This window comes from Streptomyces sp. NBC_01261, assembly GCF_036226385.1.
Classification (GTDB): domain Bacteria; phylum Actinomycetota; class Actinomycetes; order Streptomycetales; family Streptomycetaceae; genus Streptomyces.
On sequence record NZ_CP108463.1, the window covers coordinates 4,352,157 to 4,809,218 of the forward strand.

The window sequence follows — 457,062 nt, forward strand, 5'->3', positions numbered from 1 at the left end:
TCCCCCACCCCCAAGAAGCGTCGACGCGGCCGCCTCTTCCGGTTCTCCTCGGCACTCGTGGTACTGCTCGCGGTCGCGGGCTATCTGCTCGTCCAGTACGTCACCGGCGGCCGGGGCGGACCCGGTTGCAAGGTGGTCTCCGGCAAGGACGACGGCCAGGCGTACGAGTTCTCGCAGGAGCAGACGATGAACGCGGCGACGATCGCCGCCGTCGGCACCGGGCGCGGAATGCCGGAACGGGCCGTGACGATCGCGCTCGCGACCGCCCTCCAGGAGTCGCAGCTCGTCAACATCCAGCACGGCGACCTGGATTCGCTCGGCCTGTTCCAGCAGCGGCCCTCGCAGGGCTGGGGCACCAAGAAGGAGATCCTGGACCCGACGTACGCGGCGGGCGTCTTCTACGAGCACCTGGCCAAGGTGGACGACTACCAGCAGCTCCCCCTCACCGTCGCCGCCCAGCGCGTGCAGCGCAGCGGCTACCCGGAGGCGTACGCCAAGCATGAGCCCGAGGCCGCGCTGCTGTCCGCCGCCCTCACCGGGCAGGCGGCCGCCACGCTGACCTGCCAGGGCCTCCCGGACACCACCCGGACGGCCGTCGGCCCGGACGCCGTACGGGCCGCGCTGGTACGGGACTTCGGGCGCACGGTGCTGAAGGAGACGGGTGCGGAGGTGACCCGGGGCGGCTCGGCGTCGAAGGGGAAGTCCAAGGCGAAGGCCGAGTCCACGCCGACGCCCAGCGCGAGTGCGACCGGCGGGAGCAGCACGGTGACCCTGCCCGTGCGGTCCGGCAGCACGCGGACCGGCTGGCAGCTCGCGCACTGGGCGGTGGCCAACTCCTCGGTGCTGCACATCGAGCGCGTGTCGTACGCCGGCCGCGAGTGGGCCGCCGGCAGCGCGGACGACCCGTGGCACTCGACCGCCACGAAGGCCTCCGGCGGGGTGCGGATAGTGACCTCGCAGCAGGCCGGGGAGAAGTAGCCGCGAGGCAGTGGCCGGGCAGTCGTACGGGTCGTCACCCGTAGGGGTTACGGGTGGCCGTTCGGGGTCCGGGTGCGTTCCGGTCGTCGGGCTGTCACCCTCACATGCGCCGGAACCCTTGAGAACAAAGGGCTCTACGTATTTGACGGACTTTCAGACCAGGCGCTCTTTGTCCGTTTTTATCCGTAGCTGATTATGCGACGCATTGCGAACTCTTTACGTTGCCGCTCCGCAACCTTCGCGCGCTTCGAGCGGTAGTCACTGCGTCCGAGCCCGGAGATCAACACAAGGAGCATCATGTCCCTCCCCCTGACCCGCCGGATCGCCCGTGCCGCGCTGCTCGTCGCAGCGGGAGCGGCAGCCGGGGTCGGTGCGGCCGGCTCCGCCAGTGCGGCCCCCTCCCTGCCGGCCACCCCGAACCTGGGCGCGCTGACCGCCCTGGACGGGGCGAGCGTCGGCAACACGGTCGACGGCGCGAGCCAGAACGTCACGGGGGTCGCCGGCAAGTCCGGTGGCCAGGCCCTGGAGAAGGCGGTGCCGGCCGCGGGCAAGACCGGCGGGAAGGTTGCCAAGACCGTGGCTCCGGCCGCGCAGCATGTTGCCGGGGACACGGCGGGTCAGGCCGGGGGTCTGCTGGGTGAGACGGCCAAGACCGCGACCGCGGGTGGCGGGTTGCCGACGGACGCGGTGACCAAGGGTGGGCTGCCGACGGCTCAGGAGCTGCCGCTGAAGGGGCTGCCGCTCGGCTAAAGCGCCTGCGTTTCAGTGCGCCTGCGTTGAAGGGGTCCAGGGAGTTCCCTGGACCCCTTTCTGCGTTGTTTGTCGGCTTGCGGCCGGTGGGGGCTTGTCGCGCCCCCGCGGCGGAGCCGCACATCGATACAGCCCCGCGCCCCTGGGGAACCTCAGCCCAGCCGCTCTACAGCTGCACGGACTCGCTCATCCGTCGCCGTCAAAGCCACCCTTACGAAGGTCTCGCCCGCTTCTCCGTAGAAGTCGCCCGGCGCCACCAGGATGCCCAGGTCGGCCAGGTGGGCGACCGTGTCCCAGCAGGACTCGCCCCTGGTTGCCCAGAGGTAGAGGCTCGCCTCGCTGTGTTCGATGCGGAAGCCGTGCTTCAGCAAGGCCTCGCGCAGGAGCGTGCGGCGGGCCGTGTAGCGCTCGCGCTGTTCCTGGACGTGGGTGTCGTCCCCCAGGGCCGCCACCGCCGCTGCCTGAGTGGGCGCCGAGGTCATCATGCCGCCGTGCTTGCGGATCTCCAGGAGCGGGGCGAGGACCGCGGGGTCACCGGCGAGGAAGGCCGCGCGGTAACCGGCGAGGTTCGAGCGCTTGGAGAGGGAGTGGACCGCGACGATGCCGTCGTAGGAACCGCCGTTGACGTCCGGGTGGAGGACCGAGACCGGGTCGGCCTCCCAGCCGAGTTCGAGGTAGCACTCGTCGGAGAAGACCAGGATGCCGTGCTCGCGGGCCCAGGCGACGATCCGGGTCAGCTCGTCCTTCGGGAGGACCTTGCCGGTCGGGTTCGACGGGGAGTTGAGCCAGAGGAGCTTCAGGCCCTCGGGGTTCAGCTGTATCGGGTCGTCGTAGGTCTCGTACTCGGCTCGGGCCAGGCGGGCGCCCACCTCGTACGTGGGGTACGCGAGGCGCGGGTAGGCCACGCGGTCGCCGGGGCCCAGGCCCAGCTGGGTCGGGAGCCAGGCGACGAGTTCCTTGGAGCCGACGATGGGCAGGACGTGGCGGTGGGTCACGTCGCGGGCGCCCAGGCGGCGCTCCACCCAGCCGGTGATCGCGTCGCGCAGTGCCGGTGTGCCCCAGACCGTCGGATAGCCGGGCGAGTCGGCCGCGGCGATCAGCGCTTTCTGGATCAGGTCGGGAACCGGGTCCACCGGGGTGCCGACCGACAGGTCGACGATGCCGTCCGGGTGCGCCGCGGCCGTCTTCTTGTACGGCTCCAGCTTGTCCCAGGGGAAGGTGGGCAGGCGGTCGGTGACTGCGGACACGATGACTGGCTCACTTTCTGGTGCGTGCGCCCCGTACCTACGCGCCGCGCAGCCGTCGTACGGCAAACGCCTCGGCCCCGTAGGGCGCTGATCGGGCGTGATCAGGCCGTACGGGACCGAGGCGGCGCGTGTGTGCGGGCCGCTCTTACTGGTTCTGCGGCGGCAGCGCGGCGACGAAGGGGTGGTCGCGCTCGATCAGGCCCAACTTGCTGGCGCCGCCCGGGGAGCCGAGCTCGTCGAAGAACTCGACGTTGGCCTTGTAGTAGTCCTTCCACTCCTCGGGAGTGTCGTCCTCGTAGAAGATCGCCTCGACCGGGCACACCGGCTCACAGGCTCCGCAGTCGACGCATTCGTCCGGGTGGATGTACAAGGACCGTGAGCCCTCGTAAATGCAGTCGACCGGGCACTCCTCGATGCACGCCTTGTCCTTGACGTCGACACAAGGCTGCGCGATGACGTAGGTCACGCTGTCGTTCCTCCTCGATAGGGCGCTGGCGGGCCTCCGTAGGCTCCGCCGCCCGGCGCGCGGGAGCGCGGCGTCGTCCATGCCCGCACCTAGTATCTCCGTTCCGGGGCGTGATCCATACAGGAGGGGTGAACTGACCTGTGGAAATCTCTGCGGCGGGACGTCTTGAGGTTCGTATCACCGCTGCTGACGTGGGCAAACGGGTGTCCGTCAGACTCTTGACAGGTGCTGAAGACACGACGGAGAAGTTCACCGACACGGTGGGTGTTCTCACATCATGGGACAGCGGTGTGCTGACGATCACACGCAAGGGTGGCGAGTCCGTCCGTATTTCGGAGTCCTCGCTGGTGGCGGGCAAGATCGTTCCGGCCGCTCCGGCCCGCCGTCGGGGACCGTCCGCCGGCTACCCGGAGTTGGCTCACGTCTCCTCGCGCGCGTGGCGGCCGGTGGAGAGCGAGCGGCTCGGCGCGTGGGAGCTGCGCGCCGCCGCCGGATTCACCCGCCGCGCCAACTCCGTGCTGCCCCTCGGCGATCCCGGCCTGCCCCTCGACGAGGCCCTGACCGTCGTACGACGCTGGTACGGCGACCGGGGCCTGCCCGCGTACGTCCAGACCACGACCGGCGCCGAGGGCACACAGGAACTGCTCTGCGCCGAGTTGGAACGGCGCGGCTGGACCCGTGAGGTGACGGCTGAGCTGTGGGTCGGCGGCCTGGCCCCTGTCGCCGACCGCGCCGACGCCGCCGGAGTCGCGCTGTCCCGGTCGGCCGACGAGGCGTGGCTGGCCCGCTATCAGCGCAAGGGGGTGAGCGAGGTGGCCCTGAAGGTACTGGGGAGCGGCCCCTCGGTGTGGTTCGCGACGCTGCCCGGCGAGGGTGCGGATTCGGCTCCCGCCGCGATCGGGCGGTGTGTCGTCGACGGGCGCTGGGCCGGGTTCGCCGCGGTCGAGGTCGATCCGGCGCTACGGCGACGGGGGCTCGCCTCGCTCGTCATGGCCGCGTTGGCCTCGCGGGCGTTGGAGGAGGGGGCTTCGGCCGCGTGGTTGCAGGTCGAGGCGGAGAACGCGGGGGCGCGGGCGCTGTACTCCGGGATGGGGTTCTCCGCGCATCACGCCTACCACCACTACCGCGACGGTTCGTCGTGAGCGGGTTCGGGTTCGAGTTCGCCATGCCCGCGCTCCGGCCTCCGGCGGCTGAACGGGCCGCTGCGGTACGGCAGTTGTTCGCCGACGAGGCTCGGTGCGAGCGGCCCGACCTCGCGACGTTGTGTCTGCTGGTGGGGGCCGCCGCGGACAGGACGTTGGACGACGCGGGCATCGACTCGGCCCAGGTCGAACTGGATCGGCTGGCCGGGCAGGTGCCGTATCGCCCCGGCGGGCCCGCTGCCTGGGCCGGCGCGTTGCGTCAACTCCTGGGCGGGCGTTTCGAGTTCCGGGGCTCGCCCGGTGACTATCAGCGGTTGGAGTCCTCGCTGCTGCACGCGGTGCTTCGGCGGCGGCGCGGGTTGCCGATCCTGTTGTCCGTGGTGTGGATGGAGGTGGCTCGGCGGGCGGGGGCGCCGGTGTACGGGGTCGCTCTGCCGGGGCATTTCGTGGTGGGGTTCGGGGCGGCCGAGGAGCAGGTGTTGGTTGATCCCTTTGACGGGGGGCGGGTGTTGTCCGGGGGCGATGCGGAGTTGTTGGTTGCCGGGGCGACGGGGGGTTCGCTGGAGCCTTCCATGCTGGCGCCCGCGGATCCCCTCGATGTGGTCGTGCGGGTTCTCAACAACATTCGGGCGTGGGCTGCGGCGAGGCCGGAGCGGTCGGATGTTGCCCTGTGGGCCGTTGAGTTGGCGTTGGTGTTGCCTTCGCATCCTGCGCGGTTGCGGTATGAGCGGGCTCAACTGCTCGTGCAGCGCGGGGATTTCCTGACGGGCGCGGCTGAACTGGACGCGTATGCCGAGGTGGTGGCGGTTGTGGATGAGCCTGCCGCGGATCGGGTGCGGGGGCAGGCGCAATCAGCGAGGGCCATGCTGAACTGATCTGGCGAGTGCGGACGCGTTGGCGCTGATCGCGCCCACGCGGCGGAGCCGCACATCGACACAGCCCCGCGCCCCTGGGTGGGCTGCCCTCAATGGCGTTCTAAAGCCAGCCCTTTTCCCTTGCGATCCTTACCGCCTCCGCCCGATTCCTCACCGCCAGCTTCTGGATCGCCGTCGACAGGTAGTTGCGGACCGTGCCCTGGGACAGATGAAGGGCCTTGGCCAACTCCGCGTTCGTCGAGCCGTCCGCCGCCGCCCGCAGCACCTCGCGCTCGCGGTCGGTCAGCGGGTTGGCTCCCTCCGCCAGGGCCGCTGCCGCCAAGGTGGGGTCGATGACCCGCTCTCCGGCGAGCACCTTCCGTACCGCTTCGGCCAGTTGGGCCGCGGGGGCGTCCTTCACCAGGAAGGCGTCGGCCCCCGCTTCCATCGCGCTGCGGAGGTAGCCGGGGCGGCCGAAGGTCGTGAGGACGACCAGTTTCACCTCGGGGAGGGCCTTGTGGAGTTGGGCCGCCGCCTCGATGCCCGTGCAGCCCGGCATCTCGATGTCGAGGAGGGCCACGTCCACGGCATGCTGTTGTGCCGACGCCAACACCTCGTCGCCGCGGGCGACTTGGGCGACGACCTCGATGTCGTCCTCCAGGCCGAGCAGTGCGGCCAGTGCCTCGCGGACCATCGACTGGTCCTCGGCGAGGAGGACCTTGATCGTACGGCTCATGCGGGCGATCCTACGTCCGCCAGGGCGGCCGGGGCGTCGGCGGGCACCCGTGCGACCAGCCGGAAGCCGTGTTTGAGGCGGGTCGCCTCCAGGGAGCCGCCGGCCTTCTCCAGGCGTTCGGTGAGGCCGGTCAGACCGTTGCCGGGGGCCTTGCCGGAGCCGCCCGAGCCGTTGTCCTCGACGGAGAGTTCGAGCATCGGGCCGTCCAGGGTCTGGCGTCGGACCAGTTCGACCACGCAGCGCTGGGCGCCGCTGTGCCGTACGACGTTCGTGATCGCCTCGCGCAGGGCCCAGGCCAGGGCCGACTCGCTCTCCTTGGACACGGCGGTCAGGTCCGGTTCCGCGGGCAGGTCCGCGATGACGCCGGCCGCCGTCAACGCGACCTGCGCGCCCGCGAGTTCGCCGGCCAGGCGGGGGCGGCGGTAGCCGGTGACCGCCTCGCGGACGTCCACCAGGGCCTGGCGGCTGACCTGTTCGATGTCGGCGACCTGCTGGGCCGCCCTGTCGGGGTGGTCGGGGAGCATGCGGCCGGCCAGTTCGCTCTTCAGGGTGATCAGGGAGAGGGAGTGGCCGAGGAGGTCGTGCAGGTCTCGTGCCAGGCGCAACCGCTCCTCGTTGGCTGCCAGTTGGGCGACCGTGGCGCGCGCCTTGCGCAACTCGACCGTCGTGCGCACCAGTTGCCGTACGCCTGTCATCGAGTAGCCCACCAGCAGCACGATCAGGAACAGGCCCCAGGCGTCGTCCAGGTCGTCGACGAACCAGCCCGCCAGCATCATCGCGGCGGTGGTCAGCGGGATCGTCCAGTACGCGGCGGTCAGGGGGAGGGTGACCCCGCAGGTGACGGAGACGTACACGAAGAGGCCGAGCCAGGAGTCGCCGAGGCTGAGGGCCAGCGCGACGGCCAGGACCCACAGCACGGCGACCATGGCGCCGACGAGCCAGCCGGAGTAGGGGCGGCCCATGGTGCGGAAGACGACCGCCAGGTAGGTCCCCGTGAAGGACAGCAGGCCCACCCAGCCGGCCGTCGTGGCCGCGGTGGTGTGGTGGCCGGCCAGCAGGTCCTGCACGGGTGCGCCGAGGAAGACCAGCCAGGGCAGGATCCACACCAGCTTGCGCAGCACCTCGCCCCGGTCGCGGGGCGGCTGTCCGATCCGGATCAGCCGCTCCACCCGGGCCTTCTCCGGCAGCGGGTCCTCGGTCATCGCGCTCACGCCTTCAGCGTGTCCTTCCGGTACAGCCACGCCGCCCCGCCCGCGAACAGGGCGAAGTAGACGACGAGGAGGGTGACGTCCTTGGCGTGGGGCGACTGGCTCTGCTCGATCGCCTGGCCGAGGGCAGCGTACGCGTGGGTGGGCAGCCACTTCGCGATGGACTGCAGCCAGTCGGGGAATGTCGTGGCGGGCATCCACAGGCCGCCCAGCATCGACAGTCCGAAGTACGTGATCATCGTGATCGGCCGGACCGCGTCCCCGCTCGCCATGTACCCGATGGCCACCCCGAGCGCGGCGAAGACCAGGCTGCCGGCCCAGATCGCGCCGGTCAGCGCGAGCCACTGCCAGGCGTCCAGCCGTACGTCCTTCACGGTCGCGGCGACGATGAAGACGACGATGATGGACGGCAGGCTGACCACCGCGGCGCTGGCCGTCTTCGCGATGACATAGCCGCGGCCCGGCAGCGTGGTGAGCCTCAACTGCCGTACCCAGCCGCTCTCCCGCTCCTTCGCGATGCGCTCGCTGTTGCCCATCAGGACGGCTGTCAGGGCGCCGAAGGAGGCCATCGAGACCATCATGTAGGTGGCGACGGTGAGGCCCGTGCCGTCGATCTTGTCCGTGCCGCCGGCGCTGCCCGCGATCAGCAGGAACAGGGCCGAGGGGTAGATCACCGAGAAGAACAGGAACTTGCGGTTGCGCAGGGCGCGGGTGAGTTCCAGTTTGATCAGGCTGTTCATGACTGCTTGGCCTCCTCGGCGGCGGTGATGGCGACGAAGGCCTGCTCCAGGCCGAGCCCGGCGACTTCGAGGTTGCGGGGGTAGACGCCGAGGCCGTAGAGCGCGTGGACGGTCGCGTCGGCGTCGGTGGACTGGATGCGGATGGTCTGGCCGCTGATGTCGATGGTGGTGAGGAACGGGAGGGACCTCAGCGGGGTCTCGTCGATCTCGCCCTCCAGGTCGAAGGCGACCTTGCGCGCGCCGGCCTTCGCCTTGATCTCGGCGGCGGTGCCGTCCGCGAGCAGCCGGCCGCGGTGCAGGACCAGCACGCGGTCCGCGATGGCGTCGGCCTCTTCGAGGTAGTGGGTGGCGAAGAGGACCGTACGGCCCTGGTCGGCCTGTTCGCGCATGGTGGCCCAGAAGGCCTGGCGGGCGGTGACGTCCATGCCGGTGGTCGGCTCGTCGAGGACGATCAGGTCGCTGTCGCCGGCGGTCGCGAGGGCGAAGCGGACGCGCTGGGCCTGGCCGCCGGAGAGCTTGTTGACCTTGCGGTCGGCGATCTGCGCGATGCCGGCGCGGGCGATCACGTCGGCGACCTTGTACGGCTTGGGGTGCAAGTCGCAGGCCAGTCCGACCAGTTCGCCGACGGTGACCTCGTCCATCAGCCCGCCGCTCTGCAGCATCGCGCCCACCCGCCCGGCGACGATCGCCTCACGCGGACTGGTCCCGAAGACGCTGACCGTCCCGCGGTCGGCCTGCTTGAGCCCGAGCAGCAGATCCAGGGTGGTCGACTTCCCGGCCCCGTTCGGCCCCAGCAGGGCCACCGTCTCCCCCGGGTGCAGCACGAGCGACAGCCCGTCGACGGCCCGGACCTCGCCGTAGCTCTTGCTCACCTGATCGAACCCGACCACCGCCGTGGTCGCGGTCCCCGCTGTTGTCGTCATGCCACCCATCGTGGCCGCCGGGGGCCGGTGTCCGGCAGTGTCGGCGGTCCGGTGTGCCGCATGACAGATGTCATACGACCAGGCCGCTCCCGTACGACGGAGGGGCACCCGGCGCTGCGCCGGGTGCCCCTCGTTCGGTCGTCGTGCGCTAGCTGGGGTTCGTGACGATGGTCCCGACCCGGTCGGTCTTGCTGATCAGGGCCTGGCGCAGGGCGCCGTAGACGTCCTGCGGGGTGACGGCCGTCTTCTGGCCGGTGGCCCGGGTGATCGTCACGCCGTCGAAGGTGCTGCCGTAGAGCGTCTTGAGGGCGGCCAGGTCGGGGCTGTCGGTGAGCTTGCCGTTCACGGCCTTCACCCTGAGGAACTTCCACAGGGATTTGTCCGGGCTCAGCGGCAGGACGACGCCGGTGTCCGTCTTGACCTTGACCAGGGCGGACATCGCGGGTTCCGCGAACGCCTTCATCTCGCGGTCGACCTCGGCGTTCGTGACCGTCGGCTGCCTGGTGGTCGTCGGGACCGTCACCGTGGTGGCCGTGTCGGACTCCACCTCGGTGCGGTACGCGTCCTCCACGGCCGTGACGGAGCCGGCCGCGTCGATGGCCTTGCCCGCCTTGCCGTAGACGGCGACCGCCTTGCCCGACGTGAACTGGATCGAGCCCTCGGTGACCGCGCCGGAGCCGGAGCCGCCGCCGAGGTCGGAGAGGGCGGCCTGGAGCTTCTCCTCGTCGGTCGGCATCTCGGGCTGGACGACCCGGTGCTGGCCGAAGAGCGAGCCGATCACGGAGACCGGGTTGTAGTCGCTGGTGGCGGCCTTGCTGACGGTGGCCGCGAAGTCGAACTGCAGCCCCGCCTGGTCCGGCTTGAGCGAGACCGTCTTGCCGCCGACCGACAGCTTCAGCGGCTTGTTCACGCGGTCGCCGAACGCGTCGTCGAGCTTCTTGACGGCGTCGTCACGGGTGCCGCCGCCGATGTCGAGGCCGAGCACGGTGGTGCCCTTGGGCACGTCGGTGTGGTTCATCAGCAGGCCCGCGCAGTAGGCGCCGCCGCCGATGACGATCACGCCGACGCAGAGCAGGACCAGCTTGCTGCGGCCCTTCTTCTTTTTCTTCGCGCTCTTGCCGGTGTTCTTGGCCGCGGCGGGCGCGCTCTGTGCCGCACCGGGCTCGGGCAGCTTCGGGGGCGTGTGCGGCAGCGGCCCGTCGGGGTGGGTGCCCGTGCCGAACGGCGAGTTCCCCGCACCCGGGATGACCGGCATACCGCTGGTGACGGTGTGTCCGGAGACCTGGTCGGCGGGGGCGCCGTAACCGGGGCCACCGGGTCCGGTGGCCGACTTCTGCGGGGTGAGGATCGCGGTGTCGTCGCTGAGCCCGCCGCCGGGGATCATGCCGGGGAGGCTCGCGCCGCCGGGGCCCGTGCCCTGGCCGCCGGGTCCCATGCCGGGACCGCCGGGCACCGTGCCCGGGCCGCCGGGACCAGCGGGAGCCCTGCCGTGCCGGCCGGTGGACGCACCCGGGGCGCCGGGGCCACCGGGCCCGCCGGGACCACCCGGTCCGGCGAATCCGCCGGGACCTCCGTGGCCGCCGGGACCACCGGCCCCGTGCGTGCCGCCAGGTCCAGGCCCGTCGGGGTAACCGCTCAGCGCGTTGGGCGCGCCCGGTGCTCCGCCGCCCATGGAGCCGGGCGGGAGCATCAGGCCGTTGCCGGTGACCGGACCGCCGGTCGGGCCCGCAGGACCCTCGGGACCGCCCGGACCACCGCGCCCGTTCGGGCCGTTGAAACCGTTGGGGCCGCCCGGACCACCGGGACCGCCAGTGCCTCCGGGGCCCATGCCCTGGCCGCTCGGCCCGGGGAACTGCTCGGCTCGCCCGCCGGGGCCGTTGCCCCCGGGGAAACCGCCCAGCTCGCCCTGGCCGTTGGGCTCGGGGTAACCACCCTGGCCGCCCTGGGCGTTGGGCCCGGGGTAACCGGCCTGCTGTCCGTTGTCCGAGAAGTACGGCAGGTCGTCGCGGCGGGGTTCGCCGGGGCCGCCGTTGGGGCCACCGCCGTTCGGACGCGACCCGTTGCCGGCCGCCAGCGCTTCCGTCACGTCGAAGGAACCCGTGCCGCCACCGTGTCCGGGGGCGACCGGTCCGGCGCCGGTGGCGCCGCCGATCCCGGCGCCGTTCGTGCCGCCGTTCGCGGCGGCCTGCCGGGCGGCGCCCGTCACGTTCATGCCGCCGACCACACCACCGGGACGACCGGCACCCGGCCGGCCCGCACCGGGAGCACCGGCAGGGGGCGCACTCGGGGTGCCCGCGGCCGAACCACCGGGAATCCCCGCGCCGTTGGTGCCACCACCGCCCTGACCGCCCTTCGCGGGGCCGGACTTGCGGGGTGCGAACCAGTCGCTCGTCTTCTCCTCGGCGCCGGGCAGCGCGAGTTCGGTGGACGGCTCGGCGACGCCGCCCGTGGGCAGCGCGGAACTCGGCAGCTGCACCTCGGCGGTGGTGGATCCGTCGCCGGACCCGGTGTCCGCGACGGGCGTGCGCACGACGACAGGCGGAATCGGCCGCGAACCGGGGATGTTGATCCGGATCCGGGTCGTCAGCGTCGTCTCGGTCTTGCGTTCCTCCGGCCGCGCGGCCGAACGTCCCGCGTCCGTACGGTCGTCGGAAGCCGCCGGCGTCCCGTACGGCGGGGTCCCCGAGGGGTAAGCGGCTCCGCCGCGCCCGTCGGGCCCGGAGGACGGAGTGTCAGTTTCACGACTCAAGGCAGGTTCTCCCGGTTGGCTCCGCCGCCCGACACCCACGGGCGACTCGGCGGCGCGCACCACCATACTGGCCACTTCTTGGCGGTATCCCACGGCCGCTGGGGAAACCCACACCGGACTCGCACGCGCGCGTCACCGCGAAGTGGTACGTCACTTGCCAAGTCGGACGTCAGGGCTGGTTGGTTGCCGCCCCAAACCCAACGTGGCACAGATCACAGCTACGGCCATCCCGCCGAGCAGGAACAGATAGGAACCGACACCCGCGCCGAAGAGGAAGTCTCCTTCCGGGCGGCTGGCGGTGAGCAGGACGACGGCGACCATCCAGCCTGCTGCGGGCGCCACGGCACCGCCCCGGCCCTCCGTCGCTCTCGCCCCGCCGAGGAACGCCCCGGCCGCTCCCACGAGCGCGAGCAGCAGCCCGCCCGGGAACCAGGCGGCCTGCACCAGCGCCCCCGCCGCCCCGACGGCCGCGCCGAGCACGAAGAGCCCGAGGTAGGCCAACACCCGCGGCGCGGACGGCCGTTGCAGCGGCTGCGCGAGCAGACTCCCGTTGCTGGTGGCGCTCATCACAGACCCAGCCCTTCGAAGAGATCGGACTCGGTCGCCCCGCCGCGCCCGCCGTTCACAGAAGAATGCACCAACTCGTAGTACTCGGTGGTGAACACGGGCTGCGCGAGATGGTTGGAGAGCACGAAGTACGGCTGGTCCGGGGCCACTTCGATCTGCGTGGCGTGCGCGCGCAGCGCCGCGGTCTTCGCGGCGGCGTACGCGGTGCCGTCGATCACGGCGGTGATCCGCCCGTCGTCCACCACACCCGGTACGTCGTCCACGGCGGCCGATTCGGCGAAGGGCAGCTCCGGCAGCGCGTCACGCAGCCGCGCGAAGCCTTCCTCCACGACGGTCCGCGGGACGCGGTTCCAGTAGACCTTGGCGATCGACTCCCCCGCCGCTGCGGCGAGTTCGGCGGCGCGCATGGCCACGCGGTGGGCCTGGATGTGATCGGGGTGGCCGTAGCCGCCGTCGGGGTCGTAGGTGACGAGGACCTGCGGACGCACCTCACGGATCACCTCGACGAGATGTCCGGCGGCCTCGTCGACGTCGGCCCGCCAGAAGCAGGAGGGGTCGTCGTTGTCCGAGGTGCCCATCATCCCGGAGTCCCGGTATCTGCCGGAGCCGCCCAGGAAGCCGTGGTCGGTGACCCCGAGCGCCTTCATGGCGGCGGTGAGCTCGCGCTCCCGCTCCTCGGCCAGTCCGGCGCCCGACAGATGCCGCAGTGCGGGCGGGATGACCTCGCCGCGCTCTCCGAGGGTGCACGTGATCAGCGTCACGTGCGCACCCTCGGCCGCGTACTTGGCCATCGTCGCGCCGTTGTTGATCGACTCGTCGTCCGGGTGCGCGTGCACCAGCAGCAGACGACGAGCGCAGCGAGATGGGGGTCCCCCCGCCCGAAGGGTGGGGGAGGGCAGTTCCGTCATGGACCCACCCTACGAGGCGTCCGGCGTCACCCGTAGCGCGGCAGGTTGTCGTCCATGGACTCAAGGAAGTCCCTCATGGCCCGGTAGAGGTGGGGCGGGATCGTCACGTTCATGCTGGGCGGCCTCCGGAAAGTCGGATCGGCAGTCCCGACAGTGGCCCGGTTCCGGGGAGCGGAAAGCGCGGTCGCAGGCTTCGCAGGTCTGGAGGGGGTGTCGTACGGCTGGTGGTGGGGCCGGGGCGCGGAACGGCGGCGGAGGCGGCAGTTGGGCTGTCAGGCGGTGGGCCAGGAGGGCTGCGGGGCGGCGTAGGCCTTCAGGCGGGAGGTCTGAGGTCAGGGCTTGGCGTACGGCCGTGGGGGTGACGTCTCGCTCCAGCCAGGCCGCGACGCCGGGGGCGAGGTGGGCCGTGCCGCGGGCCGACAGGAGCAGACGGGGGTCGTGGCGGCGGAGGCCCGTAAGAAGGTCCGGGTTTCCGGGTTTCGGTGCGTGGTCCAGTACCAGTTTCAACGGTCGTCCGACCACTATTCCGAAGCAGCTTCGCATCCTTGAGCTGCGGTATGGCACCATCCGGGCGCAGGCACTCCCGCCACGAGAGTCGCTGGCGTTCATCGAGCAACTGCTGGGAGAGACATGATCCGCAAGCCCACTGCCAGGGGCGCCTCCGAACTTGTGTGGTTCAAGAGCAGCTACAGCAGCGGCCCCGACGGCGACTCCTGCGTGGAAATCGCCACGGCCTCCGGCACGGTCCACATTCGTGATTCCAAGAACACTGCGGGCCCCCGCTTCGCCGTCGCCCCGACCGCGTGGGCGGACTTCGTTTCGTACGCGTCCCAGCCCTGACCAACACCCCCTCCACAAAAGCGTGACACTTCGCGCCGAACTGTCACACTTTTCAGCCCAGTACCCGCTCGGTCAACTGGCGGACCGGCGAACGTCATGTCCACGAAGGTGCGGACGATATCGGCGGCCGGGCGCGGGCGGAGTAGTCATCGGTCGCCACGCCTCCACGTTCGAGTAGCAGCACGATCAGCCGGTGAACCTCTGCCGTGCCGTCGATCCGGCCGGAGATGTCGATGTCGAGCTTGCCGTCCACCGTCCAGGGATGGCGCTGCTGGTTCAGGTGGCTATCAAGTGCGGCGATGGTCTGCGCTCACTCACCCGCGGGGAACACGAACACGGTGCGCAAGGATCGGAGCCCAGGCGGTCCGTCTTCGGCGTACGGACACGCACCGAGGCCACATCTGGTCGCGCCCCCGCTACTGATCCCAGGTGTCGGAACCGACCGCGTTGTTCGCGAACTCGCGGATGGCGTCGTCGACTTCCCACTGGTGGTCCCGGTCGAGCTGCTGGTAGCTCGCCTCGAACTCGTCCTCGGGCATCGTCTCGATACTGGTGGACAGGATCACGACCAGCTCTTCCTGCTCGTCATAACTCAGTGATTCCGTGGTCACATGCCCCTCCGGGGAGCTGCCGGCGGCAGTGTCACCGTCCTGCCTCGCACGGAGGTAGGACAGGACCACGCCTCCAACCACCGCTGCGGTTACACCAATCGCCACTTGGCCGGCGCGCCCGAGGCCGTTCCAGTTGTCAGCGATGCGCCGCCGCAGGGGCCTTCCCTCGTCGCTGCCTTCTGGCGGCGGGTCGGATGGCCGTTCGGACGATTGTGGCCCGTTGGTCATGTACCGCCCTTCGCCCAGCGCAGCCGGATACCGAGAATGCGCACCGGCGACAGCTCGCGGTAGCGCTGGTAGGCGGTGTTGAGGCTGCCGTCCAGCCCCCCGTCACCGAGGGGCCGACACCCGTCAGAACTTGATGCTGCCGATCATGCTCGCGATGTTCGTCGTGAGATCGCTGATCGTGGGCGCGATGGTCGAGGAGGCCAGATAGAACCCGAGGAGGACACAGACGACCGCGTGTCCGCCCTTCAGCCCTGATTTCTTGACCAGAAGGAAGACGACGATCGCCAGCAGCACCACCGCCGAAATCGAGAGTGCCACGGCGGCTCACCTCCAATGATCCCAGGGACTAGGGGGGGGTCGGACTATGGGGGCATATGGATCCATGGGGTGGATCCCCAGCGCAAATCGGTAGAGCAAATCCATACAGGAGCCAGCAGGTTCATACCCACGCAGCGCTAGTGATCATAACTATCCGCGCTCGCGCATCGCTCGGCGCACAGCCGCACAAGGGGGCGCATGGCCAATATGGTCGGGGCATGACGACCGAGGCTGACTCCTTCCCCCGACGGCACGCCCGTACCCAGCGGTTCACGCTCGGCGCGCCGCGCGCGTTCACCGTGTCACCTGACGGTTCGCGGGTCGTGTTCCTGCGCTCTCCTTCCGGCACGGACCGGGCGAACGCGCTGTGGGTCCTCGATCCGGCGGCCGGCACCGAGCGCGTCGCGGCCGACCCGCGCGCCCTCCTCGGCGGCGCCTCGGAGCGCCTCTCGCCCGCCGAGCGGGCCCGCCGCGAACGCACCCGCGAGGGCGGTGCGGGGATCGTCGGCTACGCCACCGACAGCGAGGCCGAGTTGGCGTCTTTCGCCTTGTCAGGGCGGCTTTTCACGGCCGAGCTGCGAGCCGGGACGGCACGTGAACTCCGGGTCCCCGGACCGGTGATCGACCCCCGCCCGGCCCCCGACGGACGGCACATCGCCTACGTCACCGGCGGCGCCCTGCGCGTCGTGGGAGCCGACGGTGACGGTGACCGGGCGCTCGCCGAGCCGGAGTCGGAGCACGTCACCTTCGGACTGGCCGAGTTCATCGCGGCCGAGGAGATGAGCCGTACGCGCGGCTTCTGGTGGTCGCCGGACTCGGAGCGGTTGCTGGTCGCGCGCGCGGACGACACGCCGGTCCAGCCCTGGTGGATCGCCGACCCGGCCCATCCGGAGCGCGAGCCGCAGCGGGTCGCGTATCCGGCGGCGGGCACGGCCAACGCGGACGTGCGGCTGTACGTGATCGGGCTCGACGGGACGCGCACGGAGGTCGTCTGGGACCGGGCGCGGTACCCGTATCTGGCGCGAGTGCACTGGTCAGCGGCGGGTGCGCCCTTGCTGCTCGTGCAGGCCCGGGACCAGCGCAGTCAGCTGTTCCTCGCCGTGGAGCCCGACTCGGGGGCGACCCGGATGGTGCACGCCGACGAAGATCCAATTTGGCTTGATCTTTTCCCTGGCGTGCCGTGCTGGAGCCCCTCGGGACGGCTCGTGCGGATCGCCGACGAGGGTGGCGCGCGGGTGCTCGCGGTGGGTGAACGCCTGCTCACAGGACCGCAGTTGCACGTCCGCGCGGTACTGGACGTCTCCGACGACAACGTTCTGATCTCCGCCTCGGCGGGCGAGAACGCCCCCGCCCCGGAGACCGGCGAGGTGCACGTCTATCGCGTCAACGAACTCGGCCTGGAGCGCCTCTCGCTCGAACCCGGCGTGCACTCGGCGGTACGCGCCGGGGGCGTGACCGTGCTGGTCTCGGCGGTGCCGGATCGGCCGGGCACCCAGGTCCGGGTGCTGCGCGGGAACAAGAAGACGGTGCCGATCGCGTCGCACGCCGAAGATCCCGGTATGTCCCCGCGCATCACGTTCACCGAGGGGGGCGCACGGCGCGTCCCGTGCGCCCTGCTTATGCCACAGGACTACGACGGCAGCAGCCCCCTTCCGGTTTTGATGGACCCCTACGGCGGTCCGCACGGCCCACGCGTGGTCGCCGCGCACAACGCGCACCTCACGTCACAGTGGTTCGCCGACCAGGGTTTCGCGGTGCTCGTCGCCGACGGCCGCGGCACCCCGGGCCGCTCACCGGCCTGGGAGAAGGCCGTCCACCGCGACTTCACGGTCTCCCTGGACGACCAGATCGACGCCCTCCAGGACCTCGCGAAGAGCCACCCGCTCGACCTCTCCCGGGTGGCCATCCGGGGCTGGTCGTACGGGGGTTGGCTCGCGGGGCTCGCCGTACTCCGCCGCCCGGACGTCTTCCACGCGGGCATCGCGGGCGCCCCGGTCACCGACTGGCGGCTCTACGACACGCACTACACGGAGCGGTACCTGGGCGACCCGGCCAAGGACCCGGAGTCGTACGCCAAGAGCAGTCTGATCACCGACGACGGGCTGTCCGCGCCCGCCGACGCGCAGCGCCCGCTGATGGTCGTGCACGGCCTCGCCGACGACAACGTGGTGGTCGCGCACACCCTGCGACTGTCCTCCGCGCTGCTGGCCGCCGGCCACCCGCACGAGGTGCTGCCGCTGTCGGGCGTCACGCACATGACCCCGCAGGAACAGGTCGCGGAGAATCTCCTGCTGCTCCAAGTGGACTTCCTGAAGCGGTCGTTGGGGCTGGTCTAGATACGGCAACGGACCGGGGCGACATGGCGCGCCCCGGTCCGTTTACGGCACCCGCACGGCCGTACGTCATTCAGATTGACGTGTCCGTATATCGAGACCGGGTCGGCCGAGTTGCCTGCGTGTTAACGCGGTTGATGCCTGTTTGTGTGGTTATTCCGCTCCCTGATCAAGATCGTCCGTCGGTTCCGCGGGGGCCGCGTCCTGGGGTACGACCGTCTTCTCCTCGGCGAAGTGACAGGCCGAGTCGTGCGCGGCGGGCCCGTTCACGAGCCGGAACTCCGCGGGCACGGCGAGCAGCGGCACCTCCAGTGAGCAGCGCTCCCGCGCCTTCCAGCAGCGGGTGCGGAAGCGGCACCCGGAGGGGATGTTCGTCGGCGACGGCACGTCACCCGCGAGGATGATCCGCTCCCGGTGGTCCCGCGCGTCCGGGTCGGGCACGGGCACGGCGGACAGCAGCGCCTGCGTGTACGGGTGCGTCGGGTGGTCGTAGATCTCCTCGTCCCTGCCGATCTCCACGATCCGGCCGAGGTACATGACCCCGACCCGGTCCGAGATGTGCCGGACGATCGACAGGTCGTGCGCGATGAAGATGTAGGAGAGGTCGAACTCGTCCTGGAGGCGGTCGAGGAGGTTGATGACCTGGGCCTGCACGGAGACGTCGAGCGCGGAGACGGGTTCGTCGGCGACGATCACCTCGGGGCGCAGGGCCAACCCCCGGGCGATGCCGATGCGTTGGCGCTGGCCGCCGGAGAACTGGTGCGGATACCGGTTGATGTACTCGGGGTTGAGCCCGACAACGTCCAGCAGATCCTGAACCCGCTTGCGCCGGTCGCCCTTTGGGGCCACCTCGGGGTGGATCTCGTACGGCTCCCCGATGATGTCGCCCACCGTCATGCGGGGATTGAGGGAGGTGTACGGGTCCTGGAACACCATCTGGATGTTGCGCCGGGCGGCCTTCAGGGCGCGGCCCGACATCTTGCTGATGTCCTCGCCCTTGAACTTGATCGACCCTTCGGTCGGCCGCTCAAGGTTGACCAGCATCTTGGCGACGGTCGACTTGCCGCAGCCCGACTCCCCGACGATGCCGAGGGTCTCTCCCCTGTTGAGCGCGAAGTCCACACCGTCGACGGCCTTGACGGCACCGACCTGCTTCTTGAGGAGGATGCCCTGGGTCAAGGGGTAGTGCTTGACGAGTCCGGTCACTTCAAGGATCGGCTCAACTGTTGATCCTGTTACGGCTGTCGACTCAACCATTGAGGCACTCCCTCCAGAAGTGGCAGGCGCTGCCCCGGTGTTGATCCACCTCGTACAGCTCGGGTTCGTCGGTCCGGCACACGTCCTGGGCCATCGGACAGCGGGGGTTGAAGGCACAGCCGGGCGGGATGTGCATCAGGTTCGGCGGCAGACCCTTGATGGCGTAGAGCTCCTGGCCCTTCTGGTCCAGCCGCGGGATCGAGTCCAACAGCCCGCGCGTGTACGGGTGGGCCGGGGACTTGTAGATGTCATGCACGGGGGCCGACTCGACGATCCGTCCGGCATACATCACGGCGATCTTGTCGGCGACGTCGGCGACGACTCCGAGGTCGTGGGTGATGAGGATGAGCCCCATGTGCAGTTCGCGCTGCAACTCGGCGAGCAGGTCCATGACCTGGGCCTGGACGGTGACGTCGAGGGCGGTGGTGGGTTCGTCGGCGATGATGAGCGCGGGCTCCAGGGCGAGCGCCATGGCGATCATGATGCGCTGGCGCATACCGCCGGAGAACTGGTGCGGATAGTCGCGCACCCGCTGTGCCGCGCCCGGGATCCGCACCCGGTCCATCAGCTCGACGGCCTTGGTCCGCGCGTCCTTTCTGGACATCCCCCGGTGCACGATGAACATCTCGCCGAGCTGGTCGCCCACGGAGAGCACGGGGTTGAGCGAGGACAGCGCGTCCTGGAAGATCATCGCCATCTCGGCACCGCGGACCTTGCGCCGCTCTTCTTCCTTGAACTTCAGCAGATCCTTGCCCCGGAAGAGGATCTCCCCGCCGGTGATCTTCCCCGGCGGCACATCGAGGATCCCCATCACGGCCTGCGCGGTCACGGACTTCCCGGACCCCGACTCCCCCAGCACGGCCAGGGTCTCCCCCTCGTCCACGCTGTAGTTGACCCCGTTGACGGCCTTGGCGACCCCGTCCCTGGTCCTGAACTCCACATGCAGATCCCGCACTTCGAGCAGCATGACGCCGGTCACCTCACCTTCGGATCGAGAGCGCCGCGGGTCGCGTCGCCGAGCGTGCTGGACACGGGTGTGGGGGTCGCGGGCGAGGGCGAGGGGCACCGGGCGGACGGGGCGGATGGCGCACCCGTGTCCACGGCACCGCCGACGACTCGCGCCCGCCCCCTGACGACGAGGGCCCGGAACCCCGGGCCACACGGCGCCGGCACCATCACGCCGTCACCTTCGACTCCGGATCGAGGGCGCCGCGCACCGCGCCGCCGAACAGGAAGAACACGGAGGCGGCGGTCGTCGGCGCGGCCAGGACAGGCCGGACGAGCCGACAGGACGCCTACGCCGCGGCCCGTCGGCGCAGTCGGCACGCGCCGGGCGAGCCACGCACCCGTGTCCACCGGCCGCGCCCCGGCAGGGGCCCGGAGCCCCGGAACCGGACCACTCAGCTCCAGTGCCGTCACGCCGTCACCCCGGCTCCGCGCCGTGGAGCAAGGAGGGTGTCCGTGTCCCGGTCGTCGATCGCACGTCCGTCGGCCGGCTCGCCGGGCCCGCACAGTGGCCTCTCCGCGTCCCTGAGCCCGCCTCGCACGAGGGACAGCGGTGCCGTGACCGCCCGCCCGCCGCGCGGCCGGTGTCGGACGCGCGGGGCGGTCGTCCCGCCCCGCGACTCCCCTCGCTTACCCCGCACTTGAAGCGCCACCGCTCCGTCACCTCAGCTTCGGGTCGAGGGCGTCGCGTACCGCGTCGCCGAGCATGATGAACGCGAGGACGGTGACGGCCAGGGCGCCGGCGGGCCAGAGGAGCATGTGGGGGGCGTTGCGGATGTACTGGGAGGCTGCCGAGATGTCGATGCCCCAGCTGACCGTGGGGGGCTTCAGGCCCACCCCGAGGTACGACAGGGTCGCCTCCAGCGAGATGTAGGTGCCGAGGGCGATCGTGGCGACGACGATCACCGGGGCGACCGCGTTCGGGGTGATGTGCCGCAGCAGGAGGCGGGAGTTGGAGGCGCCGAGCGCCCGCGCGGCCTGGACGTAGTCGTTCTGCTTGGCGGTGATGACCGAGCCGCGCGCGATACGGGAGATCTGCGGCCAGCCGAGCAGCACCATGAACCCGATGACCGGCCAGACCGTGTTGCTGGTCACCACGGACAGCAGCACCAGACCGCCGAGGACAACGGGGATCGCGAAGAAGATGTCGGTGAGGCGGGACAGGATCGAGTCCCACACCCCGCCGAAGAACCCGGCGAGACCGCCCAGGACGGAGCCGAAGATCGCCACCCCCAGCGTGGCGAGCACGCCGACCGTGACCGACGTACGGGTGCCGTAGACCGTGCGGGTGTAGACGTCGCAGCCCTGGCCGTCGAAGCCGAAGGGGTGGCCCGGTCGGGAGCCCTCCTGGGCCTTGGAGAGGTCGCACTTGAGGGGGTTGCCCGAGGCGATCAGGGAGGGCCAGAGGGAGATGACCACCAGGAAGAGGATGACGAGCGCGGAGATGATGAAGACGGGGTTGCGGCGCAGGTCGCGCCAGGCGTCGGACCAGAGGGAGTGGGGTTTGCCCGCCGGACCTGTTCCTTCCGGCCCTCCCGGTGTCTTCTCCAGTGTCTCCGCCTCGCTCGCGGCGAGGTCCATCGCGCCGCCCATGCCGGTGCCGGCGATGGCGCGCTCCGGTTCGAACGGCTGCTCAGGCATAGCGGATCCTCGGGTCGAGTACGGCGTAGAGGAGGTCGACGAGGAGATTCGCGACCAGGAAGACCAGGACGAGGACGGTCACGAAGCCGACCACGGTCTGCGTGTTCTGGCGCACGATCCCCTGGTAGAGCTGGAAGCCGACGCCGTGGATGTTGAAGATCCGCTCGGTGACGATCGCGCCGCCCATCAGGGCGCCGATGTCGGTGCCGATGAAGGTGACCACGGGGATGAGGGAGTTGCGCAGCAGGTGCCGGACGATCACCCGGTGTCTCGGCAGGCCCTTCGCGACGGCCGTACGGACGTAGTCGGAGCGCCGGTTCTCCGCGATGGACGTCCGGGTCAGCCGGGTCACGTACGCGAGGGAGACCGAGGCCAACACCAGCCCGGGGACGATCAGTTCGCTGAAGGTCGCCTCCGGTGAGACGGACGGTTTGATCCAGCCCCATTCCACGCCGAGGAGCAGTTGCAGCAGCAAGCCGGTGACGAAGGTCGGGATGGAGATGACGACCAGGGTGAGCAGCAGCACGCCGGTGTCGATCGGACGGCCGCGCTTGAGGCCGGTGATCACGCCGAGCGCGATGCCGACGACGACCTCGATGACGATGGCCACGAGGGTCAGCCGGATGGTGACCGGGAACGCGGTCGACATCAGCTCGGTGACCTTCTGGCCGTTGAACGCCGTCCCGAAGTCACCGGTGAAGACGTTCCCCATGTAGGTCAGGTACTGCTGCCACACGGGCTTGTCGAGGCCGAACTCCCGCTTCAGCTGGGCGGCCGTCGCCGGATCGCACTGCCGGTCGCCGCACAGGCCCGCGATGGGGTCGCCCATCACGTTCACCATCAGGAAGATCAACAGTGTGGCGCCGATGAAGACCGGGATCATCTGCAGCAGACGCCGGATTACGTACCGTCCCATGGGGGCTCCGGGGATCGTGGGGGCGGGCGCTGGTGAACCCGCCCCCGGTGCGGCTCAGCTGACCTTGATCTCGTTGTAGACGGGGACGCTGAACGGGTTCAGAGCCACGTTGGAGAGCCGGTCCGAGTAGCCCGCGCTGCCGTTCTGGTACCAGAGCGGGATGGCGGCCATGTTGTCCCGGACGACGCCCTCGGCCTGCTGGAAGAGCTTGATCGCCTTGCTGGTGTCCGTCTCCGCGTTGGCCTGGTTCACGAGCTTGTCGAAGTCCTTGTTGGACCACTGGCCGTCGTTGGAGGAGGCGTTGGTGTAGTACAGCGGCTGCAGGAAGTTCTGGATGAGCGGGTAGTCCATCTGCCAGCCGGCACGGAACGGCCCGGTCATCTTGTGCTGGCCGATCTGGTTCCTGAAGTCCGCGAAGGTGCCGACCGGGTTGCCGACGCAGGCCTTGTCGTTGCCGAGCGCGTTGTTGATGGAGTTGCACACCGCGTCCACCCACTCCTTGTGCGAGCCCGTGTCCGCGTTGTACGTGATCTTGACCTGGCCGCCGGGGATCCCGCCGCCCTCCTGGACCAGCTTCTTCGCCTCGGTGGGGTTGTACTTGCAGGAGTCCCCGCACAGCCCGTCCTGGAAGCCGCCCTCGGTGCCGAGCACCGGTGAGGTCCAGTCGGTGGCCGGGGTGCGGGTCTTCTGGAAGATCGTGTCGGTGATCTGGTCCCGGTTGATCGCCATGGACAGGCCCTGGCGGACCTTGTCCGAGCCGCTCTTGTTCCAGTTCTTGTCGTAGTACGGGAACGCGAGGGTCTGGATGATGCCGGCGGGCGTGTTGATGTACCGGTCGCCGAGGTCGCTCTTGACGTTCTTGAGCTGCGAGGCCGGGATGTCGTCGACGAGGTCGAGGTTGCCGGCCATCAGGTCGGTGTAGGCGGTGTTGTTGTCGGTGTAGACCTTGAGGGTCACGCCACCGTTCTGCGCCTTGTCCGTCCCGGTGTAGCCATCCCACTTCTTGAGCTGCATCTGCGAGCCCTTGGTGTAGGACGAGATCGTGTACGGCCCGTTGCCGACCGGCTTCTTCAGCCAGGCCGCGTGGTCCGAGAAGAACGTCGACGGCAGCGGCGAGTAGGCCGCGTAGCCGAGAGTGTCCGGGAAGGTCGAGAACTTCTGGGTGAGCTTGATGGTGAAGGTGTCCGTGCCGGTCACCTTGAGCCCGGTGAGCGTGGTGGCGCTCTGCGAGCCGCTGTCGGGGTGGACCTTGTCGTAGCCCTCGATGTACCCGAAGAAGTACGCGTTCTTCTGGTTGTTCTTGAGGCTGGCCCCGTAGTTCCACGCGTCGACGAACGACTTCGCGGTGACGGCCTCGCCGTTGCTGAACTTCCAGCCGCTCTTGACGGTGACCGTGAAGTTCTGCGAGTCCGTGGTCTCGATCTTGTCGGCGAGCATGTCCTCGGCCTTGCCCGACTTCGGGTCGTACCGCTTCAGTCCGCGGAAGACCATGTCGAGGACCTTGCCGCCCTGCACCTCGTTGGTGTTGGCCGGCTCCAGCGGGTTCTGCGGGTCACCCCAGGAGGCGCTGAGCACCGCGCCGCCGTCACCACCGCCGCCGCTGCTGCTGCTCCCGCCGCCCCCACAGGCGGTCGCCGCAAGGGCTACCGCCGCCGCGCAAGCGGCCCATTTGGCGTGCGTGGCTCCACGCATCGAGTGCCTCCTCAGGAAAGCCGATCCATGCCGATCCGTTACCGGTCAATATCGACCGAAAAGGAGCACATCGCCTGCGGGCCCACCCTTTCGGGGGACCCCTGCCGTCCGTTCAGAGGATCTTCGGTGTAGCGCACAATGGATCACCACGAAGCGATGCGGAACCGTTGGATTCAGACGTCCCGATGTACGCATTCCGATACAGCGGCGTCCGCATAACGAACTCATTGCCCGTTTAGCGCAGTTGGCCCGATATAAAGCACGGATCGATCACGGCATGCTACCCGCGTAGCTACGGACTGCCCAAGAGGAAGCAAAGAAGGTAAAGAGAAACCCAAGTCGGCCCAGATTTTATTGACCTTGCATGAATTGCGTTGAAAAAGTCCGGCGTAGCCCGTAGGGGAGTGCCCTGCGGAGTCTCATCAGACCCCCTTGGGCCAGGAGCAGCATGATCCCCCCAACCTCATCCGCGGTCCCGCTCGAAGTAACCGACGAGAGCCTTGAGAAGTCGATCACTTCTCCCCCCTCGAAGGCCAACGAGAGCCGGTCCCCGGGTCAGCTCGCATGGCGCCGTTTCAAACGGGACCGTACGGGCGTCATATCGGCGATCATCGTGATCTTCTTCTTCGCGATCGCGCTGGCCGCACCGCTGATATCCAAGCTCTACGGGAAAGACCCGTACACGACGTACGCGAGCCAGGACCCGGGGCTGCTCGACGCCTTCTCGTACCCGGCGGGTCCCAACGGCGGCATGAGCTCGCAGTTCTGGTTCGGCATCGAGCCGCAGCTGGGCCGCGACGTCTTCACCTTCCTGATCTACGGCATCCGGACCTCCCTGGGCATCGCCCTGGCGGCCACCCTGATCACCACCGCCGTCGGCGTCGTGATCGGCGTGACCGCGGGCTACCTGGGTGGCAGGACGGACTACATCGTCGGCCGGATCGTCGACATCGTGCTGTCGATCCCCTCGACGCTGTTCATCATCGCCTTCATGCCGGTGGTGTTCGGCCTGTTCGTCGCCGCCGACGACAACATCCCGACCTGGCTGCGGGCCACCGCGCTGATCATCATGCTCTCGTTCTTCGGCTGGGCGTCCATCGCCCGTCTGCTGCGCGGCCAGGTACTCGGCCTGCGCGAGCGGGAGTTCGTCGAGGCCGCCAAGGTGACCGGGGCGTCGCCGGCGCGCATCGTCTTCAAGGAACTGCTGCCGAACCTGTGGACCCCGATCCTCATCCAGTCCACGCTCATGCTCCCGGCCTACGTGACCGCTGAGGCGGGCTTCGCCTTTCTCGGTGTCGGCATGATCGACCCGACCCCCGACTGGGGCGTCATGATCCAGCGGGGCGCCCAGTTCTACACCCAGGACTTCACCTTCATGCTCTTCCCGGGCCTGTCCATGGTGATCTTCGTCCTGGCGTTCAACCTGCTCGGCGACTCGGCGCGTGACGCGCTCGACCCGAAGTCCAAGCGCTGACCCATCTCTCATCTCCGGCCCGGTCAATGTCGTCCGGCTGGTCCGTCCCACCCGTAAGGCAGGGCTACTGTGTCTTTTTCCCGTAGAAACTTCATGATCGCCACCGGTGTGGTGGCCGCGTCGAGCTCGGTGCTGACCGCCTGTGGCGGCGGCAGCTCGTCCTCGGGCAACAACAAGGTCCCCTCGGTCAGCAAGGCCAAGGCCGCCAAGATCGAGGTCGGCACCAAGGCCGACTCGACCGGCCCCGCCCCGGAGGTCGCGGGCGCGGTCAAGGGCGGGACGATCTACGGGCTCGACCAGTTCGACATGGACCACCTGGACCCGGCGCAGATCTACGTCTCCACCGAGGGCGCCATCACCGTCCCGATCATGCGTGGTCTGACCGGCTACAAGATGGACTCCAAGGGGGCGCAGACCCTCGTCGGCGACGCCGCCACGGACGCCGGCACCATGAAGGACGGCGGCAAGACCTGGTCGTTCACCATCAAGGACGGCATCAAGTGGGAGGACGGCTCCGACCTCTCCATGGACGACGTCCGCCACACCTTCGAGCGCCTCTTCGCCTCCTTCATCACCGAGGGCCCCCGCTACGTCCAGCAGTTCCTTGCGGGCGGCGACAAGTACACGGGCCCCTACGAGGGCAAGAACCTCGACTCCATCGAGATCGACGGCAAGACCGTCACCTTCCGCCTCAACGAGGCCCGTGGTGACTTCAACTTCACGCTCGCCATGCGTGGTTACTCCCTGGTGAAGAAGTCGAAGGACACCAAGGAGAAGTACGACAAGAAGCCGTTCTCCTGCGCCCCGTACAAGATCGAGGCCCGCAGCATAGGCAAGTCCCTGACGTACTCGCGCAACGCGCACTGGGACCCGGCGACGGACCCGATCCGCAACGCGTACCCGGACAAGTTCGTCTTCCAGTTCGGCTTCGAGACGCTGACGTCCACGGACCGCTACATCGCGGACAAGGGCAACGACCAGTACACGATGTCGATCTTCAACGAGGTCGCCGCCGAGCGGACCCAGCAGGTCCTCACCAACGCGAAGCTCAAGGCCCAGGTCCTCACGGCGGTCGACGCGGTCACCTACTACTGGCCGATCAACACCACCCGGATCACGGACGTCAAGGTCCGCCAGGCCATCAACTACGCCTGGCCGCTCCAGCAGCTCCAGACCATCCGCGGCGGCGCGTCCACCAGTGAGATCGCGACCACCATCTTCAGCCCGGTGACGCCCGGCTACACGGACTTCGACCTGTACGGCAAGACCAAGAAGCCCGGCGGCGACCCGGCCAAGGCCAAGGCCCTCCTGAAGGAGGCCGGCAAGACCGGCCAGAAGCTGGTCATCGCCTACCAGACGTCGGACAACGCGGTGAAGCAGGCCGTCGCGATCAAGAACGCGCTGGAGGCCGCCGGCTTCACGGTCGTCAACAAGCAGATCGACAAGTCGACCTTCTACACCCAGATCGGCAAGATCAACAACGAGTACGACCTGTTCGCGGCCGGCTGGAGCCCGGACTGGCCGGGCGGCTACTCCGTCTTCTACCCCTGCTGGGACGGCGCCAACATCGGCGACGGCCGCAGCAACTACTCGCAGCTGAAGAACGCGAGCGTCGACAAGGCCATCGCGGCCGCGTCCCTGATCACCGACGGGGACGCCGCCAACAAGGCCTGGGGCGCCATCGACAAGCAGGTCATGGAACTCGCCGCCTGCATCCCCGACTACCACTCCATCCGCAACTGGATGCACGGCACCAAGGTCGGGAACGTCGTCTACGACGCCGCCAACACCTGCATCGCGCTCACGAAGCTCTACGCCAAGGCGTAGGCGCCACACGGCACCAGGGGGCGGTCCGCACAGGGGCCGCCCCCACCGGCCCCTCACCCCTCACGCCCCGGCAACGGCGCCTCGCCCGGAGAGTCCTGACCCCATGTTCCGCTTCCTTGTCCGCCGTACGATCGGCGCGCTGGTCATTCTGCTGATCATCAGCGCCATCACCTTCTGGCTCTTCTACGCCGTCCCGCGTGACCCGGCCATGATGTCCTGCGGCAAGAACTGCACGCCGGCCTCGCTCGCGCAGATCCGGCACAACCTGGGCATCGACCATCCGATCCCGGTCCAGTACTGGTACTGGCTGAAGGGGATCTTCGTCGGGCGTGACTACAGCGGCTTCGGAAACTGCAACGCGCCGTGCCTCGGCTACTCCTTCGCCAACAACGAGCCCGTCTTCGGCACGATCATGGACCGGCTGCCGCTGACCCTCTCGCTCGCCTTCGGCTCGGCCGCCATCTTCCTGGTCTTCGGCGTCGGCACCGGCATGATCGCCGCGCTCAAGCAGGGCAAGTTCCTGGACAAGTTCGCCACCTCGGCCTCGCTGCTCGGCTCCTCGCTCCAGATCTACTTCGTCGGCTACCTCGCGCTGTACTTCCTGGTCTTCAAGGCCGGCATCCTCGACCAGCCCTCGTACACGCCGCTGACCGACAACCCCGTCTCGTGGTTCTCCGGCCTGCTGCTGCCCTGGATCGTGCTGTCGATCATCTTCACCGCCAACTACACCCGCATGGCCCGCTCCCAGCTCGTCGAGCAGCTCAGCGAGGACTACGTCCGCACCGCCCGCGCCAAGGGCCTCTCGCGTGCGAACGTCTTCCTGCGCTTCGCCTGGCGCGGCGCCATGGGCCCGATCGTCACGGTGTTCGGCATCGACCTGGGCACGCTCATCGGCGGCGCGATCATCACCGAGCAGGTCTTCAGCCTCCAGGGCATCGGCCGGCTCGCGGTGACCTCGGTCAACCAGAGCGACCTGCCGATGCTGCTCGGCGTCACCGTGCTGGCCGCCGCGGCGATCGTGTTCTTCAACATCATCGTCGACGCCGCCTACGCCTTCATCGACCCGCGGATCCGGCTCGCCTGACCCTCCGCCCGTACCCCCTACCCCCCGCATCGCCCCCAGGAGCGTCTCCGTGACGAGCACCGATCAGCAGCCCTTCCTCTCCGTCAGGGATCTCAAAGTCCACTTCTCCACCGAGGACGGCATCGTCAAGGCCGTCGACGGGCTCTCCTTCGACCTCGCCAAGGGCAGGACGCTCGGCATCGTCGGCGAGTCGGGCTCCGGCAAGTCCGTCACCAACCTGACGATCCTGGGTCTGCACGACCGCGACCGTACGGCGATCGAGGGCGAGATCCTGCTCGACGACAAGGAGCTGCTCACCGCGAGCGAGCGGGAACTGGAGCGGCTGCGCGGCAACAAGATGTCCATGATCTTCCAGGACGCGCTGGCCTCGCTGTCGCCTTACCACACGGTCGGCAAGCAGATCAGCGAGGTGTACCGCAAGCACACCGGTGCCTCCAAGAAGGAGTCCCGCGAGCGGGCGATCGAGATGCTGAAGCGGGTCGGGATCCCCCAGCCCGAGGTCCGGGTGGACGACTACCCGCACCTGTTCTCCGGCGGTATGCGCCAGCGCGCGATGATCGCCATGGCGCTGGTCTGCGACCCCGAACTGCTGATCGCCGACGAGCCGACCACCGCCCTCGACGTGACGGTCCAGGCCCAGATCATGGACCTGCTGAAGGACCTCCAGCAGGAGTTCGGCACGGCCATCGTGTTCATCACGCACGACCTCGGCGTGATCGCCGACATCGCCGACGACGTCCTCGTGATGTACGGCGGCCGGTGCGTGGAGCGCGGCACCAAGAGGGAGGTGCTGACGGACCCGCAGCACCCCTACACGCTCGGTCTGCTCAGCTCCATGCCGAGCCTCGAAGGACCGGTCGACGTGCCGCTGATGCCGATCCCGGGCTCGCCGCCCTCGCTGCTCAATCCGCCGTCCGGCTGCCGCTTCCACCCGCGCTGCACCTTCGCCGAGAAGGTCGAGGGCGGACTGTGCTCCAGCGAGCGGCCCGTGCTGGAGGTGGTCGACGGCCGGGGCTCCGCCTGCCACCTCACCACCCAGCAGCGCCAGGAACTCTTCGCCGACCTTCTCGCCGTAGCCCAGCACAACTGACGTACTAGAAACGGGACTTCCCATCATGAGCAACGCGAACCCCCTCCTGGACGTCAGCGGGCTGACCAAACACTTCCCGATCAAGGGCGGCTTCCCGATCCGGCGAACGGTCGGTGCCGTGCAGGCGGTCGACGGGCTGGACTTCCAGGTCGGCGAGGGCGAGAGCCTGGGCCTGGTCGGCGAGTCGGGCTGCGGCAAGTCGACGACGGGCCGCCTGATCACCCGCCTGCTGGAGCCGACCGGCGGCAAGGTCTCCTACCGCGGCCAGGACATCACCCACGCGGGCCGCAAGCAGCTGGCGCCCATCCGGTCCGAGATCCAGATGATCTTCCAGGACCCGTACGCCTCGCTGAACCCGCGGCAGACGGTCGGCAAGATCGTGGCCGGCCCGATGGAGATCAACAACATCAACCCGGCCGGCGGCCGCGAGGCCCGCGTCCGTGAGCTGCTGGAGATCGTCGGTCTCAACCCCGAGCACTACAACCGCTTCCCGCACGAGTTCTCCGGCGGCCAGCGCCAACGCATCGGTGTCGCCCGCGCGTTGGCCCTCGAACCGAAGCTGATCGTCGCGGACGAACCGGTGTCGGCCCTGGACGTCTCCATCCAGGCGCAGGTCGTGAACCTGCTCCAGAAGGTCCAGAGGGAACTCGGCATCGCGTTCGTGTTCATCGCCCACGACCTGGCGATCGTCCGGCACTTCTCACAGCGAGTCGCGGTCATGTACCTCGGCAAGATCGTGGAGATCGCCGACCGCGACGACCTGTACGGCAACCCACGCCACCCCTATACGCGGGCCCTGTTGTCCGCCGTGCCCGAGGCCACGGTGGACGAGACGCCCGCCCGGGAGCGAATCCGGCTGGTCGGTGACGTGCCGTCACCGATCAACCCGCCCACGGGCTGCCGTTTCCGTACCCGTTGCTGGAAGGCGACGGAGAAGTGCGCGACGGAGGCTCCGCCGCTGGTACAGGTCGAGGGCAACAAGCCCGGCCACCTGACCGCGTGCCACTACCCCGAGATGGCGGACACCGTTCCGGCACCCCGTCTCTCCAAGGACCCCGAGGCGGCGGCCTGACACACCCCTTTAGTCAGCCGCCCCCTTCAGGAACGGACTTTCACCGGCCCATTGACCCGAGCCCATGAACGTCCGATCCAGGGGACGAAGGCCCGCGCCCACCCAGGCGCGGGCCTTCGCCATGAGCGGCGGGCGGGCGGGTAGTTGTTCGCCGAGCCGTACGACACCCTCAAACCCGTGGGGTCCCGGCAAGAGGTGCATCGGGGGGCGGCTGATGGAGCTCGATCCTGCCGACGTGATGCTTGCGCAGGCGCGAGGTCATGAACCCGGCGTCGAATGGGTCCTGGAAGATCTACGAGCGCGGAAGTGGCACGGCGAGTTCGAACTCACCGTCATGACCTGGCACGCCTTCCAAGTGCTGCTCGGCGAGGAGGAGTTGTGCCTCGTCCTACGTGCCGGGAGATGTGGACGCCGGATCGGATGCGGGAGATCTCCGACGGGCGTGGTGGGGTCGTACGCATGGGGCACGAGATCGAGTCAGTGTCACCTGCCGACGACCGGGTCACGTTCACCGAGACCGAGACCGAGCCTTTGACGGTGCCCTGTGGGAACGGCCGCGGGTCGACCGGACCACCCTGCGATTCCTCGGCGAGGCGGGGTTCGTTGTTGTGGAGCGGTACGGCGACTGGGGACGAGGGGTGCTGACCCCTACCAGCCCTGAAATCATCACCGTCGCTGAATCTGCGGGGCATCAAGTCAGCTACAACCAGGGCGCTTTCCAGTGGACGTTGGGCCACTCGCTTCTTGGTCAGTGTCGTGCTTCCGTGTCCCGAGTAAAGGGCGCTCCCTGCGGTCGCGTCGGCTGCGCCGATTCCGCTGCGCTCCACCCTTGACTAGGGCCGCTCCAGCCCGTTCCAGAAGCGAGCGAGCGGCCCGGAAGGACGGGTGGCCAAGCTGGGCGGGCCCCTGTCTGTACTGCGTTCCGGGCCGGTGCGAAGGGGCGCGCTCGCGTCTCGCCTGCACGCCGGGTCGGCTCAGCGGCTATCGCCCGGTGGGGGGGCGTGGGTGGTGACCGCCGCCTTGGGCAGTTCCGGGCCGGGGTGAGGGGACGCGTCCGCGTCTTGTCAGCAGGCCGCCTCGGCTCGGCGGCTGCCCGTCGGTGGGGTGGGAGGTGCGGTGGGGATTCCCGCCTCGGGCTGATCCGGGCCGGTGCGAGGGGGCGCGCTCGCGTCTCGCCGGCACGCCGGGCTGGTTTGGCGGCTATCGGCCGGTGGGGGGGGGAGGTGCGGTGGGGACTGCCGCCTCGGGCTGATCCGGGCCGGTGCGCGGGGGCGCGCTCGCGTCTCGCCAGCACGCCAGGCCAGCTCAGCGGCTATCGGCCGGTGGAGTGGGAGGTGCGGTGGCGACTGCCGCCTTGAGCTGATCCGGGACGGTGCGAGGGGGCGCGTTCGTGTCTCGCCAGCGCGCTGGGAGGGCTCGGCGTCTGCCCGCCGGTGGGGGGAGGCGCGGTGGGACTGCCCGCTCGTGGTTGGATCCGGGCCGGTGGGACGGGGCGCGTTCGCGTCTCGCCTGCACGCCGGGCCGGGTCAGCGGCCAACGGCCGGTGGAGTGGAGAGAACACGGGAGCACGGGGCATGGGGGCGCGTCCTGTCGTCTCGCCCGCACGCCGTGCCTCGGCTCAGCGGCCGACCCTGGGTGGGTGGGTGGTTGCTGGAAGCCGGGGGTAAATCTAACCACCGTCCTGACCTTTGGCCGGTTAGGAAAGACTCCGGCCTCCCGAGGAAGCGGGACCGGAGGCCGGGGTCGGGAGGGGGGAGGTGGGTCCGGGAAGTGTGACACTTCCGCTTCGAGTGTCACATTGCTGCGGACCGGGTACCCCAGGGCCCGGGGAAGGCAGACCAGTCGACGGGGATTCACCGCCCAGACCACCCCCCCTCCTCCCCCCAGGACATCGCCCGGGCCGCCGCCCGGAACCAGTCCGGAGTCCGGAGCCTTCCGCCATGCCTACGGCCCGGAACCGCCCATCAGCCACAGCCTGTCGACCAGGACCCGATGCCCGTGACGTTGGTCCCCGCGTGCCGCACCGGCCGGTGGCCGCTGAGCGGACCCCGCGTGCGGGCGCGACGCCGACGCGCCACCTCGCCCCCGACCCCACCCTCGCTGGAAACCGGGGTCTTCTCTAACCGGTAACGGCACACCACACCGGTTAGTTTTACCCACAGCCTCCACCGCCCCCCACCGGCCGTTGGCCGTTGGCCGGTGGCCGGTGAGCCGAACCGGCGTGCAGGCCAGACGCCAGCGCGCCGACCTCGACCCGGCCCACTCTTCTCTGGAAGCCGGGGTCATTTCTCACCAGTAAAAGCCTGCGACGGTGGTTAGATTTACCCCCGGCTTCCCGCAACCACCCACCCACCGACCCGCCGACCTGCCGGGGGTTGGCCGCTGAGCCCGCCCGGCGTGCTGGCGAGACGGCAGCGCGCCCCCACACCCCGGCCCGGAACGCAGTACAGGTGGGGGGATGCGTACCCGGGCCACCCATCCCTCGGGGCCGCCCGCTCGCTTCTCACCACGGGATTGCGGGAGACGAGTCAAGGGTGGAGCGCAGCGAAATCGGCACAGCCGACGCGACCGCAGGGAGCGCCCTTTACTCGGCTCCCGCAATCCCGACACTGACCAAGAAGCGGGCGGCCCAACGGACACATTAGAAATTCAGGCCGGAGCAACTTCCTAGTCCTCCAGCGACTCCTCCAGCGCGGCCAACGCCGGGTCCAGCACGATGTCCTCGCCCCGGTTCTCGATCGTCGGTTCTTCCGGGAAGTGGCAGGCCGTCAGGTGGGCGGGGCGGTTGCCCTCGATCTGGATGAGGGGGGGTTCCTCGGTCGCGCACTTGTCCTGGGCCTTCCAGCAACGGGTGCGGAAGCGGCAGCCCGAGGGCGGTGAGATCGGGGAGGGTACGTCGCCCGCGAGGCGGATGCGTTCGCGGCCGGCTGTTTCGTTGTCGCCGAGGTTCACCTCGGGCACCGCGGAGAGCAGGGCGTGGGTGTACGGGTGCCGGGGGCGGGTGTAGATGGAGTCGCGGTCGCCCACCTCGATGATCTTGCCGAGGTACATGACCGCCACGCGGTGCGAGAAGTGTCGTACGACTGCGAGGTCGTGGGCGATGAAGAGGAACGCGATGCCGAGTTCCTTCTGGACCTCCTGGAGGAGGTTCACGACCTGTGCCTGGATGGAGACGTCCAGGGCCGATACCGGTTCGTCCGCGATGATCAGCTTCGGTTCGAGGGCCAACGCCCTTGCCACGCCGATGCGTTGGCGCTGGCCGCCGGAGAACTCGTGCGGGAAACGGTTGTAGTGCTCGGGGTTGAGGCCGACGATCTCCAGGAGTTCGCGGACCCGTTTCTCGCGGCCGCCCTCCGGCTGGATGCCGTTGATCTCCATCGGGCCCGAGATGATCTTGCCGACCGTCTGTCGCGGGTTCAGCGACGAGTACGGGTCCTGGAAGATCATCTGGATCTCGGAGCGGATCGGGGCCAGTTGTCTGCGGGAGGCGTGGGTGATGTCCTGGCCGCGATAGGTGATGCTGCCCGCGCTCGGCTCCAGCAGGCGCGTGATCAGGCGGCCCGTCGTCGACTTGCCGCAGCCCGACTCCCCCACCAGGCCGAAGCTCTCCCCCACGTGCACGGTCAGGTCGATGCCGTCGACGGCCTGGACGGCGCCGACCGTACGACGGATCGGGAAGCCGCCCTTCACCGGGAAGTGCTTGGTCAGGCCCTCCACCACCAGCAACGGGTCGCCGGAGGCTTCCGGTACCGCGTCGCGCGGGGCGGGCAGGACGAGGTCCTCTGTCATGACGTCTCCTCCTAGCCCAGTCGGGGCTTGATCTCTTCGATGAAGATGCTGCGCTTCTGGTCCGCCGTGAGGTGGCATGCGGAGGCGCGGTCGGGGGCGAGCAGCGGGCGTTCGGTGACACAGCGGGTGCCGCCGACCCGGTCCTGGAAGGTGCACCGCGGGTGGAAGCGGCAGCCCGAGGGCGGGTTCAGGAGGGAGGGCGGGGCGCCGGGGATCGGGTCCAGAGGCGCGCTCAGGTCCGAGTCCAGGCGGGGCATGGAGTTCAACAGGCCCCAGGTGTAGGGGTGTTGGGGTGAGCGGAGGACCTCGTTCGTCGAGCCGCGTTCCACCGCGTTGCCCGCGTACATCACCATGATGTCGTCGGCCATGTCGGCGATCACGCCGAGGTCGTGCGTGATGAACACGATCCCGGAGCCGAACTCCTGCTGGAGGTCCTTCAGGAGGTCGAGGATCTGGGCCTGGACCGTGACGTCGAGGGCCGTCGTCGGCTCGTCGGCGATCAGCAGGTCCGGGTCGCAGACCAGCGCCATGGCGATCATCGCGCGCTGGCGCATACCGCCGGAGAACTGGTGCGGGTAGTCCTTCGCCCGTTCCTTCGGGTTGGGGATGCCGACCTTGCCGAGCATCTCCACCGCGCGCGCCCAGGCGACCTTCTTCGAGGCGCCCAGGTGCTTCATGTACGGCTCGGCGATCTGGCGGCCCACCGTGTAGTACGGGGAGAGCGCGGTCAGCGGGTCCTGGAAGATCATGGCGACCTTGTTGCCGCGCAGCTTCTCCATCTCGGGCTCGCGGGCCGTGGTCAACTCCTGGCCGTCCAGCAGGATTTCGCCCTCGACGGTGGTGAACATCGGGTTGTGCAGGCCGAGGATCGTCAGGTTGGTGACCGACTTGCCGGAGCCCGACTCCCCCACGATGCCCAGCGTCTTGCCGCGTTCGACGTCGAAGGAGAGACCGTCGACGGCGCGGACGATGCCGTCCTCGGTCTTGAAGCTGACGTGCAGGTCCCGCACCGAGAGAAAGGCACCCGCATCGGCCGGCGAGGGAGCTCCGGCTTCCTTGGTCAATGTGGTCACGAGTGCTCCTAGGCCAGCCGCACGCGCGGGTCGATGAAGGCGTAGCAGGCGTCGACGATGATGTTGAAGAGAAGGATCATGGTGGCGGAGAACAGCATCACGCCCAGCAGCAGCGGCAGGTCGCTGTAGAACACGGCCTGGACCGCGAGGTTGCCTAGGCCCGGCAGGCTGAAGGTGTACTCGGTGATGATGGCGCCGCCGAGCAGTGCGCCCAGGTCGATGCCGAAGATGGTGACGATGGGGATCAGCGAACCGCGCCAGGCGTAGCGGAAGAAGACGTATCTGCGGGACATGCCCTTCGCCTTGGCCGTACGGACGTGTTCCTCCTGGAGCTGTTCGATCATCGCCGAGCGCGCCATACGGGTGTACTGCGCGGCGAAGATCGTGGACAGCACGACCCACGGGATGATCAGCCCCGCGAACCAGCTGATCGGGTTCGCGGTGAAGTCGTTGTACGCCGGCTTGTCGAAGATGTGGGTCTGGTAGACGAGCAGCGCCAGGGCCAGCGGTCCCAGGAAGTAGATCTGCATCGAACTCAGCACCATCGCCCCGGCCGTGGCCGTCTTGTCGATGATCGTGCCGCGCTTCCAGGCGGCGAGCAGGCCGGTGCCGAGACCGATGAGCAGGAAGAAGAAGGCACCGCCGAGGGTGAGCGAGACCGTGGTGGGCAGCCGGTCGATCAGGGTGGCCCAGACGAGGTCGTTGGTGTGGTACGAGTACCCGAAGCACGGGGCGGGGCAGGGCCCTTGGGCGAAACCGCTGCTGCCCATGACGAGGTTCTTCAGGAAGATCCCGTACTGCGTGCTGATCGGCTTGTCGAGGCCGAGCACGTGGTGGATGTTCGCGAGGCTGGTCGGGTTGCACGTCTTGCCGCACATCAGCAGGCCCGGGTCGCGTGGCATCCCGAAGAACAGCAGGAACGTGACGATGCTCAGCAGGAAGAGGATGACAACGGCGCCGAGGAACCGGCGGAAGAGGAAGCGCAGCATGACAGGGGCAGCTCTCTGACGTCGGCGGGCCGTCCGGCACCCGGTGCGTCGCCCCGGAGAGGGACGGACGCAACGGGTGCCGGACGGACGGCGGTTACTTGACGAACAGGCGTCGAGGGTCGACGCCGCCGATGACGTCGTCGTAGACGAGGCCGCCGACCTTGGAGCCGGCGATCTGGGTCTGCTTGTAGTACGCGGTCGGGACGACGTTGACGATGTCCTTCACCAGGTACTGGTCGATCTTCTCCCAGGCCGCCGCGGCCTTGACCGGGTCGGTGATCTTGTTCGCCGCGTCGATGTCGGCGTTCACCTTGGGGTCGTTGACCTGCGAGTAGTTCTGCGCACCGTCGGCGATGCCGCGTCCGTCGTAGAGCGGCGGGATGACGGTCGAGGCGGACGGCCAGTCGGCGCCCCACGCGGTGTGGAAGATGTCGTAGTTGTTGTCCAGCTTGGAGACCTGGTCGTAGTAGGTCTCGGCCGGGATCTCCTGGCGCTGGACGTTGAAGCCGGCCTTCTTCAGGCCCGCCGCCATGGCGGTGGAGTACTGCTGGCCCTCGGGGGTGTTGGTGTAGCCGAAGGTCAGCTTCATGTTGAGCTTGCCGGCCTTCTTCAGCAGCTCCTTGGCCTTGACCGGGTCACCGGCGGGCTTCTTCTTCTTGCCGAAGGGGTCGAACGCGGCGTCGTAGCCGGAGACGGTCGGGCTGATCAGACCGCCGGCGACCTCCATCGCGTCGGTGCCGCCGAAGGCGCGGACGAACGGGGTGATGGGCAGCGCGTAGGCGATGGCCTCACGGACCGTCTTGTCCTTCATGGCCGGGTGGCTCATGTTGATGTTCATCTGCCCCACGTACGGCTGGTAGCCGGAGATGGTGCGGGCCTTCAGCTTCGGGTCCTTGAGCACGCTGGACAGGTTGCCCGCGTCGACCTGGTTGTTGAAGCTGATGCCGGTCTGGTCGGCGCCGCTGTCGGCGAGGAGCGCCTTCGTCGACGTCTCGAACTGCTGGTTGAACGTGAAGTTGAACTGGTTCACGTACTGGTGGCGGATCGGGTCCGTCTTCGGGTCCCAGTTGGTGTTCTTCACGAGCACCATCGACTTGCCGGACTTGAACGACTGGATCTTGTACGGGCCGCTCGTCACCGGCGACTTGTCGTACTTGGCCTGGGTGTCACCCTTGGCGGAGACGACGGCGTAGCCCGCCATGGCCAGGGCGTACGGCAGGTCGGCGTGCGGGGTCTTAAAGTGGAAGACGATGGTCTTGGCGTCCGGGGTCTCCAGGACACTGCTCGGCAGGTGCTTGCCCTTGTACGGGCCGTCCGGCAGCAGCTTGCGGTAGTCGGCACCGGAGGTGTCGGCCAGCCACTGCTGGAGGTAGGACGGGCCCTGGTTGATGAAGGGCGCGAAGAGCCGCTCGAAGGTCTGGCGGAAGTCCGCGGACGTGATCGGCGTCCCGTCGGCGAACTTGATGCCGTCCTTGAGGGTGTACTTCCAGGTCTTGCCGCCGTCCGTGGTGGTACCGGAGTCGGTGGCGAGGTCGCCGACGACCTCGTGTCCCTTGCCGTCGCTGGTGGTCGTCTTGTAGCCGGTGAGACCTCGGTGGATCAGGGTCGCGAGCGAGCCCTCGTCCGAGACGTAGATCTGAGCCGGGTCGAGGTGGGCGTAGCTGTCACGCTGGAGCACCTCTATCGAACCGCCCGGCTTGGCGCCCGGTACGGCCGCGGCCGGTCCGGTGGAGTCCGCGGTGTCGCCGAACTTGATCGACTTCTGCTGTCTGGACGCGTTCTCCTTGTCCTGCTTGTTGTTGTCGCTCGCGTCGCTGCCGCCCTTGCTGCAACCGGTGAGCACAAGAGCCCCGGCCGCGAGCACGGAGAGCGCGGCGTATACGTGGCGTCCGCCCCTACTCATCACTCAGTTTCCACCCATCTGTGTGTCACCAGTGCACAAAGGAATTCCCGTGCTGGATCGCCGTGCTGGATTGCTGTGCTGTGTTGCCGTGCGGTGTCCGGGCGCGGAGGCCCACCAACGGACGGTCAGCGTGCCGTCTTGGGATCGAAGGCGTCCCTGACCGAGTCCCCGAGCAGGTTGAAGGCCACGATGAAGATGATCATCGAGACACCCGGGAAGAACATGTAGGTGATGTCGTTCGACATCACGAGTTCGGTGGACGCCTTGGAGAACATCTGTCCCCAGTCCGGCGTCGGTTCGACGATGCCCACACCCAGGTAGGACAGTCCGGCCTCGGCGGTCACGAAGCCGGGAAGCATGTACGTGGACTGCACGAGGATCGGCGTGACCACGTTCGGCAGGATCTCCCGGCTGATGATCCGCCAGGGCGAGGCCCCGCTGACCCGGGCCGCCTCGATGAACTCCCGTTCGCGCAGCGCCAGACTGGTGCCGCGCAGGATGCGGGCGAGGCTCATCCAGCCCAGGAACCACTGCACCGCGATCAGCGCCACGACCCGGACGTACGTCGGTGTCTCGTCGGTCGGGCTCACGAAGAGCGACACGACGACGGGCATGCTGGCGATGAAGAACAGCTGGGCGGGGAAGGCCAGCAGGAAGTCGATGACCCGGCTGATGAAGTAGTCGGACTTGCCGCCGAGGTAGCCGGCCGCGACGCCGAGCAGGATGCCGGTGAGGACGGTCGCGACCGTCACGCAGACGGAGATCATCAGCGAGGTGCGGATGCCGTAGAGGAGCTTGGTGAACACGTCGTAGCCGTTGCCCGGTTCGAGGCCGAACCAGAACTGGCTGCTGATCCCGCCGTTGGGCTGCAGCGGGACGCCCGCGCTGTCGAAGAGGTCGGGGCGTTCGTCCGCGTACACGGTGTACGGGTCCTTGCCGTACAGCTTGGAGATCAGTGGTGCGAGGAGCCCGACGAGGAAGAAGAAGGCCACGACGTAGGCCGAGACGACGCCGGTGCGGTCGCGCTTGAAGCGGATCCACATCAGCTGGCCGGGCGACCGGCCCTCCATCTTCTTGGCCTCGGGTTCCGCCTGCGGCCCTGGTTCGCCGTCGACGACGACCGAGGTTCCGCCGCCCTCAATGTCGATAGGACTTGTCACTGTTCGCCCATTTCACAGGTGTGGGTGTGCCGAGCGGGCGACCGGCGCAGGGTGTGCGCGATCACCGTTCGGAGCTAGGAAAGAGGTCCGGTGCGTCCCGGTGCGGCGGGAGATCCCGCAGCCGGACGCGCGTAGTTGGACGGCGGCACTAGACCGCCGGCCGACTCCTCAGAGCCAATCTCCGTATGGGCGGGCGAAGTTGCTACCGACGGACGGCGTGTCCCACCTGGCGTTCGTGACACCACGCATGGGGCTCCTCCTCATGACTCCACGTATTCACCAACAGGAGGGGGTTCACGTCTTTCCTCCGTCACCCCTGACGGAGGGTCAGACACCCCCTGGTGCTCGCGAGTCGGCGCCGTCCCCACGGCGCGATGACCCATTGACCCGAGCGCTACGCGGCTAACTATCTGCCATGTGCCAGGTGCCGACCACTGTCTTTAAATCTCAATTCAGTCACAGCTCGCCCGTACATCTTCCAAAACATGGACAAACTGTTCGATGCGAGAAGGCCACGAAACGGACTTGTTACATGGCTATCGGGCGAGGATCTCCGCATTACGGACAGACCGTCTCGGGAAGCGGGGCGTAATTCGGTTGCAAAAAGCCCGGGCACCCCCAAGATGGGGGTGCCCGGGCTCAGTTGGCCGGTATCAGCGCCTCGAACGGCCTGCGATCGTATGCGTCAGCCGTGCTTGGCGCGGCTCGCGGAGCGACCGCGCTCCTTCTGGTCGAGGACGACCTTGCGGATGCGAACGGCCTCCGGGGTCACCTCGACGCACTCGTCGTCGCGGCAGAACTCCAGGGACTGCTCCAGGGAGAGCTTGCGCGGCGGGACGATCGCCTCGAACGAGTCGGCGGCGGCCGAGCGCATGTTGGTGAGCTTCTTCTCCTTGGTGATGTTCACGTCCATGTCGTCGGCGCGCGAGTTCTCGCCGACGATCATGCCCTCGTACACCTCGGTGCCGGGGTCGGTGAACAGCACACCGCGCTCCTGGAGGTTCGTCATCGCAAACGCGGTGACGGCGCCCGCGCGGTCGGCGACCAGCGAACCGTTGTTACGGGTCGTCAGCACGCCGAACCACGGCTCGTGGCCCTCGTGGATGGAGTGGGCGATGCCCGTACCGCGCGTCCCGGTCAGGAACTCGGTACGGAAGCCGATGAGACCGCGGGACGGGACGACGAACTCCAGACGGACCCAACCGGAGCCGTGGTTGGACATGTTGTCCATCCGGCCCTTGCGGACGCCCATGAGCTGCGTGACCGCGCCCATGTGCTCCTCGGGCACGTCGATCGTCATGCGCTCGACCGGCTCGTACGTCTTGCCCTCGACCTGCTGGGTGACGACCTGCGGCTTGCCGATGGTCAGCTCGAAGCCCTCGCGGCGCATCTGCTCGACCAGGATGGCCAGCGCCAGCTCACCGCGGCCCTGCACCTCCCAGGCGTCGGGACGCTCGGTGTCGAGGACGCGCAGCGAGACGTTACCGACCAGCTCGCGGTCCAGGCGGTCCTTGACCTGACGGGCGGTCACCTTGCGGTCCTTGACGGCCGCCTTCGCGGAGGCGCCCTTGCCGGTGCCGCCGCGGCCGACCAGCGGCGAGGTGTTCGTACCGATGGTCATGGAGATCGCCGGCTCGTCGACCGTGATGAGCGGCAGCGCGATCGGGTTCTCGGGGTCGGCGAGGGTCTCGCCGATCATGATGTCCGGGATACCGGCCACGGCGCAGATGTCACCGGGGCCCGCCATCTCGGCCGGCTTGCGGGTGAGCGCCTCGGTCATCAGCAGTTCGGTGATGCGCACGTTGGACATCGTGCCGTCACGCTTGATCCACGTGACGGTCTGGCCCTTGCGCAGCTCGCCCTGCTCGACGCGGAGCAGCGCGATACGGCCGAGGAAGTTGTCCGCGTCCAGGTTGGTGACGTGCGCCTGGAGGGGGGCGGCCTCGTCGAACTCGGGGGCCGGGACGTGCGACAGGATCGTGGTGAAGAACGGCTCCAGGCTGTCGCTGTCCTGCGGGACCGTGCCGTTCTCGGGCTTGGTCAGCGAGGCCACGCCGTCACGCGCGCAGGCGTAGACGATCGGGAACTCGATCTGCTCCTCGTCCGCCTCCAGGTCCAGGAACAGGTCGTACGTCTCGTTGACGACCTCGTCGATCCGGGAGTCGGGGCGGTCCGTCTTGTTGATGCACAGGATGACGGGCAGGCGCTGCTGGAGCGCCTTGCGCAGCACGAAGCGGGTCTGGGGCAGCGGGCCCTCGGACGCGTCGACGAGCAGCACCACCGCGTCCACCATCGACAGACCGCGCTCGACCTCGCCACCGAAGTCGGCGTGGCCCGGGGTGTCGATGATGTTGATGGTGATGACGTCGCCGCCATCCTTCGGGTGGTACTTCACGGCCGTGTTCTTGGCCAGGATCGTGATGCCCTTCTCACGCTCCAGATCGTTCGAGTCCATCATTCGGTCGTCGAGCGATTCGGCGGCGTGCGCGGCGAAGGCACCGGCCTGCTTCAGCATGGCGTCGACGAGGGTCGTCTTCCCGTGGTCGACGTGGGCGACGATGGCGACGTTGCGGATGTCGTGGCGCGTGGCCATATTGCGGCGAACTCCCGGAGAGTGAGGAAGGCCTGCGCGTACGTCTGTGTTACGCGGACCCTGCCGGGCTGGACACGCCACGGCCTTACCCCATCGTACGTGGCGTACGGGGAAGGAGCCTCCGCAGGGCCTTACGGGCGACGCCGGAAGCGGTCAGGCGCCGGTCACGGCAGGGGATTCGGCGGGGCACAGTTTCACGGCCGCGACCTTGGCCGGGGCGCCCTCGGAGGGCTCGGAGCAGGGCAGGAACGCGCCGGCGTAGGTGTCCCAGGTGTGCACATGGCCGTGCACCGGCTGGTTCAGTCCGCAGGTATATGTGAAGTCGGCCTCGATCAGGTCGACCGCATCCCAGGCATAGTACGGCTGCCGGGGTCCGGCGATCTCGTTGAAGAAGTCCGTCTTCTCGTGCCCGGCCGTTTCGGACGGCCCGGCGAGCGGGTTGTCCGTCTTCAGATGGGTGCCCAGCGCCTTGATCACGCGGGCGGCGCCGACGCCCTTGGGCGGGTGGGTCACGGTGGGGCGGTAGACAGTGCCGGAGACGGGTTCGATGACGCCCTGGTACCCGCCGTCGGCGTACGTGATCCGGTCGGGCAGCCCGGTGAGCCGCTCGACGTGCCGGATGCCGGACCAGGCGTACGTCCCGTGCGCGCAGATCGTGGCCGCGTCGGCGGACAGCCGGCTCTCCCCCGCCGTGACACCACAACCCGCCGACCCAACACCCAGCACCACCACGGCCACCGCCGCTCCCCAACCCCGCACAACCCACCCCCGTACGACGGCCGCCGCCCCGCAAGGAGCTGCGGGACGGCGGCCGTGCTCGTCATGTGCGGGTGATGCTAACCCCTCAGTCCCTGGTCGGACTGGCCGAGGGGTGGGCGCCCTTCTTCAGGAAGCCCATGTCCTCGTAGACCGGGGTCTGGAAGCCGAAGGAGCCGGCGTTGACGACGGTCCTGCGGGCGGCCGTGAGCTGGGGGCGCTGGTAGAGGGGGATGGAGCCGGCCGCCGCCCAGATGCGGGCGTCGGCCTTGCGGACCAGGGCGGCGGACTCGTCCTCGTCGAGGGTCGAGGCGGCCTGGTCGAAGAGCTGGTCGACCTGGTCGGTGCCGACGCGGGTGTAGTTCTGCTCGACGTTCAGGGAGCCGTCCGCGGCCGGGACCGGCTTGGCGAAGATCGGGCGGGCGTCGGTGGCGGGGAAGGCGGACGCGGGCCAGGAGTAGAGGGCGAGGTCGTACTGGCCGGACGCGATGTGGTCCTTGAAGTAGCTGTCGTCGGAGACCTTGGTGATCTCCGTGCGGATGCCGACCTTCTCCAGCATCCGGGAGATGCTCTCGGCGACCGCGCTCAGCGACTCCGAACCGGTGCCGGAGGGGAGCACGAAGCGGAGGGTGAGCGGCTTGCCGTCCTTGGCGAGCGGCCCGGTCCTCGCGCCCGCCGGGGCGGCCGTGCCCTTGGGGGCGTACGCGCCGGGTGCGCCGCCCTGCTTCACCTTGCGGCCGTCGTACTGCTTGCCGTCGGCGAGGTGCTTGGAGCCCTCGTCACCGCCGTGCCCGGAAGCCTTCTCGTGCTTCTTGGTGTGGTCCTGCGGGTCCTTGTTGTCCTCGCCGACGATGTACTGCCCGTCGGAGCCGCCCTCGGAGCCGGCCTCGTCGTCGGACTTCTTGCTCTTCCTGCCCTCGGCGCCCGCGGCCTTCTCGCCCTTGTCCTTGAGCGGTCCGCCGGGCACCCAGCCGGCGTCGGCGAGCAGCGCCTGCGCCTCCGTGGTGTCCTGGCCGCCGAGCGCGCCGCTGTTGTCGGCGTACGCGACCTGCCCGGAGAGCGCGAGGTGGCTGCCGACCGGCACGGCGGGCAGGCCGAGCGGGGTGAGGACGACCTTCGCCAGCGCCGTACGGTCGAGCGCGCGGGCCACCGCACGCCGGACGCGCTCGTCGGCGAGGGGGCCCTCGGAGCCGTTGAGGGCGAGCTGGGTGTAGGCGGGCTCGAAGGAGCGGCGGACGGTGAAGGCGCGCAGCGCGTCCTGCTGGCGCAGGTACTTCGCGAGTGCCTTGCGCTGCTTCTTGCCGAGCTTCTTCTTCTGCCGGCTCTCGTTCTTGCTCTCGTCCCTGGCCGTGGGGCTCGCGCCCTGGAGCGGGGTGCTCGTCCCCTTGGCGCGGCCCGCGAGCGCGATACGGCTCGCGTCGGCGGGGTCGATCTCGGCCAGGTCGACCGTGCCGTCGGCGAGCGCGGCGGCCCGCTTGTCGAGCGGTACGGCGGCCAGCACGATCCGGGAGAGCTTCGCGGGCCGGCCCCACCAGTGCGGGTTGCGGCCGAGGACGACCTCCTTGTCCTTGCGGTCGACCTTCTGCACCGAGAACGCCCCGGCGGTGACCTTCAGCTTGCGGCGCGCGCCGTCGTTGAAGGCGTCCGGGGTGCCCATGACGTCCTTGGGGTACAGCGGCGAGAACAGCGCCTTCCAGTCGGCGTACGGCCTGCTGAAGGTGACCTTGACCTCAAGGTTGTTGGCGCCGCGCTCGATCTTCTCGATGCGGTCGTAGCCGGCGTTGCGCGCGGTCCAGTACGCGGAGTCCTTGCCGGACAGGGCGCGCCACTGGGCGGCGAAGTCGGCGGCGCCGATCTCGCGGCCGTCGCTCCACACCGCCTGCTGGTCCAGCTTGTAGAGGACGACCTGCTTGGGCTCGGTGTCGACGACCTTCGCGGACTCCAGGTAGTCGGCGTCGCGCTGCGGCCGGCCCTGGGAGTCGAGGCGGAACATGGCGGGCAGGACGGCCTGGGCGACGCGGGTGGTGGCGTCGTCGGCGTCCGACTGGAACGTGTTGAGGGTCTCCGGTACGTCGTCCACGGCCCAGTTCAGGGTGCCGCCGTCGGCGACCAGGTCACGGCCGACGGGCGCGATGTCCTGTCCGGCCAGCGGCTTGCCCGACTCGTCGTCGGAACTGCACGCCGCGAGGGTGGGCACCGCGAGCGCGCCCGCGGTGAGGAAGACGACCGAGCGCATGACCGCGCGCAGTCTGACGCCGTCGTGGGACATCACTGCTACCTCCGGTAAGCCGCGGGCTTCTGATCACTTTTGGGCGTATATGGAGCTGATCAGATCTTTGCGGCCACTGAAGAGGAAACGGTTCGGCCATGAAGGGCGACACGGCGAGGGGCGCCGGGAAGCCCACCCGTGCGGCGCAATGTTCGAATCTGCCCCCGTACACACCAACGCACCCCGGCCAATCCGTGCACACCGCTTCCCACCGGCAGGTGTGAGGCGCAACACTCGCAGGCGCATGAACGTTGCCGTCCAGGGCCGACGCCCACGGAAGCGAGGTCACGTCATGTCCGTGCACGACGAACTGACATCAGTCCAGCGCTGTCTCGACGACCTGTTCAGGTCGGTGGGGCGGCTGGAGAACCAATTCGGCAGCGGCGGCCTGGAAATGCGCAGGGTCAAGGCCGACGCCGACCGGCTGCGCGAGAGCGTCGCACTGCTGCGCGACGCCGCACCAGGGATCGAGCGCCCCCGGCGCCCCGATCTCGTCTCCATCCCCGACACCCCCTACGACAACACCCTGTGGACGGACTCGGACGACGAAGGACTCGGCGCCCACGACCGCCACGCACCCTGAACCGACCGGAGTCCTGACTTGGCCACTGGTACGGAACCCCAACCGAAGAGCGGCGGCGTACACACCGGTACGCGCGCCGCGATCGACGCCCCGCATCTGCGGACCGACCGCTGGTGGCTGGCCCCGGCCGTCACCGCCGCCGGACTGCTGGCCTTCGTCGTCTACTCGACCTGGCGGGCCTTCGCGGACTCGAACTACTACTCGGCGCCCTATGTCTCGCCGTTCTACTCGCCCTGTCTGGCCGACCGGTGCCGGACGATGCACGCGGGCCCGAACGCGGATCTCTTCGGGAGCTGGTGGGGCATCTCCCCCGCCATCATCATCCTGATCTTCCCGCTCGGCTTCCGCCTGACCTGCTACTACTACCGCAAGGCCTACTACCGCGGCTTCTGGGCATCGCCCCCGGCCTGCGCGGTGGCCGAGCCGCACAAGAAGTACAGCGGTGAGACCCGCTTCCCGCTGATCCTGCAGAACGTCCACCGGTACTTCTTCTACGCGGCGCTCCTGGTGGCGGGCACGCTGACGTACGACACCGTGCTGACCTTCCGCGACGAGCACTACCACTGGGGCCACATGGGCCTGGGCACCCTCGTCTTCGTGGCCAACATCGTGCTGATCTGGGCGTACACCCTGTCCTGCCACTCCTGCCGGCACATCGTCGGCGGCAAGCTCAAGCACTTCTCCAAGCATCCCGTGCGCTACAAGGCGTGGAAGTTCGTCGGGAAGCTGAACAACCGTCATATGCAGCTCGCCTGGGCGTCGTTGATCAGCGTGGCGGCCGCCGACTTCTACGTGTACCTGGTCGCCTCCGGCGCTTTCAACGATCCGCGCTTCTTCTAGATTGGATGGGGCCTTCTGATGTCCGTGGTCGAGCGACAGGAGTGGGACGTCGTCGTGGTCGGTGCCGGTGGCGCCGGTCTGCGGGCCGCCATCGAGGCGCGCGAGCGCGGTGCCCGTACGGCGGTGATCTGCAAGTCGCTGTTCGGCAAGGCCCATACGGTGATGGCCGAGGGCGGCATCGCGGCGGCGATGGGCAACGTCAACTCCAACGACAGCTGGCAGGTCCACTTCCGCGACACCCTGCGCGGCGGCAAGTTCCTCAACCAGTGGCGCATGTCGGAGCTGCATGCGAAGGAAGCCCCGGACCGGGTCTGGGAGTTGGAGACCTGGGGCGCCCTCTTCGACCGTACGCAGGACGGCCGGATCTCGCAGCGCAACTTCGGCGGCCACGAGTACCCGCGCCTCGCACACGTCGGCGACCGTACGGGACTTGAGCTGATCCGCACGCTCCAGCAGAAGATCGTGTCGCTCCAGCAGGAGGACTACAAGGAGACCGGCGACTACGAGTCCCGCCTGAAGGTCTATCAGGAGTGCACGGTCACACGGGTGTTGAAGGACGGGAGCCGGGTCTCCGGGGTCTTCGGCTACGAGCGTGAGACGGGCCGTTTCATGGTCCTCGAAGCGCCCTCCGTGGTGATCGCGACCGGCGGGATCGGCAAGTCCTTCAAGGTGACGTCGAATTCGTGGGAGTACACGGGCGACGGGCACGCGCTGGCGCTGCTCGCCGGAGCGCCGCTGCTCAACATGGAGTTCGTGCAGTTCCACCCGACGGGCATGGTCTGGCCGCCGTCCGTGAAGGGCATCCTCGTCACGGAGTCGGTACGCGGCGACGGCGGGGTGCTGCGCAACTCCGAGGGCAAGCGGTTCATGTTCGACTACATCCCCGACGTCTTCAAGGAGAAGTACGCCGAGTCGGAGGCGGAGGGCGACCGCTGGTACGAGGACCCCGACAACAACCGCCGTCCCCCCGAACTCCTCCCCCGCGACGAGGTCGCCCGCGCCATCAACGCCGAGGTGAAGGCGGGCCGCGGCTCACCGCACGGCGGGGTCTTCCTGGACGTGTCGACGCGGATGCCGGCGGAGGTCATCCGGCGCCGACTCCCCTCCATGTACCACCAGTTCAAGGAACTGGCCGACGTCGACATCACCGCCGAGGCGATGGAGGTCGGGCCGACCTGTCACTACGTGATGGGCGGCGTCGCGGTCGAGTCGGACACGGCGGCGGCACGCGGGGTACCGGGGCTGTTCGCGGCCGGTGAGGTGGCCGGCGGCATGCACGGCTCCAACCGGCTCGGCGGCAACTCCCTCTCCGACCTGCTGGTGTTCGGCCGCAGGGCGGGCTGGCACGCGGCGGACCACGCGGCGGACCTGGCGGACAGCCGCCCGCTGGTGGACGACACGGAGGTCGACCTGGCGGCGGCGGAGGCGCTGCGCCCCTTCTCGGCGGAGGGTCCGGAACCCGGCCAGGAGAACGGCCGTCCGCCGGAGAACCCGTACAGCCTCCACCAGGAACTCCAGCAGACCATGAACGACCTCGTCGGCATCATCCGCCGCGAGGGCGAGATGGAACAGGCGCTGGAGAAACTGGCCGATCTTCGAGTACGGGCCCGCCGGGCGGGAGTCGAGGGCCACCGGCAGTTCAACCCCGGCTGGCATCTCGCTCTGGACCTGCGGAACATGCTGCTGGTCAGCGAGTGCGTGGCGCGGGCCGCGCTGGAGCGTACCGAGTCGCGCGGTGGACACACCCGCGAGGACCACCCGGGCATGAACCGCGACTGGCGCCGGATCAACCTCCTCTGCCAACTGACCGACCCCACCGGCGGGTTGGCGGCCACGGACCAGGTGTCCGGCCAGATCGCCCTGACCCGCGAGACCACCGATCCCATCCGCGCCGACCTGCTCGCCCTCTTCGAGAAGGAAGAGCTGGTCAAGTACCTCGCCGAAGAGGAGCTGTACGAGTGAGCAGCTACGAGGCCCGCTTCAAGGTGTGGCGGGGGGACGTCAAGGGCGGCGACCTTGAGGACTTCAAGGTCGAGGTCAACGACGGCGAGGTGATCCTGGACATCATCCACCGCATCCAGGCCACCCAGGCCTCCGACCTCGCCGTGCGCTGGAACTGCAAGGCGGGCAAGTGCGGTTCGTGTTCGGCGGAGGTCAACGGACGCCCCCGGCTGATGTGCATGACCCGCATGTCGGTGTTCACCCGCGAGGAGACGATCACGGTCACCCCGCTCCGTGCCTTCCCCGTCGTACGGGATCTGGTGACGGACGTCGGCTTCAACTACCAGAAGGCCAGGGAGATTCCGTCGTTCGTACCGCCGGAGGGGGTCGCGGCCGGCGAGTACCGGATGATGCAGGAGGATGTCGACCGCTCGCAGGAGTTCCGCAAGTGCATCGAGTGCTTCCTGTGCCAGGACACCTGCCATGTCGTCCGCGACCACGAGGAGAACAAGACCGCGTTCGCCGGTCCCCGATTCCTCATGCGGGTCGCGGAGTTGGACATGCACCCGCTGGACGCGGCCTCCGAGAGCGGCCTCGACCGCAAGAAGACCGCCCAGGACGAACACGGCCTCGGCTACTGCAACATCACCAAGTGCTGCAGCGAGGTCTGCCCCGAGGGCATCCACATCACGGACAACGCGCTGATTCCCTTGAAGGAAAGGGCAGTCGACCGCAAGTACGACCCGCTGGTGTGGCTGGGGTCGAAGATCAGGAGGCGTTCTTCGTAGGCTTCGCGGGGTCGAGGGCGGCACCTTGTACCAGGACCCCGGCGAAGACCACGACGGCACCGACCACTGCGAACGCGGCCAGCCGCGAGTCGTCCGGGCCCTGGAACGGCCCGAAGAACACGCACGCGGCAAGCCCCGCGTCGCTGACCAGGATGCCGTAGCCCCACAGCCGGGGTCGCACGATGCGGTTCCGGCGCGCGAGCGGGGTCCAGCCGCGCGTGATCGCACCGAGGCCGACACCGGCGAGGACGGCGATCAGCGCCACTGCCAGGGTCAGTTCGGTGCCGCTCAGGTCCGCTCCACGAAGGACAGGGCCTGCTGGAGGTTGTGTTCCGCGATGCCGCGCATGAACTCCGGGTCGTGGAAGTCCCCGACGTCCAGGAGGCGGAGGGGGCCGGCGACGAGGGAGAGGTGCGTCGCCAGGGCGTAGAGGCGTAGCCGGTCCTCGTCCAGGCCCTCGGTGCGCAGCGGGTCGTGGTGGGGGCCGAAGCGCAGGCGGAGGAAGACGTGTTCCCACTCGGCGTCGAAGTACATGAGGCCTTCGATGTCGATGAGGGCGAGGTCGCCTTCGGGGGTCACGCGGACGTGGTCGGGGCCGAGTTCGCCGTGGATGAGGGTGAGGGGCCCGGTGCGGGGTTGGATGCGAGCGGCCAACGTCCCTACCGCGTCAGCCAGTTGGGGATGGGCCGCTGCCGCTCGTGGGTCGCGTGCCGGTAGCTCGTCGAGGTCGCTCAGGGCTCGTTCGGCTACGACCGCCTCGCACGAACCGCCGTACGAGGAACCGCCGTTGTCCACGACCGCGACCTTGCCGAAGCGCGGGCCGGTGCAGGCGTGCAGGGTGTCGAGGAGGACCGCCATCCGCTCCAGCGCCTCCGTCCCCGTCTTCGGTACGGCGGCCTTGTCGTCGTCCAGCAGGTCCTCCAGGGTGCCGCCCGGGAGGTCCTCGACGATCGCCACGTCCGCCGGGAGGTGGCTGTGGGTGGGGTCGGCGTGGAGGAGGCGCGGGGCGCGGACGCCGGCTGCGGCGAGGCGGTGCGCCGCGGCGCTGAAGAGGGTGAGGCCGGAGGCGTGGGAGAAGGGGTCGCGGGGGTCGGCGGGGCCGGCGTCCCAGAGATCCTCGTCCGGGGACCAGACGTAGGCGACGGCGGTCGAACGGTCCTGGAAGGTGAGCCTGTAGACGCCCTTCTTCGAACCGCCCCGGAGGCGGGTCACATCGTGCAGGGTGTGGCCGAGGACGTGGGCGAAGGGGGCGAGGTCGGTGCGGTTGAGGGTCTTGCGGGTGGCGGTCATCGGGTCGCGGGGTGCTGCGCACGCCACTGAAGTACGCAGCCGAGGGCGATCAGGGCGAGCGCCGTCACGCCACCCGCGTCGCCCATGGCCAGGGAACCCGCCCACCAGCGCAGGGAGATACCCGTCGCCATGCCCGACGCGAAGATCAGTTGCCCGTAACCCCACAACTCCGGCCGTACCACCCGGCCTTGCAGCGTCGGCAGCATACGGCCGGTCGTCACCGCGACGACTCCGCTCACGGCCACCAGCGCACAGGCCGCCGCGGCCAGCACCGTCCCCACCATCGCCCACCCCCATCGGACCTGGCCGATCATCGCACCCCGGGCTCCGAACAGCGCGGTGTTTTCAGGGAACTTGAGCGGGCGCGCTCAGCGCACCCAACCCTCCCGGTACGCCGTCCAGTCCGCCTCCGTCGCCGCGAAGTCGACGTACAGGGCGACACCGAAGTTCGTACGGTCGGCGTCCGTGCGGGACAGGCCGAGGCGTACGCCGCGTACGGCGGCGGGGACGGTCTCGGCGGCGCCGTGGTGGCCGAAGCGGTTCTCGTGGAAGAAGGGCAGGCCCATGAGGAGGTCGGTGCCGGCCGGGGTGACCTCCAGGGCGAGGGAGGTCTGTTGGGCGACGTAACCGCCGTAGAGGCTCTGGAGGGGTTGCATCGTGTCGTACGACATGACGGCGATCTGGTCGACGCGGCGGGCGACCTGTCCGAAGTACGCCTGGGACCACCACTTGGGGTGGTTGGTGACGGTGCCCCAGAAGGAGTGGAAGGCGGGGAGCGGGTCGATCTGGTGGGCGGCGACGGAGAGTTGGGCGTGGTCGGCCCGGGTGACCTCGTGGAGTCCGTCGAGGAGGTCGAGGTAGTTCGCGTCGCCGGAGTGGAGGGGTTCCAGGTCGAGGTGGGCGCCCTCGAAGCCGGCGGCGAGGATCTGGCGGGTCGAGGCGACGATGGCGGTGCGGGTCGCGGCGTTCTGCAGGCGCAGGCCGTCCGGGCTCTCGGTGGCGAGCTTGTCACCCAGCCAGGCCTGTACGCGGACCCCGGGAAGTTCCCTGTGCACCGACTCGATCAACCACGCGGCCTTGGGATAGTCCGACTCCGGGAGGGTGCCGTCGTGCTCCAGGGGGCCTGAATGGACGTACAGGTCACGGATACCGGTGCTTTTCAGCCGACCGGCCAGCGCTGCCAGGTCCGCGTCGGTCTTACGCCCGTCCACCCAGGCATGCCCCAGCCAGATCGCGTCCTGGCCCCGGGTGTACGTACCGTCGGAGACCTCACCGGTGTAGTTCAGCCGCAGGGCGATCTCAGCACCGAGGGCAGGCACCAACAGGGCAACCAGAACCGCGACGAGGCTCCGCCGAACCCACATCGCTTTCCCACCCCGCCCACCCGTGCTGCTTTCGTCGTCGGGTGCGGATGGCCCCCGTGGGGGTACGGCGGCCTCGGGCGGAACGGTCGCCGCAGGCGCGTCGGTCCCTCCGCTCCCTCCGCGGTTCCCCGTTTCCGGCTCGCCCGGCTTGGCTCCGTCCCCCAGTCCGACCTCCGCTTCCCGCCCCTCACCCTCCGGATCCGCGGATAGGTCGCCCCCACGTATCTCCGGATCCGGACCAGCCCCGGCCCCCGCACCCACTCGCCCCGACTCCGACCCCGATCCCCCTACATGCCCCATCCCCACGCCACCCCTCCCCATAGCCACACCCATCGCACCTCACCAACCCCCCACCCACCCCCACGTCCCACCCCAGGCCCACCCCGGTCGCGCTAGCGCAATCCTGCTCATACGCTCCGAAACGTGACGTCATCCTTGATACGGGGCCGGCCGCGGCGCGGGACCTCCCACATATCCGTGCGGGTGGGGCATGCCGTGTTGGGTGGAGCGGTCGGGGTCGTGTGGCTGGTGTTGCCGGTGATGACGATCAATGCGGAGGCTCCGGTTGCGGCGAGCCGGGACGGGGCCGTCGCCGGTGCGGGCCGACATGGTCAGCGGGAGGCTGAGGGGGGTTCCGGCGCCGACCTCGTCCTCCCCCTCGTCGCCGTCGGCGGCGTAGGCGTACTCGCGGGGTACGGGTATGTGCGGCGCACCCGTAGGGGCCGTACCCGTACTACTCCCGGTGTCGCTGTCGTATCCCCCCAACCTCCCGTCACTCCGCTCCCCGTACTGGAACGCCAAGCCGGTGCCGCCCTCGTCCAGACCGACGACTGCCTGCGCACCAGCCGTGCGGAACTCGCCTTCGTCCAGGCCCGGTTCGGGGACACGACCGTCGAACCGTTCGTACGGGCTCTCCGAGACGCCGAGCGCGAGCTCTCCGCCGCCTTCGCGATACGCCTGCGCTACGACCGAGGCGTCCCGGAACCGAATGAAGAAGCCGCCCGACGGCAGGCCCTCGCCGGCATCGTCGGACGGTGTGCCGAGGCCGGGCGGCGGTTGGACACCGAAGCACCCGCCTTCGATCAACTCCGGGCGTTGGAGCGGGAGTTGGACGACGCCCTCGGCGTCGCGGAGGTACGGTTCCGGGAACTCGCCGGCCGCACAGGGGGCGTCGACGCCACCCTCGCCGACCTGCACTCCCGTCACCCGGCACCCGCGGCCACGATCACCACCGTCACCGGGTACATCGAACAGGCCAAGGACCGGCTCGTGTTCGCCACCACCCACCTCAACCAAGCCCGGCAGGCAACTGACTTGGAACACACCGGCGAGGCCATACGCTCCCTCCGTGCCGCCGAGGGCGCCATCAGCCAGGCCGACACCTTCCTGAACGACGTCGACCGGCTCGCCAACTCACTCGCCGCCGCAGCGGAGTTGGTGCCCGCCACACTCACCGGTGCCGAAGCCGAAATCGCAACGGCAAGAGCAAGAGCAACAGCCGGGACAATCGCTGGGCCCCTCCACACCCACCTCGCCCACGCCCACACCACCCTCGCCGCCGTACGAGAAGAACTCACCCGCGACCGCCCCGACGACCACGACCCCCTCGACGCCCTGCGCCGCATCGTCCAGGCCGTGCTGCCGCTGGGCGGGACGCGCGACGGAGTCCTCGGTGCCGCCGCGTGGCTCGTCGCGCGGAACGACGTCGGCTCGGCGGACGGTTTCATTGCGACGCACCGCGGTGCCGTGGGCGTAGAAGCCCGCACCCGGCTGACCGAAGCCACGCTGCTGCTCACAACCGACCCCGCCGCGGCCGACGTACCCGCGCAGGAGGCCCGCGAGTCGGCCGAGCAGGACGTCCGTGTGCACGGGAACCCGTACGCCGGTGCCGCCGACGAGCACACGAGCGGGGTCGGCGGGGCGGTCCTCGGCGGCATCCTCCTCGGCGAGGACCCGGACGGCGGCCCGCCCCTCACCTTCGGCGGACCGGCCACACGAAAGCGCCGCGCGCTCCCGCCGACGTAGAACACCGCAGTCGGCGGCGGCAGGCACGGGCACCGGCACAAGCCAGACCACCCGCCGACGGCCGCCCCCAGAACAACGAAAGCGGCCGGGATCGCCGGAGCCGTCAGAACAGGCTCAGCAACGCCTCCGCCGGGTCCACCAACCCGTTCTCCCCGTCCGGCAACGGCAGTTCGAACCACACCGTCTTGCCGCGTGGCGTCCGGCGTGAGCCCCACGCCGCCGACAGGAGGCCGACGAGTTGCAGGCCCCGGCCGCCCTCGTCCGTGTCTCGGGCGCGGCGGCGGCGGGGTTGGACCAGGCCCGCGTCCCAGACCTCGCACACCAGGGTGCGGTCCAGCAGGAGACGGAGCCTGATCTCGCCCTCGCCGTACCGCAGCGCGTTCGTCACCAGTTCGCTGACCAGCAACTCGGCGGTGTCGATGAGGGGTTCGAGGTCCCAGGACTGGAGGCGGGCGCGGGCGTACTCGCGGGCGCGGCCGACGCTGCGTGGTTCGCGCGGCAGGGTCCAGTCGCCGACCGAGTCGGCCGGCAGGCCCTGGACGCGGGCCATGAGGAGCGCGATGTCGTCCTCGCCGTGGTGGGTGTCGAGGGTGCTGAGGACGTGGTCGCACACGTCCTCCAGGTCGCGGTGGGTCTCGGCGTTCAGCGCCGCCGCGGTGGGCGGGTTGCCGTCGGACGAACCACGGGTCGCCGGGTCGGTCAGCGCGCCCACGAACGCCTGGAGGCCCTCGTCCAGGGGGTGGTCGCGGGACTCGACCAGTCCATCCGTGTAGAGCGCCAGCAGCGCGCCTTCGGGGAGTTCGACCTCCACCTCCTCGAAGGGCTCGCCGCCGACCCCCAGGGGCATACCCGGTGGGACGTCGAGCATCAGCGCGGCCTCGCCCGGTTCCACCAGGACCGGCGGGAGGTGGCCCGCGTTGGCGAAGGTGCAGCGCCTGGTCACCGAGTCGTAGACCGCGTAGATACAGGTCGCGAGGTACACCTCGGCCAGGTCCGCCTCGCGGGGGCGGCGGGCCGCCCGGGTGGCCTGCTGGACTCCGCCGGGCGTGCCGAGGCCTCGGGCGATCTCGTCCAACGCCGAGAGGACTTCGGCGGGTTCGAGGTCCAGGAGGGCCAACGTGCGCACGGCCGTGCGGAGTTCGCCCATCGCCACCGCCGCGCGTAGACCGCGTCCCATCACGTCTCCGACCACCAACGCGGTGCGGTGGCCGGGGAGTTCGATGACGTCGAACCAGTCACCGCCGACCTCCGTCGCCGCGTTCCCGGGCAGGTAGCGGCAGGCGATGTCGAGACCGGAGGCCTCCGGGTCGCCGGGCGGGAGCAGGGACCGCTGCAGTATCAACGCCCGTTCGTGCTCCCGCCGGTACAGCCGCGCGTTGTCGATACAGACGGCGGCCCGCGCCGCCAGTTCCACCGCGAGATCCCGGTCCCGGTCCCCGAACGGCTCGCTGCCCTTCGTCCGGGCGAACTGCGCGAGTCCTACGACGGTGTCATGGGCGACCATCGGCACGGCCAGCGTGGACTGGACCGGGCCCCCCTCCTCGGCGGGGATGTACTGCGGGCGGGCGGTGCGCAGGGCGTCCGCGCAGGGCGAGTTGAAGGGGTAGTGGTGGACCGCGCCCACGGACACCGGGGCGCCCCCGCCGGCGAAGGGGGCGTCGGATACCGCGCTGGCGAAGGCCACTCGGCGCAGTTCCGCGCTGCCGTCGGCACGGCCGGGCGGGGTCTCGTCGCCGGCCAGCAGACCCTGGTAGAGGTCGACGGTCGCCAGGTCGCAGAAGCCGGGGACGACGACGTCGAGGAGTTCGCGGGCCGTGGTCTCCAGGTCGAGGGAGTTCCCGATGCGGGCGCCGGCCTCGTTCAGAAGGGCGAGATTGCGCCGCGCGGAGGCGGCCTCGCGGGCGGCGGCGCGGCGGTCGGTGACATCGGTGCCGAGCCAGGCGATGCCGATGGGACGGCCGCTTCCGCTGTGCACGCGGTAGAGGTTGATGGACCAGTGGCGGCGCTCCTCGGAACCCGGGACCAGGCCGGTGACGTGCATGTCCGTGATGGAGTTGCCGGTCTCCAGGACGCGGCGCAGGGTCGCGGTGACCCGCTCGGCCTCGGGGCTCTGCAGATAGTCCTGGACGCCCCGGCCGCGGTGGTCGTCGGGGCTGCCGCCGAAGGTGTTGGCGATCTGCTGGTTGGCACGCCGGACCCGCAGGTCGGGGTCGATCAGCAGGAACCCGAACGGAGATTGACCGAATATCGACTGCGAAGCGGCGAGATCGGTCTCTATCCGACGCAGGATGCGGACGTCGACGACGATACAGACGGCGGCCCGCTCGCCCTCCTCGGTCCGCGTCGGCATCACATAGACCTCGGCGAGACCCTCCTTGCCCGGCTCGCCCCCGGGGGCCCCCGGCGCCTTGAAGGGGACCACTCCGGTCCACTCCCGGCCGTCCAGGATCTCGGCCATCTTCCGCTGGCCGCGCTCGTGCAGCTCGGGGTCGACGAACGCCTCGATGGGATCCATGCCCACCGCGCGGTCCGTGGAGATGCCGAACAGCTGCTCGGCCCGCAGGCTCCACTGGTCGACGAGCCCGTCGGGGCCTATGGAGAAGGACGCGACCTTGATGTAGTCGTAGATCGAACCGGGTGGGCTGCTCTGCCACATGGCGTCGCCGACGGTCATCGCGTCACCGCCGGACACACCCGACATGACGTCGGCGGCGGACACTCCGTCGCCTCCGGGCACGTCGATGTGACCCGCGGCCTCAGCCCTCGCGCGGTCCGACGGGTCCTCGGACTCCGTGGCCTTCGCTGGTATCTCGCTCACGCGAACCGTCCCCTCCAGCTCACCGCGTCCGGCACCGGTCACCGGGGGCGGCTGCCCGCAGTATCCAGCACTACGGCGCCGCACAACACGGTGTTCACGATCACAGGACAATCCCGATGCATTTCGGACCTGCCTGCGACAACACTCCCAGTCTTCTAACCAGCGGACACGCAGTCGAACCACGCCGATCGACAACCGTCACAGGCCTGGACCACTCGATGGACACGACTGTCCGGTTCGTACAGCTGTGTTCGGCCTCGGTTCACCCGGGTACGGCCAGCTCGAACCACACGGTCTTGCCCGTCCCGCCGGGCCGGGTGCCCCAGCGGACGCAGGCGCCGGCGACCAGTTGGAGACCCCGGCCGCTCTCGTCCTCGGGGCGGGCGACTCGTTCGCGGGGCGGATCGGGCAGCGGGTCGGAGACCTCGACCAGCAGCACACCGGCCGGGCCGACGGGCCGGACCAGCCGGACGCCGATGGGGCCGGTGGCGTGCCGCAGCGCGTTGGTCACCAGCTCACTGACCAGCAGCGCCGCGATGTCGGCGAGGGAGTCGAGGTCCCAGTCCCGCAACTGGCCGCGGACGGCGGTGCGTGCGGTGCGGACGGCTCCGGGGTCCGCGGGAAAGGTCCACTCGGCGCAGTCGCCTTCGGTGTCGATCAAGCCGATCACATCCCGGGCCAGCCAGCTCGCCCATGTCCGATTTCATGGGGTTAATGGGCACATACCCGATATTCAGGGCCCGGTACCGTCCCCCAGGGCGCACTGTGGCACGAACGGCGTACGCCGGGTTCGGCGCGCTCCGCCATCTCGGCCCACGACAGCCTCAACGCGCCCCGGCAGCACGACGGACGAGGGCGACGGCTTCGGTTCAGCGCGCCCCGGCGTCGAGAAGCGCGAGTGCCTCCCGTACGGCGGGCACGTCCTGGTCGAGCCAGTCGACGGTCCAGATGTCGGCGGGGGCGAGCCAGCGCAGTTCGTCGTGGTCTTCGAGGGGCTCGGGCTCCGCCGAGCCGGGGAGCAGCCGGGCCGTCCAGACCTGGAGGACGTACGGCGGCTTCAGCGGCCACTCCCCCGGGACGCGCTCCACGGTCTCGGCGTCCACGCCGAGCTCCTCGCGCAACTCGCGCACCAGCGCGGCCTCGGGGCGCTCGCCGGGTTCGACCTTGCCGCCGGGGAGTTCCCAGCGCCCGGCCAGTTCGGGAGGCGCGCTACGGCGGGCGGCGAGCAGTCGGCCGCCGTCGCCGCCACCGTCGAACAGGGCGGCGCCGACCACCACGATCCGTGTCGTCATGCGCCGGAGCCTACGGGGCGCGGGGGCGCGGTCAGTTGCGGGTGGCGTCCTCGCTCTGGCCGATCCGCTCGACCCAGTACAGCTGCTTGTGCCCGCGGTCGTCGAGGCTGTCCGCGATCTTCTGGGCCTCGGCGCGGGTCGCGTACCGCCCCACGCGGTAGCGATTGCCGTTGTCGTCCTGCCGTATCACGAGCCAGGGAAGAGTGATCGTGCCGTCGTTCATCGCCATCGCGCCCCTCCGCCTCCCGCTCGCGGTTCGTGCCGTGCCCCACCCCATAAGGAAACCGCAATCCGCATATGCCGGAGCCTACGCCTAACCTTCACGCAGCGAATACGGGATTTCACAAAGAGGTACGCAACAAGCCAGGACGGAGGGGGCGCACGATGACGAACGCGCCGTTGGCGCACCTCGATGCATCCGGTGGGAGGCACGCTACAGGCGCCGCGAACGACCTGCGAGAAAGACCGGAATCCAACGGCGCCCGGGACAGGGCGGATTGACCGGTTCCGGCGACAAATGCCGTAAGGGGTGGACTACTTCACTCTGAGCGCACTCCTCGGTGCGCTCCTCGGTGCTCCGCCCGGTGTTCCGCTCGGTGGGCTACTTGACCGGCAAGTGGTAGGCGATCCGGTAGCGGTCGGCCGGGACCACGACGTCGGCCGTCTCCACCGGGCGCCCCGAGGCGTAGTACGTGCGCTGGATGACGAGGACCACATGCCCGGGGACTCCCCCCAGGGCCAGCAACTCCTCGGCGAGACCCGGCCGGGCGCCGACCTCCTCGGTGACGTTGTCGACGACGACGTCGATCGCACGCATCCGCTCGACGACCCCCATGCCGCCGAGCGGGCCCTCCTCGGGCAGCATCACGGGCGTACGGCCGGTCACCGCGAGGGGTTCCCAGGACGTGGAGAGCATCATCGTCTCGCCGGCGTCCCGGAACACGTACTTCGTGCACATCACGCGGTCACCGGGCTGGAGCGCGAGCCGCTCGGCGACGGCGACGCCGGCCTCGGCCTGCTCGCTGCTGGACTCCCAGGTGCCGCGCGCCTCCCCCTCGGACTGCTCCTGCCGGAACGGGGTCGCGCCGGCCGGCGGCCGGAACCCGGAGCGGGAGACGCGCCGCGGCACGGGACGCTCGCGTACGTACGTCCCCGACCCGGAGCGGCCCTCGACCAGCCCCTCGGCCATCAGCACCTTGCGTGCCTCCAGCGCGACCGTGTCGGAGACCCCGTACTCCTCGCGGATCCTGGCCTGCGAGGGCAGCCGGGTGTGTGGGGGCAGCTGGCCGTCGACGATCTTCTTGCGGAGATCACCCGCGACGCGCAGATACGCCGGCTGCTCACCGAATGTCACTGGCCGCTCCCATCAGGTTGTACAGACAGCGACAGCCTGGCAACCGTGGGTTGTGCCATGCAAGCAAAGGCCAAAGAATCACTCGATGTGATGACTTATGCCCGGCGTGGGCTTTACCCAGGCACTTTCTCCCCGCTATGGGAGCCGTCACACCTCCATGCCGCCGACGTCTCCTCCGCCGTCCCCGCCACCGTCGTTCCGGTCGTACGACGGAGGGGTCGTGGCGAGCCCCAGAGCCTCGCGGGCGGTGACCGACTTCGGGGGGTCGATCAGGTCGGCGCCCTTGTCGTAGTACCCGTAGAACTCGTCCGCGTCCGAGGCCTTGGCGGCCTTCGCCCACTCCTTCTGCGCCGCTCGCAGATCCTTGACCAGGGCCGCGACCGGCTTGTCGGAAGCACCGGCCCACTCATGACTCTCCAGCAGGTCGGCCTGCTGGGTCAGTGCGGTGGAGACCCGGCCCGCCCAGGCCTTGTGCCCCGGCAGGTCGTCCTCGACGTACCGCGCGTCGGGGGCCGAGTCCAGCGCCGAGTTGAGGACGTGGGCCGCCTTCAGGTACGCGAGCTGGTCGGAGTCGAGGGTCGTGGCGTCGTTGCGCAGCGAACCCCCGGGCAGGCTCGCCTCCTCGTCCGTGTTGCCGAACACGCAGGTGATCTCGCGGTCGCCCAGGCTCCAGCTCTGCGAGGTCGGGGTGACGTAGTAGATGTCCACGTCGTCGGGCACGGCCCAGCCGTCCATGGCGTAGGCGTCCTGGAGGGCGTAGCACTTGTCGTCCGCGGTCGCGGTGACCTTCTTGTCCCCCGGGTACGAGCCACTCCCCATCCGCACGACGGCGAACACCTCCCCGTCGTGCTCGCCGTCGCAGGACACCACGTCGAAGTCGTACGTCATGCCCTCCAGCGAACCGCTGGGCGCGTCGAAGCAGTCGCCCTTCACCGGGGTGGCACTCGCATTGTTCCGCGCGCTGTCCTTCACGTCGTCCCAGAACCCGGTCGCCGCACCGGTCGCCCCGAGCACCCACACCACCAGCCCGAACGCCGACAGCACCATCCCGGCCGCCGCCATGCTCCGCCCGCGCTCGCCCCGCTTCTTGATCTGGTTCAGCGAGATCAGCCCGAGGACGACTCCGACCCCCGGTATGCAGCACAGGATGCCGAGCACGAGGGCGGCCACGGACATGCCGTTGAGGGGCGCGGGGTTGTTGTACGGGGTGTAGCCCTGGGCCCAGGTCTGGTAGGGCTGCGGCCCATAGGGACCCGGAAGGGGCTGGGGACCTTGGGGGTACGGGGCGTAAGGGGTCTGCGGCGGTGTCCCGTACGGGGGTTGGGGCTGCGCGCCGTAGGGGATGTACGGGTCCTGCGCGGGCGGGGCGTACGGGTCCTGCGACGGCGGGGCGTACGGGTTGTACGGGGTGGATGCCTGCGGGGAGGGAGCCTGCGGGGAGGGAGCCTGGGCCGGGGGCTGGTCCTGGGGGCTCTCGGGACCCTGGGTGGGCGGCCCTTGGGGCTCCGGGGGCGGGGGTATGGACACCGGTTACCGTGCTCCTGGTTCGGGCGGGGATCTCCGGAGGGAGAACCGGAGATCTTCAGACGCGGAACTGACGTACGACTTGGCGCATGGTAAGCGCGAGGTGAGCGGGGGCGATGGGGGTCCCCCCGGTTCGAGCGGAGTCGAGAACTGGGGGGAGCGGGTCGCGCGGACGACCGTGCAGATGGTGAACGCGCTTACGGCGCGGTGGGCGGGGGCGGTCGACGGGGGCACGGTGTTCTCGGCGCCGGGGGTGTGGCCGTTGCTGGCCCTGCCGGCGGACGGCGCCGGGGGTGCGGCTCGGACGGAGCCGGCGGACGCGGTGGGGGTTCCGGCGGGGCAATCCGGCGCCGTGGCGCGGGAGTTGCTGGGCGGGCCGGCGGCGGGGCGGGCACGGAACCGGAGCCGTTCGCTGCGCAGGGCTGGGGCTGATCATCGGGGCGGAGCGGCCGACGATAGCCTTCCCGTGCGCGATCTTGTGGTCGGGTGATCTTGCGGTACGGGACTCACGGGGGCGGAATTGGCAGCGGTTCAGGGCGCGGTGGTCGGGCGGGCGGAGATCGAGGGCTCGGGGGGCGGTGGGACCGTTGGCGCGGTCAATCGGCTGACGGCGCGGTGGGCCGGCTCGGTGACCGGGGGCTCGGTGTTCTCGGCCGCCGGGGTGTGGCCGTTGCTGGCGTTTCTCGCCGACGGGGCGTGGGGGGCCGCGCGGGCGGAGCTCGCGGATGCGGTGGGGGTGCCCGCCGACCAAGCGGCGTTCGCCGCACGGGAGTTGCTGGACGTGATGGGGGCGATGCCCGGGCTGAACTCCGCGCTCGGGCTGTGGACCCGGCGTGAACTGGCCGTACGGGAGGAGTGGCGGGCGGGGCTGGCGGCGGGCACGCACGGTGTGCTCACCGAGGATCTCCCGGCCTCGCAGCGGGCGTTGGACGCGTGGGCGGCCGAGCGGACGGGCGGGCTGGTCGAGCGGATGCCGGTCGCGTTGGACGAGGGCGTGCTGATGGTCCTGGCGAGCGCGCCGGCGCTCCGGACCGAATGGCCGCGCCCCTTCGGCGAGTTGAGGCTCACCCCGGATGCCGGACCGTGGCAGGGACGGCAGTTGGTGGGCCTGCACCGCACCGGCGTCCGTCTCGACCGGGTCGGCGTGGCGAGCGGCCCGCACGGTTACGTCACCGCGCTGAAGGTTCCCGGCGACAACGGGATCGACGTCCACCTGTTGCTCGGCGAGCAGCGCATGACCCCAGGTCAGGTGCTGGGCACGGGAGTTGACGTGCTGGCCCGCCGGCTTCCCGTGGTCCCGAGCGGCCAACTCCCGTACGGGGACGTGGGACCGGGCCTGCGCGTCGAGCAACAGCACTGTGCCGCACCGCAACCGCCGGAGCTGTCGGTCACGACCGTGGCGTACGACATGCGGGCCCGGCACGATCTCCTGGACCTGCACGGCCTGTTCGGGTTCACGACGGCGATGGACACCGGCGACGGCCACTTCCCCGGCATCGCCCCGACCCCGCTGGCCATCGGCCGGGCCGAACAGTCCACGGTGGCGCAGTTCGGCGCCCTCGGCTTCCGCGCCGCCGCGGTGACCGCGGTCGCGCCCGTCCCCGGCGGTGCCCGGCCCGACCTCCGCCACACGACCACCGTCGTCACCGCCCGCTTCGACCGCCCGTTCGGCTTCCTGGCCGTACACCGGGAGTCCCGCCTGATCCTGACTGCGGGCTGGGTCACCGACCCGACGCCGTACGGGAGGTAGGGGCGCGGGGCCGGGTGCGCTCCGTACGTGGTACTCCCCCGCGCGCTTCCCGCCGTCGTCCCGCGGGGCACCCCATCGTCGAACGGTGACCAAGCCGACCCGCCTGCTGCTCCCCCTCCTGGCCGCCGCCCTGCTCCTCCCGCTCCCTCCGGCGTCAGCCGCACCCCTCCCCCACCGCCACCCCCGCGACGACTGCGACGCGCGCGGCTGGGCGCCCTCCGCCAGCCGGATCGACCCGGCGGACACCTACCACCCCTACGTCGGCAACGGTTACCTCGGTACCCGGGTCCCGCCCGCCGGTGCGGGGTACGCCGCGTCCGGGGAGAAGACCGGCTGGCCGCTCTACACGCCGCGTTACGACGGCGCGTTCGTCTCCGGCCTGTATGCCCGGGGGCCCGCCGACACGGCCGGCCGTGAGGCCCTCGCCGGGCTGCCGAACTGGACCGGGCTCGATGTCACGGTGGGGGCCGAGACGTACGGCGGTGGGGGCGGGGGCCGGGTCAGCCGCTACCGTCAGACGCTCAACCTCCGTTGTGGGTACGTCCGTACGTCGCTCACCTGGGTCAGCACGGACGGTCGCCGCACCGACCTCGTCTACGACGTCCTCGCCGCCCGCGACTCCCCGCACACCGGCGCCGTACACCTGCGGATGACCCCGCACTGGGACGGCCAACTCACCGTCACCGACCGTCTCGACGGCCGCGGCGCCCGCCGTGTCACGCGGACCGACGGCGGCCACGTCGGCGAACGCGCCATCGGCGTGGCGTTCCGCACGGAGGGGACAGGTGTCGTCGGGGCCGTCGCGTCTGTGTTGGATGCGCCCGGGCGGCGTGCCCAACAGCCGCTTAAGCGGGGTGGGTTGAGTGCCAGTCAGGCCATCGTTCTGCCCGTCCGCTCCGGGCGTGGCTACACCGCCACCAAGTACGTCGGCGTCGACACCGCCCTCACCTCCCACGACCCCCGTTCCGCCGCCCAGGATGCCGCCGGGCGGGCCGCGCGGCGGGGATGGGACGCGCTGCTCGCCTCGCACACCTCCGCGTGGCGGGCGTTGTGGGCGTCCGACATCGAGGTTCCCGGCCACCCGGACCTCCAACTCTGGGCCCGTTCCGCCCAGTACGGGCTGCTGTCCGCGCTGCGGCCCGGTGCCCGGAACAGCATCGCGCCCGCCGGGCTGACCAGCGACAACTACGCCGGCATGGTCTTCTGGGACGCCGAGACCTGGATGTTCCCCTCGCTGCTCGCGACCCACCCCGACCTCGCCCGCCCGGTCCTCGAATACCGGTACCGCACCCGGACGGCCGCCGCCGAGAACGCCGCGAGGACCGCGGTGAAGGGCCTCTTCTTCCCGTGGACGAGCGCGAGTCACGGCCGGCTGTGGAGCGAGTGCCAGAGCTGGCAGCCGCCTCACTGCGTCACCCAGAACCACCTCCAGGGCGACATCGCCCTCGCCGCCTGGCAGTACTACCTCGCCACCGGCGACCGCACCTGGCTCCGCACCCGCGGCCGGCCCCTCCTCAACGGCCTCGCCCAGTACTGGACTTCGCGGGCGACCAAGAACTCCGACGGGTCGTACTCCGTCAAGGAGGTCGCCGGACCCGACGAGTACAGCAACGGGGTCAACGACGGCGTCTACACCAACGCCGTCGCCGCCACCGCCCTCCGCGCCGCCACCGACGCGGCCCACGTCCTCGGCACGACCGCCCCCGCCGACTGGCTCACGATCGCGGACCGCCTGCGCATCCCCTACGACCCGAAGCGCAGGATCTTCCTCCAGTACGACGGCTACGGCGGCTCCCAGATCAAGCAGGCCGACACCGTGCTGCTGATCTACCCGCTGGAGTGGCCCATGCCGGCCGGTGCCGCGGCCGCCACCCTCGACTACTACGCCCAGCGCACCGACCCGGAAGGTCCGGCCATGACCGACGCCGTCCACGCGATCGACGCGGCGGCGATCGGCGAACCGGGCTGTGCCGCGTACACCTTCCTGCGGCGGGCCTACCAGCCCTTCGCCCGCGGCCCGTTCGCCCTGTTCTCCGAGTCGCGCGGCGACAAGGCCGGCGCGTCCGATCCCCTCGCGGGCTCCCCCGCCCAGGACTTCCTCACCGGCAAGGGCGGCTTCCTCCAGGTCCTCACCCACGGCCTCACCGGTCTGCGGCTGCGCCCCGACGCCCTCCACCTCGACCCGACCCTGCCGCCCCAACTCGCGGACGGCGTACGGCTGTCGGGGCTGCGCTGGCGCGGTCGTACGTACGACATCGCGATCGGGGCGAGGACGACGACGGTACGGCTGCGGTCCGGGGCGCCGTTCACGCTGGACACCCCTGAAGGGCACCGCACCCTCTCCGGCACGGTCACCCTCAAGACCCGGCGCCCGGACCTCACCCCCACCACCGACCTGGCCCGCTGCCGCCCGGCGACGGCCACTTCCTCCGTCGCAGGCCTCTACCCGGAGGCCGCCGTGGACGGCAGCCCCGCGACCGCCTGGTCCCCGGACGCCGATCGCGCGTCCCTGACCGTCGACCTGGGGCGGGCGGTGCGTGTCGGGACCGTTCAACCCATGTGGACCAAGCGGCCGGGGTCGTACAGCATCGAGGTCTCGGCGGACCGCCGTACCTGGCACTCGCCCGACGGGACGCCCGCCCGGTACGTCCGCGTCACCGTACGGAGCGGCGGCAAGGGTGCCGCTCTCGCCGAACTCGACGTGCGCTCGTGACGGCCGAACACCCCCGAGGGCACGGTCAGTTGGTGGCCTCCGCCGCCAGTCTCCGCTGCTCCTCCTCCACGATGCGGCGTGCCAGCGTGGCGTCGGAGATGTCGATCGCGTCCGGGGTGGCGTCCGCGAGGGCGCTGCGCCGGGCGAAGGCGTCGAAGAGGCGGTCCTTGTTCTTGAGGATGGTCAGGAGCCGGTCGTCCACGCTGTCGGTGGCGAGCATGCGGTGCACCTGGACCGTGCGTATCTGGCCCATGCGGTGGACGCGGGCCACGGCCTGATGCTCCACCGTCGGCTTGACCTGGGGTTCGCAGAGGATGACCAGGGAGGCGGCCTGGAGGTTGAGGCCGACCCCGCCCGCCTCGATCTGGGAGAGCAGGACGGCGTGGCCGGGGGCCTGGCTGAAGTCGTCGACGAATTGTTGTCGGCGGGCGGCCGGGACGCTTCCGGAGATGGGCCCGAACACCCCCTTCCCCAGGGGCCGTTCGAGCGCCTCCTCCACCGCGGCGAGCACGTCCCGGAAGTAGGAGAAGATCACCACCTTCGCCCCGTTCCCCGCCGCCTCGGCGACCAACTCCCTCAGGCGTTGCAGCTTCGCGGACTTCTCGGTGTCGGCGTAGGCGGCCCGGCGCATCGCCATGAAGTTGCCGTCGCCGACCGCGCGGTCGTAGGCCTCGCGGTCGGCGACGCCGAGTTCCACCCACTCGTCGACCTGGACCAGGGCGGGCAGTTCGGTGAGCACGTCCTCCTGGTTGCGGCGCAGATAGGCGGGGGCGACGGACTTGCGGAAGGCGTGCGGTCCGGCCGCCGCGGTGCCGTTGCGGACGGTCGGCAGGAGGTCGGGGCGGAGGTGGCGGACGAGGGTGCGGAACTCCTCGACGTGGTTCTCCATGGGCGTGCCGGTGAGGAACAGGACGCGGTCGCAGCGCTCGGTCCACAGAGCGACCGATTTGGTACGGCGGGTGTCCGGGTTCTTCACGTAGTGGGCCTCGTCCACGACGAGCATGCCCGGGGTGGGGCCGGTCGGCGCCTCGGCCTTCGGCCTCTTGCCCGTCGGTGACCTGTCGGGCGGCGCGGGCAGGGTGTGCAGCGTGTCGAAGGTCGTGATCGCGACCCCGCCCCGCTCGCCCCACTCCGCGTAGGCCTCGTGCCGGTCCGGACCGTGCACGGGCAGCGCGCGCAGGGTGCTGCGGGCGCCGATCTCGCGGGTCCAGTTGATCAGCACGCTGGCCGGGCAGACCACCAGGAAGTGGTTGTGCCCCTCGGCCGCGAGATGGGCCAGCGCGGCGATGGCCTGGACGGTCTTGCCGAGTCCCATCTCGTCCCCGAGGACGACCCGGCGTTGGGCCAGGGCGAAGCGGGCGCCGAAGGACTGGTATCCGCGCAGGGAGACCCGGCGGTGGGTGTCGTCCAGCGGCTGGGCGTGTACGCGCTCGGCCAGCTCCGCCGGCAGGAAGCCCTCGCTCGCCGCGAGGTCCGGCTGCTGCCCGTCGACCTCGGCGAGCTGGCTGTAGTACTCGGCGGAGCGCAGCTCGAAGTCGACCCACGCCTCGATGTCGGAGACCGGCGGGCGCAGCAGGTCGGTGGAGGCCTGTGCGATCAGCAGCCGTACGTCCTTGGCGGCCGGGTCGGCGACCAGTTCGTGGAGTTCGGCGACCGCGTCGAGCGCGCTCTCCCGCCGTTTGTGACCGGCGAGCGCCAGCAGCAGCCTGCTGCTGGCGGGCCGGGCCACGGGCAGCAGCGCGCCGAGCCGCTCGTCGAGCCTGGTGGCGGCGTCCAGGGCGCGGCGCAGTTCGGGTCCGGCCTCGACGAGCCGTTGCAGGGCGATGACCAGCGCGGTGGTGCGCGGCTCGGGGTGGTCGACGTCGATGCGGACGGAGACGGTCTCCGCGACGGCCCGCGCGATCTGCCGGGCGGCGGCGATGGCCCGGTCGGCGGTCTGCTGTCCTACTCCGGGCAGTTGCCGCAGCGCGTACCGGCTGGCCTCGTGCACCGCGCGGACGGAGGTGAGGCCCGCCGCCTCCACGGCCCCGAGCCGCAGTCGCCCCTCGGTGACGTCCTTCAGGCGGGAGACCGGGATGGACTCCAGCTCCTGGGCGACGAGTTCGGAGCGCAGCGGTTCCAGCGCGGAGCGGACGGTGTCGAGCGCGCGGGTGTGGTCCTCACGCAGGGCGCGCGCCACGTCGTAGAGCCGCGTGCCTCGCGTGCACAGCTCCCTGGCCCGCCGTCCGGCCCGCGGAAACTCGCTCTCCATGTCACCCCCCGCTCCCCATGCGTCTCGCTGTGCACCCATCGTGGCACGCGGCACTGACAACGGGAGCGGGAGCGGGCGGATCAGGGTTCTCGGCCGGCCGTCGGCCCTCTGTCAGGCGTCGAACCCCGTCGCCCGGGTCCGCTTCTCCCACGCCTCGACATCGCCGCGCACCTGGTCCAGATGCCCGAGCACGGCACCGATCGCGTCCTCGCCGAGCGGCAGGTGCAGCGGGGTCTCCTCGGCGTCGAGCGCGGCCAGGATGAGGGCCGCCGCCTTCGCGGGGTCGCCGGGCTGGACACCGCCGCTGCTGTCGACGGCGCCGCGGGTCGCGCTCACCTTGGCGTACACACCGCTGTCGGCGCTGACCCCGGCCCGGCCCGTGTCGAACAGCGCGGTCCGGAAGGCGCCCGGCTCGACGATCAGCACCTTGACGCCGTACTCGGCGACCTCGTCCGCGAGCCCCTCGGAGAGCCCCTCCAGGGCGAACTTCGTTCCGCTGTACGCCGAGAAGCCCGCGAAGGACATCTGCCCGCCCATGCTGCTCATCTGCACGATCGCCCCGGAGCGCCGTTCCCGCATGGACGGCAGCACCGCGCGCGTGAGGGCCGCGGGCCCGAAGACATGCAGGTCGAACAGGTCGCGCAGCTCCTGCTCTGTGGTCTCCTCGAAGGCCCCTACATGCGTACGGCCCGCGTTGTTGACGAGCACGTCGATCCGCCCGTGCCGCGCCACCACGTCCCGTACGGCGGCCTCGGCGGCCCCGGTGTCGGTGACGTCCAGGCGCAGGGCCTCCATCTGGTCGGGACGGGCGGCGACGAGATCGTCCAGCCCCTCGGTCCGCCGGGCCGCACCCACGACCACGTCACCGGCGGCGAGCGCCGCCTCGACGATCGCCCGCCCGAACCCGCTGCTCGCGCCGGTGACCAGCCACACCTTGTTCATGACGTCTCCCCTTGAGATCCCGGATTCCCTGTTGTCCAACTGCCGACCAGCCTGCCCCCGCACCCGACCGTCCGTCCAAGACCTACGCTGACAACCAATGGCTATGACGACGGACGTCCACGTACGGGACCTGCGCTACTTCGTCGCGGTCGCCGAGGAGCTCCACTTCACCCGCGCGGCCGAGAAGCTGTACGTCTCGCAGCCCGCCCTGAGCAAGCAGATCCGGGCGCTGGAACGGCAGTTGGGCGCCGAGCTGTTCCGGCGTGACCGGCAGGGCGTGGCGCTCACCGGCGCCGGTGCGGCGCTACTGCCGTACGCCCGGCGGGTGTTGGCGGTCTGGGCGGAGGGCGCGTCCGCGCTGGCGGAGGTGAGCGCGGCCGAGCACAGCACCCTGGTGGTCGGGATGAGCACCAGCCCGGGCCGGGGTGGTCTGCTGCCCGCGATCCGCTCCCGCTTCACGGCCGCGCGTCCGGCGGCGAACGTACGGCTGCGGCAGGTGAGTTGGGACGATCCGACGGCCGGTCTCGCGGACGGCGACGCGGACGTGGCGTTCGTCTGGCTGCCGCTGCCCGACGCGGAGCGCTACGGCTGGACGGTCGTAGCGGAGGAACCCCGCCTGGTCGCGCTGCCGGAGACCCACCCGCTGGCCGCACGCGCCGAGGTCGACTTCGCGGACCTCGTCGACGAACCGTTCCTCGCCCTGCCGTCCGACGCTGGTCCCCTGCGCGACCATTGGCTCGCCCTCGACGCACGCGGCGGCCGACTCCCGCGCATCGGGGCGGAGATCGCGAGCACGGAGGAGACGTACGAGGCGCTGGTCGCCGGTCTCGGCATCTGCCTGGTGGCCACGGGCAACGCCCGTCTGATCACCCTCGGCGGGGTCATCACCCGCCCGGTGCGCGGGATTTCGCCGAGTCGGTACGCCCTGGCCTGGCGGCGGGAGGACGGCGGACGACCGCTGGTGAGGGCGTACGCGGAGGCGTGCCGCCTGGGGACGGGGCGCTGATCGAACGCGTCCGCGACGCGGTTACGATGAGCCGTTTTCGGGGTTCGGGGCTCGGAGGGGAACCATGTCCACAGGGGGAAGCATGTCCGTACGAGGGACAAGACGTACGCCGATCGCATCGCTCGCGTTCGTGGGAGTGGCCGCGCTCGCGGGGCCGTTGCTCGTGCCCGCCGCGTCCGCGCAGGCGGCGTCGGGCTCGCTGACCGTGACCACGCTGGGGCGGCACGGCACCAAGGTGGCGACGACGATCACCGTCGTCAACGCGTCGTCGGGTGAGACGCGTACCGTCAAGTCGGGCAAGCGGCTGAGCCTGCCGGCGGGCAAGTACCTCGCGATGACCGACATCTACGAGAGCGCCACGGACGGTCTGGGCACCGACACGATCGGCGCGCAGGTGGTGACGGTGTCGGGGGCCAAGTCCGTGACGCTGGACGCTCGTAAGGGCAAGGCCGTGAAGGTGTCGCTGGACACCCCGGCCGATGTGACGGAGCCGGCCCGGATCAGCGCGCGGGTGTGCGCCGCCGGTACCGGCATGCCCTCCGCCTTCAGCGCGGGCGGCTGGAACTACGCCGGGTCCCTCTACGCCATCCCCAACTCCTCCAAGCTGCTGCAGTTCGGGTATCTGGCGCAGTGGTCGGGGAACGACAGCTATGTCGCGGTGAAGAACACGACCGGCATCCCGGCCGCGCCCGGCGGGTCGTTCAAGCGGTCGAAGCTGGCGACGATGCGCTTCTCCGTGCGCGGCGGAACACAGATGGCGAACCAGCACGACATCGCACTCCAGGCCACGCCCAAGACCGACAACTGCACGACCGACCTGATGGCGCAGGTACGCGACGACAACGCGCCCTACAACGCCACCGCCCATGTGACGCCCGGGAGTTGGCAGCCGCGCGACGACATCTACGCGAGCAACGGTGACGACATCGGGGGCGGCTTCCCGGCGGTGCGGACGCTGGCGGCGGGGCAGAGTTTCACCCAGTCGTTCGGGCGGGCCGTGTGGAGCCCCATGCACTACCTGCCGACGGTCTGGCAGAAGTCCGTGAACTTCATCCCGGACGCGCTCATCGGCGACCCCGACGTGGGCATCTGGGGCGCCGACCCGACGAAGGAGACGGTGGTCCTGTCCAAGGGGAGCACCACCGTCAAGAAGCAGACCCTGACCAACTGGGGTGACGGCGAAGCCGACTTCGCCGCCCGCATCCACTCGGCCGGCACCTACCGGCTGACCGTGGACGCCCACCGCTACCGCCCGGGCATCACCTTCCCGTCCGGCATGCTGTCGTCGCGCGTCACCCTCGACTGGCGGTTCAAGGCCGACCCGGCCAAGTCGGTGGTCGCCCCCGTCTTCATGACCCGCTTCCTGCCCGCCGGTCTCGACAGCCGCAACCGGGCCAAGGCGAGCAGCACCACTTCGGTCACCGTCAGCGCGGGCCGCGGATCCCAGGGCCCCGACGTCAAGTTCACCAAGTCGACGGTCAAGTCCCTGAAGGTGTGGGCGTCTTCGGACGGCGGCCAGACCTGGAAGGCCGCCACGGTCACCCGCTCCGGGTCCTCCTGGAAGGCCTCCGTGCACAACCCGGCCTCCGGTGCGGTCGCCCTGCGCTCCCAGGTGACCGACTCCACCGGCGGCACGTCAGTGGAGACCGTCTACCGCGCCTACGCCATCGGCTGATCCGGCCCCGTCCGAACAGGGCTGGTCTCCGGCCGGGTCGGACGGTTCGGGCGTGGGTGATGTCGAGGGCTCGGAAGGGGTCGTGGGCTCCGGGGTGGTGACGGGATCCGGAGTCTCCTTCACGGGAGTGCTCGGCTCCGGCGTCGGGTTCGTTGGCGTCGGATCCGTCGGTGTCGGGTCCGGTGTCGGTTCCGTGACCACCGGTGGTGTGGGAGTCGGCTTCGGTTCCGGCTTCGGTTCCGGCTTCGTGGTCACCGGTGGAGCAGGAGTCGGAGGTGGGGTCGGGGCGGGAGTCGGTTCAGTGGTCACCGGCGGCGACTCAACAGGCGCCGTGGGAAGCGGAGTTGCCCCACCGCCCCCGACCGGTATCACGATCGACCCACCCCCGGTGCCGCCAAGTGCGGCCGGAGACACGGTACTGGTGGACCCGTTCGCCGCAGGTGCCGTAGAACGACCGCGGTCGCCCGGCGTCTTCGAGGGCTTCTCCGTGCGCGGCTCGGACGCCACCGGAGCCTGGGAGACCGGGACTTCGGCCACCGGGCCCTTCGCGACCGGGACCTCGGCGGCGTCGGTGCCGCCGAGGAGGACGCAGACCGCGACGGCGCCCGCCACGGCCGTACCGACGGCGGCCGCCATCTGTGTCTTGGAGGCGCCGACCGCCACGTGCCGTACGCCGTGCAGCAGTCCGGCGCCATGACCGCCCGCGGCCGTGGCCGCGGAGCCCGCACCGAACGCGGCGAGCACGAACTTGCCCGTGCCGCCGAGGACGAACACGAGCAGGGCGGGTGCGACGAGTGCGGGCAGGCGGTCGTTGGCGCGCATCAGGGCCGCGAGGCGGGCGCGGCAGTCGTCGCACGCGTCGACGTGGCCGAGGAGGCGTTCGGACTGCCGCTCGGTGGCGCCGCCGCGCACGTACGCGGGCATCCGGGCCCAGTGGACCTGGCACCCGGGATCGTCCGGGGCGCCGGTCTGCTCGCGCAGGAACGCCTGCCGCATGCCCTCGCGCGCACGGTGCAGCAGTACGGCCGTCGCGCCCTGCTTGGTGCCCAGTTGGGGGCCGATCGCGGCCAGCGGCAGGCCCTCCGCCTCGGCCAGCCACAGCGCCTTCACCCAGCGCTCGGGCAACTGCTCAAGTACCCGGACCAGCAAGTCAGTTGCGGACACCTGCTCGGCCGGGTCGCCGCCGTGGACGTGCGCGTGGCCGGCGTCCGCCCGCTCGTCGGCCTGTGGGTCGCGCGGCGTCTCGCGTGCGGCGCTTCCCGCGGCCGTGGCGAGGTGCTTCACGGTCGTCATGAGGTACGCCGGTACGTTCTCGATCTCATGGCCGGCGGACAGCCTGCGCCACACCCTGAAGTGCGCCTCGGCGACGAGGTCTTCGGCGACCCAGGTGTTCCGGGTGAGCGAGCGGGCGTAGGCGACGAGGCGCGGCTGCTGCTCCTCGTAGATCCGGGCGTACTCGGCGGTGGGACCGTCGTTCATGGCAGCAACGCTCCAGTTGCCAAGGGGGGTGGGGATGGATTTGTAAGCCTAGATGCCGAAACTTTCAACTAAAGTTGCGGCAAGAACAGAAGGTGACCCAGATCACATCAACCATCTTCCGCAACGGTGTAATCAAGCGCCCCTCCGCGCGCTCAAGGAGGGTGAGTCGGCACAACCGGCCGCCGTCCCACCCGAATCGGAGACCGCCCATGCGCCACGTCACCCTGGAACAGCCCACCAGCGCCCGCCTGATCGCCGACGACGACCAGGAGCTGGCCGTCACGGTCACCCTCCGCTACTCCTCCGGCGACCCCTTCGCCGTCCAACTCCTGTTCCCCGCCTGGATATCGCTCGACGGCAAGAAGGTGACGTGGACCTTCGCGCGGGCGCTCCTTGAGGAGGGTCTCGCCGCCCCCGCCGGGATGGGCAACGTGCACATCCGGCCATACGGCCCCGCCCACACGGCCGTTGAGTTCCACTCGGCGGAGGGCATCGCGATGATCCGCTTCGACTCGGTCGCCCTGCACCACTTCCTGCGCCGCACGTACCGGGTGACCGAGCCGGGCCGGGAGGCCCTGGAACCGTCCCTCGACCGGGGGCTCGCCTCGCTGCTCGACGGCGCGTGAGGGCGACGGCCCCGTTTCGGTCGCCTTGCGATTGGCATATTCTGCGAGGCCTCTTGATGTGATCTGGTTCGCCGGTACCTCCGCCACGCACGAACGGTGCCCGTCTGGAGAAAGCAGCCCCCATGAGCGAATCGCCGCACAGGACAACCCGGTTGTCCACCCGTGCCGTCGTCGTCGGAGGCAGCCTCGCCGGCATGCTCGCCGCTGCCGCCGTCCGGGACCACGTCGACACCGTCGAGATCATCGAGGCGCACGACCTGCCGGAGGGGCCCGAGGCACGTCCGGGCGTTCCCCAAGCGGCCCATTTCCACGTCCTGTTGTCCGGTGGGGCCGACGCGATCGAGGACCTGCTGCCAGGCACGCTCAAGGAGTTGCTGTCCGCGGGCGCCAACCGGGTGCCCATGACGACCAACATGCTGATCTACTCGCCCGAGGGCTGGTACCGCCGCTGGCAGCGTGACAGCCACTATCTGATCACCGCGAGCCGCGACCTCACGGACTCCGTCGTCCGCAGACAGGTGCTGAAGGACCCGCGCGTCAGCGTCCGCCCGCACACCAAAGTCACGGCCCTGCTGGGGAGTTCGCAGCGCGTCACCGGCGTACGGCTGCGCGCGGCGGACGGCACCGAGACCGACCTGACCGCGGACCTGGTCGTCGACGCGTCCGGAAGGGGATCCCAAACTCCGCGCTGGCTCGACGAGTTGGGCATCCCGGGCCCGGCCCAGGACAGCATCGACTCCGGCATCGCGTACGCCAGCCGCATCTACCGCGCCCCGGTCTCCACCCTCAACTGGCCCGTGATCAGCGTCCAGGCCGACCCGCGACGGGGTGAACCCGGCCGGACGGGCGGCATCGTCCCGATCGAGGACGGCCGCTGGCACGTCAGCCTGATCGGCACCCCGGGTGCCCAACCCACCCGCGAGGCGGCCGAGTTCGAGCCGTACGCCCGCACGCTCCGCCACCCGGTCGTCGCCGACCTCCTGTCCCACGCCGAGCCCCTCACCGACGTCGCCCTGACCCACAGCACGGTCAACCGCCGCTCCTACTACGAGCGTCTGAAGTCCTGGCCGGAAGGCCTGGTCGCCCTGGGCGACTCGGTTGCCGCGTTCAACCCGATCTACGGCCACGGCATGTCGGTGGCGGCCCTCGGCGCCGTGGCGCTCCGCACCCGGCTGGCGGCCCTCGGCCTCACCGACGGCCTCTCCCGCAAGGCGCAACGGGCCATCGCGAAGCCTGTCGAACTCGCCTGGAGTCTCGCCGTGGGCCAGGACATCCACTACGAGACGACGAAGGGCCGGAGCGCCGGCACCCTCGACCGTCTCCTCCAGCGGTACGTCAGCCGGCTGTCCCACACGGCGACGGGCTCGTACCGCGTGGCGACCGCGATGACGGAAGTACTGACCCTTCAGTCCCCGGGCACGGCGCTGCTCCGGCCAAGTGTCCTTGCGGCGGCGGTGGTTGGGCCGCTTCGGCCGCAGCTGGAGGGGCCTACGTTCACGGTTGGGGAGCGGGGGTTGCTGGCCGAGGCGGGGATCTCGCTGCCCGGGATTGCCGAGTAGCGCCCGCCGGGATTGTCGGTGGCGGCTGCTTCCATGAGGTCATGAGCACCGTGTACGAGGCCGCCACCCTCCTCCCCGACCCCGCTGAACTCCGCACCCTTCTCAGGGCGTTGGCGGTCCTGGAAGCCGCGATCGGCGACGATCCGCGGTACTGCGCGTACACCTTCCACGCCGACTGGGGACCGGACCAGGAGGCGGCCCTGATGGGCAACGGCTCGGGGGACGACTTCTCCGTCCACTTCACCCCGGCCGGCGTGCTCATCCGCGGCTTCGACCACGAGTCGGCGATGAGCCCGTACGGGACGGACGACGAGGAGGTCTGGCCCGGTGTCATCGACGAAGTGCCCGCCGCGCCAAGGCCGTTGCTGGACGACCCGGCCTGCCGCGACGAGGGCATCGACGCCCCTCGCGTCACCGTCTGCCTGTGGCGCGAGACCGGCGACACCGCGTGGCGCACCGGCTCCGCCATCGACTTCCCCGCGGGCAACGGGGACCCGGACGGCTCCGGCTTCCTCCTCCACCTCCTCACCGACCGCTCCCCGGAGACGGTCCAGGCCCACTTCGCGGACTACTACGAGCGCCCCGTCCCGCTCGACGCCGTCCGCCACGTCCTCGCCGGACACCCCGTGACCCCGGCGATCGCGGCGGCGCTCAGGCCGTCCGTCGAGCGGCACCCGCGCGGTCGATGACGTCTCTGCGGGTCACCGCGAGATACACCACCAGGCCGAGGACGACCGCCAGGAACAGCGCGCTCGTGACGACGGTGCCGAAGCCGAGGCCGCCGTCGCCGGTCGGCTGGGAGAGGTAGTCGCCGATCGAGGCGCCCAGCGGACGGGTGAGGACGTACGCGATCCAGAAGCCGCGCACCGCGTCCAGGCCGAGGGCGAAGTGGGCGACCGCGACCGCCCCGATGGCCAGGGCGAACAGGACCGCGGAGAGCCGGTAGCCGAGGTTCATGCGCTCGGAGACCAGGTCACCGGCGGCGGTGCCCAGTGCGAAGGTGAACAGCACGGCGAGCCAGTAGTAGGCCTCGCGGCCGGTGGTGTCGATGCTGTGGATGGACAGCGTCCCCTCGCGCCGGTACCAGACCACGAACACGGCCACGAGGGCGACGGCGAACACCGCGGTGCTCGTCTCCAGCGGTACTCCCATGTTGTCGGTCAGGTTGTCGCTGATGAGCGTCCCCACGACGCTGATCAGCGCCACGGCGAGCCAGTAGACGCCGGCGCGGTAGGCGGTCGTACGGAACTGGACCACCAGCACCACCGCCAGCAGCCCGCTCATGAGCACCGACACACCGGTCAGGCCCAGGCCGGCCTTCTCGTTCAGGAGATCGGCCGCGGTCTCGCCGACGGTCGTGCACAGCACCTTGATGATCCAGAAGTAGGCGGTGACCTCGGGCACCTTGTTCCAGCGCGGCGGGTGTGCGACGCCGGTCGGGCCGGGCGTAGAGGTCTCGGATGTCTCGTATGTCATGGGGCCCGACCGTGCCATCGGGCGCCTGAACGCATCCTGACCGTCGCGTGGCGCGCTTCCGTCCCGGGATCGTCTACAGTGCCGTAGACCGTCTACAGGATTGTAGTCGAGGAGGACCATGCGCCGGACGATCCTGGTCGTCGAGGACGATCACGCCCTGCGGGACGTGCTGATGCGCGGGCTGCGCGACGAGGACTACGACACCGTCCCCGCGCCGGACGGCGCCACCGCCCTGCGCCTGGCCACCGCCGGTGTCTCCGCCGCCGTGCTCGACATCGGGCTGCCCGACGCCGACGGGCGGGACGTGTGCCAGGCGATGCGGGCGAACGGGTTCCTCTCCCCGGTCATCTTCCTCAGCGCGCACCACCGGCTGCCCGACCGGCTGTCCGCGTTCTCGGCCGGGGGCGACGACTACCTGCCCAAGCCGTTCCACCTCGCGGAACTCGCGGCCCGGCTGCGGGCGGCCCTCAAGCGGGCGGCGCCGGCGCCCGCCGCCACGGCGGGAGACCTGGTGCTGGACGCCGTCCGGCACACGGTCGACGTCCGGGACACCCGGGTCGACCTGACCCCGACGGAGTTCCGGCTCCTGGCCACGCTCATGGCGGCCTCCGGCGGCATCGTCAGCCGCCGCGAACTGGTCCGCGCGGGCTGGCCCGAAGGCGCCCGGGTCCACGACAACACCCTCGACCAGTACCTGACCCGCCTGCGCCGCAAACTCCGCGAGGCGAGCAGCACCCGGACGATCGGCACGGCCCGCGGGGTCGGCCACCGGCTGTCATGAACGGGGTTGGTCCGTCCCGACTCCCGACTCCCGGCTCCCGGCTCCCGGCTCCCGGCTCCCGGCTCCCGGCTCCCGGCTCCCGGCTCCCGGCTCCCGGCTCCCGGCTCCCGGCTCCCGGCTCCCGGCTCCCGGCTCCCGGCTCCCGGCTCCCGGCTCCCGGCTCCCGGCTCCCGGCTGCGGGCTGCGGGCTGCGGGCTGCGGGCTGCGGGCTGCGGGCTGCGGGCTGCGGGCTGCGGGCTGCGGGGAACGTCGTCCGGGGTCGTTCGGTTTCCCGCGTGGCGCGCGGCGGGATCGGCGGTGCCGTCATGAGCGCGGCCCGACATCGGCAGCGGGTTCCCCTGAGCGCCACCCTCCGGCATCTGCCGCCCTACACACCCCTCACGATCGGCAGCCACCCGTCATGAGCAACCCCCCGCACAAGCCCCCGCGTTCCGCGACCGCCCTCCACCACGACCCGGCACCCGGCACCGTGCGCAGCACCGGCGACCGCCCGTCATGAGCGATACCCGGCACCGGCCGCGGGCCACCCTCGCTGCCGCCCTCCGCCGCCTGCTACTCCGCGCACCCCTCACCATCGGCGACCGCCCGTCATGAGCGACCCCCGACACCGGCCGCGGGCCACCCTCGCTGCCGCCCTCCGCCGCCTGCTACTCCGCGCACCCCTCACCATCGGCGACCACCCGTCATGAGCGACCCCCGGTACCGACCCCCAGCCACCGTCACCGTCGCCCTTCGCCGCCTCGCGCCCCGCACCCTCCGCGGCCGGCTCTCCCTCGTCGCGCTGTTCACGGCCGCGTTGCTGATGCTGGTGCTCACCGTGGCGTTCAACTCCGTGGCCGGGCACCGGCTTCGGCATCAGGCCGACGACGAGCTGCGCACCCGTGCCGCCGCCGTCGCGACGACCGTCGACACCAGCGGTGCGACGGTGCGGGTGCTGGAGACGTCCCACGACGACCTCCTCGACGCCAACGTCTGGATCTACTCCGGCCGGCGCCTGCTCGAACAGCCGCCGGCCGCGGGCCCGTTGACCCGCGTCGCCGGCGCACTCGCCGTGCGGGGCGGACGGCGGTGCGTGACCGCCACGGTCCACCGCCCGCTCCGCCTGTGCTCCCACCCGGTACCCGGAGCCGGCGGCCGGGCCACGGTGGTGACCGCGCTGGACCTCTCCCCCTACCGGAGTTCGGCCGACACCCTGCTCCTGGGTTCGCTCGCGCTGGACGTCGTCATGCTCGCCTGCACCTACGTCCTGACCCGGCTGGCAGTCGGCCGCGCGCTGCGCCCCGTCCGCACGATGACCGACCAGGCCACCCGGTGGAGCGCGACCGCCTCCGAGGAACGGTTCGACAGCATGCGGCATCCGGCCGAACTCGCCCGGCTCGGCGGGTCGTTGGACGCCCTGCTGGACCGTATCCGCACCCTTCTGCGCCACGAACGCCAGCTCACCGGCGAGCTCTCGCACGAGCTGCGCACACCCTTGAGCCGGATCATCGCCGAGCTCGACTGGTGGCGGGCCCGCCCCCGCACGGCCGGTCAGACCCGTGCCACCCACCAGGTCATCGCGGACGCCGCCGAGTCGATGCGCGCCATCTGCGACACCCTCCTGGACGACGCCCGCGACGGCACCCTCACCGCGCCGGGCACGGCCGAGGTCCTGTCCGTAGTGCGCGGCCTGGCCGAAGTCCCGTACGCACCGGGGCACTTGACGATCACCGTGACCGGACCGCACCTCGTGGCCGGGGTACCGCCCGCCCTTCTCGAACGCATCGTCAGTCCGCTCCTCGGCAACGCCTGCCGCTACGCCGTATCCGTCGTCACCGTCCGCGCGTACCGCGCCCCCGACGGCACACCGGACGGCGTACGCGTCGACATCGTGGACGACGGCCCCGGCGTACCGCCCGCGTTCGCCGGGCGGCTCTTCGAGCCCGGCCGTCGCGCGGATCCCGGCGACGGCCACGGCGGTGCGGGCCTCGGGCTGCCGCTGGCGCGCCGCCTGGCCCGCTCCGCAGGCGGTGAGGTGACGTACGACGCCGGGTTCGCCCCCGGCGCGCGGTTCGTGGTCGATCTGCCCGCCGGATGACGGTGCCGCGCGCTCACGCCACGGCGTCGTGCCGGATGTCCTTGCGGGAGACGGCGAGATAGCCGACGAAGCCGAGGATGGCCACCGTCCAGGACAGGGTGACGGGGCCAAGTCCCCAGGCGAGACCGCCCCGTTGGTGGCCGACGGCCATCCAGTCGGCGACCGACGCACCGAGCGGGCGGGTGAGGACGTACGCCGCCCAGAACGCGGCCACCGCGTTCAGGCTGCCCCACCGGTGCGCGAGTGCCGGCACCGCGATCGCCGCGCCGTACAGGACGGCGGAGCCCAGGTAGCCGAGGCCGATCGTGGCGGTCAGGTCCCCACAGGCCGTGCCCAGCGCGAAGGTGGCGAGCACGGCGGCCCAGTAGAAGGCCTCGCGACGCCGGGTGTGGATGCTGTGGATCGACAGGGTGCCCTCGCCGCGGTACCAGAGGGTGAAGACGGCGGCCAGGACGACCATGAAGAACGGTGTCGAGAGCGCGTACGGCACACCGAGGCCGACATGCAGGACGTCGGCGGCCATCGTGCCGAACACGCTGACCATGACGATCGCGGTCCAGTAGACCCAGGCCACGTACCGCCGTACGGCGAACTGCGCCGCCAGGGCGGCCACCAGGGCGATGCCGCCCAGGCCGACGGCGGGGATCGGGCCGAACGCGTGGGCCAGGAAGTCGGAGGCCGTCTCCCCCATGCCCGTCGTCAGCACCTTGATGATCCAGAAGTAGACGGTCACCTCCGGCACCTTGCTCGCCGCGTGCCGGATGCGGCGCGAGGGCCGGTCGTGAGTGAGGTGATCAGTCGTCATGGCAGGCACGATGGCACGCTGTCCGAGGGTTGCCCCAGACCCCTTTGCCAGAGCTTTGGGGCTTCCTGTGCATGAGTTGCCCGAGGCCCCTCCGAGCCTGAACACAACCTGAAAGCGGTGGCCAACGCGCTGGTCAGGGGCGTGTGTTGAGTGCTACACGCGGCGCGGCAGCGAAGGCCGCCGCGCCGCGTGGACGGTGTTCCCGACGGAACCCGCCGACGCCGCCGCGGACCTATCCGGGAGCGACGGCGCGACCCGTCGTCGGCGAGATCATCCCGGCGCACAGACCGCGGGCGGCCAGCCCCTGTGCGATCCGTGGGATCGCCGCGACCGTGTTGGCGGGCCAGTCGTGCATGAGGATGATCTGGCCGTTGGTGAGCCGGGCCGCCGTCGCGACGATCGCGTCGGTGCTCGCGCCGTTCCAGTCCTGCGAGTCGACGTCCCAGATGATCTCTTTCAGACCGTACTTGGCCTCTACGGCCTTCACCGTCGCGTTGGTCTCGCCGTACGGCGGGCGGAACAGCCTGGGCGTACCGCCGCCCGCGGCCGCGATGGCCTGCTGGGTCCGGGAGATCTCCGAGTCGACCGTCGCCTGGGTCTGCTGGGTCAGGTGCGGGTGGGTGTAGCTGTGGTTGCCGACCCACATACCGGCGGCGACCTCCGCCCTGACCTGTGCCGGGTACGCGGCGGCGTACTGGCCCTCGTTGAACGTCGTGGCCCGAAGGCCGTTCTGCTTCAGGGCGTTGAGCAGGGTGGGTGTGTTGCCGGACGGGCCGTCGTCGAAGGTGAGCCCGACGTAGCCGCCGCAAGTGGCGGCCTGCGCGGGGGTGTTCGCGCCGACGGCGAGGGTGCCCGCAGCGGCCAGGGCGATGACGGCCGGCGTGGCGACCAGGGATCGCAGGGAACGTAACGCGAAGAAGTGCGGTGCGGATCTCATGTGAAGTGGTCCTCCGGCTTTGGGAGTTGGGGGGGGCGGTCAGCTCGCCGTGCAGGAGACCGTGGGCCAGGTCCAGTTGCCGTTGGGCTGGATGGTGACGCCCCAACTGTTGCCGCTGCCGTTGGGTTTCGCGGTCAGCACCTGTGAACTCGGGTAAGTGGCCGCGGTGTTCCAGGTGGAGAGGACCTTCGCGGAGGACGGGACGTTCATCGTCACGGTCCAGTCGCTGGAGCCGCTCACCGCGACGTTGAGGTTGTAGCGGTCGCTCCACTGCTGACCGGCCGACAGGGTCGCCGTGCAGCCGCTGGTGCCGCCGCCCGAACTCGTGCCGCCCAGCGTGATGTTGGAGTTCCCGCTGCTCTGGTAGCCCTCGGTCGCGAGGATCATGTAGTAGCTGAAGCTGCCGAGCGGCATTCCGGCGCGGGCCCAGGCGTCGAAGTGGTTGCCCGTGGTGATGGTGCCGCCGGTTCGCTTCGTCTGCCGGACGCTCCAGTACTGGTCGAAGGTCTTCGTGCCCTCCACCGAAGGGGCGTTGTAGCGCGTCGTCTTGTAGATGTCGTACGTGCCGCCGTCGCTGGTGACGGTGCCCTTGTACGTGCCCGTGGGCCGGTAGGTGCCCCAGTTGTCGACGATGTAGTACTCGACGAGCGGGTTCGACGTCCAGCCGTAGAGCGACAGGTAGCCGTTGCCGGACGGGTTGAAGGTGCCCGAGTAGGTCACGTTCCGGCGGGCGCCGGTGCTCCAGCCCTTGCCGGCGACGAAGTTGCCGGTGTTGCTCCACGTGGTGCTGTAGTTGCCGCCGGAGCCGAGGTTCATGGACACGGAGCCCTGGGAGTCGGTCCAGAACGAGTAGTAGTAGCCGTTGTTGGTGCCGGTCTGGTTCGTGGTGACGGTCGTGTCGGCGCTGGCGGTGCCGGGCAGGGTCATCGCCGCCAGGAGTGCCAGCAGCAGGGTGCAGACGCCGCTGACCAACAGCCTGAAGGGCCGCAGTGGGGGTGCGGGTGCTTTGTTCATGCGGGTGCTTCCTCCTCGTCCTCTCACATCACGGTCACGACGGCGTCAGTGTTGGTCTGGCCCTGTCAACTGTCAATAGTTTCGGTTACGAGTACGAAATATTCGAGGCTCGCCAACGCGCGTCAATTCGCCGAACTTCCCAGCTCAAAGCGTAATTGAACGATTCACGCCAGAAATTCGCCCATGGATCGCCGACAATCAAGATCCGGCCGTCGAATGTTTTCGCCCGAATGTTTCGAAGAATCCACCGATCATGCGAACCGTCATCCCACCGGTCCCGTGCGGGTGCTCGCGCCGCCGGATCAAGTGGCGCGCGGAAAAGAGGTGTTCGCGGCGACCGATCCCGCCGTCGCCACCTGAGTTGCACCTGGCTCCAGTTGACCCGCGACCACCCCGAACCGGCCGCACCCTTCCGCGCATCCGTCGCGGAACTCGGCATCCCGCTCCAGCACGGCACGCACGACGCCCCGCACCGGGAGAACCCCAGCCCCGCGGTCCACGTCCCGCCCCCGCCGGGCAGCACCGCACGCCTGGCGACCGGTTCGGAGAACATCGGGGCGTCCACCTGGTGCCCACCCCTGCGGTACGGCGGTGTCACCGCGATCGCCGAAGTCCCCATGCGGGCGGGCGACTTGGCCAAGGACCTGGCCCTGAACATCCTCGCCCGCCGCCAACCCGCCCACTCGGCAGGGTTTTCGCTACGGCCGCTGAGGGCGCTTCGCCGAACGCATGACGGACCCGCACCCACACACCCGCACCCGCACCCGCACCCGCACCTGAACGCCCCCTCACCGCCGCCCGGCAAGCAGCGCAGTCACCCCGAACTCGTACCGCTCCTCGAACGACGCCGGGGCGAGATGCCCGGCCACCCGGTGGAGCGCGGGATGGGTCGTCTCCGAGATCGCGCGCGCCAGGATGTCGCCCAACGGCCGGTGATCCACGGCCTGTTCCTCCTGGGTGAGTCCGAGGGCGAAGTAGACGACGGCCCACGAGGTCCATGCGGCCTCGCGGTCGCCCAGGCCGCATGCGAGCAGCGCCTCGACCAGGGCCTCAGCGAAGGCCAGGGTCATGGGCTCGGCGGCGTAGGTGCCGACGACGAGTGCAGCGCCGTCGCGATGGGAGAGCAGGGCGCGGCGGAACCGGCGGGCCAGTTCGTGGGCCCGTTCGGCGGGGATGTCCGGGAGATCGGTGAGCGGAATCTCGCCGAGTACGGCGTCCGCCATCAGCTCCAGCATCCGGGCCTTGGTCTTCACATGCCACTGCACGGTGTTGATCCGCACGCCGAGCCGGTCGGCGACCGCGCGCGTGGACACCGCGTCCAGGCCCTTCTCGTCGAGGAGGTCGAGCCCTGCGCGGATCACCGTGGCCGGATCCAGTCGGTCGCTCTGTTGCTTGTTGGTCACTGACCTAGTTTACTTCACCCGAAGACTCTAGGTCAGCGACCAAGAAATGGGTGATCTCATGGCAGCGCAGCAGGTGGGGACAGGGCGGGCGGGAGCGCAGCGGGCGGAGACAGCGCAGGTCGTCATCTCCGGAGGCGGCCCCGTGGGCCTCTGGCTGGCCGCCGAACTCCGGCTGAACGGCATCTCCGTCACCGTCCTGGAACTCCGCACGGAGATCGACAACCGCTCCAAGGCGCTCACCGTGCACCCGCGCGGCGTCGAGGTGCTGGCCTCGCGCGGCATCCACCGGCGCTTCCTCGACGAGAGCCTGAAGATCTCCACCGGCCACTTCGCGAACCTGTCCAACCGGCTCGACTTCTCCGTCATGGACACCCCGTTCCCGTACACCCTCTTCATCCCCCAGGCCCGCACCGAGGCGCTCTTCGAGGAGTACGCCCGCGGGCTCGGCGCGACGATCCGGCGCGGGCATCGCGTCACCGGCTTCACCGAGCACGCGGACTCGGTGACCGTCCGGGTCGAGGGGCCTGAGGGGCCGTACGAGATCGGGGCGGAGTACGTCGCGGGCTGCGACGGCACGCGGAGCACCGTGCGCGAGGCGGCCGGGATCGAGTTCCCCGGCACGGAGTCGCGCTATCTCGGCTGGCTCGGTGACGTCCTGTTCGACAACCCGCCGGCGCCCGGCTTCAACCGCTTCACCGAGCGCGGCGGCCTGATGATCGTGCCGCTGCCCGACAACCGCTGGCGCATCGCCGGGACCAGCCCCGACAGCGAGACCGACGAATGGCCCGGCGACCTCACGATGGACGAACTGCGGCAGAAGGTCGTCCACATCGCCGGTGACGACTTCGGCATGCGCGACCCGTCCTGGCTCTCCCGCTACGGCAACGCCACCCGGCTCGCCTCCCACTACCGGCGTGGCCGCGTCGTCCTCGCGGGCGACGCGGCGCACCAGCACTACCCGACCGGCGGCGTCGGCATGAACGTCGGTTTCCAGGACGCCTTCAACCTCGGCTGGAAGCTGGCCGCGACGATCGACGGCTGGGCCTCGGACGGCCTGCTGGACAGCTACCACACCGACCGTCACCCGATCGGCGAGCAGCTGATGGAGCACAGCCGCGCGCAGACCTACCTGTTCCACGCCTTCACGCCCGAGGGCCTCGCCCTGCGCGACCTGCTGAGCCGGATGGTCCCCGAGTCACGGGAGTTCAGCGACGTGCTGGCCGGCCGCCTGACCGCCCTCGACGTCGCCTACCCGAGCCCCGACCCCGCGGCCCACCCGGTGACCGGCACCCGCGCCCCCGACCTCCCCCTCCCCAGCACCGACAGCACCCTGTTCGGCGCGCTGCGGGCGGACTCGTACGTCCTGCTCGACCTGACGGCGGAGGGCGCGCTGGCGGACCGCGCCCAGGAGCGGATCACCGTCCACGCCGGTTCGCCCGACCGGACCCGGCCCGCGTGGGCGGACGTACGCGCCGCCCTGATCCGCCCCGACGGACACGTCACCCGGGCGTGGACGGAGGAGGACGACACGAAGCTCGCGGCGCGGGTGGACGCGGTCATCGCCACGGCCCTGGGCCGCTAGAAAGGAACCGGACTCATGGACCTCGGACTGAAGAACAGGGTGTACGTCGTCACCGGCGGCACCCGCGGACTGGGCTACGCCGTCGCCCGCGAACTGGTCGCCGACGGCGCCAAGGTACTCGTCACCGGCCGCGACGAGAAGCGCGCGGCGGAGGCGGCGGCCGAGCTGGGCCCGAACGCGGCCGGAGTCGCCGTGGACAACTCCGACCCGCGAGCGCCGCACCAACTGATCGCCACCGCAAGGGAGTTGTACGGCGGCTTCGACGGCATCCTCGTCAGCGTCGGCGGCCCGCCGGCCGGCGACGTGGCGGCCACCACCGACGCACAGTGGCAGGCGGCCTTCGAGTCGGTGTTCCTGGGCGCGGTACGGCTGGCCCGAACGGCCGCGGCGGAGTTGGGAGTTGGGGGTGCGATCGGCTTCGTCCTCTCCGGCACGGCCTACGAACCGGCCCCCGGCATGGCCGTCTCCAACGGCCTGCGCCCCGGCCTGGCCGGCTTCGCCAAGTCGCTGGCCGACGAACTGGGCCCCCGTGGCATCCGCGTCGTAGGCGTCCTCCCGGGCCGCATCGCCACGGACCGCATGCGCGAACTGGACGGCCTCGCCCCCGACCTCGACACCAGGCGGGCCGGCAACGAGTCGGCGATTCCGCTGGGGCGGTACGGAGCGCCGGAGGAGTTCGGGCGCGTGGGGGCCTTCGTGCTGTCGCCGGCGGCCTCCTACGTCACCGGGGTGATGGTGTCGGTGGACGGCGGGGCTCGGCGGGGGTTCTGAGACCGGTCGGCCGTGGGGCGCGGGGCGCCTGCTCGGTGCCCCGCGCCCCCATGGCCGTAGCTCACGCGGTGGTGTTTCGGCCGCTCACATCCAGAGCTTGACGGCTTCGAGCCAGCGGGTGTTCTCCAGGGTGCCGCCGAAGATGTAGCCGGGGCGCGGCTGGGCGCAGTCCGCACTGCCCCAGTCGTAGCCGTGGACGATGGCGGACCGGCAGACCTGGCCGCTGCCGATGTTGATGGCGAAGCCCGTCATGTAGGGGGCGCCCGACTTCGTGCTGCCGATGTAGTTGTTCTTGCCGTCGCCCATGACGGCCGTCCACTGCGGTTCCCACTTGCCCTGGCCACTGGTCGACTTGGCGTCGTGCACGAAGGCGTTGGCGGCCGAGCCGCCACCGCCGTACACCGCGATGTTGAGGGCCTGGATCGGATGGGTGCCGCTCGTCGTTCCGGCGAGCGTGCCGTCGCAGACGGGCTTCTGCCAGCCCTGTCCGGAGAGGTACGCGCGGTAGCAGATGTGCCGCCCGGACGGGTCGCTCCGGTGGAGCCGGTTCACCGCGGTGGCGGCGGTGTCCTGCGCGGGCTTCGCGGTCACGGTGGCGCGCGGCGGCTTCGCGGTCACGGTGACGGTGACCCCGGCCAGTCCTCCTGTCCCGCCTCCCGTCCCTCCCCCGCCCTTCGTGGCCTTCGCGCCCTTCGAGGTCTTCGGTTCGGCCGACGACGAGGTGGCCGTCGCGCTGGACGACGGGAGCAGTGCGCTCGCGGACGCGGAGTCGGTCGGCGCCGCCTCCTCGGCCAGCGGAGTCCCGCTCGTCTCGGCGCCGGAACGGGCGGTCTGCTTCTGGCGCCCCCCGTCGTCCGACGCGCCACTGCCCAGGATCACCAGCGGAACGATGACGAGAGCGGCCACGGCGAGGGCCATCGGCCCGACGACCAGGGGCTTGTGGAGCAGACCGGGCGACTCGTACTCGTCGTCCGACTGGCGCGATCCGTTCCCCGGGGCGACCTTCAGGCTCGGACGGACGACGGGCGAGGGCGGAGGTGGGGGCGGCCCCGCGAGCCGACGCTCCCTCTCCTGCTCCAGCGTGTACGCCTCGACGTCGAAGGGGTCGTCACCGTCGTCGCGGTCGCCATCACCGTCGTCATCGACGTGGTCGAGGTCGTCGCCGCGGTCGTCCGCACGGCCGTCGGGGTCGTCGGGGTCATCGAGATCGTCGTCGTCTCCGGAAGGGCCGGCACCCGCCATCGGTGCATACGGCTCCGGGCGTACGGTCTGTTCGGCAGGCCCGGCATCTCCCAGTGGGGGCCGGACGGGTCCCAACTCCCGTGCCGGTTGCTGCGGTTGCCCCTCCTGCTCCAGGAGGCTGCTCGAACCGTCGGGAGCGACCTCGACGAACGCCACGTACCCCGCGGCGGGATCGGAGATGGTCGCCGTCACGGTGGTGTTCCGGTCCCGGGCGTATCCGTGCAGTCTGTCGAGGATCGCGGCGTCGACCGCCTCCCCCTCCCCGACCGGTACGGGTTCGCCGTCGATGGCGGCCGAGCCGTCTCCGGAGATGACCACCGTGTGGCGTGGCGCCGGCTCGGACGGCTCCTCGGCGGATTCCGGTTTGCTGAGCTCCACCGGCTCCCCGGACACGGCGTGGTCGTCCCCCGCGATCGGTTCGTCCGTCTCTTCACCCCGGCTCATGGCTCTTCCTTTCTGACGTTTCCCGGCCGAATCGGCTCCGGCCGGGAACGGCGTGACGGTCCCCGGGTAGCGCAACGGGTGCCGTACGGGAACGGTTCAATTCCTCGGTCACGGGCCCGCATCGATCGAACAGAAAGTCCCACACTCCGTCAGTGGCCTTGTGCTGTAAGGCTGTTGAGTACAGTCCGGGGCGTGAACGGCTACGAGCACACCCTGCGTTTCGCCGTGCTGGGTCCGGTCCGGGCATGGCGCGGTGAACACGAACTGGACCTCGGTTCGCCACAGCAGCGGTCGGTCCTGGCCACGCTGCTGCTGCGGCGGGGACACGCTGTCGCACTCGCCGAACTCCTCGACGCGGTCTGGGGCGAGGAGCAGCCGCCGGCCGCCGTGTCCGTCCTGCGGACCTACGTGTCGCGGCTCCGCAAGGTCCTGGAACCGGACCGTGAGGCGGACGACCCCCCGGGGGTGGTCGTGTCGGTCGGAGACGGATATCTGGTCCGCCTGCCGGCGGACGGCCTGGATCTCGCCGTGTTCGAGCGGCGCGTCGCGGAGGCGCAGCGGCTGCGCGCCGCCGGGCGGCCGTCCGCCGCCGCGGAGCTGCTGCGCGTGGCACTCGGCGGGTGGCAGGGAGCGGCACTGGCGGGACTCCCCGGCCCGCTGGCCGCGTCCGAGGGCTCCCGGCTGGACGAGGAGCGACTGACCGCGCTGGAGACCTGGCTGGACATCGAGGTCGACCACGGACGCCACAGCGAAGTGATCGCCGAACTGGTCTCGTTGACCGGCAGGTACCCGCTGCGGGAGCAGTTGTGCCGACTGCTCATGCTGGCGCTCTACCGGTCCGGGAGGCAGGCCGAGGCGCTGGCGGCCTACCGCGGTGCGCGCGGCACCTTGGTGGCCGAGCTGGGCATCGAACCCGGTACGGCGCTGCGGGACCTGCACGACCGCATACTGGCGGCCGACGCGACCCTGGACCCCGGCCCGCCCGGGCGGACACCTCAGCCGACGGAGCCGGACTCCCCGGTGCCACCGGCCTCCCCGGTGCCACCGGCCTCCCCGGCCGTCGTGCACGCGGCCCACCCCGCACAACTGCCCGCCGATCTCCCGACGTTCGTCGGCCGGTGCGCCGAACTCGACCGGGCCCGAGCCCTGTTGCCGGAGCGGGGCGGTGCCCCGGCCACGGTGGTGATCAGCGCGATCGGCGGTATGGCCGGCATCGGCAAGACCACCCTGGCCGTGCACTGGGCACACGAGGTCGCCGACCGCTTCCCCGACGGACAGCTCTACGTCAATCTGCGCGGCTTCGATCCGACCGGCTCGCTCGTGACGCCGGACGAGGCCATCCGCGCCTTCCTCGGCGCGCTCGGCGTCCCCCCGATGCGGATCCCCTCCGGCCTCGACGCCCAGACCGCGCTGTACCGCAGCATGCTCGCCCGGCGGCGGATGCTGGTTCTCCTCGACAACGCCCGTGACACCGACCAGGCCCGGCCGCTGCTGCCCGGCTCCCCCGGCTGCCTGGTCATCGTGACCAGCCGCAACCGGCTCACCGGCCTGGTCGCCGGCGAAGGGGCGCATCCGCTGACCCTGGACCAGCTGACGCCCGACGAGGCGCACGGCCTCCTGGCGCGCCGGCTCGGCACCGCCCGGCCGGCGGCCGAACCGCGGGCGGCGGACGAGATCATCACGCGGTGCGCCCGGCTGCCGCTGGCGCTGGCCATCGTCGCCGCCCATGCCGTGGCCCACCCCGGCTTCCCGCTGAGTGCCATCGCCGAGGAACTGCGCGACAGCCACGGCAGCCTCGACGCCTTCGCCTCCGGCGACGACATCACCACGGACGTACGGGCCGTCTTCTCCTGGTCGTACAAAGCGGTGTCCGCTCCGGCCGCGCGCATGTTCCATCTGCTGGGCCTGCACTCCGGACCCGACATCTCCGCGCCCGCCGCGGCCGCCCTCGCCGGGCTCCCGGTGCGGGAGACCCGCGGTCTGCTCGTCGAGCTCACCCGCGCCCACCTGCTCACCGAACACTTCCCGGGCCGCTACACCCTGCACGACCTGCTCCGCGTCTACGCCGCCGAACGCGTCCGCGCCGAGGAGACGGCGGAGGAGCGGGAGCGGGCCGTGGAGCGGCTGCTCGCCTGGTATCTGCACACGGCCGACGCCGCCTACCCGCACATCACCCCGCAGCGTCGCCGGATCCCGCTCGAACCGCTGCCGGCCCTGTGCCGCCCGCTGGAGTTCACGACGCACGACCAGGCCCTGGACTGGTGCGAGACCGAACGGGCCAACCTCGTCACCGCCGTGCACCAGGCGGCCGGGTCCGGCCGGCCGGGCGTCGCCTGGCGACTGCCCGCCGTCCTGTGGGGGTTCTTCTACCTGCGCAGCCACACGCACGACTGGGTGGACACCACACAGGCGGGTCTGGCCGCCGCCCGCGCGGACAGGGACCGCTGGGGCGAGGCGCAGGGCCTCGCGGACCTGGCCGCCGCGCTGCGCGGCTCGGGCCGGCTCATCGAGGCCGCCGACCAGTTCCGCCTGGCGATGGTCGCCTACCGGGAGCTCGGGGACGCCGATGCCAGGGCGTCGGCCGTGACCAATCTGGGCGACACCTACCTGGAGGCCGGCCGGCTCGACAAGGCCGTCGAGTACATCCGCCGGGGGCTGGCGGTCGAGCAGCTCATCGGCGGCGCCTGGGGGAAGGGGATCTCCCTGTCCAACCTGGGCGACGTCTACCAGCGGCTCGGCCGGTTCGACGAGGCCGTCGACTGCCTGGAGCAGGCGTTGGACCTCCTGCGGACCAACGGCAACCGCTGGGTCGAGGGCGTCACCCTCGACATCCTGGGCACGGTCCATCGCCGGCTCGATCGCCACGACGACGCCGTCGAGTACTACCACCAGGCGCTCAAGACACACCGGGACATCGGCAACCGGTGGGGAGAGGGCCACACCCTGGGCAACCTCGGTGACGCCCAACTGGCCGCCGGTGAACCGGAGTCCGCCCGTGACAGCTGGCGGCAGGCACTGGCGATCTTCTCGGAGTTCGACCACCGGGACGCCGCGAAGATCCGCTGGCGCCTCGACCGGCTGGCGGACGGTCCGCCGCACACCGGCGTGCGGCGGGCTGTGTCGGAGCAGGCCGTCTGACGTGAGCCTCCGGCCAGTCACGGCCTGACCGTGCCCCCGGGGGGGCGGGTACACGGCCAGGCCGCACCCGTACAACGGGCGGGAGACGCGGACGGTTCAACCCCGTGGTCAGCTCGCGTCGTGGTAGATCCGGCCGCTGGCGTTGGCGGTCGTCCCGTCGTAGAGGCCGGTCGGGCTGGTCCGCGTGGAGAGCGTGAACCACGCGTAGCGCTCCACGAAGTCCAGGCTGTCCAGCATCTTCGTCGACGACGTGATGAAGTCGGTCTGCTCCTGCTCGCTCGGGTAGCGGGGGGTGGCCTGGGAGAAGTCGATGAGGCCGTACTCGGTCAGCCAGATCGGCTTGTGGTAGCGGTCCCAGACGGCCTGCAGATAGCCGCGCAGCTGGTCGGCGGCGCCGGGGCCGAAGTCGGCGCCGTACCAGTGCACGGGGATGAAGTCGACCCGCAGACCGCGGTCGCCCGCTCCCTTCATGAAGCGGTCCAGCCAGCCGCCGTCCACGTCGGCGCCTGCGGACACCGCGGGCGCGCCCAGCCGCAGCCCGGTGGACTCCAGCCGGGGCCACAGGTCGAGGGCCTGCTCGGGGGTCATCTTCGACTGCCCGCCGTTGTCGGGCTCGTTGAAGCCGAGCAGTTCCTTGCTGCCGCCCTGGGTCGCGGCGCCCAGTTCGGCGTCGGTGACGGAGCCGGGCCCCCAGATCATCGGCACGTAGTCGACACCGTCCGGCTTGGTGACCGCTCCGGTGGAGGACGCCCAGTTGAAGTACCAGGACGCGCCGGACTCGGCCAGCGCCTGGGAGGCGCCGTCGACGGGATTGAGGCTGACGCCCTTGCGGGCCGGGGCGGCGGTGGTGACGGGTTGCTGGGTGGCGGGGGCGGGGGCGGGCTGGGCGACGGTGCCGGGGTCGGCCGGGGCGGTGCTGCCGGTTCCGAAGGCGACGGTCAGGCCGCTGCACCTGGTGCACTGGTACATGACCTTGTTGCCCGGTTCGGCGTCCTGCTTGGACCAGGCGTACGCCGTGGGGCACTTCTGGTTGATCATGTCGCTGTACGGGGTCTTCGCGTCCCGGTTCGGATTGACGCACACCAGCGGCTGCCCGGTGCCCGGGTCCTTGGTCAGGTCCTCGGCCGGGCAGCCGGACAGCAGGTCCTCGGCACAGCCCGCCACCGCGCACTCGCCGCTCGCGGGCGGCGTCACGTCGTTCGGCGTGATGGTGACGGGCGCGGCGACGGCGTCGACGTAGCTGACGTCGTACCAGGGAGCCGGCGAGTCGGCCGGGTCGAAGTTGAACTCGGCGAGCCCGGTGGGCTGTTGACCGAGGGAACAGTGGTCGACGTAGGGTCCGCAGTCGCCCACGGCGCAGTGGAACGTGCTCCCGTCGTCACCGCCGCACCCCTGACGGGCGAAGAGGGTGCCGCGCCAGTGCCCGGCGCCCTCGTGCTCCGGGACGGTGATCGTGGCGGACTGGCCCGGGTCCAGCGTCGGCAGCCCGGTGAGTGCGGCCGAACCGTCGGCGTTGACCTCGCTGCCGACCCAGATACGGCTGTCGGTGCGGTTCTGCAGGGTGACGGTGTGGTCGGCGATGTCCGCGGCCGGCGTTCCGTCGATGTTCGTGCCGCTGGAGCGGTGGGTCTGGAGGGCTACGGCGGTGCCGGAGACTCCGACGATGACCAGGAGCAGGGCGAGGAGGAGTGAGGTGCGTCTGCGCATGGAGCGTGCCTCTCCGTCGGGACTGCGCGATGGGGGCCAGGATTCTGGATTCGGGGGGCGACGATCAGTTGTCGCCGCCGCTGCACGACGGATGGGGGTGGGGAATGGTTCAGGGGGGTGAGGACGTATTTACCGTCTGCGGACGGCCCTCGGCCGGCCACCGTTGTCGGCGCTGTTCTGCCGAACTGGGTTCGGAGAATGCGGGCGTGACGGATCGTCACCCGTGCTCGGGGTCGGTGAAGGGCTACCGAGGAAGGAGCGATCGTTGGCGATGTCCAGGCCCGCGGAGCTGAGCAGGGGCGACGCCTGATGGGTCGAGTGGCCGGGGGTGGTGAACGCCATGCCGATTTCGTCCGACAGGGACGACGGCGCTCCCAGGGGCCAGTCCGTACGGCCGGTGTGATCGACCGGCTGGAGCGGGGTCAACTGTGCGGCGCTCGCCCTGAGCGCTCTCTCCGTCTCGGCCACGTTGAAGCCATGGGCGTCGTGTTCCTCGCCCGGTCTCGGACTCACGGTGGCGTCACGCCGTCGTCGGGCCGCGTCGGCGGAGTGGGCGTCGAGAGGATCGTTGGCGCGCGGATCCTGGAAACTCGGCTGCGGCGATGGCTCCGGTGACGGCACCCGTGCTGGACTCGGTAAGGGCGCCCGGCGCTCCCGGAGTTGCCGGACTTCCTCGCTCTGTTGTCGGCGGAGTGCCGCGGCCTGTCGTTCTTTGATGTCAGCGGCCTGGATCGCGTCGACGATCATGGCCTTTTCCTGTGCCTCCAGCCGGAGGGCGTCGTGCGGCCTTTCCCGAAACGACTCCCGCTCCTGCGCGTTGGCGACGGACTGCCACACCAGGGGCATAGTGGCGCGGGATTCCTGGAACGCCTTCATCAGTCTGGCGTTCTCGGGTCTCCTCAGCTCACTCAGGACCGTGTCCTCGAAGGCCCAGCGTTCCGTGTCAGAGAGCAGGCCGATCTGCTTCTCGATGCGGTCCATACGCCGGAGCAGTGCCTGGGACTCCTGCGTGAGCACCGGCCGCTGTTCGGGCGGCGGCCCCTGCGCCTGCTCGCCCCCGCCTTGCCCCTGCGGGCCCTGGCCGGTCCCCTGTCCACCGCCGGGTGCCGCACCTCCGTCGCCCGACCCCGACCGTGACCGGCCCCAGATGCGATCCAGGGCGCTCCGCAGGAGGCCCCACATCTCCTCGAAGATGTCCGGTTCCGGTGGGCCCGCCGCACGGACCCTCGGCCCGCCGAGCAGCTTGGACTGGGTCTTCAGCAGGTCTCGCGCCAGTCCCGTCCGGGACCTCGTCCTGGTCAGCCGCCTCCGGCCCTGGGAAGCAGTGTTGTCGAATGCCACGTTGCCCCGCTTTCGAGTCGGAGGTGCTGACGCGGGTCACAACGGGTCACCGGGGACGAACGGTTCAACGCCCGGCAGCCACCGTGTCGAGGTAGGGGCGGGCCCGACCCGTCGTAGCCACCCGCTCGAATCCCGTCGGCAACGGCAGCAGACCGGAAGGCAGCGGGGACCCGGGAAGCCGCGGGGCGGTGCCGACCCGTCGCGGCAGGTCCTGACGGGCATAACACCCGTCCGCGTCCGACGCGGGCGGACGCCGCTTCAACAGACCCTGCGCCGCGAACCGCCATGTATGGACAGCGGACATGTGCGTACCTCCCCGACCTGCCGGCTGTGATCCGTAGGCTGGACGCCGACGCCGGTTCGGGAAGCACAACGGATCGCGTACGTCCGGGGGTTCAGCGCCGGCAGCCCGTGTCCGGGAGAAGCCGGCAAGGCGCCCCACCCGACTCGCGACGGCAGCGGTCTGCCGCCGGCCCCGCCCACCCGGGCGGGTGGTGAACGCCGGGACTCCGCCCGAGCCGTACGGATCCCATACGACCAGCGGAACCCGTCGGCTCACCCTGGACGGGGAACGCGCCGACCGGAGCGGACACGGGCTGAAGGGCCCGGGCACACGGAACCCAGCCGAGGCGAGGTCGAACGGGGGCGCCGGGGTTACGCCCCGGGCTCGCGGCCGACATCGCTCCGTATCCGGCTGCGGACGAGGTTCACAGACCCTTCGGCACTGTGAACGCAGCGGACCGGTGTGACGTTTCACCCGCGCCGGAGGCTGCTCTCGGCGGGTAAGGGCGGGCGCCCGGTGATCGTGATGTCGGCCGGTCCGGGACGGGCCGATTCGGACCACCGGGCGCCTTTCCTCAACCCGTACGGATCTTGCTACCGAGAGGCAGCGACCTCACCTGGCGAACCGCGTGACAGGCGCATGTTCCGTCGGCGTGCCAGGCCGCGCCCCATGATGCTGCTCGGCATGCTCCGGGCCCCTGACGATGTCCGGGCTGTAGTGCCCCGCCCCCGCCCCGCTGTCGTACTGGTGGCCGTACTGCTGGTCGTACGGGTTGACGTACCCGCTGTCGTACTGCTGGTCGTACTGGCTGCCGTAGTACGGGTCCCGTGACGTCACGGTCGAGGCGCCGTAATCCGCCGCCGTCGAGTACGCGGGCGCTGTGAGAGACGGCATGGCCGAGTACGACGTCGTGTACGCGGGCGCTGTCACCGTCGAGGCGCCAAAACTCGCCCCCGTCGTGTACGCGCCCGACGTCGCCGCGATCGTGGGCATGTACTCCGCCGTCGATACCGGCGTGAAGTAGTCCGGCCTTTCCTGGCCCGGCGACGTGTAGCCCGGCGACGCGAAGTCCTGGTTCAGGCCGGTAATGCTGGGGTGCTGTTGATTGAGCGGCAGGTTCATCGAGTAGTTGGGCATCGTGAACGTCGGTGCCGGCGCCTCGACCCTCTTGATGCCGGAGCCTGTTACCGCGCCGAAGGTCGCCCCTGCCGTAAGGCCATCCTGCACGCCTTCAGGCACCCAGGGCACTTGGGCGACCGCACCGACAAATCCCGAGAAAGCGTTGACAGCCTCGCCGATGTACGGCTTCCCCTCTTGCCGATTCTGGTTCGCCTTGTAGCCGTCGATCACCGCGCGCGAACCAGCACCAACCGCGGTCATGGTATTTCCTACAACGGGATACCCCGCCTTCTTTACGACCTGGCCCGCTGCGGCCAACCCTTCAGGGGCGCTGGGTCCGATGGCCTTAGCGGCGGCCTTGGCCCACTTGAGCCAGGTCTTGTTGCTTTCGGCCATCCACTTGTTGGCCGATTGGGACCACCGCTGGACGGCCCATTCGCCATTCCTGCTCTGCGAGGCGGCGTAGAGCTGCGTCTCGCCAGTCGCCTGCTCTTCGATCTGGAAGAGCGTGTTACGCCGGTTGTTGGGGGGCGGCGTGGGGCCACTTACTTCCCCCGCCAAGCTTTGGACCGAGTGCCTGAGCTCCGACGTCCTCCGTCCGCGACTGTCCCGACCTGCCACTGTCTGAGAAGTTACGCTGAACTTGCGGTACCCGGATATGGATGAACTCCTACCGGCGTCGTCTTCTCCAGCCATTCGTGGATCTCCTTGTGTGGAGTGGAAGACCTGCCTTGCAGAGAGCACAACGGGACCGGAACGCGGACGGTTCACCGGACATCGAACGGATCACCCCCAGGATCGTCGAGGCGGGCGTGGGCGAGAAAATGCCACAGGTAGGAGGTGTCCGCGGCGGAGGGGCAGCGGTTCACCACGTTTGTGCCGAACCGCGGGTCGGCGCGACACCATGCGCACACCGACTCGACAGGTGGGGTGATCGTGGCCTTCGTCAGGCCGGTGGGGGCACCGGCCCGAAGGGGTCGACGGCCGCGACGGTGGGCGATTCCTTCGGGCGGTGCGTATTGGGCTTGCAGCCGGCGAAGGGGCCCTGGGGGGCCCGCAGGTGGTCCAGGACGTTGTACAGGTAGTCCCGGTGCCAGTTGGCGGGTCCGGTCATCGTGGAGCCGGGGCCGGTCAGGTCACCCCAGGCGAGCCAGAGGCCGTGCAGGAGAGCCACCGCTTCGGGGTGCTCCCACCAGCGGGCGCACCAGGGTGCCGCGGACGTGACTTCCCTGCCGTAGACCGGCAGCAGCACGTGGTGAGTCCACAGGGTCAGTTGACGCAGTGAGTGCGCGTAGGCCGACCCCTCCATGTAGAGGATGAACTGCGGCGGAGTCGGAGGCTTCTTCTCTTCGGCGGTCGGCACTTCCGGCTCGGCCTCAGGCCGCCGTCGTTCAAAAGACGCGTCCCGCTCCGCCCCGGCGGCCCGAGGCGGCTTCTCCGTCGGCATGGTTGACATGACTCTCCCGCTGTCGCTCGGCAGTTGTGCTGCGCCCCCGCTCACGCAGCACAACGGAGGCCACCCCGCCGCCGGTTCAAGCATCCGGCCGTACCACCCCCAATATCCGCATCGAAGCCGCCGGCGACACATACACGTACCGCCCCGGCCGAGGCGCCGAGATGATGTTCCCGCCCCCGACGTAGATCGCCACATGGCTCGCGTCGGAGAAGTAGACGATCAGGTCCCCGGGCCGCATGTCCTCGACGGGGACGTGCTTCAGCTGGGCCCACTGCATCTCCGACGTGCGGGGGATGGTGATGCCCGCCGCCAGCCACGCCCGGCTCGTGAGGCCGGAGCAGTCGTAGGAGTCGGGTCCCTCGGCGCCCCAGACGTACGGCTTGCCGATCTGTTCGACGGCGAAGGCGATGGCCTTCTGACCGGCGGTCGTCGCGTCGGTGCCGACCTTCCTGAGGATGCCCGTGCTCTCCCACTTCGCCTGGGCCCGGTCGGCGTCCCGCTTCTCCAGGTCGGCGAGGCGGGCCCGCTCCTTCGCAGCCAGCGAGGACTCCAACGCCCGCGCCCCGGCGATGTGTTGCTCGATCGTCCGGCGCTGTGTCGCCATCGCGCGCCGGCTCGCCCGCAGCCGCGTCAGTTCGGCCGTCGCCTCGTCCGTGCGGGTGCGCAGGGACGCCTTCGTCGTCTTCAGGTCCGTCAGGAGGTTCTGCGTGTTCTGCTGGGCCTGGAGCGCCAACCCGGCGTTGTCCAGGGCCCGTCCGGGGTCGCTGGCCAGCGCGAACTGGAGCTCGGCGGGCACTCCGCCGCCGCGGTATTGGGCCCTGGCCGCCGCTCCGGCAAGGGAGTTGAGGCGGGTCAGCTTCGCCTCGGCCGCGCGGACCTGGGAGTCGAGTGAACCGACACGCTTCTGCTGGGCCGTCACCCTGCCGTCGGCCGCGTCGTACTTGTCGGTCGCCACCTCCGCCTGGTGGTACAGGCTCTCCAGCTTGTGCTGTACCTCGGTGAGGGTCTGGGGGTCGGCCTGGGCGCCCTGTTGGCTCGCCGCCGTCAGGGCGCAGGCCAGGGCGACGGCTGCCGCCGCCCGGTGGCCGTGTGTGCGCGGGGGCCGTCTCATCTGGGCCGAAGCTCCCTTCGTACGCATCGGTGAGGATGCGTAGGCACAACGGGCGCCACCCGTACGGCGGTTCAGTGAAGACGCGACGGCGTGCACCCGTGCCGGGGCGCGGGCGTGAACCCGTGGCGCGTGGCAGACGTTGTGCGCGAAGAGGTACGACGGCCGGTGAAGGGGACCGTATGGACGCCAGGTTGCTGCTGCTCGCTCTGTGCACGGGGGTGGGTCTCGGGTTTCTCCTGCTCGCCGTAAGGCAGTTGATGACCGTGGCGCGGTTGTGGGTGCGCGGAGTGCTCGTGACGGGCACCGTGACCGCGCGGGTGCCGGGCGACCGGCGGCGCACCGGGCTCGTGGTCTTCACCGACCACCTGGGGCGGACCGCCGTCCTCGATCCGGGGGCGTACGGGCCGCTGCGCGGACTGCCTCCGGTGGGCGGGACGGTGCCCGTGTGCTACCCGCGCGATCGCCCGACGGCGGCCCGGTTGTGGACTCCGCGGTATCTGATGTCGCCGGCGTTCGGGTGGTTCCTGACGGCGACCGTGGCCTTCGTGTGCGGGACCCGGCTGACGCGGTGAGCGGGCGCGAGACGGTCGGTCCCGGGCGGGTCCAGGACGTCGATGTGCTGCGCGGGTTCGCCCTGTTCGGCATCCTGCTCGTCAACGCCCAGCTGATGGCGGGGCCTTACACCGCGTTCGGCGGTGGCCCTCATGCCTCGGGCGCCGACCGGGCCGCCGCCTGGGCGGTGACCGCGACCACCACCCTCTATCAGCTGTTCTCGTTCCTCTTCGGCTACAGCTTCGTCCTCCAGGAGCGTGGTGCCGGGAAGCCGGACAGCGGCGGCTCCGCCGGGCGCCGACTCCGGCGTACGGCGGGGCTGTTCGGCCTCGGGCTCCTGCACGCGGTGCTGCTCTACACCGGCGACATCCTGATGACGTACGCCGTCCTGGGACTGGTCCTGTACGGCCTGCGCGGGCTGGGTCCCCGGGCCGCGCTGCGGGTCGCGGTCTGTCTGGTGGCGGGCCTCGCGGTGCTGCTGCTCGGGTACGGGCTGCTGACCGTCGCCTTCACCGAGCCGGTCACCCCGGCGCAGTACGCCCCCGAGGTCGCGCGCGATGTGGCCGCGTATCGCGGCGGTTTCCTGTCGGTCGTCGGGGCGCGTCTGCGCGAACTGCCGTCGACCATGGGCGCGAACGTGCTGTACGCCCCCGACATGCTGGCGGCGTTCCTGGCCGGCCTCGCGGCGGCGAGGGCGGGCCTGGTGGAGCGGCGCGGCCGGGACCGGGCCTGGCTCAGGCGGGTCGTCGTACGGTGGCTGCCGGTCGGTCTGGCCGGCGGGATCGTCACCGCGTGCTGTGCGAACGGGCCGCTGGACAGCCGCTGGTTCCTGGTCGGACACGCGGTGTCGCTGCTGACCGCGCCCGCGCTCACGGCGTCGTACGCCTGCGGCCTGCTCCTGCTGACCGGCGCGCTGCGCCCGGCGGCGGGCCGTGTCCTGGCCGCCTCCGGGCGCATGGCCCTCACGCAGTACCTCTCCCAGTCACTGGTCCTCGCCCTCGTCTTCACCGGCTACGGCTTCGGTCTCTACGACCGGGTCGGCACCGCCGTCGTCCTCGCCGGGTGTCCGGTGCTGTACGGCGCCCAACTCGCCCTCGGTGCATGGCTGATGGGGCGGGTGCGGTACGCGCCGGCCGAGCTGGTGCTGCGGACCGTCACGCTGTGGCGGCGCCCCGGTAGTCGTCCATCTCCACGACGTTGTCCTTCTCCAGGGTCGGACCCAGGCCCGGCAGCAGACGAGCCGCTGCGCGTTCCGTGATCGCCGCCGTCTCCGCCTTCGCCGCCGCCGAGATGACCCCGGCGCCGGGCTCCTTGTACCAGGGGCGCAGCCGGATCAGGGCCGGCTTGACGCCGGTGGCGAGGAGCAGGGCGGTGCCCTTGGGGAGGGCGCGGATCCTGTCGGGCGGCAGGACGGACTCCTGACGGTAGGAGTACGAGCGTGAAGTGCCGTCCTTGCTGCGGGAGATGCTCGGGGTCTTCACGTCGTGCTGGCCGACCAGGGTGGAGATCTTCTGCACGAAGTCGGCGTCGTCCAGGCCCGCGCCGAGCAGTTTGACGGTCGCCGCGCTCCACAGCGCGTCCATCCCGACCTCGCCCCACACGCGGGCGCCCTGACGGTAACTCTGCAGCAGGGTAACGACGTTGATGCCGCGCGAGCCGAAGTGCGAGTAGAGGTCGGGGAGATCGGAGATGCGGCACACGTTGGCGGCCTCGTCGAGGACCGCGGTCAGCGGCGGGTCGAGCCGGCCGCCCATCCGCTCGGCCGCCACGACACCTGCCCGCATCGTGGCGTCGGCGAGACCCGCTATGACGCCCGCCGCCGAGCCGCCGCCGTCCTTGGAGAGGAGGTAGAGGGTGTCGGTGCCCAGGACGTGTTCGTGCGGGCGGAACTCCGGGAGTTGGGGGTCGGGGGTGACCCAGGCGAGGATCTCGGGGTCGAGGAGGCAGGACGCGGTCTGGCGGGCGGTCTCGTAGATGCCGTCCCGGGTCTCCACCGCGCCGCGCACCGTGCCCTGCAACTGCTCGGCCATCGCGACGAGTCCGACCTCGCGGAGCAGGTCGATGGGGGTGCGGTCGGCGGGGTCGGCGAGCCAGGCGAGGAGTTCCTGCAGCGGGGCCCGGCCGCGGGCGGCGGCCAGGAACAGGGCGGTCAGGGTGTTCTGGGCGGCCGAGATCCAGAAGTCCTTCTTCGCGGTGTCGTCGTTGACGGACGCCACGAAGTGACCGGCCATCCGGCGGGCGCCCTCGATGGTGTGGCACTCGCCGAGGATGTTCCACCACATGGCGCGCGGGGCGTGGGCGATGCCCTGCGGGTCGAACGTCCATACCGTGCCCGCCTTCTCGCGCTGGGCGCGGGTGACGGCGTAGACGTCGGACTTGTTGGAGGTGAGCAGGACCGCGCCCTGGGCGCGCAGCACCCGGGGGACGGCGATGCCGGTGGACTTGCCGGCGCGGGGCGCCATCAGGTCGAGCTCCACGTCCTCGTAACTGCTGCGCAGTTCGGGGCCCTTGGGGTCGAGGTCGCCGATGAGGTTGCCGGTCTCGTCGGGGTGGACCTCCGTACGGCCCTTGAGGGTGGGGCGCAGTTCGCGGGCGCGGGCCTCGATGCCCTTGGGGCACATGGCGGCGAGTTCGCGCTTCCCGGCGAGGCCCTTGGGTGCCCTGCCGCGGTCCATGAAGAAGTTGACGACGAGGGCGGCGGGCACCGCGATCAGCGCCATCAGGCCGAACATCCCGGCGTAGAGCACGGCCGTCGGGGTGCCCGGCCACAGCGCGGTCGGTCCGTGGGCGATCAGCGTGGAGACGGTGGACATGGCGAACGGCGGGGCGTCCCAGCCGCGGCCGGAGAGGCCGGCGCCGAAGGTGCCGCCGGCCCAGACGACGGTGAACGCGAGGATGCCGAAGGCGGCCAGCGCGGCGATCGCCCACTGCAACTGGTCGCCGAGGTCGGTACTGCGGGGCCCGCTCACACCGTCCACCCCCCGGGCGACGCCTCTACGGCCGGGAAGCCCGGGTCGCCGGGGAGGGCCAGCGGCAGGGGTCCTTCCCGCGCGACCCGTGCGACCTCGGCGGCGGCGCGGGCGGTGGCCTGCTCGATGGCCGCCTCGTTGGTCGTCCAGCGGGTGTTGGTGTTGTGCAGGTCGCGCTCGGCGTCGGTGATGGCGACCTTGATCGGGATGCCGGGACGGCCACCGACCTTGATGAGGAACCGGCCGCGGCCCGGGGGCTCCTCGTCCTCGCCCCGCACACCCCAGCCGGGCGGCGAGGACCAGGACGACACGAGTTCGATCTCGCGGCGGGAGAGCCCGACGACCTTGCCGAGGTCCTCCATCTCGGTCTTCGGCAGTCCGGCGCAGACGACCATGCCGGCCCGCTCGACGAAGCCGCGCGCCTTGGCCCGGTCGGCGTCGGTGCCGAGGGCCTCGGCGTCCTTGAGGGTGTGGGTGATCTTGGCGTCGCCGAGGCCGAGGGAGCGGTTGAGGCGGGTGAGGGCGTCGATGCGGTCGACGATGCCGGAGGCCGCGCGCAGCGGACGCCACAGCTCGTCGAGCACGGTGAAGAACCAGCGCCGGGGGGCGAGTCCGGCGTCCGCGAGGGCGTGCGAGGCGGCGACCGTGCCCAGGCCGTCGGACCAGGCGGCGAGCATCGCGGCGGCGGTGAGCTGGGTGTCGGCCTCGCCGATGCCGGAGATGTCGATGCACACGGCGGGCGCGTTCGCGTCGATGCGGGTGGACGTCTCGGAGGCGAAGGTGTCGCCGAGCGGGCCGTCGAGGATGCCGAGCAGGGAGCGGTGCAGCGGGTCCACGGCGTCCCGGTAGCGGGTGTCGTCGCCGCGGTCGAGGGTGACCGCGCGGACCCGGTCGGGGCCCTCGGTGAGGACCCGCAGCACGTCGGGCAGCAGCACGCTGCGGCCGGGCCGGGTGCGTTCGCGCAGGTGGTGCAGGACGGCGGAGAGCACGGACTGTTCGTGGTCGTCCATGGGCCGGCCGCGCACGATGGTGATGAGGGCGGCGACCATGTTCAGCACCCGGCCGTGGGCCTCGGCCTTCAGGACCTCGCCGGCCTCGCCGCCGACCTTCGCGGCGGCCTCGCCCATGGCGCCCGGGTCGAGGACGTTGATGCCGCCCCGGCCGCGGCCGATGGAGATGACCTGGCCGCCGAGCGCGCGCACGGTGTCGGCGTAGTCGGGCTTGAGGTCGCCGAGGACCAGCGGGACGACACCGGTCGCGGCGAGCCCGATCAGCATCCGGTTGATGAGGGTCGACTTGCCCAGGCCCGGCATGCCGAGCATGAACAGGGAGGGGTTGGAGATGTACCGGGCCCGGGTGAACCAGTTCAGCGGGTCGCCGCAGACCGTGGCACCGGTGAACAGGTGCTGTCCGAGCGGCACTCCGGTCATGGGCGAACCCGAACCGGCGGCGAACGGCCACATGCCGCAGGCCTGCACGGTGGTGGCGCGCCACATGGTGGGCGGGTCCATGTACCCGACGCGGCCCCCGCCGGCGCCCTCCCAGCCGCGGCCCGGGACGTACGGCTCCCGGGGCCTGGCCGGGGCCTTGCCCTTGCCGCCGCGCCTGGCGTCGGACTTCGCCCTGGCCTTCGCGGACTTCGTCGCGGCGGCCTCGGCCCCGGAACCGTCCAGGCCGACCAGACCCGACCCGCCCGCGGCCAGGTCCCGGAGCGCCCGCTCCTCGGCCAGCAGGTCCGCGCGCTCGGCCAGCTTCTCCTCGCTACGGCGGCTCACAGCGCCTCCTGCAGTTCGTGCGGGACGAGGGTCTGTTCCCACGGAAGGATCCCGGCGGGCAGGGTGCAGCTGAACGCGGCGGCCTGCATCCGGTCGGCGGGGCGCATCAGCACCCGGGACGCCGCGGTCAGGTTGCGGACGGTGACGCTGGCGTCGGCGAGTTCCGCCAGGCTGTCGACGGTGACCGTCAGCATCAGGGAGAACTCCACGAGTCCGGCGCCGGCCGCCTCCTCGGCGGCGGTCTGTTCGGCCGCCCGCACCTCGGAGGCCGCACGCGCCTGGACCATGCCCTTGCCGGACGTGGCCATGAACTGGGCGCTGCGCCGGTCGGCCTCGACGATGCGGGCCGAGGTGGCGGGGTCGATGGCCCGGTAGACCAGGGCGACCCGCTTGCGCCGGGTGCCGGGGGCGGCCTCCAGCATGCCGCGCAGCACCGAGGAGCGGACGGTGCCGCGGGGTGCCAGGGTCAGCATCCAGGTGCGGGAGACACCGGAGTCGTGCTGGTAGGCGTTCACCGTCTCGACGGCGGCGGCGGGACCGGCGTCGTCCCACTCCAGGCCCGTTCCGCCTTCCAGGGCACGGGCGTTGAGGACGTCGGCGGCGACGGCGGGGTCGTAGGCGACCCGGACGACCTCGGCGATCCGCTCGGACGACAGCGGGTACGCGGCACCGCCGCCGGCCGCGACGAGCCCGCTGAGCAGGCCGGGGATGCGGATGGCCAGTTCGGTCATCACGTCCTCCTTCCTGCGCTTCTGGCCGGCCGGGTTGCCGTAGGTGAGGGTGACGTAGGTGTGCATCTCGGAGGAGGCGCTGGGGTAGCGCTCGACGACCTCCTCCATCACGGCGCGGGCGGCGGCCGGCGCGTTCGGGTGGATGCGGGGCAGCACCTCGTGGGCGAGCCGGGTGCCGGGGTCGGGGGCGGTCTCCACGATCACGGTGGCGCCCTTGAGGCCGGGTTCGTGGGAGAGCCGGGCCAGCCACTCGCCCCACAGCGCGACCCAGACGTCGACCTGGTCCGGGTCGATGAGCGAACCGCCGTCGGGGTCGCAGCCCAGGACGATCGTGTACAGGTCGCGCTGGGGGTGGTGCAGGATCCCGAAGGGGCGGTCGTAGGCGTCGCGGCCCTCGCTCGCGGTGACCTTGTTGAGCAGGCCCGGCGGGCGGAACCGGCCACCGGGACGCGCGGACAGCGGGCCCGAGACGTAGAGGTGCGAGCCCGCGGCCTTCCGGCGCCACCAGCCGACGCGCAGGGCGAAGAGCTGGTAGACGTTGCGGCCGTCCTGGGTGCGGATGGTGAGCGGGATGAGGAACAGGACGACCGGCACGAACACGACGAGCGCCGCGTACAGCGAGATCAGCGATGCCAGCAGGGTGGCGACGAGGCCGCCGAAGATCACGAAGGTGCCGAGGAGTCCGAGCGGTCCGAGCCCCGCGCGCCTCGGCCTGCGCCAGTTCCCGTAGGTCGGATGGGAGACGGCTTCCGTGGCCATGTGACCGGTTTCCTTTCGTGAGGAGATGGGGGTGCGGCGTGCGTCGAGGGCCGGTGGGGAGGCCGCCGGACGCCCTGGGGGAAGGGCGCCCGGCGGTCGTTCGTCAGGGGAGGCGACGCCGGGCGGAGGTGCGGACGCACGGCCCGGGTGTCGTGGACTCCCCCGGGCTCACTTGTTGTTGCCGAGTTCTCCGTCGGCCCCCTCGACGGCGCCGGAGACGGTCGAGCTCGCGACCTGGGTCGCGGCCACGGCCGCGAGGATCGCCATACCGGCGGGGCCGCCCATCGCCGCCGCGGCCTCCTTGCCCGCACCGCCCGCGGCCTTGCCCGCACCGCCACCGCTCTTGCCCGCACCGCTCGGACCTCCCGAGCCGGACGCGCCGTCGGAACCGCTGCCGCCGGACGCGCCGTCCGAACCACTGCCGCCGGACGCACCGCCGGTGCCGCTCGCTCCGCTCGGGCCCTTCTGTCCGCCACCGCCACCGCCGGACCCACCGCTCATGGCGGCGACCTGCACCGCACCGCTGGCCAGCTGGCTGCCCGCCTGGCCCATGGAGGCCATCGGGTTGCCGGTGCCCATGGCAGCGGCGGCGGGTACGACGAGTTTCAGCAGCGCGGGGAGCGCGATGGCGGACAGCAGCATCACGCCGATACCGGCGATGCGGGTGTTGACGTCGGCGCCGGTCGGGCTGTTCTGGCCCGCGGTGATCATCGACATGCCGGCGTTCAGTACGAGGGCGACCGCGGGCTTGTAGAGCAGCCAGGAGATCATCCAGCCGATGTGCTTGCGCCACCAGCCGGCGCCCCAGTCCGTCATGGAGGCCGCGGCGGCCATCGGAAGGGTGCCGAGCATGATCATCATGACGCCGAGCCGGATGTACATCAGGATCGTGTGCAGGATCCCCGCGAGCAGCAGCAGGAAGGCGAGGATCAGCAGCAGGAAGGACTGGATGTTGCTGTTGTCGCCGCAGGCGCCGATGTTGTCCAGCGCCTTCTGCACGGAGTCGTCGAACAGGTAGGTGGAGTAGTTGTCCGCGACCCTCGCGGCGGCCAGGCAGATGGTGGTGGCGGCGCCCGAGACGAGGACGACCCGCATGATGCCCTTCAGGGCGGTGACGCCCGCGGTGCCCCTGCGCTCGATCGCCATCTTGCCGGCGGCGAACAGCAGGGAACCGACGGCCAGATAGACCACGATCCACGATGTCTTGTTGCTGAGGTCGTGCGAGGTGGTCGTGTCGTCCAGGGTCGGGACGGTCTTGGCCAGCCCCGCGAACACCGCGATCGCGGCGGCGAGGATCGTCTTCGCGATCAGGCCGATGACCGTCCCGACGGGGTCGCCGAGAAAGCTGAAGAACCCGGTGATCGCGTCCGCGAGCGGATTCCCGTTGCTGCAGGCCGCCATGTCAGGCCCCCCAGAGTGTGTAGCCGACGGCGCTCTGCTCGGAGGCCAGCTGCGAGTACAGTCCGCCGCTTTCGTCGGGCTGGATCTTCCAGTCGCCACCGCTCCAGCGCACGTAGACGGTGGTCTTGGCATAGCCCTGGTCGTTCTTGATCAGCAGCCCCACGGTCGCCGCCCTGTCCGTGTACGAGGTCACCCGGAAACCGGCGTACGACGAGGTGGTCGGGGCGGTGTCCGAACCGTCCGTGTCCGGCACGGCGGTGCGCTGGAACACGAAGAGTTCGCGTCCCTGCCCGGCGACCACCTGCTGGTCGGTGACGGTGCGCCACTGGGTTCCGCTCATCTGGGTGGGGATGTCGGTGGCGGCCAGCACGGCGCCCATGGGGGTGTGCGCGAAGCACCACCACACGGCGCCCTGCATCCTGGTCGGCCCCGCCGAGGCGGAGACCGGCACCCGCCCGATGCCGAGCGTGTGCCAACTGATGTCCTTCGGCACGGACGTGGGTATCGCGTCGCCCGCGCTGTCGTCGGTGCGGCAGCCCGCAGGACGGCCGTCCTTCTTGGTGACGGTGCCGGACAGCGGGCCCTTGGACGCCGACGCCCCGCCCCGGTCGGCGGTGCCCGAGCCGGACGTCAGCGTGGCGGTCACGCCCAGGACGACGACCAGCGCGAGGAACCCCGCCGACGCCTGCCAACTGCGCTGTTTCCAGTACGGCCCGGACTCCTCGGACCGCTGTTCTCCACGCTTGAGAATGCCCACTGCCCCGCGCCCTCTAGTTGAAGACGAACTGGACGAGCGGGCCGGCCGTGGCCACCAGCACACAGCCGCCGAGCACCATGCCGAGGCGGCTCATGTGCTCCGAACTCTCGCCCCGCTTCACGGAGATGGCCATCATCGCGCCGGTCACCAGGACGCCGCAGACGCCGGCGGCGGTGCCGGCCCAGGCGAGGATGCCGAGGACGAGGTCGACCTTGGTGGTCAGTTCGGAGGGGGCGTTGCTCGTCGGCTGCGGGACGGTGGCGGCGAGGATGCTGGAGGCTTCGTGGAGCGTTGCGGACATGAGGGTTCTCCGAGGAGTCGGCGCCCGGCGTGCGCGGTGGGCGAAAGGGTGAACGGGCGGTACGGGAAGGCCTGTTGGGCTCAGGGACCTTGCAGGGTCAGGTCGCCGAGGAACGTGACGAGCGGACCGGCCGAGGTGGCGACCACGCAGGCGAGGACGACGAAGAAGACCCCGCGGAAGTGCTCACCGCCCTCGCCCGGGTCGCCGCGGCGCAGCTGGAGCGCCATCTGCATGCCGACGACGATCAGTCCGGCGACGCCGCAGGCCGAGGCGCACCAGGAGAGGGTGTTGATGATCAGCTGACCGTCGCCGCCCGGGTCGAACCCGTCGGCCAAGTACCGCGTGGCGGTGAGGAGTTGGCTCACGACAGGGCTCCCTCGCCGTAGACGTCGCTGCCCACCAGCCGGGAGAGCGTGACGAGTTGCCCGGGGATGTGCTTCAGCCGGCCGTCCGTGCGCCATGCCGGGATCCACGGCACGCGGTGCACGCGGGCGACGGAGCGCAGCACCCGGATGCGGCGCAGCAGGCTGAGCGGCAGCCGTCCGGGGGCGTCGGCGACGAGCACCACGGCCAGCAGTTCGAGCCCCTGCGGGGCCGTGCCGTCCCTGAGCGCGCCGAGCGCCTGGGACACGGACCGCAGTCCGCTCGCGCTGGTCCGGCCGACCAGGACGACCCGGTACGGCTCGCCCCGCGCGGGCTCCGGCCAGCGGGCGCCCATGTCCACGCCGCCGAGGGCCTCGACCAGCGAGGTGGCGCCGGAGCCGCCGTGCGCCTTGACCCACCCGACGTCCTCACGCGGCCTGCCGCGCCCCGCCGTCCTCGGCCGCGTCGGCCGGCCCGAAGTGACCGTGCGCGCGGGGGCGTTGGACCGGGGGGCGGCCTGCCGCGGGGCGGGCGCCATGGTCCCGGGGCCGGTGGTCTGCCGTACGGCGGGGGCCGCCGGCCGGGGAGCGACCGGAGCGACCGGCCGCGGGGCGGGCTCCACGACGGGCTGCGCCCGCGGTGCCGGCGCCCCCTGCCGTACCGGTGCGGACGGCAGCCCACCGCCGAAGCCCTGGTGCGGGGAGTACGCCGTCTGTCCGACGGGGGCCTGGTATCCGGCGGGTGCGGGAGGTCCGACGGGGGCGGCCGTGCCGCCGTCCGCCGCCGGGCGTGCCGGCTGCGTGGACTGTGCGGACCTGGGCCCCCGTACCCATGACCGCGGGTCCGGCTGTGGTGCCGAAGGAGTGCTCATGATGTTGTCCCGCCCCCCTCTCGCCTCGTGCTTCCGCTGTTCTGGCTCATCCGGTTTCCACTGTTTTGAACTTTTTCGCTGCGGGGCCCGTTTCGGTCTACCGGGTCCGACGGACAGCACAACGGGCCATGTGGCCACAGCGGTTCAAGACGAACCGAAGAAGGCGGAGGACGCGGATGGGTGCGGGAGACAGCGAGGACGGCGCGGGCTCGAAGGCCGTCATGTACGGCGTGGCCGGCGCCGGCGTGGGCGGCTGCGTGATGATCCCGCTCGCCGTGGCGGGCGCCGTACCGTTGATCATCATCTTCGGCGGGCTCGGGGTCCTGCTGGCCCCGCTCATCGCGCTGATCCTGCTCTTCGGCGGAGGCGGCGGCAGCGCCGACGACTACAGCGGCGACAACGACACCGCGAACCAGATGATCGTCATCCTCCAGGGCGACGGGAAGGGCGAGCTGGACACCGCCACCGTCCCCTCGGACCTGGTGGACCCCATCCAGAAGGCCGGCGAGGAGTGCGATGCGATCGGCCCGATCGTCATCGCCTCCCAGCTGGAGAAGGCGTCCGGCTTCAACTCGACCCTGGTCGGTCCGAAAGGCGAGACGGGCATCTCACAGCTGACACCGGACATCTTCGCCAAGTACGGCAAGGACGACGACGGCAACGGCAAGACGCAGGCCACGGACAACAAGGACTCGATCATGGCCCTGGGCCGCTACATGTGCGATCTGGCGGGCCAGGGACAGACGTTGCTCGACAACGGCACGGTCGTGAAGACCACCGACAAGGACGGCAACACCACCAACAGCGTCCTGGACCTCGCCCTGGCCGGCTACGCCATCGGGATGGACGCCGTGACGGCGGCCAAGGGCGTCCCGCAGTCGAACGACGCCCTGAGCTACGTCCTCGCCATACGTGCCCAGTTCGCCAAGTACCAGGGCGTCGGCGCCCCGCCCGCCGGCGCCACCCCCGGCGTCACACCCACCGACACCGCCACTTCCGGCACATGAGGAGGACAGCCATGGAGACCACGGTCATGGAGACGACGGTCATCGACCAGTTCAAGGTGCACATCTCCGACGACGGACTCGCCGAGATCGACGGACACCCGCTCGTCCCGATGCCGGGCCAGTCCGTGCACGAGGCGGTACTGGACCAGTTGCAGCGGTACGCGCAGGAGCGCGCCGTCGCCGTCGAGGCGACGGTGAACGACGGTCCCGGCGCCGCCCACTTCGTCCTCCAGGTGTCGCCGGACGGTTCCAGCCGCGTCCTCGACATGGAGGAGGCGGCACCCCCGGAACCCGAGACAGCCCTCGTCGCCGCCACCCCTGCCCCAGCCCCTGCCCCAGCCCCTGCTTCAGCCCCTGCCCCTGTCTCCGCCGTCGCCTCCGCGGTCGCCCGCGCCCGTGCCATGGCCGCCGCCCGTGCCTCCGCCCCCGCGCCCGAGCCCGCTGCCGACGGACTCCCCGCCGAACTCGCCGAACGGCTCGGCCGTATCAACGCGTTGGCGACCGCCGGCCGGCTCGACGAGGCGTTCGCCGACGCGACCGCGCTGCGCGTGAGCCTGGCCGGTTCGGTGGGCGCCGAGCATCCGCACGCGGTGGAGGCGCGGGCCGTGGAGGCGTACCTCGCGCATCTGCGCGGCGACTACCGCGAGGCCGTCGTACTGGCGCTGGCCGTGGCCCGGATCCGGTGCGGGGCCGGGGACGAACGGGCGCCGACGGAGGTGGCGCGGGCGGCGGCGGCCTGGCAGCAGCTCGACGACTCCCGGACCGCCGTCGCCCACGGACGCGAACTGCTGCACATGTGGGGCGTGTTGAACCGTCGTGGTCCGCTGCCGCCTGGCCACGTCGAACTCGCCGAACAGGTCCACAGATATGTGCAGGCGCTGGAGGCGGCCTACGCCTGAACCCCGCGCACCGGCACTGACCGGCCCGTCAATCGCCTCGTACAACGGGCGTCAAACGGACGTGGACCGTCCCTCGGAACACTCCCTTCCCCAGGAGACCCGGCTCCGGCCCGCAACCGGCCGGAGCCGGTCAGGCGGAGAAGCAGGAGCACTTCCATGAACGTGACGGCCATCGGATCGGCGAGCGCGGTCTCGCCCGAGGAACAGGCGCTGCGCGACCTCTACTTGGAACACGGCCCCGCCCTCTACGCGTACGTGCTGCGCATGCTGGACGGGGACACGCACCGCGCGGAGGACGTCCTCCAGGAGACGCTGCTGCGCTGCTGGAACAACGGGAACCTGACCGACGACGAGGGAATGGCCGTACGCCCCTGGATGTTCCGGGTCGCCCGCAACCTCGTCATCGACGCGCACCGCACCCGGCTGGCGCGCCCGCTGGAGATCAGCGGCACCACCTGGCTGGGCGACATGTGCGCCGAGGTGGACGACATCGAACGGATGCTGTCGTCCATGGTGCTGCACAAGGCCCTGCAGATGCTCACGCCCGCGCACCGCGAGGTGCTCCGGGCGACGTTCTTCGCGGACCGCACCACCCAGCAGGCGGCGGACGACCTGGGGATTCCGCGGGGCACCGTGAAGTCCCGCGTGTACTACGCCCTGCGCAGCCTGCGGCTGGCCCTGCGGGAACACGGGATCGTGGTGGAGGACGTGCGGGAGGACGCGCCGGACGTGGCCTGCTGATCAGCCGAGCAGCGTCCCGCGCACGTCCTCGGCGTCCGGGTGGCCGATCTCCTCCAGCAGCGCGAGTGCCGACCGCAGCGCCTCGCGGGCCGCGTCCCGGTCGCCGGTGGCGCCATGGGCGTCGGCGAGGTGACGCAGGACGTCGGCTTCGAGATAGCGGTCGCCGATCGTGGCGAACAGCCGCGCCGACCGCTCGAACTGCCCGATCGCCTCGGGGTATTGGCCGAGGTGGTGATAGGCGTAACCGAGGGTGTCCCGCGTAGAGGCCGCTCCGTAGGGGTCGCCCGTCTCGTCGTAGAGGAGAAGGCTCTCCCGACAGCGGTCGAGGGCTGTGGCGTGGTCGCCGATCAGGATGTACGTCCAGGCGACCTGGTTGAGCACACCGGCTTCGCCGTTGAGGTCGCCCTCGGCCCGGAACAGATCGCGGGCCTGTGCGTAGTGGTCGACGGCGGCGGCGCGCCGGTCCGTCCGGTTGCCCAGGTAGGCGAGGGCACGATGGACCCGGGCCCGGCCGAGCGGGTCGCCGACGGCACGGAACAGGTCCAGCGCGCGTTCGAGGGATTCCGACGCGGGCTGGGCGTGGTGGAGTTGGGCGTGGGCCATGCCCAGGCCGCACAGGGAATAGGCCTGGCCGAGGGGATCGCCGAGCTTCTGTGCCGCGCCCAGCGCCGCGCTGTTGATCTCCACGAGGTCGTGCCAGAAACCGAGCCGGTTGAAGTAGACGTCCAAGTTCGCGGCGGTGCGCCAGGCGTGTTCGTCGTAGCCGTGGGCGGCGGCGTGTTGGACGATCGCGCGCAGGACGTACCGCTCCGTGCGCAGCCAGGCGGTGGCCCGCGCCCGGTCCTCGAACCGCAGGGGCTCGCTGCCCGTCGTGCCCGGCGGCAGGGCGATCGTCTCGCGGAACGGGTCCAGGACCGACGAGGCGTTGTGGGCGGTGCGCAGGAAGTGGTCGTGCATCCTCGACAGGGCCGCGCCGCGGGCGCTCTCGCTGTCCTCGGCATCGGCGAGTTCGCCGGCGTAGGCGCGCAGCAGGTCGTGGAGGACGAACCGGCCGGGGGCCCGTTCGATGAGCAGGCTCGCCCCGGTGAGTTCGGTCAGCAGGGCGCGGACCTCCCGTGGTGGCGCGCCGGTCAGCGCGGTGGCCGCGGCGGTGCTGATGTCGGGGCCGGGATGCGGGGCGAGCCGGCGGAAGAGTCCGGCCGCCCCGGGCGAGAGTGCCCGGTACGACCAGGAGAACACGGCACGGGCGTCGGTCCCGGCGTCGTCGCCGACGAACGCGTCGAGGCTGCCGTGGTGGTACCGGAGTTCCTCGACGACGTCGGCGAGCCGGAACCCGGGGTGGTGGGCGGCGCGGGCCGCCACGATGGCCAGGGCCAGCGGCAGCCGCGCGCACAGATCGGCGATCGCGGCGACGGCCTCCGGTTCGGCGTCGACGCGGGCGCGGCCCAGCCGCCGGGTCAGCAGTCCGTACGCTTCCCCGGCGCTCAGCAGATCCAGCGTGAGCGGGTGCGCCCCGTGCCCCGCGACCAGGCCGCCGAGCCGGCTGCGGCTGGTGACGACGACGAGGCTGCCGGGTGTGCCGGGCAGTAGCGGCCGTACCTGCCCGGCGTCACCGGCGTTGTCCAGCACGATCAGCACGCGCCGGTCGGCGAGGACACTGCGGTAGAGGGCGGCCCGCGCGTCGAGTCCCTCCGGGACGTCCTGCGGGGCCACGCCGAGCGCCACGAGGAACATCTCGATCGCCGAGCCGGGAAGCATCCGGGAGCCGTGCGGGTCGTAGCCGCGGAGGTTGACGTAGAGGCTGCCGTCGGGGAAGCGGTGGGCTATCCGGTGGGCCCAGTGCACGGCGAGCGTGGTCTTGCCGGTCCCCGCCATGCCGTCGACGACGGCGATGACCGCGGTGCCGGGCGGGCCGTCGCCCTCGGGCAACAGGGCGGCGACATGGTCGAGTTCGGTCCGGCGACCGGTGAACAGGGGCAGGTCGGCGGGGAGTTGGGCGGGGCCCACGGCGCTGGTCCGGCGGGCCGGCGGACCGGGCGGGGGGTGGGTGTCACCGGTCGGTCCGTGGAGCGTCGGCCCGGCGAGCCCGGGGTCCCCGGCCAGCAGCCGTGCGTGGACGGCGCGTAAGGACGGGCCGGGCTCGATGCCCAGTTCGTCGACCAGCGTGCGGCGCGTCCTCGCGTAGGCCTCCAGTGCCTCGGCCTGCCGCCCGCACCGGTAGAGAGCGGTCAGCAGCAGCTCGCTCACGGCCTCGCGCAGCGGATGCGCGTCGCGCAGCGCCAGCAGTTCCGCCACCACCGTCTCGTGCCGGCCCAGCTCCAACTCCAGGGACAGCCCCAACTCCACGGCGCCCAGCCGCCGTTCGGCCAGATCGGTCCGCGCGACCTCGGCGTACGGCCCCGGCACGCCGCCCAGTGCCGCACCGCCCCAGGCGGCCAGCACGGTACGCAGCGACCGGACCGCGCCGGCCCTGTCACCGGCGGCCCGGCCGAGCTCCGCCCGCGCCACCGCCTCCTCGAACTCGGCCAGGTCGCTGGAGACCCGGTCGGTACGCAGGGCGTATCCGTCCCCGATGGAGACCAGGAGTCCGGACGGCCGCCCCGGCGTCCGCTCGGGCTCGAACAGCTTGCGCAGGCGGGAGACGTAGGTGCGCACCACCGCGACAGCACCCTGAGGCGGCCGCGCGCCCCAGACCCCGTCCACGAGATCGGCCACACCGACCGCCTGCCCCCGGCTCAGCAGCAGCGTCGCCAGCACGGCACGCTGCTGCGGGGAGCCGAGCGCCAGTTCGGCGGGACCCCGCCAGGCACGCAGCGGGCCGAGCAGGGAGAACCGGAGGGTCTCTGGTCCACTTTCCTCCACGGTCCAGGACAGTAGCGGCCGAGCTGCCGACCGTCAGGCGAAGCGGCGATTCCGGCCGACCGCAGCGAACCGTGGATCAACCGAACCGAAGATACTGTTATCCCTTCTCATTTTCTCATTCAAACGAAGGAAGGGCGTGATGCGCGGGTTAACCACCTCCCCCCAGGGCAGAAAGCGGGTGCTTCCAGCAGATAATGAAAAGGAAGGGCGAGGGGGTGGAAAGAGTGGAGGGGATTTTCGTCGCATGAGGGTGTGCGTGAACCCAATCGCCGGGAACATTTCTTTCGTTCGATCATTGGTGATGCGCATGCACTTATGCCGCGATTCCTTCTGGACTGAAGTCCTTCAGCATCGCGAGCGCCTCCTGCGTCTGGTGCGCCGCCGACTGCCCAATCCGCATGACGCCGAGGACTGCGTCCAGGAGGCCATGCTGCGGGCGGCGACCCACCGCGACCTGGACCGCGACCGGCTCGGGGCGTTCCTGACCACGGTCGCCATGCGACTGTGCATCGACAGCTACCGGGAACGGGAGCGCTGGCAGCGGCTGTTGCTGCGCATCACCGACGGGGAGCCGGAGATGCTGGAGGAAGCCGTCTGCGACCAGGAATTCGGTCGCTGGCTGCTCCGGCAGGCCGGCCAGCTCCGCGGCCGTGAGCGGCAGGTGATGCTCGCGCGGGCCGACGGGATCTCCATCGTCGAGTTCGCCCGCATCAACCAGATCTCCGTAAAGGCCGCCGAGGGTGCTTTCACACGTGGCAGAGCGAGGCTCCGGCACATGTGCACCCAGTCCCTGGGCGAATCCTGCGGATGACCGAAAAAAGGTTGGGCATCCTGGCGAATTCCATGATGCCCCTAGGGAAGGACACCCGAAAAAGTGGCTGACAAACCGAGCACCCAGGACACCATCAAGAACTTACTCGGCGACATCGCCGACAGTTCCAACAAGGCGTTCAACGATTTCCTCGACCCGCCGAACAAGTCCAGGAAGTCCGACTATCCGGACTGGTTCGGCTCCGGCAATCCGATGGCGGCCCTCGCCGGGACGCCCCTCGGGGCACTGCAGGCGATGGCGGCGTTCGGCGGCGGTGGCATGAACCCCCTGGCCGCACTCGCCGGCGCCAACCCGCTCGCCCTCCTGGCGGGCGCCTCCTCGGACCGGAACTCCGGTCCGGTGAACCCCCTGGCCGCACTCGCGAACGCCAACCCGCTCGCCGTCCTGGCGGGCGCGAATCCGGCGGCGGCGGCCCTCGCCGGGCTGGCCGGCTCGTCCAACTCCGCCAATCCGCTCGCGGCCGTAGGACAACTCGCCGGTGCGGCGGCGGGTCTGCCCGGTGCCGTGGGCGGTCTCGGCGGGCTGGCCGAATCCCTGGCGACCCTGCCCCAGCAGATCGCCAGGCTGACCGACCTGCTCGCCACGCTGGTCAGTTCCCTCGACGCGATCAGTGATGTCGCGGCGAGTGCCGGAGTCCGTCCGCCGGCCAAGAAGGGCTGACCGACGCCGCCCCGGCACAAGGCCGTTGACCCGCGGTCCGTGCCCGGTGCGCCGGGCCGGCTTCCGCAGAACCCTTAGGAGGGAACCCGCGTCGTGAGGACCTTGATCGGCGACCGGCTCCGGCTGGTCGTGAAGGTGCTGGGCAGTCTGATCGCCGACGAGGTCGGTCACACGGCGCGGGAACGCGGGAGATCCAAGGGGAACGGCCGGTCCCCGGCGGAGGATGAGGAATCCGCCGCCGGGGACGCCCGACGACGCGCAAGAGCCGTACGAAAAGCGCTGGAGAGCCTGGGCCCGTTCTATGTGAAGCTCGGTCAGATCCTGTCCACGCGGCCTGACATGGTGCCGCCGTCGATGATCGCCGAGTTCCAGAACCTGCACGACCAGGTCGACGTGCAGCCGTTCTCCCTGTTCGAGCCGGTCCTGGAGAAGGATCTCGGCCCCGACTGGAAACTCAGGTTCGACGACATCGACACCACCAAGCCCCTGGGCGCGGCGTCGCTGGCCCAGGTCTACCGGGTGACCCTGCCCGGGGGCCGGGAGGCCGTGGTGAAGATCCAGCGGCCGGAGATCCGCGAGGCGGTACGGGCCGACATGGCCCTGCTGCGCCGGGCCTCCCGCATCGTGGCCCGGGCGGCACCGCGGTTCAACGAGGTCATCGACGTCGAGGCGATGCTGGGCTCGATCTTCGACGCCATGGAACCCGAACTGGACTTCACCGGCGAGGCCCGCAACATGGAGGAGGGCCGGGAGGCCGCCCGCGCCTTCAGCACCCTGGCCGTCCCCGAGGTCCTCCTCGCCACACCCCGGGTGCTGGTGCAGTCGATGGCTCCGGGCATGTCGGTACGGCATCTGGACCCCAGGTCGTTCAGCGACAGCGAGCGCACCGACATCGGCAAGGACCTGCTGCGGTTCATGTACCGCGGGTACTTCGTGCAGCGGACCTTCCACGCGGACCCGCACGCGGGCAATGTCTTCGCGCTGCCCGGCGGCCCCGCGACCCTGATCGACTGGGGCATGGTGGGACGCCTGGACAAGCGGACCAGCCTCCAACTGCTGCCGCTGCTCATGGCGTTGGCGCAGAACGACGGACACGGGCTGGCCCGCGCCTGGGCCGACATGGGGAAGCTCACCGCCTGGGCGAACCTGCCGGCGTTCGCCGCCGACATGGCGGCGCTGGTCCCCAAGATCTCCAGCGCCTCGCTGGGCGAGCTGAACTTCGGCGTCTCGCTCACCACGGTGCTGGAGAAGGCCACCAAGCGGGGCATCGGCTCCGCGCCCTCGATCTCGCTGCTGGGGAAGTCCTTCGCCAACCTCGAAGGCTCGGTGCGCTGCCTGGCGCCCGAGCTGTCGCTGGCGGAGATCTTCAAGGGCGAGGTCCGCGGCATCGTGATGTCCCTGCTGGGCGAGTTCATCTCGCTGGAGCAGCTGGGCCGTACGGCGATGGACCTGATGGTCACGGCCACCACCAGCCCCGAGCAGCTGCGCGGACTGCTGGCCGACGCGTCCAACCGGCGGTTCGCGCTCCAGGTCCACCACCCGAGGACGCCGGCCGCCCTGGGAGGCGAACGCGGCTCCTCCTACGCGGGGTTGATCGCCCTGGGCGCCATGGCGCTCCTGCTGGACCACCGCCGCAGGTCCCGCTGACACGTCCGGCTCCCGCCGCACCCCCAGCCGCGACCACCCGACAGCAACCCACCTCGGACGTCCCCCGGACTCCCGCCTCGCCCGCCCGCCGGACTCCCGCCTCAGGCATCCTCCAGGCCCCCGCCACAGCCTCCCGCCGAACTCCCGCCTCAGGCATCCTCCAGACCCCCGCCACGACCACCCGCCGGACCCCCGCCTCAGGCACCCTCCAGACCCCCGCCACAGCCGCCCGCCGGACCCCCGCCTCAGGCACCCTCCAGACCCCCGCCACAACCACCCGCGAGAAACCCGGCCCCAAGCTCCCGTCTCAGTCGTCCTCCAGAGCTGTCCGGAGTGCGGCCAGTGTCGCCCGCATCGTCGCGCGGTTGCGCTCGCGGCGCCGGACCACGCCGGTGACCGCCGGGCTGACGGCGGTGAGCAGTCGTCCGGCGATCGCCGACCGCAGGTCGAGCCACTCCTCCGTCACCTCGCATCCCCCGGGCACCTCCCTGAAGCGGTACGTCCACTGGGACAGGGCGACCCCCAGGAAGCTGACCTTGAAGGCGAAGCAGCTTCCCGGCCGGGCGGAGACCACGGTGCACAGGGTGGCCCAGGGCAGCCACGAGGCGCGGTTGAGTCCCACGAAGCGGGTTCCCACGCGTACGGCGCCCGCATCGCCCAGTACGCGGGCGCCGCGGACCTCCGGACTCCACTGCCCCATGCGCGTGACGTCGCTGACGGCGGCGTACGCCGTGTCCGGCGGCACCCGGACCGTGACGCGCTCGCTGAGCGGCACCGGGCCGCTCACGCGCGGATGGTGATGCCGTGCTCACGGTCGTCCGTGAGGATCTCCATCAGGGCGCGGCTGTCGGTCTTGAGCGCGGTGCGCTTGCCGGTGACCCGGTTGGCGATCTCGACCGTGCAGGAGCCGATCTTCGTGTTGAGGCAGTGTTTGATCCCACCGGGCGGGTTGTAGTAGTTGAGGCCCACGAACCGTTCCTTGGGTGCGGTCATCCGGCCGCGGATGTCGACGGTGCCGTCGGACGTGGCGAAGTCCCAGTAGAAGTAGCCGAAGTCGGCCTTGGCGGTGAGCGCCTGGCGCAGGGACACGAGCGAGTACTCGCGGTCGTCGTGGCGCAGGACGAGGAAGGTGACCTGCGGGATGTGCACGGGACCGAGCTTGGCGCGGGCCGTGACGACCTCCAGGAAGCTGTCGGGCTCCCCGTCGAAGCCCGCGACCTGCCCGAAGGCGTAGTGGTCGGTGTGCCGGCTGCCCCAGTTGTGGTTCTGGCTGCCCGTCCAGCCGTCGATGTCGATCTCCTCGCCGTTGACGTCCAGGCTGCCGCTGTACCGGGCGAGCGGCGTGCCGACCAGGCTCTTGGCCTTGGGGAACCCGCCCGTGTACATCCTCGGCGGCAGCAGGAACAGCGGCGGCTGGTCCCCGGTGTACGTCAGGTCCCAGCCGATCCGGCCGTCCGGTCCCCGCGCCTCGCCCTTGAGGCCGCCGGGTTCCAGCACGCGGTCGCCGACCCGGGCGCCGAACGAGTCGGTGCTGAAGTGGCAGTCGGCGATGGGGTGTTCCTCCTTGGCCACCACATGCTGACCGGTCACCCCGTCGAACCAGATCGCCCACAGCTCGCCGATGGCCGCCTCCGGCATGTCCGCGGGGCTGAACACGGTGTAGCGGATCCAGAACGCGCGGGGTTCCGTGGGGTGGTTGCCCCGCTGGTAGAAGCTCTCGTAGTGACCGGCCCGCTGGCCCGGCCGGTAGCGGGTCCGGTTGATGTGCTCGGGGTCGAGGAGCGAGGCGTCGGCGTTCATGAGGTCCGTTCTCCGGCGACATGGGCGGTGCGTGCGGCCGAGGGCGTCCGCTGATGCATCGTCATCAGCATTCCGTACCGAGGCCGCAGCGTGATGGTGGCGTGGTTCACCACCCGGTGAGAGGGAACATGGCGGAACTCCCAGCGGCGTACCAGGGCGCACAGCAGCAGATGGGCCTCCATGAGCGCGAAGTGCTTCCCGATGCAGAGGTGCGGCCCCGCGCCGAACGGCAGATACGCGAAGCGATGGCGCCCCTTGCCGGTCTCCGGCAGGAAGCGGTCCGGGTCGAAGCGCTCGGGGTCGGGCCAGTGCCGCGGGTGCCGGTGGATGTCGTACAGGTTCACCAGGACGCGTGACCCGGCCGGCACCCGGTAGCCGCCCAGTTCGGTGTCCCGCAGCACCAGCCGGGGCAGGATCGGCGCCGACGGGTAGAGCCGCAGGGCCTCTTCGAAGACCCGCAGGGTGTACGGCATCGCGGCCAGGTCGTCCGGGGTGGGCAGTTCTTCGTTCCCCAGGACACCGTCCACCTCGCGCTGGACCCGCTCCAGCGCCTCGCGGTGCCGGGAGAGCAGGTAGAAGGCCCAGGTGAGGGTGATCGCGGTGGTCTCGTGGCCGGCGGCGAAGGTGGTGATGACCTCGTCCCGCAGCTCCCGGTCGGTCATGCCCTGGCCGGTGTCGGCGTCGCGGGCGGCCAGCAGCATGTCGAGGAGGTCTCCGCTGCCGGTGGGGGCGTCGGGCTGCCGGCGTTCCGCGATGATCCGGTGGATGAGGTCGTCGAGTCCCCGCATGACCTCGTGGAAGCGGCGGTTGCGGGGGGTCGGCCAGGAGGTCGGCGGGCTCAGCGGGTTCTGCAGCCGGTCGAAGGCGTAGTTGATCGCCACGTCCACCGCGTCCGGTCCGAGACCGGCCAGGGTGCGGCTCACGTCGGTGCTGAACATGCAGCGGCTGACGATGTCGAGGGTGACCCGCATCATCTCCGTGTGCAGGTCCACCACCGCGCCCGTCCGGTAGCGGTCCGCCATGTGCGCGATCTGCTCGGCCGCCGAGACGCCCATCGTCGCGAACATGCCCGCGAGCGCCTGCTTGGTGTAGATCGGCTGCATCATCCGCCGGTTGCGCAGCCAGCTCTTGTGGTCGTCGCTGGTCAGCAGCCCCTCACCGAGGACGAGCCGCAGCGGGTTGTCCGGCCCGAGCTTGCCGAACCGGCCGGTGTCGGTCAGCACCTCGGCGGCCAGCTCCGGACTGGACACCCCGTGCACCGCGACCGGCCCGAGCCGGTACTGGACCAGGTCGCCGTGGGCGGTACGCCCCCGGTGCATGGCCTGGAGGATGTCCCGCCGGAAGTCCAGCACGCTGCCGAGCAACGGCAGTCCGGCGGCCCTGGGCGCACCCCCCACACCATCACGTACATCAGTCATCGCCATCACCATCGCCATCACCATCGCCATCACTTCCGCGCCAGCGCGCAGACCCAGCCCAGCGAACGGCGCGGCTCCGCCACGAACCGGGCGTCCTGGAACCCCGCCTTGGTGAGCCGGTCCACCAGGTCGTCCCCGGAGAGGATGTGCAGCCCCGCCCGCTGCGAGCGCTCGGTGAAGCGCCGGCCGAAGAACCGCTGCGTCAGTGACGGATCGTCGGCGGCCTCCCGGCTCATCTCCAGCGTGACGGCCACCTGCCCGCCCGGTTTGAGCACCCGGTACGCCTCGGCGAGGCCGCCCAGGGGATCCGGCCAGAAGTAGAAGGTCTCGATCGCGCAGACCTGGTCGAACGACGAGTCCTCGTACGGCAGTTGGGAGCAGTCCCCGTGCCGGATCTCGACCCGGCCGCGCGCGACGGCCGGCAGATTGCGCCCTACGGCCTGCTCGACCATCTCCATCGAGTAGTCCACCCCGGCGACGAACCCCTGAGCGGCCCGCCCCGACAGCAGCTTCACCGCCATGCCCCCGCCGCACCCGACGTCCAGCACCCGCTGACGGCCGCGCACGTCCATGTGCTCGATCGTCCACGCGGTGAGACTCCGGTGCTGCACCGCCATCAGGTTCCCGAAGAACCGCCCGGCTCGCCCGGTCGGCCTGCGGAAGTTCTCCTCCATGAGCTCCAACGGCCTTGCCAGCAGTGTGCCGATCATTGGTGTTCCTTTCCCGGTGAGCCCGGCGTCCGTGTGGTGGTACGGCAGTCGAAGAGAAGTCGGACGAATGGTCTACGACACGGAAGCTCTACGGCGGCTCCTCACCCCCGAGGCCCGAGCGCGGGCCCCGCCGCACGACGGGCGGTACGGTCCAGCGCGGCCAAGTGGGCCCGCAGGAGCGGCCGGCGGTCCATGTGGTGGTACGGCAGTCCCGGAAGAAGCCGGACAGACGGTCCACAACGGCTCCTCACCCCCGAGGCCCGAGCGCGGGCCCCGCCGCACGACGGGCGGTACGGTCCAGCGCGGCCAGGTGGGCCCGCAGGAGCGGGCGGGCCGGTCCCGACACCGGTAGCCGGGGTGCGCGGGAGCGGTGCCAGGGCAGCGGCTCGCCGGTGTCCCCGTCACCGAGCAGGGCCGCGGCGAGGTGGGAGCCGTGCGCCACCGACATCGCGAGACCGTGCCCGTTGCAGCCGCCCGCGTACCAGACACCGGGCCGCCCCCGGACCGGCCCCACCACGGGCAGGCCGTCCGCCGTCACCCCGATCCCGCCCGCCCAGCGGTGCGTGACCTCCACCCCGGCCAACGCCGGGTGCAGCGCCCGCAACCACTGCTCCAGCCGGTGGAACGCGAACACCCGCAGCACGGCCCTGCGGCGGGGCCCGATCCCGTCCGGACACAGGGCGGTACCGCCCCCGACCACCAACCGTCCGTCCGCGGTGAGGCGGAAGTACGGGGCCAGCGGCACCGCGTCGATCACCGCCAAGCCACCGTGCCCGAGGAGCGCACGCGCCTCGTGGCCCAGCGGCTCGGTCGCCACCGCGTGCACCTCAAGCCCGAGCACCGTGCCCACCGGCAGCCCGAGCCCGGCCACCCCGGCGTTCACCGCCAGCACCGACTTCGGCGCCCGCAACGTGCCGTGCGGGAAGACCAGTTCGGGCCGCTGCCCGTCCCCGCCGCGCACCTCCCGCAGCGAGCTGCCGCCGTAGAGCCGTACTCCCTTGGCCACGCAGGCCCGGGCCAGCGCCGCCGTCAGCGCGGCCGGGTCGAGGGTGGCGGTGTGCCGGTGGAGCAGACCCGCGTGGTAGGGCATGTCGACCCGGCGCCGGATGTCGGCGGCGCAGAGGACGGGCACCTCCAGGTCCAGGGCGCGGTAGGCGGCGGCCTGTCGCGCCAGGGACACCAGCCCGGCACGGGAGCGCGCCGCGACGATCTGCTCCCCGTCCGCGCAGGGCACACCGAGCCGGTCGCACAGCTCCACGACATGTCGTACGGCCTCGACGCTGGCCCGGTGCATCCGGCGGGCGACGGCGGGCCCGTGCCGCCGCACCGCCCGGTCGACCGGCGGCCCCACCCGCGGCCCCAGCAGCCCGGTGCCCCGCCCACTGGCACCGGCCGCCGGCCGCCGCGCGTCCACCACCACGATGTCCAGGGAGGGTTGGCGTTCCGCCAGGTGATAGGCGGTGGACAGTCCTACGAGTCCCGCGCCCACCACCGCGACATCGGCACCGATCCGGCCGCACACGCTGGACAGCGGGTCCGTGCCGGCCGGGTCCCCGGGTTCCCAGCAGGGAGTACCCGGCGCGAACAGGGTCACCGGGACACCCCTTCCCCGGCCCCGGCACCGGACAGCGACCCGAACCTCCGGTCGTGCCAGAGCAACGGCCGCCCCGACGCCACCTGCACCACGGCCACCCGTCCCACCACGGCGCTGTGGTCGCCGTAGCGGCGGATGTCCTCGACCAGGCAGACCGACCAGCCGAGCGCGTCGCCGAAGACGGGTGCTCCCAGGACCGGACGGAGCGGGATCTCGCGGAACCGCTCGCCCGGTGAGACGGCCGGATCCGCGAAGCGGGCGGCCCGCGAACGCTGGTTGTCCCGGAGCAGGTTGACCGCGAAGACGCCCTGGCCGCCGATCGCCGACAGGGTGTGGGAGCCGTTGCGCAGGCAGGCGAGGAGGAGGGGCGGGCGGGCCGAGAGCGAGGTGAGGGAGGAGACGGTCATCCCGGTGGGCCGCCCGTCCCCGCCCTGGGTGGTGACCACGGTGACGCCGGAGGCGAGTTTCGCGTACAGGCGCAGGCAGTGCTCGGTGTCCGGGCCGGGTTCGTCCCGCAATGGTTCGCCCGGGTCCGGCGGCCGGGCCAGGGCGAGGTTCAGGGCGAGGTCAGCCATGCGCGGCGTCCGCGAGATTGGTTGGTGACACCGTGCCGAGCAGACCCTGGAGGATCTTCTCGATGTTCGTACGTAACGTCGACTCGGCCACCGGGTCGAGGATCTCGGCCAGCGTGGGGATCCCCAGGTCGAACGAGGCCCGGAAGGTGACGGTGGTGCCGTCCGGGTGCGCCGCGCAGGCCCAACTGCCCTCAAAGGTCTCGAAGTCGCCGCTGAGCTGCTCGAACGCGATGGAGCGGGTGGCCGGCGAGAAGGTGTCGCGTTCCGTCCAGCGCATCAGCCCGTTGCGGAAGGCGACCGTCCACGCGGAGACCACGGAACCGTCCGGTCGCGGCGGCTGCACCTCCACCGCGCGGACCGTGGTGGTGAGTTCGGGGTACCGGCTGAAGTCGCTGATCCTCCGGTAGGCGTGCTCGGGGTCGATGCCCTGGGCTGTCATCCGGACTGTCACATGGCGCATGGGGTTCGTCCTCACTGGCGTGGGCGGGCTGTCGTGACCGGCGTGTATGTGTGTGGGGGGGGCTGTCATGACCGGCATGGGAGGGGCGTCGTGCTTGATGTGTCCTGACCGGTCAGGGGTGCGTCCTGACCGGTCAGGCGAGGCGGGTGTGCACGGCCCGCAGGGCTTCGACGAGGGCGTCCAGGAAGAGCTGGACCTCGTCGGCGTCGGCGATCGCCGGGGGCGTCAGCCGCAGAACCCGCGTGGAGTTGAGCGAGTGGTTGACCAGGACCCCGCGGCTCACCAGCTCCAGCAGCGTCTCGCCGACGGCCTGCGCCCGCGCGAACTCGATACCGATCAGCAGTCCCCTGCCACGCACCTCGTGCACGAGGCGTTCCCGGTAAGGGGCGCAGGCCTCCACAACTCCCCCCAGCAGGTGCCGGCCGAGCGTGGCGGCCCGCCCCACGATGTCCTCACGGTCGATCGTCTCCACCGCCGCCAGCGCCGCCGCACAGGCGATCGGCGAGGCGCCGAAGGTGGAGGTGTGGAGATAGGGATCGCGGGAGAACGGACGGTAAGCGTCCTTGGTCGCCACCATCGCGGCCACCGGTACGACACCGCCGCTCAACCCCTTCCCGACGAGGAGAACATCGGGCACGACACCCTCGGCGTCCACACCCCACCAGGTGCCGAGCCGCCCCAGCCCGGTCTGCACCTCGTCCACGATCAGGAAGGCGCCGTAGGCCCGACACAGCCCGGCCGCCCCCGCCAGATAACCGGGCGGCGGAATGCGCACCCCGCCCTCGCCCTGCACCGGTTCGAGGATCACGCAGGCCCGGTCGCGACGCTCACGGAGTGCCGCCTCCAGCTCGGCCAGGTCCCCGTACGCGACCTGCTCGGTATCTGGCAGCAACGGCTCAAAGGCCTGTTGGTAAAGGGAGTTGGCGGTGACGCTCAGCGCCCCCAGGGTCTTCCCGTGGTACCCGGACACAGTGGTCACCAGCGCGTTGCGCCCATGCGCACGGGCCAGCTTCAGCCCCGCTTCGGTGGCCTCGGCACCGGAGTTGACGAAGTGCACGTGGTCGAGCCCCGCCGGGGTACGAGCGGCCAGCGCGGCGGCGGCCCGCGCGGCAACGGGCTCCAGGAACACCCGGGTGGCCAACGGATGCGCGTCCAACTGCCGCTGCACGGCCTCAAGTACGGCTGGATGCCGATGCCCCAGGATGAAGACGCCGTAACCCCCGAAGTCCAGGTAACGACGCCCGTCATCGGTGGACACCCAGGCGCCCTCGGAGTACACCTCGGCCATGCCGCCGAGCACGGTACCCATGACGGCGCGGCCGGTACCGAGGTGGCGGCGGTAGAGCTCGGCCGTGTTGGGGGGTGGTGGGGTGGGGGTGGCGGTCTCTGCGGTGGGGGGAGCGGCCGTTTTCACGGTGGCTGGAGCGGCTGTATCTACGGCGGCGGGCGAAGCCACCTCTGCACCGACCGGAACGGCCACTCCTGCGAGGGCGGGAACATCCCTCTCTGCGGTGGCGAGAGCAGCCACCCTTGCGGGGGCAGAAGCCGCCACCTCTACAGCGGCGGGAGCGGCCACCCCAACGAGGGCGGGAGCAGCCATCTCCGCGGTGGCGGGAACGGCCGTCTCTGCGGGGGCTGGAGCACCCACCTCACTGGTGGCGGGAGCGGCCTTCTCCGCGGCGGCGGGAGCGGGCATCTCCACGGGGGCGTGAGCAGCCGTCCCCGCGGCGGCGGGCGGAGCCACCTCTGCACCGACCGGAACGGCCACTCCTGCGGGGGCGGGAACATCCCTCTCTGCGGTGGCGAGAGCAGCCACCCTTGCGGGGGCAGAAGCCTCCACCTCTACAGCGGCGGGAGCGGCCACCCCAACGAGGGCGGGAGCAGCCATCTCCGCGGTGGCGGGAACGGCCGTCTCTGCGGGGGCTGGAGCACCCACCTCACTGGTGGCGGGAGCGGCCATCTCTGCGCCGGCCGGAGCGGCCATCCCTACAGGGGCGGAAGCGACCGCTTCTGCGGGGGCGTGAACAGCCGTCTCTACGGCGGCGGGGGCGGCCATCTCAACGGGGGCGGGATCGGCTGCCCCTGCGGGCGCGTGAACAGCCATCTCCACGGCGGCAGGAGCGGCCACTCCTACGGTGGCGTGGGCCTCCACCTCCGCGGCGGTCATGACGCCAGCTCCGTCGGGGTCTGAGCAGCCGGTGTCTGAGTCGTCCGCGAACGGCGCAGGCCCCCTCGCCCGGTGGCCCAGCACTCCACGTTGCGCGCCAGCGCCGAACGGATCGCGGCGCGGGTCGGGGCCGTACCGCAGTGCGGGGTGCCCAGGTCGGACGCGAAGGGCAACTCCCGTTGGAAGACGAGCAACAGCTCGGCGTAGTCCTGGAGCCGGCGCCGCACCAGCGCGGGGAAGGACGGCCCCTCCAGCAGCGGAAGCAGCAGCCGGTGCACCGCTTCCACGGGGATCAGCCGCGGCGGGTGCGGGCGTTCACCGTGGTGTCCGGCGAACTCCAGGCAGATGTCGACGACCTCCCGCTGCAGAATGGCCTCGCGCCCGGCGGTCAGCCAGTACTCGCCCTGGGCGACACCGGACCTGACCAGGTCGCCCACCGCACGGGCCACCACGTCCTGCGGCACCATGTCGATCCGTGTCCCGGGCGAGCCGGGCAGCACCGGTACCTGTCCCTTGACGATCCCTCCCAACGCCCGGGTCAGCCCCTGCACCCGGGCGATCCGGCCGGTGGACGAGTCACCCATGACCAGGGACGGCCGCAGGATGACCCCGGGAACCTCGGCCGACCGTACGACTTCCTCAGCCGCCGTCTTGGAGGCGAGGTACGCCGCTGCCCCGGGAAAGCGCTCCTGCTCCTCGGGCGCGAGCGGGTTCGCCACGAAGGCGGTGCTCATGTAGAAGAAGGGCGCGTCGGCGCGGGCCGCCAGGTCGAGCATCGACCGGGTGCCGTCGAGGTTGGTGCGCCAGATGTCGGCCGGGGCCAGCCGCCAGTTGGTGGCCGCGGCGGAGTGCACCACCACGTCCACCTCGGCGGCGAGGTCCAGCCGTTGGGCGGCGGAGAGCCCCAGACCGAGGGCTCTCAGGTCCGCCGTCACCTCCCGTACCCGGGGGTCGTCCAGCGGTGCCCGGTGGCGCAGGCAGATCAGGTCGTAGTCGTCGCAGAGCTCGTCGATCAGGGCTTGGCCGAGTACGCCCGCCGCGCCGGTGAGCAGCAGAGTAGGGCGTTGGTTCCGAGGGCGGGACGGGCCGGTGGGTTCTGGCGGCATGGTTCGGAAACTCCCATCGGGTGGGGGGTGTTGGGGTGGGGTGGGAGGCGGTCGTGGGGGCGTGAGGAGTCGTGTCCGGGACCGCGACCGGGACCGCGACCGGATCCGGGGGCGGGACCGGGGTCGGATCCGGGGGCGGGGTCGGGGGCGGGACCGGGGTCGGGGTCGGGGTCTGGGTCGGGGGCGGGACCAGGGTCGGGACCGGGGTCGGGACCGGAGTCGGGACCGGAGTCGGAACCGGAGTCGGGGACAAGGTCGGGACCGGAGTCGGAACCGGAGTCGGGGACAAGGTCGGGACCGGAGTCGGAACCGGAGTCGGGGACAAGGTCGGGACCGGAGTCGGAACCGGGGCCCGGGACCGGATCAGGCGACGGTGAGCGGGCCGTCCGCCAGGTGGGCCGCCAGCGGGCCGGTCATCCTGGACCGGGCCGGCGGGTGCAGGGACAGCCCGTTGGCGCAGGCCGCGAGGTGTCCGACCTCGTCCGAGCTCATGAAGTTGAGGCCGCCGAGCAACTCCACCGCCCGCGGAACGATGCGGGCAAGGGCGTCCTGCACGCAGTACCGCACGAACAGCGAGTCGGCGAGCGTCGACTCGTCCGGGCAGCCCTCGTCGAGCCGGCGGGCAACACCCTCCGCGGCGGCCATCGCACCCTCGGCCTCCACCAGCAGCCGGACCCGCTCGGACTCGGGCACCCGCTCGTTGAGCAACACCCGCTCCACCAGCGCACTGGCGACCCCGAGATAACTCCCCGTCATCAGCAGCTCGAACCAGACCAGCCCCGCGGTCTGCAGTTCGTCCAGGCGCCCCTCCGAACCCGAGGTCCGCAGCAGCAGTTCCGGCGGTACGAGCACATCCGTGAGGGTGACTTGATCGCTCTCCGCTCCCGACAAAAAGGAACTGGACCAGAAACCGCTGACACTCACGCCCTCGCTCTCGGCAGGCACCAGCGCCACCGCCAGCTCGTCACGCGCCCCCCGCTCACCGGGTACCAGCACACTGGCGGTGAGCAGATCCATGGACCGGGCAAGGCTGCACGGCCGCTTCACCCCGCTGATCCGCACCCCGTCGGGTCCCACTGCGGCGGTCATCGACGGGGAGAGGATGCCGGCGCCAGGCCGCCCCTCGGCGAAGCCGGAGGCAACCAGGCGGTTGCCGGAGGCCACCCCTTCGACGAGCATCCACTCCAGTCCCTCGCCGTCGGTGACCAGACCGACCAGGGTGGCCATGGAGAAGTGGTGCATCGTGGTGGCCACCGCCAGGGACGGCGACCTGCTGCCCAGCGCACGCTGCACCCGCAGGGCGTCCAGCGCGCTGGCGCCCTTCCCCTTGCAGGAGACCGGCACCACAAGCCCCGGACCACCACTGTCGCGGAAGAGCCCGATACCGGGGCTGCGCGAACTCTCCAACTCCAAGAGCGGCACCGCCCGCAGACTCTCGTCGAGCCCCGGCAGCAACTTCGTCAGTACGGCGCGTTCGCGCTCCAGAAACCTCATGTGCTCCCCTGCTCCGGGACGACCCGGTCGCGCTGAACCCCGTCCGGCGGACGGGAATGACGGGTGGCGGGAATGACGGGACCGGCAGGACCGGCGGGAACAGTCGGACCAGCGGGGCCAGCCGAACTGGCAGGACGGGTCGGACGGCGGGACTCGCAGGACAGGTCAGACAGGTCAGACAGGCGAGACTGGTCGGACGGCGGAACCGGCAGGACGGGTCGAACACGCCGGACCGGCGGGACCGGCGGGACGGGTGGGACAGACAGGACCGGCCGACTCGCAGGACGGGCAGGACAGGCAGGGCTGGCCGAACAGGCGAGGCTGGTCGCCCGGCCTGCCCTACGGCACCCGGGCCTGCCGTCCAGCACCCGGGTCGGCTCTACAGCACCCGGGCCGGCCCTACAACGCCCGCGTGGCCCGCAACAACTGCCACACCGCCGAAAGCCCGGGCCGCCCCTGAAAGGCGATGTACTCGGGCAGCACCACATGGGGCGCCCATTTCCGCTTGTACTCAAGCTGCGCGGCGGCCGGGTAGATCCGCTCGCCGTGCTGGGCGAGCAACCGCACGCAACGCGTGAAAGTACGGCTCGCACACGGCAGTTCGTGCTCGTCGGAGAGACCGGTGAACGGCGTGAAGCCGAAGTGCAGCCAGCCCGCGCCGTCGGCCGACATCCGCTCCATCGCGGTCGCGTTCAGCGCCTCCATCACCCCGGGCGGAGCGTCCGGCGAACGCCGGCTGAGGTCGTGGAGCCAGCCCGGCCGGCTGCCGAACACCGGCGAGTAACTGATGTACCCGACGGCCACCCCGCCGATCCGCCCCACGAACAACCGCCGGTGCCGCTGGGCCACCCCGGTCCGCTCCCCCACCAGGAACCGCAGCTCCTTGGCCCCGCCCTTGCCCCGCAGCCAGGCCCGGTCGATCAGATCCAGTTCGCTCCGCACCTCGTCGTCGGCCACGGAGGGGGCCTCGACCACCTCAAGACCGGCGCGCCGGGCCCTGGATATCTTGTTCCGCAGCCGTACAAAGGCCGATCCGCGCAGCGTGAACCGGGCCAGGTCGACCGCGTACGACGCCCCCAGCTGATTCACCGTGAACCCGTGCGCCCCGTACAACTCGGCGTCCGCCCGCTGCAGTTGTACGGCCACCAGCCGTCGCGGCCGGGCCTGCGCGGCGAAGGCGTCCAGCAGTCCCGCACGCTGCTCCTCGGCCGCGAAGGGTCCCGCGAACTGCAGCAGGTGACGCCCCGACCGCCGATAGACGCAGGTGCCGTCGAAACGCGGATCCCGGAAGTATTCATTGCCCTGATTGAGGGCAAGAAAAGAACTCGGATTGTCACTGTGCCGGACCAGGGTCTCAAAGACGGACGGCATCGACACCCCTCCGGGACTCCTCGGAATGAATTCCGGTCGAATGCGAGTACGCCCGCTCGAATTCGACGTACGCCGGATGCGGCTCCGGTTCAAAAAGCACCCCGAACGGCTTGAGTGAATTCCCGAACAGAGCACGGTCCCCCAACAGATGCAGAGGAAGAGCGAGCAACGCCCACTCCGGCTCCACCAGCACTGCCCACACCCCGGCGACGACACCCGCGGTCACCAGGCTGTGCATGGTGTTGTACGCCACGAAGTACCACCGCGAGATACACCCACCCCGACTCCTCCGAAAGGCCAGCGCGCCGGGGAGATAACCAACGACATCGATGACGACGAAGAGGGCGACAAACACCCCCCACCGAATCTCCGAAAAATGCCACACGGCAAGCACCGCACACACGACCAGGCCACCCAGCCATTCCAAGCGCAGCAGCAGGAAGGTGGTTCTCGTCTCGAATCTGTTTTTCGCATCCATGCGCCCTCCACCCTTCACCCTTGTTTACGGGTGAAGCGAAGGAAACCCTCACAGGAAAACAAAACAGAATTAATCACTTTTACGATAAAAAGCGGAAGGCCTTCCAGTACCCGTCCACCCGTCCACCCGTCCACCCATCCAGCCCGGTGACAACGAAGAGGTCGAACTCCACGGAGTCCGACCTCTTCCGACCTCGTCCGACCTGCACGCTCGACCAGCAGTCACGCGCAGAAGCACACGGCGTAAACGACGCACACGGCTACACGTTGAACCGGAACTCCACCACGTCCCCGTCCTGCATCACATAGTCCTTGCCCTCCATACGAGCCTTCCCCTTGGCCCGTGCCTCGGCGACCGACCCCGTCTCCACCAGGTCGGCGAAGGAGATGACCTCCGCCTTGATGAAACCCTTCTGAAAGTCGGTGTGGATGACGCCGGCGGCCTCGGGGGCGGTGGCGCCCTTCTTGATGGTCCAGGCGCGGGATTCCTTGGGGCCGGCCGTGAGGTAGGTCTGGAGGCCGAGGGTGTCGAAGCCGACGCGGGCCAGGGTCGTCATGCCGGGCTCCTCGACGCCGACCGACTCCAGGAGCTCCATCGCCTCCTCCTCGTCGAGTTCGGCGAGGTCCGACTCCAGCTTGGCGTTGAGGAAGATCGCCTCGGCGGGGGCGACCAGGGCGCGCTGTTCGGTCTTGAAGTCCTCGTCCACCAGCTCGTCCTCGTCGACGTTGAAGACGTAGAGGAAGGGCTTGGTCGTCAACAGGTGCAGGTCGTGCAGGAGTTCCTCGTTGCCGGAGCCCTGGACGATGCCCTGCGAGAAGAGGGTGTCGCCCTTCTCCAGGATCTCCTGCGCCGCCTCGACCGCCGCGACCTTCGGGCCGATGTCCTTCTTGATGCGCGACTCGCGCTGGAGGCGCGGCAGGACCTTCTCGATGGTCTGCAGGTCGGCGAGGATCAGCTCGGTGTTGATCGTCTCGATGTCGTCCTTCGGCGAGACCTTGCCGTCGACGTGGACGACGTTCTCGTCCTTGAAGGCACGGATAACCTGGCAGATCGCGTCGGACTCACGGATGTTCGCGAGGAACTTGTTGCCCAGGCCCTCGCCCTCCGACGCGCCCTTCACGATGCCCGCGATGTCGACGAAGTCGACCGTCGCCGGGAGGATCTTCTGCGAGGAGAAGATCTCGGCCAGTTTCGTCAGACGCGCGTCGGGGACACCGACCACGCCGACGTTCGGCTCGATCGTGGCGAACGGGTAGTTGGCCGCCAGCACGTCGTTCTTGGTCAGGGCGTTGAACATGGTCGACTTGCCGACATTCGGCAGACCGACGATTCCGATCGTGAGCGACACGTTGCGACTTCCCGTACGTGAGTGGCGTGAGAGCAGTGGAGGGGACCGGCTGAGGCTGCGGAGACCGGGCCCCGGGGCCGATCCACCAGTCTACGGCGTGAGCCGCGCCCTCCCGGCTTCGCGTCGAACACGTGGCCAAGCTCCGCCCATCGGCGTGTCTGAGGACCTATTCGGCACATAAACCGACCTAAGTTGGTCCAGTGGAGCAACACAGGACACGACCCCCACAGCCCGGCGCACGACGCGGGGCCCCGCCTCTGCCCCCGCAGGCGGGCCGGGGCCCGAACGGCGGCCCGGCCCGCACGACCCGTCCGGGCCCGCAGACAGGCGGCACCGCACAGCGCCGTCCGGCGACCGTACGACGCCCGAACGCCACGGCGGCCGAGACGGTACGTCAGCTGCCGAACCCCCGGCTCACCGGGCTCGGCGGCGGGCTGTTCTGCGCGGCCGTGATGTTCGTGCTCGGGTGCATCGACCAGTTCCTGTTCGGGGCCTCGCTGACCGTGTACGGCGTGCTGTTCGTGCCGGTGTGCGTGCTCACCGCGGTCTGGATCCGGCGCGGCGACCTGCTGACCGCACCGGTCGTCGTACCGATCGCCTTCGCCGTCGGCCTCTTCCCGGTGGCCGACGGCAGCGGCGGCCTCGGCAACCGGCTGATGGGCCTGTTCACCGGCCTCGCCACCCAGGCCGGCTGGCTGTACGCCGGGACCCTCGTCGCGGGACTCATCGCGACGGTCCGCAGGGTTCGGCTGCTGAGGCGTCGCCGTCGGGCGTGACTCCCTGGGCCGGCCGCGAGACTGGCCCCGGGTCGAGATCGAGGTCGGGGGCAGGTTGAGGTCGGGCGCCCCAGGACCAGTCCCGAGACCACCGCTCCTGGCATCGGTCGCGGGGTCGGTTCCGGGGCCGAAGACTCATCCGCGGAGCGTCCCCCGTCGACCGGGCCGTCCGAGCTGACCGAGCTGACCGAGCTGACCGAGCCCGTGCAACCCCAACCGAACCCGTACGCCCGGCGGCGGCGACCAGTGCCGCCGCCTCTTCACACAGGTCACGGCGGACTTCCTCCGCCCACCTGTCAAAGACGCCCCGCCTCACAGCCGACGCCCGCCGGACTCCGCCCACCGAGACCCACGCACCCTCACCCGCACCGACCAGGCGCCGCCGAGCCCCCACCACCAGCTCCACCAGTTCCACCGGCGCCGACCAGCTCGACCGACAGCCAGCCCTACTGACCGCTAGCCGGCCCTAGTCATCCCCCGCCGCATGCATCGCCGCCCCCACGATCCCCGCGTTGTTCTGCAGCTGCGCCGGGACGATCTCGGCCTTGATGTCCTCGATGAAGTGCAGGAACTTGTCGGCCTTGCGGCTGACTCCGCCGCCGATGATGAAGAGTTCGGGCGAGAACAGCATCTCGACGTGGGCGAGGTACTTCTGGACGCGGTGCGCCCAGTGCTCCCACGTCAGCTCGCCGTCCTCCTTGGCCTTGCTGGAGGCCTTCTTCTCGGCGTCGTGGCCGTTCAGTTCGAGGTGGCCCAGCTCCGTGTTCGGGACCAGGACGCCGTTGACGAACAGGGCGCTGCCGATGCCCGTGCCGAAGGTCAGCAGGATGACCGTGCCCTTGCGGCCCTGGCCGGCGCCGAAGTGCATCTCGGCGACGCCCGCCGCGTCCGCGTCGTTGACGACGGTCACCGGGAGGCCGCCCAGCCTGTCGCTGAACAGCGCGCCCGCGTCCGTGTCGATCCAGCTCTTGTCGACGTTCGCCGCCGTACGGATCGTGGCCCCGCCGGTGACCACACCTGGGAACGTGAGCCCGACCGGTCCCGTCCAGCCGAAGTGGTCGACGACTTCCTTCACGCCGTCGGCCACTCCGTCCGGTGTCGCCGGGTGCGGGGTCAGCACCTTGCACCGCTCTTCCGTCAGTTCGCCCTTGTCCAGGTCCACAGGGGCGCCCTTGATCCCGGATCCACCGATGTCCACGCCGAAGATCTGCATGGATCCACGCTACGACGAACGACTGACAGTCACTGCCCGGAGGGTGCCGTACGGTCGGAACCCGTGCGCTCGGCGACCAGTGCGGCCGCCTCTTCGCGCAGGTCACGGCGGAGTTCCTTGGGCAGCGAGAACGTGATGGACTCCTCGGCCGCCTTGACCAGCTCGACGTCCTCGAAGCCGCGGCCGGACAGCCACTCCAACACCTGTTCGACCAGGACCTCCGGCACGGAGGCGCCCGAGGTGACGCCGACCGTGGTCACGCCCTCCAGCCAGGCCTCCTCGATCTCGTCGGCGAAGTCCACCAGGTAGGCGGCGCGGGAGCCGGCCAGCTTGGCGACCTCGACGAGCCGTACGGAGTTGGAGGAGTTCTTCGAACCGACCACGATCACCAGGTCGGCCTCCTCGCCCATCTGCTTCACGGCGAGCTGGCGGTTCTGCGTGGCGTAGCAGATGTCGTCGCTGGGCGGGGAGATGAGCAGCGGGAACTTCTCCTTCAGGGCATCGACCGTCTCCATGGTCTCGTCGACCGAGAGGGTGGTCTGCGACAGCCATACGACCCTGGACGGATCCCGCACCTCGACCTTGGAGACGTCGGAGGGGCCGTCGACCAGGGTGATGTGGTCGGGGGCCTCCCCGGAGGTGCCGATGACCTCTTCGTGGCCCTCGTGGCCGATCAGCAGGATGTCGAAGTCGTCGTTGGCGAAACGGACGGCTTCCTTGTGGACCTTGGTCACCAGGGGGCAGGTCGCGTCGATGGTGGCGAGGCGGCCCTGCTTGGCCTCGTCGTGGACGACGGGCGCGACGCCGTGCGCGGAGAACATCACGATGTTCCCCTCGGGGACCTCCTCGGTCCGCTCGACGAAGATGGCGCCCTTCTTCTCCAGGGTCTGGACGACGTACTTGTTGTGCACGATCTCGTGCCGGACATAGATCGGAGCCCCGTACTGCTCAAGGGCTTTCTCGACGGCGATCACGGCGCGGTCCACACCCGCGCAGTAGCCCCGGGGGGCGGCGAGCAGGACACGGCGGCCAGACGAAGCAGTCATGCGTCCCATCGTAAGGCCGCGCTCGACGGGTCAAAGATCGCGTCCTTGGGGAGACTGGCCGTGGAGTGGGAGGGGTGGGGGCCGGGCACGACGTACGGGAGACGCGAGATGGCGGACAGGGACAGCGGTACGGCCGCGGACACGGAGACCACGGCCGGCGACGGGCCCCAGCTGCGGCGCAGCCTCGGCTTCCGGGATCTCGTCGTCTACGGGCTGCTGTTCATCGCCCCTATGGCGCCGGTCGGCGTGTTCGGCACCCTGGACGCCAAGTCGCACGGTGCCGTCGCGCTGGTCTACATCGTGGCGACCGTCGCGATGGCGTTCACGGCGTTCAGCTACGCGCAGATGGTGCGGGTCGTCCCCCAGGCGGGCTCGGTGTTCGCCTACGCGCGCGTGGGGCTCGGCAAGGAGGCCGGGTTCATCGCCGGCTGGATGGCGATGCTGGACTACATCCTGATCCCCGCGGTCGCCTACCTCTTCTCCGGGATCGCCATGAACGCGCTGGTCCCGGACGTCTCGCGGTGGGTGTGGACCGCGCTGGCGGTCGTCATCACGACCTGCCTCAACCTCTGGGGTGTGCGTGCGGCGGCCCGCGTGGGCTTCCTCGTCCTCGCGATGGAGATCGTCGTCCTCGTCATCTTCATCGTGTCGGCGATCGTCGTCCTCGCGCGCGACGGCGCCGAACGGGGCTGGCTGTCGCCCCTCTCCGGGGACGGCACGCAGGGCGCGTTCGCGCTGTCGGCGGTGATCGGCGCGGTCTCGGTGGCGGTCCTGTCCTACCTGGGCTTCGACGCGGTGGCCACCTTCGCGGAGGAGGTCACCGGCGGCTCCGAGAAGGTCGCCAGGGCACTGCTGTTCTGCCTCGCCCTGGCCGGTGTGCTGTTCATCGCCCAGACGTACCTGGTCGCACTCCTGGAGCCGACGACGTCCGCGCAGCTGGCCGCCGACGCGGGGAAGCAAGGAACGGCGTTCTACGACGCCGTCGACGTCTCCGTCGGGAACTGGCTGCACAACCTGGTCGCCGTCAGCAAGGCGATCGGCGCGGCGTTCGCGGCCCTGGCCGGGCAGGCGGCGGCGGGCCGCCTGGTCTTCGCGATGGCCCGCGACCGACGCCTCCCCCGCGCCTTGTCGAAGACCGACGACGGAGTACCGCGCGTCGCCCTGCTCTCCGCGGCGGTCATCACCCTGATCGCCGCGGTCTGGGCGGCCCGCCGCGACGACGGCCTCGACCATCTGGTCTCGGTCGTCGACATCGGCGCCCTCACCGCGTTCACGCTGCTGCACGCGAGCGTGGTGGGCTGGTTCGCGGTACGGCGGCGGGGCGGCCCGGTGGTGTGGTGGCGGCACGTGCTGGTGCCGGTGCTGGGGGCCGCGATCACGATCGCGGTGATCGTGGAGGCGTCCGGGACCGCGCAGGTGGTGGGCGCGATCTGGTTGGCGGTGGGGTTGGTGGTGCTGGCGGTGCAGTCGCGCGCGGCGATCCGGCAGTAGTTGCCCGGCGTGGGGGCGGGGCCGAGTAGGTGTGGCTCCCGCCCCACCCCGCACCTCGACCCCGTTGTCACAGGTGGCCGTTACTCTCGGGCGCATGGCTCTCAACACGGCTCCGGACGCGGCGCTCCCCGTCGGTGAGGTCTCCCGGCTGATCGGCGGGTGGATCGATCGGCTCGGTGCGGTGTGGGTCGAGGGGCAGATCACCCAGTTGTCGCGGCGGCCCGGTGCGGGGGTCGTGTTTCTGACGTTGCGTGACCCGTCGTACGACATCTCGGTGAGCGTGACGTGCTTCCGGCAGGTGTTCGACGAGGTCGCCGATGTCGTCAGCGAGGGCGCGCGGGTCGTCGTACTCGCGAAGCCGGAGTGGTACGCGCCGCGGGGGCAGTTGTCGTTGCGGGCGACCGAGATAAGGCCGGTGGGGGTGGGTGAACTCCTAGCGCGACTTGAGCAGTTGAAGAAGTCGCTGGCCGCGGAGGGATTGTTCGCGGCGGATCGGAAGAAGCCGTTGCCGTTCCTGCCGCAGCTGATCGGGCTGGTCTGCGGGCGGGCCTCGGCGGCCGAGCGGGACGTCCTGGAGAACGCGCGGCATCGCTGGCCCGCGGTCCGTTTCGAGGTGCGCAACGTGCCCGTGCAGGGTGTGCACGCCGTGCCGCAGGTCGTGCAGGCGGTGAAGGAGTTGGACGCGCTCGACGGGGTGGACGTGATCATCGTGGCGCGGGGCGGCGGCAGCGTGGAGGACCTGCTGCCGTTCTCCGACGAGCAGCTCGTACGGGCCGTGTCGGCCTGCCGTACCCCCGTGGTGTCCGCGATCGGGCACGAGCCTGACAACCCGCTCTTGGACTACGTCGCCGACCTGCGCGCCTCCACCCCCACCGACGCCGCGAAGAAGGTCGTACCGGACGTCGGCGAGGAGTACGAGCGCGTACGGCAGCTGCGTGACCGGGCGCGGCGGTGTGCGGTCGCGTTCGTGGACCGGGAGGAGCGCGGGCTGGCGCAGGCGTTGTCGCGGCCGTCGATACAGGATCCGCACCGGATGATCGACGAGCGCGCGGATCACGTCGCCGCCCTCCTCGACCGCGGCCGGCGCACCCTCGGCCACCTCCTGGACCGCGCCGACTCGGAACTGACCCACACGCACGCGCGCGTGGTCGCCCTCTCCCCCGCGGCCACCCTGAAGCGCGGGTACGCGGTGCTGCAGCGGGCCGACGGCCATGTCGTCCGGGACCCGGAGGAGGCAACGGCGGACGAGGTGCTCCGCGCGCGGGTCGCCGAGGGCGAGTTCACGGTTCGGGTCGAGGCGTAGTTCCTGTTGATGCATAGGGTGGGCGAATGACCAGCAAGGTGACGGAAGAGTCGCTCGGGTACGAGCAGGCACGCGACGAGCTGATCGAGGTCGTACGGCGCCTGGAGGCGGGCGGCACGACCCTGGAGGAGTCCCTCGCCCTCTGGGAGCGCGGCGAGCGACTGTCCAAGGTCTGCCGCCGCTGGCTGGACGGCGCGAGGGCCCGGCTGGACGCGGCGCTGGCGGAGGAAGAGGACGAGGGCGAGGCCGGAGAAGCGGACGGCGGCGAGTAGCGAGTGCGGGGGTCTCGCAGCAGCGGCTGACGGCTCGCGCGTAGGGGCAGCTGGCGGCGGACAGCAAGCCGCAGCAGCAGCCAGCCGGCGCAGCAACGGCGAACGGCTGACAACGGCCGACGACTGTCAGCAGATGCTGAAATCAACCGCCAACAACCAGCGGCAGACGGCGAGTAGCACCCGCTGTCACCGAGCAGCAGCAGCCACCAGCTTGTCAGCGACGGCGCTGCCAACAGCGGCCGGCAGCCAAGGACGGGCAGCCGACGGCGAGTCGCAACAACCGACAACAAGCAACGAACCACACTCAGCGCCCGCCGGCAGCAGAAGGCAAGCCGCGGCAGCCGCCCATTGACCGCGCCCGAGCGGAGCCGACAACGGCCAGCAGCCAAGAACCGGCAGCCGACAGCGAGTCGCAACAACCGACAACAAGCAACGAACCACACTCAGCGCCCGCCGGCAGCAGAAGGCAAGCCGCAGCAGCCGCCCATTGACCGCGCCTGCACGGAGCCGACAACGGCCAGCGGTCGAGGACTGGCAGCGGATGGCTGGCAACGGGCCGACAACCCGCAGCGGACGGCAAGTAGCACCCGCCTGCGACCGACAGCGAGTCGCGGCGGCCGGCTGACAGCGACGCCGAACGGCTCGCAACCGACGACCGGTAGCGGACAGCGAGTCACAGCAGCTGACAGCTGTCGGCGTCGGCGTCGGCGTCGGCGTCGGCGTCGGCGTCGGCGTCGGCGTCGGCGTCGGCGAACAGTCGGCAACGGCTGGCAGCCGATGACGAGCATCGACAGTCGACAACCAGCTGCGGACGGCGAACAGCGCCCTCTGTCGGCGGACAGCGAGTCGCGGCGACCGCTGGTTGGCTGCGCCGGTGGTCCGCCGGCAACTACCGGCAGCGGACGGCGAGTTGCGACAGCCGGTGGCGAACAGTGAGCCGTGCCGGCCCGTAGGCACCCGTCGGTGACGGCGGCCGGCCGATACCCGGCGCCGCCCGCTGCCGGCAACGCCGACCGATCGCCAGCAACAGCCGGCCCCTGGCAAGCAGCCCCAACAGCGTTTCCCTGTGATGCGGATCACCCCGCTCCGGATTTGGTTGAAAGTTGAACCTCGCATCACGTACGGTCGGTCCCGTCAGCCTATCCGGACCACGGTCCGGTTCCGGTTTCCGGCTATCCGAGGAAGTTCTCGTATGTCTCTCGTTCTTGACCCCGCTGCCCAGGACCTGCTGTTCCGCGAGGCCCGTACCGCGAACACGTTCACCGACGAGCCGGTGACGGACGAGCAGGTGCAGGCGATCTACGACCTGGTCAAGTACGGCCCGACCTCCATGAACCAGTCGCCGCTGCGCATCACCCTGGTCCGCTCCCCCGAGGCCCGCGAGCGCCTCGTGCAGCACCTCGCCGAGGGCAACCAGAAGAAGACCGCCGCCGCCCCGCTGGTCGCGATCCTCTCCGCGGACAACGAGTTCCACGAGGAGCTCCCCAACCTGTTCCCGCACTTCCCGCAGGCCAAGGACGCCGTCTTCGGCGAGCGTTCGGTCCGCGAGGGCAACGCCGCGCTGAACGCCGCCCTCCAGGCCGCGTACTTCATCATCGGCATCCGCGCCGCCGGCCTCGCCGCCGGTCCGATGACCGGTCTCGACTTCGCGGGTGTCCAGAAGGAGTTCCTGGACGGCGACCACACCCCGTTCGTCGTCATCAACATCGGCAAGCCGGGCCCGGACGCCTGGTTCCCGCGCTCCCCGCGGCTGGCCTACGACGAGGTCGTCACCACCGTCTGAGACGGATGACCCCCTGATGACATGACGAAGGCCCCCGGCACCGAAACCCGTGCCGGGGGCCTTCCTCGTACGTGTCGATCCCGTCCGTCTACTTCGTCTGCAGCGCCTTCGCCATCTCCGTCAGCTGCGCGAACGAACCCGTGCCCGCCACCACCGTCGTCGACCCCTTGCCCGCGAGCACGAGCGCGTCGTAGCGGCCACCGGTGTAGCGGGTCCACATGTGGCCGTCGATGTCCTGGGTGGTCTTCGTCGCGGCGGAGCCCTGGCTGGCGGTGTCGACGAAGTCGGCCGGCTTCTGAGTCGACTGTTCTATCTGCACGTACTGTCCGCCAGGGGCACTGAATCCGAGGTGCCAGGCGTCGAACGCGGCGCCGTCGTAGCTGACCGAGGTCGCCTTCCAGGTCTTCGACAGGCCCTCCGGGGCCGCCACCGCGTACGGCGCCGCGCGGCGGGCCGTGAGCAGCTCCACGCGGTAGTCGACCCGCTTGATGTCGGGAGCGTGGTCGCTGTGCGGGATGAAGACGTAGACGATCGCCGCCGCGATCCCGATCAGGCCCAGGGAGAGAATCATGTCCCGGACCGACTTCTGCTTGCCGTTCAAACCTGCCACGTCCCTATCGTCGCAGGTGCCCTGGTCCGCTCATCCGTGGGCCCCCCTGCTCATTTTGTCTGCCTGGCGATAGAGTCGGGGCCATACCCTCATCCGGCCGTCGTCGTATCAGAAAGGTGCGCTCCGATGACCGAGCATCATCATCTGCCGTCCGAACTCGAAGTCCCCTCCGAGGCCCCCGACCGCAACCTCGCCCTGGAACTCGTCCGGGTGACCGAAGCCGCCGCGATGGCCGCGGGCCGCTGGGTCGGGCGCGGTGACAAGAACGGCGCCGACGGTGCCGCCGTGCGTGCCATGCGGACCCTCGTCTCCACCGTCTCGATGAACGGCGTCGTCGTCATCGGCGAGGGCGAGAAGGACGAGGCGCCGATGCTCTTCAACGGCGAGCGTGTCGGTGACGGCACCGGGCCGGAGTGCGACATCGCCGTCGACCCGATCGACGGGACCACGCTCAACGCCAAGGGCATGCCGAACGCGATCGCCGTGCTGGCCGCCGCGGACCGGGGTTCGATGTTCGACCCGTCCGCCGTGTTCTACATGGACAAGCTCGTCGCCGGGCCCGAGGCCGCCGAGTTCGTCGACATCGAGGCGCCGATCTCGGTGAACGTCCGCCGGGTCGCCAAGGCCAAGCGGGTCACGCCCGAGGACGTCACCGTCGTCGTCCTGGACCGGCCGCGGCACGACGGCATCATCAAGGAGATCCGGGAGACCGGTGCGCGGATCAAGCTGATCTCCGACGGGGATGTCGCGGGGTCGATCCTGGCGCTGCGCGAAGGTACCGGCGTGGATCTGCTGCTCGGTATCGGTGGCACCCCCGAGGGCATCATCTCGGCCTGTGCCGTGAAGTGCCTCGGGGGTGTGATCCAGGGCAAGTTGTGGCCGAAGGACGATGCCGAGCGGCAGCGGGCGCTGGACGCGGGGCATGACCTGGACCGGGTGCTCACCACCGATGACCTGGTGTCCGGGGAGAACGTGTTCTTCGTCGCCACCGGGATCACCGACGGGGAGTTGCTGCGGGGTGTTCGCTACCGGGCGGAGACCGCGACGACCGACTCCATCGTGATGCGGTCCAAGTCCGGGACCGTCAGGCGAATCGATTCCGAACACCGGCTGAGCAAGCTGCGGGCGTACAGCGCGATTGACTTTGATCGGGCCAAGTAACGCGCCTACGGATGGGGGGCTGCGGACCATTGGCGGGTGCGGATCCGCTGCGGCCTGTCGCGCCCACGCGGCGGAGCCGCAAATGTCACAGCCCCGCGCCCCTTGGGGGTTGCCCTGGCCGGTGGCCAAAAGGCACCCCTGGTGAGGTGAGTAGCCCTGCCCGGCAATGCAAAAGGCGCCCCCTGGTGCGGAGGGGGCGCCTTCTGTCAGCCTGCCGCTGCTATGCGGCCGGCCGTGCGGGCCTTCTGGAGTTCCAGGTCGCGGCGGCGGCGCCTGGCCAGAACCACGCGGCGTTCGGCGGCGGTGAGGCCGCCCCAGACGCCGTAGGGCTCGGGTTGCAGGAGTGCGTGCTCCCGGCACTCGACCATGACCGGACAGCGGGCGCAGACGCGCTTCGCGGCGTCCTCGCGGGAGAGTCGGGCGGCGGTGGGTTCCTTGGAGGGTGCGAAGAACAGGCCTGCCTCGTCGCGCCGGCACACCGCTTCGGTGTGCCAGGGAGCGTCTTGGTCCCTGTCTCGCGCAGGCACCCGCTGAGCCGGAACAGCAGCTACCTGCAGGGACGAATGCGGCGGTTGCAGCACGGTCTACTCCTGACGACGGCTTCGCGAGCGAGAGACGATGCAGCAAGGCCTACCCGCTGTGCGCGCGCCTATGCACTGAGTTCCGAACCGCTGGTTTTCGGGCGCTTCTGCGCGATGTCAGGCCCTGGCGGGCGCGGACCGATCAGCTCCACATGTGTCCCGATTCACAACCGTCAACGGTCCAGGTGCTTGCGCAAATTCTTGTCGACCCTGCGCTGAACCCGATCGAGAATGTCCGCAACGAGCTTGCCCCGCTTGGGTTTTGCCTCGATGTTTCCGAGTACGGCCCACCCGTCGACGTAGACCACGGGCGCGTCCGGCTCCAGCGAGTCCAGCGTGTCCACCTCGAAGTTGCCGAGGACGCCGCCGCCGGTGCCGCGCAGCGACACGTTCTCCGGGACGCGGATCTCGACGTTGCCGAAGACCGAGACCGCCTTGATGACGACCTGCTGGTACTCGAAGATCGCCTCGCTGAGGTCGATCTCGACGCTGCCGAACACGGCGTACGCGTGCATCCGGCGGCCCGCGCGCCAGCGGCCCTTGCGCATCGCGGCGCTGAACACCGCCACCACGTGCTCGTCGGCCTCGGCCGGGATCGCGCCCTCCGTCGGGCGGTTCGGAGCGGGGCTGTACGACGGGGTCGTCGCCCGGCGCCCATGGGCGGCCGGCAGATCCTGGATGAAGACCTCCAGCTCGCCGACCGTCTTGGCGCTCAGCACCCCCTCGACCCGCTCGGCATGCTCCTCCGAGTCCAGGCGACCCTCGGCCAGGGCCTCGCGCAGGATGTCGGCGATGCGGTCACGGTCGGCGTCCGAGGCGCGCAGCTGGGTCGCGGCGGGCGCGGGCTGCGGGGCCGTGGATGCGGATGCGGGCTGCTTCTGAAGGTCCACGGCAGCAGCGTACCGAAACGCGATAGATCGCGACTAGGGGTGTGGACAACGTTGGCCTGGCGAAGACCCTGGGGAACTGAGCCATACCTCACAAGCCCCGTGTCAGTGGCAGGTTCTACGCTGGTGGACGCCCGCCAATGGCGGCTGGCCGCGCTGTCTGTCGAAAGAGGAATGGGCGACATGCCTGAGTTCGCGTACACCGATCTGCTCCCCATGGGAGAGGACACCACCCCGTACCGGCTGGTGACCTCCGAGGGTGTCTCCACCTTCGAGGCCGACGGGCGGACGTTCCTCAAGGTCGGGCCCGAGGCGCTGCGCAAGCTCGCCGCCGAGGCCATCCACGACATCCAGCACTACCTGCGGCCGGCCCACCTCGCGCAGCTGCGCCGGATCATCGACGACCCCGAGGCGTCGAACAACGACAAGTTCGTGGCGCTGGACCTGCTGAAGAACGCGAACATCGCCGCCGCCGGCGTGCTGCCCATGTGCCAGGACACCGGTACGGCGATCGTCATGGGGAAGCGGGGACAGAACGTCCTCACCGAAGGTGAGGACGAGTCCGCCCTGTCGCGCGGCATCTACGACGCCTACCTCAACCTCAATCTGCGGTACTCGCAGATGGCCCCGCTGACCATGTGGGACGAGAAGAACACCGGGTCGAACCTGCCCGCCCAGATCGAGCTGTACGCGACCGACGGCGGCGCCTACAAGTTCCTGTTCATGGCGAAGGGCGGCGGCTCGGCCAACAAGTCGTTCCTCTACCAGGAGACGAAGGCGGTCCTCAACGAGGGCTCCATGATGAAGTTCCTGGAGGAGAAGATCCGTTCGCTGGGTACGGCGGCCTGTCCGCCGTACCACCTGGCGATCGTGGTCGGCGGTACGAGCGCCGAGTACGCGCTGAAGACCGCGAAGTACGCCTCCGCGCACTACCTGGACGAGATCCCGGCCGAGGGTTCGGAGTTGGGGCACGGGTTCCGGGACAAGGACCTGGAGCAGAAGGTCTTCGAGCTGACGCAGCGGATCGGGATCGGGGCGCAGTTCGGCGGCAAGTACTTCTGCCACGACGTACGGGTCGTGCGGCTGCCCCGGCACGGCGCCTCCTGCCCCGTCGCCATCGCCGTGTCCTGCTCCGCCGACCGGCAGGCCGTCGCGAAGATCACCGCCGAGGGTGTGTTCCTGGAGCAGCTGGAGACCGACCCGGCGCGGTTCCTGCCGGAGACGACCGACGAGCATCTCGACTCCGCCGAGGCGGACGTGGTGCGGATCGATCTCAACCAGCCCATGGACGACATCCTCGCCGAGCTGACCAAGTACCCGGTGAAGACCCGGCTTTCACTCTCCGGGCCGCTCGTCGTGGCGCGTGACATCGCGCACGCCAAGATCAAGGAGCGGCTGGACGCGGGCGAGGAGATGCCCCAGTACCTGAAGGACCACCCGGTGTACTACGCGGGGCCCGCGAAGACTCCTGAGGGGTACGCGTCCGGGTCCTTCGGGCCTACGACCGCCGGGCGCATGGACTCGTACGTCGAGCAGTTCCAGGCGGCGGGCGGGTCCAAGGTGATGCTGGCCAAGGGGAACCGGAGCAAACAGGTCACCGACGCGTGTGACGCGCACGGCGGCTTCTACCTCGGGTCGATCGGTGGGCCCGCGGCCCGGCTCGCCCAGGACTGCATCAAGAAGGTCGAGGTCGTCGAGTACGAGGAGCTCGGCATGGAGGCGGTCTGGAGGATCGAGGTCGAGGACTTCCCGGCGTTCGTCGTCGTCGACGACAAGGGCAACGACTTCTTCCAGAACCCGGCGCCGGAGCCGACGTTCACGCACATCCCGGTGCGGGGGCCTGGGCTGGCCTAGGGCCTGCGGCGGAGCCGCTGATGGATGCGGCTCGCCCTCGCCGCCGCCCCTACCCGTCCCATCTCCAGGGGGCTCCGCCCCCTGGACCCCCATCGGCCCCGAAGGGGCCTCGTCCTCAAACGTCGGACGGGCTGACCGATCCCGCCCCGGCTCGTCCCATTTCGTCCCAGGGACATGCGGGACGGCATCTTCGCCCGGTTTGCCGGAAAAGCTCCGAGCTGACTGGATCACAGCCCGTGGTCCTCGGTCCACTCGGAGGAACCCCCATGATCCGACGCACTCTGCGCAACGGCCTCGTCGCCGCGATCGCAGCCGTCGCCCTCTTCCCCGTGACAGCCGTCGCCGCCCCGGCCGCCCACCCGGCGAACCCCACCCGGCACCACGTCACCGCCCCCGCCTGGGGCCGGGTCACGACCCACCACTACCGGCACCTGAACGTCCGCTCCGGCCCCGGCACCGGCTACCGCGTCGTCGGCACGCGGCCGGTCGGGCGGGCGCTGCCCATCGTCTGCGAGACGCGCGGGTCGGACGTCTTCGGCAACCACCGCTGGTACAAGCTCCCGCACCACGAGGGGTACGTCTCCGCGCACTACGTCCACCACCACAGCGCCGTCCGCTGGTGCTGACCCTCGTCTGACCCACGGCGCCACCCGACGGGACAGTCCCATGCGTCCCGTCGGGTGGCGCCGGGTCAACACCCCTTCATATTCCGGCATATTCGGGCGATCCGGGTGTGGCCCCGCACCTCCCCCGGGAACGGATCACCGCGGTCGCCCCGGTACGGCGAGGCAGCGGGGAACAGGGAACAGGGAGCTCGATGGAAAGCCACGTGACGGTCGGACCGCAGCAGCCCCTGTCCGGCCCTGACGACGACGCGGGGCCGCTCCTGACGGAACGGCTCCGGCTCCTCAAGCGGCGGACCGGGCTGAGCCTGGCCGCGCTGGCCTCCGTCACCCCGTTCAGCAAGTCGACCTGGCACCGCTATCTCAACGGCGACCAACTCCCGCCCCGGGCGGCCGTCGAGGCTCTCGCCCGGCTCGCGCACGCCGAACCCGGGGCACTGCTCTCCCTGTGGGACGCGGCGGCCCGGGAGCAGTCCCGGCCCGCGCCTCCCCCGCCGCGGGCTCCGACCCCGGCCCCCGTCCCGTCCGTACGGCCCCGCCGGTTCCGCCTCCGGCCCCCGACCCGCGCGCTCGTCGCCCTCGCCGCGATGGCCACCACGGTCGCGGTCACCGCCGGTGCCGCCGGCGTCCTCGATCACACGGTCGCCTCCTGCCGGGGCAGTGGCTGCCAGGGGGCGCTGCCGTCCTCCGAGACCTGCGCGCGGGACGCCCGTACGGAGAGCGTCGTGACCCGGGCCCGTCAGGTCGTGCTGCTGCGCTACTCGCCGTCCTGCGCCACCGTCTGGTCGGAAGTGCGCACCCGGGTCGCCGGGGCGCGGGAGATCTCCATCAGGGCGGGGCAGGACGAGCTGTCCGCCGAGTACCCGGGCCACCGCTCGGACGGCTACAGCAGCCCGATGCTGGCCGCCGCCGACCCGCGCGGGGCGCAGGCCTGCGCCGAGGTGGGCGGGCAGCCGGTGTGCACCGGGCCCGTCCACTGAGCGCGCGGCCGGGACACTCCGTTTCCTTCCGGTGAGGTGGGAACACGGGACGTGTCCGCGATGCTGTCCCCCACAGGAGGTGATCGGCGATGGCCGACGGTCAGACAGTGGGTCCGTTCCGTATCGAGCACGATTCGATGGGGGAGGTGCGGGTCCCGGTCGACGCGAAGTGGCGGGCGCAGACCCAGCGGGCGGTGGAGAACTTCCCGATCTCGGGTCAGCGCGTCGAGCGCGCCCACATCGAGGCGCTCGCCCGGATCAAGGGTGCCGCCGCGAAGGTGAACGCCGAACTCGGCGTACTCGACAAGGACATCGCGGAGGCGATCCAGGAGGCCGCCCGTGAGGTGGCCGCCGGGAAGTGGGACGAGCACTTCCCGATCGACGTGTTCCAGACCGGGTCCGGGACCTCGTCCAACATGAACACCAACGAGGTGATCGCCACCCTCGCGACCGAGCGGCTCGGCAAGGACGTCCACCCGAACGACCACGTCAACGCCTCGCAGTCGTCCAACGACGTGTTCCCGTCCTCCATCCACATCGCGGCCACCGGTGCCGTGATCCACGACCTGATCCCCGCGCTGGAGCATCTCGCGGGCGCGCTGTCGCGCAAGTCCATCGAGTTCGCCGATGTGGTGAAGTCCGGGCGGACCCACCTGATGGACGCCACGCCGGTGACGCTGGGGCAGGAGTTCGGCGGGTACGCGGCGCAGGTGCGCTACGGCGTCGAGCGGTTGGAGGCCTCACTGCCGCGGCTCGCCGAGCTGCCGCTGGGCGGTACCGCCGTCGGCACCGGGATCAACACACCGCCCGGCTTCTCCGCCGCCGTGATCGCCGAGGTCGCGCTGGTCACCGGGCTGCCGTTGACCGAGGCGCGGGACCACTTCGAGGCGCAGGGCGCGCGGGACGGAATCGTCGAGACCAGCGGGCAGTTGCGGACCATCGCCGTAGGGCTGACGAAGATCGCGAACGATCTGCGGTGGATGGCGTCCGGGCCGCGGACCGGGCTCTCGGAGATCTCGCTGCCCGATCTGCAGCCCGGCTCGTCGATCATGCCCGGCAAGGTCAACCCGGTGATTCCGGAGGCCGTGCTCATGGTCGCCGCGCAGGTCGTCGGCAATGACGCGACGGTCGCCACCGCCGGGGCCGCGGGCAACTTCGAGCTCAACGTCATGCTGCCGGTGATCGCCAAGAATGTCCTGGAGTCGATCCGGCTGCTCACCAACGTCTCGCGGCTGCTCGCCGACCGGACCGTCGAGGGGATCGTCGCGCACCGGGAACGGGCGCGTGAATACGCCGAGTCCTCGCCGGCCGTGGTCACTCCGCTCAACAAGTACATCGGGTACGAGGAGGCCGCCAAGGTCGCCAAGAAGGCACTGGCGGAACGGAAGACGATCCGCCAGGTCGTGCTGGAGAACGGCTATGTGGAGCGCGGTGACCTGACCGTCGCGCAGCTCGACGAGGCCCTCGATGTCCTGCGGATGACGCGTCCGTAACCAATTGTCGTCCTGGCGTGAACCGTGACGCGCACCGCAGCGTCGTATGCCCGGGGCACCTAATATCTCTTCATGACAGACGGTGGAGCGGTACGAGCGGTGGAAGCGGGTACGTCTACGGCCTTCTGGGCGCCCGGGGATCAGATCCTGTGGCGCTACCGGGAGAACGCCGGACCGCGCTTCCACATCGCCCGCCCCGTCACGGTCGTCCGGGACGACGAGGAGCTGCTCGCGGTCTGGATGGCGCCCGGCACCGAGTGCGTGCGGCCGGTGCTCGCGGACGGTACGTCGGTGCACGGGGAGCCGCTGGAGACCCGGTACACGAAGCCGCGTACGGTCCGGCGCGACCACTGGTTCGGCACCGGTGTGCTGAAGCTGGCGCGGCCCGGTGAGCCCTGGTCGGTGTGGCTCTTCTGGGAACCCGGATGGCGGTTCAAGAACTGGTACGTGAACCTTGAGGAACCACAGGTCCGTTGGGACGGCGGGGTCGACTCCGTGGATCACTTCCTGGACATCTCCGTCCACCCGGACCGCAGTTGGCACTGGCTCGACGAGGACGAGTTCGCGCAGGCCCAGCGGGACGGTCTGATGGATCCCCAACTCGCCGAGCGGGTCAGGGAAGCGGGCTGGTCGGCGATCGAGACGATCCGCGCGTGGGGGTCTCCGTTCGCGGACGGCTGGCAGCACTGGCGCCCGGATCCGTCCTGGGCTGTACCTTCACTTCCGGAGGACTGGGACCGCACCCCCGCGCACATGTCCACATGAGACCCTTGATGCGCCCCCGGTGCGCAACCGTAGGATCGTCCTCCGCAAGGGCACCGCGCAACTCCCGGGGCATGTACCGGGACTGACCAGACGTCACCGAGGGGCGGCAGGACGTGAGCGAGGGGTATCAGGGCGACAGCGGTTCGTGCCGCCGGTCCGCCGGTGGCACAGGAACAGCCTCCGACCACGCGGGAATTCCGTTCCTGGGGCACGTATTCCGGGTATCGGCATTTCAGCGGGACGATCCGCACGTGCGGCGCATGGCCCTGTCGTCACATTCCCGTCGTCCGCCCGAAGGGCGGGTCTCGCGGGGTCTGGTGCGTGCAGCTGCAAGGCGGAGGAGGGAGGCATGGCGCAGCCATGGCGACCGACGACAACGCGGCTGGGGGTCCCCCCACGCCTTTGGGCAGAGGGGGAGTGCGTGCCAGACCCCGCGAGGCAGGCGGGAATGTGACGACAGGGCCATGATGGTCCCGGACGGACGGATTCGACACGCGTGACGGAGCACCCCACCTCGTTCGAGCGCCCGAGCGGCGCGGACCCCGCAGACCCCCGCGGGGCGCTCCTGCACACCTCGACGCCGTCCAGGCCGTCCGGTGGAGCCGGCTTACCGGCACAGGCACGCACCGGCGAGCCGCCTTCGGCGCCGGGTACGAGCACGTCCCGCGCCAAGGGGAAGGACCCGGCAGGTACCCCTGTGAAGCCCGACACCGCAGGTGGCTCCGAGCACTCCCAGCCCTCGGCCGCCGAACCCGACGCCCACCGCCCGCGCCCCTCGCCCGACGGCATCCCGGCTCAGCCGGGCGTCGGGGAGGTCTCCGACGCCGCCGCCAAGGAGCGCCGTACGGGACAGGGGCTGCCGCCCGGCGGTCCCATGCCGATGCGGCGGGACGGGGACCGGCTGCGCTTCGTGGGCGCCGCGACCCGGCGGATCGCCCGCGGCATCGACCTCGACGAGATCGTCATGGGGCTGTGCCGGGCGACCGTGCCGACGTTCTCGGACGCGATCCTGGTCTATCTCCGCGACCCGCTCCCGGTGGGCGACGAGCGGCCCACGGGTCCCGTCGTGCTGCGCCTGCGCCGCACCGACCGCATCCCGGAGGAGCGGGACACGGAGAACGGCTTCATGCCCGCGATACAGCCGGAGCAGCCCTCCGAACTGTCGGCGGTCACCGCCGAGTTGTGCGAGGTACGGCCCGGCGGCGCGCTCAACGAGGTGCTGCGGGGCGTACGTCCGGTCTTCGCGGACTCGCCCGCCGCCCGTGCCGCACTGCCGGAACTCCTCGGCGAGGGGGGCGAGTTGATCGTCCCGGCCGGTCAGCGCGCGATCCTCGCGCCGCTGCGCGGCCGGCGCCGGGTGATCGGCGCCGCGCTCTTCCTGCGCCGCCCCGAGCGCATGGCGTTCGAGGCCGACGACCTCCTCGTCGCCGCCCAGCTCGCCACCCACAGCGCCCTCGGCATCGACAAGGCCGTGCTCTACGGCCGTGAGGCGTACATCGCCGACGAGCTCCAGCGCACCATGCTCCCCGAGACCCTCCCGCGCCCCACCGGCGTACGGCTGGCGTCCCGGTATCTGCCCGCCGCCGAGACGGCACGTGTCGGCGGCGACTGGTACGACGCGATCCCGCTGCCCGGCAGCCGGGTCGCCCTGGTCGTCGGCGACGTCATGGGCCACTCCATGACCTCGGCCGCGATCATGGGCCAACTCCGCACCACCGCACAGACCTTGGCGGGTCTCGACCTGCCCCCACAGGAGGTCCTGCACCACCTCGACGAACAGGCCCAGCGGCTGGGCACCGACCGCATGGCGACCTGCCTCTACGCGGTCTACGACCCGGTCTCGCACCGCATCACCATCGCCAACGCGGGGCATCCGCCGCCGGTGCTGCTGCACCTGGGCGGCCGGGCCGAGGTCCTGCGGGTGCCGCCCGGCGCCCCGATCGGCGTCGGCGGGGTCGACTTCGAGGCCGTGGAGCTGGACGCCCCCGCGGGAGCCACCCTCCTGCTCTACACGGACGGGCTGGTCGAGTCTCGGCTTCGGGACGTGTGGACCGGGATAGAGCAGCTGCGCGAGAAGCTCGCCGCGGTCGCGCAGCTCACCGGACCCGATCACCCGCCGCCCCTGGAAGCCCTGTGCGACGAGGTGCTCGACATGCTCGGCCCGGGTGACCGGGACGACGACATCGCGCTGCTCGCCGCCCGCTTCGACGGGATCGCGCCCAGCGACGTGGCGTACTGGTTCCTCGACCCGGAGGACTCGGCCCCCGGCCAGGCCCGCCGGCTGGCCCGGCGCGCGCTGGCCCGCTGGGGCATGGAGGACATGACCGACTCCGTCGAGCTGCTGGTCAGCGAGGTCGTGACCAACGCCGTGCGGTACGCCTCGCGCCCGGTCACTCTGCGTCTGCTGCGGACCGACGTGCTGCGCTGCGAGGTCGGGGACGACGTGCCCCAGCTGCCGCGGCTGCGGCAGGCGCGGGCCACGGACGAGGGCGGACGCGGGCTGTATCTGGTCAACAGACTGGCCCGTCGGTGGGGAGCCACGCGGCTGAGCACCGGGAAGGTGGTCTGGTTCGAACTGAACCGGAATTAGACATCGTCCAAAAGTTGCCGACATACCGGCGTCGGAGTTGACTGCTGGGGTACGCGAAGCGAAAGCGACCTACTTTCTTCCGAACAGGAGGACGCTCGTGACGCAGGCACCCCAGCACACTCCGTACACGACGAACAACGTCGGTATCCCGGTGGAGAGCGACGAACACTCGCTCACCGTCGGCCCCGACGGCCCGATCCTGCTCCAGGACCACTACCTCATCGAGAAGATGGCCCAGTTCAACCGGGAACGGGTCCCCGAGCGGGTGGTGCACGCCAAGGGCAGCGGAGCGTACGGCTTCTTCGAAGTCACCAACGACGTCAGCCAGTTCACCCGGGCCGACCTCTTCCAGCCGGGCAAACGCACCGAGATGCTGGCGCGGTTCTCCACCGTCGCCGGCGAGCAGGGCTCGCCCGACACCTGGCGGGACCCCCGTGGCTTCGCGCTCAAGTTCTATACAGAGCACGGCAATTACGACATGGTGGGCAACAACACCCCGGTCTTCTTCGTCCGTGACACGATCAAGTTCCAGGACTTCATCCGCTCGCAGAAGCGCCACCCGGCGACCGGGCTGCGCAGCAACGACATGCAGTGGGACTTCTGGACCCTCTCCCCCGAGTCGGCACACCAGGTGACCTGGCTGATGGGCGACCGGGGCATCCCGAAGACGTACCGCCACATGAACGGCTACAGCTCCCACACCTACATGTGGATCAACGGCGCCGGTGAGCGGTTCTGGGTGAAGTACCACTTCAAGACCGACCAGGGCGTCGAGTACCTCACGCAGGCCGAGGCCGACGAGCTGGCGGGGTCGGACGGCGACAAGCACCGCCGTGACCTGCACGAGTCGATCGAGTCCGGGAACGCGCCGAGCTGGAGCCTCAAGGTCCAGATCATGCCGTTCGAGGACGCGGCGGACTACCGCTTCAACCCCTTCGACCTGACGAAGGTCTGGCCGCACGGGGACTACCCGCTGATCGACGTCGGCCGCATGACCCTGAACCGGAACCCGGACGACTACTTCGTCCACATCGAGCAGGCCGCCTTCGAGCCCTCGAACCTGGTCCCGGGCATCGGCCCCTCCCCGGACAAGATGCTGCTGGGCCGGCTGTTCTCGTACCCGGACACCCACCGGTACCGGATCGGCCCCAACTACGCCCAGCTGCCGCCCAATCGGCCGCACTCCCCGGTCAACTCGTACGCCAAGGACGGCCCGATGCGGTACGAGGCGTCCAACGCGGCGCGGCCGTACGCACCGAACTCCTACGGCGGCCCCGCGGCCGACTACGGGCAGTTCGGTGACCCGGCGAGCTGGCAGACCGCGGGTGAACTCGTGCGCGAGGCAACGAAGTCGCACAGTGAGGACGACGACTGGGGCCAGGCGGGCACGATGGTCCGCGAGGTCCTCGACGACGCGGCCCGCGACCGCCTCGTCGCGAACATCACCGGCCACCTGAAGGCCGACGTCTCCCGCTCGGTCCTCGACCGCGCCCTGCAGTACTGGCACAACGTCGACAAGCAACTCGGCGATCGGATCGCCGCGAACTTCGCCTAGCGGCAGGCGAGTTCACCCAGCGGTACGCGAGAGGGCGCCCGGCGAAGTGCCGGGCGCCCTCTCTCCGTGCGACCTGACTACTGGTCGAGCTGGTCGAACGGGTTGTCCGTGTTGTCGCCGGTCGGTGTCGTCGGCGGACTGATCGTCGGGGTCGGGGTGGGTGTCGGGGTCGGCGTCGGAGTCGGGGTCGGAGTGGGTGACTCCGTCGTCGGGGTCGGCGACGGCGACTTGGTCGTCGGGGTCGGGGACGGCGTCGCCGACGGGGTCGGGGTCGCGGTCGGCGTGAAGTCCGGCTCGACCGCCGCGCCCTGGTCGGTGTCCAGGTCGAACTTGCCGTTCGCCTTGGTCACTCCGAACATGTACGTCGCCCAGATCTGCGCCGGGTAACCGCCACCGTTGATACGGCCGGCGCCCGCGGTGATCAGACCGGTCGCACCGGTCAGCGGGACCTGGGAGTGGGTCTTGGCGTCCTCACCGAACAGACCCACCGAGGTGACCAGGTCGGGCGTGTAGCCGGTGAACCAGGCCGACTTGTTGTTGTCGGAGGTCCCCGTCTTGCCCGCGACCTGCTGCCCGTCACGCTTGCTGTTCTCGGCCACCGACACCTTCGCCGTACCGTCGTCGACCACACCGGTCAGCACCGAGGACACCGTGTCGGCGGCCTCGCGCGGGACGACCTGGGCGCCGATCGGGTTCGGCATGGTGACCGTGCGCGTGTTGTGCGCGACCGACTTGATGATCGCCGGGGTGACCTTCTTGCCGTGGTTGTCGAAGGTCGCGTAGACGCCGGCCATCTCCATCGGGCTCGCGCCCATGGTGCCGAGGGTCTGCGCCGGTACGGCCTTCAAGTCGCCGGTGTCCATGCCCAGTTCGCCCGCGGTCTTCAGGACCTTGTCCATGCCGACGTCGACACCGAGCTGCGCGAAGACGGAGTTGATCGACTTGTTCATCGCCGTCTGGACGGTGACCTTGCCGTAGTCCTGGTCGTCCTCGTTCTCCGGCGCGAACCCGATGTCGCTGCCCACGACCGGGCGCTTGCTGGTGCCGTCGTAGAGCGTGTTGGTGGTGATCGTCTTGCCCGACTGCGTCTTGGCCTCGTCGGCCAGGGCCGCGGCCAGGATCACCGGCTTGAAGGTGGAGGCGGGCTGGTAGTCGCTGCGGGTCGCGTTGTTCGTGAAGTGCTTCAGATAGTCCGCGCCGCCGTACATCGCCACGACCGCGCCCGTCTTCGGGTTCACCGACACCGCGCCGGGCTGGACGTTGCCGTCGACCTTGCGCTTCTTGGCGTCGAGCTTGCCGGTCAGCTGGGACTTGACCGACTTCTCCAGCTGGGCCTGCTTCTTCTTGTCGATGTTGAGCGTGATCGTCCAGCCGCCCGCGCTGACCAGCGTCTCGGCGTCCTTGGTGTTGGCGGCCTGCCCCGAGGCGATCAGCTGCTTCTCCAGAGCCTCGTTGGCGGCGGTCACCATGTAACCGGTCTGGCCCGCCATGCCGGCCTCGGCCTTGGGCGCCTTGGGGACCGGGAACTTCATGGCCTCGCGCTCGGTGGAGCTCAGCCAGTCCTGCCCGACCATGTTGTCGAGGACGTAGTTCCAGCGCGCCTGCACCAGCTTCTTGCCGGTGTCGGTCGCGATCGCCCAGTCGTACTGGTTCGGAGCCTGGAGCAGTGCGGCGAGATAGGCGCCCTGCTGGACGTCGAGGTCCTTGGCGTCGACCCGGTAGTAGGCCTGGGCCGCGGCCTGGATGCCGTAGGCGCCGCGGCCGTAGTAACTGGTGTTGATGTATCCGGCGAGGATGTAGTCCTTGGACTTCTCGCGGTCCAGCTTCAGCGAGATGACCATTTCCTTCAGCTTGCGCGTGACGGTCTGGTCCTGGGTCAGGTAGTAGTTCTTGACGTACTGCTGGGTGATCGTCGAACCGCCCTGCGCGCCCTTGCCGGACAGCGTGTTGAGCAGGCCGCGGGCGGTGCCCTTGAGGTCGACGCCGGCGTCCTGGTAGAACGTCTTGTTCTCGGCGGCGACGAACGTCCGCTGGACGCCCTTCGGGACCTGCGAGAGGTCGACGTTCTCGCGGTTCACATCGCCCTTGCGGGTCAGGATCGAGCCGTCGCTGTACTTGTAGACGTTGCTCTGCAGCTTCGCGTCGGCGTTGCCCGCGGGAATGCTGATCATCATGTAGAGCACGATGAACGCGCCGATGCCGAGCAGGCAGAAGCCGAGGAACGTGCCGAGGATCTTCTTCCAGGTGAAGAGCCTGCGTATGAAGCTCTTGCCGTCCTTGGCGCCCGAGCCCTCTTTCGCGCCCGTGCCGTCCGCCCCCGACGAGCGGCGGGTCTTGGGCGCCGCGCGGTGGCCACCGCGTTGGCGCGCTCGTCTCTCTTCCGCTCGTCCCATGAGTCCGTTTCGCTCCGCTTCGCTCTCTTGTGCTCTGGTGTCACACAGGTTCGCCCGTCAAGTCAGCTCAGAAAGCTAACACCAGGAGTTGTGACAAAGGACTGTCGATCCGGTCCATTCCGGACGTGACAATCAGCACCCGTCCCTATGGAACCGACGTACGAGAGGGGTTGAGGGTTGCCACGGACGGGCAATCTGATATCAGATTGCTAGAACCAAGCTATGGGGGAGCATCATGACCACCGAAGTACCCGCAGACGTGCCCGACATGCCTGCGCCGCGCGTGCGGGAGTTCACCGCGCACTCCATCGGCGGCGGACTCGCGCTGACTCTCGGGCTGGCCGGAGTGCTGGTCTCCGTCGGTCTGATCATCACCGCCACCGCGGTCGACGGGGCCGGCGGCAAGGCCGCGCTGATCATCGGCGGCATCCTTCTCTTCCTCGCCTCCGTGACCGCGATGAGCGGGCTGAACACGGTGGCGCCGGGAGAGGCACGGGTCGTGCAGCTCTTCGGGCGGTACCAGGGGACGATCCGGCGGGACGGGCTGCGCTGGGTGAACCCGTTCACCTCGCGCACGAAGATCTCGACCCGCGTCCGCAACCACGAGACCGCGGCCCTCAAGGTCAACGACGCCTACGGCAACCCGATCGAGCTCGCCGCGGTCGTGGTCTGGAAGGTCCGCGACACCGCGCAGGCCACGTTCGAGGTCGACGACTACACCGAGTTCGTCGCCACCCAGACCGAGACGGCCGTACGGCACATCGCCATCGAGTATCCCTACGACGCCCACGACGAGGGCGGGCTCTCGCTGCGCGGGAACGCCGAGGAGATCACCGAGAAGCTCGCCGTCGAACTGAGCGCCCGGGTCGAGGCGGCCGGCGTCCAGATCATCGAGTCCCGCTTCACTCATCTCGCGTACGCGCCCGAGATCGCCTCGGCGATGCTCCAGCGGCAGCAGGCCGGGGCGGTCGTCGCGGCCCGGCGGCAGATCGTCGACGGCGCGGTGGGCATGGTCGAGGCGGCACTGGCCCGGATCACCGAGCAGGACATCGTGGAGCTGGACAACGAACGGAAGGCGGCGATGGTCTCCAACCTCCTGGTGGTGCTCTGCGGGGACCGGGCGCCGCAGCCCGTACTGAACACGGGCACCCTGTACCAGTGACCGAACCCTCCGAGGCCTCCGAGGCGAAGCGCAGGCCGCAGCAGCGCAAGCAGGTGCTGCTGCGGCTGGACCCCTCCGTGTACGACGCGATCGCCCGGTGGGCCGGGGACGAACTCCGGTCCGCGAACGCGCAGATCGAGTTCCTGCTGCGCAGGGCGTTGGCGGAGGCGGGTCGGCTGCCCGGCGAGGCCGGCCCCATCCCCCGTCGCGGTCGGCCACCCGCGCCACCTCAATGACAGAACCGTGACAATCGGCTCCCACCTGCACGGCGGTACCCCCCGCCATGATCTACACACCGTGCGTATACACACCGGGTATACCCCGTGTGTAGAGTGCTCCGCATGTCCATCGGTCACACCCTTCTGGGGCTCCTGGAGTCCGGCCCGCGTCACGGTTACGACCTGAAGCGGGCCTTCGACGAGAAGTTCGGTCACGACCGGCCACTGCACTACGGCCAGGTCTATTCCACGATGTCCCGCCTGCTGAAGAACGGTCTCGTCGAGGTCGACGGGATAGAGGCGGGCGGCGGTCCCGAGCGCAAGCGGTACGCGATCACCGACGCCGGGATCACCGACGTACAGAAGTGGCTCGCCACGCCGGAGAAGCCCGAGCCGTATCTGCAGTCGGCCCTCTACACCAAGGTCGTCCTCGCGCTGCTGACCCACCGGAACGCGGCCGAGATCCTCGACGTGCAGCGCTCCGAGCATCTGCGCAGCATGCGGATCCTGACCGACCGCAAGCGCAAGGGCGATCTCGCGGACCAGCTGATCTGCGACCACGCCCTCTTCCATCTGGAGGCCGACCTGCGGTGGCTGGAGCTCACCGCCGCGCGCCTCGACAAACTCGCCGAGGTGGTGGCCAAGTGACGACACATCCCGCCGGTTCCCTGCTCGCGGCCCAGGAGCTGCGCAAGGCCTACGGGCCGACGACCGCGCTGGACGGCGCGGAGTTCTCCATCCATCCCGGCGAGGTCGTCGCCGTGATGGGGCCCTCCGGGTCGGGGAAGTCGACGCTGCTGCACTGTCTCGCCGGGATCGTGCCGCCCGACTCGGGCTCGATCACGTACAACGGGCAGGAGATGGCGACCATGAGCGACGCCCAGCGCAGTGCGCTGCGCCGCTCGGAGTTCGGGTTCGTGTTCCAGTTCGGCCAGTTGGTGCCGGAGCTGACCTGCGTCGAGAACGTGGCCCTGCCGCTGCGGCTGAACGGCACGCACCGCAAGGAGGCCGAGCGCGCCGCGCTGAGCTGGATGGAGCGGCTTGAGGTCGATGACCTCGCCAAGAAGCGGCCCGGTGAGGTCTCCGGCGGACAGGGGCAGCGCGTCGCCGTCGCCCGCTCGCTGGTCACCAGCCCGCGGGTGCTGTTCGCCGACGAGCCGACCGGCGCGCTCGACTCGCTCAACGGCGAGCGCGTGATGGAGCTGCTCACCGAGGCGGCCCGGTCCACGAACGCGGCCGTCGTGCTGGTCACGCACGAGGCGCGGGTGGCCGCGTACTCGGACCGCGAGATCGTCGTACGGGACGGCAAGTCCAGGGACATGGAGCGCGTCGTATGAACGTGCGTCAGTGGTCGGCCGATCTGGCCATGGGGGTGCGGTTCGCCTTCGGCGGCGGGCGTGAGGGCTGGGTGCGGGCCGTACTGACGGCCGTCGGCGTCGGGCTCGGGGTGGCGCTGCTGCTGCTCACCACCGCACTGCCGAACGCGCTGTCCGAGCGGGACGCGCGCGGCAACGCCCGGATGGACTTCACGTACAGCGGGAAGCTGCTGCCGAAGGCGGACAACACCGTCGTCGTCGCGGACACGGACACCACGTTCCGCACCAAGGACGTCCGCGGCCGGCTGCTGGAGCCCGAGGGCACCAAGGCGCCGTTGCCGCCGGGGGTCGCGACGTTCCCCGCGGTGGGCGACATGGTCGTCTCCCCCGCGCTGGACAAGCTGCTGAAGTCGGACTCCGGGAAGCTGCTGCGCGAGCGGCTGCCCTACCGGATCACCGGCACCATCGCGGACCGGGGACTCGTCGGGCCCGCCGAACTCGCCTACTACGCGGGCGGGAAGGCACTGGAAGGGCGTCAGTCCGGGGGCAGCGTCGAGCGCATCAACTACTACGGGCCCTCCCCGGGCAACCAGCCCGACGAGCTGGACCCGGTGCTGCTCCTGCTGATCCTGATCGTGTTCATCGTGCTGCTGCTGCCGGTCGCGGTGTTCATCGCGGCGGCCGTGCGCTTCGGCGGCGAACGCCGGGACCGGCGGCTCGCGGCCCTGCGGCTGGTCGGCGCGGACGGGCGGATGGCACGCCGGATCGCGGGCGGCGAGGCGCTCGCGGGGGCGCTCCTCGGGCTCGTCTTCGGCACCGGATTCTTCCTGGTCGGGCGGCAGTTGGCGTCCCTCATAGACGTGCGGGACATCAGCCTGTACCCCAGCGACCTCAACCCGTCGCCCGCGCTCGCCCTGCTCGTCGCCGTCGCCGTACCGGCCGCGGCCGTGCTGGTGACGCTCTTCGCGCTGCGCGGGGTCGTCATCGAGCCGCTCGGTGTGGTCCGCAAGGCGAAGCCGCCGCGCCGCCGGCTGTGGTGGCGGCTGCTGCTGCCGCTGGCCGGTCTCGCGATGCTCTACCCGATGACCGGCAAGGGCGACTCCAACGGCAACTTCAACCAGTGGCTGGTGATCGGCGGCACGGTCCTGCTGCTCGTCGGCGTCACCGCCCTGCTGCCCTGGGTCGTCGAGGCCACCGTGGCGCGGCTGAACTCCGGCTCGGTGTCCTGGCAACTCGCCGTCCGCAGGCTCCAGTTGAGCAGTGGTACGGCCGCCCGGATGGTCAACGGCATCGCGGTCGCGGTGGCCGGGGCGATCGCCCTGCAGATGCTGTTCTCCGGGGTCCAGGGCAACTACACCAAGCCGACCGGCAACGACCTGCACCGGGCCCAGATGGAGGTCTCCGTCGCCAGCGGCACCTCGCTGGCCGAGGCCGACCGGAACATCGCGGCGACCAAAGGCGTGAGCGGTACGTCGGCCATCTCGCAGGGCACGGTCGGCGACCGGGCGAAGAACCCGAACGACGAGCTGGGAGTGTCCGTCGGCAGCTGCGCCCAACTGCGTGAGGTGGCCGACCTGACGGCCTGCCGCGACGGTGACATCTTCCGGATCACCAGCACCGACAGCGGGACCGTCGCCATGACGAAGCGGCTGTCCAGGGCCGGCGGAACGGTCTACTTCGACCCGTCGTACGACCAGACCTCGGCCACCCCGGCCGCCTGGAAGGTACCGGCCGGGATGAAGACGGCGACCCCGCGCAAGGACCCGACCGGCTACGCCCGGGACGGGCTGCTGATCACCTCGGGCGCGCTGCCCGCGAACGCGGTGAAGGGCCTGGACCAGCGGGTGTTCGTCACGCTCGACCTGGCGGTGCCGGACGCGACCGACCACGTACGGAACACGGCCGCGAGGATGGACCCGCTGGCGGACGTGTTCACGCTGGCGCTCAACACGGAGTCGCCGCAGTTCCGTTCGATCCGTACCGGGCTGTTCATCGGGGCCGGCTGTGTGCTGCTCCTCATCGGGGCGAGTCTGCTGGTGTCGCAGCTGGAGCAGTTGCGGGAGCGCAGGAAGCTGCTGTCGGCGCTGGTCGCCTTCGGCACCCGGCGGCGCACGCTGAGCCTGTCGGTGCTGTGGCAGACGGCGATCCCGATCGGCCTCGGCCTGGTGCTGGCCACGGTGGTGGGGCTGACCCTGGGCGCGGTGCTGCTGAAGATGAGCGCCACGGCGATCCGGATCGACTGGTCCAGCGTGCTGGCCATGACCGGCATCGGCGCGGCGGTGGTCCTGGGGGTGACCCTGCTGAGCCTGCCGCCGCTGCTGCGGATGATGCGGCCGGACGGGCTGCGCACGGAGTAGGGCCTGCCCCCGGCCCGTCCGCGACCCGTCCGCCCGCCCGGTGTCAGAGTCCGTACTCCCGCACCACGCGCCGGACCTGGGCGAACAGCATGCCCACGTTGACGGACTTGCGGCAGACGACCACGGCGACGACGTCCTGTTGCTCGGTCATCCGCACGAACAAATGGGTGAGGTTCTCGCTGTTGACGAGGATCTCCTGGAAGTAGTGGTGGTCACTGGTGATCCCGCGACGCTCTTTGAAGACGTCCTCGATCATCGCGACCGTCCGGCCCTGGAACAGGTCGAGGGTCGCACCCGCCAGCAGGTCGAGGACCTCTGGCGGGTGGTTGTCGATGGTCTCGTACGACAGCAGCATGCCGGTGGACATGTCGACCACACCCGAGGCCACGCAGTCGGGGGCATCGGTACGGAGGGTTTTGACCAGGCCCATCACCTGGTCGGAGAATCCTGGAGTCATACGTTTTGTCGCCATCCCTTCACACTCCTTCTGACGCCTTCTCCGTGAGGATCGACTCGATCCGGTCGAGCGTCGGCCGGGCCGCGAGGTGCAGCCGGTCGATGTCCATCCCCTCGTCGCCGAGCACCACCATCAGGGCGGTGTCGCCGACGGCGTAGGTCGCGGCGCAGCCGTGACTGCCGTACGTCACCGTCTGGCGCAGCGTGCCGCGGCCGGTGGCCTCGGCGGTGCGCCGGGCCAGACCCAGGCCGGCCGCGGCCAGCGCGGCGAGGCCCTCCGGGTCGATCGTGTCGGCGGTGTCGGCCGCGATGAGCAGTCCGTCGGCCGCCGTGAGCGCGGTGTCGGTGATACCGGTCACCTTTTCCCGCAGTTCGCGCATTTCCAAAGTCAGGGCTTTGTGATCCACTTACTCAACTCCCCTAAAACTGATCGCTTGTGTCCATCGGGGTCATTTCCAGGTTCCGTTCCGCAGGCGGAAGAACCCTTTCCAGCCCGCCCCGCTCTTTTCGGGGACGAGAGTCTCGGTGATACCGCTGGCACCCGGATTGCGCCGGGGCAGCTCGGTGGACGCGGTGAACTGCGGTGGCGCGGGCGCCGGTTGCTCACGACGGCGTACGACGGGTGCCTCGGCCGGCACCCGGACCGCGATCGGCACGGGGGTGTCCGCACACTCCAGCAGCCCCTCGGCGAGCATCCGCGCGACCTCGGCGGTGACCGGGTAGACCCCGCGCCCGGCACGGAAGGCGAGATCGCGCGCGGTACGGCGGCCGTCGACATGGGCGAGCAACTCCCGTTGCAGCAGCCCGAGTCCGGCCTCGTCGACGCCGTACGCCGGGGGCCGCGGGCGTTCCCGGTCGGGCCGTACGGGATACGGCAGCGCGGCGATCGCGGCGGCCTTCCGGGCCGCGTCCTGGAGCAGCCGGGACGAGGGCTCGCCGAGCGTGACAGGGGCGAACGGCCGCTCGTCCGGGGCGAGTTCGCAGTCGTCGATGTCTCCGGCGACGACCGCGAAGGCCGCGTCGTGGAGGGCCAGCACGCACACGATCCGCAACTCGGCGGCGCCCGCGTACCCGTGGGCGACCAGCCCGTCCAGCGGCCAGCGCGTGCCGCCCGACTCCCGTACCAGATCGGCCCATTGCTCGCCGCCGACCCGGCCGGAGCGCAGCAGCAGCGCCTCGGGCCCCGGAGCGCCGGGGCTCTCCACGGCGACGACGAGTCCGCCGCGCAGATGGAAGGTGCCGCCGGGTCTGCCGGACACCCGCAGTCCCCCGGTGAACTCCTCGCGCCCACAGGTCGCGAGAGCCCGCGCGAGCAGGTCGTGACCGACCCGGCCGAGGGAATCCCGAATGCCCGACATCACTCCCCTAGGCTTTTCGTACACGTAACTGACGTGTAGCGCTGAGGGGTGAAGGTGTATCAGTCCGCGCGCATATTCCGGACGGGTTTCTCGCTACCTGCCCGCGGGTGACGGAAGTTGAGAATTACCGCCGTGCGATTTCCTTTGTCCGACGCCCATTTGACCGAACGGGGGCAGGTCAGTTGCCGGTCGGCGCGGGCCGGTCGCCGCCCAACACCCGTACCGGCAACGGCCGTAGCGCCTCGCGGAGGGCGGCGGCCAGTTCCTGGTACTCGGCGCGGCGGGCCGCACCGGTGCGCATCGCGAGGGCGATCCGGCGGGTCGGGGCGGGCTCGGTGAAGTAGCCGGTGAGGAGTTGGTCGCTGCGGGTCGCCTCGACGCGCACGGCGGTACGCGGCAGCAGCGTGACCCCGAGCCCGCCGGCGACCAGCTGCACCAGCGTGGACAGTCCGGCGGCGGTCGTGGTGACGGGGGCGTCCCCCCGCCCCGCCTCCCGGCAGATGTCGAGCGCCTGGTCGCGCAGACAGTGCCCCTCGTCGAGCAGCAGCAGGTTCAGCTCACGGAGCGCCTCGCGCGGGATCCCGGACCGGCCGCCGAGCGGATGACCGAGCGGGGTGACGAGCACGAAGTCCTCGTCGAACAGCGGGAGTTCGACCACACCGGGCACACCGAGGGGCACGGCGAGCAGCAGCAGGTCGAGGCGTCCGGTGGTCAGCCCTTCCAACAGGTTCGCGGTCTGCTCCTCGTGCACCTGGAGATCGAGGTCCGGGTACCGGTCGTGCACCAGCCGCAGCACGGTCGGCAGCAGATACGGCGCGACGGTCGGGATGACCCCGAGCCGCAGCGCCCCGGTGAACGGCGCCCGCACCGCCTCCGCCTCCTCCAGCAGCGCCACGACCGCCTCCAGCACCGCCCTCGCCCGTACGGCGAGCCGCTCGCCGGCGGGCGACAGGAGGACCTTGCGGGTGGTGCGCTCCAGAAGGGTGACGCCGAGGGTCTCCTCCAGCGCGGCGACGGCACCGGAGAGGGCGGGCTGGCTCATGCCGATCGCGGCCGCGGCGTCCCGGAAATGGAGGTGCTCGGCGACCGCGGAGAAGGCGCGCAGCTGCGCGAGGCTGGGCTGGCGCCTCTTACTCGTATTACTAACGGTCACTGATAACCGCCTCCGATCAACACGACCCAGTGTAGCTATTTCCACAATCAATGCACGTTGTGCCAGGATCAGGGCCGACCAAACCACGAGAAGCACCCATTCCGCTTGGGTGTTTCTCCGCTGCAAGGAGTGCGTGCGCTCACTGTCGGTGACAAGTTCCCGTCGTTCGATCTGACCGCCTGTGTCTCGCTGGAGAAGGGCCAGGAGTTCCGGCAGATCGACCACAAGACCTACGAGGGCAAGTGGAAGATCGTCTTCGCGTGGCCCAAGGACTTCACCTTCGTGTGCCCCACCGAGATCGCCGCCTTCGGCAGGCTGAACGACGAGTTCGCCGACCGTGACGCCCAGGTGCTCGGCTTCTCCGGCGACTCCGAGTTCGTCCACCACGCCTGGCGCAAGGACCACGACGACCTGCGCGACCTGCCGTTCCCGATGCTGGCCGACTCCCGGCACGAGCTGATGCGCGACCTCGGCATCGAGGGCGAGGACGGCTTCGCCAAGCGCGCGGTGTTCATCGTGGACCAGAACAACGAGATCCAGTTCTCCATGGTGACCGCGGGCTCGGTCGGCCGTAACCCGAAGGAGGTCCTCCGGGTCCTCGACGCGCTCCAGACGGACGAGCTCTGCCCGTGCAACTGGACCAAGGGTGACGACACGCTCGACGCGGGCGCACTGCTGGCCGGGAAGTGACCTGAGATGTCACTGGACACCCTGAAGTCCGCCATACCGGACTACGCCAAGGACCTGAAGCTCAACCTCGGTTCGGTCATCGGCAACTCCGACCTGCCGGCGCAACAGCTGTGGGGCACGGTCCTCGCCACGGCGATCGCCTCCCGATCCCCCCTCGTACTCCGGGAGTTGGCGCCCGAGGCGCAGGCCAACCTGTCGCCCGAGGCGTACACGGCCGCCAAGTCCGCCGCCGCGATCATGGCGATGAACAACGTCTTCTACCGGACGCGTCATCTCCTGTCCGACCACGAGTACGGCACGCTGCGCGCGGGGCTGCGGATGAACGTCATCGGCAACCCCGGGGTCGACAAGGTCGACTTCGAGTTGTGGTCGTTCGCCGTGTCCGCGATCAACGGGTGCGGGATGTGTCTCGACTCGCACGAACAGGTGTTGCGCAAGGCGGGTGTTGAGCGCGAGGTGATCCAGGAGGCGTTCAAGATCGCGTCCGTGGTTCAGGCGGTGGGGGTCACACTGGAGGCGGAAGCGGTTCTTGCCGCCGTGTGAGTTCGGCCGACCGTCCGTCTCGCCGGCCCCAGTTTCCCACTCACCCACCCGTTCACTGCCGGTGAACGGGTGGGTGAGTGGGAAGTCGTGCTTCTACGGCGCCTGGTCCGACGGCTCGGAATCGGTCGGCGTCGCCGACACCGCCGTCGCCCCCCGCGGCTTCGGGGACAGATTCGACGCCGGTTCCTGGGAGTACGACTTCAGGTAGCTCACGACCGTGTTCAGCACCGCCACCAGCGGCACCGCCACGACCGCGCCACCGATACCCGCGATCATCCCGCCCGCGGCGACCGAGAGGACCACCGCGAGGGGGTGCACCCGGACCGCGCGGCCCAGGATGAAGGGCTGGAGGATGTGGCCCTCGATCTGCTGGACCGCGAGGACCACCGCCAGGGTCATCAGGGCCGTGAACACGCCCTGGGTGACCAGCGCGACGACGACCGCCAGCGCGCCGGAGGCCACCGCGCCGACCAGCGGGATGAACGAGAACAGGAAGATGAAGACGGCCAGCGGTACGGCCATCGGCACGCCGAGGAAGTAGATGCCGACGCCGATGCAGACCGCGTCGATGAAGGCCACTATCACCGTGCCGCGGACGTAGGCCGTCAGCGTGCGCCACGCGCGAGGACCCGCGCCCGCCATCGCCGGCCGCGCCGCCGCGGGCACCAGCTTCAGCGACCACTGCCAGATGCGCGGGCCGTCGTAGAGGAGGAAGAGGGTCGAGAAGACCGTCAGGAGGATGCCGGTCAGCGCCTCGACGATGACCTGGACGCCCTCCAGGCCCGCCGAGGTGATCTGGTCGGTGTTGGCGCCGATGGCCTCGCGGAGGTTCTTCGCGATCTGGTTGATCTGCTTCTCGGTGACGTGGAACGGGCCCTTGAGCAGCCAGTTGCGCAGGTCGTCGACGCCGTTCTGGACCTGGTCGGAGAGGTTGTCGATGTTCGCCATGACCTGCCAGGTCACGAACCAGCCGATCAGCCCCATCACGACGAAGCCGAGGATCGCGGTGAGGGCGGTGGCGACGCCGCGCGGAAGGCCGTAGCCGATCAGGCGGGTCACCGTCGGCTGGAGCAGTGCCGTGATCAGGAGGGCGGCGACGAAGGCCAGGACCACCAGTTGGACGGCGCTGATGACGCGCATCAGGACCCAGACCGTGCCGGCCAGGATCAGCAGCCGCCAGCCGGCCTCCGCGGCGACCCGCACCCCCCAGGGCACGGCGAGCGCCGGCTCGGGGCGGTCACGGGCGATGACCACGGGTACCGGTACGGGCTGCGGGGGTCGGAGGTCGTCGGCGGGCGGTTCGGGCGCGGCCTCGGCGTGTTCCTTGGCCACCTCGGTGCGGCGCTCGTCCAACCGCTCCCCCATCTCGCTCAGTCCGGCGCCGACCTTGCCGAGCCATCCTGGTACACGCGACATGATTTGTCCTCTTCCCCCGTCCTGCCCCACTACTCCCCCCTGGAGTCGCTGCGTGTCCGACCGTACAGGGCGAAGGCCCCTCCCCCTATGACGGGGAGGGGCCTCGTGAGGTTGAGCGGACCGGAACGGACTCCGGTCCCGTGCCTGCTCTAGTACCAGCTGTTCGCCTGCCAGAAGGACCAGGCCTCGCACGGGCTGCCGTAGCGGCTGTCCATGTAGTTGAGGCCCCACTTGATCTGGGTGGCCGGGTTCGTCTGCCAGTCCGAACCGACCGAGGACATCTTGGAACCGGGCAGGGCCTGGAAGAGGCCGTAGGCGCCGGAAGAGGCGTTGACCGCGCGGTAGTTCCAGCTGGACTCGTGGTCCACGATGTTGCTGAAGCACTGGTACTGGCCGCTGGGCACCATGGAGGCGGCCATCGACTGGATCTGCGCGACCGTGTAGGAGCTCTGCACGGGGAAGCTCGACGAGGAGCTGCTTGCCTTGGCGGACGCGGCCTTCGCCTCGGCCTTCTCCTTGGCTGCCTTCTCCGCCTTCTCCGCGGCCACCTTCTTGGCGACGGCGTTTTTGGCGGCGGCCAGGCGGGCCGACTCCTCCGCGTCCTTCTTGGCGCTGGCGTCGGCCTGGATCGCCTGGGCGTCGGCCTGCTGCGTCAAGGAGGCGGTCTGTACCTGGGCCTGCTGGCCCGTGGGGATGTCCGCCAGGAGCGTGGTGTCGGCTGCCGTCGTCTCGGCGTCATTGTTCTGCGCCTGTGCGACGCTGCCCGAGGCAACGCCTACGACGCTTCCGACGGCGGTGACCGCGGTGGCCGAAGCCACTGCGAATCCCCGGACCGAAATCCGGCTCACACGGTGTCCTTCCAGCATCGTCCGCTTCGGTGACCCTGGCGGACGCAATCGTGCCCCTGAACACTGGCCTCCCAACTACGGGGTCACGGGAGGCACGGGCCCGGTGGGCAACTCCCGCTCGGGGAGCGCCGCGTGGAGAGCGGGCGGCATACGACTTCGCTGTGGAGTTGACTGTGATGCTCAAGTGGTGCATACCGCTGGGGGTACGCGTGTGTCGTATGCGGGGCCTGACAGGAATGAGACTCTGCCGTAACCGGACGCCGGGTGGCAATTCTGAGTTGCGTGTGAAAGCTCACATCCCGTTTGCCCCACGGGATTTGGAGAAACAGCAAGACGCCGAAGCGCCGCCCCGCTAAGCTCATCGGCTTTACGGAGCGGCGCCAACTGGCCTGTACTACCTCAGATTTGGCCGTCCTCCAGCATTTCGGTCACAAGCGCCGCGATCTGGGACCTCTCGGACCTCGTGAGGGTCACATGCGCGAAGAGCGGATGACCCTTCAGCTTCTCCACCACGGCGACGACACCGTCGTAGCGACCGACCCTCAGGTTGTCCCGCTGGGCCACGTCGTGGGTGAGGACCACCCGCGAGTTGGCGCCGATCCGGGACAGGACGGTCAGCAGGACGTTCCGCTCCAGGGACTGTGCCTCGTCCACGATCACGAACGCGTCGTGCAGCGAGCGGCCGCGGATGTGGGTGAGCGGCAGGACCTCCAGCATCCCGCGGGCGGTGACCTCCTCGATGACCTCGCGGCTGGTGACCGCGGACAGCGTGTCGAAGACCGCCTGGGCCCAGGGGCCCATCTTGTCGGCCTCGGAGCCGGGCAGATAGCCCAACTCCTGTCCGCCCACCGCGTACAGCGGCCGGAAGACCATCACCTTCTTGTGCTGGCCCCGCTCCAGGACCGCCTCCAGGCCCGCGCAGAGCGCGAGCGCGGACTTGCCGGTGCCGGCCCGGCCTCCCATCGACAGGATCCCGATGTCCGGGTCGAGCAGCAGATCCAGCGCGATGCGCTGCTCCGCGCTGCGGCCCTTGATGCCGAACGCCTCCCGGTCGCCCCGTACGAGGCGGACGTTGCCCTCGGCCGTGACCCGGCCCAGCGCCTTGCCGCGCTCGGACTGGATCGTGAGACCGGTGTGCACGGGAAGATCCGCGGCTTCCGGGACGTAGATGTGGCCTTCCTCGAAGAGGATGTCCACCTGTTCGCCCGGCAGGGTCAGTTCGGACATTCCGGTCCAGCCGGAGGAGCCCGTGATGGCGAGCTCCGCGCGGTACTCCTCGGCGAGGAGTCCGACGGAGGATGCCTTGATCCTGAGCGGAAGGTCCTTCGACACGACGGTGACGTCGTACCCCTCGGCCTGCAGGTTGCGGGCGACCGCGAGGATGCGGGAGTCGTTGTCCCCCAGGCGATAGCCGCTGGGCAGCACGCTGGGGTCCGAGTGGTTGAGCTCGACCCTGACGGTGCCGCCGAGTTCCCCGATCGGGATGGGGGCGTCGAGGCGACCGTGCCGGACGCGGAACTCGTCCAGCATGCGCAGGGCCTGCCGGGCGAAGTAGCCGAGTTCGGGATGGTGCCGCTTGGCCTCCAGCTCTGTGACCACGACGATCGGCAGCACGACTTCGTGCTCGTCGAAGCGGTTCAGTGCGTTCGGGTCGGCCAGCAGAACGCTGGTGTCGAGAACATAGGTGCGCCGGTCAGGCATGCGGCGCTTTGTGCTGGTCACCACGGAAGGACGTACCCCCTCGGAAGAGGTCGGGGAGCGACGGAGAGGAGCTGGACCGGTCCAGGCCGCGATGCGCGGGCCGAGAACCGGCCCTCCGTCTCGCCCGTACTGACCGCACGGTCGAACTGGTGCAAAGGGCCTCCCGGGCGGACGGCCCCGTGCCGTCCGCTGAGATACGACACCCGTGGTTCGGGCGTCGACCTGCTTGGCTTATGCCCTCGAACATGCGCCGCCATGCCACGGCATATGACGGCGCCCTGGTGAACTCCTTGTTACTTACGTCCCAAGGGGGGTGGTACCGGGGTGCTGTCCGTCATCCGCCGTAGCGGCCCGATCATTCTCCGCCACGGCCCGTCACGCGCCGTAGCGGCCTCTTCATCCGCCGTAACGCCGGTGTCGCGCCGCGTAGTCACGCATCGCGCGCAGGAAGTCGACCTTGCGGAAGGCCGGCCAGAAGACTTCACAGAAGTAGTACTCGGCGTGGGCCGTCTGCCAGAGCATGAATCCGGACAGCCGCTGTTCGCCGCTCGTGCGGATCACCAGATCGGGGTCGGGCTGGGCACCCGTATAGAGGTGCTTGCCGATGAGGTCGACGTCCACGTGCTCGGCGAGCTCCTCCATGGAGGTGCCCTTGTCGGCGGCGTCCAGGATCATCGAGCGGACCGCGTCGGCGATCTCCTGGCGGCCGCCGTAGCCGATGGCGCAGTTGACCAGTATCCCGTCGACGTGCGCGGTGGACTCCTCCGCCTCCTTGAGGGCGGACTGCATCCCCGACGGCAGCAGGTCGAGGGTGCCGACGTGGTGGACGCGCCAGCGGCCGTCCGCGGCGAGGGAGCTGACGACGTTCTCGATGATGCCGAGCAGCGGGCCGAGTTCTTCCTGGGGGCGGTCGAAGTTGTCCGTCGACAGCAGCCAGAGCGTCACGACCTCGACGTCCGTCTCGCTGCACCAGCCGAGGAACTCCTCGATCTTGTCGCCGCCGGCCTGGTGCCCCTGGACGGTGGTGGAGCCGGCCGCCTTCGCCCAGCGCCGGTTGCCGTCCATGATGACGCCGACGTGCTTGGGCACCTGAGCGTGGTCGAGATGGCCTCCCACCCTGCGTGCGTAGAACCTGACCAGCAGGCGGCGCAGGGTGTCGCGCAGGTTCACGTGTTGTCAGCCCCTCCGTGGATGGCAGTCCCCGGCGTCGAAGCCTACCCCCGCTGGAGCCCTGTTCCCCCAAGGGGTGTCTGGGCTCATCCCGGTTCGGCACGAAGGTCGGACCCGCCCGATGTGCGGACGGTCGCCGCAGGGCACAAAAAAATCGGGCCGGTCCGTGGGGGGGATACGGACCGGCCCGAGGGGGGGGTTTCCACCATAACCCTTCGTAAGTGATGCTGCGCGCATCAGCGCGCCACAACTACTCTCCGAAACCGTCCGACGACGCGTCAGGGGGTGTGGAACCCCTGATTCCGGCCCTGATCATGGCCGATTCACAGTGGATCCCAAGGAGAACATGGAGGTTTTCCGCCGACCCCCGGCGTGTCGCTCTCAGGGGTGACGCCGTCAGCGAACGTCCGCTTGACGGGGCAGGGCACCGCGCGGCCCCCTCCACCGCACGGTGCCGACCGCGCGGCTTTGCTCACGCGAATTACCTTGGTCTGAACTTACGTGAGGTGGCGGGCGGGATGCGAGTGGATCCCGATAACGATGTGGAAAACCTGTGCACGTATGGGGGACATGAAGTGAGGTCGCCCGGTGCGTCTCATCCGGTCGGCTTGCGGATGTCGAAGAGGTGGCGGGCGCTGTGGGTCACGAACGGGCCCGTGGCCTCGATCTGCTCGTGCAGGGCGCGGAGTTGGGGCTCGTATGCCTCGACCGTGAAGTCGGGGACCATCCAGATCACCTTGCGCAGGAAGTGGACGACGGCCGCGATGTCGTGGAACTCCATGCGCAGCCGCTCGGCGCGGAGTTCGACGATCCCAAGCCCCGCCGCCTCGGCGCCGGCCCGTTCGCGTTCGGGGTCGCGGGCGCCGCTCACGGCCTCCGGCTGGGGGCCGAGGAAGTGCTCGACGAGTTCGAAGGCGCTGCGGGGGCCGACGTGTTGGGCGAAGTACGTGCCCCCGGGGCGCAGGACGCGGGCGATCTCCGGCCAGTGGGCGCGGACCGGGTGGCGGCTCAGGACGAGGTCGAACGCGGCGTCGGCGAAGGGCAGCGGGGCGTCCTCGGGCACGGCGACCACCACGACACCGCGCGAGCGGAGCAGTTCGGTGGCCTTGGCGACGTTCGGCGGCCAGCCCTCGGTGGCGGCGACGAGCATCGGGGGCTGTGCGGCGGCCCGGCTCAGGGCGAAGTCGAAGACCTCCCCGCCCCCGGTCTGCACGTCCAGGGCGGTGGTCGCGCGCGAGAGCCGGTCCCCGGCCGAACGCGCGTACCCCCACGAGGGCCGCGCCTCGGTGGCCCGGCCCTCGAACCAGGAGAAGTCCCAGCCCTCGGTGGGAACGGCGACGCCTTCCGCGACGAGGTCCTCGAAGCTGCCCGTACCGCTCCCGCTGTTGTCCATGGGGCGATGGTCGCAGGGCGTTGTCAGTGGGCGCTGCTAATTTCCGAAGCATGGCCAACGACGGAGACACGGGCGCGGACGACGGGGATACGGGGCTGCCCCACCACGGCGACGAGAAGGCGACGCTGCGCGCGAGCCTGGACCGGGTCCGGGACGCGGTGCTGTGGAAGCTGGACGGGCTGGACGAGGAACAGGCCAGACGCCCGATGACCCCCTCGGGCACGAGCCTGCTCGGCCTGGTGAAGCATCTGGCGTCGGTGGAGTACGGCTACTTCGTGGAGAGCTACGGCCGCGAGGTGGAGCCGTTGTGGTTCGACGCGTACCAGGGCGAGGACATGGCGGCGGGCCCGGACGAGACGACCGAACAGATCGTCGCCTTCTACGGCCGTGCCCGCGCCGCCGCCGACCGCACGATCGCGGAGCTGCCGCTGGACGCGGTCGGCCGGCCGCCGTGGCGCGAGCACTCCGTGTCGCTGCGCTGGGTGCTGGTCCAGCTGATCGAGGAGACGGCGAGACACGCGGGGCACATGGACATCGTGCGGGAGTTGATCGACGGGGCGGCGGGGGATCATCGGCCGGGGTAGCTGAGCGGCGGAGCTCTTCCGGCGTAGCCGGCTGTCGTGGTCGGCAGGTCTGCGGGCCGGTGGGGGCTGGTCGCGCAGTTCCCCGCGTCCCTGGGGGGTGGATGTCAGCGGCGCTTTTTGAGCGTGCGGGGAATGGTTCTGGCTGTGTTCCTTGTCTGCGGGGCGGCGTGGTCGCAGCCAACAGCTCGTGGGCGTGGGCGACAGCTCGTGGGCGTGGGCGACAGCTCGTGGGCGTCAGGGGATGAGTGTCCTGACCTCCTCCGCGACCTCCTCGGCCGCGAAGCGTACGAAGCCCTCCGGGTCGGGTTCGTCGCCGGTGGGCTGGAGGATCACCGTGTCGGCGCCGGCCTCCGCGAGGCGCTGGACGGCCTTCGCGACGGTGGCCGCGTCACCGGCGACACCGAGGCCGGGGACCGACTCCACGCCCTCGTCGGCGAGTTCGGCGCGCAGGCGGGCGGCGGCGTCGGGACCGGTGGCGGTGAGGAGATAGACGACGACCTTGTGCGGCTCGGTGCGGCCGGCCGACTCCCGCCCCTCGTCGATGAGTTGACGGGCCCGGCGGACGCCGTCCGGCGGGGTGCTCGCGGTGAGGATCGTGCCGTCCGCCGCCGCACCGGAGAGGCGGAGGGTGCGCGGTCCGGCGGCACCGGCGAGGATCTCGACGGGGCCGGCCGGCGGCCAGTCGAGGGCGACGTCGTCGAGCTTGACGTACCGCCCGTCGGTCGTGAGGCGCTCCCCGCGCAACAGGGCGCGCAGCGCGTCGAGATGCTCGCGCAGCAGGGTCACCGGGGACTCGACACGCGCCCCGACCTGTCCCATCCAGTCCTGCACGCCGTGCCCGACGCCGAGGATCGCGCGTCCGGGGAACAGCCGGTCCAGCGTGGCGACTTCCATCGCGGTGATGGCGACGTTCCGCAACGGCACCGGCAACAGCCCTACGCCGACCCGCACTTGATCGCTCCACGCGAGCGCCGCGGCGGCGGCCGAGATGCCGCCCTCCCGGAAGCAGTCCTCCCAGAGCCAGAGCTCTTCGAGCCCCGAGGCGTCGGCGAGTCGTACCACCGCCCGCAGTCGCTCGGGCGGAAGCTGGGGACGGAATACAGCGCCGAGTCCGGTCATGGGTTCTTCCTAACCTGGGGCGAGTGTCGTGGACAACAGGTTTACGCCTGGCCGGAGTTGGGGTCGACGTTCGCGCGCTCGTAGCGCAGGAGGACGACCCCGTTGCCGAAGGTGCGGGCCTCGGTGAGGCGGAGCGGGGTGCGGGTGTCGGAGACGGGGAACATCGGTTTGCCGCTGCCGAGGACGATCGGGTTGACGTACACCTTGATCTCGTCGACGAGGCCGAGGCGGAGGAAGGTCGCGGCGAGGTCGGCGCCGCCGAGGCCCAGGTCGCCGCCGGGCTGTTGCTTGAGGGCCAGCACCTCCTCGGGGACCACCTCGGGCACGACGGTCGTGTTCCAGTCGGCGGGGCCGCTGGGCAGGGTCCGCGAGTACACGATCTTCGGCATGTCCCGCCAGATACGGGCGAACTCGGCGATGACGGCGGGGGCGTCGGGGTCCGCGTCGGCGGTGGGCCAGTAGTCCAGCATCAGTTCGTGGGTGACGCGGCCGTCGACGAAGGCACCCATGTGTTTGAGGGTGTCGTTCATGTGCTGGTGGAGTTCCTCGTCGACCATGTGCCAGTCGATGTCGCGGTCGGGGCCCTCCATGTAGCCGTCGAGGGACACGGTCATCATCAGGCTGATCTTCCGCATGCGCGCACCGCCTCGTTCGTGGTCGACCCCGCTCGGCGCCGGGTCCACCACCGTCTCACGCGACCGCGAACGCCCCCAGCACCACACCGGTGAACGCTCCCCCGAGCATGAACGGCCCCAACGGGATCGCCGTCTTACGGCCCGCCCGGCGCAGGGCGACCATGCCGAGGCCGTAGACCGCGCCGTACAGCACTCCCGCGAAGGCGCCCGTGACGAGCACCGGCCAGCCGTACCAGCCCAGGGCCGTGCCGAGGCCGAGGGCGAGTTTCACGTCGCCGAAGCCCATGCCGGAGGGGTTGATGAGATACAGGACCAAGTACGTGGCACCGAGGGCGAGTCCGCCGAGCAGGGCCGTGACCCAGGAACCGGCGTCGGCGGGGAGCCCGGCCGCGATGCCGAGGAGGGCGAGGGTGGCCGCGGCGAGCGGGAGGGTGAGGACGTCGGGGAGGCGGTGGACCCGGAGGTCGACCAGCGCGAGGAGGACGGCGACGGGGGCGGCGAGCAGCCAGACGGCGAGTTCGGGGCGGGGGCCGGTGGCCGCGGCGAGGGACGCGCAGACGAGGGCGGTGGCGGCGGACACGGCGGGGGTGCGGGGGCCGTAGGGGCCGCAGGCGGTGGTGACGGGCCGCGGGCCGCGGGTGTCGGTGGTGCAGCGGGCCCGGCCGAGCCAGCCGTCGAACGGGCCCGTGATCGGGTGGCCGTCGGGGCACTGTCCCTTCCAGGGTTCCTCGGGGTCCACGGAGAGGCGGTGGGCGGCGCGGGGCAGCAGGAGGCCCGACCACGCGCCCCACAGGGCACCCACGACGATCAGAATCAGGCGCACGCGGGGACGATATCGAGTGGGCGGCGGTCGGGGCATGGGTCCGTGGGCCCATGTCGGGCCTACTCCCTTGTGGATACGGTCGGTTGACTCGGTTCGACACCGCTGCCGAAGTGGCGCAGGAAGGTGACCTGACATGGCACGACGCTGGAACGACGGGCGCGGAAAGCTGATCGTGCAGGGCGCCGCGGGGGCGGTCACCGTCCCGCTGGAGCTGGCGACCTCCTACCGGGCACGCACGAAGGGGCTGCTCGGCCGGGACACGATCGACGGCGCGATGCTGCTCTCACCGGCGAGCAGTGTGCACACGTTCCGGATGCGCTTCCCGATCGACGTGGCGTACCTGGACCGGAACCTGAAGATCGTCGCCGTCCACACGATGAAGCCGGGGCGGCTGGGGTTGCCGCGCTTGCGGTCCCGGCATGTGCTGGAGGCGGGGGCGGGGGTCATGGCGGGGTGGGGGGTGGAGGCGGGGGTTCGGGTGGTGGTGGAGACGGAGTAGGCGGGGCTGGCGGCTTCCTACGTTCCCGGCTTCCCGTGACCCCGGCTTCCTGTGATCCCGTGTTTCCGGTCCGAGGGGTCATCGGTCCTCCGGCGGCAGCCTTCCCTCGGCGGCCAGCCGGGCGAGGGCCTCGCGGCTGCTGGGTACGGTGTCGTGCCAGTTCAGCATCGACACGGCACGGTCGGGGACGAGGCCGAACCGGGCGTACCGCTCGGCGAGTTCCATCGCCCACGGGGTGACGAGGGTGTCGTCGTCGACGTACATGCCGAGCCAGCTGAAGACCTCGCCGGCGATCCAGCCGCTGATCCACGTCACCCATCGCCGGGCGAAGTGCGCGGCCTCCTCGCTGTCCGGGTCGCCGGGTACGCCGGGGATGTTGAGCAGGGCGCACTCGCGCGTCGCCTCGGTCATCCGTTCCTCGGTGACGAGGTGCGCGTACGGCATGAAGTCCCGCAGCACCGCCCGGACTTCGAGCCAGGCGGGCGGTTCCTCGTCCTCGCCCTCGTAGCTGTGCCAGGAGGAAGCCGGGACCGGGTCGGTTACGGGGGCTGTCGGTGCGCAGGCCTCAAGGATCGCGCGGGCTCGGGCGATGTTGTCGGCGGTTTCCGGGAGTTGGGCGGGCCATTGGAAGCCGCTGGCCCAGCTGTGGGGGAGGTCGCGTAGGGCGGGAGGGAGCAACGGGTGTTCCCCCTGCTGGGGTTGACGTGCGCGGGCCTCGTAGCCGGGGCGGCGCAGCCACATGAGTGCCTCCCGCGCCTGTGAGCGGCTGCTGTCGCTCGCTCTGTCGTCCTGTACGACGCGAAGCAGGGCCTGCTCGCCGTGGGGTGCACCGAGGGCGTGCAGCAGGTTCACCGCGTCGCGGGAGGCGAGCCCGTTCTCGACGCAGCGCTCGGCCGCCGCCGCGACACCCGCTTCGTCGTACGGCTTCTGCTGGAGCCAGCGCAGCACGTCATGGGCCCAGCCCTCAAGCGCCTGGTTGGTCAACACCTCGACGATCAGGTCCAGTTGAGCGTCCAGCCACCAGGTCGGTACCGGCGGTTGCGCCGTGCCCGCCCACTCCCGCAGTACATCGGCGATGCCCTCTCGGGTGTACCGGTCGGCCGTCGGCATGACTTGGGCCAACCGGTACCCGGCCTCGTGACGGATCCGGTCGAAGAGTTCCCACGACTCGTCGCTCCAGACACGCGGCACCGGTGACGCCGGCGGGGCTGAGAGCACGGCCGCCAGCGCCTCAAGGGCGGCTTGCTCGGTCGTCTCCGTGTGGGCCAGTTCCTCCAGTGCGAGCTTCCGTTCCGGGGTCAGGTCGTTCCACGGCAAGGGGAGCCGCCGCATGTCCGCGGGCAGCAGGTGATGTGCGGTCACTGTCCGGCGCTCCGTTCCTCTGATCGTCCGCTCGTCCACTCCACGTCAGGAGACACCCAGATACTGCATGGCGGTCTTCGGGTCCTTCATCCTGCCCGAGTCCCGTGCCGCCTGCCGCTCGGCCGGAGTCTTCCTGCTCCATGCGTTGTCCATCGCCTTGAGCTGCTGCGGCGAGATGTCCTGGCCGGCGACACGAAGGTCGAGGCCGTTCTCGGCAAGGGTCTGCGCGGGAGTGCCTTCCGGGACCTTTCCGGTCTTCTTGTCCTTCTGGAAACCGTCGAACACCTTGTCCCAGCCGTCCTGCGTCTCGATCTCGTAGCGGACCTTGCGTCCGGGGTCGGCCTTCTGCCAGTCGGCCAGCTTCTGGGCCTGGGCGCGGATGGAGGCCTGGGTGGCGGCCTGTCCCGTGTTCTTAACCTCGACGACGTTGAGGGTTCCGTCCTTGCCCTTGTAGACGATGTCGGCGTCGTCGATGCCGCTGAGATCGGCGGTGGTGCCGTCGCCCATGTCCACCGTCTGTCGGCCCTTCTTCGCGCCGACGCCGGCGTAGACCTTGGTGCCCTCGGCGGCGTCGTCCGCGGCGCGGGTCGCGGCCTTGACCTCGGCCATCGCTTCGGCCAGTTGGTGGCGGTCGGCGGCCCTGAGCACGGGGCCGCCGAGCGAACCGCGGCTCTGGCTGTCGATGGTCGTGTTCTTCAGCATGTCGGCCAAGTCCTTGAGGGACTGGGTCAGTTCGGCCTTCCCGATCTCTCCCTTGCTCAGGTCCGGGTTGTCCTTCGCCTTGGCGACGAGGTCGTCGATCTTCTTCTCGTCGAGCTGGAACCGGTCGCCCTTGGGCGTCTTCTGCTTGTCCTTCGCGTCGGTGATGGCCTTCTTGGCCTCGTCCGCCGCGTGCTGCAGATCGGCGGCGCGGGCGGCTGCGTCGGCGTCGTCCGCCTGCTTGCGGGCGTCCTCGGCCTCCTTCTTGGCGTCCTCGTCGCAACCGTCCTCGGCGAGGACGACGTACGGGGAGCCACCGGCGGCGAGCACGGTGGTGCCCGCGCCGGAGGAACCGGTGAACCCGCCGCCGTCCTGCGGACCGTTGCCGTCATAGGGGATACGGCGGCTGGGCGCGCCGATCGTGCAGCCGGTCTTCTCGGCCTTCTTCTCCGCTTCCTCGGCGGCGTCGTCGGCTTCCTTGGCGGCCTTGTCGGCGCCCGCCACGTCACCCGCCTTGGCCGCCTTCTTCGCGTCCTCCGCCGCCTTGGCTGCCTTCTCCGCGAGTTCGCCGAGCTTCCCCAGCTTGCCGATCTTGCCCAGGTCGCCGAGTTTCTCCACGACCTTGGCGCCGTCGTAGCCCGGGATGAAGAGGGAGCCGACGTTCCAGAGGACGTGGCTGACGGCGCGGGTCTTGTCGCCGTTGTTCCAGTCCTTGGCCACGTCGTCGCCGATGAACACGTCGTAGAGAACCGTGCCGCCGGTCTTCACCGAGGCACCGGCCCAGTCCCACAGGGCCCCGCCGTAGTCACCGTCGGACCACTTCTTGCCGGCGTCCTTGGAGTTCTTCGACCAGTCCTCGCCGAGCTGTTTGCCGTAGTCGCCGATGCCCTTCACGGTGTCGATCGGGTGGCGGACCATGTCGTAGATGCCGGTGAGGTCGCCCCAGACGCCGTCGACGAAGAGGCCTTGGCCGACTTGCTTGACCTGGTTGCCGGCACAGCCGAAGAAGGCGCCGACGCCGGAGAAGCAGCCGTCGTCGTCCTTCTTGTCGTCAGCGGGGGCGGGGGCGGGCTGCTGGTCGTCGGTCCGGTCCGGGTCGGTTGTGGTGGTCGTGCCGGTGCCGCCTGTGGTGCTGGTACCGCCGGTGGTTCCGCCGTTGCCGCCGGTGTTTCCGCCGTTGCCGCCGGTGCTCCCGCCGTTGCCGTTGTTGTTGCCGTTGTTGTTTCCGTTGTCACTGGCGTTGTTGTTGCCGGCGGTCGTGTCCGTGTCGCCGCCCGGCGAAGCGGGGCAGGCCATGCCGGTGACCTTGCAGACCTCCGACTGGATGCCGGTGAAGATCTGGGTGCCGAGGCCGCTGACCAGCAGCGCGGTGATGATCGCGGCGACGATGGCGATGAACCCGGCGTACTCGACCGCCGTCTGCCCCTCGTCCCGGCGCCAGCGGATCAGCCGCGGCAGGGAGAACGGGCGGCGCTCCACGCGGTCCAGTTCGGCGAGCCCGTACCAGTGACGGCTTTCGGGGCGGGACAGGAAGAACAGGATGAGGATCGGGAGGAGGAGTTGCAAGCCTCCCCGGGCGGACCCGGAGACGAGGTTGACAACCCCGCCGAGGACCAACCAGCCCTGAACGGCGAGGAGTCCACGCCGGACGCGGACCCCGCCCTCCCAACTCCGCCGGGCCAGCCACCAGCCGAGGACACCGGGTGCGGCGGCGTACACGACGAGGGCGATCACCTGACCGTCGAGGGCGTCGTACGCCCCTGCGGTCATCAGCAGCCCGAGCCCGCCGACGACGGTGACCGCGAACAGTGCGTGGACCAGCACCAGTGCGGTGGCGAGCGGCACCGGCATCTCGTGACGCCCGCCCGACCCACCGCTCCCGCCGACTCCCCCGATCGAGGCCATGTCTCCCCCGTCCCCCGATATCGCTCAACACCACCGGAGCTTCCAGAGGTTAGGGACCGGACGGACGCCCGAGATGGGCCCGTGGACCCAAATCGACACCCAAGTCCCGGGTGGGCCTCAGCTCTCCGTGCGCGGGAACGTCACCTCGACCCTGCGGTTCTTCTTGCGGCCGGCCTCCGTGGAGTTGTCGGCGATCGGGTACTGCTCGCCGTAGCCGCGGACCTCGAAGGTGATGTTCGGGTTGTTCAAGTCCGAGTCCAGGACGGCCTGTACGGCGTCGGCGCGCTGCTTGGAGAGGACGTCGCCGTGGGCGGACGAGCCGAGGTTGTCCGTGAAGCCGAAGACGCGGACCGTGGACGCGTTCTGCTTCTTGATCTCCTCGGCGATCGCGTCGATACGGGACTTCGCCTCGGCGCTCAGCTTGGAACTGTCCTTGCTGAAGAGGACCTCGGCCTGGAGGGCGAAGGTCACGTCCGAGTTGGTGTCCTCACGGCGTTCCTCGCCGCCCTGGTCCTCCACGACGGACTTGATGTCCAGGACCTTGGGGGCGGCGAGCGTCCCGCCCTCGGGGAGCTTCAGGTCCGGGTCGTTCGGGTCGACCTTCACCGGGGCGGAGGCCGAGGCCTCGGTGCCCGGTGGGACGCTCGGGCTCGGGGTGTCGTCGGCGTGCGCGGCCACCGCGCCGACGATGTTCGCGGCGACCATGATCGTGGCGGCGGTCACGACCAGGGCGAGACGGGGAGTGGTGGTCACGGCCGCCTCATCCGGAGATCTTGATCGTGCCGACAGAGAATGTCGGTAGCTCGAAGGAGACTTCGGTCGTGGTCGTCGGTGGTGCCGGGAACTGCATGAAGACGGCCAGATCGTCGCCCGACCGGATGGTCGAGAAGCCCGTGGTCGTCAGCGGACGGCCGTCCGTGTCGCGCAGTACGTAGTAACGCTTCTTGCCCTTGGAGTCCACGAGCGTGGCGCCGCCCAACGACCTGCCGTTCCTGATGATCTCGGTCTCGTTGCCGCTCAACGCGGAAGGGACCGCGATGCTGTTGGCACCGTCGTTCTTGAGACTGCCGTTCACCGTGATGAAGCCGCCCGAGTCCCGAGTGGCGGAAGTGATGTCCAGGACCAGGCCGTTCGAGCCTTTCAGCTCGGCCAGGGGCTCGTCCGACTGCCCCTCCTGAGCGCTCGGATCGGATCCGCCGGTCTTGGAGGCCGACGCCGGAGTGTCCGGCTTCTTGTTGTCGTCGCCACCACTCCCGCAGCCGGCCACACCGAAGGCCAGACCGGCCGCGACAGCCAGTGCGACCGTCCCCCTGCGGGCCGTCGAAGTGAACCGAATGCTCATGACTCTGCTTCCTTCATCACTCGTCGTTCGCTTGTCAGTCGGCCAGGTGGACATCGAAGAGGTCCTCGGGACCCGGCAGATCGGTGAGATCCGTCGGGTCCAGGTCCCAGTCCTTGTTGTTCTTGCAGGTGAGCTTCGGCAGCACGTCGTCCCCGGCGCCCGCGCCCGGGAGTTGGAACGTGCAGAGCGGCTCGATCACGGCGGTGGCGTGGGCTTTCGAGTACGTGTTCTCCGTGCCGGGGACGATCGAGTCTCCGACTGGTTTGTCGCTTTCGACGACGACCTCGTAGCCCGGGGGAAGCCCCTGTATCGGCTGGCACCCGGCCCCGGTCATGTGGGCGTGGTTCTGGCCCGCGAGTTGGTCGGCCCGCCCGCACGAATCGACGAGTCCCGCCACGTTGCCGTCGAAGATCTCCTGCCACTTGGTCGGGTCGAGTACGTTCTCCACCCACTTGCCCGCAAGTTGGTTCCGGGTGTCCTGCGCCGCCGCGAGCGCTGCCGCGTCCGCGGCCGTCTGGGCACCGCCCCGGTTCACTGCGGCCTGGCCGACCGCGACGTAGGCGAACGCGAGAAAGAGCAGACCCGCCACCACCGTGATGTAGATGGGGAAGGCCTGCCCTGCGTCGCCGTACCTACGCGGCCGCATCAGCCGCCGGTGACCTCGCCGATCTTCGTCGTGATCGCGTCGAAGATCGACTGCCCGATGTCCGTACCCGTGATCGCCAGCACGATCGCGACCACCACCGCGATGATGCCCAGGTACTCCACCGCGGTCTGCCCCTTGTCGCTGCGGGCGGCGCGGGCCTGAAGGTACGTCACGGTGGTGTTGATCCAGTTGCTCATGGTGTTCCCCTCCGAGAGACTCGATCCCGGCTTCCTCGTCGCCGGTGCCGCTTTCGACATGAGAACGGTATGCCCGAACCACAGGTACGCCAGAGGGTCCCAGGGCCCAAAATCGGGCCCAATCGGAGTCCCGGCCCTCACACTGGGCCCGCCCGTCGCCGAACCGGGCCCGTAGGCCCGGCAGTTGGGTCACCCGTCGCGGTGTCACGCGTCACCCCAGCCCTCGGGCCGAACCCGGCGCCGTACCAAGCCACTTGGCCGCGGCCTCGGAACGGCTGGTGCTGTGGAGCTTGGCGAAGATGCGGTTGATGTGGTTCTTGACGGTCTTCTCGGAGATGAAGCAGGTGGCGGCGATCTGCTGGTTGGTCATGCCGGACGCGATGTGGTCCATGATCTCCGCCTCCCTCGCGCTCAGTTGGAACCGTGACCTGTCCGAGGATGACTGTCTCACAGTTGGTTGCAGTTGCGAAAGGCTATGTGGTGAATTCGGCTGGGGATGGGGCACTGAAGGGGTCGCTCCATTTGCAGCTGCACCTAGTTGAGAGTCGTAAGAGCCCAGGCCCTCGGGCAGGGACGCGGTCGAGCGGGCCGCCTGTTCCTGGCGCAGCTGTGCCAGCAGCGCCCCCGCCGCCGATGGCGTGAAATGGGCCCTACCCTGCCTGATGCCCCTTACGGCGGCGACGAGTTCGTCCGCCGTGAACTCGCCGTGGACCAGATATCCGCCCGCCCCGCGCCGCAGCGCCTCCTGGACGATCTCCGACTCACTGCTGTAGGTGAGCATCACGACCGGTGCGATCCGCACGAGGTACGGCAGCGCCGAGATGCCGTCCACGCCCGGCATGCGGACGTCCAGGAGGACCACGTCGGGGCGGTGGAAGTGGGCCGCCTCGTACGCCTCGTGGCCGTCCGCCGCCTCCGCCACGACCGTGATGTCCGCGCGGCCCGACAACAGGGCCGTCAGGCCCGCCCGGACCACCGGGTTGTCGTCGGCCACGACGACCCGGAGGGCTGAAGTCGCGGCCGGTCGCGGGAAGTTGTGGAACGGGTTCGGCGGCGGCTGGGGAGCGCCGGGATGGGGCGTCGTCTGGTCCGGCATGGCTGCCTCCTCTCAGGTCTCTCAAGTCGTTTGTACGGGTGGGGGGATGGGTTTGCCTCGTCAGGCCGCCAGGTCGCCAGGTCTTCAGATCGTCAGGTCGTCAGGGCTCCCAGCGGGAGTTCCAGGCGGACCTCCGTGCCCGCGTCGTGGCCGCCCCGTCCGATGCGGATGCGGGCGCCCACCGACGCGGCCCGTTCGACCATGCCGACCAGGCCGAAGTGGCCCGCCCTGCGCAGCTGTTCGAGGGTGGTGCCGGGCGGCAGGCCGCGGCCGTCGTCGTAGACGCTGATGCGGAGGAGGCTGTCGTGGACCCCGGCCTCCACGTCGACCTTGGTGGGGGTGCCGTGGCGGTGGGCGTTCTCCATCGCTTCCGTCGCGATGGTGAGGAGCTGGCGTGCCACGGCGGGCGGGACCGGCGGTACGCCGTGTTCACCGGTCGGACGGTAGGTCGTCGGCAGGCCGGTCCTGGTGCTGAAGTCCCTTGTGCGGGCCGCCAGTTCGACGAGTACGTCCGTACCCTCGTCCGGGTTGGACTCCCGCCGCAGGTCCGCCAGGAGTTCGCGGGATTCCGCCGCCGCCCTGCGCGCCGAGCGGGCCACCAGCTCCGCCTGTTGTCGGATCAGGGTCGGGTTCATGCGGTCCGCGCCCGCCGAACCCGCCAGGCCGTCCGCCGCGAGGGCGACGCCGTGCAGGGTCTTCGCCACCGAGTCGTGCAACTCCCGTGCCAGTCGGGCCCGTTCGGCTCCTACCGCCTCCGTTACGGCGAGACGGGCCTGGACCGTCGTCAACGCGGTCGTCGCCTCGCCGAAGCGGAGCATCAGGTTGCGCAGGGTCACTCCCATCGCGCCGGCGATCACGCACAGGCCGGGGAGCAGGAAGCTCTGCGCCACGACCCGGTGGGCGTCCGCCGCGGCGGTCTGTGCCAGCACCAGGATCACCGCCTGGAGGCTGGCGAAGCAGCCGGCGCCCCGCCAGCCGTAGACGATGCCGGCGAGGAGGGGGGTGCAGACGCTGACGTAGGCGAGTGTGCTGGTGGGCCCTGCCGAGATCAGGAGGAGGGAGCCGAAGAGGGTGTCCACGGCCAGGAGGGAGGGGTGGCGGAGGAGCAGGGGGCCGAAGCGTTCCCAGTCGCGGAACAGGACGTAGGAGGCCATGAACGTGACCACCACGGCCGCGCCCACCAGGCGGGTGGCCACGCCGGGGGTGGCGTTGACCAGGGCGGAGGGGGCGGCCAGGGCGATCATCGCGAGGCGGAAGCCGAAGACCTGCCTGCACATCGCTTGCAGCGCGCTCACCTGGATGGGCAGGGCTGCTTCCCGGCCCTCGGCCGGGATTCGACTCCCACTCGCACCGCTCGTGCGGCCATCGTCGTCGGGTGCGGGTGGCCCCTGTTCGGCGTCCCCAGCATCGGCGGCCAACCGTTCCACGCCCGGCTGGGTCGGCGGCCTCGGTACCCCCGGAAGCCAGCCCCCTACCGGCGCCCACCCCTCCGGCAACGCCGGCGTCACCGTCGTCACCGGAATATCCGTCGCCCCCGACCGCACATGATCCGGCAGCACCGTCCCGGCCGGCGGAGTGGTGATCTCCGCCGGTTTGGGACGCCGCCGCAGCAGTCCCGTACGTCCGTTCTCGTCCGTCGTCGCCATGGCCCCCGTCGCCCCCCGTCCGTCCCTACTTGCCCGTGATCGTGCTGAAGTCCGTGCCGGAGCCGAGGAGAAGGCCCGCGCCGAGGAGCAGCATCGTGGCCGGGACCATGAACGTGGTGATCATCATGGTGGCCTTGGGGACCGCGCGGGCCGCCTTCCGGCGGGCGTTCTGCGCGTCCGTGCGACGCATGTCCTTCGCCAACGCCACCAGCGTGTCGACGATCGGCGCGCCCAGCTCCTCCCCCTGCTGCAACGCCGTGACGAACATGGCCACCTGCTCGCTGTCGTTGCGTCGCCGGAGTTCCGCGAAGGCGGCGCGGCGGCTCATGCCGAGGTCCATCTGCCGTAGCGTGATGCGGAGTTCGTCCGCCCAGGGGCCCTCGTACTTCGAGGCCACGCGGTCCAGGGCCTGGCGGAAGCCCAACCCCGCGCTCACCACCACCGCGAGTACGTCGAGGAAGTCCGGCAGGGTCCGTTCGATCACGTCCTTGCGGATGCGGATCGCCGACCAGATGCCGACCTCCGTCCAGAACGCGCCGAAGGCGAACAGGATGACGGCGACGACGTAGTGCCCTTCGAGCAGCATCAGCAGGCCGCCGAAGCCGCCGAGGAAGCCGTAGACCGCCCGGCGGGCCGCGTAGCGGTCGATGGTCAGGCCGCCGGGGTTGCCCGCGAGGTCTATCCTGCGGCGGTACTTGGCGACCAGCCTGGGGCCCATGAGGCGGAGGACCATCGGGGCGTAGCGCATGCCCATGCGGTCGATGAGGGAGTCGACCGCGCCGGTGCGGGTCGCGCCGACCTCCAGGGCCAGGACGAGGTCGCTGGGCAGTTTCGCGTCCGCCCGGTACATGCGGATGCCCGCGAAGGCGCCCCACACGCTGAGGCCCATCACCAGGCCGAGTGCCAGTGCTGTCATCAGGTCTCCCCCTCTCGGATCTCGGACGTCTCAGACGTCGATGCGGGACAGGCGGCGGATGAGGATGAAGCCGACCGCGTACAGCCCGAAGGCGATGATCACGCAGGCCTGGCCGATCGGGGAGCCCGTCATCCGGTCCAGGGCACCGGGTTTGACGCCGTTCATCAGGAAGAGGGCGCCCACGCCCATCACCGGAACGGCGTACGACGTCATGTTGACCTGGGAGAGCTGGGTGCGGACCTCGCGGCGGGTCTCCTTGCGCTCCTCCAGGGTCTCCGTGAGGTTGCGCAGGGCGCTCACCACCTGGCCGCCCGCCCGGTTCGACAGCACCAACGTCGTGACCAGTACGACCAGTTCGCGGGACGGCAGGCGGTCCGCCAGCTCGCTCAGCGCGTCGTCCATCGAGGCGCCCACCGCCAACTGGTTGGCCACCTTGGCGAGTTCCTCCCCGGCCGGTGCCTCCAGCTCCTCCGCCGCCATGCTGATCGCGGTGCGCAGCGCGAGGCCGGCGTGGGTGGCGTTGGCCATGATGCGGGCCAGTTCGGGGAGTTGGTTGATGAACTTCTCGATGCGCTTCTGGCGCTGCCAGTTGAGGAACTGGATCGCCACCCCGATGCCCAACAGGCCTGCTATCGGCCCGAAGAAGGGGGCCAGTGACGCCTGCCCGATCAGCCAGAGCGCCGCGACCGTGGCCAGCATGTAGACGAAGAACTCGCCCGGTGTCATGTCCAACCCCGTTGCCGCGAGCCGGAGTTCGAGCTGCCGGCCGAGCCGGGTACGGCGCAGTCTGCGGTCCAGGTCGCGGAAGCGGCGGACGCGGCCCACCTGGATCTGGCCGGTCGAGGAGAGCCGGTCGACCAGGGCCGCGCGCTGTGCCCTGCCCGTGGCGTAGGCGTGCACGCCGGCGACGCCCAGGACACAGGTCAGCAGGGTGACGCCGGTGGTGAGCGTGACGATCGTCTGGAGATCCATGGGGTCGGTCCCTACCTACTGGCTTCTCTGAGGGCGAGCTGTTCCGCGGTGTGGGCGACGCCGAAGGCCTGCGGCAGGGGCTGGCTCGCCATGTAGAGCCGGTCGGCGGTGCGGCGGGAGAGCGGGAAGTACTCGAAGGTGCCGTAGACCCGGCCGTCGGCGGAGATGGGCTGCGGGCTGAAGCGGGCCACCGTCGCCAGCCGGTACGGCTCACTGCCGTGGCTGTCGAGGAGGGCGATCTCGGTGATGCGGCGGGCGCCGTCGGCGAAGCGGGTGAGCTGGATGATGACGTCGATGGCGCTGTTGATCTGGTCGTGCAGCGCCTCGAAGGGGATCTCCACCTCGGACATGGACGCCAGCGTTTTGAGGCGCATCAGCGCGTCCTCCGCGCTGTTGGCGTGGACGGTGGCGAGCGAGCCGTCGTGGCCCGTCGACATCGCCTGGAGCATGTCCAACGATTCGCCGCCTCGGACCTCTCCTACGACGATCCGGTCCGGGCGCATACGGAGCGAGTTGCGCACCAGGTCGCGGATCGTGACCTGGCCCTTGCCCTCCACGTTCGGCGGGCGGGCCTCCAGGCGGATCACGTGCGACTGCTGGAGCTGGAGTTCGGCGGAGTCCTCGATGGTGATGATGCGCTCGGTCTCCGGGATCAGGCCGGAGAGGGCGTTGAGGAGGGTGGTCTTCCCGGTGCCGGTCGCGCCCGACACGATGATGTTGAACTTCGCGTGCACCAACCCCGCGAGGAGATACAGCATGTGCTCGTCCAGCGAGCCGAAGCCGACCATCTCCTGGAGCGTGAAGGAGCGCGGGAAGCGGCGGATGGTGAGCGTCGCGCCGGTCAGCGACAGCGGCGGGATGATCACGTTGACGCGCTCGCCGGACGGCAGCCGTGCGTCGACCATCGGATTCGACTCGTCCACGCGGCGGTTGACCGTCGACACGATCCGCTCGATGGTCTGCATCAGCTGGTCGTGGGAGGGGAAGCGGAGCGGCAACTGCTCGACCCGGCCGCCGCGTTCGACGAAGATCGCGTCCGGGCCGTTCACCATGATCTCGGTGATCGACGCGTCTTCGAGGAGCGGTTCGAGTATGCCGAGGCCGAGCGCCTCGTCGACGACCCGGCGGATCAGCTGCGAACGCTCGACGGTCGAGAGGACCGGCCCCTCACGGCTGATGATGTGCCCGAGCACCCGCTCCAGGCGGGCCCGTCGCTCGGCGGTGGCCAGTGCGCTCATCTCCGCGAGGTCGATCTCCTCCAGGAGTTTGGCGCGGTACGAGGCGACCATGTGGCCGTCCTCGCCCCGATGGCCGTTCTCCTCGGGATGGTTGACTCGTTCCCGCAGGCCCATGAGTGCTGTGCTCCTTGCTCCGCGTTCAGTGGTCGAGCGGCATGGTGGCGGTCTTGCTGGCCGTGCCGAAGTCCCAACCGGGCACGATCGACGGGATGTTCACGGTGGAGGTGACCTGGACGGACCTGCCCAGGTCGGCCCGGCTGCAACTGGTGCCGCCCGCCAGGAATCCGCTGACCGCGTCCTTGCAGTCCTGTGCGTAGTTCTGCTCCAGCGAGGCACTGCGCGCCCCGGTCCTGGCCGCCGTACCGGCCTGGATCGCGGTGTACGCGATCAGCCCGAGCTGCACTCCCGCCATGGCGACGAGGATCAGGACCGGGATGAACCCGAGGTACTCGATGGCGACTTGGCCACGGTCCCGCCTCCCCTTCTCCCTCCTGTCCTTCCGCATCTCAGTCCTTCGCCTCCTCTACGGCGCCCGCGTGGCCGTGCACCGTGAAGGGGAAGCCGATCGCGCCCGGGAAGAGGACGGGCACCTTCAGGTCGACGTCGGCCGTGACGAACCCCGTGCCTCCGCAGGTCACCGTGGCGTCCCCCTTCCACGCGCCGTCCAGCTTGTCGAGGCCGGCCTGTTCGCAGGCGGCCTCCCGATCTCCCGGGGCCGCGGCCGTCCCCGCCCGCACCGCCTCGTCCGCAGCATTCCCCGCCAGCGTGAAGGTGTACCCCACCAGCACGAACTGCCACATCAGCACCAGCGTCAGGATGATCAGCGGGGTCATGCCGAGGAACTCGATGGTGACCTGGCCCCGGTCCCGCTCCCGCGAAGCCGTCGAAAGCACGGCAGGCATCGAAGACATACGCATCCCCGTTCACTCTCTCCGGCGCCGGAAGCTCACCGAGCCGCGATCCCCGCCGCCCCGCGACCGCCCGCTCTTCGGGGCGACTTCGGGGACCTTGACCAGTCCGAGTTCGCCCGCGAGACCCCAAAGGGCCTGTTTCACCACGCTCTTGTTGTCGAGTTCGTGCAGCCGGCCCGCGTCCACCGCGCCCTGGAGTTCCTTGAAGTTGGCGGGGATCGCGGTGGCGGCGACCGTCGTGCCGGTGATGCGCTGGATGAGCGCGGGCTGGATCTCCGTACCGCGCGTGTAGCGGTTGACGACGATGGTCGTCTCCTCGGCCTTGCGGATCTGCAGCCGGTCCCACATCCGCACGGTGCGCTTCGCGGCGCGTACGGCGACCACGTCCGGGGTGGTGAACAGCAGTGCCGTGTCGGCCATTTCGACGGCCGCCGCGCTCGCGCCGCTCATCTGGGCACCGCAGTCGATGACGACGACCTCGTAGCGGGAGCGCAGGGCGCTGACGATCTGCCGCACCGACCGGTCGGTGACCTCCTCGCCGCGTTCGCCCTCCCCGGGAGCCAGCAGCAGCGCCATCCCGGTGTCGTGCCGGAACACGGCGTCGGCCAGGACGCGCGGCGAGATGTCGGTGATCGCGGCGAGGTCGACGACGGAACGGCGGAACTGGACGTCCAGGTAGGAGGCGATGTCCCCGGTCTGGAGGTCCATGTCGACGAGCGCGACGGTACGGCCCGACACCTGGGCGGCGAGGGCGAGTTGGATCGCGGCGAGGGTGGCGCCGACCCCGCCCTTGGAGCCGCTGACCGTGACGACCGTGCCGCCGACGCCGGTGAACACGTCGCCGCCGTGGCCCAGATGACGCCGTACGCCCACGGACCAGGCGGCGACGGCCTGGACGCGGTTGGCCAACTCCTCGTAGCTGAGCGGGAGGGCGATCAGGCCGCGGGCGCCGGAGTCCATGGCGGCCTGGAAGAGGCCGGGGCTGGCGTCGGTGGTGACGAGGATGACGCCCACCGCGGGGAAGCGCAGCGCGACCTCGCGGACCAGCTCCAACGCGGGGACGGGACCGATGCGTTCATGCACCACCACGACCTCGGGCAGCTCGTCGACGGACTCGGCGGCGAGCCGGGCCAGGGTGTCGATGAGCTGCGTCGAGTCGGCCACCGGGGCCACCGGGTCGGCGTCCGGGAGCTGACTGAGCAGGGTCGTGATGGCGCGGATGGCGTCCGCGTCTCCGACCGCCGGAAGAATCCTGGTGGGCATGCGGGCCTCTCACTTGTCCTTCGCGAGTTCGTACGTCCGGTCCTTGTCGGGCACGGTCGTATCGGTGCCGGGTGCCACCAGTGCGAGGCGCACCCGCTCGGCGAACGACTCGGCGTAGGTGATCCGTTGGGCGTCGAGCGTGGAGAGCGCGAAGGTGATCGGCACGCCGTCGGTGGACGTCTGCTGGTTCTTGTCGCTGTTGCTGCCGGGGTCGAGGGCGGTGATGTGGCCGACGTCGATGACCTTCGCGTTGGTCACGATGATCTTGGACTGGTCGGGGTCACCCTCCTTCTGGCCCGCGAAGGTGGCGTACACGTTGACCGTGGAACCCGGGGTGATCTTGCCGGCGACGCCGGTCGCCGCGTCGATCATGATGGCGACCTCCTGCTGCCCGGGCTGGAGGGCCGGCTGGTCCACGATCATGTCGGTCTGCAGCAGGGAGCCCTGGCGCAGCGTGGTCACCGCGATCTTGCCCGTGATCTGCCGCAGATCGGTCACGGCGTTGTCCGACAGCCACCGCTTGGGCATCTCGATCTTCTTGAACTGGGCGGCGGTGAGTGCCGTGTAGGGCGCCACGTCGCCCTTGACCTGGTACGCCGCGACCTCGGGTCCGACCTTGGACTTCACGTCACGGATGACGGAGAGGACGCCGACGAACGCGCCGAGGGCGCAGATCACCGACAGGAGCAGGAGTATCACGCCGCGGCGCTGACGGGAGTTCATGAACCGTACAACCTCATCGGGGATATCGGTCGAGCGGAAACGAGCGGATCGAGCGGGGTCAAGCGAATCGTGTGCTGTAAGCGTGTCCTGTGTGTTGAGGACTTATCCGCTCGATGTTTGGTTCTCGTGAACGGGCGGTGTGGCGGAGCAGAAGACACAACGGTCGCCGATGACGTCGATGCCGCACCAGTGGCACACGGACTGCCGTACCGAGGTGACCAGTTGGTACAGCACCGACAGGTCGGGCAGATACGTACAGAACTCGATCAACTTGTTCGTACCCCACCACGTCACCGATTCGGCGGGCAGGGTGGCCTCGCGCAGCCCCATCGCGTTCCACGCCGGGGCGAGGGTGGTGCCGATCCAGTCGGACTGGAGCTGCCCCTTGGCGACCAGCATCCAGGTACCGAACTCCGGCCCCTCCAGGGTGACTCCGGGGCCGACCCGGACCAACTGCGGCTCGGGGTGGGCGATCACCGCGAACTGGCTGCCGGGCACCCAGGACTTGGCGTGCGACTTGAGGCCGACGGGGACCCGGTCCAGCTTGGTGACCGAGCCGAGGAGCGCGCCGGCGTGGATGTAGTGGGTGAGCAGCCGGCCGGCCGAGGCGAGGACGCCGGGGCTGAGGTCGCAGGACGCCAGCTGCCTCAACTGCCGGGCCAGGACGGCGAGTCCGAGCGGGGGCAGATTCGGACGGAACAGGGCGATCCGGTCGGTCTCCAGGATGGAGCGGATCGTGTGCAGCCGTCGGTCGACACCCTCGGACACGGCCTGCGAGGACACGACGACGACGTGCCCGTGCTGGTCGATCAGGGCCTGCATCTCCGACAGCGCCTGGTCCAGCGGTCGTTGATCGAGGTCCCGCAGGACGACGGCGGGCAGGGTCCGTTCGTCCTGTGGTGGCAGCGCCATGTCGGCGCTGGTCACGGCAATGGCAGTTGGCACGCGCAGCTCCCCGTCTCACGCCTGTCGGTCCACCGGCATTACTCCGGCACACCGAGTTGACTTCACTGCGTGACTACCTCAGCACTGTAACCACGCCCCTGTGACCGGAGAACAGCGTTTCTGTAGCTGTGCGGCAACTGTCATCGCACACAACACGCCAAATCGGGGCAGGTCGAGCATCCGATCGCGGCCGGGGTGCCGAAACCGGTGCGGGCGAAGTTGGTCTGGACCTCTTGACATCAGATTGGTCTGGACCAACTCTGGGACTCCCAGCGGTGGCCACCGTCGGCACAGTCACAGTCACAGTCACATCCCCTCCAAACTCCCCCACCGGAGGCATCAGTGGACCGCGCACCAGGCATGCCCGTCCTCAGGAAAAGACGTCTGTGGGCCGGGGTCGCCATGGCCGCCCTCGCTCTCTCCTTCGCGGGCACCGGCCAGGCGTCCGCCGCCGACATCAACAACGCCAAGAACGCCGGCTTCGAGTCGGGCCTGACCAACTGGACCTGTACGGCGGGCAGCGGCACGACCGTCTCGTCCCCGGTCCACAGCGGCGCGGCGGCCCTGAAGGCCACCCCGGCCGGCCAGGACAACGCCCAGTGCGGCGAGTCGGTGGCGGTGAAGCCCAACTCGACGTACACGCTGAGCGCGTGGGTGCAGGGCGGCTACTCCTACCTCGGCGTCACCGGCACGGGCACCACGGACGTGTCGACGTGGACCCCCGACACAGCCGCCTGGAAGCAGCTGTCGACGACGTTCACGACGGGCGCCTCCACCACGTCCGTCTCGGTGTACACCCACGGCTGGTACGGCCAGGCCGCGTACTACGCGGACGACATCTCGGTCTACGGCCCGGACGGCGGCGGTGGCAGCGACCCGGCCCCGACGGTCCCGGCGACACCGACGGGCCTGACGGTCTCCTCCACGACCTCTTCCTCGGTCTCCCTCGCGTGGAGCGCGGTGTCGGGAGCGACGGGCTACAACGTCTACCGCAGCGGCACGAAGATCACGGCGGTGACGGGAACGTCCGCCACCGTCACGGGACTTACGGCGTCGACGGCGTACTCCTTCCAGGTCACGGCGACCAACTCGGCCGGTGAGTCGGGCAAGTCGACGGCGGTCACAGGCACAACGACGGCGACGGGCGGCAACGGCGGCACGGGTCTGCCGAAGCACGCGGTGACCGGCTACTGGCAGAACTTCAACAACGGCGCGACCGTCCAGAAGCTCTCGGCCGTCTCCTCCCAGTACGACATCATCGCGGTGGCCTTCGCGGACGCGACCTCGACCCCGGGCGCGGTCTCCTTCACGCTCGACTCGGCCGGCCTCGGCGGCTACACGGTCGACCAGTTCAAGGCGGACATCGCCGCCAAGCACGCGGCCGGCAAGAAGGTCGTCGTCTCGATCGGCGGCCAGAACGGCACGATCTCGGTGAGCGACTCGACGTCCGCGACGAACTTCGCCAACTCCGTCTACTCCCTGATGCAGACGTACGGCTTCGACGGCGTCGACATCGACCTGGAGAACGGCATCAACGCGACCTACATGACACAGGCGTTGAGGTCCCTCTCCTCGAAGGCGGGCTCGTCGCTCATCATCACGATGGCCCCGCAGACGATCGACATGCAGTCGACGTCGAACGCGTACTTCCAGACGGCCCTGAACATCAAGGACATCCTCACGGTCGTCAACATGCAGTACTACAACAGCGGCACGATGCTGGGCTGCGACGGCAAGGTCTACGGCCAGGGCACGGTGGACTTCCTGACGGCGCTGGCCTGCATCCAGCTCCAGGGCGGCCTCTCCCCGTCCCAGGTCGGGCTCGGCCTCCCGGCCTCCACGAGCGCGGCCGGCAGCGGCTACGTCTCCCCCACCATCGTGAACAACGCCCTCGACTGCCTGACCGCCGGCACCAACTGCGGCACCTTCAAGCCGTCGAAGACGTACCCCGACCTGCGGGGCGCGATGACGTGGTCGACCAACTGGGACGCGACCGCCGGTAGTTCGTGGTCGAACTCGGTGGGGGCGCATGTGCACGCGTTGCCGTAGCACTCGGTGAGCGGGGAGGGGTGGGGAGTGCGGCCGCTGTCGGGGCGCGCTCCCCACCTCCGGTTAGGTTGACGTGATCGTCCGTGACGTCGACCTCCCGGCAGGTGCCTCTTATGCCTTTACCCGCACGGTTCGGACTCCTCCGCGAACCGGACTTCGGACGCCTCTTCGCCGCCACCGCGCTCGGGCAGTTGGGCGACCGGATCATCTTCCTCGCCCTGCCTCTCGTCGCCATCGTGGCGCTGGACGCGGACGAGTTCCAGGTCGGGCTGCTGACGGCGATGACGACGGCGGGTTCGCTGCTGGTCGGGCTGCCGGCGGGCGCGTGGGTGGACCGGATGCGGAAACGGTCGGTGATGATCAGCACCGACCTCGCGCGGGCGCTGGTGCTCGTGACGGTGCCGGTGGCGTGGTGGGCGGGTCTGCTCACCGTGTGGTGGCTGTACGCGGTCGCGTTGGTCCACGGGGTGCTGACGGTCTTCTTCGATGTGGCGTACGTCAGTTACCTGCCGCATCTGGTGGGGCGCGACAACCTCGTCGAGGGGAACGCGAAACTCTCGGCGATCCGCTCGGTGACGAGTATCAGCGGGCCGGGGATCGCCGGGCCGCTGGTGGGGTGGGTGGGCGCGCCCGCGACGCTGCTGGTGAGTGCGGCCGGGATGGCGATGTCGGGGCTGCTGGCGATCACCATCCGCAGGCAAGAGGCGCCGCCGGAACGGGAGTCGGGGCCGAGCGAGCGGTCCCGGCTGGGCCGTGACATCAAGGAGGGCCTGAGGTTCGTCCTCAAGTACCCGGCCCTGCGCGCGATCATGGTGAGCGACGCGATCTTCAACCTCTTCCTGGTGATGTACCAGACCATGCTGCTGGTCTTCCTGGAGCGGGAGTTGGGCCTCGACTCCTCCGGTATCGGCCTCGTCCTGTCGGGGATGGGCTGCGGTGCGCTGCTGGGCGCGCTGTCGGCGACCCGGGTCGCGCGGTGGGTCGGCCAGGGCCGGGTCATCTGGCTCGCGTCCCTGGTCACCTGCCCGCTGACCGTCCTGATGCCGTTGGCCCACCCGGGCTGGAGCGTGTGCGTGGCGGCGGCCGGCCTCGCGTCGCTCTCCTTCGGCGGAGTCGTCCGCGTCGTGGCCCAGTCCAGCTTCCAACAGACCCTCACCCCCGACCGGCTCCTGGGCCGCGTGAGCGCGACGGCCCGGTTCGTGTCCTGGGGCGGAATCCCGCTGGGCGGACTGCTGGGCGGAACGTCGGGCTCGGTCTTCGGGGCTACGGCGACACTGTGGATCGGCGCGGCGGGCATGACGGCGAGCGTCCTCCCGAACTTCCTGTCACCGCTGCGCACGATGCGCACGCTCCCGACAGCGAGCGACGAACTGGACCCCGTGACCTGAGAGTTCCCCCGCCGGCCGGCCCTCTTCAGTCCTTCTCAGCCCTTCCTTCTCAGCCCTTCTTCTCACCGTCCGCGGCCTGCGCGGCGAGCCTCGCCACCAGGTCCTGCGCCTTGTCGACCGCGGTGTCGATCTGCTCACTGTGCTTCCCGTCCGTCTTCTCGTCGACGAGATCCCCGGCCTTCTCCAGCCCGTCGGCGATCTTGTCACCGTGCTCCTCGGCGACCTCCTCGGCCTTGTCCTTGAGCTTCCCCAGGTCACCCAGGTTGTCGAACACGACAGTTCCCCCTCGCTGCAACGGGCCTACACGGTCAGGAACATGGTCGTCACGGCCGACCCCGAAGAACAAGGTGGCCCCGACGCGGACACCCCGGCGGACGGAGGCGCGGGGCGGGCGTGTTCGGGGCGCACCGACCTGAAACATTTCCGTGGGCCCACCGCATCAGTACAAGTGAGGGCGGCGCCGGCAACAGCCCGCGAAACCAGGGGGATCAGGCATGAGACGACAGGAACGTGCCGATGAGTACGCGGAGTTCGCCTCCGCGCGTGCCGGGCATCTCTATCGGTCCGCCTGTCTGCTGACCGCCGGGGACACGCATCTCGCGGAGGACCTCGTGCAGGAGACCCTCGGCAAGCTGTACGTCGGCTGGGCGCGGTTGTCCCGGGTCGGCAACCCCGCCGGTTACGCCCAAACCGTCCTCACCCGTACCTACCTCGCCCACCAGCGGCGCCGCAGCAGCACCGAACGCGCCACCGACGTCCTGCCCGACCTGCCCGACCCCGGCGCCCCGGGCGCCGACACACCGCTCCGGCTGACCCTGCTCCAGGCCCTCTCCCGGCTGCCCGCCAAGGATCGTGCCGTGGTCGTCCTGCGGTACTGGGAGGACCGGTCCGTCGAGGAGACCGCCGACGTGATGCACGTCAGCTCGGCCGCCGTACGCACCCGCTGCGTCCGCGCGCTCGGCCGGCTGCGCGAACTCCTCGGCGAGAACCTCGACGAATACGCCCGCCCCTGAACACCCGTACCCCGCCTTCAACTCCCCTCCCCCTCAAGCCCGTCACACCCCTTAGTGCCCGTACGTCCTTTACATCCCCTTACGCGAAACGGTGGTCCGCCATGCCCGACATCCTGCACAGCGAACCCCTCGACCCCTTCGAGGAACGGCTCACCGCCGGTCTGCACGACGCGGGCAACGCCTTCGAGACCGACCGGGCCGCCCTCGCCACCGCCGGTGCCCTCAAGGGCCGTAGGCGCCTGCTGCGCCGCCGCAACGCCGCCGTCCTGAGCGGCGCGGCCGGCATCGCCCTGGTCGGCGTGGGCGGCGCGCTGCTGCTGCCCAGCGGAGACCCCGCCGAGGCCCAGGCCGCGCACGCCACCGCCGCGCCCCCCACGGCCACGTCCACGCCCACCCCCGTCTCCGGCGCCGCGCTCATCAAGACGCTCGAAAAGCTGCTCCCGGACGGCACGTTCTCGAAGGCCGAGGCCCGCGGCACGGACGAGGAACCGTCGCCGTACGTCCATGTCGTCTACGACGACGGCAAGGGCGCGTCGGCCGTGGAGGTCGGCCTGGGACGGGTGCAGCCGGGGAGTGACCAGGCGCGGCAGACGACCCGGTGCCCGGGGAAGGCGTTCGCGCACTACGACGCGTGCGGCACGAGCCGGTTGGCGGACGGGTCGGTGGTCATGGTCCTTCAGGGGTACGAGTATCCCGACCGCCGGGTGGACACCAAGCTGTGGAGCGCCGAACTCGTCACCCCGCAGGGCCAGCACGTCAGCATCAACGAGTGGAACGCCGCGGCCGAGAAGGACGCGCCGATCACCAGGAGCCAACCCCCGCTGTCCCCGGACCGGTTGAGGAAGGTGGCCGCCGCCACGGCCTGGCGGGACGCGGTCGACGCGATGCCGGTGGACCCCAACTCACCGGTCACACCGCCGAGTCCGACCGAAACGGGGGCCACCCTGTCCGTCACCTCGACACTCCGGACCCTGCTCCCGAAGGGCCTCACCGTGTCCGAGACCGGCGACACCGACGACTCCGGGTTCGGCTATGTCGTCGTCGACGACGGCAAGGGCAGGACCCTCGTCCAGGTCAACGTCCAGGCCGACATGGCGGACGTCGAGGGCGAGTTGTTCGGCTCCGACGCCGAGGTCCTGTCCGACGGCACGAAGGTCGCCGAGCACCAGGGCCCCGGCGAGAAGGGCGGTTCCGGTGTCGTGATGTGGACCGTCGACACCATCAGGACCGACGGGCGGCGGGTGGTGATCAGCGCCTTCAACTCCGGCGCCCAGGACACCCCCGCGACCCGCACGACGCCGGCCCTGACCATGAACCAGCTCCGGACGATCGCTCTCAGCCCGAACTGGCTCTGATCAGAACGGCAGTTGGTCCGACGCCGGACAGAACACGGAACTCAGTCCTCGCGGACCTCTGCCTCCGCCGCGGCGAGCGCCGCCTCGTCCACCTCGTCGGAGCCGTCTGCCTCGTCCTCGCCCTCGTCACCGTCGTCGAAGTACGCGTCGAGGACCGCGTCCAGCTGCGTCTCCCACTCGGCGAACCTGCTCCGGGCCGTCGCCTCGATCTCGATCGGGTACCAACGGCGGTCAGGGGTGTGCACCGTGATGGTGAACCGCTTGCCGAAACGCGGGGACTCGGTCTCTATGGCACCGATCTCGTCCCAGCGGAACTCGCAGTTCTGGTCGTCCAGGCGCAGTCGTACGCCCTTCTCGTCCGCGACGATCTCCGCACGACGGTCGGACGCCTCGAAGACCGGACCGCCCGAGGACGACTCCTCGCCGTCCTCGTCCGCGTCACCGTCGCCGTCCTCGGCAACGGCCTTCTCCGCGTCGGCCTTCGTGACGTCGACCTTCGCGACCGGCGACTCCTCGCCGTCGGGCCCTTCCGGTCCTTCCGACTCGTTCGGTTCCTCCGGTGCCGCCGGCTTCTCGGCCTTCGCGTCCTCCGGCTCCGCGCCCCGCGGCTTCTTGTCCTCCGGCTGGTCGGAGGACACGGCGGGTGCGGTGAGCCCGGGGACGAAGGCCGGGTCGAATCCGGCGCCCTCCAGGGGCTGGCTGCTCGAACCTATGCGCTGCTCCACAGCGCGAAGTATGGTCGACGATCCTGTGTCGGGCACAGCCAGCCCCAACTTTGTTATCAGACGCCTACAAGCGGCTTACACGAACACACTGAGCACAGCGGCCACGGCGAACCCCGCGACCGACAGGACGGACTCCAGTACGGTCCACGTCTTCAGCGTGTCCCGCTCGCTGATCCCGAAGTACTTCGCCACCATCCAGAAGCCGCCGTCGTTGACGTGCGAGGCGAAGATCGACCCCGCCGAGATCGCCATGATGACCAGCGCGACGAAGGCCTGCGAGTGGTCGCCCTCGGCCAGCAGCGGGGCCACGATGCCCGCCGTCGTGACGATCGCGACCGTCGCCGAACCCTGTGCGACCCGTAGTACCAGCGAGATCAGGTACGACAGCACGAGCACCGGCAGGCCTACGTCGTGGAACGTGTCCGAGAGGGCCTGCGCGACCCCGCTCGCCTTCAGTACGGCGCCGAAGACCCCGCCCGCGCCGACGACCAGGATGATGTTTCCGACCGGCTTGAGGGACGCGGTGGAGACGGTCTCCAGGGACTTGCGGGACCAGCCGCGTCGTAGACCCAGGAGGTAGTACGCGAGGAGGAGCGCGATCGTCAGGGCCACGAAGGGGCTGCCGAAGAACTCCAGGACCGAGCGGCCGGTCGACGGGTCGAAGGCGATCGACGAGAAGGTGGCCGCGAGGATCAGGACGAGGGGCGTACCGATGATCGCGAGAACCGTGCCCAGCGACACCGGCTTCTCCTGCGGTACGACGCCGGACTCACGCTGTTCGTCGATGACCGCCTGCTTCGCCTCGGCCGCCGCCTCGACCATGTCCTGCGGTACGGCGACGAAGATCCGCTTGCCGACCCAGGCGGCGTAGGCCCACGCGGCGAGCACGGCGGGGATGCCGCAGACGACGCCCATGAGGATGACCCAGCCGAGCTGGACGTGGAGCAGGCCGGCCGCGGCCACCGGGCCGGGGTGCGGCGGCAGGAACGCGTGGGTCATCGACAGGCCCGCGAGCAGCGGCAGGCAGTACAGCAGGATCGACTTGCCGCCGCGCTTGGCGGCGGCGTACACGATCGGCGCGAGGACGAAGATGCCGACGTCGAAGAAGACCGGGATGCCGAAGATCAGGCCGGTGAGGCCCATGGCGAGCGGGGCGCGCTTCTCGCCGAAGAGGTTCAGCAGCCGGGACGCCAACACCTCGGCGCCGCCGCTGACTTCGAGGATCGCGCCGAGCATCGTGCCCAGGCCGATGATGATCGCGACATGGCCGAGGATGCCGCCCATGCCGGACTCGATGGTGGAGACGGCGTCGGAGCGCTGGACCGTGCCGAAGAGTTCGGTGACCGAGAGGCCGGAGAGCAGGCCGACGGTTATGGAGACGGCGAGGAGGGCCACGAAGGGCTGGAGTCTGACCTTGATGATCAGGAAGAGGAGGAGCGCGATCCCGAGGGCGGCGACCGTCAACAGGCCTGCTGTGCCGTCGAGGAGGAGGAGCAGGCCTCCGGTGTGGGGTGGTGTCGCGGGGGCGGTGGCGGCGAGCGGTAGGGACATGGTGGGGGTCCTCGTTGTCGTCGTAAGAGCATGGGTCCAGGGCTCTGGGGGATGTCCCCCAGAGGGCACAGCCGGGCAGGGGGGATCGCGGCGCGGCACCCATCGGGTGCCGAACCGTCGTACGGTGTGCGGGAGTTGGAGCGGTACTGACCCGGTGCTAGCTCAGCACGGCCAGCGCGTCGATCTCGACGAGCAGTCCGGCGGGCAGGCCGACGTAGACCGTCGTGCGCGCGGCGGGGACCTCGACGCGGCCCTCGAAGTACTCGTTGTAGATCGCGTTCATCTCGGCGAAGTGGTCCACGTCCGTCAGATAGACGCGGATCATCACCGCGTCCTCCCAGCTCGCGCCGCCCTCCTCCAGGATCGCCTGGACGTTGGCGAGGGTCTGGAGGGTCTGCTCGCGCAGGGTCGGCCCGGCCGGCGTCGGCGGCTTGCCCTCCTCGGCGGGGAGGAAGCCGACCTGGCCCGCGACCTGGAGGATGTTCCCCTTGCGGACGCCGTGCGAGAACTTGGCCGGCGGGGTGGTGTGGGTCTTGGGGGTGAGCGCGGTCTTGTCGGTCATTCGGTATCCCTGGTTGTTGTTCTGCCGGAGTACTCACCACTGATGGCGTCCGCCGTACGACGGACCAGTGGAAGCAGGGTGAGGAGTTCGTCGGCGGTGACGACGACGTTGGGCGCGGAGACCGACATCGCGGCGGCCACCCGTCCGTCGGCGCCCCGGATCGGCGCGGCGACGCAGTTGATGGACTCTTCGTGGCCGCCGAGGTCGGTGGCCCAGCCCTGTTCCCGGACCTTCTCCAACTCCCGCAGGAAGGCAGGGGCGTTGGGGGTGGAGCGGGCCGTGTACATGGGGTATTCGAGCTTGTCGGCGAGCACCCGGCGCTCGCCCTCCGGCAGGTCGGCCAGCAGCAGCTTCGCCACGCCCGCGACGGTGATGGCGACGGGCTTGCCGATCCGGGAGTACATGCGCACCGGGTAGCGGCTCTCCACCTTGTCGATGTAGAGGACCTCGTTCTCCTCGTACACCGCGAGGTGGACGGTATGACCGCACTGCTCGTTCAGCCGGGCGAGATGGGGGTGGGCGATCTCGCGGATGTCGAGGTTCTCCATCGCCTCCTGGGCGAGGGCGATGAGGCGGGCGCCGAGACGGTAGCGCTGGTCGGACTGGCGGTAGACCAGGCCGTGTTCGTGCAGGGTGCGCAGGAGGCGCAGGGCCGTCGACTTGTGGACGTCGAGGCGCTCGGCGACCTGGCCGAGGTCGGCGGGGCCCTCGGCGAGCAACGGCAGGATGCTGAGCGCGCGGTCGACGGTCTGACTCATGGCGTACATACCTCCTCGTCGGCCCGGTCGGCGGCGTCGGTCCAGCCGGGGCCGAGTCGAAGTCTCCCCCACGCCCGCTCGTCCAGGGCGACCAGCCGGTCGGCGTGGTCGCGGACCGGCGGCGCGGCGAGGTCGCCGGGCACGGTGAGGGCGGCGGCGGCCGTGAGATGCCCGTGCCGCAGCCGGTCCCGTACGGGAAGTCCCCGCAGGGTCGCGGAGAGGAACCCGGCGGCGAAGGCGTCCCCGGCGCCGACCGCGGCCACGACGTCGACGTGCGGCGCGGGCACGAAGGTGGCGTCGCCCCGGTGGAAGACGGTGGCCCCGCGTCCGCCCTGCTTGACGACGAGCGTCTCGGGGTCGGGGAACGCGTCCCGTACGGCATCGGCCCCGACCAGCCCCCAGACCTCGGCGGCCTCGTCCTCCCCGACGAACACGAGGTCGGCGCCCCGCGCCAGCTCCAGCAGCACGCTCGGCCCGTCGGCCGAACGACCCAGCGCGGGCCGGTGGTTGACGTCGAACGAGATCAGCGGACGGCCGGCGCGCAGCGCGGTCAGCTCACGCACCAGGCCGAGACAGCTCTCGGACAGCATCGGGGTGATCCCGGACAGGTGCAGCACCCGCCCGGCCCGTACGGCGTCCAGGTCGACGTTCCCGGCGGCCATCGCGGAGGCGGCGGACCCGGCCCGGTAGTACGCCACCTCGTGCGCGTCGGTGGCCCGGTCCCCGGCGGTGCGGAAGTAGATCCCGGTCGGCCGCGCGGGATCACGCCGTACGGCGGACACGTCCACCCCGTACCCGCCGATGGTCTCGACGAGATGATCACCGAAGCCGTCCGCCCCCACCCGGCCGACCCACCGGACCGAGTGCCCGGCCGCCGCCAGCACGCACGCCACGTTCGACTCGGCGCCGCCGATGGCGCGGTCGAAGGACGGCACATCGGCGAGGCGTCCCGGCCGGCTGGGTAGGAACGTGACCATGGACTCGCCCAGCGCTACGACGTCCACGACGTCACGGGCGGCGGTGGACTGTCCGTCGGCGGTCACGATGGTGATGGCTCCTCGTCCGGTGCGCCGGGGCGGCGGCTCCGTTGACCCGGTGTTGGGCGAGATGTTAGACAGCGGTAAGCGATATACGCAATGAATGTTGCAAGGATTGCAACACTCCAGCTCAGGGAGGCCCCATGGTCCGCGACTCCGGTACCGAAGCGCTCACCCGGCTCGCCGGGGAACGCGTCGACCACCGTTTCAAGGGCCTCCCCCCGGACGCGGACGGCCTCACGCTCACCGAGCTGGCGGCCCAGCGCCGCAACCTCTTCACCGGCGGCTTCACCACCCCCGTCCTCGCCCTCTCCGCCGAGCGCCTGGACCACAACCTCCGCCTCATGGAGACCTACGCGACCCGCCACGGCCTCGCCTTCGCCCCGCACGGCAAGACCTCCATGGCCCCCCAGCTCTTCCACCGCCAACTGGCCCACGGCGCCTGGGGCATCACCCTCGCGGTCCCCCACCAGGTCCGCGTGGCAAGGGAATTCGGGATCGCCCGCATCTTCCTGGCGAACGAACTGGTCGACCCGGCCGCCCTGAAGTGGATCTCCTCCGAACTGGACGCCGACAGCGACTTCCGCTTCATCTGCTACGTCGACTCGGTGCGCGGCGTCGAGTTGATGGACGCGGCCCTGCGCGGCGCGGCCCGCCCGCTGGACGTCGTCGTCGAACTGGCCGCCGGCGAGGGCGCCCGCACCGGCGTCCGAACGGAGGCGGAGTGCGCGGCGGTCGCGGACGCGGTGGCCGCCGTAGGAACTCTGCGGCTGGTCGGGGTCGCCGGGTACGAGGGCGAGGTGCCGCAGGCCGATCCGGAGCGGGTGCACGCGTGGTTGCGGCAACTGACCGCGCTCGCCGTGGACTTCGACAAGGACGGACGTTTCTCGGGATCCGGGCTCGACGAGATCGTGGTCAGCGCGGGTGGCAGCGCGTGGTTCGACGCGGTGGCCGACGTCTTCGCCGAGCTGCCCGAACTCTCACTCCCCGCACTGAAGTTGCTGCGCTCGGGCGCGTACGTCTCGCACGACGACGGCCACTACCGCGAGATCACCCCCTTCACCCGCATCCCCGAAGAGGGCGCCCTGGAGCCCGCGTTCCGGCTCTGGGCGCAGATCGTCTCCCGCCCCTCCCCCGAGCAGGCCTTCGCCAACGCGGGCAAGCGGGACGCGGCCTACGACCTCGACCTCCCCGTCGCCCAGGTCGTCCGCCGCGACGGCACCGAGCGCCCGGCGACCGGCGTCGAGGTCACCGGCCTGTCCGACCAGCACGCCTGGCTGCGGACGGCCCCGGAGGCGGATCTTGAGGTGGGTGACTGGATCGGCCTGGGCCTGTCCCACCCCTGCACGTCCTTCGACAAGTGGCAGTTGATCCCGGTGGCGGAGGCGGACGGGACGGTCGTCGACTACATCCGTACCTTCTTCTGAAGGCCGTGTCGGACCCCGCTGGAGGCATGAGCATGGAAGAGCTGGTCATCCGGGACGCGGACGTCGTCGACGGCAGCGGTGGACCGTCGTACCGCGCCGATGTGGTCGTGGACGGCGGCCGGATCGTCTCGATCGTGCAGGAGGCCGCGGCGGCGGGCTGCCAACGCCCCAAGGCGCGGCGGGAGTTGGATGCCGAGGGACTGGTCCTCTCCCCCGGCTTCATCGACATGCACGCCCACAGCGACCTGGCCCTGCTCCGCGACCCGGACCACAGCGCCAAGGCCGCGCAGGGGGTGACCCTCGAAGTCATCGGCCAGGACGGGCTGTCGTACGCCCCCGTCGACGACCGCACGCTGGCCGAGGTGCGCCGGGCGATCACCGGCTGGAACGGGTACGGCGACGACATCGACTTCGACTGGCGTTCGGTGGGTGAGTACCTGGACCGGCTGGACTCCGCTTTCGAGGGCCGGGGCATCGCGGTCAACGCGGCCTACCTGATCCCGCAGGGCACGGTCCGGATGCTCGCGGTCGGCTGGGAGGACCGGGAGGCGACACCCCAAGAGCTGGACCGGATGCGGCAGTTGGTCGCCGAGGGCATGGAACAGGGCGCGGTCGGCATGTCGTCCGGGCTCACCTACACCCCCGGCATGTACGCCAAGGACGCCGAACTCACCGAACTGTGCCGGGTGGTGGCGTCCTACGACGGCTACTACTGCCCCCACCACCGCTCGTACGGCGCGGGCGCGCTGGAGGCCTACGCGGAGATGGTGGAGCTGAGCCGCGAGGCGGGCTGCTCCCTCCATCTGGCCCACGCCACCATGAACTTCGGCGTGAACGAGGGCCGGGCACCGGAGCTCCTGTCCCTCCTGGACGAGGCCCTGGCGACCGGCGCGGACATCAGCCTCGACACCTACCCCTACACCCCCGGCTGCACAACTCTCGTGGCCATGCTGCCGAGTTGGGCGAGCGAGGGCGGCCCGGAGCAGATCCTGAGGCGGCTGGCGGACGACGACACCGCCGACCGCATCCGCCACCACCTGGAGGTGATCGGTTCGGACGGCTGCCACGGGGTGCCGATGGAGTGGGACACGATCGAGATCGCGGGGGTCACCGACCCCGCGCTCGCGGAGTACGTAGGCCGCCGCCTCGACAGCTGGGCAACGGCCCGCCACCTGCTCCTCTCCGACCGACTCGCCCCGTCGATCCTCCAGCACGTGGGCCACGAGGAGAACGTCCGCCAGATCATGCGGCACCGCGTCCACACCGGCGGCTCGGACGGCATCCTCCAGGGCGCGAAGCCGCATCCGCGGGCGTACGGCACGTTCCCGCGCTATCTCGGCCATTACGTAAGGGAGTTGGGGCTCCTGTCCCTGGAGGAGTGCGTGGCCCACCTGACCTCCCGCCCGGCAGCCCGCCTGCGCCTGCCGGACCGGGGCCTGGTCAAGGAGGGCTACAAGGCGGACCTTGTCCTCTTCAACCCGCGGACGGTGGCGGCGGGTTCGACCTTCGAGGAACCGCGGAAGCTGCCGACCGGCATCCCCCACGTACTGATCGACGGCCGTTTCGTGATCGAGGACGGTCGGCGGACGGACGTGCTGGCGGGGCGGTCGGTCCGTCGCAGTCCCGTGCGACGGAACGCCAACTCCCGCTTGTGATCTACGGCTTGGGCAGCGTGCAGCCGGTCGCGCTGAGGGCGAGCACGTTGGCCGAGGTGAAGCAGGCCGGGATGTTGTAGGTCTCCTCGGCATAGTTGATGCCCTGCCGGACAGTCACCTTGCCGCTCTCATCGACCTCGCACGGATTGTCGACCGTGCAGGTCTCCCCGTCCTCGTTACCCGTGTTGTTGACCGCGACGACCTGCCCCGTACTGGTGTCGATCACCGGAGACCCCGACGTACCCCCGATCGTGTTGCACGCGGAGGTGTAACGGACCGAGTCCTTCCAGGTCCAGTCGCCCTCCTTCAGCCGGTACACGAACCCGTCGATGCTGCAGCTGTAGATCGTCTTCCAGTACCCGGAGACGACCTTGATCGCGGTGCCGGCGGTCGGGTGCGTGGCGCTCACGGTGAGCGGGCTGATGTTGTACGCGCTCTTGATCGCCGCGTACGTCGTGGTGGTGCGGTAGATCGTCACGTCCGTGTCGGTCATCGTCGAGTAGACGACCTGGTTGGCGCGGAGTGTGGCGACCTTGGTGCCGGCCGAGTTCAGCAGCCCGAAGGTACGGCTGGAGGACTGGCCGGTGATGACCTCGCCGGGCTCCGGGAAGCCGGTCTCCAGGCAGTGCCCGTTGGTCATGACCAGTGCCGGAGCGGTGTCGGTCGAGTTCGGGAAGCGGATGACCGAGCCGGAACAGTTGCTGAGCGAGACGATGCCGGCGAAGTCGACGGTCACCGCGGCGGCCTTCGGTGCCACCTGGGGTGCGGCGACCGCGGGTGCCACGCCCGCCCCGGCGATGGCCAGGGTGGAGAGCGCGGCAAGGAGAGGCTTGTTCATGTGGGGGTCCCCTCTTATGACGAGACGACCGGAGATCTTCCGGTCGCCGTCTTTTTGTCATGAGCATTGTGATCGCTGAGAGGGGAGGGGGCAAGGATCGGTTTCCGGCCGTTCGCGGCGCGTCTCATGTGGCGGAAAGCACGAGCCAAGTCTCGTTACCGCGCCGTAAGCTCACCGACATGCAGGTGATCCAGTCGACCAAGCTCTCCAACGTCTGTTACGAGATCCGGGGCCCGGTTCTCGAAGAGGCGATGCGTCTGGAGGCGGCAGGCCACCGCATCCTGAAGCTGAACACCGGGAATCCGGCAGCCTTCGGGTTCGAGTGCCCACCCGAGATCCTGGAGGACATCCTCCGGAACGTGTCGTCGGCGCACGGGTACGGCGACGCGAAGGGCCTGTTGGCGGCCCGCCGCGCGGTCGTCATGCACAACCAGACCCTGGGCATCGAGACGGACGTGGAACACGTCTTCATCGGCAACGGCGTCTCCGAGCTGATCGTCATGGCGATGCAGGGGCTGCTCGACGACGGCGACGAGGTCCTCGTACCGTCGCCGGACTACCCGCTGTGGACCGCCGCCGTCTCGCTCTCCGGCGGGACCGCCGTGCACTACCGCTGCGACGAGCAGTCCGACTGGATGCCCGACCTCGCCGACGTCGAGCGCAAGGTCAGCGACCGCACCAAGGCGATCGTCATCATCAACCCGAACAACCCGACCGGCGCGGTGTACGACGAGGAGATGGTCAAGGGCCTCACCGACATCGCCCGCCGCCACAACCTGCTCGTCTGCTCCGACGAGATCTACGACAAGATCCTCTACGACGGCGCCACGCACACCCCGACCGCGAAGGTCGCCCCGGACCTGCTCACCCTCACCTTCAACGGGATGTCGAAGGCGTACCGGGTGGCCGGATACCGGGTCGGGTGGATGTCGATCTCGGGGCCGCGCGCGCACGCCGACTCCTATATCGAGGGTCTGACGATCCTGGCGAACATGCGGCTCTGCGCGAACATGCCCGGGCAGCACGGGGTGGTCGCCGCGCTCAGTGGGCGGCAGACCATCAACGACCTGGTGCTGCCGGGTGGGCGGTTGAAGGAGCAGCGGGATGTGGCGTACGAGTTGCTGACCCAGATTCCGGGTGTGACCTGCGTGAAGCCGAAGGGGGCGCTGTATCTGTTCCCTCGGCTCGATCCGCAGGTGTTCAAGGTCAAGGACGACCGGCAGATGGTGCTCGACCTATTGCGCCAGGAGAAGATCATGGTCGTGCACGGCACCGGGTTCAACTGGTCCGAGCCCGATCACTTCCGGGTCGTGACGCTGCCGTCGGTCGGGGATCTGCGGGACGCGGTGACGCGGATCGGGAACTTCCTGGACGGGTACAGCCAGCCGTAAACCTCCCCGGTCGGCCTTCTTCCGGCCATTTTTTCAGCCAGCACAACTTTAGACGAGATCTAAGCTAGGATGGTTTCCTGTCTGAGCACAGGAGACCATGCCATGTACGAGCCGATCCGCACGAAGTCGGTCCACAGCACGGTGGCCCGCACCCCTTCCTCCGACTTTCCGCATCGGTCGCGGGAGGAGGAGCTGGACATTCAGCTGGCGGGGCACCTCGCCGCGCTGCTCGCGGTGACCGATGAGCTGCGGGCGCTGGAGCCTTCCTCCGAGTTGGACGTGGCTGCGGAGAGGCTTGCCGGGCAGTTGACGCGGTTGCGTGGGGCCTCGCCCAGCCGGGCGTCGTCTGCGGCCGCTTCTACGTCCCGTTTGGACGCCCTGCACTTGAAGGCTCATGCGCTTGCCGGGCGGGCGTTGGTTGTTGCGGCGTCGCGGGCGGATACTGCGGCGGCGATCTTGTCTGCCGAGCGGATGGATGCGCATGCGGTGACCGTCGTCGCCTGAGCTGTGCTGCCTATTCGCCGTAGGGGTTCTGTTTTGTTGCGGGTGCGCGCCCGTCGTGGCTTGTCGCGCCCACGCGGCGGAGCCGCATGTCGATACAGCCCCGCGCCCCTTTGGGGCGCGCTCCAGTAGGCCGTGTTGATCCGGGACCCCTCCGACACCTCCCGTTCATCCCTTTCCTCGGGGAATGTTGGGTTCCGCGAGCACGCTGCCCCTCGTGAGACGTATCGCGGGAATCGTCCTCGCGGTGTTGCTGATCGGTGGCGTGGTGGCAGCCGTCGTAGCGGGCCGGGACAACGGGGACAAGGGCACGGCAACGAAGACCGTGCGTGGTGTGATCGGTTCGGAGAAGGCGGACTTCTTCGCCGATCCCGATGTGGTGAAGGCCCTCGCCGCCAAGGGCTTCACAGTGAAGACGGAGACCTCCGGGTCCTGGGCCATGGAGGGGCTCGACCTCAAGGGGTACGACTTCGCCTTCCCCTCCAGTCAGGCGCCGGCCGACGCGCTCGCCGCCAAGTACAAGGCCCAACAGCCCTTGCCGCGGCCCTTCTACTCGCCGCTCGTCGTCGTGGCCCACCGCAGCGCCGCCCAGGTCCTCGCGGACAACGGGCTCGCCACGCTGGACAAGAGCCAGGACCGCGGCACGCTGAGGATGGGCGCCTATCTCGATGCGGCCCAGCGGGATCTGACCTGGCAGCAGCTCAAGGGGGCCTCGAAACATGGGGAGTTGACCGGCACCCTCTACATCGCCACCACCGACCCCGAGACCTCCAACTCGGGTGCTCTGTACCTCGCCGCCGCCTCCTACGTCGCCAACGGCGGTCGGGTGGCGGCCGGTAGCGCCGACGTCGACCGAACCGCGCCTCTGATGCGCAAGCTGATCAGCGTGCAGGGTGCCCAACAGTCCAGCTCGGACGCGCCGTTCAGGGACTTCATCAGCGGCGCCGGCAATCCGCTGGTCCTCGTGTACGAGTCGCAGGTGGCCTCGCTGCTCCTCGACAAGCAGCCGGTCGGCGACCTCGTCGTGCTCTACCCGGACACCACGGCCAACAGCGACCACACCGTCGTACCGCTCACTCCGGAGGGCCGTGAACTCGGTCAACTCCTCAGCAGCGACCCGGCGTTGCGCAAGCTCGCCGTACGGCACGGGTTCCGGCCGCAGGGTGACACCGCCGAGTTCGTCGCGGCCACCGCCGCCCACTCCAGCTATCTCAACCAGACGCTGACCGGCGTCCGGCAGGCGCCCGTGCCCACCTCGACGGTGCTGCACGACATGGCGCGCCGGGCGCGCGGTTGAACGGGGGGAACCACATGAGCGGCAGTTCCAACACCAGCCAGAACAGCAGTCAGCACACCCAGAGCGGGGACGACGTCTTCACCCTCACTCCGCCGGAGGCCGTCGCGCCGGTACCGAAGGAGAGGGCCGGCGGGCTTGTGCCCGTGGACGAGAGCGTCCGTACGGACATGGCACAGAAGGCCGCCGCCTATGTCGACGGGCTCGCCTCGCTCGATGCCCGCTCGCCCGAATTCGCGGGCAAGGTCGGGGAGATCAGCGCGCTCGGCGCCGGTGAGATGCGGACCGCCACCGCGCAGTCCAACCGGATGCTGGAGCGGACCGTGCGGAGCCTGCCGTCGAAGGGCGGGGACGCGCAGTCGCAGGTGGCGGGCTCGCTCGTCGAACTCCGGCGCGTGGTCGAGGACCTGGACCCGCGTGATCTGTCCGCCTCCAAGGGGCGGAAGTTCCTGTCCCGGCTCCCCGGCGGCAACAAACTGCGCGACCACGTCGCCAAGTACGCCTCCGCGCAGGGGACTCTCAACAAGATCGTGGGCTCTCTCCGCGGCGGTCAGGACGAACTCCGGCGTGACAACGCCGCGTTGCAGACCGAGCGGGTCCGGCTGTGGGAGACCATGGGCAAGCTGCAGGAGTACGTGGTCCTCACCCAGGCCCTCGACACGGCCGTCGAGCAGCACATCACCGGCGTCGAGGCCGCCGATCCGAGCCAGGCCGACACCCTGCGCGCGGACGTCCTCTTCCCGGTCCGGCAGAAGCACCAGGACCTGCTGACCCAGCTCGCGGTGTGCGCGCAGGGCTACTTGGCGATGGACGTCGTACGGCGCAACAACGACGAGCTGATCAAGGGCGTCGACCGGGCGGCGACCACGACCGTCTCCGCCCTCCGTATCTCGGTCATGCTCGCCTCCGCGCTCGACAACCAGCGCAAGGTCGTCGACCAGGTCAACGCCCTGCGCGGCACGACCGAGGACCTCATCCGGGGCAACGCCGAGATGCTCTCCACGCAGAGCGGCGAGATCCAGCGCATCGCGGCCGACCCGGCGGTGGGCGCGGAGACGCTCCGCACGGCCTTCCAGCAGATCTACCGCACCCTCGACGCCATCGACACCTACAAGGTCCAGGCGACCGAGGTGATGGCGGCGACCGTGGAGTCCCTGACGTCCGAACTCCAGAACGCCGGCACGTACTTGGAGCGGAGCCGGTCGCGGAGCGCGCTGGAGGGTGGGCTCGGATGAGACGTCTCCTCGCGCTCGCCCTCGGAACGGCCGCGCTGCTCACCGCGTGCACGTCGGCGGCACATGACACGAAGGCCGAGACCGACGACGCGCCCCGCCCCGGCACCCTGCGCGTCCTCGCCTCCAGCGAACTCAGCGACATGACCACGGTGTTCAACCAGGTCCGCAAGGACACCGGCATCACGATCCGCCCCACCTACATGGGCACCCTCGACGCGGTGGACCTGCTGGCGAAGGGCAAGGCCGACGGGCGGTACGACGCCCTGTGGCTGTCGTCGAACGACTATCTGCGGCTACGGCCCGACGCGGCGAAGAAGGTCGTGTCGGAGACCCCGATCATGTCCAGCCCGGTCGCGATCGGTGTGAAGACGGCCACCGTCACGGCACTCGGCTGGACGTCCGACAGAGTCACCTGGTCGCAGATCGAACAGGCCGTCCAGGAGGGCAGGTTGACCTATGGCATGACGGACCCGGCCCGCTCCAACTCCGGTTTCTCGACCCTCATCTCGGTCGCCTCCGCCCTCTCCGGCGCCCAGTCGGCGCTCACCGACGCGGACGTCACCAAGGCGACTCCCCGGCTGAAGGAGTTCTTCAAGGGGCAGAAGCTGACGTCGGGTTCCTCGGGCTGGCTGGCGACCGCCTACCAACGCCGGGGGAACGTCGACGCGTTGCTCAACTACGAGTCCGTCCTCAAGGGCATCCCGGGCCTGACCGTGATCCGCCCGAGCGACGGAGTCGTCACCGCCGACTACCCGTTGACCTCGCTCGCCTCGACGGACGCCACAACCCGCGAGAACGTCCGGCGTGTGACGGCCGACCTGCGCACGGACGCCCTCCAGCGGCTCATCACCACCCGCACGCACCGCCGCCCGGTCGTCCTCTCCGTACCACCCGCGTCCGGCCTGGACACCAGCCGACGGCGTGAACTCCCGTTCCCCGGCAGCCGGTCCGTCGCCGACGGGCTCCTCGACTCGTACGAGAACAAGCTGCGCCGGCCGTCGCGGACCGTGTACGTCCTCGACACCTCGGGCTCGATGGACGGTGACCGGCTGTCCCGGCTGAAGAAGGCCCTCACCGATCTGACCGGGGACTTCCGGCAGCGCGAGGAGGTCACCCTGATGCCGTTCGGGTCGGCCGTGAAGAGCGTCAGGACGCATGTGGTGAGCCCGGGCGACCCGCAGGCCGGGCTCGACTCCATCCGCGCGGACACCAAGGCGCTCGGCGCCGCCGGCAACACCGCGATCTACACCTCGCTGGAGAAGGCGTACGAGCATCTCGGCACCGGCGGCGACACGTTCACCTCGATCGTGCTGATGACGGACGGCGAGAACACGACCGGCGCCAAGGCGCAGGAGTTCGACGGCTTCTACCGGCAACTCCCCGCCGCCCAGCGGGAGATACCCGTCTTCCCGATCCTCTTCGGCGATTCGGACAAGGCGGAGCTCCAGCACATCGCCGACCTGACCGGCGGCCGGCTCTTCGACGCCCAACAGGGCTCGCTGGACGGCGCCTTCGAGGAGATCCGTGGCTACCAGTAGATTCCTGGGCTGCTTGGAGTCCCGCAAGAACCTCACCGGCAGCGCGTGCGGGCTCGCCGGGCTGGTGCTGACGTTCGTGGGTGTGGCGGGGCCGTACTGGCCGGTCGTGGTCGTCGGTCTGTACGGCGCGGGTGCGTTGATCGCCCCGCCGGAGCGGCCGGCGCTGCCCGACTTCCCGGACCCGTCGGCCCAACTGGAGGAACTGCGGGACGACTTCGAGAAGCTCGGCGGCTATCTGGCGGGCGTCGAGCTGCCGCCCGCCGCCGCCGGCCGGCTCACCGAGCTGAACCAGCTCCTCGCCGGGCTCCTCGATCCGCAGGTCACGCATGATCTCGCGCAGGATCCGGAGGGCGTGCACATCCTGTCGCGGGCGATCCGGCAGGACGTGCCGGAGGCGGTCGACACATTCGTACGGACGCGGTGGTGGACGCGGTTGGCGCCGGGCGCCGAACCCCCTGAGCGGCATCTGGAACGGCAGTTGACGGTGCTTCAGGAGGAGGCGCGGGGGCTGGCGCGGGCCCTTCGTGAGGCCGAGGAGCGGCGGCAGGAGACGCACACCCGGTTCCTGGAGGAGCGCGGGCGTGCTCAGGACAGGTGACCCAGCACGATCAGGACCAGGACGACCAGGAGCAGTACGCCGAGCACTTTCAGGGGGCCGAAGCGGTCCTCCCGCACCGGTGGGGCCGCGGGAGGCGCCGGGATCGTGGGCCGTACCGGCACGTTGAACACGTCGTGTCCCGTCACCGCCGCCCGCGTGCACCACGGACACGTCGGGAGGTGGGAGCCGTAGGAGTGCAGGGGGCGTTGCGGGCAGCTCTGGACGCGGGAGCGCTCCTGGTCCAGGGCGCGTAGCCAGACCTCCGGGGTGGGGCGGGCGGACGGGGCGTGGACGCCCGCGCCGAACGCCGTGTGCGCCAGGGTGAGGAGGCCGGGCGGGAGGACCGAGGGGTCGACGGTGCCGCGTGGGATGACGACCGCCTCGGGGCGGACGACGTAGGAGACGCTCGCGGCGATGTTGTCCTTGACCGTGGACTCGGGGGTGCTGTCGTGCGGGACGCCGCCGAAGGGGTGGTTGCCGGCGGTGAGGAGCTGGTAAATGAGCACCGCCAGCGCGAAGTTGTCGCTCTCCTCGGTGGCCGCGGCGCCCGACTGGCGTTCCGGTGAGGAGTAGTCGGTGGTGTGCATCAGGCAGGGGAAGGGCTCGGCGGTGACCGGGTCGGTGAAGGCGATGGAGTCGCAGTCGAGGAACGTGACGAAGCCGTTGGCGTCGACGACGACGTTGCTGCTGGAGAAGTCGCCGATGACGAGGTTGTCGTAGTGCATGCGGGCCGTCATGAAGGCGAGGTTCCAGGCGACGCCGAGCAGGAAGCGCCAGTCGGCGCGGTCGCCGAAGAGGCGGAGGCGCTGGGCGCGGGTGAACAGGCCGACCAGCTGGACGTGTTGGGGTTCGCCGAAGCGGCGCATGGCGTAGCCGAGGAACTCGCCCTCGGGGCTGCGGGCCATGGCGGTGGGCCAGGCGAGTTCGGGGGGCTGGTTGGCGTCGGTGGGGCGGGCGGCGAGGGGGGACATGGTGAGCATGCGGGCCAGGCGGCGCTCCAGGTCGGGCCCGGGGCGGTCGCGGTAGAGCTTGACGACGATCGTGTCGTCGCCCTCGACCGGGAAGACGGCGGCCTGTCCCCCACCCTTGAGCGGGAGTTCGGCGAGGGTGACGGGCTTGCCGTCCAGGTGGACCGTGCGGCCGGTCATGGCGTCACCGCGCGCACGGCCCGCAGGAGGGTCTTGTCGTCGGCGTTGAGGCTGGTGAGCCGGTCCGACCTGAGGAGGGCGGCGAGGCTCTCGTGCGCTTTGTCGGTGACCGGTCCCGGGGTGTCGAGGGAGCCCAACACCGCTTCCACGAAAGAGGTGTTGGGCTGCGGCGGGCCGCCGCCGGAGAGGGAGAGGGCGGCCTGTGTGAGGCCGTCGGTGGAGAGCAGGACGCCGTCGACGCGCGGGTCCGCCACGCAGTCGGTGCGCAGTCGGCGGGGTGCGTCGGGCGAGGTGAGGAAGACGGTCTCGTTGCTGTACTCGCTGACGGCGGGCGGCTGCGGGAGGAGGTGGAACTGCCGTTCCCCGTCCTCCGTTCCGGCGCGGACCACGACGAAGCCGTCGCCGACGCTGAGATGGCCCAGCCAGCCGGGCGTGAGAACCACGACGGTGAGGGTCGTGGCGTAGTCGGGGGCCGTGCTGCCGTAGGTGTCCAGGAAGATCTTGGCCACGTCGTGGAAGGCGTCCGCGAGCAGCTCGTGGACCTCCTCGCCGGGCGGGCAGCCGGACGCGGCGGCTGCCCGGCGCCGGAAGTGCTCGGCCGCCAACTCGACGGCGTGCAGGGCCCCTTGGTCGGAGTGTGGGCGACTCCCAGCGCCGTCCGCGACGGCGAGGACGGACACGGACGCGGAGGCCGTGTAGGTGCAGGCGTCCTGGCAGGGCGTGCCGGTACGGCGGTGCCGGTAGCCCTCGACGCTCAGGCCGTGGATGCGCCAGGGCGATTCGGCCACCGCTCAGCTCTCCCAGGCCGGGCGCTGCGTCTTGAACTGGCTGAAGATCTTCTCGAAGACCTCGTCGCCCGCGCCCTTCTGCTCGGCGTTCGCGCTGGCCGACATCATCTGCAGCAGTTCGCGGAACGGGAAGCCCTGGATGCGCGCGTTGAACTTCGGCGCGAAGGCCTGGAGCACCTGCTCGCCGCGGTCGGTGATGCCGCCGACGCCGATCGCGTACAGCCGGAAGCGGCGGGCCTGTTGCTCGTCGGCGAGGACGGGCAGCAGCCGGTGCCAGGAGTCGGTCATGTGGCCGGTGGCATCGGTGGGGAGGCCGTCGGTGACCAGGCAGATCTGCGGGCGGTAGTACTGGAGTCCGGAGGCGCGCAGCTCCGCCTTGCGGGCCGCGACGACGTGCATGGCCAGCTCCAGCGCCTCCGTCATCAGGGTGACCCCGGACGCGGTGAACCGGGGTGCCTGGAAGGCGTGCGCGGGTACGAAGGGGCTCAACCGGGCGCGGGGGTCGAGGAGTTGGGGTCCGCGCCAGGCGCCGACGCCCTGGCCGCCGAAGGTGATGACGGCGACCTCGACGCTGTAGCTGAGGGAGACGTCGTCGTGGAGTTCCCGGGTCCACTCGGCGAGCGCGTCGTTGAGCGTCTGGATCGGCGCGCCCGCCATGGAACTCGACGTGTCGAGACACAGCACGAGCGGCAGCCGTTGCGCGTTGTTCTCGAACTCGATGTCGGCGTACTCCGCCGGCATCGTGGGCGGGTATTCGCTGTGCATGGCGTCTCCTGGTCGAGCGGGCGGTACGGGGGTCACGAGGCGCCGCGGGCGTGGTGCCGGGCGGCGGGCGGGAAGGCGTACAGGACGTCGGAGTCGGCTTCGTGGGCGTCGGTGACCTCGACGTACGCGCCGGGCACGGGCGGCGTCCGGTCCGGTTCGGCCCACACCGCGCGGTACAGGACGTGGTCGAGTTCGACGTAGCCCTGCGGGTGAAGTGCCGTGCGGACGACGGCCGTTCGGAAGGGGCCGGTGCGGGGTCCGACCTGGCGGCCGTAGGAGGAAGGGGCCGGGGCGGGCGGGACGGGTCGCAGTCGGGCGGTGGTCTCGGCGCCGGTCTCCTCGGAGCGGGCCTCCGTCGCGCCCGCCACGGCCGGTGTGCGGGAGCGGCGGACGGCGAGGAGGAGGGCCAGGAGCAGGAGGAGGAGTACGGCGGTCAGGGCGAGGAGCAGGACGCGCGTGTGGTCCGTGGACCTGTGTCCGCCGAGTTCGGCGACGCCCACCTTCTTGTCGATCAGTTGGCCGCCGGTGAGCGCGGACTTCTTGAGCGCCTTGCACAAGTCGCCGTCGCAGGCGGGGAGTTCGCTCAGCGTCCTGTCGTCCAGCCGGTCGATCCGGGCGTCCCGGTCGACGAGTGCGTGGCCGGCCAGGACGAGCAGCGCGGTACCGCCCTGGCCGGTGTGGACGCCGGCCGGTACCTGGACCCGAAGGTTCTTGAGGTTCCGGCGGACGGCGGCCCCGCCGCCCTTCTGGCCGGCGTCGAAGCCCAGGGGCTTGTTCAGCGTGACCGTGACCACGGCCCCGTCGTCCAACGCGTCCTGCCAACAGCCCAGCCGCGTCGGAAAGTTCTTGCCGCAGTCCGCGCCGGCCGCGGCCACCGGACCCGCCGGAATCACCGCGGCCAACAAGCCCAACATCAGGACAGTGAACAACGTACGTCTCATGACGACCCCCCGTTGGCGCCCATAGTGGAGCCAACAGGCGGCTGGCCGAAAGGGGTTGACTGAGAATGCTCAATTCACTTCTACAGCTGGAAAACCTGATGACAACGGGTGAACATCTGTCGCGCCCGTTCCACCCAATCACTGGCCAGAACATCGAAATCGGCCTGGGAGATACGGCAGGTCAGCGGGAGGTCGCAGACCCCGGCGAGGCACGGTCTCGGTCCGCGCACGTCCCACACCGAGAGCATGGGATTCAGCTGTTCGGTGTTCCACGCGTTCGACGCGGCGGCGGCGATCGCCAATTGATCCTTGCGCAGAGAATGACCGTCGGTGACAAAGGCGACGAGGAGTCTTTTCGTGGTCATGAAACGCACGGTGAGCGTGCGCCCCGACGCCTCTAGATCGAATTGCAGGGAGACGGAATCGACATCGCTCTCGACGCGGTAATTCCGGCGCGCGCCCCAGGTATGCGTCAACTGCCGCCAGGACGAGGCGATGTCGTAGTCCCGGCCGGGCGGGAGAGAGGCCTCAGGCGTCGCCACGGGCCACCGCCCGCGTGATCATGTCGTCGGTGAGGCCCGCGTCCAGCAGGGCCTGCGCGTGCAGCAGCAGACAGGACGGCACCGGCAGGCTGGCGCCGCCCCCGCGCCGGGCCGCCAGCTCACCGCGCCGGACCTCGATCGTGCGGGCCACGGCGGGCGGCGGCCAGGTCGCGGGGCGCGGCTGTGCCAGCAACTCGTCCAGCAGCACGGTCAGTTGGGGCCGGTCCTCGGGCCGCTTGGCCAGACAGCGGGCGAGCAGCGGCCGCATGCCCGGTGGTACGCCGTCCAGTTCGGGCGGGCGGTGCACGACCCGCAGGCTCACCGCCTCCCCCGCGCCGAACGGCGGGCGGCCCGTCAGCGCGTACACCAGGACGCCGCCGAGGGAGAACACGTCGCTGGGCGGGCCGATCCGACCCGCCGTCATCTGCTCGGGGGACATGAAGGGCGGGGTGCCGACCACGATCCCGGCCTGGGTGAGGCTCGGGGCGCCCTCCACGCGGGAGATGCCGAAGTCGATGACGCGGGGGCCGTCCGAGGCGAGCAGCACGTTGGCCGGTTTGAGGTCGCGGTGGACCAGGTTGGCCGCGTGGATCGCCTGCAACGCCTCGACGAGGAACGCGCCGAGCCTGCGGACCTGCGCCTCGGGCAGCGGACCGTCCGACCTGACGGCCTCGGCGAGGGACGGCCCGGGCACGTACATCGTCGCCAGCCACGGGAGTTCGGCCTCGGTGTCGGCGTCGACGACGGCCGCCGTGTAGGCGCCGCTGACCAGCCGGGCGGCGGCGACCTCGCGGGCGAAGCGCTCGCGGAACTCGCGCTCAGCGGCCAGTTCGGGCCGTACGACCTTCACCGCCACCTCGCGCCCGGCGGGCGAGCGGCCGAGATACACCCAGCCCATCCCGCCGGAGCCGAGCCGCCCGACGATCCGGTACGGCCCCACGCTCAGGGGATCGCTGACCGGTGTGCGCACCCCGCTCACCTCACTTCGGGGTTCATTGCAGGTTGTCCCGAGTGTCCCCCGAAATCCCTTCCTGGGCAGGGGAGATGCGCGAAATGGGAAGCATGACCACGCCGTGGCGTCCCGTGGTGTAAAGGCGACGGGCAGGGCCCCGCACGCCGTTGTGCGGGGCCCTGCCCGTCGTGCTGCCACCGCGGCCGGCCTGTGACGACATTGCTGGTCAGGGCAGAATCGGCGGCCGGCCGCGGAGTTTTCGGTGGGGTCTAGCCCAGGCGCTCCACCAGCGCGCGGTACTCGTCCCACAGTTCCTTCGGCGTGTGGTCGCCGAAGGTGTTGAGGTGGTCGGGGACCAGGGCGGCCTCCTCGCGCCACACGTCCTTGTCGACGGTGAGCAGGAAGTCCAGGTCGGACTCGGAGAGTTGGAGCCCCTTGGTGTCGAGGGCGCCCTTGGCCGGCAGCACGCCGATCGGGGTCTCGACGCCCTCGGCGCGGCCGTCGAGGCGGTCCACGATCCACTTCAGGACCCGGCTGTTCTCGCCGAAACCGGGCCACACGAACTTGCCCGCGTCGTTCTTGCGGAACCAGTTCACGTAGTAGATCTTCGGCAGCGTCGCCTGGTCCCGGCCCTTGGCCACATCGACCCAATGGCCCATGTAGTCACCCATGTTGTAGCCGCAGAACGGCAGCATGGCGAAGGGGTCGCGGCGCAGTTCGCCGACCTTGCCCTCGGCGGCGGCGGTCTTCTCGGAGGCCACGTTGGCGCCGAGGAAGACGCCGTGGTTCCAGTCGAAGGACTCCGTCACCAGCGGTACGGCCGAGGCGCGCCGGCCGCCGAACAGGATCGCCGAGATCGGCACGCCCTTGGGGTCCTCCCACTCGGGCGCGATGATCGGGCACTGCGAAGCGGGCACGGTGAAGCGGGCGTTGGGGTGGGCGGCGGGCGAAGTGGACTCCGGCGTCCAGGAGTTGCCCTTCCAGTCCGTGAGGTGGGCCGGAGTCTCCTCCGTCATGCCCTCCCACCAGATGTCGTTGTCGTCGGTCAACGCCACGTTGGTGAAGACGGAGTTGCCCCACAGCGTCTTCATCGCGTTGGCGTTGGTGTGCTCGCCGGTGCCGGGCGCGACGCCGAAGAAACCGGCCTCGGGGTTGATCGCGTAGAGCCGGCCGTCCTCCCCGAACCGCATCCAGGCGATGTCGTCACCGATCGTCTCGACGGTCCAGCCGGAGATGGTGGGCTCCAGCATGGCGAGGTTGGTCTTGCCGCAGGCCGAAGGGAAGGCCGCCGCCACGTACTTGGACTCCCCCTGCGGCGGGGTCAGCTTCAGGATGAGCATGTGCTCGGCGAGCCAGCCCTCGTCCCGCGCCATCACGGAGGCGATGCGCAGGGCGTAGCACTTCTTGCCCAGCAGTGCGTTGCCGCCGTAGCCGGAGCCGTAGGACCAGATCTCGCGGCTCTCGGGGAAGTGCGAGATGTACTTGGTGGAGTTGCACGGCCACGGCACGTCCGCCTCGCCCTCGGCCAGCGGTGCTCCGAGCGTGTGCACAGCACGCACGAAGAATCCGTCGGTACCGAGTTCGTCGAGGACGGGCTGTCCCATGCGGGTCATGGTGCGCATGGAGACGGCGACGTAGGCGGAGTCGGTGATCTCGACGCCGATCGCGGAGAGGTCGGAACCGAGGGGGCCCATGCAGAACGGGACGACGTACATCGTCCGGCCCTTCATGGAGCCGCGGAAGATGCCCTGTTCTCCCGCGGAACCGTTTCCCTCTCCTGTAAAGATGGCCCGCATTTCCGCGGGAGCCTTCCAGTGGTTGGTGGGACCCGCGTCCTGCTCCCGCTCGGAGCAGATGAACGTCCTGTCCTCGACCCGGGCGACATCGGTCGGGTCGGAGGCGGCGTAGTACGAGTTGGGGCGCTTGATCGGGTCGAGCTTCTTGAAGGTGCCCTTTCGGACGAGCTCCTCGCTGAGCCGCTCGTACTCCGCTTCGGATCCGTCACACCAGACCACGCTGTCCGGCTGGGTCAGTTCGGCGATCTCGTTGACCCACGAGATCAGTTCCTTGTGTTCGGTTGGGATGACGGGGGGAGCCGCGATGTCGCGCGCCACGATTGCTCCTATGATGAGGGATTTTGTCCTTGTTGCCCCGTGGGGGCCGCGACCCGGATGCTTCACGATGGTCGATCTTGGCGCTCATCCGGTGCCGACCGCACTCATTTGATCATCCGACGCACGCGCCCATATGTCCAGAGGGCCTCACATACGAGCGACGTGAGGATCGCCACTCATCAGCCCCTCATCGACATGTTTTCCGCGCGTCACCACCGCTTCACCCCAGGTACCCGGGCGTCGGCCACGCATGAGAGAGTGGCCACTTCTGCCCCCTCATCTCGCCGCACTGACACGTAACTTACGGTTCCGTAGGTACGATTGCGCGCATGACTGCGTCCGTCCCCGACGCGCCCACGGACACGCCGACACACGGCCACGGTCCCTCCGCGCTCTCGATTCCCGACCATGTGAAACCGAAGCTGCGCGGCTGGCTGCACCTGGGAATGTTCCCGGCCGTCCTCGTCTCCGGCCTGGTGCTCACCGCTCTCGCCGACACACCCCGGGCCCGTATCGCCTGCGGGATCTTCGCCCTGACGGCCTGTCTGCTCTTCGGGGTCAGCGCGCTGTACCACCGGGGCGACTGGAGCCCGCGCATGGACGGCATCCTGCGCAGACTCGACCACGCCAACATCTTCCTGATCATCGCGGGCACGTACACGCCCCTGACGATGCTGCTGCTGCCAGGCGCCAAGGGCCAATGGCTGCTGTGGAGCATCTGGGGCGCCGCCGCGGCCGGCATCGCCTTCCGCGTCTTCTGGGTCGGCGCGCCGCGCTGGCTCTACACGCCCTGCTACATCGCGATGGGCTGGGCGGCCGTCTTCTTCCTGCCCGACTTCATGCGCACGGGCGGCATCGCCGTCCTGGTCCTGGTGGTCGTCGGCGGACTGCTCTACAGCGCCGGGGGCGTGATCTACGGCATCAAGCGGCCGAATCCGTCACCGCGCTGGTTCGGTTTCCACGAGGTCTTCCACTCCCTCACGGTGGCGGCGTTCCTGGTGCACTACGTGGGGATCTCCCTGGTGGCGTACCAGCACGGGTAGCACCTGAGACACCTTCTCCTCATGGCCACGGCTTTCGAGCCGTGGCCATTTCTCATGTCCGGTTCCACTTCCTGACAGCACATCTCTGTTGACATCAACCACCTTTTGAGAGCTACTCTCATTTCATGGCTACTGTCACTCAATCCAACGACGTGCGACGCGACCCGCGACGCTGGTGGGCCCTCGGGGCCCTGGTCGCGAGCATGCTCACGCTCGGCTTCGACACGACGATCCTCAACGTGGCCCTGCCCACGATGGCCGGTGAGCTGGGCGCCACCACCGGCCAGCAGCAGTGGATGGCGGACTCCTACGTCATCGTCTTCGCCGCGCTGATGCTCCCGGCGGGCCTGCTCGGCGACCGCTTCGGACGGCGCCGCATGCTGATCGCGGGGCTCGGCATCTTCCTCGCCGGTTCCGTGGCCGGTGCCCTGGCCGGTGACGTCAACTGGGTCATCGCGGCCCGCACGGTGATGGGCGTCGGCGCGGCCCTGGTCACCCCGCTCGCCCTGTCCGTGCTGCCCTCGCTCTTCGGCCCCGACGAGCGCACCAAGGCCGTCGGCATCATCTCCGCGGCCTCGTCGCTCGGGCTGCCGCTCGGCCCGATCATCGGCGGCTGGCTGCTCAACCACTTCTGGTGGGGCTCGGTCTTCCTGGTCAACATCCCGATGGCCGCGATCGGCATAGCCGCCTGCGTCTTCCTGCTGCCCGAGACCAAGGACCCCGCCTCGCCCAGGGTCGACACCCTCTCCACGGCGTTCACGGCGGCCGGCCTCGGCGCCCTCATCTACGCGATCATCGAGGCGCCCGGCCGCGGTTGGGGCGACCCGCTGATCGTGGGCATGCTCATCGGATCCGCGATCCTGATCGCCGCGCTCGTGCTGCGCGAGCGGCGCATGGAACGCCCCATGCTCGACATGACCCTGCTCGCCCACCGCGGCTTCCTGTTCAGCTCGATCGCGGCGACCCTGGTGATGTTCGTCCTGTCCGGCCTGCTGTTCGTGCTCCCGCAGTACCTCCAGGCGGTGCTCGGCAACGACGCGCTCGGCACCGGCGTCCGGCTGCTCCCCATGATGGGCGGCCTGATCGTCGCGGCCCGGTCCGCACAACCGCTCGTCAACAAGTTCGGCTCCCGTGCGGTGGTCTGCGCGGGCCTGGTGGTGCTGGCCTTCGCCGCGATCCTGGGCAGCCGTACGACCGTCGACTCCGGCTACGGCTTCACCGCGCTGTGGTTGTCCATCACCGGATTCGGCTTCGGCTTCTCGATCGTCCCCGCGATGGACGGCGCGCTGGGCGCGCTGCCCCGCGACCGGGCCGGCAGCGGCGCCGGGCTCCTGATGACCATGCGCCAGGTCGGCGCCGCGATCGGCATCGCCCTGCTGGGCAGCCTGCTCGCGAGCACCTTCCGCGACCGCCTCGACGTCACGGGCCTGCCCGCGAAGGCGGCCGACACGGCCGGGGAGTCCGTCGTAGCGGCACACCTGGTCGCGCAGAAGACGGGCTCGGCGGATCTCGTCTCCTCCGCGAACAGCGCCTACGTCCACGGCATGGGCCTGGTCCTGCTGGTGTGCGGCGTCGCGGCCCTCGCCACCGCCCTGCTGTCCGCGGCGTTCCTGCCGAACACACCGGCCGCGCCCGCCAAGAAGGAGGAGGCCGAGGAAGACCCGGCCACTGCCGGGGCCATAGCTCTGGCGGATGCCGGACAATGAGCACCATGACGGCGACACCCTCCCCCTTCAGCCCCGCCGACCGCCCCCAACTGGGGCTCCGCGAGCGCAAGAAGATCAAGACCCGCGAGGCGATCCGCACCGCGACGTACGCACTGGTCAAGGAACAGGGCTACGACGCGACCACGATCGAGCAGATCGCCGAGCGCGCCGAGGTGTCGCCGTCGACCGTCTTCCGCTACTTCCCCACCAAGGAAGACATCGTCATCACGGACGAGTTCGACCCGATCATCATGGAGGAACTCCGGGCCCGCCCTGCCGACGAACCCTGGATGATCACCCTGCGGTACGTGATGCGCAAGGCCGTCCAGTACGGCCTCAAGGAGGACGAGGAGACGTCCCGCCTCCGCTCCCATTTGATGGTCCAGGTCCCGGCGGTGCGCTCACGGATGATGGAGAGCATGTCGGTCACCGGCAACATGCTCTGCCACGCCATCGCCGAACGCACCGGCCGGGACGCGGAGAGCCTGGAGGTCCGGGTCTACGCCATGTCCCTCGTCGGCGGCCTCATGGAGGCGACCCTGTACTGGGCGGAGACCGGCCACCAGGGGGAGTTCTCGGACCTGGTGGAGCGGGCGATGGACGTGCTGGAGCACGGGCTTTCCGAGACATGAACGAGCCGGTGATTGAACCCATGGCCGACGTCCGCAAGCACCTGGCGGACGTCATCGACCGCGCCCACCGCGATGAGACCCCGACGATCATCACGCGGCGCGGTAAGCAGGAGGCGGTGGTCATCGACATCGACGAGTACCGGCGCCTGCGCGAACTCGAAGAGCGGGCCGAGGATTCCTGGCTGAACCGCCTGGCGGACGAGGCCGAGGCCGAGGGGCGCGACGGCTCCGTCTCCCTTGAGGAGATGGCCGCCCTGCTCCGCTCCCACCACGCCTGATTCCGATGGGATACGTCACCCGATTCACGCCGCCCGCCCAGCGGGACCTAGTCAAGATTCCCCGGCCCGACGCCCTGCGCGTCCTCCACCGGCTCACGGAGTCGCAGAGGGCCCTCGACGCGAACGACACCTCGGCCCTCGACATCAAGGCCCTCCAGGGGCACAACGCCCGCTGGCGCCTGCGCGTCGGAGACTTCCACGTCGTCTACACAGTCGAGGACGGCCAACTGGTCGTTTGGGTGCTGTCCGCCGCTCATCGCCGGGACGTCTGTCGAAACCTGTGAGCCAGGCGCAGGCGAGGGCACACCCCCAACAGGGGTGCGCCCTCGCCGAGTTCGCAGGCGACAACTACCCCTTCTTCTTCACGGTCTTCACGTCACCCTTCCCGCACGCCACCCCGTCCCTGTTCGGGTCGAGCCGCAGCGGGTCGTCCTTGCCGTTGACCTTCAGGCGGCCGTAGTCGTTCTGCCGGAGCCATGAACAGCGGGCCACGGTCGTCGACTTGACCTCCTTCGGGAAGACGGTCGGGACGCAGACGTTGATCGTGCCGTAGTGGCGGTCGCAGCCGGAGATGGTCGGGCTGACCTTCTGGGAGGCGCGCTTCTTGCCGGGCTCGGTGACCTTGCCCTTCAGGGAGTCCGCGAAGGAGTGGACGTGGGCCGAGGCGGTATCCGTGCTCAGGGCCGAAGGGCCTTGTAGATGGACCCACTTGGCCACCGACGGGACACCGTTGGCGTCGACCGCGAAGAGCATGTACCAGCCGGGCGGGGCCAGGTCGGGGTTGCTCGTCACGTTCAGGTCGACCGTGTTGCCGTCCACCGAGAGCGGCAGGTCCACGAAACGCTGGTTCGGGTCCGAGGAGTGCGTGACCGCCGCCGGGCGGATCAACTCGGCCTTGGCGATGGGCCGGTCGACGGTGATCGTCTGGGTGTCGCCGTACTCCCACTCGCTGTCGATGACCGAAGTGATCGTCGGCCGCGTGCCCTTGAGGAGATACGGCGGGGTGTAGATCGACACGTTGTGGTTCCAGGTGCCGTTGCCCGGGTTGTCACCGGTGGACATCACCCGGCCGTCCGGCAGCAGGAACGAGGAGGAGTGGTAGCCCCGGGCCTCCGGGTCGGCGGCCACCGGGTCGAACGTCGTGGTCGCCGGGTCGAAGATCGACGCCTCGTACACCGGGTTCGCGCGGTTGTGCAGCCCGCCGCCCGTCTCCAGGACCGTGCCGTCCGGCAGGATCACGGTGGACACGTACATCTTGCCCTGGGTGCCGGTCTCGGCCACCGGACCGTTCCCCAGGTCGACGGTCCCCTGCGGAATCTGGGGGCCGACCGTGTACGTCGGGTTCGCGGCCTTGAGGTCGATGATGTCGGTCAGCCGGTTCGCGTCCGGGTTGGAGTCGATGTTGCCGCCGCCGACGGTGAGGACCTTCTGGTCCTGCGCCGGAGGCAGCAACACGCTTGCGGACTGGTCGCGTTGGTCCTTGTTCTGGAGTCCCGGGACGGAAGTGATCGTGTTGGCGCCGTAGTCGTAGATCGCCGAACCCGTCCCCGGGATGTTGTTCCCGAAGACGTGGCTGCCCGTGTAGAAGAGCCGGCCGTCCTGCATCAGGACCATCGACGGGTACAGCCCCCAGTACGACCAGGTCTGGTTTACCTGCGACAACGGCAGCCACTTCTGCTGGGCGTCCGACCAGTACTCGGCCGTCACCGAACCCGTCGAGTCCTCGCGCAGCCCGCCGAAGGAGATGACGTCACCGTTGCCCAGCTCGGTCGCCGACGGGTACCAGTGACCGTCGTTGAGGTCGTTCGTCCTGCTGTACGTCTCGGTCGCCGGGTCGAAGATGTACGAGTCCTTGTACCCCTCGTACCCGTGCGAACCGTCCGCCGCCGGGAACGCCTTGTTGCCGCTCAGCACCAGCACCCGGCCGTCCTGCAACTGGATGTGCCCCGAGCAGAACATGTCCTTCGGCGTCGGGATCACCTTGTACGTCCCGGCCACCGGGTCGTACACCGCGCTCGTGAACGTCCCCGCGTCGAACTGCTCCTCGCTGTTCCCCGACCCCGCGATCAGCAGCACCTTGCCGTTGTTGAGCACGACGGAGTGCATCGAGCGCACCGGGTTCTGGGTCGGGAGCACGTCCCAACGGCCGTTCGCACACTCCTCGGCGGTCGCCGTACAGGTCGCGGGCGGGAGCGTGTCCGGGACCTGGTCCATCGTGTAGTCGTCGGTGGTCGCGGACCCGGTGCCGTAGACCGAGACCCCCCAGGTGATCCGGTCGGTACCGGCGGGCACTTCGGGCGTACGGACCGTGGCCTGGGTCCAACTGCCCTGCATCTCCAGGGTCTTGAGGTCGGTCCAGTACTGCCACCCGGCCGTCGCGTCGTGCCGGAACAGGGTGATGTTCGCGTCCGGCGTCGTCGTCATGTACCAGAGCCCGAGGTCGTACTGCTTGCCCGCCGTCACCACCGGCGCGCATCCCGTCGACTCGGTGATCAGCGCCTTCCGGTCGCCGTCCACCCGCCGCGTGACGGTGACCTTCATGGCCTTCGAACCGGAGTGCGCGTCCGAAGTCGTGGTGAAGTCGAAGTCGTTGTCGCCCCAGCCGGACTTCTCCCAGCAGTACGGCATCCCGTCGCCGCCCGCCGTCTCGAAGCCCGGATTGAGGACGAGGTTCGCCGCCTCGGCGGACTGCGGCGAGGTGAGCAGCAGCCCGGCGGTCAGGGCGCCCACCCCGACGAAGGCGGTTCGTCTGCGGTACTTGTTCACTCGGCTCTCCTTGGTGCGGTACGACTCCCCTTGCGGCTCCCTTTGCGGCGCGGGAGGTAGACCAACGCCTCTGTGCCCACGAAGCGCAGGACGAAGGTCATGACCAGCGCGAGCGCGGTCGCCGACACCGCGCCCATGCCGAACCTGTGGACGAACAGGGCGATCAGCGGGATCCGCAGCACCAGGTCGGCGTTGGCGAGCAGCGCGAACCGGCCCGCCCGGTCCCACCAGGTGCGGTGCCGGCGCCGGTCGCGGAACAGCAGGTGCTCGATGAGCAGGAAGTTCCAGGCCACGCCGAGCTGGTTGGCGAGGATCTCGGCGGGGACGTAGTGCATGCCCGTCCTGGTGAGCGCCCACAGCCCGACCAGGTTCGGAACGAAGCCGGTCGCGCCGATCAGGCCGAAGACCACCATGCGCGCGACCGGCGACGCCGTACGCAGTCCGAGGAGGTGGCGGAGGAAGCGAAAGCCTTCCTGCGCCGTCGACTTGGACTCCCCCGCGAACCGGTCCTGGAAGACGAACGGCACCTCGGTGACCTGGCGCGGACGGCTGCGGACGGCGAGTTCGAGCAGGATCTTGTAGCCGAGCGGCTTCAGCGCCTCCGCCGTCACCGCGCTGCGCCGGATCGCGAAGAAGCCGCTCATCGGGTCGCTGATACCGCGGAGCTTGCGCGGGAAGAGCGTCTTGGTCAGCCAAGTCGCCCCGCGCGAAACGGCGATGCGGTATCCGCCCGCCAGTCCCTCGCGGCTGCCGCCCTTGATGTACCGGGAGGCGACCACGAGCCCGGCGTTCGCGCGCTCGCCGGTGCCGACCAACTCCGGTACCAGGGACGGCGGATGCTGGAGGTCGCCGTCCATGACGACGATCCAGTCGGACGTCGCCGCCTTGATCCCCTCGACGACCGCACCGCCGAGCCCGCCGACCGGCTCCTCCCGGTGCAGCACGGTCACCGGGAACGGGCAGTCCTGCGCCGCCGCGGAGATCACCTCGGGGGTGTCGTCGGTGGAGTCGTCCACGAAGACGACCTCACAGGGCAGGCGGGTCGGCACGGATTCGGTGATGCGGTGCAGCAACTCCCGTACGTTCGCGGACTCGTTGAAGGTCGGCACGACGATGGTGACGGCACCCGGCTCCGCGATCTCCGCGCCGCGTACGGCCGGATCGCCCAACTCCCCGGGGACCATGGACTCTTGGCTCATCACTGGGCTCCCACGGTCTCGGACTGGATCTGCCGGATCTCGATGCGGTCGTCGCCGGTGCCGAAGGTGGCGACCGGGGTGGAGTGCTCGATCGCCGCCTTGACGTTGGGCAGGTCGACCGCGTCGCGCCGTACCGTCGGGGAGGCCACCACGTAGTCGATGTCCTTCCAGCCGTGCGGCATCGTCTTCGTGACGGCGGGGTCGAGGTCGGCCTTGTAGAACCAGATGACCCCGAGTCCGGGCCGGTACCCGGCGTGCACCAGGTCCAGCCAGAGCGCGTCGTCGACGAGGACGCGGGTGTCCTTCGGGTCGGCGACCTCGGTGGACAGCCACTTGGAGGCGGCCCGGTAGGGGGCGTTGGCATCGGTGGTCATGGCGGTGCGGTCGCCGTCGTACCACTTCGGCACGACATAGGCGCCGGCGGCGATCGCGAGGACCACGGCGAGCGTGTACCGACCCCCGGTGACGTATCGTTTCTCCCCCTCGGCGCGCCATCTGCGCAGCACCGCGTGGGTGACGGAGGCGGTGCCCCCGGCCAGCACGAGCGCGAGGAAGGGCAGCGCGCCGATGATGTACATCGCGGGCAGATAGCCGTTGGGCCGCATCGAGACCAGGGCGAGGATCGCCACGGTCATGGCCGGTCCGGCGAGCGAGCGGGCGGTGACCGACCAGCGCCAGGTGACCAGCAGGAGCAGCGCCCCGGCGAGGCCGCCGAGCGGCAGAACGCGGTCGTAGTACAGCCAGGAGTGGAGGACGCCGTAGGAGCCCGTGCCCTGGTCGAGGATGAAGCCCGAACCCGGTCTGGTCATCTGGTACGTGAGGCCGTCCCACAGGGAGACGTGGCCGCTGCCCGGCAGCAACTCGCCCTTGAGCAGGGCGAAGAGGGGGTACGAGAAGCCGATCAGGACGCAGGCGGTGATGGCGCCGGTGAGTGCGAACTTGCGGGTGTCGCGGTGTCCGTGGCGCCACATGGTGAGCAGCAGCGCGGGCAGGACGATGAGCATCGTCTCCTTGGTGAGGACCGAGGCCGCGCCTGCGAGACCCGCGCCGAAGTGGTGCCAGAGATGGCGACTTGGAGACGCGGCCAGGCAGAACGCGAGCAGCATCCACATCACGGCGATGTTGTCGAGGAAGATCTCCCGCTGGAGGATCACGGACAGCGGGGACAGCCCGAAGAGCACCATGCCGAGTCCGGCCGCCCAGCGCGGCAGGGAGAGCCTGCGGGCGAGGACGTAGACGAGGACCGCGCTGATCGCGCTGATGACCAGCATCGCGAGGCGCATGGTGCCGACGGTCATCGAATCGGGGCTGAAGTGCGCGGGGATCCAGGTGAGCAGGGCGATCTGGATCCAGCCGAGCGGCGGGTGGTCGTACCAGTAGGTGTAGTGGGCCAGCCCGGTGCCCTGTTGGACCGCCCAGGCCTGGGCGAGGTAGGTGCCCTCGTCGTCGCTGAGCGTCGGGTAGTCGGCGATGTTCCAGCCCTGCACGACGAGGATCGCCGCGAGGAGGAGACCGCAGAGGAGGAGGTCGGGCCGGGAGGAACGGAGCCGTGACGGTGGCGCTGTTCGACTGGCCGAACCGGTTTCAGGCGCAGGCTGCCGCTGCGCGGGGACCGTGGTGGTCACCGCGGGAAGGGTGGAAGTCACGCAGGAACGTCCTCTCGGATCTCTGCGGTTTCGGTGAGGTGCGCGCCGACGTGGGAGGTCAACTCCCAGTCGTTCTCGCCGCGTTGCTCACGCCAGACGGCGCGGATCGCGGCTCCGGCGAGGAGCACCTGGTAGAAGGGGCCGCCCACGACGAGCTTCAGATAGTGGACGGCGCGGACGCGGAGTCCGTACTGCTTGCCGAAGTCGTGCAGTCCGACGACCTCGAACACGAAGGTGACGGCGGCGGTGACCAGCGGCAGGAAGGTGAGGAAGGCGATGCCCACCGGCACGTCCAGGAAGAGCGCGACCGCCGCGTTGAGCGGGATGACGACCCCGGAGAAGGCCTGCAGGAACGGCGTCATCAGCGTGTAGCGGGCGAGCAACCGCTGCCCGAATCCCGGGAGTTGCTGCCAGTCCTTCTTGCGGTAGACCTGAAGGAAGCCCTGGTTCCAGCGGGTTCGCTGCTTCAGCAACGACATCAGCGAGCCCGGGGTCTCCTCCCGGGTCACCATGTCGGAGTCGTAGGCGACGACGACCTTCTTGCCGACGCTGGACAGCCGGACGCCCAGGTCGCAGTCCTCGGCGAGGCAGTTGGGGTCCCAGCCGTCGGCCTCGCGCAGGACGTCGGTCCGCACGAAGACGGTGTTGCCGCCCAGCGGGATGAACCCCTTCTGCGCGTGCAGGTGCAGCCGGGACCGGAACCAGAAGAAGTACTCCAGGCAGTTGCGCAGGCTGTACCAGCTGGAGTGGAAGTTGATGAGCTGGACGCCCCCTTGGACGACGTCCGCTCCCGTCGTCCGGAACGCGTGGTCGACGTGGGCGAGCAGCGCCGGATGGACCTGGTCCTCGGCGTCGAAGACCCCGACGACGTCGCCGCGGCAGTGCGGCAGCGCCGTGTTCATGGCCTTCGGTTTGTTCTTCTTCTCGTGCGTGTCGACGACGACCCGCACGCGCCGGTCGCGCTCGGCGGCACTGTGGGCCACCGCCGCGGTCTCGGGGTCGTCGTGCCCCACGATCACGATGATCTCGAAGTCGGTGTGCGTGGACTCCAGCAGCCGCTGGATGGTGTGGTCGAGCACGGCCTGTTCGTGCCGGGCCGGCAGCAACAACGAGAACGAGACGTGCTCGTCCCCGTCCGGGCTGCTGAATCGGGTGGAGGCGAGCACTTCGGGCGTACGCCACGCGTGCATCTGCCACCACAGGGTGAAGGCGGCCATCCAGAACAGGGCCAGCGAAACGACAGCGATGAAGACGGACGTCAACAAACAGATCCCCCCAGATCCCAATACCCCCTGGCGCGACGGTGAGTTACCGCCGTCGCGTCACGAGGCAGAGACTATGGGCGATCTGTGAAGCGAACAGCTGATTTCAGTGAAGAGCGTGTTTCGTCACAATGGGGCTCCCACATGAGCATTTCTCGCACTGGTCGCGTTTGCGGTGGTTGCGACTCCGACGTTTCACCTGCTCAGCGCGGTGCGCAGCCGCTCCGGGTCGGTCGTCGGCGCATCGCAGGTAAAGTTACGGCAAACGTACGCGGCCGGTCCACCGTCGACCAGCGGCCGGTCGGCGAGCAACGGCAGCTCGTCACTCTCCGCCACCCCGAAGGCGACCACGGCCCCGGGCGCGGTCCCCAGAAGTGCCGTACGGTGCAAGGCCTTTGCACCTTCGTCACCGAGCGAGGGCCCTACGACGGCCACCTCGCGCGGCCCGTCGAGATACGCCTCGGCGACGGCCAGCCCCCACCCGATGAACCGGGGCACGCGCGGCCCGAGCGCCTTCACGACCCCCAACGCCCGCTCGGCGGCGGTGCGATGGGGCTCGGCGCCGGTCTGCGCGGCATAGCTCAGCAAGGCACCGGCGGCGGCGGTCCACCCGGACGGAGTGGCGTTGTCGGTCGGGTCCTGCGGCCGACGGATCAACTGCTCGGCGTCGGCGGCGGTGTCGTAGAGCGCCCCGGACTCATCGACGAACCCGGCGAGGACGTGGTCGAGCAGGAACCCGGCGAACTCCAGCCAGACCCCCTCCCCCGTGACCGACGCCAGCGCGAGGAAGCCCTCCGCGACATCGGCATAGTCCTCCAACACCCCGGCGTTCGGCCCGACTTGGCCGTCCTTGCTGGTGCGGGCCGGCTTGGCGTGCTCGTCCAGATGGAGGCGTACGAGGAGATCGGCGGCGGAGACGGCGGCCTCGACCAGGTCGGGGCGGTCGAAGTAGGCGCCGGTCTCGGCGAGCGCGGCGATCGCGAGGCCGTTCCAGGCGGCGACCACCTTGTCGTCGCGGCCGGGGGCGGGACGCTGCGAACGGGCGGCGAGGAGACGACTCTTGACCGAATCGACCTTCTCGGCGTCGAAGACCCCTTCGCTCTGCGGGAGTTGAAGAACGGACTGCCCTTCCTCGAAGGTCCCGTCCTCGGTCACGCCGAAGTACTGGACGGCGAGTTCGGCGTCTTCTCCCAGGACCTCGCTGAGCTGTGCGGGCGTCCAGACGTAGTAGGCACCCTCGACGTGCTTGCCGGTCCCGTCGTCGCTGTCGGCGTCGAGGGCGGAGGCGAACCCGCCCTCGTCGGTGCGGAGTTCACGCACGATGAAGTCGGCGGTCTCGACGGCCACGCGCCGGGCCAGCTCGGAACCGGTACTGCGCCACAGGTGCGCATACACACGACACAGCAGGGCGTTGTCGTAGAGCATCTTCTCGAAGTGCGGGACGACCCACTCGCGGTCGACGGAGTAGCGCGCGAACCCGCCCGCGAGCTGGTCGTAGATCCCCCCGCGCGCCATCCGCTCACAGGTGTCCCGGGCCATCTCCAGGGCGCCCTCGGAGCCGGTGCGGGCGTGGTGGCGCAGCAGGAACTCCAGTGCCATGGAGGGCGGGAACTTGGGCGCCCCGCCGAATCCGCCGCGCTGCGGGTCGTACTCCCGCGTGAGCCCGAGGAGCGCGCCGGACAGCTCCTCCTCGCCGGGGGCCTCGGTGCCGCCGTAGTCGATCTCGCGCTGGGACAGGTCCCGGGTGATCTTCCCGGCGACCTCGGCGACCTCGTCCCGCCGGTCGGTCCAGGCGCTGCGCACCCCCTCCAGCACCTGCCGGAAGGAGGGCATGCCGTGGCGGGGCGCGGGCGGGAAGTAGGTCCCGAAGTAGAAGGGCTCGGCATCCGGCGTGAGAAACACGGTCATGGGCCAGCCACCCTGGCCGGTGGCCGCCTGCACGGCCTCCATGTAGACGGCGTCGACGTCGGGGCGTTCCTCGCGGTCTACCTTGATGCTGACGAAGTGCTCGTTGAGGTAGTCGGCGGTGGGCCGGTCCTCGAAGGACTCGTGGGCCATGACGTGGCACCAGTGACAGCTGCTGTACCCGACGCTGAGCAGCACCGGCCGGTTCGTCCGCCGCGCCTCGTCGAAGGCCTCGGCCGACCAGGGCCACCAGTCGACGGGGTTGTCGGCGTGCTGGAGCAGATACGGGGAGGTCTCATGGGCCAGTCGGTTCGGCATGCCCCCATCGTGCCTGACCGGAGCCGATGACCGCGGGACCGCCTCCCGCTCCCGTACGGCCAACGGATGATCGTCGCCCTCTCGCGCTCGCGCGCTCGCCGAAGGACACTCGTAGGCCAGGGAGTTGCCGCCGGAGGGGGACGTGACATGCGGGACGGCCATCGGACCGATGCCGAGCGGCTGTTGGCTCGGGCCGTGGAGGAGGAGGTGCGGCGCTCCGGCGGGCGCACGGACGGGCAGGTGCTGCTGGCGCGGTCCCGGGCCGCTCTGGACGCCATGGCCCAGACGGCGGCCGAGGAGTACGCGGCTTATACGGGGGCTCTCGACGAGGCGTCGGCGGGACAGCTCACCTTCGGGCAGCGCTATGCCAAGGAGGGCGGCGGAACTCCCCTGCTGGTGGCAGGTGTTGGCGCGGTCGCCGCTGTCGTGGCCGACCTCGCCCTCGGGACCGGCACCGGTACGGCGTTCGGCGCCGGGGTGGCCGTCGGGGTCGTGGGCGCGGCGGCGACCGTCGTGAAGGTGACCGCCTCGCATCTGCCCGCCGCGCACCATCGCGCGGGTGCCGTGAGCCAGCCCGGTGGTCCGGAGCAGTTGCGGTTGCAGTGGCTGACGGCGTTGGAGGTGCGGGGCATCCGGCCGTTCCTGGACCAGCAGCGGGTGCTCGCCGCCTCGACCGGGCCGACGCGGAAGCCGGGGCCGCAGTTGCGCGGTGCGGACAAGAGTGCGGCGGCGCGGAGAAGGAGTGTGCTGGAGCAGTCGTTCGGTCAACTCCCGGATGCGGTGGGGGCGTTCGCCGGGCGGCGGGTGGAGCTGGCCCGGATCCGGCAGTTGGTGCAGGCGGGGCGCGCGAGTACGGAGACCCGGCCGACCGTGGTCGTGCTGCACGGGGCGCCCGGCTCGGGGCGTACCACCCTCGCGGTGCGGGCCGCGCACGATCTGCGGGACCAGTTCCGCGGTGCCTGTGTGGTGGACCTGCGCGGGGACAGCCCGGGCGAGCCGCCGTTGCCCACCCGCGACGCCCTGCTGCATCTGCTGAACCGGCTCGGCGCACCGCGCGAGCAGCTGCTGTTCCGCGAACGCTCCTCGCCCGACCAACAGGTCAAGCGGCTGGGCGAGTTGTACCACCAGCACCTGACCGGACTGCCGGTGACCATCGTTCTGGACGACGCCTCCGATGTCGCGCAGGTGGCCACGCTGGTGCCCGAGCGTTCGGACAGCCTGGTCGTGGTCACCGCCCGCAAGCCTCTCGACCTGCCCGCCGAACTCGCCGCCTGGGTACACCAGTTGCCGGTGGAGTCACTGGACTCGGCGGGCGCGGAGGAGCTGCTGGGTGCGGCGGCGCAGGACGGTTCGGAGCCGTACGACGCCGAATCCGCCGACCGGATCAGGGAGTTGTGCGGCGGACTGCCGCTGGCGCTGCGGATCGCGGGCTCCTCCCTCGGCCCGCGCTCACCGGGTCGACTGGCCACGGATCTGGCCGCGTACGGTCCCGTGGAACCGGTCGAACGGGCCCTGTGGCTGCGCTACACCGACCAGTCGGACCAGGCCCGCACCCTGCTGCGCCGGCTCGCGCTGGCCGGCCGGGCCTCGCTGGGCGCGGCGGCCGCGGCCGCCCTGCTGGCCACCGACGACACGGAGGCCACCCGCCAACTGGAGGCCCTGTCCCGGGCGGGCCTCATCGACCACGTCCGCGGCACCCGCTACCGCCTGCACGACCTGGTCCGAGCCTTCGCCCAGGCCCGCCTCCTCGACGAGGAGGAGCCCTCGGAACGTACGGCCGCGCAGGAGCGGTTGATCGTGAACTACGGCGAACTCGCCGACTCCGTCCTGCGGTTGGTCGACGGCAACATGTCGACGCGCTCGGACCGCTTCGGCCCGCACGGCTTCACCTCGCTCGACGAGGCGCTGCGCTGGCTGGACGACGAGTCGAGCTTCATCACCTCGACGCTGCGGCACGCGGAGGGCGTCGACCAGGGCGCCGTACTGAATCTGCTGGGCGCGCTCTGCGACTACTGCCTGCTGCGCGGCGACCTCTACCGACTGGGCGAGATCAGCGAGTTGGCGCAGGCCGTCGACCAGGGCCTCCTGGTCCGCTCGGTGCAGTGGCGCACCGGTATCGCGGCCCGGCAGCTCGGCGAACTCGACAAGGCGCGCACCACCCTCACCTCCGTCGTCGACCTCTACATGGAGGCCCATCACGACGCGGGCGCCGCACGCGCCCTCTGTTCCCTCGGCATCACCCTCCACCACCAGGGCAACCTCACCGAGGCGGCGGCGAAACTCCGCGAGGCCCTCGACCTCCAGGCCCCGCCCCAACTCGCCACGGACCGCGCCTGGACGATGCACGCGCTGGCCGCCGTGGAGCGGGATCGCGGCCGACTCCCCGAAGCCATGCGGCTGTTGACCGAATCCCTCGTCCTGCACCGCGCCGGCGAATCCGTCCACGGCGAGGCCTGGGCCCACTTCCAGCTCGGCCAACTCGGCCTGCGCATGGGCGACATCCCCCGCGCCGAGTCCGAACTCACCACAGCCCTCGGCCTCTACGGCCGCACCCGCGACGCCCGCGGCGAGGCCTGGGCCCTGACCCAGCTGGCCCGCGCCCGACTCGTCGCCGGCGACCCGTCCCCCGCGATCGACGGCCTGCGCCAGGCCGCCGCCCGGCACCGCGACAACGAGGACGCGCGCGGCGAGGCATGGACGGTCTACTACCTCGGCCAGGCCCTGGAGGAGACCGGCAACCTGGACCTCGCGGTGCGCGAGCTGGAACGCTCCCGCACGATGTTCTCCCGCATGCGCGACGTCTACGGCCTGGCCTGCGCCCGGCACCACTCGGCGCGCGTGACCCGCGACCAGCGCGCGGCCCAGACGGGTTCGCTGCGCAACTCCGGGTTCGCCCGCCAGCTCCTGGTCGACGCCCGCGCCGACTTCCAGCGCATCGGCGTCGCCCACGGCGAGGCGTGGACCTGCCTGGAGCTCGCGGTCGTCGACGCGGGCAACGCCCGTACCCAACAGGCCTTGACGCTGTGCGACGAGGCCGTAGGCCTGTTCACCTCGTACGGCGACCACCGCGGCGAGGACTGGGCCCACTTCCTGCGCTCCACGCTGCTGCCGTACGCGGCCCCCGGCGGGGTCGTGGTCGGCACGGCCGTCGCCCAAGAGGAACTGGCCCAGTTGTCCCGCGCCCGCCACCCCCACCGCGACGAGAAACTCGACGACTACGTGGAGGCGTACCAGCTGTTGCTGGAGCGGGGCGTGAACCTGGAGGCGGGCTGGCAGGCGTGGCGGCTGGGCATGGTGCCGAGCCGGCATGCGCGGGAGGTGATGGGGGTGGCGGTGTCCGGCACCCCCTGAGCACCGTTCGTGCAGGCCGCCGGTTCGGCCGCCTCAGCCCTGCTTGGCCTTGGGTTCGGCCGGGGCGGCCCCGGACTCGGCCCTCGACTCCGCGGTCGACTCGGCCTTCGGGTCCGCGCCCTCCTTGAAGTCGACCTTGTTCATCTGCTTGCTCATGGACTTCATCAGTCCCCAGACGGCCAGGGCCATCACCGCGAACACGATGAAGCCGAGGACGCCGGGGGTGACCTTGTTCTCGTCGACCTCGGCGAGGGGGACCAGGTGCGTCATTGCCAGGGCTGCGCTTGAGCTCATGTCAGGCATTGTCGCGGATGCCCGCAAAGAGGTCGTCCTCGGGGAGGGAGGTAGCGACGAGGGACTTCGCGAGCTCGTACTCCTCGGTCGGCCAGACCTCCTTCTGGATCTCCATCGGCACCCGGAACCAGCCGCCGTCTGGGTCGATCTGCGTGGCGTGCGCGAGCAGCGCCTTGTCGCGGATCTCGAAGAACTCGGCGCACGGGATGTGCGTGGTCAGCACCCGCTCCGTCCGCTCGTTCTCGTTCCACCGCTTCAGCCAGTCCTCGTACGGCGACTCCAGGCCGCGCGCCAGCAGCGCGTTGTGCAGGGCCTCGGTGCGCTGCCGGTTGAAGCCCTGGTTGTAGTACAGCTTCTGCGGCTGGTACGCCGGGCCGTACGCCGACTCCGGGTACTTCTCGGTGTCGGTCGCGCCCTCGAACGCCACCATCGAGATCTTGTGGGTCATGATGTGGTCGGGGTGCGGGTAACCGCCGTTCTCGTCATAGGTGGTGATCACCTGCGGACGGAACGAACGGATCTGCTTCACCAGCTCGCCGGCCGCCTTGTCGACGTCCTCCAGCGCGAAGCAGCCCTCGGGCAGCGGCGGCAGCGGGTCGCCCTCGGGCAGCCCCGAGTCGACGAAGCCGAGCCACTCCTGCTTGATGCCGAGGATCTCGCGGGCCTCGTCCATCTCCTTCTTGCGCACCTCGTGGATGTGCTCCTCGATGTACGTGTCGCCCTGGAGCTTCGGGTTGAGGATGGAGCCGCGCTCCCCGCCCGTGCAGGTCACGACCAGCACGTCCACCCCCTCGGACACGTACTTCGCCATGGTGGCCGCGCCCTTGCTCGACTCGTCGTCGGGGTGCGCGTGGACGGCCATCAGTCGCAGCTGGTCAGTCAAGACTCAATCCTCAGTAAGTCGGCGCCCCGGTGTCTTCGGGTGCGATCGGCGCTTCTATAGTGACCGAATCCGGGGGCGAATAATTCCGGGGGCCCGCTTCTACGGCCCCTTGCCGAAAGGACGATCATGAGTACGGCGAGTGCGCGACTGCCCGAGGGCCGTTACGGCCGCTCGTCGGACGAGCGCGCCGACCACAAGCTCAGGATCGCCGGCGCCGTCCTCGCGGCGATGCTGCTCGCCCTCGTCGGGTACTTCGCCTACCACTACGTCGTCGAGGCCAAGATCAGCGCCGAGGTGATCACCTTCCAGGCCTCGGGCGACGAGGTCAAGGTGCATCTGGAGGTCCACAAGGACTCCGGGACCACCGGCTACTGCACCCTGCGCTCCCAGGCCGCCGACCAGTCCGAGGTGGGCCGCGCCGACTTCCACTTCGGCGGCTCCGCGACCCGCATCGACAGGGTCGTCACCCTGCGCACCACGGCCAGGGGCACCACGGCCGAGCTGCTGGGCTGCCACTCCGACTGACGTCACCCTTGTTACGTAGGCGCTGACCAGCGTTGACGTATATCTGACGGCTTATGTCCTCCCCCTGACGCCATTGAATTGTTAGGCTCGTGGTTTCGCCCTTCCATGAAGGAACATTCTTCTGGGTAGGGCGATGCTTTGTATTCCCAGTACCTACGAGGAGCACCTGTGACCCAGACCAGCGAAGACGTCACCTGGCTCACGCAGGAGGCGTACACCAAGCTCAAGGACGAGCTGGAGTACCTGTCTGGTCCCGCGCGCGCCGAGATCACCGTGAAGATCGCGGCCGCTCGCGAGGAGGGCGACCTGCGCGAGAACGGCGGGTACCACGCGGCCAAGGAGGAGCAGGGCAAGCAGGAGCTCCGCATCCGCCAGCTGACCCAGCTCCTGGAGAAGGCCAAGGTCGGCGAGGCCCCGGCGTCGTCGGACGGCGCGGTCGCGCCCGGCATGGTCGTCACGATCGCCTTCGACGGCGACGAGAGCGACACGACGACCTTCCTGCTCGCCTCGCGCGAGTACGCGAGCGCCGACATCGAGACCTACTCGCCGCAGTCCCCGCTGGGCTCCGGGGTGCTCGGCCACAAGGTCGGCGAGGTGGCGCAGTACGAGCTGCCCAACGGCAAGAAGGCCTCGGTGACGATCCTCAAGGCCGAGCCGTACAACGGCTGACCCTCAGGACCCCCGCCCTTCGGCGAGCCCCCGGCGACCTTGCGGCGCCGGGGGCTTCGTCGTGCGCGGGTCGGCACCAGGTGGGTGTCTCCGGGCATCTTCTCGGGCCACGGCCGAGAAGCCCTTGTGTATGTTGGCGGCAATGCCCGCGCCGGAACTGGCGGTGGCGAACGTGCCGGTCTGCGCCAAGAAGGCGGCCACCGGGAAGGTCATGTAGTCAGCGGCGCTGGTGCTGCCGCCGATCCGCATGGAACCACCGAAGACTGCGCGTAGGCGCGGTTCTGGTCGCAGCAGTCCCCGTTGCCCCCGCAGCTCTGCGATATCTCCAGCTCCAGCGCCGCGAACTTCGAATCAATGCTGCCTGTGACCTCCATAGGAGGCAGGATCAGAAGCGGCGGCACCGGGACCCCACCAGAGCTTTTCAGAGCCTCCATGACGGCCCCCCATGCGCCCGAGGTACGCCAGACCTCTGAACGACGCCGGACGGCACTCCAGGCGTTCCCTGAGACCTCCACCTCACTCCACGGGGCAGCGGTCCGCAGCTTCCACAAGATCGCCTCGAACACCTCACGCTTCGGTGTCCCCTTCTGGCGAGAGGCGGGAAGCATGGCATCAGCCATCTCCCATTCTTCATCGCTGATCTTGAGAGGCACCAGCGTGCCTGTCTCCCTGTGCCATTCAGTGAGGGGTTCGGCGATGCCCTTCCGGTGCCGCTGCCCCTTGCCGACCACCTGCACGCGGATGTCCAGCAGCTCAAGCAGGTCACGACGCTGCACAGGAGTGAAGGAGTGCATCTCCGTCGCCTGCCCCTCCACCAGGGCAATGATCTCGTCGGCTCGCCGCTGCTGCTCTTCGGCGTCCCGAAGCCAACGAGCCACACGCTCGCGCTCGGTGGTCAGCTCCTCTTCCTTCGTCTGGAGAGCTTGCTTCACCTCTCTGATCGTCTCCTCGTCGATGCCGTCGCCGGCACCCTCACCCAACTCGTCCTCGAAGAGCTGGGTGAGCTTCTGGAGGAGCTGCCCCTTTCGGCTGGCCTTCTTCTTCTCGATCTGCGCGTCCAACTCGGCGAGACGCTCCCGATAGGTCTCAGCACGGGCCGGGATCGCCCCCAACCACCCGGCAGCGAGCGCCCTGAACCTGTCCACGTCCGAGAGCAGAGCCCCGATCTCGGCCCAGACGGCCTTTTCCACATCGGGTGCGGGGAGTTCGGCGCACTCGCAGTTCAGCCCCAGCCGCTTGCCCATGCAGCGGTAGTAGCAGATGGGAGACTCGGTGGCCTTTGCTCCCGTGTAGTAGCCGCCGCACAACGCGTACAGCCGCCCCGTGAACAGGTAGTGATTCAGGTTCTTCTTCTTGAACGACCGCCTGTTGAGAGCCTTGCGGAGAGCTTCCACGCGCTTCGGATCACTGATCGGACGAGGAACCTCGATCCGGAAGACCTCGTAGGTCTCCTCTTCGTCGTCCTCGGCCGTGCGCTCAATGCGGAACTCCACATATCCGTCCAGCGCTGTGGAGTTGAGCCGCCCGGCCAGGTTCGCCCCGGTCCAAAGGAGGCCCTTACGAGTGCGGATACCAAGGGCGTTCAGGTGCTCGGCAGCCTCATCCCGTGAGTAGCCGAGATCTACGAGCAGGTTCGTGGCGATGTTGATCACGCGGACCTCGTCCTCGCAGAGAACCGGAGTCGCCTTCCTCCCCTTGCCGCTGAGAGTCACCCCGAACGGAGGCTGACCGAGAGGCCAACCGCCAGCAGCCAACTTCTGATCCCGACCGCCCATGGTTCGCTCAAGGATCAGGGTGTGTTCCAGCTCCGCCATGTACGACAGCAGGCCGAGCATGATGCCGAAGAGTTCGTCGTCACTGTCCAGACGACCATCAGCCGTGGCAACCCTGATCTTGTGATGCTTGGTAGCGTTGAACACCCAAAGGTGGATGTCCTCCATTGTCCGTCCGATGCGGTCCAACTTGCCGAACACAACGAGGTCGATGAGACCCTTTTCAATTGCTTGGGTCATCTCGTCGAGATCAGGTCGCGAGTCGTTCTTTCCGGACTCTCCGCCGTCGACGTAGACCTTGTGAATCTTGTACTTTCCAGGGCCGATTTTATAGTCCAGCCACGCCTTGCACTGTTTTTCCTGAATGTCGAGGCCGTATCCCTCGACCTGCTTCGCGGTAGAAACGCGAAGGTAGACGGCTACGCGCACCACGCCCAGAACAGTCCGGCACCCGCGCATGACGGTACCCTTCCCCATGTCAGTCCCTTCGCGACTGGCAGGCCGGTCCAAGACTGGCCTGGTCCCAGGGGGTTGCCGCCCTCTGGGACCTCCATGTGATGTCCCGTCAGGATAGCTTCCCTGCTTGTGGATCCGCAGGTCTTCGCTTGCAACTGTCGCCCTGGCCATTCCTGTTGGGTAGTCGACCGAATAAAAGATCAGCCAGACGCTGCTCTTCGTGATCTCCCCACTCGACAGCGCGCCAGCGAGAGACCATTTCGCCAGGCTGCGGCTGCTTCTTCTTCGGGCAGCTCATTCGCACCGCCCCTGTTCGTTCGTTGTTTCACGGACGAACTCCCTTTTTCAGGAAAGGCCTTCTGTGATTCCCGCAGCCAAAGATTCCGGCGCGGTCGACGGAGGCCGGCGAGGGTTCAACACCAGCCTCAGATGTAAGGAGAGCCCCCTCCTTCATTTGGAGGGGGCTCTGGTGTGGCTCGTTGCCCCTAGTCAGAGTTGTCCAAGCCACCTGCAACCTAGCCATCTTTCGCGCAAGGACCCTGTGGAGCCGTCAGCTGGCCGTCCGGCGGTACTTGCGAACCGCGAGCGTGCGGAAGAGGACGATGATCAGGACCGAGTAGATCAGCGACGCCCACACCGGATGCTGCATGGGCCAGGCATCGGACGGGGACAAGCCGGGGTCGCCGAAGAGCTTGCGGCACGCCTGCACAGTCGCACTGAAGGGGTTCCACTCGGCGATGTGCCGCAGCCAGGGCGTCATCTTGCTGGAGTCCACGAAGGCGTTCGAGATGAACGTCACCGGGAAGAGCCAGATCAGCCCGCCGGAGGTGGCCGCCTCCGGAGTGCGCACCGACAGGCCGATCAGCGCGCCGATCCACGTGAAGGCGTACCCCAGAAGAAGCAGCAGGCCGAAGCCGGCCAAGATCTTCCCGAAGTTGGTCGGGTCCACGGAGCCAGGGCGCCAGCCCACGATCAACGCGACGATCGCGAGGACAAGGAGCGTCAAGGCCGTCTGTGCGAGATCCGCGACGGTGCGGCCGGTGAGCACCGCGCCGCGAGCCATGGGCAGCGAGCGGAAGCGGTCGATGAGGCCCTTGTGCATGTCGTCGGCTATGCCGGCGCCGGAGCTGGCGGTGGCGAACGTGACGGTCTGGGCGAAGATGCCGGCCATCAGGAAGTTCTTGTAGACGTCCAGGTTCGTGCTGTTGCCGATCTGCATCGAGCCGCCGAACACGTAGGTGAACAGCACCACGAACATGATTGGCTGGATCAGCCCAAAAAGGATCATTTCGGGAATCCGGCTCATGCGGATCAAGTTCCGACGAGCCATGACCAGGGAGTCGTTCACAGCGCTCACTTGACCTGCTCCTTCAAGGCGTTGGGCCGCCGGTCTCGGTTGCGCGGTGAGGTGCAATCTGACCGATACGCGCGAACAGGATTCGGAATCCGGCTCATGCGAATCAGATTGCGCTTGGCGACGACCAGTGAGTCGTGCACGGACTGGCCCAGCGCGCTGCTCGGCGCCGCGACCGGCGCGGCATCGGTGACGGCACTCACTTCGCGGCCTCCTTCTTCTGCTTGCGGTCCTTGGGGGTCTTGTCGGCGTCCGTGCCGTTCTCCTCGGTCTTCTCCTCGGCCAGGTGGCCCGTCAGGGACAGGAACACATCGTCGAGGGTGGGGCGGCGGAGGCCGATGTCGTCTATCTCGATGCCGCGGGAGTCGAGCTCGCGGATCACCTCGGCGAGGAGCTTCGCGCCGCCGGTGACGGGCACGGTGAGCTTGCGGGTGTGCTCCTCGACGGTGGTGTCGCCCTTGCCGAAGCCGAGCAGGATGTCGGAGGCGATCTGGATGTGGTCGCGCTCGTGCACGACGACCTCGACGCGCTCGCCGCCGGTGCGGGCCTTGAGCTGGTCGGAGGTGCCGCGGGCGATGACACGGCCGTGGTCGACCACCGCGATGTCGTGCGCGAGGTGGTCGGCCTCCTCCAGATACTGGGTGGTCAGCAGGAGTGTCGTACCGCCGGAGACGAGTTGTTTGATGACCTCCCACAGCATCTGGCGGTTGCGCGGGTCGAGGCCGGTGGTCGGCTCGTCCATGAACATCACGGGCGGGGAGACGACGAGCGCCGCCGCCAGGTCGAGCCGGCGGCGCATGCCTCCGGAGTAGGTCTTGGCCGTACGGTCGGCCGCGTCCGCGAGGTTGAACTGGTCGAGCAGCTGGTCGGCCCGGGCCTTCGCGGCCTTGGCCTTCATCTGGTAGAGCTGGCCGACCATCTGCAGGTTCTCCCGGCCGGTCAGGTACTCGTCGACCGCTGCGAACTGGCCGGAGAGGCCGATGGAGCGCCGCACCTCGTTGGGCTGCTTCAGTACGTCCAGGCCGGCCACGACCAGCTTGCCGCTGTCGGGGCGCAGCAGCGTGGTCAGACAGCGGACGGCGGTCGTCTTGCCCGCGCCGTTGGGCCCGAGCAGGCCCAGCACGGTGCCCTCGGGGACATCGAGGTCGACGCCGTCCAGAGCTTTCACGTCGCCGAAGGTTTTCACCAGGCCTTCGGCATAGATGGCGCCTGGCATATCAGTCTCCACGTCGTCGGGGATTCTTTGAAAAGCCTAGGTATGTGTCTTTTGCTCTGCCCGCGGGAGCGGCATGCTACTGCCTGCGGGCGACACGAGACACACCATAACGCGATGTATCGCGAGTCTCAACGGATTTTCTCGAACGGGTGACGGGGCAGACGAGGGGACGGGTGGGAACGGGCTCCGACCTCAGTCGATGACGGTGTAGCCCGCGTCGCGCAGGGCGTGACCGACCTCGGCGCAGTGCACCGGACCCTTCGTCTCCAGATGCAGCTCGACCTCCGCCTCCGTGAGCCCGAGCCGCGGATCGGTCCGGACGTGACTCACATCGAGGACGTTAGCGTCGACCACTGACAACACCCCGAGAAGCGTCGCGAGGGCCCCCGGCCGGTCCGTCAGCCGCAGCGTCACGGCCAGGTAGCGGCCCTGCGCGGACATGCCGTGCCGCAGGATGCGGTTGAGCAGCAGCGGGTCGACGTTTCCGCCGGACAGCAGCGCGACGACCGGTCCGTCGAAGCCCCTCGGATCGCTCAGCAGTGCCGCGACCGGGCTGGCACCGGCCGGCTCGACGACCAGCTTGGCCCGCTCCAGGCACAGCAGCAGCGCGGCGGACAGCTCGTCCTCGCTGACCGTGCGGACCTCGTCCACCAGATCGGCGACGATCCCGAACGGCACCTCGCCGGGGCAGCCGACCTTGATGCCGTCGGCCATCGTCGCCGGGTTCTTGATCGCCACCGGGCGACCGGCCGCCAGCGAGGGCGGGAACGCGGCGGCGCCCGCCGCCTGGACGCCCACGATCCGCACGTCGGGCCGCAGCGCCTTCACGGCGACCGCGACACCGGCCGCGAGCCCGCCGCCGCCGATGCCGACGACGATCGTGCGCACCTCGGGGCACTGGTCCAGGATCTCCAGGCCGACCGTGCCCTGGCCCGCGATGATGTCCGGGTGGTCGAAGGGGTGGATGAACACCGCGCCCGTCTCCTGGGCGTACTCCTGCGCGGCGGCCAGCGTCTCGTCGACCACGTGACCGTGCAGGCGCACCTCGGCGCCGTACTCCTTGGTGGCGCTGATCTTCGGCAGGGGCGCGCCCTTGGGCATGAACACCGTGGAGCGCACGCCCAGGAGTGCGGAGGCGAGGGCGACGCCCTGGGCGTGGTTGCCGGCGCTCGCGGCGACGACACCGGCGGCGCGCTCCTCGGGGAGCAGTCCGGCGATACGGACGTAGGCGCCGCGGAGTTTGAAGGAGCCGGTCCGCTGGAGGTTCTCGCACTTGAAGTGCACCGGTGCGCCGACGAGCTGGGTGAGGTGCCTGCTGCCTTCCATCGCGGTCACCCGCGCCACGCCCGTGAGCATCTTCTGGGCGCCGCGCACATCGTCGAGGGTGACGGGTCGCAAGGAGTCAGCCGTGCTGTAGCTCATGACTCAAGCATCGCAGTTCACAGCCGCGCGCCACGGCTGTGACCAACCTCCGAGACCGGTTTGCGCAGCCCCGGTACGGGTCGCCTTCCATCCGCGTACCCTGTCCCCCAACCCAGCACCCCCTTCATGAAGCGAGCCCCCGGCCATGCCCACAACACCTGAAATGTCGATGGACATGACGACCGTCGGTGAACCCGGTCTCCTCGACACGCTGCAGCACGAGGTGGCGGTGTTCGCGCGCCGTGCCGAACAGACCCGGCTCGGCGGAGTCGGACAGGTGCGCAACTCCATGGACCGCGCCGCGTATCTGCTGCTCAACCGCCTGGACAAGGAAGGTCCGATGGGCGTCAAGGCGCTCGCCGCGAGCATGGGGATCGACTCCTCGACGGTCACTCGGCAGGTGGCGCCGCTCGTCGACACCGGGCTCGTGAAGCGCACCTCGCACCCCGAGGACGGCCGCGCGGTGGTGCTGCAGCTGTCCCCGCGCGGGCAGTCGCGACTGGAGGAAGTGCGGTCGTCCCGGCGTCAGTTGATGGACGAGCTGACACACGACTGGGCGCCGGAGGAGCGCGAGGTGTTCTGCGCGCTCCTCACCCGCTTCAACAGCGCCCTCTCCGCGCGGATGGCGGTCCCGGGCACCGAGACGCCGTCGGCTTCCTGAAGGACGCGGGGTCTTCACGGCTCGGCTTTCCGAAGGGTGCGGGCACACGCGCGTGGTGCCCGACTCTCCGCCTTTCGTACCGAACTCTTGACCTCGCGTCGGCCCTGGCCTCAGATGAGACCGGGTCCTTCAGGGGGTGAGGCTGCGCGGTGCGAGAACGGCAGGTGTCCCAAGGCGCCCGCCGGGCCCGGGAGTTCGAGGCGTTCGTCGCGGGCGCGGCAGGGCGGCTGCTGCATGCCGCCACGCTGCTGACCGCGGAGGCACCGGACGACAACCCGCGCGCGCGGCGCCTGTTGACGCTGTCCCTGGCACACACGTACGCGTGCTGGGACCGGCTGCGCGGCGAGGACCCGTACGACCGCGCCCGCCAGTACCTGGCCACCCGTTTCGCCCGCGCCGCCTGGCACCAGTACGGCGGCCTCGGCCGCAGCCGCCCCCACCCCGACAGCCCGCTGGGCGCGCTCGTGCCCCAGGAGCGGCTGATCCTCGTCCTCAGGCTGTACGAGGGGGTCGCCGAGGAACAGGCCGCCGCACTGCTCGGCCTCCCCACGGAGCGGGTCCGGACGATCTGCGAGCGGGCGACGGCGACGCTGCTGCACCCGCCGCGCGGTCCGGCACCGAAGGTGGGCGGCGCCAAGGTGGTGCCGTCGTGAGACCCGGGAAGCCGTGGAGCGGGGGTACGCGCGCGTGAACAGGCCCGAGCGGGAAGCGGCCGTACGGCGGATCATGGATCGGACTCCGCCGCAGGTGCCGCCGGAGCTGTACGCGGAGGTCGTGCGGCGCGGCGGCCGGATGCTGCGCCGCAGACGGGCCGCCCGGCGGCTGATGTGGGTGCTGCTGTGGACGGCGGTCGTGACGTTCACCGTGTGGGCGCTGATGGTCCATCCCTGGGTGGAGCCGCCGTCGGAGACGACCCCACCCCTGACGGGTTGGTGAGACGGGCCGCGGGTCAGCCCAGGGCCTGCTGCAGGTCCTCCAGGAGGTCCTGCACGTTCTCGATGCCCACGGAGAGGCGTACGAGGTCGCCGGGGACCTCCAGGGCCGAACCGACCACGGACGCGTGCGTCATGCGCCCCGGGTGCTCGATCAGCGACTCGACGCCGCCCAGGGACTCGCCGAGCGTGAACACCTTGGCGCGGTTGCAGACCTCGACGGCCGCTTCCTCGCCGCCCTCGACCTGGAAGGAGATCATGCCGCCGAAGGCCCGCATCTGCTTGGCGGCGACCTCGTGACCGGGGTGCTCCGGGAGGCCCGGGTAGAGAACGCGCGTCACGCGTGCGTGCCGGGTGAGCATCTCGGCGATCTTGGTGGCGTTCTCGCTGTGCCGGTCCATGCGCACCGACAGCGTCTTGGCGCCGCGCAGCACCAGCCAGGAGTCGAAGGGTCCGGCGACCGCGCCCATAGCGTTCTGGTGGTACGCCAGCTCCTCGCCGAGCGCCTCGTCGGCCGCGATCAGCGCGCCGCCGACCACGTCCGAGTGACCGCCCATGTACTTGGTCAGGGAGTGCACGACGACGTCCGCGCCGAGGGCCAGCGGCTGCTGGAGGTACGGGGTCGCGAAGGTGTTGTCGACGACGAGCTTCGCGCCCGCGTCCCGGGCGATCTGCGCGACGACCGCGATGTCGGTGATGCCGAGCAGCGGGTTCGAGGGGGTCTCCACCCAGACCACCTTGGTCTTCGGGGTGATGGCCGCCCGTACCGACGCCGGGTCGCTGGTGTCGGCGACCGACCACTCGACGCCCCATCGGGAGACGACCTTCGCGAAGAGACGGAACGTGCCGCCGTACGCGTCGTTCGGGATGACGACGTGGTCGCCGGGGCTGAGCAGCGTACGCAACAGGCAGTCCTCGGCCGCCAGTCCGGACGCGAACGCGAGGCCGCGGCGGCCGCCCTCCAGGGCGGCGAGGTTCTCTTCCAGGGCGGTCCTGGTGGGGTTGGCGCTACGGCTGTACTCGTAGCCGCCGCGCAGACCGCCGACGCCGTCCTGCTTGTAGGTCGAGACCTGGTAGATCGGCGGGACGACCGCGCCGGTCAGGGGATCCGCGGTGTTGCCCGCGTGGATCGCGAGGGTCTCGAAGTGCTGACTGATGTGCCTGTCGCTCATGAGCCCCGAGCGTAGTGCGCCTGCGGGGTGGACGACGATCCGGAGGTTTTCCACAGGGCCGCGGGGCGGGCTGGGGGGAGTTTTCCACAGGGCGGCGGACCGGGTTGGCCAATTGTCGGACGCGTCTGGTTCGCTTGTGGCATGGAGATTCTCTGGGTCCTGATGGCGCTGGTCATGCTGGGCTTCGTGCTGGTCCCGTTCCTGCGGCGCAGGCGCGGGGCGATCGAGCAGGTCTCGCCGGGCCACCCGGACGCCGCGGACCCGGCGACCTACGGCTTCGTGCGCGAGGAGGAGCTGGACATCCGCATGCCCGGCCCCGACCAGGACCTGCTGGACGTCCTCGACCTGGTGCAGCGCACGCAGGACTACCGCGCGGCGATGCAGTTGCTGGCCGGCACCGAGATCACGGGCGAGCTGCGCTGGCAACGAGTGCAGGCCTTCGCGGGGGCAGCGTCGCTGGAACTGCAGCAGCGGCCCGGCGGGGTCAGCGAGACGCCGGGCGGGCAGTGGCTGCGGGTGTGGCGGCTGGAGCACCCGAAGGACGCGGGCGGCGCGGCCGTCCACGCGGAGTTCCTGGTGCAGCAGGCGTGGCGTACGTCGACGCGGGGGACGGACGAGTTCCGGATCATCATGGAGGAGGCGCGGGACGCCTGCGGGCAGGCGGCGCTCCTCTCCCCGGGTGACCCGGTGCCGTACATCGTCGAGCTGTCGGTGGCGCGCGGACTGACGTATCCGCAGCCGGAGTTCGAGCAGCTGTGGCTGAGGATCCTGGACCGCGCGCCGGCACACATGGGGGCGCATCTGGCGGCGCTGCACTACTGGTGCGAGAAGTGGCACGGTTCGCGCGAGCTGGCGAACTCGTTCGCGGAGGCGGCCGCCGCGCGTGCCCCGCAGGGCTCCCTGCTCGCCGCGATGCCGCTCTTCGCGGTCTTCGAGCACCTCCCCGAGGTGAACCTCGTGAACAGCTTCTACCAGAGCGAGGTCGTGGAGAAGGCGATCCACGGCGCGCTCTTCGCGGTCCACGCGGCCCGCCCCGACGACCCGATGCTGGCGCACGTCCGCCATCTCCTGGTCTTCTTCCTGGTCCGCGCGGAGCGTTGGTCCGAGGCGATGAACCAGCTCATACACATCGACGGCCATGTCGGGGCGCTTCCCTGGACCCTGTCCCCGGACCCGGCGGCGGAGTTCGCGGTCTACCGGGCGCTGGCGGTGGCGGGGTACGAGGCGAACGGCGGGAGTCCGGCGAGCTTGCCGCACTGAGTGCCGGTCACCGACCGCCGGGTGCCGGGTGCCGAGCACCGGGGTGAGCGCTGAGTGCCGGGGCGGTCGTACACGAAACGGGTCGTACTGACAGGAAGGCGGAATTCTCGGCGGGGCTCGCCCGTTCAACGGGTGCGGACCCTCGTTGTGGCCCGATTGGAGATCGTATGTTCCTGCACAGCCGTACGCCCCAACTGCCAACCCCCGAACAGGCTTTGCAGGGCCGGCCGGAGCCGATGTTCACGGTCCCCGATCGGCACAGCGTTCTCGGCGGGCCGTTGCTCGGCCCGTACCCCGAGCACGTGCAGGTCGCCGACTTCGGAATGGGCTGCTTCTGGGGTGCGGAGCGCAAGTTCTGGCAGCTGCCGGTCGGCGTGTGGACGACGTTGGTCGGCTACCAGGGCGGTTACACGGAGAACCCCGCGTACGAGGAGGTCTGTTCGGGCCTGACCGGGCACACGGAGGTGGTCCGTGTGGTCTACGACCCGAAACTGATCTCGTACGAGAGGCTGCTGAAGACGTTCTGGGAGTCGCACAACCCGACCCAGGGCTTCCGCCAGGGCAACGACGTGGGCACGCAGTACCGTTCGGCGATCTACACCCACACTCCCGAGCAGGCGACCGCGGCGGAAGCGTCCCGGGTGGCCTACCAGCAGGTCCTCACGAGGTCGCGCTACGGCACGATCAGCACGGAGATACTCCCGGCGCGGGGGCGCGTGTTCTATCCGGCCGAGGGGTACCACCAGCAGTACCTCGACAAGAATCCGGCGGGCTACTGCGGGATCGGCGGGACCGGAGTGTCCTGCCCGATCGGCGTGGCGCCGTCCGATGGCTGACGGGTCCGCGCCCAGCGCGCAGCAGGCGTTCACCTCACTGATGCGCGCACGGATCGCTCCGGGGCTGCGCGCGCTCGGCTTCAAGGGTTCGGGGCAGACGTACGAACTGCCCCACCTCGAAACCTGGGCGCTCATCGGCTTCCAGAAGTCCGCGCACAACACGGCGGGGCAGGTCGAGTTCACCCTCAACGTCACCGTGGCCGACAAACTCGGCTGGGCCCAGGCCCGCCGACGCGAGCCACACCTGCCCGCCCGCCCCAGCCCGAACACCGTCTACGGCCCCGCCGCCTGGCACAGCCGCATAGGCCGGCTCCTCCCCGCGAACCGCGACACCTGGTGGACCATCTCGGCCACGACCGACCCCGAGCCGGTTGCCCGCGGGGTCATCAGTGCGGTGACGGAGTACGCGTTGCCTGCGATTCGGGAGCGGCGGCGTTCATGAGTGCGGAGCTGCTGGACAGCTGAGCCAGTTGAGCCGCTGGGCTGCTGGCTGCTGGACCAGTGAGCTGCTGAGCTGACACGCGAGCGGTGCTGCGGCCGGTCGAAACCCGGTGGCTTCGTGAACCGCTCGGCCCCCACCCTGTACGCCATGGAAGAACCGCGGCGCGGAATCCGTGCGGTGCACTCGGAGTCCACGATCACCGTCTACCAGGCATATCCCCCGGAGATCGGCCTGCCCGCCGCCCGCGAGGGGCGCTTCCCGGCTGTGTGGAAGCGGGACCGGATGACATGGGTCATCAAGCCGCGTTCACAGACCACATCTATGCTGCCGGCGGCGCGACCGGGAGGGCTCGCGGGTTGCTGGCCGACCCGTTGAGCGGATCAGTTGGACGCCTGAACGACAGCGGGAGGCTCGCGAGCGGGTCTGACAGGGTTCCCTTGCGTTGTGGGGGGACGGGCTTCAGGCAGTCAGTCGAAGGCAACGACCAGGCGAACACCTTCGTCGCCGAAGCGGCCTGCCAGGGCCTTCATCACAGCGAAGACATGCGGCCAGTGAGTCTCAGGCCCCAGGACCGCGCCGACCGTCAACGGCTCGTAGGCGCAGGTCAGTTCGCCGGTAACCCACTCCACGCGTTCCGTCGCGTCGCGCAGGTCGGTTGGTGGTTCACCCACCACGGACAGGGCCTCAAGCAGCCGCGAGTCGGAAACCGGATGCTGATGCAGGATCGATGGCAGTGCCTTCGTGCGCCACATCAGCCGGCCGTTGAATTCATGCGGGGTTGCCGTGAGATCGATCGAGGCCAGCTCCGCCCAGCTGACCCAACTCGCGCTGTGCAGACCGTCCGATGCGCCCCAAGGACCCAACTGCGAGCGCATCCCGCCCGACAGATCGACGGGAAGGCCACGGTCCGGTGCAAGGGGCTGGAAGCCCATGTAGTTGCGTACTCCGAAGAGACAACCGAAGGCCGCGTAGTCGGTCTCGTCGTACAGCGGCCAGAGATCCATGGCGGCCACCCATGGCTCACCGTCGTAGTAGTCGGTACCGACGCCGGGATGGCGAAACTCGATGCCGCCATGGATATCTGTGCTCACGGCGCCGCACCCTAACAGCGCTCGCCCGGACGAACGCGAACAGCGCCGGTCAGCAGCGGAGGCGGGCCATGTCCCCATCGACGCGCAGGATGCAGTCTCTGAAGCAACCCATCGGCGCTCCCCCGTCCGACGGGTGCAGGGTCAGTCCCAGAGCCATCAGGGGGCGGATTGCCTCCGCATTCCGACTTCCGTCCGGATCAGGCCCCTGCACTGCCGCCCACGCCTCGAACAGCGCGCTGACACCCTCCCAGCCCGGTCCGGGCACGAAATGGCACAAGAACGTAGGCTGATCGATCCCGTACTCGCGGAGCTCACCGACCCGAACGTCCCCGTGCATCAGCCACCACACCTTGGTCACTCCGAGCCCCTCCCGGTGTCTGGCTCCAAAAGCACGCTACCGCCGTTCACTGGCACCCGGGCTGCGAGAACCAGCCCTCCACGCAGCGCAGTGCTGTTGCGTCGGATCAAAAGGGACTATGGGCGTGGCTTGACCTGGGCGGCTCGGCAAACACCACGGCCAAGCGGACGCCGCCATCACCGCAGCGGCCGGCCAGAGCCTTCCTCACAGCGAGGAGATGTGGCCAGTGGTTTCAGAACCCCAGGACAGTGCCGACCGTCAGCGGTCCGTAAGTGCACATCACTTCACCAGTGATCCACTCCACGCGACCCATCGAACAATCCAGGCCGCTCGGTCCCACTGATCGAGCGTGCATGGTGCTGGTCTGGCGTCAGTTGCGTTCTACTGAGTCAAGGCTGCGGCTGTGGCCAGCGCTCCAGGTCGGGCCGGCTGTGCCTGGCACGAGGTAGCCCACTCGCTCAGGGCGTCCCCCAGCTCGTTCGAGAGCTTGGCCAGGTAATCGTCGGGATTGTCGGCCGCGGTTCTCGCAGCTGCTTGCAGACTCTCGATCGTCACCATCTCCATCTTCGGACCATGCACGAATTGCTTGACGCCGAAGTCGTCCAGCCGCCCAATGATCTTTCCGATGAACTTGCCGATGCATCCTTTGACCTCTGGGGTGGGATCCCCATCCCAGATCGCGTAGAGACGAACTGCCACCGATCGCAGAGCTCCCTCCTCGGCTGGACCGGACATGGTCATTCTCACCAAGGCTTCGACGATCAGTAGTTTCGTTTTTGGACTGAACGTCGGATCCCAGCAACCGTCCACCGCACGGGGCCAGTGCAGGGAGTTACAGGTGTGGAGTCTGGTCGCATTTCGGCACAGCAGTTCTGCGGCGACAAGCCGTGCGCTGGTCGAGGCAGAACGGAGGGCCTCATCGATCACGAGAATGGCTGTTTCGTGCGAGACCTTTGACAACCTTTGATCTCCACTCGGAGGCTCAGGTTGGCTCCCATCCGGGTCGCAGGACCACAGATCGACAAGGAGAACCACCGCAAGTTCCGCCTGATCAAGCTTTGTGAGAGCCAAGAGCCCCGAGGCCAGTGCTGCTGGGTGCGCGGAACCAGAATCACGGGGGGAGATGAGTTGCCCGGCACGCATCGCCGCGTCGAGCCGTAACTGCCGTTGCTGTTCGTCTTGTTCGTTCCCCAGCCGCCGTTCCGTCTGGAGGTTGATGCTGTATCCAATCAGAGCTACCGATGCGGTGACCAGTACACCGATGTACGTCAGGACGGCTGCGAGCCGTGACGAATCACCCGTGCCCGGGAGTTGACCGCGCAGCAATATCGCAGGCAGAAAGAGCGCGGCGAAGATGGTGATCCACGACAGGACACTGATCGTCTTTGGTCTCTTACTGATGACGCGCCTCCACCTCTGAGGTCACGAGCTGCTCATGGTTCCTCATGATGGTGCGGACGAAATGTGATGCGCAGCCGAAGCTAGGAAATGCTCAGTTACATCGGCTGCTGAGATCACCCTCTCTCGCAGTCACCTTCAAAGGGTTCGTGAGCAAGGCTTGACATGGATCAAGCCGTCGTTCCTCTGGATGATGTACCGCTGCGGCTGGGGTGCGAAGGCGGGGCAGGAGACTGTCCTGGCTGTCGAGATCAGCCGTGGCGGTTTCGAGTGGGCGCTGCGGCACGCGTGTCTGTCGAGTTATGTCAGCGGGGTGCATCCCGACCGGGCCGCTTGGCAGCGTGAGTTGAAGCGGGCGCCCGCTCGCGTGCAGTGGGACCCAGAGCGGGATCTGCGCCTGCGACCGCTGCCGTACCGTGCCCTGCAAGTCGGTCTGTCCGGTGAGGCCGTGCGGCGCTACGCGGACGAGTGGACGGTCGCCATCCGGGACGTGACACCGCTCGCCCACGAGATCCGCGCCCTCGTCAGCGGAGGTGACCTGGACTCCGCCGCGCGACTGCTGCCCCGGGAACGCCCGTACCCGCTGGGAGTCGGACTGGACGGGCTCCCTGCCCACCTCCAGGGATGACGGATGAGCACTGCCGACGACGTATCGACGCTGCTCGCGGCGCTGTGGCGGGAACGGTGGCCGTCGGGTCCGCCGGTCGCGCACACGTTCCGCCGTACGTACGCGGACCGCTGGGTGCGGTTTCACAGCCTGCCCGGTTCGAAGCGGTATCCGGAATTCGAGGACGAGTACGCGATCCTGCTGCACCGGTACAACACCGTCCTCGACGAGTTGTTCGGGGGCGCGGAGGTGTTCGTGGTGACCGTGGACTGGTACTGGTCGGGCACATCCACCGAGCCCACCCGCCATCCGGAACCGCGCCGGACACTCCACCCCAGCGGCGTCCACTGGTGGACCGAGTCGGACGAGGACGACCCCGACCCGGAGTTCCGCACGCACACCCGCCTCTACGCCGACCGGCGCCCGTGGAAGCACGGTTGCGTCGACGAACCGCTGCGCGCCGTCGCGGACGACGCGCTCGCCGAAGTGTTCGTCACCGACACCGACCTTCAGCGCATCCACCACCCCTACGACGGCGGGGCGGACGTCATCCTCACCACGCCCGCGGAGCGGGACCGGCTTCGCGCGAAGCACGCCGGCCGGCTGTCCGGCCGGCCGTCCGGCCTCTGACGGGACAACCGGTGACCGCGCCGGTGGCGCTACGCTCCCCTGTCGTGCAGCAGACGCGTCTCGACACCGCTCGGATCCGGGCCGCTCGCCGGGTGATCGACCCGGTGTTTCTCGACACTCCGCTGTACCGCTGCGAGGCGTTGCAGCCCGGACTCGGGTGTGCGGTGAGTATCAAGCTGGAAACGGCGAACCCGGTGCGCAGTTTCAAGGGCCGCGGCACCGAGCTGGTCGCGAGTCTGCTCGCCGAGCACGGTCCGCGGGCCGTGGTGTGCGCCAGTGCGGGCAACCTCGGCCAGGCCCTCGCCTGGTCCGGTCGTGGCCGGGGGCTCGACGTGACCGTCGTAGCGTCCCGTTTCGCTACGGCGGCCAAGCTGGACCGCATTCGCGCGTTGGGTGCCGGGCTGGAACTGGTGGACGGGGACCACGAGTCGGCGCGCGAGCGGGCGGCGGACATCGCGCGGTACGAGGGCATCCGGCTGGTCGAGGACAGCCTGGACATCGAGACCTGCGAGGGCGCGGCGACCATCGGTCTGGAACTGGTGGAAGCACGTGAACAAGCGAAACAAGCGAAACAAGCGAAACAGGCGGGACTGGCGCTACAGGCGGAACAAGCGGGGCCGGCGGGGCTGGCGGGGCTGACGGACCACGCGGAAGTGGCCGGCACCGCGCCCCCCTTCGACGCCGTCCTGATCGCTCTCGGTGGCGGAGCGCTGGCCACCGGCGTAGGGCATGTGCTGAAAGCCCTGGAGCCCGGCGTCGAGGTGATCTGCGTCCAGCCGTCGGGCGCGCCGGCGATGACGCGCTCGTGGCGCGAACGGCGCGTCGTCACCACCGACTCGGCCGACACCATCGCCGACGGCGTCGCGGGCCGGCGCCCCATCCCGGCCGTCCTGGACGATCTCCTCCTGGTCGCCGACGACGCCGTCCTCGTTCAGGAGGCGTCGATCGTCGCCGGTATGCGGATGCTCCTCGACCACGCCGGCCTCGTCGTCGAACCGTCGGCCGCGCTCGGCATCGCGGCGATTCTGGAAGACCGTGACCGTTTCGCCGGCCGGCATGTGGTCACCATCGTGTGTGGCAGCAATGTCGACGGGGACGCCTATCGCCGTTGGATCGGCCCGACTGCCCTCCCCCACAAGGCCTGACCACCGCCCGCCCGCCGCTCACCGCGAACACCGCCTGCCAAGACGTACGGCGAGGACTCGGCGGGCGTCGTGAGAGGGTGCGGCGTGGTTCATCACTTGCGCTTCTTCTTCGAGGCCGGCGTAGACGTCCCGTTGTGGCCGGACGACATGGACAGCCCCTACGGCTACCCCTGCGAGCTGGAGCGCCTGCCGATCACCCCGGCACTCCAGGCCGATTTGGCGAGGCTGAGCGACTGGTACCAGTCGTCGATCGACTGGGACTACCCGCCGGACCCGTCCCCGTGGTCCGACGAGGAGTTGCTCCTGTTCACCCAGCAGGCGGACACCGCCCTGGAGTCGCTGCGCCGCGAATTGGGCGCGGGCTGGACGGTCCGGGACCAACGCCGGGGGTGACGCGCCGCGCGTCCGTCCCCTCCATGTCCCGCAGAATCCGAAGCCTGGCCTGATCCCGCAGAGTCCAAGGACTGCCTGGCCCGAACCCCCGGAGCTCAAGACCCGGCCCGTCAAAACGCCACGTGTCAAGCATTTCGACCCCGTTCAGAATGAACGGTGGCCGCGCCCGCCCCGACCTACGATCCGGAACATGCTGATTCGTCGCACACTACGGATGATCATCGTGCTCGCTGTGGCTCTCGCCGGAGCGATCGGGGGTGGAGTGGGGACGGCACAGGCCGAGGGGACCCGGGGCTCGGGCGGCTCGCACGATCGGCAGTTGCTGTTCTACAACCACTCCTACGGAGTCTTCGACCGGGAGACCGCCGACGCCATCGAGCACTCCGCCTACCTGCGGGAGTTCGCCAACTTCCAGGTCCGCACCACGACCGGCACCGGCGGCGAGACCTGGACCGGCCGCTATCTGATGGGCCGCGAGACCTACCTGGAACTGTTCGGAGTCGGTGACGTGCCCGGCCAGGACGGCACCCTCGGCTCCGCCGGACTCGGCCTCTCGGTCGAACACGCGGGCGACCTGGCGACGGTCAAGGAACGGCTGAAGGACGAGGGAGTCGCCCAACCCGTCGACTTCCTCCAGACCAAGGACTTCGGTGACGGCGTGCCCGTGCCGTGGTTCGACGCCGTGCTCACCGACACCCAGTACGACGCCTTCGGGGCCTGGGGGATGGAGTACCGGCCGGAGTACTTCGCCGATCCGCGCAGCAACACCGAGCCGGCGAGTTTCCCCGGTGACGTCGGCCGGGAGCGCTACCTCTCCGACGACTACCGCACCCACCTCCTGCGTGACGTGACCGCCGTCCGGATCGCGGTCACCCCGGGCGACCTCGCGGACACCGTGCCGCTGCTGCGGGCCGGCGGGTTCACCGTCCGGACGGTGACGGGCGGGGGTGTCGTCGCGGAGGGCGGCGGCACCACGATCCGGCTCGATGTCGCACCCCGCGAGCAAGCGGGATACCAGCAGGTCGACATGTCACTCAACCGGCCCGTGAAGGACCGGCACGTGGAGCGGATCGGCAACTCGACCCTCACCGTCGGCCCCGGCAGCCGTGCGGTGTGGACGTTCGCCAAGAACGGCACGAGCGGCACCACGCGCTAGCCAGAACGGCACCACCCGCCGGACAACAGTGCGGGCGCCCCCTCACGCAGGGGGCGCCCGCCTCCGGATGAGCTACGGCTCGCGCCTCGCCGTCAGCTGTCCGCGCGGGCCGGCAGTCGCCAACCCGGCCGCGGGAAGTGGCAGGTGTAGCCGTCCGGGTACCGCTGCAGGTAGTCCTGGTGCTCCGGCTCGGCCTCCCAGAAGGGGCCCACCGGCTCCACCTCGGTGACGACCTTGCCCGGCCACAGGCCCGACGCGTCCACGTCAGCGATCGTGTCCTCGGCCACGCGCTTCTGCTCGTCGTCGACGTAGTAGATCGCCGAGCGGTAGCTGAGGCCGATGTCGTTGCCCTGGCGGTTCCTGGTGCTCGGGTCGTGGATCTGGAAGAAGAACTCCAGGAGCGCGCGGTAGTCGGTCTGCTCCGGGTCGTAGAGGATCTCGATGGCCTCCGCGTGCGTGCCGTGGTTACGGTACGTCGCGTTCGGCACGTCTCCCCCGGTGTAGCCGACCCGGGTCGCCGTCACGCCCGGCAGTCGGCGGACCAGCTCCTCCATCCCCCAGAAGCATCCGCCCGCCAGCACGGCCCTCTGCGTCTGCGCAGCCATCGCGACCCTCCAATTTCCGTCAGCTCGATCACACGGGCAGTTCGGTCACTCGGCTCGTACGTCACCGGCATCCCTTACCCAGTCCTGTCAACGCATGAGGGCCCCGCGCGATTCCACGACCGGCCGATTCCGCGCCTGTCCGACCGGGCCCGGGCCCCTACACCGGCGCCTGGAAACCGCCGATCCGCTCCTCCAGCAGTTCCGCCAGCCGCAGCGGCGTCCGGTCCTCGAACATCGGCCCGACGATCTGCACCCCCACCGGCAGCCCCTCCGGCGACCGCCCCGCCGGTACGGCCGTGGCGGGCAGCCCGGGCATGGTGGGCACGCCCGCCCACACGAGCTGGTCGAAGTACGGGTGCGGTACGCCGTCGATGTCGAGCCGGCGTGCCAGCGGATCGGGGTCGTGGTCGTGCGGGAACGCGGGCGTGGGCGTCACGGGACACACCACGGCGTCGAACGCGCCGAAGAGCCGCCGCCAGCCGTGCCGGTGCAGCTCACGGCGGTTGTTCGCCTCGATCCAGTCCCGGTAGCTGAACACCATGCCGCGCAGCCGCGCCGCGTCGAGACTGTGATCGTCCGCGCTCAGCCCGGCGGCACGGGTGCGCAGCTCCTCGTACGCCTCGACGGGGAAACGTGCGACCGCGCCAGAGAACAGCAACTGCGTGTAGAGCAGGGCGGCTTCGGCCAGGTCGGGCAGCAGCGGACTCTGCCGTTCGACGCGGGCACCGGCTTCGGCGAGCGCGTCGGCGACCCGGTTCACACCCGCCCGTACCGCGGACCCGGTCGGGATGAACGGATGCTCGTCGAGGACCAGGACCCGGAAGTCGCCGAGCCGTTCGTGGCGCGCGGGCGGCAGCGTCACGTCGTACGCCACACCGAGCGTCAGCGGGTCCGGTCCGGCCATGACGTCGAGCAGGAGGGCGAGGTCGCGGGCGGTGCGCGCCATCGGGCCGGCGACGGCGAGGTCGAGTTCGACCGGCAGTACGGGCAGGTCCGGCGGGACCATGCCGCGGGTCGCCACCAGCCCGAGCGTCGGCTTGTGCGCGTAGACACCGCAGAAGTGCGCGGGGGTGCGCAACGAACCGGCGAGGTCGGACCCGATGGACAGCGCGCCGAACCCGGACGCCAGGGCCGCCGCCGATCCGCCGGAGGATCCGCCCGACGTACGGCCGTGATCCCAGGGGTTGTTGGTGGTGCCGTAGATCTCGTTGAAGCTCTGTATGTCCTGCAGCCCGAGCGGCACGTTGGTCTTGCCGAGCATGACCGCGCCCGCGGCCTTGAGCCGCGAGACCTGCACCGCGTCCTCGGCCGGCAGATGGCTCCGGTGCTGCGGCATGCCCCAGGTCGTGGGCAGTCCGGCGATGTCGTACGACTCCTTGACCGTCACCGGGATGCCGAGCAGCGGCCGGTCCTCACCGCGGGCGCGGGCCTGGTCGGCGGCGCGTGCGGCGGCCCGGGCACGGTCGAAGTCCGGCACGCAGACCGCGTTGACCGCCTTGTCGTGCTGTTCGATCCGGGTGATCGCCTCGTCGGTCAGTTCGGCCGAGGACACGTCACCGGCGCGCAGCGCGGCGGCGAGTTCTTCGGCCGTCGGGAAACTCCACAGGTTCGGCTCCATGGATCCGACCGTAACGACCACGCCGAGAAGCCACGAAATGCCGCTTCACGCAACGGAGTTGATGTGCCGACATGGCCCCGGGCGGCAAAAGCGTGTGACAGGCGTCGGACGGACGGGATGTGATGCGTCCATGAACGAGCCCAGCGAGCCCACCGGACCCGGCACCTTCCTGATCGGCGGCGGATGGGCCACCCCCGTCGTCTTCGAACCCTTCCTCCGTGCCGCGGGCGGGTCCGCCGGGTCCGCGCCCCGCATCGCCTGCGTGATCGTCGACGAAGGCGAGGGGGACGGGGAGCGTCAATTCGCCCGCTACGAGGGCGCATTGAGGAGTGCCGGTGACTGCACGCCCGTACCGGTGCTCGTGCCGATCGGCCACCGATTCGACGTCGAGGCGGCCCGTGACGTGGACGGGCTGCTCGTGTGCGGTGGGCTGACCCCCGCCTATCAGGACGCCTTCGCGGACTGCCTCGACCGGTTGCCGCGGGTGCTCGCCGAGCGGGGTGTCCCGTACGCCGGGTTCTCCGCCGGGGCCGCCCTCGCCGCGCGGTCGGCTGTCGTCGGGGGGTGGCTGCTCGACGGCGTAGCGGTGTGCCCGGAGGACACCGCCGAGGACCTGGACGAGATCGCCGTACGGGACGGGCTCGGGCTGGTGCCCTTTGCCGTGGACGCGCATGCGGCGCAGTGGGGGACGCTGCCTCGGCTCATCGCCGCCGTCACCCGGCACCGGCTCCCCCATGGCGTCGCCGTCGACGAGAACACGCTGGTCGAGGTGGCGGCGGACGGCCGCGCCCATGTCTCCGGGCTGGGGCGCGCGCACTCGGTACGGCCGTCGGCGGACGACGGCGTGCTCGTACGGTCCTACGGCGCGGGCGAGTCCTTCCCCGCTGCCTGAATCCGGATCAGCCTCCGCTCCCGTACGGCCGCGTCAGGATCTCCAGGACGTGTCCGTTCGGGTCGTCGAAGTAGACCCCACGGCCGCCGTCGTTCGTGTTGATCTCGCCCTCGCGGCGATGCGCCGGGTCCGCCCAGTACGTCAGCTCCGCCGCCCTGATCCGACCGAAGATCGCGTCGAAGTCGTCCTCGGAGACGAGGAACGCGTAGTGCTGCGGGGTGATCTCGGCGAAGCCGGAGCCGGGTTGGTCCATGTAGTCGAGGGTCACCCCGTTCGGGATCGCCACCGGGACGAACGGGCCGTACTGCGGGCTCACTTGGAGGCCCAGGAGGTCGGCGAGGAATCGGGCCGACGTGTGTTTGTCGTGCGCGGTGACGATGGTGTGGTTCAGCTGCACGGTCATCGTGTGGGCCTCCTCGTGCCCGGGCCGCCCCGACGGCAAGTTAAGGTAAGCCTTACCTTGCCGGATGTGATCGGAGAGACAGTGATAGTGCGTGCGTTCAGGAGGAAGGCTGTCACGGCGATGGTCGCCGTGTCCGCCGTCGGGGGGTTGCTGGCCGGGTGTTCGTCGTCCTCCGCCGACAACGATGCCGAGAAGACCGGCGACGGCTCGCAGAACAGGGTGATCGGCGCCTCCGAGGGCCCCGCCGCCGCGCCCAGCACGCTCGCGACCGGCATGGGTTCGGACACCGACACCGACGGCATCTTCCCCCGCACCGTCACGCACTTCGAGGGAAAGACGACGATCAAGTCGAAGCCCACGAAGATCGCCGTGCTCAGCACGGGACAGCTCGACGACCTGCTCTCCCTCGGTACCGTCCCGACCGCCACCACTCGCGCCGACAACGCCGGCCTCGTCCCCGACTACCTCGCGAGCGCCTTCCCGGCCGACAAGTCGAAGCTCGCCGCGATGACCGACGCGGGCACCCGCCAGGCGCCCAACCTGGAGACGCTCGCCGCCACCAAGCCCGACCTGATCCTTGCCAACGACTCACTCGGCGACCTCTATCCCAAGCTGTCGAAGATCGCGCCGACCGTCATCACCGCCGGCAACGGCATCAACTGGAAGCGCGACCTCCTCCTCGTCGGCGACGCGATCGGCAAGGGCCGGCAGGCGCAGAAGCTGCTCGACGGAATCGTCGAGGACGCGGGCGAGAAGGGCGAGGCACTGTCGAAGACCTCCGTGTCGATGCTGCGCTTCACACCGGGCCGGACCCGGATGTTCGGGGTCTCGTCCTTCACCGGTTCCATCGCCGTCGACATGGGCCTCGACCGGCCCAAGTCCCAGCAGTTCAAGGCCATTTCGGAGGACATCGGCGCCGAGAGCATCGACAAGGCCGACGGCGACTGGATCTTCTACTCCGTACAGGGCGACGCGTCCAAGACCGACGCGGGGAGCGTGCTGGCCGGTCCGCTCTGGAAGTCGATGAGCGCGGTCAGGGCCGGACACGCCGTCAAGGTCGACGACGACCCCTGGTACCTCAACGCCGGCCCGACCGCCGCCCGCCTCGTCGTCCTCCAACTCGCCGAGGACATCGGCAAGTAGCGGATCAGCAGAGAGTACGCAGTGAGCGTCCGACGACTCGCCTGGCCGGCGGCCATCCTCGCGGTGGCCGCCGCCGTGCTGCTCAGCCTCGCCATCGGCACCCGTCCGATCCCCCCGTCCGAGGTGCTCAACGCCCTTTTCCACGCCGGGAGTTCGCCGGACGCCTTGGTCGTACGGTCGCTACGGCTGCCCCGCACCGAGATCGGGCTGACGGCCGGTGCCGCACTCGGCGTCGCGGGCGCCGCGCTGCAGGCCGTCACCCGCAACCCGCTCGCCGACCCCGGCATCCTCGGCCTGAGCCAGGGCGCGGCGGCCGGCGTCGTCCTCGCCATCGCGACCGGCCTCACGAGCGGTTTCAGCGGCTACGTCTGGTACGCCTTCGCCGGCGCCGTCCTCGCCGCCTGCCTCGTCTACGGCATCGCCGCGCGCGGCCGGGGCGGGGCCTCACCGGTCAAACTCGCCCTCGCCGGTACGGCGTTGTCGGCGATGACCGCCGGTGGTACGACCGTCGTCCTGACGTCGAGTTCGGCGACGCTGGACCAGTTCCGGTTCTGGCAGGTCGGCTCGCTGAGCGGCCGGGACGCCGACACCGTCGTGGAGATGCTGCCGTTCCTGCTGGCCGGGGCGCTGCTGGTGCTCGCCTGTGCGCGGGGGCTCGACGCGCTGGCCCTCGGGGACGAGACGGCGCGGGCGCTGGGACATCGGGTGGGGGTCGTCCGGGTGTGTGCGGCACTCGGGGCGACCCTGCTGGTGGCGTCCGCGGTGGCCGCCGCCGGACCGATCGCGTTCGTCGGCCTCGCCGTCCCGCACCTGGCCCGGCGCCTCACCTCCGGCGGGCATCGCGGTCTGCTGCCGCTGTCCGCGCTGCTCGGCGCCGCGCTGCTGGTCGGTGCGGATGTGGCGGGGCGCGTGGTGCGCTCTCCCGCCGAGGTGCCGGCCGGGGTGATGACGGCGTTGGTGGGGGTGCCGGTGCTGGTGGTGCTGGTACGGCGGAAGGGGACGGCCGTATGAGCGCCACCGGTGTCAGCGTCCTGCGCCCTCACCCCGCCGTCTCCCTCCTCCTGCACCGCCGTTCGGCCGTCGTGGCCGCGACTCTCCTGCTCGTGCTGGCCGTTGCGATGACCGCCGCCGCCTGTTGCGGGCAGACCTACATCTCACCCGCTGCGGTGTGGCACACCCTGCGGACCGGCTCCGGTCAAGACGACCTCGTCGTCAACGAGTTGCGGGTCCCCCGGATCGTGCTCGGCGCGCTGGTCGGTATCGCCCTCGGCCTCGCCGGAGCGCTTGTGCAGACCGTCACCCGGAATCCGCTCGCCAGTCCGGACGTGATCGGGGTCGGGCACGGTGCCGCCGCCGCGACCGTGCTCGCGCTGTCCGCCGGGATGGTGAACTCGCCCAGTGCGATGCCCGCCGTCTCCGTCCTCGGCGGGCTCGCGGCAGCGGCGCTCGTGTATGTGCTGGCCTGGCGGCACGGGATGCAGCCAGGTCGGTTCGTGCTGACGGGAGTCGGCATCGGGGTCGCGCTGTCGGCCGTGGTGCAGCTGTATCTCGCGGACAGCGAGTTGCAGGCCGCCGAGCAGGTCAAGCTGTGGCTGACCGGTTCCCTCAACGGGCGGGGCTGGGAGCAGGCGGGGCCGCTGGCCGTCGTACTGCTGCTGTCACTGCCCGCGTTGGTGTGGGCGAGCCGGGCCGTCCGGCCGCTCGGGCTGGACGCCGACACCGCGGCCTCGCTCGGGGTGCGGGTGGACCGGACGCGGCTCGCGGTGACCGTGCTCGGGGTGGTGCTGGCCGCGACGGCGACGGGGGCGGCCGGGCCGATCGGGTTCGTGGCGCTGACCGCGCCGCAGTTGGCCCGGCGGCTCACCCGTACGCCTCAACTGCCCTTGGTGTGCTCGGCGTTGACGGGTGCGGTGATCCTGGTGGCCGCCGACCTCGCCGCGCGGACGATCCTGCCCCCACTGGAGGTGCCGGTCGGCGCGCTCACGTCGCTGGTCGGTGGGCCGTATCTGTTGTGGCTGTTGGGGCGGAACAGGGCGGGGGGCTGAGGTTCGTCGGCGGCTACGGGCCCGTTGGGGCTGGTCGCGCAGTTCCCCGCGCCCCTGAAAACGCCTGGTCTGCCCCAACCCAGGGGCGCGGGGAACTGCGCGAGCAACCACAACGGCGCAGCAGCCACCAAACCACCCCTCAGGGGCGCGGGGAACTGCGCGACCAGCCACGACGCACCCGCATCCGCCCTCCGCGACGCACCGGGTCCCGGAGCCGCACTGCTCCGGGACCCGGGTTGAAGCGACGCCGTCAGATCGTGGCCACGTCGATCACGAACCGGTAGCGGACGTCACTCGCCAGCACCCGCTCGTACGCCTCGTTGATCTGGTCCGCGGAGATCAGCTCGATCTCAGCGCCGAAGCCGTGCTCGGCGCAGAAGTCCAGCATCTCCTGGGTCTCCGGGATGCCGCCGATGCCGGAACCGGCGAGGGTCTTGCGGCCACCGATCACCGAGAACAGGTTGAGGGAGACGGGCTCCTCGGGGGCGCCGACGTTGACCAGCGCGCCGTCCGTCTTCAGCAGCGACAGGTACGCGCCGAGGTCGAGCGGGGCCGACACCGTGGAGATGATCAGGTCGAGGGTGCCGCGCAGCTCCTCGAAGGTCTTCGGGTCGCTGGTCGCGTAGTAGTGGTCGGCGCCGAGCTTCAGGCCGTCGTCCTGCTTGCGCAGCGACTGCGAGAGGACGGTGACCTCCGCGCCGAGCGCGTGCGCGATCTTGACGCCCATGTGGCCGAGGCCGCCCATGCCGATGATCGCGACCTTCTTGCCGGGGCCGGCGTTCCAGTGCTTCAGGGGCGAGTACGTGGTGATGCCGGCGCAGAGCAGCGGCGCGGCCTCGTCGAGGGAGATGCCCTCGGGGATGCCGAGGACGAAGTTCTCGTCGACGACGACCTTCTCGGAGTAGCCGCCGTAGGTGGGCTCGCCGTCCTTGCCGACGGAGTTGTACGTGCCGACGCTCCCGCCGGTGCAGTACTGCTCCAGGCCCGCCTTGCAGTTGTCGCACTCGCGGCAGGAGTCGACCAGACAGCCGACGCCCACGCGGTCGCCGACCTGGAACTTGGTGACGCCGGGTCCTACCTCGGAGACGATGCCGGCGATCTCGTGGCCCGGGACCATCGGGAAGATGGCCTCGCCCCAGCCCTCGCGGGCCTGGTGGATGTCCGAGTGGCAGATACCGGCGAACTTGATGTCGATCAGGACGTCGAACTCACGTACGGCCCGGCGCTCGATGGTGGTGCGCTCCAGGGGAGCCTTGGCGGCGGGGGCTGCGTATGCGGCGACTGTGGTCATGCCGAAAGTCTCCTAGCGGGGGGATGTGCGCCCGGCTGCCTTCCGACCGGGCACGCTGCCAAGCCTGCCCGAAAGTCGCGGGGCTACCCAGGCCACGCTTCTGCGTACGTCCGCTGTGCCTACCACCAGCGGGATCAGGCTCCTGGACGTACGACCGGGAATACTGGGCCGTATGGACGAACAGCCCGAATCCGCCCCCGCGCCCCCGGACCCCGGCCGGCACCTGGACCGCCGTGCCGAGCTGAGCGAGTTCCTGCGCACCCGGCGGGCCCGGCTGAAGCCGGAGGACGTGGGGCTGCCGGACTTCGGGCGGCACCGCAGGGTCCCCGGGCTGCGCCGCGAGGAGCTGGCGCAGCTGGCCGGGGTCTCGGTGGCGTACTACACCCGCCTGGAGCAGGGCAACGGCCGGAACGTGTCGGCCGAGGTCCTCGAAGCGATCGCCCGCGCCCTGCGCCTGTCGGACGCCGAGTCCTCGCACCTCACCCACCTCGCGAAGCCGAAGCAGCACAAGAAGAAGCAGCCGGCCCCCACCCAGCACGTGCGGCCTCCGCTACGGCAGCTGCTCGACTCGATCGAGACGGTCCCGGCGTACATCTCGGGCCCCCGCTCGGACATCCTCGTCTGGAACCGGATGGCCGCGGCCGTCTTCGGCGACTGGTCGGAGCTGCCGCCGCAGGAGCGGAACTGGGCGCGGCTGGTGTTCCTGCGGCCCGAGTACCGGGAGCTGTTCGTGGAGTGGGAGCAGAAGGCCACGGACATCGTCAGCCTGCTCCGGATGGACGCGGGCTGCCACCCGGACGACCCGCGCCTGTCCGCGCTGGTCGGTGAACTCTCCGTCAAGAGCGAGGAGTTCAGGCGCCTGTGGGCCACGCACGACGTCAAGGAGAAGACCTACGGCGTCAAGCGCCTCCACCACCCCCTGGTCGGCGACCTCACCCTCCACTTCGAGGGCTTCCGCCTGAGCGACGGCTCCGAGCAGTCCCTGGTCACCTACCACGCGGAGCCGGGCTCTCCATCGGCCGACGCCCTGCGCCTGCTGGCGAGCTGGGGCACGGACGCGACCCGGGCGGGGGCGTCGACCCAGCGCCCCGACCTCACTCCGTGACGCCGAGATCCGCCCGCATCAGCCGCCGCATCGCGGCGAGCCTCGGCTCGGCCTCCTTCAGGTCGAGCAGAGTCCCCTCGGCACTCTCGCCGTCCCGGCCGAGCCCCCGATCCAGGCGTTTCACGACGGCGTCGACACCGGCGAGCACCTGGTTCACCGAACGGGAGGCGTCCAGGATCCGCTCGGGCACGACCATCTGCGCCTCGGCGTACCGGTCCCGGTAGTCCCGCCGCGCCTCCTCCAACTGGTCGCGTTCCAGCTCGGTATAGACACCGTCGCGGATCCGGTGCAGGGCGTCCTTGAGCAGCGTGTGGAACTGCCGCGAGGCCCGGTTCATCGCCGTGTAGGCGTCCCGCCGCTCCTCGAACCGCCGCACCCGCTCGGCGCTTTGGGCCTCCTCCGCGCGCTGCCGGGCGGTGAGGCGCTGACTGAGGACGGGGGCGAAGAGGGTGCCGAGCACGCCGACGACGGCGGTGATCATGGCGGTGACGGCGACGGTCATGGGGTGACTTTATGGCACCCCCGATACGGCGGTGTCACCCCTGGTAGGGCGGCATCGACCCCCAACTCCACCGCGGCACCGGCTGTTCCGCCGGCGGCTGCGCGTCCGGGCCGGAGAAGTACACCGCCAGCCGCGTCCCCCACTCCACGTACGCGACGAACGCCGACCGGAACTCCGCGTCCGTCGGCAGGCCGGCGTCGTCCGCCGCGTCCTGGATGAGGTCGACCCAGCGGCGGCGCTGGCGCTCGCTGATGTGTTTGCCGAAGTGTTTGGCGACCATGTGACCGTGGCCGCCCTGGGTCTCGGAGTATGTCGCCGGGCCGCCGAAGACCTCGCCGAGCCAGAGGGCGACGTGCCGGGCGTGCTCCGGGGCCAGGTCGGCGAAGAGGGGCGTGAGGAGGTCGTCCTTGAGCACCTTGTCGTAGAAGACCTCGGTCAGCCGGGAGAAGGCCTCCGCGCCGCCCGCCCAGGTGTACAGGGTGGGGACGGCGGAGCCGTTGCCACGTACCGGTGTCGGCTCGTAGTGGCGCATCTCCTCGATGTCCTCGACGTACGGGCCGATCTCGGCGAGGAACGGCGCGAACAGCTCCGACCGGCGGAAGCCCTCCAGGTGCGCCTCGGTCGACGTCCAGGTGATGCGCAGGACGAAGTGCTCGGCGTCCTCCTCGCAGCGGGCCAGTTCGTACGACACGCACTGCGGGGCGGCGGCCAGTTGGGGTGCGGCACGGGTGTAGGCGGCCAGGAACTCCGCCGACCGATGCTCAGGGATGCGGTACCGGATGTACTCGACGGTCTGGGCTGTCATAGGGCCACGGAAACACGTACGGCCCGCCGGAAGCTGCACTTCCGGCGGGCCGTTCGCTGTCGGCCTACTCAGGTACTAGCGGCTCACTTGCCGTAGTACGCGTTGTAGATCGAGATCGTCGACTTGTTGCCCTTCTTGTCGGCGATCTTCGCGTGGAACGAAATGGCCTTGCCCTTGGCCGGGTTGGTGACGGTGATCTTGCCGTTGACGACGTTGACCTTCTTCCAGGTCTGGCCGTAGTCGTACGACACCCACACGCCCAGGGACTTGAGGTTGCGGCCGGCTGCCGCGCCCTCGACGGTGACCGGGATCGTCGCCTTCTTGCCGGCCGCGACGCGGCTGTCCAGGCCGGTCGTCGCGTTGAAGCGGGCCGTGGACACCGGGAGTTGGGCCACACCGCCACCGGACGGCTTCTTGGAGGAGAACGTCCAGCTCGCGTCGATCCGGGTGGAGGCGGCGGCGACCTTGACGCTGCGGATCACCGAAGTGGTCAGCTTGTACGAGGCGTTGGCGGCCGGGACCTTGAACACCTCCTGGCCGAGCAGCGGGTCCTGGTTGGAGCCCACCTTCGTGCCGTTGCGGTACAGGGTGGTGTTGACCGAGGTGAACAGCGACGAGCCCGCGTGCTGCGCGGAGTCGGCGAACAGCGGCACGATCCCGGAGATCTCGTTGCCGTTGCGGTACACGCCGTAGACGTCGTCGAGGTGCGGGCCGAAGACCGCCGTGTTGAAGGTCCGGGTGTACGTCCGGCCGGCCTTGAAGGTCTCCAGGTCGTTCGAGACGTAGGAGGACTCGGAGACCGGGAAACCGTCCGGGCCGAGCGCGCCGTCCTGCTCGAAGTCCAGCTCCCACTGCGCCCCGTCGATGGTGGAGACGTGCAGGACGCGGGTGCCGGGCAGCGGCTGCGCGATGCTGGTGGAGGAGGCCCCGCCGCCACCGTCGGGCAGGTAGCCGAAGGCGAAGAGCAGGCCGGTCTTGCCACTGGCCGCGGCGCCCATGCGGGCCTTCACCGTGGCGAGTTCACTCGCCTTGTAGTGCTTGGTGAAGCCGGTGGCGAGCTGCTTGACCACGCCGCCGGTCGCGGTGTCGTACTGCTCGTCGGTGCCCTTGAGGAAGTGCGCGTCCCACTGCTCGGCGAGCGAACCGTCGGTGATCTGCGGACCGAGGTGCGCGGAGCGGAAGTTGGCGTACGTGTCCAGGAGCCAGCCGAAGGAGGCGCCGCTGTCGTCCGTCGTGACCGAGTAACTCGGTGACGCGAAGGCCGACTTGGCGCCGGCGTCGGGCACGGTGATGTCGACCGGCCTGGCGGTGCGGGCGTCGATCGTGACCGAGGTGTTCTTGGCGATGTCCAGCTTGGGCTGGGCGATCCAGTCGGAGCCCTTGGTGAGGTCCTCCGGGTCCACGAAGATCCCGGCGTCGAGGACGTAACCGCCCTTGGGGACACGCACCTTGACGGTGCCCGAGGCGTCGTACGGGGTGAAGTAGCCGTCGGCGCCGAGGCCGGACAGTCCCGCCACCGTGGCCGAGTAGTACTTCGCGGGGCTGCCGTCACGGTTGATGAACTTCAACGTGAGGTCGTACGACTGGACTTCGCGCACCACGGCCGCGGCCGTACGGACGCTCTGCCCGTCGCCCGTCGCCGTCACGTACGCGGAGTAGGCGCCGTCGAGCGTGCCGCCGAGCTTGGTGTTGGCGGTCAGACCGACCGAGGCCGAACCGCCCGCAGGTACGGTCACCGACGTCTTGGCGAGCTTGAAGAAGCCCGAAGGGGCCGGCCGGCCCTTGGGGTTGGTGGCGGCCACGGCGAGTTTGAGAGTGACGGCCGTGGTGCCGAGGTTGCGGTAGGTGACCTGCTTGGTGACCGGGGTGTCGTCGGTGTGCGGCCACTGCTGGACGCCGAAGCTCTCCGACACCGGGTCGGCGATGACGTTCTGCTTGATGGCCTTGTCGACGGCGATGCGGCCCGAACCCTGCTCGAACGGCGTGTAGTCGCCGCCCTTCGCGGACCCGGTGAGCGCGCCCTTCAGCTCGGCGTAGCCCCAACTCGGGTGCTCCTGCTTGAGGATGGCGGCGGCACCGGCGACATGCGGGGTCGCCATCGACGTACCCGAAATGGTCAGGTAGCCGGGCGGGTTCTCGCCGACCTCCTTGTCGATGACGCTGCCCGGGGCCGCGGCGGCTGTGATGTCGACGCCCGGCGCGGTGACGTCCGGCTTGATGGCGCCGTCGCCGACGCGCGGGCCGGTGGAGGAGAAGTCGGCGAGCTTGTCGCTGCCGTCGACCGCGCCGACCGTGATGGCCGCGTCCGCGCTGCCGGGCGAACCGATCGACTGGGGGCCCTCGTTGCCCGCGGCGATCGCGAAGAGGATCCCCTTCTCGGTGGAGAGCTTGTTGACCTCCGCCTCCAACGGGTCGATCCCCGGGGTGTCCTGGCCGCCGAGGCTCAAGTTGACGATGTCGGCGCCCTGCCCGGCCGCCCACTCCATGCCGGCGAGGATGCCGGAGTCGTCGCCGAAGCCGTCGTCGTCGAGGACCTTGCCGTTGAGGATCTTCGCGTCGGGCGCGACACCCTTGTACTTGCCGTTCGACTTGGCGCCGGTGCCCGCGGCGATGGACGCGACGTGCGTGCCGTGACCGAAGTGGTCGTTCGCGTCGGCGGCCGTGGAGAAGTTCTTGGACTCGATGACCTGGGTCTTCAGGTCCGGGTGATCGGCGTCGACTCCGGTGTCCAGGACGGCGATCTTGACGCCCTTGCCGGTGTATCCGGCCGCCCACGCCTTCGGGGCACCGATCTGCGGCACGGACTTGTCGAGGCTGGCCCTGCGGACCCCGTCGAGCCAGACGTGCGCGATGCCGGCGGCCGACCTGTCGCCGTCGGTGACCGCCTTCCACAGCTCGGCGGTGTCCTGCCGCGGGGTCTGCACGGCGTCGGCGTTCAGCGTCTTCAGGGACTGGCGCAGCCTGCCCGCGTCCCGGACGTCGGCCTTGGTGGCGGTGGCGGCGCCCTGGTAGCCGACGATGACCTTGAGGCCGGCCTTCTGGGAGGCGCGCTCCGCCGACTTGTTCAGCTCGGTGACGTCGAAGAGCCGCTGGTCGAGCTTTCCGGACGCGATCAGCCGGGCCGCGTCGACGGGTATGACGAGCGTGTGCCCGTCGAGCTTGCGGACCTGAACAGGTATGTGTTCACGGCCCTTTGCCGGCCGCAGACCGGCGACCCGGCCCTTCGCGTCGACGGTGACGCGGTCGCCGGTGATCAGGGTGATGTGGTGGTCGCCCTTCAACCCGGCCTGTGCGGCACCGAGTTGCGCGGCACCGGCCGCACGCTGTTCGGGCTTCGCCGACGCCGGGCTGGTCATTCCGGCGGCGAGGGCTACGGCGGCGGACGCGGCGACGGTGGCCGCGCACGCTCTCTTCACGTGTCTGCGCAAGGCTCCCCCTGGAGCTGAGGTACCGGGCGAATTCCCCGTTCACCCGACCGGAGGAAAGCCCGCACACCTGTGCGTGACACCCCCCGGAATACGCAGTATGCCGAGGGGTGATCACCCGCTCAAGAGATGAGAGGAGGGTAAGAAAGCGCGTCCGCGAACTGTTACGCCGTCGCCCGGACTCCGTTACGCAGTCGACGGGTGAAGCACGCGAGAACTCCGCTAGGGCTCCGCAGAGAACCCCGAACTCCCTTCAGCGCCAACCGAGTTACTTCGATCCGGCGTTCTCCTTCACCGTGATCTTGCCCTTGCGGATGGTGGCGAGACGCGGCGCCTTCTTCGCGATGGCGGAGTCGTGGGTGACCATGATGAAGGTCAGCCCGTGCTCCTTCCACATGCGCTCCAGTACGTCCATGATCTCGTCGCGCATCGACTCGTCGAGGTTGCCGGTCGGTTCGTCGGCGAGCAGCACCTTGGGCTGCTTCACGAGCGCGCGGGCGATGGCGACGCGCTGCTGCTGTCCTCCGGACATCTCGCCGGGGAGGTGGTTGGCCCGCTCGCCCAGGCCGACCGAGACCAGTGCCTCGGCGGCCCGCTCGCGGCGGATCTTCGCCTTCATGCCGAGCGGTACGAGGGCGGTCTCCACGTTCTCCTGGGCGGTGAGCGTCGGGATCAGGTTGAAGGACTGGAACACGAAGCCGATGTTCTCGCTGCGCACCTTGGTGAGCTTGGCCTCGGAGAGTTTCGCCAAGTCGACGCCGTCCAGGACGATTTCGCCGGCGGTGGGGCGGTCGAGGGCGCCGATCATCTGGAGCAGGGTGGACTTGCCGCCGCCGGTCGGTCCTTGGATGACCAGGCGGTCGCCGTCGCCGATGGTGAGGTCGATGCCGTCGAGGGCGTGGACGGTCTCCTTGCCGCGTGAGTAGAGCTTGGTGACGCCTCTGAGTTCGTACATCGTGCAACTCCTGGGGAAGTAAAGGGTGTTGGGGCCCGTCGTGGGACGGGCCCCGTTTCGCCGTAGTTCGGCTGCGGCGCCGTCGTGGCTGGTCGCGCAGTTCCCCGCGCCCCTTTGGGGCGCAGCAGTTACCGCTACTCGACTCTGCGCAGGGCGTCCGCCGGGCGGAGTCGGGACGCTCGCCAGCCGCCGAAGGCGCCGGCGATCAGGCCGCCGGCCACGGCGAGGCCTACCGCGAGGGCGATGGTGGTGGCGTTGACGGGCGCGGTGAGCGCGACGTCGAGGGTCTTGGCCGCGGCCTGTCGGCCGCCGCCGAAGCCACCGCCGCCACCGCCGGGTCCGCCGCCCGCCCGGGCGCCGCCGCCGGCCGTGTTGCCGAGGGAGGCCGACAGGGTCGGGCTGATCGCGGTCACGACGTACGCGCCCGCCAGGCCGAGCGCGATACCGAGGACACCGCCGACCAGACCGTTGACGACGGCCTCGCCGACCACCTGCCGGGTCACCCGGCCGGACTTCCAGCCGAGCGCCTTCAGCGTGCCGAACTCCCGCACCCGGCGCGAGACCGCCGAGGAGGTGAGCAGACCGGCGACCAGGAACGCGGCGATCAGGACCGCGATCGACAGCCACTTGCCGACGCTGGTGGCGAGGGAGGAGGCGGTGGACAGGGACCCGGAGACGGTGTCGGCGAGATCGGCGGACGTGGTGACCGTCGTACCGGAGACATTGCTCGTGATGGTCTTCTTGACGGCCGAGATCTGCTTGGAGTCGGTCGCCTTGACGTAGATCGTGGTGACCTTGTTCTTGTCACCGCTCAGGGTCTGCGCCTGCGTGAGCGGGACGTACAGGTTGGCCGCCGCGTCGCCGCTGGTCGCGGTGGCGATGCCGATGACCTTGTACTTGACGCTCTTGATGGTGACGGTCGAACCGACCTTGAGCTTCTTCTCCTTGGCGTACGCCGAGTCGGCGACGACGACCTTGGAGTTGGCCTCGGCGGTGGTGAAGGTACGGCCGCTGGTGATCTTCGAGGAGGTCAGCGGGCCGAGCGCGGGCTTGGTGACGTCCGTGCCGTAGACCGAGTACGCGTTGATGTTGAAGTTGGCGCCACCGCCGGTGACCGAGCCCTGCGGCGCGCCGGTGCCGCCACCGCGGTTGCCGCCGCCTCCGGTGCTGCCGCTCCCCTGGTTCTGCTGGAACTGGCCGCGGGTGAACTGCCCGTCGACCTTGACGACGTTGAGGCTCAGCCCGCCGACCGCGTCGGAGACGCCCTTCTGCCCCGCCACCTTGGTGACGGTGCTGGAGGCCAGCGTGGTGAAGCCCTGGACCATGACGCGGTCACTGCTCTGCGTCTTGCTGTCGCCGTTGTTGTTGGCGTCGAACTGGAACCGCGGCTGCTGCGAACCGCTGGCCGTGGGCGTGGCCGCCTTGGTGACGGTCATGTCCGTGCCGAGTCCGTACAGCGACTGGAGGACCTTGTCCTGTGCCTTCCCCATGCCGGAGGACACGGAGTTGACCACGATGACCAGCGCAATGCCCAGTGCGAGGCCGGAGGCGACGACGAGGGCCGCTTTTCTGCGGCGGCGCAACTCGCGCCTCAGGTAGGTGAAGAACATGGCCCGCAAGCTAGGTACGGCGCGTGATGATGCCATAAGGCCGACATAAGAGAACGATGAGAAGGCTGTCCGTGGCCAAAGAATGAACCCACGCGGGGCTGTCAATGGGGTTGCGCTATCTACCGTTCTACGGTGTTTACGGCGCCGGCGACGGCCCGTCGCGGGTATCCGCGTTGCCGTACGCGATGTGCTGGTGTGATGATTTCACCCATGTCCGATCGCGGGGGAAACGGCATGGAGAACACCGGGAAGGCCGCCGAAGAGGCCGGGCCTTCCGAGGCCGCCGGGGAGCCCGGGGGCGTACGACGGTCCCGACTGCTGGACTACGCGGAGATGAGCGAGCCGGAGTCGCCACCTGCGCCGATCCCCCGCCCCGAGCCCCTGACCAGTGACGACGTCGCGGCACGCGGGCGGCACGAATTCGCGGTGCTGCTCGGCGAGTTCCGCCGTACGGCGGTCCTGGTACCGACGGATGAGGACGAGGCGCCCTTGGTCGGCGATTTCGGAGGTATCCGGTGGATCTACGCGTTTTCCAACGAGTCGGCGTTGGCGAGGTTCGCGATCGCGAGGGGCGAAGGCGGGCGGGAGTGCCCGTATCAACGGCTGCTGGGAGCCCGCCTGTTGGACGCGACGGTGCCTGCTGTGAGCGCCGCAGGTGTGCCGTGCGGAGTGGCGCTCGATGTGGGCACCGAGGGCGAAGGGGCCCTGTTTCCACCGGTGTCGGGGATCGTGCCGGAGGCGGCGGCGCTGGACGCGGACACGGAAGCGGACGCGGACGCGGACACGGAGGGGATACGGCGATGAGCGGGGACGCGGGCGAGGACATCAAGGCGGCCGGGCTCGACGAGATAGCGCAGGGGATCACCCTGGTGCTGGGCGAGTTGAAGGACCTGGGCATCGACAGCCTGGCCGGAGCCGGCCGCGGATTCTCGGAACTCGCCCTCTCCGGGCTGGAGTTGGGCAACGAGGAGTTGCTGTCGGGGTTCACGTCGTTCTGCGAACGCTGGGAGTGGGGCGTGCGCACGCTGGTGATCGAGGGGAACGACTTCGCGACGGGCGTGGGTCTTTCGGCAGGCACGCTGTACGAGACGGACCAGTACGTCCAGGGCACGATGAAGATCGTGGTGAACGCGGGGATGGGCAACCCGTACGCGTCGGAGGACGACGTCACCAAGCAGAGCTGGGGCGACCTGGTGCGCGAGAACGAGTACACGGGCGGCGTGGACTACAGCGCCGAGTCCATGGACAAGGCGCTGGACAACAGCGGGCAGGCGTACGAGGACGCGGCGCGGGACGTGATGACCTCGCACACCTTCAGCCCGCTGGGTCCGGGCCTCAACCCGGCCAACCTGGCGAGCGCGGCGGGGCTGAGCGGTGACGAGTACGACGCAATGCTCGACGGCCCGTTGGGCCCGTCACCGGAGGAGCGGGCCAAGGCGGCGGAGGCCGCTCAGGAACAGGCTCAGCAGGGCGGGGACGCGGGCTGATGGGCATCGGCGATCTGGTCAACTCCGGCCTGAGCAAGGTCGGCGACGCGGTCGACGCGGGCAGGAGGTTCACGGGCGAACTGGTCGACAAGGGCACGGACGCCGCCGGCGACGCGCTGGACAAGGTCGGCGCACACGACCTCGCGAACAAGGTCGAGAACGCGGGCGACCGCATCGCCTCGGACCTGGGCGCGACCCCGGGCGAACAACAGTTGGGCCAGAGCGACCAGCCGAAGGACCTGGTCCACGGCGACGCGAAGGCGATCAGGGCGACGGCCAAGCACCTGACCGACTTCTTCACGGCCTTCGACAAGGTCGGCGACGGCATGCGCAAGCTCAACTCGTCGTCCTGGCAGGGCGAGGCGGCCGAGGCGTTCCGCAAGAAGTTCGCCATGCACCCCACGAAGTGGCTCCAGGCGGCGGACGCCTGCGACGCGGCGGGCAAGGCGCTGTCGTCGTACGCGGGGACGGTGGAGTGGGCGCAGGGGCAGGCGCAGGACGCGATCGACCTCTACGGCCCGGGTAAGCAGGCGTCGGACGCGTACAAGGCGGACGTAGCGAAGCACAAGGACGACGACAAGAAACAGGAACCGTCGACGGACCCGGGCGCCGCCGGTATGCAGCGCGCCCACGAGATCCTGAACGAGGCCCGCCGCCAACGCGACGAGGCCGCCCGCACGGCCGCGAGCGCGGTCCGCGAGGCCCTGGCCCACGCCCCCGCCGAACCACCCCCACTGACCCAGCTGAAGGCGGACGCGGTAGACGGCTACCAGGCCGTCAACACCGAGATCCTGCACTTCGACGCCGGCGTGATCAAGGGCACGGCAGGCATCCTGAACTTCGCCCGCGGCCTCAACCCGATGGACCCGTACAACCTGACCCACCCGGCCGCGTACGTCCAGAACGTCAACATGACGCTGGCGGGCCTGGTTTCGACGGCCGCACACCCCGAGCGCGCCGCGAAGACGATGCTGGACGACTTCATGAAGGATCCGTCGGAGGGGACGGGACGGCTGATCCCCAACCTCTTCGGCGACGGGGCGGGGCTGGAGGCGGCGTTCGGGCGGGCCGCGCTCAAGGAGGGGATGGAGAGCGCGGTCGAGACGGGGGTGCAGCGGTCGGCGAGGGATGCGGCGGGGGACGCGGCGGAGAACTCGGCCCGGAGCAAGGTCGACGAGAAACCGCAGGAGCACGACACCACCGACCCGAGCGAGAAGGTCGCCAAGGACCCGACCGACCCCGTCGACCTCACCACCGGCAAGATGTATCTGCCGCAGACGGATGTGACGTTGCCGGGTGCCCTGCCCCTGGTCCTCAAGCGGCGGGTGGAGTCGGGCTACCACCTGGGCCGTTGGTTCGGCCCGTCCTGGTCCTCCACCCTGGACCAACGCCTGGAGATCGACGCCGAGGGCGTGGTCCTCGTCACCGAGGACGGCCTGCTCCTGGCGTACCCGCACCCGGCCCCCGGCCTCCCCACCCTCCCGAGCCACGGCCCGCGTTGGCCGCTGGACCGCGAGGACGGCGGCTACACGGTCACCGACCCGCGGTCGCGCCGCGTATGGCACTTCGCCGACCGCGCCGAGAACCTCGCGGTCCTGGAACAGATCGACGACCGCAACGGCAACTGGATCACCTTCGAGTACGACACCGACGGCACCCCGCTCTCCGTCGTCTCCAGCGGCGGCTACGAGGTCCGTGTCACCACGGAGGCGGACCGCATAACGGCCTTCCGTCTGGCCGCCACCGGCGAGGAGTTGAAGCGCTACGGCTACACGGACGGCAACCTGACCGAGGTCACCAACTCCTCCGGCCTCCCCCTGCGTTTCGCCTACGACGGCGAGGGCCGCGTCATCTCCTGGACGGACACCAACGGCCGCGGCTACACGTACGAGTACGACGACCAGGACCGCTGCGTCGCCGAGGGCGGCACGCACGGCCACATGACCCTGCGCCTCTCCTACGACGAGACGGACCGGGAAACCGGCCACCGGGTGACGACCACCACCACCGGCGAGGGCCACACCCGCCGGTACCTGGTCAACGGCGCCCGCCAAGTGGTCGCGGAAGTGGACCCGTTGGGCGGGATCACCCGATTCCGACGCGACCGCTACCACCGCCTGCTGTCCCGCACGGACCCGCTCGGCCACACCACGACGTTCCGCTACGACGGGAACGGCAACCTGCTCGCCGTCACCCGCCCCGACGGACGTGAGGCGAGAGCCGAGTACAACGAACTCGGCCTGCCCACAAGGCTGGTGAACCCGGACGGCACGACCGTGCGCCAGTCGTACGACGACCGCGGCAACCGCACCTCGGTGACGGACTCTCAGGGCCACACCACCCACTTCACCTACGACGAGGCGGGCCACCTCACGACGGTGACCGACCCGCTCGGCCAGACCACGACGGTCCACTGCGACCGCACCGGCCTCCCGCTGCGGATCACGAACCCCCTCGGCGGGGTCACCCGCTACGAACGTGACAGTCTCGGCCGATCTGTCACATTCACCGACGCACTGGGTGCGACGACCCGCCTGGAGTGGACGACCGAGGGCCACCTGTCCCGCCGCACGGCACCGGACGGCACGACGGAGTCCTGGACGTACGACGGCGAGGGCAACTGCACGAGCCACACCGACCCGCTGGGCGGCGTCTCCCGCTTCGAGTACACCCACTTCGACCTGCTGACGGCCCGCACGGGCCCGGACGGGGTGCGCTACGAGTTCGCCCACGACAAGGAACTCAACCTCATCCAGGTCACCAACCCCCAAGGCCTGACCTGGAGTTACGACTACGACGCGGCAGGCCGCCTCGTCACGGAGACGGACTTCGACAACCGTGCCCTCACCTACACCCACGACGAGACGGGCCGCCTGACCACTCGTACGAACGCTCTCGGCCAGACGGTCGAGTTCGAACGCAACACACTGGGCCAGGTGATCCGCAAGAACGCAGCCGGCCAAGTCACCACGTACGCCTACGACATGACGGACAAACTTGCCCAGGCGACCGCCCCGGGCACCATCCTGACGGTCCTGCGCGATCGCCACGGCCGAGTCCGCTCGGAGACGGTCGACGACCGCGAACTGGCGTACACGTACGACGAGTTCGGCCGACGCAAGGCCCGAACAACCCCCTCCGGCGCGACCACGGCATGGACGTACGACGACTCCGGCCGCCGCACCGGAATGACGGCCTCGGGCCGCTCCATCGACTTCACGTACGACGAGGTGGGCCGCGAACTGGCCCGCCGGGTGGGCGAGATGCTCACCCTGGAGCACACCTTCGATGCCCTGGGCCGTCCGACGACCCAGTCGGTCGTCGGCGCAACGGGCACTTCACTCCAGCACCGCGCCTACACCTACCGAGCCGACGGCAACCTGACGGCGATCGACGACCAACTCTCCGGCACCCGCCGCTTCGACCTGGACGCGGCGGGCCGGGTGACGGCGGTCCACGCGGCGAACTGGACCGAGACGTACGCGTACGACGAGGCAGGCAACCAGACACAAGCCCACTGGCCGACAGGACACCCGGGCCAGGAAGCAACAGGCGCCCGCACCTACACAGGCACGCGCATCACCCGCGCGGGCAACGTCCGTTACGAACACGACGGCCTGGGCCGGATCACCCTGCGCCAGAGAACCCGCCTCTCCCGCAAGCCGGACACCTGGCGCTACGAGTGGGACGCCGAGGACCGCCTGACGTCGGTGACGACTCCGGACGGGACGTGCTGGCGCTACACGTACGACCCTCTCGGCCGTCGCACGGCGAAGCTCCGCCTGGCCGCGGACGGCGAAACGGTCGTAGAACGCGTGGTGTTCACCTGGGACGGCACCACCCTGTGCGAACAGACCGCCTCCTCCCCGAACCTGCCGAACCCGGTCACCCTCACCTGGGACCACCAGGGCCTACGCCCCATCGCCCAGACAGAACGCATCACCGCGGCCGACGCCCCGCAGGACGAGATCGCCTCCCGCTTCTTCGCCGTCGTCACCGACCTGGTCGGCACCCCGACCGAACTCATCGACGAACAGGGCGACATCGCCTGGCACACCCGCAGCACCCTGTGGGGTGCCACCGCCTGGGCGACCGACAGCAGCACGTACACACCTCTGCGTTTCCCGGGCCAGTACTACGACCCCGAATCCGGGCTCCACTACAACTACTTCCGCCATTACGACCCGGAAACGGCGCGCTATCTCACTCCGGACCCGCTCGGCCTTGCACCTGCTCCGAATCCAGCGACTTACGTAAGAAACCCCAACATCTGGATCGACCCGCTCGGACTGGCCCCTGGATACCCGGAAAAGGTCGGCCGATCTCTCGGCGAGACCAAGGCACTCGCATTGCGGGAGGCGGGAATTCCCGAGGGGGCCGAACCTCTGGAGGTGAACCATCATGTTCCGGCCACGACACCGGAATGGCAGGGGTCGAAGCAGCTCATGACCGAGGACCACGAGCCGATCTACTACACCGAAGAGGTGTACGAGCATCCCAACGGGCAGGACCTTGTAGTGTTCCAGGACCACTGGTTCGGACACCAGAAGCCCGGCGAGCCTGGTTATCAGCCCTCGCACGTCCATGTGCGACCGTTCGAGGACACCCGCAATGGACAGATTCCCGGCTGCGAGGAGCATTACTACTATGACCGTTGACGCTTTTCTCGTGAATCGGGAGGTACTGCAGTCGCTCTACGGGAAGGTCCCGGACCTGAGCGAGGTCAGGATCCGTTCGATCAACCTGAACTGGCGTGGTCCCAGCGTGACGCTCCGCGTCGACCTGCCCCGCTTTCCCGACTCCGCGCCTCAGGTGTGGATCGACGAGCACATGGACACGGTCCAGTGCCAGTTCCGGTTCCTGGCCGTGGACACCGTCTCCCTGACCGAGTGGGAGCCGCCGGCCACGGCCGGAATCGAGATGATCCCCCATGGCACAGAACGACGTATGCGGGTACGGGCCGAAGGCCGCGGAGTGAAGCTCGAATTCGACTGCAGCGAATCCATCACCGTCGGCCATGTGAGCGCCTTCAGGAAACAGGCGGACGGATCGGACGCCGAGCGGCATCTCTTCACGAGTAAAATCGATGCGTTGCGTCACGACCGCCTTCCCGCAATGGATGAGAAGACTTTCTATGAGCGCTGACTGGTTGCAACTCCTCACCTTGCCGGAATCATGCGATCTCTTCTATCTGCACATCGATGAAAGAGAAAACTCGGCGACCCTTGGGTTCGACACAAGAAGTCTCCCCTCGAACCCTCCCGCCGAGTGGGAGGGAAAGGGGTTCAACGCTTTCGAGTACTACCTCGTCTTCGTGGATGTCGCGGGGCTACGAGTCACCGGGTGGGGCCCCGCCGAGGCCCGTGAAGTCGACCTGACCGCCCAAGAGGACGGATCGGTCAAGGTTGTACTCGGGACCGAGACATCCGGGGTCAGATTCCAGGCGTCAGCGGTTCGCCTGACCAAGACACGCGGTTACCGCGCCTCAGACACCCCGTGAAGTGACAGTTCGCACCACACACCCGCGTGTCCGTCGGCCCTGGCAGGGTGCCCCGTCCGGATCTTCACCGCGAGATCATACGAGTTCGGTGCCCCGAGCAGCCCACCCCAACTCAGGCCGAAGATGGAAAGGGCTCAGTGTCACCGCACTACCGCGAGAGGATCTCCAGCCATGACAGCAGCCGAGCAGCAGCACCTGACGGGCAAGGGACGCGTGGCGATCGAGGCGTTCCTGCACGATCGGGGAGCTGACCGGATGCCGCATCCCGGTGGCACGTTGCTGGCCCATCTGGGCCGTGTTCAGGGGCTGTTGGCGGACTGGGGGGCGGATGCCGTCGTACAGACCGCGGGGCTGTGCCATGCGACGTACGGAACCGACGGCTTCGCGCCCGCGCTGCTGCCCCTCTCCGACCGGGCCACGCTCGTCGCGCTGATCGGCGAGCGGGCGGAGGCGCTGGTCTACCTCTACGCCGGCTGCGACCGCGGCGCGGTCTACCCTCGCGTCGACGGAACCACGGAGTTCGCGTTCCGGGACCGCTTCACCGGCCGGGAACTCAGCCCACCCGCCGACCAGTTGCGGGCGTTCCTCGAAATCACCGCCGCCAACGAACTCGACGTACTGGCACACAACCCGGAACTGGCCGAGCGCTACGGCCCCGGCCTGCACGCCCTCCTCACCCGCGCGGGCACCCTGCTCTCCCCCGCCGCCCGCGAGGCCGTGACCCGGCAACTGGGCTGAGTGGAGGGCAGCTCAACAGCCCTGGTCTGTAAGGCTGTTGAGTCTGTCCAGCTCGCACCACACCGTCTTGGTATCCGCCCCTTGCTCCACGCCCCACCGCCGAGTCAACGCGTCAAGCAGCGCCATCCCCCGGCCGTGTTCGTCCGTCGCGGTCGCCCGAAGCAGCAGGGGCAGCGCCCTCGGGTCCGGATCGGTGACCTCGATGCGCGTGTGGCCGTCATCCGTGCCCAGGACTCTGACGGTCACCGGCGTTCCCTCCCCGACGTGGTCGATCACGTTCGTCACCAGCTCCGTCGCGCAGAGACGGACGTCGTAGGGGTGGTGGCGGAGGTGATGGCGCAGTTCCGGTACGGCCTTCGGGGTGGCGAGCAGGCGGAGTTCGAGGGTCACCGTTCCGCCGCCTTCCGCAGTGCGGCGGCGAGTTCGCGGGCGGTGGCGGTGTTGCAGTTTCCGAGCGCGACGAGGCCGGCGGCCAGGATGTCGACGCCGAGGGAGGGGAGTGTGATGCCGTGCAGGTCGAGGGCCTCGCGGAGTTCCTCCACGCAGAGGGTCGTGTCGTAGGGGGTGGACATGAACGGGTGCCTCCTGTGCGCTCTGTGACGAACTCCTCACAGACTGACGTTCCGCTGGCTACCGTAAAAGAGGTTTCGCGTTCGCGACCGGGGCTGCGGAGGAGGGCAAGTGGTGGCACGGGGCAAGGACATCGACGGGTCGATGAGCGTTCCGACCTTCTACGGCAAGGAGTTGAGGTGGAAGCGGGAGGAGGCGGGGCTGTCGTTGGATGCGTTCCTCAAGGGCAGCTTCTACAGCAAGACGTACCTGAGCGACATTGAGCACGGCGAGCGAAGGATGCCGCTCGATCTGGCCCAGCATGCGGATCAGAAGCTGGGGACGGACGGGTTCTTCGAGCGGAACTGTGAGGTGGTGCGGAAGGCACGGAGGGGGCCGCACGCCGCGTACTTCGAGAAGGTCCTGGAGGCGGAGAAGCACGCGGAGTCCATCGAGGAGTGGTGCCCCATCAGCATCCCGGGGCTGCTCCAAACCGCCGCGTACGCGCGGACGATGGTCCGGTCGGCTCACCCGGCGGCCTCCGACGAGTGGGTCGAGGAGAAGGTGACGGGCCGCCTCACCCGCGCCCGTCTCTTCGAGGACGACCACGCCACGCCTGAGTACTGGGCGATCCTGCACGAGTCGCTGCTTGCCGACCCGGTCCTTCCGCCGCGGGAGATGGCCGAACAGCTCGACCGGATCATGGAGTTGGCCGAGCGGCGTCGGGTTACTCCGCAGATCGTTCCGCGGACGTGCGGCGCGCATCCTCTGATGGCCGCCTCCATCATGGTCATGGTCTTCCCGGACGCCCCGCCGTTGATCTACACCGAGGCGTCGTACAGCGGTGACACCGTCGACGATCCGGCCCTCGTGAAGCAGTACCGCAAGGCATACGATCGGCTCAGGGCCGTCGCACTGTCACCGAAGGCGTCCCTGGCGATGATCAAGGCAGCGGCAGAGGAATACCGAAATGGCAAGCAACGGGACCGACTTGAGTGACGCGCTCTGGCGCAAGAGCAGCTACAGCAACGGGGACGGCGGCAACTGCGTAGAGATCGCCAGCGACTTCCCCGGCGCCGCCCTCTGGCGCAAGTCGAGCTACAGCAACGGTGACGGCGGGGAGTGCGTCGAGGTCGCCGCCAACCTCCCTGGCCTCGTTCCCGTCCGCGACTCCAAGGCCCCGCACCGCCCTGCTGTCGTCCTCAGCGCCCCCGCCTGGGCGCCCTTCATCGCCGCCCTGAAGACCCACTGACAATCAGCCACCCACCCCTCCACAAGCCCCCCGCCAAAATGTGACACCAAGCCCAGAAGTGTCACATTTCCACGAAGTAGGTCCCGTCCCCTCGGCTTCGAAGGTCAGAGCACCGAGCCCGCTTTCGGCCGCGCTCAGCCCCCTGTTGACGAGTCGGGGTTGCCGCAGACGCCGTAGCCGGTGTCGTCGTCGGTGAAGAGGAACGAGCCCCCGCCACGGCGGGTATCCGTGACAGGGGCTCAGGCTCACTCAGGAGCCTTCGGAGGCCCCTAATATTGCTGGGGGCCTCCGGCTACCTGGTGATCCACCAGAGCCACCACCTCCTCACGTGCTTGGCCCACGACTCCGGCAACCATGAGTCCGCCTCCCTTTTCTCAGGAGGCGGAGTTTTTTGTACCCGGAAGAACGAAAAGGCGGTCACCCCCGACCAGGGGCAACCGCCTTCAAGCGAACCGGAGTTGACCGGCGTCGGCGAGTCGGGTCAGACCGCCGAGCCCGCCTTCCACTGCGCCCAGTCCATGTTCCAGCCGTTGAGGCCGTTGTCCGGAGACACCGTCTTGTCGCCGGTGTTGGAGATGACGACCACGTCGCCGACGATCGAGTTGTTGTAGAACCAGGCCGCCGGCATGTTCTTGTCGCCCGCGCCCTTCACGTCCTGCAGGCCCACGCAGCCGTGGCTGGTGTTGACGCTGCCGAACACCGAGGGCGAGCCCCAGTAGTTGCCGTGGATGAACGTGCCGGAGCTGGTCAGGCGGATGGCGTGCGGGACGTCCTTGATGTCGTACTCGCCCTTGCCGTCGTCGTCCGTGAAACCGACCGTCGCGCCGTTCATACGCGTCTGCGTGAACTTCTCGGACATGACCATCTGGCCGTTGTACGTGGTGTGTTCGGGCGAACCGGCCGAGATCGGGATGGTCTTGACGACCTTGCCGTCCTGCTCGACCTTCATCTGCTTGGTCTTCGCGTCGACGTACGAGACCTGGTTGCGGCCGATGTGGAAGGTGACCGTCTTCTGCTGCACGCCGAAGACCCCGGAAGCGCCCTCTACGCCGTCGAGCGCGAGCTTCAGCGTGACGGTGGAGTTCTCCTTCCAGTACTCGTCGGGGCGGCAGTCCATGCGCTGGGTGTTGAACCAGTGGCAGACGACTTCCTGGCCGCTGGTGGAGGTGACCGTGATGCCCTTCTGGACGGCGGCCTTGTTCGTGATCGCCTTGTTGAAGTTGATCGACACCGGCATGCCGACACCGACCGTCGAGCCGCCCTCGGGCGTGAAGTTCCCTATGAAGCTGTTGGCCGGGGAGACCGTGGTGAACGAGGCGTTCTCGTGGGCGGCGAGGCCCGCGGAGTCCTTCGCGGTGGCCGCGACCTTGTACGTGGTCGAGCGGTCCAGCTGCGCGCTGGGCTTCCAGCTGAGCTTGTCGGCGGCGATGGTGCCCGCGACGGCCTTGCCGTCCGCGGTCGTCATCGACACGGCCGTGAGCGTGCCCTTACTGACCGTCACCGCGGCCGAGTTGTTGATGGAGGCGTTGTCCGAACCGTCCGCCGGCGTGATCTTGATCTGCGCCTCGGAGGACTTCTTCGCGGCCGCCTCGTCGGCCTTGGACTGCGAGCTCTGGCTCGAATCGCTCCCGGACGACTTGTCGTCGCTGCCGGAACACGCCGTGAGCACGAGCACACCGCCGAGCAGTGCGGACGCGGCCACAAGACCCTTGCGCCGCTTACTGTCCGTCATCACACGTTTCTCCATCGTTGCCGAATCCCCGAAAACCCCGAGCGCCCCGTTAACCAGTTTCTTAAGAAACCAACGCTACGACTGGTGCGTCCCGTTCCGCCTGTCGCCCACATGTGGGGCACACCACGTCCACCGTGGCCCTCGGAACCGTATGAGACGAGGAAACCCCGGGCAGCGGTTGCCGCCCGGGGTCACATTCTCCCGCGCACGGCTCAGCCGACCACTGCCACCCCGTCTGCTTCCTCATCGCCGTCGACATCATCCTCGTCGATGTCCCAATCCGGCGAATCCGGGTCGTAGTCGATCTCCTCGCTGCTCCACGACGCCTGGGCCAGCTCGACCCCGGGCATCTCACTGACCAGGTCGAACGGGTCCACGAGGTAGGCGAGCGCCTCGGCGGTGTCTTCCGTCACAGCGGTCTCGGCGTGCCCGCGCTCGTCGCCGGGCAGCTCGGGATCCTCGGCGATCTTGGCCAGCGCGGCCTTGGTCACGGCGTCCTCGTTCTCGACTTCCAGAACGAGTTCGACACGAAGGCGTACAAAACGTGATGTCTCTGGGGTGCTCATGCCGGGAGCGTACGGCCCACAGCTCCCGTGACTTTCCCGCGACCCGCACAGTTCATTAGCATCGCTCCACACGGCCAATTCGCCAGCGCCACAAGGGGATCGATATTCCGTGTCAACCGCTCGCCGAACGATGCTGACCGCCACCGCCGCGGGCACCCTGCTGGGCGCCCTCTGGTTCGTCCCCTCCGCCAACGCGACGGTGACCGACCAGGCCAGAGTGGAGACTTCGGCGACCCCGACTTCCCAGGTCACCCAGCAGGCACGGGTCACCTCGACGGCCGTCACCGTCTCCGCCCACGACACCCAACTCGCCGACACCGGCAGCCCGAACACCACGCCGTACATCGTCGGCGGCACGGTGTTCCTCGGCCTCGGCGCCGGTTTCGTGGCCTATTCGGTACGACGGGAACGCCTCGGCTTTTAACTTGCTTGACGACTCTTTGACCCAAGCTTCATAGTCCGCTCATGAAGAGATCATCGGGCATACGGCTGTGTGTCACCGTCGCGGTGGGCGCACTGTCGCTGGCCCTCATCACAGGCTGCTCCGACGGCGGTTCGGACGATGCCAAGAACAACGACGGCAAGAGCAACGCCGAAGGCACCACGAAGAACTCCGCGAAGGCGCTCAGCGCCGCCGAGTTGAAGAAGCTGGCCCTCGTGAAGGGCGATGTCGTCGGCTACGAGGTCGGGTCGGTCGGCAAGACGTACCCCGCGACCAAGAGCGCCGTCACCGTCGACAAGACGCAGTGCCGGCCGCTGGCCTGGGCCATGGCCGGGCAGGCGCCGGGCGACGCCGCCGAGGCCACGAACAGGATGGTCACCGAGGCGAAGAAGCCCTCCTCCAGCCCTTCCAAGTCCGTGGAGGACATGACCGAGGAGGAGTTCGACGACGCGTTCGGTGCGGCACTGGACCGTACGACCACCGTCGTCGGACTGTCCTCGTACGACGGCGACGGCGCGGAGAAGGCGTTCAAGTCCGTCTCCGACGGGGTGAAGAGCTGCTCCGGCGGCTTCACCATCGCCTCGGGCAAGAACGGCAAGGACAGCCAGAAGTACACCGGGGTCGCAGCCGAGAAGGCGTCCAACACCGGTGACGAATCGGTGGCGTTCGGCGCGACCGCCGTGATGGAGGACTCCGGCGGCGAGACGGGCACCGTGCACACCGAGGTGGTGCGCCACGGCAGCACACTCGTCACGTACTACACGGTCAACCTCGGCGCCCTGATGTCGGCCAAGGCCTACGACGTGCCGTCCGCCGTGATCGACGCCCAGTCCGCCAAGCTCAAGTGACCGACGGGGCCCCGCCGTTGGCGGACGGGGCCTCGACTGCCTCATTTCTGGTGCCCCAACTGCCCTACCGCAGCGGCCCGGTGACCTTCTCCACGGCCTCGACGACATGCCCGCCCCGTACGAACGCGTCCGCCGCGGCGAGGTCGGGCGACAGGAACCGGTCCGGACCGGGACCCTCGACTCCCGCCGCCCGTACGGCATCGATGACCGCGCGGGACGCGGGCGCCGGCGCCAGCCCCTCGCGCAGCTCCACGGCGCGCGTCGCGGCGTAGAGCTCGACGGCGATGATCCGGGTGAGGTTGTCGACGGCGGTGCGCAGCTTGCGCGCGGCCGACCAGCCCATGGAGACGTGGTCCTCCTGCATCGCGGAGGACGGGATCGAGTCGGCGGACGCCGGTACGGCGAGCCGCTTCATCTCGCTGACCAGCGCGGCCTGCGTGTACTGGGCGATCATCAGCCCGGAGTCGACACCGGCGTCGTCCGCGAGGAACGGCGGCAGCCCGTGCGAACGGTTCTTGTCGAGCAGCCGGTCGGTACGGCGTTCGGCGATCGAACCGAGGTCGGCGACGGCGATGGCGAGGAAGTCGAGGACGTAAGCCACGGGCGCGCCATGGAAGTTGCCGTTGGACTCGACCCGACCGTCGGGCAGCACAACGGGGTTGTCGACGGCCGACGCCAACTCCCGCTCCGCGACGAGCCGTGCGTGCGCGATCGTGTCGCGTCCGGCACCGGCGACCTGCGGGGCGCACCGCACCGAGTAGGCGTCCTGGACGCGGGGTGCGCCGTCCTGGTGGTGACCGGTCAGCTCCGAACCGGCAAGCACGGCGAGCATGTTGGCGGCACTGGCGCCCTGCCCGGGGTGCGGGCGGATGGCGTGCAGCTCGGGCGCGAGCACCTTGTCGGTACCGAGCAGCGCCTCCAGGGAGAGGGCTGCCGTGACGTCGGCGGACTTGTACAGCATGTCGAGGTCGGCGAGGGCCATGACCAGCATGCCGAGCATGCCGTCGGTGCCGTTGAGGAGGGCGAGGCCCTCCTTCTCGCGCAACTCGACGGGTGCGATGCCGTGTTCGGCGAGCAGCTCACCGGCGGGCCGTACAACTCCGTCCGGGCCCTCGGCGTCGCCCTCGCCCATGAGCGTCAACGCGCAGTGGGAGAGCGGCGCGAGGTCGCCGGAGCAGCCGAGGGAGCCGTACTCGTGGACGACGGGGGTGATCCCGGCGTTCAGCACGTCGGCCATGGTCTGCGCGACCTCGGGCCGCACACCGGTGTGCCCGGAGCAGACGGTCTTGAGCCGCAGGAACATGAGCGCGCGCACGACCTCCCGCTCCACCCGCGGCCCCATCCCGGCGGCGTGCGAACGAACGATGTTGCGCTGCAACTGTGCCCGCAGTTCCGGGCTGATGTGCCGGGACGCCAACGCCCCGAACCCGGTGCTCACCCCGTACACGGGCTCCGGCTTGGCCGCCAGCGCGTCCACGATCTCCCGCGCCGCGGCGAGCGCCGAGACGGCCTCACCGGAAAGCTCGATCCGGGCGCCTCCGCGCGCCACGGCGAGAACGTCGGACGCGGTGACCCCGGACGTCCCCACCACCACAGTGTGCATATCCATATTCAGGAGCGTACGCATTGAATGCGGCGGTGTCACTACCGGGTGGCCACTTAGACCCTTACAGGTAGGTCACGTCCTACAGCCCCGTCCTACGACCCCGGAACCGCCGCCGCTCGGCCGGCATCTCCGGCGTCGGCGAGTCCGCGAGCCGCACCACAGGATCGTCCGGCCCGTCCCGCCCTGCAACCACCGGCCTGTCGGCGCGCAGGGCCTTCGCGCGGTACTGGGCCGCGTCCGCCAGCCGGAACAGCCGTCGGCCGGAACGCACCGCCCCGATCGGATCCTCGGTCGACGCGACCCCGCACGCGACACCTTCGCCCAGCTCCAACTCGGCCGCCCGGCGGCACAGTTCGACCGCAGCGTCGACCACTTCATCGGCGGGCGGCCCGACCGCCAGCAGGCAGAACTCGTCCCCGCCGAGCCGCGCGGCAAGCGCGCCGGGCAGCATCGCCCCGCACAACGACAGCACCGAACCGAAGCGCTCAAGCAGCCTGTCCCCCACGGCGTGCCCCCGGGTGTCGTTGACGCGCTTGAGTCCATTGAGGTCGCACACCACCAGGCTGACCACGACCCCCTCACTCCGGTGCCGTTCGATCGCCTCGTCGAGCCGTACGTCGACCGCACGACGGTTGGCGAGCCCGGTGAGCGCGTCCGTGAAGGCGAGCCGCCGCGCCTCCTCCAACCGCTCGGTCTGCGCGATCCCGGCCGCGACGACGGAGGCCAGCACGGTCGCGAAGTCGGCGTCGCCCCGGCCGAAGACCGGCGCACCGACGGGCCGGGCCACATACAGCTCGCCCCACGCCCGCCCGTGCAGCACGATCGGGGCGACGACACAGCATCCGCGCCTACGACGCCGTAGGGCGGCCACGCGCTGGTGGCAGTAGCCGGGGCTGCCCGCGGCCGGGCCCTCGGCGGTCTCGACCCAGGCGTTGGGCTCGCCGCCACCGGCCCACCGTTCGTGCAGGAACTCGGTGATCTCCGGGAACTGGTGCACCGGATAGGTCTCCCCGTCCGGGAACTCCTCCTCGCCCGCGGCCCGCTCCCCCACGTTCACCAGGACCCGCAGCCGCCCCAGCTCCCGCTCCCACACCGACAGCGCCGCGAAACTCCCGTCCAGCGCCCGGCACGCCCCGGCCGCCGCCGCCCGCCAGGACTCCCGCGGGGTGTGCGCCGCCGCCATCCCCTGCGCCAGCTCCACCACGGCCGCCAGCCGCCTGTCCTCACCCATCACTCCAGGCTAGGGAGGTTTCAGACATAGCGGGACATTGATGCGGCGAACAGGTGTCATGCGCGGATGAACGCCAGAGGGGGCCACTCACCAACGCGGCCGGCCGTCGCCACCCAGAGGCGCGGGGCCGTATCGCTATGCGGCTCCGCCGCGCGGGCGCGACCAGCCACAACGAACCCGCACCCGGCAACGCACGAAGACCCCCTCTTCCTCCTGCGCGGCTCCCCCTACTCCCCCGGCCACTCCGGCGTCCGCTTCTCGTTGAACGCCGCGACCCCCTCCGCCCGGTCCCCCGAGAACGCCACCGACCGCCACGCCGCGTCCTCGACCTCAAGGCCCGCCCGCAGATCCAACCCATGCCCCAACCGCAACGCCCGCTTGGCCGCCCGCAGCCCAACGGGCGAGTTCGCGGCGATGCGCGCGCCCAGCGCCAGCGCCTCCTCGCGGTCCTGACCGGCCTCCACCAGGACATCCACGAGGCCCAGCTCCGCCGCCTCCGCCGCTTCCAACCTCCGCGCGGTGAAGATCAGTTCGGCCGCCCGCGCCGCACCCACCCGGCGCGGCAGCAGCTGCGTACCGCCGCCTCCCGGGATCACCCCCACCGACACCTCCGGCAGCCCCACCACCGCCGTACCGTCCGCCACGATCAGGTCGCAGGACAGGGCGAGTTCGAAGCCGCCGCCGAGGGCGAAGCCGTGGACCGCGGCGATCGTCGGCATGGGCAGCTCCAGGACCCCCGTGTACGCACCCCGCGCGACCGGGCGCTGCCGTACGAGATCCGCGTCGCTGAACGCGTTGCGCTCCTTCAGGTCCGCGCCGACGCAGAACGCCCGCTCGTGCGACGAGGTCACCACGGTCACGCGTACGTCCCGGTCCGCCGCCAGCGCCGCGCAGGCCTCGGCGATCGAGCGCGCCATCGCCGTGGAGACGGCGTTCATGGCCTTGGGCCGGTCCAGGACCAGTTCCGCGACGTACCCGTGCCGCCGCACCAGCACGAACTCCCCGAACCGCTCCTCGCTCATGACCGCCTCCTGGTTAACGTGGGTTAACAGACCTCGTCCCGATCATCGCACGAGCCTTCCCCGTTCGGGTGACATCCCGCCCAACTCCCGCCGCACCGCCCGTAGAAGCGCATAACGTGCGTCCGCCACACCACAGGGGAGGGATCGTGACGACGACCACGAAGGCGGAGCCGGCCGAGGGCGGGGCGGACATGGCGTCGCCGCTCTCCAGGGGCCGGCACCGCCGTCCCCGGCCCCGCAAGGTCCTGCTCGCCGTCGGAGGGCTCGCCGTGGCCGCCGGGGTGCTGAGCCTCGTACGGCTGGCACCCGAGTCGGGAATCGGCGGGCTGGGTACGGCGGAGGCGGATCCCCGCCCGGACCCCGGCAGCGGTACCGGCGACGGCACGGACCGGCCCGCCAACGCCGCCGCCACCATCAGCGCGGGCCCGGCCGCGATCCCCTCCGCGACCTCGGTGATGGGCGGCATCACACCCACCCCTACGGCGGCCTCCGGGATCGTACCGACTCCGTATGCGACCGCGACGCCGACGACACCCGTAGCCGCGGACCCTACGACCGTCCCCGAGACGACGACGGCCGCGACCACTCCGCCACCTCAGGCACCGGCTCCCCTGCCGACCTCAACCCCGACTCCCACACCCAGCCGGACCGCCAACTCCCCCGCCCCCGCCCCGAGTCGGCCCAGTCTGTGCGTGCCGATCATCGGGCTCTGCGTGGACCCACTGGTCCATCGCGGCTGAGGTACTACGCCGGTGACGAGTCCCGGCGTGTGAGGAGCCAGGGTTCGACAACTCCCAGGCCGCGCACGGGGCGTTGCCACATCGGCTGGAGCCCGAAGCGGTACGTCGGGGGGTCCTCGCCCTCCTTCTCGGCGGTGGCCGCGGCTTCCGCCGCCTCCGCCTCGGAGGCGGGGGCCTCGCCGCTGCGGATCAACTCCTCGGCGAAGGCGCTGTCGACGAGGACGGCGTCGCGTGGAGCTATCGACGTGAGGCGGGAGGCGAGGTTGACCGTCGTGCCGAAGACGTCGCCCATGCGGGTCGTCACCGTGCCGAAGGCCATGCCGACGCGGAGTTCGGGCATGGTCTCGTCGTTCGCCATGGTCTCGATCAGGAGCAGGGCGATCTCGGCGGCGACCCCGGCGTCGTCCGCGGAGTAGAGGACCTCGTCGCCCAGGGTCTTGATGAGGCGACCGCCACGCGCTGCCACCAGGTCGGCGGCGGTGGTCTCGAAGGCCTCGACCAGTTCGCCGAGTTCCTCCTCCTCCATGCGCCGGGTCAGCCGCGTGAAGCCCACCAGGTCGGCGAAGCCGACGGCCAGGCGCCGGTCGACCATCTCCTCGTCGTCGCCCGCCTGGACGACCCGGCCGGCGGACGCGGCGAGCTGGCGGCGCCAGACGTAGACGAGGAACTCCTCCAGTTCGGGCAGGAGCAGTTCGATGATCGGGTACGTCACCTCGGTGCGGGACATGCCCGGTTCCGGCGGCTCGGTGAGGCCCTCCAGGAACGAGTCCATCTGCCAGCCGGCCAGCCGCGCGGTGGTCTGCCCGGTGGAGCGGGCCACCTGCACGGCCATCGCCTCGCTGAGGAGCCCCGCCTCGACGAGACCGGCGAGGCGGCGCAGCGCGAGGACGTCCGCCTCCGTGAACGCCTTGGCCTGGCCGACGTCGGCGAAGCCCATGGCCCGCCAGAAGCGCGTGGCCAGCTCCATGGAGACGCCGGCGGTGCGGGCCGCCTGGAAGGGGGTGTAACGGCGCTCGGCGCCCAGGATGAGCCCTTCGAGGCGCAGCGCGAGCGGATCCTCGCCGGGTTCGGCGGCATCGGGGGCCACCCGGCCGTCCGCGTCCGCGCCGGAGCCCGTGTCGTCGACGGTCACGCCTGCTGCCCTTCCGATCTGCCACGGTCAGGTATCGACCGGGCCCAATGCTACGGCAGGTGTGGGCCAGCTCACTCCTTGAGTCACACGGACCGGGCCGCCACAAGGGCGGTCGGGGTCACGCGGGGCGCAGGTGGACGATGTCGCCCGCCCCCACGGGCTCCTGCACGCCGTCCTCCGTGGCCAGCACGAGCCGCCCGTCGCCGTCGATCGCGACGGCCTCGCCGGTGATCGACCGGTCCCCGGGCAGTTCGGCCCGGACGACCCGGCCGAGCGTCGAGCAGCCGGCCGCGTAGGTCTCCTGGAGGCCGCTGGCGACCGGGTCGCCGCCCGCCGCGCGCCACTTGTCGTACCAGTGCTCCAGGGACCGTAGAACCGCCCGCAGGAGGGGATCGCGGTCCGTGGTGACCGCCCCGGCGAGGGCGAGGGAGGCCGCCTGGGGCACGGGCAGCTCGTCCTCGCGCAGGCTGACGTTGATGCCGACGCCGACGATCACGGCGTCGTCGCCCGCTCGCTCGGCGAGGATGCCGCCGGCCTTGCGTTCCTCGCCGCCGACAGTCACCAGGAGGTCGTTGGGCCACTTGAGTGCCGTGTCGACCCCGGCCGACCGGGACAGCCCCGTCGCGACGGCGACCCCGGTGAGCAGCGGGAGCCAGCCCCAGCGGGCCACGGGAACGTCGCCCGGCTCCAGGAGCACGGAGAAGAACAGGCCGGAGCGGGCCGGTGCGGTCCACTGCCGGTCGAGTCGCCCGCGCCCGGAGGTCTGCTCCTCGGCGACCAGGACGGTGCCCTCGGCGGCCTTGCCCGCGGCGGCCAGCGCGACGAGGTCGGAGTTGGTGGAACCGGTGCGCTGCACGACCTCCACGCCGGTCCACAGCCCGCCCGCCCGCACGAGTCCGCGGCGCAGCGCGCCCGCGTTGAGGGGCGGCCGTTCCAGATCGGACCAACGGCTGCTGTCGTCTGAGGCATCTCGCGGCGTCATGCCAGCCACCCTAGGGGTGTGTCGTGCAAGCCACCCGAGGTGTGTTGTACGCCGCACTGCCGATCGGTAGGCCCGCCACTACTCTACGGATGAGTAACCCGTCCCCCTTTTGAGCAGGCAGGGAGCCGCAATCCCGATGTCCGAGCCGGAAGCGCCTCAAGAGATCGACATCCACACCACCGCCGGGAAGATCGCGGATCTTCAGCGCCGCATCCAGGAAGCGACGCACGCCGGCTCGGAACGTGCCGTCGAAAAGCAGCACGCCAAGGGCAAGTTGACGGCCCGTGAGCGGATCGACCTGCTCCTCGACGAGGGGTCCTTCGTCGAGTTCGACGAGCTGACCCGGCACCGTTCCACGGACTTCGGCCTGGAGAAGAACCGCCCCTACGGCGACGGAGTCGTCTCCGGGTACGGCACGGTCGACGGCCGCCCGATCGCCGTGTTCTCGCAGGACTTCACGGTCTTCGGCGGCGCCCTGGGCGAGGTCTACGGCCAGAAGATCGTCAAGGTGATGGACTTCGCGCTGAAGACGGGCTGTCCGGTCATCGGCATCAACGACTCCGGCGGCGCCCGCATCCAGGAGGGCGTGGCCTCGCTCGGCGCGTACGGCGAGATCTTCCGCCGCAACACCCACGCGAGCGGCGTGATCCCGCAGATCTCCCTCGTCGTGGGCCCGTGCGCGGGCGGCGCGGTGTACTCCCCCGCGATCACCGACTTCACGGTGATGGTCGACCAGACCTCGCACATGTTCATCACCGGCCCGGACGTCATCAAGACGGTCACCGGTGAGGACGTCGGCTTCGAGGAGCTGGGCGGGGCCAGGACCCACAACTCGGTCTCGGGTGTGGCCCATCACATGGCGGGCGACGAGAAGGACGCGATCGAGTACGTCAAGCAGTTGCTGTCGTACCTCCCGTCCAACAACCTCAGCGAGCCGCCGGCGTTCCCCGAGGAGGCGGACCTCACCGTCACGGACGAGGACCGCGAGCTGGACACGCTGGTCCCGGACAGCGCGAACCAGCCGTACGACATGCACACGGTGATCGAACACGTCCTGGACGACGCCGAGTTCTTCGAGACGCAGCCGCTGTTCGCGCCGAACATCCTCACCGGTTTCGGCCGGGTCGAGGGCCGCCCGGTGGGCATCGTGGCGAACCAGCCGATGCAGTTCGCGGGCTGCCTGGACATCGACGCCTCCGAGAAGGCGGCCCGCTTCGTCCGCACCTGCGACGCGTTCAACGTCCCGGTCATCACCTTCGTGGACGTCCCCGGCTTCCTCCCGGGCGTGGACCAGGAGCACTACGGCATCATCCGCAGGGGCGCGAAGCTGATCTACGCGTACGCGGAGGCAACAGTCCCCCTCATCACGGTGATCACCCGCAAGGCCTTCGGCGGCGCCTACGACGTCATGGGCTCCAAGCACCTCGGCGCCGACCTCAACCTCGCCTGGCCGACCGCCCAGATCGCCGTTATGGGCGCCCAGGGCGCGGTCAACATCCTGCACCGCCGCACGATCGCGGAGGCGGAGGCGGCCGGTGACGTCGAGGCGACCCGGGCCCGCCTGATCCAGGAGTACGAGGACGCCCTCCTGAACCCCTACATCGCGGCCGAACGCGGCTACGTCGACGCGGTGATCCTCCCCTCGGACACCCGGCGCCACGTGGTCCGCGGCCTGCGCCAACTCCGCACCAAGCGCGAGTCGTTGCCCCCGAAGAAGCACGGCAACATCCCCCTGTAGAGGAGCGCCCTCATGAACATCAAAGTCGTACGGGGCAACCCGACCCCGGAGGAACTGGCGGCGGCCCTGGCGGTGGTCAGGGCCCGCGCCGCGGCGGCCACCTCCACGCCGCCGGGCACCCCGAGGCAGCGGGACGCGTGGTCCGACCCGTCGCGCGTCGCGGGCGCCAGGCTGCCCCACCCCGGGCCGAGCGCGTGGACCCGCACTTTCTGGCCCGGCTAGGGAGAACCGCCCCTCGCGGCCCGGCATCGCGCAGCCCGACGTGCGGATGCCGGGCCGAGTCATTGGCTCTGACATGCCCCGAGATCACATGCGATGTTCAAACGTCTGATGTTTGTTGTACGGTGCCTCCATGACACGCATCAGCGCACCACGGCGAACCGCCAGTCTGTCCGCCCAACTCGTGGACAGTCTCCGTTCGCACATCGAGACGGGAGGCTGGCCGGTGGGGACGCGGATCCCGCCGGAGCAGGCCCTCATGGACGAACTCGGAGTCGGACGCAGCACGCTGCGGGAGGCGATCGGCGCACTGGTGCACCTGGGACTGCTGGAGCCCCGGGCGGGGGACGGCACCTACGTCCGCTCCTCCAGCGAGCTGCAGTCGGTCATGGTGCGGCGGGCCGGTTCCGTGGAGCGGGACAAGGTGCTGGAGCTGCGGACCGTCCTGGAGGAGTACGCCTCGGGAGCCGCGGCCCTGCGCCGCAGCGAGGAGCAGCTGGAGCAGCTGCGGGAGCTGCTGGCCGACGCCGACGAGGCCAGCGCCGGCGAGGACCCGGCCGCGGCCACGAGCGTCGACGCGCTGTTCCACCGGGCCGTCGTCCGGGCGAGCGGCAACGACCTGCTGATCGAGGTGTACGACTACCTCGGCACGGCACTCACCTCGTCCCTGGGCGGTCTGACCTGGGACGCCGGCCACGCCGAGGAGCACGCCCGCCTGCACCGGCGGCTGGTCGACGCGATCGGGTCCCGGGACGCGGGCGCCGCCCGTGCCGCGGCCGCCGCGATCGTCCGGCTCACCCACGACCACGACACCACGACACCACGAGCGGCGGAGGACCAGTGAGCACGCGGCCGACTTCGACCTCCCAGCAGCACTCCGCCGCCGAGGTACCGCTCGTCGACCGTGCCGACATCACCCGGCCCGCCGTGTCGGTCGGGCTCCTCGTCGCCATCTGCCTCGTGGCGGCCAACCTGCGCACCACCCTCACGGGCGTCGGCGCCCTCCTCCCGGAGATAGAACACGGCAGCGGTCTGACGTCGAGCTGGGGCGGGCTGCTCAGCACCCTCCCGCTGCTGACGTTCGCCGCGACGTCACCCCTGGTCGCCCGAGCCTCCCACCGGTGGGGCAGCGCCCGCCTGCTGGTCGCGGCGCTCGGCGTGCTGGCCGTCGGAACGGTGGTCCGTTCCCTTCCCTCGGTGATCTGCCTGTTCGCCGGAACGGTGCTGCTCTCCGCGGCCATCGCGTTCGGCAACGTGCTGCTGCCCGCGCTGATCAGACGCAGCGTGCCCGCGCACCGCATCCAGAGCGTCAGCGCTCTCTACGTCACTGTCATGGGCCTCATGGCGGCGGTCTCCTCCGGGATCTCCGCGCCGCTGGCCCACTCCGTGCCGGGTTCCTGGCACACCGCGCTGGCCTGGGGCCTCGCCTTCACCGTCGCGGCGCTCCTCGCCTGGCTGCCCCGGACCCGGGGCGACAAGCCGCAGGCGTCCACCGGCGGGACCCGCAGCCCGGTGCCCTGGCGGTCGCGGCTCGCCTGGCAGGTCACCCTCTTCATGGGCCTGCAGTCCCTGGCCTTCTACACGGCCGTCGCGTGGCTGCCCAGCATCCTGGTCGACCACGGCGCGAGCAGCACCGCGGCCGGATGGATGCTGTTCTACTACCAGGTCGTCTCGCTGGCCGCCAGCAGCCTTCTGCCCCTGCTCACCCGGGGCCGGCACGACCAGCGCTGGACCGCGGCCGGGGCGTCGATCCTCACGGCGGGCGGCTTCACCGTTCTGGTCACCGCCCCGGCCCTGTCCGTCCTGGCGTGCACCCTGCTGGGACTCGGCGGCGGCGCCTGCCTCGTCCTCGCGCTGACCTTCCAGAGCCAGCGCGCCGACAGCCCCGGCGAGGCCGCCGCGCTGGCGGGCATGGCACAGTCCATCGGCTACCTCGTGGCGGCGGCCGGCCCGCTGCTCCTCGGCATCGTGCACGACGCCACACACAGCTGGACCCTCCCGCTGGCCGCCCTGGCGGTCCTCGGCATCGCCACCGCGGCCACCGGCCACGGCGCGGGCCAGGACCGTCACATAGGTCCCCCCCTCCCGCTGACACGCCTCCCCGCCCGAAGGCTCCGCGGCTACAGACAACGCGCCACAGCGTCAGCCATCACCCCGTACCCCTCGTCGTCGGGGTGCAGCTGATCACCGAAGTCGTAAGCAGGGTGCAGCCGGTCCGGATCCCCCGGATCGGCCATCACCCGGTTCAGATCGACAACCCCGTCGAACTCCCCCGAACACCGCACCCACTCGTTGACCTCATAACTCACCTTCGCCGCCCGCTCCCCCCAGTGATCCGACCCCCCGAACGGCAACAAGGTCGCCCCGATCACGGTGAGTTCACCGGCCTGCCGTATCAACTCCCTGTACGCGGCGACGACCTCACCCGCGGAGACCACCGGCGCCGGCTTGTACGTAGGCTGCGCATCCGTCTCGCTGAACCCGATGTCGTTCAGCCCCAGCAACACAACGACGGTGTCCACCCCGGCCGGTCGAAGCACGTCGCGCCCGAACCTGCCCACACCCCGCTCCCCGTACCACGCGGAGTCGTTGAGCAGCAGATTCCCCCCGATCCCCGCGTTCAGCACGGCCCGCCCCGTCCGCGAGGCCAAGGCGTCCGACCACCGCCGGTCGGCCCCCGGCGTGGACCCGAACCCGTCGGTGATGGAGTCCCCAAAAAGAACAATCCCGTCCGTACGCCCGGAGTCGGTCTCCACGGCTGACAGGAAGTACCAGGACTCACTGGCCTCGGTGAACCCGTTCCCGCCCTCGTCCAGCAGACACCCCCCACCTCGGTAACTGGTGGTGAACGCCTGCGCATGGAAGGTCGCGGGCCCGGTGGCCGTGTCGAAGTACAGCGTGACGACCACCGACTCCCCCGCTTCTACGGCGAGTTGGACCGCGTCGCTCACCAACTCCCCCCGCGCCGGCATCTCCCCCTCCGCCGAGCCGCCCCCGAAGGTCAGCCGCACACCAGACCCTCCGACGGCCACGGAGCCGCCCGCGACCCTCACCGGCGAATTCCCGTACGCGTTCGAGAACCGCACCCGCACCCTCTCCCCACCCGCCGTCAACCGCACGACCTGCCGCAACGACTGACGCCAGAACCCCTCGCGGGACCAGTTCGGCGTGAAGCCCTCGCTCGGGAGCTGGGGTGACGCGGTCCAGGCAGCAGCGAACATGACACACCTCTCCAAAAGGAACCACAGTTCCATTACTCTAACGGAACCATGGACCCTTTTGGCGACGTCGGGCGACACCGAAAGGAAGCCGGGGAAGTTGAGTACCCGTACTCAGGCGCCCACCCCGGCCAAGCCGCACGCTGGTGACATGCTGTGGTCCGACCCCGACAACGAGCCTCCCGAGGAACTGCGGGAGACCCAGGTCATGTTGCGGCGGCTCGGGATTCTCATGGCGCTCGCGATGGTGCTGGCGATGATCGTGCTCGGGCTGACGTGAGCGCCCCGGACCGCGCCGATACCCTGGACACATGACAGATCAGCCGCGCCGCCGACTCGTGCTCGCCTCCCAGTCCCCCGCCCGGCTGGGCCTGCTGCGCCAGGCCGGACTGGACCCCGAGGTGATCGTGAGCGGGGTCGACGAGGACGCCGTCAGCGCCCCCACCCCGGCCGAACTCGCCCTCGCGCTCGCCGAGGCCAAGGCCTCCGTCGTCGCCGCGAGGCCCGAGGTCAAGGGTGCCCTGGTGATCGGCTGCGACTCCGTGCTCGACCTGGACGGCGAGGCCCTCGGCAAGCCCGCCGACGCCGAGGAGGCCACCGCCCGCTGGAAGTCGATGCGCGGGCGCGCCGGAACACTCCAGACCGGCCACTGCGTCTACGACACGACCGGCGGCCGGTACGTCTCGGCGACCGCGTCCACCGTCGTCCGCTTCGGCGAACCGACCGACGCCGAGATCGCCGCGTACGTCGCCTCGGGCGAACCCCTTTACGTCGCCGGGGCGTTCACCCTCGACGGCCTGTCGGCACCGTTCATCGAGGGCATCGACGGCGACCACGGCAACGTGATCGGCATCAGCCTGCCGCTCGTTCGCCGTCTGCTGGCCGAACTGGGCGTCGGCATCACGGAGTTGTGGACCCCACGGGAGAAGTAGCCGTCGGCCGGGAGGAGTTCGGCCGGGAGGAGTTCGGTCAGGAGGGGTTGGGGGCGGCCGGCGGGGCGATCGGTCCCGGGCCCTCGTTCCTGCCCGCGCCCTGCTCGGGGCTCCCCTCCGCGGGGACCTCCCGGCGGTCGTAGGTCATCAGGAGCAGGACGACCAGGGCGAGCACCACCACCATGGACACGAACGCTCCCGGGCCCACCAGGCCCCACGCGAACGCGCCCAGCAGGCCGTGCACCACGGCCACGCTGATCAGCAGGATGCGGCCGAGGCCCGCCGGGGCCCGGTCGCGCAGGGCGACGAGCAGGGCGACCACTCCGCACAGGGCGAAGTAGAGGCCGAAGACGATGCCGCCGACCTTCGAGGAGATGGACATCGCGTCCGGGTCGAGGCCGGCCAGGGACATGTCCTGGCGGTCGACGACGATCCCCAGGAACCAGTTCAGCGCGGCCACTCCGAGCGCCTCCACGAAGAGGACAAGCGCCAAGATCCATGCCACTGGCCTGCGTACCACCGGCCCCCACCCACTCTCGACCACCACTCGACCAAAGCTTGCGTTACCTCAAGTACGTTCGAGGCACAGTGAACGCTACTAACGGGTAAACCGCGGGACAAGGGTTGTAGCGGGGGCAAAGAATCATTGGGCCATTCGTAGGGACTCCACAAAGAAACGGCGTGGCACGCGGCACGCTCTCACAGAGACCTTGCCCACACCGGAGAGCTAGGGTTTCCACGAGGAGTCCTGCGTACCGAGGTGCGACAAGGGATTTCACGGGTCGAGCAAGCCTCGCATCACGCTCCGTGTGGGCAAGCTCACCACTGGGGACGGGTCGATGCGCCGTGTCGGCAGTCCCTAAACTCGGCTTGTTTCAAGGAGGGAGCCTCAATCGTGCGCAAGGTGCTCATCGCCAATCGTGGCGAAATCGCTGTCCGCGTAGCCCGGGCCTGCCGGGACGCCGGGATCGCGAGCGTGGCCGTATACGCCGACCCGGACCGGGACGCTCTGCATGTCCGCGCCGCGGATGAGGCGTTCGCCCTGGGCGGTGACACACCGGCGAGCAGTTACCTGGACATCGGCAAGGTCCTCAACGCGGCCCGCGAGTCCGGTGCCGACGCCATCCACCCCGGCTACGGATTCCTGTCGGAGAACGCCGAGTTCGCCCAGGCGGTCCTCGACGCGGACCTGATCTGGATCGGCCCGCCGCCGCAGGCGATCCGGGACCTCGGTGACAAGGTCGCCGCCCGGCACATCGCCCAGCGCGCCGGTGCCCCGCTGGTGGCCGGTACGCCGGACCCGGTGTCGGGCTCGGACGAGGTCGTCGCGTTCGCCGAGCAGCACGGTCTGCCCATCGCGATCAAGGCCGCCTTCGGTGGCGGCGGTCGCGGTCTGAAGGTGGCCCGCTCGCTCGAAGAGGTTCCCGAGCTGTACGACTCCGCGGTGCGCGAGGCGGTCGCCGCCTTCGGTCGCGGCGAGTGCTTCGTCGAGCGCTACCTGGACAAGCCGCGACACGTGGAGACCCAGTGCCTGGCCGACTCCCACGGCAACGTGGTCGTCGTGTCGACGCGTGACTGCTCCCTCCAGCGCCGCCACCAGAAGCTCGTCGAGGAGGCGCCCGCGCCGTTCCTCTCCGAGGCTCAGGTCGCCGAGCTGTACGCCTCCTCGAAGGCCATCCTCAAGGAGGCCGGCTACGTCGGCGCCGGGACCGTCGAGTTCCTCGTCGGCCAGGACGGCACGATCTCCTTCCTTGAGGTCAACACCCGCCTCCAGGTGGAGCACCCGGTCACCGAGGAGGTCGCCGGCATCGACCTCGTCCGCGAGATGTTCCGTATCGCCGACGGCGAGGAACTCGGCTACGGCGACCCCGAACTGCGCGGCCACTCCTTCGAGTTCCGCATCAACGGCGAGGACCCGGGCCGCGGCTTCCTGCCCGCGCCCGGCACCGTCACCACGTTCGCGGCACCGTCCGGCCCGGGCGTCCGCCTGGACGCCGGTGTCGAGTCGGGCAGCGTCATCGGCCCGGCGTGGGACTCGCTCCTCGCGAAGCTGATCGTCAGCGGCGCGACCCGCGCGCAGGCGCTCCAGCGTGCCGCGCGTGCGCTGGACGAGTTCCAGGTCGAGGGCATGGCCACGGCCCTCCCGTTCCACCGCGTGGTCGTCAGGGACCCGGCGTTCGCCCCCGAACTCACCGGCTCCGCCGACCCGTTCACGGTCCACACCCGGTGGATCGAGACCGAGTTCGTCAACGAGATCAAGCCCTTCGCGGCCCCCACGGACGCCGAGGCGGACGAGGACGCGGACCGCGAGACGATCGTCGTCGAGGTCGGCGGCAAGCGTCTGGAGGTCTCCCTCCCGGTCTCGCTCGGCATGTCACTGGCCCGCACCGGCCTCGCCGCCGGGGCCAAGCCGAAGCGCCGCGCGGCCAAGAAGTCCGGCCCCGTCGCCTCCGGCGACACCCTCGCCTCGCCGATGCAGGGCACGATCGTCAAGGTCGCGGTCGAGGAGGGCCAGGAGGTCAAGGAGGGCGACCTCATCGTCGTACTCGAAGCCATGAAGATGGAACAGCCGCTGAACGCGCACAAGTCCGGCACGATCAAGGGACTTGGCGCGGAGGTCGGGGCGTCCATCACGTCCGGCGCGGCCATCTGCGAGATCAAGGACTGATCCGGCGGTACGTCCGGAGGTGCCCGGCCGACAGGAACAGCCTGTCCGCCGGGCACCTCTGTAATGTGACGGCACAGTGCCTAGGAGGGCAGGTGGGACCCATGGCCGACACAGTCAGGCCGCCGGCGGGGCTGCGCGCCGACGCCCGCCGCAACTACGAGCGGCTGCTCGCCGAGGCCCGGGTGTCCTTCGCCGCGCACGGTACGGACGCGTCCCTGGAGGACGTGGCGCGGCGGGCGGGTGTCGGTATCGGCACGCTGTACCGGCACTTCCCCAACCGGCAGTCCCTGATGAGCGCGGTCTTCGAGGACGCGGTGGGTGAACTCCTCGCCCGTTCCCGGGAGTTGCTCTCCGCCCCGCAGCCGTGCGCGGCCCTGGTGACCTGGCTGCGCGAGATGGTGACGCACGCGAGTGAGTACCGGGGGCTTTCCCGGGCGTTGATGGCGGTCGCCCATGACGGGACGTCCGCGCTGGCCCGGTGCAGCGACCCGATCCGTGCGGCGGGGGGTGCGTTGCTCTGCCGAGCGCAGGACGCCGGTGACGTGCGCGGTGACGTCGAGATCGGCGACCTGCTTCAGCTGACCCATGCGATCGCTCTCGCGGCGGAGGGCAATGCCGGGGATCCCGAACTGGCCGACAGGTTGCTGACGTTGACGTTGCGAGGATTGAAGCCGTAGCGCCGGTTCGGTTTTCGGGTGCGGCGCCGTCGTGGCTGGTCGCGCAGTTCTCCGCGCCCCTAGAAGACATGGGCCGACCCGCGTTTCTAAGGGGCGCGGGGAACTGCGCGACCAGCCCCCACCGGCCTGCAAGCCGAAAACGAACCGGTCAACGCCTGCGCAGATCCGCCACCCTCGCCGCACGCTCCCGCTCGGGGGACTCCCCGCCGAGTACGCCCGCCGCACGCAACCCCGGTCCTCCGCCCGGTACTTGACCCCGTCGCGGTGCCGGGAGGGGTACGTCCCGGCGGCGTTGGTCCCGCGTCGGGGTCTGGTCACCCCCCTGGCTTCCCGATGCGCCGGCCACGGCGATCTGCACCCCCTGGTCGGCCAGCGCCTGCAACTCCGTGGCCGCGCGGTCGTCGTGGCCCGGGGGCTCGTCGGTGACGAGGCGGGTGATGACGTCCGTGGGCACGGTCTGGAACATGGTGTCCGTGCCGAGCTTGGTGTGGTCGGCCAGGACGACGACCTCGGCGGCGGCCTGGACGAGGGCCCGGTCGACGGACGCCGACAGCATGTTGGACGTGGACAGGCCGCGCTCGGCGGTCAGTCCGCTCCCGGAGAGGAAGGCCCGGGAGACCCGCAGGCCCTGGAGGGACTGCTCCGCCCCGCTGCCCACCAGCGCGTAGTTGGAGCCACGCAGGGTGCCCCCGGTCATGACGACCTCCACGCGGTTGGCATGGGCCAACGCCTGGGCCACCAGCAGGGAGTTGGTGACCACGGTCAGTCCGGGCACCCGGGCGAGCCGACGGGCCAGCTCCTGGGTCGTGGTACCCGCCCCCACCACGATCGCTTCGCCCTCTTCGACGAAGCTCGCGGCGAGATCGGCGATGGCCGTCTTCTCGGCGGTCGCGAGATGCGATTTCTGCGGAAAGCCGGATTCTCGCGTGAACCCGCCCGGCAATACCGCACCGCCGTGCCGGCGGTCGAGGAGTCCTTCTGCCTCCAGTGCGCGCACGTCCCGCCGTACGGTCACTTCGGAGGTCTGGACGACGCGGGCGAGCTCACGGAGCGATACGGCCCCATTCGCTCGCACCATTTCGAGGATCAATTGGCGACGTTCTGCAGCGAACACGAAACTGACAGTAACCCCAACGACCGTCTGCTTTCAGGTGTTTGCGCCGAATAACGGAAGTTGTTCGTACAGCAGGACCGGAAGTGGTATAGGGCCTAGTCTCGCCGCCTATGCCGCCCGAATGGTCGACAACTCCCCGTGACCAGCGGGGAGTCCGTTTCGGCTCAGACTTCGCCCGTCGCCTTCCGCGTGTGGAGTTGCCGGGCCACCTCGGCGATCGAGCCCGAAAGAGACGGGTAGACGGTGAAGGCGTTCGCGATCTGTTCGACCGTCAGGTTGTTGTCGACGGCGATCGAGATCGGGTGGATCAGTTCCGAGGCGCGGGGCGCCACGACCACACCGCCGACGATGATGCCGGTGCCCGGACGGCAGAAGATCTTGACGAAGCCGTCCCGGATGCCCTGCATCTTCGCGCGCGGGTTGCGCAGCAGCGGGAGCTTCACGACGCGGGCGTCGATCTTGCCGCCGTCGACGTCGGCCTGGCTGTAGCCGACGGTCGCGATCTCGGGGTCGGTGAAGACGTTCGAGGAGACGGTCTTCAGGTTGAGCGGGGCCACCGCGTCGCCCAGGAAGTGGTACATCGCGATACGGCCCTGCATCGCGGCCACCGAGGCGAGCGCGAAGATCCCGGTCACGTCACCGGCGGCGTACACACCCGGAGCCGTCGTACGGGAGACCTTGTCGGTCCAGATGTGGCCCGAGTCGCGCAGCCTGACGCCCGCCTCCTCCAGGCCCATGCCCGCGGAGTTCGGGATGGCGCCGACGGCCATGAGGCAGTGCGAGCCGGTGATGACACGGCCGTCGGCGAGGACGACCTCGACCTTGTCGCCGACGCGTTTGGCGGACTGGGCGCGGGAGCGGGCCATGACGTTCATGCCGCGGCGCCGGAAGACGTCTTCGAGTACGGCGGCGGCGTCCGGGTCCTCGCCGGGCAGGACGCGGTCGCGGGAGGAGACGAGGGTGACCTTGGAGCCGAGGGCCTGGTAGGCGCCGGCGAACTCGGCGCCGGTGACACCGGAGCCGACCACGATCAGCTCTTCGGGGAGTTCGGTGAGGTCGTAGACCTGGGTCCAGTTCAGGATGCGCTCGCCGTCCGGGCGGGCGTCGTCCAGCTCGCGGGGGTGGCCGCCGGTCGCGATGAGGACGGCGTCGGCGACGAGGGTCTCCTCGGTGCCGTCGGCCGCCTTCACGATGACCTTGCGGGAGCCGTCTATGGCCTGCATGCCGTCGAGCCGGCCCCGGCCGCGCAGGACACGGGCGCCGGCCCGGGTCACGGACGCGGTGATGTCGTGCGACTGGGCGAGCGCGAGGCGCTTCACACGGCGGTTGACCTTGCCGAGGTCCACGCCGACGACCCGGGCCGCCTGTTCCAGGGGCGGGGTGTCGTCGGCGACGATGATGCCGAGTTCCTCGTACGACGAGTCGAAGGTGGTCATCACCTCGGCCGTCGCGATAAGGGTCTTCGACGGGACGCAGTCGGTCAGCACCGACGCCCCGCCCAGACCGTCGCAGTCGACGACGGTCACCTCCGCGCCGAGCTGCGCTGCCACCAGCGCCGCTTCATAGCCGCCGGGTCCGCCACCGATGATCACGATCCGAGTCACGTACCCCATTGTCCCGCACGCTTCAAGGTGCTTCCGCCCGGGGGCGAGGGCCCTGCCGGGCGGAGGGGGGCGGTGGGCGGTGAGCCGGAGTCGTCGGTACAGGTGAGGGAGGCGCGGGGTGGGCGGCAGGTGTGAGCGAAGTCAAGAACCCGGGGGCGGGGGCGGGCGTCTGCGGGATGGGGCTGAGCGGCCATCGGCCGTTGCGGCGACGGGGCGCGGAGTGCGGCGGCGGACGCGGGCACGAAGGGCGGCGGTGGGCGCGCGGGCCCCTGCGGGTGCGGCTGCACACCCCGGCCCTCCCCGTACCCCGGTGTCGTGAGGTACCCCCGGTTACGGGAGTGACGGGTGGTTCCGCTGCCGTACTCTCGAAGCATGTCGCTCTACGCCGCGTACGCCGGCAATCTCGACGCGCGGCTGATGACCCGCCGCGCCCCGCACTCGCCGTTGCGCGCCACGGGCTGGCTGAACGGGTGGCGGCTGACCTTCGGCGGCGAGCACATGGGCTGGGAGGGCGCGCTCGCGACGATCGTGGAGGCCCCGCGCTCCCAGGTCTTCGTCGCGCTGTACGAGATCGCCCCGCCGGACGAGGACTCCATGGACCGGTGGGAGGGCGTCGGCCTCGACGTCTACCGCCGCATGCGGGTCCGGGTGCACACCCTGGAGGGCGAGGAACCCGTCTGGCTGTACGTCCTCAACGGGTACGAGGGGGGACTCCCGTCGGCGCGGTACCTCGGTGAGCTCGCCGACGCCGCCGAGTCCGCGGGCGCGCCGCACGACTACGTGATGGAACTGCGGAAGCGCCCCTGCTGAGGGTTTCCCACACATAACGCCCGTCACAGGTCTCGTTGGAAACGACAAGACAACGATCGCCGTCCCGTGCGCTCTGTCATCTACGCGCGTAGGCCCAGACCAGCTACGCTCATCCGCGTGAACGCATCTCTTCTTCCGGACGACATCCAGGGCGACCCCCATGCCGCCGCTGACGCCGCCGCCACGCGCCTGCGCGAACTGACGGGCGCCGAGACCCACGACGTCGCCCTTGTGATGGGCTCCGGCTGGGGACCGGCCGTCGACGCCCTCGGCGTACCCGAGGCCGACTTCCCCGTCACCGAGCTGCCCGGTTTCCCGCCGCCGGCCGTCGAGGGACACGGGGGCAGGGTCCGCTCGTACAAGATCGGTGACAAGCGCGCGCTGGTCTTCCTCGGCCGTACCCACTACTACGAGGGCCGCGGTGTCGCCGCCGTCGCGCACGGCGTCCGTACCGCCGTCGCCGCCGGCTGCAAGACCATCGTCCTGACCAACGGCTGCGGTGGCCTGCGCGAAGGCATGCGTCCCGGCCAGCCGGTCCTGATCAGCGACCACATCAACCTCACGGCCACGTCCCCCATCGTCGGCGCGAATTTCGTCGACCTCACGGACCTGTACTCCCCCCGGCTGCGCGCCCTGTGCAAGGAGATCGACCCGGCTCTGGAGGAGGGCGTCTACGCCCAGTTCCCCGGGCCGCACTACGAGACTCCGGCCGAGATCCGCATGGCTCGGGTGATCGGCGCGGACCTGGTGGGCATGTCGACGGTGTTGGAGGCCATCGCCGCGCGCGAGGCGGGTGCGGAGGTGCTGGGTATCTCCCTGGTGACGAACCTCGCCGCGGGGATGACCGGCGAGCCGCTGAACCACGAGGAGGTTCTTCAGGCCGGCCGGGATTCCGCTTCGCAGATGGGGTCGCTGTTGGCCCAGGTGCTCGGGCGGTTGTAGGCACCGTCCCCAGGGGGCTCCGCCCCCTGGCCCCCCCGGATGTTTCCCACCGACATACCCCACGAGAGGTTGCCCCGACGTGCACGACGACGAACTCATCGCGCGGGCCAGGACCTGGCTCGCCGAGGACCCCGACGCGGACACCCGTGACGAGCTCGCCAAGCTCATCGACGCCGGGGACGTCGCCGAGCTCGCCGAGCGCTTCAGCGGCACCCTCCAGTTCGGCACCGCCGGCCTCCGCGGCGAACTCGGCGCCGGGCCCATGCGGATGAACCGAGCGGTCGTCATCCGGGCCGCCGCCGGACTCGCCGCGTACCTCAAGCAGCACGGCGCGACCGACGGAACCGTCGTCATCGGCTACGACGCCCGCCACAAGTCCGCCGACTTCGCCCGCGACACCGCCGCCGTGATGGTCGGCGCGGGGCTCAAGGCGGCCGTACTGCCCCGCCCCCTCCCCACCCCCGTACTCGCCTTCGCCATACGGCACTTGGGCGCGATCGCGGGCGTGGAGGTCACCGCCAGCCACAACCCGCCCCGGGACAACGGCTACAAGGTGTACCTCGGCGACGGCTCCCAGATCGTGCCCCCGGCCGACGCGGAGATCGCCGCCGAGATCGAGGCCGTCAACTCCCTGCACGACGTGGCCCGTCCGGACACCGGCTGGGAGCTCCTCGACGACGCCGTCCTCGACGCCTACCTCGCCCGCACGGACGCCGTCCTCGCCCCGGCCTCCCCCCGCACCGCCCGCACCGTCTACACCGCGATGCACGGCGTCGGCAAGGACGTACTGCTGGCCGCGTTCGCCCGGGCGGGGTTCCCGGAACCCGTGCTCGTCGCCGAACAGGCCGAGCCCGACCCGGACTTCCCGACCGTCGCGTTCCCCAACCCGGAGGAGCCCGGCGCGATGGACCTCGCCTTCGAGCGGGCCCGCGCGAGCGACCCCGACCTGATCATCGCCAACGACCCCGACGCCGACCGCTGCGCCGTGGCCGTGAAAGCCGACGGTGACTGGAGGATGCTCCGCGGCGACGAGGTCGGCTCGCTGCTCGCCGCGCACCTCGTGCGGCGCGGTGCCCGGGGCACCTTCGCCGAGTCGATCGTCTCCTCGTCCCTCCTCGGCCGTATCGCCGAGAAGGCGGGTCTGCCCTATGAGGAGACCCTCACCGGCTTCAAGTGGATCGCCCGGGTGGAGGGCCTTCGCTACGGCTACGAGGAAGCCCTCGGTTACTGCGTGGACCCGGACGGCGTGCGCGACAAGGACGGCATCACGGCCGCCCTCCTCATCACCGAGCTGGCGTCCGAGTTGAAGGCCGAGGGGCGCGATCTGCTCGACCTCCTCGACGATCTCGCCGTGGAGCACGGTCTGCACGCCACCGATCAACTCTCCGTCCGCGTGGAGGACTTGTCCGTCATCGCGGACGCCATGCGGCGGTTGCGCGAGCAGCCGCCGACCGCGCTCGCGGGGCTGGCCGTCACCAAGTCCGAGGACCTGAGCGAGGGCACGGAGCAGCTCCCGCCCACGGACGGCCTGCGCTACACGCTCGACGGCGCCCGGGTCATCGTCCGGCCCAGCGGCACCGAGCCCAAACTGAAGTGCTACCTGGAGGTCGTGGTCCCCGTCGCCACGCACGCCGATCTCCCGGCGGCCCGCGCGCGGGCGACCGAGACCCTCGCGACGATCAAGCGGGACCTGTCGGCGGCGGCCGGTATCTGAGCCGTAGCGGAACACGCGGGGTGTCCCTGTCCGGGGGCACCCCGTACGCGTCCCCTGCCGCGGTCAGGACAGCCGGCGCGTGGCGAGCAGCACGGTCCAGGCCAGCGCGAGAAGCGCGGCGAACGGCCACAACTGGCGTCCCCGCTCGCCCACTTCGCTCTCGCCCGTGGGACGCAGGGCGGGGTCGGCGATCATCGCGGAGAGTTCGGCGGCGAGGGCGTCGTAGGGGTGGGTGAGTCCGCGTCGGCGTTGCAGCCAGGGCCAGCGGGGCGCGGCCATCGACCAGTCGTCGCCGTCGCGCACGCGCAGTTGCAGTTCGAAGGACTCCCTGCGGGCCGCGCGGAGGTCGTCCCAGGGGATGTGGCGCGGGGCGCGCAGCCGGTTCAGCCAGATGCCGGTGCGGTCGGCGGTGATGCGCCAGCGCAGTTTCACGGGGACGCGGACGGCGCACATCAGGCCGAGGAGGAGGAGCAGGCCTCGGAACCAGAGGCTGTCGTCGATCCCCAGCAGGAAGTACCCCAGACACCACTGCACGGTCAGGAAGCCCGCCAGCCAGTCCACCGGCCCCGCCCGCCAGCGCCGTACCGGCACCACGGTGGTCCCCGCGCGCAGGGTCGCGGCCAGTTCCTCGTCCCGGGCCGCCCGGACCTCCGCCCGCTTCGCCCGGTCGAGCCGCCGCCGCGCGGCGCCCTCCGGCAACGGTCGTACGGGCCCGGTCGACCACTCCGTCACCGGCGGCTCGCCGGGCTCCTCCGCCGCACCGAGCAGCAGGATCTCGGCGCCGTCGTAGGGGGTGCCGTACAGGACGGCCTCGCGCAGAGGGGCGGGAGCGGCGGTCTTCGCGGGCGCGTCCAGGAGTTCCTCCAGCTCCTCCGCCTCCGCCTCGTCGTTCCCCTCCCCCTCTTCTTCCGCCCTCGTCGCGACCGTGAGGAGCGGCCGTAGCGCCTCCGTGTCGTCCGTCGCGTAGATCACGGCGTCCTCGTGCTCGTCCTTGCCGACGAGGACGCGCAGCACGGGCGTGGGTGACCTGCGCAGCGTGAGCGCCCGTCGTCGGCCGAGGGTTCCGGAGAGGAGCAGGGTGAGTGCCAGGCCCACGACGAACAGGCCCTCCGCGACGGCGAGTTGGCGGTCGCCCGCCGAGTGCCACAGGCCGGAGGTGGCGAGCAGTACGACTCCGGGTACGGCCATGCCCGCCCCGAACCTGAGGAGGAGCCGGCCCCGCCGCACCGGCCCGTCCGCGTCCGGCGGCACGACGGTGACCCCGCCGGTCGCGGCCAGGGCGCGCTGCCCCTGGCGGGTACGCGCGCGTGCCCGTAGCTCGGTGGCCGTCCCGGAGGCCAGGACCAGCAGGGCGGCGCAGACCAGGACCGGCCACGGCAGCCCGGTCGCCCGGACCGCCACCAGCACGATCAGCGCGGGGGCGGAGAACCGTACGACCTCGGGGCGCCACAGCCACCAGACGACCTGGAGCGGCAGCAGCGCGACCAGATCCGGGGACAGGTCCGTCGTCGCCAGCAGTCCGAAGGCGCCGAACAGGGCGCACCAGACGGTCAGTTCGACGGCCCAGCGCCGCGGCCGGACCGGCACCCACCACGGCAGGACCGCACCGGCCCACACGCGCGCGTGCTCCCCGTTCCAGTCCACGCACCCGTCGGGTATCGCGGTGGCGGGCAGCGGCGACGACTCCCGGACGTTCGCGGTCATGACATCCCAGAGAGGTAAGAGGTAGGGGTGGGGAGGTGTGAGTGCGGGGGTGTGCCCGTCCGGTCAGCCCGTCGCCAGCAGGATCGCCAGGAGTACCGCACCGGCGACCACCGGCCCGATCACCTCGTACGCCCAGCGCACGGTGACCTCGCCCTGCGCCGACTCCGCCTGCTCCCTGGTCTCCAGCAGCTCGCGCAGGTCGGCCATGATCTGGTCGGACTCCGCGCGCGTGGGCCCGGCCTGCACGGTGCCGCCCCGCATGCCGCTGCCCGCGCCCATGCCGCCGCCGAACCCGCCGACGCCACCGCCGAAGCCCAGGGCGCCGGACCTGCCGCCGCGCCGCGCTCCCGCCGCCTCCGCCGCGGCCTTCGCCTCGCGCCGTGCCGCCTTCTTGCGGCCGCGCAGCGAGACCGGGACCGACCACAGCTGGAACTTGGCGCCCGCCTTCGTGACGACCTCGTTCGAGAACCCGGACCGCAGGCCGGCGATCTCGCCCCACGGCAGTACGACGAGCCGGAACGGGTTGCGGACGCGCAGCCGGTCCGGGCCCGCGTACACCGCCGGGCGGAGCGTGAACGCGGCGATCGCCGGGACGACGAGGATCAGGCCGGCCAGTGCGAGCCACGGGGTGCGGCCGTGGCCGGACACGAGGGCGTCGATGCCGAGCCAGCAGGCGATGGCCAGCAGCAGGACACCGCCGATGAGGCCCGCGGGTGAGCGGTAGATCCGGTCTTTGGGCTCGGGGTGCGGGGTCGTCATGGTGCCGATTCTGCCTCAGAGGTGCGCCTGCTCGCCGTCGGGGACCTCCTCGTCCGCGAGTGCGGGTGCGTGGGTGGCTGGCCGCGCAGTTCCCCGCGCCCCCGGGGCACGCACCTCGGCGGTGTGCCCAAGCTCGACCTCCGGGGTGTACAGCCGCTACGCGCGTAGATATGCTCGGGTGGTGACCATGCCCACCACTGCACCTGCTGCTGCACACGCACTCGGCGAGGTAACGGCTTCCGACAGCACGCTGCGCCGTTTCCTCCACGGGCTGCCCGGCGTCGACGCGGTCGGCCTGGAGGCGCGTGCCGCCTCGCTCGGGACCCGTTCCATCAAGACCACCGCGAAGGCGTACGCCATCGACCTCGCCATCTCGATGGTCGACCTGACGACGCTGGAAGGCGCGGACACCCCGGGCAAGGTCCGGGCGCTCGGCGCCAAGGCGGTCCGCCCCGATCCGACCGACCGCACGAGCCCCTCGACCGCGGCCGTCTGTGTCTATCCGGACATGGTGGCCACCGCGAAGGAGGCCGTCGCCGGTTCCTCCGTGAAGGTCGCCTCCGTCGCCACCGCCTTCCCGGCCGGCCGCGCCGCGCTCGCCGTGAAGCTGGCCGACGTGCGGGACGCGGTCGCCGCGGGCGCCGACGAGATCGACATGGTCATCGACCGCGGGGCGTTCCTCGCGGGCAACTACATGAAGGTGTACGACGAGATCGTCGCCGTGAAGGAGGCCTCGGGCGCCGCCCGCCTGAAGGTCATCTTCGAGACCGGCGAGCTGTCGACGTACGACAACATCCGCCGCGCGAGCTGGCTCGGCATGCTGGCCGGCGCGGACTTCATCAAGACGTCGACGGGCAAGGTCGCCGTCAACGCGACGCCCGCGAACACCCTGTTGATGCTGGAGGCGGTCCGCGACTTCCGCGCCCAGACCGGCATCCAGGTCGGCGTGAAGCCCGCGGGCGGTATCCGCACCTCCAAGGACGCGATCAAGTTCCTGGTCATCGTCAACGAGACGGCGGGCGAGGACTGGCTGGACAACCACTGGTTCCGCTTCGGCGCGTCCTCGCTCCTGAACGACCTGCTGATGCAGCGTCAGAAGCTGGCCACCGGCCGCTACTCCGGCCCCGACTACGTGACGGTGGACTGACCATCATGGCTACTTTCGACTACGCACCCGCCCCCGAGTCCCGCTCGGTCGTCGACATCGCGCCCTCCTACGGCCTGTTCATCGACGGCGAGTTCACCGAGGCGGCCGACGGCAGGGTCTTCAAGACCGTGTCCCCCTCCACCGAAGAGGTCCTCTCCGAGATCGCCCAGGCGGGCGAGGCGGACGTCGACCGCGCGGTGAAGGCCGCCCGCAAGGCCTTCGAGAAGTGGTCGGCGCTGCCCGGCTCCGAGCGCGCCAAGTACCTGTTCCGCATCGCCCGGATCATCCAGGAGCGCAGCCGCGAACTGGCCGTCCTGGAAACCCTGGACAACGGCAAGCCCATCAAGGAGACGAGGGACGCCGACCTCCCCCTGGTCGCCGCGCACTTCTTCTACTACGCGGGCTGGGCCGACAAGTTGGACCACGCCGGCTTCGGAGCGAACCCGCGGCCCCTCGGTGTCGCGGGCCAGGTCATCCCCTGGAACTTCCCGCTCCTGATGCTCGCGTGGAAGATCGCCCCGGCACTGGCGACCGGCAACACGGTCGTCCTGAAGCCCGCCGAGACCACCCCCCTCTCGGCGCTGTTCTTCGCGGACATCTGCCGCCAGGCCGGCCTCCCCAAGGGTGTCGTCAACATCCTTCCGGGCTACGGCGATTCGGGCGCCGCGCTCGTCGCGCACCCGGACGTCGACAAGGTCGCCTTCACCGGCTCCACGGCGGTCGGCAAGCAGATCGCGCGGACCGTCGCGGGCACGACCAAGAAGGTCACCCTCGAACTCGGCGGCAAGGGCGCGAACATCGTCTTCGACGACGCCCCCATCGACCAGGCGGTCGAAGGCATCGTCACCGGCATCTTCTTCAACCAGGGCCAGGTCTGCTGCGCGGGCAGCCGCCTGCTCGTCCAGGAGTCCATCCAGGACGAGCTGTTGGACTCCCTGAAGCGGCGGCTCTCCACGCTCCGCCTCGGCGACCCGCTCGACAAGAACACGGACATCGGCGCGATCAACTCCGCCGAGCAGCTCTCGCGGATCACCACGCTCGTGGAGCAGGGCGAGGCGGAGGGTGCCGAGCGCTGGTCCCCGTCCTGTGAACTCCCGTCCTCCGGCTACTGGTTCGCCCCGACGCTCTTCACGAACGTCACCCAGGCGCACACCATCGCCCGCGACGAGATCTTCGGCCCGGTGCTGTCCGTGCTGACCTTCCGTACGCCCGAGGAGGCGGTCGCGAAGGCCAACAACACGCAGTACGGCCTCTCCGCCGGTATCTGGACGGAGAAGGGTTCCCGCATCCTCGCGGTCGCGAGCAAGCTGCGCGCGGGTGTCGTCTGGTCCAACACGTTCAACAAGTTCGACCCGACCTCGCCGTTCGGCGGCTACAAGGAGTCGGGCTTCGGCCGCGAGGGCGGTCGCCACGGCCTGGAGGCGTACCTCGCCCCGTCGAGCCCGGAGGGCGAGCGATAAATGAGCACAGTCGAGAAGTCCGGCAAGACCGAGCAGCAGCGTCTGAGCGTCTTCAAGACCTACAAGCTGTACGTCGGGGGCAAGTTCCCCCGTAGCGAGAGCGGCCGGGTGTACGAGGTGACCGACTCCAAGGGCAAGTGGCTCGCGAACGCACCGCGGTCCTCCCGCAAGGACGCCCGCGACGCGGTCGTGGCCGCCCGCAAGGCGTTCGGCGGCTGGTCCGGCGCGACGGCGTACAACCGCGGCCAGATCCTCTACCGCATCGCCGAGATGCTGGAGGGCCGCAAGGACCAGTTCGCGCGTGAGGTCGCGGACGCGGAGGGCCTGTCGAAGTCGAAGGCAGCCGCCGTGGTCGACGCGGCGATCGACCGCTGGGTCTGGTACGCGGGCTGGACGGACAAGATCGCGCAGGTGGTCGGAGGCGCGAACCCGGTGGCGGGCCCGTACTTCAACCTCTCCTCGCCCGAGCCGACGGGCGTGGTCACCGTCCTCGCGCCCCAGGAGTCCTCGTTCCTGGGCCTGATCTCGGTCGTCGCCCCGGTGATCGCGACCGGCAACACGGTCATCGTCATCGCGAGCGAGAACTCCCCGCTCCCCGCCCTGTCGTTGGGCGAGGTCCTGGCCACCTCCGACCTCCCCGGCGGAGTCGTCAACATCCTCTCCGGCAGGACGGCGGAGATCGCGGCCCCCCTCGCGGCACACCAGGACGTCAACGCCATCGACTTGGCGGGCGCGGACGACGTACTGGCGAAGGACCTGGAGATCGCGGCGGCCGACAACCTCAAGCGAGTCCTCCGTCCACAGCCTGTGGATTACACGGAGACCCCCGGCATCGACCGCCTGACAGCCTTCCTGGAGACGAAGACGGTCTGGCACCCCACGGGTTCGCTGGGAGCAGGCGGCTCCTCGTACTAGGAGGCAGGCCGAAGGCCACGCCTCAGGGGCGCGGGGAACTGCGCGACCAGCCACAACGGACGCGCACCCGGCAACAGGTCCGCAGTTCCCCGACGCGACCCCGCACCTCACCCCCCGAGCAGCCCGGTCACCTGCCCCACCACCGGCATGCTCCCGATCGACTGAGCCTCGGCCACCGGCCCCGTCAACGCCTGCGAGGCCAACGGCTGGAAGTCCGCGAGCTGGGTCGCGACCCCGTTGTCGAGCGGGTCAACACCCGTCCCCGCGAGCGGATTCGGCTTGAGACCAGCGACCGGCCCGGTGACATACCCGACCGTGCCGGTGAGCGCACCGAGCCCCGCCGCGGGGTCGATCTTGCCCAGGGACGTGGGCCGCGTCCGCATCGCGTCGACAACCGGCGCGGTGTCCGCGGCGGCCGACGCCGCCCCCGCACCGAGGGCGACTCCGGCGGTCGCGAGGGCGACCAGGGCGCGCTGGGCGGTCGGATGCTGGGGGGACGTGTGTCGTGCCATTGCTGGTGCCACCTTCTGGTGCGCAGGGTAATCAGGTCAGCACGAAGGGTAGTTGACGTGTGATGCGCGTTCCACTGGCGACCCGCGGGGTCGGCAGGACGTACGGAATGCGTCAAACTGGTGTCCCGTGAGCATCCTTTCCCCGTCACCGGCCCGTGTCGTGCTGCTGTGCGGCCCCTCGGGTTCCGGCAAGTCCCTCGTCTCCGCCCGGTCCGGTCTGCCCGTGCTGCGGCTCGACGACTTCTACAAAGAGGGTGACGACCCGACGCTGCCGCAGGTGGCGGGGAGTTCGGACATCGACTGGGACCACCCCGACTCGTGGGACGCGGACGTGGCGGTCGCCGCGATCGTCGACCTGTGCCGCACGGGCCGCACGGACGTGCCGGTCTACGACATCTCGCTCAGCGCGCGCACGGGCACCGAGGCGGTCGACGTGGGCCGGACCCCGTTGTTCATAGCGGAGGGCATCTTCGCCGCCGAGGTCATCACCCGGTGCCAGGAGCTGGGCGTCCTCGCGGACGCGCTGTGCCTGAGCCGCGGCCCGATGCGCACCTTCCGGCGCCGTTTCCTGCGGGATCTCCGGGAGGGCCGTAAGTCCGTGCCGTTCCTGTTGCGGCGCGGCTGGCGGCTGATGCGGCTGGAGCGCTCGATCGTGGCCCGGCAGACCGGACTCGGCGCGTACGCCTGCGACAAGGACGAGGCGCTGGGCAGGCTCGCGGCGGCGGCGGTGGGCCGGCGCCCGGCACGGACGACTCCGGCGCCCTTCGCGCCGTAGACGCAAGAAGAGCGGGACTGGACGGACCCCCCGGCCCTCCAGTCCCGCTCTCCCCGTTCCCCCGTGGTACTTCCCCCGTGTTTCCCCCCCCATGGTCCCCGCGACCCCGTCGGCACCCCCCGGTACCGATCCCCCGCGGTCCCCCCGGACCTTCCCCCGTTACCTGTTCCCCCCCCCAACCCTCAGGCGACCAGCTCCCCGAAGGCGTCCTCCTCGTCACGGCCGAAGCTGAGGACCTCGTCCTCGCGCATACGGCGGAGCGACCGCCAGATGCTGGACTTCACCGTGCCGACACTGATGTCGAGGATCTCCGCGATCTCCGGGTCCGTGCGGCCCTCGTAGTAGCGGAGGACCAGCATGGTGCGCTGGAGTTCCGGCAGCCGGGACAGCGCCTGCCACAGGACCGCGCGCAGTTCCGTGCCGCGCATCGCGTCCGTGTCGCCGGGCGTCTCCGGCAGCTCCTCGGTCGGGTACTCGTTCAGCTTGCGGCGGCGCCACGCGCTGATGTGCAGGTTCGTCATGGTGCGGCGGAGGTAGCCCCCGACCGCGGCCTTGTCGCTGATCCGGTCCCACGCCTTGTACGTCGAGAACAACGCGCTCTGCAGCAGGTCCTCGGCCTCGAAGCGGTCGCCGGTCAGGTGGTACGCGGTGGCGTACAGGGAGGCGCGGCGCTCCTGGACGTAGGCGGTGAACTCCGCCTCCGACAGCGAGTGCCGCTCCCCCGTGTCCTCCCTGTACGCGCTTCCCCCGTGCGCTTCCCCCGTGTGCGCGTCAACCACCGTCATGTAACCGGTGTGCTGACGCCCGACGCTGCGAGCGCACCCCCGCCCGTTCACAGCGCCGGACTTCTCGGAACCCCGGGTGACGTCGTGCAGACGCGTGATGACTGCGTTGTTGCTGGTGCTGTGCAGCGTGTTCATCTCGCGCCCCCCGTAGTGGACTTGCCCGGTGTTCGGATGTTCCGGCTCGGTTCCCTCGTGGTTCCTTGCCTGTGCCGAAAATCCTGCCGGGGTCACTTCATGGACGTGTCCCCCGACTGTCACAGACCTGTCACAGGGCCCTGTCTCTGCGGCTGCCCTCAGAAAACGGACAGTCCGGTCACAGAAAAGGGCGCTACGGGTACGCACACCCGCCTACAAGGGCTACGTACACGTACAGGTGTCGAAACCCCACCCCCACATGGGCCAGAATGAGCCCCGTGCCTTCCCTGTTGCTGATCGAGGACGACGACGCCATCCGGACGGCCCTGGAGCTCTCGCTGACGCGCCAGGGACACCGGGTAGCCACCGCTGCCAGCGGCGAGGACGGTCTGAAGCTGTTGCGTGAGCAGCGGCCGGACCTGATCGTGCTGGATGTGATGCTGCCCGGCATCGACGGTTTCGAGGTGTGCCGTCGTATCCGGCGCACGGACCAGCTGCCGATCATTCTGCTCACCGCGCGCAGCGACGACATCGACATCGTCGTCGGACTGGAGTCCGGTGCCGACGACTACGTGGTCAAACCCGTGCAGGGGCGTGTGCTGGACGCCCGCATCCGGGCCGTGCTGCGGCGCGGCGAGCGGGAGGCGAACGACGCGGCGTCGTTCGGTTCGCTCGTCATCGACCGGGCCGCGATGACCGTCACGAAGAACGGCGAGGACCTCCAACTCACGCCCACCGAGCTGCGGTTGCTGCTCGAACTGAGCCGGCGGCCCGGACAGGCCCTGTCCCGGCAGCAGTTGCTGCGCCTGGTGTGGGAGCACGACTACCTCGGTGACTCGCGGCTGGTGGACGCCTGTGTCCAGCGGCTGCGCGCCAAGGTCGAGGACATCCCGTCGTCCCCGACCCTCATCCGTACCGTGCGCGGCGTCGGCTACCGCCTGGACTCGCCTCAGTGACCGACGCACCAGGGGGGATCCGCGGCTGGCGCCCGGGTCGTAAGGGAGTTCTGTGGCGGCTGCGGTTCACCAGTCTGCGCCTCAGGCTGGTCGTGGTCTTCGGCCTGGTCGCGCTGACCGCCGCCGTGTCCGCGTCCGGCATCGCGTACTGGCTCAACCGCGAGGCCGTCCTCACCCGCGCCCAGGACGCCGTCCTGCGCGACTTCCGCCAGGAGATGCAGAACCGCGCCGGCGCGCTGCCGATGCACCCCACGCAGGACGAACTGATGCGCACGGCGGGCCAGATGGCCAACAGCAGCCAGCGCTTCAGCGTCCTGCTCGTCGGCGAGGACGCGAACGACAAGACGGTCTACGGCAACTCGGGCGGCCTGAACGGCTTTTCGCTGGAGGACGTGCCCAAGTCGCTGCGGACGGCGGTGAACAAGCAGCAGTCGGTGTCCGACGGCAACAAGGAGCCGTACCACCTGTACTGGCAGCGGGTCACCGAGCACGGCACGCCGTATCTGGTGGCCGGGACCCGGATGATCGGCGGCGGGCCGACCGGCTACATGCTCAAGTCCCTTGAGCCGGAGGCGAAGGACCTCAACTCCCTCGCCTGGTCGCTGGGTATCGCCACCGGGCTCGCGCTGATCGGTTCCGCGCTGCTCGCGCAGGCCGCCGCGACGACCGTCCTCAAGCCCGTGCACCGGCTCGGCATCGCCGCGCGCCGGCTCGGCGAGGGCAAGCTGGACACCCGGCTCAGGGTCTCCGGGACCGATGAACTCGCCGAGCTGGCACGGACGTTCAACCAGACCGCCGAGGCGCTGGAGAAGCGGGTCGCCGACATGGCCGCCCGGGACGACGCCTCGCGCCGGTTCGTCGCCGACATGTCGCACGAGCTGCGCACCCCGCTGACCGCGATCACGGCGGTGGTGGAGGTGCTCGAAGAGGAACTCGACGCCGAGACCGGCAGCGTGGACCCGATGATCGAACCCGCCGTACGCCTCGTCGTCAGCGAGACCAAGCGGCTCGGCGACCTCGTCGAGAACCTGATGGAGGTCACCCGCTTCGACGCGGGCACCGCCCGGCTGGTCCTGGACGACGTCGACCTCGCCGACCAGATCACCGCGTGCCTCGACGCCCGCGCCTGGCTGGACGCCGTGGACCTGGACGCCGAGCGCGGCATCCACTCCCGGCTCGACCCGCGCCGCCTCGACGTCATCCTCGCCAACCTCATCGGCAACGCCCTCAAGCACGGCGGCTCGCCGGTCAGGGTGGCGGTACGGCTGGAGGACGACGAACTCGTCATCGCGGTACGGGACCACGGCCCCGGCATCCCCGAGGACGTCCTGCCGCACGTCTTCGACCGCTTCTACAAGGCGAGCGCCTCCCGGCCGCGCTCCGAGGGCAGCGGCCTGGGCCTCTCCATCGCCCTGGAGAACGCCCGATTCCACGGCGGCGGGATCACCGCCGCCAACTCCCCCGACGGCGGCGCGGTGTTCACCCTGCGGCTGCCCAGGGACGCCTCCACACTCACGGAGGAGACCGACAAGGGCGAGGGCGAGGGCCCGGTCGGCTCGGTCGGCTCCGAGGGGAACGCGCCATGACCGTACGACAGTCGACGGCCCGGCCCCGCGAACGGGCCCTGACGGTACGGCCGTTGCTGGCGCTGCCCCTGCTAGGTCTGCTGCTCGCCGGGTGCGGGATCCGGGCCACGGAGGTGCCGACCGATTTCGGGGCGGCGCCGTCCCGGGTGCCGTGCACGCTCACCGAGCCGGACGTGTCGCCGCAGGCCGCGCGCGGGGTGCCCGTGCAGGTGTTCCTGCTGTGCGGGTCGTCGCTGGTGACCGTCGACCGGGCGGTACAGGTGCCGGACGGCACGGCGGACGTGCTGCGGCGCGTGATCGTCGCCCAGGGGCTGCTGGACCAGCTCGCGGAGTCGCCGTCGTCGGGCGAGAAGGACGCCGGGTACACGACCGACGTGCGCGGCGGCATGACGGTGAGCGGGCCGCGCGCCAAGGATCCCAAGGACGCGCTGCGGCTGAGCAATTCACCGGCCGACCTGACGTCGTACGCGCTCGCCCAGATCGTCTGTACGTTCTCCGACTCGGCCGCGGCCGAGGGCGACGGCTCCGTGATCCTCGGCGGCCCGGACGGTTCGCCGCTGCGCCGTTACGAGTGCACGGACGACGTCCGCTCCGACCCGGGCACCAAGGCGCCGCCGTCCAGCGAGGTGACGGGCGGCTGAAGCCGCGTACGCCCCGGGGGGGGTGAACGAGGCGCGAAAAGGGGCGTGTGGCGCAGGCCTCACCCTGGTGCTCGGTGCCTACCCGGAACCGATCGTGCCGGAGAGGGCGTCTTGTGGGGCGTGCAGCGTCAAGGCTCCATCGGCGGCAGCGCCGCGATTCGCATCCGTGTGACAGGAGGTGTCCTCCTCGTCGCACATCTCGTGCTCGTCGCCTGGGTCACGCTGCGCCCAAGGGACGTCCCCTGGGTGATGCCCCCGAACCTGCACCCACTGGCCAGCATCCGGGCCGATCTGGCCATGGGCTGGCCGGAGGCGTCGAAGCGGATCGGCGAGGGCCTCGCGCTGCTGGCCCCGCTGGGCGTCCTGCTCCCGATGGTCAGCGGCCGGCTCCATGTCTCCCCGCTCGCGTCCTTCATCCGTACGGTCGCGGCGGGCGCCCTGATCTCGCTGGGCATCGAACTGCTGCAGACCGGGGTGCCCGGCCAGGTCGTCGACATCGACTCGCTGCTGATGAACACGGTGGGCGTGGCCCTCGCGCACGCCGCGATCGTCCCTGCGGCCCGCTCCTGGCTCCGCCGCAGGGCCGAGAGCCGACCTCCCCTGCCCCTCCTCCAGGAGGAACCGGCTCAGGGACGGACCCCGACGATTCCCAGGGTCGGCATCGCACCGTAGAGCGACGCCGGGTGCGCTGCGCGTCCGTAACGTTGACGACAGATGGGGCAACCACATGGGGGCCTCGGACAGCCGCTCGCGAAGGAGCTCATCATGACCGCCATTGCCCGCCCCACCCAAGGCCGCATGATCGGCGGAGTGTGCGCAGCGCTGGCACGGCGCTTCGGTACCTCCGCGACCACGATGCGGGTGATCTTCCTGGTCTCCTGCCTGCTGCCGGGCCCCCAGTTCCTGCTCTACATCGCGCTGTGGATCCTGTTCCCGGCCGAGGACAAGGTGCGCACCGAGGCCTGGTAGGACCCCGGCGCACGTACGCCGATGGGGCGCACCCTCGTCCAGGGTGCGCCCCATCGGCGCGTTCGGGGGCGGGGCTCAGCCCAGCGGGATGCCGTTCAGCGGGACGCCGTGGGTGGGCAGGCCCGTCTGCGACAGGGGCAGGCCGCCCAGCAGTCCGGCGACGGGCGCGGTCGGGCCGTCGGACAGCACCTTCTCGGCGGCGGGCTGCACGGCGGACAGACCACCCGCGAGCGCGGGCTGCGCCTGGCTCAGGGCCTGACCGGCACCCGGCAGCGCCTTGGCGACGTTCTCCGCGGGCAGCGTGTGGGTCACGGTGCCCAGCGCCTGGGTGGCGTCCGGAAGCGCCGGAGCCGCCACGGCGGCCGAAGCCGACCCGGCGGCAACAGCGGCGAAGGCGGCACCGAGGGCGGCGACACCGAGGGTCTTGGCAGCAGACTGCTTCATGGTGAATGCGTCCTTGAATGGGGTGACGGGGGATGTGAGCGGTCCAAGACCGTAAACACGCGAAGGCACCCTCCGCAAACATCGAAATGCGGACGGATTGTGAACACCCGCCCGCATTCCGGTCCCACCCCTCGACCCCGTTCAGCCCTCTTCGGCCGCAGAACCGCTGGTGGAGGCGGTCCGCCGGAACAGCCATTCGGATTTCAGCTCGGCATATCCGGGCTTGATCACGTCATTGATCATGGCGAGTCGTTCATCGAAAGGAATGAATGCTGACTTCATAGCATTGACGGAGAACCACTGCATGTCGTCGAGCGAATAACCGAACGCCTCGACAAGATGCTCGAATTCGTTGCTCATGCTGGTGTGTGACATGAGGCGATTGTCGGTATTAACCGTGGCGCGGAAATGCAGCCTGCGCAGCAGCCCGATGGGGTGCTCGGCGTAGGAGTCGGCGGCGCCGGTCTGGAGGTTGGAGCTGGGGCACAGCTCCAGCGGGATGCGCTTGTCGCGCACGTACGACGCGAGGCGGCCCAGCTCGACCGAACCGTCCTCCTTGACCTGGATGTCGTCGATGATGCGCACCCCGTGCCCGAGCCGGTCGGCGCCGCACCACTGCAGCGCCTGCCAGATCGACGGCAGCCCGAAGGCCTCGCCGGCGTGGATCGTGAAGTGGTTGTTCTCGCGCTTCAGATACTCGAAGGCGTCCAGGTGCCGGGTGGGCGGGAACCCGGCCTCCGCGCCCGCGATGTCGAAGCCGACGACGCCCAAGTCGCGGTAACGGTTGGCGAGTTCGGCGATCTCCAGCGCGCGGGCGGCGTGCCGCATGGCGGTGAGCAGCGCCCCGACGCGAATCCGCCGCCCGCTCTCCCGCGCGAGCGACTCCCCTTGCCGGAAGCCCTCGTTGACGGCCTCGACGACCTCTTCGAGGCTGAGCCCGCCGTCGAGGTGCTGCTCGGGCGCGTACCGCACCTCCGCGTAGACGACCCCGTCCTCGGCGAGATCCTCGGCGCACTCGCGGGCCACCCGGATCAGCGCGTCCCGGGTCTGCATCACGCCGACGGTGTGCGAGAAGGTCTCCAAGTACCGCTCCAGCGAACCCGAGTCGGCGGCCTCGGCGAACCACACGCCGAGCTTCTCCGGGTCGGTCTCGGGGAGTCCGGTGTACCCGGCGTCCCGCGCGAGTTCGACGATCGTCCCCGGGCGGAGACCGCCGTCGAGGTGGTCGTGCAGCAGAACCTTCGGCGCCCGGCGGATCCGGTCCGGCGTCGGGGTGTTCGGGGTGCTCTGGCTCGTCATTTCCGCACTCTAACTCCTACGCGCGTAGATCACCCGCTGTACGAATTCGTCGATACGTAACGGTGACCGCGCGGAAGGATGGCGTACACGCTCGCTTCTGACACTGTTCTGTCATGGCACAGCAAGCGACGCCGGTCAGGACGGCCCGGCTGGGGAGAGCGCTCGGTCCCGAACCGACCTCGGTGAGCGGCGTGGTGCTGCTGCTCCCCGGCGGCGAGGAGGTGTCCAGCCGCAGACCCTCCCCCATGTTGGCGACGGCCTCCGTACGGACGTTGGGCCGCCGACTGGCCCGCGCGGGCGCCGGTGACGGGCTCGCCGCGCATGTCGTCCACTACCGCAGTCGCGGCTGGAACGGCAGCGATGCGTCTCTCGCGCACGACGCGGCGTGGGCGGTGGAGGAGGTCGTACGGCGGTACGGGGACGTGCCCGTGTGTCTCACCGGGATCGACATGGGCGCCCGCGCGGCGTTGCGCTCCGCGGGGCACGAGGCGGTGAACTCCGTTGTCGCGCTGGCTCCTTGGCTGCCGGAACAGGATGTCGCCGCGCCACCCGAACCGGTGAAACAGTTGGCGGGGCGGCGGGTGTTGATCGTGCACGGCACGAACGACGAACGGACCGATCCTGAGTTGTCGTTCCGGCTGGCGGCCCGGGCGAAGAAGGCGAACCGGGACATCTGCCGGTTCGAAGTGCACTCCGACGGGCACGGGTTGCATCAGCATCGGCAGGAAGTGCACGCGCTGACGCAGGACTTCGTGATGGGGGCGTTGTTCGGGCGGGCGTTTTCCCGGCCTGTCGAGGATGCGCTTCAGGCTCCGCCGCCCTTGGGTCTGCGGATGCCGTTGGCCGCGGGGTTCGGGCGGTCGCTTCGTAGGGGTTGAGGCTTCGTTGCGGGGTGCGGGTGCGTTGTGGCTGGTCGCGCCCACGCGGCGGAGCCGCGAATTGACACAACCCCGCGCCCCCTAGGGGGGTGGACCTTACGTTGGTAGCAAGTTGCCCCTTCTTGACAGTAGGAACCGCTTGAAGGCTGCCACCGGTGGGGTGTCTGGGTGGCCGTCCAGCCATGCCACGCCGATTTCCCTCACCGCCCTCGGAGCTGTGACCGTCAACTCCGCAACTCCTGGGCGGGGCACGGCCGGTGGGGGCAGGAGGGCGACCCCCAGGCCCGCTGCCACCAGGCCCCGCAGAGTCTCCGCCTCCTCTCCCTCGAAGGCGATCTTCGGGCGGAAGCCGGCCTCCTTGCAGACGGCGTCGGTGATGCTGCGGAGGCCGTAGCCGGGTTCCAGGGTCACGAAGGTCTCGTCGGCCGCCTCCGCGAGGCGGATGCGCTTCCGTGTCGCCAGGCGGTGGTCGGCCGGGACGACGAGGCGGAGCTTCTGGACGTCGAGGCGGTGGGCGACGACGTCGGGGGCGTCGAGGGTCGGGGAGGTCAGGAGGCACAGGTCCAGTTCGCCCGCGCGCAACCGCTCCAGCATGGCCTCGCCGTAGTTCTGGACGAGGCTGAAGCGGACGCGGGGGTGGTCGGCGCGGAAGGCTCGGATGAGGCCGGGGACGGTTTCGGAGCCGAGGGTGTGCAGGAAGCCGAAGGCGACCTTGCCGGTGGCGGGGTCGGCGTCGGCGCGGACCTCGTCGGCGGCCTTCTCGATTTCGGCGAGGGCGCGGTCGACCGAGGTGAGGAAGGTACGGCCGGCGGGGGTCAACGACACCGTGCGGCCTCTGCGGGCGAACAGGTCGACGCCCAGGTCCTGTTCGAGGCGGACCATCGCCCGCGACAGCGTGGACTGCGGGACCCGCATCTCCTGCGCGGCCCGGGTGACGTGTTCGGTGCGGGCGACGCCGGCGAAGTACGCGAGGCGGGGCGCGAGGAGCGCGACGATGTCTTCTGTGTCACCGGACGGTGACAGGTGAGCCTGTGAGCTGTACTGATGCACCATGGGAACGATTATGGCGTTTCCGTGCATTGGACGGATGAGCGGGGCCGTACGTAACTTCGCAGCATGTCTCCCGCCGACACCGGGGCGTCCACGATGGTGCCCGCCGCCAGCCCTGTCCCCGACTCCGCCACCGACTCCGACTCGCGGCTGACGCCGGGTGGTCCCGGTTATCGCCGGATGAGCTTCGCGCTGTTCCTCGCGGGCATGGCGACCTTCGCGCTCCTCTACTCCACGCAGGCGCTGCTGCCGCTGATCTCCTCCGGTTTCGCGGTGTCGGCGAGTGCGGCGAGCTGGACGGTGGCGGCGGCGACGGGTGGGCTCGCGTTGTTCGTCCTGCCGATGAGCGCGCTGTCGGAACGTTTTGGACGTCGTACGGTCATGACGGCGTCGTTGGTGGTCGCGGTGAGCCTCGGGGTGCTGGTGCCGTTCGCGCCATCGCTGAGCGCGTTGGTGGCGTTGCGGTTCCTTCAGGGGGCGGCGCTGGCCGGGCTGCCGGCTTCGGCGACGGCGTATCTGGCGGAGGAGGTCCGGCCGAAGGCGCTGGTCACGGCGATCGGGCTGTTCGTGGCTGGCAACAGTGTCGGCGGGATGAGCGGCCGGGTCATCACCGGGTGGGTCGCGCAGGAGTGGGGCTGGCGGGTCGCGGTGGCGGTGATCGGTGCGATCGCGGTCGGCTGCGCGGTCGCCTTCCGCCTCCTGCTCCCCGCCCCTCAGCACTTCACGCCGGGTTCGCTGCGCCCGCGCGTGCTGGCCCGCACGGTCCGCGACCACCTCGCGAACCCGCTGCTGTGCCGGCTGTACGCGATCGGCGCCCTGTTCATGACGGTCTTCGGCGGCGTCTACACGGTCATCGGCTACCGCCTCACCGAGGCCCCCTTCTCCCTCCCCCAGGGCCTCATCGGCTCGATCTTCCTCGTGTACCTGGTGGGGACGGTGTCGGCGTCCACGGCGGGCCGCCTGGTGGGCCGACTCGGGCGCCGGGGCGCCTTGTACCTGGCGGGCGGCACGACGGCGGCGGGTCTGCTGCTCTCCCTCGCCGACTCACTCCCCCTGGTACTGCTCGGCCTGATCCTCATCACCGCCGGCTTCTTCGCGGGCCACGCGGTCGCGTCCTCGGCGGTCAGCAAGACAGCCACGACAGGGCGCGCGCAGGCCTCCGCTCTGTACCAGTCCGCGTACTACATCGGCTCCAGCACCGGCAGCACGGTCGGCGCGATGGCGTTCCACGCGGGGGGCTGGACCGGGACGGTTGGTGTGGGGGTGCTGGCGGTCGTCGGGGTCGTGACGATCACCGTATTGGGGTCGCGGGCGGCTCGGGTGGAGCGCCGGGGGGTTGGGGCGGCGGCGGCTTGAGGGTGGTTGAGGCGGGGGCCTGAACTGAAGGGGCTGGTCTGAAGGGACCGGAGGCGGGTGCCTGGCCCGAGGCGGCTGGGCGCAGGGGCCTGCTGGAGGCGGGGGGCTGGCCCGGGGGGCTGGAGGCGAGGGCTTGGCCCACGGCGGCTGGGGGCGCGGGCCTGACCCGAGGGAGCCGAGGACGGCGGCCTGGCCCGGGAGGGGCTGGGGGCGGGCCTGGCCCGGGAGGGGCTGGGGGCGGGCCTGGCCCGGGAGGGGCTGGGGACGGGCCTGGTCCGAGAGGGCTGAAGACGGCGGCCTGACCCGAGAGGGGCTGGGAACGGGGGGCTGGCCCGGGAGGGCGGGAGGCGAGGGCTTGGCCCACGGCGGCTGGGGGCGCGGGCCTGACCCGAGGGAGCCGAGGACGGCGGCCTGGCCCGGGAGGGGCTGGGGGCGGGCCTGGCCCGGGAGGGGCTGGGGGCGGGCCTGGCCCGGGAGGGGCTGGGGACGGGCCTGGTCCGAGAGGGCTGAAGACGGCGGCCTGACCCGAGAGGGGCTGGGAACGGGGGGCTGGCCCGGGAGGGCGGGAGGCGAGGGCTTGGCCCACGGCGGCTGGGGGCGCGGGCCTGACCCGAGGGAGCCGAGGACGGCGGCCTGGCCCGGGAGGGGCTGGGGGCGGGCCTGGCCCGGGAGGGGCTGGGGACGGGCCTGGTCCGAGAGGGCTGAAGACGGCGGCCTGACCCGAGAGGGGCTGGGAACGGGGGGCTGGCCCGGGAGGGCGGGAGGCGAGGGCTTGGCCCACGGCGGCTGGGGGCGCGGGCCTGACCCGAGAGGGCCGAGGACGGCGGCCTGACCCGAGAGGGGCTGGGGACGGGCCTGGTCCGAGAGGGCTGGAGACGGCGGCCTGACCCGGGAGGGCTGGAGACGGCGGCCTGACCCGAGAGGGCGAGGAGGCGAGGGCTTGGCCCACAGCGGCTGGGGGCGCGGGCCTGACCCGAGAGGGCTGGGGCGGGGTCCTGGCCCGAGAGGGTTGTCGTATCGGGGCGCTTTCCAGTTCGGGGTTCGTGTCCGGGCGGCGGGATCCAGCGCAGGGCGGCCATCCAGTACGGGCAGCCAGGGCCAGGGCGGGCCAGCTCGCAGGCGGGCGCCGATATTTAGCGCCGGGCAGCTACCAAGTTCAGGCACCGACACCCAGTGCCGGTCGGCTGCTCGATGCGGGACGTCAACATCCAACGCCGGTCGGCTGCCGAGTGCAGGGCGCTCAGATCCAGCCCGTCCGGGTTTTGAGGACGAGGCTCTTTCGGGGGTGATGGGGGCCGGGGGTGTAGCCGCCAGGGACGCCCGCATCAATACCGGGTGACCTGTAATCGCTCTGAGCTGCACGTTCGTTCACTCCTCGCGCCATTGTCAGTGGGCTGCGCTACGTTTCGGGGTAAGGGAAGAACGGCCACAGGGGTGGGTGGGCGAGACCATGAGTGACAGCGTTGTGACTACTACGGACGACCTTGATGTCAGGCTGGAGAAACACCGAGTCGAGCTGACCGGGTACTGCTACCGGATGCTCGGCTCCTCCTTCGAGGCCGAGGACGCCGTACAGGACACGATGGTCCGCGCCTGGCGGAACTACGAGAAGTTCGAGGGGCGGTCGAGTCTGCGGTCCTGGCTGTACCGGATCGCGACCAACGTCTGCCTGGACATGCTGACCGCCGGCAACAAGCGCGCACGGCCCGTCGATCTCAGCGACTCCACCCCCCTCGCGCAGGCCGCGCTGTCGCCCCGCGCGGACAACACCTGGCTGGAGCCGATGCCGGACGCGCGCGTGCTGCCGGCCGTCGCAGACCCCGCGGAGGCGGCCGTGGCCAAGGAGTCCGTACGGCTCGCGTTCATGGCCGCCCTGCAGCAACTCCCGCCCAAACAACGGGCGGTGCTGATCCTGCGCGAGGTACTCGCCTGGCGGGCGAACGAGGTGGCCGAGCTGCTCGGCACCTCGGTCGCGTCGGTCAACAGCGCGTTGCAGCGGGCCCGGGCGACCCTGGCCGAGCGGGACGACAAGGCGGCCGACGCCGCCGTGTCCGACCCGCTCGACGAGGAGCAGCGCAAGCTTCTTGAGCGGTACGTCACCGCCTTCGAGGGCTACGACATGGCCGCGCTCACCGCGCTGCTGCACGAGGACGCCATCATGACGATGCCGCCGTTCGACCTGTGGCTGACTGGCCACGACGACATCACGGGCTTCATGACGACGATCGGTTCCGCCTGCGAGGGCTCCCGCCTGATCCCGGTCCAGGTGAACGGTCTGCCGGGCTTCGCCCAGTACAAGCCGGACCCCGAGACGGGTGGTTACGCACCCTGGGCGGTCCAGATCCTGGAGATCTCAGACGGCGGGCTCACCGGGTTCCACTTCTTCCTGGACACGAAGCGCTGGTTCCCGCTGTTCGACCTGCCCCTCCATCTCGACGCGGAGTCCGACGAGATCGAGGAGGGCGCGTAGTTCGGGGGCGGGGTCGCGGAGTCTGATCCGCCCGCCGGCCCTGCGGGCGGTCAGCGCGAGGCGGGCCAGGAGGTCGACGGTACTGAGCCCCGGGGGGCCTGGTCCCACGACCTCGATCTCGACCAGGACCGCTCCGGCACCGGTCCTCGCCTCCAGCAGTGCCCGTAGCTCGGCGCACAGCCCCGCCACCTCGTCACGGGTGACGGGGCGGGCCGGCACGAGTACAGCGGGTGTCTTGGCGTCCACGATCGGTAGACCGGGTGGGCGGTCGTAACTCATCGGGGGCGACCGCCTAGATTTGCTGTATGCCCCACGGATCAGCCCCGCCCTGGATACCCGACGCCCTCCCGCACGCCGAAGTCGCTGCCGAGGTCGGTGTCGAGGGGATGTCGTGCAGGGGGTGCTGACCGGGTTCGCGGTGATCGGTGTGGTCATCGCGGTCGGCTATCTGATCGGCCTGCGCGGTTCCCTCGGCGAACACGGGCGGGACGTCCTGACCAAGCTGGCCTTCAACGTCGCGTCTCCGGCACTGCTGTTCACGACCCTCGCGCGGGCCGACCTGTCGGTGATCTTCTCCGGCGGGTTGCTCGTGACGGTGCTGAGCACGGCGGCGGTGGCGGGGCTGTTCGTGGCGGTGGGGGTCGTACGGGGCTGGGGCATCGGCCGTACGACGATCGGGGCGCTCTGTTCGAGCTACGTCAACTCCGGCAATCTCGGTATCCCGATCTCGGTGTACGTCCTCGGCAATGCGTCGTTGGTGGCACCGGTGATGTTGTTCCAGCTCGTGGTGGTGAGCCCGCTCGCGTTGACGGTCCTCGATCTGTCGGGGGCGGGTGAGAAGGGGCCTTTGTGGCTGCGGCTGCTCACGCCGTTGCGGAATCCGATCGCGGTGGGGTCGCTTGCGGGGGTCGCAGTGGCGGCGAGCCGGGTTCATGTGCCGGACCCGGTGATGGAACCCCTCACCCTGATCGGGAACATGGCGGTGCCGGCGGTTCTGATCGGGTTCGGGATTTCGTTGCGGGGCAGCAAGGTGCCGGGGCGGGGGGCGGATCGTCAACCGGTGCTGTTGTCGGTCGCGTTGAAGGTCGTGGGGCAGCCGGTGATTGCGTGGGCGCTGGCGGTGGGGGTGTTCGGGATTCATGGGGCTGCGTTGCTCGATGTGGTCGTGACCTCGGCGTTGCCCGGCGCGCAGAACCTGTACACGTACGCGAGCCGGTATCGGGTGGGTGAGGGGTTGGCTCGGGACTCGATCCTGCTGTCGACGGTGTTGTCGGTGCCGGTGTTGGTGGGGATCGCTGCGCTGCTCGGGTAGGTGCGGTCGTTGTTTGTCTGCGGGCGCGTCGTGGCTGGTCGCGCAGTTCCCCGCGCCCCTAAAAAGGCACACAGCCGGGATTCGAAAGCCCAGCCCCTTCGCGCCCTCACGCCTCACCGCATCACCCCTTTCACCGCCTCACGCCTCATGCCTCACGCCCCTCGCCTCACCGCCTCACCCCTTCACCGCCTCACCCCTCACCCCTCACCCCTCACCCCTCACCCCTCACCCCTAAAAGGCGTAAGCCGTAACCCGGCCACGAGCAAGTACCAGCTCCTCGGCCCTGGAAACTTCGAGCAGCCGGCATCTGAGAAAGCTCGGCCCCGCGCCCCTGAAAAGCCGTAAGGGGGCTGGGACTTGCAAGACCCGGTCCGCTTCCCCCAGGCAAGGCGAAAGGGGCCGGAACTCTCGAAGTTCCAGCCCCTCCCCCGTGACGAACTGTCAACCACCGGTCAGGCGATGCGCTCCAGTACCACCGGTGATGCCGTGAAGGTCGTTCCCTCGGCGCCGATGTCGTAGGAACCCTTCGCCGCCTCCAGGGCGTATTCGAAACGCTCGGGTGTGTCCGTGTGCAGGGTCAGGAGGGGCTGGCCGGCAGTTACCGTGTCTCCCGGCTTGGCGTGCATCTCCACACCCGCTCCCGCCTGGACCGGGTCCTCCTTGCGTGCGCGGCCCGCGCCGAGGCGCCACGCGGCGATGCCGATGTCGTAGGCGTCGAGGCGGGTCAGGACACCGGAGGTGGGGGCCGTCAGCACGTGTTGCTCGCGGGCCACCGGCAGGGCCGCGTCCGGGTCGCCGCCCTGAGCCGCGATCATCCGGCGCCAGACGTCCATCGCGGAACCGTCCGCGAGGGCCTTCGCCGGGTCGGCGTCCTTCACTCCCGCCGCGTCGAGCATCTCTCGGGCCAGCGCGATCGTCAGTTCCACCACGTCGGACGGGCCGCCGCCTGCCAGGACCTCTACCGATTCGCGGACCTCCAGCGCGTTGCCTGCCGTCAGGCCCAGCGGGGTCGACATGTCCGTCAGGAGCGCTACCGTCCGGACGCCGTGGTCCGTGCCCAGGCCCACCATCGTCGACGCCAACTCCCGCGCGTCCTCGATGGTCTTCATGAACGCGCCCGTGCCGACCTTCACGTCCAGGACCAGCGAGCCCGTGCCCTCGGCGATCTTCTTCGACATGATCGAGGAGGCGATCAGCGGGATTGCCTCCACCGTGCCCGTCACGTCCCGGAGCGCGTACAGCTTCTTGTCGGCCGGGGCCAGGCCGTCGCCCGCCGCGCAGATCACCGCGCCCGTGGTCTCCAGGACGGACAGCATCTCCTCGTTGGAGAGCAGGGCGCGCCAGCCGGGGATCGACTCCAGCTTGTCGAGGGTGCCGCCGGTGTGGCCGAGGCCCCGGCCGGAGAGTTGGGGGACGGCCGCGCCGCAGGCCGCGACCAGCGGGGCCAGGGGGAGCGTGATCTTGTCGCCGACGCCGCCCGTCGAGTGCTTGTCGGCGGTCGGGCGGGAGAGGGACGAGAAGTCCATGCGCTCGCCGGAGGCGATCATCGCGGCGGTCCAGGTGGCGATCTCGCGGCGGTTCATGCCGTTGAGGAGGATCGCCATGTTGAGGGCGGCCATCTGGTAGTCGGCCACGTCTCCGCGGGTGTACGCGTCGATGACCCAGTCGATCTGCTCGTCGCTCAGTTCACCGCGGTCCCGCTTGGTGCGGATGACGGAGATGGCATCCATCGAGACTTGCGCCATGGCTTGGCTTTCCTTCCGAACGTTCAGAAAATGCGCGGCCCCGCTGAGGGAGTCGACGAGTTGCATCGATGTCCAACTCAGCGGGGCCGCACGGGAGTTACCTGGTGAGGTGGTCCGGCCCGAAGGCCTGCGGGAGCATCTCCGAGAGCGGCAGGATGCCCGCCGGTGTCTCCACCAGCAGGCCGGGGCCGCCGAACTCGTACAGCAGCTGCCGGCAGCGACCGCACGGGACGAGGATGTCGCCCTTGCCGTCGACGCACGTGAAGTGCGTCAGCCGACCGCCGCCGGTGCGCTGGAGGTTGGAGACCAGCCCGCACTCGGCGCACAGGCCGAGGCCGTACGACGCGTTCTCCACGTTGCAGCCGGAGACCGTGCGGCCGTCGTCGACCCGGGCGGCGACCCCTACGGGATAGCCCGAGTACGGCGCGTACGCGTGGGACATCGCCTCCCGCGCCTCCGCCCGCAGCTCGTCCCAGTCGACGGCCAACTCGGCGGTGGGCGAGGTCACTTACCCTGCCCCTTCCGGTACGGCAGGCCGTCCGCCTTCGGCATCCGCAGGTGCTGCGCGGACAGCGAGAGCACCAGCAGGGTGACGATGTAGGGGCTGGCGCCGACGAGTTGGGTCGGGACGTCGTCGGTGGTGGCGTACCAGACGAACATCAGGGCCGCGATGACGGCGGTGATGCCTGCGGGGACGTACCGCTTCCTCCAGACCATGTACGCGCAGCCCGCGACCAGCAGGAAGCCGATCAGCAGGATCAGGGCGTGGACGTTGGTGGAGCCGCCGCGCAGGTTGAGGCTGTCGGTGTAGCCGAACAGGCCCGCGCCGAGGGCGAGTCCGCCCGGCATCCAGTTGCCGAAGATCATCGAGGCGAGGCCGATGTAGCCGCGGCCGCCGGTCTGGCCGTCGAGGTAGACGTTGGACGCGACGATCGACAGGAACGCGCCACCGAGGCCGGCGAAGCCGCCGGAGATGATCACGGCGATGTACTTGTACTTGTAGACGTTGACGCCGAGGGACTCGGCGGCCACCGGGTTCTCGCCGCAGGAGCGCAGGCGCAGGCCGAAGGCGGTGCGCCACAGGACCCACCAGGTGGCCGGGACGAGGGCCACCGCGATGACGGTGAGCGGGGAGAGGTCGGTGATCAGGCCGCCGATGAGGCCCGCGATGTCCGAGAGCAGGAACCAGTGCTTCTCGTTGAGCTTGTCCAGCCAGGTGGAGAGGCCGGGGATGTCGAAGGTGCCGAGCGAGTCGATCGGCGGGGACTGCTTGGCGGAGCCCTGCTCGGTGTTGGCGAAGGTGAACTTCGAGAGGTAACGGGTGGTGCCCAGCGCCAGGATGTTGATGGCCACACCGGAGACGATGTGGTTGACGTTGAACGTCACCGTGGCGATCGCGTGCAGCAGCGCGCCGAGGCAGCCACCGATGATGCCGAAGACGATGCCGACCCACGGGCCCCACTGGTAGCCGGCCCAGGCGCCGAACCAGGTGCCGAGGATCATCATGCCTTCGAGGCCGATGTTGACGACGCCCGCGCGCTCGGCCCAGAGGCCGCCGAGACCGGCGAGGCCGATCGGCACCGCCGCTCTGAGGGCCGTGGACATCTGGCCGGTGGAGGTGATGCCGTCCGCGCCGGTGATCACGCGGACCAGCGAGGTGAGGATCAGGGCGCCCGCGATGATCAGCAGGAGCACGGGGAGCGAGAAACGGCGGCCGCTCTTGCCGGGCTGCTGCGCCTGCGGCTTGGCGATGGTCGCGGTACTCATCGGGCCGCCACCTCCTTCTTCTCGGAGTTGTTCCGGGCGGCGGCTGCGAGTTCGGCGCCGACGCGGCTCTGCTGGCGGCGCAGGCCCCAGGTGCGGACGACCTCGTACGAGATGACGACCGCGAAGACGATCAGGCCCTGCATGATCGTCGCGATCTCCTTCTGGTACGCGACCGGGGTCGCGTAGTCCAGGGCGGGCGACGCCTTGTCGAGGAAGGCCCAGAGGAGGGCGGCGAGGGCGATGCCGCCGGGGTTGTTGCGGCCCAGCAGGGCGATGCCGATGGCGGTGAAGCCGAGGCCCTCGGGGAAGGTGAGGCTGTAGGTGTGGCTGTCGCCGAGGAGCAGCGGCAGACCCGCGAGGCCGGCGACACCGCCGGAGATCAGCATCGCGGTGAGCGTCATGCGCTTGGCGTCGACGCCGGAGGCCGCGGCGGCGGACTCGGACTCGCCGGTGGCGCGCAGGTCGAAGCCGAAGCGGGTGCGGTTGAGGACGAGCCAGTACAGGACGCCCATGATCGCGGCGAGGAAGACCAGGCCGTAGATCTCGCCGACGTCCGAGCCCAGGTCGATGCCCGGGATCCAGCCGGACTTCTTCATGATGCCGGTCGTCATGTTGTTGCCGACCTGCACGCCCCACGTGTTGGTCTGCGTGAGGTAGAGGATCAGGCTGGTGGCGATCGCGTTCAGCATGATCGTGGCGACGACCTCGCTGACCCCGCGGGTGACCTTGAGGACACCCGCGATACCGGCCCAGAAGGCGCCGGTGAGGACGGCGACCAGGAGCAGCAGCGGCACCTGGAGGACGGCCGGGAGCGCTACGTGCGCTCCGACGACCGCGGTCATCACGGCGCCGAGGCGGTACTGGCCGTCGACGCCGATGTTGAACAGGTTCATCCGGAAGCCGAGGGCGACCGCCAGGGCGGCGATGTAGTACATCGACGCCTGGTTGATGATCAGCACCTGGACGTCGGAGTACCCGATCTGCTGGAGCATCAGGTGGTACGGCTCGATCGGGTTCTTGCCCGAGGCGAGCAGCACGACCGAGGTCAGCAGGATCGCGGCGACCAGCGCCATGACCGGGCCGGCCACGGCGAGGAGCACGCGCTCCTTGTCGAACTTCTTCATCGGGCCTCGTCCTCCGGGGCGGTGTCGTCGGCGCCGTCTTCTGCGGACTCTTCGACGTGTTCGAGGTGACCGGTCGCGGCGCCGGTCATGGCCGAGCCGAGCTCCTCCGGTGTGACGGTGGCCGGGTCGGCGTCGGCGACCAGCCTGCCGTCGTAGATCACGCGCAGGGTGTCCGACAGACCGATCAGCTCGTCCAGGTCGGCGGAGATGAGCAGCACGGCCAGGCCCTCGCGGCGGGCCTCGCGGATCTGGTCCCAGATCGCGGCCTGCGCGCCGACGTCCACCCCTCGGGTGGGGTGGGCGGCGATCAGGAACTTCGGCTTGTGGCTCATCTCGCGGCCGACGATCAGCTTCTGCTGGTTGCCGCCGGAGAGGGAGGCGGCGGTGACGTCGATGCCGGGAGTGCGGACGTCGTACTCCTCGACGATCCGGCGGGTGTCGGCCTGGGCGCCCTTGATGTCGAGCCAGAGGCCCCGGCGACCGCGCGAGTTGGGCTTCTCGGTGACGTGGCCGAGGATGCGGTTCTCCCAGAGCGGGGCTTCCAGGAGGAGGCCGTGGCGGTGGCGGTCCTCGGGGATGTAGCCGATGCCCTGTTCGCGGCGCTTGCGGGTGGCCCAGGGGGTGATGTCGTCGCCGAGGAAGCCGATGGTGCCGGAGTCGGCGTTCTTCAGGCCGATCAGCGCGTCGATGAGTTCGGTCTGGCCGTTGCCCTCGACGCCGGCGATGCCCATGACCTCACCGGCGTGGATGGTGAAGGTGACGTCGTCCAGGACGCGCTTGGCGGTGCCGGTGGCCGGGGCGAGGTCGCCGAGGAGTCCGCCTGCGGTGGGCTCGGACTCGGCGCCCAGGGAGGCGCCGCCGGCCGCGTAGACGGTGAGGCCCCTGACCTCGATGACGGGCTGGTCGGTGACCGTGGACTCCGCCGTCTCGGGGGTGGGGAGTTCGCTGCCGACCATCATCTCGGCGAGCTGGCGGGGGGTCGTCGCGGAGGGGACGGCCGTGCCGACGGTGGTGCCGCGCCGGATGACGGTGATCTCGTCGGCGACGGAGAGGACCTCGCCTAGCTTGTGCGAGATGAAGATGACCGCGAGGCCCTCGGACTTCAGCTCGCGCAGGTTGCTGAAGAGGGCGTCGACCTCCTGCGGCACCAGGACGGCGGTGGGCTCGTCCAGGATCAGGGTGCGGGCGCCGCGGTAGAGGACCTTGAGGATCTCGACGCGCTGGCGCTCGGCGACGCCGAGGTTCTCGACGAGGACGTCCGGGCGGACGTTCAGGCCGTAGCGGTCGGAGATCTCCTTGATCTTCTTGCGGGCGCCGCCGCCGATGCCGTGCAGCTTCTCGCTGCCCAGGACGACGTTCTCCAGGACGGTGAGGTTGTCGGCGAGCATGAAGTGCTGGTGGACCATGCCGATGCCGCGGGCGATGGCGTCGGCGGGGGACGAGAAGGTGACGAGCTCGCCGTCGACGGCGATGGTGCCCTCGTCCGGCTTCTGCATGCCGTAGAGGATCTTCATCAGGGTCGACTTGCCGGCGCCATTCTCGCCGACCAGGGCGTGCACGGTGCCTTTGCGGACACTGAAGCGGATGTCGCTGTTGGCGACGACACCCGGGAATCGCTTGGTGATCCCCACCAGCTCGACCGCGATCGTCGACTGATCGCCGAGTGGAGGGTTGCTGGACGCGTCGATGGCGAACTCTCCTCGTGGAAAGGGGCCTCTCTACGCGCGTAGCGCCCCTGCTTTAAATAGTGCCCGGACCTGATCGTTTTTTGTCTGGCATCCGATCCGTTCCGAGCATTCTGCCGCGCGAACGGGGCGCGGAGAGACATCCTCCCCACACCCCGTTCCGTGGCCGTAACGCTGTCATTACAGCGCTCTTTTGGCCATGGTCGTGACTGGCCTGGAACCAACGGTTCAGGAGGTCTTGACCGTGATCGAGCCGTCCTTGATGCCCGCCTCGGCCTTCTTGAGGGCGGCCTGCAGGGTGGCGTTGTTCTTGAAGGTCGGGTTCGAGTCGGCCAGGCCGACCGCGCCGTTGCTCAGCGAGCCGCGGATCTCGCCGCTCAGGGGCTTCTTGTCCTTGATGACGGACTTGGAGAGGTCGTAGACCGCGCCCGCGACGTTCTTCAGCGCCGAGGTGAGGATGTACGGCTTGTACTTGGCCAGCGCGGCCTGGTTGTACTGGTCGGAGTCGACACCGATCGCCCACACCTTGTGCGCGGCGGCGGACTTGATGACGCCCTGGCCGGAGAGACCGGCGGCGGCGTAAATCACGTCGGCACCAGCCTCGATCTGCCCATCGGCGGCAGCCTCGCCCTTGTCGGGGCTGGAGAAGCCGCCCTGCTGAGCGGTCTGGGTCAGGTACTGCGACTTGACCGTGACGCCCTTCTTGGTGTCCTTGACGCCCTGCTCGAAGCCCGCCTCGAACTTGTGGATCAGCGGGACGTCCACGCCGCCGACGAAGCCGACCGTGTTCGACTTCGTGGTCAGCGCGGCGGTGACGCCGGCCAGGTACGAGGACTGCTCCTCGTGGAAGACCATGTCCGCGACGTTGTCGGCCTTCGTCTTGTCGTCGTCGATGATGCCGAAGGAGATCTTCGGGAACTTCGCCGCAGCCTCCTTGACGGCCGGCGCGTAGGCGAAGCCGACGCCGATCACCGGGTTGTAGCCGGCTCGGGCCAGCGTCTCCAGGCGCTGCGTCTTGTCCGCGTCGGACTCACCGTCCTGCGGTTCGACGTCCCGGCCGCTGACACCGAGGTCCTTCTCGGCCTTGGTGAAACCGGCGTACGCGGCGTCGTTGAAGGACTGGTCGCCCTTGCCGCCGACATCGTAGGCAAGGCCAATACCCTTGGAAGAGCCACTGCTGCTACTGCTGGTGGACTCGCTGGACGAGCTGCCACAAGCGGAGACAGTGACGGCAAGAGCTGCGGTTGCAACGCCTGCAACGGCAATACGGGACACCCGGCGCATGGAACGAGACTCCTTCGTGCAAGCGCCCCAACCAGGCGCTGGTTCCGTCGCAGAGTAACGCGCGTAGACATGCGGGAGAACCCCAACTTGCCAGAGCGTTATCCGACCGTTTTGAACCTTTGCCAAACGCCATCAACCAGATGACATGTATCAGACAACCCAACCTTCAAGATCCGCCCGCAGAAGGATCTTTTCCTTCGCGGTCCCCCACCAGAATCCTTGATCGAGATACGCACTTTCGCGGGCCGGACCAACCCGCGGCGTGTCTTTCACATCCATGGGGAGGATCATGAAACTCAAGAAGCTCGCTGCCACCACGGTGGGCGTCGGCCTGACTCTGTCGGCAACCGTGGTCGGTCTCGCGACACCCGCGCTGGCCTCCACGAGCTGCAAGACCTGGACGTCCGCCGACCGGGCGACCGGCTACGGCAAGTGCACCGGGGGAGTCACCCGCTTCGACACCCACCGGGTGAAGGCGGTCTGCATCGGACCCACCGGCAGCAAGTTCAACGTCTACGGCAAGTGGGTCAACACCCGCGCCGGCGAGACCTCGAAGGCCGTCTGCTCCACCAACACGACCCAGTCCGGTGTCGAGGTGTTCAGCCTCAGCACCGAGACGGAAACGCCCTGATCCGACCGGTCCCGATGAGCGTGCTCAGCGCTCGCGGACAGCGCGGACACGAGGGAGCCCCGGGCCATCACGGCCCGGGGCTCCCTTGTCAGCGTGCGGAGACCGACGGCATCGTCACTTGGTCGTGGTGGCGACCGTGACCTTGCCGTCGATGATGTCCTGCTTGGCCTTGTCCACGGCCGCCACGGCGGCGGTCATGGCCTTGTACTTCGGGTTGGAGTCGGCGAAGCCGACGCCGTCGTTGTCGAGGCCGTAGCGGATCACGCCGGTCTTGGGCTTGCCCTCGTAGACCGACTTCACCAGGTCGTAGACGGCGCCGCCGACGTTCTTCAGGGCCGAGCCGAGGATGACGTCCTTGTACTTGGCGAGCGCCTTCTGGTTGTACTGGTCGGAGTCCACACCGATGGCCCACACGCCCTTGGCCGAGGCCTCGGAGATGACGCCCTGGCCGGACAGGCCGGCGGCGGCGTACAGGACGTCCGCGCCCGCGTCGATCTGGCCGCTCGCGGCGTCCTTGCCCTTGTCGGGGCTGGCGAAGCCGCCCTGGGCCGGGGTCTGTGTCAGGTACTGCGACTCGATCTTGATGCTCGGGTTGACGGACTTGGCGCCCTGGTCGAAGCCGGCCTCAAACTTGTGGATGAGGGGGACGTCCACGCCACCGATGAAGCCGATGTGGTTCTTCTTGGTCGCCTTGGCCGCGGCGACGCCCGCCAGGTACGAGGACTGCTCCTCGTGGAAGACGAGGTCGGCCACGTTGGCGGCCTTGTCCTGCTCGTCGTCGATGATGCCGAAGGTGATGTTCGGGAACTTCGCCGCGGCCTCCTTGACGGCCGGCGCGTAGGCGAAGCCGACACCGATCACCGGGTTGTAGCCGGCCGTGGCCAGGCTCTCCAGGCGCTGCACCTTGTCCGCGTCGGACTCGTTGTCCTGCGGCTCGATGTCGCGGCCGGTGAGCTTGAACTCCTTCTCGGCCTTCTGGAAACCGGCGTACGCGGCGTCGTTGAAGGACTGGTCGCCCTTGCCGCCGACGTCGTAGGCGAGGCCGATGCCCTTGCCGGTGTACTTGCCGGACGAGGACGACGAGGTGTCGCTCGCCTTGTCGGCGTCCTTGCTGGAGCTACCGCAGGCGGTGGCCGCGAGGGCGATGACCGTGACGGCCACCGCTGCTTGGGAGAACTTCGTCCTCCGAGTTGTCTGACGCACAGCAAGCACTCCTTCGTCCTCACGGCACCGTCACCGGACCGCTTCCCCAAGCCGCCGCCTCTGTGGCGATTTCCGCGCACAGTAACGCGCGTAGACGAGGAGGGGAACGGGGTTTCTCCTTGCCGTTACCGGATCGTGCCGCCGCCGCGTTACGTTCACGCGCCGGTGGTTACACCCGGGTGACACAAGGGGACGTAGGGGTACCGAACGGGCGCCCCTACGTCCACCTGGGCCGAGGCGTTCCGCTCAGATCGCGCCGTCGATCAGCGCGGCGGCGGTGAACAGCTCCACACCGACCGTGATCGCGGACTCGTCGGCGTCGAAGTCGCCCTGGTGGAGATCCCGTACGGTGCGCTCCCCCGGAGTCCGCACGCCGAGCCGGGCCATGGCGCCGGGCACGTGCTCCAGGTACCAGGAGAAGTCCTCGCCGCCCAGGCTCTGTTCGGTGTCCTCGACGGAGAGCGGGCCGCGGCGCGCGGTCATGGCGTCCCGCAGCAGCTCGGTGACGAGCGCGTCGTTGACGACCGGCGGCACCCCGCGCACATAGGTGATCGCGGACTTGGCCCGGTGCAGCCCGGCGACCTCGTCGATCGCCGCGTGCACGATGTCGGGCGCCTGCCGCCAGGCGTCGAGATCGAGACACCGTACGGTGCCGGACAGCTCGGCGTGCTGCGGAATGACGTTGGGCGCGTGGCCGGACTCGATCCGTCCCCAGGTCACGGACACCCCGCTCCGCGCGTCCATCCTTCGGGCGACGATCGCGGGCACGTCGGTGGCGACGCGGGCGGCGGCGGTCACGAGGTCGGTGGTGAGGTGCGGCCGGGCGGTGTGTCCGCCGGGGCCGTCCAGGGAGACCTCCAGGCGGTCGCAGGCGGAGGTGATGGGACCGATGCGCAGCCCGATCCGCCCGCTGTCGACCTTGGGGTCGCAGTGCACGGCGATGATCCGGCCGACCCCGTCCAGCACCCCGCACTCGATGGCGTCGGCGGCACCGCCGGGCAGGACCTCCTCGGCAGGCTGGAAGAGCAGCCGTACCGCACGCGGCAGCAGTCCCTGCTCGTGCAGGCGGGCCAGCACGAGACCGGCGCCGAGCACCACGGTGGTGTGGACGTCGTGGCCGCAGGCGTGGGCGCGGTCGGGCACGGTGGAGCGGTACGCGCACTCACTCTTCGTGTCCGGGATGGGCAGGGCGTCGATGTCGGCGCGCAGCGCGAGCATGGGTACGGCGGTGTCGCGGGGTCCGATGTCACAGACGAGCCCGGTGCCCATGGCGAGGACCCGGGGTTCGAGACCGGCCAGTTCCAGCCGCGCCTTGATCGCCGCGGTGGTCCGGAACTCCTGGGTGCCCAGCTCGGGGTGCATGTGCAAGTCCCGCCGGAACGCGACGAGTTCGGCACGCAAGGTCTCCGACAGCGTGCCCGGAAGCACGTTCCCGACGGATTCGGCCTCGGACTCTGCCTCGGACTCTGGTGACATCAATTGCTTCACCCTCTGAAGGGTAGGGCGCCCGGGTGGTCAACTGACCCTCGATCAACAAAAGTTCAACCCGTTAGTCGAAGAAAATCTGACCGCCGACCGCATAGCCGCTAGTGGAGATGGGTAAACTCCCTGCTCCTTCTGGGATACCACGCCTCACCCCAGCACGGCTCGCCCCGTCCGCATCACGGACACGGTCACCCGACGTGTCCCTTGGTAGGGTCCGCCGACGTGACCGACCCGAACGCGGACCTGACCGCGGACTTCATAGAGGCCACCCGCTCCTCCTACGACGCGATCGCGCCGGCGTACAGCGCCGAACACCCCGACGGCCTGGGCGAGGGCCCCGTCGAGACGGGCCTGCTGACCGCCTTCGCCGAGCTCGTCCGTACGGCGACCGCGGGCGAGGCGCAGGTGGCCGATATCGGCAGCGGCCCCGGCTACGTGACCGCGCGCCTGAACGCCCTCGGCCTCCGGGCCTTCGGCATCGACATCTCCCCGCACATGGTGGCGCTGGCCCGCGAGGCGCATCCCCAACTCCGTTTCCAGGTCGGCTCGATGACATCCCTGGACGTACCGGACGCGACCCTCGACGGCCTGATCGCCCTCTACTCCACGATCCACATCCCGGACGACCGCCTGCCCGGCGTCTTCGCGGAGTTCCACCGGGTCCTACGGCCGGGCGGCTACGTCCTGCTCGGTTTCCAGGCCGCCGAGGACGAACACCTGCACCTGTCGGAGCGCTACGGCCAGGACATCTCGCTGGACTACTACTTCCGCACTCCGGCCAGGGTCGCCTCGTTCCTCACCCGGGCGGGCCTGCCCCTGTACGCCGAGGTCCTCCGCAAGCCCCAGGACGAGGAGAAGCGGCCACGGGCCTTCATCCTGGCCTACAAGCCCCCGGCGGCCGACTGAGCCGTGACGGTGAGCGGCAGCGGCGAACGCACCCCGATCCGGGCGGCACAGTCGGGGACAGTGGCCGTCGGCCGGCCCCTCGCGAGGGATCGCCGGTAGAAGAGCTGATACGCGTCGTGCTCGGGGTCGTGCCACGGGTTCGGTGTCAGTTCGCAGTGCAGGGCGGCGAACGGGGTGCCGGCGGTGGGCGGGGTCGTAGGCGCGCTTCCTGTTTGTGGTCGCGTGCCTTGAGGGTGTCAGGACGCCCCCGCCCGGACCCGCCCTACGCCGCCGTGACCGCCGACAGCCGATGCACATCCCGTGCCGTCCCCGTGACCCCCGACAGGAACCCCTGTGCGCGGGGCGAGGCGTTCTCGGTCAGCCATGCGGGGTCGATGTCGCAGACCGCGACCCGGACCTCCGTGCCCACCAGGGCCAGCGGCAGGGTGTGGACGACCGTCGAGGGGAAGCTGAGGATCGTACGGCCGATGGGGCCGCGGCGGGCGATCAGTTCCAGAGGGAGGTCCGGGCGGACGATCTCCAGGTCCGTCTCCACCGCCAACCGGTGGAGTTTCTCCGTGCTTTCGCGGCGGTGGGCGAAGTAGCGGGTGGCGCCGTGGGTCTTGGCGAGGGTGGCGACCGCCTCCAGGTAGCGGTCGTTGTCCACCACGCCGGTTTCCACCAGGGACGTGCCGACCATGTCCGCGCCCTTGGTGATGCGGGGCGGGCCGAAGGTGGCGCGGGTCCAGGCGAAGGCGTTGGCCGTGATCGTGACGCCCTCGGGAGTCGTCTCGATCGGCATCGAGGAGAAGATCTCCACCTTGCGGCGGGCGCTCGGGGTCAGGCGGCGGCGGGCCGCCGAGGAGACCGGGGCGAAGATCAGGTCGCGGGGGCCGGGGCGGCCGCCCTTGCGGTGCCAGCGGACCAGGCGTTCGCCGCTGGCGAGCTGGGCGACGAACTCCATCGTCGCGGTGCCGTCGTCGACCACCACCAGGTCACGTGCCTTGGTGATGGTCAGCAGGAGTTGTACGTAGCGCGAGAACGGGTCGCCCATGACGATCCGGTCCGCCCGGCGGAGGAGCCGGGTGAGGCCGCCGATGGTCTGGAAGGGGGCCAGGGGTCCGCCCCGCGCCTCCTCCCAGCGCACGGTGTGGCCCTCGTCGCGGGCGAGGTCGGCCATGCGGCGCAGCTGGCCGCGGGTCATCGGGTCGGTCGGCGACAGGACCACGAGGGTGAGCCCCCCGCCGGACCCGCCGGGTGCCTCCTCGGCCCTGGGCGCACGCAGGTGCGCCCACTCCAGCACGTTCAGAAGCTGTACCGGACTCTCCACGAACGCGAGAGTGTGGGGGGTGAGGCCGGCGGTGCCGGCGTGGGGGCTCATTGTCGTACGACCGTCCCGTGACCGTAAGTGACGCTGGCGCTGGCGCTTGATGGTTCAGACTCAGACCGCGACCGGCTCGCCCGCCGCCGCGGCGATCTCCGCCTCGGCCACCACGCCGTTGACGCGGCGCAGCTTCTTCATCGGGCCGAGCTCCGACTCGTAGACCTTCTTGACGCCGTCGCCGAGGGAGGCCTCGATGGTGCGGATGTCGCGGACGAGGCGGGTCAGGCCCTGCGGCTCGACGGAGGCGGCCTGGTCCGAGCCCCACATGGCGCGGTCGAGGGTGATGTGACGCTCGACGAAGGCGGCGCCGAGCGCGACCGCGGCGAGGGTGGTCTGCAGGCCCGTCTCGTGACCGGAGTAGCCGATCGGCACGTTCGGGTACTCGGCCTGGAGGGTGTTGATGACGCGGAGGTTGAGCTCCTCGGCCACCGCCGGGTAGGTCGAAGTGGCGTGGCACATCAGGATGTTGTCCGAGCCGAGGACCTCGACCGCGTGGCGGATCTGCTTCGGCGTCGACATGCCGGTGGAGAGGATGACCGTACGGCCGGTGGCACGGAGCGAGCGGAGCAACTCGTCGTCGGTCAGCGACGCGGAGGCGACCTTGTGGGCCGGGACGTCGAACTTCTCCAGGAAGGCGACGGCCTCGGTGTCCCACGGGGAGGCGAACCAGTCGATGTTCTTCGACTTGGCGTAGTCGTCGATCTGGCGGTACTCGTCCTCGCCGAACTCCACGCGGTGGCGGTAGTCGATGTAGGTCATCCGGCCCCAGGGGGTGTCGCGCTCGATGTCCCACTGGTCGCGCGGGGTGCAGATCTCCGGGGTGCGCTTCTGGAACTTGACGGCGTCGCAGCCGGCCTCGGCGGCGGCGTCGATCAGCTTGAAGGCGTTCTCCAGCTCACCGTTGTGGTTGATGCCGATCTCGCCGACGACGTAGACGGGGTGGCCGGGGCCTGCGGTCTTCGAACCGAACTGGCGCAGACGGGAGTTGTTGCTCATGACAGCGGGTTTCCTTACTGGGTGAGGGAATCGAGAGAGGGGCCGAGGATCCAGCTGGCGATCTCTCGGACAGCGCCGTCGCCACCGGGCACGGTGGTGACCGCGCGTGCGGCGCCGCGTACGACGTCGTGGGCGCTCGCGACCGCCACGGGCCAGCCCACGAGGGCGAAGCACGGGAGGTCGTTGACGTCGTTGCCGACGTAGAGCACGCGCTCCGGCGCGATGCCCTGCTCCTCGCACCACTGCTTGAGTGCGAGGTCCTTCCGGTCGATGCCGTGCAGGACCGGGAGTTGGAGCTTCCGGGCCCTGGCGGCGACGACCGGGTTCTGCTCCGAGGACAGGATCAGCATCTTCAGCCCGGTCCTGCGCAGGGCCGCGATGCCGAGGCCGTCTCCGCGGTGCACGGAGACGAACTCCCGTCCGTCGGAATCGATCAGCACCCTGTCGTCGGTCTGGGTGCCGTCGAAGTCGAGTACGACCGCGTCGATGTCGTCGGCGGTCGGGAGCGAGCCGGGGCGGTCGGCGTCGAAGAGGGGCGCCAACGCCCTTGCCCTGGCCAGCTCGTGGGGATCGTCGATCTCCAACACCCTTGCGGGGTCGGTCCGGACGAGTTCCGTGCGGCCGAAGAAGCGGTGGCCGACCTTGCGGAACCCGGCCGCGTCCATGCCGTAGACGGCGCCGGTCTCCAGGAAGTCCTGGGGGCGGTCCTGGCGGCGCGGGCGGAACGACTTGTCGTGGTTGACGCCGTAACCGCCGCTGGTGACAGGCGGGTTGGCGACCTTCGTGGCGCCGCCGACCTCGCCGGTGCGGGTCGGCTCGACGACCGTGGTCGCCTCGTCGTCGGCGTCGCGCCACACGAAGCCGTGGAAGGGGGCGACGGTGTGCGCGGTGTCGGCGCCGTTCGCGACGATCGCGTTCACGATGCCGTCGACGTCCTCGCGGACGATGAAGGGGCTGGTGCACTGCACGAGGAGGACCACGTCCACGGCCGCGCCGTGCAGCGCCTCGTGGGCGTCCATGGCGTGCAGGACGGCGGCCTCGGAGGTCGCGGTGTCACCGGCGATGGCGGCGGGCCGCAGCACGACCTCGGCGCCGGCCTGGCGGGCGGCGGCGGCGATGGCCTGGTCGTCGGTGGAGACGACCACGTCCGTCACCAGCCGGCTGGCCCGGCACTCACGGACGGCGCGGGCCACCAGCGGCACTCCGCCGACGGGGGCGAGGTTCTTGGCGGGGACGCCCTTGGAGCCGCCGCGCGCGGGGATCACCGCGAGCACCCGGCGCACCGAAGCGCCTTGCCCTGCTTGCGAGTTGGACATGGGCTCTACTCCCATGGGATGTGCTCCTTGAGCGGAGGTCTTGGCGTTCGCGGCTCTGGCGTTCACAGCTCCCCCATCCGGCGGATGACGGGCGCCACGCGCTGCACGCCGTGGCGGTAGGCGCCGCGCGCGGCCCGGCGGACGATCTGCCGGACGGGACCGGGCGCCTTGTCCGCGGCCGGGGCGCCGGGCAGCGGGGTGCCGTCCGGGCCGAGGTGATGGCGGGCGAGGATGCCGGGCAGATAGCCGGGGGCGGTCTCGGGCGTGTAGTAGGGGGTGAGGGCGGGCATCCCGTCACCGGCCAGCAGCTTGGCGATGCGCTCGCGGGCCGCGTCGAAGGCCGTCTCGTACGCCCCTTCGGCCGCGACGCCCTGCCGGGCCACCCACCCGGCGTCCGGCACCGGCTTGTACCCGGCGTCGAGCTGGTCCCAGGAGGCGAGGCACCCGGAGCCCACGAAGTGGTGGTTGCCGAGCCCCTCGCGGATGCCGAGGTCGGTCAGCACGACGGTGGGGATACGGCGGTGCAGGGACTCCAGGGCGGCCGTCGAGCTGATGGTCACCAGGAGGTCGGTGCGGTCGAGCACGTCACCCATGTGCCCGTACACCAGGCTGAAGTTGGCGGGGAGGTCCTTGCCCTGGACCAGCTTCTGGTAGGGCAACTCCTCGATGTGCGTGGTGTGTTCGCCCGGCTTGGAGCGGAGCTTGAGCAGCACCTCGCGGTTCGGGTGGAAACGGGCGTGCTGGATCGCCCTGTTGAGCAGGTAGTCGCGGTCCCGGCGGTTGTCGGGCACCGAGGGCTGCACGGCGAAGACGACCGTGTACGGGTCGTGTTCACCGGTGTACGCGTCCCCGCCGAGGAACGGCAGGGCGACCTCGGTGACCGCCGAGGAGTCGGCGCCGACCCCGTCGTAGACCGCCGTGAAACGGTCCGCGTCCTGGCGGGAGTTGGCGAGGACGAGGTCCGCGCCGTGCCGTAGCAGCAGGCCGTCGGTGAGCTTCTCGTAGACGACGCCGACATAGCCGGTGACGACCACGGGGCGCTCGGTGCGCCCGTCCCAGGCGCGGGCCAGGCCGTGCAGCATCGCCTGGACCCCGCCGCCGACGAGGGAGAGCACGAGGAGGTCGTACGGCTCCTTCTCCATGGCACGCAGGAACTCGACGGCGGTCACCTCGCGGAGGGAGTCGGCGGTGACGCCGACTTCCTTCAGCTGGCGGGCTGTTGGGGTGGCACGACCCCGCAGGAGGTACCCGTCCAGAGAGATGTCCGAATTCGGCGGAGCAATACGGTTCGCGGTGAGCGAACCCCATTTCCACCGGGTGTCGGAATCCGCGAGAACGGCGACTCGCAGGGTCTGCGTTGCACTTGCTGGCACACCGAAGACGCTAGGAAGCCATTCCGTTGATCGGCCCAACCCGAAGGCAACAAACGGTTAACAGCACACCGCTGAATGGCGAATCAGGGCGTGGTGCGGGTGTAAAAATTCCTGGTTCACAGGTTCGCCACGTGGCGTTCACCCGACATCAAACCAATGGTAAAGACCGATGCCGGAGCGCCCTCTAACGTCATGCGGGTGGTCAAGCTCTCCGTCATCGTGCCGTTCTACAACGTGCAGCAATACGCGCCCGACACCCTGAAGAGCCTGCGTGCGAACACACGGGAGGACTTCGAATTCATCTTCGTCGACGACTGTTCGACCGACGAGACACCTGACATTCTCGCGCGCGCGGAGCGGGAGTTGCCAGGCGTCGTGCATGTCAGACACCAGAAGAACGGAGGGCTGGCGACCGCCCGCAACACCGGCATCGACTCGGCACGTGGCGAGTATCTGACGTTTCTGGACGGCGACGACTGGCTCGCCCCGGACTACTTCCCGCGACTGCTGGCCGCCATCGAGGAACTCGGCTGCGACTTCGTGCGCACCGACCACGTGGTGTGCACGGCGAAGGCCCGCTCGATCGCCCGGGTCCCGCAGGGCCGGCGCGGTGTGGTGCTGAACCCGCGGGACGCGATCCTGCCCGCCGACCGCTCCACGTCCGTGGACTACGCCTACGCCTGGGCGGGCATCTACCACCGCAGACTCGTCGACCGGGGCCTGCTGCACTTCACCGACGGGCTGCGCACGGCCGAGGACCGGCCGTGGATCTGGAAGCTGCACCGCGAGGCGGAGTCCTTCGCCACGGTGGGGCTGCTCGGGGTGTTCTACCGACGCGGGGTCGCCTCGTCGCTGACCCAGATCGGAGACGTCCGGCAGCTCGATTTCATTCGTGCGTTCGACCAGGTAATCGAGGAGACGGCGGCTGACCGCGACGCCGACGAACTGCTGCCAAAAGCGGTGCGCACCTATTGCGCGATCATGGCTCATCATCTCGGATCGATCGAGAGGTTCGAACCCGCCGTGGCTCGAAAACTGCGTTCACTGAGTTCCGCCGCGCTGAAGCGCATGCCCCAGGATGTTCTGGCGGAGGTAATGGACTCGATGGACCCCCAGCGCGCGAGCCGGCTGCGGCGTCTGCGCCGCCGTCCCACCTCGGCGCGGACGGTGGCCGCCTGATGCCCCGCACCACCCAGATCCTGTGCGCGTCGACCCTGTACGGCGCCGCCACGCTGGCCGCCGCCCTGGACGCCGGGCTCCTCGGCGAGGCCGACCGGCGGCTGCTGCTGATCACCAACAACGCGGCGAACCCGGAGACCACCCCGTCGGTGGACACCATGCCGGGCTTCGACCGGCTCCGGGACCGCTTCGACGACGTGCTGTCGTGGAACGAGACCATCTCCCCCTTCCACCCGAGCGGTTGGAGCCCCCGGGGCGACGACGTCCCGATGTGGGAGCGGTACGTACGGCTGCTGTGGCGGCTCGGCGACGACGAGATCCGGCTCGCCGTGGAGTCCGTCCAGGTCAATCCGTCGCTCGCGCTGTGCCAGCTGTTCACCGGCGCCCCGGTCGACGTCTACGCGGACGGCCTCATAAGTTACGGCCCCACGCGCGACAAGATCGACCCGCTGGTCGGCACCCGCATCGAGCGGCTGCTGCACCTCGATCTCGTCCCGGGCCTCACCCCGCTGCTCCTCACCGAGTTCGGCGTCCCGCCGGAGCTGGTACCGACGGAGGCCTTCCTCAAGGTACTTGGCGAACTCGCCGCGTCCGAGGAGGAGTTGCCGACCGTGGAGGGGCAACCGGCCCTGCTCCTCGGCCAGTACCTCGCCGCGCTCGGCATCCTCACCGACCAGCAGGAGGAGGAGCTGCACCTGCGCATGGTGCGCGGCGCGGTGGCGCTGGGCCACCGCACGCTGGTGTTCAAGCCGCACCCCGTGGCACCCTCCCGCTGGTCACGCCTCCTGGAGGACGAGGCGACCAAGCTGGGGGCCCGACTCACCCTGCTGGACCGCCCGGTGCTCGCCGAGGTCGCCTTCCAGCGGATGCGCCCCGCCCTGGTCGTCGGCTGCTTCTCCACCGCGCTGTTCACCGCGGCCGGCCTGTACGACATCCCGGTCGCACGCGTCGGCACGGACACCGTGCTGGCCCGGCTCACGCCCTACCAGAACAGCAACCGGGTGCCGCTGACCATCGTGGACGACGTGCTGCCCGACCTCGCCGACAAGAAGGCGGTGACGGACTGGCGGATGCCGTCGGCGGAGCGCGTGGCCGAACTGGGCGGACTCCTCAAGGCAGTCGGCTTCGCGATGCAGCCGAAGATCTACCCGCGGCTGCGCGAGGACGCCGAGCGCTATCTCTCGGCCCACCTCAACTCGCACACCTGGCGCTACTTCAAACGCCGCCGCCTGACCGCGCTGGCGCTGCCCGGCGCCGTACCGGCCCAACTGTCCTTCATTCCGCGCAATCGGACGGTCCGGCGCATCGCGCGTCGCGCCCGTGCTTTCTCCGGACGTTAGCGTCCATTCAAATTGTTCATCCGGGCGACATGTGGGAGACCCCTGTGTGTCGCCGGTGAATCGCCTTTCATCTGTCGAACGTTCGTAGCGTCACATCGTTCCCCTGCGGAACAGCCATTCGACGTCGGCGAGAAAGGCCCAGGATGAACGCGGTCGACCAGGCCCTGGCACCCACCCTGCGGGGCCAGGACCCTGGGCAGGAACCGGAGCAGCCACCCGTCACCTCGTCCCGCCCGCCCCGGGAGAACCGGCTGCGGGCCCTGGACGGACTGCGGCTGCTGGCCGCGCTGATGGTGTGCCTCTACCACTTCACCGGCAAGAACGGTGAGGTGGCCTCCTCCTGGCACCAGTCCCCCGGGAAGATGTTCCCGACCCTGTCCGAGGCGGGGACCTACGGCTCGCTCGGTGTGCAGTTCTTCTTCCTCATCAGCGGCTTCGTGATCTGCATGAGCAGCTGGGGCAAGTCGATGGGCGAGTTCTTCTGCTCCCGCATCGCCCGGCTGTACCCGGCGTACTGGGTGGCCCTCATCCTGGTCGGCACCGCGTCGGTGCTGATGCCGGTGGTCGTCAAGCCGCTGCGTTCGGACGAGTTCCTGGTCAACTTCACGATGCTCCAGCAGCCGATGGGCGTGCCGCGGGTCATCGGCGTGGACTGGACGCTCTGGGTGGAGATGCGGTTCTACCTGTTCTTCGCGCTGTTCGTGATCTGGAAGGGCGTCACCTACCGCCGGGTGGTGACCTTCTGCATCCTGTGGACGATGGCCGGCTGCTTCGCCCGGGTCGCCGACAACCCGCTGACGACCGAGCTGACGATGCGCGACCACGCGCCGTACTTCATCGGCGGCCTCGCCTTCTACCTGATCTACCGCTACGGCAGTGACCTGCTTCTGTGGGGCATCGTGGGGATGTCCTTCCTGCTGGGTCAGCGCTACTCGGTGACGGCGCTGTGGCACCCGGGCATGACCGGCGACTTCCACCGCAACCCGCATGTCATCCAGGCGATCGTCCTCGTCGCCTTCGCGGCGGTGGCGGCGGTGGCGCTGGGCTGGACGAGCTGGGCGAACTGGAGCTGGCTGACGCTGGCGGGCGCGCTGACGTACCCGTTCTATCTGATCCACGAGCACCTGGGCTGGTTCGCGATCCGCGTCCTGCACCGGGGCTTCGGGCTCGGCCCGTACGAGACGCTCGCGCTGACCGTGCCGGGGCTGCTGTGCCTGGCGTATCTGATGCACCGCTTCGTCGAGAAGCCGTTCGGGCCACGGCTGAAGCGCACGATGTCGCTCCAGTCGAAGCAGCTGGCGGCGAAGCTCGGCAAGTAGCCGCACCGAGCACGGGAAGGGCCCCTCGACCGACGCCGGTCGAGGGGCCCTTCCCGTGTGCGTCTCAGGCCTGCGCGGCCCGGATACGGCGCACCACGCGCCGTACGGTCGGGTTCCGGCGCAGCGACTCCGCCCGCACCGCGCTGCCGCCGGGCAGGCGCAGGCTGGTCAGTCGGCGCCGCTTGAAGTACTGCGGGTACTCGTCGAGGTGGACGGCGAGCCAGGCGGTCACCTCGTCGCGCATCGCGTGGTGCTTGAGGGCCTGCATGCAGTAGCCGACGGCCCGCACCAGCGGCGCCAACTCCTCGGCCAGCGTGCTCAGTTCGAGCGGCTGCCCGACCTTGTCCTGCTCCGCGTCCGGGAGGATCGCGTCGATCACGGTGAGCGGGATGCGGTTGCTGTTCTCGTACGGCGTGATGCGTTCGAGGAGCAAGCCTGTGCCGACGCGGGCGACGGGGATGTCGTAGAGGGCGGCGGCCGTCATCAGGGCCGTGGAGAAGCAGCCGATGACCAACTGCGGGCGGAGGTGGGCGAAGACGGTCTCGGCCAGGACCGGCTCGCGCAACACCGTGAGGCGGACGCCGAGTTGGTCGGCGGTCTGCTCAAGTGACGTGCTGTAGACGGCCGGTGCGCTGGGGTGGGGCTTGAACAGGACGTCCTGGTGGCCCGCCTTCGCGGCGGCGCGCAGCATCCGGACGTGCAGCTGCTCCTCCTCGTCCTGGGTGATCAGCTCGATGGCGGAGAGGTACTGGCCGAGCATCACGGCCGTGGGCCTGTTCGTCTCGGGCAGCCGGTCGGCGAGGATCGAGGCGCCGTCCTCGCCGATCTGGGCGAGGACGTCGACGATCGCCTCGTTCGGGATGGGCTGCGGCTCGACGCCGTACTCGGACAGCAGCATCGGCCGCAGCCCGGGTATCAGGTCGAGGTGCAGGACGCGGGCGATGCGGCTGTTGAGGTTGTGCGGGATGCGGTTGCGGGTGGGGCCGTAGCTCATCAGGCCGTCCGCGTACACGTGCACCTTGCTGTCGGCGAAGATGTCGGCGACCGCGCGGGAGGGGTTGGCCTGGATGGACTCGCAGGCGATCTCCACGTCCTCGTCGCCGAGGTTCCAGGCGAGACGTACGGCCTTCTCCCACAGGGCGGTGTCCTGGGCGCGCGGGGACCAACCGGCCGGGTGGAAGGGGGAGATGAACTCGTTCCACGAGCGGACCTCGTCGAACTCGGGGCGCAGCTTCTCGAAGCCGGGCATCCGGTCCAGCGGGGTGCCGACCTCGGGCACGGCGGCCGTGTTGCTGACGACCAGGATGCGACGGTGGGCCGTGCGCGGGCCGAAGAAGCCGGCGCGGATCGCGGCGGTGACGGTCGCGGCGGCGTACTGCGTGGCCGAGAAGAAGATCTGTGTCGTGCCGCTCATGCCGCGACTCCCTTCATGCCACCGCGGATGCGCCGCAGCGTGTGCACGCGTTCCTCGCCCATGCCGACGAGCGCTTCGTTGAGTTCGGTCTCCGTCATCCGGCCGAGCGCCTCGGCGGCCATCTGCCGCAGTTTGGCGTGCACGCTGCGCTCGAACCGGCCCCGGTCCAGGAGCTGGTGGGCGATGACGACGCAGTAGTTGCGCAGCGCCTTCTTGCGCAGCTTCGCGGCCTCGGGGTCGTCGGCGAGTTCGGCGAGGACCAGGTCGAAGGAGCGGAAGAAGTCGAGCTGGCGGACGTCGCCGATCTGGGTCAGCGAACCGGCCAGGCCCCGGCGGTAGAAGACCCCGCGCAGGCTGGCGGCGACGTAGGACTCGGCCTTGCGGTGCAGTTCCCAGATCCAGGGGCGGTCCTCGGCGGTGCGCAGGCCGTCGTGGAAGCGCAGCAGGCCGCGGTCGAGGAGGCGGCGGTGGTAGATGCCGGCCCAGGCGTACGGGTAGTCGACCATCGTCGTGTCGTCGACGGGCAGGATCGAGCTGCGCGGGTCGAGCGGGGTGTGCCGGCGGCCCTCCGGGGAGCGCTGGATGGCGCGCTCGACGCCGGTGACGGTGACGTGGTCGGTGCGCACGAAGTCGACGTCGAAGCGCTGGATGACGTCCACCAGGTCGGCGAGATAGCCCGGCGCGAGCCAGTCGTCGCCGTCGAGGAAGGTGAGGTAGCGGCCTTCGGCCTCGTCGATCCCGGTGTTGCGGGCGGTGGCCAGACCGCCGTTCTTCTCGTGCCGGATCACCCTGCTGTTCGGGAGCCGCTTCGTCAGCTCCAGGAGAGCCTCGTAGGTCTTGTCCTTGGTCGAGCGGTCCTCGACGAACAGGAACTCGAACTCGTCCCGCGCGTTGTTGATCAGGCTGGTCACCGTTTCCGGGACATAGGCCTCGATGTTGTAGCAAGGGACGATCACGGACAGTGTCGGGGGGCGGTTGGTCACGCGTACACCTGGGCTCTCTCCGGGGCGGATTCTTGTGACCGTAGGAGATGTTCGAGCCCGGATATCAACCCTGCCGGGGCCAGCAGGTGAACGTGAAGTTACGGGCCGCCCTCCATTTACAAATTGCCGCTCAAAGGCGCATCCCGAACACCCGCTCGACGATCCGACGTTCGAAAGAAACGGTTGATCGATCCGGGGGGTACGTGATCAGAACGGTGTTTCGGAGCGAGGACCTGCCACCGGCCGACCGACTGGCCGCCTTCGACACATTCCTGCCCGCCCGCGATCCCCCGATGCGCGTGACGAGCACGGCACCGGACCGGTTCCGGGACACGGCCCGCACCCGCGACCTCGGCCCCGTCCACATCCTGGAGCCGACCTGCTCCCCGTCCGCCCTCCGCCGCACCACCCGCCTGATCCACCGCTCCGACCCCGCCCGGCAGGCTGTTGATCAGGACGACCGCTCCACTTCCAACTCTCCGAAAGAGGTTGCGGTGAAGAAACCTCCGTCTTGCCGCAGTCAGCGCCCCCGTACTGGCAGTTCCAGAACGCCGGGGTTCGGGACGTGTCTGACGGCCGGGGACACCGGGACGGCGTTCGCCACGTCGTGCGTCGGGAGCAATCGCCAGCAGTGGGACTTCGTCGGCGCTTCCGGCAGCTTCGCGCAGGTCAGGAACCGCGAGACCGGCACCTGCCTGACGACCGACAACAAGACGACCGTCAACGCCGTCTGGATGAGCACCTGCAGCGGCGCCACCGGCCAGTGGTGGTGGTACCAGGGCGACAGCGGGCACTTCTTCGACGATCTCGGCTCGGCCGGCGAGGGGTACCCGAGGACGAGCACCGTCAAGGACGCGGTCTACGCCACCGACAACAACCAGTCGCCGATCCCCTCCTCCTACTACGTCTGGTACGGCACCCACAACTGACCCTCACCTGACCCCGGACCACGCCCCCACGCCCGCCACGACCACGGCCAGCCCTTCCTCGAAGTGCCGGCCATAGTCCTCGAAGATCTCCGCGCCCGCCGCGGCCGACAGAGGGAAGTCGGCCATCAGGCGGGCGCGTTCGTGTACGTCGTACCCCTCGCGACGCTCGTCCGGCAGCGGCTGGACGCCCTGTTCCTCGCTGACGAAACCGATCGTGAAGAGGTACGACGTCGAGGTCGCGCGGACCGCCTGGGCGAGGGTGAAGCCCGCCTCGGTGAACAGGCGCAGGGTGTTCTCCATCTCCACGGCATGCAGCGTGCCGGTGAAGCGGGAGCCGCTGAAGACCTTGGCGCCGTCGCGGTAGCCGAGCAGCGCGTCGCGCAGTCCGCGGTTGGACTTCAGCAGCCGCTCCTGCCAGGTGTCCTCGGGGGCGAGCGGGGAGTCGGCGACCATCCGCCGGTACATCTCCGTCGCCATCTCGTCGAGCAGCGCCTGCTTGTCCTTGAAGTGCCAGTACAGCGCGGGCGCCTTGACGTCCAGCTCCTTGGCGATGGCACGCAGGGACAGCCCGTCGAGACCGACCTCGTTCAGCAGTCTCAGGGCCGTGTCCGCGACGCGCTTGCGGTCGAGGGGGGTGCGTCGTTCCGTACTCACGCTTGACAACTTAACACCGTTAAGGCCACCCTCGGAACCACCCGCACTTAACAGCGTTAAGGAGACTGGATCATGACCGAACACGGGATCACGACCGAGCACGGAAACCCGGCCGAGCACGTGGACGTACTGATCGTCGGCGCCGGCCCCACCGGACTCGCCCTCGGCATCGACCTCGCCCGGCGCGGGGTGGACGCCCTGGTCGTGGAGCGCGGCGCCGGGCTGTCCCCCGGCTCGCGCGGCAAGGGCATCCAGCCGCGCACGATGGAGGTCTTCGACGACCTCGGCGTGCTGGACGCGGTCCTCGCCGCGGGCGGCGACTACCCGGTCGGGATGGTCTGGCAGGACGGCGAGCGGGTCGCCGAGCAGAACATGTTCGACCCGGCCGAGACGAACGTGGACTCGCCGTACGGCGCCCCGTGGATGGTGCCGCAGTGGCGCACCCAGAAGATCCTCCGGGCCCGGCTCGACGAGCTGGGCGGCCGGGTGTCCTTCGGCCGCGAGGTCACCGGGCTCACCCAGGACGAGGCCGGTGTGACGGTCGGGTTCGCGTCCGGCGCCCCCGTCCGCGCCCGGTACGCGGTGGCCGCGGACGGCGGTCGCTCGGTGATCCGGCGCGGGCTCGGCATCGGAATGACCGGCGAGACCGTCGACCCGCATCCGATCCTGGTGGCGGACACCCGCGTCACCGACCTGGACCGCGACAACTGGCACATCTTCCCGCCGCGGGGCGACGAGGGCTTCCTCGCGATCTGCCCGCTGGCCGGGACGGAGGACTTCCAGGTGATCGCCCAGATCCTGGACGACAGCACGCCCGACCTGTCCCTGGACGGCGTACGGAAGATCGTGGCCGCCCGCTCGCACCTCGCCCCCGAGGACATCACGGAGATCCGCTGGGCCTCGGACTTCCGGCCCCGGGCGGCCCTCGCGGACCGTTTCCAGCAGGGCCGGGTCTTCCTCGCCGGCGACGCGGCGCACGTCCACTCGCCGGCCGGCGGCCAGGGCCTCAACACCAGCGTCCAGGACGCCTACAACCTGGGCTGGAAGCTGGGCGCGGTGCTGCGCGGCGAGGCTCCCGCGAGCCTGCTCGACACCTACGAGGAGGAGCGGCTCCCCAACGCGGCCGAGATGCTCGGCCTGTCCACCAAGGTCCACCGGGGCGAGGCCCGCCGCGGCGAGGCGACCCGCCAACTGGGCATCGGCTACCGGGAGTCGAGCCTCACCGAGGAGACCCGGCCGGCGGGTGAGGGCCTGCGGGCCGGTGACCGCGCCCCGAACCGGACCGTCGCGGGCGTACGCCTCCTCGACGCCTTCCGGGGCCCGCACTGGACCCTGCTCGCGCTGGGCACGAAGGCACCGGCGATCGCGGCGGCCGGTGACGGCGAGGCCGTGCGCGTCGTGGCGGGCCCGGCGACCGAGACGTACGGCACGGGCCTCTTCCTGGTCCGCCCCGACGGCTACGTCGGTTGGGCGGGCGACACGGACGAGGGCCTGGCCAAGTACGCGGAACGCTTCAACCTCGGCCTGCCGACCGGCAGTTAGACCGAGCTGGCCAGTGACAGCTTCAGCGCGAAGCCCAGGAACAGCGCCCCCGCCGCCGAGGTGGCCCCCGCCGCGAGCCGCCTGCGGCGGCGGAAGGCTGTCGCCAGCCGGGTCCCGCTGAAGATCAGGGCACTGAGGTAGAGGAAGCTCGCCAGCTGCGCGAAGGCGCCGAGCACGACGAACGACAGGGCGGGGTAGGCGTATCCCGGGTCGACGAACTGAACGAAGAAGGCCACGAAGAACAGGATCGCCTTCGGGTTGAAGAGGCTCACGACGAAGGCACGGCGGTACGGCCGCTCCTCGGCCGCCTCCGCGACGGGCGCCGGTTCCATCGCGGCCCGCTCCTTGCGGCTGCGCCACATCGCCCACGCGGCCCGCAGCATCCCGAACGCCAGCCAGGTCAGATACCCGGCCCCCGCGTACTTCACGATCCCGAACAGCACGGCGTTGGCCTGCAGCAGCGAGGCGACCCCGGCCGCGGAGAGCGTCATCAGCACGGTGTCCCCGCACCAGACACCGGCGGCGGCCGTGTACCCGGCCCGGGTGCCGCGCCGGGCGGCGACCGAGAGGACGTACAGCGAGTTGGGTCCGGGCAGCAGGACGATCAGGACCAGGCCGGCCAGGTAGGTGGGGAGGTCTATGACACCGAACATGAGAACGAGTGTCGCATGCGCCGGACGCCGTTCGCGGCCCCTTTTCCGGGGGTACGTGTCCGGGTACGAGGCCGGTGAGACGACGGGGGTCCGCGATGCGTACTACGGGTATGCGGAGGCGTACTACGGGCACGGCGAGGGCGATCGCCGCCGCGGTGGCCCTGTCGGGACTGGTGGCGGTGTGCGGCTGCACGGTGCAGGGCACCGACGCGGACGGCGGGCACCATCTGCCCGTCCGCATCAAGCTGCCCGGCAGCAGTGGCAGTAGCAGCACCGATGGCGGCGGTGACGGGAAATCCTCCGCCTCCCCGAGCACCGGCCGTGCCGCGAACGTCCTGTGGTCGCGCGGGGACAGCGGCGGGGACGTACGCGAACTGCAGGCACGGCTGCGGCAGGTCGACTGGCTCTTCGACGGGCCGACCGGGACCTACGACGACCTCACCGAGCAGGCCGTCGCGGGTTTCCAGGGCAGGCGCGGGCTGCCGAAGACGGGCGCTACCGACACCGTCACCTGGCAGCGGCTGCTGAGGATGACGCACGAGCCGGGCAAGTGGGACCTGTACCTGATGGGCGGCCAGCCGGCGGGCGCCCCCGACCCGCGCTGTCTCACCGGCCGGGTGCTGTGCATCGACAAGACGAGCCGGACCCTGCGCTGGATGATCGACGGGCGGACGGTGTCGACGATGTCGGTGCGGTTCGGCGCGGAGCTCACCCCGACCCGCGACGGTGTGTTCCAGGTCTACTGGAAGGCCCGGAACTGGGTGTCCACGCTCTACCACTCCCCCATGCCGTACGCGATGTTCTTCAGCGGCGGCCAGGCGGTGCACTACTCGTACGACTTCTCGATGCGGGGTTACGCGGGCGGCTCGCACGGCTGCGTCAACGTACGGGACGAGGCGGCGATCGCGAGTCTCTTCGCGCAGGTGCGGACGGGCGACAAGGTCGTCGTCCACCAGTAGGGGTATGGGGCGCGGGCGGGACCGGGGGAACGTGTCCCACCCGCGCCGTGTGCACGAGCCGTAGGTACGGGGGGAACCCCGGCTCTGTGCGTTGGCCGATGACCAGTCGGCTCACTCAGTACTGCGCCACGACGGCCGAAAATGTCACACCTGCCGCGAAGAAAAGTCCACGAGCCACGAAAGCGCAGGTCAGCGGCGTTCGATCGGTTCAGGACACGCCGTACGTCAGAGCACGCCGTACGTCGGGCTCGGCGCCGGGGTCTGCCGGGTGTCGGTGGTGTGCGACGGGGCAGCGGTGGTCGTCGACTGGTGCCGGGCGAGCGGGGTGAAGTCCGAGGGGCCGGAGGTGGAGGCGCCGTTGTTCTGGAAACCGCCGCCGCTGCCACCGCCGTTACCGCCGCTGCCATTGCCGTTGCCGCCGTTGCCGCCGCCCGGGGCGATCGGGGCCATGTTCCCGCCGCTGCCGCCGCCCTGACCGCCGACCGGCTCGTCGGAACCGTTCTGGTCGCCGCCCTGACCGCCACCGTTCTTGCCGTTACCGCTGCCGCCGCCCTTGCCGCCGCCGTTCTTGTCGTCCATGTCGGTTCCGGTGCCGGGGTGTTGGAGGAGGCCCTTGCAGTACGACCACACGTGGGAGGTACCGCCCGCCACGCCTTCCAGGGTGTGCTTGCGGCCGGGGGCCAGGGGCTTGCCGTCGCGCACGGCACGGCACGACGAGGTGACACCTCTCCACCAGCCGCCGGAACCGAAGGACTTGCCGTCACCGGTACCGGCGGAGGGCGTGGGGTTCGTGCCGCTGCCTGCGGCCTCGCCGGAGGAGTCGTCGGAACCGCCGCCCGCCGTGGGCGTGCCCGAGCCGCCGGTGCCGCTCGGCGAGGGCGAGACCAGCGTGCGGTCGGGCGGGGTCACGGCGGCGGAGATGGAGGAGGCGGGCGTCGGGTCGTCGTGGAACGGCGTCGGAAGGGCTCCCGTGCCGACCGCGGCCGCTACCCCGCCGAGCATGCCGACGGCGAGCGCGGCGGCCAGGCCGACCCGTACGGGTCTTCCCCAGCGCGGCCCCGGGACGGTCGCGTCGGGCCGCCCGAGCCGGACGAGACCGGCGTCGGAGGACGGCCCGCGGCCGAGTCGGCCGAGGGTCGCCCGCTCGACATCCTTGCCGGTGCGCGCGGCCCTGAAGGCGGCCAACGCGGCTTCCTCGCCCGGGAGTTCGATCTTGGCCGGCGAGGGTTCCACGGACAGCGCGCCCAGGGTTCTGGCGAGCCGCTCGGCCTGGGCACGGGCGGCCGGGTCGACGGCTTCCAGGGACTCGCCCCGCAGCAGCAGTTCGGCGGTCTCACGGTCCAGCCATCGGCCGGGGGTCCGAGGGGTGTCCCCCGGAAAAGCAGAGCGCTCGTCGGCCATCACATGTCCTTCTGCGTCCGCGCGCGCGTATGCGTCACAGTGGCGGACGTCACCGCGCGGTCGCGCGGGTCTCGCTGGGGCGGCAGGGCGTCGAGGGCCGCGGCCGATTCCGGGTCGCCGCCGAGCAGTTCCGCCAGCCGTTTCAGCCCGCGGTGCGCGGCCGTGCGGACGGCGCCGGGACGCTTGCCGAGGGTCTCCGCGGCGGTCTTGGCGTCGAGGCCCATGACCACCCGCAACACGACGGCCTCGGCCTGGTCCTGCGGGAGTTGGGCGATGAGGGAGAGGGTGCTGCCGGTGGTCATGGCCTCGATGGCCTCGCCGGCGGTGTCGGACTCGGCGGCGCGGCCGGTGAGTTCGGTCTCGTCGCCGCCTATCGCGGGGCGACGGCCGCGCATCCGTATGTGGTCCAGGGCGCGGTTGCGGGCGATGCGGGCGGCCCATCCCCGGAACCGGTCCGCGTCCCCGCTGAACCGGTCGAGGTCACGGGCGATCTGCAGCCAGGCCTCGGACGCGACGTCCTCGGCGTCGGGATCGCCGACCAGCGTCCGTACGTATCCGAGCAACCGTGGGTGCACCGTGCGGTACACAGTCCGGAACGCGGTCTCGTCCCCGTCCTGTGCCGCAAGCACCGCGGCGGTCAGCTCCGCGTCGTCCCCCAGCACGTGGTCCCTCGAATGGTGTTGGTCGCGTCCGCACTCCGGCGCGAAAGGCACGTTACGACCTGAAACTGTTCCTCGTCCATGTCCGTACAAGACGCAACTACTTGGTTCGGACCCCTGGTGTGACAGAAAACGCACTCCCGGCGCTGTAAAAAGTACGGGCCGCCGCGCGGCCCGTACAGCGCGACGGCCGGGGCCTCTCCTGTGGGGGGTGGCGGCCCCGGCCGTCTCCGCGGTTCACGGCTCCGCCCGTCCGGATGTGCCGTCCGCGTCATTCCCGTTCCTTCTGCGGGAAGACGTACTCGTCGAGGATCAGGCCGACGGCGACGGCCGCCGGGATGGCGACGAGGGCTCCGATGATCCCCAGCAGCGCCCCGCCGACCAGCACCGCGAGCACGGTGACCAGCGGATGGACGTCCACGGCGAACTTCATGGCCCTGGGCACGATGAGGTAGTCCTCGGCGACCCGGAAGACGACGTAGAAGACCGCGGTCGCGATCGCGACGGGCAGTGACACGGAGAGCGCGACGAGGCTGACGACGATTCCGGCGAGGGTGGAGCCGACGATCGGGATCAGGTCCATCAGGGCGGTGAAGATGCCCAGCGCGGCGGCGTACGGGACGCCGGTGGCCGCGCACCAGCCGAAGGTCGCGACGCCCGCGATGCCGGAGGTGACGAGGTTGCCGAGCATGAACTTGCCGATCCGGTTCATGATTTCCTCGGCCACGCCCTCGACGCGCTCACGGCGGCCGGCCGCCACGAACCGGTAGCCGAACTGCTTGATCGTCGGCAGGGCCGCCATGCAGTACAGGGTCACCGTGATCACGATCGCCGTGGACGTGACGGTGCTCAGGACCAGCTGGCCGGCGCCCAGGACGCCTCCCGCCAGACCGGACGCTCCGTCTCCCGAGCCGATCTGCTCCTTGGCCTTCTCGACCACGTGGTAGCGGTCCTCCAGGCGGCCGATCGTGGACTGGTGGTTGTGGACCTGCTCCAGCCACCCGGGTACCGCGTCGACCAGCGCGCTGATCTCCTTGGCGACCGGCGGAATGACCAGCGCCAGGAATCCGGCGAGCACGACGACGAACCCCGTCAGGACGATCGCCACGGCCCAGCCGCGCCGCAGACCCCGGCGCGTGAACCAGACGACGAGCGGTTCCAGGCTGATCGCGATGAACACGGCCAGCAGAATGAGGGTCAGCATCGAACTGACCCGCAGAACGGTCTGGACGGCCAGCCACGCCAGGCTCGCCCCCAGCCCCAGCGCGAAACCGACCGTCACCCAGGACCGCCGGCGCCCGCCGCGCGCATCCCGCCGCGGGGGCTGCCGCGGCGCCTCCCGAAACTCCTGCACGGCGTCCGACGGCCCGCCGTCGGAGCCGTTCGCAGCCGCCCCTTCCGGCCCTTCCGGCCTGCCGTGCTCGTCCCGGGCGGACTCGGACTCGGACTGCGCAGACATCGCGACGCCTCTCTCGGCTGTCTCACCCGGGCGGGTGGCACCCGTCCCGGGTACCCAGACACCCCGCTCGTACCGCGTACGCACCGGGCCCGCCCGTCCCGCCTCCGTGTCGAGGGCAGCTCACAACGGTGTGCGCAGTGAAGTACGGCCGTCCGCCCAGGCCGTGAGGAAGTGGTCGCCGAGCCGCTTCTCGGTCCATTCGGTGGCGTCGACGCCGAAGGCGACGTCTTCGTCGAGGGAGGGGTCGGTTTCGAGGAGGCCGCCCACGACGTCCCGGCGGACGATCTGCTCGTGGACCGCGTCGGCCTCGACGTGCTCGGCGTAGAAGTGGACGGCGGCAGGGCCCGCGCCGACCCGTCGCAGTCCCTCGGCGAGGCGTCGTGAGCCGGGCGACGAGGTGGTCTCCACGGCGGCGAAGTGGCCCACCAGGGCTCCGCGCAACACTCGGTGCAGTCCGAACAGGGACATGAGGTTGACGTTCGTCAGCATCTCCGGGCCGGCCGCGTCGACGTACCGTCCGTACGTGGTGTCCAGACCGAGGTCCGTCATCAGGTCGGCGAACAGCCGGGCGTGGACGCGCTCGGCCCGTCCGGCCCCGAACTCGTCGTACTCCACCGCCACCATCGCGGCCTTCGCGCGTCCGGTCAGCCGCGGGATGACCCAGGCGTGCGGATCGGCTTCCTTCAGGTGGTAGAGGGAGCGCTGGGCCGCGTACTCGCGGAACTGCCACAACTCCCCTTGTTCCTTGAGGAATTGAGAGGGACCTTCGGGGACGGCGGGTTCCACGAGAAGGTCCGCGAGCGCGTCTTCCGCCCTTCTCGGCGGGCCGACGTCGGCCCGGAGCGCGGACAGGAAGCGGTGCTCCATCTCCGCCCGCAGCCGCAGCAGGCCGGGGTCCCACTCCCACGCGGGGTCGACGCCGGCGAAGCCGCGGTAGTGCAGCTCGTAGCAGAGGTGGAGCGTGAGCTGGAGGTCGTCCCCGTACGGGTCGGCGGACGCCGCGGTCACCCGCTGCGGCAGCGGTGTCCCGGCGGGGCGGGTCAGGGCCTGGCGGACGGTACGGGAGAGTTCGCCCCTGCTGCGCGGCAGCGCGGGGTCGGTGGCGTGGTCACGGGCGGGCGGTGCGGTGGTGGTCACGGGGTCCGCCTCTTGTCTCGGGCACGGTGGCTGGTGTCGCACCAGGGGTAGGAGCGGCTGCGCCGGCAGACGCAGAGGGCGACGACGAAGCGGTCCGAACACACGGTGCTGCCGTCGTCGAGCACGACCTCGACCGGGCCTTCGACGAGGATCGGCCCGTCGTTCGTCAGCGTGACGCGGTGCGGGGGCTCAGCGGGTTCGTTCGGCACGGATGATCACCAGTTCTTCCTTCTCCTCGTCGGCGTCGACGAGCCCCTGCTCCCGCAGCCACGCGGTGCGCGAGCGGAGCACGGGACCGAAGGGCACCATGCGTCGGTCGGTCACCCGGGCTTCGAGTCCCGACCGCTCCAGGCCGGCCAGGGTCGGCGCGATGCCGCACAGGGTGGAGTGCACGAGCAGCAGCACCCCGCCGGGACGCAACGACGTGTGCGCCCTGCCGCAGATCCGGTCCAGCAGGAGACGTCCGTCGGCACCCGCGTCCCACGCCACCGCGGCACGATGGCGGCCGGGCTCGGCCCAGGGAGTCGGGACGTAGGGCGGATTGCTCACGACGACGTCGAACCGGCGGCCGGTGACCGGGCCGAACAGGTCGCCGTGGAGGACCTCGACGGGCAGGCGCGCGAGCCGGGCGTTGAGGCGGGTGGCGAGGACCGCGCGGTAGGTCCGGTCGACGGCGGTGACATGGGCGCCCCGCCGGGCGGCGGCCAGGGCGAGGGCACCGGCACCTGTTCCGATGTCGAGGACGGCGGCTCCGGCGCGGAGGTGCTCCCGGTCCAGTGCCTGCGTCAGCAGTTCGGTGTCGTGCTGGGGGGAGTACACCCGCCACGGGGCCAGCACCGGGCCGCCCCCGCCGTCGTTTCGCGCCGTCATGTTGAGCACCCGTACACCTCGCAGCCCGCGCCCCGAGCGGGTCACGGGACGCACCCGTCGGGTGGCTCCATGCGAGGGGGCGCCTCACGGGCGAACCTCAGAGGGAACACCCGACCAATGCGTCGCGCTCCGAGTGCCCGGCGATTCGGACCTCACACGGCACAACGGACACTTCCGCGATCAACGGACACTTCCGCGATCATGCGGGCGTCGCAGCCGAACGCGACGCGGACCGGCCCGCCGGCGTGCCGGATCAGCCGCCGTCAGGACGTCTGACCGGACCGTTCCGGGGCACTCGGCAGTCAGGAGGTTCCATCATGATCCCCATCCTGTTGGTGTTGCTCTTGGTGCTGATCCTCTTCGGCGCCGGTTTCGCGGTCCAGATTCTCTGGTGGATCGCCGTGGTCGTACTCGTCCTCTGGCTGCTGGGATTCCTGGTGCGCGGGACGAACGCGAGCGGGTCCCGGGGGCGCTGGTACCGCTGGTAGTGCCCGACACGGGCCGCACTCGGGCCGGACAGCCCTCACGAAAGATCTGGAGCGACGATGACCAAGCACGAGCACGCACGGCCCACCCCTCCGTCGCAGGCTCCCGGGGAGAGCGGCGACCAGGAGGCCCGCGAGGAGGCGGAGGAAGCGGCACGCCCCCGCCCGCAGGACGACGAGTCCGAGGAAGCCTCCGCGTCGGACGGGTCCGACGAGTAGGAGTTCCGGCCCGGCTCGTCAGGGCACCCACCGGTGCCGGTACGCGGACACGATGGGCGACATGAGCCCCCCGGGTCTCACCCGGCCGGGCGGAGAATCGGTCCCGCGTACCGCGTCGCCCGGGGCGACGCGGGCACCTGGAACGCCTGGACCACGGCCATGACGATCTCCAGACCGTGCTGACCGACGGTGCGCGGATCGGCCGCGCGGGCGAGGAGCTGGACACGCGCGAGGTCCGCGGCCCGGCGGAGGAAGTCCGCCGCGAGGTCGCGCGCTTCGCCGATGGAGGTGTTGTCGCCGTCGGCAGGCTCCACGCAGTGGCACCTTCGTTCCCGTTGTCCGCGCGAATTGATCAGGGCCGGCCGTGCCGCGCGTGATCCGGATCGTCGGTATCGGTGCTCCCCTTTCCCGCCACCCCACCATGCGCCAGTCGCTCGAAAAATGACCTCGGCGCCTGTGCCGTAGGCTGCGCCGGTCGGTCCTGACGCATACATATGAATATCGAAGGAGTACCGAATGGTGAAGCGAGACGGCGCTGTGGACCTGGTGGGGCTCCTGTCGGTCGACGGCCAGGACCTGGCCGCGTCATGGGTCGGAGAGGTGACAGGCTCGCTGGGCGGCCGGGTCAGCGCGGCCGAGCTCAATCGTGAGCTGCGCGAGCTGTACGAAGCCCTGGTGGAGGCACTGCGCAAGGGCGCCGCCGACGTCCACTCGGAGCACATGTCCGAAGTCCGCGCCCTTTTGACGGAATTGTCGAGGAATCGGGCCCGGCAGGGATTCTCGCCGAGTGAGACCGCCGTCAGTGTCTTCGCGCTGAAACGTGTTCTCGAACCCGTGCTGGAAAAAGGCACCGCGGACGACATCCGCGCCTATCTGCGGCTCGCCCGAATACTCGACAGTCTCGGGCTCTTCACCATCGAGACCTACACGCAGACGCGGGACGAACTCATCACCGCGCAGGCGGAGCAGCTGCTGGAGCTGTCCACGCCGGTCGTGCGCCTGTGGGACGGGGTCATCGCCGTACCGCTCGTCGGCACGCTGGACTCGGCGCGGACCCAGGTGGTGATGGAGAAACTCCTCCAGGCCCTCGTGGACACCGGCTCGGAGCAGGCGATCATCGACATCACCGGCGTTCCGGCCGTGGACACCCAGGTCGCTCAGCACCTGCTCAAGACCATCGTGGCCGCCCGGCTGATGGGCGCCGAGTGCACCGTCTCCGGCATCAGCCCGCAGATCGCCCAGACGATCGTCGCGCTGGGCATCGAGTTCGACGGCATCGTGACGAAGGCCAGTCTGGCGGACGCCCTCAAGCTGGCCCTGCGCAGGTCCGGCGTGGACCTGGTCGCGCACACCGGCGCGCGACGATGAGTGACCGCATCCCGATCCTGCGGATCGGAGACACCCTGGTGGTGTCCGTCCAGTTCGACCTGGAGGACCAGACGGTCCTCAACCTCCAGGAGGATCTGGCCGACCAGATCGTGGCCAAGTCGGCCCAGGGCGTCATCATCGACATCAGCGCTCTGGAGATCGTCGATTCCTTCGTGGGGCGCATGCTGGCGACGGTGGCGTCCATCTCGCGCGTGCTGGATGCCAGGACCGTGGTCGTGGGCATGCGCCCGGCGGTGGCCATCACCCTGGTCGAGCTGGGTCTTTCGCTCGGCGGCGTCAGCACCGCTCTCGACCTGGAGAAGGGGCTGGCGAAACTGAGCCGGTCCACCGATTCGGGCCCCAGGTGACAGCCCCCTGGACGACCGACGAAGAGCCGCAGGTCTACGGCGTCGCGCGCAGTGGCGATCTCGTCCACATCCGGCAGGCCATCCGCGCGCTCGCCCAGCGGTGCGGTCTGTCCCTCGTCGACCAGACGAAGATGATCACCGCGGCCAGTGAACTCGCCCGCAACACCCTGATCTACGGCGGCGGAGGCACGGTCAGCGCCGGGCTGGTCAGCGCGAACGGCAGACGGGGTGTGGGCGCCGTCTTCGAGGACACCGGCCCGGGAATCCCCGACGTCGAACAGGCGATGACCGACGGCTGGACCTCGGGCGGCGGACTGGGGCTCGGGCTGAGTGGTGCCCGACGGCTCGTCGACGACTTCCGGCTCCGCACCGCGCCCGGCGAGGGCACGGCCGTCACCATCATCAAGTGGGCGCGATGAGTACCGCGGCCCTCCTGGAGGGTGAGGACCTGGCCTGGTTCCGGGACGGGCCGTCCCTGCCGGTGACCGCCCGGGGCGCCGCCACCGCGCTGGCCCGGCGCATCGGGCTCGGCAGCCACCGCGCGGCCGAGGTCGCCCTCGCCGTCACCGAGGCCGCGACGAACGTCCAACGGCACGCGGTCGACGGCGCCCTGCTGCTGCGCGTGGTGCGCTCCGGCGACGTGGCCGGGGTCGAGTTCCTCACCGTCGACTCGGGGCCCGGGATGGCGGACGTCTCCGCCGCCCTCGCCGACGGAGCGTCCAGCGCGGGCACCCTGGGCATCGGCCTGGGCGCGGTCGCCCGCCTCGCCGACCACTTCGACCTGCACTCCGTACCCGGCCGCGGCACGGTCATGGCGGCCCGCTTCTGGCCGCGTACCGGGGACGGCAGAGCCGTCGTGGCGTCCTCCCCTGACGACTCCCCCGCCGCAGGTGTGACCAGGCCCATCAGCGGCGAGACCGTGTGCGGGGACGCGTGGGCCGTCCGCGCGGTGGCCGGTGACGGCGGCGGGGACCACCCCACGCTCCTGGTCATGCTGTGTGACGGGCTGGGCCACGGGCCGCTCGCGGAGCGCGCGAGCCAGGCCGCGGTCCGGGCGTTCCGGGGCACGCACGATCTCAGTCCGCAGGGCGCCCTGGAAGCCGTGCACCGCGCGCTGCGCGGGACGCGGGGCGGTGCGGTCGCGGTGGCGCGGATCGAACCCGCCGCGGGGCGGGTGCTGTACTGCGGTATCGGCAACGTCAGCGGTTTCGTCGTCGACGACCGCGGGCGCCGCGCCCTGTTGTCGGCTCCGGGGATCGTCGGCGCGCACATGCGACGGCTGCGGACGTTCGAGGAGCCGCTGCCCGAGCACGGCGCCCTGGTCATGCACTCCGACGGACTGACGGAGCGCTGGGACCCGGGAACCCTGCCGGGTCTGCTGGGTCACTCGCCGCTCGTCATGGCCGGACAACTGCTCCGCGAGGCGGCTGTGCGGCGGGACGACGCCAGTGTCGTCGTGGTCAAGGGCGCCTGGTGAGCGGTGCGGAGAGGAGCGGGCATGCCGAGCGACGCGTTTGAGCGGAGTCCGCGCGACGGGTCGCTGCGCGCCGACCGCCCGCCGGCCGCCGGAGCGGTGGCGTCGATCGGTCTCACCACTCCCCAGGACGTGTTCGGTCTCCGCCGCAGCGCCCAACAGGCCGCGACAGCCGTGGCGTTGGACCGCCAGGACCAGGTCCGGCTGGCCACCGCGCTGAGCGAGATCGGACGCGACCGGCTCGGGTCCCGTGGGCTGGAGGTCACCTTCGGCCTGGACGCCACGGCCCAACCGATGGCGCTCGTCATCACGTTCGTCTGGATCGGCGGGCCAGCGCCGGCCCAGGACACGCTCGACCTGGCGGCGAAGCTCGTCCGCGTCGACCACGAGGCCGGTACGACGGTCAGCCGGATCGTCGTCACCCAGCCGATCACGGCACAAGGGGCGACGGCGGCCGACCTGCGCGCGCGTCTGGCGAAAGTGCTCGCGGGCGGCGCCCGGTCCACCGAGGCGGACGACCTGCGGGCCCAGACCCGCGACCTGGTGGCCACGCTGGAGGAGACACGCGCCCAGCGGGAGGAACTCCGGCATCTGAACGAGGAGTTGGAGGAGACCAACCGCGGAGTGCTCGCGCTCTACTCCGAGTTGACCCAGGAGCTGGAGACCACCAACAGTGGCGTGCTGGCCCTGCACTCCGAACTGGATGACAAACGCCACCAGTTGCTGGAGGCGAGCGAGTCCAAGACCCGCTTCTGGACCAACATCGGCCACGAACTGCGCACCCCGGTCAACTCCGTGGTCGCGCTCTCCACCCTGCTGCTGGCGCCCAGTTCACCGCCGCTCACCGAGGAACAGCGGGAACAGGTCGACCTCATCGCGTCCTCCGGCCACACACTCCTCTCCCTCGTGAACGACCTGCTGGACGTCGCCAAGGCCGAAGCAGGTCACCTCGACATCCACCCCCAACCGGTCGATCTACGGCTGCTGTTCGCCCACCTCGGCACCCTCCTGCTGAGCAGCCCCAACCACGACCGGGTCCGTCTCGTCACCCCCGGTCTCGAACAACAGCCGACCCTGGTGACCGACGAGACACTGTTGGTCCGCATTCTGCGCAACCTCCTGTCCAACGCCCTGAAGTTCACCGAGCGCGGCGAGGTCCGCCTCGATGTGGCCGTCGACCCCGAACCGTCGCCCCACGCCGTCCTGTTCACCGTCACGGACACCGGAGTCGGCATCCCTCCCCACGAACTCGGCCGGGTCTTCGAGGCGTTCTACCAGGTCCGCGGACCGCACCAGAAGGGACGGCCGGGCACCGGCCTGGGCCTGCCCTACGCCCGCACCCTCACCGAACTGCTGGGCGGTTCCCTCACCCTCACCAGCACCGCGGGCGTCGGCACCCGGGTACAGGTACGTCTGCCGGACCTCGGCCCGGAACCCCCGAAGGAACCGGACACCGAAGGGGCGGACCATGACCGATAGAGTCCAGGATCTGTCGCCCGCGACCGTCCTCGTCATCGACGACAACGAGACGAACCGCTACGTCCTCACCAGCTGGCTCCGGCGCGCGGGCCACATGGTCATCGGCGCCAGCACCGGTGAACAGGGACTCACCCGGCTGAACTCCACCGAGGACGCGCTGCCGGACCTCGCGATCATCGACGTCCGGCTGCCCGACATGAGCGGCTTCGAGGTCAGTGAACGCCTCAAGGGCGATCCGCGCACCGCCCATCTGCCGGTCATCCAGATCTCCGCCGCCGCCATCAGCCCGGACGACCACGCGGAAGGGCTGAGACGCGGCGCGGACGCCTATCTCGACCAGCCCATCGACCCCGGCGAGCTGCTCGCCACCGTCACCGCCACGCTGCGCTACGCCAGGGCCCGCCAACGCGCCGAACGGCTCGCCCGACGCCTCATCGCACTGAACACGGCGACGCTGGACGTGTACAGCGCCGTGGGCTTCCACTCCTTCGCCTCGGCGGCCACCGGCGGCGCGGCCGGCGTCCTGGACAGCTCGGCCAGCGCGGTGTTCCTCTCACCCCAGGCGCAGGCCGTGCACAGCATGATCGACGACCCGCACGCCACCGTACGCACCCATCCCGCTCAACCGGGGCTCCTGGACCAGCTGGCGGCCCACGGTCTGAGCCACCAGGACACCGGAGTCAGGATCGTCCGCGTCCCGCACAGCCAGTGGCGGGCCCTGCTGCCGGCCGACCACCTGCCCGGCGAGATCGCGCTCGCGGTCGCCCGCACCAAACGCGGCCGTCCTCCCGTCTGCCTCGCCGTCCCCGCGGCGGCCCTGAGCAGCGCCGACGACGAGCAGCTCTTCCAGCAACTGGCCAACGCGAGCGCACTTGCCCTCGAAGCCCTGCGGACCTACAACGAGGAACACGCCCTGGGCCTGGCCCTCCAACGCTCCTTCCTGCCCAAGGAGTTGCCGACGGTCCCCGGCGTCGAGCTGGCCTTCCGCTACCTGCCCGCCTCCGAACACGCCGAGATCGGCGGGGACTTCTACGAAGCGGTACGGACGGTCAACGGTCTGCTGCTCGCCATCGGAGACGTCGTAGGGCACTCGGTGGAGGCCGCGACCGTCATGGGCGAGGTGCGCCACGCCCTGCGCGCCTACGCCATCGAGGGCCACCCTCCCCACCACGTCCTGGAACACCTGGAGACGCTGCTGGGCCAGTCGCAGCCCGGTGTCACGGTCACCCTCTGCCTGGTCCTGGTCACCCCGCACGACCGGCACCTGCACATCGCCAACGCCGGCCACATCCCCCCGCTGCTGATCGACCCGGACCGCGGGCCACGCTTCCACCACCCGCACGGCCCGCTCCTCGGCATGGGCCTCCCGCATCCCCCGCCCACCGTCGTGCCGGCCCCGCCCGGCACCCGCCTGCTCCTGGTCACGGACGGCCTCGTGGAGGTACGCACCGCCCATCTCGACACCACACTCGCCGAGTTCAGCGACGCCGTCGCCGACGGCCCGCACGAACTTGAGGAGTTGTGCGATCTGCTGCTCGCGCGTTTCGGACAGAACAAGGACGACGACATCGCTCTGATCGCCGCCCTGTTCACGTAGGCGGCCCTACGAACACGACGACCGAGAAGACCGACCGACCGGTGTCGCCGAGCGCACGGCCCACCAGCTCTCGTGGGTCGGACTCTCGCAAGGACGACGTCCTGACCCGTCACCCCTTCGTCGTGAGCCGCAGGCCGACCTCCTTCTCCCGGCCTCCTGACGCCGCACCCCAGTGGTCCACGGCGAACGCCGTACTCAGAGCCTCGAACAGTCGGTCCACGGCGACGGAGGCGCCCTGGAGCGTGGCGGAGACCGAGTTGTCCAGCGGAACGGGATCGGTCGGGATCCGCTCCCGTTCCGGCTCGAACTCCGCGGTCCACACGGCGGAGTGGTCACCCGGCTGCTCCTGCGGCATGTCGTCGAGGGAACGGCCGGTCGGGAACGCCATCCGCAGGACGCCGAAAACGGTGGCGGCATCCTCCTTGGACGCTCCGGTGAGGGACACGGTGGCCATCAGGCTCACTCTCCTTCAGGACGACGGGACGCGGGCGTGGGGTGAAGAACACGCCGGCCCGTCCCACGGCGCGGGTACCCCGACGGCCGACGACGATTCCCCGGGCACGGCGAGGGGCGGGCGTCGGCAGAACGCCGGCACCCGCCCCTGTGCGCTGTGGTGACCGTCAGGCTCGGTGGTCTCCGTAGTAGCCGCCGACCTGCTCGTGGTAGCCGGCGTCACCGATGTGCTTGTCCTTGTCGAACTCGGGGGAGTTCTTGATCTCTTCCTTGGTACGGCCGACGTGGATCGTCCGGTCCGCGACGTCGATGGAGGAGATGACACCGGCAGGGAGCAGAACCTGCTTGCCGAAGATCCACACTCCGGTGTCGACGACGATGTACGCGGCTCCGACGTCCTCGGAGTGCTTGTCGACCTTGCCGATCGAACCGTCGCTCGCCTCGACCTTGAATCCGGTCAGGTCCGTCCCCGTCCGGTGGCCCGACTCGGTCCCGTAGCCCCACATGTTGTCCGTCATACAAAAACCTCCCCTTGCAGTGCGTGAAATACCGGGGAAGCCCGTCCGGAATGTCGGTGGGCGTCCCTCGGAACGTCGAGTGCCCACCGTTTCCGGTCCCACACAATTTGAAATATCGACTACACGTCGATGGATCGCGAATCCGGCGCTCCCCAAAATCAGCGCGAGAAGAAGTACAAGAATCAACACAGCCAGGTCGATTCCCCTTTCCGAAAGGCCGTAGCGCCCGCATCGAGACCGAGGGACAGGTCAGAGGAAGCGCCGTATCGGCAGGACAGCCGTCTCCTTGGCGCGCTGGAGCAGCGCGCGGCGCTTCCACCGTCCGGCACGGATGCGTTCGCTGTGCTCCAGGTCTTCCGTGAAGTGGCGGTCCAGCGTCGCGGTGAACGCGGGGTCCAGTACGGCGAGCATGACCTCCTCGTCGTGGTCGAGGGAGCGGCGGTTGAAGTTCGTCGAGCCGATGAGCGCCGTGGCCCTGTCGACGGTGACAACCTTGGTGTGGAGCATGGTCGGCTGGTAGTGGTAGATCTTCACCCCGCATCCGGTGAGGTCCTCGTAGTAGCGCTGGCCCGCGAGTTGGCAGACCCGCTTGTCGGTGTACGGGCCCGGCAGCAGGATCTCCACCTCGACCCCTCGGCGGGCGGCGGCGCACAGCAGCTCGATGAAGTACGCGTCGGGCGCGAAGTAGGCGGTGGCCAGCCGGATCCGTTCCTCCGCCGTCTCGATCACCACGCGGAACAGGGTCTGCATGTCCTGCCAGCCGAAGCTGGCCGAGCCCCGGACGACCTGCACCACGGCATCACCCTGCGGGGTGTGGTCGGTGAACCGGTCGCGGTCGTCGAAGAGTTCCTCATGGCACTCGGCCCAGTTCTGGGCGAAGGCGGCGGCCAGTCCGTCCACCGCGGGTCCGGTCACCTGGACGTGGGTGTCGCGCCACTCGTCCGGGGTGCGGGCGTCGCCGCACCATTCCTCGGCGATGCCGACGCCACCGGTGAAGGCCGTCTCCTCGTCGACGACGAGGACCTTGCGGTGACAGCGGTGGTTCTGCTTCAGCGGAGACAGGTACAACGGCTTGCGGAACCAGGCCACCTGCACGCCGGCCCGCTCCATCGCCTCCAGCTGGTCCTTCTCGATGAGCCGGCTCCCGAAGCCGTCCAGCAGCAGCCGTACCCTCACGCCTTCGCGCGCCCGCTCCGCGAGCGCGTCGGCGAACTGCCGGGCGATCTCTCCCTTCCAGTACACGAACGTCATCATGTCCACGGTGTGGCGGGCGGAACGGATCCGGCCCAGCATGGCGCCGAAGATCTCGTCCCCGTTGCGCAACGGGAGCAGCGCGTTGCCTTCCGTGGCCGCGATCCCTATGAGCCGTTCCAGCCTGCGTCTGGTGCGCCGGGCCCGGTCGTCGAGGACGCCATCGACGTCCTCCGCGTCGCCAGGCTCCTCGGACCCGACGGTTCCCGCCGTTTCGGCGGCTGCGTCGGCTGCGTTCTGCGTGTTTGGCATGGCTGCACCTTCCTGGACATCGAGCCGGAGGACAAAACCGGGATGGCCTCGCACTTCGAGGGCATCCGGAACAGCATGGCTACTGGATCGGCAACGGCACGCGGGCGGGGACAGGCCCACCGTGCGGCGAACAGCAAGACGGTCGCGGCGGCGGCCCGTGCGGGCTTCGTCGCCCGCGGGGTCATCTACGTACTGATCGGTGTCCTCTCCCTGCGGATCGCCTTCTTCGGCGGCGGTAAGCAGGCCGACCGGGGTGGCGCGATCGCGGAGATCGCCCAGAAGCCCTTCGGCACAGTGCTGTTGTGGCTGCTGGGCATCGCGCTGGCCGGAATGTCCCTGTGGCGGCTGTCCGAGGCCGCCTTCGGACAGGCGGGCCCCGACGGCGACAAACCAGGCAAGAGGGCGGTGGCGGCGGCCCGTTGCGTCTTCTACGGCTTCGTCGCGTACTCCGTGCTCGCCTACGCGGCCGGCAACAAGAGCAGCGGCAGCGGGAGTTCCGACAAGAACTCCCAGGACGTCACGGCGAAGGCGCTGGACTGGCCCGGCGGGCAGTGGATCGTCGGCATCGCCGGTGCCGCGGTGACCGGTGCCGGCGTGTGGATCGCCGTCCGGGCGCTCCTGCGCAAGTTCGAGAAGCATCTGAAGATGACGGAGATGTCCCGGACGACGCGTCAGGTCGTCGTCGCCTTCGGTGTGTTCGGCGGAACGGCCCGGGGCATCGTCTTCGCCACGGCGGGCGGCTTCGCCATCGCCGCGGCGGTCCGGCACAAGCCCGGCGAGGCCAAGGGCATGGACGACACCTTGCGTACCTTCGCCGGCACCCCCGCGGGACCCTGGCTGCTGGCGCTGATAGCGGTCGGCCTCATGGCCTTCGGTGTCTTCTCGTGGGCCAACGCCCGCTGGCGCGACGTCTGACCCGACGGGCACGGTTGCGGCACCCCGTCACACGTCGACAGATCCGCACACAGCGGCTGCTCCCCACCGCCCTTGCGAGGTGGGGAGCAGCCGTTGTGTGCGGATCAGCGTGGCCTAGTTGGTGGTGAGCATGCCCGCGCGGAGCTTGGCGAGGGTGCGGTTGAGCAGGCGGGAGACGTGCATCTGGGAGACGCCGAGGTGTTCGCCGATCTGGGCCTGGGTGAGTTCGTCGACGAACCGCATGTGGATGATGCGCCGCTCGCGGTCGTCGAGTTCGGCGATCAGGGGGGCCAGGGCGTTGAAGTCCTCGACGAGTTCGAGGGCGTTGTCGTCGAGGCCGATGAAGTCGGCCAGCGCGGCTTCGCCGTCGTCGCCGGAGTTGATGGCGGCGTCGAGGGAGGCGGAGTTGTAGCCGTTGGAGGCCAGACGTGCTTCGTTGACCTCTTCCTCGCTGAGGCACATCAGCTCGGAGAGTTCCTTGGTGGTGGGCGTACGGCCGAGCCGGCTGCGGAGCTCTTCGGTGGCTTTGGCGAGCTGGACGCGGGCTTCCTGAAGGCGGCGGGGGACGTGGACGGCCCAGGACGTGTCGCGGAAGAAGCGCTTGATCTCGCCGGTGATGTAGGGGACCGCGAAGGAGGTGAACTCGACTTCGCGGGTGAGTTCGAACCGGTCGATGGCCTTGATCAGCCCGATCGTGCCGACCTGGACGATGTCCTCCATCTCGTCCTGGCCACGGCTGCGGAACCGCGAAGCCGCGTACCGGACGAGCGTGACGTTCATTTCGATGAGGGTGTTGCGCGCGTACTGGTACTCGCGCGTGCCCTCTTCGAGGACGGCGAGCTGATCGAGGAACAGCCTGGTCAGCTGGCGGGCGTCCTTGGGCGCGACCTGTGAGGGGTCCGCGATCTCCGGCAGCACCCGGGTCTGTGCGTCCGCCGTCTTCGTCACCGTCATGTCAGGCCCCTCCGCGTTGTCCGGACTCCGTGCCGACGGTTCCTTGTCCGCCGACAATGATCGGCCTACCCGGGTTCGCGGAATACATGCCAGGTGATTTCAGAGCGGGTCCGCCGGCAGCTGTCGGACGGGGTCCCCCGGCCCGGACGACGGATGCGGGGCCGGCCGGAGTCTCTCCGGCCGGCCCCGCATCCGGGCTGGTGCTGACGTCAGACGCATCGCTGGGTCTGGTAGTAGTCGGCGACCTGCTCGTGGTAGCCGACGTCACCGACGTGCTTGTCCTTGTCGAACTCGGGGGACTCCCTGATCTGGTCCCTCGTGAGGCCGACGTAGATCTTGCCCTCGGCCTGGTCGACCGTCTTCACGGTTCCGGCGGGCAGCAGGACGTGCTGGCCGAAGATCCACACGCCGGTGTCGACGACGAGGTACGCGGCGGCGACGTCGTCCGAGTGCTTGTCGACCTTGCCGATGCTGCCGTCGGTGGCCTCGACCTTGTATCCGATCAGGTCGGTGCCCGTGGCATGACCGGTGGTCGGCTGGTAGCCCCAGATGTTGTCGCTCATGTGAACGGCCCCCTCATCGAGATTCTCTGTTACTCCCGCGGTCGAACCGCGGAGTCGTACCGGCGTTGTCGAATTCAGTGACGTCTCTTCAGAACTTCGGAAATCGGAGTGCCACGTCGGAACGTGACGGGTGTCCGCCTACCAGCGGTACCAGCGGCCACGCTTGCCCCCGCTCGCCGTGGGGCGGACGACGAAGCCGAGAACCCACACGATCAGCACGATGACGGCTATCCACCACAGCGCCTTGAGTGCGAAACCGGCACCGAAGAGGATCAGGGCAAGCAGAAGAACAAGAAGAATAGGAACCATTGTTATCAACCTCCGATCCTCCACGTGCCCTGTGGAGCGATCTTCACTCCTGCGGATTTCATGTGTTTCTCAAGCGGCCCGGAACGTCGGATTCACGTGGGGAGTCCGTGCGGCAACCGTGCGGTTTGACGAGGGGATCCGCGGTGAGACGGGTGGCGAACCTATTTCGAGACAGACAGGGGTGAGTGGTTGTGGCTGAGGACGAGAAGGCGAAGGCCAAGGGCGAGCAGGCCAAGGGCAAGGTCAAGAAGATCGTCGGCGGAGCGGTGGGCAACGAGTCCCTTGAGGCCGAGGGACGCGCCGAGGAGACCAAGGGCGACCTGCGCGCGGCGAAGGAGAAGGCCAAGGACGCCATCAAGCCCAAGTAGGGGCACCACTCCTGATCCCGGTCCCGGCAGCCCGTTGGCTGCCGGGATTCGTGCTGTCACGGCAGGTGCCGTGACCCGTGCCGTTTCCGGGTCCCCGCGTCACCGGGCGACGAGGGCGCTGACGGTCTTGCCGCCTGCTGCCTGACGGGTCACGGCGGTGGTCCGGGCGAGGCGGTTGACCATGGGCCAGCCGAAGCCTCCCGTGCCACCGTTCAGATCGGGGGTACGCATGCGCGGCGTCCGGGAGCTGCGGTCGCGCACGGCCACCTCGACGCCGTCCGGGTGCGCGGTCAGGTTCAGGGTGCAGGTGCCGCCGCCGTGACGCAGGGCGTTGGTGACGAGTTCCGAGACGACCAGGACCACGGTGCCGGCGACTTCGGCCGCGATCGGACGGTCGAGACCTTCGAGGAAGGCCCGGGCGCTGTCGCGTGCGCCGGCGACGGAGGTCGCCGGGCCGACGGTCGCGACGTTGACGCTCATGGTGTTCATCAGGTCTCCCCGGTCTCTGGATCGTTGTCCGGTTCTGCCTGGCGGGTCTTGTGCCCCGGCCTGCGGCTCGCTAATCAGGCGGGCCCTCGCTCCTGCCCCCGCCGCCGTTCGAGCCGGATTGCCTGGCTGTCGAACACGGGGAAATCTATGTTTGTTGGAGTAGACATTGGCGCGGGGACGTGATTATGGTTCTCTCGTAGCCCAGAGAGACAGCACGGCCCGGCAGACACGAACTGCCGGGCGGAGCAGTACCAGCAAGTGCAGTTCGCAGAGCGGTGCGGTGGTGGAGTTCCGAAGCCAGAGCGGTTGCAGGACGGCGACGGGACTGACGACCGGACCGGGTGGCCCGCAGTGATCAGGGGCCGCCGTGAGCAGGACCCGGCAGTACGCAGTACCCCACTTGTAAGCAGTTGACCCCAGAGGGAAGAACGGAGGAGCCGAGCGCCATCAGGATCGCCCGGGCCGACATCTTGAACCCGGGTACCGCAGGACATCGATAGTGAGGTGGTCTCCGGTCAAGCAACCGCGATCCCAGCGGCCCAGACGGCATTCAGGTCAGGGCAGCGGAAACAGAAGGCCGACGCCTCGTCAGGGTCGGCAGATGGTGTAGCAGTTCCTTCGGGGCCTTGGTGCCGTACGGCACCAAGGCCCCTCGACGCGTTCCACAGAGAGGTGCAAATGACAGCAGACGACTCGTTCAGCCGTATCGACGACGACGACTACCCCGCCTACACGATGGGCGGAGCCGCCGAACTGCTCGGCACCACCCAGGGCTTCCTCCGCGCCATCGGCGAAGCGCGCCTCATCACCCCGCTCCGCTCCGAGGGCGGCCACCGCCGCTACTCCCGCTACCAGCTGCGCATCGCCGCGCGCGCCCGCGAACTCGTCGACCACGGCACTTCCGTCGAGGCCGCCTGCCGCATCATCATCCTCGAAGACCAGCTCGAAGAAGCCCAGCGCATCAACGCCGAATACCGCCGCACCGCGGAGGCGGCGGATCCGACGAGCACGGCCTGAGACGGCTGAGCCCGTCGGCGACGGCGGGCACCGTCCGCCCGGTCCCGGTGTCACGAGTGATCGCTTTCCCTGGTGACACGGGGTGTGGGCATGTAGCGTCTGTGTCAGCTGTCGTGGTTCGGAATTCCCTATAGCCCACGCTCTTGGCGTGGGCGTTTTGCTGTGCTGTGCCGCAGGGACCAGGGCGATCACCTCCGTCTGCCACAAGGAGTGGGAGGCGTTCATCGACTGGAAGGCATGAGACATGGCTACGGGAACTGTGAAGTGGTTCAACGCGGAGAAGGGCTTCGGTTTCATCGCCCAGGACGGTGGCGGCCCGGATGTCTTCGCGCACTACTCCGCGATCAACTCGTCGGGCTTCCGTGAGCTCCAGGAGGGCCAGGTCGTGACGTTCGACGTCACCCAGGGCCAGAAGGGCCCCCAGGCCGAGAACATCAGCCCGGCCTGACCTCGCACCCCTGACCTATTGAGGAAGATCCGGGGCCGGCCCGACCTCGGCCCCGGACTTCCTGAGCTCCGCCGCTTCGAGCGTCGTCCGGGGCCCGGTCACCAGGAGCAGCTCACGCCACACGATCCCGCAGGGACCACGTTCCTCTCGCCTGACCAACGCCGGCACCAGCAAGGCGCCCTTGGCCGCATGACGAGCGCCTGACCAGTAGCGGTCAGGAACAGACAGAAGCGGCGATGCGCGAAGTCCCTACGTCGCGCCCCCGGGCCGCCAGTCATCCTGCCTCCGCGTCCGCGCCTCCTGGAACCCCGCGTCCCGCGCCGCCCTGAACGCCGCCACCGCCCGCCGTTCCGCCTCGCCGTCCACGTCCCCCTCGCGGAGAGCCGCGCCCAGCAGACCGGGAAGGCCCGGGAGATCAGAGGGGCCGGGGAGACCCGGAAGGCCCGTGTCACGGTCAGCCATGATGTCCGTCTCCGTCCCTCTCCCCCACGCCTTCTCTCACGCCCAGTTCGCGCGCCAGCCGCCGCAACCCCCGATAGGCGGCCGTACGCACCGCACCAGGCCGCTTCCCCAACACCCGTGCGGCGGCAGGCCCGTCGAGCCCCACGACCACCCGCAGCAGCACGGCCTCGGCCTGGTCCCGCGGCAACCCCCGGACCAGCCCGAGCGCGTACTCCGTGGAGAGGGACTCCAGCGCCTGGTCGTGGGTGCTGTGCGGGCCGGGCAGTTCGAGTACGTCCTGTTCCAGCGTCGCCGATCTCGGACGCACCCTCAGCCGCCGCAGATGGTCGAGCGCCCGGTGCCGGGCGATGGTCGCCGTCCAGCCGCGGAATCCCGCCCCGTCGCCGCGGAACCGGCCCAGGTCGCGGGCGATCTCCAGCCACGCGTCGGACGCCACGTCCTCGGCGTCGTCGCCGACCAGCCCGCGCAGATACCCGAGCAGCCCGGGCTGCACGATCCGGTACGCGACCGCGAAAGCGCCGTCGTCGCCCTCCTGGGCCCGCGCGACGGCCGCGCCCAGTTCCCCGTCGTACGCGTGCCCTCGCCGGGGCTCGCCTGTCTTGCCCAAGGACTGTCCTCGTCCGTACCGAGTGCGCGAAGTATCCATGTCCGGGCGGCAGTTACCCACCGTCACCACAAGCGCGACGCACCCCCGCACCCCCGAGCAGCGATCCCCCGCACCCCCCATCGCCATCAGCGCCACCCCACACAGAAACGTCACAGCCCGCCGACGGGGCACGTCCGCCCATGGCGTCCCCGCGAACGAAGGAGACCCATGCCCGACCGCCGTACCGGTGTCCTCGGCCAGGGCCTGCGCGGGATCATCGCCCGCGTCGCCGCCTTCGCGGACCCCGATCCGGCGACCCGCCAACAGACGACGGAGGACTTCCCGGGTACCTCAACAACCGCCGACCACAGGGCAGTTGTCGCGCCCCCCACGCCGACCTAGCCCGCGAGGCACCGCGCACGAGCAAGCCCGATCTCGACATGGCGCACTGGCCGACCGGCGGACACACCCGCCAAGTCCAGGCGTTCGGCGACCTGTTGGCCTACGGCGGCACCCCGCACCGGCGTCCGCCCTGCGAGCCGAAGACCGCCGACTGGTACACCGAGGACGGACACCGGCCACCGCACACGCAGCGGGCGCTCAACCCGGTCAGCGACGTCGAGGACGTGTCGTCGGAATACCGGGAGCGCGCCGACGCCGAGTGCCGGGTCACGGACGCCGAGCAGGACGGCGGGCGCACAGACACCTCGCCCGTCGCCGCGCGGACGGCCGTGGCCGCCGGGGCCACCGAATCGCTGTGCGACGGCGGCACCCCGCGCGAGGCGCCGCCCCTCGATCCGGAGCTCGTCGCCTGCTTCGAGCGGGTCAAGCGCAGGCGTCGTAAGCCTAGTTGGGGGGCCGTAGGCCTGGTGCTCAGATGGCGGTCTCCACCGGCTGCTGCGGGGCCTCCTCCGTCACCGTGCCCGGTGTGGGTACCCGGTCCGCGTTCACCAGGACGCCGGCGATGAGTGCGGCCAGCAGGATCGAGGCCATGGCCCACCAGGTGGCGACGTTGAAGCCGTGCACGGCGGCCTTCGCCTCAAGGAGTCTCCGGTTCGCGCCGGGGCCCGCGTGGGCGGTGGCGTAGCGGGTGGTGACGGTGGCGGCGATCGTGTTGAGGAGGGCCGTACCGATCGAACCGCCCACCTGCTGGGCGGTGTTGAAGGTGGCGGAGGCCGCGCCGGAGTCGCGGGGTGCGACGCCTCCGGTGGCCAGGGACACCGAGGTCATCATCGCCGTACCCATGCCGAGGCCGAGCATCAGCATGCCGGGCAGGATGTACGTGGCGTACGCGGGCTCCACCCCGACCTGCGCGATCAGCGCGAGCGCGCCCGCCGCGCACAGCAGGCCCGGGACCATCAGGGTGCGCGGCGGAACCCGGTGCAGCAGCCGGGCCGCGATCTGGGTCGAGCCGGTGATCATGCCGACGGTGATGGGGAGATAGGCGACGCCCGTCTTGACCGGCGAGTATCCGAGGACGCGCTGCATGTAGTAGGTGAGGAAGAGGAACACGCCGAACATGCCGATGGTGACGAACAGGATGGTCAGGAACGCGCCGACCCGCTGACGGTCCTTCACCACCGTCATCGGCAGCAGCGGCACCCGCGCCCGCGTCTGCCAGAACCCGAAGGCGCCGAGCAGCACGACCCCGGCGGCGAGCAGGGTCAGGACCAGTCCGTCGCCCCAACTCCGCGACTCCGCCTCGGAGAAGCCGTACACCAGCGTCAGCATGCCGAGGGAACCGAGCAGCGCGCCGGGGATGTCGAGGTGGGCGTCCGGGTGCCGGGAGCTGTCGCTGAGCAGGACCCAGGCGCCGGCGAACGCGACCAGCGCGATGGGGACGTTGACGTAGAGACACCAGCGCCAGTCCAGGTACTGGGTGAGGAAGCCGCCCGCCAGCAGCCCAACTGCCGCGCCCGCGCCGACAATCGCGCCGAACACGCCGAAGGCCTTGCTGCGGTCCTTCGGGTCGGTGAACGTCGTCGTGAGGAGCGAGAGCGCGGAGGGGGCCAGCAGTGCGGCGAAGACTCCTTGCAGCGCGCGGGCGCCGAACAGCATGCCCTGGTTGGCCGCGGCCCCGCCGAGCGCGGACGCGGCGGCGAAGCCGATCAGCCCGATCATGAAGGTGTTCTTGCGCCCGGCGAGGTCCGCGATCCGGCCACCGAGCAGCAACAGCCCGCCGAACGCCAGGGTGTAGGCGGTGATGACCCACTGCCGGTTCCCGTCCGACATGCCCAGGTCGGTCTGGGCGGACGGCAGTGCGATGTTGACGATGGTCATGTCCAGGACGACCATCAACTGCGCGAGCGCGATGACGACCAGCGCCCACCAACGACGGTTCTCGGCCATGGATCCTCCCCGGGTCCGGCGATCGCCCTCATCGTCCTCCCGCATCCGGCCCCTTGGGAACGCCAGCGTCTCTTATTACGCCGATTTTGCCGACCGGGCCCCGCTGCGTGCCGGGCGCCGAACTCCCCTACCGGCGCACGCCGTTCACCGCGTCCCGGCACAGCAGCCGCAGCGACCCGTGCCCACCGAAACACCGCCGCGCCTCGTCGATGGGGTCCCACAACAGCCCCTCCGGAGTACGCAGCCAGTGCTCACCCCCGGTCGCCCACCACTCACCACCGGTCTGCCGCGCGATCACCTCACCGGCGTACGCCCCGAACCCGCGCAACTCGCTCTCGATCGCGGCGTACGGCGCCCCGTCCCGCCGTATCTCCTCGATCGTCCGGTCGACCCGCCACAGGCTCTGCGCCGAGTAGTCGAGCCGCACCCGGGCCCCCTCGCGCATCGTCGCCACCGCGTCCGCCGCCCATCGCACGGGCCGGGCGGCGGCGGAGGGCCGCTGCTCCCGCGCTGTCATCACGTGTGTCATAGCACCGAGAAAACCCTGATCACGGTGGTTCCCGGCACCCCGATCCGGGCATTTCCGCGGACCGGCGCAGGACCGACCCACCCCCGCCGCACGACGGTCACAGACCTCGCTCTCGGCTCCCGCTCAACTCCGGCCGCGCGCCCGCCGCGAGACCACCGCGCGCAGCACCCGGCGCCCCTCCGTCGACACCGCGAGCACCTGGCGCAGTCCGCCGACTGCGGGGCCGCTCCCGGTTCCGGCGAGGAGTTCGAGGACGGTGATCTGACGGCGCAGCTCGGCGGCGACGAGGGGCGACATGCCGTCCGTACGACCTTCACGGCGGGCGGCGATTTCGTCGGCGCCGTCGGCATCGTCGGCGGCGGCCATGACCTCCAGGAGCCGGTGGATCCGCAGCGAGGCGACCGAACAGGCGTCGGCCCACTCCCGCACCGGAGTGCCGGCCGGTTCGGCCGGTGCGGTCGCGAGCATCTGCCGGGCGAGCCGCACGGCGCGGTCGTCACCGGACTCCTCGCCGGATTCCTCGCCGGGTTCCTCGCCGGGTTCCTCGAAGTACGCGGGCAGCTTGGCGCGGGCCCGCTCCAGGCACTCGCCCCACGTCTCCCCCGCGGCCGGGTCGGCGAGGCTGGTCCACAGCGGACGCAGCACCTCGTCGTCGCCGCCCAGCAACGGCACGCACCGATCCAAACAAGCCAGTCCACTGGCAGTCAGTGCGCGATCGTCGGCCTGCGCGATCAGTTCCACCAGACTCATCCAGACCTCCCTCAGCGGGGCCCCTCCCCTATGGAGCCCGCATCTCCCCTGACGGCAGGCCCCACACCGGGAGTGTCACACGGGACACCCCCGAGCAGGCAGAGAAAAGGGAAGAAGAGGTTTTCGGCCAACTGAACGGAATCCCTCAGGCCTCGACCGGAACGCCCGCCCTCGCCGGCGCCTTCTCGTGCTGCATGCGGGTCAGCCGCAGGACGACGAGGATCGCCAGGAGCCACAGCGTCCACCACGCGTTGACCAGCAGATGCGGCCTGCGGATGCCCGCGGGACTGCTGGCGTCCCAGACCTCCAGGGTGATCCGGCGCGGATACCAGAAGTTCAGCCCCGGGGCGAACCAGGACACGTACACGATGACGCACACGAGCATCGAGCCCGAGTGGACTTTCAAGGCCAGCGAGTCGAGCGATTCCGCGGCGTCGGCCCGCCGGAGGACCGCACCGCCGGTCGCGCCGTTCATGAGGTCGCCCGTCACGTCGTACAGGGCGAGACCGGCGTGGACGGCGAACAGATCGGCGGCGATGACGATCCCGAGCAGCGCGGCGGCGGCCCGGACCGGACCGACCGGTGAGCGGAGACGGGACACCGGTCTGGGCATGGGCATGGGAACGGACATGGTGAAACCCCCCGAGTGCGAACAGGAGGGGGGAACACACGATTCACCGGTCCCGCAAGCCCAACGGCATGCCGACCCCGCCGACCGCCCCGCTCAACCCACCTTGTCCGCAAGCGACTTGAACTGCGTCCAGGTCAGCGCGGGCGTCCCCGGATCCCACAGCTTCTGGACCGTGGCCCGCAGCGGCATCCGGATTCCGGCCGCGACCTGGTTCTGCGTCTGGGAGTTGGCGAGGTCGCACCAGACCGCGAAGGACCCGCCGAGGATCTGGCTGTCGTACTTCGCGGGGACCGCCGTCGTGCCGCGCAGCACGCGCGGCGTCCACTGTTCGTAGATCCGCCGTCCCGTCGGATAGACGAAGGTCTGCGGCTCGCCGAGGACGTAATACAGGTACTCGTCGTTGTAGTTGAGGACCTTGCGCCCCGCGCTCAGATACGCGACGGGCGGCCGGGCGCCGATCTCCTTGCCCGTCCAGTACGCCACCTGGAGATCCTTGGCGGCCCGCACGGACGTACCCGCGAAGAAACCGTCGTTCCACACCCGCATCGTGCGGTCGTGGGTGCGGACGGTGTCGGCGCGGTCGTTGAGCCAGCCGGTGGTGAGGTCGGCGACGGTGCCGCGCGAGCCGTAGGCCTTCGTGGCCTCGGCCGCCAACTGCGGGAAGGATGCCTGGGGGTTGGCGACGGTCAGCGCCTGGTACTCGTCGCCGCCGAGGTGCCACTGGTCGCCGGGGAACAACCCGGCGTACTCGTCGAGGAGTTCGTCGACGATCGCGGCGGAGGCGTCCTTGGAGATGTCGATCGCACCGCGCGTGGCGACGCCCGACACGTTCCGCAGCTGCAGATCCGGATGGGCGGCGAGCACCGCGCCCAGGTGTCCCGGCGAGTCGATCTCGGGCACAACGGTGATGTGCCGGCTGGCCGCGAGGTCGACGATCTGCTTGACCTGCGCCTTGGTGAGGTGGTCCTTCGACACGATCTCGGGATGGCTGGTCGACTCGATCCGGAAGCCCTGGTCGTCGGAGAAGTGCAGCCCCAGTTCGTTGAACTTGAGGTCGCCCAACTCCCGTACCCGGTCCTCGATCCAGGCCGCGGTGAACGGCTTGCGCGCGATGTCCAGCATGAACCCGCGCCGCGGCTTGGCCGGTTGGTCGTGCACGACGCCCTCCGGCGCCGTACCGCCGCCGTGCACCTCCTGCTTGAGCGTCCGGGTGCCGTAGAACACCCCCGCGTCCGAGGGCCCGCTGATGGTGACCCGCCCGCCGCGCACGGTCATCGCGTACGACTCCGGGTTCGCGCCCTCGTCGTCGTTCAGGGCCAGTCGTACGTCCCCGGCGCGCACGTCACCCGACTCGCCGCCGTACGTCAGCCCCAGCTCCCCGGCGATCAGCCGCCCCTCGTCGACGAGATCGGCGTCCTCGACGACGACCCGGTCCCCCTTGGCGGGCCGCCAGCCGGGACCGCGCGCGGGGGTGTGGGAACGCACGGCGGGAATGGTGCGGGGCGTCTGCGACAGCGGATACGAGCGGGTCGGACTCGGCGTCGGGGACGCGGAACGGGAGGCCGCGCCGCGCGAGGCGGCGGAGGTCTCGTCGGCGGACCCGACCGCCGTACCCCCGGAACCACCCTCGTCCCCGGACGCGGCCCACAGCCCGAGACCCACCCCGCCGCCGACCACAACCGTGGCCGCGGCGACCGCGATCAGCCCCCGCCGCTGCCTCAAGGGGTTCGACGGCTTCACCTGCTTCGCCGACGAGCGGCGCCTGTGCTGGCTCACGGCGCCAACCTACGGCCCCGGGTGGATCGCGGGTGTCCACCACGCGTTCCGAAACTCTCCCGTCCGGGTGAAATTCGGGCATCTGTCGGACACCTCATGACCACTCCCGATAACGTGGTGACGCACTTCTCACTCTTCGGCACCGCATCCCCTGCCGCACCGTCCGTGACGCGAGGATCCACCCTGCCTGCGCACCGCCTCCCCCACCTCCCCGGCCGAGTGGCCATACCTGCGCTGCCCGAGCAGTCCCGCACCTCGCCGTCCCCGAAATCGCTGGACGCGTTCAACACCGCGCCCGCCGACGACGCCCGGCACACCCTCCTCACCTGCCTCCACAGCCTCCGCTGGTCCCGCCGCCTCACCGACCACCGCCCCTACCCCGACCTCGACTCCCTACTCGCCGCGTCCGACGAGGCGGCGTACGACCTGACCCCGGGCGACCTGGCGGAAGCACTGGCGGGAGAGTCGTTGCCCGTGCTGCCCGCCGACACCTACGAGGCCGCCCACATGGCCCTGGACGCGGCCCACGCGGCATACGAGGCCCGCTTCGGCCACGTGTTCGTCATCTGCCCGGACGGCATTGCCCCGGACGAGGTCCTCGACCACGTCCTGGCAGGCATCCGATCCCGCCTGACGAACGATCCGGAGGAGGAGCGGGTAGTGGTGGCGGAGGAGCTACGGCGCCTTGCAAGAGGGCGCCTGCTGAGCGTTTTCGTCTTCAGGGGCGCGGGGAACTGCGCGACCAGCCACAACGGACCCGCACCCGGCAAAACGGACGAGCCCCCTACCCATTAGCCGCCCGAAACTAGCCCGTACGTGCACCTTTGAGTGCCATTTTGATCACACCAGCAGGCCCGCCGTAAGACCGACGTCAACGGCTGGATACGATGCTGAGGGCCGGAGGACCGTACCCGGCCGGGCCCGACCGACAGAGAAGCCGGCGCGGCCCTAAATCCCCGCTCCCGGAGGGTTCTTCCGTGCCGGCTGGAACGCTGTACCGCGGCCGGGAAGGAATGTGGTCCTGGGTGGCTCATCGAGTCACCGGCGTCCTCATCTTCTTCTTCCTGTTCGTACACGTGCTGGACACCGCTCTTGTGCGTGTCTCCCCCGAGGACTACGACAAGGTCGTAGCCACCTACAAGACGCCGATCGTGGCACTGCTGGAGTACGGCCTCGTCGCCGCGATCCTCTTCCACGCCCTCAACGGCCTGCGCGTCATCGCCGTCGACTTCTGGTCGAAGGGCCCGCGCTACCAGAAGCAGATGCTCTGGTCCGTCGTAGGCCTGTGGCTCGTGCTCATGCTCGGGGCGATCTACCCCGTGCTCGGCCACGCCGCTCGTGTCGTCTTCGGGAGCTGACGCAAACGCATGTCAAACAACACAGTCACGACTGAAACCGCAGCGTCGGGCATCGGCCCGGTGGAGAGCGCGGCCGTCTACACCGTGGACAACCCCGCGCCCCTCATCGAGGCCCCCCGCAAGCGCACCAAGAAGACCCCGAAATCGACCCGGGGCAACTTCGAGATGTACGGCTGGCTCTTCATGCGCCTGTCCGGTGTCGTGCTGGTCGTCCTGGTCCTGGGCCACCTGCTGATCCAGCTCGTGCTGGACGGCGGTGTCTCCAAGATCGGCTTCGCCTTCGTGGCGGGCCGCTGGGCCTCGCCGTTCTGGCAGGTCTGGGACCTGCTGATGCTCTGGCTGGCGATGCTGCACGGCGCCAACGGCCTGCGCACGATCATCAACGACTACGCGGAGCGCGCGAACACCCGGCTGTGGCTCAAGGGCCTGCTCTACACCGCCACGGTGTTCACCATCCTGCTGGGCACGCTGGTGATCTTCACCTTCGACCCGAACATCCGCTAGGCCATCGGGCTGAGGGACTGAGGAATTCTGATGAAGATCCACAAATACGACACCGTCATCGTCGGCGCCGGCGGCGCCGGTATGCGCGCCGCGATCGAGTCGACGAAGCGCAGCCGCACCGCTGTCCTGACGAAGCTCTACCCCACCCGCTCCCACACGGGCGCCGCGCAGGGCGGTATGGCCGCCGCGCTCGCCAACGTGGAGGAGGACAACTGGGAGTGGCACACCTTCGACACGATCAAGGGCGGCGACTACCTGGTCGACCAGGACGCCGCCGAGATCCTGGCGAAGGAGGCCATCGACTCGGTCCTCGACCTGGAGAAGATGGGCCTGCCGTTCAACCGCACGCCGGACGGCACGATCGACCAGCGCCGCTTCGGCGGGCACAGCCGTAACCACGGCGAGGCCCCGGTCCGCCGGTCCTGCTACGCGGCCGACCGCACCGGCCACATGATCCTCCAGACGCTGTACCAGAACTGCGTGAAGGAGGGCGTGGAGTTCTTCAACGAGTTCTACGTCCTCGACCAGCTGATCGCCGATGTCGACGGCGTGAAGACGTCGGTGGGCGTCGTCGCGTACGAGCTGGCGACCGGCGAGATCCACGTCTTCCAGGCGAAGGCCGTGATCTACGCGTCCGGCGGCTGCGGCAAGTTCTTCAAGGTGACGTCGAACGCGCACACCCTGACCGGTGACGGCCAGGCCGCGGTCTACCGGCGCGGGCTGCCGCTGGAGGACATGGAGTTCTTCCAGTTCCACCCGACCGGCATCTGGCGCATGGGCATCCTGCTGACGGAGGGCGCCCGCGGCGAGGGCGGCATCCTGCGCAACAAGGACGGCGAGCGCTTCATGGAGAAGTACGCGCCGGTCATGAAGGACCTCGCGTCCCGTGACGTCGTCTCGCGCTCCATCTACACGGAGATCCGGGAGGGCCGCGGCTGCGGTCCCGAGGGCGACCACGTGTACCTGGACCTGACGCACCTCCCGCCGGAGCAGCTGGACGCCAAGCTGCCCGACATCACGGAGTTCGCGCGCACGTACCTCGGTATCGAGCCGTACACGGACCCGATCCCGATCCAGCCCACCGCGCACTACGCGATGGGCGGCATCCCGACGAACGTCCAGGGTGAGGTCCTCACGGACAACACCACGGTCGTCCCGGGCCTGTACGCGGCCGGCGAGGTCGCCTGCGTGTCGGTGCACGGCGCGAACCGCCTGGGCACCAACTCCCTCCTGGACATCAACGTGTTCGGGCGCCGGGCGGGTATCGCGGCGGCGGAGTACAGCCAGAAGGCGTCCTACGTCGAGCTGCCGGAGGACCCGGCGCAGCAGGTCATCGACCAGGTCGAGCACCTGCGCAACTCCACGGGCACCGAGCGCGTGGCGGTCATCCGCCGCGAGCTGCAGGAGTGCATGGACGCGAACGTCATGGTGTTCCGCACCGAGCAGACGATCAAGACGGCGGTCGAGAAGATCGCGGAGCTGCGCGAGCGCTACCGCAACGTCTCGATCCAGGACAAGGGCCGCCGGTTCAACACGGACCTCCTTGAGGCCATCGAGCTGGGCAACCTGCTCGACCTCGCCGAGGTGATGGCGGTCTCGGCGCTCGCCCGCAAGGAGTCCCGCGGCGGTCACTACCGCGAGGACTACCCCAACCGCGACGACGTCAACTTCATGCGCCACACCATGGCGTACCGCGAGGTCGGCGACGACGGCACCGAGTCCATCCGTCTCGACTACAAGCCGGTCGTCCAGACCCGCTACCAGCCGATGGAGCGTAAGTACTGATGGCTACCCCTGTTCTGGACAAGGCGGAAGCGGCCGGCCAGCCCGAGCCCGGCTTCGCCGACTCCCCCTACATCACGGTCACCTTCCGCATCCGCCGCTTCAACTCCGAGGTCTCGGCGGAAGCGGTCTGGGAAGACTTCCAGCTGGAGATCGACCCCAAGGAGCGCGTCCTCGACGGCCTCCACAAGATCAAGTGGGAACTGGACGGCACCCTCACCTTCCGCCGTTCCTGTGCCCACGGCATCTGCGGCTCGGACGCGATGCGGATCAACGGCAAGAACCGTCTCGCCTGCAAGACCCTGATCAAGGACCTCAACCCCGAGAAGCCGATCACGGTCGAGCCGATCAAGGGTCTGACGGTCCTGAAGGACCTGGTCGTCGACATGGACCCGTTCTTCCAGGCGTACCGCGACGTGATGCCCTTCCTCATCACGAAGGACACGAACGAGCCGACCCGGGAACGCCTCCAGTCGGCGGAGGACCGCGAGCGCTTCGACGACACCACGAAGTGCATCCTCTGCGCGGCCTGCACGTCGTCCTGCCCGGTCTTCTGGAACGACGGCCAGTACTTCGGCCCGGCCGCCATCGTCAACGCCCACCGCTTCATCTTCGACTCGCGTGACGAGGCGGGCGAACAACGCCTGGAGATCCTCAACGACCGTGACGGCGTGTGGCGTTGCCGCACCACCTTCAACTGCACGGACGCGTGCCCGCGAGGCATCGAGGTCACGAAGGCGATCCAGGAAGTGAAGCGGGCGCTGATCACTCGGCGCTTCTGAGGTTGTTTCCTGTACGTCCCCGAGGGCCCCGTTCCTGTTCTGGAACGGGGCCCTCGGGCGTGGGGGGCCACGATCGGGTGAAGCGCCTCTTTCAGGGCTCCTGAGGGCTGCCCGGCCTACGATGATGCTCTCGACAACAGCCCACGGGAGGCACGTGATGTCCGCAGCACCCGTCGAGCAGCCGCACGGCGACCGTCCGCTGATCGCGGAGGCGAACCTCGCCCAGGAGCGTCTTCCGGGCCACCGCGTCGAGATCATCGGAGGCCTGATCCTCTTGTCCCCGCCCCCGGATGGTGCTCACGCCGCCGCCCTGACCGACCTCATGGTCCCCTTCCTCGCAGCCGGACTCCACGGGACTGAGTCGATGGTGCTCCAAGGCGTCGGGCTGTGGCTGCCCAGCGGCGAGGACTTCGCGATCCCGGATCTCGCGCTGGTGGACGCGGACTTCCAGGAACACCTGGTCGAGAACAATTGCTATGAGCCCATCGCCTTCCGTCTGGTCCTGGAAGTCACGTCCAGCAACTACCAGAGCGACCTGCGCACCAAGGTCGCCGCCTATGCCGGTGCCGCTGTGCCCGTCTACGTCATCGTCGACCGGAAACACCAGCGCCTCCACGTCCTAACGGACCCGGCCACAGGCGAGTACACCAACCACCGCATCCACGCTCCCGGCGAACTAGTGACCCTCCCCGACACCCTCGGCGCCAAGGTCACCCTCGACGTCGCGGAGATCCTCAAGGCGGGGCAGCCCAAGAGCGACTGACCGCGCCGCTCGGCTCACCACCGGCTCAGGATCGTCGGGCAATCCCGGGCCTGCGCCGATCATCGACCTAATCTGATGGCATGTCAGACGAAGAGTCGTACGAACTGCTCGGCTTCGACAACCTCCTCCTCCCCGTCGGCGACCTCGCCGAGGCCGTCCCCTTCTACGAGCGCGCCGGATTCACCCTCGGGTTCCGGCTCGACGAGGCCGGGATCGCGATCCTGAAGGTCGGCGGCGAGACGCCCGGGGTTCTCCTGCGGCACGAAGACGGGCTGGGACACAGACCACCCCCCTGGCCCTCGCCGCGTGTGTGGCTGGAGGTCCCGGACGCGCGGAAGGCGGCACAGCACCTCACCGCCGCCGGTGTCCCCCTCCTCGACGCACCCTTCTCCGTGGCCACCGGGTGGACCGTCGAGATCGCCGACCCCTGGGGCAACGTCATCGGATTCACCGACTACTCGAAGCGGCCGGAGCTGGCGCGGCGGGTGTGACGCAGGTCCCAGCACATGCGAGTTGAACACGTTCAAAAATGCTCCTACAGTTCTTCCTGTCAGCGTTTTTGAACGTGTTCAAGAAGGGGGAGGCGCATGGACCGCACGGTCATCGCCTACGTCATCTATCTGGTCGTCAGCATCGGACTCACCATCTGGGTGGCCCGCACGCTCAGCCGCAACGGGCGGATCTTCCTCGCCGACGTCCTCCGGGGGAACGAAAAACTCGCGGAGGCCGTGAACCACCTCCTGGTGGTCGGTTTCTACCTCGTCAACCTCGGGTTCGTCGCCCTGTACCTGAGCGGCGACGGCACCATCGACGACACCCGGGGCATCTTCGAGGCCCTGTCGAAGAAGGTGGGCGTGGTGCTGCTGGTGCTCGGGGTGATGCACCTGGGGAACGTGTTCGTGCTGAACAAGATCCGTCGGCGCGGTGTGCTGGAGCACGAGCAGGTGCCGCCGGTCGGGCCGCAGGGCTGGGTTCCGCCGACGGCCGGGGCGTGACGGGGGTGGCCCCGGCCCTCGGCGGGACCCAGGACCGGGACGCCCCGCGCGTCCCGGTCCGCGGGCTCACCGTCCTCTACGACGCCGACTGCTCCCTGTGCACCTTCCTGCGCGACTGGCTCGTACGGCAGTCGCAGCTGGTGCCCCTGGAGCTGGTACCGGCGTCCTCCGAAGAGGCCCGACGGCGCTTTCCCGGGCTCGACCATCGCGCCACCCTCGACGAGATCACCGTCGTCGGCGACTCCGGGCAGGTCTACCAGGGCGCCGCCGCCTGGATCGTCACCCTGTGGGCGCTGCGCGAACACCGGCCGCTGGCCCACCGGTTGAGCACCCCGGCCGGGGCCAGGATCGCCAAGGGCGCCGTGCTCGCCGCCGCCAAGTGGCGCGGGGCGCAGTGGGGCCCCGGGCGCTGGGGTGGCGGTGTGTACCGGCAGCGGGACGGGTGGACGTACGACCCGAGCAAGGGGTGGTCGTACACCGCGCCGGGCTGCGCCGACGGTTCCTGCCCCACTGGATAGGCTCTCTTTCCGTGCCAGCGAAGAACGACAGCCCCGAAGAGGACGGCGGTACGCCCGCCAGGTCCGCGAAGTCCGAGCAGACCCGTGCGCTCATCCTGGAGACGGCCATGCGGCTGTTCCAGGAGCACGGCTACGACAAGACGACGATGCGGGCGATCGCCAAGGAGGCGGGCGTCTCGGTCGGCAACGCGTACTACTACTTCGCCGGCAAGGAGCACCTGGTCCAGGGCTTCTACGACCGGCTCGCCGAGGAGCACCGGCTCGCGGTCCGCGAGGTGCTGGACCGGGAGACCGATCTGGAGGCGCGGCTCGCGGGCGTGCTGCGGGTGTGGCTGGACATCGCGAAGCCGTACCACGAGTTCGCGGTGCAGTTCTTCAAGAACGCCGCCGACCCGGACAGCCCGCTGAGCCCTTTCTCCGCGGAGAGCGAGCACGCGCGCGTGCAGGCCATCGACGTCCACAAGGAGGTGCTGTTCGGCGCGAAGACCAAGGTGGCGCCGGAACTGCGGGACGTGCTCCCGGAGTTGCTGTGGCTCTCCCAGATGGGGCTCGTCCTGTATTGGGTGTTCGACCGGACCGAGGGCCGTGAGCGGAGTTACCGGCTCGCGGAGCGCGGCGCGCGTCTCACCGCGCGCGGGGTGTCCCTCGCCCGCTTCCGGGTGCTGCGGCCGCTCGTCCTGGAGGTGCACGAGCTGTTCACGGACTTCCTGCCGGGCATGACCCACGCGCTGCCCGACCCGGCGAAGGCCAAGAAGAAGCAGGAGAAGCGCGGGGCGCCCGCCGACGAGCCCGACGACAACGGGCGCCCCTGAACACTCAGTTGACGGCGTCCACCTCGCCCTCCGCGAGCTCGACGTCGTAGACCAGCGGACCGTCCGTCACCGCCACGTGGCGGGCGATCGAGCCGTACGACGTGGCCGTCGTCGCGACGAGGTAGGTCCCCGGAGCCGGCACCGACACGATGTACGAGCCGTCCGCCAGGGTCTCGACGCGGTCCAGTTGGCGTCCCCCGGCCGACAGGAGCGTCACTGACGCGCCCTCCACGGGCTCACCCTCGGTCGTACGGACGAAACCGTGGACGGCCGAGGACGGGCCCTCCACGGCGGCCGGAGCGGGCTCCTCGGCGGGCTCCACCGCGAGGTGCGGCAGTGCCTTGTCCAGCCAGCCGGGCAGCCACCAGTTGGACTTGCCCAGGAGGTGCATCGCGGCCGGCACCAGCGCCGTACGCAGGATGAAGGCGTCGAGGGCGACCGCGGCGGCCAGGCCGACGCCCGCCGTCGCCGCGCCGGAGTTGCCGCTGAGGACGAAGGCCAGGAAGACGCAGACCATGATCAGGGCCGCGCTGTTGATGACGCGGCTGGTCTCCGCGAGGCCGACGCGGACCGCGCGGGCGTTGTCCTTGGTGTGGACCCACTCCTCGTGCATACGGCTCACCAGGAACACCTGGTAGTCCATGGAGAGGCCGAACAGCAGGGACAGCATGATGACCGGCAGGAAGGCGTTGATCGGGCCCTCCTTGCCGAGGCCGAGCATGTCCAGGCCCCAGCCCCACTGGAAGATCGCCACCAGGACACCGAAGGAGGCCGCCGCCGCGATGAGGTTCATCAGAGCGGCCGTCAGCGGCACCACGAGCGAGCGGAAGGCCAGCAGGAGGAGCAGGAAGCTCAGGCCGATGATCGTCGCGACGAAGAGCGGCAGGCGGTCGCCCGTGACGGTCGCGAAGTCCTTGGAGATCGCTGTCACGCCGCCGACGTGGCCGGTGACACCGGCCTCGGGTATCACCTTGTCGCGCAGGGTGTCGATCAGGTCGTCCGTCTGCACGGACTGCGGTGAGGTCTTCGGGACGACCTGGATCACCGTCACGCCGTGCGCGGGCGGCAGCGCGGCGACCTGGGCCACGTCCTTCGTCGCCCGGATGTTCTCGACCAGCTTGGTGGTGTCGCCGCCCGAAGTGACCACCTGGAGGGGGCCGTTGAAGCCCGGTCCGAAGCCGTCGGCGAGCAGGTCGTACGCCTGCCTGGTGGTCGTCGACGTGTCGTCGTTGCCCTGGTCGGTGGCGCCGAGGCGCAACGACAGGATGGGGAAGGCGAGGAGGGCCATGACGACGAGGGCGAACACGGCGATCCGGCGCGGGCGCTTCTGCACGGCGGCCGACCAGCGGGCCGCGAGGTTGTCGGTGCGCTCCGGCTCGGACCCGGTCGCGGCCAGCTTGCGGCGCTGCTTGCGGCTGAGCACCCGCACGCCCAGGAAGCCGAGCAGGGCGGGCAGCAGCGTCGTGGCCGCGAGCACGCTCAGGACGACCGTGAGCGAGGTGCCGATGACCACGCCGTCCAGGAAGCGCAGGTTCGTCACCAGCATCCCGGCGAGCGCGATGCACACCGTGCCGCCCGCGAACAGCACGGCCCGGCCCGAGGTGTTGAGGGCGATGACCGCCGACTCCTCGGGATCCAGGCCGCGTTGGACGCCGCGTCGGTGCCGGGTGACGATGAACAGGGCGTAGTCGATGCCGACGCCGAGGCCGATCAGGGTGGCCAGCAGCGGGGCCAGGTCGGGGATGTCGGTGGTGTGGCTCAGGAGCTGGGTGGAGAACAGGCCCGTGCCGACGCCGAAGACGGCGATGCCGATCGGGAGCAGGGCCGCGTAGAACGAGCCGAAGGCCAGGAACAGGACGATCGCCGCCGCGAGGATGCCGACGCCCTCGGCGATGCCGCCCGGGGGTTCCTCCACCCGCTGGACGGCCTGGCCGCCCAGCTCGACCTGGAGGCCCTTGCGTCCGGCGTCCTGAGCGGTGTCGACGACCTTCTGGACGAGCTCCTTGGGGACGGCGTTCGCCTGCTCGGCGAAGGTGATCTGCGCGTACGCGATCGTCCCGTCGGAGCTGATCTGCGCCGCGCCCCGGGCGCCGGAGTAGGGGCCGGTGACCCCACCGACGCCCTTCATGCCGGCGATCTTGTCGAGCGCGGGCTGGATCCGGGACCGTACGGACGGGTCCTTCACCGAACCCGAGTCGACCTTCCAGACCACCGTGTCGGTGTCGCCCGAGGTGTTCGGGAAGGCCTTCGCCATCTGGTCGTACGCGCTCTTGGAGTCCGTGTCCGGGAGGGAGAAGACGTTCGCGTAGTCCGTCCCGGCCGTCGAGGCCGACAGGCCCAGGCCGAACAACGCCCCCACCCAAAGCAACAGGACCACCAGCCGGTGCCGATAGCACCACCGTGCCAATGCCGCCACGCTCAACGCTCCTTATTCGCAACCGAGTTGACTCGGCCGATCGGTCGGATGGTCCCCCAGGTCCTGGCCTACAGAATTGGTGGCGGCACGCACGCGTGGACATGCTCTGGCCATGACTCTCAAGGAACTCCAAAGACCGAACCGGCCCGACTGTCAGTGCCCCGGCCGATACTGGGGGCATGACGGCTCCAGGAACCGTGCTGGTGGTCGAGGACGAACCGAGCATCGCGGACGTCCTCGCCATCGCGCTGCGCTACCACCGCTTCGAGGTGATGGTCGCGGGCACCGTGCGCGAGGCGCTCGCCCTCGCCGAGCGCACCCGCCCGGACTGCGCGCTGCTCGACGTGATGCTCCCGGACGGCGACGGCCGCGCCCTGGGGCAGGAACTGCGCGCCCGCAGGCCGGACCTGGCGGTCGTCTTCCTCACCGCGCGGGACGCGCCGGCCGAGATCGTCGGCGCCCTCGGCTTCGGCGACGACTACATCACCAAGCCGTTCGACATCGACGTGGTCGTCGCCCGCATCACCGCCGTCCTGCGCCGCACCCGCCCCGCCGACGTCCTCCCCCAGCGCCCGCCCCTGCGCTACGGCGACCTGGAGCTGGACGAGACGACGTACTCGGTGCACCGCGCGGGCAACTCGGTCGAGCTGACCCCCACCGAGTACGCCCTGCTGCGCTTCCTGGTGCGCAACGGCGGCCGGGTCGTGCCCAAGGAGCAACTCCTGCGCCACGTCTGGCAGTACGAGCACACCCCGCCGGAGTCGACCGTCGTCGAGACCTACATCAGCTATCTGCGGCGCAAGCTGGAGACCCTGGGACCGCCCGTGATCACCACGCGGCGGGGCGTCGGATACGGGCTCGCATGAGGAAGTTCCACCTCCCGAACTGCGAGCGCGGGGCCCACTCCCTGCGCGCCAAGCTGACCCTGGCGAACGTGGCACTGCTCGCGCTCGGCATCGTCATGGCCACCGCCGTCAGCCTGATGGGCATGCGGCACTATCTGCTCGCCCAGGTCGACTCCGAGCTGACCAAGTCCCGTGACTCGCTGAGCGGTTCGCAGCTCACCATGGAGCAGCTCAACACGCTGAGCACGCTGGCCGGCATCGGCGACCACCTGATCCCGAAGCAGATGGGCGACTCGCCGAACCCGGACACCGTGTTCGCGGCGGTCGGCAGACAGGGCCAGGTCCTCACCGTCGCCGGCTTCGAACCGACCGCCGCCCAGCGGGCGCTCGCCACCGCCTTCCACGACCCGGCCACGCTGACCGCCAACGGCACACCGCGCGACATCACGCTGCGCGGCGACCCGTACCGCGCCACCGGGACCCGGCTCGCCGACGGCACGTACATCCTGATCGCCGCCTCCACCGACGGCTTCCACCACGGCATGGCCAAGGCCCTCAAGCTGGACCTCGCCTTCGGCAGCCTGCTGCTCGTGCTGCTCGCCGCGCTGACCATGATGAGTGTGCGACGACGGATGCTGCCCCTGGAGGACATGGTCGAGACCTCCACGGCCATCGCCGAGGGCGACCTGACCCGGCGCGTGCCCTCCAGCCACCATCCGACCCAGGAGGTCGAGCAGCTGCGGGTCGCCCTCAACTCCATGCTCCACCAGGTGGAGTCGGCGTACCGCACGCGCGAGCGCACGGCGGCCCAGCTGCGCCGCTTCGTCGCCGACGCCTCGCACGAGCTGCGCACCCCGCTGTCGGCGATACGCGGCTACCTCCAGCTGTACGACAAGGGCATGCTGACCGAGCCCGACGAGCGCAAGCGGGCCTGGGACCGGATGAACGCGGAGGCGGACCGTATGGGCCGTCTCGTCGACGAACTCCTCATGCTGGCCCGCCTGGACCAGCAGCCCGAACTGCGCTTCCGCAGCGTCGATCTGAGCCGCCTGGTGCGCGACGCGGCCGAGGACCTCCGGGTGCAGCAGCCGGAGCGGCCCGTCACGGTCGGCGCCGACGGCTCCCTCCTGGTGCGCGCCGACGAGTCGGGCCTGCGCCAGATACTCGGCAACCTGGTGACCAACGTCCGCACCCACACCCCCGCCGACGTGCCCGTGCGGCTCGGTCTGGAGCGCGAGGACGGGGTCGTACGGCTGTGTGTCGCCGACCAGGGTCCGGGGCTCTGCCAGGACGACGCGGCGCGCATCTTCGACCGCTTCTTCCGGGCGGGCGGCGGCGCGGGCAGCGGTCTGGGGCTGGCGATCGTGCAGGGCGTCGTCAAGGCGCACGGCGGCGATGTCGCGGTGCGGACGGCACCGGGCGAGGGGCTCGCGGTGACGGTGACCCTGCCGACGCGGACGCCCGTGCCGTCGTAGAGGTCGTAGAGCACTGCGGGTCGTAGAAGAGCACGGGGGTCAGGGGGTGTCGGCCTGGACCAGGGCCCAGACCGTCTTGCCGTGTGGGCCTCGGCTCCAGACGCCCCAGGCGGCCGCGATGCCCTCCACGAGGTGGAGACCGCGACCGGCCTCCTCCAGGGCCGTCACGACGCGCAGACGGGGTTCCAGGCGGCCCTCGTCCGACACCTCTATGAGGCAGGAGCCGTCCGCGAGGGCCGTCACCGCCACCTCGAACTCCCGCTCCAGGAGCGACCCGTGGCGTACGACGTTGGTCACCAGCTCGGACACCAGCAGTACGGCGTCCTGGAGCGCCGGGTCGTCACTCCGGTGCCCCCAGTCGGCCAGATGGTCCCGGACCCGGCGCCGGGCGAGACCCACGGAGGCCGGGTGCCGGGGCAGCCGGAAGGCGTTGCGTCTGACCACGTCGGCTCCTCACCCCACGCACCTCCGTCACATGGTGCTGCGTGCGATGGCCCACCGGCGTCACTCGGACAAAAGATCGAACAAAGGTCAGTCCCGCGGCCTCACGGCCGATGCCGCGGGATCGCCTCAGATCCAGTCCAGCGCCCACAGCCGGAACACGCCGGTGCCGTCCGTGATGTAGGAGATGCCGCCGACGTCCTCGCTGCTCACGACGTACTCCTTGCGCTGCCACAGCGGGATCAGCGGCACGTCCGCGGCCACGTCCGACTGCAGGTCGCGGAAGTCGTCGTCGACGCGGCTGCGGTCGGCGAACTTCTGGCTGTTGAGGATCAGTTGGTCGACGATCTTGTTGCTGTAGCCGGTGTTCATGGTGGAGCCGCTGCCGACGAGCGGGGAGCCGAAGGTGTCCGGGTCGGGGTAGTCGGCGACCCAGCCGACGGCGTACGCGTCCAGCTTGCCGGTCGCCCAGCGCTTCTGGAAGTCGGTCCACTCGTAGCCCTTGACGTCCACCTTGAAGAGCCCGCCCGCCTCCAGCTGCTTCTTCAGCTCGGCGGCCTCCTCCTTGCCGGCGCCGTGTCCGATGCCGTAGCCGTAGGTGAAGTGCACCGGGACGGAGACGTCGGCCTCTTCGAGGAGTGCCTTCGCCTTTTCGACGTTCTGGGAGGGGTAGTCGTCGAAGAACGACGTCGTGTGACCGACGATCCCGGTGGGGATCAGCGAGTACAACGGGTCGACCGTGTCGTCGTACACCGTGGCGGCCAGCTGTTCGCGGTTGATCAGCCAGGCCATCGCCCGCCGCACGAGGACGTCGTGCAGGGGCGTGCCCTTACGGGTGTTGAGGTACAGGTTGCGGGTCTCGGAGCTGTCCGCCTCCGACACGCGCTGGTTCGGGTCGCTCGCCGAGAGCCCGGAGAGCATCTTCGGCGGCAACTGGCGGGTGGCCACCTGGACCTGCTTCGCCTGGTACGCCTTCTGCAGCGCGTCCGAGTCGGCGTAGTAGCGCAGCTCGATCGGGCTCCCGGTGTTCTTGACGGCACCCTTGTAGTGGCTGTTCGGCGAGAGGACCGCCTTCTTGTCCTTCGTATACGTGGACAGGGTGTACGGCCCGGTGCCGTCGACGTGGTAGCCGTTGCGCGGGGCGTCCTTCGGGTATTTGGTGCTGTCGACGATCGCACCGGCGCCGGTGGCCACCTTGAACGGGAACGTGGCGTCCGGGGACGACAGATGGAAGGTGACCGTCATCCCGGAGGCGTCGACCGAGCCGAGCGTGGAGAGCAACGACGACGGACCCACATCGGAGTTGATCTTCTTGACCCGGTCGAAGGAGAACTTCACGTCCTCGGCGGTCATCGCGCGCCCGCTCGGGAAGGTGGGCCCGTCGCGCACCACACAGCGGTACGTCGTCAGCCCCCCGCCCACGAACGCGCAGCTCTTGGCCGCGTCCGGCACGGGTGTCGTGCCGCCCGAGTCGAACGTCATGAGCGACTGGAAGACGTTGCTGTACAACGCCCAGGAACCGGCGTCGTAGGCGGCGGCCGGGTCGAGGGACGTGACAGCGTCCGTCGTCCCGACCGTGATCGTCTTGTCCTTGCTCCCGTCCGAGGGCAGCAACTGCCAGCCCCCGACTCCCACGGCCGCCAGAACCAGCAGCGTCGCGAGAATCCGTATGCGAACCGACCGCATCGGTGTGCCCTCCCGAGGGCCCTCCCGGGCCCCTCCCATATGCCACTCCCCTAGTGGCGCGGATCACCTAACCACAGGAGTTTCATCCGGGGGAAGAGGGTTCTGCCGAGATGAGAAAGAACTTACCGACGGGTGTTAATTGCCCGTTTCACAGGCGGTTCCTAGGCTTGTTTCGAGGCCAGCCGGACGACCGTGATGTCCGACGGCGCCCCCACGCGCGTGGGCGGTCCCCAGGCGCCCGCGCCCCTGCTGACGTACAACTCGGTGTCGCCGTACCGCTCCAGGCCCGCGACCGTCGGATTGGCCGCCGCCGCGACGAAGTTGCCGGGCCACAACTGGCCGCCGTGGGTGTGCCCGGAGAGCTGGAGGTCGACGTCGTGCTTCACGGCCTCGTGGATCTGCACGGGCTGGTGCGCGAGCAGCACGCACGCGCGCGTGGTGTCACGGTCGCCGAGCGCCTTCCCGAAGTCGGGCCCCTGCCCCTCGCTCTCGCCCTGGAGGTCGTTGACCCCGGCGAGGTCGAACCCGGCCAGTTCGGTACGGGCGTTCTCCAGAGGGTGGATCCCGAGCGTGCGGACCTCTTCCAGCCACTGTTGGGCGCCGGAGAAGTACTCGTGGTTCCCCGTGACGAAGAACGCCCCGTGCCGCGCCCGCAGTTGGGCCAAGGGGGCCGCGGCGGGCCCCAGGTTCTTGACGCTCCCGTCGACCAGGTCGCCCACCACCGCGATGAGATCGGGCTGGGTCGCGTTGATCGTGTCGACGACCTTCTGCGCGAACCCGCGCCCCAGGAGCGGCCCCAGGTGAATGTCACTGACGACCGCGATCCTGAACCCGTGCGCGGACCGCGGCAGCTTGGCCAGCGGCACGGTGACCCGCTTGACGCTCGGCCCGCGCAGCACCCCGTAGGTGCCGTACCCGACGGTCCCGACGGCCGCGGCGGCGGCCGCGCCCCCGACGACACGCGAGACGAACAGCCGACGGGAGGGGACGGCGAGCGGACCACCGCCCTGCGGCCCTTCAGGGGCCGCTTCAGCGGCTTCCTCGGGGGCTGTGGCGGAGACCGGGACCTCGCGCTCTTCTACGGCCGTCCCGGGCCGCCCGCGCCGTTCGAGGAGCCGGCACAGCAGCGGTCGTAGGACCTCGCCCGCGAGGACGGCCAGCAGGAGGTAGATCGCGAGGGCCATCCACAGGAAGCCGGGCCAGCCCAGGGCCTGTTGGAGCCAGAAGGGCGCGCCGCCGCGTTCGGCGGCCAGGGCCGCGACCATCAGGACCGGGCCGGCGACGAGCACGGCCGTGCCGGTGATGCGGGCGGGGCCCCACGCGCGCGTGGTGTCGCGGACGAGGCGGCGCCAGACGTACCAGTGCCCGCCGCCGAGGACGGCGACCGCGACCAGGGCGACGAGAGCGATGACGACGACGGCCACTTCTTTATGACGTCTCGCGCAGTGCGCGCAGTCCACGCAACCCGAGGCCCCCGATGACCGTCCCCAATACGAAGGAGACGATGGCGAGGGTCAGGTGCACCCAGAAGTACGCCGTCGGGTGGCCGTCGTCGAAGGCCAGTCCGCTGCTGTCCGCTACCAGGTTTTTGACGAAAGTGACCCAGATGACCCAGCTCCACACCCCGAAGGCGAGCAGGAACCAGGAGACGGGGCGGCTGAGCTTCATGAGTCCAGTATCGCCGTCGTCCCCGGGGGCCCGTGTCCGGGGTGGGGCCGGTGACGGGACTTCGGGTCCCCCGGCATGTACGTTCTCGTCCGTGCCCGCTCCACTGCAGACCATCAGGCGACCCCTGCTGGTGCTTTCCGCCGCCCTGTCGTCCCTCGCGCTGACCGCGCCCGTCGCCCTCGCGGCCCCGAGTCCGACGCCCACACCGACCGCGACTCCGAGTTCGTCGGCCAGTTCGTCGGCGACTCCTACGGCCACTCCCCCGGCGAACATGTCGTCGGTGGGCGGCACCCGGCTCGGCCGGGCGGGGACGCAGGTCAATCTGACGTCCGGTGTCCCGGTGCTGCCGAAGGACGTCACCGCGCGGTCGTGGATCGTGAGCGACGCCGAGTCGGGCGCGGTGCTCGCCGCGCACAACGCGCACTGGCGGCTGCCTCCGGCGAGCACCCTGAAGATGCTGTTCGCGGACACCGTGCTGCCGAAGTTCCCGAAGACGACCGAGCACAAGGTCGTCGCGTCCGACCTGGCCGGCATGGGCGCCGGTTCCAGTGTGGTGCCGATAAAGGAGGGCGAGAGCTACACGGTCCACGATCTGTGGCTCGGTGTCTTCCTGCGCTCCGGCAACGACGCGGTGCACGTCCTGTCCCACATGAACGGGGGCGTCGCCAAGACCGTCTCCGACATGAACGCGCACGCCCAGGACCTCCAGGCACTCGACACGCGCGTGGTGACACCGGACGGCTACGACGAGCCGGGGCAGGTCTCGTCGGCGTACGACCTGACGCTGTTCGCGCGCTCCGGGCTGCAGAAGAAGGACTTCCGGGAGTACTGCTCGACGGTGAGCACGAAGTTCCCGGGCGAGACGACGAAGAAGAAGGGCAAGTCGGTCCGCGGGACCTTCGAGATCCGCAACACCAACCGGCTGCTGAGCGGCGACTCGGACGTCTCGGTGTACCCGGGCATCGCGGGCGTCAAGAACGGCAACACCACCAACGCTGGCGCCACCTTCACCGGCGTCGCCGAACGCGACGGCAAGGTGCTGCTGGTGACGGTCATGAACCCGGAGAAGTCCGAGCACAACGAGGTCTACAAGGAGGCCGCGAAGATCCTCGACTGGGGCTTCCAGGCGGACGGGAAGGTGCAGCCGGTGGGTGAGCTCGTCGCACCCAAGAACGTCCCGCAGGCGAGCGCACAGCCGGGTGCTACGGCCACCGGGGAGGCGGGCGGCGACACGTCCACGAAGCCGAGCGCCAGTGGGTCGGCCTCGGCGACGGCCTCCGAGGACGACCGTTCGAGCGGGGTCGGGATCGCGCTCGCGGTCACCGGCGGGCTGCTGGTGCTGCTCGCGGCCGGTGTCTTCCTGGTCAACCGGCGCTGGCCGCTGCCGGATCTGGTCCGGCGCCGTCGTCCCTGACCTTGGGGTTCTCGGTCTCGTCGGCCGGGTCGTACGCGTCGTCCTCGGGGTCCCCCTTGCTCGGCGTCGCCGTCCAGGCGGCGCAGAACAGGACCAGTTTCGAGGTGAAGTTCATCCACAGGAGCAGCGCCACGGGGACGCCGAACGCTCCGTACATGCTCTTCGCGGCGACGCCCTGGATGTAGCCGCTGAGCAGCAGCTTCAGGAGTTCGAAGCCGACCGCGCCGATCAGCGCGGCCACCAGGAGCCGGCGGCGCGTGGGCTCGACGCCGGGCAGCAGCGTCAGGACGTAGAGCAGAAGCAGGAAGTCGACGAACACGGCGACGCCGAAGGCTGCGACGCGGAGCAGGATCCCGCCCCAGCCGCCCTCTACCAGGCCGAGTTCGCGGCTGATCCAGTCGACCAGGGCGGAGGCGACGGTGGAGATGGCGATCGTCGCGAGGACTGCGCCGCCCAGCCCGATCAGCACCCCGGTGTCGATGAGCTTGCGCAGGAGGGGGTTCTCGTCGCGGTCGGGCAGCTCCCACACCGCGCGCAGGCACTCCCGCATCGAGCCGACCCAGCCGATGCCGGTGAACAGCAGGACGGCACCGGCGATGAGACCGATGGTGCCCGCGTTGTCCACCAGGGAACCGATGTTGAGCTGCTCGGAGATGCCGGGGACCTGCTCGGCGATCTTGTCCTGCAGCTGGTGCTGCTGGTCGGTGCTGAGGGTGGCGGCGGCGATCGCGGCGGCCACGGTCAGCAGCGGGAACAGCGCGATGAAGCTGATGAACGTCATCGCGGCGGCCAGCTGCGACCACTTCACCCGGTCCAGCCGCTCGTACGACCGCCACGCGTGCGTGAGCATCAGGCGCGCCACCAGCGGCCCGATGACGGGGAGCTTCTTCAGCCAGTCCATGATCCGATTCTGCCCTCCTCCGGGGAGACCGATGTGCGGGTACCCCGCAAACACGCGCACGTGCCGTCATCGTCGGCGGCATCCGATTAATCGCCCATTTCAGGGAGGGGGTCGATGCCGCACAACTGAACGCCCATAAAGGGACGATACGGTCACCCGCATGCGTCCTCCACAGTCCCTCCTCGTCCTCGGCGGTACCTCAGAGATCGCGTTGGCCACCGCCCGCCGGATGATCGCGCGCCGCACCCGCACGGTGTGGCTGGCGGGCCGTCCGTCGCCCGCCCTGGAGACGGCCGCTTCGGAACTGCGGGTCCTGGGGGCCGACGTCCACACCGTCGCCTTCGACGCGCTCGACCCCGACTCCCACGAGACCGTGCTCGGCAAGGTCTTCGCGGAGGGCGACGTCGACATGGTGCTGCTCGCCTTCGGCATCCTCGGCGACCAGGCGCGGGACGAGCGCGAACCGGCCGCCGCGGTGCGTGTCGCGCAGACCAACTACCTCGGTGCCGTCTCGGCCGGCCTGGTCAGCGCGCGGGCGCTGCAGACCCAGGAGCACGGCTCCCTGGTGGTGCTCTCCTCGGTCGCCGGCGAACGGGCCCGCCGCGCGGACTTCATCTACGGCTCCAGCAAGGCCGGCCTGGACACGTTCACCCAGGGGCTGGGCGACGCGCTGCACGGCACGGGCGTGCACGTCATGGTCGTACGCCCGGGGTTCGTACGGTCGAAGCGGACGGCCGGTCCGGAGAAGGCGCCCTTCGCGACGACCCCGGAAGCCGTCGCCACGGCCATCGAACTGGGCCTGCGCCGAGGCTCGGAGGCGGTCTGGGTGCCCGGGACGCTGCGCGTGGTGATGTCGGCGCTGCGGCACGTGCCGCGGTCGCTGTTCCGGCGGCTGACGGTCTGACCGCGCCCCGGTCGTGTCCGGCCTAGTGGCTGGGGATCGTGCCGCGTTCGGTGTGGGCCGCCTGGGGCGGTACGACGGCTCCTCCGAAGGTGAACTCGCGGAGCTTGCGCCAGACGCCGTCGGGGCCCTGTTCGTAGAGCGCGAAGCCGGTGCACGACCACTCCGCGCGGTAGTCGGCGAGCGCTTCGAAGGCGCGGTCCATCAGCTCGTCGTCGATGCCGTGCGCGACGGTGACGTGCGGGTGGTACGGGAAGTGCAGGTCGCGGGCCACGGGTCCCGAGCCGTCGCGGATCTGCTTCTGCAGCCAGGTGCAGGCGGAAGCGCCCTCGACGACCTGGACGTAGACGACCGGGGACAGCGGCCGGAAGGTGCCGGTGCCGGACAGCCGCATCGGGAAGGGGCGCCCGGCGGTGGCGACGTCGACCAGGTGGGCCTCGATCGCGGGCAGCTGCGAGGCCTCGACCTCGGTCGGCGGCAACAGCGTGACGTGCGTGGGGATACCGTGAGCCGCGGCGTCGCCGAAGCCCGCGCGCCGCTCCTGGAGCAGGCTGCCGTGAGGCTCCGGGACCGCGATCGACACACCGATCGTTACGGTCCCCACGTCGTCTCCTGTCGTCCTGTCGGTGGTCCTGATGGTGCTCTTCATGGTGAGCGGGGGTGGCCACGCGCGCGGCCACCCGGCTATCGACTGTACGGCCACACCTGAGTTGTGGGCAGGCGCAACCGTAGTGATGTGCAGCGCTCTGTCCAGTGGTACGTCGGTCGGTCCTTCGATGCGGTCGTACGCCTCAGTGCTTGGCGGGCAGGAAGCCGACCCGATCGTAGGTCCGGGCGAGGGTCTCGGCCGCGACGGCTCGCGCCTTCTCCGCGCCCTTGGCCAGGATCGAGTCGAGCGTCTCCGGGTCGTCCAGATACTGCTGGGTGCGCTCCCTGAAGGGCGTCACGAACTCGACCATGACCTCGGCCAGGTCCGTCTTGAGCGCACCGTAGCCCTTGCCCTCGTACCTCTGCTCCAGTTCCGGGATTCCGGTGCCGGTGAGGGTCGAGTAGATGGTGAGCAGGTTGCTGACGCCCGGCTTGTGCTCCGCGTCGTAGCGGATCACGGTGTCCGTGTCGGTGACCGCGCTCTTGACCTTCTTGGCGGTCACCTTCGGGTCGTCGAGAAGGTTGATGAGGCCCTTCGGAGTCGACGCCGACTTGCTCATCTTGATCGACGGGTCCTGAAGGTCGTAGATCTTCGCCGTCTCCTTGAGGATGTACGGCTTCGGGATCGTGAAGGTCTCGCCGAAGCGGCCGTTGAAGCGCTCGGCGAGGTCGCGGGTCAGCTCGATGTGCTGGCGCTGGTCCTCACCCACCGGCACCTCGTGCGCCTGGTACAGCAGGATGTCGGCGACCTGGAGGATCGGGTACGTGAACAGGCCGACGCTGGCGCGGTCGGCGCCCTGCTTGGCGGACTTGTCCTTGAACTGGGTCATGCGGGACGCCTCACCGAAGCCGGTCAGGCAGTTCATGACCCAGGCGAGCTGGGCGTGCTCGGGAACATGGCTCTGGACGAAGAGCGTGCAGCGCTCCGGGTCGAGCCCGGCGGCCAGCAGCTGCGCGGTGGCGAGCCGGGTGTTGGCGCGCAGGTCCGCCGGGTCCTGCGGGACCGTGATCGCGTGCAGGTCTACGACCATGTAGAACGCGTCGTGGGACTCCTGCAGGGCCACCCACTGGCGGACGGCGCCGAGGTAGTTGCCGAGGTGGAACGAGCCTGCTGTGGGCTGGATTCCGGAGAGCACGCGGGGTCGGTCTGAGGCCATGTTCACCATTCTCTCAGGTCTAGGGGGCCGGTCAGAAACAGGCCCGGAGCCGGGTTCGGAACTCGTTCGGAAGAGATGCGACGCGGGTGGGAACCGATCCGGCTCGGGCGGTGTACCAAATGTGTGGAGACGCGGGAGGGGGGCCGCATCGTCGATGAGGTCGCGGTGATCGCACGCGTACGCGCCGGAGAGCCGGAGGCGTACGCGGAGCTGGTGCGGGCCCACACGGGCATCGCACTCAGGGCGGCCGCGGCACTCGGGGCGGGAGCGGACGCGGAGGACGTGGTGCAGCAGGCCTTCGTCAAGGCGTACTGCGCGCTGGGCAGATTCCGGGACGGCGCGGCGTTCAAGCCGTGGCTACTGTCGATCGTCGCCAATGAGACGAGGAACACGGTGCGTACGGCGGCGCGTCAGCGCACGCTCGCCGGCCGGGAGGCGGCGTTCGCGGAGGCCGAGCCGCTGATACCGGAATCGGCGGACCCGGCGGTCGCCACGCTGGAGACGGAGCGCCGCGCGGCCCTGCTGTCCGCCCTGGAGCAGTTGAGCGAGGAGCACCGCCTGGTCGTGACCTACCGCTATCTCCTGGAGATGGACGAACCGGAGACGGCCCAGGCCCTGGGCTGGCCACGCGGCACGGTGAAGTCCCGGCTGAACCGCGCGTTGCGGAAACTCGGGCGGTTGCTGCCGGATTTCCGACCTCGGGAAGGGGGTGATGAGTGTGAGTGACGGACGGAAGTCGTACGACAGTGGGGGCGCCGGCGAAGGTGCCGGTACGGGTGAGGGCACCGGGCGTCGGCGAGTGGCGCGCGATGGGCACGCGGGTGCCTCTCGGTTGCCCGCGGAATTGCGGGCGTTGGGGCGTTCGCTGGACGCTCGGGGTGGTGGTGGAGGCGAGGGCGAGGCCGCCGGGTCCGAGACGATGGTCGAGCGGGTGCTGGCGCAGATACTGGCCGAACAGATCCCGGTGCCCGTGCCTGTGCCCGGGCCGACCGGGGTCCGGGCGCGGGTCCAGGCAGTCCGGCGCTGGATGCGGATGCGGCGGCGGGCGCTGGTGGCGGCCCTGTGCGGTGTGCTGACGGTGCTCGTGCTCACGCCTCCGGTGCGGGCGGCGGTCTTCGACTGGTTCGGCTTCGGCGGGGTCGAGGTGCGGTACGACCCGTCGGCGGTGCCCTCGGCCGGGGCGGTGGTGCCCGGGTGCGGGCGGTCGGTGACGCTGGCGCAGGCTGGTCGGCGCGCGGGGTTCGAGCCGGTGGTGCCGGACGCGTTGGGAGTGCCGGACGCGGTGACGGTGACCGGCGAGCCGCGGGGGCGCTTTCTGGTGAGCCTGTGCTGGCGGGAGGGCGGGCACACGGTCCGGATCGACGAGTATCCGGCGCGGCTGGACGTCGGTTTCGCCAAGTCGGTGCGCGAGCCGCCGGAGTGGCTGTCGCTGGACGGGACCGTCCCTCCGGAAGGCATACAGGACCCGGCGCTGTGGTTCGCGCGACCGCATCTGCTGAGCTTCTGGCTGGTGGACGCGGACGGGGACCGTTATACGCGGGAGGAGCGGACGGCGGGGCCGACGCTGCTGTGGACTCATGCGGTCGGCGGGGTTCCGGGTGGGGATCTGACGCTCCGTCTGGAGGGCGTGGGGTCGAAGCGGCGGGCATGGGAGATCGCGCGGTCGCTCGACGGGCGGGGGTAGGGCGCGTGGTGCGACGGGTGCGGGTGCCGGTGGCGGTGGCGGTGCGGGTGCCGGTGCCGGTGGCGGTGCGGGTGCCGGTGCGGGTGGCGGTGCCGGTGCCGGTGGCACAAGTCGTGTGAGGGGTGCGAGTAGTTCAAGCAGTGCGGGCGGGGTGGGAACCTCGGCGGGTCGAGCGGTGTACCAGAAGTGACAGGCGGCTCGCGGGTGGGCCGTACGGGGATCGGCTGGTTGGGGGTTCGGATGTCCGGAGGCGGAAGTACGGGCGGGGCAGGCGGGGTTACGGGCGGGCCTGGAAGGCACTCGGGGCGGGTTCGCGAACTGGCCGCCCTGGGTGGGGCGTTGGCGATGACGCTGGCCCTGATGGTGTGGGGTGCGTCGGACGCGGCGGCGGGTGGACCGACGAGCGTGCTCGTGACCTCGCCGGCAAGCGGGCGGGCCAGGGCGCTGTACTACTCGGACCAACAGTACGGAGAACTGCAGCAGTTGCTCGGCCCGGAGGGCAAGGGCACCCGCGACAAGCCGCCCGAGGCCGATCTGGCCCACGCCCGGCAGATCAACGTCACCTGGCTGGCGCACGACATATCGCCCTGGCGGGTCGACCGGGTCTTTCCCGTCGAGTCCCGACCGCAGGCGGTCTGGATCCACACGGCGGCCGACGCGTCGGAGAACACGAACCTGAACGGCTATTGGCACCGAGCGAGCCACCCCGCCCAACTACGCGCCCTCCTCAAGAAGTTGGACGTGCTGGGCAAGGCCGCCGGTGACGGGTACCCCGGCATCTTCCCGGCGCCGTGGCAGTCGCCCGAGCCCGCCACCGTCGCACCTGACATCGACACGGGGACGGGGACGGGGACGACCACGGTGCAGGTCTCCCTGCCGGACAAGGCGCACGGCACCGACTGGTGGTGGGCGATACCGGGTGCGGCAGCAGGAGCGGCGCTGGCTCTCGTTCTGCGGCCGTTCGTCGCGCGGCTGCCGTTGGACCGGTGGCGGAAGGGCCGGGAGCCGGGGCCCAGGCAGGAGTTGCGGGACATGTGAGGGGCGGAAGGGACGAGGAGAGAGGGAGAGGGAGAGGGGGACGGATGGAACACGGGAGGGGACGGGCGACGGGACGGGCGAGGTTGCGGGGCCTGTGTCTCGTGGCTGGGCCGGTGTTGATGGTTCTGGCCGGGTCTGCTCAGGCTCGGGCTGTCGGGACGGATCAGGTGTGGACCGGGGCTGTGGACCAGGCGCGGACCCAGGCTGAGGACCCGCTCCGGGACATCCCGGATCTGGCGCTGGTCGTGGCGGGTGACACGGGCCGGACGGAGACGTGGCGTTCCGGGGAGTCGTCGTTCGCCCGCCTGTGGACGCTGTTGCAGCCGACGTACGCGGGGACGGAGCGGGTGCCGCAGGAGTGGGCGGCGGGCCGGTATCCGGCGGTGCGGATCACCGTGGTGTGGGGGCTGACCGGGGTCGGGGGCTGGCCTCGGACGAGTCGGGCTCCGGGGGGTGATGTGGCGGTGGAGCGGGAGGACCAGTTGTTCGTGGCCGCGGACGGCACACCGTGGGTGCGGACGGATCCGGCTCCGGAGGTGAGGGACGACGACATCCGCTGGCATCGGGCGCCGCGCGCGGTCTTCGCGCAGATGGAGCGGGCGGGGATGCTCGGCGGAACCGGTAACAGCAGCAGGGCAGTTGGGGGTGGGTCTGAATCGGCGGGGCCGGCCGGACCTGTCTGGTGGGCGGCGGCGGGGGTGGCTGTCGGGATCGGCGGCACGCTGCTGATACGCCGCGCGGCGGCCCGGCGTGAGGCCGGACCGCCGCGCGAGGAACCACGACAGGAACTCATCGATCTGTGAGAGTCGCCGATCTTTGACAACTCAACAGAGGGCGTGTGTCGGCTGTCAGCCGAGGTCGATCTCCGGGTACAGCGGGAAGGCGGCGACGAGGTCGGTGGCGCGGTGGGAGATCTCGTCCGCGATCTTCGGGTCGAGGATGTGCTGGGCCTTGGACGGCGCGCCCTTGCTGGTGGTGCCGGGCTCCGTGGTGGTGAGGACGCGGTCGATGAGACCGGCGACCTCGTCCATCTCGGCGGTGCCCAGGCCACGGGTGGTCAGGGCGGGGGTGCCGATGCGGATGCCGGAGGTGTACCAGGCGCCGTTGGGGTCGGCGGGGATGGCGTTGCGGTTGGTGACGATGCCCGAGTCGAGGAGGGCGGCCTCGGCCTGACGGCCGGTGAGTCCGTAGGAGGAGGCGACGTCGATCAGGTTGAGGTGGTTGTCGGTGCCGCCGGTGACGAGGGCGGCGCCCCGGCGCATCAACCCGTCCGCCAGCGCACGGGAGTTGTCGACGATGCGCCGGGCGTAGTCCTGGAAGGAGGGCTGCCGGGCCTCGGCGAGGGCGACGGCCTTGGCGGCCATGACGTGCGGGAGCGGGCCGCCGAGGACCATCGGGCAGCCGCGGTCGACCTGGTCCTTGAGGGAGTCGTCGCACAGGACCATGCCGCCGCGCGGGCCGCGCAGCGACTTGTGGGTGGTGGTGGTGACGATCTGGGCGTGCGGGACCGGGTCGAAGTCGCCGGTCAGCACCTTGCCCGCGACCAGGCCGGCGAAGTGCGCCATGTCCACCATCAGGGTCGCCCCGACCTCGTCGGCGATCTCGCGCATGATGCGGAAGTTCACCAGGCGCGGGTAGGCGGAGTAGCCGCCGACGATGATCAGCGGCTTGAACTCACGGGCGGAGGCACGCAGGGCCTCGTAGTCGATGAGGCCGGTGACGGGGTCGGTGCCGTAGGAGCGCTGGTCGAACATCTTGCCGGAGATGTTGGGGCGGAAGCCGTGGGTGAGGTGGCCGCCGGCGTCCAGGGACATGCCGAGCATGCGCTGGTTGCCGAAGGCCTGGCGGAGTTCGGCCCAGTCGGCGTCGGAGAGGTCGTTGACCTGGCGGACGCCCGCCTTCGCGAGGGCCGGGACCTCGACGCGGTCGGCGAGGATCGACCAGAAGGCGACGAGGTTGGCGTCGATGCCGGAGTGCGGCTGGACGTAGGCGTGGCGGGCGCCGAAGAGTTCGCGGGCGTGCTCGGCGGCAAGGGACTCGACGGTGTCGACGTTGCGGCAGCCGGCGTAGAAGCGGCGGCCGATGGTGCCCTCGGCGTACTTGTCGCTGAACCAGTTGCCCATGGCCAAGAGGGTGGCCGGGGAGGCGTAGTTCTCGGAGGCGATCAGCTTGAGCATCTCGCGCTGGTCGGCGACTTCCTGGCCGATGGCGTCGGCGACGCGCGGCTCGACGGCGCGGATCACATCGAGGGCGGCACGGAAGGCGGTGGACTCGTTGGAAGGGGGCGCGGAATTGTCGGGCATGGGGACCTCCGGACGTGGCGTTCGGCGTTCTCGGTACGGCCCAGGCGCACGGCACACATTCCAGCTCGGGCCGCTCCCCGATGGTCGGTCCCATCCCAGCGCGCCAGTCACGGCCCGCCGGTCAGCCTACCGGGCGTGCCGGACGGTGCGGCTCCCGCGTCCACCATGCGGGCGAGGATAGGAAAGGGGCACCTTCACCCCCGGGAGACGCCGTGACCAGTACGGAAGCCAGTACGGAAGCCCTCATCGCCGCCGCCGAGGCGCACACCGCGCACAACTACCACCCGCTGCCGGTGGTCGTCGCCACCGCCGACGGGGCGTGGATGACGGACGTGCGGGGACGGCGGTATCTGGACTGGCTCGCCGGGTACTCGGCGCTGAACTTCGGGCACGGCAACCCGCGGCTGATCGCGGCGGCGAAGGCGCAGTTGGAGCGGGTGACGTTGACGTCGCGGGCGTTCCACCACGACCGGTTCGGCGCGTTCTGCGAGCAGTTGGCGGAGCTGTGCGGCATGGAGCTGGTGCTGCCGATGAACACGGGTGCAGAGGCGGTGGAGACCGCGGTGAAGACGGCCCGGAAGTGGGGGTACCGGGTCAAGGGCGTGCCCGAAGGGAGGGCGAAGATCGTGGTGGCGGGCAACAACTTCCACGGGCGTACGACGACGGTCGTCAGCTTCTCGACCGACCCGGAGGCGCGGGCGGACTTCGGGCCGTACACGCCGGGCTTCGGGATCGTGCCGTACGGGGATCTCACCGCGATGCGGGCGGCGGTCAGCGAGAACACGGTGGCCGTGTTGCTGGAGCCGATCCAGGGGGAGGCGGGGGTGCTGGTGCCGCCGGCCGGATATCTGGCGGGGGTACGGGAGTTGACGCGGGAGCGGAACGTGCTCCTCGTCGCGGATGAGATCCAGTCGGGGCTCGGGCGGACGGGGCGGACGTTCGCGTGCGAGCACGAGGGGGTGGTGCCCGACATGTACGTGCTCGGGAAGGCGCTGGGCGGTGGGGTGGTGCCGGTGTCGGCGGTGGTGTCGAGTGCGGAGGTGCTGGGTGTGTTCCGGCCCGGGGAGCACGGGTCGACGTTCGGCGGGAATCCGCTGGCGTGTGCGGTGGCGCTGGAGGTGATCGCGATGCTGCGGTCGGGCGAGTACCAGGCGCGGGCGGCGGAGCTGGGGGAGCATCTGCTCGGGGAATTGCGGGAGTTGACCGGCACCGGGCGAGTGACGGCGGTGCACGGGCGGGGTCTGTGGGCAGGGGTCGACATCGCGCCGGCGGTCGGGACGGGCCGGGAGGTCTCGGAGAGGTTGATGGCCCGGGGCGTCCTGGTGAAGGACACCCGCGGGTCGACGATCCGGATCGCGCCGCCGCTGATGATCAGCCGGGAGGACCTGGACTGGGGACTGGCCCAACTCCGCGCGGTGCTGGGGGTCTAGGGCCGTTGCCGGTCCGGGGAATCTCCAGAGATCGGTGAGAGGGCCCACACGGGAGGCCCGTGGCGATCTCCCCTCCCCTACAGTCACTTTGTGCTCTTTGGAATGGTGTGCGCGCTCGGCGCGGCGGTCTGCTTCGGTACGGCGACGGTGTTGCAGGCGGTCGCCGCGCGGGCGGCCACGACCGGTGGGGGTGGAGACGCGGCGCTGCTGCTGCGGGCGCTGCGGCAGTGGCGGTATCTGGCGGGTCTGGGGCTGGACTGTCTGGGGTTCGTGTTCCAGATCGTGGCGCTGCGGTCGCTTCCCATCTACGCGGTCGGGGCGGCGCTAGCGTCGAGCCTCGCGGTGACGGCGGTGGTGGCCGCGCGGCTGCTGGGAGTTCGGCTCAGCGGGGTGGAGTGGGCGGCGGTCGGCGTGGTGTGCGCGGGGCTGGCCATGCTGGGGCTGGCGTCCGGGGCGGAGGGGCACCGGGACGGGTCCATGGCGTTGAAGTGGGCGATGTTGGCGACGTCGGTGGCGGTGCTGTTGCTCGGGCTGGTCGGGGGGCGACTGCCGGAGCGGGGGCGGGCGTTGACGCTGGGGCTGGGGGCGGGGTTCGGGTTCGGGGTGGTCGAGGTGGCGGTGCGGTTGATCGACTCGCTCTCCCCCGCGACGCTGGTCGGCAATCCGGCGACGTACGCGCTGCTGGTCGGTGGGGGTGCGGCGTTCTTGTTGCTGACGACGGCGTTGCAGCGGGGGTCTGTGACGACGGCGACGGCGGGGTTGGTGATCGGGGAGACACTCGGGCCGGCGGCGGTGGGGGTGGTGTGGCTCGGGGACCGTACGCGGGACGGGTTGGAGTGGCTGGCGGTGCTGGGGTTCCTGGTGGCTGTGGCGGGGGCGTTGGCATTGGCGCGCTTTGGTGAGGCGCCGGCGGAAGCAGCCGACGAAGCTCCCGTGGAAACGGCGTAGGCCTGGCCACACGGAAACGGCGGCCTCGGGCCTGTCCGGCGGATCAGGTCGCAGGAAAACTACGGTGCCTGATCGGCGCCGGTGCGCGGGGCCTGGTGCGTGCAGTTGCAAGGCGGAGGAGGGAGTCGACGCGGTGGGGGCACCTCCCGGCCGAAGGCCGGGGGACGTCGGCGACCGACGACAACGCCGCTGGGGGTCCCCCACGCCTTTAGGGCAGTGGGGAGGGCGTGCCACACCCCGCGTCTGCGACAGGATCCGCCGGACAGGCCCTAGTACTACAGCCGGACTTCGCCACGGCCGTCACCGAAGATACGCGCGGCGACAGGCGGCACGCCGACATCCTGCCAGGTGAGCGCCGTGCGAGACCCCCACAAACTGACACTCCATCAGCCCGACCGGCTTCCCAGAACGGCCCTGACCTGCATCCGGCTGTAGTACTAGGTCACGGCAGCACCCTGCACAGCGCCTCCACCGCCCCCGCCCACGCATGATCCGGCGGCGTGCCGTAACCCACCACCAGCGCGTCCAGGGGATCCACGAGGGCCTGTTCGTGGCGGTAGAAGGACAGGGCGTGGAGGGCGAGGCCCTGCCAGGCGGCGGCTTGGACGACGGATTGTTCGCTGCCGGGTGGGAGGCTGAGGACGGCGTGGAAGCCGGCCGCGATGCCGGTGACGTGGACGTCGGGGGCGCGCTGGGCGAGGGCGGCGACCAGGGTGTCGCGGCGGCGGCGGTAGCGCAGGCGGGCGGCGCGGACGTGGCGGTCGTAGGCGCCGGAGGTGATGAACTCGGCGAGGGTCAGCTGGTCCAGGACGCCGCAGGTGTCGGTGCCGCCCTTGGCCTTCGCGACCTCCTCCATGAGCGAGGGGGGCAGGACCATCCAGGCGAGGCGGAGGCCGGGGGCGAGGGACTTGCTGGCGGTGCCGAGGTAGACCACGTGGTTCGGGTCGAGGCCCTGGAGGGCGCCGATGGGCTGGCGGTCGTAGCGGAACTCGCCGTCGTAGTCGTCCTCCAGGACCAGGCCGCCGGTGCGTCGGGCCCAGTCGACGACGGCGGAGCGGCGGTCGTGGTGGAGGGGGACGCCCATGGGGAACTGGTGGGCGGGGGTGAGGAGGACTGCCGGTTCGTCCGTCAACTGGCCCGGGTTCGCGCCCAGTTCATCGAAGGGGAGCGGGCGGGTGCGCAGGCCGGCCTCGTCCAGGATCTGCCAGTGGACGGCGAGGCCGTAGGACTCCACCGCGATCGTGTGGGCGCCGCGGGCCCGCAGGACGGCGCCGAGGAGGCGCAGGCCGCTGGAGATGCCCGCGCTGATCAGGATGCGCTCGGGGTCGGCGCGTACGCCGCGGGCACGGGCGAGGTAGGCGGCGAGGGCGGTGCGGAGTTCGACGCGACCGCGCGGGTCGCCGTAGCCGAGGGCCTGGTACGGGGCGTTGGTGAGGGCGCGGCGGGCGGCCTTGAGCCACTCGGTGCGGGGGAAGGCGGCGAGGTCGGGAGTGCCGGGGACGAGGTCGTAGGTGGGGCGGGTGAGGAGGCGGCGGGGTGGGGTGGTGTCCGTGGGCGGGACGACGGCGCTCCCCCACTGCCTTAAGGGCGTGGGAGGTGCCCCCATGCCGACGCGGGTGCCGGAGCCCTGGCGGGCGGTGAGCCAGCCCTCGGCGACGAGGTCGGCGTAGGCGTCGGCGACCGTGTTGCGGGCGATGCCCAGGTCGGCGGCGAGGGAGCGGGAGGAGGGCAGCCGGGTGCCGGGGGCGAGGCGGCCGGTGCGGACGGCGTCGCGCAGCGCGTCCGTGAGGCCGCGGCGGACGCCGGTGCCGGTGCTGGTGGCGGTCGGATCGAGATGCAGGTCGACGCCAAAAGTGGCCCAGGATTTCGCCATGGAAATGGACCATACTCCTGGGCTGCCTGACTTCTAGAGTCGAGACATGACCACGACACAGGAAACTCCTTACGCCCATGAGCACAGCCCCCGCCTGGACTGGGCCCAGCACGCACCCGAGGTCTACAAGGCGATGGTCCGTCTCGACATCGCCGCCCGGCGGGGCCTCGACCCGAAACTGCTGGAACTGGTGAAGATCCGCACCTCGCAGCTCAACCACTGCGCGTACTGCCTCGACATGCACACCAAGGACGCGCTCGCGGCTGGCGAGAGCGTGGAGCGGATCATCCAGCTCGCCGCGTGGGAGGAGTCGCGGCACTTCTACACCGAGAAGGAGCTGGCGGCGATCGAGCTGACCGAGGCGGTCACCGTGATCACGGACGGCTTTGTGCCGGACGAGGTGTACGCGCGGGCGGCCGAGCAGTTCGAGGAGGCCGAGCTGGCGCAGCTGATCGCCGCGATCACGGTGATCAACGCGTGGAACCGGTTCGGGGTGAGCACGCGGATGGTGCCGGGACACTACAAGGCGGGACAGTTCAAGTGACGTCGCCCGCACGGGTGTTGGGCCACGAGGTGCGGGGGTGTCGGCCGTGAGCGAGGTGGAGCTGTTCCGGAGTCTGCATCGGCGACGGCTGCCCGGTGACGCGCTGGTGCTGCCCGGGCCCTGGGACGCGGTCAGTGCGCGGACGTTCGTGGAGGCCGGGTTCCCGGCGCTCGCCACGCCCAGTGCCGGGGTCGCCGCCTCGCTCGGGTACGAGGACGGGGCGGTGCCGGCGGACGAGATGTTCGCGGCGGTCGCGCGGATCGTGCGGGCCGTGGACGTGCCGGTGTCGGCGGATGTCGAGGGCGGGTACGGGCTCGCGCCGAAGGAGTTGGTGGAGCGGCTGTTGGAGGCGGGGGTCGTGGGCTGCAACCTTGAGGACTCCGAGGGTGGGGTGCTCAAGGATCCGCGTCGGCACGCTGATTGGCTGGCCGAGGTGCGGGCGGTGGCGGCGGAGCGGTTGTTCGTCAACGCGCGGGTCGACACCTTCCTGCACGGTGACGGGAACCCCGAACGGGCCATCGAGCGGGCCGCGTTGTACGTCGCGGCGGGTGCCGACTGTGTCTATCCGATCATGGCTCCGGCCGAGGTGCTGCCGTTGCTGCGGTCCGGTATCCAGGGGCCGGTGAACGTGCTCGCGCGGCTGGACGGCGAGGGCCCCTCGCCCACCGAACTGGGTGAACTCGGGGCCACACGCATCACGTTCGGACCGGGGCTCCAGCGCTGGGCGGCACTCGCGCTCAAGGAGAGGGCCGTAGAGCTGAAGGGGTGAGCGGGGTCAGGACAGCCAGGCCTTCCAGGTGGAGGGGTGGTTGTCCACCCACTTCTTCGCGGCGTCGGCCGGGGAGAGTTTCTGGTCGGCGATCATGAGGGAGACCTCGTTCTGGTCCTCGGTCGTCCACTTGAACTTCTTCAGGAAGGCCGCCGCCTTGCCACCCTTCTTGGCGAAGTCCGTGTTGAGGTACTTCTCCAGCGGGGTGTGGGGGTAGGCGCAGGCGACCTTGGCGGCGTCGGCGTCACAACCCTCCTTGTAGGCGGGGAGTTCGACCTCCGTCATGGGGACCTTCTCGAAGAGCCACTGGGGGGCGTACCAGTAGGTGAGGAAGGGCTTCTTCTCCTTGGCGAACTGCTTCATCTGGGTGATCTGCGCGGCCTCCGAACCGGCGAACACCACTTGGTAGTTGAGCTTCAGGTTCGTCACCAGGGCCTTGTCGTTGGTGACGTAGGAGGGCGAGCCGTCCATCAACTGACCCTTGCTGCCGCTCTCGGCGGTGCGGAACAGCGAGGAGTACTTGTCGAGGTTCTTCCAGTTCGTGATGTCGGGGTGCTGCTTGACCAGGTAGGTCGGGACGTACCAGCCGATGTGCCCGGTGACCCCGAGGCCGCCCGCGCGCGTGATCGTCTTCTTGTCGTCGACGTAGCGCTTCTCCTGGTCGGGATGGCCCCAGTCCTCCAGGATCGCGTCGACCCGGCCCTGGCTGAGCGCGTCCCAGGCGGGGACCTCGTCGACCTGGACGGTGTCGACGCGGTAGCCGAGTTTGTGCTCCAACAGGTACTGCGCGACAGCCACGTTGGCCTGTGCGCCCACCCAGGACTGGACGGAGAGGGTCACGGTCTTGGAGCCCTGCGCGTTGGCGAAGGGCGAGGCCTGCTTGGTCATGTCGGCGGCGCCACAGCCCGAGAGCAGGGCGAGGGACGTCACCGCGGCCACTGAGTAAGCCGTACGAACTCGCATGTCACGCTCCCTTCTTGGTGCGGCGTTCCGTCGGCTGGGTCACCCGGTCGAGCATCAGGCCGAGGCAGACGATCGCGGCGCCGGCGACGAGTCCGGTCGCCAGGTCGCCCTGCGCCAGGCCGAACACGGCGTCGTAGCCGAGCGCGCCACCGCCGACCAGGCCGCCGATGATGACGACGGCGAGGACGAGGACCACGCCCTGGTTGACGGCGAGGAGCAACGCCGGGCGGGCGAGCGGGAGTTGGATCTGCCTTAGTTGCTGGGCACTGGTCGCGCCGAGCGAGCGGGCCGATTCCAGGGCGGCCGGGTCGACCTGGCGCAGGCCCTGGGTGGTGATGCGGACGACGGCGGGGAGGGCGTAGACGACCGCCGCCGCGACGGCCGGGGCGCGGCCGACGCCGAAGAGGGCGACGACCGGGATCAGGTATACGAACTGCGGCATCGTCTGGCAGACGTCGAGGACGGGGCGCAGGGCGCGTTCGAAGCGGTCGCTGCGGGCGGCGGCGATGCCGGTCGCGAAGCCGAGGACGAGGGTGACGGCCACGGCGGCCAGCACCTGCGACAGGGTGTCGAGCGACGGCTTCCACACCCCGAGCACGCCGATCGCGGCCATGGCGAGGACGGCGGTGAGCGCGGTGCGCCAGGTGCCGATCACCCAGGCGAGGGCGGCGACGATCAGCAGCACCGACCACCAGGGCAGCCACTGCAGACCGTCGCGTACGGGATCCAGGACCCAGGTGGTGAAGTGGCCGGCCCAGTCGGCGGTGCCGCCGAGGTAGGGGACGCCGGAGTAGAGGTGGGCGGTCATCCAGTCGACGACGCGGTTCACGGGTTCGGCGATGTTCAGGGTCCAGCCGGAGGGCCAGTCCAGGGCGCCGGCGAGCCGGGCCACCACCGCTACGACCACCGTGGCGCCGAGGGCGTACAGCCACGGGCGGAGACCCGACCCCGGCTCGCCCGTGGACTCGTCGGTCTGTTCGCCCGCTGCGGCCGTAACCCGGTCCAGTACGACGGCCAGGAGCACGATCGGGATGCCTGCGGCCAGGGCGGCGCCGACGTCAACGGAGGCGAGGGCCTGGTAGACGCGGTCGCCGAGGCCTCCGGCGCCGATGACGGAGGCGATGACGGCCATGGAGAGGGCCATCATGATCGTCTGGTTGAGGCCGAGGAGGAGCTGCTTGCGGGCCAGCGGGAGCCGTGCGGTCAGCAGACGTTGGCGTCCGGTGGCGCCCAGGGACTCGACGGCTTCCAGGACTTCCGGGTCGGCGTTGCGCAGGCCGAGCGCGGTGAGGCGGGCCATCGGCGGGGCGGCGTAGACGACGGTGGCGAGGACGGCGGCGGGGACGCCGATGCCGAAGACCAGGACGACGGGGAGGAGGTAGGCGAAGGCGGGGAGCACCTGCATGGTGTCCAGGACCGGGCGCAGTGCGCGGTCGGTGCGCTCGGAGAGGCCGCCGGCCAGGCCGAGCAGGGCGCCCACGACGACCGAGGTGAGCACCGCGACCACCATGAGCGCGAGGGTCTGCATGGTCGGCACCCACATGCCGAGCAGTCCGCAGGCGAGAAAGGCGACGCCGGTCCCGATCGCGAGCCGTAGGCCCGCCACCCGCCAGGCGACGAGGGCGCCGAACGCGGTGACGCCCGCCCAGCCCGCGGCGAGCAGCACCAGGTAGACGGCGCGTACGGAGAGGACGACGGCGTTGCTGATGTAGCCGAAGAAGTAGAGGAACAGCGGGGAGCTGTCGCGGTTGTCGATGATCCAGTCGTTGGCCCGGCCCAGCGGACCGGACAGGTCGACGGTGAGAGCGTGCGGCCAACTCCCGCTGGCCCAGTGCGCGTTGGCGAGCGGTACGAGGATCGCGGCGGCGAGCGCGAGCAGCAGGAGCTTGTGCGCGGCCCGGTGCCGGAGGACTCCGGGGAGGGCGAGGCGGGGGGCGGGTGCGGTGACCGTTGCCATCAGACCGCCTCCTTGCCGGTATCGGTGAGCTCCTCGCGGACGCCGGTGTCGGGGCCGTCGCCGGTGCTGCCGCCGCCCGTACTGGTCGCGGTGCCGATACCTGCACCGCCACCGCCCCCTGCGCTACCGCTGTCCCCCGTGCCCGCGACCACGCCGAGCAGCGCGTCCGAGTCCACCATCCCGACGCAGCGGCCCTGGTCGACGACCCTCGCCGGGACGCCGGCGCGCGCGACCGCCTCGATGGCTTCGGAGACGGTGGCGTCGGGCGCGACGGCGGGACCGCTGCCCGCGCCGCCCACCCCGCCGGCCTCCGCCGCGGACGCGGCCCGCATGGCCGTACGGACCGTCATGACGTCCGCGCGCGGTACGTCGCGGACGAACTCGCGGACGTAGTCGTCGGCGGGTGAGCCGACGATCTCCTCGGGGGTGCCGAGTTGGACGATGCGGCCGTCGCGCATCAGGGCGATGCGGTCGCCGAGCTTGAGCGCCTCGTTCAGGTCGTGGGTGATGAAGACCATCGTGCGGCCCTCTTCCTGGTGCAGCCGGACGACCTCCTCCTGCATGTCGCGCCGGATCAGCGGGTCGAGCGCGCTGAACGGCTCGTCGAACAGCAGGACTTGGGGGTCGACCGCCAACGCCCTTGCCAGGCCCACGCGTTGGCGCTGGCCGCCGGAGAGCTGGCCGGGTCGGCGCTGCTCCATACCCTCCAGGCCGACCTTGGTGACGACCTCGGCGGCCCGGCGGCGGCGCTCGGCCTTGCCGACGCCCTGGATCTCCAGGCCGTAGGCGACGTTGTCGAGGACCGTGCGGTGCGGGAGGAGGCCGAAGTGCTGGAAGACCATCGCGGCGCGGTGGCGGCGGAGTTCGCGCAGCCGGGACCTGTCCATGGCGCGGACGTCCTCGCCGTCGATGGCGATGGTGCCGGCGGTGGGTTCGATGAGGCGGGTGAGGCAGCGGACCAGGGTGGACTTGCCGGAGCCGGACAGGCCCATCACCACGAAGACCTCGCCCTTGCGGACGTCGAAGGAGACGTCACGGACGGCGGCGGTGCAGCCGGTGCGGGTGCGCAGGCCGGCGGCGTCGAGGGCGGTGAGTTCGGGGTCGGCGGGGATCTGGTCGGCCTTCGGGCCGAAGACCTTCCAGAGGCCGTCCACCGAGAACACGGGGTTGCCGGAGACGCTGGGGGTACTGGAGGTGCTCGTCGTCGCGGTACTCATCACGCACCACCTCCGATCAGGTCGACAGCCCTCTCGCCGACCATGAGCACCCCGATCATCGGGTTCACGGCGGGCATGGTCGGGAAGACGGAGGCATCGGCGATGCGGATGCCGTCCAGGCCGCGGACCCTCAACTCGGGGTCGACGACGGCCAGTTCGTCGGCGCCGTCGCCCATGCGGCAGGTGCCGGCCGGGTGGTAGACGGTGTGGGCGACCTTGCGGGCGTACTCGCCGAGTTCCGCGTCGCCGAGGATCTCCGGGCCGGGGCACACCTCCCGCTTGAGCCAGCCGGCGAGGGGTTCGGTCTTCGCGATCTCGCGGGCGATGCGGATGCCGTCGACGAGGGTGCGGCCGTCGTAGTCGTCCTCGTCGGTGAAGTAGCGGAAGTCCAGGGCGGGTTTGACGGCCGGGTCGGCGCTCTCCAGGTACAGGCGGCCGCGGCTCTTCGGCTTGGGGATGTTCGGGGTCATGGAGACGCCGAACTCGGGACGTTCGTAGCCGAGGCGCTCGGGGTTGTCGGTGAAGGGGACCTGGTAGAAGTGGAACATCAGGTCCGGGCGCGGGAGTTGGGGGTCGCGGCGCACGAACAGGCCCGCGTCGGAGTCCATCGCGGAGTTCTCCGGGATCGGCCCGTTGGTCTCCCAGACGATCACGGACTCGGGGTGGTCGAGGAGGTTCTCGCCGACGCCCGGGAGGTCGACGGCGACGGGGATGCCGAGCGCTTCGAGGTCCTTGCGGGGGCCGATGCCCGAGTGCAGGAGCAGGCGCGGGGAGTCGACGGCGCCGGCGCACAGGACGACCTCGCGGCGGGCGCGGACGAGGAGTTCCTCGCCGTCCTCGGTGCGGACGTGGACGCCTTCCGCGCGGGTGCCGTTCAGTTCCAGGCGGTGGGCCCAGGTCTCAAGGAAAAGGGTGAGGTTGGGGCGCTCGTCCATCACCGGGTGGAGATACGCGACGGACGCGCTGGACCGCTTGTTGTTCTCGGGGTGGTAGGCGAGGTCGAAGAAGCCGACGCCGTCCGTGAACGGGGCCTTGTTGAAGCCCTCGACGCGCGGGACGTCGAGTGCTTCCTGGGCCGCGTCGACGAAGTCGCGGGCGATGGCGTTCCGGTCCTTCTCGTCGACGGGGACGATGTTGTTGAGGAGGCGGGCGTAGTACGCCTCCATCGAGATCGCGCCCCAGCCCTTGGCGCCGGCCGCCTCCCACTCGTCCCAGTCGGACGGCAGCGGCTTGAAGGCGATGAGGGTGTTGTGCGAGGAGCAGCCGCCGAGCACGCGGGCACGGCTGTGCCGGATGTGGGAGTTGCCGCGCGGCTGTTCGGTGGTCGGGTAGTCGTAGTCCAGGTCGCCGCCGAGGAGGCCCATCCAGCGGCGCAGGGTCAGTACGTCCTCGCGGCCGACGTCGCTGGGGCCGCCCTCGATGACGGCGACGGTGACGTCGGGGTTCTCGGTGAGGCGGGAGGCGATGACGGAGCCTGCGGTGCCGCCGCCGATGACGACGTAGTCATAGTCGTACTCGTTGTCGGGCATGGGGGTACTCACTCCAGTGGGGGCTGGGGGTCGAAGGGGACGAGCGGGATCGATCCGCGGAGCGGACCGGGTGAGAGGGGCGGCTGGCGAACCGGCGCGGCCGACCGGGGTGGTCGGCCCGCGAACCGGGCTCAGCCGCCCGCGGGGCTCAGCCCGCGAACCAGCGCACCGGCTTCGGCGCCAGGTTCTGGTAGACGTGCTTGGCCTCGCGGTACTCGGCGAGTCCGGCGGGGCCCAACTCCCGGCCCACACCGCTCTTTCCGAAGCCGCCCCACTCCGCCTGCGGGAGGTAGGGGTGGAAGTCGTTGATCCAGACGGTGCCGTGCCGCAGCCGTCCGGCGACACGCCGCGCGCGGCCCGCGTCGGCGGTCCAGACGGCGCCCGCGAGGCCGTACTCGGTGTCGTTGGCGAGCGCGACCGCCTCGTCCTCGGTGCGGAAGGTCTCGACGGTGAGGACCGGCCCGAAGACCTCCTCGCGTACGACGGTCATCTCGCGGTGGCACTGGTCGAGGACGGTCGGCTCGTAGAAGTAGCCGGTGGCGGGCCGGGTCGCGGTCGGCTCGGGGCGCTTGCCGCCGGAGCGCAGCACCGCGCCCTCGGCGAGTGCGGCGGCGACGTACGACTCGGTCTTGGCGCGCTGCTGTTCGGAGACGAGCGGGCCGCACTCGACGCCGTCCTCGGTGCCGCGGCCGAGGCGGATCTTCTCGGCGCGGCGGGCGAGTTCGGCGACGAAGCGCTCGCGGACGGACTCCTCGACGATGAGGCGGGCGCCCGCGGAGCAGACCTGGCCGCTGTGGATGAAGGCCGCGTTGAGGGCCTGGTCGACGGCGGTGTCGAAGCCCTCCTCGGTGGCGCAGGCGTCGGCGAAGACGACGTTGGGGTTCTTGCCGCCGAGTTCGAGGGCGACCTTCTTGACGGTCACGGCGGCGGCCTGCGCCACCTTCGTGCCGCTGATGAGGCCGCCGGTGAAGGAGACGAGGTCGACGTCGGGGTGCTCGGCGAGCCGGGCACCGACCGAGTGGCCGGGCCCGGTGACGATGTTGGCGACACCGGCGGGCAGACCGGCCTCGACGAGCAGGTCGATCAGGGCGACCGTCGTCAGCGGGGTGATCTCGCTGGGCTTGACGACGAAGGTGTTGCCGGCCGCGAGGGCGGGCGCGATCTTCCAACTCGCCTGGAGCAGCGGGTAGTTCCAGGGGGTGATCAGCGCGCAGACGCCGACGGGCTCGTGCACGACGACGCTGTGCACCTCGGGCGTGCCCGCGTCGACGACCCGGCCGGGGGCCTCGCCGGCGACGAGGTCGGCGAAGTAGCGGAAGGCGTCGGCGACACAGTCGATGTCGACACGGCCCTCCTCCACGGTCTTGCCCGCGTCCCGGCTCTCCAGCAGCCCGAGCTGTTCGCGGTCGCGCACGAGCAGGTCGGCGACGCGGCGCAGCAGGGCGGCGCGCTCGGTGACCGGCGTGCGCGGCCAGTCCCCCTCACCAGCGCCCCCCGCACCGCCGTCGAAGGCGGCACGGGCGGCGGCCACGGCTATGTCCGTGTCCTTCTCGTCGCCCTCCGCGACCACGGCGAACGGCAGCGCGTCCGCGGGGTCGATGATCTCGCGGGTGGCACCGGAGACCGCTTCGAGCCACTCCCCGCCCGCGTGAATGGTCTTCCCCGCCTGCTGTTCCGTGTTGTCGGCCATGATCGGTATTGCCTTCCGTTCCTGTTCAGCGCCCCAGCGTCACCTAACTGTCACTCTCGGGGACTGCGAGCGCCTGCCCGGGACATCCATATGCATGCGCAATCCGTGGCCGAAAGTGGGCCGAGTCACTTAACAGGGGGACAAAAGCCGCATCACTACCGTGGACTCCCCTGACTCCTTTGACTAGAGTCAAAGAACTATGGAGCCAGTCACGAACCCGGTGTCGCCCAAGGACGAGGATGTCGCCGCCTTCCGCCACTTCAACCGCTACTTCACCCGCCGCATCGGCGCACTCGACGACCACTACCTCGGCCAGGATCGCCCCCTCGGCGAGGCCCGGCTGCTCTTCGAGATCGGGGACGGCGTCTCGCTGCGCGAACTGCGCGGCCGACTCGCCCTGGACGCGGGCTACTTGAGCCGGATGGCGAAGTCACTGGAGGCCCAGGAACTGGTCCGGCTGACCGCGCCCCCGCACGACACCCGGCTGCGCCTGATCGAGCTGACCGACGCCGGCCGCGTCGAGGTCGAGGAACAGCAGCGCCGCGCCAACGCACTCGCCGCCGGCCTCCTCGCCACCCTCACCCCACCCCAACGCACCGAACTGACCGCCGCGTTGGCAACCACCCGACGCCTCCTCCGCCTCGCCGGCATCACGGTCGCCCTCGTCGACGGCGCCACCGAGGACGCCCGCGCCTGCCTCGACGCCTACGCCGCCGACATCGACGCCCGTTTCCCGGAGGGCTTCGACAAGACAGATCTCGTACGGCCGGAGGAGGTCACCGGGGACGCGGGCGCGTTCTTCGTCGCGTACGAGGAGGGGCGGCCCGTGGCCTGCGGGGCGCTGCGCACCCTGGAGCCGGGCGTCGGCGAGATCCGGCACGTCTGGGTGCACCCCGACGCCCGCCGCCTCGGCCTCGCCCGCCGCGTCCTCACGGAGCTCGAACTGGCCGCCATGGAGCACGACTTCACTGTCGTACGGCTGGACACGCACGCGGCGCTCACGGAGGCGCAGGCGATGTACCGGGCGTGTGGGTACGCGGAGATACCGGCGTACGTCGACCACGTCTACGCGGACCACTGGTTCGAGAAGCGGCTGACTGGTTCGAGAAGCGGCTAGCCGGGGCCCGCCGACATCCCCTCCGCCAGCAACTCCCGTACGCAGGCGCGCAGCCAGGCGTGTGCCGGGTCGGCGTCGTGGCGCGGGTGCCAGGCCAGGCCGACCGCCAGGCCGGGGAGTTGGAGCGGTACGTCGAAGGTGACCAGGCCCAGAGTGTGGGCGAGGGGCACGCTCCAGAGGCTGATCAGGCCGACCAGGTCGGTGTCGCGCAGCACGAAGAGCGAGGCGGGGAAGGTGCCCACCGTGCCCACCACCCGGCGTTTCAGGCCGAGTTCGGCGAGCCGGGTGTCGACGGGGCCGTGCAGCTTGCCGCGGCGCGAGACGATCAGGTGGTCGGCCTCACCGGCGAACCGATCGGGCGTCAACTCCCCCTCCAGCAGGGGGTGTCCGGCCCTGACGACACCGACCATCCGATCCTCGTGCAGCGTCTCGACATGCACCTCGGGCGCGGTCGAGTCGACGACACCGACCTCCAGGTCGGCGGTGCCCTGCCGAAGGTACGGCGTGTCCACATGGCTCTCGGCGAGGAAGCGGACGCGGATGCCGGGCGCCTCGGCGGCGGCACGGGCGAGCAACCGGGCGCCGTGGAGCGCGGGGAACGAGTCGTGGCCGATGATCGTGAGCGTACGGCTGACGGTCCTGAGGTCGGTGTCCCTGCCCGGTGCGAACAGGGCCCGCGCCCGCTCCACCACCGCGCTCACCTCCGCCCGTACGGCCAGCGCGCGCGGGGTGGGCACCATCCGCCGCCCCGCCCGAACCAGCACGGGATCACCGAGCGCCTTGCGGATCCGGCCCAGGGTGCGGCTCATCGCCGGTTCGGAGAGATGCAGCCGGTGCGCGGCGCCCTGCACGCTCTGCTCCTCCAGCAGCACGTCGAGGGCGACCAGCAGATTGAGATCCAGGCTCCCCGGGCCACCAGGACCGCCGGGACTCGCGGATTGCGTCACACGCATTCGCCCCTTGCAAAGGTTGCACTGGAAAGCAGGTCACTGCCGAGCCTACGGTGACAGGGCACCCACCACCACACCGGACTCCTTGGAGGAGCCGTGCCCTCGTACGCCCAAAAGCCCACCCCCGAGCCCACCCACGGGCCCGCCCCCGAGCGCACCCTCAAGCGCTCCACCCTCCTCACCCTCTGCGCCTGCGTGCTCGTCGCGCAGAGCATGGTCGCCGCCATCAACCTCCTGATCCCGCAGCTGAGTTCGTCCTCCCTGCACCCCTCGCACAGCGAACTGCTGTGGACGGTCGACGCCTACGTCATCGTGTTCGCCGGGCTCCTCATCCCGGCCGGCGCGCTCGGCGACCGGCACGGCCGCAAGGGCGCGCTGCTCGCCGGTCTCGCCCTGTTCGCGGCGGGCGCCGCCACCAGCGCGCTCGCCCAGAACCCGGGGACGCTGATCGCGGGCCGCGGCCTGTCCGGCGCGGGCGCGGCGCTCATCACGCCCGCGACGATGTCGATCCTGGTGCACCTGTCCGCCCCGGAGAACCGGGCCCGCGCCATGGGCAGTTGGACCCTAGCGCTCGGCCTCGGCGGACTCGCCGGGAACCTCGGCGGCGGCCTGGTCGGTCAATTCCTGTCCTGGCGCGCCCTGTTCGTGGCGATGGTCCCGCTGGCCGCCCTGCTCGCCCTCGCGGTCGCCCTCACCACACCCCGTACGGAACGGTCCGCGCACAGCAACCTCGACCCCACCGGCACCGTCCTCCTGACCACCGGCCTGGTCGCCGTCCTCTTCGGCATCATCGAGGGCCCGGCGTACGGCTGGACCTCCCCGCGCATCATCACGGCCTTCGCCGCGGGCGCCGTACTCCTGACGGCGTTCACCGTCCACGCCCTGCGCTCCCGCACCCCGCTCCTCGACCCGCGCGTCTTCGCCTCCCCCACCCTCCGCGCGGCCACCCTCGGCACGGCCACCGGCTTCTTCGGCCTGTTCTCCCTCTTCTACGTCAACTCCCAGTACCTGCAAGGCATCAAGGGTTACGGCGCCGCCGTCACCGGCGTCGCGATCGTGCCGCTGACCATCGGCATGGCCCTCGTCCCGAAGCTCGCCGTCCGCTGGTCGCACCACCCCCGCCCGGTCATCGGCACCGGTCTCGCCCTCATCGGCCTGGGCCTGCTGGGCGCGTCCACCGCCGACGCAGGCACCCCGTACTGGACGTACGCCTGCTGGCTGCTCGTGATCTCGGCGGGCACCGGGCTCTCCATGCCCGCGCTCACGGTCGGTGTCGTCACCTCGCTCCCGCCGCACCAGACGGGCCTCGGCTCCGGACTCGGCACCTCGGCCCGCGAACTCGGAGCGGCCCTGGGTGTGGCGGTCACCGGCACGATCCTGGCCGCCCACCCCGATCTCGGTCACGGCATGGCCCCGGCCCTGCGCGCGGTCGCCCTGATCGTCCTCGCGACCACCGCACTCGTGATCATCGGCTACCGCGACCGCAGGACCACCACACGCACTATCGTGTCTGACGAGGAACGCGTACTATCGCGTCCAGTCCGCCACTCCTGATCGCCAACTCCCCTCACGCGCCACCCAGTTGAGGAGCCCCTGTGCCGTCCGCCCTCCTGAACCCCGTCCTCGACCTGGTCACCCTCCGAGCCACCGTCACCACCGCCGAACCGATCACCGCCCGCATGCGCCGCGTGCGCATCGAGAGCGACGCCCTCGCCGGACTCGACGTCCGCCCCGGCCAGCAGGTCCGCGTCCTGGTCACCGGCCTGACCCTGCGCACGTACTCCGTGTGGCACTACGACCCGTCCGGCGCCGTCGAGTTGTGCGTGCTGGACCACTCCGAGGACGGACCCGGGACCCGATGGGGGAGGAGCGTCGGCACCGGCGAGCAGGTGCGCCTGCGGAAGCCCGAGGGCACCTTCACGCTCCGCCCCGACGCCTCCCATCACGTCTTCGTCGGCGAGGAGACGGCCTCGGTCGCCTTCGGCGCGATGCTGGCCGCGCTGCCCGAGGGGGCGCAGATCTCCGGTTGCGTGGAGACGGAGTCGGCGGCGGACCGGCTGCCGTTGGCCCACTCCGAGCGCCTCAACTGGCTTACGAGGGCCGGGACTTCCCTCCCGGACGCGGTACAACAGCTCGCTCCCGAGCCCGGCGGCATCGCGTACGTCGCCGGGGAGGCCCGTACCGTGCAGCACGTCCGGCAGGTGCTCGTACGGGAGTTGGGCTGGGACCGGCGTTCCGTGCTCACGAAGCCGTTCTGGGCGCCGGGGAAGCGGGGAATGGAGTAGTCAGCAGGTGGTCCCCGCCGGGCAGAAGGAATCCACCGCCGCGGTGAGCGGTGCGCGGACCAGCGCGGGATCGAGGGACTCGGGGCCACTGGACCGGATCGCGTAGAGCGAACCGTCCGCCGCCTCGAAGCGGTGGTCGATCACCCGGCGGGCACCCTTGTCCTGGTCGTCGTAGCGATAGGTGAGTTCGGCCCAACTGGGGCCAGTGGCACGGTCGACGACCTGGTAACCGGGCTGCCGGACGAAGCCGTAGCCGGGGTCGTTCTCGGCGAGGTCGAGGGACTCGGCCGGGGAGTTCTCCGAGACGCGGAAGACCTGGAGGCGCCGGGTGCCGTCCGGGGAGTCGTAGGTGACCACCGGGGCCTGCGCGCCCTGCCGTTGGGTACGGGTCCAGCCCTTGGGGATGTCGACCGTGTAGCCGGTGGGGTCTTGGGCGGTGCGGTACGACGATCCGGACCCGCTCGCACTCGCGCTCACGCTCGGCCTCACACTCGCGCCCGTGTCCACGTGGTCGTGCGTACCGCGCCCGTGCGTGACGTACCAGACCCCTCCCCCGGCACCCGCGCCCAACACGACCGCGAGCGCCACCGCGAGGACCAGCCGCCAGGCACGACGGCCGGAAGCGGGCGCGGGGGCGGGAGTTGGAGCCGCAGCCGGAACCGACGGCGACACCCACGCCGGCGGGGTCAGCGAGGTCTGCGTCTCCGCCGTCGACCACACCGACCAGGGCGCCTGCCCGCGCTCCTCGCTCGGCCCGCGCCCCGACCCGTTGCCGTAGCCGTAGCCGTCCCAGTCACTCATCACGAACCCCCCGAATCACCCCACCGCGTACGCCTTCGTACCTCTTCCGAAGTTAGCGGCGGAAACGGGGAACGGGCCCCGCTCCGGCCGAAACCGGAACAGGGCCCGCGCAAGTCCGTGACAGAGCCGTCGAGAACGGCCCCGCGGGTGACTCCCCGCAGACGACTAGATGAGGCCGAGGGAGCGGACCGCGTCGCGCTCCTCCCCCAGCTCCTTCACCGACGCGTCGATGCGGGCGCGGGAGAACTCGTTGATGTCCAGGCCCTGGACGATCTCGTAGACGCCGTCCTTCGTGGTGACCGGGAAGGAGGAGATGAGGCCCTCGGGGACGCCGTAGGAGCCGTCCGACGGGATGCCCATGGAGGTCCAGTCGCCGTCCGCCGTGCCGTTGACCCAGGTGTGGACGTGGTCGATCGCGGCATTCGCGGCGGAGGCCGCCGAGGACGCGCCGCGGGCCTCGATGATCGCGGCACCGCGCTTGGCGACGGTCGGGATGAACTCCTCGGCCAGCCACTTCTCGTCGTTCACGGTCTCGGCGGCGTTCTTGCCGGCGACCGTGGCGTGGAAGATGTCGGGGTACTGGGTGGCGGAGTGGTTGCCCCAGATGGTCAGCCGCTTGATGTCGGCGACCGTGGTGCCCGTCTTCTTCGCGAGCTGGGTCAGCGCGCGGTTGTGGTCGAGGCGGGTCATCGCGGTGAAGCGGTCGGCCGGTACGTCCGGGGCGGCGGCCTGCGCGATGAGCGCGTTCGTGTTGGCCGGGTTGCCGACGACGAGGACCTTGATGTCGTCCGCCGCGTTGTCGTTGATGGCCTTGCCCTGCGGCTTGAAGATGCCGCCGTTCGCGGAGAGCAGGTCGCCGCGCTCCATGCCCTTGGTGCGGGGGCGGGCGCCGACGAGGAGGGCCACGTTCGCACCGGCGAAGGCGACGTTCGGGTCGTCCGTGATGTCGATGCCCTGGAGGAGCGGGAAGGCGGAGTCGTCGAGCTCCATCGCCGTGCCCTCGGCGGCCTTGAGCGCCGGGGTGATCTCCAGGAGACGCAGCTTGACCGGCACGTCCGCGCCGAGCAACTGGCCGGAGGCGATGCGGAAGAGCAGGGCGTAACCGATCTGGCCGGCCGCGCCGGTGACGGTGACGTTCACGGGAGTGCGGGTCATGGCGTTCTCCGTTATGACAGCTGGCGGTGGGGCGGCACTGCCCCGGGGTGCGGGACGTACAAATGATCGATCTCTTGGCATCAAGAGATCCACCGGTCAGGCTATCGCGCATCCGCGATCCCGGACTCCCGGGTCCGTGTGGCCCAGCCCACAGCGCCGGGGTCGGGGCATACAAAAGGCGGCCGTCCGGCTCGGGAGAGGAACACCGGACGACCGCCGTGGGGGGACCGGGGGTCCGGATTCCCGTGGGGGTACTTTCCGCCTGCCCCTGATCCCGGGCGGGCATCCGCACGTACACGGAATCCCCACACACGCGGATTACGTGGTGCACCCCTTCTGCCCCGACGCCAGCGTCACGCACGCCTTCGCCTCGCCGGCGTCCTTCACGGCCACCATCGGGGTGTACGCGATGGCGTCGCCGGACGCGGTGATGGTGTCGGTCTCCTTGGCGGTCCCCGCGCTGACCTGCACGGAGTCCCCCGCCACACCCGTGGTGATACGGCCCCAGGCGGCACCGCAGGTCTTGCTGTAGCGGACCTCGACGACGGTCGTCCCGACGGTCGCGGTCTTGGCGGTGGTCACCGCGCCCGCGTCCGTGGTGCACCCCATCGCCTCGGCGTCCTTGCCGGTGCAGCCCGCGCCCACGCACTTCACTCCGGCCGGCAGATCGGCGTTCGTACTGGCGGGCGCCGACGCCGAGGTGTGCGCGGCGCCGGCCTTCTTGTCCGCGCCGCCGCCGTTGTCGGTGAACAGGAACACCGCCCCGATCACGACCAGCACCCCGAGGACCCCGGCGCCGAACATCAGTGCCCGCCGCTTGGCCCCGCCCACTCCCTCGGGCGGCGCGGGCCGGGACGACCGCGAGGGTTCGCCGTACGGGACCGGCGTCTCGGACACCTCGGGCCGCACGGCGGCCGTCTCGGCACCGGCCGGCTTCGGCCTCGAATACCCGGCAATCCCCCACGAGTTGGCGACTTTCGACGGACCTTCCCTTACGTCTTTCGAAGCACCTTCCCCTACGTCACCGTCGGGCGCCGCCGGCTGCGGCGGCACCGTCGGGGACACTCCCGCCGGGCCCGCGATCCCCGGGGTCGCGGTGGCCCTGCCGCCACCCCTACGGGCCGGCTTGCCGCCCTTCGCGGGTGCCGCGGGTGCCGGGGGCGCCCCGAACTCCCCCAGCGCGGCGCGCGCCTGGGAGACCCGGATCGCCTCCATGGTCATGTCGTGCCGCATCTCCGAGCGGCTCCAGGAACGCTCGGCGAGCTCCCACATCGTGGTCAGATGTACGGGATGGGTGCCGGTGACCTCGGCCAGGGCGATGACCGCGCCCTTCGGTGCGAGGAGCCGGCCGTTGAGATAGCGGTCCCAGGACGTCTTGCTGTAGCCCGTGCGGTCGGCCACCGCCGCGATGCTCAGGCCGCTGCGGTCCACCAGCCTGCGCAACTGGCTCGCGAACTCCCTGACCTGCGGATCGAGTTCATCCGGCAAGGCCCTCCAACGAGGCATTGCTTCCCCCCTCTGCCCTGAATCGCCCACGCTAACGCGGTTGTTGGTCGCGTCGTTGCACATCCGCAAACCTGTCAATACATCGACACAAGGGCCGCCACTCCCACAACAGCCGTAAGGAGCATGAAAAGCAACAGCAACAGCGCATACCGGAGCAGCCGTCCACCGGGTTGCCCGTGCCCGCTCTCCGGCTTCTCCGGCGGGGTGTCCCACCACGGCAGGGTCGGATCGTCCCGGTACTCGTCCCCAGCCTGCCCAGCTCCCTCCCCCTTTACCGGAACCGGCTCCGGGCGGGGCCACGCCTGGACCGCCAACTCCCAGCGCACACCGATGCGTTCGGGGTCGACGCCGGCCACCCGGCACAGGGCGACGACGGCCTGCCGGGGCGGCGGCTGGGTGGCGTTGAGATAGCGGTGCCAGGAGGACTTGCTGTACGCGGTGCGCGCGCCGAGCGCCACCAGGCTCAGCCCGGTGCGGTCCTTGAGGAGGCGCAGCTGCTCCACGAAGTGCCGTACCTCCGCCGGGAGTTCGTCCGGCAGCGGCTGCCAGCCGCCCATCGCACCTCCCCGGTGTCCTCGGTGTCCCCTTGCGCCCGCTCCGAGCGAAATGACGACATCGGAAGGGGAACGGTTCCCTCGTCGCCGGGCGGTGCGGAGCGCGTAGCGAAACGGTCACCTCCCTGCCACAGCGCGCCGAGAGGTATTGAGCGGGACCCCCACCGGGCGCCACGGTGAACGCGGACGGCGGCGCGTCCTTGCTCGGGGGAGAGGACGCGCCGCCGTCGTGTGTCGCGAACTGCCGGTCGCCGCCCGCCAGTTACTTCCTACCGGCCGCTAGTTGCTGTTGACCGTGTAGTGGAGCGTGTCCTTCAGATACGGGATCGTCAGCCACGGCTTCGGCTGCGCCATCAGCGCCAGCAGGACGATCGCGACGCCGAGCACGCCGTAGGTGACGATGTCGGTGAAGCGGGAGCGTACGGCGAGCATGCCGACGTCCGGCATGACCCAGCGCAGGACGGCGCCGGCCAGCAGCGCTGCGCCGATCAGCAGGATGCCGTAGCGGAAGACGTCGAAGGCCGTCAGGAGGAGGCCGAGGCCGACCGTGCCGAGGATGGCGAGGATCGGCCACTGGCGGGCCGGGGCCGGGGCGTCACGCGGGGCGGCCCGGCCGCCGCCCTCGGGGCGGGCGGTGTCCCGGGTGAAGAGGGGGAAGCGGCGGGTGGCACGGCGCGGCTTGCCGTCGGCGTCGGGCGCGCTGACCGGGTCCATGACCTCAATGTCGTCGTCCGCGGGAGCTACGGCGGCTACGGCGTCCGCGCCCGTACCGGAGTCCGTCACCTCGGTGTCCTCCACGGCGTCCACACCCTTACTCGGACCGGGGTCCTTGCTCGCAGGGCCTTCAGGATTCTCAGGGCTTTGAGGGCTTTGAGGGCTTTCAGGCGACACTGCGCTCGGCCGCCTCGACCACGTTGACGAGCAGCTGGGCGCGGGTCATCGGGCCGACTCCGCCGGGGTTCGGGGAGATGAAGCCGGCGACCTCGGCGACGCCCGGGTGGACGTCGCCGACGATCTTGCCGTCGGCGTTGCGGGAGACGCCCACGTCCAGGACGGCAGCGCCGGGCTTCACGTCCTCGGGGCGGATCAGGTGGGCGGAACCGGCGGCGGCGACGATGATGTCGGCGCGCTTGAGGTGCGAGGAGAGGTCGCGCGTACCGGTGTGGCACTGGGTCACGGTGGCGTTCTCGCTGCGCCGGGTGAGGAGGAGCGGCATCGGACGGCCGATGGTGACACCGCGGCCGACGACCACGACCTCGGCGCCCTTGATCTCCACGCCGTAGCGGCGCAGCAGGGTGAGGACGCCGTTCGGGGTGCAGGGCAGCGGGGCGGGCTCGTTGAGGACGAGGCGGCCGAGGTTCATCGGGTGGAGGCCGTCGGCGTCCTTGTCCGGGTCCATGAGTTCGAGGATGCGGTTCTCGTCGATGCCCTTGGGGAGCGGAAGTTGGACGATGTACCCGGTGCAGGTGGGGTCCTCGTTCAGCTCACGCACGACCGCCTCGATCTCCTCCTGCGAGGCGGTGGCGGGCAGTGCGCGCTGGATGGACGCGATGCCCACCTGGGCGCAGTCCCGGTGCTTGCCGGCGACGTACTTCTGGCTGCCGGGGTCGTCCCCGACCAGGATCGTGCCGAGGCCGGGCGTGACGCCCTTCTCCTTCAGCGCCGCCACGCGGGCGGTCAGATCGGACTTGATCGCGGCTGCGGTGGCCTTGCCATCGAGAATCTGGGCAGTCATGGACCCATCCTCGCGGATGACCGGGCCTCGATTCCAATCAGGTGCCTCCGCCGCGCCTGCGGAACCTACGAAACGTACGTAATAGGCGGAATCCCGCCGGCATCGGCATGACACCCCCGCAGCGGAGGCGGCGTTCCCCATGGACCTGGTGACCCCGCTCCGCCTCGTCGCCCTCCCGCGCGACACCGCTGAGCAGCTCAGCTGTCGCATGATCCTGACATTGCGCTTACACAACACATGAGGAATGCCGCTGGACAAAATATCGCCCCGAATAGAACGATGAACGCCGCAGTACTGCGGTAGGTGTTGGGGGGCAAACCGCTCATCTCGTGATGTACCTCCGCGCAATCCGCATCGTCCCCGCATTGCCGACGGAGGAAAACCCGCTATGAGTTACGACCCGAACAACCCCTACGGGAAGCCGCAGCAGAACCCCCAGCAGGGCTATGGCCAGCCTCAGGGTCAGCCCGGTTACGGCCAGCCCCAAGGCCAGCCGGGCTACGGCTACCCGCAGGGCGCGCCCCAGGGTGTCCCGCCGCAGCAGGGTTACGGCTACCCGCAGCAGCCCGCGTACCCCGGTTACCAGCAGGACGGTTACGGCGCGACCCCGCCGTACGCGAACTGGGGTCAGCGGTTCCTCGGCACGCTGGTCGACGGTCTCATCTTCCTGGTGCCGTACATCCTGATCATCGTGAGCCAGGGCAAGGGCGTGCTGCTCGCGATCGGCGCCATCGTCATCATCGGCATAGCCATCTGGCAGCTGATCCAGGAGGGCAAGACCGGCCAGACGGTCGGCAAGAAGACGCTGGGCATCCGCCTGGTCCGCGAGAGCGACGGCCAGCCCCTGGGCGTCGGCATGGCGTTCGTCCGCCGCCTCGCCCACTTCCTCGACTCCATCGCGTGCTACCTGGGCTGGCTGTGGCCGGCGTGGGACGCGAAGCGCCAGACGTTCGCGGACAAGGTCTGCGGTTCGATCGTGATCCGCACGCAGTAACTCGCCATCCGCGTGGATGCTGTTGGCCAATCCGGTCAGTGGGCCGGGGTAGCCGTACATAGCTGAGAAAGTGTGACACTTGCGGGAAAAGTGTCACACTTTTTCGGGTGGATGGTGTGGGGGCGGGATTCGCGCACAGCGTCCACCCCGCGTGACGCGGCCCCGACGCCCCTCGGGTCAGCCGACCCACTCCACGAAGGACACCCAGGCGGAGGCGGGGATGAGCAGCGCCGAACCGTCCGGGACCTTGGAGTCACGGACGGGGACGACACCGGCGAGGTCGTCACGGATCTCGACGCATTCGCCGCCGCTGCTGTTGCTGTAGCTGCTCTTACGCCAAGCAGCGGTGCTCAAGTCAGGCCCTGTGCTTGCCATTTCTGTGGTCCTCCAAGGTGGACGGCTAGGCAGTACCGGCCCAGTCGACGAAGGACGCCCACGCGGGAGCGGCGATGAGCAACGCCGAACCGTCCGGGACCTTGGAGTCCCGGACGGGGACGACACCGGGGAGATCGTCACGGACTTCGAGGCATTCGCCGCCAGAACCGTTGCTGTAGGTGCTCTTACGCCAGCTCAAGTCATGCTCGGTGCTTGCCATTTCGGTAGTCCTCTGCCGCTTGCTCGATCATGGTCAGGGACGCGTCTGGCGGTAGCGCCGCGGCCCTGAGCAGATCGTACGACCTGCGGTAGTCCTTCACGAGGGCTGGATAGTCGATCAGTTGACCGCTGTGCAGGCCCTCCGTGTACACCACGGGCGGCGCGTCCGGGAAGGTCATGGTCCGGATCATGCCCATCATGAACGGGTGGGCCGCCGCCGTTTCCGGCAGGATCTGCAAGACGCCCTGATTGCCGTTGATCACCTGCCCGATGTGCTCCAGTTGGACCGCCATCTCCTCGGACGGCAGCAGCGGTTTGCGGATCAGCGACTCGTGGAGCACGCCCCAGAACGACGGACGCTCGTCCCGTTCCCAGAGCTTCGCGCGGTCCAAGCGAGCCGTGACCTGCTTCTCCACGGTTTCCGGCGGCAGCCAAGGCAGCGAGGTGCGGACAACTGCCCTGGCGTAACTCGCTGTTTGCAGCAGCCCGGGGACGAGCATCGGGGCCCAGTCCTCAATTGAGTCCGCGTACATCTCCAACTCCGCGACATCCGCGAAGTACTCCGCATGCCCTGCCTGCTTCGCCTTCCGGGCATCTTCACAACGCCGCTCGAAAAAGCCGTCCGTACCGAGCCGCTTGTCCACGTGCTGGGCGAGATCCAACGGCATTCGCCGCTCACCCCGCTCGATCAGGCTCAGGAACGGGATACCCCGATAGCTTCCCTCCGCCAACTGTTCGAGCGTCAGGCCCGCCGCCTCCCTCTTGAAGCGCAACTCCGCGCCGTAGAAGGAAGGGACATTCGCCGACGCGTCGGTGTCCTTGCGTGGGGGCACAACTCACCACCGTCTTTTGCCAGTTCCCGCGTGCAACCCAAACCACTGCCACGGTACGAGATTCCGCGTCACTCTGTGAGCAATTCGTCACAGAGAGAGGCGTACGGCAATGAGCAGCCCCTACACCCACGAGGCCAACAGCGAAGTGGCCGAACTCCAGGCCGCGTTGAAGGCCAACGGGATCACCCTGCCGTCCCTCGGGCTCGATCTGCCCTCCGTCGTCCAGACCTACGGTCCCCCGCTCGTCGAACTCGGGAACTGCAACCTCGACACCGCAAGGGCCCTCACCGCCGCCCTCCGCAAGGCGGCCGACCGGTGACTCCGCTCGTCCTCGAACTCCTCGCCGCCCCCCAGGTCGTGCCGGAGGCCCGCCGTGCCGTACGCGCGCACCTCGGCGTCCCGTGTCCCGAAGTCCAGCTCTGTGTCAGCGAGTTGCTGACCAACGTGATCCGGCACATCGGCGAGGGCACCCCGGTGACCCTCCGGGTGACGTGCGAGGACGGCCGTACTCGAATCGCCGTCACGGACCCGGAGCCGTACACCTGGCTCGTCGTACGCGCGGCCGGGCCGGACGACGAGAACGGCCGCGGGCTGGTGCTGCTCGACGCGCTCGCGACGCGGTGGGGCGTGGAACAGGGGCCGGAGGGCAAGACGGTGTGGTGCGAACTGCCACCGCCCGAGCCTGCCCCGGCCCCTGTTTCAACTCCCGCCGCGATCCCGGAGGATCGGGCCGATCTCAGTGGAAGAAGTGCCGCGTCCCCGTGAAGTACATCGTGACGCCCACCTTCTTCGCGGCCTCGATGGTCAGCTCGTCGCGGAGCGAACCGCCGGGCTGGACAACGGCCTTGACGCCCGCCTCGGTCAGCACCTCAAGCCCGTCCGGGAACGGGAAGAACGCGTCCGAGGCCGCGAACGAACCCCGCGCCCGCTCCTCGCCCGCCCGCTCGACGGCGAGTTTCGCGGAGTCGACGCGGTTGACCTGGCCCATGCCGACGCCGACGGAGGCACCGTCCTTGGCCAGCAGGATCGCGTTGGACTTCACCGCGCGGCAGGCCTTCCACGCGAAGGCGAGGTCGGCGAGGTCGGACGCGGAGAGCGCGTCGCCCGTCGCCAGCGTCCAGTTGGCCGGGTCGTCGCCGTCCGCCTGGAGGCGGTCCGTCACCTGGAGCAGCACGCCACCGTCGATCGGCTTCAGCTCGACCGTGTTCGACGGACCGGCCGGGGTCTTCAGCACCCGGAGGTTCTTGCGCTTGGCGAGGATCTCCAGCGCGCCCTCCTCGTAGTCGGGCGCGACGATGACCTCGGTGAAGATCGGCGCGACCTGCTCGGCCAGCTCCTTCGTCACCGGGCGGTTGACCGCGATCACCCCGCCGAACGCCGACAGCGGGTCACACGCGTGTGCCTTGCGGTGCGCCTCGGCGACATCCGAACCGATCGCGATACCGCACGGGTTGGCGTGCTTGATGATCGCGACACAGGGCTCGGCGTAGTCGTACGCGGCACGGCGCGCGGCGTCCGTGTCCGTGTAGTTGTTGTACGACATCTCCTTGCCGTGCAGCTGCTCGGCCTGAGCCAGGCCACCGCCGCTGCCGTCGACGTAGAGCGCGGCCGGCTGGTGCGGGTTCTCGCCGTAGCGCAGGGTGTTCTCGCGCTCCCAGGTGGCGCCCAGGAAGTCGGGGAACCGCGACTCGTCGACCGGGGCGTACTCGCTCGCGAACCAGCTCGCCACCGCCACGTCGTACGACGCCGTGTGCTGGAAGGCCTCCGCCGCGAGTCGCTTGCGGGTCGACAGGTCGAAACCGCCGTTCTGTACGGCGTTCAGGACGTCGGCGTAGCGCGCGGGGCTGGTGACGACCGCGACCGACGGGTGGTTCTTGGCGGCGGCGCGGACCATCGACGGGCCGCCGATGTCGATCTGCTCGACGCACTCGTCGGCGGACGCACCCGACGCGACCGTCTCCCGGAACGGGTACAGGTTGACGACCACGAGGTCGAAGGGGGCCACACCCAGCTCGTCGAGCTGCTGCCGGTGGCTCTCCAGGCGCAGGTCGGCGAGGATGCCGGCGTGCACCTTGGGGTGCAGGGTCTTGACCCGGCCGTCCAGGCACTCGGGGAAGCCGGTCAGCTCCTCGACCTTGGTGACGGGGACACCGGCGGCGGCGATACGGGCGGCGGTGGAGCCCGTGGAGACGAGCTCCACGCCCGCCTCGTGCAGGCCGCGGGCCAGCTCCTCCAGGCCGGTCTTGTCGTAGACGCTGACGAGCGCGCGACGGATGGCCCGCTTGCCGCTCTCGATGTTCTCGGCGGTCACTGGATAACTACCTTTCGTCCCTCAATGCGATAGCCGTTGCGGGCGAGCCGCCCCACGACATCGACGAGCAGCGTGCGCTCGACTTCCTTGATGCGCTCGTGCAGAGCGCTCTCGTCGTCCTCGTCCCGGATCTCGACCACGCCCTGAGCGATGATCGGCCCGGTGTCGACGCCGTCGTCGACGAAGTGGACGGTGCAGCCGGTGACCCGGGCGCCGTACGCGAGCGCGTCCCGTACGCCGTGGGCTCCCGGAAAACTGGGCAGCAGGGCGGGGTGCGTGTTCACGACCCGGCCGCCGAACAGGGCCAGGAACTCCTTGCCCACGATCTTCATGAACCCGGCCGACACGATCAGGTCGGGCTCGTGGGCGGCGGTCGCCTCGGCGAGGGCCGCGTCCCACTCCTCACGCGTCCCGAAGTCCTTCACCTTGCACACGTAGGTGGGCAGTCCGGCACGCTCGGCACGGGCGAGGCCCTCGATGCCCTCGCGGTCCGCACCGACGGCCACGATCTCGGCTCCGTACGCCTCGCTGCCGGCGGTCTCGACGGCGTCGAGGAGCGCCTGCAGATTCGTACCGGATCCGGAGACCAGCACGACGAGGCGCTTGGCCACGGGCTTGGCGGCCACGGCGGGGCCCTTTCTCGGGGGAGCATGTCGTCAGGCCGACTCGTGCGTTCATACGAATGCTTCGCGCCCCGGGATACGGGGAAGTCTACGAAGCGGCCGACCGTCAGCAACGATACCGGCACACCGGACAGCCCCCACGGGACGGGGGCGTGGCCGGAAGGTAGCGTCTGCGGAGAGCGGGTTCGGGAACGCGGTTGTCGTGCGACGCGTTCTCGGAGTGACAGCTCGTGAAATGTCGGCTCGTGAAGTGACAGTTCATGTCCGAGACGTATCCACCAAGGGGAAGACGCTCATTTGATGCCGGACCGCAGTCTGCGACTTCTCACGTTCCCGCCGCAGTCGGTGCTGCTCCGGGAGCGGCCTTCGTCGCCGCCCGACGCGCCCTCGGACGGGAAGAGCGGTGCGGGGCAGGACGACAATCCCTTCGCGCCGCCGCCCGAAGGCACCCCGGACCGGCCGTGGCAGCCGCGGCGCCCGGAGGCCGGCGAGGACGGCGACGCCCCGCAGGGTGACGGCGGTCACTCGCCGTGGGGCAGTCAGTGGAGCGACCGGCAGCCTGGGCGTTCGTCGGGCAACTTCGGCGACCGGCCCGGCGCCCCCACCGGACAGAGCGGCCCCGAAGGACCGGGCAACGGCGGCCCCGGCCAGGGCGGTATGCGCTGGGACCCGACGGACCCGGCCCAGCGCCGCGCCCGTTACGCCCTGCTGAGCGGTATGTGGGCCTTCTTCTTCGCCCTCTTCAGCTGGCCGTACGTGGCCCTGCTGCTCGGCGCGCTGGCCCTCTACTGGGGCGGCAGCGCCCTGCGCGCCAAGTCCCGCACGCCCGACCCGGACACCCCGGCGGTGCCCGAGACGCAGGCCCGCCCGCAGACGACGGCGGCGATCAGCGGCCTGGTCACCGCCTCCCTGGCGATCGCCCTGGTGGCCGCGATGTTCGCCGCGCAGCTCGCCTACAAGGACTACTACACCTGCGCCAACGACGCCCTCACGAACGAGGCGAAGCAGTCCTGCAACCAGTTGCTGCCGAAGGAGCTGCGGGGGTTCCTGGGTACCGCCAACTGACAGACGGCACCGGTCAGTTCGGCCCCTTCCTATCGGGCGGTTCCGGCTCGTCCGCGTGTTCCGACGGCTCGGGCTCAGGTGGCGTGGACGCCTCCCTCAAGGCCGCCCAGCGGGCCTCGCGGGAGGCGTCGTCGTACCAGGGAGTGGGCGCCGGCTCCGACGGCACGTCGACGGGCAGGAAGTCGTACGGGTCGAACGTGGGGTCGTGGTCGTAGGCGATGTACGGCTGGTCGACGGGAGCCTGCGCCGGTACGGGTACCGGGACCGGCTGCTCCGCCTTCTTCGGCTTGCGCGCGAACCAGCCCCGGCCGACCACGAGCGGCCTCCGGAACCAGCGTTCAGAGTCACCCGTGACGGAAGTGGGCACGGAGGCAGGGGCGATCTCGCCCTCGCGCGGCTTCCCGATCGTCGACTTCCCGACCGTCGGCGTGGGCACCCGGCGCTCCCGCAGCCGCCACGCCCGCGACCCGAGCGCCGTAGGCACCGCCACCGCCGCGATCCACGCCAGCGCCGCTCCCCCGGTCTGCCACCACACCGGCCCGAACCGAGCGAGCGCGGCACTCCCGAGCGGCCCGCCGGACAACTCCGCGAGCAGACCCAGCACTACGGCGCAGAGCGCGGCGGCGAGCAGGACGGTGGCGGCGGTGCGGCCCTGCGCCCAAGGGGCCTGCGCGGAGGGGGCGTGGGTGGAGGGGCCATGCGCGGAGAGGGCGTGCGGCGGCTGTTGGCGGAGTCCGGCACCGGCCGCCTTCCGCTTCCGCTCCTCCGTCAACTCGCCCGCGCTGTCGCCTCGTTGGCCGGCCGTGCCGCCTACCGCGACCCGTGCCACGAACCACCCGACCATCACCCCGGCCGCCACCGGCACCAGCCCGGCGAGCCAGTTCAGCGGGGTTCCGGTGCCCGCGTCCGGGACCGCCGCGAGGAGCGGGAACGGCGGGAGGAGAGGGGCCGGGGCCGAGGAGAGCGGGGCGACCGTGTGGTGGACGCCGAGCGCGAAGCCGGGGCCGAGGCCGTAGGAGGCGGACCACACCGCCGCGTTCGGGATCAGCGCGAGGCAGAGCAGCAGGACGGCGAACCGGCCCGACAGACCCTCCGTCAGCTGAAGGAAGGACATCCGGGCGGCACCGCCGTGCCAGGTCAGCGACGCCCCGAGCAGCAGCGCGCCGCCTCCGACGAGCACCGCGGTGCCGAGTCCCGCGGCGCGGACCACGGTGCCGATACGAGCCCTCGACTCACGGGCCTCCGGGCCGAGGACGAGCCGTCGCAGCCCGGCCGGCAACAGGATCAGCACACTCAGCACGGGTTCGCGCGGACGCCCGTACGCCGTCCACACGCCGGAACCGGCCGCGCCCGCGGCGAGCAGCGGCAGGCAGACCGCCGTCCAGCTCCAGGAGGGGGAGAGTTCGCCGCCGGACGCGTAGAGGGCGGCGGCGGTGCCCACGGCGAGGTAGCCGAGGGCGACGCCGGTCCAGGCGGTGCGGGCGGCGATCAGGGGCGGTGCCTCGGCGTCGTCCTCGCCGGTTTCCCCGCCCAGCACCGCGTGCCGGGCGGCCCGGTGCAGCAGCCACAGCGGCAGGGCGAGGAGGAGCAGCGGGGTGACGCCCACGGGGGCGGGGACCCCGGAGAGGGTGTCGGCGCGGACCAGTTCGACGCCGTGCGCGAGGAGCCACAGGGCGGCTGCCATGTGCAGGGCGCCGCCGGGTCCGCTGTCGGGGTACGGCGAACTGATCCACAGCACCATCACGAGCACCGCGAAGGAACCGAGCCCGAGCCCCGCCGCGACCGCGCCACCCAGGAGGCTGGCGGCCAGTCCGGGGGATCGGTCGCGCATCCGGGTGAGCAGGGGCGACAACAGCGCTCGGCGGTGGGTCATCGGCATCACGCCCGCCATGCTCCCAACGACACGCGCTTTCTCGTCGTAACAGGCGAACCTCGGAAGTGTCGCTCAATATACGTTTATGTACTTTTTCGTACGAAGGGGCATCCGGTGACGCAGAGCCCCGCATCTCCGATCCCTCCGCCCAAGGAACGCCGACGCCTGCGCGAGGCGGCGTCCCTGACGCAGGCTCAGGTCGCGACACGGGTGGGCGTCAGCCGCGAGACGGTGCGTTCGTGGGAGACCGGCCGTACGACACCACGTGGCCGGAAACGGGAGGCGTACGCGAAATTGCTCATCAGCCTGGGTGAAGAAGAGACCGTGACGGAGCGGCAGCGGGAGCAACTGGAGCCACAGGCCGAGGTGGCCGAGGTCAAGGTGGCCGAGGCCGAGGTGGTGGAGATCGAGGTGGTCGAGGTCGAGGTGGTGGACGACACCGCCGTGCTCGAACCCGTCCTCGTCCCCGCTCCCGTCCCGGTATCGACCGAGGAACCGTCCCGCGCACCCCTGACGCCCGCTCAGGCCTTCGACGCGCTCTACGCGTTCTGCGCACCCGCCCTCGTACGGCAGGCGTATCTGCTGACCGGGCGGCGCGAGTTGGCGCGGGAGTCCGTCGAGCGGGCCTTCCAGGTCGCGTGGCAGCGCTGGCCCGAGGTGGCGGTCGACCGCGACCCGGCCGGCTGGGTGCGCTCGGTGGCGTACGAGCACGCCCTCTCCCCCTGGCACCGGTTCCGCCCCAGATACCGCCACCCGGAGCCCCCGCCCCCGGACGCCGCCGACCGTGCCCTGCTGACCGCCCTCCTCAAGCTCCCGCCGTCGTACCGCCGCACGCTTCTCCTCTACGACGGGGTCGGGCTCGGTCTCGCGGAGACCGCGGCGGAGACGGAGGCGAGTACGCCGGCGGCGGCCAACCGGCTGCTGCACGCGCGCGAGGCGCTCGCCGCGCAGCTTCCGGACCTGTCCGACCCGACCGAACTTCATCGGCGGATGACTGAACTCGCCTCCACCGGGCGGCTGCACGCGGCCAAGCCGCCGACGGTTCGGTTCGTGGGCGAACGGCGGACCGTGTTCTGGACCCGGGCGGCGATCGCGTTCACCGTCGCGATCATCGGGGCGACGACGTTCACGCTGCGGGTTGCGCCCACGCATTACGAGCCGCCGGTGCCGTTGGGGGAACGGGTGGAGGGGGTGCCTGCGCGGGTGGTGCAGGGTTCCTTGTCCGAGGAGGAGGTGGCTCTGCGGGACCGTCTCCGGAACGGGATGACCAGCGGCCCGGAGAGGCTGGCACCGCTGGGTCGGTAGATCGTCGGCCGCGGGCCGGTGGGGGCTGGTCGCGCGGTTCCCCACGCCCCTAAAAGACGACCCCGTTTCAGCCGCCCTGCCTTAAGGGGCGCGGGGAACCGCGGCCCCTTAAAAACGCGGGCCGGCCCATGTCTTTAGGGGCGCGGGGAACTGCGCGACCGGCCACGACGCGCCCGCAGACGACCGACAACGCGTCGATGGGCCCGCCCCCACACGGGAACGGGCCCATCGACGTGAAGCAGGGTGAATCAGCCGGCCAGGATCTCGCGGGCCAGCTTCGCCGTCTCGGTCGGGGTCTTGCCGACCTTGACGCCGGCGGCCTCAAGGGCCTCCTTCTTCGCGGCGGCCGTACCCGAGGAACCGGAGACGATGGCACCGGCGTGGCCCATCGTCTTGCCCTCGGGCGCGGTGAAGCCCGCGACGTAACCGACGACCGGCTTCGTCACGTTCTTCGCGATGAAGTCCGCGGCCCGCTCCTCCGCGTCGCCACCGATCTCACCGATCATCACGATCAGATCGGTGTCGGGGTCGGCCTCGAAGGCCGCCAGCGCGTCGATGTGGGTGGTGCCGATGACGGGGTCGCCACCGATACCGACGGCCGACGAGAAGCCGAGGTCACGCAGCTCGTACATCATCTGGTACGTCAGCGTGCCGGACTTCGAGACCAGGCCGATACGGCCCGGCTTGGTGATGTCGCCCGGGATGATGCCGGCGTTCGACTGACCCGGGGTGATGAGACCGGGGCAGTTCGGGCCGATGATCCGGGTCTTGTTGCCCTTGGCCACGGCGTACGCGTAGAACGCGGCCGAGTCGTGGACGGCGATGCCCTCGGTGATGACGACCGCGAGCGGGATCTCGGCGTCGATCGCCTCGACGACGGCGGCCTTGGAGAAGGCCGGCGGTACGAAGAGGACGGACACGTTCGCGCCCGTCTTCTCGATCGCCTCGGCGACCGTGCCGAAGACCGGGATCTCGGTGCCGTCGACGTCGACGGACGTGCCGGCCTTACGGGGGTTGACGCCACCGACGATGTTGGTGCCGTCGGCCAGCATGAGCTTGGTGTGCTTCATGCCCGTGGAGCCGGTCATGCCCTGGACGATGACCTTGCTGTCCTTGGTGAGGAAGATAGCCATGGCTGTGTCTGTCCCTCTTCCCTTACTTCGCAGCCGCGAGCTCGGCGGCCTTGTCGGCCGCGCCGTCCATGGTGTCCACACGCTGGACCAGCGGGTGGTTGGCGTCGGAGAGGATCTTGCGACCCAGCTCGGCGTTGTTGCCGTCGAGACGGACGACGAGGGGCTTGGTGACTTCCTCGCCCTTGTCCGCGAGCAGCTGCAGCGCCTGCACGATGCCGTTGGCGACCTCGTCGCACGCGGTGATGCCGCCGAAGACGTTGACGAACACGGACTTGACGTCCGGGTCGCCGAGGATGATCTCCAGGCCGTTCGCCATCACGGCCGCGGACGCGCCGCCGCCGATGTCGAGGAAGTTGGCCGGCTTCACGCCACCGTGGTTCTCACCGGCGTACGCGACGACGTCCAGGGTGCTCATGACGAGACCCGCGCCGTTGCCGATGATGCCGACCTCGCCGTCGAGCTTGACGTAGTTGAGGTTCTTCTCCTTGGCGGCCGCCTCAAGGGGGTTCGCCGAGTCCTTGTCCTCAAGTGCCGCGTGGTCCGCCTGGCGGAACTCGGCGTTCTCGTCGAGGGAGACCTTGCCGTCGAGCGCGATGACGCGGCCGTCGGCGACCTTCGCGAGGGGGTTGACCTCGACCAGGAGGGCGTCCTCCTTGACGAAGGTGTCCCACAGCGTCACCAGGATCTCGGCGACCTGCTCCGCGACGTCGGCCGGGAACTTGGCCTGCGCGACGATCTCGCGGGCCTTCTCGATCGAGACGCCCTCGTTGGCGTTGACCGGGACCTTCGCGAGGGCCTCGGGGTTCTCCTCCGCGACGACCTCGATCTCCACGCCGCCCTGGACGGACGCCATGGCGAGGAAGGTGCGGTTGGTGCGGTCGAGGAGGTACGAGACGTAGTACTCCTCGACGATCTCGGGCGCGGTCTCGGCGATCATCACCTTGTGGACCGTGTGGCCCTTGATGTCCATGCCGAGGATGTCCGTCGCACGCGCGACGGCCTCGTCCGGGGTGGCGGCGAGCTTCACGCCACCGGCCTTGCCACGGCCGCCGACCTTCACCTGGGCCTTGACGACGGACTTGCCACCGAGCCGCTCGGTGGCTGCGCGGGCCGCCTCAGGCGTGTCGATGACTTCACCGGCCAGCACCGGTACATCGTGCTTGGCGAAGAGGTCCCTCGCCTGATACTCGAACAGGTCCACGCGCTTCCGTCCTCAGTGATATCGCGGTTCGTTGGATGCGTGGGCGTGCCGCGAAGGGCAACGTGACGTCCGCTGTCACAAGGGAGGCGCACACGGTGACCGAGCGCGCGGCATGTCCGTCTCGCAGGTTATCGCTGCTTGCAGGGGGCCCCTAAATCGAGGGTCACACCTGAGCGGTGATACCTGTCACATGATGCCGGTTCTTGTGACACGGAGTGCCGCGGGCGGGACGTTCGGGCAGGTCGTCCGGGTGGGTGCGTGATGGGTCGGTGGGTGGATGGTTCGGGCGGGGCCTCACCGGGTTGGGGTTGGCCCGGCGAGGCCCCCTACCGCGAGACGCGCTCCGGACGGACCGACGGCGTTCGGCCGTCCGGGGTCACTGCCTCACGGAGTCGGTCACTCCCAGTGCCGGGCGCGGCGCGGCTGCGCGGCAGGGCCTCTCCGGGCGCGAACAGCGCGTGCGGCCCAGGCGCCCTGGATGGCCGCGGCGGCCCTGACCCTGGACTCCCTCGGGACGGAGACGTGGGCGTCGACGAGGCGTCGTCGGAGTTCGGCGGGGGTGGGGTCGGCGTTCTGGTTCATACGGGTGCCGGCGTTCGTGCTCATGCGTGCGTCTGTTCCTCAGGGATTCCGGGGCTGGAGACATGGCGGCGTTCCGGGCAGCTCAACTGCCTGAAAGGCCCTGCCTAGCCCGGGAAAACGGGAACGTCCCGGTACCTGTCCCGCGTCTCGCCCACGTCCGCACGCGCGGCGGCACCGGGCACGATCCGCACCGGCACCAGGCTGTCCAACGTCACGGCATGCGCGTCACAGTGCCGCGACGACCCGTTGTCCGCGCCGTTCGGGTCACCGGCGGGCGCTTGCTGCCGGGCGGGAGCATGTCCGGCGGAGGGCGACGGAGCGTGCCCTACGACCGCATGTCCTACGGCGCCGAGCGCATCGGCGGTGTCCGCGGCGAAGCGCGGCCCGTACGTGGCCCCCACGCCCACCGCCGCCTCGGCAGGCCTCGCATCCGAACGATGCCCACCGCCCGAAGACCGCGGGGCGGACCGGACGGGCGTCGATACCGGCGCGGGCGCGGTGTGCGCCGGAGGCGTCGGCACCGGGACCACCGGCTGACTCGGCGCTGCGGGGACCGAGGGTGGCGTGGGCAAGGTGGGCAGCGTGGGCAAGGTGGGCAACGGAGGTGCCTCGGCCAACACCTCGGTCAGCGTCTTCGCCACCACGTCGCTCACGGGTCGCACGACCCGCTCCACGGTGTCCGAGACGGGAGCCAGTACCGGAGCCGGCACCGGGGCGAGAACGGGAAGCTGAACCGGGGCCGAGGCCGGAGCCGCAGCCGCAGCCGCAGCCGGAACAGGCTTGGCCACCGAAGCCACCACCGGAATCACCGGCCGCTGCCCCGTGTCCCCGTCCGCCGCCTGCGCCTGTCCCCCGAAGACAACGCCGAGCACGAACAACCCGCCTACCAGCAGGACGACTTGAAGCACCCGTTGACGCACACGCCGCCCAACCGCCGTACGCGTCACGCGCAGGGCGGCACCGGACAGTGCGGCGGGCCAGTTCATGAGGCGACGATCCTTGCACGGGCCGCCCTACGACGCACAACCCCCCTGTCCCCCAGGCCAGTTCATCACGCGGTGTCCGGTATCGGCAACGGCCGCTTCTCGATCGCCGCCGCCATCACCTCCGGGAACAGGTCGGGTGTACAGGCGAAGGCCGGCGCGCCCAACGCGGCCAGCGCGGAGGCGTGTTCGCGGTCGTAGGCGGGCGTGCCCTCGTCGGAGAGCGCGAGCAGGGTCACGAACTGCACCCCCGACGCCTTCATCGCCGCGACCCGCTTCAGCATCTCGTTCCGGATGCCCCCTTCGTAGAGGTCACTGATCAGCACGACCACCGTCTCGGCGGGCCGGGTGATCTGCGACTGGCAGTACGCGAGCGCCCTGTTGATGTCCGTACCCCCGCCGAGCTGGGTCCCGAAGAGCACGTCCACCGGGTCGTCGAGCTGGTCGGTGAGGTCGACGACCGCCGTGTCGAAGACGACGAGCCGGGTGTTGATCGACCGCATGGACGCCAGCACCGCCCCGAACACGGAGGCGTAGACGACGGACGCCGCCATCGACCCGGACTGGTCGATGCAGAGGATGACCTCCTTCTTCACGGACTGGGACGCGCGCCCGTATCCGATCAGCCGCTCCGGCACGATCGTCCGGTACTCGGGCAGGTAGTGCTTGAGGTTGGCCGCGATCGTGCGGTTCCAGTCGATGTCGTGGTGGCGCGGCCGGTTGATGCGGGCGCTGCGGTCGAGCGCGCCGGTGAGGGTGGCCCGGGTGCGGGTGGCGAGCCGCTTCTCCAGGTCCTGGACGACCTTGCGGACGACCGCCCGCGCCGTCTCCTTCGTGGTCTCCGGCATCGCCTTGTTGAGGGAGAGCAGCGTGCCGACGAGGTGCACGTCGGCCTCGACCGCCTCCAGCATCTCCGGTTCGAGGAGCAGTGCGGACAGCCCGAGCCGGTCGATGGCATCCCGCTGCATGACCTGGACGACGGAGGACGGGAAGTACGTCCGGATGTCCCCGAGCCAGCGCGCGACGGACGGCGCCGACGCCCCGAGCCCCGCCGAACGGTCCTTCGCCGCCCGCCCCTTGTCCTCCCTGCCGTACAGCGCGGCCAGCGCCCCGTCCATCGCGGCGTCCTGCCCGGACAACTCGCACCCGGTGCCGTCGGCCGCACCGCCCCCGAGCACCAGCCGCCACCGCCGCAACCGCTCCTGGTCGGGCTGTCCGGGCTCCGCGACCCCGCTGACCGCGACCGCCTCGGCCGCCCCGGTGGTCCCCGTACTCACCCGCGCACCCCCGTACGCAGCCCTTCCCACAGCGGTACGACCCGCACGCCCTTCGCCGGGCCGCCCTCGGCCCGCCGCCCGCGCACGCCCTCGCCCGCACCCGGCGTCTCCGGCTTCCCGCCGCCCTGCCTGCCGTTGTTCGTCATCCCGCCACCCCCACAAGTTCGTTGTCGTCCAGCCCCAACAGCAGCCGCAGCACCGGCACCACCGCGTCCGCGCGCCCGGCGTCCAGCTCCGCGCCGAACCCGGGTATCCCGGCCACCGTCGCCGTCGTACCCACCTGCTTCCCCGGACCGCGCCGCACCAACTCCCCGAGTGTCCGGCGCACTCCGGGCTCGTACGACGAGAACGTTCGCCTCAGCAGAGGCAGTACGTCCGTGAACGCCTCCGCCGGCACCCGGGTCAGCCACGCGTCCACCAGCCCGAGCAACCGCTCGTCGTGCACGAGGAGCAGTCCGCCCCCGCCGCCGACGAACCCCTCGATCCACGCGGCCGCGTCCGCCGGAGGTGTCCCCGGCGAGAGCACGAGCCCCATCAGCCGGGCCGCCTCGTCCGCCCCCAACTCCCCTTCGTCCAGGAGTAGTCGTACGGCCCGCCCGCGAATGACACCGGGGATGGTGTCCCGCGCGGAGAGCGTGCGGAGCACCGCGCGCCAACGGTCCCGCAGGTCACCGTGCCCGGGGCCGGGGCCAGGTGCGTCGCCCTGTCCAGGCGCGGAGGTGTCACCGTGCCCGGGGCCGGAGGCGTCGCCCAGCAGAGCCACCGCCCCATGCACCGCGTCCACATGCCGCCGCATCTCCTCCGCGGCATCGGCGTCGAGGGCCGCGCAGGCCGGGGGCAGGCCGACGAAGACGCGCTCGGCGAGGCCCGCGGCGACCTCCGTCAGCGCTCCGGTGTCGGTGCCGCGCACGTCGCCGTAGCGCAGTGAACGGACCAACGCGGGCAGCGCCTGGGCGAGATGGCCGACGTCGGTGTCGAGGGCCGCGCGGTCGGCGAGGACCTTCATCACCACCGGCAGCGCGTCCGGCAGTTCGGCCAGCAGGCAGTGCTCGGCGAGTGCGGTGACGTCGGCGAGGCCGGGCGCGCCGATCGCGTCCGCCTCCGCCTTGGCGGTCGCCGCCGTGAGCACGGTGGTCCCCCACACCCCCGCCTCGGCGACCCGCACCGCCAACTCCGGTTCCCAGCGCAGCCGCCAGGTCTCCCGGAACGTCCCCGTGCTCCCCCGCGACGCGGTCGGCTCGCCCCAGTCGATACCCAGCAGCCGCAGCCGGTGCAGGAGCCTGCTGCGCCCGGCGTCGGTCTCCTTGCGCAGGTCGAGCTCCAACTCCCGCTCCAGCGCCTCCGGTTTGATCCGCAGCCTGCGCTGCGACCGGTCGAGGTCGCGCTGCAACGGCACGGCGGGCGCCCCCGGCGGCACCTCGCCCAGCACATCCCCGACCACGAGCCGGTCGCGCACCAGCGCCAGCGGGATGTCCGAGCCCTCGCACATCACCGCGCGCACCGCGTCGGTGGTCTCCCCGAGCCCCGGCAACGGCCGGCCGCGCATCACCGCGAGGGTCTCCGCCAGCCGTACGGCCTCGATGACATGGGCCGGGGAGACGATCCGGTCCTCCTCCCGGAACAGTCCCGCCACCTTGGTCATCCACCGCTCGACCGGCCGGTCCGGGGCGCCGAACAGATGGCCGTACCAGCCCGGCGAGTCGATGCCCGCGCCGTAACCGCTGGCCCGCGACAGCCTGCGGTGCGTCCACGGCACCCAGGTCAGATCGACCTTGACCTTGGGCAGCCCCTTCAGCAGCGCACGATCCGCGGCGACGGCCGTCCTGCGCCGCAGCGCGGGCACATGCCAGGCCCCGCACACCACGGCCACGTCGTCCTCGAACTCCCGCTGCGCCGCCCGCACTTGGAGCCGCATATAGGCCTCACGCACGAGATCCCGCTCGTGCCCGCCGACCCCGTACGTCTCGCGCAGCGCCCCCATGGCCTCCTCCAGCGCGGTGAACGGCGCGAACGCGTCCCGCTCCCCCACACCCCGGTGCTCGACGACGTCCTCCCACCAGCGCTCGGGATCGTCGTAACCGGCGGCCTCCGCGAGGACGGCGAGGGGATCGACGCGGAGGTCGGAGCCGGAGGGCTCCGGGGCAGAAGAGGACTCGCTGGACGGGTCCTCGGCAGTCGGGGTCTCGGCAGTCAGGTCCGGCGGCTGCTCCTCCCCCGTCAACTCGCCCTCGGCGTCGTCCTTCCCCCACGCCAGCGTGTGCGCCGCCGGGAGGTCGATGAAGCGGGCCGGGACCTCGCGCTCCAGGGCCCAGCGGATCGCGACCCATTCCGGGGAGAACTCGGCCAGCGGCCAGAAGGCCGAACGGCCCGGCTCGTCCACGGCGTGGCCGAGGAGCGCGACCGGCGGCCGCATGTCCTCGTCGGCGGCCAGCGGGATCAACACGTCGGCCTCGGGCGGCCCTTCGATCAGTACGACCCGCGGTCGGGCCGCGTCCAACGCCGCACGCACGGCCCGCGCCGAACCGGGCCCGTGATGCCGCACCCCGAGCAACAGCGGCCCCGCGCCCCGGCCCCCCTCAGTACCCGCCACTACGCTCCCCTCCCCTCCGGATCCCGCTCCAGCGGCTCCAACCGGAGTCCTCGTCGACCAGCCCGCGGGAGTCGCTCACGCGCTCACCTCCCGGCAGGCCCGGTAGAAGTCCTTCCAGCCGTCGCGCTCACGGACGACCGCCTCCAGGTACTCCTGCCAGATGACGCGGTCGGCCGCCGGATCGCGGACGACGGCGCCGAGGATGCCCGCGGCGACATCGCTGGGCCGCAGCAGTCCGTCGCCGAAGTGGGCGGCCAGGGCGAGTCCGTTGGTGACGACGGAGATCGCCTCGGCCGTCGACAGCGTGCCGCTCGGCGACTTGAGCTTCGTCCGGCCGTCCGCCGTGATCCCGTCGCGCAGTTCGCGGAAGACGGTCACCACCCGGCGGATCTCGTCGACGCCCTCGGGCACGGCGGGCAGGTCCAGGGAGCGGCCGATCTGGTCGACGCGGCGGGCGACGATCTCGACCTCGGCGTCGGCGCTCTCCGGCAGCGGCAGCACCACCGTGTTGAAACGGCGGCGCAGGGCGCTGGAGAGGTCGTTGACCCCGCGGTCGCGGTCGTTGGCCGTGGCGATCAGGTTGAAGCCGCGGACCGCCTGCACCTCCTGCCCCAGCTCCGGTATCGGCAGCGTCTTCTCGGACAGGATCGTGATGAGCGAGTCCTGTACGTCGGCCGGGATACGGGTCAGCTCCTCGACCCGCGCGGTCATGCCCTCCGCCATGGCGCGCATGACGGGGCTGGGCACGAGGGCGTCGCGGCTCGGGCCGTTGGCGAGCAGCTGCGCGTAGTTCCAGCCGTAGCGGATGGCCTCCTCCGGGGTGCCGGCGGTGCCCTGCACGATGAGGGTCGAGTCGCCGCTGACCGCCGCCGCGAGGTGCTCGGACACCCAGGTCTTCGCGGTGCCGGGCACGCCGAGCAGGAGCAGGGCGCGGTCGGTGGCGAGGGTGGTGACGGCGACCTCGACGATGCGGCGCGGGCCGACGTACTTCGGCGTGATCACCGTGCCGTCCGGCAGCGTGCCGCCGAGCAGATAGGTGGCGACCGCCCACGGCGACATCTTCCAGCGGACCGGACGCGGCCGGTCGTCCTGCGCGGCCAGCGCGGCGAGTTCGTCGGCGAAGGCGTCCTCGGCATGCGGCCGCAACACCTCGTCCGACGACTTCTCGCGCGCTTGCCCAGGCGTGGTTTCTACGGACACAGTCATGGCTGAGGCCCCCTCCAGCTCGGCCGGTTCGGATCTGGTGTCCACCTTGCACGACCCCACTGACAACGCGATCCGACCTGCGAAAACGCGCTCGCGGAGACTGGTGGCATCTCAGCCCCTCCGGCGTTTGAGGACGAGGCCGTTCAGGCCGAAGGGGGGTTTGGGGGCACAGCCCCAAACTTCCACCGCGCCCCCAACTCCCGCGCCGGCGCCGCCCCCCACCCCACCCACCACCCGCTCGCTCGCGGGCCGATTGTCAGTGCTGGGATCTACCTTCGATGACATGACTCAGCAGGGGGTGCGCTGGACGGCTGACCAGGTGCTGGCACTGGCGCCTGACGCAGCGTCACGCAAAGCGGGAAGCAAGCTCGGGGCGGCGGGGCCGTGGTCCGAGGCGGGCAGTTCTGACGAGGGGACGGTGTGGGGACTGTGCAAGGGCAGTGGCAGCAAGCCGTATCAGACGGTCGTCGACATCGCGGACACCGCGGGGCCGGCGTACAAGTGCAGTTGTCCGAGCCGCAAGTTCCCGTGCAAGCACGCGCTGGGGCTGCTGCTGTTGTGGGCGGGCGAGGACGGCGCTGTGCCGTCGGGGCAGGCGCCGGGCTGGGCCGAGGAGTGGCTGGCGGGGCGGCGGAAGCGGACGGAGGAGAAGCGGGCGGCGGGAGCGTCCGGTTCACCGGCCGCCGCTGATCCGGAGGCGGCGCGGCGCCGGGCGGAGCGCCGGGCCGAGCGGATCACCGCGGGCGCGGGCGAGTTGGAGCAGCGGCTGACGGACCTGCTGCGCACCGGCCTGGCCTCGGCGGAGCAGGCGGGGTACGGGCTGTGGGAGGAGACCGCGGCCCGCATGGTCGACGCCCAGGCCCCCGGACTGGCCGCGCGCGCGAGGGAGTTGGGGGCGATCCCGTCGTCCGGGCCCGGCTGGCCGATCCGCCTGCTGGAGGAGAGCGCACTGCTCCACCTCCTCGATCAGGCCTGGCTGCGCCGCGAGCACCTGCCCGACGACCTGGCGGCGACGGTCCGCTCCCGCATCGGCCTGCCCGCCTCACCGGACGGCCCACCGCTCCGCGACCACTGGCTGGTCCTCGCCCAGTACGACACGACGGACCCGAAACTGACGACCCGAAGAATATGGCTGTACGGCACGGACTCGGGCCGCACCTCCCTCCTCCTCTCCTACGGCGCCGCGGGCCGCGCCCCCGAGTTGGCACTGCCCATGGGGCTGACCATGGACGCGGAGGTGTCCGCGTTCCCGGGCGCCGGACAGCTCCGGGCCGCCCTGGGTGAGCGGTTCGCGGCACCTTCGCCCACGACGGCCCGACCGCAGGGGGTTTCGGCAGCTCAGGCCGCCGTCCACTACGGGGAGGCCCTGCAACACGACCCGTGGCTGGACTCGGTCCCGGTGACGCTGGACCGGGTCGTCCCCACCCCGGACGGCGACTCCTGGCAACTGGCCGACGCTGAAGGGGACTTGGCGCTCCCCCTCACGCCCACCGCCCGTTCCCGCCCCAACCTGTGGCGACTCGTCGCGCTCTCCGGCGGCGCCCCGGTGAAGGTCTTCGGCGAACTGGGCCACCGGGGCTTCACCCCGCTGACGGCCTGGCCGGAGGGCGCGGGAGAACCGGTGTCCCTGTGCTGAGCCCACTCACCAACTCGACGGAAAGGCACCGCATGAACACCACCCCCGCACCGGCGCCCCCGGCGGCCGACTGGGAAGAACTCGTCACCACCGCGCTGCTCGGCACGGACCGCCGTACGCCTCCGGGGTGCGCACCGGGCCAGGACGCACCCGTGGCCCTGCTGGACGCGGCGGCCGTGGAGACCGTACGGCGGCGGGCGGGGCTGTGCCCGGCGCGGGCGGCACAGCGCCCCGAGCCCGCCGCGCCCGACGCGCGTCCGGCGCTGCCCGTCGCGGCGGCGCGCAGGCTGGCGATGCTGCTGACCGACCGCCCGGGTACGGGCGGCGGGGGCCGTAGGGGCACCTCGCCGGATCTCATGGAGTTGCTGCCCCAGTGGCTGACGGCGGCCAACGCGCGCGGTTTCGCCGCACCCGTCCAGGCCCTGCCCGCGCTGCTGGACGCGGCCCGGGGGCGTACGGATCTACGGCCGGCGGCGCTGGAGTTCGCGGGCCCGCGCGCGTTGTGGCTGGCCCGGCTGAACCCGGACTGGCGGTTCGCCCTGCGCGCGACACCGGGCGGCGGCACAGCCCTGCCGGACCTGGACGCCCCGGACCAGGTCCAACTGCTCTGGCAGGAGGGCCTTTTCGCCGAGCGGGTCGCCCTGCTCGCGGCGATACGCGCCCAACGACCCTCCGCCGCGCGCGAGTTGCTGGTCACGACCTGGGCGACGGAGCGTGCGGAGGACCGGCTGATGTTCCTCGACTCGCTGCGGATGCGACTCTCCGCCGAGGACGAGCCGTTCCTGGAGCAGGCGTTGGCCGACCGGAGCCGCAACGTACGGGCTACGGCGGCCGAGTTGCTGTCGGCGCTCCCCGACTCGGCGCTCGCCGCGCGGATGGCGGTCCGGGCGTCGGCCTGCGTGGCCGTCGACCGTACCCGCGAGGAACCGGGCCTGGTGGTCGAGGCACCGCACGAGTGCGACTCGGGCATGGAGCGGGACGGTGTGGTCGCCAAGGCTCCGGCGGGACGGGGTGAACGCTCTTGGTGGCTCGGCCAGTTGGTGGAGGCGACTCCGCTCGGGACCTGGGAGCGGCGGCTCGGTGGACGTACGCCCAAGGAGATCGTGGCGCTCCCGGTGGCGGACGACTGGCGGAGCGAGCTGCACGCCGCGTGGTGCCGGGCGGCGGTACGGCAGCGGAACGCCGAGTGGTCCCGGGCGCTGCTGGGGACGCCGTCGGCGCCCGAGGCGGGCGGGCCCGGAGCCGTGTCCCTGGCCGAGCGCGCCAAGCTGCTCAGCACGCTGGGCGGGGGCGAACGGGCCGACTGGGTGGCCGGGTTCATCGCGGCGCAGGGGCTGTCCGAGGCGTTCCAGCTGCTCGGGGTGTGTGCGGTGCCGTGGGCTGCGCCGCTTGGGCGGGCTGTCGTGGACGCGCTCAACATCGCGCGGGACGCGGGGAGTTACCCGTGGAGCTTCAGTGGGGTGATGGGACTGGCCGAGCGGTGTCTCGATCCGGCCGAGGCGAGTCGGCTCGACGGGTTGCTCGCGGTGCCGGACGAGACGGAGGACGCGGCGCCGGGAGCGGGGGGTTATTGGGCGGAGGCGTTTCAGCGGCTGGTGACTACGTTGCGGTTGCGCGCGGCGATGGCGGAGGAGTTGGAGGCGCCGTAGAGGCGGGGGGAGTTGGAGGCGCCGTAGAGGCATGGGGGCTGCGCCCCCGAACCCCCCTTCGGCCTGAACGGCCTCGTCCTCGAACGCCGGACGGGCTGAAAATGCCGGCCCGCGCCGAGAAGCGAACCCCCTCGCCGAAGACCGGCATGAAGACCCACCGGCGCCGACAAACGAAGCCCCGCTCGCCGCGGACCAGGCTGAAAAGTCACCGGCGCCACACAGTGAATCCGCGCTCGCCGCAGGCCCTACGCCCCGGCCGGCTGTCGCACGTTCTCCCGCACCCAGTCCACGATCGCCTGAGTCGTCGCGCCGGGCGTGAAGATCTCGGCGACGCCCTTCTCCTTGAGGGGGGCGATGTCCGCCTCGGGGATGATGCCGCCGCCGAAGACGAGGATGTCCTCCGCCTCGCGCTGGCGGAGGAGGTCGATGACCGCGGCGAAGAGGGTGTTGTGGGCGCCGGAGAGGATGGAGAGGCCGATCGCGTCGGCGTCCTCCTGGATCGCGGTGTCGACGATCTGCTCGGGGGTCTGGTGGAGGCCGGTGTAGATGACCTCCATACCGGCGTCACGCAGCGCCCGCGCGATCACCTTGGCCCCGCGATCGTGGCCGTCGAGCCCCGGCTTGGCGACCACCACGCGGATCGGACCGGCTGCCACACCCATCACTGCCTCCATGAAGCGACTGCGTTCATCCCTACCCACGGGTACCGCGGTACCCGCTTCAGTGCGGGAAGTGAACGAACGTTATCTCCAGCATCCCGCAACCGGCAGTTTCGCGGCGGATACCGAGGGGGAAATCACACGATGGGACACGTTCACCGCGCAGCGTTCCAGCGGGAACAAGCGCACCGGGAGCCGCAACGAGGTCGCCGTACCGCCGCGCAGCAGGCCGCGCGGCGCGGTGGTACGGCGCATCGGCGCAGGCACGAAGGGCACGCAGGGCAGGTACGGCACGACAGCGGGAAGCCTCGTCGCCAGACCGACAGGGCTCCTCGGTACGTCAACGGCGTCGGTCACGCCGTGCGCCGCGCTCACCCGGCGCTTACCCCTCGGGCACCGTCGGTGACCCTCGCCGTGGCCTCCCACGAGGGCACACGGGGGACGGAGCTGTCGTTCCGTGTGCCGACAGGAGGTCGGCCATGAAGGTCACCGGGGTCGCAGCGCCCTTTCTCCCTCTATGTCAGCGCCTCCTGCCCAGCAGGCTGGCGGGCCTCTCGATGACCCTCCTGAAAGCGACCGCCCTGGAGATCGTGATCCTCGCGGGCCACCTTCTCCTCTATCCCTCCGGCATCACCCAGGAACGCCGGGAACCCCTGCCCGAGCCGCCCGCACCCGAGGACGCGACGCGGTTGCCGACCGAGGCGAAACCGCCGGTGGTACTGCTGCACGGGTTCATCGACAACCGCTCGGTCTTCGTACTGCTGCGCCGTTCCCTGGCCCAGCAAGGCCGTCGGCAGGTCGAGTCCCTCAACTACTCGCCGCTGACCTGCGACATCCGCACCGCCGCGGAGCTGCTCGGCCGGCACATCGAGGAGATCTGCGAGCGCACGGGCAGCAAGGAGGTCGACATCGTCGGGCACAGCCTCGGCGGCCTGATCGCGCGCTACTACGTGCAGCGGCTCGGCGGCGACCTGCGGGTCCGCATGCTGGTGACGCTCGGCACCCCGCACTCCGGCACGGCCGTCGTCCCGCTGGCCAGCGCCCACCCGATCGTCCGGCAGATGCGGCCCGGCTCGCCGGTGATCGAGGAGCTGACCCGGCCCGCGCCCGGCTGCCGTACGCATTTCGTCAGTTTCTGGAGCGACCTGGACCACCTGATGGAGCCGCTGGAGACGGCCTGCATCGACCACCCCGACCTGATCGCCCAGAACGTCCAGGTCAGCGGTATCGGCCACCTCGCCCTGCCGGTCCACCCCGCCGTCGCGACCGGCATCCGCCAGGCCCTCGACACCCCGCTGCCGGAAACCCCGGCCGCGACCCGCACCGGCACCCGCGCGGACACCCGCACCGGCGGCCTGACAGTGGCCTGACCGGACACCGACAGCGGGCTCACAGCCCCCCGAAGATCGAACGCTATTCGAACCCACGGCCAAACCCGTGCCCGCCGTCCCCCGAAACACGGCCGAATGCCCGTTTCCTGCTGACGCGAAACCTGAGGAAGATTGTCGTGCCCGCATACTGCCGGGTACAGTCCACCGCACTGCTCTGGCAGCCCCTGTTGTCGAGGCGAATAGAGAAGTTGGTGAACGATCGTCACCCGTCGGGGACCATGACCACCCCGGCTCCGGCTTCCGATGCCACCTCGGCGCACTACGCGTCGTACGGCGGGCAGGACGCCCAGTACGGTGACTTCACCACGTACGGCGACCACACCGCCACGGATTTCCACCCGGGCGCGCAGGCCACCGCGAGCTTCGCCACCGACCCCCTCTTCGGCGACATGCCGGGCAACGGCCAGGGCCACGCCCACGACACCGGGTCGCACGCCACGGGCGCCTACGACTCCTCCGCCTGGTCCACGGGTGCCCAACACACCCTGAACTACGACCCGTACGCGGCCCAGCACCACGCCACCTACGACACGGGTGCCTACGAGACCACCGCCTGGTCGGCCGACTACCAGCAGCTGTCCGCCATCCCGCCGCAGACCGGCGCCCCGGACGTCAGCGGCCAGTGGGACGCGAACGCCTGGCTCCAGCCCGACACTTCGGCGCATGCCCCGGCCCCCGCCGACCAGACCCAGCAGTGGGAATGGGGTACGCAGGCCTTCGACACCGGCGCCTACGACGCCACGCAGTGGAACGCCGACGGCACCGCCGCCGACGCGACCACCACTTTTGAACAGGCGTCGTACGACGGGACGCACGAGGGCGCGTACGACGAACCCGCCCCGGAAGACGGCGAGTTGACCGCCACCGGCGAGATGCCCGCCCTCGACGAGGCCGAGCCGGAACAGAGCGGGATCCCGTCGCACCCCGAACTCCTCGACGACCAGGAGGAGTTCACCCCGAGCCCGGCCCCCGTCGGCTCGCGAGCCGCGGCCCGCAACGGAAGCCGTTCCCGGCGCCGTACACCCCCGAAGCGGTCCGCGCTGATGACCATCGCCGTACCGTCCGCGTGCGTGATGGG

Annotated in this window: 425 protein-coding genes, 4 pseudogenes and 1 riboswitch (2 of these 430 running past the window's edge); of the genes and pseudogenes, 187 read left to right on the plus strand and 242 right to left on the minus strand. The window is 70.3% G+C overall.

The genetic code is table 11. From position 1 onward, the window contains the following. Together OG226_RS18760 and OG226_RS18765 are read left to right on the plus strand one after the other, a co-directional pair. Positions 1-978 carry the 3' portion of a heavy metal transporter gene (locus OG226_RS18760; protein ID WP_329349524.1) on the plus strand. The gene continues 9 nt to the left of window position 1, outside the view, so the window shows 978 of its 987 coding nt (coding positions 10-987); its start codon lies beyond the left edge, outside the window; the stop codon is at positions 976-978. A 297-nt stretch (positions 979-1,275) separates the two neighbouring features. Further along, a complete protein-coding gene (locus OG226_RS18765) occupies positions 1,276-1,728 on the plus strand; it encodes an ATP-binding protein (RefSeq protein WP_266861847.1) in 453 nt (150 codons plus the stop codon). Positions 1,729-1,880: 152 nt separating this feature from the next. On the opposite strand, the gene OG226_RS18770 is transcribed toward OG226_RS18765, so the two are convergent. Together OG226_RS18770 and fdxA are read right to left on the minus strand one after the other, a co-directional pair. Then, complete coding sequence (locus tag OG226_RS18770) at positions 1,881-2,975, minus strand: bifunctional succinyldiaminopimelate transaminase/glutamate-prephenate aminotransferase (RefSeq protein ID WP_329349525.1); 1,095 nt, start codon at positions 2,973-2,975, stop codon at positions 1,881-1,883. A gap of 145 nt (positions 2,976-3,120) precedes the next feature. Continuing rightward, a complete protein-coding gene (fdxA, locus tag OG226_RS18775) occupies positions 3,121-3,441 on the minus strand; it encodes a ferredoxin (protein WP_019058397.1) in 321 nt (106 codons plus the stop codon). 140 nt (positions 3,442-3,581) lie between these two features. On the opposite strand from fdxA, the gene OG226_RS18780 reads away from it, so the two are divergent. Then, positions 3,582-4,583, plus strand: coding sequence for a GNAT family N-acetyltransferase (locus tag OG226_RS18780; protein WP_329349526.1), 1,002 nt, complete (start codon positions 3,582-3,584; stop codon positions 4,581-4,583). Between the two features lie 23 nt (positions 4,584-4,606). Continuing rightward, on the plus strand, positions 4,607-5,458 hold the full coding sequence (locus OG226_RS18785; protein ID WP_329353431.1) for a transglutaminase-like domain-containing protein: 852 nt from the start codon (positions 4,607-4,609) through the stop codon (positions 5,456-5,458). Between the two features lie 100 nt (positions 5,459-5,558). Here OG226_RS18785 and OG226_RS18790 read toward each other — a convergent pair whose 3' ends face one another. The 8 genes and pseudogenes from OG226_RS18790 to OG226_RS18825 all read right to left on the minus strand — a co-directional run. Further along, a complete protein-coding gene (locus tag OG226_RS18790) occupies positions 5,559-6,173 on the minus strand; it encodes a response regulator transcription factor (RefSeq protein WP_328679300.1) in 615 nt (204 codons plus the stop codon). Beyond that, positions 6,170-7,375: a sensor histidine kinase gene (locus OG226_RS18795; protein ID WP_329353433.1), complete on the minus strand. Its 1,206-nt coding sequence runs from the start codon at positions 7,373-7,375 to the stop codon at positions 6,170-6,172. Before OG226_RS18795 ends, OG226_RS18790 begins: the two co-directional genes overlap by 4 nt. 5 nt (positions 7,376-7,380) lie before the next feature. After that, positions 7,381-8,121 (minus strand): ABC transporter permease, encoded by a 741-nt coding sequence (locus OG226_RS18800; protein WP_328679302.1) that lies wholly within the window; start codon positions 8,119-8,121, stop codon positions 7,381-7,383. Beyond that, positions 8,118-9,044, minus strand: coding sequence for an ABC transporter ATP-binding protein (locus OG226_RS18805; RefSeq protein ID WP_328679304.1), 927 nt, complete (start codon positions 9,042-9,044; stop codon positions 8,118-8,120). Before OG226_RS18805 ends, OG226_RS18800 begins: the two co-directional genes overlap by 4 nt. A 148-nt stretch (positions 9,045-9,192) precedes the next feature. Further along, the gene (locus OG226_RS18810; RefSeq protein WP_328679305.1) at positions 9,193-11,793 is read right to left on the minus strand and encodes a hypothetical protein; all 2,601 of its coding nucleotides are present in this window, start codon (positions 11,791-11,793) and stop codon (positions 9,193-9,195) included. Positions 11,794-11,943: 150 nt separating this feature from the next. Continuing rightward, on the minus strand, positions 11,944-12,360 hold the full coding sequence (locus OG226_RS18815; RefSeq protein ID WP_328679307.1) for a DUF6113 family protein: 417 nt from the start codon (positions 12,358-12,360) through the stop codon (positions 11,944-11,946). After that, positions 12,360-13,268: an N-acetyl-1-D-myo-inositol-2-amino-2-deoxy-alpha-D-glucopyranoside deacetylase gene (gene mshB, locus OG226_RS18820; protein WP_328679309.1), complete on the minus strand. Its 909-nt coding sequence runs from the start codon at positions 13,266-13,268 to the stop codon at positions 12,360-12,362. Before mshB ends, OG226_RS18815 begins: the two co-directional genes overlap by 1 nt. A gap of 60 nt (positions 13,269-13,328) precedes the next feature. Continuing rightward, a pseudogene (locus OG226_RS18825) lies at positions 13,329-13,733 on the minus strand (hypothetical protein); the annotation flags it as partial. Positions 13,734-13,758: 25 nt separating this feature from the next. On the opposite strand from OG226_RS18825, the pseudogene OG226_RS18830 reads away from it, so the two are divergent. Then, positions 13,759-13,902: pseudogene (locus tag OG226_RS18830) on the plus strand (transcriptional regulator); the annotation flags it as partial. Then, positions 13,899-14,108 carry a DUF397 domain-containing protein gene (locus OG226_RS18835; protein WP_328679311.1) on the plus strand — a complete coding sequence of 70 codons (210 nt, stop codon included), beginning with the start codon at positions 13,899-13,901 and terminating at the stop codon, positions 14,106-14,108. The pseudogene OG226_RS18830 and the gene OG226_RS18835, both read left to right, overlap by 4 nt. Positions 14,109-14,202: 94 nt before the next feature. On the opposite strand, the gene OG226_RS18840 is transcribed toward OG226_RS18835, so the two are convergent. From OG226_RS18840 to OG226_RS18850, 3 genes are all read right to left on the minus strand, one after another. Beyond that, on the minus strand, positions 14,203-14,361 hold the full coding sequence (locus OG226_RS18840) for a hypothetical protein (RefSeq protein WP_329349527.1): 159 nt from the start codon (positions 14,359-14,361) through the stop codon (positions 14,203-14,205). A gap of 163 nt (positions 14,362-14,524) precedes the next feature. Next, positions 14,525-14,947: a hypothetical protein gene (locus OG226_RS18845; RefSeq protein ID WP_329349528.1), complete on the minus strand. Its 423-nt coding sequence runs from the start codon at positions 14,945-14,947 to the stop codon at positions 14,525-14,527. Positions 14,948-15,070: 123 nt separating this feature from the next. Continuing rightward, positions 15,071-15,265, minus strand: coding sequence for a hypothetical protein (locus tag OG226_RS18850; protein ID WP_019058412.1), 195 nt, complete (start codon positions 15,263-15,265; stop codon positions 15,071-15,073). Between the two features lie 218 nt (positions 15,266-15,483). Here OG226_RS18850 and OG226_RS18855 point away from each other — a divergent pair, with 218 nt between their 5' ends. After that, positions 15,484-17,601 (plus strand): S9 family peptidase, encoded by a 2,118-nt coding sequence (locus OG226_RS18855; protein WP_329349529.1) that lies wholly within the window; start codon positions 15,484-15,486, stop codon positions 17,599-17,601. A gap of 150 nt (positions 17,602-17,751) precedes the next feature. On the opposite strand, the gene OG226_RS18860 is transcribed toward OG226_RS18855, so the two are convergent. The 5 genes from OG226_RS18860 to OG226_RS18880 form a co-directional block, all read right to left on the minus strand. Next, entirely contained in the window at positions 17,752-18,855 is a 1,104-nt protein-coding gene (locus tag OG226_RS18860) for an ABC transporter ATP-binding protein (protein WP_329349530.1), read from the minus strand. Continuing rightward, positions 18,848-19,822, minus strand: a complete 975-nt coding sequence (locus OG226_RS18865; RefSeq protein ID WP_328679321.1) for an ABC transporter ATP-binding protein — start codon at positions 19,820-19,822, stop codon at positions 18,848-18,850. The genes OG226_RS18860 and OG226_RS18865 overlap by 8 nt, the downstream gene beginning before the upstream one ends. 698 nt (positions 19,823-20,520) lie before the next feature. After that, positions 20,521-21,501 carry an ABC transporter permease gene (locus OG226_RS18870; RefSeq protein WP_329349531.1) on the minus strand — a complete coding sequence of 327 codons (981 nt, stop codon included), beginning with the start codon at positions 21,499-21,501 and terminating at the stop codon, positions 20,521-20,523. Beyond that, a complete protein-coding gene (locus OG226_RS18875) occupies positions 21,494-22,417 on the minus strand; it encodes an ABC transporter permease (protein ID WP_328679326.1) in 924 nt (307 codons plus the stop codon). Before OG226_RS18875 ends, OG226_RS18870 begins: the two co-directional genes overlap by 8 nt. A 54-nt stretch (positions 22,418-22,471) precedes the next feature. Next, a complete protein-coding gene (locus tag OG226_RS18880) occupies positions 22,472-24,109 on the minus strand; it encodes a peptide ABC transporter substrate-binding protein (RefSeq protein WP_328679327.1) in 1,638 nt (545 codons plus the stop codon). Between the two features lie 448 nt (positions 24,110-24,557). Between OG226_RS18880 and OG226_RS18885 the strand changes: the two genes are divergently transcribed. The 5 genes from OG226_RS18885 (at position 24,558) to OG226_RS18905 (ending at position 30,656) form a co-directional block, all read left to right on the plus strand. After that, positions 24,558-25,583 carry an ABC transporter permease gene (locus OG226_RS18885; protein WP_328679329.1) on the plus strand — a complete coding sequence of 342 codons (1,026 nt, stop codon included), beginning with the start codon at positions 24,558-24,560 and terminating at the stop codon, positions 25,581-25,583. 93 nt (positions 25,584-25,676) lie between these two features. Next, positions 25,677-27,410, plus strand: coding sequence for an ABC transporter substrate-binding protein (locus OG226_RS18890; RefSeq protein ID WP_328679332.1), 1,734 nt, complete (start codon positions 25,677-25,679; stop codon positions 27,408-27,410). Positions 27,411-27,513: 103 nt separating this feature from the next. Further along, on the plus strand, positions 27,514-28,494 hold the full coding sequence (locus OG226_RS18895; protein ID WP_328679334.1) for an ABC transporter permease: 981 nt from the start codon (positions 27,514-27,516) through the stop codon (positions 28,492-28,494). Between the two features lie 49 nt (positions 28,495-28,543). After that, on the plus strand, positions 28,544-29,584 hold the full coding sequence (locus tag OG226_RS18900) for an ABC transporter ATP-binding protein (RefSeq protein ID WP_328679336.1): 1,041 nt from the start codon (positions 28,544-28,546) through the stop codon (positions 29,582-29,584). Positions 29,585-29,609: 25 nt separating this feature from the next. After that, positions 29,610-30,656 carry an ABC transporter ATP-binding protein gene (locus tag OG226_RS18905; protein WP_328679337.1) on the plus strand — a complete coding sequence of 349 codons (1,047 nt, stop codon included), beginning with the start codon at positions 29,610-29,612 and terminating at the stop codon, positions 30,654-30,656. A gap of 2,667 nt (positions 30,657-33,323) precedes the next feature. On the opposite strand, the gene OG226_RS18910 is transcribed toward OG226_RS18905, so the two are convergent. The 8 genes from OG226_RS18910 to OG226_RS18945 all read right to left on the minus strand — a co-directional run bounded on the left by OG226_RS18910 (position 33,324) and on the right by OG226_RS18945 (position 45,188). Further along, positions 33,324-34,445: an ABC transporter ATP-binding protein gene (locus tag OG226_RS18910; RefSeq protein WP_328679342.1), complete on the minus strand. Its 1,122-nt coding sequence runs from the start codon at positions 34,443-34,445 to the stop codon at positions 33,324-33,326. 11 nt (positions 34,446-34,456) lie between these two features. Next, the gene (locus OG226_RS18915) at positions 34,457-35,518 is read right to left on the minus strand and encodes an ABC transporter ATP-binding protein (RefSeq protein ID WP_329349532.1); all 1,062 of its coding nucleotides are present in this window, start codon (positions 35,516-35,518) and stop codon (positions 34,457-34,459) included. A gap of 8 nt (positions 35,519-35,526) precedes the next feature. Then, complete coding sequence (locus OG226_RS18920) at positions 35,527-36,507, minus strand: ABC transporter permease (protein WP_328679346.1); 981 nt, start codon at positions 36,505-36,507, stop codon at positions 35,527-35,529. 94 nt (positions 36,508-36,601) lie between these two features. Continuing rightward, positions 36,602-38,410, minus strand: coding sequence for an ABC transporter substrate-binding protein (locus tag OG226_RS18925; protein ID WP_328679348.1), 1,809 nt, complete (start codon positions 38,408-38,410; stop codon positions 36,602-36,604). Positions 38,411-38,535: 125 nt separating this feature from the next. Continuing rightward, positions 38,536-39,570: an ABC transporter permease gene (locus OG226_RS18930; protein WP_328679350.1), complete on the minus strand. Its 1,035-nt coding sequence runs from the start codon at positions 39,568-39,570 to the stop codon at positions 38,536-38,538. Positions 39,571-40,255: 685 nt separating this feature from the next. Then, positions 40,256-42,163, minus strand: coding sequence for a translational GTPase TypA (typA, locus tag OG226_RS18935; protein ID WP_328679351.1), 1,908 nt, complete (start codon positions 42,161-42,163; stop codon positions 40,256-40,258). Between the two features lie 153 nt (positions 42,164-42,316). Further along, the gene (locus OG226_RS18940; protein WP_329349533.1) at positions 42,317-42,901 is read right to left on the minus strand and encodes a hypothetical protein; all 585 of its coding nucleotides are present in this window, start codon (positions 42,899-42,901) and stop codon (positions 42,317-42,319) included. A 106-nt stretch (positions 42,902-43,007) separates the two neighbouring features. Beyond that, a complete protein-coding gene (locus tag OG226_RS18945) occupies positions 43,008-45,188 on the minus strand; it encodes an ABC transporter family substrate-binding protein (RefSeq protein WP_329349534.1) in 2,181 nt (726 codons plus the stop codon). Positions 45,189-45,480: 292 nt separating this feature from the next. On the opposite strand from OG226_RS18945, the gene OG226_RS18950 reads away from it, so the two are divergent. The 4 genes from OG226_RS18950 to OG226_RS18965 are packed head-to-tail and all read left to right on the plus strand — an operon-like array spanning position 45,481 to position 49,340. Next, on the plus strand, positions 45,481-45,771 hold the full coding sequence (locus tag OG226_RS18950; RefSeq protein ID WP_019058435.1) for a hypothetical protein: 291 nt from the start codon (positions 45,481-45,483) through the stop codon (positions 45,769-45,771). A gap of 18 nt (positions 45,772-45,789) precedes the next feature. Beyond that, a complete protein-coding gene (locus OG226_RS18955) occupies positions 45,790-46,611 on the plus strand; it encodes a hypothetical protein (RefSeq protein WP_266861771.1) in 822 nt (273 codons plus the stop codon). 18 nt (positions 46,612-46,629) lie between these two features. Further along, the gene (locus OG226_RS18960) at positions 46,630-48,573 is read left to right on the plus strand and encodes a fumarate reductase/succinate dehydrogenase flavoprotein subunit (RefSeq protein WP_328679358.1); all 1,944 of its coding nucleotides are present in this window, start codon (positions 46,630-46,632) and stop codon (positions 48,571-48,573) included. Beyond that, positions 48,570-49,340: a succinate dehydrogenase/fumarate reductase iron-sulfur subunit gene (locus tag OG226_RS18965; protein WP_328679360.1), complete on the plus strand. Its 771-nt coding sequence runs from the start codon at positions 48,570-48,572 to the stop codon at positions 49,338-49,340. The genes OG226_RS18960 and OG226_RS18965 overlap by 4 nt, the downstream gene beginning before the upstream one ends. On the opposite strand, the gene OG226_RS18970 is transcribed toward OG226_RS18965, so the two are convergent. Genes OG226_RS18970 through OG226_RS18985 form a run of 4 tightly spaced genes read right to left on the minus strand, consistent with a single transcriptional unit; the run spans position 49,321 to position 52,159 of the window. Next, entirely contained in the window at positions 49,321-49,605 is a 285-nt protein-coding gene (locus tag OG226_RS18970) for a hypothetical protein (protein WP_329349535.1), read from the minus strand. The genes OG226_RS18965 and OG226_RS18970 overlap by 20 nt on opposite strands. Positions 49,606-49,628: 23 nt before the next feature. After that, a complete protein-coding gene (locus OG226_RS18975; RefSeq protein ID WP_329349536.1) occupies positions 49,629-50,630 on the minus strand; it encodes a phosphotransferase family protein in 1,002 nt (333 codons plus the stop codon). Then, positions 50,627-50,944 carry a hypothetical protein gene (locus OG226_RS18980; protein WP_329349537.1) on the minus strand — a complete coding sequence of 106 codons (318 nt, stop codon included), beginning with the start codon at positions 50,942-50,944 and terminating at the stop codon, positions 50,627-50,629. Before OG226_RS18980 ends, OG226_RS18975 begins: the two co-directional genes overlap by 4 nt. A gap of 54 nt (positions 50,945-50,998) precedes the next feature. Then, entirely contained in the window at positions 50,999-52,159 is a 1,161-nt protein-coding gene (locus OG226_RS18985; RefSeq protein ID WP_443067001.1) for a hypothetical protein, read from the minus strand. A 258-nt stretch (positions 52,160-52,417) separates the two neighbouring features. On the opposite strand from OG226_RS18985, the gene OG226_RS18990 reads away from it, so the two are divergent. Further along, positions 52,418-54,019, plus strand: coding sequence for a hypothetical protein (locus tag OG226_RS18990; RefSeq protein WP_329349539.1), 1,602 nt, complete (start codon positions 52,418-52,420; stop codon positions 54,017-54,019). A gap of 103 nt (positions 54,020-54,122) precedes the next feature. Here OG226_RS18990 and OG226_RS18995 read toward each other — a convergent pair whose 3' ends face one another. The 6 genes from OG226_RS18995 to OG226_RS19020 all read right to left on the minus strand — a co-directional run bounded on the left by OG226_RS18995 (position 54,123) and on the right by OG226_RS19020 (position 61,010). Further along, entirely contained in the window at positions 54,123-56,837 is a 2,715-nt protein-coding gene (locus tag OG226_RS18995; protein WP_328679366.1) for a SpoIIE family protein phosphatase, read from the minus strand. A gap of 262 nt (positions 56,838-57,099) precedes the next feature. After that, positions 57,100-57,507, minus strand: coding sequence for an ATP-binding protein (locus OG226_RS19000; protein WP_329349540.1), 408 nt, complete (start codon positions 57,505-57,507; stop codon positions 57,100-57,102). 199 nt (positions 57,508-57,706) lie between these two features. Then, positions 57,707-58,129, minus strand: a complete 423-nt coding sequence (locus OG226_RS19005; protein WP_328679368.1) for a (deoxy)nucleoside triphosphate pyrophosphohydrolase — start codon at positions 58,127-58,129, stop codon at positions 57,707-57,709. A gap of 31 nt (positions 58,130-58,160) precedes the next feature. Then, a complete protein-coding gene (locus tag OG226_RS19010; RefSeq protein ID WP_033286475.1) occupies positions 58,161-58,352 on the minus strand; it encodes an SPOR domain-containing protein in 192 nt (63 codons plus the stop codon). Between the two features lie 378 nt (positions 58,353-58,730). After that, the gene (locus OG226_RS19015) at positions 58,731-59,483 is read right to left on the minus strand and encodes a GntR family transcriptional regulator (RefSeq protein ID WP_329349541.1); all 753 of its coding nucleotides are present in this window, start codon (positions 59,481-59,483) and stop codon (positions 58,731-58,733) included. A gap of 147 nt (positions 59,484-59,630) precedes the next feature. After that, complete coding sequence (locus tag OG226_RS19020) at positions 59,631-61,010, minus strand: DUF4190 domain-containing protein (RefSeq protein WP_329349542.1); 1,380 nt, start codon at positions 61,008-61,010, stop codon at positions 59,631-59,633. A 556-nt stretch (positions 61,011-61,566) separates the two neighbouring features. Between OG226_RS19020 and OG226_RS19030 the strand changes: the two genes are divergently transcribed. Both OG226_RS19030 and OG226_RS19035 read left to right on the plus strand, forming a co-directional pair. Continuing rightward, positions 61,567-62,757: a serpin family protein gene (locus tag OG226_RS19030; protein WP_328686355.1), complete on the plus strand. Its 1,191-nt coding sequence runs from the start codon at positions 61,567-61,569 to the stop codon at positions 62,755-62,757. 85 nt (positions 62,758-62,842) lie between these two features. Next, entirely contained in the window at positions 62,843-65,470 is a 2,628-nt protein-coding gene (locus OG226_RS19035; RefSeq protein WP_328679371.1) for a discoidin domain-containing protein, read from the plus strand. Between the two features lie 25 nt (positions 65,471-65,495). Here OG226_RS19035 and OG226_RS19040 read toward each other — a convergent pair whose 3' ends face one another. Together OG226_RS19040 and OG226_RS19045 are read right to left on the minus strand one after the other, a co-directional pair. Then, positions 65,496-67,721: a DEAD/DEAH box helicase gene (locus OG226_RS19040; RefSeq protein WP_328679372.1), complete on the minus strand. Its 2,226-nt coding sequence runs from the start codon at positions 67,719-67,721 to the stop codon at positions 65,496-65,498. A 111-nt stretch (positions 67,722-67,832) separates the two neighbouring features. Continuing rightward, a complete protein-coding gene (locus OG226_RS19045; RefSeq protein ID WP_329349543.1) occupies positions 67,833-68,663 on the minus strand; it encodes an oxidoreductase in 831 nt (276 codons plus the stop codon). A 97-nt stretch (positions 68,664-68,760) separates the two neighbouring features. Here OG226_RS19045 and OG226_RS19050 point away from each other — a divergent pair, with 97 nt between their 5' ends. Next, complete coding sequence (locus OG226_RS19050) at positions 68,761-69,669, plus strand: LysR family transcriptional regulator (protein ID WP_329349544.1); 909 nt, start codon at positions 68,761-68,763, stop codon at positions 69,667-69,669. An 82-nt stretch (positions 69,670-69,751) separates the two neighbouring features. Beyond that, positions 69,752-71,344, plus strand: a complete 1,593-nt coding sequence (locus OG226_RS19055; protein ID WP_329349545.1) for a hypothetical protein — start codon at positions 69,752-69,754, stop codon at positions 71,342-71,344. On the opposite strand, the gene OG226_RS19060 is transcribed toward OG226_RS19055, so the two are convergent. Continuing rightward, on the minus strand, positions 71,306-72,823 hold the full coding sequence (locus tag OG226_RS19060) for a sigma-70 family RNA polymerase sigma factor (protein ID WP_329349546.1): 1,518 nt from the start codon (positions 72,821-72,823) through the stop codon (positions 71,306-71,308). The two genes, OG226_RS19055 and OG226_RS19060, sit on opposite strands and share 39 nt — an antisense overlap. A 209-nt stretch (positions 72,824-73,032) precedes the next feature. Between OG226_RS19060 and OG226_RS19065 the strand changes: the two genes are divergently transcribed. From OG226_RS19065 to OG226_RS19075, 3 genes are all read left to right on the plus strand, one after another. Continuing rightward, positions 73,033-73,449, plus strand: coding sequence for an SsgA family sporulation/cell division regulator (locus tag OG226_RS19065; RefSeq protein WP_328679377.1), 417 nt, complete (start codon positions 73,033-73,035; stop codon positions 73,447-73,449). Between the two features lie 122 nt (positions 73,450-73,571). Beyond that, positions 73,572-75,008: an NAD(P)/FAD-dependent oxidoreductase gene (locus OG226_RS19070; protein ID WP_329349547.1), complete on the plus strand. Its 1,437-nt coding sequence runs from the start codon at positions 73,572-73,574 to the stop codon at positions 75,006-75,008. Between the two features lie 41 nt (positions 75,009-75,049). Further along, a complete protein-coding gene (locus tag OG226_RS19075) occupies positions 75,050-75,697 on the plus strand; it encodes a hypothetical protein (protein ID WP_329349548.1) in 648 nt (215 codons plus the stop codon). Here OG226_RS19075 and OG226_RS19080 read toward each other — a convergent pair. After that, positions 75,660-76,484 carry a COG4705 family protein gene (locus tag OG226_RS19080; RefSeq protein WP_329349549.1) on the minus strand — a complete coding sequence of 275 codons (825 nt, stop codon included), beginning with the start codon at positions 76,482-76,484 and terminating at the stop codon, positions 75,660-75,662. The two genes, OG226_RS19075 and OG226_RS19080, sit on opposite strands and share 38 nt — an antisense overlap. A 118-nt stretch (positions 76,485-76,602) precedes the next feature. Here OG226_RS19080 and OG226_RS19085 point away from each other — a divergent pair, with 118 nt between their 5' ends. Both OG226_RS19085 and OG226_RS19090 read left to right on the plus strand, forming a co-directional pair. Further along, positions 76,603-77,265 (plus strand): response regulator transcription factor, encoded by a 663-nt coding sequence (locus OG226_RS19085; protein WP_328679381.1) that lies wholly within the window; start codon positions 76,603-76,605, stop codon positions 77,263-77,265. 685 nt (positions 77,266-77,950) lie between these two features. Continuing rightward, positions 77,951-79,342 carry an ATP-binding protein gene (locus OG226_RS19090; protein ID WP_328679382.1) on the plus strand — a complete coding sequence of 464 codons (1,392 nt, stop codon included), beginning with the start codon at positions 77,951-77,953 and terminating at the stop codon, positions 79,340-79,342. Between the two features lie 13 nt (positions 79,343-79,355). Here OG226_RS19090 and OG226_RS19095 read toward each other — a convergent pair whose 3' ends face one another. The 4 genes from OG226_RS19095 to OG226_RS19115 all read right to left on the minus strand — a co-directional run bounded on the left by OG226_RS19095 (position 79,356) and on the right by OG226_RS19115 (position 83,501). Continuing rightward, on the minus strand, positions 79,356-80,147 hold the full coding sequence (locus tag OG226_RS19095; protein ID WP_328679383.1) for a COG4705 family protein: 792 nt from the start codon (positions 80,145-80,147) through the stop codon (positions 79,356-79,358). 232 nt (positions 80,148-80,379) lie between these two features. Continuing rightward, positions 80,380-81,084 (minus strand): polysaccharide deacetylase family protein, encoded by a 705-nt coding sequence (locus OG226_RS19100; RefSeq protein WP_329349550.1) that lies wholly within the window; start codon positions 81,082-81,084, stop codon positions 80,380-80,382. A gap of 39 nt (positions 81,085-81,123) precedes the next feature. After that, positions 81,124-82,098 carry a glycoside hydrolase family 11 protein gene (locus tag OG226_RS19105; RefSeq protein ID WP_328679385.1) on the minus strand — a complete coding sequence of 325 codons (975 nt, stop codon included), beginning with the start codon at positions 82,096-82,098 and terminating at the stop codon, positions 81,124-81,126. Positions 82,099-82,886: 788 nt separating this feature from the next. Then, a complete protein-coding gene (locus OG226_RS19115; RefSeq protein WP_329349551.1) occupies positions 82,887-83,501 on the minus strand; it encodes a TetR/AcrR family transcriptional regulator C-terminal domain-containing protein in 615 nt (204 codons plus the stop codon). 58 nt (positions 83,502-83,559) lie between these two features. On the opposite strand from OG226_RS19115, the gene OG226_RS19120 reads away from it, so the two are divergent. Both OG226_RS19120 and OG226_RS19125 read left to right on the plus strand, forming a co-directional pair. Then, entirely contained in the window at positions 83,560-85,083 is a 1,524-nt protein-coding gene (locus OG226_RS19120; RefSeq protein ID WP_328679387.1) for an FAD-dependent monooxygenase, read from the plus strand. Between the two features lie 15 nt (positions 85,084-85,098). Beyond that, positions 85,099-85,854, plus strand: a complete 756-nt coding sequence (locus OG226_RS19125; RefSeq protein WP_329349552.1) for an SDR family oxidoreductase — start codon at positions 85,099-85,101, stop codon at positions 85,852-85,854. A gap of 84 nt (positions 85,855-85,938) precedes the next feature. On the opposite strand, the gene OG226_RS19130 is transcribed toward OG226_RS19125, so the two are convergent. Further along, entirely contained in the window at positions 85,939-87,540 is a 1,602-nt protein-coding gene (locus tag OG226_RS19130; protein ID WP_329349553.1) for a hypothetical protein, read from the minus strand. Positions 87,541-87,732: 192 nt separating this feature from the next. Between OG226_RS19130 and OG226_RS19135 the strand changes: the two genes are divergently transcribed. Then, a complete protein-coding gene (locus OG226_RS19135) occupies positions 87,733-90,678 on the plus strand; it encodes an AfsR/SARP family transcriptional regulator (protein WP_329349554.1) in 2,946 nt (981 codons plus the stop codon). Between the two features lie 108 nt (positions 90,679-90,786). On the opposite strand, the gene OG226_RS19140 is transcribed toward OG226_RS19135, so the two are convergent. The 6 genes from OG226_RS19140 to OG226_RS19165 all read right to left on the minus strand — a co-directional run bounded on the left by OG226_RS19140 (position 90,787) and on the right by OG226_RS19165 (position 97,695). Beyond that, a complete protein-coding gene (locus OG226_RS19140) occupies positions 90,787-92,385 on the minus strand; it encodes a glycosyl hydrolase (RefSeq protein ID WP_329349555.1) in 1,599 nt (532 codons plus the stop codon). A gap of 129 nt (positions 92,386-92,514) precedes the next feature. Next, a complete protein-coding gene (locus OG226_RS19145) occupies positions 92,515-93,726 on the minus strand; it encodes a hypothetical protein (RefSeq protein ID WP_329349556.1) in 1,212 nt (403 codons plus the stop codon). Between the two features lie 64 nt (positions 93,727-93,790). After that, positions 93,791-94,030, minus strand: a complete 240-nt coding sequence (locus tag OG226_RS19150; protein ID WP_328679396.1) for a hypothetical protein — start codon at positions 94,028-94,030, stop codon at positions 93,791-93,793. 591 nt (positions 94,031-94,621) lie between these two features. Continuing rightward, positions 94,622-95,689: a hypothetical protein gene (locus OG226_RS19155; RefSeq protein WP_329349557.1), complete on the minus strand. Its 1,068-nt coding sequence runs from the start codon at positions 95,687-95,689 to the stop codon at positions 94,622-94,624. 385 nt (positions 95,690-96,074) lie between these two features. Beyond that, entirely contained in the window at positions 96,075-96,437 is a 363-nt protein-coding gene (locus tag OG226_RS19160) for a DUF4913 domain-containing protein (RefSeq protein WP_329353434.1), read from the minus strand. A gap of 223 nt (positions 96,438-96,660) precedes the next feature. Then, entirely contained in the window at positions 96,661-97,695 is a 1,035-nt protein-coding gene (locus OG226_RS19165; protein ID WP_329349558.1) for a C40 family peptidase, read from the minus strand. A gap of 179 nt (positions 97,696-97,874) precedes the next feature. On the opposite strand from OG226_RS19165, the gene OG226_RS19170 reads away from it, so the two are divergent. Further along, positions 97,875-98,267, plus strand: a complete 393-nt coding sequence (locus OG226_RS19170) for a DUF3592 domain-containing protein (protein WP_329349559.1) — start codon at positions 97,875-97,877, stop codon at positions 98,265-98,267. Beyond that, a complete protein-coding gene (locus OG226_RS19175) occupies positions 98,243-99,505 on the plus strand; it encodes a DUF418 domain-containing protein (RefSeq protein WP_329349560.1) in 1,263 nt (420 codons plus the stop codon). Before OG226_RS19170 ends, OG226_RS19175 begins: the two co-directional genes overlap by 25 nt. Here the strand turns inward: OG226_RS19175 and OG226_RS19180 are convergent. The 8 genes from OG226_RS19180 to OG226_RS19215 all read right to left on the minus strand — a co-directional run bounded on the left by OG226_RS19180 (position 99,402) and on the right by OG226_RS19215 (position 108,174). Then, positions 99,402-101,225: a TraM recognition domain-containing protein gene (locus OG226_RS19180; RefSeq protein WP_329349561.1), complete on the minus strand. Its 1,824-nt coding sequence runs from the start codon at positions 101,223-101,225 to the stop codon at positions 99,402-99,404. The two genes, OG226_RS19175 and OG226_RS19180, sit on opposite strands and share 104 nt — an antisense overlap. Beyond that, positions 101,213-102,991 (minus strand): ATP/GTP-binding protein, encoded by a 1,779-nt coding sequence (locus tag OG226_RS19185; RefSeq protein ID WP_328679405.1) that lies wholly within the window; start codon positions 102,989-102,991, stop codon positions 101,213-101,215. The genes OG226_RS19180 and OG226_RS19185 overlap by 13 nt, the downstream gene beginning before the upstream one ends. Continuing rightward, a complete protein-coding gene (locus OG226_RS19190; RefSeq protein ID WP_328679407.1) occupies positions 102,988-104,481 on the minus strand; it encodes an SCO6880 family protein in 1,494 nt (497 codons plus the stop codon). Before OG226_RS19190 ends, OG226_RS19185 begins: the two co-directional genes overlap by 4 nt. Positions 104,482-104,649: 168 nt before the next feature. Next, positions 104,650-105,882, minus strand: coding sequence for a hypothetical protein (locus tag OG226_RS19195; protein ID WP_328679409.1), 1,233 nt, complete (start codon positions 105,880-105,882; stop codon positions 104,650-104,652). 1 nt (position 105,883) lies between these two features. After that, on the minus strand, positions 105,884-106,639 hold the full coding sequence (locus OG226_RS19200; RefSeq protein ID WP_328679411.1) for a hypothetical protein: 756 nt from the start codon (positions 106,637-106,639) through the stop codon (positions 105,884-105,886). 13 nt (positions 106,640-106,652) lie between these two features. After that, positions 106,653-106,940: a hypothetical protein gene (locus tag OG226_RS19205; protein ID WP_328679414.1), complete on the minus strand. Its 288-nt coding sequence runs from the start codon at positions 106,938-106,940 to the stop codon at positions 106,653-106,655. 80 nt (positions 106,941-107,020) lie between these two features. Next, the gene (locus tag OG226_RS19210) at positions 107,021-107,305 is read right to left on the minus strand and encodes a hypothetical protein (protein WP_328679416.1); all 285 of its coding nucleotides are present in this window, start codon (positions 107,303-107,305) and stop codon (positions 107,021-107,023) included. Beyond that, entirely contained in the window at positions 107,302-108,174 is an 873-nt protein-coding gene (locus OG226_RS19215; protein ID WP_329349562.1) for a hypothetical protein, read from the minus strand. Before OG226_RS19215 ends, OG226_RS19210 begins: the two co-directional genes overlap by 4 nt. A gap of 176 nt (positions 108,175-108,350) precedes the next feature. Between OG226_RS19215 and OG226_RS19220 the strand changes: the two genes are divergently transcribed. The 3 genes from OG226_RS19220 (at position 108,351) to OG226_RS19230 (ending at position 110,821) form a co-directional block, all read left to right on the plus strand. Beyond that, positions 108,351-109,181 carry a lytic transglycosylase domain-containing protein gene (locus tag OG226_RS19220; protein ID WP_328679420.1) on the plus strand — a complete coding sequence of 277 codons (831 nt, stop codon included), beginning with the start codon at positions 108,351-108,353 and terminating at the stop codon, positions 109,179-109,181. Between the two features lie 11 nt (positions 109,182-109,192). Beyond that, entirely contained in the window at positions 109,193-110,080 is an 888-nt protein-coding gene (locus OG226_RS19225; protein ID WP_329349563.1) for a hypothetical protein, read from the plus strand. Between the two features lie 156 nt (positions 110,081-110,236). After that, positions 110,237-110,821, plus strand: a complete 585-nt coding sequence (locus tag OG226_RS19230; RefSeq protein WP_328679424.1) for a sigma-70 family RNA polymerase sigma factor — start codon at positions 110,237-110,239, stop codon at positions 110,819-110,821. Here OG226_RS19230 and OG226_RS19235 read toward each other — a convergent pair whose 3' ends face one another. Then, complete coding sequence (locus OG226_RS19235; protein ID WP_329349564.1) at positions 110,822-113,683, minus strand: AfsR/SARP family transcriptional regulator; 2,862 nt, start codon at positions 113,681-113,683, stop codon at positions 110,822-110,824. A 307-nt stretch (positions 113,684-113,990) separates the two neighbouring features. Between OG226_RS19235 and OG226_RS19240 the strand changes: the two genes are divergently transcribed. The 3 genes from OG226_RS19240 (at position 113,991) to OG226_RS19250 (ending at position 116,822) form a co-directional block, all read left to right on the plus strand. Continuing rightward, on the plus strand, positions 113,991-114,494 hold the full coding sequence (locus OG226_RS19240; RefSeq protein ID WP_327407097.1) for an RNA polymerase sigma factor: 504 nt from the start codon (positions 113,991-113,993) through the stop codon (positions 114,492-114,494). Positions 114,495-114,557: 63 nt separating this feature from the next. Beyond that, a complete protein-coding gene (locus OG226_RS19245) occupies positions 114,558-115,175 on the plus strand; it encodes a hypothetical protein (RefSeq protein WP_328679428.1) in 618 nt (205 codons plus the stop codon). Between the two features lie 93 nt (positions 115,176-115,268). Then, positions 115,269-116,822 (plus strand): ABC1 kinase family protein, encoded by a 1,554-nt coding sequence (locus OG226_RS19250; protein ID WP_328679430.1) that lies wholly within the window; start codon positions 115,269-115,271, stop codon positions 116,820-116,822. A 307-nt stretch (positions 116,823-117,129) separates the two neighbouring features. Here OG226_RS19250 and OG226_RS19255 read toward each other — a convergent pair whose 3' ends face one another. The 13 genes from OG226_RS19255 to ychF form a co-directional block, all read right to left on the minus strand. Beyond that, entirely contained in the window at positions 117,130-117,609 is a 480-nt protein-coding gene (locus OG226_RS19255; RefSeq protein WP_329349565.1) for an SRPBCC family protein, read from the minus strand. Next, positions 117,606-118,622 (minus strand): hypothetical protein, encoded by a 1,017-nt coding sequence (locus OG226_RS19260; protein WP_328679434.1) that lies wholly within the window; start codon positions 118,620-118,622, stop codon positions 117,606-117,608. Before OG226_RS19260 ends, OG226_RS19255 begins: the two co-directional genes overlap by 4 nt. Continuing rightward, positions 118,619-120,040: a cytochrome P450 gene (locus OG226_RS19265; protein ID WP_329349566.1), complete on the minus strand. Its 1,422-nt coding sequence runs from the start codon at positions 120,038-120,040 to the stop codon at positions 118,619-118,621. Before OG226_RS19265 ends, OG226_RS19260 begins: the two co-directional genes overlap by 4 nt. Positions 120,041-120,069: 29 nt before the next feature. Then, on the minus strand, positions 120,070-120,750 hold the full coding sequence (locus OG226_RS19270) for a class I SAM-dependent methyltransferase (protein WP_329349567.1): 681 nt from the start codon (positions 120,748-120,750) through the stop codon (positions 120,070-120,072). Positions 120,751-120,997: 247 nt separating this feature from the next. Further along, complete coding sequence (locus OG226_RS19275) at positions 120,998-122,344, minus strand: NAD(P)/FAD-dependent oxidoreductase (RefSeq protein WP_329349568.1); 1,347 nt, start codon at positions 122,342-122,344, stop codon at positions 120,998-121,000. After that, positions 122,341-122,919, minus strand: coding sequence for a flavin reductase family protein (locus OG226_RS19280; protein ID WP_328679442.1), 579 nt, complete (start codon positions 122,917-122,919; stop codon positions 122,341-122,343). The genes OG226_RS19275 and OG226_RS19280 overlap by 4 nt, the downstream gene beginning before the upstream one ends. Further along, positions 122,912-123,379: a type II toxin-antitoxin system RatA family toxin gene (locus OG226_RS19285; RefSeq protein ID WP_329349569.1), complete on the minus strand. Its 468-nt coding sequence runs from the start codon at positions 123,377-123,379 to the stop codon at positions 122,912-122,914. The genes OG226_RS19280 and OG226_RS19285 overlap by 8 nt, the downstream gene beginning before the upstream one ends. 133 nt (positions 123,380-123,512) lie before the next feature. After that, a complete protein-coding gene (locus OG226_RS19290; protein WP_443067002.1) occupies positions 123,513-124,688 on the minus strand; it encodes an aspartate aminotransferase family protein in 1,176 nt (391 codons plus the stop codon). A gap of 854 nt (positions 124,689-125,542) precedes the next feature. Then, positions 125,543-126,652, minus strand: a complete 1,110-nt coding sequence (locus OG226_RS19295) for an SDR family oxidoreductase (protein WP_329349571.1) — start codon at positions 126,650-126,652, stop codon at positions 125,543-125,545. A 363-nt stretch (positions 126,653-127,015) separates the two neighbouring features. Beyond that, positions 127,016-128,146, minus strand: coding sequence for an acyl-CoA dehydrogenase family protein (locus OG226_RS19300; RefSeq protein WP_328679447.1), 1,131 nt, complete (start codon positions 128,144-128,146; stop codon positions 127,016-127,018). Positions 128,147-128,545: 399 nt separating this feature from the next. After that, entirely contained in the window at positions 128,546-129,517 is a 972-nt protein-coding gene (locus OG226_RS19305) for a bifunctional lysylphosphatidylglycerol flippase/synthetase MprF (RefSeq protein ID WP_328679450.1), read from the minus strand. Beyond that, positions 129,501-129,995, minus strand: a complete 495-nt coding sequence (locus OG226_RS19310) for a hypothetical protein (protein ID WP_329349572.1) — start codon at positions 129,993-129,995, stop codon at positions 129,501-129,503. Before OG226_RS19310 ends, OG226_RS19305 begins: the two co-directional genes overlap by 17 nt. A 259-nt stretch (positions 129,996-130,254) precedes the next feature. Continuing rightward, positions 130,255-131,343 carry a redox-regulated ATPase YchF gene (gene ychF / locus OG226_RS19315; RefSeq protein ID WP_328679453.1) on the minus strand — a complete coding sequence of 363 codons (1,089 nt, stop codon included), beginning with the start codon at positions 131,341-131,343 and terminating at the stop codon, positions 130,255-130,257. A 200-nt stretch (positions 131,344-131,543) separates the two neighbouring features. Between ychF and OG226_RS19320 the strand changes: the two genes are divergently transcribed. Then, positions 131,544-132,119 carry a DUF6542 domain-containing protein gene (locus tag OG226_RS19320; protein WP_328679454.1) on the plus strand — a complete coding sequence of 192 codons (576 nt, stop codon included), beginning with the start codon at positions 131,544-131,546 and terminating at the stop codon, positions 132,117-132,119. A gap of 466 nt (positions 132,120-132,585) precedes the next feature. On the opposite strand, the gene ppgK is transcribed toward OG226_RS19320, so the two are convergent. Further along, on the minus strand, positions 132,586-133,332 hold the full coding sequence (gene ppgK / locus OG226_RS19325; protein ID WP_327401571.1) for a polyphosphate--glucose phosphotransferase: 747 nt from the start codon (positions 133,330-133,332) through the stop codon (positions 132,586-132,588). Between the two features lie 29 nt (positions 133,333-133,361). Further along, positions 133,362-134,387, minus strand: coding sequence for a 4-hydroxy-3-methylbut-2-enyl diphosphate reductase (locus OG226_RS19330; protein ID WP_328679460.1), 1,026 nt, complete (start codon positions 134,385-134,387; stop codon positions 133,362-133,364). A 99-nt stretch (positions 134,388-134,486) separates the two neighbouring features. Between OG226_RS19330 and OG226_RS19335 the strand changes: the two genes are divergently transcribed. The 4 genes from OG226_RS19335 (at position 134,487) to OG226_RS19350 (ending at position 139,227) form a co-directional block, all read left to right on the plus strand. Further along, on the plus strand, positions 134,487-135,869 hold the full coding sequence (locus OG226_RS19335) for an APC family permease (RefSeq protein WP_328679462.1): 1,383 nt from the start codon (positions 134,487-134,489) through the stop codon (positions 135,867-135,869). 94 nt (positions 135,870-135,963) lie between these two features. Then, positions 135,964-137,172 (plus strand): exodeoxyribonuclease VII large subunit, encoded by a 1,209-nt coding sequence (xseA, locus tag OG226_RS19340; RefSeq protein ID WP_328679464.1) that lies wholly within the window; start codon positions 135,964-135,966, stop codon positions 137,170-137,172. A 26-nt stretch (positions 137,173-137,198) separates the two neighbouring features. Beyond that, positions 137,199-137,444 (plus strand): exodeoxyribonuclease VII small subunit, encoded by a 246-nt coding sequence (locus OG226_RS19345; RefSeq protein ID WP_329349573.1) that lies wholly within the window; start codon positions 137,199-137,201, stop codon positions 137,442-137,444. A 1,192-nt stretch (positions 137,445-138,636) separates the two neighbouring features. Then, positions 138,637-139,227 carry a malonic semialdehyde reductase gene (locus OG226_RS19350; RefSeq protein WP_327401577.1) on the plus strand — a complete coding sequence of 197 codons (591 nt, stop codon included), beginning with the start codon at positions 138,637-138,639 and terminating at the stop codon, positions 139,225-139,227. An 88-nt stretch (positions 139,228-139,315) separates the two neighbouring features. Here OG226_RS19350 and OG226_RS19355 read toward each other — a convergent pair whose 3' ends face one another. After that, positions 139,316-139,837, minus strand: a complete 522-nt coding sequence (locus tag OG226_RS19355) for a DUF4245 domain-containing protein (protein WP_329349574.1) — start codon at positions 139,835-139,837, stop codon at positions 139,316-139,318. Positions 139,838-139,963: 126 nt separating this feature from the next. Here OG226_RS19355 and glpX point away from each other — a divergent pair, with 126 nt between their 5' ends. Next, a complete protein-coding gene (gene glpX / locus OG226_RS19360) occupies positions 139,964-140,998 on the plus strand; it encodes a class II fructose-bisphosphatase (protein ID WP_033286599.1) in 1,035 nt (344 codons plus the stop codon). Positions 140,999-141,204: 206 nt separating this feature from the next. Here the strand turns inward: glpX and OG226_RS19365 are convergent, their stop codons facing one another. Both OG226_RS19365 and OG226_RS19370 read right to left on the minus strand, forming a co-directional pair. Next, entirely contained in the window at positions 141,205-141,579 is a 375-nt protein-coding gene (locus OG226_RS19365; RefSeq protein WP_328679476.1) for a WhiB family transcriptional regulator, read from the minus strand. 173 nt (positions 141,580-141,752) lie between these two features. Continuing rightward, a complete protein-coding gene (locus tag OG226_RS19370) occupies positions 141,753-142,469 on the minus strand; it encodes a DUF1707 SHOCT-like domain-containing protein (RefSeq protein WP_329349575.1) in 717 nt (238 codons plus the stop codon). Positions 142,470-142,649: 180 nt separating this feature from the next. Here OG226_RS19370 and OG226_RS19375 point away from each other — a divergent pair, with 180 nt between their 5' ends. The 7 genes from OG226_RS19375 to OG226_RS19405 all read left to right on the plus strand — a co-directional run bounded on the left by OG226_RS19375 (position 142,650) and on the right by OG226_RS19405 (position 152,326). After that, positions 142,650-144,320 (plus strand): fumarate hydratase, encoded by a 1,671-nt coding sequence (locus OG226_RS19375; RefSeq protein WP_328679479.1) that lies wholly within the window; start codon positions 142,650-142,652, stop codon positions 144,318-144,320. Between the two features lie 266 nt (positions 144,321-144,586). After that, the gene (locus OG226_RS19380) at positions 144,587-144,946 is read left to right on the plus strand and encodes an SH3 domain-containing protein (RefSeq protein WP_328679482.1); all 360 of its coding nucleotides are present in this window, start codon (positions 144,587-144,589) and stop codon (positions 144,944-144,946) included. 203 nt (positions 144,947-145,149) lie between these two features. Then, entirely contained in the window at positions 145,150-145,923 is a 774-nt protein-coding gene (locus tag OG226_RS19385; protein ID WP_329349576.1) for a helix-turn-helix domain-containing protein, read from the plus strand. Between the two features lie 89 nt (positions 145,924-146,012). After that, the gene (locus OG226_RS19390) at positions 146,013-147,416 is read left to right on the plus strand and encodes a class II fumarate hydratase (RefSeq protein ID WP_328679486.1); all 1,404 of its coding nucleotides are present in this window, start codon (positions 146,013-146,015) and stop codon (positions 147,414-147,416) included. Positions 147,417-147,488: 72 nt separating this feature from the next. Next, positions 147,489-148,181, plus strand: a complete 693-nt coding sequence (fomD, locus tag OG226_RS19395; protein WP_328679487.1) for a cytidylyl-2-hydroxypropylphosphonate hydrolase — start codon at positions 147,489-147,491, stop codon at positions 148,179-148,181. 496 nt (positions 148,182-148,677) lie between these two features. Then, complete coding sequence (locus OG226_RS19400; RefSeq protein ID WP_328679488.1) at positions 148,678-150,771, plus strand: SpoIIE family protein phosphatase; 2,094 nt, start codon at positions 148,678-148,680, stop codon at positions 150,769-150,771. A 97-nt stretch (positions 150,772-150,868) separates the two neighbouring features. Continuing rightward, positions 150,869-152,326 carry a catalase gene (locus OG226_RS19405; protein ID WP_329349577.1) on the plus strand — a complete coding sequence of 486 codons (1,458 nt, stop codon included), beginning with the start codon at positions 150,869-150,871 and terminating at the stop codon, positions 152,324-152,326. Between the two features lie 77 nt (positions 152,327-152,403). On the opposite strand, the gene OG226_RS19410 is transcribed toward OG226_RS19405, so the two are convergent. Next, the gene (locus OG226_RS19410; RefSeq protein ID WP_328679492.1) at positions 152,404-154,719 is read right to left on the minus strand and encodes a transglycosylase domain-containing protein; all 2,316 of its coding nucleotides are present in this window, start codon (positions 154,717-154,719) and stop codon (positions 152,404-152,406) included. A 235-nt stretch (positions 154,720-154,954) separates the two neighbouring features. On the opposite strand from OG226_RS19410, the gene OG226_RS19415 reads away from it, so the two are divergent. The 5 genes from OG226_RS19415 to OG226_RS19435 all read left to right on the plus strand — a co-directional run bounded on the left by OG226_RS19415 (position 154,955) and on the right by OG226_RS19435 (position 159,772). Further along, positions 154,955-155,881: an SPFH domain-containing protein gene (locus OG226_RS19415; RefSeq protein WP_329349578.1), complete on the plus strand. Its 927-nt coding sequence runs from the start codon at positions 154,955-154,957 to the stop codon at positions 155,879-155,881. Continuing rightward, the gene (locus OG226_RS19420) at positions 155,878-156,117 is read left to right on the plus strand and encodes a hypothetical protein (RefSeq protein ID WP_328679496.1); all 240 of its coding nucleotides are present in this window, start codon (positions 155,878-155,880) and stop codon (positions 156,115-156,117) included. The genes OG226_RS19415 and OG226_RS19420 overlap by 4 nt, the downstream gene beginning before the upstream one ends. Positions 156,118-156,222: 105 nt before the next feature. Continuing rightward, complete coding sequence (locus OG226_RS19425; RefSeq protein ID WP_033286588.1) at positions 156,223-156,747, plus strand: PadR family transcriptional regulator; 525 nt, start codon at positions 156,223-156,225, stop codon at positions 156,745-156,747. Beyond that, positions 156,744-157,436: an ABC transporter ATP-binding protein gene (locus OG226_RS19430; protein ID WP_327401591.1), complete on the plus strand. Its 693-nt coding sequence runs from the start codon at positions 156,744-156,746 to the stop codon at positions 157,434-157,436. Before OG226_RS19425 ends, OG226_RS19430 begins: the two co-directional genes overlap by 4 nt. Further along, entirely contained in the window at positions 157,433-159,772 is a 2,340-nt protein-coding gene (locus tag OG226_RS19435; protein WP_329349579.1) for an ABC transporter permease, read from the plus strand. The genes OG226_RS19430 and OG226_RS19435 overlap by 4 nt, the downstream gene beginning before the upstream one ends. A 43-nt stretch (positions 159,773-159,815) precedes the next feature. Here OG226_RS19435 and OG226_RS19440 read toward each other — a convergent pair whose 3' ends face one another. The 4 genes from OG226_RS19440 to OG226_RS19455 form a co-directional block, all read right to left on the minus strand. Next, complete coding sequence (locus OG226_RS19440) at positions 159,816-160,244, minus strand: hypothetical protein (protein WP_026150674.1); 429 nt, start codon at positions 160,242-160,244, stop codon at positions 159,816-159,818. 4 nt (positions 160,245-160,248) lie between these two features. Next, entirely contained in the window at positions 160,249-160,608 is a 360-nt protein-coding gene (locus OG226_RS19445) for a roadblock/LC7 domain-containing protein (protein ID WP_328686357.1), read from the minus strand. A gap of 69 nt (positions 160,609-160,677) precedes the next feature. Next, entirely contained in the window at positions 160,678-161,586 is a 909-nt protein-coding gene (locus tag OG226_RS19450; RefSeq protein WP_329349580.1) for a MarR family transcriptional regulator, read from the minus strand. Between the two features lie 178 nt (positions 161,587-161,764). Beyond that, positions 161,765-162,739 (minus strand): LysR substrate-binding domain-containing protein, encoded by a 975-nt coding sequence (locus OG226_RS19455; RefSeq protein WP_329349581.1) that lies wholly within the window; start codon positions 162,737-162,739, stop codon positions 161,765-161,767. 129 nt (positions 162,740-162,868) lie between these two features. Between OG226_RS19455 and OG226_RS19460 the strand changes: the two genes are divergently transcribed. Beyond that, positions 162,869-163,429, plus strand: coding sequence for a peroxiredoxin (locus OG226_RS19460; protein ID WP_329349582.1), 561 nt, complete (start codon positions 162,869-162,871; stop codon positions 163,427-163,429). Positions 163,430-163,435: 6 nt separating this feature from the next. Next, complete coding sequence (locus OG226_RS19465; protein ID WP_328679514.1) at positions 163,436-163,972, plus strand: alkyl hydroperoxide reductase; 537 nt, start codon at positions 163,436-163,438, stop codon at positions 163,970-163,972. Positions 163,973-164,065: 93 nt separating this feature from the next. Here OG226_RS19465 and OG226_RS19470 read toward each other — a convergent pair whose 3' ends face one another. From OG226_RS19470 to OG226_RS19490, 5 genes are all read right to left on the minus strand, one after another. Further along, positions 164,066-165,388 (minus strand): AI-2E family transporter, encoded by a 1,323-nt coding sequence (locus OG226_RS19470; RefSeq protein ID WP_329349583.1) that lies wholly within the window; start codon positions 165,386-165,388, stop codon positions 164,066-164,068. Between the two features lie 149 nt (positions 165,389-165,537). Continuing rightward, entirely contained in the window at positions 165,538-166,254 is a 717-nt protein-coding gene (locus OG226_RS19475) for a lytic transglycosylase domain-containing protein (protein WP_329349584.1), read from the minus strand. A 381-nt stretch (positions 166,255-166,635) separates the two neighbouring features. Further along, positions 166,636-167,961 (minus strand): PhoH family protein, encoded by a 1,326-nt coding sequence (locus OG226_RS19480; protein ID WP_328679518.1) that lies wholly within the window; start codon positions 167,959-167,961, stop codon positions 166,636-166,638. Positions 167,962-168,333: 372 nt separating this feature from the next. Then, positions 168,334-169,107 (minus strand): isoprenyl transferase, encoded by a 774-nt coding sequence (locus OG226_RS19485; RefSeq protein ID WP_328679520.1) that lies wholly within the window; start codon positions 169,105-169,107, stop codon positions 168,334-168,336. A gap of 595 nt (positions 169,108-169,702) precedes the next feature. Then, positions 169,703-170,500 (minus strand): class I SAM-dependent methyltransferase, encoded by a 798-nt coding sequence (locus OG226_RS19490; RefSeq protein WP_328679522.1) that lies wholly within the window; start codon positions 170,498-170,500, stop codon positions 169,703-169,705. A 50-nt stretch (positions 170,501-170,550) separates the two neighbouring features. Here OG226_RS19490 and OG226_RS19495 point away from each other — a divergent pair, with 50 nt between their 5' ends. Next, on the plus strand, positions 170,551-171,084 hold the full coding sequence (locus OG226_RS19495; RefSeq protein WP_329349585.1) for a DinB family protein: 534 nt from the start codon (positions 170,551-170,553) through the stop codon (positions 171,082-171,084). A gap of 234 nt (positions 171,085-171,318) precedes the next feature. On the opposite strand, the gene OG226_RS19500 is transcribed toward OG226_RS19495, so the two are convergent. Genes OG226_RS19500 through OG226_RS19510 form a run of 3 tightly spaced genes read right to left on the minus strand, consistent with a single transcriptional unit; the run spans position 171,319 to position 173,661 of the window. Then, on the minus strand, positions 171,319-172,203 hold the full coding sequence (locus OG226_RS19500; RefSeq protein WP_329349586.1) for an LLM class flavin-dependent oxidoreductase: 885 nt from the start codon (positions 172,201-172,203) through the stop codon (positions 171,319-171,321). A 41-nt stretch (positions 172,204-172,244) separates the two neighbouring features. Beyond that, positions 172,245-172,838, minus strand: coding sequence for a dihydrofolate reductase family protein (locus OG226_RS19505; protein WP_329349587.1), 594 nt, complete (start codon positions 172,836-172,838; stop codon positions 172,245-172,247). Positions 172,839-172,893: 55 nt separating this feature from the next. Continuing rightward, a complete protein-coding gene (locus OG226_RS19510) occupies positions 172,894-173,661 on the minus strand; it encodes a prepilin peptidase (RefSeq protein WP_329349588.1) in 768 nt (255 codons plus the stop codon). 133 nt (positions 173,662-173,794) lie between these two features. On the opposite strand from OG226_RS19510, the gene OG226_RS19515 reads away from it, so the two are divergent. Then, positions 173,795-174,160: a DUF192 domain-containing protein gene (locus OG226_RS19515; RefSeq protein ID WP_329349589.1), complete on the plus strand. Its 366-nt coding sequence runs from the start codon at positions 173,795-173,797 to the stop codon at positions 174,158-174,160. Between the two features lie 78 nt (positions 174,161-174,238). Here the strand turns inward: OG226_RS19515 and OG226_RS19520 are convergent, their stop codons facing one another. The 16 genes from OG226_RS19520 to OG226_RS19595 all read right to left on the minus strand — a co-directional run bounded on the left by OG226_RS19520 (position 174,239) and on the right by OG226_RS19595 (position 189,988). Further along, complete coding sequence (locus OG226_RS19520; RefSeq protein ID WP_329349590.1) at positions 174,239-175,522, minus strand: hypothetical protein; 1,284 nt, start codon at positions 175,520-175,522, stop codon at positions 174,239-174,241. Between the two features lie 45 nt (positions 175,523-175,567). Then, positions 175,568-178,126, minus strand: a complete 2,559-nt coding sequence (locus OG226_RS19525) for a hypothetical protein (RefSeq protein ID WP_329349591.1) — start codon at positions 178,124-178,126, stop codon at positions 175,568-175,570. 117 nt (positions 178,127-178,243) lie between these two features. Further along, positions 178,244-178,879 carry an OmpA family protein gene (locus OG226_RS19530; protein WP_443044703.1) on the minus strand — a complete coding sequence of 212 codons (636 nt, stop codon included), beginning with the start codon at positions 178,877-178,879 and terminating at the stop codon, positions 178,244-178,246. Between the two features lie 7 nt (positions 178,880-178,886). Further along, positions 178,887-179,468: a hypothetical protein gene (locus tag OG226_RS19535; RefSeq protein ID WP_329349592.1), complete on the minus strand. Its 582-nt coding sequence runs from the start codon at positions 179,466-179,468 to the stop codon at positions 178,887-178,889. A gap of 34 nt (positions 179,469-179,502) precedes the next feature. Continuing rightward, the gene (locus tag OG226_RS19540) at positions 179,503-180,114 is read right to left on the minus strand and encodes a pilus assembly protein TadG-related protein (protein ID WP_329349593.1); all 612 of its coding nucleotides are present in this window, start codon (positions 180,112-180,114) and stop codon (positions 179,503-179,505) included. Further along, positions 180,114-180,311 carry a Flp family type IVb pilin gene (locus OG226_RS19545; protein ID WP_329349594.1) on the minus strand — a complete coding sequence of 66 codons (198 nt, stop codon included), beginning with the start codon at positions 180,309-180,311 and terminating at the stop codon, positions 180,114-180,116. The genes OG226_RS19540 and OG226_RS19545 overlap by 1 nt, the downstream gene beginning before the upstream one ends. A gap of 211 nt (positions 180,312-180,522) precedes the next feature. Further along, a complete protein-coding gene (locus OG226_RS19550) occupies positions 180,523-181,407 on the minus strand; it encodes a response regulator transcription factor (RefSeq protein ID WP_329349595.1) in 885 nt (294 codons plus the stop codon). Positions 181,408-181,499: 92 nt separating this feature from the next. Then, positions 181,500-183,053, minus strand: coding sequence for a sensor histidine kinase (locus tag OG226_RS19555; protein ID WP_329349596.1), 1,554 nt, complete (start codon positions 183,051-183,053; stop codon positions 181,500-181,502). Between the two features lie 25 nt (positions 183,054-183,078). Next, positions 183,079-183,969 (minus strand): DUF5936 domain-containing protein, encoded by an 891-nt coding sequence (locus OG226_RS19560; RefSeq protein WP_328679548.1) that lies wholly within the window; start codon positions 183,967-183,969, stop codon positions 183,079-183,081. A 30-nt stretch (positions 183,970-183,999) separates the two neighbouring features. Further along, a complete protein-coding gene (locus tag OG226_RS19565) occupies positions 184,000-184,941 on the minus strand; it encodes a type II secretion system F family protein (RefSeq protein ID WP_328679550.1) in 942 nt (313 codons plus the stop codon). Positions 184,942-184,952: 11 nt separating this feature from the next. Beyond that, entirely contained in the window at positions 184,953-186,293 is a 1,341-nt protein-coding gene (locus OG226_RS19570) for a CpaF family protein (protein ID WP_328679551.1), read from the minus strand. Positions 186,294-186,318: 25 nt separating this feature from the next. Further along, on the minus strand, positions 186,319-186,684 hold the full coding sequence (locus OG226_RS19575) for a TadE/TadG family type IV pilus assembly protein (protein ID WP_329349597.1): 366 nt from the start codon (positions 186,682-186,684) through the stop codon (positions 186,319-186,321). 1 nt (position 186,685) lies between these two features. Beyond that, positions 186,686-187,090, minus strand: a complete 405-nt coding sequence (locus OG226_RS19580; protein ID WP_329349598.1) for a TadE/TadG family type IV pilus assembly protein — start codon at positions 187,088-187,090, stop codon at positions 186,686-186,688. A 12-nt stretch (positions 187,091-187,102) separates the two neighbouring features. After that, on the minus strand, positions 187,103-188,353 hold the full coding sequence (locus OG226_RS19585; RefSeq protein WP_328679556.1) for an AAA family ATPase: 1,251 nt from the start codon (positions 188,351-188,353) through the stop codon (positions 187,103-187,105). A gap of 9 nt (positions 188,354-188,362) precedes the next feature. Further along, positions 188,363-189,076, minus strand: coding sequence for a Flp pilus assembly protein CpaB (cpaB, locus tag OG226_RS19590; RefSeq protein WP_327401623.1), 714 nt, complete (start codon positions 189,074-189,076; stop codon positions 188,363-188,365). A 102-nt stretch (positions 189,077-189,178) separates the two neighbouring features. Further along, entirely contained in the window at positions 189,179-189,988 is an 810-nt protein-coding gene (locus tag OG226_RS19595) for a hypothetical protein (protein ID WP_329353435.1), read from the minus strand. A 393-nt stretch (positions 189,989-190,381) separates the two neighbouring features. Between OG226_RS19595 and OG226_RS19600 the strand changes: the two genes are divergently transcribed. Together OG226_RS19600 and OG226_RS19605 are read left to right on the plus strand one after the other, a co-directional pair. Beyond that, the gene (locus tag OG226_RS19600; RefSeq protein ID WP_328686361.1) at positions 190,382-192,070 is read left to right on the plus strand and encodes a chitinase; all 1,689 of its coding nucleotides are present in this window, start codon (positions 190,382-190,384) and stop codon (positions 192,068-192,070) included. A gap of 113 nt (positions 192,071-192,183) precedes the next feature. Next, positions 192,184-193,458, plus strand: a complete 1,275-nt coding sequence (locus tag OG226_RS19605; RefSeq protein WP_329349599.1) for an MFS transporter — start codon at positions 192,184-192,186, stop codon at positions 193,456-193,458. Between the two features lie 49 nt (positions 193,459-193,507). On the opposite strand, the gene OG226_RS19610 is transcribed toward OG226_RS19605, so the two are convergent. Beyond that, positions 193,508-193,732 carry an antitoxin gene (locus tag OG226_RS19610; RefSeq protein WP_328679562.1) on the minus strand — a complete coding sequence of 75 codons (225 nt, stop codon included), beginning with the start codon at positions 193,730-193,732 and terminating at the stop codon, positions 193,508-193,510. A gap of 220 nt (positions 193,733-193,952) precedes the next feature. On the opposite strand from OG226_RS19610, the gene OG226_RS19615 reads away from it, so the two are divergent. Continuing rightward, positions 193,953-194,471, plus strand: a complete 519-nt coding sequence (locus OG226_RS19615; RefSeq protein WP_328679564.1) for a SigE family RNA polymerase sigma factor — start codon at positions 193,953-193,955, stop codon at positions 194,469-194,471. Positions 194,472-194,572: 101 nt separating this feature from the next. Then, the gene (locus OG226_RS19620; RefSeq protein WP_329349600.1) at positions 194,573-195,826 is read left to right on the plus strand and encodes a hypothetical protein; all 1,254 of its coding nucleotides are present in this window, start codon (positions 194,573-194,575) and stop codon (positions 195,824-195,826) included. Between the two features lie 41 nt (positions 195,827-195,867). Here the strand turns inward: OG226_RS19620 and OG226_RS19625 are convergent, their stop codons facing one another. The 5 genes from OG226_RS19625 to OG226_RS19645 form a co-directional block, all read right to left on the minus strand. Further along, entirely contained in the window at positions 195,868-196,551 is a 684-nt protein-coding gene (locus OG226_RS19625; protein WP_329349601.1) for a hypothetical protein, read from the minus strand. Positions 196,552-196,626: 75 nt separating this feature from the next. After that, on the minus strand, positions 196,627-198,102 hold the full coding sequence (locus OG226_RS19630) for a GntP family permease (protein WP_328679571.1): 1,476 nt from the start codon (positions 198,100-198,102) through the stop codon (positions 196,627-196,629). 157 nt (positions 198,103-198,259) lie between these two features. After that, a complete protein-coding gene (locus OG226_RS19635) occupies positions 198,260-198,664 on the minus strand; it encodes a RidA family protein (protein ID WP_328679573.1) in 405 nt (134 codons plus the stop codon). Then, on the minus strand, positions 198,661-199,422 hold the full coding sequence (locus tag OG226_RS19640; RefSeq protein WP_327401632.1) for an IclR family transcriptional regulator: 762 nt from the start codon (positions 199,420-199,422) through the stop codon (positions 198,661-198,663). The genes OG226_RS19635 and OG226_RS19640 overlap by 4 nt, the downstream gene beginning before the upstream one ends. Continuing rightward, positions 199,419-200,465: a sugar kinase gene (locus OG226_RS19645; protein ID WP_329349602.1), complete on the minus strand. Its 1,047-nt coding sequence runs from the start codon at positions 200,463-200,465 to the stop codon at positions 199,419-199,421. Before OG226_RS19645 ends, OG226_RS19640 begins: the two co-directional genes overlap by 4 nt. A 137-nt stretch (positions 200,466-200,602) precedes the next feature. Between OG226_RS19645 and OG226_RS19650 the strand changes: the two genes are divergently transcribed. Together OG226_RS19650 and OG226_RS19655 are read left to right on the plus strand one after the other, a co-directional pair. Then, entirely contained in the window at positions 200,603-201,886 is a 1,284-nt protein-coding gene (locus OG226_RS19650) for an amino acid deaminase (RefSeq protein ID WP_329349603.1), read from the plus strand. Positions 201,887-201,918: 32 nt separating this feature from the next. Beyond that, the gene (locus OG226_RS19655) at positions 201,919-203,541 is read left to right on the plus strand and encodes an N-acyl-D-amino-acid deacylase family protein (RefSeq protein WP_329353437.1); all 1,623 of its coding nucleotides are present in this window, start codon (positions 201,919-201,921) and stop codon (positions 203,539-203,541) included. A 1-nt stretch (position 203,542) separates the two neighbouring features. On the opposite strand, the gene OG226_RS19660 is transcribed toward OG226_RS19655, so the two are convergent. After that, positions 203,543-204,379 carry a trypsin-like serine peptidase gene (locus OG226_RS19660; protein WP_329349604.1) on the minus strand — a complete coding sequence of 279 codons (837 nt, stop codon included), beginning with the start codon at positions 204,377-204,379 and terminating at the stop codon, positions 203,543-203,545. Between the two features lie 179 nt (positions 204,380-204,558). On the opposite strand from OG226_RS19660, the gene OG226_RS19665 reads away from it, so the two are divergent. The 6 genes from OG226_RS19665 (at position 204,559) to OG226_RS19690 (ending at position 210,936) form a co-directional block, all read left to right on the plus strand. After that, complete coding sequence (locus OG226_RS19665; protein WP_328679583.1) at positions 204,559-205,770, plus strand: pyridoxal phosphate-dependent aminotransferase; 1,212 nt, start codon at positions 204,559-204,561, stop codon at positions 205,768-205,770. 102 nt (positions 205,771-205,872) lie between these two features. Further along, positions 205,873-206,274, plus strand: coding sequence for an SCO4983 family protein (locus tag OG226_RS19670; RefSeq protein ID WP_329349605.1), 402 nt, complete (start codon positions 205,873-205,875; stop codon positions 206,272-206,274). A gap of 214 nt (positions 206,275-206,488) precedes the next feature. Beyond that, positions 206,489-207,568: a substrate-binding domain-containing protein gene (locus OG226_RS19675; protein WP_329349606.1), complete on the plus strand. Its 1,080-nt coding sequence runs from the start codon at positions 206,489-206,491 to the stop codon at positions 207,566-207,568. A gap of 14 nt (positions 207,569-207,582) precedes the next feature. After that, the gene (locus OG226_RS19680) at positions 207,583-208,800 is read left to right on the plus strand and encodes a toxic anion resistance protein (RefSeq protein WP_329349607.1); all 1,218 of its coding nucleotides are present in this window, start codon (positions 207,583-207,585) and stop codon (positions 208,798-208,800) included. Beyond that, entirely contained in the window at positions 208,797-210,338 is a 1,542-nt protein-coding gene (locus tag OG226_RS19685; RefSeq protein WP_329349608.1) for a vWA domain-containing protein, read from the plus strand. The genes OG226_RS19680 and OG226_RS19685 overlap by 4 nt, the downstream gene beginning before the upstream one ends. Then, the gene (locus tag OG226_RS19690) at positions 210,325-210,936 is read left to right on the plus strand and encodes a hypothetical protein (RefSeq protein WP_329349609.1); all 612 of its coding nucleotides are present in this window, start codon (positions 210,325-210,327) and stop codon (positions 210,934-210,936) included. Before OG226_RS19685 ends, OG226_RS19690 begins: the two co-directional genes overlap by 14 nt. Here the strand turns inward: OG226_RS19690 and OG226_RS19695 are convergent. The 7 genes from OG226_RS19695 to OG226_RS19725 form a co-directional block, all read right to left on the minus strand. After that, positions 210,924-212,084 carry a hypothetical protein gene (locus OG226_RS19695; protein ID WP_329349610.1) on the minus strand — a complete coding sequence of 387 codons (1,161 nt, stop codon included), beginning with the start codon at positions 212,082-212,084 and terminating at the stop codon, positions 210,924-210,926. The two genes, OG226_RS19690 and OG226_RS19695, sit on opposite strands and share 13 nt — an antisense overlap. Next, positions 212,081-212,872, minus strand: a complete 792-nt coding sequence (locus OG226_RS19700) for a PP2C family serine/threonine-protein phosphatase (protein WP_328679595.1) — start codon at positions 212,870-212,872, stop codon at positions 212,081-212,083. Before OG226_RS19700 ends, OG226_RS19695 begins: the two co-directional genes overlap by 4 nt. Before the next feature lie 3 nt (positions 212,873-212,875). Beyond that, complete coding sequence (locus OG226_RS19705; RefSeq protein ID WP_033285223.1) at positions 212,876-213,637, minus strand: vWA domain-containing protein; 762 nt, start codon at positions 213,635-213,637, stop codon at positions 212,876-212,878. Between the two features lie 32 nt (positions 213,638-213,669). Continuing rightward, positions 213,670-214,578, minus strand: a complete 909-nt coding sequence (locus OG226_RS19710; RefSeq protein WP_329349611.1) for a hypothetical protein — start codon at positions 214,576-214,578, stop codon at positions 213,670-213,672. A gap of 80 nt (positions 214,579-214,658) precedes the next feature. Further along, the gene (locus tag OG226_RS19715) at positions 214,659-215,120 is read right to left on the minus strand and encodes a hypothetical protein (RefSeq protein WP_328679600.1); all 462 of its coding nucleotides are present in this window, start codon (positions 215,118-215,120) and stop codon (positions 214,659-214,661) included. Next, positions 215,107-216,090 (minus strand): serine/threonine-protein kinase, encoded by a 984-nt coding sequence (locus tag OG226_RS19720; protein ID WP_328679602.1) that lies wholly within the window; start codon positions 216,088-216,090, stop codon positions 215,107-215,109. The genes OG226_RS19715 and OG226_RS19720 overlap by 14 nt, the downstream gene beginning before the upstream one ends. A 251-nt stretch (positions 216,091-216,341) precedes the next feature. Continuing rightward, on the minus strand, positions 216,342-218,186 hold the full coding sequence (locus tag OG226_RS19725; RefSeq protein WP_328679604.1) for a phosphoenolpyruvate carboxykinase (GTP): 1,845 nt from the start codon (positions 218,184-218,186) through the stop codon (positions 216,342-216,344). Between the two features lie 329 nt (positions 218,187-218,515). Here OG226_RS19725 and trhA point away from each other — a divergent pair, with 329 nt between their 5' ends. The 5 genes from trhA to OG226_RS19750 all read left to right on the plus strand — a co-directional run bounded on the left by trhA (position 218,516) and on the right by OG226_RS19750 (position 222,129). Then, positions 218,516-219,229, plus strand: a complete 714-nt coding sequence (gene trhA / locus OG226_RS19730; RefSeq protein ID WP_328679606.1) for a PAQR family membrane homeostasis protein TrhA — start codon at positions 218,516-218,518, stop codon at positions 219,227-219,229. A gap of 125 nt (positions 219,230-219,354) precedes the next feature. Continuing rightward, positions 219,355-220,935: a DHA2 family efflux MFS transporter permease subunit gene (locus OG226_RS19735; protein WP_328679607.1), complete on the plus strand. Its 1,581-nt coding sequence runs from the start codon at positions 219,355-219,357 to the stop codon at positions 220,933-220,935. Then, positions 220,932-221,567, plus strand: coding sequence for a TetR/AcrR family transcriptional regulator (locus tag OG226_RS19740; RefSeq protein ID WP_329349612.1), 636 nt, complete (start codon positions 220,932-220,934; stop codon positions 221,565-221,567). The genes OG226_RS19735 and OG226_RS19740 overlap by 4 nt, the downstream gene beginning before the upstream one ends. Before the next feature lie 8 nt (positions 221,568-221,575). Next, on the plus strand, positions 221,576-221,845 hold the full coding sequence (locus OG226_RS19745; protein ID WP_328679610.1) for a type II toxin-antitoxin system Phd/YefM family antitoxin: 270 nt from the start codon (positions 221,576-221,578) through the stop codon (positions 221,843-221,845). A 5-nt stretch (positions 221,846-221,850) separates the two neighbouring features. Further along, positions 221,851-222,129: a type II toxin-antitoxin system RelE family toxin gene (locus OG226_RS19750; protein WP_328679612.1), complete on the plus strand. Its 279-nt coding sequence runs from the start codon at positions 221,851-221,853 to the stop codon at positions 222,127-222,129. Between the two features lie 64 nt (positions 222,130-222,193). Here OG226_RS19750 and OG226_RS19755 read toward each other — a convergent pair whose 3' ends face one another. The 5 genes from OG226_RS19755 to OG226_RS19775 form a co-directional block, all read right to left on the minus strand. Further along, positions 222,194-224,611, minus strand: coding sequence for a galactose oxidase-like domain-containing protein (locus OG226_RS19755; RefSeq protein WP_329349613.1), 2,418 nt, complete (start codon positions 224,609-224,611; stop codon positions 222,194-222,196). Further along, positions 224,608-225,810, minus strand: a complete 1,203-nt coding sequence (locus OG226_RS19760) for a glycosyltransferase family 2 protein (RefSeq protein ID WP_329349614.1) — start codon at positions 225,808-225,810, stop codon at positions 224,608-224,610. Before OG226_RS19760 ends, OG226_RS19755 begins: the two co-directional genes overlap by 4 nt. After that, the gene (locus OG226_RS19765) at positions 225,810-227,456 is read right to left on the minus strand and encodes an ArnT family glycosyltransferase (RefSeq protein WP_329349615.1); all 1,647 of its coding nucleotides are present in this window, start codon (positions 227,454-227,456) and stop codon (positions 225,810-225,812) included. Before OG226_RS19765 ends, OG226_RS19760 begins: the two co-directional genes overlap by 1 nt. After that, complete coding sequence (locus tag OG226_RS19770; protein WP_329349616.1) at positions 227,453-228,721, minus strand: glycosyltransferase; 1,269 nt, start codon at positions 228,719-228,721, stop codon at positions 227,453-227,455. Before OG226_RS19770 ends, OG226_RS19765 begins: the two co-directional genes overlap by 4 nt. Positions 228,722-228,913: 192 nt before the next feature. Next, the gene (locus tag OG226_RS19775; protein ID WP_329349617.1) at positions 228,914-230,941 is read right to left on the minus strand and encodes a thioredoxin domain-containing protein; all 2,028 of its coding nucleotides are present in this window, start codon (positions 230,939-230,941) and stop codon (positions 228,914-228,916) included. A gap of 147 nt (positions 230,942-231,088) precedes the next feature. On the opposite strand from OG226_RS19775, the gene OG226_RS19780 reads away from it, so the two are divergent. Continuing rightward, complete coding sequence (locus tag OG226_RS19780) at positions 231,089-234,292, plus strand: tetratricopeptide repeat protein (protein ID WP_329349618.1); 3,204 nt, start codon at positions 231,089-231,091, stop codon at positions 234,290-234,292. 33 nt (positions 234,293-234,325) lie between these two features. Here OG226_RS19780 and OG226_RS19785 read toward each other — a convergent pair whose 3' ends face one another. Both OG226_RS19785 and mca read right to left on the minus strand, forming a co-directional pair. Beyond that, positions 234,326-234,595, minus strand: coding sequence for a hypothetical protein (locus tag OG226_RS19785; RefSeq protein WP_328679625.1), 270 nt, complete (start codon positions 234,593-234,595; stop codon positions 234,326-234,328). After that, complete coding sequence (gene mca, locus OG226_RS19790) at positions 234,588-235,448, minus strand: mycothiol conjugate amidase Mca (protein ID WP_329353438.1); 861 nt, start codon at positions 235,446-235,448, stop codon at positions 234,588-234,590. The genes OG226_RS19785 and mca overlap by 8 nt, the downstream gene beginning before the upstream one ends. A gap of 147 nt (positions 235,449-235,595) precedes the next feature. On the opposite strand from mca, the gene OG226_RS19795 reads away from it, so the two are divergent. Both OG226_RS19795 and greA read left to right on the plus strand, forming a co-directional pair. Beyond that, positions 235,596-235,994: a DUF4307 domain-containing protein gene (locus tag OG226_RS19795; protein WP_328679627.1), complete on the plus strand. Its 399-nt coding sequence runs from the start codon at positions 235,596-235,598 to the stop codon at positions 235,992-235,994. A gap of 168 nt (positions 235,995-236,162) precedes the next feature. Continuing rightward, positions 236,163-236,663, plus strand: a complete 501-nt coding sequence (greA, locus tag OG226_RS19800) for a transcription elongation factor GreA (protein WP_328679628.1) — start codon at positions 236,163-236,165, stop codon at positions 236,661-236,663. Between the two features lie 120 nt (positions 236,664-236,783). Here the strand turns inward: greA and OG226_RS19805 are convergent. The 6 genes and pseudogenes from OG226_RS19805 to ilvA all read right to left on the minus strand — a co-directional run. After that, positions 236,784-236,927, minus strand: a pseudogene (locus tag OG226_RS19805) (ABC transporter permease); the annotation flags it as partial. Next, positions 236,873-239,062, minus strand: a complete 2,190-nt coding sequence (locus tag OG226_RS19810; protein ID WP_329349619.1) for a recombinase family protein — start codon at positions 239,060-239,062, stop codon at positions 236,873-236,875. The gene OG226_RS19810 and the pseudogene OG226_RS19805, both read right to left, overlap by 55 nt. 379 nt (positions 239,063-239,441) lie before the next feature. Beyond that, the gene (locus OG226_RS19815) at positions 239,442-240,221 is read right to left on the minus strand and encodes an ABC transporter permease (protein ID WP_328686363.1); all 780 of its coding nucleotides are present in this window, start codon (positions 240,219-240,221) and stop codon (positions 239,442-239,444) included. A 23-nt stretch (positions 240,222-240,244) separates the two neighbouring features. Then, complete coding sequence (locus OG226_RS19820; protein WP_328679632.1) at positions 240,245-240,448, minus strand: integral membrane transport protein; 204 nt, start codon at positions 240,446-240,448, stop codon at positions 240,245-240,247. Next, a complete protein-coding gene (locus OG226_RS19825; protein WP_328679634.1) occupies positions 240,445-241,461 on the minus strand; it encodes an ATP-binding cassette domain-containing protein in 1,017 nt (338 codons plus the stop codon). The genes OG226_RS19820 and OG226_RS19825 overlap by 4 nt, the downstream gene beginning before the upstream one ends. 192 nt (positions 241,462-241,653) lie before the next feature. Continuing rightward, complete coding sequence (ilvA, locus tag OG226_RS19830; protein ID WP_328679636.1) at positions 241,654-242,883, minus strand: threonine ammonia-lyase; 1,230 nt, start codon at positions 242,881-242,883, stop codon at positions 241,654-241,656. A 163-nt stretch (positions 242,884-243,046) separates the two neighbouring features. Between ilvA and OG226_RS19835 the strand changes: the two genes are divergently transcribed. The 3 genes from OG226_RS19835 to OG226_RS19845 all read left to right on the plus strand — a co-directional run bounded on the left by OG226_RS19835 (position 243,047) and on the right by OG226_RS19845 (position 244,480). Continuing rightward, positions 243,047-243,544, plus strand: a complete 498-nt coding sequence (locus tag OG226_RS19835) for a MarR family winged helix-turn-helix transcriptional regulator (RefSeq protein ID WP_033285243.1) — start codon at positions 243,047-243,049, stop codon at positions 243,542-243,544. Between the two features lie 149 nt (positions 243,545-243,693). After that, the gene (locus tag OG226_RS19840; protein WP_328679642.1) at positions 243,694-244,197 is read left to right on the plus strand and encodes a sigma factor-like helix-turn-helix DNA-binding protein; all 504 of its coding nucleotides are present in this window, start codon (positions 243,694-243,696) and stop codon (positions 244,195-244,197) included. A 34-nt stretch (positions 244,198-244,231) separates the two neighbouring features. Further along, entirely contained in the window at positions 244,232-244,480 is a 249-nt protein-coding gene (locus OG226_RS19845) for a hypothetical protein (protein WP_328679644.1), read from the plus strand. Positions 244,481-244,493: 13 nt separating this feature from the next. On the opposite strand, the gene OG226_RS19850 is transcribed toward OG226_RS19845, so the two are convergent. Further along, complete coding sequence (locus OG226_RS19850) at positions 244,494-245,648, minus strand: cystathionine gamma-synthase (protein ID WP_328679646.1); 1,155 nt, start codon at positions 245,646-245,648, stop codon at positions 244,494-244,496. A 141-nt stretch (positions 245,649-245,789) separates the two neighbouring features. On the opposite strand from OG226_RS19850, the gene OG226_RS19855 reads away from it, so the two are divergent. From OG226_RS19855 to OG226_RS19870, 4 genes and pseudogenes are all read left to right on the plus strand, one after another. Then, on the plus strand, positions 245,790-246,908 hold the full coding sequence (locus tag OG226_RS19855; protein ID WP_328679648.1) for a hypothetical protein: 1,119 nt from the start codon (positions 245,790-245,792) through the stop codon (positions 246,906-246,908). 167 nt (positions 246,909-247,075) lie between these two features. Continuing rightward, positions 247,076-247,744: a peptide-methionine (S)-S-oxide reductase MsrA gene (gene msrA, locus OG226_RS19860; protein WP_328679651.1), complete on the plus strand. Its 669-nt coding sequence runs from the start codon at positions 247,076-247,078 to the stop codon at positions 247,742-247,744. Then, positions 247,737-248,186: a DUF4304 domain-containing protein gene (locus tag OG226_RS19865; RefSeq protein ID WP_328679653.1), complete on the plus strand. Its 450-nt coding sequence runs from the start codon at positions 247,737-247,739 to the stop codon at positions 248,184-248,186. The genes msrA (OG226_RS19860) and OG226_RS19865 overlap by 8 nt, the downstream gene beginning before the upstream one ends. Positions 248,187-248,333: 147 nt before the next feature. Next, positions 248,334-248,489 (plus strand): annotated as a pseudogene (locus OG226_RS19870) (DUF4291 family protein); the annotation flags it as partial. A gap of 164 nt (positions 248,490-248,653) precedes the next feature. Here the strand turns inward: OG226_RS19870 and OG226_RS19875 are convergent. Next, entirely contained in the window at positions 248,654-249,277 is a 624-nt protein-coding gene (locus tag OG226_RS19875) for a hypothetical protein (RefSeq protein ID WP_329349620.1), read from the minus strand. A gap of 739 nt (positions 249,278-250,016) precedes the next feature. Next, positions 250,017-250,961, minus strand: a complete 945-nt coding sequence (locus OG226_RS19880) for a hypothetical protein (protein WP_329349621.1) — start codon at positions 250,959-250,961, stop codon at positions 250,017-250,019. A gap of 187 nt (positions 250,962-251,148) precedes the next feature. On the opposite strand from OG226_RS19880, the gene OG226_RS19885 reads away from it, so the two are divergent. The 5 genes from OG226_RS19885 to OG226_RS19905 all read left to right on the plus strand — a co-directional run bounded on the left by OG226_RS19885 (position 251,149) and on the right by OG226_RS19905 (position 254,964). After that, complete coding sequence (locus OG226_RS19885) at positions 251,149-251,661, plus strand: DUF4291 domain-containing protein (RefSeq protein WP_329353440.1); 513 nt, start codon at positions 251,149-251,151, stop codon at positions 251,659-251,661. 3 nt (positions 251,662-251,664) lie between these two features. Continuing rightward, positions 251,665-252,270, plus strand: coding sequence for a DUF3885 domain-containing protein (locus OG226_RS19890; RefSeq protein WP_328679661.1), 606 nt, complete (start codon positions 251,665-251,667; stop codon positions 252,268-252,270). 44 nt (positions 252,271-252,314) lie between these two features. After that, positions 252,315-253,415 (plus strand): threonine ammonia-lyase, encoded by a 1,101-nt coding sequence (locus tag OG226_RS19895; RefSeq protein WP_328679662.1) that lies wholly within the window; start codon positions 252,315-252,317, stop codon positions 253,413-253,415. A gap of 84 nt (positions 253,416-253,499) precedes the next feature. Next, the gene (locus OG226_RS19900; protein WP_329349622.1) at positions 253,500-253,808 is read left to right on the plus strand and encodes a hypothetical protein; all 309 of its coding nucleotides are present in this window, start codon (positions 253,500-253,502) and stop codon (positions 253,806-253,808) included. 214 nt (positions 253,809-254,022) lie between these two features. After that, positions 254,023-254,964, plus strand: a complete 942-nt coding sequence (locus OG226_RS19905) for a DUF5829 family protein (RefSeq protein ID WP_329353442.1) — start codon at positions 254,023-254,025, stop codon at positions 254,962-254,964. Positions 254,965-255,056: 92 nt separating this feature from the next. Here OG226_RS19905 and msrA (OG226_RS19910) read toward each other — a convergent pair whose 3' ends face one another. Next, the gene (gene msrA, locus OG226_RS19910; RefSeq protein ID WP_328679666.1) at positions 255,057-255,569 is read right to left on the minus strand and encodes a peptide-methionine (S)-S-oxide reductase MsrA; all 513 of its coding nucleotides are present in this window, start codon (positions 255,567-255,569) and stop codon (positions 255,057-255,059) included. A 157-nt stretch (positions 255,570-255,726) separates the two neighbouring features. Beyond that, complete coding sequence (locus OG226_RS19915; RefSeq protein WP_329349623.1) at positions 255,727-257,187, minus strand: amidase; 1,461 nt, start codon at positions 257,185-257,187, stop codon at positions 255,727-255,729. A 130-nt stretch (positions 257,188-257,317) separates the two neighbouring features. On the opposite strand from OG226_RS19915, the gene OG226_RS19920 reads away from it, so the two are divergent. Continuing rightward, positions 257,318-258,079, plus strand: coding sequence for a hypothetical protein (locus OG226_RS19920; RefSeq protein WP_329349624.1), 762 nt, complete (start codon positions 257,318-257,320; stop codon positions 258,077-258,079). Between the two features lie 7 nt (positions 258,080-258,086). Here the strand turns inward: OG226_RS19920 and OG226_RS19925 are convergent, their stop codons facing one another. Further along, positions 258,087-258,482, minus strand: coding sequence for a VOC family protein (locus OG226_RS19925; RefSeq protein ID WP_329349625.1), 396 nt, complete (start codon positions 258,480-258,482; stop codon positions 258,087-258,089). Between the two features lie 120 nt (positions 258,483-258,602). Between OG226_RS19925 and OG226_RS19930 the strand changes: the two genes are divergently transcribed. Genes OG226_RS19930 through OG226_RS19940 form a run of 3 tightly spaced genes read left to right on the plus strand, consistent with a single transcriptional unit; the run spans position 258,603 to position 261,670 of the window. Continuing rightward, entirely contained in the window at positions 258,603-259,625 is a 1,023-nt protein-coding gene (locus tag OG226_RS19930) for an iron-siderophore ABC transporter substrate-binding protein (RefSeq protein WP_329349626.1), read from the plus strand. A gap of 21 nt (positions 259,626-259,646) precedes the next feature. Then, positions 259,647-260,636, plus strand: coding sequence for a FecCD family ABC transporter permease (locus OG226_RS19935; RefSeq protein ID WP_328679674.1), 990 nt, complete (start codon positions 259,647-259,649; stop codon positions 260,634-260,636). Continuing rightward, entirely contained in the window at positions 260,633-261,670 is a 1,038-nt protein-coding gene (locus OG226_RS19940; protein ID WP_329349627.1) for a FecCD family ABC transporter permease, read from the plus strand. The genes OG226_RS19935 and OG226_RS19940 overlap by 4 nt, the downstream gene beginning before the upstream one ends. Before the next feature lie 250 nt (positions 261,671-261,920). Here the strand turns inward: OG226_RS19940 and OG226_RS19945 are convergent, their stop codons facing one another. After that, the gene (locus OG226_RS19945; protein ID WP_328679678.1) at positions 261,921-262,961 is read right to left on the minus strand and encodes an NAD(P)-dependent alcohol dehydrogenase; all 1,041 of its coding nucleotides are present in this window, start codon (positions 262,959-262,961) and stop codon (positions 261,921-261,923) included. 172 nt (positions 262,962-263,133) lie between these two features. Here OG226_RS19945 and OG226_RS19950 point away from each other — a divergent pair, with 172 nt between their 5' ends. Continuing rightward, on the plus strand, positions 263,134-264,066 hold the full coding sequence (locus OG226_RS19950; protein ID WP_328679679.1) for a helix-turn-helix domain-containing protein: 933 nt from the start codon (positions 263,134-263,136) through the stop codon (positions 264,064-264,066). Here the strand turns inward: OG226_RS19950 and OG226_RS19955 are convergent. From OG226_RS19955 to OG226_RS19975, 5 genes are all read right to left on the minus strand, one after another. Beyond that, positions 264,056-264,568 carry a hypothetical protein gene (locus OG226_RS19955; protein ID WP_329349628.1) on the minus strand — a complete coding sequence of 171 codons (513 nt, stop codon included), beginning with the start codon at positions 264,566-264,568 and terminating at the stop codon, positions 264,056-264,058. The two genes, OG226_RS19950 and OG226_RS19955, sit on opposite strands and share 11 nt — an antisense overlap. A 34-nt stretch (positions 264,569-264,602) precedes the next feature. Next, the gene (locus tag OG226_RS19960; protein WP_328679684.1) at positions 264,603-265,373 is read right to left on the minus strand and encodes a group II truncated hemoglobin; all 771 of its coding nucleotides are present in this window, start codon (positions 265,371-265,373) and stop codon (positions 264,603-264,605) included. A gap of 83 nt (positions 265,374-265,456) precedes the next feature. Beyond that, positions 265,457-268,789, minus strand: coding sequence for a S8 family peptidase (locus OG226_RS19965; RefSeq protein ID WP_329353443.1), 3,333 nt, complete (start codon positions 268,787-268,789; stop codon positions 265,457-265,459). A 277-nt stretch (positions 268,790-269,066) separates the two neighbouring features. Then, positions 269,067-269,753, minus strand: a complete 687-nt coding sequence (locus OG226_RS19970) for an ABC transporter ATP-binding protein (RefSeq protein ID WP_328679685.1) — start codon at positions 269,751-269,753, stop codon at positions 269,067-269,069. 134 nt (positions 269,754-269,887) lie between these two features. Continuing rightward, positions 269,888-271,363 (minus strand): ABC transporter permease, encoded by a 1,476-nt coding sequence (locus OG226_RS19975; RefSeq protein ID WP_328679686.1) that lies wholly within the window; start codon positions 271,361-271,363, stop codon positions 269,888-269,890. A 333-nt stretch (positions 271,364-271,696) separates the two neighbouring features. Between OG226_RS19975 and OG226_RS19980 the strand changes: the two genes are divergently transcribed. From OG226_RS19980 to OG226_RS20005, 6 genes are all read left to right on the plus strand, one after another. Then, positions 271,697-272,167 (plus strand): hypothetical protein, encoded by a 471-nt coding sequence (locus tag OG226_RS19980; protein ID WP_329353444.1) that lies wholly within the window; start codon positions 271,697-271,699, stop codon positions 272,165-272,167. Beyond that, positions 272,164-272,850: a hypothetical protein gene (locus OG226_RS19985; protein ID WP_329349629.1), complete on the plus strand. Its 687-nt coding sequence runs from the start codon at positions 272,164-272,166 to the stop codon at positions 272,848-272,850. Before OG226_RS19980 ends, OG226_RS19985 begins: the two co-directional genes overlap by 4 nt. Continuing rightward, positions 272,850-277,508: a putative T7SS-secreted protein gene (locus tag OG226_RS19990; protein ID WP_329349630.1), complete on the plus strand. Its 4,659-nt coding sequence runs from the start codon at positions 272,850-272,852 to the stop codon at positions 277,506-277,508. Before OG226_RS19985 ends, OG226_RS19990 begins: the two co-directional genes overlap by 1 nt. Beyond that, complete coding sequence (locus tag OG226_RS19995) at positions 277,498-277,995, plus strand: Imm50 family immunity protein (protein WP_328679690.1); 498 nt, start codon at positions 277,498-277,500, stop codon at positions 277,993-277,995. The genes OG226_RS19990 and OG226_RS19995 overlap by 11 nt, the downstream gene beginning before the upstream one ends. After that, positions 277,985-278,350 carry an Imm50 family immunity protein gene (locus OG226_RS20000; protein WP_329349631.1) on the plus strand — a complete coding sequence of 122 codons (366 nt, stop codon included), beginning with the start codon at positions 277,985-277,987 and terminating at the stop codon, positions 278,348-278,350. The genes OG226_RS19995 and OG226_RS20000 overlap by 11 nt, the downstream gene beginning before the upstream one ends. 171 nt (positions 278,351-278,521) lie before the next feature. Continuing rightward, entirely contained in the window at positions 278,522-279,088 is a 567-nt protein-coding gene (locus tag OG226_RS20005; RefSeq protein ID WP_328679694.1) for a DUF6817 domain-containing protein, read from the plus strand. 12 nt (positions 279,089-279,100) lie between these two features. Here OG226_RS20005 and OG226_RS20010 read toward each other — a convergent pair whose 3' ends face one another. Both OG226_RS20010 and OG226_RS20015 read right to left on the minus strand, forming a co-directional pair. Next, positions 279,101-279,478 carry an ATP-binding protein gene (locus OG226_RS20010; protein WP_329349632.1) on the minus strand — a complete coding sequence of 126 codons (378 nt, stop codon included), beginning with the start codon at positions 279,476-279,478 and terminating at the stop codon, positions 279,101-279,103. Next, a complete protein-coding gene (locus OG226_RS20015) occupies positions 279,475-279,660 on the minus strand; it encodes a hypothetical protein (protein ID WP_328679698.1) in 186 nt (61 codons plus the stop codon). The genes OG226_RS20010 and OG226_RS20015 overlap by 4 nt, the downstream gene beginning before the upstream one ends. A gap of 112 nt (positions 279,661-279,772) precedes the next feature. On the opposite strand from OG226_RS20015, the gene OG226_RS20020 reads away from it, so the two are divergent. Both OG226_RS20020 and OG226_RS20025 read left to right on the plus strand, forming a co-directional pair. Beyond that, a complete protein-coding gene (locus OG226_RS20020) occupies positions 279,773-280,636 on the plus strand; it encodes a helix-turn-helix domain-containing protein (RefSeq protein ID WP_328679700.1) in 864 nt (287 codons plus the stop codon). Continuing rightward, complete coding sequence (locus OG226_RS20025) at positions 280,608-280,889, plus strand: DUF397 domain-containing protein (protein ID WP_329349633.1); 282 nt, start codon at positions 280,608-280,610, stop codon at positions 280,887-280,889. The genes OG226_RS20020 and OG226_RS20025 overlap by 29 nt, the downstream gene beginning before the upstream one ends. A gap of 481 nt (positions 280,890-281,370) precedes the next feature. Here the strand turns inward: OG226_RS20025 and OG226_RS20030 are convergent, their stop codons facing one another. Together OG226_RS20030 and OG226_RS20035 are read right to left on the minus strand one after the other, a co-directional pair. Further along, on the minus strand, positions 281,371-282,621 hold the full coding sequence (locus OG226_RS20030; RefSeq protein WP_328679702.1) for a L,D-transpeptidase: 1,251 nt from the start codon (positions 282,619-282,621) through the stop codon (positions 281,371-281,373). Between the two features lie 212 nt (positions 282,622-282,833). Then, entirely contained in the window at positions 282,834-283,187 is a 354-nt protein-coding gene (locus tag OG226_RS20035; RefSeq protein ID WP_328679704.1) for a hypothetical protein, read from the minus strand. A 130-nt stretch (positions 283,188-283,317) separates the two neighbouring features. On the opposite strand from OG226_RS20035, the gene OG226_RS20040 reads away from it, so the two are divergent. Both OG226_RS20040 and OG226_RS20045 read left to right on the plus strand, forming a co-directional pair. Next, the gene (locus OG226_RS20040) at positions 283,318-283,611 is read left to right on the plus strand and encodes an LAETG motif-containing sortase-dependent surface protein (protein ID WP_328686367.1); all 294 of its coding nucleotides are present in this window, start codon (positions 283,318-283,320) and stop codon (positions 283,609-283,611) included. 41 nt (positions 283,612-283,652) lie between these two features. Beyond that, positions 283,653-284,477 carry a hypothetical protein gene (locus OG226_RS20045; RefSeq protein WP_328679707.1) on the plus strand — a complete coding sequence of 275 codons (825 nt, stop codon included), beginning with the start codon at positions 283,653-283,655 and terminating at the stop codon, positions 284,475-284,477. A gap of 64 nt (positions 284,478-284,541) precedes the next feature. On the opposite strand, the gene hutH is transcribed toward OG226_RS20045, so the two are convergent. From hutH to OG226_RS20060, 3 genes are all read right to left on the minus strand, one after another. Next, positions 284,542-286,080, minus strand: coding sequence for a histidine ammonia-lyase (gene hutH, locus OG226_RS20050; RefSeq protein ID WP_328686368.1), 1,539 nt, complete (start codon positions 286,078-286,080; stop codon positions 284,542-284,544). A gap of 82 nt (positions 286,081-286,162) precedes the next feature. Then, positions 286,163-287,314 carry a GGDEF domain-containing protein gene (locus OG226_RS20055; RefSeq protein WP_329349634.1) on the minus strand — a complete coding sequence of 384 codons (1,152 nt, stop codon included), beginning with the start codon at positions 287,312-287,314 and terminating at the stop codon, positions 286,163-286,165. A gap of 227 nt (positions 287,315-287,541) precedes the next feature. Further along, positions 287,542-288,336 (minus strand): enoyl-CoA hydratase/isomerase family protein, encoded by a 795-nt coding sequence (locus OG226_RS20060; RefSeq protein WP_329349635.1) that lies wholly within the window; start codon positions 288,334-288,336, stop codon positions 287,542-287,544. A 146-nt stretch (positions 288,337-288,482) separates the two neighbouring features. Here OG226_RS20060 and OG226_RS20065 point away from each other — a divergent pair, with 146 nt between their 5' ends. After that, complete coding sequence (locus tag OG226_RS20065) at positions 288,483-289,076, plus strand: hypothetical protein (protein WP_329349636.1); 594 nt, start codon at positions 288,483-288,485, stop codon at positions 289,074-289,076. 4 nt (positions 289,077-289,080) lie between these two features. Here OG226_RS20065 and OG226_RS20070 read toward each other — a convergent pair whose 3' ends face one another. Together OG226_RS20070 and OG226_RS20075 are read right to left on the minus strand one after the other, a co-directional pair. Next, positions 289,081-290,208 (minus strand): adenylate/guanylate cyclase domain-containing protein, encoded by a 1,128-nt coding sequence (locus tag OG226_RS20070; protein WP_328679714.1) that lies wholly within the window; start codon positions 290,206-290,208, stop codon positions 289,081-289,083. Positions 290,209-290,326: 118 nt separating this feature from the next. After that, positions 290,327-291,190 carry a biotin--[acetyl-CoA-carboxylase] ligase gene (locus tag OG226_RS20075; protein WP_329349637.1) on the minus strand — a complete coding sequence of 288 codons (864 nt, stop codon included), beginning with the start codon at positions 291,188-291,190 and terminating at the stop codon, positions 290,327-290,329. Between the two features lie 136 nt (positions 291,191-291,326). Here OG226_RS20075 and OG226_RS20080 point away from each other — a divergent pair, with 136 nt between their 5' ends. From OG226_RS20080 to OG226_RS20095, 4 genes are all read left to right on the plus strand, one after another. Beyond that, complete coding sequence (locus tag OG226_RS20080) at positions 291,327-292,928, plus strand: acyl-CoA carboxylase subunit beta (protein WP_329349638.1); 1,602 nt, start codon at positions 291,327-291,329, stop codon at positions 292,926-292,928. Between the two features lie 12 nt (positions 292,929-292,940). Beyond that, entirely contained in the window at positions 292,941-293,150 is a 210-nt protein-coding gene (locus tag OG226_RS20085; RefSeq protein ID WP_329349639.1) for an acyl-CoA carboxylase subunit epsilon, read from the plus strand. Between the two features lie 130 nt (positions 293,151-293,280). Beyond that, positions 293,281-293,991 carry a FadR/GntR family transcriptional regulator gene (locus OG226_RS20090; protein WP_329349640.1) on the plus strand — a complete coding sequence of 237 codons (711 nt, stop codon included), beginning with the start codon at positions 293,281-293,283 and terminating at the stop codon, positions 293,989-293,991. Continuing rightward, on the plus strand, positions 293,988-295,331 hold the full coding sequence (locus OG226_RS20095; RefSeq protein ID WP_329349641.1) for a CynX/NimT family MFS transporter: 1,344 nt from the start codon (positions 293,988-293,990) through the stop codon (positions 295,329-295,331). The genes OG226_RS20090 and OG226_RS20095 overlap by 4 nt, the downstream gene beginning before the upstream one ends. Here the strand turns inward: OG226_RS20095 and OG226_RS20100 are convergent. Further along, positions 295,268-296,368 (minus strand): SGNH/GDSL hydrolase family protein, encoded by a 1,101-nt coding sequence (locus OG226_RS20100; RefSeq protein ID WP_329349642.1) that lies wholly within the window; start codon positions 296,366-296,368, stop codon positions 295,268-295,270. The two genes, OG226_RS20095 and OG226_RS20100, sit on opposite strands and share 64 nt — an antisense overlap. Positions 296,369-296,516: 148 nt before the next feature. Between OG226_RS20100 and mmpB the strand changes: the two genes are divergently transcribed. Together mmpB and OG226_RS20110 are read left to right on the plus strand one after the other, a co-directional pair. After that, positions 296,517-296,645, plus strand: a complete 129-nt coding sequence (gene mmpB / locus OG226_RS20105) for a morphogenic membrane protein MmpB (RefSeq protein ID WP_327401714.1) — start codon at positions 296,517-296,519, stop codon at positions 296,643-296,645. Between the two features lie 31 nt (positions 296,646-296,676). Then, positions 296,677-297,297 (plus strand): Maf family protein, encoded by a 621-nt coding sequence (locus OG226_RS20110; protein WP_328679729.1) that lies wholly within the window; start codon positions 296,677-296,679, stop codon positions 297,295-297,297. Between the two features lie 37 nt (positions 297,298-297,334). Here the strand turns inward: OG226_RS20110 and OG226_RS20115 are convergent, their stop codons facing one another. After that, positions 297,335-297,802 carry a hypothetical protein gene (locus OG226_RS20115; protein WP_329349643.1) on the minus strand — a complete coding sequence of 156 codons (468 nt, stop codon included), beginning with the start codon at positions 297,800-297,802 and terminating at the stop codon, positions 297,335-297,337. Between the two features lie 390 nt (positions 297,803-298,192). On the opposite strand from OG226_RS20115, the gene OG226_RS20120 reads away from it, so the two are divergent. Together OG226_RS20120 and OG226_RS20125 are read left to right on the plus strand one after the other, a co-directional pair. Further along, positions 298,193-299,965: an acetyl/propionyl/methylcrotonyl-CoA carboxylase subunit alpha gene (locus OG226_RS20120; RefSeq protein ID WP_328679731.1), complete on the plus strand. Its 1,773-nt coding sequence runs from the start codon at positions 298,193-298,195 to the stop codon at positions 299,963-299,965. A 101-nt stretch (positions 299,966-300,066) separates the two neighbouring features. Then, positions 300,067-300,642 (plus strand): TetR/AcrR family transcriptional regulator, encoded by a 576-nt coding sequence (locus OG226_RS20125; protein WP_329349644.1) that lies wholly within the window; start codon positions 300,067-300,069, stop codon positions 300,640-300,642. Positions 300,643-300,790: 148 nt separating this feature from the next. Here the strand turns inward: OG226_RS20125 and OG226_RS20130 are convergent, their stop codons facing one another. Continuing rightward, positions 300,791-301,756, minus strand: coding sequence for a DeoR/GlpR family DNA-binding transcription regulator (locus tag OG226_RS20130; RefSeq protein ID WP_328679733.1), 966 nt, complete (start codon positions 301,754-301,756; stop codon positions 300,791-300,793). A 164-nt stretch (positions 301,757-301,920) separates the two neighbouring features. Further along, the gene (locus OG226_RS20135; RefSeq protein WP_328679734.1) at positions 301,921-303,369 is read right to left on the minus strand and encodes an NAD(P)H-quinone dehydrogenase; all 1,449 of its coding nucleotides are present in this window, start codon (positions 303,367-303,369) and stop codon (positions 301,921-301,923) included. Between the two features lie 363 nt (positions 303,370-303,732). Between OG226_RS20135 and OG226_RS20140 the strand changes: the two genes are divergently transcribed. From OG226_RS20140 to OG226_RS20150, 3 genes are all read left to right on the plus strand, one after another. Next, positions 303,733-304,170: a gamma-glutamylcyclotransferase gene (locus tag OG226_RS20140; RefSeq protein ID WP_327401721.1), complete on the plus strand. Its 438-nt coding sequence runs from the start codon at positions 303,733-303,735 to the stop codon at positions 304,168-304,170. A gap of 117 nt (positions 304,171-304,287) precedes the next feature. After that, entirely contained in the window at positions 304,288-305,112 is an 825-nt protein-coding gene (locus OG226_RS20145; RefSeq protein WP_328679735.1) for a purine-nucleoside phosphorylase, read from the plus strand. 79 nt (positions 305,113-305,191) lie between these two features. Continuing rightward, positions 305,192-306,826 carry a phospho-sugar mutase gene (locus tag OG226_RS20150; protein ID WP_328679736.1) on the plus strand — a complete coding sequence of 545 codons (1,635 nt, stop codon included), beginning with the start codon at positions 305,192-305,194 and terminating at the stop codon, positions 306,824-306,826. 63 nt (positions 306,827-306,889) lie between these two features. Here OG226_RS20150 and OG226_RS20155 read toward each other — a convergent pair whose 3' ends face one another. Both OG226_RS20155 and OG226_RS20160 read right to left on the minus strand, forming a co-directional pair. After that, complete coding sequence (locus OG226_RS20155) at positions 306,890-308,530, minus strand: hypothetical protein (protein WP_328679737.1); 1,641 nt, start codon at positions 308,528-308,530, stop codon at positions 306,890-306,892. Between the two features lie 63 nt (positions 308,531-308,593). Then, positions 308,594-309,289 (minus strand): PH domain-containing protein, encoded by a 696-nt coding sequence (locus OG226_RS20160; protein WP_328679738.1) that lies wholly within the window; start codon positions 309,287-309,289, stop codon positions 308,594-308,596. 187 nt (positions 309,290-309,476) lie between these two features. Here OG226_RS20160 and deoC point away from each other — a divergent pair, with 187 nt between their 5' ends. From deoC to OG226_RS20175, 3 genes are read left to right on the plus strand one after another with little or no spacing between them, the layout of a single operon-like run. Beyond that, positions 309,477-310,436, plus strand: a complete 960-nt coding sequence (gene deoC, locus OG226_RS20165; protein WP_328679739.1) for a deoxyribose-phosphate aldolase — start codon at positions 309,477-309,479, stop codon at positions 310,434-310,436. 5 nt (positions 310,437-310,441) lie between these two features. Beyond that, the gene (locus tag OG226_RS20170; RefSeq protein WP_443066896.1) at positions 310,442-311,896 is read left to right on the plus strand and encodes an aldehyde dehydrogenase family protein; all 1,455 of its coding nucleotides are present in this window, start codon (positions 310,442-310,444) and stop codon (positions 311,894-311,896) included. Further along, the gene (locus tag OG226_RS20175) at positions 311,897-312,811 is read left to right on the plus strand and encodes an aldehyde dehydrogenase family protein (protein ID WP_329349645.1); all 915 of its coding nucleotides are present in this window, start codon (positions 311,897-311,899) and stop codon (positions 312,809-312,811) included. It begins immediately after the preceding gene. 107 nt (positions 312,812-312,918) lie between these two features. On the opposite strand, the gene OG226_RS20180 is transcribed toward OG226_RS20175, so the two are convergent. Next, positions 312,919-313,323, minus strand: a complete 405-nt coding sequence (locus tag OG226_RS20180; RefSeq protein ID WP_328679741.1) for a hypothetical protein — start codon at positions 313,321-313,323, stop codon at positions 312,919-312,921. 127 nt (positions 313,324-313,450) lie between these two features. Here OG226_RS20180 and OG226_RS20185 point away from each other — a divergent pair, with 127 nt between their 5' ends. Further along, positions 313,451-314,098, plus strand: coding sequence for a uridine kinase family protein (locus OG226_RS20185; RefSeq protein ID WP_328679742.1), 648 nt, complete (start codon positions 313,451-313,453; stop codon positions 314,096-314,098). A 182-nt stretch (positions 314,099-314,280) separates the two neighbouring features. Here the strand turns inward: OG226_RS20185 and OG226_RS20190 are convergent, their stop codons facing one another. After that, positions 314,281-315,018: a SigE family RNA polymerase sigma factor gene (locus OG226_RS20190; RefSeq protein WP_327401728.1), complete on the minus strand. Its 738-nt coding sequence runs from the start codon at positions 315,016-315,018 to the stop codon at positions 314,281-314,283. 278 nt (positions 315,019-315,296) lie between these two features. On the opposite strand from OG226_RS20190, the gene afsQ1 reads away from it, so the two are divergent. The 5 genes from afsQ1 (at position 315,297) to OG226_RS20215 (ending at position 319,170) form a co-directional block, all read left to right on the plus strand. Then, complete coding sequence (gene afsQ1 / locus OG226_RS20195) at positions 315,297-315,974, plus strand: two-component system response regulator AfsQ1 (protein ID WP_019055771.1); 678 nt, start codon at positions 315,297-315,299, stop codon at positions 315,972-315,974. Beyond that, complete coding sequence (locus tag OG226_RS20200) at positions 315,971-317,560, plus strand: ATP-binding protein (RefSeq protein ID WP_443044715.1); 1,590 nt, start codon at positions 315,971-315,973, stop codon at positions 317,558-317,560. The genes afsQ1 and OG226_RS20200 overlap by 4 nt, the downstream gene beginning before the upstream one ends. Beyond that, positions 317,557-318,201: a hypothetical protein gene (locus OG226_RS20205; protein WP_329349646.1), complete on the plus strand. Its 645-nt coding sequence runs from the start codon at positions 317,557-317,559 to the stop codon at positions 318,199-318,201. The genes OG226_RS20200 and OG226_RS20205 overlap by 4 nt, the downstream gene beginning before the upstream one ends. Positions 318,202-318,321: 120 nt before the next feature. Continuing rightward, positions 318,322-318,873, plus strand: coding sequence for a VanZ family protein (locus OG226_RS20210; protein ID WP_328679744.1), 552 nt, complete (start codon positions 318,322-318,324; stop codon positions 318,871-318,873). Between the two features lie 93 nt (positions 318,874-318,966). Beyond that, positions 318,967-319,170, plus strand: coding sequence for a PspC domain-containing protein (locus OG226_RS20215; protein WP_033280213.1), 204 nt, complete (start codon positions 318,967-318,969; stop codon positions 319,168-319,170). A 75-nt stretch (positions 319,171-319,245) separates the two neighbouring features. On the opposite strand, the gene OG226_RS20220 is transcribed toward OG226_RS20215, so the two are convergent. Both OG226_RS20220 and OG226_RS20225 read right to left on the minus strand, forming a co-directional pair. Further along, positions 319,246-319,614 carry an ATP-binding protein gene (locus OG226_RS20220; RefSeq protein WP_328679746.1) on the minus strand — a complete coding sequence of 123 codons (369 nt, stop codon included), beginning with the start codon at positions 319,612-319,614 and terminating at the stop codon, positions 319,246-319,248. Between the two features lie 141 nt (positions 319,615-319,755). Continuing rightward, complete coding sequence (locus tag OG226_RS20225; RefSeq protein WP_328679748.1) at positions 319,756-320,913, minus strand: adenosine deaminase; 1,158 nt, start codon at positions 320,911-320,913, stop codon at positions 319,756-319,758. 113 nt (positions 320,914-321,026) lie between these two features. On the opposite strand from OG226_RS20225, the gene OG226_RS20230 reads away from it, so the two are divergent. Then, the gene (locus tag OG226_RS20230) at positions 321,027-321,791 is read left to right on the plus strand and encodes a prolyl oligopeptidase family serine peptidase (protein ID WP_328679750.1); all 765 of its coding nucleotides are present in this window, start codon (positions 321,027-321,029) and stop codon (positions 321,789-321,791) included. Between the two features lie 96 nt (positions 321,792-321,887). On the opposite strand, the gene OG226_RS20235 is transcribed toward OG226_RS20230, so the two are convergent. After that, a complete protein-coding gene (locus tag OG226_RS20235) occupies positions 321,888-322,844 on the minus strand; it encodes a LysR family transcriptional regulator (RefSeq protein ID WP_328679751.1) in 957 nt (318 codons plus the stop codon). Positions 322,845-322,907: 63 nt separating this feature from the next. Between OG226_RS20235 and OG226_RS20240 the strand changes: the two genes are divergently transcribed. Continuing rightward, positions 322,908-324,197, plus strand: a complete 1,290-nt coding sequence (locus OG226_RS20240) for an MFS transporter (protein ID WP_329349647.1) — start codon at positions 322,908-322,910, stop codon at positions 324,195-324,197. 1,450 nt (positions 324,198-325,647) lie between these two features. Beyond that, positions 325,648-326,667 carry a sigma-70 family RNA polymerase sigma factor gene (locus tag OG226_RS20245; protein WP_329349648.1) on the plus strand — a complete coding sequence of 340 codons (1,020 nt, stop codon included), beginning with the start codon at positions 325,648-325,650 and terminating at the stop codon, positions 326,665-326,667. Here OG226_RS20245 and OG226_RS20250 read toward each other — a convergent pair. After that, positions 326,551-326,946, minus strand: coding sequence for a hypothetical protein (locus OG226_RS20250; protein WP_328679757.1), 396 nt, complete (start codon positions 326,944-326,946; stop codon positions 326,551-326,553). The two genes, OG226_RS20245 and OG226_RS20250, sit on opposite strands and share 117 nt — an antisense overlap. Positions 326,947-327,058: 112 nt before the next feature. Here OG226_RS20250 and OG226_RS20255 point away from each other — a divergent pair, with 112 nt between their 5' ends. After that, positions 327,059-327,979 carry an AEC family transporter gene (locus OG226_RS20255; protein WP_329349649.1) on the plus strand — a complete coding sequence of 307 codons (921 nt, stop codon included), beginning with the start codon at positions 327,059-327,061 and terminating at the stop codon, positions 327,977-327,979. 452 nt (positions 327,980-328,431) lie between these two features. On the opposite strand, the gene OG226_RS20260 is transcribed toward OG226_RS20255, so the two are convergent. The 7 genes from OG226_RS20260 to OG226_RS20290 form a co-directional block, all read right to left on the minus strand. After that, positions 328,432-329,709: a thymidine phosphorylase gene (locus tag OG226_RS20260; protein ID WP_329353448.1), complete on the minus strand. Its 1,278-nt coding sequence runs from the start codon at positions 329,707-329,709 to the stop codon at positions 328,432-328,434. A 112-nt stretch (positions 329,710-329,821) separates the two neighbouring features. After that, positions 329,822-330,232, minus strand: a complete 411-nt coding sequence (locus OG226_RS20265) for a cytidine deaminase (RefSeq protein ID WP_329349650.1) — start codon at positions 330,230-330,232, stop codon at positions 329,822-329,824. After that, positions 330,229-331,491 (minus strand): ABC transporter permease, encoded by a 1,263-nt coding sequence (locus OG226_RS20270; RefSeq protein WP_328679764.1) that lies wholly within the window; start codon positions 331,489-331,491, stop codon positions 330,229-330,231. Before OG226_RS20270 ends, OG226_RS20265 begins: the two co-directional genes overlap by 4 nt. Further along, positions 331,488-332,615, minus strand: a complete 1,128-nt coding sequence (locus OG226_RS20275; protein ID WP_328679765.1) for an ABC transporter permease — start codon at positions 332,613-332,615, stop codon at positions 331,488-331,490. The genes OG226_RS20270 and OG226_RS20275 overlap by 4 nt, the downstream gene beginning before the upstream one ends. Beyond that, positions 332,612-334,261, minus strand: coding sequence for an ABC transporter ATP-binding protein (locus OG226_RS20280; protein ID WP_328686372.1), 1,650 nt, complete (start codon positions 334,259-334,261; stop codon positions 332,612-332,614). The genes OG226_RS20275 and OG226_RS20280 overlap by 4 nt, the downstream gene beginning before the upstream one ends. Before the next feature lie 267 nt (positions 334,262-334,528). Next, positions 334,529-335,584 (minus strand): BMP family lipoprotein, encoded by a 1,056-nt coding sequence (locus OG226_RS20285; RefSeq protein WP_328679768.1) that lies wholly within the window; start codon positions 335,582-335,584, stop codon positions 334,529-334,531. A 150-nt stretch (positions 335,585-335,734) separates the two neighbouring features. Then, positions 335,735-335,863, minus strand: a complete 129-nt coding sequence (locus OG226_RS20290; protein ID WP_328679769.1) for a hypothetical protein — start codon at positions 335,861-335,863, stop codon at positions 335,735-335,737. A gap of 10 nt (positions 335,864-335,873) precedes the next feature. Here OG226_RS20290 and OG226_RS20295 point away from each other — a divergent pair, with 10 nt between their 5' ends. Next, complete coding sequence (locus tag OG226_RS20295; protein ID WP_328679771.1) at positions 335,874-336,215, plus strand: hypothetical protein; 342 nt, start codon at positions 335,874-335,876, stop codon at positions 336,213-336,215. A 114-nt stretch (positions 336,216-336,329) separates the two neighbouring features. On the opposite strand, the gene OG226_RS20300 is transcribed toward OG226_RS20295, so the two are convergent. Further along, positions 336,330-337,376, minus strand: coding sequence for a BMP family lipoprotein (locus OG226_RS20300; RefSeq protein ID WP_328686373.1), 1,047 nt, complete (start codon positions 337,374-337,376; stop codon positions 336,330-336,332). A 288-nt stretch (positions 337,377-337,664) separates the two neighbouring features. Next, a complete protein-coding gene (locus OG226_RS20305; RefSeq protein ID WP_328679774.1) occupies positions 337,665-338,894 on the minus strand; it encodes an amidohydrolase in 1,230 nt (409 codons plus the stop codon). Positions 338,895-339,125: 231 nt separating this feature from the next. On the opposite strand from OG226_RS20305, the gene OG226_RS20310 reads away from it, so the two are divergent. Next, positions 339,126-339,809: a class I SAM-dependent methyltransferase gene (locus OG226_RS20310; RefSeq protein WP_329349651.1), complete on the plus strand. Its 684-nt coding sequence runs from the start codon at positions 339,126-339,128 to the stop codon at positions 339,807-339,809. A 262-nt stretch (positions 339,810-340,071) separates the two neighbouring features. Here the strand turns inward: OG226_RS20310 and OG226_RS20315 are convergent, their stop codons facing one another. From OG226_RS20315 to OG226_RS20330, 4 genes are all read right to left on the minus strand, one after another. After that, positions 340,072-341,169, minus strand: coding sequence for a hypothetical protein (locus OG226_RS20315; RefSeq protein ID WP_328679778.1), 1,098 nt, complete (start codon positions 341,167-341,169; stop codon positions 340,072-340,074). Positions 341,170-341,229: 60 nt separating this feature from the next. Beyond that, entirely contained in the window at positions 341,230-342,168 is a 939-nt protein-coding gene (locus OG226_RS20320) for an N-acetylneuraminate synthase family protein (protein ID WP_327401749.1), read from the minus strand. Positions 342,169-342,182: 14 nt separating this feature from the next. After that, positions 342,183-343,484 carry an N-acylneuraminate cytidylyltransferase gene (locus OG226_RS20325; RefSeq protein ID WP_329353451.1) on the minus strand — a complete coding sequence of 434 codons (1,302 nt, stop codon included), beginning with the start codon at positions 343,482-343,484 and terminating at the stop codon, positions 342,183-342,185. 62 nt (positions 343,485-343,546) lie between these two features. After that, positions 343,547-344,857 carry a DUF6716 putative glycosyltransferase gene (locus OG226_RS20330; RefSeq protein WP_329349652.1) on the minus strand — a complete coding sequence of 437 codons (1,311 nt, stop codon included), beginning with the start codon at positions 344,855-344,857 and terminating at the stop codon, positions 343,547-343,549. Positions 344,858-345,055: 198 nt separating this feature from the next. On the opposite strand from OG226_RS20330, the gene OG226_RS20335 reads away from it, so the two are divergent. The 3 genes from OG226_RS20335 (at position 345,056) to OG226_RS20345 (ending at position 348,695) form a co-directional block, all read left to right on the plus strand. After that, the gene (locus tag OG226_RS20335; RefSeq protein WP_329349653.1) at positions 345,056-346,036 is read left to right on the plus strand and encodes a glycosyltransferase family 2 protein; all 981 of its coding nucleotides are present in this window, start codon (positions 345,056-345,058) and stop codon (positions 346,034-346,036) included. After that, entirely contained in the window at positions 346,036-347,376 is a 1,341-nt protein-coding gene (locus tag OG226_RS20340; protein ID WP_329349654.1) for a polysialyltransferase family glycosyltransferase, read from the plus strand. Before OG226_RS20335 ends, OG226_RS20340 begins: the two co-directional genes overlap by 1 nt. Before the next feature lie 143 nt (positions 347,377-347,519). Continuing rightward, entirely contained in the window at positions 347,520-348,695 is a 1,176-nt protein-coding gene (locus OG226_RS20345) for an acyltransferase family protein (protein WP_329349655.1), read from the plus strand. 64 nt (positions 348,696-348,759) lie between these two features. Here OG226_RS20345 and OG226_RS20350 read toward each other — a convergent pair whose 3' ends face one another. Further along, entirely contained in the window at positions 348,760-350,109 is a 1,350-nt protein-coding gene (locus tag OG226_RS20350; protein WP_328679789.1) for a polysialyltransferase family glycosyltransferase, read from the minus strand. Further along, on the minus strand, positions 350,106-351,092 hold the full coding sequence (locus OG226_RS20355) for a glycosyltransferase family 2 protein (RefSeq protein WP_328679791.1): 987 nt from the start codon (positions 351,090-351,092) through the stop codon (positions 350,106-350,108). Before OG226_RS20355 ends, OG226_RS20350 begins: the two co-directional genes overlap by 4 nt. A gap of 215 nt (positions 351,093-351,307) precedes the next feature. Here OG226_RS20355 and OG226_RS20360 point away from each other — a divergent pair, with 215 nt between their 5' ends. Beyond that, complete coding sequence (locus OG226_RS20360; RefSeq protein WP_329349656.1) at positions 351,308-352,021, plus strand: RICIN domain-containing protein; 714 nt, start codon at positions 351,308-351,310, stop codon at positions 352,019-352,021. A 3-nt stretch (positions 352,022-352,024) separates the two neighbouring features. Here OG226_RS20360 and OG226_RS20365 read toward each other — a convergent pair whose 3' ends face one another. Continuing rightward, the gene (locus tag OG226_RS20365) at positions 352,025-352,675 is read right to left on the minus strand and encodes a TetR/AcrR family transcriptional regulator C-terminal domain-containing protein (RefSeq protein WP_329349657.1); all 651 of its coding nucleotides are present in this window, start codon (positions 352,673-352,675) and stop codon (positions 352,025-352,027) included. 72 nt (positions 352,676-352,747) lie between these two features. Between OG226_RS20365 and OG226_RS20370 the strand changes: the two genes are divergently transcribed. Then, entirely contained in the window at positions 352,748-354,217 is a 1,470-nt protein-coding gene (locus tag OG226_RS20370; protein WP_329349658.1) for an FAD-dependent oxidoreductase, read from the plus strand. Here OG226_RS20370 and leuE read toward each other — a convergent pair. After that, entirely contained in the window at positions 354,214-354,870 is a 657-nt protein-coding gene (gene leuE, locus OG226_RS20375) for a leucine efflux protein LeuE (protein ID WP_328679798.1), read from the minus strand. The two genes, OG226_RS20370 and leuE, sit on opposite strands and share 4 nt — an antisense overlap. Before the next feature lie 95 nt (positions 354,871-354,965). Between leuE and OG226_RS20380 the strand changes: the two genes are divergently transcribed. Beyond that, complete coding sequence (locus tag OG226_RS20380; protein WP_443066897.1) at positions 354,966-355,829, plus strand: L,D-transpeptidase family protein; 864 nt, start codon at positions 354,966-354,968, stop codon at positions 355,827-355,829. Between the two features lie 225 nt (positions 355,830-356,054). On the opposite strand, the gene OG226_RS20385 is transcribed toward OG226_RS20380, so the two are convergent. From OG226_RS20385 to OG226_RS20410, 6 genes are all read right to left on the minus strand, one after another. Next, a complete protein-coding gene (locus OG226_RS20385) occupies positions 356,055-357,230 on the minus strand; it encodes a hypothetical protein (protein WP_329349660.1) in 1,176 nt (391 codons plus the stop codon). Continuing rightward, complete coding sequence (locus tag OG226_RS20390) at positions 357,230-357,892, minus strand: RNA polymerase sigma factor (protein WP_328679802.1); 663 nt, start codon at positions 357,890-357,892, stop codon at positions 357,230-357,232. The genes OG226_RS20385 and OG226_RS20390 overlap by 1 nt, the downstream gene beginning before the upstream one ends. A gap of 268 nt (positions 357,893-358,160) precedes the next feature. Beyond that, positions 358,161-359,348, minus strand: coding sequence for an AI-2E family transporter (locus tag OG226_RS20395; protein ID WP_328679803.1), 1,188 nt, complete (start codon positions 359,346-359,348; stop codon positions 358,161-358,163). Positions 359,349-359,468: 120 nt separating this feature from the next. Beyond that, entirely contained in the window at positions 359,469-360,485 is a 1,017-nt protein-coding gene (locus OG226_RS20400; protein WP_329349661.1) for an iron-containing redox enzyme family protein, read from the minus strand. Further along, a complete protein-coding gene (locus tag OG226_RS20405) occupies positions 360,482-360,694 on the minus strand; it encodes a CDGSH iron-sulfur domain-containing protein (protein WP_329349662.1) in 213 nt (70 codons plus the stop codon). Before OG226_RS20405 ends, OG226_RS20400 begins: the two co-directional genes overlap by 4 nt. Next, entirely contained in the window at positions 360,675-361,355 is a 681-nt protein-coding gene (locus tag OG226_RS20410; protein WP_329349663.1) for a HemK2/MTQ2 family protein methyltransferase, read from the minus strand. The genes OG226_RS20405 and OG226_RS20410 overlap by 20 nt, the downstream gene beginning before the upstream one ends. A gap of 317 nt (positions 361,356-361,672) precedes the next feature. Between OG226_RS20410 and OG226_RS20415 the strand changes: the two genes are divergently transcribed. Then, positions 361,673-361,843, plus strand: a complete 171-nt coding sequence (locus OG226_RS20415) for a hydrophobic protein (protein ID WP_318022077.1) — start codon at positions 361,673-361,675, stop codon at positions 361,841-361,843. 57 nt (positions 361,844-361,900) lie between these two features. Beyond that, positions 361,901-362,059: a hypothetical protein gene (locus tag OG226_RS20420; protein ID WP_329349664.1), complete on the plus strand. Its 159-nt coding sequence runs from the start codon at positions 361,901-361,903 to the stop codon at positions 362,057-362,059. A gap of 77 nt (positions 362,060-362,136) precedes the next feature. Here OG226_RS20420 and OG226_RS20425 read toward each other — a convergent pair whose 3' ends face one another. Next, positions 362,137-362,373, minus strand: coding sequence for a hypothetical protein (locus tag OG226_RS20425; RefSeq protein WP_329349665.1), 237 nt, complete (start codon positions 362,371-362,373; stop codon positions 362,137-362,139). Between the two features lie 202 nt (positions 362,374-362,575). Between OG226_RS20425 and OG226_RS20430 the strand changes: the two genes are divergently transcribed. From OG226_RS20430 to OG226_RS20455, 6 genes are all read left to right on the plus strand, one after another. Further along, positions 362,576-363,427 carry an STAS domain-containing protein gene (locus OG226_RS20430; RefSeq protein WP_328679810.1) on the plus strand — a complete coding sequence of 284 codons (852 nt, stop codon included), beginning with the start codon at positions 362,576-362,578 and terminating at the stop codon, positions 363,425-363,427. Beyond that, complete coding sequence (locus OG226_RS20435; protein WP_328679811.1) at positions 363,424-363,795, plus strand: STAS domain-containing protein; 372 nt, start codon at positions 363,424-363,426, stop codon at positions 363,793-363,795. Before OG226_RS20430 ends, OG226_RS20435 begins: the two co-directional genes overlap by 4 nt. A gap of 68 nt (positions 363,796-363,863) precedes the next feature. After that, positions 363,864-364,214, plus strand: coding sequence for an ATP-binding protein (locus tag OG226_RS20440; protein WP_443067003.1), 351 nt, complete (start codon positions 363,864-363,866; stop codon positions 364,212-364,214). Further along, positions 364,211-365,272 (plus strand): ATP-binding SpoIIE family protein phosphatase, encoded by a 1,062-nt coding sequence (locus tag OG226_RS20445; protein WP_328679813.1) that lies wholly within the window; start codon positions 364,211-364,213, stop codon positions 365,270-365,272. Before OG226_RS20440 ends, OG226_RS20445 begins: the two co-directional genes overlap by 4 nt. Before the next feature lie 21 nt (positions 365,273-365,293). After that, positions 365,294-366,748 carry a sensor histidine kinase gene (locus OG226_RS20450; protein ID WP_328679814.1) on the plus strand — a complete coding sequence of 485 codons (1,455 nt, stop codon included), beginning with the start codon at positions 365,294-365,296 and terminating at the stop codon, positions 366,746-366,748. Continuing rightward, on the plus strand, positions 366,738-368,345 hold the full coding sequence (locus OG226_RS20455) for a fused response regulator/phosphatase (protein WP_328679815.1): 1,608 nt from the start codon (positions 366,738-366,740) through the stop codon (positions 368,343-368,345). The genes OG226_RS20450 and OG226_RS20455 overlap by 11 nt, the downstream gene beginning before the upstream one ends. 109 nt (positions 368,346-368,454) lie before the next feature. Here the strand turns inward: OG226_RS20455 and OG226_RS20460 are convergent, their stop codons facing one another. From OG226_RS20460 to OG226_RS20470, 3 genes are all read right to left on the minus strand, one after another. Beyond that, positions 368,455-368,799 (minus strand): hypothetical protein, encoded by a 345-nt coding sequence (locus tag OG226_RS20460; RefSeq protein WP_329349667.1) that lies wholly within the window; start codon positions 368,797-368,799, stop codon positions 368,455-368,457. 166 nt (positions 368,800-368,965) lie between these two features. Then, positions 368,966-369,316, minus strand: coding sequence for a PRC-barrel domain containing protein (locus tag OG226_RS20465; protein WP_328679817.1), 351 nt, complete (start codon positions 369,314-369,316; stop codon positions 368,966-368,968). Between the two features lie 249 nt (positions 369,317-369,565). Continuing rightward, positions 369,566-370,819, minus strand: a complete 1,254-nt coding sequence (locus OG226_RS20470) for a phospholipase D-like domain-containing protein (protein WP_328679818.1) — start codon at positions 370,817-370,819, stop codon at positions 369,566-369,568. Between the two features lie 75 nt (positions 370,820-370,894). Between OG226_RS20470 and OG226_RS20475 the strand changes: the two genes are divergently transcribed. After that, complete coding sequence (locus tag OG226_RS20475) at positions 370,895-371,734, plus strand: DUF1206 domain-containing protein (protein WP_328686375.1); 840 nt, start codon at positions 370,895-370,897, stop codon at positions 371,732-371,734. A gap of 114 nt (positions 371,735-371,848) precedes the next feature. On the opposite strand, the gene OG226_RS20480 is transcribed toward OG226_RS20475, so the two are convergent. The 3 genes from OG226_RS20480 to OG226_RS20490 all read right to left on the minus strand — a co-directional run bounded on the left by OG226_RS20480 (position 371,849) and on the right by OG226_RS20490 (position 373,560). Next, positions 371,849-372,688 (minus strand): RNA polymerase sigma factor SigF, encoded by an 840-nt coding sequence (locus OG226_RS20480; RefSeq protein ID WP_328679819.1) that lies wholly within the window; start codon positions 372,686-372,688, stop codon positions 371,849-371,851. 209 nt (positions 372,689-372,897) lie between these two features. Continuing rightward, positions 372,898-373,251: a PRC-barrel domain-containing protein gene (locus OG226_RS20485; RefSeq protein ID WP_328679820.1), complete on the minus strand. Its 354-nt coding sequence runs from the start codon at positions 373,249-373,251 to the stop codon at positions 372,898-372,900. Positions 373,252-373,389: 138 nt separating this feature from the next. After that, positions 373,390-373,560, minus strand: coding sequence for a hydrophobic protein (locus OG226_RS20490; RefSeq protein ID WP_328679821.1), 171 nt, complete (start codon positions 373,558-373,560; stop codon positions 373,390-373,392). Positions 373,561-373,751: 191 nt separating this feature from the next. Here OG226_RS20490 and OG226_RS20495 point away from each other — a divergent pair, with 191 nt between their 5' ends. Beyond that, positions 373,752-373,928: a CsbD family protein gene (locus OG226_RS20495; protein WP_328679822.1), complete on the plus strand. Its 177-nt coding sequence runs from the start codon at positions 373,752-373,754 to the stop codon at positions 373,926-373,928. A gap of 99 nt (positions 373,929-374,027) precedes the next feature. On the opposite strand, the gene OG226_RS20500 is transcribed toward OG226_RS20495, so the two are convergent. Beyond that, positions 374,028-374,417: an ATP-binding protein gene (locus tag OG226_RS20500; RefSeq protein WP_329349668.1), complete on the minus strand. Its 390-nt coding sequence runs from the start codon at positions 374,415-374,417 to the stop codon at positions 374,028-374,030. A 678-nt stretch (positions 374,418-375,095) separates the two neighbouring features. On the opposite strand from OG226_RS20500, the gene OG226_RS20505 reads away from it, so the two are divergent. Both OG226_RS20505 and OG226_RS20510 read left to right on the plus strand, forming a co-directional pair. Further along, positions 375,096-375,434 (plus strand): MerR family transcriptional regulator, encoded by a 339-nt coding sequence (locus OG226_RS20505; RefSeq protein WP_327401766.1) that lies wholly within the window; start codon positions 375,096-375,098, stop codon positions 375,432-375,434. 244 nt (positions 375,435-375,678) lie between these two features. Next, on the plus strand, positions 375,679-375,882 hold the full coding sequence (locus OG226_RS20510) for a cold-shock protein (RefSeq protein ID WP_266771059.1): 204 nt from the start codon (positions 375,679-375,681) through the stop codon (positions 375,880-375,882). 249 nt (positions 375,883-376,131) lie between these two features. On the opposite strand, the gene OG226_RS20515 is transcribed toward OG226_RS20510, so the two are convergent. Continuing rightward, complete coding sequence (locus tag OG226_RS20515; RefSeq protein WP_329349669.1) at positions 376,132-376,344, minus strand: hypothetical protein; 213 nt, start codon at positions 376,342-376,344, stop codon at positions 376,132-376,134. Next, a complete protein-coding gene (locus tag OG226_RS20520; protein ID WP_328679825.1) occupies positions 376,337-376,951 on the minus strand; it encodes an RNA polymerase sigma factor in 615 nt (204 codons plus the stop codon). The genes OG226_RS20515 and OG226_RS20520 overlap by 8 nt, the downstream gene beginning before the upstream one ends. A gap of 207 nt (positions 376,952-377,158) precedes the next feature. Here OG226_RS20520 and OG226_RS20525 point away from each other — a divergent pair, with 207 nt between their 5' ends. Both OG226_RS20525 and OG226_RS20530 read left to right on the plus strand, forming a co-directional pair. Continuing rightward, the gene (locus tag OG226_RS20525) at positions 377,159-377,332 is read left to right on the plus strand and encodes a hypothetical protein (protein WP_329349670.1); all 174 of its coding nucleotides are present in this window, start codon (positions 377,159-377,161) and stop codon (positions 377,330-377,332) included. A 38-nt stretch (positions 377,333-377,370) separates the two neighbouring features. Further along, complete coding sequence (locus OG226_RS20530; RefSeq protein WP_329349671.1) at positions 377,371-377,898, plus strand: hypothetical protein; 528 nt, start codon at positions 377,371-377,373, stop codon at positions 377,896-377,898. Here OG226_RS20530 and OG226_RS20535 read toward each other — a convergent pair. The 5 genes from OG226_RS20535 to OG226_RS20555 all read right to left on the minus strand — a co-directional run bounded on the left by OG226_RS20535 (position 377,804) and on the right by OG226_RS20555 (position 382,911). Continuing rightward, a complete protein-coding gene (locus OG226_RS20535; protein WP_328679828.1) occupies positions 377,804-379,279 on the minus strand; it encodes an MFS transporter in 1,476 nt (491 codons plus the stop codon). The genes OG226_RS20530 and OG226_RS20535 overlap by 95 nt on opposite strands. Positions 379,280-379,406: 127 nt before the next feature. After that, positions 379,407-379,796 carry a hypothetical protein gene (locus OG226_RS20540; RefSeq protein ID WP_328679829.1) on the minus strand — a complete coding sequence of 130 codons (390 nt, stop codon included), beginning with the start codon at positions 379,794-379,796 and terminating at the stop codon, positions 379,407-379,409. A gap of 135 nt (positions 379,797-379,931) precedes the next feature. Continuing rightward, entirely contained in the window at positions 379,932-380,558 is a 627-nt protein-coding gene (locus OG226_RS20545; protein ID WP_329349672.1) for a hypothetical protein, read from the minus strand. A 145-nt stretch (positions 380,559-380,703) separates the two neighbouring features. Then, the gene (locus tag OG226_RS20550; RefSeq protein WP_328679831.1) at positions 380,704-381,177 is read right to left on the minus strand and encodes a DUF4328 domain-containing protein; all 474 of its coding nucleotides are present in this window, start codon (positions 381,175-381,177) and stop codon (positions 380,704-380,706) included. Between the two features lie 105 nt (positions 381,178-381,282). Further along, on the minus strand, positions 381,283-382,911 hold the full coding sequence (locus tag OG226_RS20555) for a beta-N-acetylhexosaminidase (RefSeq protein WP_329353453.1): 1,629 nt from the start codon (positions 382,909-382,911) through the stop codon (positions 381,283-381,285). A gap of 219 nt (positions 382,912-383,130) precedes the next feature. Between OG226_RS20555 and OG226_RS20560 the strand changes: the two genes are divergently transcribed. The 10 genes from OG226_RS20560 (at position 383,131) to OG226_RS20605 (ending at position 390,479) form a co-directional block, all read left to right on the plus strand. Continuing rightward, positions 383,131-383,760, plus strand: a complete 630-nt coding sequence (locus OG226_RS20560) for a 2-oxo-4-hydroxy-4-carboxy-5-ureidoimidazoline decarboxylase (RefSeq protein ID WP_329353454.1) — start codon at positions 383,131-383,133, stop codon at positions 383,758-383,760. 182 nt (positions 383,761-383,942) lie between these two features. Beyond that, complete coding sequence (gene sdhC, locus OG226_RS20565) at positions 383,943-384,323, plus strand: succinate dehydrogenase, cytochrome b556 subunit (RefSeq protein ID WP_328679833.1); 381 nt, start codon at positions 383,943-383,945, stop codon at positions 384,321-384,323. Positions 384,324-384,332: 9 nt separating this feature from the next. After that, positions 384,333-384,827, plus strand: coding sequence for a succinate dehydrogenase hydrophobic membrane anchor subunit (locus OG226_RS20570; protein ID WP_328679835.1), 495 nt, complete (start codon positions 384,333-384,335; stop codon positions 384,825-384,827). A 30-nt stretch (positions 384,828-384,857) separates the two neighbouring features. Beyond that, positions 384,858-386,612, plus strand: a complete 1,755-nt coding sequence (gene sdhA / locus OG226_RS20575; RefSeq protein WP_328679837.1) for a succinate dehydrogenase flavoprotein subunit — start codon at positions 384,858-384,860, stop codon at positions 386,610-386,612. Further along, positions 386,612-387,391 (plus strand): succinate dehydrogenase iron-sulfur subunit, encoded by a 780-nt coding sequence (locus tag OG226_RS20580; RefSeq protein WP_317884797.1) that lies wholly within the window; start codon positions 386,612-386,614, stop codon positions 387,389-387,391. The genes sdhA and OG226_RS20580 overlap by 1 nt, the downstream gene beginning before the upstream one ends. A 157-nt stretch (positions 387,392-387,548) precedes the next feature. Further along, on the plus strand, positions 387,549-388,154 hold the full coding sequence (locus OG226_RS20585; protein WP_328679842.1) for a Uma2 family endonuclease: 606 nt from the start codon (positions 387,549-387,551) through the stop codon (positions 388,152-388,154). 80 nt (positions 388,155-388,234) lie between these two features. Continuing rightward, positions 388,235-388,645 carry a VOC family protein gene (locus OG226_RS20590; RefSeq protein ID WP_329349673.1) on the plus strand — a complete coding sequence of 137 codons (411 nt, stop codon included), beginning with the start codon at positions 388,235-388,237 and terminating at the stop codon, positions 388,643-388,645. Between the two features lie 96 nt (positions 388,646-388,741). Further along, positions 388,742-389,149 carry a hypothetical protein gene (locus OG226_RS20595; RefSeq protein ID WP_328679846.1) on the plus strand — a complete coding sequence of 136 codons (408 nt, stop codon included), beginning with the start codon at positions 388,742-388,744 and terminating at the stop codon, positions 389,147-389,149. After that, positions 389,146-389,667 carry a thiol-disulfide oxidoreductase DCC family protein gene (locus OG226_RS20600; protein WP_328679847.1) on the plus strand — a complete coding sequence of 174 codons (522 nt, stop codon included), beginning with the start codon at positions 389,146-389,148 and terminating at the stop codon, positions 389,665-389,667. The genes OG226_RS20595 and OG226_RS20600 overlap by 4 nt, the downstream gene beginning before the upstream one ends. Positions 389,668-389,678: 11 nt before the next feature. Next, a complete protein-coding gene (locus OG226_RS20605) occupies positions 389,679-390,479 on the plus strand; it encodes a TetR family transcriptional regulator (protein WP_328679848.1) in 801 nt (266 codons plus the stop codon). Between the two features lie 4 nt (positions 390,480-390,483). Here the strand turns inward: OG226_RS20605 and OG226_RS20610 are convergent, their stop codons facing one another. After that, on the minus strand, positions 390,484-392,886 hold the full coding sequence (locus OG226_RS20610; RefSeq protein WP_328686378.1) for an MMPL family transporter: 2,403 nt from the start codon (positions 392,884-392,886) through the stop codon (positions 390,484-390,486). 188 nt (positions 392,887-393,074) lie between these two features. On the opposite strand from OG226_RS20610, the gene OG226_RS20615 reads away from it, so the two are divergent. Together OG226_RS20615 and OG226_RS20620 are read left to right on the plus strand one after the other, a co-directional pair. Then, on the plus strand, positions 393,075-393,761 hold the full coding sequence (locus OG226_RS20615) for a response regulator transcription factor (RefSeq protein ID WP_033280148.1): 687 nt from the start codon (positions 393,075-393,077) through the stop codon (positions 393,759-393,761). Beyond that, positions 393,758-395,215 (plus strand): sensor histidine kinase, encoded by a 1,458-nt coding sequence (locus OG226_RS20620; protein ID WP_328679850.1) that lies wholly within the window; start codon positions 393,758-393,760, stop codon positions 395,213-395,215. Before OG226_RS20615 ends, OG226_RS20620 begins: the two co-directional genes overlap by 4 nt. Before the next feature lie 39 nt (positions 395,216-395,254). Here OG226_RS20620 and OG226_RS20625 read toward each other — a convergent pair whose 3' ends face one another. The 4 genes from OG226_RS20625 to OG226_RS20640 form a co-directional block, all read right to left on the minus strand. Continuing rightward, a complete protein-coding gene (locus OG226_RS20625) occupies positions 395,255-395,659 on the minus strand; it encodes an ATP-binding protein (RefSeq protein ID WP_329349674.1) in 405 nt (134 codons plus the stop codon). Positions 395,660-395,785: 126 nt separating this feature from the next. Next, positions 395,786-397,342: an ABC transporter substrate-binding protein gene (locus OG226_RS20630; RefSeq protein WP_329349675.1), complete on the minus strand. Its 1,557-nt coding sequence runs from the start codon at positions 397,340-397,342 to the stop codon at positions 395,786-395,788. A 161-nt stretch (positions 397,343-397,503) separates the two neighbouring features. Next, positions 397,504-398,766: a metallophosphoesterase gene (locus tag OG226_RS20635; protein WP_329349676.1), complete on the minus strand. Its 1,263-nt coding sequence runs from the start codon at positions 398,764-398,766 to the stop codon at positions 397,504-397,506. 4 nt (positions 398,767-398,770) lie between these two features. Continuing rightward, positions 398,771-399,010 carry an SCO4848 family membrane protein gene (locus OG226_RS20640; protein ID WP_327401786.1) on the minus strand — a complete coding sequence of 80 codons (240 nt, stop codon included), beginning with the start codon at positions 399,008-399,010 and terminating at the stop codon, positions 398,771-398,773. A gap of 91 nt (positions 399,011-399,101) precedes the next feature. On the opposite strand from OG226_RS20640, the gene OG226_RS20645 reads away from it, so the two are divergent. Then, the gene (locus tag OG226_RS20645) at positions 399,102-400,424 is read left to right on the plus strand and encodes a D-alanyl-D-alanine carboxypeptidase family protein (protein WP_329349677.1); all 1,323 of its coding nucleotides are present in this window, start codon (positions 399,102-399,104) and stop codon (positions 400,422-400,424) included. Here OG226_RS20645 and OG226_RS20650 read toward each other — a convergent pair. After that, on the minus strand, positions 400,375-401,325 hold the full coding sequence (locus OG226_RS20650; RefSeq protein ID WP_328679862.1) for a YihY/virulence factor BrkB family protein: 951 nt from the start codon (positions 401,323-401,325) through the stop codon (positions 400,375-400,377). The genes OG226_RS20645 and OG226_RS20650 overlap by 50 nt on opposite strands. A gap of 160 nt (positions 401,326-401,485) precedes the next feature. On the opposite strand from OG226_RS20650, the gene OG226_RS20655 reads away from it, so the two are divergent. After that, positions 401,486-402,229, plus strand: a complete 744-nt coding sequence (locus OG226_RS20655; RefSeq protein ID WP_329349678.1) for a decaprenylphospho-beta-D-erythro-pentofuranosid-2-ulose 2-reductase — start codon at positions 401,486-401,488, stop codon at positions 402,227-402,229. A gap of 22 nt (positions 402,230-402,251) precedes the next feature. Here OG226_RS20655 and OG226_RS20660 read toward each other — a convergent pair whose 3' ends face one another. Together OG226_RS20660 and trpS are read right to left on the minus strand one after the other, a co-directional pair. Further along, entirely contained in the window at positions 402,252-402,830 is a 579-nt protein-coding gene (locus OG226_RS20660; protein WP_329349679.1) for a 2'-5' RNA ligase family protein, read from the minus strand. 187 nt (positions 402,831-403,017) lie between these two features. Then, positions 403,018-404,031: a tryptophan--tRNA ligase gene (gene trpS / locus OG226_RS20665; protein WP_328679869.1), complete on the minus strand. Its 1,014-nt coding sequence runs from the start codon at positions 404,029-404,031 to the stop codon at positions 403,018-403,020. Between the two features lie 165 nt (positions 404,032-404,196). On the opposite strand from trpS, the gene OG226_RS20670 reads away from it, so the two are divergent. The 4 genes from OG226_RS20670 (at position 404,197) to OG226_RS20685 (ending at position 407,556) form a co-directional block, all read left to right on the plus strand. Then, entirely contained in the window at positions 404,197-404,757 is a 561-nt protein-coding gene (locus tag OG226_RS20670; RefSeq protein WP_328686379.1) for an RNA polymerase sigma factor, read from the plus strand. After that, positions 404,744-405,715, plus strand: a complete 972-nt coding sequence (locus OG226_RS20675) for a hypothetical protein (protein WP_329349680.1) — start codon at positions 404,744-404,746, stop codon at positions 405,713-405,715. Before OG226_RS20670 ends, OG226_RS20675 begins: the two co-directional genes overlap by 14 nt. A gap of 345 nt (positions 405,716-406,060) precedes the next feature. Beyond that, positions 406,061-406,753 (plus strand): hypothetical protein, encoded by a 693-nt coding sequence (locus OG226_RS20680; protein ID WP_329349681.1) that lies wholly within the window; start codon positions 406,061-406,063, stop codon positions 406,751-406,753. A 119-nt stretch (positions 406,754-406,872) separates the two neighbouring features. Further along, positions 406,873-407,556 carry a hypothetical protein gene (locus tag OG226_RS20685; protein ID WP_443067004.1) on the plus strand — a complete coding sequence of 228 codons (684 nt, stop codon included), beginning with the start codon at positions 406,873-406,875 and terminating at the stop codon, positions 407,554-407,556. 45 nt (positions 407,557-407,601) lie between these two features. On the opposite strand, the gene OG226_RS20690 is transcribed toward OG226_RS20685, so the two are convergent. Then, the gene (locus tag OG226_RS20690) at positions 407,602-409,056 is read right to left on the minus strand and encodes a glycine hydroxymethyltransferase (RefSeq protein ID WP_329349683.1); all 1,455 of its coding nucleotides are present in this window, start codon (positions 409,054-409,056) and stop codon (positions 407,602-407,604) included. A gap of 31 nt (positions 409,057-409,087) precedes the next feature. Continuing rightward, a riboswitch (ZMP/ZTP riboswitch) is annotated at positions 409,088-409,177 on the minus strand. 91 nt (positions 409,178-409,268) lie between these two features. Between OG226_RS20690 and rocD the strand changes: the two genes are divergently transcribed. Continuing rightward, entirely contained in the window at positions 409,269-410,486 is a 1,218-nt protein-coding gene (gene rocD / locus OG226_RS20695; protein ID WP_329349684.1) for an ornithine--oxo-acid transaminase, read from the plus strand. 102 nt (positions 410,487-410,588) lie between these two features. Further along, the gene (locus OG226_RS20700; protein WP_328686380.1) at positions 410,589-411,434 is read left to right on the plus strand and encodes a hypothetical protein; all 846 of its coding nucleotides are present in this window, start codon (positions 410,589-410,591) and stop codon (positions 411,432-411,434) included. A 442-nt stretch (positions 411,435-411,876) separates the two neighbouring features. Here the strand turns inward: OG226_RS20700 and pdxR are convergent, their stop codons facing one another. Then, positions 411,877-413,307, minus strand: a complete 1,431-nt coding sequence (gene pdxR, locus OG226_RS20705; protein WP_328679883.1) for a MocR-like pyridoxine biosynthesis transcription factor PdxR — start codon at positions 413,305-413,307, stop codon at positions 411,877-411,879. A 46-nt stretch (positions 413,308-413,353) separates the two neighbouring features. On the opposite strand from pdxR, the gene OG226_RS20710 reads away from it, so the two are divergent. After that, complete coding sequence (locus tag OG226_RS20710) at positions 413,354-413,851, plus strand: carboxymuconolactone decarboxylase family protein (RefSeq protein ID WP_328679885.1); 498 nt, start codon at positions 413,354-413,356, stop codon at positions 413,849-413,851. 46 nt (positions 413,852-413,897) lie between these two features. Beyond that, positions 413,898-414,620 carry an isocitrate lyase/PEP mutase family protein gene (locus tag OG226_RS20715; protein ID WP_328679886.1) on the plus strand — a complete coding sequence of 241 codons (723 nt, stop codon included), beginning with the start codon at positions 413,898-413,900 and terminating at the stop codon, positions 414,618-414,620. 6 nt (positions 414,621-414,626) lie between these two features. On the opposite strand, the gene OG226_RS20720 is transcribed toward OG226_RS20715, so the two are convergent. The 5 genes from OG226_RS20720 to OG226_RS20740 form a co-directional block, all read right to left on the minus strand. Next, positions 414,627-415,583, minus strand: a complete 957-nt coding sequence (locus OG226_RS20720) for an ABC transporter substrate-binding protein (protein WP_328679889.1) — start codon at positions 415,581-415,583, stop codon at positions 414,627-414,629. A gap of 1 nt (position 415,584) precedes the next feature. Further along, positions 415,585-417,540, minus strand: a complete 1,956-nt coding sequence (locus OG226_RS20725) for an ABC transporter permease (RefSeq protein ID WP_329349685.1) — start codon at positions 417,538-417,540, stop codon at positions 415,585-415,587. Next, complete coding sequence (locus OG226_RS20730) at positions 417,540-418,757, minus strand: quaternary amine ABC transporter ATP-binding protein (RefSeq protein ID WP_329349686.1); 1,218 nt, start codon at positions 418,755-418,757, stop codon at positions 417,540-417,542. Before OG226_RS20730 ends, OG226_RS20725 begins: the two co-directional genes overlap by 1 nt. Beyond that, on the minus strand, positions 418,757-420,286 hold the full coding sequence (locus OG226_RS20735) for a GMC family oxidoreductase (protein WP_329349687.1): 1,530 nt from the start codon (positions 420,284-420,286) through the stop codon (positions 418,757-418,759). The genes OG226_RS20730 and OG226_RS20735 overlap by 1 nt, the downstream gene beginning before the upstream one ends. Before the next feature lie 148 nt (positions 420,287-420,434). Then, the gene (locus tag OG226_RS20740) at positions 420,435-421,976 is read right to left on the minus strand and encodes an aldehyde dehydrogenase family protein (protein WP_329349688.1); all 1,542 of its coding nucleotides are present in this window, start codon (positions 421,974-421,976) and stop codon (positions 420,435-420,437) included. Positions 421,977-422,175: 199 nt separating this feature from the next. On the opposite strand from OG226_RS20740, the gene OG226_RS20745 reads away from it, so the two are divergent. Further along, complete coding sequence (locus tag OG226_RS20745; RefSeq protein WP_328679898.1) at positions 422,176-423,093, plus strand: bifunctional helix-turn-helix transcriptional regulator/GNAT family N-acetyltransferase; 918 nt, start codon at positions 422,176-422,178, stop codon at positions 423,091-423,093. Here OG226_RS20745 and OG226_RS20750 read toward each other — a convergent pair. Next, positions 423,090-424,046, minus strand: a complete 957-nt coding sequence (locus OG226_RS20750; RefSeq protein WP_328679900.1) for a LysR family transcriptional regulator — start codon at positions 424,044-424,046, stop codon at positions 423,090-423,092. The genes OG226_RS20745 and OG226_RS20750 overlap by 4 nt on opposite strands. A 93-nt stretch (positions 424,047-424,139) precedes the next feature. On the opposite strand from OG226_RS20750, the gene OG226_RS20755 reads away from it, so the two are divergent. Beyond that, complete coding sequence (locus OG226_RS20755) at positions 424,140-425,597, plus strand: MFS transporter (RefSeq protein WP_443066898.1); 1,458 nt, start codon at positions 424,140-424,142, stop codon at positions 425,595-425,597. A gap of 41 nt (positions 425,598-425,638) precedes the next feature. After that, on the plus strand, positions 425,639-426,328 hold the full coding sequence (locus OG226_RS20760; protein ID WP_328679905.1) for a siderophore-interacting protein: 690 nt from the start codon (positions 425,639-425,641) through the stop codon (positions 426,326-426,328). On the opposite strand, the gene OG226_RS20765 is transcribed toward OG226_RS20760, so the two are convergent. The 6 genes from OG226_RS20765 to OG226_RS20790 form a co-directional block, all read right to left on the minus strand. After that, positions 426,329-427,129, minus strand: coding sequence for a hypothetical protein (locus tag OG226_RS20765; RefSeq protein ID WP_328679908.1), 801 nt, complete (start codon positions 427,127-427,129; stop codon positions 426,329-426,331). A gap of 165 nt (positions 427,130-427,294) precedes the next feature. Then, the gene (locus OG226_RS20770) at positions 427,295-428,284 is read right to left on the minus strand and encodes a malate dehydrogenase (protein ID WP_328679910.1); all 990 of its coding nucleotides are present in this window, start codon (positions 428,282-428,284) and stop codon (positions 427,295-427,297) included. Positions 428,285-428,602: 318 nt separating this feature from the next. Next, positions 428,603-429,772 (minus strand): helix-turn-helix domain-containing protein, encoded by a 1,170-nt coding sequence (locus tag OG226_RS20775; protein WP_328679912.1) that lies wholly within the window; start codon positions 429,770-429,772, stop codon positions 428,603-428,605. A 92-nt stretch (positions 429,773-429,864) separates the two neighbouring features. Then, on the minus strand, positions 429,865-430,347 hold the full coding sequence (locus OG226_RS20780; protein ID WP_328679913.1) for a helix-turn-helix domain-containing protein: 483 nt from the start codon (positions 430,345-430,347) through the stop codon (positions 429,865-429,867). A 276-nt stretch (positions 430,348-430,623) separates the two neighbouring features. Then, positions 430,624-431,058 carry a DUF3017 domain-containing protein gene (locus OG226_RS20785; protein WP_443044934.1) on the minus strand — a complete coding sequence of 145 codons (435 nt, stop codon included), beginning with the start codon at positions 431,056-431,058 and terminating at the stop codon, positions 430,624-430,626. Positions 431,059-431,224: 166 nt separating this feature from the next. Beyond that, positions 431,225-432,079, minus strand: coding sequence for a bifunctional methylenetetrahydrofolate dehydrogenase/methenyltetrahydrofolate cyclohydrolase (locus OG226_RS20790; protein ID WP_329349689.1), 855 nt, complete (start codon positions 432,077-432,079; stop codon positions 431,225-431,227). A 388-nt stretch (positions 432,080-432,467) separates the two neighbouring features. Here OG226_RS20790 and OG226_RS20795 point away from each other — a divergent pair, with 388 nt between their 5' ends. Continuing rightward, positions 432,468-433,073: an RDD family protein gene (locus tag OG226_RS20795; RefSeq protein WP_328679916.1), complete on the plus strand. Its 606-nt coding sequence runs from the start codon at positions 432,468-432,470 to the stop codon at positions 433,071-433,073. 177 nt (positions 433,074-433,250) lie between these two features. Here the strand turns inward: OG226_RS20795 and OG226_RS20800 are convergent, their stop codons facing one another. Genes OG226_RS20800 through OG226_RS20810 form a run of 3 tightly spaced genes read right to left on the minus strand, consistent with a single transcriptional unit; the run spans position 433,251 to position 434,500 of the window. Beyond that, positions 433,251-433,448, minus strand: a complete 198-nt coding sequence (locus OG226_RS20800; protein ID WP_329349690.1) for a DUF397 domain-containing protein — start codon at positions 433,446-433,448, stop codon at positions 433,251-433,253. Positions 433,449-433,473: 25 nt separating this feature from the next. Further along, complete coding sequence (locus OG226_RS20805; RefSeq protein ID WP_328679919.1) at positions 433,474-433,668, minus strand: DUF397 domain-containing protein; 195 nt, start codon at positions 433,666-433,668, stop codon at positions 433,474-433,476. Next, the gene (locus OG226_RS20810; protein ID WP_329349691.1) at positions 433,649-434,500 is read right to left on the minus strand and encodes a helix-turn-helix domain-containing protein; all 852 of its coding nucleotides are present in this window, start codon (positions 434,498-434,500) and stop codon (positions 433,649-433,651) included. Before OG226_RS20810 ends, OG226_RS20805 begins: the two co-directional genes overlap by 20 nt. A 109-nt stretch (positions 434,501-434,609) precedes the next feature. Between OG226_RS20810 and OG226_RS20815 the strand changes: the two genes are divergently transcribed. Both OG226_RS20815 and OG226_RS20820 read left to right on the plus strand, forming a co-directional pair. Beyond that, entirely contained in the window at positions 434,610-434,819 is a 210-nt protein-coding gene (locus tag OG226_RS20815) for a hypothetical protein (RefSeq protein WP_329349692.1), read from the plus strand. Continuing rightward, a complete protein-coding gene (locus OG226_RS20820) occupies positions 434,816-435,265 on the plus strand; it encodes an ATP-binding protein (protein ID WP_328679925.1) in 450 nt (149 codons plus the stop codon). Before OG226_RS20815 ends, OG226_RS20820 begins: the two co-directional genes overlap by 4 nt. On the opposite strand, the gene purH is transcribed toward OG226_RS20820, so the two are convergent. Both purH and purN read right to left on the minus strand, forming a co-directional pair. Beyond that, positions 435,237-436,811 carry a bifunctional phosphoribosylaminoimidazolecarboxamide formyltransferase/IMP cyclohydrolase gene (gene purH / locus OG226_RS20825; protein WP_329349693.1) on the minus strand — a complete coding sequence of 525 codons (1,575 nt, stop codon included), beginning with the start codon at positions 436,809-436,811 and terminating at the stop codon, positions 435,237-435,239. The genes OG226_RS20820 and purH overlap by 29 nt on opposite strands. Further along, complete coding sequence (gene purN, locus OG226_RS20830; RefSeq protein ID WP_329349694.1) at positions 436,808-437,437, minus strand: phosphoribosylglycinamide formyltransferase; 630 nt, start codon at positions 437,435-437,437, stop codon at positions 436,808-436,810. The genes purH and purN overlap by 4 nt, the downstream gene beginning before the upstream one ends. A 297-nt stretch (positions 437,438-437,734) precedes the next feature. Here purN and OG226_RS20835 point away from each other — a divergent pair, with 297 nt between their 5' ends. Next, positions 437,735-438,499 (plus strand): hypothetical protein, encoded by a 765-nt coding sequence (locus tag OG226_RS20835; protein WP_328679928.1) that lies wholly within the window; start codon positions 437,735-437,737, stop codon positions 438,497-438,499. Between the two features lie 13 nt (positions 438,500-438,512). On the opposite strand, the gene OG226_RS20840 is transcribed toward OG226_RS20835, so the two are convergent. Beyond that, entirely contained in the window at positions 438,513-440,390 is a 1,878-nt protein-coding gene (locus tag OG226_RS20840) for a cell division protein PerM (RefSeq protein ID WP_329349695.1), read from the minus strand. A gap of 96 nt (positions 440,391-440,486) precedes the next feature. Between OG226_RS20840 and OG226_RS20845 the strand changes: the two genes are divergently transcribed. Then, entirely contained in the window at positions 440,487-441,677 is a 1,191-nt protein-coding gene (locus OG226_RS20845; RefSeq protein WP_328679931.1) for a sigma factor-like helix-turn-helix DNA-binding protein, read from the plus strand. Positions 441,678-441,925: 248 nt separating this feature from the next. Here the strand turns inward: OG226_RS20845 and sucD are convergent, their stop codons facing one another. The 8 genes from sucD to OG226_RS20885 all read right to left on the minus strand — a co-directional run bounded on the left by sucD (position 441,926) and on the right by OG226_RS20885 (position 450,649). Next, positions 441,926-442,810 (minus strand): succinate--CoA ligase subunit alpha, encoded by an 885-nt coding sequence (sucD, locus tag OG226_RS20850; RefSeq protein WP_019055633.1) that lies wholly within the window; start codon positions 442,808-442,810, stop codon positions 441,926-441,928. 22 nt (positions 442,811-442,832) lie between these two features. After that, positions 442,833-444,011: an ADP-forming succinate--CoA ligase subunit beta gene (gene sucC / locus OG226_RS20855; RefSeq protein ID WP_328679935.1), complete on the minus strand. Its 1,179-nt coding sequence runs from the start codon at positions 444,009-444,011 to the stop codon at positions 442,833-442,835. A 396-nt stretch (positions 444,012-444,407) separates the two neighbouring features. Next, on the minus strand, positions 444,408-444,617 hold the full coding sequence (locus OG226_RS20860) for a hypothetical protein (protein ID WP_329349696.1): 210 nt from the start codon (positions 444,615-444,617) through the stop codon (positions 444,408-444,410). Positions 444,618-444,697: 80 nt separating this feature from the next. Continuing rightward, positions 444,698-445,579: a hypothetical protein gene (locus OG226_RS20865; protein ID WP_329349697.1), complete on the minus strand. Its 882-nt coding sequence runs from the start codon at positions 445,577-445,579 to the stop codon at positions 444,698-444,700. A gap of 65 nt (positions 445,580-445,644) precedes the next feature. Next, positions 445,645-446,772, minus strand: coding sequence for a vWA domain-containing protein (locus OG226_RS20870; protein ID WP_329353460.1), 1,128 nt, complete (start codon positions 446,770-446,772; stop codon positions 445,645-445,647). Between the two features lie 77 nt (positions 446,773-446,849). Continuing rightward, on the minus strand, positions 446,850-446,999 hold the full coding sequence (locus OG226_RS20875; protein WP_328679943.1) for a hypothetical protein: 150 nt from the start codon (positions 446,997-446,999) through the stop codon (positions 446,850-446,852). After that, positions 446,996-449,443, minus strand: a complete 2,448-nt coding sequence (locus OG226_RS20880) for a DUF5682 family protein (protein WP_329349698.1) — start codon at positions 449,441-449,443, stop codon at positions 446,996-446,998. The genes OG226_RS20875 and OG226_RS20880 overlap by 4 nt, the downstream gene beginning before the upstream one ends. Positions 449,444-449,518: 75 nt before the next feature. After that, positions 449,519-450,649, minus strand: coding sequence for an ATP-binding protein (locus tag OG226_RS20885; RefSeq protein ID WP_329349699.1), 1,131 nt, complete (start codon positions 450,647-450,649; stop codon positions 449,519-449,521). Between the two features lie 283 nt (positions 450,650-450,932). Here OG226_RS20885 and OG226_RS20890 point away from each other — a divergent pair, with 283 nt between their 5' ends. After that, positions 450,933-452,285 carry an SWIM zinc finger family protein gene (locus OG226_RS20890; protein WP_329349700.1) on the plus strand — a complete coding sequence of 451 codons (1,353 nt, stop codon included), beginning with the start codon at positions 450,933-450,935 and terminating at the stop codon, positions 452,283-452,285. Between the two features lie 32 nt (positions 452,286-452,317). Continuing rightward, entirely contained in the window at positions 452,318-453,934 is a 1,617-nt protein-coding gene (locus OG226_RS20895; protein WP_329349701.1) for a DUF5691 domain-containing protein, read from the plus strand. Positions 453,935-454,179: 245 nt separating this feature from the next. On the opposite strand, the gene OG226_RS20900 is transcribed toward OG226_RS20895, so the two are convergent. Further along, a complete protein-coding gene (locus tag OG226_RS20900; protein ID WP_328679952.1) occupies positions 454,180-454,596 on the minus strand; it encodes a cobalamin B12-binding domain-containing protein in 417 nt (138 codons plus the stop codon). A gap of 476 nt (positions 454,597-455,072) precedes the next feature. Here OG226_RS20900 and OG226_RS20905 point away from each other — a divergent pair, with 476 nt between their 5' ends. Together OG226_RS20905 and OG226_RS20910 are read left to right on the plus strand one after the other, a co-directional pair. Beyond that, positions 455,073-455,963 carry a lipase family alpha/beta hydrolase gene (locus OG226_RS20905; RefSeq protein ID WP_329349702.1) on the plus strand — a complete coding sequence of 297 codons (891 nt, stop codon included), beginning with the start codon at positions 455,073-455,075 and terminating at the stop codon, positions 455,961-455,963. A gap of 239 nt (positions 455,964-456,202) precedes the next feature. Beyond that, positions 456,203-457,062, plus strand: the 5' portion of a protein-coding gene (locus tag OG226_RS20910; RefSeq protein ID WP_329353461.1) for a peptidoglycan DD-metalloendopeptidase family protein. It continues 658 nt past the right edge of the window; the window shows 860 of its 1,518 coding nt (coding positions 1-860); it begins with the start codon at positions 456,203-456,205; its stop codon lies beyond the right edge, outside the window.

Excerpts from the sequence above, each read along its gene's own strand:
- OG226_RS20240 (WP_329349647.1), top strand. The coding sequence starts at position 322,908 with ATGTCTCCCGCCGACACCGGGGCGTCCACGATGGTGCCCGCCGCCAGC.
- OG226_RS20535 (WP_328679828.1), bottom strand. The coding sequence starts at position 379,279 with ATGGCCGAGAACCGTCGTTGGTGGGCGCTGGTCGTCATCGCGCTCGCG.
- OG226_RS20180 (WP_328679741.1), bottom strand. The coding sequence starts at position 313,323 with ATGGCACGACACACGTCCCCCCAGCATCCGACCGCCCAGCGCGCCCTG.
- OG226_RS19080 (WP_329349549.1), bottom strand. The coding sequence starts at position 76,484 with ATGACATACGAGACATCCGAGACCTCTACGCCCGGCCCGACCGGCGTC.
- OG226_RS20740 (WP_329349688.1), bottom strand. The coding sequence starts at position 421,976 with ATGGCCGACAACACGGAACAGCAGGCGGGGAAGACCATTCACGCGGGC.
- OG226_RS20525 (WP_329349670.1), top strand. The coding sequence starts at position 377,159 with ATGCCCGACCGCCGTACCGGTGTCCTCGGCCAGGGCCTGCGCGGGATC.
- OG226_RS19680 (WP_329349607.1), top strand. The coding sequence starts at position 207,583 with ATGAGCGGCAGTTCCAACACCAGCCAGAACAGCAGTCAGCACACCCAG.
- OG226_RS19960 (WP_328679684.1), bottom strand. The coding sequence starts at position 265,373 with ATGACAGCCCAGACCGTCGAGTACATCCGGTACCGCATCCCTGAGCAT.
- OG226_RS19940 (WP_329349627.1), top strand. The coding sequence starts at position 260,633 with ATGAGCGCCACCGGTGTCAGCGTCCTGCGCCCTCACCCCGCCGTCTCC.
- OG226_RS20475 (WP_328686375.1), top strand. The coding sequence starts at position 370,895 with ATGGCTACTGGATCGGCAACGGCACGCGGGCGGGGACAGGCCCACCGT.
- OG226_RS18920 (WP_328679346.1), bottom strand. The coding sequence starts at position 36,507 with ATGCTGCGCTTCCTCTTCCGCCGGTTCCTCGGCGCCGTTGTCATCCTC.
- OG226_RS19525 (WP_329349591.1), bottom strand. The coding sequence starts at position 178,126 with ATGGCCTCGATCGGGGGAGTCGGCGGGAGCGGTGGGTCGGGCGGGCGT.
- OG226_RS20110 (WP_328679729.1), top strand. The coding sequence starts at position 296,677 with ATGACAGATCAGCCGCGCCGCCGACTCGTGCTCGCCTCCCAGTCCCCC.
- OG226_RS19060 (WP_329349546.1), bottom strand. The coding sequence starts at position 72,823 with ATGAACGACGGTCCCACCGCCGAGTACGCCCGGATCTACGAGGAGCAG.
- OG226_RS19950 (WP_328679679.1), top strand. The coding sequence starts at position 263,134 with ATGGACGAACAGCCCGAATCCGCCCCCGCGCCCCCGGACCCCGGCCGG.
- OG226_RS19065 (WP_328679377.1), top strand. The coding sequence starts at position 73,033 with ATGCGCCACGTCACCCTGGAACAGCCCACCAGCGCCCGCCTGATCGCC.
- OG226_RS19070 (WP_329349547.1), top strand. The coding sequence starts at position 73,572 with ATGAGCGAATCGCCGCACAGGACAACCCGGTTGTCCACCCGTGCCGTC.
- OG226_RS19100 (WP_329349550.1), bottom strand. The coding sequence starts at position 81,084 with ATGAGATCCGCACCGCACTTCTTCGCGTTACGTTCCCTGCGATCCCTG.
- OG226_RS19600 (WP_328686361.1), top strand. The coding sequence starts at position 190,382 with ATGCCCGTCCTCAGGAAAAGACGTCTGTGGGCCGGGGTCGCCATGGCC.
- OG226_RS19295 (WP_329349571.1), bottom strand. The coding sequence starts at position 126,652 with ATGCCGCCAGAACCCACCGGCCCGTCCCGCCCTCGGAACCAACGCCCT.
- OG226_RS18815 (WP_328679307.1), bottom strand. The coding sequence starts at position 12,360 with ATGAGCGCCACCAGCAACGGGAGTCTGCTCGCGCAGCCGCTGCAACGG.
- OG226_RS19475 (WP_329349584.1), bottom strand. The coding sequence starts at position 166,254 with ATGCTGGAAGGACACCGTGTGAGCCGGATTTCGGTCCGGGGATTCGCA.
- OG226_RS20835 (WP_328679928.1), top strand. The coding sequence starts at position 437,735 with ATGCCGGACCGCAGTCTGCGACTTCTCACGTTCCCGCCGCAGTCGGTG.
- OG226_RS20580 (WP_317884797.1), top strand. The coding sequence starts at position 386,612 with ATGGCTACCCCTGTTCTGGACAAGGCGGAAGCGGCCGGCCAGCCCGAG.
- OG226_RS20205 (WP_329349646.1), top strand. The coding sequence starts at position 317,557 with ATGACCGTACGACAGTCGACGGCCCGGCCCCGCGAACGGGCCCTGACG.
- OG226_RS20270 (WP_328679764.1), bottom strand. The coding sequence starts at position 331,491 with ATGAGTACCGCGACCATCGCCAAGCCGCAGGCGCAGCAGCCCGGCAAG.
- OG226_RS20035 (WP_328679704.1), bottom strand. The coding sequence starts at position 283,187 with ATGAGCACCCCAGAGACATCACGTTTTGTACGCCTTCGTGTCGAACTC.
- OG226_RS19215 (WP_329349562.1), bottom strand. The coding sequence starts at position 108,174 with ATGAGCACTCCTTCGGCACCACAGCCGGACCCGCGGTCATGGGTACGG.
- OG226_RS20640 (WP_327401786.1), bottom strand. The coding sequence starts at position 399,010 with ATGAAGCTCAGCCGCCCCGTCTCCTGGTTCCTGCTCGCCTTCGGGGTG.
- OG226_RS20285 (WP_328679768.1), bottom strand. The coding sequence starts at position 335,584 with ATGCGCCGGGTGTCCCGTATTGCCGTTGCAGGCGTTGCAACCGCAGCT.
- OG226_RS20460 (WP_329349667.1), bottom strand. The coding sequence starts at position 368,799 with ATGGCCACCGTGTCCCTCACCGGAGCGTCCAAGGAGGATGCCGCCACC.
- OG226_RS20685 (WP_443067004.1), top strand. The coding sequence starts at position 406,873 with ATGGTTCTGGCCGGGTCTGCTCAGGCTCGGGCTGTCGGGACGGATCAG.
- OG226_RS18860 (WP_329349530.1), bottom strand. The coding sequence starts at position 18,855 with ATGGTTGAGTCGACAGCCGTAACAGGATCAACAGTTGAGCCGATCCTT.
- trhA (WP_328679606.1), top strand. The coding sequence starts at position 218,516 with ATGACTGCGTCCGTCCCCGACGCGCCCACGGACACGCCGACACACGGC.
- sucD (WP_019055633.1), bottom strand. The coding sequence starts at position 442,810 with ATGGCTATCTTCCTCACCAAGGACAGCAAGGTCATCGTCCAGGGCATG.
- OG226_RS19740 (WP_329349612.1), top strand. The coding sequence starts at position 220,932 with ATGAGCACCATGACGGCGACACCCTCCCCCTTCAGCCCCGCCGACCGC.
- OG226_RS20215 (WP_033280213.1), top strand. The coding sequence starts at position 318,967 with ATGACCGCCATTGCCCGCCCCACCCAAGGCCGCATGATCGGCGGAGTG.
- OG226_RS18980 (WP_329349537.1), bottom strand. The coding sequence starts at position 50,944 with ATGATCGGCCAGGTCCGATGGGGGTGGGCGATGGTGGGGACGGTGCTG.
- OG226_RS20785 (WP_443044934.1), bottom strand. The coding sequence starts at position 431,058 with ATGGACCCGGTCAGCGCGCCCGACGCCGACGGCAAGCCGCGCCGTGCC.
- msrA (WP_328679666.1), bottom strand. The coding sequence starts at position 255,569 with ATGGCTGCGCAGACGCAGAGGGCCGTGCTGGCGGGCGGATGCTTCTGG.
- OG226_RS20465 (WP_328679817.1), bottom strand. The coding sequence starts at position 369,316 with ATGACGGACAACATGTGGGGCTACGGGACCGAGTCGGGCCACCGGACG.
- OG226_RS20170 (WP_443066896.1), top strand. The coding sequence starts at position 310,442 with ATGGCTACTTTCGACTACGCACCCGCCCCCGAGTCCCGCTCGGTCGTC.
- OG226_RS19565 (WP_328679550.1), bottom strand. The coding sequence starts at position 184,941 with ATGGATCTCCAGACGATCGTCACGCTCACCACCGGCGTCACCCTGCTG.
- OG226_RS20550 (WP_328679831.1), bottom strand. The coding sequence starts at position 381,177 with ATGCCCATGCCCAGACCGGTGTCCCGTCTCCGCTCACCGGTCGGTCCG.
- OG226_RS20250 (WP_328679757.1), bottom strand. The coding sequence starts at position 326,946 with ATGAGTTACGACCGCCCACCCGGTCTACCGATCGTGGACGCCAAGACA.
- OG226_RS19560 (WP_328679548.1), bottom strand. The coding sequence starts at position 183,969 with ATGACAGCACTGGCACTCGGCCTGGTGATGGGCCTCAGCGTGTGGGGC.
- hutH (WP_328686368.1), bottom strand. The coding sequence starts at position 286,080 with ATGCACACTGTGGTGGTGGGGACGTCCGGGGTCACCGCGTCCGACGTT.
- OG226_RS18805 (WP_328679304.1), bottom strand. The coding sequence starts at position 9,044 with ATGACGACAACAGCGGGGACCGCGACCACGGCGGTGGTCGGGTTCGAT.
- OG226_RS19990 (WP_329349630.1), top strand. The coding sequence starts at position 272,850 with ATGGGCATCGGCGATCTGGTCAACTCCGGCCTGAGCAAGGTCGGCGAC.
- OG226_RS19605 (WP_329349599.1), top strand. The coding sequence starts at position 192,184 with ATGCCTTTACCCGCACGGTTCGGACTCCTCCGCGAACCGGACTTCGGA.
- OG226_RS20025 (WP_329349633.1), top strand. The coding sequence starts at position 280,608 with ATGGCAAGCAACGGGACCGACTTGAGTGACGCGCTCTGGCGCAAGAGC.
- trpS (WP_328679869.1), bottom strand. The coding sequence starts at position 404,031 with ATGGCCTCAGACCGACCCCGCGTGCTCTCCGGAATCCAGCCCACAGCA.
- OG226_RS20060 (WP_329349635.1), bottom strand. The coding sequence starts at position 288,336 with ATGAGCGAGGAGCGGTTCGGGGAGTTCGTGCTGGTGCGGCGGCACGGG.
- OG226_RS20190 (WP_327401728.1), bottom strand. The coding sequence starts at position 315,018 with ATGAACACGCTGCACAGCACCAGCAACAACGCAGTCATCACGCGTCTG.
- OG226_RS20510 (WP_266771059.1), top strand. The coding sequence starts at position 375,679 with ATGGCTACGGGAACTGTGAAGTGGTTCAACGCGGAGAAGGGCTTCGGT.
- OG226_RS19650 (WP_329349603.1), top strand. The coding sequence starts at position 200,603 with ATGGTCCGCGACTCCGGTACCGAAGCGCTCACCCGGCTCGCCGGGGAA.
- OG226_RS19205 (WP_328679414.1), bottom strand. The coding sequence starts at position 106,940 with ATGTCCGCAACGCTCCACGAAGCCTCCAGCATCCTCGCCGCCACCGTC.
- OG226_RS20055 (WP_329349634.1), bottom strand. The coding sequence starts at position 287,314 with ATGGGTGAGGACAGGCGGCTGGCGGCCGTGGTGGAGCTGGCGCAGGGG.
- OG226_RS19785 (WP_328679625.1), bottom strand. The coding sequence starts at position 234,595 with ATGCCTGACATGAGCTCAAGCGCAGCCCTGGCAATGACGCACCTGGTC.
- OG226_RS20430 (WP_328679810.1), top strand. The coding sequence starts at position 362,576 with ATGGTGAAGCGAGACGGCGCTGTGGACCTGGTGGGGCTCCTGTCGGTC.
- OG226_RS19665 (WP_328679583.1), top strand. The coding sequence starts at position 204,559 with ATGCAGGTGATCCAGTCGACCAAGCTCTCCAACGTCTGTTACGAGATC.
- OG226_RS20075 (WP_329349637.1), bottom strand. The coding sequence starts at position 291,190 with ATGACGCCGCGAGATGCCTCAGACGACAGCAGCCGTTGGTCCGATCTG.
- OG226_RS20615 (WP_033280148.1), top strand. The coding sequence starts at position 393,075 with ATGACGGCTCCAGGAACCGTGCTGGTGGTCGAGGACGAACCGAGCATC.
- OG226_RS19685 (WP_329349608.1), top strand. The coding sequence starts at position 208,797 with ATGAGACGTCTCCTCGCGCTCGCCCTCGGAACGGCCGCGCTGCTCACC.
- mshB (WP_328679309.1), bottom strand. The coding sequence starts at position 13,268 with ATGACGGAACTGCCCTCCCCCACCCTTCGGGCGGGGGGACCCCCATCT.
- OG226_RS18905 (WP_328679337.1), top strand. The coding sequence starts at position 29,610 with ATGAGCAACGCGAACCCCCTCCTGGACGTCAGCGGGCTGACCAAACAC.
- OG226_RS19535 (WP_329349592.1), bottom strand. The coding sequence starts at position 179,468 with ATGAGCATTCGGTTCACTTCGACGGCCCGCAGGGGGACGGTCGCACTG.
- OG226_RS20410 (WP_329349663.1), bottom strand. The coding sequence starts at position 361,355 with ATGACGGCGCGAAACGACGGCGGGGGCGGCCCGGTGCTGGCCCCGTGG.
- OG226_RS19095 (WP_328679383.1), bottom strand. The coding sequence starts at position 80,147 with ATGACGACTGATCACCTCACTCACGACCGGCCCTCGCGCCGCATCCGG.
- OG226_RS19425 (WP_033286588.1), top strand. The coding sequence starts at position 156,223 with ATGTCCATCGGTCACACCCTTCTGGGGCTCCTGGAGTCCGGCCCGCGT.
- OG226_RS19970 (WP_328679685.1), bottom strand. The coding sequence starts at position 269,753 with ATGTACGAACTCAGAGGCGTCACCAAGCTCTACTCACGCGGCAAGGAG.
- OG226_RS19085 (WP_328679381.1), top strand. The coding sequence starts at position 76,603 with ATGCGCCGGACGATCCTGGTCGTCGAGGACGATCACGCCCTGCGGGAC.
- OG226_RS19795 (WP_328679627.1), top strand. The coding sequence starts at position 235,596 with ATGAGTACGGCGAGTGCGCGACTGCCCGAGGGCCGTTACGGCCGCTCG.
- OG226_RS19545 (WP_329349594.1), bottom strand. The coding sequence starts at position 180,311 with ATGAGCAACTGGATCAACACCACCGTGACGTACCTTCAGGCCCGCGCC.
- ilvA (WP_328679636.1), bottom strand. The coding sequence starts at position 242,883 with ATGAGCTACAGCACGGCTGACTCCTTGCGACCCGTCACCCTCGACGAT.
- OG226_RS19230 (WP_328679424.1), top strand. The coding sequence starts at position 110,237 with ATGAACGTGACGGCCATCGGATCGGCGAGCGCGGTCTCGCCCGAGGAA.
- OG226_RS19450 (WP_329349580.1), bottom strand. The coding sequence starts at position 161,586 with ATGTCGGGCATTCGGGATTCCCTCGGCCGGGTCGGTCACGACCTGCTC.
- OG226_RS20790 (WP_329349689.1), bottom strand. The coding sequence starts at position 432,079 with ATGACTGCCCAGATTCTCGATGGCAAGGCCACCGCAGCCGCGATCAAG.
- OG226_RS19390 (WP_328679486.1), top strand. The coding sequence starts at position 146,013 with ATGGCCGACGGTCAGACAGTGGGTCCGTTCCGTATCGAGCACGATTCG.
- OG226_RS19335 (WP_328679462.1), top strand. The coding sequence starts at position 134,487 with ATGGCGGACAGGGACAGCGGTACGGCCGCGGACACGGAGACCACGGCC.
- OG226_RS19985 (WP_329349629.1), top strand. The coding sequence starts at position 272,164 with ATGAGCGGGGACGCGGGCGAGGACATCAAGGCGGCCGGGCTCGACGAG.
- cpaB (WP_327401623.1), bottom strand. The coding sequence starts at position 189,076 with ATGAACTCCCGTCAGCGCCGCGGCGTGATACTCCTGCTCCTGTCGGTG.
- OG226_RS18880 (WP_328679327.1), bottom strand. The coding sequence starts at position 24,109 with ATGCGTGGAGCCACGCACGCCAAATGGGCCGCTTGCGCGGCGGCGGTA.
- sdhA (WP_328679837.1), top strand. The coding sequence starts at position 384,858 with ATGAAGATCCACAAATACGACACCGTCATCGTCGGCGCCGGCGGCGCC.
- OG226_RS18960 (WP_328679358.1), top strand. The coding sequence starts at position 46,630 with ATGTCCGTGGTCGAGCGACAGGAGTGGGACGTCGTCGTGGTCGGTGCC.
- OG226_RS19490 (WP_328679522.1), bottom strand. The coding sequence starts at position 170,500 with ATGGACAACAGCGGGAGCGGTACGGGCAGCTTCGAGGACCTCGTCGCG.
- OG226_RS19995 (WP_328679690.1), top strand. The coding sequence starts at position 277,498 with ATGACCGTTGACGCTTTTCTCGTGAATCGGGAGGTACTGCAGTCGCTC.
- OG226_RS20325 (WP_329353451.1), bottom strand. The coding sequence starts at position 343,484 with ATGTCCAACTCGCAAGCAGGGCAAGGCGCTTCGGTGCGCCGGGTGCTC.
- OG226_RS19120 (WP_328679387.1), top strand. The coding sequence starts at position 83,560 with ATGGCAGCGCAGCAGGTGGGGACAGGGCGGGCGGGAGCGCAGCGGGCG.
- OG226_RS20260 (WP_329353448.1), bottom strand. The coding sequence starts at position 329,709 with ATGGATGCCATCTCCGTCATCCGCACCAAGCGGGACCGCGGTGAACTG.
- OG226_RS20450 (WP_328679814.1), top strand. The coding sequence starts at position 365,294 with ATGCCGAGCGACGCGTTTGAGCGGAGTCCGCGCGACGGGTCGCTGCGC.
- OG226_RS19825 (WP_328679634.1), bottom strand. The coding sequence starts at position 241,461 with ATGCCAGGCGCCATCTATGCCGAAGGCCTGGTGAAAACCTTCGGCGAC.
- OG226_RS19515 (WP_329349589.1), top strand. The coding sequence starts at position 173,795 with ATGGCACGACGCTGGAACGACGGGCGCGGAAAGCTGATCGTGCAGGGC.
- OG226_RS20680 (WP_329349681.1), top strand. The coding sequence starts at position 406,061 with ATGACGCTGGCCCTGATGGTGTGGGGTGCGTCGGACGCGGCGGCGGGT.
- OG226_RS20385 (WP_329349660.1), bottom strand. The coding sequence starts at position 357,230 with ATGGCCGACGAGCGCTCTGCTTTTCCGGGGGACACCCCTCGGACCCCC.
- OG226_RS18765 (WP_266861847.1), top strand. The coding sequence starts at position 1,276 with ATGTCCCTCCCCCTGACCCGCCGGATCGCCCGTGCCGCGCTGCTCGTC.
- OG226_RS19440 (WP_026150674.1), bottom strand. The coding sequence starts at position 160,244 with ATGGCGACAAAACGTATGACTCCAGGATTCTCCGACCAGGTGATGGGC.
- OG226_RS19975 (WP_328679686.1), bottom strand. The coding sequence starts at position 271,363 with ATGTTCTTCACCTACCTGAGGCGCGAGTTGCGCCGCCGCAGAAAAGCG.
- OG226_RS20860 (WP_329349696.1), bottom strand. The coding sequence starts at position 444,617 with ATGAGCACGAACGCCGGCACCCGTATGAACCAGAACGCCGACCCCACC.
- OG226_RS20675 (WP_329349680.1), top strand. The coding sequence starts at position 404,744 with ATGAGTGTGAGTGACGGACGGAAGTCGTACGACAGTGGGGGCGCCGGC.
- OG226_RS19750 (WP_328679612.1), top strand. The coding sequence starts at position 221,851 with ATGGGATACGTCACCCGATTCACGCCGCCCGCCCAGCGGGACCTAGTC.
- OG226_RS19930 (WP_329349626.1), top strand. The coding sequence starts at position 258,603 with ATGGTCGCCGTGTCCGCCGTCGGGGGGTTGCTGGCCGGGTGTTCGTCG.
- OG226_RS19040 (WP_328679372.1), bottom strand. The coding sequence starts at position 67,721 with ATGGAGAGCGAGTTTCCGCGGGCCGGACGGCGGGCCAGGGAGCTGTGC.
- OG226_RS20900 (WP_328679952.1), bottom strand. The coding sequence starts at position 454,596 with ATGGGTGTGGCAGCCGGTCCGATCCGCGTGGTGGTCGCCAAGCCGGGG.
- OG226_RS20005 (WP_328679694.1), top strand. The coding sequence starts at position 278,522 with ATGACAGCAGCCGAGCAGCAGCACCTGACGGGCAAGGGACGCGTGGCG.
- OG226_RS19540 (WP_329349593.1), bottom strand. The coding sequence starts at position 180,114 with ATGCGGCCGCGTAGGTACGGCGACGCAGGGCAGGCCTTCCCCATCTAC.
- OG226_RS20320 (WP_327401749.1), bottom strand. The coding sequence starts at position 342,168 with ATGAGCAACAACTCCCGTCTGCGCCAGTTCGGTTCGAAGACCGCAGGC.
- OG226_RS18950 (WP_019058435.1), top strand. The coding sequence starts at position 45,481 with ATGTCCGTGCACGACGAACTGACATCAGTCCAGCGCTGTCTCGACGAC.
- OG226_RS20160 (WP_328679738.1), bottom strand. The coding sequence starts at position 309,289 with ATGACGACCCCGCACCCCGAGCCCAAAGACCGGATCTACCGCTCACCC.
- OG226_RS20885 (WP_329349699.1), bottom strand. The coding sequence starts at position 450,649 with ATGACTGTGTCCGTAGAAACCACGCCTGGGCAAGCGCGCGAGAAGTCG.
- OG226_RS20090 (WP_329349640.1), top strand. The coding sequence starts at position 293,281 with ATGACACGCATCAGCGCACCACGGCGAACCGCCAGTCTGTCCGCCCAA.
- OG226_RS19190 (WP_328679407.1), bottom strand. The coding sequence starts at position 104,481 with ATGGCCACGGAAGCCGTCTCCCATCCGACCTACGGGAACTGGCGCAGG.
- OG226_RS19710 (WP_329349611.1), bottom strand. The coding sequence starts at position 214,578 with ATGAGACGTACGTTGTTCACTGTCCTGATGTTGGGCTTGTTGGCCGCG.
- OG226_RS19815 (WP_328686363.1), bottom strand. The coding sequence starts at position 240,221 with ATGGCTCGTCGGAACTTGATCCGCATGAGCCGGATTCCCGAAATGATC.
- OG226_RS19775 (WP_329349617.1), bottom strand. The coding sequence starts at position 230,941 with ATGCCGAACCGACTGGCCCATGAGACCTCCCCGTATCTGCTCCAGCAC.
- OG226_RS20570 (WP_328679835.1), top strand. The coding sequence starts at position 384,333 with ATGTCAAACAACACAGTCACGACTGAAACCGCAGCGTCGGGCATCGGC.
- OG226_RS20905 (WP_329349702.1), top strand. The coding sequence starts at position 455,073 with ATGAAGGTCACCGGGGTCGCAGCGCCCTTTCTCCCTCTATGTCAGCGC.
- OG226_RS18785 (WP_329353431.1), top strand. The coding sequence starts at position 4,607 with ATGCCCGCGCTCCGGCCTCCGGCGGCTGAACGGGCCGCTGCGGTACGG.
- OG226_RS20230 (WP_328679750.1), top strand. The coding sequence starts at position 321,027 with ATGGCACAGCAAGCGACGCCGGTCAGGACGGCCCGGCTGGGGAGAGCG.
- OG226_RS19585 (WP_328679556.1), bottom strand. The coding sequence starts at position 188,353 with ATGCCCACCAGGATTCTTCCGGCGGTCGGAGACGCGGACGCCATCCGC.
- OG226_RS19695 (WP_329349610.1), bottom strand. The coding sequence starts at position 212,084 with ATGACCGGCCGCACGGTCCACCTGGACGGCAAGCCCGTCACCCTCGCC.
- OG226_RS20275 (WP_328679765.1), bottom strand. The coding sequence starts at position 332,615 with ATGAAGAAGTTCGACAAGGAGCGCGTGCTCCTCGCCGTGGCCGGCCCG.
- OG226_RS19195 (WP_328679409.1), bottom strand. The coding sequence starts at position 105,882 with ATGGCGGCCTGCAGCAACGGGAATCCGCTCGCGGACGCGATCACCGGG.
- OG226_RS19980 (WP_329353444.1), top strand. The coding sequence starts at position 271,697 with ATGAGCGAGCCGGAGTCGCCACCTGCGCCGATCCCCCGCCCCGAGCCC.
- OG226_RS19555 (WP_329349596.1), bottom strand. The coding sequence starts at position 183,053 with ATGGCGACGACGGACGAGAACGGACGTACGGGACTGCTGCGGCGGCGT.
- OG226_RS19010 (WP_033286475.1), bottom strand. The coding sequence starts at position 58,352 with ATGAACGACGGCACGATCACTCTTCCCTGGCTCGTGATACGGCAGGAC.
- OG226_RS19505 (WP_329349587.1), bottom strand. The coding sequence starts at position 172,838 with ATGCGGAAGATCAGCCTGATGATGACCGTGTCCCTCGACGGCTACATG.
- OG226_RS19105 (WP_328679385.1), bottom strand. The coding sequence starts at position 82,098 with ATGAACAAAGCACCCGCACCCCCACTGCGGCCCTTCAGGCTGTTGGTC.
- OG226_RS20720 (WP_328679889.1), bottom strand. The coding sequence starts at position 415,583 with ATGCGAGTTCGTACGGCTTACTCAGTGGCCGCGGTGACGTCCCTCGCC.
- OG226_RS19850 (WP_328679646.1), bottom strand. The coding sequence starts at position 245,648 with ATGAGCGACAGGCACATCAGTCAGCACTTCGAGACCCTCGCGATCCAC.
- OG226_RS19470 (WP_329349583.1), bottom strand. The coding sequence starts at position 165,388 with ATGTCGCGTGTACCAGGATGGCTCGGCAAGGTCGGCGCCGGACTGAGC.
- OG226_RS20630 (WP_329349675.1), bottom strand. The coding sequence starts at position 397,342 with ATGCGGTCGGTTCGCATACGGATTCTCGCGACGCTGCTGGTTCTGGCG.
- OG226_RS20015 (WP_328679698.1), bottom strand. The coding sequence starts at position 279,660 with ATGTCCACCCCCTACGACACGACCCTCTGCGTGGAGGAACTCCGCGAG.
- OG226_RS20345 (WP_329349655.1), top strand. The coding sequence starts at position 347,520 with ATGAACGCGGTCGACCAGGCCCTGGCACCCACCCTGCGGGGCCAGGAC.
- OG226_RS19595 (WP_329353435.1), bottom strand. The coding sequence starts at position 189,988 with ATGGCGCTGCCACCACAGGACGAACGGACCCTGCCCGCCGTCGTCCTG.
- OG226_RS19330 (WP_328679460.1), bottom strand. The coding sequence starts at position 134,387 with ATGGGACGCATGACTGCTTCGTCTGGCCGCCGTGTCCTGCTCGCCGCC.
- OG226_RS19130 (WP_329349553.1), bottom strand. The coding sequence starts at position 87,540 with ATGAGCCGGGGTGAAGAGACGGACGAACCGATCGCGGGGGACGACCAC.
- OG226_RS19290 (WP_443067002.1), bottom strand. The coding sequence starts at position 124,688 with ATGGGTACCGTGCTCGGCGGCATGGCCGAGGTGTACTCCGAGGGCGCC.
- OG226_RS20315 (WP_328679778.1), bottom strand. The coding sequence starts at position 341,169 with ATGAGCCCCCACGCCGGCACCGCCGGCCTCACCCCCCACACTCTCGCG.
- OG226_RS20700 (WP_328686380.1), top strand. The coding sequence starts at position 410,589 with ATGGTGTGCGCGCTCGGCGCGGCGGTCTGCTTCGGTACGGCGACGGTG.
- OG226_RS19220 (WP_328679420.1), top strand. The coding sequence starts at position 108,351 with ATGGGTGCGGGAGACAGCGAGGACGGCGCGGGCTCGAAGGCCGTCATG.
- mmpB (WP_327401714.1), top strand. The coding sequence starts at position 296,517 with ATGCTGTGGTCCGACCCCGACAACGAGCCTCCCGAGGAACTGCGGGAG.
- OG226_RS20895 (WP_329349701.1), top strand. The coding sequence starts at position 452,318 with ATGAACACCACCCCCGCACCGGCGCCCCCGGCGGCCGACTGGGAAGAA.
- OG226_RS20730 (WP_329349686.1), bottom strand. The coding sequence starts at position 418,757 with ATGAGTACCGCGACGACGAGCACCTCCAGTACCCCCAGCGTCTCCGGC.
- OG226_RS19225 (WP_329349563.1), top strand. The coding sequence starts at position 109,193 with ATGGAGACCACGGTCATGGAGACGACGGTCATCGACCAGTTCAAGGTG.
- OG226_RS20500 (WP_329349668.1), bottom strand. The coding sequence starts at position 374,417 with ATGAACACCATGAGCGTCAACGTCGCGACCGTCGGCCCGGCGACCTCC.
- OG226_RS18855 (WP_329349529.1), top strand. The coding sequence starts at position 15,484 with ATGACGACCGAGGCTGACTCCTTCCCCCGACGGCACGCCCGTACCCAG.
- msrA (WP_328679651.1), top strand. The coding sequence starts at position 247,076 with ATGTTCCTGCACAGCCGTACGCCCCAACTGCCAACCCCCGAACAGGCT.
- OG226_RS19055 (WP_329349545.1), top strand. The coding sequence starts at position 69,752 with ATGTCCGTACGAGGGACAAGACGTACGCCGATCGCATCGCTCGCGTTC.
- OG226_RS20745 (WP_328679898.1), top strand. The coding sequence starts at position 422,176 with ATGGAGCCAGTCACGAACCCGGTGTCGCCCAAGGACGAGGATGTCGCC.
- OG226_RS20000 (WP_329349631.1), top strand. The coding sequence starts at position 277,985 with ATGAGCGCTGACTGGTTGCAACTCCTCACCTTGCCGGAATCATGCGAT.
- OG226_RS19280 (WP_328679442.1), bottom strand. The coding sequence starts at position 122,919 with ATGGCTGACCTCGCCCTGAACCTCGCCCTGGCCCGGCCGCCGGACCCG.
- OG226_RS20175 (WP_329349645.1), top strand. The coding sequence starts at position 311,897 with ATGAGCACAGTCGAGAAGTCCGGCAAGACCGAGCAGCAGCGTCTGAGC.
- OG226_RS20455 (WP_328679815.1), top strand. The coding sequence starts at position 366,738 with ATGACCGATAGAGTCCAGGATCTGTCGCCCGCGACCGTCCTCGTCATC.
- OG226_RS20395 (WP_328679803.1), bottom strand. The coding sequence starts at position 359,348 with ATGTCTGCGCAGTCCGAGTCCGAGTCCGCCCGGGACGAGCACGGCAGG.
- OG226_RS19780 (WP_329349618.1), top strand. The coding sequence starts at position 231,089 with ATGCGGGACGGCCATCGGACCGATGCCGAGCGGCTGTTGGCTCGGGCC.
- OG226_RS20490 (WP_328679821.1), bottom strand. The coding sequence starts at position 373,560 with ATGGTTCCTATTCTTCTTGTTCTTCTGCTTGCCCTGATCCTCTTCGGT.
- OG226_RS20890 (WP_329349700.1), top strand. The coding sequence starts at position 450,933 with ATGACTCAGCAGGGGGTGCGCTGGACGGCTGACCAGGTGCTGGCACTG.
- OG226_RS19920 (WP_329349624.1), top strand. The coding sequence starts at position 257,318 with ATGAACGAGCCCAGCGAGCCCACCGGACCCGGCACCTTCCTGATCGGC.
- OG226_RS18795 (WP_329353433.1), bottom strand. The coding sequence starts at position 7,375 with ATGACCGAGGACCCGCTGCCGGAGAAGGCCCGGGTGGAGCGGCTGATC.
- OG226_RS18875 (WP_328679326.1), bottom strand. The coding sequence starts at position 22,417 with ATGGGACGGTACGTAATCCGGCGTCTGCTGCAGATGATCCCGGTCTTC.
- OG226_RS20295 (WP_328679771.1), top strand. The coding sequence starts at position 335,874 with ATGAAACTCAAGAAGCTCGCTGCCACCACGGTGGGCGTCGGCCTGACT.
- OG226_RS20505 (WP_327401766.1), top strand. The coding sequence starts at position 375,096 with ATGACAGCAGACGACTCGTTCAGCCGTATCGACGACGACGACTACCCC.
- OG226_RS20080 (WP_329349638.1), top strand. The coding sequence starts at position 291,327 with ATGTCCGAGCCGGAAGCGCCTCAAGAGATCGACATCCACACCACCGCC.
- OG226_RS20770 (WP_328679910.1), bottom strand. The coding sequence starts at position 428,284 with ATGACCCGCACTCCCGTGAACGTCACCGTCACCGGCGCGGCCGGCCAG.
- OG226_RS18835 (WP_328679311.1), top strand. The coding sequence starts at position 13,899 with ATGATCCGCAAGCCCACTGCCAGGGGCGCCTCCGAACTTGTGTGGTTC.
- OG226_RS20515 (WP_329349669.1), bottom strand. The coding sequence starts at position 376,344 with ATGGCTGACCGTGACACGGGCCTTCCGGGTCTCCCCGGCCCCTCTGAT.
- OG226_RS20655 (WP_329349678.1), top strand. The coding sequence starts at position 401,486 with ATGCGTCCTCCACAGTCCCTCCTCGTCCTCGGCGGTACCTCAGAGATC.
- OG226_RS19125 (WP_329349552.1), top strand. The coding sequence starts at position 85,099 with ATGGACCTCGGACTGAAGAACAGGGTGTACGTCGTCACCGGCGGCACC.
- OG226_RS20045 (WP_328679707.1), top strand. The coding sequence starts at position 283,653 with ATGAAGAGATCATCGGGCATACGGCTGTGTGTCACCGTCGCGGTGGGC.
- OG226_RS20545 (WP_329349672.1), bottom strand. The coding sequence starts at position 380,558 with ATGAGTCTGGTGGAACTGATCGCGCAGGCCGACGATCGCGCACTGACT.
- OG226_RS19435 (WP_329349579.1), top strand. The coding sequence starts at position 157,433 with ATGAACGTGCGTCAGTGGTCGGCCGATCTGGCCATGGGGGTGCGGTTC.
- OG226_RS19640 (WP_327401632.1), bottom strand. The coding sequence starts at position 199,422 with ATGAGTCAGACCGTCGACCGCGCGCTCAGCATCCTGCCGTTGCTCGCC.
- OG226_RS20435 (WP_328679811.1), top strand. The coding sequence starts at position 363,424 with ATGAGTGACCGCATCCCGATCCTGCGGATCGGAGACACCCTGGTGGTG.
- OG226_RS19945 (WP_328679678.1), bottom strand. The coding sequence starts at position 262,961 with ATGACCACAGTCGCCGCATACGCAGCCCCCGCCGCCAAGGCTCCCCTG.
- OG226_RS18865 (WP_328679321.1), bottom strand. The coding sequence starts at position 19,822 with ATGCTGCTCGAAGTGCGGGATCTGCATGTGGAGTTCAGGACCAGGGAC.
- OG226_RS19380 (WP_328679482.1), top strand. The coding sequence starts at position 144,587 with ATGATCCGACGCACTCTGCGCAACGGCCTCGTCGCCGCGATCGCAGCC.
- OG226_RS20590 (WP_329349673.1), top strand. The coding sequence starts at position 388,235 with ATGTCAGACGAAGAGTCGTACGAACTGCTCGGCTTCGACAACCTCCTC.
- xseA (WP_328679464.1), top strand. The coding sequence starts at position 135,964 with ATGGCTCTCAACACGGCTCCGGACGCGGCGCTCCCCGTCGGTGAGGTC.
- OG226_RS18945 (WP_329349534.1), bottom strand. The coding sequence starts at position 45,188 with ATGTCCCACGACGGCGTCAGACTGCGCGCGGTCATGCGCTCGGTCGTC.
- OG226_RS20445 (WP_328679813.1), top strand. The coding sequence starts at position 364,211 with ATGAGTACCGCGGCCCTCCTGGAGGGTGAGGACCTGGCCTGGTTCCGG.
- OG226_RS19670 (WP_329349605.1), top strand. The coding sequence starts at position 205,873 with ATGTACGAGCCGATCCGCACGAAGTCGGTCCACAGCACGGTGGCCCGC.
- OG226_RS19855 (WP_328679648.1), top strand. The coding sequence starts at position 245,790 with ATGGAGATTCTCTGGGTCCTGATGGCGCTGGTCATGCTGGGCTTCGTG.
- OG226_RS20650 (WP_328679862.1), bottom strand. The coding sequence starts at position 401,325 with ATGGACTGGCTGAAGAAGCTCCCCGTCATCGGGCCGCTGGTGGCGCGC.
- OG226_RS20485 (WP_328679820.1), bottom strand. The coding sequence starts at position 373,251 with ATGAGCGACAACATCTGGGGCTACCAGCCGACCACCGGTCATGCCACG.
- pdxR (WP_328679883.1), bottom strand. The coding sequence starts at position 413,307 with ATGGCGAAATCCTGGGCCACTTTTGGCGTCGACCTGCATCTCGATCCG.
- OG226_RS18890 (WP_328679332.1), top strand. The coding sequence starts at position 25,677 with ATGATCGCCACCGGTGTGGTGGCCGCGTCGAGCTCGGTGCTGACCGCC.
- mca (WP_329353438.1), bottom strand. The coding sequence starts at position 235,448 with ATGGCCGTCCACGCGCACCCCGACGACGAGTCGAGCAAGGGCGCGGCC.
- OG226_RS20470 (WP_328679818.1), bottom strand. The coding sequence starts at position 370,819 with ATGCCAAACACGCAGAACGCAGCCGACGCAGCCGCCGAAACGGCGGGA.
- OG226_RS19635 (WP_328679573.1), bottom strand. The coding sequence starts at position 198,664 with ATGACCGACAAGACCGCGCTCACCCCCAAGACCCACACCACCCCGCCG.
- OG226_RS19615 (WP_328679564.1), top strand. The coding sequence starts at position 193,953 with ATGAGACGACAGGAACGTGCCGATGAGTACGCGGAGTTCGCCTCCGCG.
- OG226_RS19955 (WP_329349628.1), bottom strand. The coding sequence starts at position 264,568 with ATGACCGTCGCCGTCACCGCCATGATCACCGCCGTCGTCGGCGTGCTC.
- OG226_RS20865 (WP_329349697.1), bottom strand. The coding sequence starts at position 445,579 with ATGAACTGGCCCGCCGCACTGTCCGGTGCCGCCCTGCGCGTGACGCGT.
- OG226_RS20305 (WP_328679774.1), bottom strand. The coding sequence starts at position 338,894 with ATGTCACCAGAGTCCGAGGCAGAGTCCGAGGCCGAATCCGTCGGGAAC.
- OG226_RS19045 (WP_329349543.1), bottom strand. The coding sequence starts at position 68,663 with ATGAACAAGGTGTGGCTGGTCACCGGCGCGAGCAGCGGGTTCGGGCGG.
- OG226_RS20795 (WP_328679916.1), top strand. The coding sequence starts at position 432,468 with ATGAGTTACGACCCGAACAACCCCTACGGGAAGCCGCAGCAGAACCCC.
- OG226_RS20100 (WP_329349642.1), bottom strand. The coding sequence starts at position 296,368 with ATGTTCGCTGCTGCCTGGACCGCGTCACCCCAGCTCCCGAGCGAGGGC.
- OG226_RS19310 (WP_329349572.1), bottom strand. The coding sequence starts at position 129,995 with ATGGATGCGAAAAACAGATTCGAGACGAGAACCACCTTCCTGCTGCTG.
- OG226_RS20765 (WP_328679908.1), bottom strand. The coding sequence starts at position 427,129 with ATGAGTGACTGGGACGGCTACGGCTACGGCAACGGGTCGGGGCGCGGG.
- OG226_RS19345 (WP_329349573.1), top strand. The coding sequence starts at position 137,199 with ATGACCAGCAAGGTGACGGAAGAGTCGCTCGGGTACGAGCAGGCACGC.
- OG226_RS18885 (WP_328679329.1), top strand. The coding sequence starts at position 24,558 with ATGATCCCCCCAACCTCATCCGCGGTCCCGCTCGAAGTAACCGACGAG.
- OG226_RS20875 (WP_328679943.1), bottom strand. The coding sequence starts at position 446,999 with ATGACGAACAACGGCAGGCAGGGCGGCGGGAAGCCGGAGACGCCGGGT.
- OG226_RS18910 (WP_328679342.1), bottom strand. The coding sequence starts at position 34,445 with ATGACAGAGGACCTCGTCCTGCCCGCCCCGCGCGACGCGGTACCGGAA.
- OG226_RS18870 (WP_329349531.1), bottom strand. The coding sequence starts at position 21,501 with ATGCCTGAGCAGCCGTTCGAACCGGAGCGCGCCATCGCCGGCACCGGC.
- OG226_RS19415 (WP_329349578.1), top strand. The coding sequence starts at position 154,955 with ATGACCACCGAAGTACCCGCAGACGTGCCCGACATGCCTGCGCCGCGC.
- OG226_RS20595 (WP_328679846.1), top strand. The coding sequence starts at position 388,742 with ATGGACCGCACGGTCATCGCCTACGTCATCTATCTGGTCGTCAGCATC.
- OG226_RS20690 (WP_329349683.1), bottom strand. The coding sequence starts at position 409,056 with ATGCCCGACAATTCCGCGCCCCCTTCCAACGAGTCCACCGCCTTCCGT.
- OG226_RS20710 (WP_328679885.1), top strand. The coding sequence starts at position 413,354 with ATGACCACGACACAGGAAACTCCTTACGCCCATGAGCACAGCCCCCGC.
- OG226_RS19630 (WP_328679571.1), bottom strand. The coding sequence starts at position 198,102 with ATGTCCCTACCGCTCGCCGCCACCGCCCCCGCGACACCACCCCACACC.
- glpX (WP_033286599.1), top strand. The coding sequence starts at position 139,964 with ATGACCGAGCATCATCATCTGCCGTCCGAACTCGAAGTCCCCTCCGAG.
- OG226_RS20350 (WP_328679789.1), bottom strand. The coding sequence starts at position 350,109 with ATGAGCGGCACGACACAGATCTTCTTCTCGGCCACGCAGTACGCCGCC.
- OG226_RS19140 (WP_329349555.1), bottom strand. The coding sequence starts at position 92,385 with ATGCGCAGACGCACCTCACTCCTCCTCGCCCTGCTCCTGGTCATCGTC.
- OG226_RS20480 (WP_328679819.1), bottom strand. The coding sequence starts at position 372,688 with ATGACGGTGACGAAGACGGCGGACGCACAGACCCGGGTGCTGCCGGAG.
- OG226_RS19655 (WP_329353437.1), top strand. The coding sequence starts at position 201,919 with ATGGAAGAGCTGGTCATCCGGGACGCGGACGTCGTCGACGGCAGCGGT.
- OG226_RS18845 (WP_329349528.1), bottom strand. The coding sequence starts at position 14,947 with ATGACCAACGGGCCACAATCGTCCGAACGGCCATCCGACCCGCCGCCA.
- OG226_RS19285 (WP_329349569.1), bottom strand. The coding sequence starts at position 123,379 with ATGCGCCATGTGACAGTCCGGATGACAGCCCAGGGCATCGACCCCGAG.
- OG226_RS19075 (WP_329349548.1), top strand. The coding sequence starts at position 75,050 with ATGAGCACCGTGTACGAGGCCGCCACCCTCCTCCCCGACCCCGCTGAA.
- OG226_RS20380 (WP_443066897.1), top strand. The coding sequence starts at position 354,966 with ATGCGTACTACGGGTATGCGGAGGCGTACTACGGGCACGGCGAGGGCG.
- OG226_RS19445 (WP_328686357.1), bottom strand. The coding sequence starts at position 160,608 with ATGCGCGAACTGCGGGAAAAGGTGACCGGTATCACCGACACCGCGCTC.
- OG226_RS18790 (WP_328679300.1), bottom strand. The coding sequence starts at position 6,173 with ATGAGCCGTACGATCAAGGTCCTCCTCGCCGAGGACCAGTCGATGGTC.
- OG226_RS20125 (WP_329349644.1), top strand. The coding sequence starts at position 300,067 with ATGGCCGACACAGTCAGGCCGCCGGCGGGGCTGCGCGCCGACGCCCGC.
- OG226_RS20225 (WP_328679748.1), bottom strand. The coding sequence starts at position 320,913 with ATGACGAGCCAGAGCACCCCGAACACCCCGACGCCGGACCGGATCCGC.
- OG226_RS20815 (WP_329349692.1), top strand. The coding sequence starts at position 434,610 with ATGAGCAGCCCCTACACCCACGAGGCCAACAGCGAAGTGGCCGAACTC.
- OG226_RS20140 (WP_327401721.1), top strand. The coding sequence starts at position 303,733 with ATGTCGCTCTACGCCGCGTACGCCGGCAATCTCGACGCGCGGCTGATG.
- OG226_RS20220 (WP_328679746.1), bottom strand. The coding sequence starts at position 319,614 with ATGAAGCAGTCTGCTGCCAAGACCCTCGGTGTCGCCGCCCTCGGTGCC.
- OG226_RS20750 (WP_328679900.1), bottom strand. The coding sequence starts at position 424,046 with ATGCGTGTGACGCAATCCGCGAGTCCCGGCGGTCCTGGTGGCCCGGGG.
- OG226_RS19410 (WP_328679492.1), bottom strand. The coding sequence starts at position 154,719 with ATGGGACGAGCGGAAGAGAGACGAGCGCGCCAACGCGGTGGCCACCGC.
- OG226_RS19760 (WP_329349614.1), bottom strand. The coding sequence starts at position 225,810 with ATGAGCCAAGAGTCCATGGTCCCCGGGGAGTTGGGCGATCCGGCCGTA.
- OG226_RS19165 (WP_329349558.1), bottom strand. The coding sequence starts at position 97,695 with ATGAGACGGCCCCCGCGCACACACGGCCACCGGGCGGCGGCAGCCGTC.
- OG226_RS19810 (WP_329349619.1), bottom strand. The coding sequence starts at position 239,062 with ATGGCCAGGGCGACAGTTGCAAGCGAAGACCTGCGGATCCACAAGCAG.
- OG226_RS20340 (WP_329349654.1), top strand. The coding sequence starts at position 346,036 with ATGCCCCGCACCACCCAGATCCTGTGCGCGTCGACCCTGTACGGCGCC.
- OG226_RS20800 (WP_329349690.1), bottom strand. The coding sequence starts at position 433,448 with ATGGCAAGCACAGGGCCTGACTTGAGCACCGCTGCTTGGCGTAAGAGC.
- OG226_RS20840 (WP_329349695.1), bottom strand. The coding sequence starts at position 440,390 with ATGGCGGGCGTGATGCCGATGACCCACCGCCGAGCGCTGTTGTCGCCC.
- ppgK (WP_327401571.1), bottom strand. The coding sequence starts at position 133,332 with ATGCAGATCTTCGGCGTGGACATCGGTGGATCCGGGATCAAGGGCGCC.
- OG226_RS19305 (WP_328679450.1), bottom strand. The coding sequence starts at position 129,517 with ATGCCGTCCGTCTTTGAGACCCTGGTCCGGCACAGTGACAATCCGAGT.
- OG226_RS20620 (WP_328679850.1), top strand. The coding sequence starts at position 393,758 with ATGAGGAAGTTCCACCTCCCGAACTGCGAGCGCGGGGCCCACTCCCTG.
- typA (WP_328679351.1), bottom strand. The coding sequence starts at position 42,163 with ATGGCCACGCGCCACGACATCCGCAACGTCGCCATCGTCGCCCACGTC.
- OG226_RS19005 (WP_328679368.1), bottom strand. The coding sequence starts at position 58,129 with ATGACGACACGGATCGTGGTGGTCGGCGCCGCCCTGTTCGACGGTGGC.
- OG226_RS20235 (WP_328679751.1), bottom strand. The coding sequence starts at position 322,844 with ATGGTGCATCAGTACAGCTCACAGGCTCACCTGTCACCGTCCGGTGAC.
- OG226_RS20040 (WP_328686367.1), top strand. The coding sequence starts at position 283,318 with ATGCTGACCGCCACCGCCGCGGGCACCCTGCTGGGCGCCCTCTGGTTC.
- OG226_RS19270 (WP_329349567.1), bottom strand. The coding sequence starts at position 120,750 with ATGATCGGCACACTGCTGGCAAGGCCGTTGGAGCTCATGGAGGAGAAC.
- OG226_RS19580 (WP_329349598.1), bottom strand. The coding sequence starts at position 187,090 with ATGTCTTCGATGCCTGCCGTGCTTTCGACGGCTTCGCGGGAGCGGGAC.
- OG226_RS20540 (WP_328679829.1), bottom strand. The coding sequence starts at position 379,796 with ATGACAGCGCGGGAGCAGCGGCCCTCCGCCGCCGCCCGGCCCGTGCGA.
- OG226_RS18895 (WP_328679334.1), top strand. The coding sequence starts at position 27,514 with ATGTTCCGCTTCCTTGTCCGCCGTACGATCGGCGCGCTGGTCATTCTG.
- OG226_RS19350 (WP_327401577.1), top strand. The coding sequence starts at position 138,637 with ATGTCTCTCGTTCTTGACCCCGCTGCCCAGGACCTGCTGTTCCGCGAG.
- OG226_RS20155 (WP_328679737.1), bottom strand. The coding sequence starts at position 308,530 with ATGACCGCGAACGTCCGGGAGTCGTCGCCGCTGCCCGCCACCGCGATA.
- OG226_RS19550 (WP_329349595.1), bottom strand. The coding sequence starts at position 181,407 with ATGCCGGACCAGACGACGCCCCATCCCGGCGCTCCCCAGCCGCCGCCG.
- OG226_RS20530 (WP_329349671.1), top strand. The coding sequence starts at position 377,371 with ATGGCGCACTGGCCGACCGGCGGACACACCCGCCAAGTCCAGGCGTTC.
- OG226_RS19660 (WP_329349604.1), bottom strand. The coding sequence starts at position 204,379 with ATGAACAAGCCTCTCCTTGCCGCGCTCTCCACCCTGGCCATCGCCGGG.
- OG226_RS19495 (WP_329349585.1), top strand. The coding sequence starts at position 170,551 with ATGGCCAACGACGGAGACACGGGCGCGGACGACGGGGATACGGGGCTG.
- OG226_RS20245 (WP_329349648.1), top strand. The coding sequence starts at position 325,648 with ATGAGTGACAGCGTTGTGACTACTACGGACGACCTTGATGTCAGGCTG.
- OG226_RS19265 (WP_329349566.1), bottom strand. The coding sequence starts at position 120,040 with ATGACTGATGTACGTGATGGTGTGGGGGGTGCGCCCAGGGCCGCCGGA.
- OG226_RS19090 (WP_328679382.1), top strand. The coding sequence starts at position 77,951 with ATGAGCGACCCCCGGTACCGACCCCCAGCCACCGTCACCGTCGCCCTT.
- OG226_RS20135 (WP_328679734.1), bottom strand. The coding sequence starts at position 303,369 with ATGGGGTACGTGACTCGGATCGTGATCATCGGTGGCGGACCCGGCGGC.
- OG226_RS18975 (WP_329349536.1), bottom strand. The coding sequence starts at position 50,630 with ATGACCGCCACCCGCAAGACCCTCAACCGCACCGACCTCGCCCCCTTC.
- OG226_RS20805 (WP_328679919.1), bottom strand. The coding sequence starts at position 433,668 with ATGGCAAGCACCGAGCATGACTTGAGCTGGCGTAAGAGCACCTACAGC.
- OG226_RS19925 (WP_329349625.1), bottom strand. The coding sequence starts at position 258,482 with ATGACCGTGCAGCTGAACCACACCATCGTCACCGCGCACGACAAACAC.
- OG226_RS19570 (WP_328679551.1), bottom strand. The coding sequence starts at position 186,293 with ATGGGCCTGCGGGAACGAGTCAACCATCCCGAGGAGAACGGCCATCGG.
- deoC (WP_328679739.1), top strand. The coding sequence starts at position 309,477 with ATGCCCACCACTGCACCTGCTGCTGCACACGCACTCGGCGAGGTAACG.
- OG226_RS19160 (WP_329353434.1), bottom strand. The coding sequence starts at position 96,437 with ATGGAGGGGTCGGCCTACGCGCACTCACTGCGTCAACTGACCCTGTGG.
- OG226_RS19865 (WP_328679653.1), top strand. The coding sequence starts at position 247,737 with ATGGCTGACGGGTCCGCGCCCAGCGCGCAGCAGGCGTTCACCTCACTG.
- OG226_RS19375 (WP_328679479.1), top strand. The coding sequence starts at position 142,650 with ATGCCTGAGTTCGCGTACACCGATCTGCTCCCCATGGGAGAGGACACC.
- OG226_RS19050 (WP_329349544.1), top strand. The coding sequence starts at position 68,761 with ATGGCTATGACGACGGACGTCCACGTACGGGACCTGCGCTACTTCGTC.
- OG226_RS19300 (WP_328679447.1), bottom strand. The coding sequence starts at position 128,146 with ATGAGGTTTCTGGAGCGCGAACGCGCCGTACTGACGAAGTTGCTGCCG.
- OG226_RS20735 (WP_329349687.1), bottom strand. The coding sequence starts at position 420,286 with ATGCCCGACAACGAGTACGACTATGACTACGTCGTCATCGGCGGCGGC.
- OG226_RS19500 (WP_329349586.1), bottom strand. The coding sequence starts at position 172,203 with ATGACCGGACTCGGCGCTGTATTCCGTCCCCAGCTTCCGCCCGAGCGA.
- OG226_RS19705 (WP_033285223.1), bottom strand. The coding sequence starts at position 213,637 with ATGCACAGCGAATACCCGCCCACGATGCCGGCGGAGTACGCCGACATC.
- OG226_RS18800 (WP_328679302.1), bottom strand. The coding sequence starts at position 8,121 with ATGAACAGCCTGATCAAACTGGAACTCACCCGCGCCCTGCGCAACCGC.
- OG226_RS19150 (WP_328679396.1), bottom strand. The coding sequence starts at position 94,030 with ATGTCCGCTGTCCATACATGGCGGTTCGCGGCGCAGGGTCTGTTGAAG.
- fomD (WP_328679487.1), top strand. The coding sequence starts at position 147,489 with ATGACAGACGGTGGAGCGGTACGAGCGGTGGAAGCGGGTACGTCTACG.
- OG226_RS19170 (WP_329349559.1), top strand. The coding sequence starts at position 97,875 with ATGGACGCCAGGTTGCTGCTGCTCGCTCTGTGCACGGGGGTGGGTCTC.
- OG226_RS19835 (WP_033285243.1), top strand. The coding sequence starts at position 243,047 with ATGTCGATGGACATGACGACCGTCGGTGAACCCGGTCTCCTCGACACG.
- OG226_RS20725 (WP_329349685.1), bottom strand. The coding sequence starts at position 417,540 with ATGGCAACGGTCACCGCACCCGCCCCCCGCCTCGCCCTCCCCGGAGTC.
- OG226_RS19915 (WP_329349623.1), bottom strand. The coding sequence starts at position 257,187 with ATGGAGCCGAACCTGTGGAGTTTCCCGACGGCCGAAGAACTCGCCGCC.
- OG226_RS18925 (WP_328679348.1), bottom strand. The coding sequence starts at position 38,410 with ATGAGTAGGGGCGGACGCCACGTATACGCCGCGCTCTCCGTGCTCGCG.
- OG226_RS19575 (WP_329349597.1), bottom strand. The coding sequence starts at position 186,684 with ATGCGGAAGGACAGGAGGGAGAAGGGGAGGCGGGACCGTGGCCAAGTC.
- OG226_RS19905 (WP_329353442.1), top strand. The coding sequence starts at position 254,023 with ATGATCATCGTGCTCGCTGTGGCTCTCGCCGGAGCGATCGGGGGTGGA.
- OG226_RS20290 (WP_328679769.1), bottom strand. The coding sequence starts at position 335,863 with ATGGATGTGAAAGACACGCCGCGGGTTGGTCCGGCCCGCGAAAGTGCG.
- OG226_RS19240 (WP_327407097.1), top strand. The coding sequence starts at position 113,991 with ATGCACTTATGCCGCGATTCCTTCTGGACTGAAGTCCTTCAGCATCGC.
- OG226_RS20415 (WP_318022077.1), top strand. The coding sequence starts at position 361,673 with ATGATCCCCATCCTGTTGGTGTTGCTCTTGGTGCTGATCCTCTTCGGC.
- leuE (WP_328679798.1), bottom strand. The coding sequence starts at position 354,870 with ATGTTCGGTGTCATAGACCTCCCCACCTACCTGGCCGGCCTGGTCCTG.
- OG226_RS20780 (WP_328679913.1), bottom strand. The coding sequence starts at position 430,347 with ATGGGCGGCTGGCAGCCGCTGCCGGACGAACTCCCGGCGGAGGTACGG.
- OG226_RS20085 (WP_329349639.1), top strand. The coding sequence starts at position 292,941 with ATGAACATCAAAGTCGTACGGGGCAACCCGACCCCGGAGGAACTGGCG.
- OG226_RS19735 (WP_328679607.1), top strand. The coding sequence starts at position 219,355 with ATGGCTACTGTCACTCAATCCAACGACGTGCGACGCGACCCGCGACGC.
- OG226_RS20420 (WP_329349664.1), top strand. The coding sequence starts at position 361,901 with ATGACCAAGCACGAGCACGCACGGCCCACCCCTCCGTCGCAGGCTCCC.
- OG226_RS19465 (WP_328679514.1), top strand. The coding sequence starts at position 163,436 with ATGTCACTGGACACCCTGAAGTCCGCCATACCGGACTACGCCAAGGAC.
- OG226_RS19890 (WP_328679661.1), top strand. The coding sequence starts at position 251,665 with ATGAGCACTGCCGACGACGTATCGACGCTGCTCGCGGCGCTGTGGCGG.
- OG226_RS19260 (WP_328679434.1), bottom strand. The coding sequence starts at position 118,622 with ATGAACGCCGACGCCTCGCTCCTCGACCCCGAGCACATCAACCGGACC.
- OG226_RS19620 (WP_329349600.1), top strand. The coding sequence starts at position 194,573 with ATGCCCGACATCCTGCACAGCGAACCCCTCGACCCCTTCGAGGAACGG.
- OG226_RS20030 (WP_328679702.1), bottom strand. The coding sequence starts at position 282,621 with ATGACGGACAGTAAGCGGCGCAAGGGTCTTGTGGCCGCGTCCGCACTG.
- OG226_RS20585 (WP_328679842.1), top strand. The coding sequence starts at position 387,549 with ATGTCCGCAGCACCCGTCGAGCAGCCGCACGGCGACCGTCCGCTGATC.
- OG226_RS20370 (WP_329349658.1), top strand. The coding sequence starts at position 352,748 with ATGACCGAACACGGGATCACGACCGAGCACGGAAACCCGGCCGAGCAC.